This window comes from Flavobacterium sp. TN-1, from assembly GCF_052828645.1.
Genome location: NZ_CM128253.1, coordinates 2595219 through 3056591 on the forward strand (window position 1 = coordinate 2595219; position 461373 = coordinate 3056591).

At 30.1% G+C, this 461373-nt stretch carries 413 protein-coding genes, 19 tRNA genes, 6 rRNA genes, 4 pseudogenes and 1 riboswitch (2 of these 443 running past the window's edge); of the genes and pseudogenes, 200 read left to right on the top strand and 242 right to left on the bottom strand.

All coding sequences use genetic code 11. The features are described 5' to 3' along the window. Positions 1-126, top strand: partial view of a tetratricopeptide repeat protein gene (locus ACUXZJ_RS11590; RefSeq protein WP_063743827.1) — the final stretch only. The gene continues 1275 nt to the left of window position 1, outside the view; 126 of the gene's 1401 nt are visible here — the last part of the coding sequence; the start codon falls outside the window, past its left edge; its stop codon occupies positions 124-126. Positions 127-138: 12 nt separating this feature from the next. Here the strand turns inward: ACUXZJ_RS11590 and ACUXZJ_RS11595 are convergent, their stop codons facing one another. Beyond that, positions 139-531 (bottom strand): hypothetical protein, encoded by a 393-nt coding sequence (locus tag ACUXZJ_RS11595; protein ID WP_060382168.1) that lies wholly within the window; start codon positions 529-531, stop codon positions 139-141. Between the two features lie 327 nt (positions 532-858). Between ACUXZJ_RS11595 and ACUXZJ_RS11600 the strand changes: the two genes are divergently transcribed. Beyond that, the gene (locus ACUXZJ_RS11600; protein WP_060382169.1) at positions 859-1248 is read left to right on the top strand and encodes an acyl-CoA thioesterase; all 390 of its coding nucleotides are present in this window, start codon (positions 859-861) and stop codon (positions 1246-1248) included. A gap of 85 nt (positions 1249-1333) precedes the next feature. Here ACUXZJ_RS11600 and ACUXZJ_RS11605 read toward each other — a convergent pair whose 3' ends face one another. Further along, the gene (locus tag ACUXZJ_RS11605) at positions 1334-2062 is read right to left on the bottom strand and encodes a biotin--[acetyl-CoA-carboxylase] ligase (RefSeq protein WP_060382170.1); all 729 of its coding nucleotides are present in this window, start codon (positions 2060-2062) and stop codon (positions 1334-1336) included. Positions 2063-2160: 98 nt separating this feature from the next. Between ACUXZJ_RS11605 and rsfS the strand changes: the two genes are divergently transcribed. From rsfS to ACUXZJ_RS11640, 7 genes are all read left to right on the top strand, one after another. Then, entirely contained in the window at positions 2161-2532 is a 372-nt protein-coding gene (rsfS, locus tag ACUXZJ_RS11610; protein WP_060382171.1) for a ribosome silencing factor, read from the top strand. Between the two features lie 14 nt (positions 2533-2546). Continuing rightward, on the top strand, positions 2547-4469 hold the full coding sequence (ftsH, locus tag ACUXZJ_RS11615; RefSeq protein ID WP_060382172.1) for an ATP-dependent zinc metalloprotease FtsH: 1923 nt from the start codon (positions 2547-2549) through the stop codon (positions 4467-4469). Positions 4470-4576: 107 nt separating this feature from the next. Further along, the gene (locus ACUXZJ_RS11620) at positions 4577-5182 is read left to right on the top strand and encodes an LUD domain-containing protein (RefSeq protein ID WP_060382173.1); all 606 of its coding nucleotides are present in this window, start codon (positions 4577-4579) and stop codon (positions 5180-5182) included. A gap of 1 nt (position 5183) precedes the next feature. Then, positions 5184-5987 (top strand): phosphatidate cytidylyltransferase, encoded by an 804-nt coding sequence (locus ACUXZJ_RS11625; protein WP_060382174.1) that lies wholly within the window; start codon positions 5184-5186, stop codon positions 5985-5987. After that, complete coding sequence (locus ACUXZJ_RS11630) at positions 5977-6630, top strand: phosphatidylserine decarboxylase family protein (RefSeq protein ID WP_060382175.1); 654 nt, start codon at positions 5977-5979, stop codon at positions 6628-6630. Before ACUXZJ_RS11625 ends, ACUXZJ_RS11630 begins: the two co-directional genes overlap by 11 nt. A 1-nt stretch (position 6631) precedes the next feature. Next, positions 6632-6904, top strand: coding sequence for an acyl-CoA-binding protein (locus ACUXZJ_RS11635; RefSeq protein WP_060382176.1), 273 nt, complete (start codon positions 6632-6634; stop codon positions 6902-6904). Next, a complete protein-coding gene (locus tag ACUXZJ_RS11640; protein ID WP_060382177.1) occupies positions 6897-7748 on the top strand; it encodes a superoxide dismutase in 852 nt (283 codons plus the stop codon). The genes ACUXZJ_RS11635 and ACUXZJ_RS11640 overlap by 8 nt, the downstream gene beginning before the upstream one ends. A gap of 32 nt (positions 7749-7780) precedes the next feature. Here ACUXZJ_RS11640 and ACUXZJ_RS11645 read toward each other — a convergent pair whose 3' ends face one another. Continuing rightward, entirely contained in the window at positions 7781-8473 is a 693-nt protein-coding gene (locus ACUXZJ_RS11645) for a hypothetical protein (protein WP_063743915.1), read from the bottom strand. Between the two features lie 299 nt (positions 8474-8772). Next, positions 8773-9321 (bottom strand): hypothetical protein, encoded by a 549-nt coding sequence (locus ACUXZJ_RS11650; protein WP_063743914.1) that lies wholly within the window; start codon positions 9319-9321, stop codon positions 8773-8775. A gap of 114 nt (positions 9322-9435) precedes the next feature. Between ACUXZJ_RS11650 and ACUXZJ_RS11655 the strand changes: the two genes are divergently transcribed. Further along, positions 9436-10170, top strand: coding sequence for a DUF4369 domain-containing protein (locus tag ACUXZJ_RS11655; protein ID WP_060382179.1), 735 nt, complete (start codon positions 9436-9438; stop codon positions 10168-10170). Then, on the top strand, positions 10170-10583 hold the full coding sequence (locus ACUXZJ_RS11660) for a TlpA family protein disulfide reductase (protein ID WP_081248770.1): 414 nt from the start codon (positions 10170-10172) through the stop codon (positions 10581-10583). The genes ACUXZJ_RS11655 and ACUXZJ_RS11660 overlap by 1 nt, the downstream gene beginning before the upstream one ends. 89 nt (positions 10584-10672) lie before the next feature. Here the strand turns inward: ACUXZJ_RS11660 and pepT are convergent, their stop codons facing one another. The 3 genes from pepT to ACUXZJ_RS11675 all read right to left on the bottom strand — a co-directional run bounded on the left by pepT (position 10673) and on the right by ACUXZJ_RS11675 (position 13588). Next, positions 10673-11914, bottom strand: a complete 1242-nt coding sequence (gene pepT / locus ACUXZJ_RS11665; RefSeq protein WP_060382180.1) for a peptidase T — start codon at positions 11912-11914, stop codon at positions 10673-10675. Positions 11915-11916: 2 nt separating this feature from the next. Beyond that, positions 11917-12975 (bottom strand): nucleoid-associated protein, encoded by a 1059-nt coding sequence (locus tag ACUXZJ_RS11670; protein WP_063743913.1) that lies wholly within the window; start codon positions 12973-12975, stop codon positions 11917-11919. Positions 12976-13051: 76 nt separating this feature from the next. Continuing rightward, positions 13052-13588 carry an IS1096 element passenger TnpR family protein gene (locus ACUXZJ_RS11675; RefSeq protein ID WP_060382182.1) on the bottom strand — a complete coding sequence of 179 codons (537 nt, stop codon included), beginning with the start codon at positions 13586-13588 and terminating at the stop codon, positions 13052-13054. Between the two features lie 403 nt (positions 13589-13991). On the opposite strand from ACUXZJ_RS11675, the gene ACUXZJ_RS11680 reads away from it, so the two are divergent. The 5 genes from ACUXZJ_RS11680 (at position 13992) to ACUXZJ_RS11700 (ending at position 19358) form a co-directional block, all read left to right on the top strand. After that, a complete protein-coding gene (locus ACUXZJ_RS11680) occupies positions 13992-14831 on the top strand; it encodes a 1,4-dihydroxy-2-naphthoyl-CoA synthase (RefSeq protein ID WP_060382183.1) in 840 nt (279 codons plus the stop codon). A gap of 431 nt (positions 14832-15262) precedes the next feature. Next, positions 15263-16177 (top strand): 1,4-dihydroxy-2-naphthoate octaprenyltransferase, encoded by a 915-nt coding sequence (menA, locus tag ACUXZJ_RS11685; RefSeq protein WP_060382184.1) that lies wholly within the window; start codon positions 15263-15265, stop codon positions 16175-16177. Further along, positions 16177-16959 carry a hypothetical protein gene (locus tag ACUXZJ_RS11690; protein ID WP_060382185.1) on the top strand — a complete coding sequence of 261 codons (783 nt, stop codon included), beginning with the start codon at positions 16177-16179 and terminating at the stop codon, positions 16957-16959. Before menA ends, ACUXZJ_RS11690 begins: the two co-directional genes overlap by 1 nt. Positions 16960-17094: 135 nt before the next feature. Next, on the top strand, positions 17095-18303 hold the full coding sequence (locus ACUXZJ_RS11695) for a tetratricopeptide repeat protein (RefSeq protein ID WP_060382186.1): 1209 nt from the start codon (positions 17095-17097) through the stop codon (positions 18301-18303). A 20-nt stretch (positions 18304-18323) separates the two neighbouring features. Continuing rightward, positions 18324-19358, top strand: a complete 1035-nt coding sequence (locus ACUXZJ_RS11700; protein ID WP_060382187.1) for an o-succinylbenzoate synthase — start codon at positions 18324-18326, stop codon at positions 19356-19358. Positions 19359-19741: 383 nt separating this feature from the next. Here the strand turns inward: ACUXZJ_RS11700 and cobN are convergent, their stop codons facing one another. Beyond that, complete coding sequence (cobN, locus tag ACUXZJ_RS11705) at positions 19742-23476, bottom strand: cobaltochelatase subunit CobN (RefSeq protein ID WP_063743912.1); 3735 nt, start codon at positions 23474-23476, stop codon at positions 19742-19744. A gap of 63 nt (positions 23477-23539) precedes the next feature. Beyond that, positions 23540-24577, bottom strand: a complete 1038-nt coding sequence (cobW, locus tag ACUXZJ_RS11710) for a cobalamin biosynthesis protein CobW (RefSeq protein WP_063743911.1) — start codon at positions 24575-24577, stop codon at positions 23540-23542. A 284-nt stretch (positions 24578-24861) separates the two neighbouring features. Here cobW and ACUXZJ_RS11715 point away from each other — a divergent pair, with 284 nt between their 5' ends. After that, positions 24862-25842: a LuxE/PaaK family acyltransferase gene (locus tag ACUXZJ_RS11715; RefSeq protein WP_060382190.1), complete on the top strand. Its 981-nt coding sequence runs from the start codon at positions 24862-24864 to the stop codon at positions 25840-25842. A gap of 106 nt (positions 25843-25948) precedes the next feature. Continuing rightward, a complete protein-coding gene (gene rpe, locus ACUXZJ_RS11720; protein ID WP_060382191.1) occupies positions 25949-26608 on the top strand; it encodes a ribulose-phosphate 3-epimerase in 660 nt (219 codons plus the stop codon). Positions 26609-27120: 512 nt separating this feature from the next. On the opposite strand, the gene ACUXZJ_RS11725 is transcribed toward rpe, so the two are convergent. Beyond that, entirely contained in the window at positions 27121-28464 is a 1344-nt protein-coding gene (locus ACUXZJ_RS11725; protein WP_063743910.1) for a cobyrinate a,c-diamide synthase, read from the bottom strand. A gap of 62 nt (positions 28465-28526) precedes the next feature. Here ACUXZJ_RS11725 and ACUXZJ_RS11730 point away from each other — a divergent pair, with 62 nt between their 5' ends. The 15 genes from ACUXZJ_RS11730 (at position 28527) to ACUXZJ_RS11800 (ending at position 45234) form a co-directional block, all read left to right on the top strand. Beyond that, a complete protein-coding gene (locus ACUXZJ_RS11730) occupies positions 28527-29372 on the top strand; it encodes a GHMP family kinase ATP-binding protein (RefSeq protein ID WP_063743909.1) in 846 nt (281 codons plus the stop codon). A 5-nt stretch (positions 29373-29377) separates the two neighbouring features. Then, positions 29378-30859, top strand: a complete 1482-nt coding sequence (locus tag ACUXZJ_RS11735; protein ID WP_060382194.1) for a cobyric acid synthase — start codon at positions 29378-29380, stop codon at positions 30857-30859. Further along, positions 30856-31878, top strand: a complete 1023-nt coding sequence (locus ACUXZJ_RS11740) for a pyridoxal phosphate-dependent aminotransferase (protein ID WP_060382195.1) — start codon at positions 30856-30858, stop codon at positions 31876-31878. The genes ACUXZJ_RS11735 and ACUXZJ_RS11740 overlap by 4 nt, the downstream gene beginning before the upstream one ends. Further along, complete coding sequence (gene cbiB, locus ACUXZJ_RS11745) at positions 31863-32831, top strand: adenosylcobinamide-phosphate synthase CbiB (RefSeq protein WP_063743908.1); 969 nt, start codon at positions 31863-31865, stop codon at positions 32829-32831. The genes ACUXZJ_RS11740 and cbiB overlap by 16 nt, the downstream gene beginning before the upstream one ends. Positions 32832-32862: 31 nt before the next feature. Next, positions 32863-33062, top strand: a riboswitch (cobalamin riboswitch). Positions 33063-33175: 113 nt separating this feature from the next. Continuing rightward, positions 33176-35797: a TonB-dependent receptor domain-containing protein gene (locus ACUXZJ_RS11750; protein WP_060382197.1), complete on the top strand. Its 2622-nt coding sequence runs from the start codon at positions 33176-33178 to the stop codon at positions 35795-35797. A gap of 13 nt (positions 35798-35810) precedes the next feature. Next, a complete protein-coding gene (locus ACUXZJ_RS11755; protein ID WP_060382198.1) occupies positions 35811-36608 on the top strand; it encodes a HoxN/HupN/NixA family nickel/cobalt transporter in 798 nt (265 codons plus the stop codon). A 9-nt stretch (positions 36609-36617) separates the two neighbouring features. Continuing rightward, positions 36618-37442, top strand: coding sequence for an SDR family oxidoreductase (locus tag ACUXZJ_RS11760; protein WP_060382199.1), 825 nt, complete (start codon positions 36618-36620; stop codon positions 37440-37442). A gap of 3 nt (positions 37443-37445) precedes the next feature. Then, positions 37446-38234: a uroporphyrinogen-III C-methyltransferase gene (cobA, locus tag ACUXZJ_RS11765; RefSeq protein WP_060382200.1), complete on the top strand. Its 789-nt coding sequence runs from the start codon at positions 37446-37448 to the stop codon at positions 38232-38234. Continuing rightward, positions 38224-39162 (top strand): sirohydrochlorin chelatase, encoded by a 939-nt coding sequence (locus tag ACUXZJ_RS11770; protein ID WP_060382201.1) that lies wholly within the window; start codon positions 38224-38226, stop codon positions 39160-39162. The genes cobA and ACUXZJ_RS11770 overlap by 11 nt, the downstream gene beginning before the upstream one ends. 35 nt (positions 39163-39197) lie before the next feature. Then, on the top strand, positions 39198-39905 hold the full coding sequence (cobI, locus tag ACUXZJ_RS11775; protein WP_060382202.1) for a precorrin-2 C(20)-methyltransferase: 708 nt from the start codon (positions 39198-39200) through the stop codon (positions 39903-39905). Beyond that, positions 39902-41266, top strand: a complete 1365-nt coding sequence (gene cobJ, locus ACUXZJ_RS11780) for a precorrin-3B C(17)-methyltransferase (protein ID WP_060382203.1) — start codon at positions 39902-39904, stop codon at positions 41264-41266. Before cobI ends, cobJ begins: the two co-directional genes overlap by 4 nt. 1 nt (position 41267) lies before the next feature. Next, the gene (bluB, locus tag ACUXZJ_RS11785) at positions 41268-41918 is read left to right on the top strand and encodes a 5,6-dimethylbenzimidazole synthase (protein WP_060382204.1); all 651 of its coding nucleotides are present in this window, start codon (positions 41268-41270) and stop codon (positions 41916-41918) included. 4 nt (positions 41919-41922) lie between these two features. Further along, on the top strand, positions 41923-43176 hold the full coding sequence (locus ACUXZJ_RS11790; protein WP_060383829.1) for a bifunctional cobalt-precorrin-7 (C(5))-methyltransferase/cobalt-precorrin-6B (C(15))-methyltransferase: 1254 nt from the start codon (positions 41923-41925) through the stop codon (positions 43174-43176). Continuing rightward, a complete protein-coding gene (gene cobM, locus ACUXZJ_RS11795; RefSeq protein WP_446195074.1) occupies positions 43169-45004 on the top strand; it encodes a precorrin-4 C(11)-methyltransferase in 1836 nt (611 codons plus the stop codon). The genes ACUXZJ_RS11790 and cobM overlap by 8 nt, the downstream gene beginning before the upstream one ends. 56 nt (positions 45005-45060) lie before the next feature. Next, positions 45061-45234, top strand: coding sequence for a hypothetical protein (locus tag ACUXZJ_RS11800; protein ID WP_318257262.1), 174 nt, complete (start codon positions 45061-45063; stop codon positions 45232-45234). Positions 45235-45274: 40 nt separating this feature from the next. On the opposite strand, the gene ACUXZJ_RS11805 is transcribed toward ACUXZJ_RS11800, so the two are convergent. From ACUXZJ_RS11805 to ACUXZJ_RS11920, 24 genes are all read right to left on the bottom strand, one after another. Then, on the bottom strand, positions 45275-46102 hold the full coding sequence (locus tag ACUXZJ_RS11805) for a DNA adenine methylase (protein ID WP_446195075.1): 828 nt from the start codon (positions 46100-46102) through the stop codon (positions 45275-45277). 193 nt (positions 46103-46295) lie between these two features. After that, positions 46296-46460 carry a hypothetical protein gene (locus tag ACUXZJ_RS11810; RefSeq protein WP_444647710.1) on the bottom strand — a complete coding sequence of 55 codons (165 nt, stop codon included), beginning with the start codon at positions 46458-46460 and terminating at the stop codon, positions 46296-46298. 12 nt (positions 46461-46472) lie between these two features. Next, positions 46473-47228, bottom strand: a complete 756-nt coding sequence (locus ACUXZJ_RS11815; RefSeq protein WP_444647711.1) for a hypothetical protein — start codon at positions 47226-47228, stop codon at positions 46473-46475. Beyond that, the gene (locus tag ACUXZJ_RS11820; RefSeq protein WP_444647712.1) at positions 47209-47601 is read right to left on the bottom strand and encodes a hypothetical protein; all 393 of its coding nucleotides are present in this window, start codon (positions 47599-47601) and stop codon (positions 47209-47211) included. The genes ACUXZJ_RS11815 and ACUXZJ_RS11820 overlap by 20 nt, the downstream gene beginning before the upstream one ends. Continuing rightward, a complete protein-coding gene (locus ACUXZJ_RS11825; protein WP_444647713.1) occupies positions 47598-48443 on the bottom strand; it encodes a hypothetical protein in 846 nt (281 codons plus the stop codon). The genes ACUXZJ_RS11820 and ACUXZJ_RS11825 overlap by 4 nt, the downstream gene beginning before the upstream one ends. Further along, a complete protein-coding gene (locus tag ACUXZJ_RS11830; protein ID WP_444647714.1) occupies positions 48440-48904 on the bottom strand; it encodes a hypothetical protein in 465 nt (154 codons plus the stop codon). Before ACUXZJ_RS11830 ends, ACUXZJ_RS11825 begins: the two co-directional genes overlap by 4 nt. After that, positions 48894-49733: a nucleotidyltransferase gene (locus tag ACUXZJ_RS11835; protein WP_444647715.1), complete on the bottom strand. Its 840-nt coding sequence runs from the start codon at positions 49731-49733 to the stop codon at positions 48894-48896. The genes ACUXZJ_RS11830 and ACUXZJ_RS11835 overlap by 11 nt, the downstream gene beginning before the upstream one ends. Further along, positions 49733-50017 (bottom strand): hypothetical protein, encoded by a 285-nt coding sequence (locus tag ACUXZJ_RS11840; RefSeq protein ID WP_089047039.1) that lies wholly within the window; start codon positions 50015-50017, stop codon positions 49733-49735. The genes ACUXZJ_RS11835 and ACUXZJ_RS11840 overlap by 1 nt, the downstream gene beginning before the upstream one ends. 36 nt (positions 50018-50053) lie before the next feature. Continuing rightward, entirely contained in the window at positions 50054-50293 is a 240-nt protein-coding gene (locus ACUXZJ_RS11845; protein ID WP_446195078.1) for a hypothetical protein, read from the bottom strand. An 18-nt stretch (positions 50294-50311) separates the two neighbouring features. Next, a complete protein-coding gene (locus ACUXZJ_RS11850; RefSeq protein ID WP_444647716.1) occupies positions 50312-50857 on the bottom strand; it encodes a hypothetical protein in 546 nt (181 codons plus the stop codon). Continuing rightward, the gene (locus tag ACUXZJ_RS11855; RefSeq protein WP_089047042.1) at positions 50854-51831 is read right to left on the bottom strand and encodes a hypothetical protein; all 978 of its coding nucleotides are present in this window, start codon (positions 51829-51831) and stop codon (positions 50854-50856) included. Before ACUXZJ_RS11855 ends, ACUXZJ_RS11850 begins: the two co-directional genes overlap by 4 nt. After that, positions 51815-52429 carry a DUF6046 domain-containing protein gene (locus ACUXZJ_RS11860; protein WP_089047043.1) on the bottom strand — a complete coding sequence of 205 codons (615 nt, stop codon included), beginning with the start codon at positions 52427-52429 and terminating at the stop codon, positions 51815-51817. Before ACUXZJ_RS11860 ends, ACUXZJ_RS11855 begins: the two co-directional genes overlap by 17 nt. Positions 52430-52435: 6 nt before the next feature. Next, positions 52436-54799 carry a phage tail tape measure protein gene (locus ACUXZJ_RS11865; protein ID WP_446195081.1) on the bottom strand — a complete coding sequence of 788 codons (2364 nt, stop codon included), beginning with the start codon at positions 54797-54799 and terminating at the stop codon, positions 52436-52438. 175 nt (positions 54800-54974) lie between these two features. Then, positions 54975-55127 carry a hypothetical protein gene (locus ACUXZJ_RS11870; RefSeq protein ID WP_165782030.1) on the bottom strand — a complete coding sequence of 51 codons (153 nt, stop codon included), beginning with the start codon at positions 55125-55127 and terminating at the stop codon, positions 54975-54977. A gap of 47 nt (positions 55128-55174) precedes the next feature. Further along, entirely contained in the window at positions 55175-55492 is a 318-nt protein-coding gene (locus tag ACUXZJ_RS11875) for a hypothetical protein (RefSeq protein WP_446195083.1), read from the bottom strand. Positions 55493-55516: 24 nt separating this feature from the next. Next, positions 55517-55951 (bottom strand): hypothetical protein, encoded by a 435-nt coding sequence (locus tag ACUXZJ_RS11880; RefSeq protein WP_089047000.1) that lies wholly within the window; start codon positions 55949-55951, stop codon positions 55517-55519. 3 nt (positions 55952-55954) lie between these two features. Further along, positions 55955-56362 carry a DUF2586 family protein gene (locus ACUXZJ_RS11885; protein ID WP_446195085.1) on the bottom strand — a complete coding sequence of 136 codons (408 nt, stop codon included), beginning with the start codon at positions 56360-56362 and terminating at the stop codon, positions 55955-55957. A gap of 3 nt (positions 56363-56365) precedes the next feature. Beyond that, a complete protein-coding gene (locus ACUXZJ_RS11890) occupies positions 56366-57541 on the bottom strand; it encodes a DUF2586 family protein (protein WP_446195087.1) in 1176 nt (391 codons plus the stop codon). Continuing rightward, positions 57541-57945 carry a hypothetical protein gene (locus ACUXZJ_RS11895; protein WP_089047002.1) on the bottom strand — a complete coding sequence of 135 codons (405 nt, stop codon included), beginning with the start codon at positions 57943-57945 and terminating at the stop codon, positions 57541-57543. The genes ACUXZJ_RS11890 and ACUXZJ_RS11895 overlap by 1 nt, the downstream gene beginning before the upstream one ends. A gap of 11 nt (positions 57946-57956) precedes the next feature. Beyond that, positions 57957-58127 (bottom strand): hypothetical protein, encoded by a 171-nt coding sequence (locus ACUXZJ_RS11900; protein WP_318257257.1) that lies wholly within the window; start codon positions 58125-58127, stop codon positions 57957-57959. Positions 58128-58151: 24 nt separating this feature from the next. Further along, complete coding sequence (locus ACUXZJ_RS11905; protein WP_089047003.1) at positions 58152-58607, bottom strand: CHAP domain-containing protein; 456 nt, start codon at positions 58605-58607, stop codon at positions 58152-58154. Continuing rightward, positions 58604-58972, bottom strand: a complete 369-nt coding sequence (locus ACUXZJ_RS11910; RefSeq protein WP_089047004.1) for a hypothetical protein — start codon at positions 58970-58972, stop codon at positions 58604-58606. The genes ACUXZJ_RS11905 and ACUXZJ_RS11910 overlap by 4 nt, the downstream gene beginning before the upstream one ends. A gap of 60 nt (positions 58973-59032) precedes the next feature. After that, the gene (locus ACUXZJ_RS11915; RefSeq protein WP_103714949.1) at positions 59033-59956 is read right to left on the bottom strand and encodes a hypothetical protein; all 924 of its coding nucleotides are present in this window, start codon (positions 59954-59956) and stop codon (positions 59033-59035) included. Between the two features lie 5 nt (positions 59957-59961). After that, positions 59962-60906 (bottom strand): HK97 family phage prohead protease, encoded by a 945-nt coding sequence (locus ACUXZJ_RS11920; RefSeq protein ID WP_444647718.1) that lies wholly within the window; start codon positions 60904-60906, stop codon positions 59962-59964. Positions 60907-61076: 170 nt separating this feature from the next. Between ACUXZJ_RS11920 and ACUXZJ_RS11925 the strand changes: the two genes are divergently transcribed. The 8 genes and pseudogenes from ACUXZJ_RS11925 to ACUXZJ_RS11960 all read left to right on the top strand — a co-directional run. Further along, positions 61077-61505, top strand: a complete 429-nt coding sequence (locus tag ACUXZJ_RS11925) for a terminase gpP N-terminus-related DNA-binding protein (RefSeq protein ID WP_089047007.1) — start codon at positions 61077-61079, stop codon at positions 61503-61505. Next, positions 61505-63085 (top strand): phage terminase large subunit, encoded by a 1581-nt coding sequence (gene terL / locus ACUXZJ_RS11930; protein WP_089047008.1) that lies wholly within the window; start codon positions 61505-61507, stop codon positions 63083-63085. Before ACUXZJ_RS11925 ends, terL begins: the two co-directional genes overlap by 1 nt. Before the next feature lie 3 nt (positions 63086-63088). After that, the gene (locus ACUXZJ_RS11935; protein ID WP_089047009.1) at positions 63089-63544 is read left to right on the top strand and encodes a phage protein Gp36 family protein; all 456 of its coding nucleotides are present in this window, start codon (positions 63089-63091) and stop codon (positions 63542-63544) included. Then, positions 63544-64755 carry a phage portal protein family protein gene (locus ACUXZJ_RS11940; RefSeq protein WP_089047010.1) on the top strand — a complete coding sequence of 404 codons (1212 nt, stop codon included), beginning with the start codon at positions 63544-63546 and terminating at the stop codon, positions 64753-64755. The genes ACUXZJ_RS11935 and ACUXZJ_RS11940 overlap by 1 nt, the downstream gene beginning before the upstream one ends. A gap of 86 nt (positions 64756-64841) precedes the next feature. Beyond that, positions 64842-65648, top strand: a complete 807-nt coding sequence (locus ACUXZJ_RS11945; RefSeq protein ID WP_446195092.1) for a phage head morphogenesis protein — start codon at positions 64842-64844, stop codon at positions 65646-65648. A 151-nt stretch (positions 65649-65799) separates the two neighbouring features. Beyond that, a complete protein-coding gene (locus ACUXZJ_RS11950) occupies positions 65800-66138 on the top strand; it encodes a CdiA C-terminal domain-containing protein (protein WP_089047012.1) in 339 nt (112 codons plus the stop codon). Between the two features lie 91 nt (positions 66139-66229). Beyond that, positions 66230-66505 (top strand): hypothetical protein, encoded by a 276-nt coding sequence (locus tag ACUXZJ_RS11955; RefSeq protein ID WP_089047013.1) that lies wholly within the window; start codon positions 66230-66232, stop codon positions 66503-66505. Between the two features lie 58 nt (positions 66506-66563). Beyond that, a pseudogene (locus tag ACUXZJ_RS11960) lies at positions 66564-66746 on the top strand (IS982 family transposase); the annotation flags it as partial. On the opposite strand, the gene ACUXZJ_RS11965 reads toward ACUXZJ_RS11960, so the two are convergent. Beyond that, on the bottom strand, positions 66726-66899 hold the full coding sequence (locus ACUXZJ_RS11965) for a hypothetical protein (protein WP_318257259.1): 174 nt from the start codon (positions 66897-66899) through the stop codon (positions 66726-66728). The pseudogene ACUXZJ_RS11960 and the gene ACUXZJ_RS11965 sit on opposite strands and share 21 nt — an antisense overlap. 34 nt (positions 66900-66933) lie before the next feature. Here ACUXZJ_RS11965 and ACUXZJ_RS11970 point away from each other — a divergent pair, with 34 nt between their 5' ends. Both ACUXZJ_RS11970 and ACUXZJ_RS11975 read left to right on the top strand, forming a co-directional pair. Then, entirely contained in the window at positions 66934-67485 is a 552-nt protein-coding gene (locus ACUXZJ_RS11970) for a hypothetical protein (protein WP_089047014.1), read from the top strand. Continuing rightward, complete coding sequence (locus tag ACUXZJ_RS11975; RefSeq protein ID WP_444671116.1) at positions 67482-67931, top strand: hypothetical protein; 450 nt, start codon at positions 67482-67484, stop codon at positions 67929-67931. Before ACUXZJ_RS11970 ends, ACUXZJ_RS11975 begins: the two co-directional genes overlap by 4 nt. Here the strand turns inward: ACUXZJ_RS11975 and ACUXZJ_RS11980 are convergent. The 17 genes from ACUXZJ_RS11980 to ACUXZJ_RS12060 all read right to left on the bottom strand — a co-directional run bounded on the left by ACUXZJ_RS11980 (position 67928) and on the right by ACUXZJ_RS12060 (position 76193). After that, a complete protein-coding gene (locus ACUXZJ_RS11980; protein ID WP_089047016.1) occupies positions 67928-68173 on the bottom strand; it encodes a hypothetical protein in 246 nt (81 codons plus the stop codon). The two genes, ACUXZJ_RS11975 and ACUXZJ_RS11980, sit on opposite strands and share 4 nt — an antisense overlap. 62 nt (positions 68174-68235) lie before the next feature. Next, complete coding sequence (locus ACUXZJ_RS11985) at positions 68236-68427, bottom strand: hypothetical protein (protein ID WP_089047017.1); 192 nt, start codon at positions 68425-68427, stop codon at positions 68236-68238. Between the two features lie 108 nt (positions 68428-68535). Continuing rightward, positions 68536-68859 carry a hypothetical protein gene (locus ACUXZJ_RS11990; protein WP_089047018.1) on the bottom strand — a complete coding sequence of 108 codons (324 nt, stop codon included), beginning with the start codon at positions 68857-68859 and terminating at the stop codon, positions 68536-68538. Between the two features lie 8 nt (positions 68860-68867). Continuing rightward, positions 68868-69155, bottom strand: a complete 288-nt coding sequence (locus ACUXZJ_RS11995; protein ID WP_089047019.1) for a hypothetical protein — start codon at positions 69153-69155, stop codon at positions 68868-68870. 1 nt (position 69156) lies between these two features. Beyond that, on the bottom strand, positions 69157-69441 hold the full coding sequence (locus ACUXZJ_RS12000; protein WP_123867681.1) for a hypothetical protein: 285 nt from the start codon (positions 69439-69441) through the stop codon (positions 69157-69159). A gap of 17 nt (positions 69442-69458) precedes the next feature. Beyond that, the gene (locus ACUXZJ_RS12005; RefSeq protein ID WP_089047021.1) at positions 69459-69896 is read right to left on the bottom strand and encodes a hypothetical protein; all 438 of its coding nucleotides are present in this window, start codon (positions 69894-69896) and stop codon (positions 69459-69461) included. Further along, entirely contained in the window at positions 69897-70229 is a 333-nt protein-coding gene (locus ACUXZJ_RS12010) for a hypothetical protein (RefSeq protein ID WP_089047022.1), read from the bottom strand. After that, entirely contained in the window at positions 70226-70411 is a 186-nt protein-coding gene (locus ACUXZJ_RS12015) for a hypothetical protein (protein WP_446195098.1), read from the bottom strand. Before ACUXZJ_RS12015 ends, ACUXZJ_RS12010 begins: the two co-directional genes overlap by 4 nt. 121 nt (positions 70412-70532) lie before the next feature. Beyond that, the gene (locus ACUXZJ_RS12020) at positions 70533-71003 is read right to left on the bottom strand and encodes a hypothetical protein (protein WP_089047024.1); all 471 of its coding nucleotides are present in this window, start codon (positions 71001-71003) and stop codon (positions 70533-70535) included. A gap of 153 nt (positions 71004-71156) precedes the next feature. Next, positions 71157-71213 (bottom strand) — tRNA-OTHER (locus ACUXZJ_RS12025). A gap of 20 nt (positions 71214-71233) precedes the next feature. Next, positions 71234-71434 carry a hypothetical protein gene (locus tag ACUXZJ_RS12030; RefSeq protein WP_089047025.1) on the bottom strand — a complete coding sequence of 67 codons (201 nt, stop codon included), beginning with the start codon at positions 71432-71434 and terminating at the stop codon, positions 71234-71236. Positions 71435-71436: 2 nt separating this feature from the next. After that, positions 71437-72099 carry a DUF3164 family protein gene (locus ACUXZJ_RS12035; protein WP_446195100.1) on the bottom strand — a complete coding sequence of 221 codons (663 nt, stop codon included), beginning with the start codon at positions 72097-72099 and terminating at the stop codon, positions 71437-71439. 2 nt (positions 72100-72101) lie between these two features. Then, positions 72102-72275, bottom strand: coding sequence for a hypothetical protein (locus ACUXZJ_RS12040; RefSeq protein WP_444647733.1), 174 nt, complete (start codon positions 72273-72275; stop codon positions 72102-72104). After that, a complete protein-coding gene (locus ACUXZJ_RS12045; RefSeq protein WP_446195102.1) occupies positions 72262-72609 on the bottom strand; it encodes a hypothetical protein in 348 nt (115 codons plus the stop codon). The genes ACUXZJ_RS12040 and ACUXZJ_RS12045 overlap by 14 nt, the downstream gene beginning before the upstream one ends. Further along, positions 72596-73216, bottom strand: a complete 621-nt coding sequence (locus tag ACUXZJ_RS12050) for a hypothetical protein (protein ID WP_446195104.1) — start codon at positions 73214-73216, stop codon at positions 72596-72598. Before ACUXZJ_RS12050 ends, ACUXZJ_RS12045 begins: the two co-directional genes overlap by 14 nt. 20 nt (positions 73217-73236) lie before the next feature. Further along, positions 73237-74139, bottom strand: a complete 903-nt coding sequence (locus ACUXZJ_RS12055) for an AAA family ATPase (RefSeq protein ID WP_446195106.1) — start codon at positions 74137-74139, stop codon at positions 73237-73239. Positions 74140-74150: 11 nt separating this feature from the next. Next, positions 74151-76193 carry a hypothetical protein gene (locus ACUXZJ_RS12060; protein ID WP_446195108.1) on the bottom strand — a complete coding sequence of 681 codons (2043 nt, stop codon included), beginning with the start codon at positions 76191-76193 and terminating at the stop codon, positions 74151-74153. A gap of 112 nt (positions 76194-76305) precedes the next feature. Between ACUXZJ_RS12060 and ACUXZJ_RS12065 the strand changes: the two genes are divergently transcribed. The 3 genes from ACUXZJ_RS12065 (at position 76306) to ACUXZJ_RS12075 (ending at position 77509) form a co-directional block, all read left to right on the top strand. After that, positions 76306-76590 carry a hypothetical protein gene (locus ACUXZJ_RS12065; RefSeq protein ID WP_446195110.1) on the top strand — a complete coding sequence of 95 codons (285 nt, stop codon included), beginning with the start codon at positions 76306-76308 and terminating at the stop codon, positions 76588-76590. A gap of 115 nt (positions 76591-76705) precedes the next feature. Continuing rightward, positions 76706-77047: a hypothetical protein gene (locus ACUXZJ_RS12070; protein WP_446195112.1), complete on the top strand. Its 342-nt coding sequence runs from the start codon at positions 76706-76708 to the stop codon at positions 77045-77047. A 117-nt stretch (positions 77048-77164) separates the two neighbouring features. Continuing rightward, positions 77165-77509: a hypothetical protein gene (locus ACUXZJ_RS12075; RefSeq protein ID WP_127821673.1), complete on the top strand. Its 345-nt coding sequence runs from the start codon at positions 77165-77167 to the stop codon at positions 77507-77509. Positions 77510-77544: 35 nt separating this feature from the next. On the opposite strand, the gene ACUXZJ_RS12080 is transcribed toward ACUXZJ_RS12075, so the two are convergent. Continuing rightward, on the bottom strand, positions 77545-78045 hold the full coding sequence (locus ACUXZJ_RS12080; RefSeq protein ID WP_446195114.1) for a hypothetical protein: 501 nt from the start codon (positions 78043-78045) through the stop codon (positions 77545-77547). Positions 78046-78049: 4 nt separating this feature from the next. After that, positions 78050-78229, bottom strand: coding sequence for a hypothetical protein (locus ACUXZJ_RS12085; protein WP_089047033.1), 180 nt, complete (start codon positions 78227-78229; stop codon positions 78050-78052). Between the two features lie 121 nt (positions 78230-78350). On the opposite strand from ACUXZJ_RS12085, the gene ACUXZJ_RS12090 reads away from it, so the two are divergent. The 10 genes from ACUXZJ_RS12090 (at position 78351) to ACUXZJ_RS12135 (ending at position 88817) form a co-directional block, all read left to right on the top strand. Beyond that, positions 78351-79022 (top strand): LexA family transcriptional regulator, encoded by a 672-nt coding sequence (locus tag ACUXZJ_RS12090; protein ID WP_446195116.1) that lies wholly within the window; start codon positions 78351-78353, stop codon positions 79020-79022. Between the two features lie 693 nt (positions 79023-79715). Beyond that, positions 79716-80474 (top strand): precorrin-6A reductase, encoded by a 759-nt coding sequence (gene cobK, locus ACUXZJ_RS12095; protein ID WP_060382206.1) that lies wholly within the window; start codon positions 79716-79718, stop codon positions 80472-80474. Between the two features lie 3 nt (positions 80475-80477). Then, positions 80478-81563 (top strand): cobalt-precorrin-5B (C(1))-methyltransferase, encoded by a 1086-nt coding sequence (locus ACUXZJ_RS12100; protein WP_446195118.1) that lies wholly within the window; start codon positions 80478-80480, stop codon positions 81561-81563. Positions 81564-81603: 40 nt separating this feature from the next. Beyond that, entirely contained in the window at positions 81604-82302 is a 699-nt protein-coding gene (locus tag ACUXZJ_RS12105) for a hypothetical protein (RefSeq protein ID WP_060382208.1), read from the top strand. 4 nt (positions 82303-82306) lie between these two features. Further along, positions 82307-83980 (top strand): VWA domain-containing protein, encoded by a 1674-nt coding sequence (locus tag ACUXZJ_RS12110; RefSeq protein ID WP_446195120.1) that lies wholly within the window; start codon positions 82307-82309, stop codon positions 83978-83980. A gap of 26 nt (positions 83981-84006) precedes the next feature. Further along, a complete protein-coding gene (locus ACUXZJ_RS12115; protein WP_060382210.1) occupies positions 84007-84591 on the top strand; it encodes a cob(I)yrinic acid a,c-diamide adenosyltransferase in 585 nt (194 codons plus the stop codon). 15 nt (positions 84592-84606) lie between these two features. Beyond that, positions 84607-84870 (top strand): hypothetical protein, encoded by a 264-nt coding sequence (locus ACUXZJ_RS12120; protein WP_123861982.1) that lies wholly within the window; start codon positions 84607-84609, stop codon positions 84868-84870. Positions 84871-84875: 5 nt separating this feature from the next. Further along, the gene (locus ACUXZJ_RS12125; protein ID WP_060382211.1) at positions 84876-85076 is read left to right on the top strand and encodes a hypothetical protein; all 201 of its coding nucleotides are present in this window, start codon (positions 84876-84878) and stop codon (positions 85074-85076) included. A gap of 74 nt (positions 85077-85150) precedes the next feature. Continuing rightward, entirely contained in the window at positions 85151-86536 is a 1386-nt protein-coding gene (locus ACUXZJ_RS12130) for a TlpA family protein disulfide reductase (RefSeq protein ID WP_235588348.1), read from the top strand. A 169-nt stretch (positions 86537-86705) separates the two neighbouring features. Continuing rightward, positions 86706-88817: a M1 family metallopeptidase gene (locus tag ACUXZJ_RS12135; RefSeq protein WP_060382213.1), complete on the top strand. Its 2112-nt coding sequence runs from the start codon at positions 86706-86708 to the stop codon at positions 88815-88817. An 11-nt stretch (positions 88818-88828) separates the two neighbouring features. Here ACUXZJ_RS12135 and ACUXZJ_RS12140 read toward each other — a convergent pair whose 3' ends face one another. The 3 genes from ACUXZJ_RS12140 to ACUXZJ_RS12150 form a co-directional block, all read right to left on the bottom strand. Then, on the bottom strand, positions 88829-89692 hold the full coding sequence (locus ACUXZJ_RS12140) for a bestrophin family protein (protein WP_060382214.1): 864 nt from the start codon (positions 89690-89692) through the stop codon (positions 88829-88831). Between the two features lie 2 nt (positions 89693-89694). Beyond that, positions 89695-91671, bottom strand: coding sequence for a KUP/HAK/KT family potassium transporter (locus ACUXZJ_RS12145; RefSeq protein ID WP_060382215.1), 1977 nt, complete (start codon positions 91669-91671; stop codon positions 89695-89697). Between the two features lie 297 nt (positions 91672-91968). Next, on the bottom strand, positions 91969-92277 hold the full coding sequence (locus ACUXZJ_RS12150; protein ID WP_060382216.1) for a DUF6787 family protein: 309 nt from the start codon (positions 92275-92277) through the stop codon (positions 91969-91971). Between the two features lie 727 nt (positions 92278-93004). Between ACUXZJ_RS12150 and ACUXZJ_RS12155 the strand changes: the two genes are divergently transcribed. Together ACUXZJ_RS12155 and ACUXZJ_RS12160 are read left to right on the top strand one after the other, a co-directional pair. Next, positions 93005-94915, top strand: a complete 1911-nt coding sequence (locus ACUXZJ_RS12155; RefSeq protein WP_063743902.1) for a DUF294 nucleotidyltransferase-like domain-containing protein — start codon at positions 93005-93007, stop codon at positions 94913-94915. Between the two features lies 1 nt (position 94916). Continuing rightward, on the top strand, positions 94917-95480 hold the full coding sequence (locus ACUXZJ_RS12160) for an exonuclease domain-containing protein (protein ID WP_063743901.1): 564 nt from the start codon (positions 94917-94919) through the stop codon (positions 95478-95480). Here the strand turns inward: ACUXZJ_RS12160 and ACUXZJ_RS12165 are convergent. The 3 genes from ACUXZJ_RS12165 to ACUXZJ_RS12175 form a co-directional block, all read right to left on the bottom strand. Further along, positions 95477-96256: a patatin-like phospholipase family protein gene (locus ACUXZJ_RS12165; RefSeq protein WP_060382219.1), complete on the bottom strand. Its 780-nt coding sequence runs from the start codon at positions 96254-96256 to the stop codon at positions 95477-95479. The genes ACUXZJ_RS12160 and ACUXZJ_RS12165 overlap by 4 nt on opposite strands. A gap of 84 nt (positions 96257-96340) precedes the next feature. Next, positions 96341-97039: an SIMPL domain-containing protein gene (locus ACUXZJ_RS12170; RefSeq protein ID WP_060382220.1), complete on the bottom strand. Its 699-nt coding sequence runs from the start codon at positions 97037-97039 to the stop codon at positions 96341-96343. Between the two features lie 56 nt (positions 97040-97095). Continuing rightward, a complete protein-coding gene (locus ACUXZJ_RS12175) occupies positions 97096-97737 on the bottom strand; it encodes a rhomboid family intramembrane serine protease (RefSeq protein ID WP_060382221.1) in 642 nt (213 codons plus the stop codon). A gap of 107 nt (positions 97738-97844) precedes the next feature. On the opposite strand from ACUXZJ_RS12175, the gene ACUXZJ_RS12180 reads away from it, so the two are divergent. Beyond that, positions 97845-98714 (top strand): lysophospholipid acyltransferase family protein, encoded by an 870-nt coding sequence (locus tag ACUXZJ_RS12180; RefSeq protein ID WP_060382222.1) that lies wholly within the window; start codon positions 97845-97847, stop codon positions 98712-98714. 192 nt (positions 98715-98906) lie between these two features. On the opposite strand, the gene ACUXZJ_RS12185 is transcribed toward ACUXZJ_RS12180, so the two are convergent. Together ACUXZJ_RS12185 and ACUXZJ_RS12190 are read right to left on the bottom strand one after the other, a co-directional pair. Further along, positions 98907-100367 (bottom strand): aminoacyl-histidine dipeptidase, encoded by a 1461-nt coding sequence (locus ACUXZJ_RS12185; RefSeq protein ID WP_446195127.1) that lies wholly within the window; start codon positions 100365-100367, stop codon positions 98907-98909. Between the two features lie 159 nt (positions 100368-100526). Further along, a complete protein-coding gene (locus ACUXZJ_RS12190) occupies positions 100527-102503 on the bottom strand; it encodes an alpha-ketoacid dehydrogenase subunit alpha/beta (protein ID WP_063743900.1) in 1977 nt (658 codons plus the stop codon). Positions 102504-102675: 172 nt separating this feature from the next. Between ACUXZJ_RS12190 and ACUXZJ_RS12195 the strand changes: the two genes are divergently transcribed. The 8 genes and pseudogenes from ACUXZJ_RS12195 (at position 102676) to ACUXZJ_RS12230 (ending at position 108486) form a co-directional block, all read left to right on the top strand. Further along, positions 102676-103629, top strand: coding sequence for an isopenicillin N synthase family dioxygenase (locus ACUXZJ_RS12195; protein WP_060382225.1), 954 nt, complete (start codon positions 102676-102678; stop codon positions 103627-103629). A gap of 78 nt (positions 103630-103707) precedes the next feature. Beyond that, a complete protein-coding gene (locus tag ACUXZJ_RS12200; protein WP_060382226.1) occupies positions 103708-104037 on the top strand; it encodes a translation initiation factor in 330 nt (109 codons plus the stop codon). Between the two features lie 39 nt (positions 104038-104076). Further along, positions 104077-104944: pseudogene (locus tag ACUXZJ_RS12205) on the top strand (nucleoside phosphorylase). Positions 104945-104966: 22 nt separating this feature from the next. Then, the gene (locus tag ACUXZJ_RS12210; RefSeq protein WP_060383830.1) at positions 104967-105491 is read left to right on the top strand and encodes a GNAT family N-acetyltransferase; all 525 of its coding nucleotides are present in this window, start codon (positions 104967-104969) and stop codon (positions 105489-105491) included. Between the two features lie 7 nt (positions 105492-105498). After that, a complete protein-coding gene (locus ACUXZJ_RS12215; RefSeq protein WP_081078396.1) occupies positions 105499-106101 on the top strand; it encodes a GNAT family N-acetyltransferase in 603 nt (200 codons plus the stop codon). Further along, positions 106094-106633, top strand: coding sequence for a hypothetical protein (locus ACUXZJ_RS12220; protein WP_060383831.1), 540 nt, complete (start codon positions 106094-106096; stop codon positions 106631-106633). Before ACUXZJ_RS12215 ends, ACUXZJ_RS12220 begins: the two co-directional genes overlap by 8 nt. A gap of 36 nt (positions 106634-106669) precedes the next feature. Further along, on the top strand, positions 106670-107515 hold the full coding sequence (locus tag ACUXZJ_RS12225; protein ID WP_063743899.1) for a substrate-binding domain-containing protein: 846 nt from the start codon (positions 106670-106672) through the stop codon (positions 107513-107515). Between the two features lie 35 nt (positions 107516-107550). Next, positions 107551-108486 carry a transglutaminase-like domain-containing protein gene (locus ACUXZJ_RS12230; protein ID WP_060383832.1) on the top strand — a complete coding sequence of 312 codons (936 nt, stop codon included), beginning with the start codon at positions 107551-107553 and terminating at the stop codon, positions 108484-108486. Between the two features lie 2 nt (positions 108487-108488). Here the strand turns inward: ACUXZJ_RS12230 and ACUXZJ_RS12235 are convergent, their stop codons facing one another. Beyond that, positions 108489-109154 carry a uracil-DNA glycosylase gene (locus tag ACUXZJ_RS12235; protein ID WP_060382230.1) on the bottom strand — a complete coding sequence of 222 codons (666 nt, stop codon included), beginning with the start codon at positions 109152-109154 and terminating at the stop codon, positions 108489-108491. Positions 109155-109244: 90 nt separating this feature from the next. Here ACUXZJ_RS12235 and ACUXZJ_RS12240 point away from each other — a divergent pair, with 90 nt between their 5' ends. Both ACUXZJ_RS12240 and ACUXZJ_RS12245 read left to right on the top strand, forming a co-directional pair. Continuing rightward, the gene (locus ACUXZJ_RS12240; RefSeq protein ID WP_060382231.1) at positions 109245-110615 is read left to right on the top strand and encodes a hypothetical protein; all 1371 of its coding nucleotides are present in this window, start codon (positions 109245-109247) and stop codon (positions 110613-110615) included. 9 nt (positions 110616-110624) lie between these two features. Continuing rightward, the gene (locus ACUXZJ_RS12245) at positions 110625-112106 is read left to right on the top strand and encodes an MBOAT family O-acyltransferase (protein ID WP_063743898.1); all 1482 of its coding nucleotides are present in this window, start codon (positions 110625-110627) and stop codon (positions 112104-112106) included. Positions 112107-112605: 499 nt separating this feature from the next. Here the strand turns inward: ACUXZJ_RS12245 and ACUXZJ_RS12250 are convergent, their stop codons facing one another. Both ACUXZJ_RS12250 and fabG read right to left on the bottom strand, forming a co-directional pair. Next, a complete protein-coding gene (locus ACUXZJ_RS12250) occupies positions 112606-114633 on the bottom strand; it encodes a hypothetical protein (protein WP_063743897.1) in 2028 nt (675 codons plus the stop codon). Between the two features lie 95 nt (positions 114634-114728). Continuing rightward, positions 114729-115475 carry a 3-oxoacyl-[acyl-carrier-protein] reductase gene (fabG, locus tag ACUXZJ_RS12255; protein ID WP_060382234.1) on the bottom strand — a complete coding sequence of 249 codons (747 nt, stop codon included), beginning with the start codon at positions 115473-115475 and terminating at the stop codon, positions 114729-114731. 162 nt (positions 115476-115637) lie between these two features. On the opposite strand from fabG, the gene ACUXZJ_RS12260 reads away from it, so the two are divergent. Next, the gene (locus ACUXZJ_RS12260) at positions 115638-116831 is read left to right on the top strand and encodes a cytochrome-c peroxidase (protein WP_063743896.1); all 1194 of its coding nucleotides are present in this window, start codon (positions 115638-115640) and stop codon (positions 116829-116831) included. A 45-nt stretch (positions 116832-116876) separates the two neighbouring features. On the opposite strand, the gene ACUXZJ_RS12265 is transcribed toward ACUXZJ_RS12260, so the two are convergent. From ACUXZJ_RS12265 to ACUXZJ_RS12275, 3 genes are all read right to left on the bottom strand, one after another. Continuing rightward, positions 116877-118403: an oligosaccharide flippase family protein gene (locus ACUXZJ_RS12265; protein ID WP_060382236.1), complete on the bottom strand. Its 1527-nt coding sequence runs from the start codon at positions 118401-118403 to the stop codon at positions 116877-116879. A 186-nt stretch (positions 118404-118589) separates the two neighbouring features. Beyond that, positions 118590-119702: a DegT/DnrJ/EryC1/StrS family aminotransferase gene (locus ACUXZJ_RS12270; protein WP_060382237.1), complete on the bottom strand. Its 1113-nt coding sequence runs from the start codon at positions 119700-119702 to the stop codon at positions 118590-118592. A 40-nt stretch (positions 119703-119742) separates the two neighbouring features. After that, positions 119743-120681 (bottom strand): hypothetical protein, encoded by a 939-nt coding sequence (locus tag ACUXZJ_RS12275; RefSeq protein ID WP_060382238.1) that lies wholly within the window; start codon positions 120679-120681, stop codon positions 119743-119745. A 107-nt stretch (positions 120682-120788) separates the two neighbouring features. Here ACUXZJ_RS12275 and ACUXZJ_RS12280 point away from each other — a divergent pair, with 107 nt between their 5' ends. From ACUXZJ_RS12280 to ACUXZJ_RS12290, 3 genes are all read left to right on the top strand, one after another. After that, complete coding sequence (locus ACUXZJ_RS12280; protein WP_060382239.1) at positions 120789-121574, top strand: TrmH family RNA methyltransferase; 786 nt, start codon at positions 120789-120791, stop codon at positions 121572-121574. Positions 121575-122017: 443 nt separating this feature from the next. Beyond that, the gene (gene ppk1, locus ACUXZJ_RS12285) at positions 122018-124132 is read left to right on the top strand and encodes a polyphosphate kinase 1 (protein WP_063743895.1); all 2115 of its coding nucleotides are present in this window, start codon (positions 122018-122020) and stop codon (positions 124130-124132) included. A 12-nt stretch (positions 124133-124144) separates the two neighbouring features. After that, on the top strand, positions 124145-125035 hold the full coding sequence (locus ACUXZJ_RS12290) for a Ppx/GppA phosphatase family protein (RefSeq protein ID WP_446195137.1): 891 nt from the start codon (positions 124145-124147) through the stop codon (positions 125033-125035). Positions 125036-125386: 351 nt separating this feature from the next. Here ACUXZJ_RS12290 and ACUXZJ_RS12295 read toward each other — a convergent pair. From ACUXZJ_RS12295 to ACUXZJ_RS12315, 5 genes are all read right to left on the bottom strand, one after another. Then, positions 125387-125462, bottom strand: a tRNA-His gene (locus ACUXZJ_RS12295). 32 nt (positions 125463-125494) lie between these two features. Then, a tRNA-His gene (locus tag ACUXZJ_RS12300) sits at positions 125495-125570 on the bottom strand. An 84-nt stretch (positions 125571-125654) separates the two neighbouring features. Then, positions 125655-126371, bottom strand: coding sequence for a bacillithiol biosynthesis deacetylase BshB1 (bshB1, locus tag ACUXZJ_RS12305; RefSeq protein ID WP_060382242.1), 717 nt, complete (start codon positions 126369-126371; stop codon positions 125655-125657). 29 nt (positions 126372-126400) lie between these two features. Beyond that, entirely contained in the window at positions 126401-127429 is a 1029-nt protein-coding gene (locus ACUXZJ_RS12310) for an isochorismate synthase (RefSeq protein ID WP_060383833.1), read from the bottom strand. A 50-nt stretch (positions 127430-127479) separates the two neighbouring features. Next, positions 127480-127908 (bottom strand): PaaI family thioesterase, encoded by a 429-nt coding sequence (locus ACUXZJ_RS12315; protein ID WP_060382243.1) that lies wholly within the window; start codon positions 127906-127908, stop codon positions 127480-127482. Positions 127909-128024: 116 nt separating this feature from the next. On the opposite strand from ACUXZJ_RS12315, the gene ACUXZJ_RS12320 reads away from it, so the two are divergent. Then, on the top strand, positions 128025-129563 hold the full coding sequence (locus tag ACUXZJ_RS12320; protein WP_060382244.1) for a hypothetical protein: 1539 nt from the start codon (positions 128025-128027) through the stop codon (positions 129561-129563). Between the two features lie 117 nt (positions 129564-129680). Here ACUXZJ_RS12320 and rluF read toward each other — a convergent pair whose 3' ends face one another. From rluF to ACUXZJ_RS12340, 4 genes are all read right to left on the bottom strand, one after another. Then, on the bottom strand, positions 129681-130439 hold the full coding sequence (gene rluF, locus ACUXZJ_RS12325) for a 23S rRNA pseudouridine(2604) synthase RluF (RefSeq protein WP_060382245.1): 759 nt from the start codon (positions 130437-130439) through the stop codon (positions 129681-129683). Between the two features lie 178 nt (positions 130440-130617). Beyond that, on the bottom strand, positions 130618-131460 hold the full coding sequence (locus tag ACUXZJ_RS12330) for an alpha/beta fold hydrolase (RefSeq protein ID WP_063743893.1): 843 nt from the start codon (positions 131458-131460) through the stop codon (positions 130618-130620). 144 nt (positions 131461-131604) lie between these two features. Continuing rightward, positions 131605-132381 (bottom strand): zinc ribbon domain-containing protein, encoded by a 777-nt coding sequence (locus tag ACUXZJ_RS12335; RefSeq protein ID WP_060382246.1) that lies wholly within the window; start codon positions 132379-132381, stop codon positions 131605-131607. A gap of 4 nt (positions 132382-132385) precedes the next feature. Beyond that, complete coding sequence (locus ACUXZJ_RS12340) at positions 132386-133501, bottom strand: Nif3-like dinuclear metal center hexameric protein (RefSeq protein WP_060382247.1); 1116 nt, start codon at positions 133499-133501, stop codon at positions 132386-132388. 312 nt (positions 133502-133813) lie between these two features. Between ACUXZJ_RS12340 and lpxK the strand changes: the two genes are divergently transcribed. Both lpxK and ACUXZJ_RS12350 read left to right on the top strand, forming a co-directional pair. Continuing rightward, entirely contained in the window at positions 133814-134842 is a 1029-nt protein-coding gene (gene lpxK / locus ACUXZJ_RS12345; protein ID WP_060382248.1) for a tetraacyldisaccharide 4'-kinase, read from the top strand. Further along, positions 134814-135626, top strand: coding sequence for a purine-nucleoside phosphorylase (locus ACUXZJ_RS12350; protein WP_060382249.1), 813 nt, complete (start codon positions 134814-134816; stop codon positions 135624-135626). The genes lpxK and ACUXZJ_RS12350 overlap by 29 nt, the downstream gene beginning before the upstream one ends. A gap of 8 nt (positions 135627-135634) precedes the next feature. Here the strand turns inward: ACUXZJ_RS12350 and ACUXZJ_RS12355 are convergent, their stop codons facing one another. The 3 genes from ACUXZJ_RS12355 to lipA all read right to left on the bottom strand — a co-directional run bounded on the left by ACUXZJ_RS12355 (position 135635) and on the right by lipA (position 139893). Continuing rightward, positions 135635-137812 (bottom strand): tetratricopeptide repeat-containing hybrid sensor histidine kinase/response regulator, encoded by a 2178-nt coding sequence (locus ACUXZJ_RS12355; RefSeq protein WP_060382250.1) that lies wholly within the window; start codon positions 137810-137812, stop codon positions 135635-135637. A gap of 30 nt (positions 137813-137842) precedes the next feature. Continuing rightward, positions 137843-138853, bottom strand: coding sequence for a type I glyceraldehyde-3-phosphate dehydrogenase (gap, locus tag ACUXZJ_RS12360; RefSeq protein ID WP_060383835.1), 1011 nt, complete (start codon positions 138851-138853; stop codon positions 137843-137845). Between the two features lie 167 nt (positions 138854-139020). Continuing rightward, positions 139021-139893 carry a lipoyl synthase gene (gene lipA, locus ACUXZJ_RS12365; RefSeq protein WP_060382251.1) on the bottom strand — a complete coding sequence of 291 codons (873 nt, stop codon included), beginning with the start codon at positions 139891-139893 and terminating at the stop codon, positions 139021-139023. A 1020-nt stretch (positions 139894-140913) separates the two neighbouring features. On the opposite strand from lipA, the gene ACUXZJ_RS12370 reads away from it, so the two are divergent. From ACUXZJ_RS12370 to trpA, 11 genes are all read left to right on the top strand, one after another. Further along, entirely contained in the window at positions 140914-141654 is a 741-nt protein-coding gene (locus ACUXZJ_RS12370; protein WP_063743892.1) for a DUF6261 family protein, read from the top strand. A 512-nt stretch (positions 141655-142166) separates the two neighbouring features. Beyond that, the gene (locus ACUXZJ_RS12375) at positions 142167-142925 is read left to right on the top strand and encodes a restriction endonuclease (protein ID WP_063743891.1); all 759 of its coding nucleotides are present in this window, start codon (positions 142167-142169) and stop codon (positions 142923-142925) included. Positions 142926-143088: 163 nt separating this feature from the next. After that, entirely contained in the window at positions 143089-143607 is a 519-nt protein-coding gene (locus tag ACUXZJ_RS12380) for a hypothetical protein (RefSeq protein WP_063743890.1), read from the top strand. Positions 143608-143700: 93 nt separating this feature from the next. Continuing rightward, positions 143701-144759 carry a DUF2971 domain-containing protein gene (locus tag ACUXZJ_RS12385; protein WP_063743889.1) on the top strand — a complete coding sequence of 353 codons (1059 nt, stop codon included), beginning with the start codon at positions 143701-143703 and terminating at the stop codon, positions 144757-144759. A gap of 473 nt (positions 144760-145232) precedes the next feature. Further along, positions 145233-146633 carry an anthranilate synthase component I family protein gene (locus ACUXZJ_RS12390; protein ID WP_063743888.1) on the top strand — a complete coding sequence of 467 codons (1401 nt, stop codon included), beginning with the start codon at positions 145233-145235 and terminating at the stop codon, positions 146631-146633. Positions 146634-146687: 54 nt separating this feature from the next. Further along, positions 146688-147302 carry an anthranilate synthase component II gene (locus ACUXZJ_RS12395; RefSeq protein WP_446195145.1) on the top strand — a complete coding sequence of 205 codons (615 nt, stop codon included), beginning with the start codon at positions 146688-146690 and terminating at the stop codon, positions 147300-147302. A gap of 126 nt (positions 147303-147428) precedes the next feature. Then, positions 147429-148421, top strand: coding sequence for an anthranilate phosphoribosyltransferase (gene trpD / locus ACUXZJ_RS12400; RefSeq protein ID WP_063743886.1), 993 nt, complete (start codon positions 147429-147431; stop codon positions 148419-148421). Positions 148422-148515: 94 nt separating this feature from the next. Continuing rightward, a complete protein-coding gene (trpC, locus tag ACUXZJ_RS12405; RefSeq protein ID WP_063743885.1) occupies positions 148516-149301 on the top strand; it encodes an indole-3-glycerol phosphate synthase TrpC in 786 nt (261 codons plus the stop codon). Positions 149302-149449: 148 nt separating this feature from the next. After that, on the top strand, positions 149450-150061 hold the full coding sequence (locus ACUXZJ_RS12410; protein WP_081248792.1) for a phosphoribosylanthranilate isomerase: 612 nt from the start codon (positions 149450-149452) through the stop codon (positions 150059-150061). 339 nt (positions 150062-150400) lie between these two features. Further along, entirely contained in the window at positions 150401-151600 is a 1200-nt protein-coding gene (gene trpB / locus ACUXZJ_RS12415) for a tryptophan synthase subunit beta (protein WP_063743884.1), read from the top strand. A gap of 147 nt (positions 151601-151747) precedes the next feature. Then, positions 151748-152557: a tryptophan synthase subunit alpha gene (gene trpA, locus ACUXZJ_RS12420; protein ID WP_235604482.1), complete on the top strand. Its 810-nt coding sequence runs from the start codon at positions 151748-151750 to the stop codon at positions 152555-152557. 359 nt (positions 152558-152916) lie between these two features. Here the strand turns inward: trpA and ACUXZJ_RS12425 are convergent, their stop codons facing one another. Both ACUXZJ_RS12425 and ACUXZJ_RS12430 read right to left on the bottom strand, forming a co-directional pair. Further along, positions 152917-153810 (bottom strand): HNH endonuclease, encoded by an 894-nt coding sequence (locus tag ACUXZJ_RS12425; RefSeq protein ID WP_063743883.1) that lies wholly within the window; start codon positions 153808-153810, stop codon positions 152917-152919. Then, entirely contained in the window at positions 153807-155861 is a 2055-nt protein-coding gene (locus ACUXZJ_RS12430; RefSeq protein WP_063743882.1) for an AAA family ATPase, read from the bottom strand. Before ACUXZJ_RS12430 ends, ACUXZJ_RS12425 begins: the two co-directional genes overlap by 4 nt. Positions 155862-156149: 288 nt before the next feature. Between ACUXZJ_RS12430 and ACUXZJ_RS12435 the strand changes: the two genes are divergently transcribed. Next, a complete protein-coding gene (locus ACUXZJ_RS12435) occupies positions 156150-157013 on the top strand; it encodes a hypothetical protein (protein ID WP_145915600.1) in 864 nt (287 codons plus the stop codon). 257 nt (positions 157014-157270) lie between these two features. Here the strand turns inward: ACUXZJ_RS12435 and ACUXZJ_RS12440 are convergent, their stop codons facing one another. Together ACUXZJ_RS12440 and ACUXZJ_RS12445 are read right to left on the bottom strand one after the other, a co-directional pair. Next, a complete protein-coding gene (locus ACUXZJ_RS12440; RefSeq protein ID WP_063743880.1) occupies positions 157271-158656 on the bottom strand; it encodes a radical SAM protein in 1386 nt (461 codons plus the stop codon). Then, positions 158646-159374, bottom strand: a complete 729-nt coding sequence (locus ACUXZJ_RS12445; protein ID WP_063743879.1) for a prolipoprotein diacylglyceryl transferase family protein — start codon at positions 159372-159374, stop codon at positions 158646-158648. The genes ACUXZJ_RS12440 and ACUXZJ_RS12445 overlap by 11 nt, the downstream gene beginning before the upstream one ends. A gap of 102 nt (positions 159375-159476) precedes the next feature. On the opposite strand from ACUXZJ_RS12445, the gene ACUXZJ_RS12450 reads away from it, so the two are divergent. From ACUXZJ_RS12450 to recG, 3 genes are all read left to right on the top strand, one after another. After that, positions 159477-161096 (top strand): ABC-F family ATP-binding cassette domain-containing protein, encoded by a 1620-nt coding sequence (locus ACUXZJ_RS12450; protein ID WP_060382323.1) that lies wholly within the window; start codon positions 159477-159479, stop codon positions 161094-161096. Positions 161097-161613: 517 nt separating this feature from the next. Then, on the top strand, positions 161614-162354 hold the full coding sequence (locus tag ACUXZJ_RS12455; protein ID WP_060383841.1) for a Dph6-related ATP pyrophosphatase: 741 nt from the start codon (positions 161614-161616) through the stop codon (positions 162352-162354). A 28-nt stretch (positions 162355-162382) separates the two neighbouring features. Continuing rightward, positions 162383-164485: an ATP-dependent DNA helicase RecG gene (recG, locus tag ACUXZJ_RS12460; RefSeq protein WP_063743878.1), complete on the top strand. Its 2103-nt coding sequence runs from the start codon at positions 162383-162385 to the stop codon at positions 164483-164485. Between the two features lie 7 nt (positions 164486-164492). On the opposite strand, the gene ACUXZJ_RS12465 is transcribed toward recG, so the two are convergent. Next, positions 164493-164834 (bottom strand): helix-turn-helix domain-containing protein, encoded by a 342-nt coding sequence (locus ACUXZJ_RS12465; protein WP_446195152.1) that lies wholly within the window; start codon positions 164832-164834, stop codon positions 164493-164495. A gap of 102 nt (positions 164835-164936) precedes the next feature. Here ACUXZJ_RS12465 and ACUXZJ_RS12470 point away from each other — a divergent pair, with 102 nt between their 5' ends. After that, on the top strand, positions 164937-165311 hold the full coding sequence (locus ACUXZJ_RS12470) for a hypothetical protein (protein WP_446195154.1): 375 nt from the start codon (positions 164937-164939) through the stop codon (positions 165309-165311). A 378-nt stretch (positions 165312-165689) separates the two neighbouring features. Continuing rightward, positions 165690-165770 (top strand) — tRNA-Tyr (locus ACUXZJ_RS12475). A 260-nt stretch (positions 165771-166030) separates the two neighbouring features. On the opposite strand, the gene ACUXZJ_RS12480 is transcribed toward ACUXZJ_RS12475, so the two are convergent. The 16 genes from ACUXZJ_RS12480 to ACUXZJ_RS12555 all read right to left on the bottom strand — a co-directional run bounded on the left by ACUXZJ_RS12480 (position 166031) and on the right by ACUXZJ_RS12555 (position 182361). Further along, positions 166031-167788, bottom strand: coding sequence for a leucine-rich repeat protein (locus ACUXZJ_RS12480; RefSeq protein WP_081078399.1), 1758 nt, complete (start codon positions 167786-167788; stop codon positions 166031-166033). A gap of 519 nt (positions 167789-168307) precedes the next feature. Next, complete coding sequence (locus ACUXZJ_RS12485) at positions 168308-168568, bottom strand: DUF6755 family protein (RefSeq protein ID WP_060382328.1); 261 nt, start codon at positions 168566-168568, stop codon at positions 168308-168310. 11 nt (positions 168569-168579) lie between these two features. Beyond that, a complete protein-coding gene (locus ACUXZJ_RS12490; protein ID WP_060382329.1) occupies positions 168580-169089 on the bottom strand; it encodes a Rieske (2Fe-2S) protein in 510 nt (169 codons plus the stop codon). A gap of 10 nt (positions 169090-169099) precedes the next feature. Continuing rightward, a complete protein-coding gene (locus ACUXZJ_RS12495; protein WP_060382330.1) occupies positions 169100-169672 on the bottom strand; it encodes a 4Fe-4S dicluster domain-containing protein in 573 nt (190 codons plus the stop codon). Positions 169673-169685: 13 nt separating this feature from the next. Beyond that, on the bottom strand, positions 169686-171902 hold the full coding sequence (locus ACUXZJ_RS12500) for a molybdopterin oxidoreductase family protein (protein ID WP_063743875.1): 2217 nt from the start codon (positions 171900-171902) through the stop codon (positions 169686-169688). A 12-nt stretch (positions 171903-171914) separates the two neighbouring features. Continuing rightward, positions 171915-172967, bottom strand: coding sequence for a hypothetical protein (locus ACUXZJ_RS12505; protein WP_063743874.1), 1053 nt, complete (start codon positions 172965-172967; stop codon positions 171915-171917). An 18-nt stretch (positions 172968-172985) separates the two neighbouring features. Further along, on the bottom strand, positions 172986-174578 hold the full coding sequence (locus ACUXZJ_RS12510; protein WP_063743873.1) for a magnesium transporter MgtE N-terminal domain-containing protein: 1593 nt from the start codon (positions 174576-174578) through the stop codon (positions 172986-172988). 14 nt (positions 174579-174592) lie between these two features. Then, entirely contained in the window at positions 174593-176065 is a 1473-nt protein-coding gene (locus ACUXZJ_RS12515) for an MFS transporter (protein ID WP_063743872.1), read from the bottom strand. Between the two features lie 85 nt (positions 176066-176150). After that, entirely contained in the window at positions 176151-177140 is a 990-nt protein-coding gene (gene moaA, locus ACUXZJ_RS12520) for a GTP 3',8-cyclase MoaA (RefSeq protein ID WP_060382335.1), read from the bottom strand. Between the two features lie 3 nt (positions 177141-177143). After that, the gene (gene moaCB, locus ACUXZJ_RS12525) at positions 177144-178055 is read right to left on the bottom strand and encodes a bifunctional molybdenum cofactor biosynthesis protein MoaC/MoaB (RefSeq protein WP_060382336.1); all 912 of its coding nucleotides are present in this window, start codon (positions 178053-178055) and stop codon (positions 177144-177146) included. 1 nt (position 178056) lies between these two features. Beyond that, positions 178057-178497 carry a molybdenum cofactor biosynthesis protein MoaE gene (locus tag ACUXZJ_RS12530; protein ID WP_063743869.1) on the bottom strand — a complete coding sequence of 147 codons (441 nt, stop codon included), beginning with the start codon at positions 178495-178497 and terminating at the stop codon, positions 178057-178059. Further along, positions 178478-179563 carry a ThiF family adenylyltransferase gene (locus tag ACUXZJ_RS12535; RefSeq protein ID WP_088466925.1) on the bottom strand — a complete coding sequence of 362 codons (1086 nt, stop codon included), beginning with the start codon at positions 179561-179563 and terminating at the stop codon, positions 178478-178480. Before ACUXZJ_RS12535 ends, ACUXZJ_RS12530 begins: the two co-directional genes overlap by 20 nt. A 10-nt stretch (positions 179564-179573) precedes the next feature. Further along, the gene (locus tag ACUXZJ_RS12540) at positions 179574-179816 is read right to left on the bottom strand and encodes a MoaD/ThiS family protein (RefSeq protein WP_060382339.1); all 243 of its coding nucleotides are present in this window, start codon (positions 179814-179816) and stop codon (positions 179574-179576) included. Beyond that, entirely contained in the window at positions 179806-180390 is a 585-nt protein-coding gene (locus ACUXZJ_RS12545) for a molybdenum cofactor guanylyltransferase (protein WP_088466926.1), read from the bottom strand. Before ACUXZJ_RS12545 ends, ACUXZJ_RS12540 begins: the two co-directional genes overlap by 11 nt. Further along, complete coding sequence (locus ACUXZJ_RS12550; RefSeq protein ID WP_060382341.1) at positions 180391-181128, bottom strand: sulfite exporter TauE/SafE family protein; 738 nt, start codon at positions 181126-181128, stop codon at positions 180391-180393. 69 nt (positions 181129-181197) lie between these two features. After that, a complete protein-coding gene (locus ACUXZJ_RS12555; protein WP_063743865.1) occupies positions 181198-182361 on the bottom strand; it encodes a molybdopterin molybdotransferase MoeA in 1164 nt (387 codons plus the stop codon). 238 nt (positions 182362-182599) lie between these two features. Between ACUXZJ_RS12555 and ACUXZJ_RS12560 the strand changes: the two genes are divergently transcribed. Both ACUXZJ_RS12560 and ACUXZJ_RS12565 read left to right on the top strand, forming a co-directional pair. Continuing rightward, positions 182600-185587, top strand: coding sequence for a M4 family metallopeptidase (locus ACUXZJ_RS12560; protein ID WP_060382343.1), 2988 nt, complete (start codon positions 182600-182602; stop codon positions 185585-185587). A gap of 345 nt (positions 185588-185932) precedes the next feature. Beyond that, entirely contained in the window at positions 185933-186310 is a 378-nt protein-coding gene (locus ACUXZJ_RS12565; RefSeq protein WP_063743864.1) for a transposase, read from the top strand. 195 nt (positions 186311-186505) lie between these two features. Here the strand turns inward: ACUXZJ_RS12565 and ACUXZJ_RS12570 are convergent. The 12 genes from ACUXZJ_RS12570 to ACUXZJ_RS12625 form a co-directional block, all read right to left on the bottom strand. Continuing rightward, positions 186506-186580 (bottom strand) — tRNA-Val (locus ACUXZJ_RS12570). 40 nt (positions 186581-186620) lie between these two features. Further along, positions 186621-186695: transfer RNA gene (locus ACUXZJ_RS12575), tRNA-Val, on the bottom strand. A 40-nt stretch (positions 186696-186735) separates the two neighbouring features. Then, positions 186736-186810 (bottom strand) — tRNA-Val (locus ACUXZJ_RS12580). Positions 186811-186850: 40 nt separating this feature from the next. Continuing rightward, positions 186851-186925: transfer RNA gene (locus ACUXZJ_RS12585), tRNA-Val, on the bottom strand. A 40-nt stretch (positions 186926-186965) separates the two neighbouring features. After that, positions 186966-187040: transfer RNA gene (locus ACUXZJ_RS12590), tRNA-Val, on the bottom strand. A 39-nt stretch (positions 187041-187079) separates the two neighbouring features. Beyond that, positions 187080-187154: transfer RNA gene (locus tag ACUXZJ_RS12595), tRNA-Val, on the bottom strand. Positions 187155-187193: 39 nt separating this feature from the next. Beyond that, positions 187194-187268: transfer RNA gene (locus ACUXZJ_RS12600), tRNA-Val, on the bottom strand. A gap of 86 nt (positions 187269-187354) precedes the next feature. Beyond that, on the bottom strand, positions 187355-188572 hold the full coding sequence (locus ACUXZJ_RS12605) for a bifunctional folylpolyglutamate synthase/dihydrofolate synthase (protein ID WP_060382345.1): 1218 nt from the start codon (positions 188570-188572) through the stop codon (positions 187355-187357). A 14-nt stretch (positions 188573-188586) separates the two neighbouring features. Beyond that, positions 188587-189354 (bottom strand): energy transducer TonB, encoded by a 768-nt coding sequence (locus ACUXZJ_RS12610; protein ID WP_060382346.1) that lies wholly within the window; start codon positions 189352-189354, stop codon positions 188587-188589. 1 nt (position 189355) lies between these two features. After that, positions 189356-189745 (bottom strand): ExbD/TolR family protein, encoded by a 390-nt coding sequence (locus tag ACUXZJ_RS12615; protein WP_060382347.1) that lies wholly within the window; start codon positions 189743-189745, stop codon positions 189356-189358. 2 nt (positions 189746-189747) lie between these two features. After that, positions 189748-190452 carry a MotA/TolQ/ExbB proton channel family protein gene (locus ACUXZJ_RS12620; protein ID WP_060383842.1) on the bottom strand — a complete coding sequence of 235 codons (705 nt, stop codon included), beginning with the start codon at positions 190450-190452 and terminating at the stop codon, positions 189748-189750. A gap of 149 nt (positions 190453-190601) precedes the next feature. Continuing rightward, positions 190602-191159, bottom strand: coding sequence for a DUF6642 family protein (locus ACUXZJ_RS12625; protein ID WP_060382348.1), 558 nt, complete (start codon positions 191157-191159; stop codon positions 190602-190604). 369 nt (positions 191160-191528) lie between these two features. Here ACUXZJ_RS12625 and ACUXZJ_RS12630 point away from each other — a divergent pair, with 369 nt between their 5' ends. The 4 genes from ACUXZJ_RS12630 to yidD all read left to right on the top strand — a co-directional run bounded on the left by ACUXZJ_RS12630 (position 191529) and on the right by yidD (position 195418). Continuing rightward, the gene (locus ACUXZJ_RS12630) at positions 191529-192722 is read left to right on the top strand and encodes a pyridoxal phosphate-dependent aminotransferase (protein WP_063743863.1); all 1194 of its coding nucleotides are present in this window, start codon (positions 191529-191531) and stop codon (positions 192720-192722) included. A 75-nt stretch (positions 192723-192797) separates the two neighbouring features. Continuing rightward, on the top strand, positions 192798-193469 hold the full coding sequence (gene folE, locus ACUXZJ_RS12635) for a GTP cyclohydrolase I FolE (protein WP_063743862.1): 672 nt from the start codon (positions 192798-192800) through the stop codon (positions 193467-193469). 75 nt (positions 193470-193544) lie between these two features. Beyond that, the gene (cysS, locus tag ACUXZJ_RS12640; protein ID WP_063743861.1) at positions 193545-195026 is read left to right on the top strand and encodes a cysteine--tRNA ligase; all 1482 of its coding nucleotides are present in this window, start codon (positions 193545-193547) and stop codon (positions 195024-195026) included. 164 nt (positions 195027-195190) lie between these two features. After that, positions 195191-195418 carry a membrane protein insertion efficiency factor YidD gene (gene yidD, locus ACUXZJ_RS12645; protein WP_060382352.1) on the top strand — a complete coding sequence of 76 codons (228 nt, stop codon included), beginning with the start codon at positions 195191-195193 and terminating at the stop codon, positions 195416-195418. A 104-nt stretch (positions 195419-195522) separates the two neighbouring features. On the opposite strand, the gene ACUXZJ_RS12650 is transcribed toward yidD, so the two are convergent. Together ACUXZJ_RS12650 and ACUXZJ_RS12655 are read right to left on the bottom strand one after the other, a co-directional pair. Further along, the gene (locus ACUXZJ_RS12650; protein ID WP_060382353.1) at positions 195523-196239 is read right to left on the bottom strand and encodes a lysoplasmalogenase family protein; all 717 of its coding nucleotides are present in this window, start codon (positions 196237-196239) and stop codon (positions 195523-195525) included. Between the two features lie 206 nt (positions 196240-196445). Beyond that, on the bottom strand, positions 196446-196796 hold the full coding sequence (locus ACUXZJ_RS12655; RefSeq protein WP_060383843.1) for a 4Fe-4S dicluster domain-containing protein: 351 nt from the start codon (positions 196794-196796) through the stop codon (positions 196446-196448). 144 nt (positions 196797-196940) lie between these two features. Between ACUXZJ_RS12655 and ACUXZJ_RS12660 the strand changes: the two genes are divergently transcribed. The 5 genes from ACUXZJ_RS12660 (at position 196941) to ACUXZJ_RS12680 (ending at position 203875) form a co-directional block, all read left to right on the top strand. Further along, the gene (locus ACUXZJ_RS12660; protein ID WP_060382354.1) at positions 196941-197999 is read left to right on the top strand and encodes an acyl-CoA reductase; all 1059 of its coding nucleotides are present in this window, start codon (positions 196941-196943) and stop codon (positions 197997-197999) included. A 133-nt stretch (positions 198000-198132) separates the two neighbouring features. Further along, positions 198133-199203 carry a 3-phosphoserine/phosphohydroxythreonine transaminase gene (gene serC / locus ACUXZJ_RS12665; protein WP_060383844.1) on the top strand — a complete coding sequence of 357 codons (1071 nt, stop codon included), beginning with the start codon at positions 198133-198135 and terminating at the stop codon, positions 199201-199203. Between the two features lie 15 nt (positions 199204-199218). Further along, positions 199219-200169: an NAD(P)-dependent oxidoreductase gene (locus ACUXZJ_RS12670; protein WP_063743860.1), complete on the top strand. Its 951-nt coding sequence runs from the start codon at positions 199219-199221 to the stop codon at positions 200167-200169. A gap of 53 nt (positions 200170-200222) precedes the next feature. Continuing rightward, positions 200223-200837, top strand: coding sequence for a DUF937 domain-containing protein (locus tag ACUXZJ_RS12675; RefSeq protein WP_063743859.1), 615 nt, complete (start codon positions 200223-200225; stop codon positions 200835-200837). 818 nt (positions 200838-201655) lie between these two features. Beyond that, positions 201656-203875, top strand: a complete 2220-nt coding sequence (locus ACUXZJ_RS12680; protein WP_060382357.1) for a RelA/SpoT family protein — start codon at positions 201656-201658, stop codon at positions 203873-203875. Positions 203876-204514: 639 nt separating this feature from the next. On the opposite strand, the gene ACUXZJ_RS12685 is transcribed toward ACUXZJ_RS12680, so the two are convergent. Beyond that, the gene (locus ACUXZJ_RS12685) at positions 204515-204709 is read right to left on the bottom strand and encodes a hypothetical protein (RefSeq protein WP_014164422.1); all 195 of its coding nucleotides are present in this window, start codon (positions 204707-204709) and stop codon (positions 204515-204517) included. A gap of 110 nt (positions 204710-204819) precedes the next feature. Here ACUXZJ_RS12685 and ACUXZJ_RS12690 point away from each other — a divergent pair, with 110 nt between their 5' ends. Together ACUXZJ_RS12690 and ACUXZJ_RS12695 are read left to right on the top strand one after the other, a co-directional pair. Then, the gene (locus ACUXZJ_RS12690) at positions 204820-205176 is read left to right on the top strand and encodes a hypothetical protein (protein WP_060382358.1); all 357 of its coding nucleotides are present in this window, start codon (positions 204820-204822) and stop codon (positions 205174-205176) included. Between the two features lie 477 nt (positions 205177-205653). Beyond that, complete coding sequence (locus ACUXZJ_RS12695; RefSeq protein WP_063743858.1) at positions 205654-206121, top strand: hypothetical protein; 468 nt, start codon at positions 205654-205656, stop codon at positions 206119-206121. Here the strand turns inward: ACUXZJ_RS12695 and ACUXZJ_RS12700 are convergent. From ACUXZJ_RS12700 to ACUXZJ_RS12770, 15 genes are all read right to left on the bottom strand, one after another. Continuing rightward, a complete protein-coding gene (locus tag ACUXZJ_RS12700) occupies positions 206116-206307 on the bottom strand; it encodes a hypothetical protein (RefSeq protein ID WP_060382360.1) in 192 nt (63 codons plus the stop codon). The genes ACUXZJ_RS12695 and ACUXZJ_RS12700 overlap by 6 nt on opposite strands. Positions 206308-206310: 3 nt before the next feature. Further along, a complete protein-coding gene (locus tag ACUXZJ_RS12705; protein ID WP_060382361.1) occupies positions 206311-206751 on the bottom strand; it encodes a hypothetical protein in 441 nt (146 codons plus the stop codon). 773 nt (positions 206752-207524) lie between these two features. After that, positions 207525-209741: a peptidase domain-containing ABC transporter gene (locus tag ACUXZJ_RS12710; RefSeq protein ID WP_446195170.1), complete on the bottom strand. Its 2217-nt coding sequence runs from the start codon at positions 209739-209741 to the stop codon at positions 207525-207527. Continuing rightward, positions 209728-211047, bottom strand: a complete 1320-nt coding sequence (locus ACUXZJ_RS12715) for a radical SAM/SPASM domain-containing protein (protein ID WP_063743856.1) — start codon at positions 211045-211047, stop codon at positions 209728-209730. The genes ACUXZJ_RS12710 and ACUXZJ_RS12715 overlap by 14 nt, the downstream gene beginning before the upstream one ends. 103 nt (positions 211048-211150) lie before the next feature. After that, a complete protein-coding gene (locus tag ACUXZJ_RS12720; RefSeq protein ID WP_060382365.1) occupies positions 211151-211390 on the bottom strand; it encodes a hypothetical protein in 240 nt (79 codons plus the stop codon). Positions 211391-211591: 201 nt separating this feature from the next. Next, entirely contained in the window at positions 211592-211816 is a 225-nt protein-coding gene (locus tag ACUXZJ_RS12725) for a hypothetical protein (RefSeq protein ID WP_063743855.1), read from the bottom strand. A 134-nt stretch (positions 211817-211950) separates the two neighbouring features. Further along, positions 211951-214362, bottom strand: a complete 2412-nt coding sequence (locus tag ACUXZJ_RS12730; RefSeq protein ID WP_063743854.1) for an outer membrane beta-barrel family protein — start codon at positions 214360-214362, stop codon at positions 211951-211953. Positions 214363-214931: 569 nt separating this feature from the next. Further along, the gene (locus ACUXZJ_RS12735; protein WP_060382368.1) at positions 214932-217121 is read right to left on the bottom strand and encodes a glutamine synthetase III family protein; all 2190 of its coding nucleotides are present in this window, start codon (positions 217119-217121) and stop codon (positions 214932-214934) included. A gap of 392 nt (positions 217122-217513) precedes the next feature. Beyond that, positions 217514-218233 carry a hypothetical protein gene (locus tag ACUXZJ_RS12740; RefSeq protein ID WP_063743853.1) on the bottom strand — a complete coding sequence of 240 codons (720 nt, stop codon included), beginning with the start codon at positions 218231-218233 and terminating at the stop codon, positions 217514-217516. Between the two features lie 7 nt (positions 218234-218240). Then, positions 218241-219560 (bottom strand): aldehyde dehydrogenase, encoded by a 1320-nt coding sequence (locus tag ACUXZJ_RS12745; RefSeq protein ID WP_446195174.1) that lies wholly within the window; start codon positions 219558-219560, stop codon positions 218241-218243. Between the two features lie 9 nt (positions 219561-219569). Then, positions 219570-220262 carry an RluA family pseudouridine synthase gene (locus tag ACUXZJ_RS12750; RefSeq protein WP_060382371.1) on the bottom strand — a complete coding sequence of 231 codons (693 nt, stop codon included), beginning with the start codon at positions 220260-220262 and terminating at the stop codon, positions 219570-219572. A gap of 95 nt (positions 220263-220357) precedes the next feature. Beyond that, on the bottom strand, positions 220358-221176 hold the full coding sequence (gene panB / locus ACUXZJ_RS12755; RefSeq protein ID WP_060382372.1) for a 3-methyl-2-oxobutanoate hydroxymethyltransferase: 819 nt from the start codon (positions 221174-221176) through the stop codon (positions 220358-220360). Positions 221177-221310: 134 nt separating this feature from the next. Then, a complete protein-coding gene (gene mscL / locus ACUXZJ_RS12760; protein ID WP_060382373.1) occupies positions 221311-221721 on the bottom strand; it encodes a large-conductance mechanosensitive channel protein MscL in 411 nt (136 codons plus the stop codon). Between the two features lie 65 nt (positions 221722-221786). Further along, positions 221787-224231 (bottom strand): bifunctional UDP-N-acetylmuramoyl-tripeptide:D-alanyl-D-alanine ligase/alanine racemase, encoded by a 2445-nt coding sequence (locus tag ACUXZJ_RS12765; RefSeq protein ID WP_063743852.1) that lies wholly within the window; start codon positions 224229-224231, stop codon positions 221787-221789. A 5-nt stretch (positions 224232-224236) separates the two neighbouring features. Beyond that, entirely contained in the window at positions 224237-224857 is a 621-nt protein-coding gene (locus tag ACUXZJ_RS12770) for a thymidine kinase (RefSeq protein ID WP_060382375.1), read from the bottom strand. A gap of 144 nt (positions 224858-225001) precedes the next feature. Between ACUXZJ_RS12770 and ACUXZJ_RS12775 the strand changes: the two genes are divergently transcribed. The 4 genes from ACUXZJ_RS12775 (at position 225002) to ACUXZJ_RS12790 (ending at position 228501) form a co-directional block, all read left to right on the top strand. Then, entirely contained in the window at positions 225002-225853 is an 852-nt protein-coding gene (locus tag ACUXZJ_RS12775; protein WP_063743851.1) for a hypothetical protein, read from the top strand. Positions 225854-226161: 308 nt separating this feature from the next. Then, entirely contained in the window at positions 226162-226992 is an 831-nt protein-coding gene (locus ACUXZJ_RS12780) for an IS982 family transposase (protein WP_063743850.1), read from the top strand. 46 nt (positions 226993-227038) lie between these two features. Continuing rightward, on the top strand, positions 227039-227713 hold the full coding sequence (gene rsmI / locus ACUXZJ_RS12785; RefSeq protein ID WP_060382377.1) for a 16S rRNA (cytidine(1402)-2'-O)-methyltransferase: 675 nt from the start codon (positions 227039-227041) through the stop codon (positions 227711-227713). Positions 227714-228048: 335 nt separating this feature from the next. Beyond that, on the top strand, positions 228049-228501 hold the full coding sequence (locus tag ACUXZJ_RS12790) for a DUF2750 domain-containing protein (protein ID WP_060382378.1): 453 nt from the start codon (positions 228049-228051) through the stop codon (positions 228499-228501). A 326-nt stretch (positions 228502-228827) separates the two neighbouring features. Here ACUXZJ_RS12790 and ACUXZJ_RS12795 read toward each other — a convergent pair whose 3' ends face one another. From ACUXZJ_RS12795 to rpsF, 6 genes are all read right to left on the bottom strand, one after another. After that, entirely contained in the window at positions 228828-229532 is a 705-nt protein-coding gene (locus ACUXZJ_RS12795; RefSeq protein ID WP_063743849.1) for a hypothetical protein, read from the bottom strand. Next, positions 229526-231523, bottom strand: a complete 1998-nt coding sequence (ligA, locus tag ACUXZJ_RS12800; RefSeq protein ID WP_060382381.1) for an NAD-dependent DNA ligase LigA — start codon at positions 231521-231523, stop codon at positions 229526-229528. Before ligA ends, ACUXZJ_RS12795 begins: the two co-directional genes overlap by 7 nt. 63 nt (positions 231524-231586) lie before the next feature. Further along, positions 231587-232057 carry a DUF6495 family protein gene (locus ACUXZJ_RS12805; RefSeq protein WP_060383845.1) on the bottom strand — a complete coding sequence of 157 codons (471 nt, stop codon included), beginning with the start codon at positions 232055-232057 and terminating at the stop codon, positions 231587-231589. Between the two features lie 80 nt (positions 232058-232137). Further along, the gene (gene rplI, locus ACUXZJ_RS12810) at positions 232138-232581 is read right to left on the bottom strand and encodes a 50S ribosomal protein L9 (protein WP_060382382.1); all 444 of its coding nucleotides are present in this window, start codon (positions 232579-232581) and stop codon (positions 232138-232140) included. Positions 232582-232648: 67 nt separating this feature from the next. Continuing rightward, complete coding sequence (gene rpsR, locus ACUXZJ_RS12815; protein WP_014164395.1) at positions 232649-232945, bottom strand: 30S ribosomal protein S18; 297 nt, start codon at positions 232943-232945, stop codon at positions 232649-232651. Positions 232946-232950: 5 nt separating this feature from the next. Beyond that, positions 232951-233292, bottom strand: coding sequence for a 30S ribosomal protein S6 (gene rpsF, locus ACUXZJ_RS12820; protein ID WP_060382383.1), 342 nt, complete (start codon positions 233290-233292; stop codon positions 232951-232953). Between the two features lie 172 nt (positions 233293-233464). Here rpsF and ACUXZJ_RS12825 point away from each other — a divergent pair, with 172 nt between their 5' ends. Further along, the gene (locus tag ACUXZJ_RS12825) at positions 233465-234160 is read left to right on the top strand and encodes a LytR/AlgR family response regulator transcription factor (RefSeq protein WP_060382384.1); all 696 of its coding nucleotides are present in this window, start codon (positions 233465-233467) and stop codon (positions 234158-234160) included. Here ACUXZJ_RS12825 and priA read toward each other — a convergent pair. From priA to nadC, 4 genes are all read right to left on the bottom strand, one after another. Then, positions 234157-236604, bottom strand: a complete 2448-nt coding sequence (gene priA, locus ACUXZJ_RS12830; RefSeq protein ID WP_063743846.1) for a replication restart helicase PriA — start codon at positions 236602-236604, stop codon at positions 234157-234159. The two genes, ACUXZJ_RS12825 and priA, sit on opposite strands and share 4 nt — an antisense overlap. A gap of 3 nt (positions 236605-236607) precedes the next feature. Continuing rightward, positions 236608-237027, bottom strand: coding sequence for a DUF2147 domain-containing protein (locus ACUXZJ_RS12835; protein ID WP_060383846.1), 420 nt, complete (start codon positions 237025-237027; stop codon positions 236608-236610). Position 237028: 1 nt separating this feature from the next. Continuing rightward, on the bottom strand, positions 237029-237955 hold the full coding sequence (locus ACUXZJ_RS12840; protein WP_060382386.1) for a YihY/virulence factor BrkB family protein: 927 nt from the start codon (positions 237953-237955) through the stop codon (positions 237029-237031). Positions 237956-238021: 66 nt separating this feature from the next. After that, positions 238022-238879 carry a carboxylating nicotinate-nucleotide diphosphorylase gene (gene nadC, locus ACUXZJ_RS12845; protein WP_060382387.1) on the bottom strand — a complete coding sequence of 286 codons (858 nt, stop codon included), beginning with the start codon at positions 238877-238879 and terminating at the stop codon, positions 238022-238024. Positions 238880-239192: 313 nt separating this feature from the next. Here nadC and ACUXZJ_RS12850 point away from each other — a divergent pair, with 313 nt between their 5' ends. From ACUXZJ_RS12850 to ACUXZJ_RS12865, 4 genes are all read left to right on the top strand, one after another. Next, positions 239193-241472, top strand: a complete 2280-nt coding sequence (locus tag ACUXZJ_RS12850) for a T9SS type B sorting domain-containing protein (RefSeq protein WP_060382388.1) — start codon at positions 239193-239195, stop codon at positions 241470-241472. 34 nt (positions 241473-241506) lie between these two features. Continuing rightward, complete coding sequence (locus ACUXZJ_RS12855; RefSeq protein WP_060382389.1) at positions 241507-245958, top strand: T9SS type B sorting domain-containing protein; 4452 nt, start codon at positions 241507-241509, stop codon at positions 245956-245958. 368 nt (positions 245959-246326) lie between these two features. Further along, the gene (locus ACUXZJ_RS12860; RefSeq protein ID WP_060382390.1) at positions 246327-246821 is read left to right on the top strand and encodes an RNA polymerase sigma factor; all 495 of its coding nucleotides are present in this window, start codon (positions 246327-246329) and stop codon (positions 246819-246821) included. 14 nt (positions 246822-246835) lie between these two features. Next, a complete protein-coding gene (locus tag ACUXZJ_RS12865) occupies positions 246836-247477 on the top strand; it encodes a hypothetical protein (RefSeq protein ID WP_060382391.1) in 642 nt (213 codons plus the stop codon). Between the two features lie 131 nt (positions 247478-247608). Here ACUXZJ_RS12865 and ACUXZJ_RS12870 read toward each other — a convergent pair whose 3' ends face one another. Beyond that, a complete protein-coding gene (locus ACUXZJ_RS12870) occupies positions 247609-248598 on the bottom strand; it encodes an aspartate-semialdehyde dehydrogenase (protein ID WP_060382392.1) in 990 nt (329 codons plus the stop codon). Positions 248599-248859: 261 nt separating this feature from the next. On the opposite strand from ACUXZJ_RS12870, the gene yaaA reads away from it, so the two are divergent. Continuing rightward, a complete protein-coding gene (gene yaaA / locus ACUXZJ_RS12875) occupies positions 248860-249618 on the top strand; it encodes a peroxide stress protein YaaA (RefSeq protein WP_060382393.1) in 759 nt (252 codons plus the stop codon). A 188-nt stretch (positions 249619-249806) separates the two neighbouring features. On the opposite strand, the gene ACUXZJ_RS12880 is transcribed toward yaaA, so the two are convergent. Continuing rightward, positions 249807-251897: an LTA synthase family protein gene (locus tag ACUXZJ_RS12880; RefSeq protein WP_060382394.1), complete on the bottom strand. Its 2091-nt coding sequence runs from the start codon at positions 251895-251897 to the stop codon at positions 249807-249809. 59 nt (positions 251898-251956) lie between these two features. Here ACUXZJ_RS12880 and ACUXZJ_RS12885 point away from each other — a divergent pair, with 59 nt between their 5' ends. The 19 genes from ACUXZJ_RS12885 (at position 251957) to ACUXZJ_RS12975 (ending at position 271680) form a co-directional block, all read left to right on the top strand. After that, on the top strand, positions 251957-252400 hold the full coding sequence (locus ACUXZJ_RS12885) for a hypothetical protein (protein WP_060382395.1): 444 nt from the start codon (positions 251957-251959) through the stop codon (positions 252398-252400). Positions 252401-252766: 366 nt separating this feature from the next. After that, the gene (locus ACUXZJ_RS12890) at positions 252767-253744 is read left to right on the top strand and encodes a catalase (protein WP_088466838.1); all 978 of its coding nucleotides are present in this window, start codon (positions 252767-252769) and stop codon (positions 253742-253744) included. A 14-nt stretch (positions 253745-253758) separates the two neighbouring features. Further along, positions 253759-254169 carry a DoxX family protein gene (locus ACUXZJ_RS12895; protein ID WP_063743843.1) on the top strand — a complete coding sequence of 137 codons (411 nt, stop codon included), beginning with the start codon at positions 253759-253761 and terminating at the stop codon, positions 254167-254169. An 11-nt stretch (positions 254170-254180) separates the two neighbouring features. Further along, positions 254181-254510, top strand: a complete 330-nt coding sequence (locus tag ACUXZJ_RS12900; RefSeq protein ID WP_060382397.1) for a DUF2834 domain-containing protein — start codon at positions 254181-254183, stop codon at positions 254508-254510. 176 nt (positions 254511-254686) lie between these two features. Next, complete coding sequence (locus ACUXZJ_RS12905) at positions 254687-255334, top strand: NAD-dependent epimerase/dehydratase family protein (protein ID WP_060382398.1); 648 nt, start codon at positions 254687-254689, stop codon at positions 255332-255334. A gap of 191 nt (positions 255335-255525) precedes the next feature. After that, positions 255526-256494: a glycosyltransferase family 2 protein gene (locus ACUXZJ_RS12910; RefSeq protein WP_088466837.1), complete on the top strand. Its 969-nt coding sequence runs from the start codon at positions 255526-255528 to the stop codon at positions 256492-256494. Between the two features lie 229 nt (positions 256495-256723). Beyond that, positions 256724-258685 carry a glycosyltransferase gene (locus ACUXZJ_RS12915; RefSeq protein WP_446195188.1) on the top strand — a complete coding sequence of 654 codons (1962 nt, stop codon included), beginning with the start codon at positions 256724-256726 and terminating at the stop codon, positions 258683-258685. Further along, positions 258682-259755 carry a DegT/DnrJ/EryC1/StrS family aminotransferase gene (locus ACUXZJ_RS12920; RefSeq protein ID WP_446195189.1) on the top strand — a complete coding sequence of 358 codons (1074 nt, stop codon included), beginning with the start codon at positions 258682-258684 and terminating at the stop codon, positions 259753-259755. Before ACUXZJ_RS12915 ends, ACUXZJ_RS12920 begins: the two co-directional genes overlap by 4 nt. Then, a complete protein-coding gene (locus ACUXZJ_RS12925) occupies positions 259749-260396 on the top strand; it encodes an acetyltransferase (protein ID WP_127821846.1) in 648 nt (215 codons plus the stop codon). The genes ACUXZJ_RS12920 and ACUXZJ_RS12925 overlap by 7 nt, the downstream gene beginning before the upstream one ends. Before the next feature lie 3 nt (positions 260397-260399). After that, entirely contained in the window at positions 260400-260966 is a 567-nt protein-coding gene (locus tag ACUXZJ_RS12930; RefSeq protein WP_127821845.1) for an L-threonylcarbamoyladenylate synthase, read from the top strand. A 68-nt stretch (positions 260967-261034) separates the two neighbouring features. After that, the gene (locus ACUXZJ_RS12935; protein ID WP_060382404.1) at positions 261035-262453 is read left to right on the top strand and encodes a CCA tRNA nucleotidyltransferase; all 1419 of its coding nucleotides are present in this window, start codon (positions 261035-261037) and stop codon (positions 262451-262453) included. A gap of 77 nt (positions 262454-262530) precedes the next feature. Continuing rightward, on the top strand, positions 262531-263550 hold the full coding sequence (locus ACUXZJ_RS12940) for a COX15/CtaA family protein (protein WP_163444837.1): 1020 nt from the start codon (positions 262531-262533) through the stop codon (positions 263548-263550). 328 nt (positions 263551-263878) lie between these two features. Then, complete coding sequence (locus tag ACUXZJ_RS12945) at positions 263879-264562, top strand: cell division ATP-binding protein FtsE (protein WP_060382406.1); 684 nt, start codon at positions 263879-263881, stop codon at positions 264560-264562. Between the two features lies 1 nt (position 264563). Further along, positions 264564-266390, top strand: coding sequence for an SPOR domain-containing protein (locus ACUXZJ_RS12950; protein WP_446195194.1), 1827 nt, complete (start codon positions 264564-264566; stop codon positions 266388-266390). A 68-nt stretch (positions 266391-266458) separates the two neighbouring features. Continuing rightward, positions 266459-267823 carry an oxygen-independent coproporphyrinogen III oxidase gene (gene hemN, locus ACUXZJ_RS12955; RefSeq protein WP_060382408.1) on the top strand — a complete coding sequence of 455 codons (1365 nt, stop codon included), beginning with the start codon at positions 266459-266461 and terminating at the stop codon, positions 267821-267823. A gap of 118 nt (positions 267824-267941) precedes the next feature. Next, a complete protein-coding gene (locus ACUXZJ_RS12960; protein ID WP_088466830.1) occupies positions 267942-268601 on the top strand; it encodes a hypothetical protein in 660 nt (219 codons plus the stop codon). Positions 268602-268941: 340 nt separating this feature from the next. Further along, positions 268942-269952, top strand: coding sequence for a DHH family phosphoesterase (locus ACUXZJ_RS12965; RefSeq protein ID WP_063743835.1), 1011 nt, complete (start codon positions 268942-268944; stop codon positions 269950-269952). Continuing rightward, positions 269949-270545: a gliding motility-associated peptidyl-prolyl isomerase GldI gene (gldI, locus tag ACUXZJ_RS12970; RefSeq protein WP_060382411.1), complete on the top strand. Its 597-nt coding sequence runs from the start codon at positions 269949-269951 to the stop codon at positions 270543-270545. Before ACUXZJ_RS12965 ends, gldI begins: the two co-directional genes overlap by 4 nt. Before the next feature lie 19 nt (positions 270546-270564). Then, on the top strand, positions 270565-271680 hold the full coding sequence (locus ACUXZJ_RS12975; protein WP_060382412.1) for a peptidylprolyl isomerase: 1116 nt from the start codon (positions 270565-270567) through the stop codon (positions 271678-271680). Between the two features lie 397 nt (positions 271681-272077). On the opposite strand, the gene ACUXZJ_RS12980 is transcribed toward ACUXZJ_RS12975, so the two are convergent. Then, positions 272078-274246 carry a S9 family peptidase gene (locus tag ACUXZJ_RS12980; protein ID WP_063743834.1) on the bottom strand — a complete coding sequence of 723 codons (2169 nt, stop codon included), beginning with the start codon at positions 274244-274246 and terminating at the stop codon, positions 272078-272080. Positions 274247-274375: 129 nt separating this feature from the next. Here ACUXZJ_RS12980 and ACUXZJ_RS12985 point away from each other — a divergent pair, with 129 nt between their 5' ends. The 4 genes from ACUXZJ_RS12985 to ACUXZJ_RS13000 all read left to right on the top strand — a co-directional run bounded on the left by ACUXZJ_RS12985 (position 274376) and on the right by ACUXZJ_RS13000 (position 277233). Beyond that, entirely contained in the window at positions 274376-274828 is a 453-nt protein-coding gene (locus ACUXZJ_RS12985; protein WP_060382414.1) for an Lrp/AsnC family transcriptional regulator, read from the top strand. Further along, positions 274818-275258: an META domain-containing protein gene (locus ACUXZJ_RS12990; RefSeq protein WP_060382415.1), complete on the top strand. Its 441-nt coding sequence runs from the start codon at positions 274818-274820 to the stop codon at positions 275256-275258. The genes ACUXZJ_RS12985 and ACUXZJ_RS12990 overlap by 11 nt, the downstream gene beginning before the upstream one ends. A gap of 86 nt (positions 275259-275344) precedes the next feature. Next, positions 275345-276748, top strand: coding sequence for a dihydrolipoyl dehydrogenase (gene lpdA / locus ACUXZJ_RS12995; protein WP_060382416.1), 1404 nt, complete (start codon positions 275345-275347; stop codon positions 276746-276748). 404 nt (positions 276749-277152) lie between these two features. Further along, positions 277153-277233 (top strand) — tRNA-Tyr (locus tag ACUXZJ_RS13000). Between the two features lie 391 nt (positions 277234-277624). On the opposite strand, the gene ACUXZJ_RS13005 is transcribed toward ACUXZJ_RS13000, so the two are convergent. The 4 genes from ACUXZJ_RS13005 to prfB form a co-directional block, all read right to left on the bottom strand. After that, complete coding sequence (locus ACUXZJ_RS13005) at positions 277625-278584, bottom strand: hypothetical protein (RefSeq protein ID WP_063743833.1); 960 nt, start codon at positions 278582-278584, stop codon at positions 277625-277627. 264 nt (positions 278585-278848) lie between these two features. Beyond that, entirely contained in the window at positions 278849-279649 is an 801-nt protein-coding gene (gene proC / locus ACUXZJ_RS13010; RefSeq protein ID WP_063743832.1) for a pyrroline-5-carboxylate reductase, read from the bottom strand. Positions 279650-279813: 164 nt separating this feature from the next. Next, entirely contained in the window at positions 279814-280434 is a 621-nt protein-coding gene (locus ACUXZJ_RS13015; RefSeq protein WP_063743831.1) for an L-threonylcarbamoyladenylate synthase, read from the bottom strand. A gap of 257 nt (positions 280435-280691) precedes the next feature. Beyond that, positions 280692-281787, bottom strand: a protein-coding gene (prfB, locus tag ACUXZJ_RS13020) for a peptide chain release factor 2 (protein WP_123862016.1) whose coding sequence is annotated in 2 segments (ribosomal slippage) — positions 280692-281723 and positions 281725-281787 — 1095 coding nt in all. Because the reading frame shifts where the segments join, the coding sequence is not laid out codon by codon here. A 123-nt stretch (positions 281788-281910) separates the two neighbouring features. On the opposite strand from prfB, the gene ACUXZJ_RS13025 reads away from it, so the two are divergent. Next, positions 281911-282936 (top strand): threonine aldolase family protein, encoded by a 1026-nt coding sequence (locus tag ACUXZJ_RS13025; protein WP_060382421.1) that lies wholly within the window; start codon positions 281911-281913, stop codon positions 282934-282936. Positions 282937-282959: 23 nt separating this feature from the next. Here the strand turns inward: ACUXZJ_RS13025 and ACUXZJ_RS13030 are convergent, their stop codons facing one another. The 10 genes from ACUXZJ_RS13030 to ACUXZJ_RS13075 form a co-directional block, all read right to left on the bottom strand. Further along, positions 282960-283574 (bottom strand): acyltransferase family protein, encoded by a 615-nt coding sequence (locus ACUXZJ_RS13030; protein ID WP_060382422.1) that lies wholly within the window; start codon positions 283572-283574, stop codon positions 282960-282962. Positions 283575-283578: 4 nt separating this feature from the next. Further along, entirely contained in the window at positions 283579-284409 is an 831-nt protein-coding gene (locus tag ACUXZJ_RS13035; RefSeq protein ID WP_060382423.1) for an IS982 family transposase, read from the bottom strand. 63 nt (positions 284410-284472) lie between these two features. Then, entirely contained in the window at positions 284473-284910 is a 438-nt protein-coding gene (locus ACUXZJ_RS13040; RefSeq protein ID WP_060382424.1) for an acyltransferase family protein, read from the bottom strand. 211 nt (positions 284911-285121) lie between these two features. After that, positions 285122-286594: an IMP dehydrogenase gene (gene guaB / locus ACUXZJ_RS13045; RefSeq protein WP_060382425.1), complete on the bottom strand. Its 1473-nt coding sequence runs from the start codon at positions 286592-286594 to the stop codon at positions 285122-285124. 393 nt (positions 286595-286987) lie between these two features. Next, positions 286988-287176: a hypothetical protein gene (locus tag ACUXZJ_RS13050; RefSeq protein WP_060382426.1), complete on the bottom strand. Its 189-nt coding sequence runs from the start codon at positions 287174-287176 to the stop codon at positions 286988-286990. A gap of 207 nt (positions 287177-287383) precedes the next feature. Then, positions 287384-287686, bottom strand: coding sequence for a thioredoxin (trxA, locus tag ACUXZJ_RS13055; RefSeq protein WP_060382427.1), 303 nt, complete (start codon positions 287684-287686; stop codon positions 287384-287386). Beyond that, positions 287679-287879 carry a hypothetical protein gene (locus ACUXZJ_RS13060; RefSeq protein WP_060382428.1) on the bottom strand — a complete coding sequence of 67 codons (201 nt, stop codon included), beginning with the start codon at positions 287877-287879 and terminating at the stop codon, positions 287679-287681. Before ACUXZJ_RS13060 ends, trxA begins: the two co-directional genes overlap by 8 nt. An 8-nt stretch (positions 287880-287887) precedes the next feature. Further along, positions 287888-289300, bottom strand: coding sequence for an MBL fold metallo-hydrolase (locus ACUXZJ_RS13065; protein WP_060382429.1), 1413 nt, complete (start codon positions 289298-289300; stop codon positions 287888-287890). Between the two features lie 86 nt (positions 289301-289386). Next, positions 289387-290808: an MBL fold metallo-hydrolase gene (locus ACUXZJ_RS13070; protein WP_060382430.1), complete on the bottom strand. Its 1422-nt coding sequence runs from the start codon at positions 290806-290808 to the stop codon at positions 289387-289389. Between the two features lie 66 nt (positions 290809-290874). Further along, complete coding sequence (locus tag ACUXZJ_RS13075) at positions 290875-291501, bottom strand: Crp/Fnr family transcriptional regulator (protein ID WP_060382431.1); 627 nt, start codon at positions 291499-291501, stop codon at positions 290875-290877. Between the two features lie 108 nt (positions 291502-291609). Here ACUXZJ_RS13075 and ACUXZJ_RS13080 point away from each other — a divergent pair, with 108 nt between their 5' ends. Continuing rightward, a complete protein-coding gene (locus ACUXZJ_RS13080) occupies positions 291610-293211 on the top strand; it encodes a class I SAM-dependent methyltransferase (RefSeq protein ID WP_060382432.1) in 1602 nt (533 codons plus the stop codon). 73 nt (positions 293212-293284) lie between these two features. Continuing rightward, on the top strand, positions 293285-293659 hold the full coding sequence (locus tag ACUXZJ_RS13085; RefSeq protein ID WP_063743830.1) for a YchJ family protein: 375 nt from the start codon (positions 293285-293287) through the stop codon (positions 293657-293659). A gap of 122 nt (positions 293660-293781) precedes the next feature. Here the strand turns inward: ACUXZJ_RS13085 and ACUXZJ_RS13090 are convergent, their stop codons facing one another. Both ACUXZJ_RS13090 and ACUXZJ_RS13095 read right to left on the bottom strand, forming a co-directional pair. Further along, on the bottom strand, positions 293782-295041 hold the full coding sequence (locus ACUXZJ_RS13090) for a mechanosensitive ion channel family protein (RefSeq protein ID WP_060382434.1): 1260 nt from the start codon (positions 295039-295041) through the stop codon (positions 293782-293784). A gap of 1 nt (position 295042) precedes the next feature. Beyond that, positions 295043-295321 (bottom strand): DUF3817 domain-containing protein, encoded by a 279-nt coding sequence (locus ACUXZJ_RS13095; protein WP_060382435.1) that lies wholly within the window; start codon positions 295319-295321, stop codon positions 295043-295045. Between the two features lie 194 nt (positions 295322-295515). On the opposite strand from ACUXZJ_RS13095, the gene ACUXZJ_RS13100 reads away from it, so the two are divergent. The 7 genes from ACUXZJ_RS13100 (at position 295516) to ACUXZJ_RS13130 (ending at position 303750) form a co-directional block, all read left to right on the top strand. Beyond that, positions 295516-297054, top strand: a complete 1539-nt coding sequence (locus tag ACUXZJ_RS13100) for a DEAD/DEAH box helicase (RefSeq protein ID WP_060382436.1) — start codon at positions 295516-295518, stop codon at positions 297052-297054. A gap of 681 nt (positions 297055-297735) precedes the next feature. Next, positions 297736-298188 (top strand): nuclear transport factor 2 family protein, encoded by a 453-nt coding sequence (locus ACUXZJ_RS13105; protein WP_060382437.1) that lies wholly within the window; start codon positions 297736-297738, stop codon positions 298186-298188. A gap of 182 nt (positions 298189-298370) precedes the next feature. Further along, positions 298371-299099 (top strand): DUF4184 family protein, encoded by a 729-nt coding sequence (locus ACUXZJ_RS13110; RefSeq protein WP_063743828.1) that lies wholly within the window; start codon positions 298371-298373, stop codon positions 299097-299099. Positions 299100-299415: 316 nt separating this feature from the next. Beyond that, positions 299416-300708 (top strand): TIGR00341 family protein, encoded by a 1293-nt coding sequence (locus ACUXZJ_RS13115; RefSeq protein ID WP_060382439.1) that lies wholly within the window; start codon positions 299416-299418, stop codon positions 300706-300708. A 215-nt stretch (positions 300709-300923) separates the two neighbouring features. Continuing rightward, positions 300924-302324: a tetratricopeptide repeat protein gene (locus tag ACUXZJ_RS13120; RefSeq protein ID WP_063743827.1), complete on the top strand. Its 1401-nt coding sequence runs from the start codon at positions 300924-300926 to the stop codon at positions 302322-302324. A gap of 12 nt (positions 302325-302336) precedes the next feature. Then, complete coding sequence (locus ACUXZJ_RS13125; RefSeq protein ID WP_060382441.1) at positions 302337-303074, top strand: shikimate dehydrogenase family protein; 738 nt, start codon at positions 302337-302339, stop codon at positions 303072-303074. Positions 303075-303186: 112 nt separating this feature from the next. Next, a complete protein-coding gene (locus tag ACUXZJ_RS13130) occupies positions 303187-303750 on the top strand; it encodes a DUF4494 domain-containing protein (RefSeq protein WP_063743826.1) in 564 nt (187 codons plus the stop codon). Positions 303751-303935: 185 nt separating this feature from the next. Here the strand turns inward: ACUXZJ_RS13130 and msrA are convergent, their stop codons facing one another. The 4 genes from msrA to ACUXZJ_RS13150 all read right to left on the bottom strand — a co-directional run bounded on the left by msrA (position 303936) and on the right by ACUXZJ_RS13150 (position 307527). Then, complete coding sequence (gene msrA, locus ACUXZJ_RS13135) at positions 303936-304544, bottom strand: peptide-methionine (S)-S-oxide reductase MsrA (protein WP_060382443.1); 609 nt, start codon at positions 304542-304544, stop codon at positions 303936-303938. Positions 304545-304548: 4 nt separating this feature from the next. Continuing rightward, a complete protein-coding gene (gene msrB, locus ACUXZJ_RS13140; RefSeq protein ID WP_060382444.1) occupies positions 304549-305064 on the bottom strand; it encodes a peptide-methionine (R)-S-oxide reductase MsrB in 516 nt (171 codons plus the stop codon). Positions 305065-305234: 170 nt separating this feature from the next. After that, complete coding sequence (locus tag ACUXZJ_RS13145) at positions 305235-306617, bottom strand: hypothetical protein (protein ID WP_060382445.1); 1383 nt, start codon at positions 306615-306617, stop codon at positions 305235-305237. Positions 306618-306621: 4 nt separating this feature from the next. After that, positions 306622-307527 carry a hypothetical protein gene (locus ACUXZJ_RS13150; RefSeq protein WP_060382446.1) on the bottom strand — a complete coding sequence of 302 codons (906 nt, stop codon included), beginning with the start codon at positions 307525-307527 and terminating at the stop codon, positions 306622-306624. 208 nt (positions 307528-307735) lie between these two features. Here ACUXZJ_RS13150 and ACUXZJ_RS13155 point away from each other — a divergent pair, with 208 nt between their 5' ends. Next, positions 307736-308938: an LETM1-related biofilm-associated protein gene (locus ACUXZJ_RS13155; RefSeq protein ID WP_060382447.1), complete on the top strand. Its 1203-nt coding sequence runs from the start codon at positions 307736-307738 to the stop codon at positions 308936-308938. Here ACUXZJ_RS13155 and ACUXZJ_RS13160 read toward each other — a convergent pair. Further along, positions 308935-309417, bottom strand: a complete 483-nt coding sequence (locus ACUXZJ_RS13160) for a Dps family protein (protein ID WP_060382448.1) — start codon at positions 309415-309417, stop codon at positions 308935-308937. The genes ACUXZJ_RS13155 and ACUXZJ_RS13160 overlap by 4 nt on opposite strands. Before the next feature lie 386 nt (positions 309418-309803). Here ACUXZJ_RS13160 and ACUXZJ_RS13165 point away from each other — a divergent pair, with 386 nt between their 5' ends. Beyond that, on the top strand, positions 309804-310745 hold the full coding sequence (locus ACUXZJ_RS13165; RefSeq protein WP_060382449.1) for a LysR substrate-binding domain-containing protein: 942 nt from the start codon (positions 309804-309806) through the stop codon (positions 310743-310745). Positions 310746-311364: 619 nt separating this feature from the next. On the opposite strand, the gene ACUXZJ_RS13170 is transcribed toward ACUXZJ_RS13165, so the two are convergent. Both ACUXZJ_RS13170 and ACUXZJ_RS13175 read right to left on the bottom strand, forming a co-directional pair. Further along, positions 311365-312402, bottom strand: coding sequence for a PLP-dependent cysteine synthase family protein (locus ACUXZJ_RS13170; RefSeq protein WP_063743825.1), 1038 nt, complete (start codon positions 312400-312402; stop codon positions 311365-311367). A 49-nt stretch (positions 312403-312451) separates the two neighbouring features. Then, positions 312452-314512, bottom strand: a complete 2061-nt coding sequence (locus tag ACUXZJ_RS13175) for a S9 family peptidase (RefSeq protein WP_063743824.1) — start codon at positions 314510-314512, stop codon at positions 312452-312454. An 81-nt stretch (positions 314513-314593) separates the two neighbouring features. Between ACUXZJ_RS13175 and ACUXZJ_RS13180 the strand changes: the two genes are divergently transcribed. From ACUXZJ_RS13180 to ACUXZJ_RS13190, 3 genes are all read left to right on the top strand, one after another. Beyond that, entirely contained in the window at positions 314594-314920 is a 327-nt protein-coding gene (locus ACUXZJ_RS13180; RefSeq protein WP_060382452.1) for a YbaB/EbfC family nucleoid-associated protein, read from the top strand. 391 nt (positions 314921-315311) lie between these two features. Further along, positions 315312-317000, top strand: a complete 1689-nt coding sequence (gene recJ / locus ACUXZJ_RS13185; protein ID WP_060382453.1) for a single-stranded-DNA-specific exonuclease RecJ — start codon at positions 315312-315314, stop codon at positions 316998-317000. Positions 317001-317374: 374 nt separating this feature from the next. Then, positions 317375-318616: an MFS transporter gene (locus ACUXZJ_RS13190; RefSeq protein ID WP_088466711.1), complete on the top strand. Its 1242-nt coding sequence runs from the start codon at positions 317375-317377 to the stop codon at positions 318614-318616. Positions 318617-319297: 681 nt separating this feature from the next. On the opposite strand, the gene ACUXZJ_RS13195 is transcribed toward ACUXZJ_RS13190, so the two are convergent. The 3 genes from ACUXZJ_RS13195 to ACUXZJ_RS13205 form a co-directional block, all read right to left on the bottom strand. After that, a complete protein-coding gene (locus tag ACUXZJ_RS13195; RefSeq protein ID WP_063743822.1) occupies positions 319298-320335 on the bottom strand; it encodes a S66 family peptidase in 1038 nt (345 codons plus the stop codon). A gap of 331 nt (positions 320336-320666) precedes the next feature. Beyond that, positions 320667-320999, bottom strand: a complete 333-nt coding sequence (locus ACUXZJ_RS13200) for a HopJ type III effector protein (RefSeq protein ID WP_063743821.1) — start codon at positions 320997-320999, stop codon at positions 320667-320669. Positions 321000-321184: 185 nt separating this feature from the next. Continuing rightward, a complete protein-coding gene (locus ACUXZJ_RS13205) occupies positions 321185-322609 on the bottom strand; it encodes an L-serine ammonia-lyase (protein ID WP_060382457.1) in 1425 nt (474 codons plus the stop codon). Positions 322610-322731: 122 nt separating this feature from the next. On the opposite strand from ACUXZJ_RS13205, the gene ACUXZJ_RS13210 reads away from it, so the two are divergent. Beyond that, complete coding sequence (locus ACUXZJ_RS13210) at positions 322732-324654, top strand: LTA synthase family protein (protein WP_446195214.1); 1923 nt, start codon at positions 322732-322734, stop codon at positions 324652-324654. Then, a complete protein-coding gene (locus ACUXZJ_RS13215; protein ID WP_063743819.1) occupies positions 324654-325223 on the top strand; it encodes a dual specificity protein phosphatase family protein in 570 nt (189 codons plus the stop codon). Before ACUXZJ_RS13210 ends, ACUXZJ_RS13215 begins: the two co-directional genes overlap by 1 nt. A gap of 259 nt (positions 325224-325482) precedes the next feature. Here the strand turns inward: ACUXZJ_RS13215 and sucC are convergent, their stop codons facing one another. After that, positions 325483-326676 (bottom strand): ADP-forming succinate--CoA ligase subunit beta, encoded by a 1194-nt coding sequence (gene sucC, locus ACUXZJ_RS13220; protein ID WP_014164319.1) that lies wholly within the window; start codon positions 326674-326676, stop codon positions 325483-325485. A 293-nt stretch (positions 326677-326969) separates the two neighbouring features. On the opposite strand from sucC, the pseudogene lysA reads away from it, so the two are divergent. Then, positions 326970-328136 (top strand): annotated as a pseudogene (gene lysA, locus ACUXZJ_RS13225) (diaminopimelate decarboxylase); the annotation flags it as partial. A gap of 597 nt (positions 328137-328733) precedes the next feature. Then, on the top strand, positions 328734-328880 hold the full coding sequence (locus tag ACUXZJ_RS13230; protein ID WP_060382461.1) for a hypothetical protein: 147 nt from the start codon (positions 328734-328736) through the stop codon (positions 328878-328880). Here ACUXZJ_RS13230 and ACUXZJ_RS13235 read toward each other — a convergent pair. Next, on the bottom strand, positions 328870-329382 hold the full coding sequence (locus tag ACUXZJ_RS13235; RefSeq protein WP_060382462.1) for an adenine phosphoribosyltransferase: 513 nt from the start codon (positions 329380-329382) through the stop codon (positions 328870-328872). The two genes, ACUXZJ_RS13230 and ACUXZJ_RS13235, sit on opposite strands and share 11 nt — an antisense overlap. Positions 329383-329472: 90 nt before the next feature. On the opposite strand from ACUXZJ_RS13235, the gene ACUXZJ_RS13240 reads away from it, so the two are divergent. The 5 genes from ACUXZJ_RS13240 (at position 329473) to ACUXZJ_RS13260 (ending at position 333514) form a co-directional block, all read left to right on the top strand. Continuing rightward, positions 329473-329546, top strand: a tRNA-Arg gene (locus tag ACUXZJ_RS13240). A gap of 23 nt (positions 329547-329569) precedes the next feature. Then, positions 329570-329643 (top strand) — tRNA-Arg (locus ACUXZJ_RS13245). A gap of 22 nt (positions 329644-329665) precedes the next feature. Next, positions 329666-329739 (top strand) — tRNA-Arg (locus ACUXZJ_RS13250). A 150-nt stretch (positions 329740-329889) separates the two neighbouring features. Then, on the top strand, positions 329890-332721 hold the full coding sequence (gene uvrA, locus ACUXZJ_RS13255) for an excinuclease ABC subunit UvrA (protein WP_060382463.1): 2832 nt from the start codon (positions 329890-329892) through the stop codon (positions 332719-332721). 70 nt (positions 332722-332791) lie between these two features. After that, positions 332792-333514: an LOG family protein gene (locus ACUXZJ_RS13260; RefSeq protein ID WP_014164314.1), complete on the top strand. Its 723-nt coding sequence runs from the start codon at positions 332792-332794 to the stop codon at positions 333512-333514. Between the two features lie 597 nt (positions 333515-334111). On the opposite strand, the gene ACUXZJ_RS13265 is transcribed toward ACUXZJ_RS13260, so the two are convergent. From ACUXZJ_RS13265 to ACUXZJ_RS13290, 6 genes are all read right to left on the bottom strand, one after another. Then, positions 334112-336535: a TonB-dependent receptor domain-containing protein gene (locus ACUXZJ_RS13265; protein WP_063743818.1), complete on the bottom strand. Its 2424-nt coding sequence runs from the start codon at positions 336533-336535 to the stop codon at positions 334112-334114. Beyond that, positions 336516-337871, bottom strand: a complete 1356-nt coding sequence (locus ACUXZJ_RS13270; protein ID WP_060382465.1) for an HTTM domain-containing protein — start codon at positions 337869-337871, stop codon at positions 336516-336518. Before ACUXZJ_RS13270 ends, ACUXZJ_RS13265 begins: the two co-directional genes overlap by 20 nt. Continuing rightward, positions 337861-338973: an imelysin family protein gene (locus tag ACUXZJ_RS13275; protein ID WP_060382466.1), complete on the bottom strand. Its 1113-nt coding sequence runs from the start codon at positions 338971-338973 to the stop codon at positions 337861-337863. Before ACUXZJ_RS13275 ends, ACUXZJ_RS13270 begins: the two co-directional genes overlap by 11 nt. A 233-nt stretch (positions 338974-339206) precedes the next feature. Continuing rightward, on the bottom strand, positions 339207-340403 hold the full coding sequence (locus tag ACUXZJ_RS13280) for a DUF4856 domain-containing protein (RefSeq protein WP_060382467.1): 1197 nt from the start codon (positions 340401-340403) through the stop codon (positions 339207-339209). Positions 340404-340507: 104 nt separating this feature from the next. Beyond that, positions 340508-341377, bottom strand: coding sequence for a hydroxymethylglutaryl-CoA lyase (locus ACUXZJ_RS13285; RefSeq protein WP_060382468.1), 870 nt, complete (start codon positions 341375-341377; stop codon positions 340508-340510). A gap of 18 nt (positions 341378-341395) precedes the next feature. Continuing rightward, complete coding sequence (locus tag ACUXZJ_RS13290; protein WP_060382469.1) at positions 341396-342439, bottom strand: quinone-dependent dihydroorotate dehydrogenase; 1044 nt, start codon at positions 342437-342439, stop codon at positions 341396-341398. Positions 342440-342533: 94 nt separating this feature from the next. Between ACUXZJ_RS13290 and rlmH the strand changes: the two genes are divergently transcribed. The 3 genes from rlmH to ACUXZJ_RS13305 are packed head-to-tail and all read left to right on the top strand — an operon-like array spanning position 342534 to position 344826. Next, positions 342534-343007, top strand: coding sequence for a 23S rRNA (pseudouridine(1915)-N(3))-methyltransferase RlmH (rlmH, locus tag ACUXZJ_RS13295; RefSeq protein ID WP_060382470.1), 474 nt, complete (start codon positions 342534-342536; stop codon positions 343005-343007). Beyond that, entirely contained in the window at positions 343007-343906 is a 900-nt protein-coding gene (locus tag ACUXZJ_RS13300) for a glycosyltransferase family 2 protein (RefSeq protein WP_060382471.1), read from the top strand. The genes rlmH and ACUXZJ_RS13300 overlap by 1 nt, the downstream gene beginning before the upstream one ends. Next, a complete protein-coding gene (locus tag ACUXZJ_RS13305) occupies positions 343876-344826 on the top strand; it encodes a glycosyltransferase family 2 protein (RefSeq protein WP_060382472.1) in 951 nt (316 codons plus the stop codon). Before ACUXZJ_RS13300 ends, ACUXZJ_RS13305 begins: the two co-directional genes overlap by 31 nt. On the opposite strand, the gene ACUXZJ_RS13310 is transcribed toward ACUXZJ_RS13305, so the two are convergent. Continuing rightward, a complete protein-coding gene (locus tag ACUXZJ_RS13310) occupies positions 344813-345214 on the bottom strand; it encodes a sugar 3,4-ketoisomerase (RefSeq protein WP_060382473.1) in 402 nt (133 codons plus the stop codon). The genes ACUXZJ_RS13305 and ACUXZJ_RS13310 overlap by 14 nt on opposite strands. 104 nt (positions 345215-345318) lie before the next feature. Here ACUXZJ_RS13310 and ACUXZJ_RS13315 point away from each other — a divergent pair, with 104 nt between their 5' ends. Next, positions 345319-346149, top strand: a complete 831-nt coding sequence (locus ACUXZJ_RS13315; protein WP_060382474.1) for a glycosyltransferase family 2 protein — start codon at positions 345319-345321, stop codon at positions 346147-346149. 4 nt (positions 346150-346153) lie between these two features. Further along, positions 346154-347071, top strand: a complete 918-nt coding sequence (locus ACUXZJ_RS13320) for a glycosyltransferase family 2 protein (protein WP_060382475.1) — start codon at positions 346154-346156, stop codon at positions 347069-347071. Between the two features lie 195 nt (positions 347072-347266). Here the strand turns inward: ACUXZJ_RS13320 and ACUXZJ_RS13325 are convergent, their stop codons facing one another. From ACUXZJ_RS13325 to ACUXZJ_RS13365, 9 genes are all read right to left on the bottom strand, one after another. Beyond that, positions 347267-347497, bottom strand: a complete 231-nt coding sequence (locus ACUXZJ_RS13325; RefSeq protein ID WP_060382476.1) for a YdcH family protein — start codon at positions 347495-347497, stop codon at positions 347267-347269. A gap of 51 nt (positions 347498-347548) precedes the next feature. Beyond that, positions 347549-348250: a sulfite exporter TauE/SafE family protein gene (locus ACUXZJ_RS13330; protein ID WP_060382477.1), complete on the bottom strand. Its 702-nt coding sequence runs from the start codon at positions 348248-348250 to the stop codon at positions 347549-347551. Positions 348251-348286: 36 nt separating this feature from the next. After that, on the bottom strand, positions 348287-348733 hold the full coding sequence (locus ACUXZJ_RS13335) for a FixH family protein (protein ID WP_063743817.1): 447 nt from the start codon (positions 348731-348733) through the stop codon (positions 348287-348289). 102 nt (positions 348734-348835) lie between these two features. Next, positions 348836-350257 (bottom strand): cytochrome c oxidase accessory protein CcoG, encoded by a 1422-nt coding sequence (gene ccoG / locus ACUXZJ_RS13340; protein WP_060382479.1) that lies wholly within the window; start codon positions 350255-350257, stop codon positions 348836-348838. A gap of 95 nt (positions 350258-350352) precedes the next feature. Continuing rightward, entirely contained in the window at positions 350353-351288 is a 936-nt protein-coding gene (locus ACUXZJ_RS13345; RefSeq protein ID WP_063743816.1) for a cbb3-type cytochrome c oxidase N-terminal domain-containing protein, read from the bottom strand. Between the two features lie 158 nt (positions 351289-351446). Further along, positions 351447-351641 carry a cytochrome C oxidase subunit IV gene (locus tag ACUXZJ_RS13350; protein ID WP_060382481.1) on the bottom strand — a complete coding sequence of 65 codons (195 nt, stop codon included), beginning with the start codon at positions 351639-351641 and terminating at the stop codon, positions 351447-351449. A gap of 6 nt (positions 351642-351647) precedes the next feature. Further along, positions 351648-353834 carry a cytochrome-c oxidase, cbb3-type subunit I gene (gene ccoN / locus ACUXZJ_RS13355; protein WP_060382482.1) on the bottom strand — a complete coding sequence of 729 codons (2187 nt, stop codon included), beginning with the start codon at positions 353832-353834 and terminating at the stop codon, positions 351648-351650. A gap of 2 nt (positions 353835-353836) precedes the next feature. Next, complete coding sequence (gene ccoS / locus ACUXZJ_RS13360; RefSeq protein ID WP_060382483.1) at positions 353837-354025, bottom strand: cbb3-type cytochrome oxidase assembly protein CcoS; 189 nt, start codon at positions 354023-354025, stop codon at positions 353837-353839. Positions 354026-354148: 123 nt separating this feature from the next. Further along, positions 354149-356530, bottom strand: coding sequence for a heavy metal translocating P-type ATPase (locus ACUXZJ_RS13365; RefSeq protein ID WP_060382484.1), 2382 nt, complete (start codon positions 356528-356530; stop codon positions 354149-354151). A 106-nt stretch (positions 356531-356636) separates the two neighbouring features. On the opposite strand from ACUXZJ_RS13365, the gene ACUXZJ_RS13370 reads away from it, so the two are divergent. Together ACUXZJ_RS13370 and ACUXZJ_RS13375 are read left to right on the top strand one after the other, a co-directional pair. Beyond that, complete coding sequence (locus ACUXZJ_RS13370) at positions 356637-357317, top strand: Crp/Fnr family transcriptional regulator (protein WP_060382485.1); 681 nt, start codon at positions 356637-356639, stop codon at positions 357315-357317. 396 nt (positions 357318-357713) lie between these two features. Then, a complete protein-coding gene (locus ACUXZJ_RS13375; RefSeq protein WP_446195228.1) occupies positions 357714-358544 on the top strand; it encodes an IS982 family transposase in 831 nt (276 codons plus the stop codon). Between the two features lie 360 nt (positions 358545-358904). Here ACUXZJ_RS13375 and ACUXZJ_RS13380 read toward each other — a convergent pair whose 3' ends face one another. After that, entirely contained in the window at positions 358905-361448 is a 2544-nt protein-coding gene (locus ACUXZJ_RS13380) for a T9SS type A sorting domain-containing protein (protein WP_063743814.1), read from the bottom strand. A gap of 164 nt (positions 361449-361612) precedes the next feature. Here ACUXZJ_RS13380 and purL point away from each other — a divergent pair, with 164 nt between their 5' ends. From purL to ACUXZJ_RS13420, 8 genes are all read left to right on the top strand, one after another. Beyond that, the gene (purL, locus tag ACUXZJ_RS13385; protein ID WP_446195230.1) at positions 361613-365326 is read left to right on the top strand and encodes a phosphoribosylformylglycinamidine synthase; all 3714 of its coding nucleotides are present in this window, start codon (positions 361613-361615) and stop codon (positions 365324-365326) included. A gap of 154 nt (positions 365327-365480) precedes the next feature. Beyond that, the gene (locus ACUXZJ_RS13390; RefSeq protein ID WP_145915597.1) at positions 365481-366533 is read left to right on the top strand and encodes a hypothetical protein; all 1053 of its coding nucleotides are present in this window, start codon (positions 365481-365483) and stop codon (positions 366531-366533) included. After that, positions 366520-366996, top strand: coding sequence for a three component ABC system middle component (locus ACUXZJ_RS13395; RefSeq protein ID WP_063743811.1), 477 nt, complete (start codon positions 366520-366522; stop codon positions 366994-366996). Before ACUXZJ_RS13390 ends, ACUXZJ_RS13395 begins: the two co-directional genes overlap by 14 nt. Then, positions 366993-368930 carry a DUF3732 domain-containing protein gene (locus tag ACUXZJ_RS13400; RefSeq protein WP_063743810.1) on the top strand — a complete coding sequence of 646 codons (1938 nt, stop codon included), beginning with the start codon at positions 366993-366995 and terminating at the stop codon, positions 368928-368930. Before ACUXZJ_RS13395 ends, ACUXZJ_RS13400 begins: the two co-directional genes overlap by 4 nt. Positions 368931-369042: 112 nt before the next feature. Then, complete coding sequence (locus tag ACUXZJ_RS13405) at positions 369043-369483, top strand: hypothetical protein (RefSeq protein ID WP_063743809.1); 441 nt, start codon at positions 369043-369045, stop codon at positions 369481-369483. 276 nt (positions 369484-369759) lie between these two features. Further along, positions 369760-373431 carry a hypothetical protein gene (locus ACUXZJ_RS13410; protein ID WP_446195234.1) on the top strand — a complete coding sequence of 1224 codons (3672 nt, stop codon included), beginning with the start codon at positions 369760-369762 and terminating at the stop codon, positions 373429-373431. A gap of 218 nt (positions 373432-373649) precedes the next feature. Continuing rightward, entirely contained in the window at positions 373650-374237 is a 588-nt protein-coding gene (locus ACUXZJ_RS13415) for a zeta toxin family protein (protein WP_063743807.1), read from the top strand. Continuing rightward, complete coding sequence (locus tag ACUXZJ_RS13420) at positions 374221-374367, top strand: hypothetical protein (RefSeq protein ID WP_163444449.1); 147 nt, start codon at positions 374221-374223, stop codon at positions 374365-374367. The genes ACUXZJ_RS13415 and ACUXZJ_RS13420 overlap by 17 nt, the downstream gene beginning before the upstream one ends. Before the next feature lie 255 nt (positions 374368-374622). Here ACUXZJ_RS13420 and ACUXZJ_RS13425 read toward each other — a convergent pair whose 3' ends face one another. The 5 genes from ACUXZJ_RS13425 to ACUXZJ_RS13445 all read right to left on the bottom strand — a co-directional run bounded on the left by ACUXZJ_RS13425 (position 374623) and on the right by ACUXZJ_RS13445 (position 383641). Continuing rightward, positions 374623-375717: a hypothetical protein gene (locus ACUXZJ_RS13425; protein ID WP_123861994.1), complete on the bottom strand. Its 1095-nt coding sequence runs from the start codon at positions 375715-375717 to the stop codon at positions 374623-374625. A 763-nt stretch (positions 375718-376480) separates the two neighbouring features. Then, positions 376481-378109 carry an amidohydrolase gene (locus tag ACUXZJ_RS13430; RefSeq protein ID WP_063743805.1) on the bottom strand — a complete coding sequence of 543 codons (1629 nt, stop codon included), beginning with the start codon at positions 378107-378109 and terminating at the stop codon, positions 376481-376483. 29 nt (positions 378110-378138) lie between these two features. Continuing rightward, positions 378139-378588: a hypothetical protein gene (locus ACUXZJ_RS13435; protein ID WP_060382495.1), complete on the bottom strand. Its 450-nt coding sequence runs from the start codon at positions 378586-378588 to the stop codon at positions 378139-378141. 84 nt (positions 378589-378672) lie between these two features. Further along, the gene (locus ACUXZJ_RS13440) at positions 378673-380445 is read right to left on the bottom strand and encodes a hypothetical protein (protein WP_060382496.1); all 1773 of its coding nucleotides are present in this window, start codon (positions 380443-380445) and stop codon (positions 378673-378675) included. 184 nt (positions 380446-380629) lie between these two features. Then, entirely contained in the window at positions 380630-383641 is a 3012-nt protein-coding gene (locus tag ACUXZJ_RS13445; RefSeq protein ID WP_060382497.1) for a tetratricopeptide repeat protein, read from the bottom strand. Between the two features lie 352 nt (positions 383642-383993). Between ACUXZJ_RS13445 and ACUXZJ_RS13450 the strand changes: the two genes are divergently transcribed. The 4 genes from ACUXZJ_RS13450 to ACUXZJ_RS13465 all read left to right on the top strand — a co-directional run bounded on the left by ACUXZJ_RS13450 (position 383994) and on the right by ACUXZJ_RS13465 (position 387870). Then, positions 383994-384947 (top strand): zinc metalloprotease, encoded by a 954-nt coding sequence (locus ACUXZJ_RS13450; protein WP_060382498.1) that lies wholly within the window; start codon positions 383994-383996, stop codon positions 384945-384947. Between the two features lie 80 nt (positions 384948-385027). After that, on the top strand, positions 385028-386116 hold the full coding sequence (locus ACUXZJ_RS13455) for an AI-2E family transporter (RefSeq protein ID WP_060382499.1): 1089 nt from the start codon (positions 385028-385030) through the stop codon (positions 386114-386116). Continuing rightward, positions 386116-387294 (top strand): class I SAM-dependent methyltransferase, encoded by a 1179-nt coding sequence (locus tag ACUXZJ_RS13460; protein WP_060382500.1) that lies wholly within the window; start codon positions 386116-386118, stop codon positions 387292-387294. The genes ACUXZJ_RS13455 and ACUXZJ_RS13460 overlap by 1 nt, the downstream gene beginning before the upstream one ends. A gap of 3 nt (positions 387295-387297) precedes the next feature. After that, positions 387298-387870 carry a hypothetical protein gene (locus tag ACUXZJ_RS13465; RefSeq protein WP_060382501.1) on the top strand — a complete coding sequence of 191 codons (573 nt, stop codon included), beginning with the start codon at positions 387298-387300 and terminating at the stop codon, positions 387868-387870. On the opposite strand, the gene ACUXZJ_RS13470 is transcribed toward ACUXZJ_RS13465, so the two are convergent. From ACUXZJ_RS13470 to ACUXZJ_RS13485, 4 genes are all read right to left on the bottom strand, one after another. Next, positions 387851-388483, bottom strand: a complete 633-nt coding sequence (locus ACUXZJ_RS13470; RefSeq protein WP_063743804.1) for a M15 family metallopeptidase — start codon at positions 388481-388483, stop codon at positions 387851-387853. The genes ACUXZJ_RS13465 and ACUXZJ_RS13470 overlap by 20 nt on opposite strands. A 20-nt stretch (positions 388484-388503) precedes the next feature. Then, a complete protein-coding gene (locus ACUXZJ_RS13475; RefSeq protein ID WP_376777356.1) occupies positions 388504-388812 on the bottom strand; it encodes a hypothetical protein in 309 nt (102 codons plus the stop codon). 152 nt (positions 388813-388964) lie between these two features. Beyond that, complete coding sequence (locus ACUXZJ_RS13480; RefSeq protein ID WP_060382503.1) at positions 388965-389798, bottom strand: hypothetical protein; 834 nt, start codon at positions 389796-389798, stop codon at positions 388965-388967. Between the two features lie 517 nt (positions 389799-390315). Then, complete coding sequence (locus ACUXZJ_RS13485) at positions 390316-391818, bottom strand: oleate hydratase (protein ID WP_088467076.1); 1503 nt, start codon at positions 391816-391818, stop codon at positions 390316-390318. A gap of 316 nt (positions 391819-392134) precedes the next feature. Between ACUXZJ_RS13485 and ACUXZJ_RS13490 the strand changes: the two genes are divergently transcribed. Together ACUXZJ_RS13490 and ACUXZJ_RS13495 are read left to right on the top strand one after the other, a co-directional pair. Further along, a complete protein-coding gene (locus ACUXZJ_RS13490; protein WP_060382505.1) occupies positions 392135-392842 on the top strand; it encodes an ABC transporter ATP-binding protein in 708 nt (235 codons plus the stop codon). A 1-nt stretch (position 392843) separates the two neighbouring features. Then, positions 392844-393608 (top strand): TIGR02757 family protein, encoded by a 765-nt coding sequence (locus ACUXZJ_RS13495; protein ID WP_060382506.1) that lies wholly within the window; start codon positions 392844-392846, stop codon positions 393606-393608. Between the two features lie 506 nt (positions 393609-394114). Here the strand turns inward: ACUXZJ_RS13495 and ACUXZJ_RS13500 are convergent. The 23 genes and pseudogenes from ACUXZJ_RS13500 to ACUXZJ_RS13610 all read right to left on the bottom strand — a co-directional run bounded on the left by ACUXZJ_RS13500 (position 394115) and on the right by ACUXZJ_RS13610 (position 415643). Further along, the gene (locus ACUXZJ_RS13500; protein WP_063743802.1) at positions 394115-394420 is read right to left on the bottom strand and encodes a hypothetical protein; all 306 of its coding nucleotides are present in this window, start codon (positions 394418-394420) and stop codon (positions 394115-394117) included. 37 nt (positions 394421-394457) lie between these two features. Then, entirely contained in the window at positions 394458-394856 is a 399-nt protein-coding gene (locus ACUXZJ_RS13505; RefSeq protein WP_063743801.1) for a hypothetical protein, read from the bottom strand. Between the two features lie 145 nt (positions 394857-395001). Further along, entirely contained in the window at positions 395002-395145 is a 144-nt protein-coding gene (locus tag ACUXZJ_RS13510) for a hypothetical protein (RefSeq protein ID WP_158447568.1), read from the bottom strand. Positions 395146-395512: 367 nt separating this feature from the next. Further along, positions 395513-396511: a zinc dependent phospholipase C family protein gene (locus tag ACUXZJ_RS13515; RefSeq protein WP_063743800.1), complete on the bottom strand. Its 999-nt coding sequence runs from the start codon at positions 396509-396511 to the stop codon at positions 395513-395515. Further along, positions 396511-397029, bottom strand: coding sequence for a hypothetical protein (locus ACUXZJ_RS13520; RefSeq protein WP_063743799.1), 519 nt, complete (start codon positions 397027-397029; stop codon positions 396511-396513). The genes ACUXZJ_RS13515 and ACUXZJ_RS13520 overlap by 1 nt, the downstream gene beginning before the upstream one ends. Positions 397030-397032: 3 nt before the next feature. Continuing rightward, positions 397033-397680 (bottom strand): phage baseplate assembly protein V, encoded by a 648-nt coding sequence (locus ACUXZJ_RS13525; RefSeq protein ID WP_235875808.1) that lies wholly within the window; start codon positions 397678-397680, stop codon positions 397033-397035. Positions 397681-397716: 36 nt separating this feature from the next. Next, positions 397717-398340: a hypothetical protein gene (locus ACUXZJ_RS13530; protein ID WP_446195245.1), complete on the bottom strand. Its 624-nt coding sequence runs from the start codon at positions 398338-398340 to the stop codon at positions 397717-397719. A 6-nt stretch (positions 398341-398346) separates the two neighbouring features. Continuing rightward, complete coding sequence (locus ACUXZJ_RS13535; protein WP_235820817.1) at positions 398347-398979, bottom strand: hypothetical protein; 633 nt, start codon at positions 398977-398979, stop codon at positions 398347-398349. Positions 398980-398993: 14 nt separating this feature from the next. Next, entirely contained in the window at positions 398994-400628 is a 1635-nt protein-coding gene (locus ACUXZJ_RS13540; protein ID WP_413230511.1) for a hypothetical protein, read from the bottom strand. 2 nt (positions 400629-400630) lie between these two features. Next, on the bottom strand, positions 400631-402553 hold the full coding sequence (locus tag ACUXZJ_RS13545) for a type VI secretion system Vgr family protein (RefSeq protein ID WP_446195247.1): 1923 nt from the start codon (positions 402551-402553) through the stop codon (positions 400631-400633). 33 nt (positions 402554-402586) lie between these two features. Beyond that, positions 402587-402976 carry a type VI secretion system tube protein TssD gene (gene tssD / locus ACUXZJ_RS13550; RefSeq protein ID WP_060381384.1) on the bottom strand — a complete coding sequence of 130 codons (390 nt, stop codon included), beginning with the start codon at positions 402974-402976 and terminating at the stop codon, positions 402587-402589. A gap of 223 nt (positions 402977-403199) precedes the next feature. Beyond that, entirely contained in the window at positions 403200-403586 is a 387-nt protein-coding gene (gene tssD / locus ACUXZJ_RS13555) for a type VI secretion system tube protein TssD (protein ID WP_060381383.1), read from the bottom strand. 487 nt (positions 403587-404073) lie between these two features. Further along, positions 404074-404684 (bottom strand): annotated as a pseudogene (locus tag ACUXZJ_RS13560) (transposase); the annotation flags it as partial. Positions 404685-404755: 71 nt separating this feature from the next. Further along, positions 404756-404864 (bottom strand): 5S ribosomal RNA (rrf, locus tag ACUXZJ_RS13565). Between the two features lie 181 nt (positions 404865-405045). Further along, positions 405046-407922: ribosomal RNA gene (locus ACUXZJ_RS13570) — 23S ribosomal RNA — on the bottom strand. 219 nt (positions 407923-408141) lie between these two features. Next, positions 408142-408218 (bottom strand) — tRNA-Ala (locus tag ACUXZJ_RS13575). Positions 408219-408370: 152 nt separating this feature from the next. Continuing rightward, positions 408371-408444: transfer RNA gene (locus tag ACUXZJ_RS13580), tRNA-Ile, on the bottom strand. Between the two features lie 72 nt (positions 408445-408516). Next, positions 408517-410032: ribosomal RNA gene (locus tag ACUXZJ_RS13585) — 16S ribosomal RNA — on the bottom strand. A gap of 334 nt (positions 410033-410366) precedes the next feature. After that, positions 410367-410475, bottom strand: a 5S ribosomal RNA gene (rrf, locus tag ACUXZJ_RS13590). A 181-nt stretch (positions 410476-410656) separates the two neighbouring features. Next, a 23S ribosomal RNA gene (locus ACUXZJ_RS13595) occupies positions 410657-413533 on the bottom strand. Between the two features lie 219 nt (positions 413534-413752). After that, positions 413753-413829: transfer RNA gene (locus tag ACUXZJ_RS13600), tRNA-Ala, on the bottom strand. Positions 413830-413981: 152 nt separating this feature from the next. Next, a tRNA-Ile gene (locus ACUXZJ_RS13605) sits at positions 413982-414055 on the bottom strand. A 72-nt stretch (positions 414056-414127) separates the two neighbouring features. After that, positions 414128-415643 (bottom strand): 16S ribosomal RNA (locus ACUXZJ_RS13610). Together the 16S, 23S and 5S rRNA genes with 4 tRNA genes alongside form the textbook arrangement of a ribosomal RNA operon. Before the next feature lie 810 nt (positions 415644-416453). On the opposite strand from ACUXZJ_RS13610, the gene thrS reads away from it, so the two are divergent. The 5 genes from thrS (at position 416454) to rlmF (ending at position 420767) form a co-directional block, all read left to right on the top strand. Further along, positions 416454-418400 carry a threonine--tRNA ligase gene (gene thrS / locus ACUXZJ_RS13615; RefSeq protein WP_063742995.1) on the top strand — a complete coding sequence of 649 codons (1947 nt, stop codon included), beginning with the start codon at positions 416454-416456 and terminating at the stop codon, positions 418398-418400. Positions 418401-418417: 17 nt separating this feature from the next. Continuing rightward, positions 418418-418975: a translation initiation factor IF-3 gene (gene infC, locus ACUXZJ_RS13620; RefSeq protein WP_201025145.1), complete on the top strand. Its 558-nt coding sequence runs from the start codon at positions 418418-418420 to the stop codon at positions 418973-418975. A 79-nt stretch (positions 418976-419054) separates the two neighbouring features. After that, on the top strand, positions 419055-419252 hold the full coding sequence (gene rpmI, locus ACUXZJ_RS13625) for a 50S ribosomal protein L35 (protein WP_014164268.1): 198 nt from the start codon (positions 419055-419057) through the stop codon (positions 419250-419252). A gap of 172 nt (positions 419253-419424) precedes the next feature. After that, a complete protein-coding gene (gene rplT, locus ACUXZJ_RS13630; RefSeq protein WP_060382510.1) occupies positions 419425-419769 on the top strand; it encodes a 50S ribosomal protein L20 in 345 nt (114 codons plus the stop codon). Between the two features lie 98 nt (positions 419770-419867). Next, positions 419868-420767 carry a 23S rRNA (adenine(1618)-N(6))-methyltransferase RlmF gene (gene rlmF / locus ACUXZJ_RS13635; RefSeq protein WP_063742996.1) on the top strand — a complete coding sequence of 300 codons (900 nt, stop codon included), beginning with the start codon at positions 419868-419870 and terminating at the stop codon, positions 420765-420767. A gap of 35 nt (positions 420768-420802) precedes the next feature. Here the strand turns inward: rlmF and ACUXZJ_RS13640 are convergent, their stop codons facing one another. The 6 genes from ACUXZJ_RS13640 to tgt all read right to left on the bottom strand — a co-directional run bounded on the left by ACUXZJ_RS13640 (position 420803) and on the right by tgt (position 427995). Then, positions 420803-422065: a hypothetical protein gene (locus ACUXZJ_RS13640; protein ID WP_060382512.1), complete on the bottom strand. Its 1263-nt coding sequence runs from the start codon at positions 422063-422065 to the stop codon at positions 420803-420805. A 49-nt stretch (positions 422066-422114) separates the two neighbouring features. Then, on the bottom strand, positions 422115-423665 hold the full coding sequence (gene dnaB / locus ACUXZJ_RS13645) for a replicative DNA helicase (RefSeq protein ID WP_060382513.1): 1551 nt from the start codon (positions 423663-423665) through the stop codon (positions 422115-422117). Positions 423666-423818: 153 nt separating this feature from the next. Then, positions 423819-424772, bottom strand: a complete 954-nt coding sequence (locus ACUXZJ_RS13650; RefSeq protein WP_063742997.1) for an acetyl-CoA carboxylase carboxyltransferase subunit alpha — start codon at positions 424770-424772, stop codon at positions 423819-423821. 112 nt (positions 424773-424884) lie between these two features. Continuing rightward, positions 424885-425772 carry a DMT family transporter gene (locus ACUXZJ_RS13655; RefSeq protein WP_060382515.1) on the bottom strand — a complete coding sequence of 296 codons (888 nt, stop codon included), beginning with the start codon at positions 425770-425772 and terminating at the stop codon, positions 424885-424887. Next, positions 425759-426865: an LptF/LptG family permease gene (locus ACUXZJ_RS13660; RefSeq protein WP_060382516.1), complete on the bottom strand. Its 1107-nt coding sequence runs from the start codon at positions 426863-426865 to the stop codon at positions 425759-425761. Before ACUXZJ_RS13660 ends, ACUXZJ_RS13655 begins: the two co-directional genes overlap by 14 nt. After that, entirely contained in the window at positions 426865-427995 is a 1131-nt protein-coding gene (gene tgt / locus ACUXZJ_RS13665; RefSeq protein ID WP_014164260.1) for a tRNA guanosine(34) transglycosylase Tgt, read from the bottom strand. The genes ACUXZJ_RS13660 and tgt overlap by 1 nt, the downstream gene beginning before the upstream one ends. 173 nt (positions 427996-428168) lie before the next feature. On the opposite strand from tgt, the gene ACUXZJ_RS13670 reads away from it, so the two are divergent. Together ACUXZJ_RS13670 and ACUXZJ_RS13675 are read left to right on the top strand one after the other, a co-directional pair. Next, positions 428169-429014 carry a transketolase gene (locus ACUXZJ_RS13670; RefSeq protein WP_446195253.1) on the top strand — a complete coding sequence of 282 codons (846 nt, stop codon included), beginning with the start codon at positions 428169-428171 and terminating at the stop codon, positions 429012-429014. Between the two features lie 71 nt (positions 429015-429085). Beyond that, positions 429086-430039 (top strand): transketolase family protein, encoded by a 954-nt coding sequence (locus tag ACUXZJ_RS13675; RefSeq protein ID WP_063742999.1) that lies wholly within the window; start codon positions 429086-429088, stop codon positions 430037-430039. A 376-nt stretch (positions 430040-430415) separates the two neighbouring features. On the opposite strand, the gene ACUXZJ_RS13680 is transcribed toward ACUXZJ_RS13675, so the two are convergent. The 5 genes from ACUXZJ_RS13680 to ACUXZJ_RS13700 all read right to left on the bottom strand — a co-directional run bounded on the left by ACUXZJ_RS13680 (position 430416) and on the right by ACUXZJ_RS13700 (position 436150). Beyond that, positions 430416-431675 carry an aminotransferase class I/II-fold pyridoxal phosphate-dependent enzyme gene (locus ACUXZJ_RS13680; RefSeq protein ID WP_060382520.1) on the bottom strand — a complete coding sequence of 420 codons (1260 nt, stop codon included), beginning with the start codon at positions 431673-431675 and terminating at the stop codon, positions 430416-430418. Positions 431676-433146: 1471 nt separating this feature from the next. Then, on the bottom strand, positions 433147-433410 hold the full coding sequence (gene yajC, locus ACUXZJ_RS13685) for a preprotein translocase subunit YajC (RefSeq protein ID WP_060382521.1): 264 nt from the start codon (positions 433408-433410) through the stop codon (positions 433147-433149). A 44-nt stretch (positions 433411-433454) separates the two neighbouring features. Next, positions 433455-433955 (bottom strand): DUF1573 domain-containing protein, encoded by a 501-nt coding sequence (locus tag ACUXZJ_RS13690; RefSeq protein ID WP_060382522.1) that lies wholly within the window; start codon positions 433953-433955, stop codon positions 433455-433457. Between the two features lie 7 nt (positions 433956-433962). Beyond that, on the bottom strand, positions 433963-434871 hold the full coding sequence (gene nusB, locus ACUXZJ_RS13695; protein WP_446195256.1) for a transcription antitermination factor NusB: 909 nt from the start codon (positions 434869-434871) through the stop codon (positions 433963-433965). Between the two features lie 175 nt (positions 434872-435046). Continuing rightward, a complete protein-coding gene (locus ACUXZJ_RS13700) occupies positions 435047-436150 on the bottom strand; it encodes a Glu/Leu/Phe/Val family dehydrogenase (RefSeq protein ID WP_060382524.1) in 1104 nt (367 codons plus the stop codon). A gap of 199 nt (positions 436151-436349) precedes the next feature. On the opposite strand from ACUXZJ_RS13700, the gene ACUXZJ_RS13705 reads away from it, so the two are divergent. Continuing rightward, complete coding sequence (locus ACUXZJ_RS13705) at positions 436350-438113, top strand: ABC transporter ATP-binding protein (RefSeq protein WP_063744134.1); 1764 nt, start codon at positions 436350-436352, stop codon at positions 438111-438113. A 72-nt stretch (positions 438114-438185) separates the two neighbouring features. Beyond that, positions 438186-438551: a PUR family DNA/RNA-binding protein gene (locus tag ACUXZJ_RS13710; protein WP_060382525.1), complete on the top strand. Its 366-nt coding sequence runs from the start codon at positions 438186-438188 to the stop codon at positions 438549-438551. Positions 438552-439050: 499 nt separating this feature from the next. Here ACUXZJ_RS13710 and ACUXZJ_RS13715 read toward each other — a convergent pair whose 3' ends face one another. Both ACUXZJ_RS13715 and gyrA read right to left on the bottom strand, forming a co-directional pair. Next, a complete protein-coding gene (locus ACUXZJ_RS13715; protein ID WP_063743001.1) occupies positions 439051-440328 on the bottom strand; it encodes a tetratricopeptide repeat protein in 1278 nt (425 codons plus the stop codon). 16 nt (positions 440329-440344) lie between these two features. Further along, entirely contained in the window at positions 440345-442903 is a 2559-nt protein-coding gene (gyrA, locus tag ACUXZJ_RS13720; protein WP_060382527.1) for a DNA gyrase subunit A, read from the bottom strand. A gap of 261 nt (positions 442904-443164) precedes the next feature. On the opposite strand from gyrA, the gene ACUXZJ_RS13725 reads away from it, so the two are divergent. The 4 genes from ACUXZJ_RS13725 to ACUXZJ_RS13740 are packed head-to-tail and all read left to right on the top strand — an operon-like array spanning position 443165 to position 449263. After that, entirely contained in the window at positions 443165-445711 is a 2547-nt protein-coding gene (locus ACUXZJ_RS13725) for an ATP-dependent Clp protease ATP-binding subunit (RefSeq protein ID WP_063743003.1), read from the top strand. Positions 445712-445766: 55 nt separating this feature from the next. After that, positions 445767-447137: a 30S ribosomal protein S6--L-glutamate ligase gene (gene rimK, locus ACUXZJ_RS13730; RefSeq protein ID WP_060382529.1), complete on the top strand. Its 1371-nt coding sequence runs from the start codon at positions 445767-445769 to the stop codon at positions 447135-447137. After that, a complete protein-coding gene (locus tag ACUXZJ_RS13735; RefSeq protein WP_060382530.1) occupies positions 447137-447643 on the top strand; it encodes a DUF421 domain-containing protein in 507 nt (168 codons plus the stop codon). Before rimK ends, ACUXZJ_RS13735 begins: the two co-directional genes overlap by 1 nt. 48 nt (positions 447644-447691) lie before the next feature. Continuing rightward, the gene (locus tag ACUXZJ_RS13740) at positions 447692-449263 is read left to right on the top strand and encodes a protein adenylyltransferase SelO (RefSeq protein WP_063743004.1); all 1572 of its coding nucleotides are present in this window, start codon (positions 447692-447694) and stop codon (positions 449261-449263) included. Between the two features lie 873 nt (positions 449264-450136). On the opposite strand, the gene ACUXZJ_RS13745 is transcribed toward ACUXZJ_RS13740, so the two are convergent. From ACUXZJ_RS13745 to mnmD, 6 genes are all read right to left on the bottom strand, one after another. After that, positions 450137-450580, bottom strand: coding sequence for a hypothetical protein (locus tag ACUXZJ_RS13745; RefSeq protein WP_081078405.1), 444 nt, complete (start codon positions 450578-450580; stop codon positions 450137-450139). Next, positions 450580-450936: a hypothetical protein gene (locus ACUXZJ_RS13750; protein ID WP_063743006.1), complete on the bottom strand. Its 357-nt coding sequence runs from the start codon at positions 450934-450936 to the stop codon at positions 450580-450582. Before ACUXZJ_RS13750 ends, ACUXZJ_RS13745 begins: the two co-directional genes overlap by 1 nt. Before the next feature lie 82 nt (positions 450937-451018). Further along, positions 451019-452197 (bottom strand): AIR synthase related protein, encoded by a 1179-nt coding sequence (locus tag ACUXZJ_RS13755; protein WP_063743007.1) that lies wholly within the window; start codon positions 452195-452197, stop codon positions 451019-451021. Positions 452198-452275: 78 nt separating this feature from the next. Further along, the gene (locus tag ACUXZJ_RS13760; protein ID WP_235604494.1) at positions 452276-453157 is read right to left on the bottom strand and encodes an OmpA family protein; all 882 of its coding nucleotides are present in this window, start codon (positions 453155-453157) and stop codon (positions 452276-452278) included. A 487-nt stretch (positions 453158-453644) separates the two neighbouring features. Continuing rightward, complete coding sequence (locus ACUXZJ_RS13765) at positions 453645-453842, bottom strand: hypothetical protein (protein WP_014164231.1); 198 nt, start codon at positions 453840-453842, stop codon at positions 453645-453647. Positions 453843-453921: 79 nt separating this feature from the next. After that, positions 453922-454587: a tRNA (5-methylaminomethyl-2-thiouridine)(34)-methyltransferase MnmD gene (mnmD, locus tag ACUXZJ_RS13770; protein ID WP_063743009.1), complete on the bottom strand. Its 666-nt coding sequence runs from the start codon at positions 454585-454587 to the stop codon at positions 453922-453924. 452 nt (positions 454588-455039) lie between these two features. Between mnmD and ACUXZJ_RS13775 the strand changes: the two genes are divergently transcribed. Beyond that, positions 455040-456107 carry a branched-chain amino acid aminotransferase gene (locus tag ACUXZJ_RS13775; protein WP_060383852.1) on the top strand — a complete coding sequence of 356 codons (1068 nt, stop codon included), beginning with the start codon at positions 455040-455042 and terminating at the stop codon, positions 456105-456107. Between the two features lie 197 nt (positions 456108-456304). Here ACUXZJ_RS13775 and ACUXZJ_RS13780 read toward each other — a convergent pair whose 3' ends face one another. Both ACUXZJ_RS13780 and ACUXZJ_RS13785 read right to left on the bottom strand, forming a co-directional pair. After that, entirely contained in the window at positions 456305-457423 is a 1119-nt protein-coding gene (locus ACUXZJ_RS13780) for a hypothetical protein (protein WP_060382537.1), read from the bottom strand. Between the two features lie 12 nt (positions 457424-457435). Beyond that, the gene (locus tag ACUXZJ_RS13785) at positions 457436-458503 is read right to left on the bottom strand and encodes a transporter (RefSeq protein ID WP_063743010.1); all 1068 of its coding nucleotides are present in this window, start codon (positions 458501-458503) and stop codon (positions 457436-457438) included. A 163-nt stretch (positions 458504-458666) separates the two neighbouring features. Here ACUXZJ_RS13785 and ACUXZJ_RS13790 point away from each other — a divergent pair, with 163 nt between their 5' ends. Both ACUXZJ_RS13790 and ACUXZJ_RS13795 read left to right on the top strand, forming a co-directional pair. Then, a complete protein-coding gene (locus tag ACUXZJ_RS13790) occupies positions 458667-458939 on the top strand; it encodes a DUF4834 family protein (protein WP_060382539.1) in 273 nt (90 codons plus the stop codon). Positions 458940-459213: 274 nt separating this feature from the next. Further along, positions 459214-461373: the 5' portion of a YfhO family protein gene (locus ACUXZJ_RS13795; protein WP_063743011.1), read on the top strand. The gene runs 264 nt beyond the window's last position; 2160 of the gene's 2424 nt are visible here — the first part of the coding sequence; its start codon is at positions 459214-459216; its stop codon lies beyond the right edge, outside the window.

The window sequence follows — 461373 nt, forward strand, 5'->3', positions numbered from 1 at the left end:
TATCACTTAACAAATGCTTTACATCATAATCTTAAAATGAAGAGTATTTTACAAGAATTATTTCCTGTGGTATTTGATTTAGATATAGTTCAAAAAACAATAGCCAAATATGACGAGTTACAGTAAAAAATAGATCTATTAAAAAACTAATAATTGAACATGATTTTTTAATCGTTCAATTAACAAACTCATCATTCTTTTATTTAAGTTTGAAGAGTTTTTTATATATTCCATATATTCATCAACAGTAAATAAACCAATTACCATTCCTTTTAGGGAATTTCTAAATTTAATATCCTTTTGTATAACATTTTCAATATAATTCAATTTTTTTTCTACAGAAAGACTAAAAAAAACATTCTTTTGTTTAATAGCGTAATTAATAAAAACCTGAATAAATAAATCATTCTGTAGTTTTAATATAGGACGAATTGTCATATTTTGAAATAATTCTTCATCAGAAGAATTAATATTTATATTTCCTAAAGCTTCTCCTCTTAAAATTAAAAGGTTTTTATCACGAGTTTCCATCTTTTATTTTTTATTAAATTTAATAAAAAATCCTTTAACATTTTAGAGTTTACTTTTAAAAATATTCGTACAAAGATTACTAAAAACTTAGCTTTTTCACTTCACATTGTGCATTAAAATTTGTAATGAAAATAAGAGAAGAAAGACAAAATACACAAAAAAATCTCATAGATTTAAATTTTCTAAAAAAGAACTCTTTTTAGATTCAAAGTCATTTTCATCTGTAAATAATTTCTATTATCTATAACTGTATTAAAATAAATAGTCATAATAATCTAATCTTTAATTGTCGAGAAATATGTAAATTTGTTTCTAATAAAATTAGGGATGAGATACAAGACACACAAATGGGTTAGACCAGAAGATCTAAATGCAAATGGTACTCTTTTTGGAGGAAAATTATTATCTTGGATAGACGATGAAGCAGCACTTTATTCAATAGTTATTCTAAAAAATAATAAAATTGTAACAAAGTTTATGTCTGAAATAAACTTTATGAGTTCTGCTCGACAGGGTGATATTATAGAAATAGGATTAGATGTTATTAAATTTGGAAGTACTTCTATTACAATGAAATGTGAGGTTAAAAATGTCATGACAAAAGCCACTATTATTACAGTAGATTCAATTACAATGGTAAATTTAGACAGTTTTGGTCAGCCAGCTAATCATGGCAAAACACAGTCTGATTTAGCCTTAGATGAAAAAAGTTTTTAAACTTTATAATTATATATAATAACACAAAATGCTGTATTCAATTTTTTTGATGAGCATTTTTGTTTTTTATACTATTCCTGAAAAACTAATAGAGCATTGTAATTTCCTTAATATCAAAAGTTTGGATTATGTCATCTTCCATCATGATTTCAATTAAACCGTTTTGGGTTACTCCTCTAATAATGCCCATAAATTTTTTACTTTTTTTATTTTCAAATACAGCAGGTTTGTTAATTTTAAATAAATAATTATGATAATAATTCCATAATTGTTCTTTATCCGTTTTTAATTTCTCTAAATTTTTATTTAGCTGATTTAATAGCATAAATAATATTTCCTCAATATCATACTCTTTGCCTGTTATACATTTTAATGAAGAAGCTTTAGGTAAATTACTGAAATTTTCTTGATTTACATTTAATCCAATTCCTATAATAGATTCTACCTGTTGATTTTCTTTGAAATAATTTTCTATTAATATACCTGAAATTTTTTTATTTCCTGACATAATGTCGTTTGGCCATTTTATAGATAAGTCAGGAATTTGATATTTTTCAAGAGTTTCCTTAATACTTATAGCAACAGCTATATTAAGATCAAATATGGTAACGGTATGATCTATTATTTTATTTACCAATATACTGGTTATTAGGTTTTTATCTTTTTCTGTACACCAGCTACTACCCATTTGTCCCTTGCCTTTCCATTGACTTTGAGCTGTAACTACTGTAAAATTTTCAAGGCTTTGATTTTGTGAAAGTTTCTTTAAAAAATCATTTGTAGAATCTATGGCATTGAGTTTGATTAACTTCATATATTGCAATTTGAAATAATAAAAATTAAGATCTATTTTTATCTTTCAAAATAAAGACAAAAAACAATAACTTTGCGAAAAATAATTATTTAAAATAAATGGCGAACAAAGAAGTAGGAAACGATATTTTATTAGCAAATATCATTAAGGGTATTGAAGACGTAAAAGGAAATGATATAGATATTTTAGATCTTAGAGAATTAGAAAATACAGTTTGTGATTATTTTGTTATTTGTAATGGTAACTCAAATACACAAGTTAATGCAATAGTAAATTCTGTTCAAAAAGCTGTTTCAAAAGAACTCAAAGAAAAACCTTGGCATGTTGAAGGAACTGATAATGGTGAATGGGTATTGATGGACTATGTACATATAGTAGTTCATGTTTTCCAAAAACACATCAGAGAATATTACAACATAGAAAGTCTTTGGGGAGATGCTAAAATTACATCAATCGAAAATAAATATTAATTGTTAGAGTATCTATGTCAAAAGAAAATAAACAAAATAATTTTAAATTTAATCCTTGGTGGATATATGGCTTAATAGGGGCTGTATTTATTGGGATGTATTTATCTGGTCAATCTCGTTGGGTTGAACCTACTAAAACAAATGTTTCTAAATTTTATGAGTTCTTAGAAGCAGGAGATATAGACAAAGTAGAAGTAGATAATGATCGTTTTGTTACGGTTTACTTAAAAGAAAATGCTTTATCAAAAAAAGCTCATTTAAAATTACCTAAAGAAGATTTATTAGGAAGTAAAAATTTAGGTCCCCATTATTCTTTTGAAATTAGCGGTGAAGACGGAAGTTTTTCAAAAGATTTAAAAGAAGCTAAGCTGACTAATAAAATTTCTCAATACGAATACAAAACATCAGGAGGTTGGACAGACTTCATGATTCAGTTACTTCCTATTTTTATTTTAATTGGTTTTTGGGTTTTTATGATGCGTCGCATGTCTGGAGGCGGTTCTGGAGGAGGCGGTCAGATCTTTAATATTGGTCGTTCAAAAGCGAAACTTTTTGATGAGAAAACAGATGTAAAAGTTACTTTTAAAGATGTAGCCGGATTAGAAGGAGCAAAAGAAGAAATTCAAGAAATTGTAGAATTTTTAAAGAATCCTAAAAAATACACCGACTTAGGAGGTAAAATACCTAAAGGAGCTTTATTAGTTGGCCCTCCAGGTACTGGTAAAACATTATTAGCAAAAGCGGTTGCAGGAGAGGCTAAAGTACCATTTTTTTCTCTTTCAGGATCTGATTTTGTAGAAATGTTTGTAGGAGTTGGAGCTTCAAGAGTACGTGATTTATTCAAACAAGCCAAAGAAAAATCACCAGCCATTATTTTTATAGACGAAATAGATGCCGTAGGTAGAGCCAGAGGAAAAAGTAATTTTTCAGGGTCTAATGACGAGCGTGAAAATACATTAAATCAACTTTTGACAGAAATGGATGGTTTTGGAACTGATACAAGTGTAATTGTATTAGCCGCAACCAACCGTGCAGATGTGTTAGATAAAGCTTTAATGCGTGCAGGACGTTTTGATAGGCAAATTTATGTTGATTTACCAGATATTAGAGAACGTAAAGAAATTTTTGAAGTTCATCTAAAACCCTTGAAAAAAGTAGAAGATTTAGATACTGACTTTTTGTCAAAACAAACTCCTGGGTTTTCTGGAGCAGATATAGCCAATGTATGTAATGAAGCAGCTCTAATTGCAGCCAGAAATAATAAATCAGCAGTAGATAAACAAGACTTTTTAGATGCTGTAGATAGAATTATTGGAGGATTAGAAAAGAAAAACAAAATAATAACAGCAGAAGAAAAAAGAGCAATAGCCATACACGAAGCAGGACACGCTACCGTGAGTTGGATGTTAGAACATGCAGCACCACTTGTAAAAGTAACTATTGTACCTAGAGGACAAAGTTTAGGAGCAGCTTGGTACTTGCCAGAAGAAAGACAAATTGTTAGACCACACCAGATGCTAGACGAGATGTGTGCCACAATGGGAGGACGTGCCGCAGAGAAAGTAGTATTTGATATGATTTCTACAGGAGCTTTAAGTGATTTGGAAAAAGTAACAAAACAAGCTCGTGCTATGGTTACTATATATGGACTAAATGAAAGATTAGGTAATGTAACATATTATGATTCATCAGGACAATCCGATTATAATTTTTCTAAACCTTACTCAGAAGAAACAGCTCTGACAATAGATAAAGAAATATCAGCCATTATAGAAAAACAATATCAAAGAGCAATTCATATTCTACAAGAAAATAAAGAAAAACTAGAACGCTTGGCAGATATTTTGATAGAAAAAGAAGTAATTTTTAAAGACGATTTAGAAGAAATTTTTGGAAAACGTCCCTATGACAAATCTTTACAAGAAGAAATTGTTTAAAACTTAGTTAATAAAATAAATAAAAAACTCAATCTTATGTTAAAATTAGATTGAGTTTTTTTTAACTTTGGCAATTAAACCAAACTACTTCTATTTGTAAGTAATATATGAGTATTTTTAGGAAAATTTTTGGGTCAAGTAATGATGCTTCTCAAGAAGCTAATGAAAGTGAATACAACCCTTTTCATGAAGTAAATGTTAATTTACCAGTAGATGAGTTGTTTACTTTGAATTTTAAAAAAAATGGAGGTAAATTCTTATACTGCGAAAATTTAGCAGAATTAAATGAACAGTTTGAAAATATTTTAGAAGAAAATGACTGGTTCGAATCAGAAGCCATTTGTTTAGAATCAAAATTGTTTGGAATGCTTGATTCTAACAATATAAGCTATTCAAATGTTATAAGTCCAAAATTTTTGTTAGCAACTTGCGAAGGTCTTATTGCTGAGGATGGCTCTATTATGTTTTCTTCTGCTCAAATAAAACATAATAAAATAAATGAATTACCAGATAATATTGTAGTTATAGCAGCTACTAGTCAGATGGTTCCTGGTAAAAGTGACGGTTTACGCGAAATTAAAAGACGTTATACAACTAATTATCCAACTAATATCACAACCATTAAGTATTTTGAAAAAGTGAAAGAAGAAGATTTTCTTCATTATGGAAGCTCTCCAAAAAATTTATATTTACTTTTATTAGAAGATTTATAGCATGAACGAAACATTAGTCCGTGCATTATCAGGCATTATATATGTTGCTTTGTTAGTGTCTGCTACTCTATACTCAGAAGAATCCTTTTTAATTCTTTTTGGACTTTTTTTATTCCAAGCAGTAAATGAATTCACAAATTTAGTTAGAATAAATAAAGGATTAGCTTTTCTGCTAGCCATTATCTCTTATTTAAATTATACCTATTTTAACAACTACCACTTTAATAATTGGATGTTAGTCATTATAAGTTTAATTGTATTAGCATTTCTTTGTAAATGGCTATTCGATTCTAAAATTAAAGATATTAACTATTTAAATTGGATAATCTTAATAGGATATATTATTATACCATTTATATTGATTACCAAATTAGGTAAAATAAAAGAAAATCATTATCCTCATATTATTATAGGAATTTTTATTTTAATATGGACAAATGATACATTTGCTTATATAGTGGGAAAGAAAATTGGAAAAAATAAATTATTCGAAAAAATATCTCCCAAAAAAACAATTGAAGGTTTTTTAGGAGGTACTCTTTTTACTGTTCTAGCTAGTTTTGTAATAAGTCAATATTATGTAAATTTGCTGCCAGTTACATATTGGATTCTGATTGCTTTACTAATAAGTTGTTTTGGTACAATAGGAGATTTAGTCGAGTCTAAATTTAAACGCTTAGCAGGAGTTAAAGATAGTGGTAATATTATGCCTGGTCATGGAGGAATATTAGATAGACTAGATAGTATTATTTTTACAACCCCATTTATTTATTTACTATTAAAAATTGTAGGATATGTTTCATAAAGAAGGAATTAAAATTATTTCAGTAGCTTCATTAATGATGATTATTAGCTTGTTTTTAGCTGATAAATTTTTGATTGATATTACATGGTTACGCTTAAGTATACAAATATTAGTATTATTTTTATATATAATAATTTTGCAATTTTTTAGAAACCCTAATAGAAAAATACAACCTAATGAACATACAATATTAGCACCTGTTGATGGTAAGGTAGTCGTAATAGAAGAAGTATACGAAGAAGAATATTTTAAAGATAAACGATTAATGGTTTCTATTTTCATGTCTCCAATAAACGTTCATGTTACTCGTTATGCTGTTTCAGGAGTTGTTAAATACAGTAAGTACCATCCAGGTAAGTATTTAGTAGCTTGGCATCCAAAAGCTAGTACAGAAAATGAACGTACCTCAGTTGTAGTTGAAAATAAAGCGTTTGGAGAAATTATGTATCGTCAAATTGCAGGAGCTTTAGCAAAAAGAATTGTAAATTATGCGAAAGAAGGCGATGTTGCAATTCAAGGAACGGATGCAGGCTTTATAAAATTTGGTTCTCGAGTAGATTTATATCTACCTTTAGGAACTAAAGTTAATGTGCAACTAGAAGAAAAAGCAATTGGAAATTACACTATTATTGCACAAGCTTAAAATGTCTCCTCAAGAATTAGATATTAAATTTAAAGAAGCTTTTATGAAGGTTTCTAAAATGCAACAGGACTCACTTCCTCAAGATGTTATGTTACGGTTATATGCTTATTATAAACAAGCTAGTAATGGCTCAATGTCTAATATGAATTATAGTAATCTAGATGTACGTGATGCTTTCAAATTAAACGCTTGGATGCAAGTAAGCCATTTATCTGTTGAGGAAGCTAAAAAAAGTTATATTGATTTAGTAAATGAAATAGTTACAAATGAATAAAAAAATTTTTTTTATCATAAATTGTGTTGGATTGTCTTTTTTAAGCTGTAAAAAAGATACTTTAGTAGAAGTCGTAGATGTTCCTGCTACTCCTATAGTGGCTATCGAAAAAAAAGATACTAAACCTTCAGATTTAAAAGCTAATGAAGGGGCTTTTCAATTATACAAATTACCTTTTGAATATCAATCTTTAGAACCTTATTTAGATTCTAATACTTTAGAATTACATTATTCAAAACATTTATTACCGTATGTAAACGCTCTTAATAAGACAATAATAGGGACTAAATATGAAGTGTTAGATTTTTTGGATATATTTAAAAATTTAAATTATTCTGATACTGAAATTCGTAATTACGCGGGAGCAGTATATAATCATAATTTTTATTTTGAATCAATAGCCCCAAAAGCAGGAGGACAGCCCACAGGAGAGTTATTAGAAGCTATTAATAGAGATTTTGGTTCTTTTGATCAGTTCATTCAAAATTTTTCGGAAGCTTCTATAAAAATTAACGGTTCAGGTTGGACTTGGTTGCTTTCGGATAAATATGGTAAATTAAAAATTTTGACCACAGCTAATAATGATGCTCCTCAAATGAAAGGATTAGGGATTAAAGACATACCCTTATTGTGTTTAGATATGTGGGAACACGCATATTATTTAAAGTTTCAAAATAGAAAAAAAGAATATGCTAATACCTTTTTTAGTATGGTTAGTTGGCCTAAAATAGAAGAGAGGTATAATGCTTTTCCAAAATCTAGTTACCCAACGACTAGTGCTGTTTCAACAACAACTGTAGAGGAAGAATCTAATTTAGTTCCTTTAGAAGATAAAAAAGAATGATATTATAAAATAAATATTGAAGGATTAAAAAATTATTTATTATTCTGATATTTTTCACTTAAAATAATAAACCTATAAAAAATATAAAGAGATGATGTATTCAATATAATATTGATAGGTTCAAAAATTTTTTCTAAGGTAAAGTATTTTTGAAGAATAAATATGAAATTTTGCATTACAAATAAAATAATGCTTATTAATAAGAAAGAATTTTTATTGTTGATTTCATTTTTTTCTAGATAATAATTAGATAATGAAATTCCTCCCAACAAAGACATTAATATTCCGTTGAATAAAAGTATTAAAAAATTAGATGAATAAAAATCATAAATTAAAAATATAACATATAAGTAAAAAAATAAAAAAGGAATTGTACAAATTAAAATAGGCATTATTTTTTTTGGGGTTATATTTTGATAAACTAGTATTAGACTAAGTAGTCTGTTAATTAAATAAGCAATCATTCCATAAAATAAAAATGATTTTGTCTTGTATTGGAAAAAGAAATTGCTAATAATCACAAAAATAAGAACTCCTATAAAAAGATAATTTCTTTTTGATGAACTATATATGTAAAGTATTTGTAATAAGATTAGACGTAATAATCCAAGATAGGATAATGAAGGATTTATATTAAATATTTCGTTTATTAAAAATAATAAGGCAATAGCAAAATAAGTAATACTAATTAGTCTTATTGTCTTTTTTTGGGTCAAATCTTCCATAATTTTTTTGATATTTTATTATGTCATTTTTATAAAAGACAATATGATTTAAGAATTATAAGTAAGAATTAACTAATTTTTATTCTCAAATTTAATAAAAAAAAATATAATTATGTAAGAAAAAAGCTTAAAAAAATAAATTTTAGATAAAATGTACTATATCTAATTTTCTTTCTCAGAAAAAGAATTACTTATTTTCTTTAGTTTATTTTTCCGTTCTATTTTTTTTGCCTCATTTTTAATTTTAGCTCTTCTAAGCTTATTATTGAATTTTTTAATATTCTCCTCGTTTTTACGGCTCATAAATATTGTTTTTTAATTTGATCTAAAGATAATTCTGTATAAATTAAGTCGTTTATTATTTTTTCTCTTAGAATATGAATATCTTCATCAAAATGTTTTGCCCAATTCGTAAGATTTAAAATATTTCGTGCATTTTTTAGTCTTTTTTTAGTTTCTGTGCTGGTTCTTAAAATTGCAGAATTATTATAATTCTTAGTTTGTTTGTGTAGATAATGAATTTCATTACGAATACGATCCCAATCAAGATAATATAATTTTTCTATTTCATTATCAGGAAAAAAACTATCCCAAGTAGCATAGCCTACTTTGAATTTAGAAGTTTCTAAATCGTGATTTATTAACCTCCATTTTGAATTTGCAAATCGTCCCCAATGATTTGATAATCTATAAATCCCTTTTTGTGAATAAAAATAGTTGCTTCCCGATTTACTTACAAAATCAGGTGTTAGATTAGAAATACAACTATATGAAACCTCTTCAAAAACACAGAAAGTTTTTTTGAGTGAATTAACTTTAGGATAATATTTAGAAATTATTTTCTCCAAAATTTTAAATAAAACTTAAAAATGACTTATATAACTACAAAAAGGCTATTTTTGTGGTTCAAAATTAGTAAAACTATTTTTATAGTTCTTTATATTATTAACAAATACATACAGATGAAAAAAATTTTAGGAATCAGTTTAGTAACCTTATCTATTGCATGTAATGGCATAATTGGTAATGGATTTAAATTTGAAGGGGAAATCAACGGATTAAAAGACGGAACAAAAGTCTTTTTACAAAAGCAAGACGAAAATACAGGAATGCCTGTTTCTATAGATACTGCAAAAGTAGAAAAAGGCAAATTCGTTTTTGAAGGTGAAGCAAAAGAACCACAAGTACACATGGTTTCTGTTGAAAATCAACAAGGAGGTTTTGTATTTATTTTAGAAAAAGGAAATATAACGGCAAAAATTAACAAAGACAGTATTCCTTTAACTAAAGTTGAAGGTACTTATAATAATGATGAATTGGTTAAGTACAACACTCAAATGATGGGCATATCTAAACGTATGATGTCATTTCAAAAAGAGAACATGGCAAAAATGCAAGAGGCTCAGAAAGTTAATGATTCTGTAACAATGAATAAAATTAATACAGAATTTTCTAAATTTCAAGAAGAATTTATTACTTCAGGAGCTAAATACATTGACGAAAATCCAAAATCGTTTATTTCTTTATTATTAATTCCAACTCTTTTTAATACGCCAAATGCTGATGTAGTTAAAATAAAAAAATCTTTTGATGCTCTAGAAAAAGATGTTAAAGAGACAACAGCAGGAAAGAAAATTAAAAAACAATTAGAGGATTTTGAAAAAGCAATGGCAGGAGCAAAAAAAAAAATGAACTAATTAAGAAAGCTCCCGATTTTAGTGCTAAAACACCTGATGGAAAAATATTAAGTTTAAAACAAGTTTTAGGAAAAGTAACCTTAATTGATTTTTGGGCTTCTTGGTGTGGACCTTGTCGAAAAGAAAATCCTAATGTAGTAGCTCTTTATAAAAAATGGCATTCAAAAGGGTTAAATATTATAAGTGTATCTTTAGATAAAGATTTAACGAAATGGAAAGAAGCCATTCAAAAAGATCAATTAACTTGGAATCATGTTTCTAACTTGATGCAATGGGAAGATCCCATTGCAAAAATGTATCAAATAGAAAGCATTCCTTCAACAGTATTAGTTGATGAAAAAGGATACATTATAGATACTAATCTTTTTGATAAAGAATTAGAAAATGAAATAAAAAAGGTATTAACTAAATAAAAAATAGTTATAAACTTAGTTGAAATTTGAAAGGGGATGATTAAAATAATCATCCCCTTTTTATATAATGTTTTTGAAAACTCAACTATTTATTTTTGTTTTGCTATTAATTGAGTAATTTCAACGATAACATCAATGGCTTTTTGCATACTTTCTACTGGGACATACTCATATTTTCCATGAAAATTATGTCCGCCTGCAAAAATATTAGGACAAGGTAGCCCCATATAAGATAATCTAGATCCATCTGTACCTCCTCTTATTGGTTTAATAATAGGAGTAATACCTAAATTTTTCATTGCTTTTTCAGCTATTTTTACTATGTGCATCATAGGTTCAACTTTTTCGCGCATATTGTAGTATTGATCTTTTATTTCTATTTCTACAATATTTTCACCAAATTGCTTTTTATATTTAGAATTGATCTTGTCGGCAATTTTTTGTGCAAACTTTTTACGCTTTTCAAATTTCTTACGATTATGATCGCGAATAATTAATTGAACTGTTGTTTCTTCTATACTTCCTTTTATATCAACAACGTGAAAAAATCCTTGGTAATCTTTTGTTTTTTCTGGGACTTCTTTTTTAGGTAATTTGCTTATATATTTATTAGCTAAAAGCATTGAATTAATCATTTTGCCTTTTGCATAACCAGGGTGTACGCTTTTTCCTTTAAATATAATTTTAACACCAGCAGCATTAAAATTTTCATATTCTAATTCACCTATTTGACTACCATCCATAGTATAAGCCCAGTCGCATCCAAATTTTTCTACATCAAAAAAATCTGCACCACGTCCAATTTCTTCATCGGGAGTAAAACCAACTTTTATTGTACCATGTTTAATTTGTGGATTTTGAATTAAATATTCCATTGCTGTGATAATTTCTGTTATACCAGCTTTATCATCAGCACCTAATAAAGTTGTGCCATCTGTAGTAATCAGAGTTTGTCCTTTATATAATAATAAATCTTCAAAATAACTAGGCGAAAGAATAATATTTTTTTCTTGATTTAGTACAATATCACCACCATCATAGTTTGGTACTATTTGTGGTTTTATATTAGCTCCCGTAAAATCAGGAGTAGTATCAAAGTGCGAAATAAAACCGATAGTGGGGACTTTTTCCTCTATATTAGAAGGTAGAGTTGCTTGAATGTAAGCTTTGTCATCTATACTTACATCTTGCATTCCTATGTTTTTTAATTCTTCTACTAGTTTATTGGCAAGATCCCACTGTTTAGCAGAACTTGGAGTGGTATTAGAATTAGGGTCAGCTTCTGTATCTATTGTTACATAGCTTATAAAGCGATCTATAATATGTTGCATAATTACGATTTTTGTTCTTTATTAAAATATACTAGATAATAATACATTTGTTTTTCTTCGTCCCAACCTTTTTCAACAAATTTCTCCGCACTTTCTGGGTTTACAAAATCCAATTTTATTTGAATATTTGTATCCAATTCTATTACATTTTTCATTTTTCTGCGAACATCAGTTACAGCCTGATTTGCAATTGGAAAGTTAGTTAAATCTTCTACACTGTATTTTTCGCCTTTATCAACTTTATAATTTTTGAATTCTGAAATTAAATCGGGATTATCTAATACATCATTTAAAAAAGTTGATTCTTCAAAATTATCATTTTTTGCAAAATGATTTACAGCTCGATTCATAAAAAGAACTTCTTCTTTTTTATCTTCAGCAGGTAAAACTACTTCTTTTGCAAAATCTTGACAAAATTTTAGATATTTTTTAGTCATAAAATTTTCATCTTGAAAAGCATCTACACTCAGAAAGTATTCTAACCAATAACGAGCATCATAACGATTACTATCTACTGTTAGTATTTTGTAACCTTCTTCTTTTTTATAATTAAAAATTAAACATCCTTTGTCTAGTTTTTGTAAATTAATGCCTTGTTGCAAAATCATTTCTAAATTACTTCCTTTTTCTTCAAATTGAAGAAAATCTGATTTTATTTCGCTTTTGAATACACCTATTGCATCTACCGGTTTATTATCTATTGATACATTTGTTAGATAAGTAATGTAAACTTCTCCGTTTTTTATATGAGGATGGTTAGATTGTTCAAAAAGATGTTTGGTTATCTTTTTTGAAAAGTCATGAATGTTAGCTGGATTTGAAAAAATTTCACTTGCTAGATTATACATTTCATTGTATTCTAAATCTACATCATGTGCAAATTGATAATAATTTTCTTCTTTTTCTCTAAAAGGTTTAAAGAAAAATTCTTTTAACAAAGGCATGATTTCATCATTTAAGCCATAAGGCTGATCTGATAAAAATATAGCTTCATTTCTACTTTTATTTCCTACGCGATGTATTGATAGGTTTTCTATTTGGGTATTAAAAAGATTAATCATATTTTCTAATAAAAGAATAAAGATTTTAGGAATCTAATTATTCTTAAGGTTTTTATTTTATGTTTTTTTTGATATATTAATTCCAGTTTTCTTCAAAACCAAAATCACTAAAAGAATCATCACCGTCAAACATATCAAAATCTTCATCATCGTAATCATCTTGAAAATCTTCATAGAAATCATCTTTTTCTGCATCAAATTCTTTATCTGGTGCCATAAGAGGTAATACTCCATGAGAAAATAATAAATCAGGATAAGACATACCTTGTTCTGGTTCTTCTATGGATGCTAATTCTACAAAGAAAGTCCACATATTTAAAAAATCATAGACATAAATGATTTTTGTATTATTTTTATCAAAAGTAGATGATAAAATATGATCGGCCATTGTTAATCCTTCTCCAGGATTATCACTTGTGTCAAATAAAGGAATTTCTTGATCTTGATTCCATTGATCATCACAGGTGTAAAAAGCGGCCATTTCCATACCATCAAAACCAAAAGCATTTACAATGGCATTATGTAAATCTTCTAAACTATTATTTTCTTCAATAGCTATATCTCTAAATACATCCTCTTCAGCATCAAGGATAACTCTGTATTTGTAAATCATAAAACGAATTATTTGATAGGGTCAAAGGTAATTATAATTTTAGAAAACGAAATTTAGAATTAGCTTTTGTTAATAATATTTTTAGAGATTTTACTTGTCTATAGAATTTATACTATTTATATAAAGAGGATTGAATACTTTGTAATTATCTTGTTTAGCTTTGTTTAGTATTATAAAGGTAAGAAATGGTACGAATAAGAAAAAAATGTTTGATGAAGTTTTAGTAGGATTTTATCATTCTTAGATTTTATTTTTATAGTGAAAGAAGTATTTTCTATTCTTTATATGAGTAGAATGCCATAAAAATGAAGTATTTTTGCATATATATGCTAAAAAATAAACAATATGTTTTATTTTAATTTACTGATTATTAATTTTTTATAATAAAATAACTACTATTTATATGAGTAAAATACAATGGGAAACAGCCTTAGAATTTGAGGATATTACCTATAAGAAATGTAATGGTGTTGCTCGAATTGCTTTTAACCGTCCAGATGTTCGTAATGCGTTTCGACCTAAAACAACTTCAGAATTATTAGTTGCTTTTAAAGATGCACATGAAGATACAAATATTGGGGTTGTACTATTATCTGCAGAAGGACCTTCTTCTAAAGATGGAATTTGGTCTTTTTGTAGTGGAGGAGATCAGCGTGCGAGAGGACATCAAGGTTATGTTGGAGAAGATGGATATCATCGCTTAAATATTTTAGAAGTACAACGTTTGATCCGTTTTATGCCAAAAGCCGTAATTGCGGTAGTTCCAGGATGGGCTGTTGGAGGAGGACATTCTTTACATGTAGTTTGCGATTTAACGTTAGCCAGTAAAGAACATGCCATTTTTAAACAAACAGATGCTGATGTAACTAGTTTTGATGGAGGATATGGATCAGCTTATTTAGCTAAGATGGTAGGACAAAAGAAAGCTCGTGAGATTTTCTTTTTAGGTAGAAATTATTCTGCTCAAGAGGCGTATGAAATGGGAATGGTAAATGCCGTTATCCCACATGCTGAACTAGAAGATACCGCTTATCAATGGGCTCAAGAAATATTAGAAAAATCACCTATTTCCATTAAAATGCTAAAGTTTGCCATGAATTTAACTGATGATGGAATGGTAGGACAACAAGTTTTTGCAGGTGAAGCTACACGATTAGCATATATGAGTGATGAAGCTATTGAAGGTAGAAACGCATTTTTAGAAAAACGTAAACCTAATTTTGAAAAGAAATATATTCCATAAAATGGTTTAGTTATAAAATACTTCTAACTTATTTTTATTAAAAAAATATATTGATAATAAGGTAGTAATTTCCCTGTTTGTAAATAAATTTTAGAGAAATATAAGGCTAGAAGTATTTTCAAATTAACTTTTAAATTTTATTAATGACGGGTCTAGTTTAAAAAAGTTAATAAAATTTTACTATATTTGGCATTGCCACTATTCTTCATGTAAGTAGATTCTGAGCTTTTTAAATAAAATTATTAAAAGCTTACTAAATTTTTAATTTTTTACTATTAATTCTTTAAAAAAGAAAAAAGAGTTTTATCACTTTGTTGAATTTATAACTCTCATTTTGTTTTTTAAAGAAATTATTAATTTTGTGGTTAAACATAATTTAAGAAATTATTATGAAATAATAATTGTTGACTATATATATTTATTCAAAAAATATGAAACATTGGATACAAGCTGCGCGTCTACGAACCTTACCTTTATCACTTTCTGGCATTTTGGTTGGTAGTATGTATGCGTATAAAACAAGTAAATTAACTTCTATTGAATTATTTGATTGGAAAATTTTTATATTAGCTATTTTAACAACTGTAGCATTTCAAGTACTTTCTAATTTTGCGAATGATTATGGAGATGGTGTAAAAGGAACAGATGCTAATAGAATAGGAGAGAAGAGATTGGTTGCAACTGGAGAAATAACTCCAAAAAAAATGAAAATAGCTGTATATTTAACAGCTATTATTAGTTTTTTGTTTGCGTGTTTATTAATTTACTTTTCTTTTAAGAATAGGTATTTAAATTATTCTTTGTTTTTTCTAGGATTAGGAATAGTTTCTATCATAGCTGCTATAAAATATACTGTTGGAAATTTTGCATATGGTTATAAAGGATTAGGAGATCTTTTTGTTTTTATCTTTTTTGGTTGGGTAAGTACACTAGGCTCCAATTTTTTATTTACAAAAGATTTTGATATTTTACTAATGTTACCTGCTTCAGCTATTGGTATGCTTAGCGCAGGAGTATTGAATTTGAATAATATGCGTGATGAAGTATTAGATAGAAGATCAGGAAAAAATACATTAGTTGTAAAAATGGGGGGTAATAATGCAAAAAAATACCATTACTTTTTAATTATTACGGCCATGATTTTAATTATCTTATTTGGTTTATTATCTAATTTTAAGTGGGATCAATATTTTTTCTTGACAGCCTATTTTCCTTTAATAAGTCATCTTATTACAGTTTATAACTGTCCTGATAACAGAGCTTTAGATCCTCAATTAAAAAAATTAGCAATAAGTACTTTTTTAATATCTTTAATATTATCATTAACATTAATTTTTAATCAATAATGAATTGTAGTTATCATCCAATTGCAGAAAAAGAAATAAATGAATGGTATTGTAATTTGAAATTTCAAAGTATATTGGATCATGTATATTATGAAATTGTAAAAAACGGTAGACGATTTAATCTTGGTGAAGAGAGTTTAAAATCTTATGTTGAAATAATGAAAATGGCAGCTAAAAATGCACAATCAAAAAATAATTTTGATGAAGCACATGCTTATAACATAGCTCTTGTTCAAGGTCTTTTTAGAAAATATTTCTATTTAAAAGATTTTTCTTTTTCTAAACTAATAGATAAAAAAACCTATTTCGAGCGATATACAAAAAAATGGCAGGAAATAGTAAAACAAGATAAAGAAATACTTCTGAATGTTAATAATAAAATTTCAGGAGAAAAAAGTGGAGGAGTATACATACCTTTTAATAAGGTAGCAGAACTATTACAAGATTACGCCAAAAAAGGAAGCGTACAAGATGATTTGAATTCTTTTTTTGGTGAACATATTACTATTTTTTTAAATAGTTTAGAATATGCTAAATCAAATAATTTAGGATTATTGGAAGCGTCCGGTATTATTAATAAAGACTTTTTAGTTTCATCAAATGATGTGAGTGATATTGTTATAGAAAATTGTGATACTCAAAGTTTACAATTTGGCTCACCTATAAAATCTTCTAAACAGGAAAAAGTAAGAGAAATAGTATTAGATCTTCCAATTGCAAAAATACCCGAAGTAGAATCTAAAATTGAAAAAAAGAGTCTATGGAAAAAAATATTTGGGTAATATCTTAATAGAAAATTAAACTCTGTTTTAAAGCTATATAAAAGTTAAATATGTAATTTATAGTAAAAAATATAAAATTATAAATGATTTTGACTTCTATATAGCTTCTTTTTTTAATTTGTTATAATATTTTAAATGAAATTCTGTTTTTATAATATACTTTTTATTTTAAACCTTTTTGTCGGATACACCCAAACACCCTCTGGTTATTGGGATAATCAAAGAGGAACAACCAAAGAAGTAAACCTTTCTGCTGGTGAAAAAGGAGTCGTAAAAATCCAAGATTTACCAGTTGGAACAACTGAAATAGCGTATCGTATTACGTTACTTGACGAAAATCAGAAAATGGTGAATGACCTTTCATCTGTTTTAAAAGCTATTCCAGATCCTTATTTTATAGGAAAAGGTACAGGTAGTGCCATTTCTTTAGTATCATCTATTTCAGGTGTTGATAAATGTACTTATGCTGTGTTTTTAGATGAGTCTTCTAGCAATGATTTTGTTAAAACAGAATCAGTTCAAAAGGCATGTTTGTATCAAAAAAATCCTATTAGTAAAGATGCAAGACTTATATCTTTAAAATCCACTTGTTTAAATGAAAACACTAAAAATCTTTGGTTTACTTTTAAAAACCAAAATTGGTTAATGAGTGAAAAAATAATATTAGAAGTAATTCCTTGGGTTGATAATATAGCCAGTAGAGGATGGACAAAAAAAAATAAAGAAAATGTTATAGAAAATATTAAACATATTTCTTTATCTAAAAATTTAAAATCGGATGTATCTAATAGCATTGCCTTTTGTTTGTTAAATAAAATAATGGAAAAATATCGTTTTCAAGATTTTTTAAATTTAAGCAAAGAAGAACAAATTCTTTTTGTAGAACAAAACGATCCTATATGTTTTAAACAAGCTAATAATATGTCTTTTTATAATAACTTAATTTGCCAACAAGCTGAAAATTTATTTAAGAATAAAAGAGAAGAAGAAGCGATCAACTGGATTCAAAATAAATTAATTACAACTGAATATGCGAATGCTTTAGATTATAATTTTTTAGCTGAAATGTATATGAATACAAATCAATTTGAAAAATCATTACAGACATTACTTTTAGCAGAAGATAAAGATAAAAGTGAATTAAAAATAAAATTAAATTTAGCTCATATTTATATGTTTTTAGATGATATATCTAAATCCAAAGAAATTCATAAAAAATATAAATCACAAAATATTTCAACCAAGCAAACATGGACAAATAAAACAATAAATGACTTGGAAAAATTTAAAAAAACTTCTTTACCACAAGAGAATATAGATAGAATTTGGAAATTATATAATTAAATTTATATTTAACTTTTTATATGAAAGCAATTTATATAAAACATCTATTAGATTTTAAACGTCCTGCTGGAACTTCAAGAGGAATTTTAAACCAAAAAGAAACATGGTTTTTAATTTTAGAAAAAGACAATAAAAAAGGAATAGGAGAATGTGGTATATTACGAGGATTATCAGCTGATGATCGTCCTGATTATGAGGAAAAATTAAATTGGGTTTGTCAAAATATTCATTTAGGAAAAGATCAACTTTGGAATGAATTAATAGAGTTTCCTTCAATACAATTTGGAGTTGAAATGGCTTTTAAATCATTAGAGTCTTCTACTCCTTTTGAATTATTCCCTTCTAAATTTACGAAAGGAGAAGATGTTATTCCTATTAATGGTTTGATATGGATGGGAAGTGAAACCTTTATGCAGGAACAGATAAAAGAAAAAATCAAACAAGGTTTTCGTTGTATAAAAATGAAAATTGGAGCTATTGATTTTGAACAAGAATATAAATTATTACAATTTATTCGCTCAAATTTTTCAAAAGAAGAAATAGAGTTACGAGTGGACGCAAATGGTGCTTTTGATTATATAACAGTATTTGATAAGTTAGAAAAATTAGCCAATTTATCTATTCATAGCATAGAACAACCTATAGCTAAAGGTCAAAAGAATAAGATGAAAGATATTTGTAGCAAGTCAAAATTACCCATTGCCTTAGATGAAGAGTTAATAGGTGTTTTTTCATTAAAAGACAAAGAAAAACTTTTGTTAGAAATAAAACCTCAATATATTATACTAAAGCCTAGTTTTATAGGTGGATTTAGAGGTACTGATGAATGGATTGAATTAGCCGAAAAAAATAATATTCGTTGGTGGATTACTTCTGCACTAGAATCCAATATTGGTTTAAATGCCATTGCTCAATATACCTTTATGAAGCAAAATCCTATACCTCAAGGTTTAGGTACTGGTTCTTTATATCTTAATAATATTGATGGTCCTTTGGAGGTTAGGAATGGGTTTTTATCTTATAACCCAGAATTAAAATGGAATATAAACCTATAAATTTATATTTAACATAGAAGAGAATTTTAGATCTCCTGAAAATTAATAAGAATATAAAAAAGTATTTTATTATTATTATTTAGATCTTTTCAAAGAATATAATATTTTGATAGTTTACAAAAAAAGGTTTAATTAAGATTACAGACTAAATATTTCGGATTCTTGCCATCTCGATACTAGGAGGGATAGCATAAAGTACGTAACATAACCCTCTTAAATTCTGATGATGATATTCCTCTATCATTAAGTGTTTTGATTATGTGACTCCTCCTTACGTAGTGACAAATAAGAAACCAAAAATAAATAGAACTCAAAAGAGTCTTCGTTGAACCAAAAAGGATGGCTTTTTAAGCCTTTCTAAAATTAAACTTTCGGCAAAAAAATTATTCTATATCTATAAAAAGTTGTTGTAATTTTTCAAATGTTTCTGACTTAGGGTTTTTCCACATACCACGCTGAATAGCTTCCAACATTCGTTCAGTCATATCTTTTAGAGCCCATGGATTTACTTTTTCTATAAATTCTTTATTTTCTGGATTGAATAAATATTCTTCTGTAATTCCTTCGTACATAAAATCGTCAATCATATCAGTAGTAGCATCATAGGCAAATAAATAATCCATTGTTGCAGCCATTTCAAAAGCACCTTTATAACCATGTCGTTTCACACCTTCAATCCATTTAGGATTGACCACACGTGAACGATATACTTTTAATAATTCTTCTTTTAGTGTTTTGACTTTTGGATTATCAGGACGCGAATGATCTCCAAAATATACTTTTGGTTGTTTGCCACTAATTGTTTGTACGGCATTAGTTAAACCACCTTGAAACTGATAATAATCATCAGAATCTAAAAGATCATGTTCTCTATTATCTTGATTGTGCATTACAATTTGAATATCAGATAGGCGTTGTTCAAAAACTTCATGAGCTGATTCTCCTATTCTGTCATTGCCATAAGCATAGCCGCTCCATTGCATATATATTTTTGCTAAATCTTCTTTAGTTTGCCAGTTTTTTTCATCAATAACAGCTTGTAAACCTGCTCCGTATGCACCAGGTTTAGAACCAAACACACGAAATAAGGCTCTTTTATGAGCTTTATCATGCGTAATTCCTTTTGTCATCCATTCCGCCTTTTCTTTTAAAAAGCGTTTTCTGATAGGATTTATCTCAGGATCTTCATCTAGGTGTGCTAGTCGTTCAATGACCTTATTAAATAACGAAATTACATCAGGAAAGGCATCTCTAAAAAAACCAGAAATACGAAGTATTACATCTACTCTTGGTCGTTTGAGTATTAAAGGTGAAATAATTTCGAAATCAACAACTCTTCTGTTAGCTCCTTCCCAAATAGGTTTTACTCCCATTAAAGAAAAGGCTTGTGCAATATCATCTCCTCCTGTTCGCATAGTAGAAGTTCCCCAAACTGAGAGACCTATTGTTTCTGGATATTCTCCGTTTTCTTGAAGATAGCGTTCTATAATTAAATGGGCACTTTTTACACCTAATGTATACGCTGTTGGAGAAGGAATGGTACGTACATCTATTGAGTAAAAATTTCTACCGGTGGGCAATACGTCTAGACGACCTCTTGTAGGAGCACCTGAGCTTCCAGAAGGGACATATTTCCCATTTAATCCTGTTATTAAATTAGTAATTTCATTAGTTGTTTGTTGAATTTTAGGATAGGTAGTATTCATTATAGATTGAAGGACTTCATCAAAATGTAAATATCCTGTTTTTTTTCTATCTAATAAAAATTGTGATAGATAAGTACGTGAAATTAATTCTAGTTGTTCTACCACATCTCCAATAGTTCTGCAATGTACTTGATGAATTTCTTTTTTAAAAGAATCTGCATAATTACATTCTAAAGGATTAAAATCTAATTCTAAATCAATAGCTAAAGCTTGGGTTATACCTTTTGTTGTTTCCGAAGGCAAACGATGTAGGGCAATAAGTAAATCTAACAATTGATTATTTTTAGGAACTTCTCCAAAAATATGTAATCCATCTCTAATTTGTGCTTCTTTTAAATCACATAAATAACCATCTAATTTTACTAATAATTCATCTATGTCATCTACAGAAGTTTTTAGATCTGTATCTAAATGTGCTTCTTGAACTAAAGTTTTAATTTGCTTTTTTAGTAGTCCAGCACGTTTATTATCTAGTGTAAAAGCCTCATAATATTCATCTATAAGATGTTCTAATCTTGTCAAAATGCCATAATTTTCAGCACGTGTCATAGGAGGAATGAGATGATCTAAAATTACAGCTTGGTTTCTTCTTTTAGCTTGTGTTCCTTCTCCAGGATCATTTACAATGAAGGGATAAAAATGCGGAATGGCATTTAATAATACTCTAGGATAACAACTTTCTTTACTTAATGCTATACTTTTACCTGGTAGCCATTCTAAGTTTCCATGCTTTCCAACATGTACAATGGCATCCGCTTTAAAAATACTATTTACCCAAAAATAATAAGCTAAATAATTATACGTTGGAGGTAAATCAGGTGAATGATAAATAGCTTTTTCATCTTGATTATAACCTCTTGCAGGCTGAATACTTATAAAAATATTTCCTAATAAAAAACCTGGAATAGCAAATTGTTTATTATTGCAAAATGGAGAATCTTCTGGTTTTCCCCATTGTTTTTCAAGTTGTGTTTTTAAATAAGGAGAAAAAGATTCATATTCTTCATAGAAATCTTCTAATTTTAATGAAACCTGAAATGGACGAGCTTGTGTACTATCTACATCATTTGTTATATAGTGTGTAATTAATTTAATTAATTCGTTACTCGAACTAGGAATAAAGTTACCTAAATCATACCCATTTTCTTTAAGAGCTTTTATAATTCTTACCATGCTTTCTGGTGTATCAAGTCCAACCCCGTTAGCCAAACGACTATCTTTATTAGGGTAATTAGGCATGATTAGAGCTAATTTTTTTTCTGAGTTTATTTTATTTTGTAATTCATGCCAACGAATTGCAAAATCCACTACAAAATCCACCCCTTCAGGATGCGCTTCATATTTTAAAATATCTGAATCAGTAATAGCATCTTTACCTAAAGTTGTCTTAAAAGAAATAGCTGTAGTAATGATCCGTCCATCTAATTCAGGTAATGCAGCATTTATGGCCACATCAGTAGGAGGTAAGCCAAATAAATTATTTTCCCAAACAGTTTTAGTACAAGAAGCAAAAATAGCTTGAATAATAGGGATATTTAATTTTTGAAAAATAAAGGTATTGTCATTTTCAGTTATGTTTTTTATTGAAAAACTAGTTGTATTAATAATAGAACTTAAAGGAGAATGTTTAGGTTGAGTTAATAACTCATATAATTCATCTGTTGTATTTTTGTCTCTGAGATTATTAACAAAAGCAATGATGGGAAATATGTTTTTTTCTTGTAATTGTTTATAAATAGCGTAGACAGGCTCTAAATTATCAGCCAAATAATGTGATTTATAAACTAATATTACGGTATTAAATAGAGTATTAGAAGTTTGCTCTTTAGATAATATACCTTTTTTTAAATCATATAAAAATAAATCGGGTATTGATTGAGGTTCTTTATAAACTAATTCTTTCGCTTCAAAAAAATGATATGAAAGAAAATATAATAACTCTATTAAATTATTTTTTCCTCCAGCACAAAAATACTTCCAAACTAAATCTGAAATGGATACATCAACATTAGAAAGGTTTATTAGTTCAAGATCAGGAACATCATATCCTGATAAAAAAAGTACTGGAATATTTTTTTTTTGACATTCTATTTGAATTGATTCTACTAAATAAGGATAATAACTGATACCTCCTAATAGTCTGCATATAACAAGTTTTGCTTTTCCTACTACTTCTTCAACATATTTGTCTATTGTTAATTCTTGCTTTAAATAAGTAAGATTAGTCATTCGTAAAGAAGGGAGATCTTGCGTATTAAGATTTTCTATAAACTCTTTATAAGCATTATTTAAGGAATGTATTTCCGTATCCGCAGCAGATAAAAAAAGAATATCGCCTTTGGATTGTTCAATGTAAAAAACGCCGTCCTCATTAGGATTCCAGCCTCCAGGAATGGTAGGTATTAAGTGCATTTGTAATATTCAAAATTAAAAATGGATAATTAATACAAGTCAATTATCCATTCAAATATACTTTTAATTTAATCTTTCATTTATAATTTGTTGTAAATTTTTATTTTTTAATTCATCTCCAATGATAACTAGACTTGTTATTCGGGTTTCGTTTTCTTTCCATTTGCGATCAAAATAACTTTCAAAACGAGTAGAGACACCTTGTAAAACCATGCGCATGGATTTATCAGGAACATTTATAAAACCTTTAATTCTATAAATTTCATATTCTTCAATGATTTGTTTTAAAGTATTAATTAAAATTTCAGGTGTGTGATTTGCTGTAATTTCTACAACTACAGAATCAATATGATCATCGTGGTCGTGTTTATGACCATGAGCATGATCTTCTTCATGATGTGAGTGTCGGCTTTCTAAATCATTTTCTGCTTGTGCACCCACTCCTAGTAAAATATTAGATGAAATTACACCCTTATTAGCACTTACTATTTTTACATTAGGTCTAATTTTGTTTGTAATGATAGATTCTACTATTTCAAATTGTGCTTGATTTAGTAAATCTTTTTTAGTCATTACAATTAAATCAGCACATGATAACTGATCTTCAAATAATTCCTCAATTGGAGTTTCATGATCTAATGAATCATCTGCTAGACGTTGGGCATTAACTTTAGCACGATCGCAAATTTCTCCTGTAGCTTGTCCTACAGCATCAACAACAGTAACTACAGCATCCACTGTAATTTGTGGTTTTAATTCAGGCCAATTGAAAGCATGTAAAAGAGGTTTGGGTAAGGCAAGTCCTGATGTTTCAATTATTATATGATCTATAGAATCTTTTCGTTCCATTAGTTCTAACATAATAGGTAAAAACTCGTCTTGTACAGTACAACAAACACAACCATTATTTAGTTCTAAAATATCTTCTTCAAAACTACAACATGATTTTAGTAATTCGCCATCTATTCCCATTTCACCAAATTCGTTTACAATAACGGCTAATCGTTTTCCATTATTGTTTTCTAATAAGTTACGAATAATTGTTGTTTTTCCTGATCCAAGAAAACCTGTTATTATTGTTACAGGGATTTTATTTGTCATAATAGCTTTTTTTTATTGGCTAAAAATACTGTATATACAGAATAAAAAGAAAAATACTTTGATTTATTTATCTTTTTTCAAACAAAAGATAATAAGATATAAAATTGATTTAGGCTCAATTGAGATTACAAAAAATATTTTAAATATAGAGTATTTAATAAAAAATAAACTTTTAAATATTTTCATTTCTCATAAATATCTCTTTACCTATGAAAATTAAATTTGTGGATAGTTTTGCATATTAGATTTGGGTTAAACTCTTTATTTTACGTAATTTTGGAGGCATGTATACATCTAACGATATATTTGAAATTAGTTCTAAAAAAGAATTTGAAAAACGGACTCTTAAGATTTTTCGTTTTCAATATCATAACAATTTAGTTTATCAGCAGTTTTGTTCATTGTTAAAAAAAGATGTGAGCAATGTAAAAAAAATTGAAGATATTCCTTTTTTACCTATTCAATTTTTTAAAACAAATGATATTTTAAGTTCTAAAGAAGAAAAACAAATAACTTTTACAAGTAGTGGTACTACAGGAATAGCTACAAGTAAACATCATGTTACGGATTTATCTTTTTATAGAGAAAGTTATAGACAAGCCTTTAAGCAATTTTACGGAAATATAGAAGATTATGTTATTTTGGCATTATTACCATCTTATTTAGAACGAGAAGGCTCATCTTTAATTTATATGGTAGATGATTTAATACAATTATCTAATAATCTCGAAAGTGGATTTTATTTAAATAATTATGATGAACTTATAGAAAAATTAATTAAACTGGATGCTGAAGGGCATAATGTTTTATTAATTGGGGTTACTTATGCTTTATTAGATTTAGTTGAAAAACAAAAATTTAATTTAAAAAATACCATTATAATGGAAACAGGTGGTATGAAAGGACGCAGAAAAGAAATAATTAGAGAAGAATTACATAAAATTCTGAGTAATGGTTTTGGTGTACCCGTAATACATTCGGAATATGGTATGACGGAATTATTATCTCAAGCTTATTCTTTAGGAAACGGAATCTTTGAATGTCCTATGTGGATGAAAATTATTATTCGTGATCCTGAAGATCCTTTAACCTTACTTTCTGAAGGTAAGACAGGAGGAATAAACATAATTGATTTAGCTAATATTAATTCATGCTCTTTTATAGCCACTCAGGATTTAGGTAAAATAATAGATTATAATTCTTTTGAAGTTCTAGGACGATTTGATAACTCTGATATAAGAGGATGTAACTTAATGGTGGTTTGATACTTACTTATTCCTGTTTTAAAAATTTTGATATATTAAGAAAAATTAACACTACTCTATATATTTAATAAAAAACTTCTAATACAACACAATAATACTTTATAAAATGAAAAAAATACTTATTGCTCCATCTATTCTTGCTGCTGATTTTGCTAATTTACAAAGAGATATTGAAATGATAAACAAAAGCGAAGCAGACTGGTTTCATATAGATATTATGGATGGCGTTTTTGTGCCTAATATATCCTTTGGAATGCCTGTATTAGAAGCAATTAAAAGACATGCAAAAAAAACAATTGATGTACATTTAATGATTGTAGATCCAGATCGTTATGTTTCAACTTTTAAAAAACTAGGAGCAGATGTTTTAACGGTCCATTTAGAAGCTTGTGTACATCTGCATAGAACCCTCCAAGCTATAAAAGCAGAAGGAATGAAAGCAGGTGTAGCATTAAACCCACATACTAATATTTCATTATTAGAAGATGTAATTCAAGATATAGATATAGTTTGTATTATGAGTGTAAATCCTGGTTTTGGAGGACAATCATTTATAGAAAATACATATCCAAAAATAGAAAAACTAAAAACATTAATTGAAAAAAAGAAAGCCTCTACTCTAATTCAAATAGATGGAGGAGTTTCTACTCAAAATGCCAAAAAATTAGTAGAAGCAGGTGCCGATGTTTTAGTCGCAGGTAGTTTTGTATTTAACTCAAATAATCCAGAAAAAACAATTATTGATCTTAAAGAAGCAGTTAAATAATAAGAAAGGTTCCTATTATTGGTAAACTATCTTTATAAGCATTAACTAACAAACGCAAAAAATAAGAATAAGATTTCCTTAACCCTTGCAATTGCAGGGGTTGTTTTTAGAATAGAATCTATTTCTCTAGATTTCAAATAAAACATTCTAAACTCCTTACCTAGAAAAACATAGGATGACAAGAATCCGAAGTAAAATACTTCTTGTTTGTCACTCTGACGCTAGGAGGAGTCATATAATCAAAATCACTTGATGGAGAAGGAATATCATCACCAGAATTTAAAACCATGTTATTCAAAGGTTTTTTAGAGTTGTTTTAAAATAAAAAAAAGAGCGAGAATTTTACTTTTTAATACAGTATATTTTAAGTTTGAATGGTATAAATTGGTTGGAAAGAATATAATCATACCTACAGCAATGATGTAAAAACGATTCATACCCGATCTGGAACTAAAATTATTCTAAACGATTTACAAGGTTCTGTTTTTATACAGGATCCTAGTGGTAATAATTTAGAAATCAAATAACAAATCCTCTTTATTTAAAAAATTAATAATTAAGAGAGAGTCTCCCCAATAAAAATGTATATAGGATGCTATAACATTTTTTAATCTATAAATGGGAGTTGCTATTTCTATTCCTTTAGCATTAAAAATTTGACCAATAGTTGGAATCTTTTCCTTTTCTATTATTTTAGAATAGTGAAATTCATGTCCTTTAATTATTTGATTATCTAATTTTATTTCTCTATATCCTAAAGAAAGCTTAGCTTTTTCCATTGAGGTTTCTATAGGTAAAAAACCTACCATTGGATAAGCAATTCCTTCTGAATTGATAATTTGATTACCTAAATACATCATTCCACCACATTCAGCTATTACTTTTCCACCATTAGAGCAAAAATCAAGAATAGATTTACGCATCGATATATTATTTGCTAAATCTTTTAAATATAATTCTGGATAACCTCCAGCTAAGTACAAAATATCAGCCTTAGGCATTCTATTATCTGTAATAGGACTAAAATAGATAATTTTACCTAAATTTTCTAATCCTTTTATATTTTCAAAATAAGTAAAATTAAAAGCATTATCATGTGCTACGGCTATTGTGTAGTCTTTAAAAAAAGAGTTGGTTTCAGTTTTTAACTCTATTATATTTTTAGGAATAAAAACGTGATTTTCAGTATTAGAAATTTCTAAAATACGATTAATGTCAATAGATTTAGCTAAGTGTTTTGCTGCATTTTCAATTATTAATTCATAGTCATGTTCAGGAGATATAAACAAGCCTAAATGACGTGAAGGAATAGTAATATCAGTATTAGAGGGGATGTAACCTAAAGCTTCAATACCTACATCATTACAAGCTTCTTTTAAAAAAGAATAATGGCTCTCTGTATTTACAAAGTTAAATATAACTCCTGCAATTTTTATCTTGGGATTAAAATTTTTAAGCCCAAATAACAATGGAGCAACGCTGTATGCCATAGATTTAGCATTGACAACCAAAATGATAGGAATGTTTAATAATAATGCTATTTCTGCACTGCTTCCTTCCATACGATTTGCCCCGTCAAAAAGTCCCATTACACCTTCTATGATAGATATATCAGCCTCTTGACTATATTTTTTATATAAAGTTTTAACATGACTTTCACTCATCATATAGGTATCTAAATTAATACTTGGCTCACCCGCAGCTTTTGTATGGTGTTTCGTATCAATATAATCAGGACCGCATTTGAAAGGTTGTACTTTATATCCGTTATTTTTTAATAATCGTAGTAAACCAAGTGTAATAGTTGTTTTTCCTGAGTTACTAGATGGTGCCGCTATAAGAAATTGTGGTTTCATAGTTTCAAAGATAAAAATCAATTCTCAATTTTTATCTTTGTAATTCTATAAAGAAAGAGAAAATGATAATAAAGATTACTACTTATGCTAAAGTGGGGGAACTTCTTCAGGGAGCTTTTGGTAAAAATCAACCATTTTTAGTAAGCAATAAATCTTCTAAATTATTTAAAACAGATACTATTGCAAGCATCAATCCTATTGATGAAGAAACAAGACTGGATATAAAATCAAATAAGGCAAAGGAGTTATTTCATTCATTAATAGAAGAAAAAGGAATTACTCCTATAAACAAAATTTATTTTAACCAAAAAAGAAACTTTAAAGTTGGCAAAGGGTTATCTTCTAGTTCTACTGATATATTAGGTATTTTGCTTACTTTAAATAAATTATATAAGACCCAATATTCAAATCATTTTCTTTATAAAATAGCTTCTCAAATAGATCCTACGGATCCTTGTCTGGATTTTAATTCTTTATTATTTAATCAAAAGTCAGGAAAAATTTTAGAAAATTTAAATCCTATTTCTTATTCCATATTATATTTTGATTCGGATCCAAATGTAGATATTGATACAATTAAAATATCAAAGGCTAGAGAATATTCTGAAAGTCAAATGATAGAATTTAAAAATCTATATTCTATTCTTAAAGTAAGTGTAAAAAATAATGATTATAGAACATTTTTTGAATGTGTTACCAAAAGTGCTGTTATAAACGAAACTATTTTGCCAAAAAAAAAATTTACTTTATTGTATGATTTTGCTATAGAGAATAATTGTGGTTTATTTGTGGCACATAGCGGTACATTTATGGGATTACTCATAGAACCCTATCGTTTAAAATCTATAGATTTTAAAGTTAGGTGTTTAGTCGAAAAACACTGGAAAACAACTCTTTACATTGAATAAATTCTATGCAAAAATTAAGACCTATAATGTTTGTTGGTACCGCCTCTGATGTAGGCAAAAGTATTATTAATACAGGATTTTGTCGTATTTTTAAGCAAGATGGTTATAATCCAGCACCTTTCAAATCACAAAATATGTCACTCAATAGTTTTGCTACCCCTGACGGACTTGAAATAGGTCGTGCTCAAGCAGTTCAGGCAGAAGCTTGTGGGATTGCGTGTAGCACGGATATGAATCCTGTTTTATTAAAACCTACTAATGATAAGAGTTCACAGGTTGTTTTAAATGGAAAACCATTGGGGAACCAATCAGCTTTTGATTATTTTATGGAAAATGATAAAAAGGAATTACTGAAAGAAGCACAGGCCGCTTATACCCGATTATCAGAAAAATATAATCCAATTGTACTTGAAGGAGCAGGAAGCATTTCAGAATTAAACCTAAAACATCGAGATATAACCAATATGCGGATGGCAAAATATGCTAATGCCTCTACTTTTTTAATTGCGGATATAGATAGAGGAGGGGTTTTTGCAAGTGTTTTTGGAAGTATTGCTTTATTAACTCCTGAAGAAAAAGCTTTAATAAAAGGAATTATAATTAATAAATTTCGTGGTGATTCACGTCTTTTTGAAGAAGGTAAAAAAATAATAGAAAATCTTTGCGGTATTCCTGTAGTAGGATTGGTACCCTATAAAAAAGATATTTATATAGAAGAAGAAGACTCTGTTAGTCTTCAAAACAAACCTTCCCAAGCAGTAGAAAATAAAATAAATATAGCAGTTATTTTGCTTAATAGAGTATCAAATTACACAGATTTTAATGTATTAGAACAACATAAAAACGTAAATTTATTTTATACAAAAAAAATTTCTGAAATAGAAAAAGCAGATATTGTAATTATTCCTGGAAGTAAAAACACTATTTCTGACTTGATTGATATTAAAAATAATGGAGTAGCTGAAGCGATTATAAAAGCACACAAAAATAATAAAATAGTTATAGGAATTTGTGGCGGTTATCAAATGATGGGACAAACTATAGAAGATCCAAACCATATTGAAGGAACTATAGAAACTATGGCCGGATTAGGAATACTTCCTGTTAAAACGATTCTTACAGAAAAAAAAATAACACGTCAAGTACAATTTTATTTTAAAAAATACCAAAAAATATGCAGAGGTTATGAAATACACATGGGCGTTTCTACAATAGAAAACAAAGAGTATATTCTAAATACTTTTGATGACAAAACAGGCGATGGTTATTATTTATCTGATAAATGTTGGGGAACTTATATTCATGGAATATTGGATAATGAAATTGTTATCAAAGATTTACTTTTACAAACTGATAAAAAAGTGATAACAGGGATATTTGATTATAAGACTTTTAAAGAAGAACAATATGATTTATTAGCCCAACACTTACGAGAGCATATAGACATTCAGTATATTTATAAAGTTCTTAAAGAAACAGAAGCATGATTTTAGGACATGGAGATGACGGTTATTTATATAACGGAAGCATTAAAGCAAATTTTAGTTCAAACGTTTTTTATGAAGGATTTCCTAAAGGTTTGAAAGAACATCTTTCTCAGTATTGGGATAAAATAGCTCATTATCCCGAAGCAAATGCTGAATCATTGCAAAAAGAATTAGCTAGTTGGCACCAACTAAAACCCAATCAAATATTAGTAACCAATGGTGCTACAGAAGCATTTTACTTAATAGCACACTTTTTACAAAAGAAGTCAGCCACAATTATTATACCCTCATTTTCAGAATATAATGACGCTTGTCAAGTACATGATATTTCATTAAATTTCCTTAAATGGTCAGATCTAAATAAAACAAGTCTTTTTTCTACAGAAGCTGTTTTTTTAGGAAATCCTAATAATCCAACAGGATTGGTTTTTCATAAAAAAGACCTTCATTTTCTCTTAAAAAATAATCCTAATACATTATTTATAATTGATGAAGCTTATGTAGATTTTACATTGGTTGATATTTCAATAGTTAACGAAATAAATAATTTTTCTAATTTATTCATTGTAAAATCATTAACCAAAACCTATTCTATTCCAGGTTTACGATTAGGCTATATCATTAGTCAAAAACAAAACATTCAAGCAATTGAAACCGTTAAAATGCCTTGGTCCGTAAATACTATGGCAATTGAAGCAGGAAAATATATCGTTAAAAATGCTGCTAACATTGTATTACCAATAGAAAAAATACTAGCAGATACAACTCAATTTATTAATGCTTTACAAGAAATTCAAAATATAGACGTTTACTCAACAAACACTAATTTTTTCTTGTGCAAAACAAATAAAAAGACAGCTCCAGAACTAAAAGAATACCTTTTAAAAAAACATCAGTTGCTCATTCGAGATGCTAGCAATTTCCGAGGACTTTCATCACAATATTTTCGAGTGGCAACACAAAAACCTTTAGAAAATAAACTTTTAATTGATGCTATTCAACAATGGACAATTCTTTAATTATTTTTTCAATACCATTACTTATAGGTTATTTTTTAGATTTATTATTGGGAGATCCAAGAAGCTTACCACATCCTATTCGTTTTTTTGGAAACACAATCTATTTTGGTGAAAACTTTTTAAATAAAGGAAATGGTAGATTTATAAAAGGGCTCTTTCTTACTCTAGCATTATGCAGTTCTGTTTTTTTATTTTTTTATTTTTTATCAAGTATTTTATTAAATATTAATTTTAACCTTTATATCCTTTTTACCAGTCTTTTTATATTTTACGGTTTAGCTAATAAAAGCCTATTACAAGAAGGAAGAGAAGTATTTGATACATTAGAAGAAAAAGGATTAGAAGCAGGAAGAAAACGTTTATCATGGATTGTAGGAAGAGATACGTCTACACTTTCTGAAAATCAAATACGAATAGCTGTTTTTGAAACATTATCTGAAAATTTGAGTGACGGTGTAATCGCTCCTCTTTTTTATTATGCTATTGGAGGATTACCATTTATGATGGTTTATAAAATGATAAATACTTTAGATTCTATGATTGGTTATAAGAATGATAAATATTATTATTTTGGAAAATTTGCTGCTCGATTAGATGATGTAGCTAATTATATCCCTGCTCGAATAACTGCTTTTTTAATGATTTTAATTAGTGGAAAACTTAGTTTATTTCCTTTTATATTAAAATTTGGAACTCAACATGCAAGTCCTAATTCAGGCTATCCAGAATCAGCTTTAGCAGGAATTATGAATTGTCGTTTCGGTGGACCTAATAAATACCACGGAAAGATCGTAGAAAAACCATTTATAGGAACCAATCCTCGTGTTATTAAGCATAATGAATTCAAAAAAGTATGTTTTATAAATCATTTAGTTACTCTAACGACAATTGCTCTAATATTGATAATAAAAATAGTATTTTGGGTTATTTTTGATAATTTCCACTATAACTAGTGTTTTTTTAACAAACTCTATTAGTTTTTTGTACTTTCGTGCCCGCAATGGTTTTGTTTCCATTTTGGAAATGAATTAAAAGGGAATCCAGTGTAAATCTGGAACAGTACCCGCTGCTGTAAGTTTTTAAAAAGATTATAACAAAATGCCACTGTTTTTATCTAAAAAGTAAAATGGGAAGGCGTTATAATTAAAACAAGTCAGAAGACCTGCCTTTGTATTGATTCGCGGCTTTCGGAGTAAAGGCTGACGGGTGAATGTAATGCTTCCCATCTTTCACACGTCCTTTTTCTAAAGTCGCTAATAATCAGTTAACGGGATTATTAACGAAAAAAAAATCAAACATGTCAAAGGATCTATCAAAGATTAAAAAAATCATTTATTTATGTAATGGTACTTGTTGTACTGATAATGGAGCAGAAGAAAATATTAAAACGCTTCGAAAAAACCTGACACAATACGAACTAAATGATGAAATTCATACCATTCGAACGAAATGTCAAGGATTTTGTAAAAAAGGCCCCATTGTAAATATCCAACCTGAAAATACTTGGTATAAAGAAGTCAATATTGAAACTTCAAATAATATTGTAACGACTCATATTCTAAAAGATACATTAATAAAAGAGCAGTTACTTTTTTCTTCAAATAGTACAAAAGATGATTTTAAACCTCAAAAAAATAAAAGCAATTTCATAACTAAATTGTTTAATTTAAGTTGTTTTTTACTTTTCCTATTTTTATTTCAAAAAACACAAGGACAAAGTAGTATTAACGGTTTTATTATAGACGTAACAAACCAAACTAAAATAGAAGGAGCCACAATAAGAATAAAAGAATCTGGCGAAAGTACTATATCACAAGAAAATGGAGTATATAAGTTGCAATCCGCTTCAGAAGGAATAAAAACAATTATCGTTTCTCACATAGGTTATAATGTATTTACTACAAAAATAAATTTCAAAAAAGACGAACAAAAATCACTAAATATTTCCTTGTTACACAATGTAATGAACTTGGAAGAATTGGTTATTTCTGCTTCATCAATCAAAAAACAAGAAAATAAAATAGATCAAATCAGTTTACAATTACAACCTATAAAATCAGCACAAGATTTACTTAGAGCCGTTCCAGGGCTATTTATTGCACAACATGCAGGTGGAGGAAAAGCGGAACAAATTTTTGTAAGAGGAATTGATAACGATCACGGAACAGACTTTTCTATTCAAATGGATGGTATACCCGCTAATATGCCTTCTCATGCACATGGACAAGGGTATGCGGATATGCACTTTATGATTCCAGAAACCATTGGTACTGTTAATTTTTTTAAAGGACCTTATGAGGCCTCTCTTGGAGATTTTTCAGTGGCAGGAGCTGCTCAATTTAATTCTAAATACCGTTTAGAAAATAATATAGTAAAACTAGAATCGGGCTTGTTTAATACACAAAGGGTTTTAACGATGCTTCAAATTTTAGATCAAAAACACTTAGTTTCTAAATGGAATGACAACGCTTATTTTGCCTCAGAGTATAATTATACCGATGGTTTTTTTGAAAGTAAATTAAAATTCAAACGTTTTAATTTTTTTGGAAGATACAACGCACAACTTACCCCAAAAACAACACTTATACTATCAGGATCTTATTTTTCAAGTACTTGGAATGCTTCTGGACAATTGCCATTACGAGCTATAGAAAAAGGTACTTTATCTAGATACGGTGCTATAGATGATTCAGAAGGAGGAATAGCATCAAGACTCAATACAAACGTTATTTTAGATACTAAACTAAAGGAAAATCAATCATGGAAAAATCAGTTTTATTATTCCAAAAATATTTTTGATTTGTTTTCAAACTTTACTTTTTTTATGAATGACCCTATCAACGGAGATGAAATATTACAATGGGAAAAAAGGGACTTATTTGGATTAAAAAGTACATATAATAGACTCGATAATATAAGTTCAACAAAATTATCATCAGAAGTTGGATTCGTCACCCGAACGGATATATTAGGATTAGGAAGAGATTATGTTCTACGAAGAGCATTTTTAAGCAAAGCCGCAAATGATGACGTAGCTATTACAAATTATAGTTTATATTTAGATGAAGATTGGCAATTTGCACCTAAATGGTCACTTAAATTGGGTTTTAGAAATGAACTTTTCAATTTTTATTTAAAAAATAAAATAGAGGATAACAATTCGGGCAAAAAGACTGTTTATCGTTTTAACCCTAAAGCACAAATTCATTTTACTCCAACTTCTAATTTTTCAGTATATGCAAAATGGGGTATAGGTTTTCATTCTAACTATGCGCATACAGCCGTTAGTAAAGATCCTACTGCCACGAATCCTGTTCCACAATCAGAAAGTGTTGATTTAGGTTTTATAATGAAATTGTATAAAAAGTCTATTTTTAATTTTACAGCTTGGTGGACAGATAGTGGCTCAGAATTTAAATTTATTTCAGATGATGGAAGTTTTGAAAATTTAGGATCAAGTAGAAAATATGGAATAGATGCCTCTTTAAAAATTCAATTTACAGATTTTTTATGGGCAGATACAAACCTAAATTATGCCTATAGCTTTTTAAGAGAAGCTCCAAAAGAAAAAAATCTAATTCCTTTATATACTAGATGGAACTCAACAGGAGGATTAACCTTAAAACTAGAAAATGGGATCAACGCTAGTTTACGTTACCGTTTTATGGGAGAACGTCCTGCTATTGAAGATGGCTCAGTATATTCTAAACCTTATACTATAGCAGATGTAGTTATTAGATATACCAGACCACGATACGAAATTAGTCTTTCTACCGAAAATATATTTAATACAAAATGGGATGAAGCCCAATTTTATGATCAATCACAATTAAAAAATGAAATAGAGCCAATCATAGATTTTCATAACACCCCTGGAACACCTTTTTTCCTAAAAGGAAGTATTTCTTATTTCTTTTAAATTTTAGCCCATTATGGAACTATTAAATAATAATTTATCTGCATTACTAATCCTATTTATTTTAGGTTTACGACATGGTTTAGATCCAGATCATATTACCGTAATAGACAATTACACCTATCGTTTACACGAAAATAAAAATACATGGTCTAGATGGGTCGGAACCCTATTTACTTTAGGTCATGGTATAATGGTAACATTAATAGCTTTAATTTTAAGTTATTTAAAAAATAATTTTCAAGTTCCTATTTGGGTTGATTGGGTTCTTAATTGGTTGCCCATGTTTTTATTATTAATAATAGGAATAGGAAATATAAATTCTTTAATATATTCTCGAAAAAACAATTCTTTGGGTCTTAAAAAATATTTAATACCTAAATTTTTAGATAAAAAAGTAAGTCCCATTACAGTATTTATAACAGGAATTATTTTTGGATTTATATTTGATACCTCTTCCCAAATAGCTGCTTTTGGCTTAGCTATTTCAGGTACCAATCACTGGTTATTTTCAGTCATAGGAGGAATTGTTTTTTCTATAGGACTTATTTTTACAGGAACAATTGATTCCTATTTATTAAGTAAATTATTAAAAACATTTGATCGTACCAAAATTCAAAAACATCGTTTTAAACTAAATATATTGATTACAATAATGTGCTTTATCATTCCTATTTATAAAATAGCAACTGTTTTTAAACCAAATATGGAATTAAGCGATTTAGAAAATAATTTAATAGGCTTAGGATTTTTAGGAATCATTCTTATTTTATATTTTGATTTGTATCTTCGTTCAAAAAAGCAAATAAAGTAAAAACAAAAAATGCAAAAAATAAGTCTATTAGGTTGCGGTTGGTTAGGATTACCTTTAGCAGAAAACCTTATAAAAAAAGGTTTTTTGGTAAAGGGATCTACTACCACTCTTGAAAAAATTCCTTTATTGAAAGAAAAAGGTATTTTACCTTATTTCGTTTCTATAACTGATACTCACATTGAAGCAAAAGACATAGCAGATTTTTTAGATTCAGATATTCTGATAATTAATTTTCCACCCAAAAGAAGAGCAGATATTATTACATATCATACAAAACAATTTGAAAAATTAATACCTGAAATTCTCAAAAGCAAAATACAAAAAATACTTTTCATTAGTTCTACTTCGGTTTATCCTAATACCAATAAGATAGTAACAGAAAAGGAGACAGGAACACCCGAAAAAGAAAGTGGAAAGGCTTTATTAGCAGTAGAAAAAATGCTTTTAGATCAAATTAAGTTTAAAACCACCATCATCCGTTTTTCAGGATTAATAGGTTATGATCGAATGCCAGGACGTTTTCTGGCTGGTAAAAAAGAGGTTGAAAATGGAGAAGCACCTATAAATGTAATTCATCAAGACGATTGTATTAATATTATTGAAACTATTATAAATAAAGAAATTTGGAACGATGTATTCAATGCTAGTGCAGATCTACATCCTAAACGAAAAGAATATTATGAATTAGCCGCAGAGAAAATAGGATTAGAAAAACCAACATTTGCAATTACCCAAAAAATAGCATATAAAATTATAAATTCAGACAAATTAAAAATTAAATTGGGGTATCAATTTAAATATCCCAATCCGTTGGATCTGTTAAATCAAGAATAGAATATGGATTCAGAATACAAAAAACAAACTACTATAACCATTGTAGGTGCTGGACCAGGAGATCCTGACCTTCTTACTGTCAAAGCAGTTAAAAGAATTCAAAATGCCGATGTTGTTTTATATGATAATTTAATATCACCAGAAATTCTAGATTTAGCTTCTCCCAGTGCACAAAAAATATATGTAGGCAGAAAGTATGGAGATATAGAAGATGCCATGAAACGTCAAGATACAATTCATGAATATTTTCTTCAATATGCAAAAGAAGATAAAAAAATTGTTCGTTTAAAATCAGGCGATTCCTTTATTTACGGAAGAGTAGCAGAAGAAATTCGATTTTTAACCCAAAAAAAAATTCCTTTTGAAATTATCCCCGGAGTTACAGCAGGAATTGCAGCAGCCAACTCTCAACATATTCCACTTACAGAACGAAACAAAACCAATTCCGTATTGTTTTGTACAGGACATACTGCTACATACGACTTTGAACAGTTAGAAGCGTTAGCCAATATGCTCAAAACAGGAACTACACTCATCATGTATATGGGATATAAAAATTTAAAAGAAGTAATTACTACTTTTAAAAGAATTACCCCAAACGAAATTTTATATATTTCCGCCATTTCTAAAGTATCCCAAAAAGAAGAAACCATTTTTACAGGAACTCTAGACGAAATGGAAAAAAAATTAGAAATAAAAACAGTTCCAATGCCTGTAGTTTTTATAGTAGGAAAATACGCTTTTCCTATAGATCATAATCCCATTAAAATAGTAGAAGAAAATGAATGCTAAAAAAGGAATCCTAATTTGTGGACACGGAAGTAGAGACCCAGAAGGAGTTAGTGGATTTAAAGAATTAGTACGTCTTTTGAAATTGCGTTATCCAAATTATGAAGTTGATTATGGTTTTTTAGAATTTGCGCATCCTATTTATGCCGCAGCAGTAGAACGTTTATACACTAACGGAGTCCGCGAAATAATAGCTATTCCTGCTATTCTTTTTGCAGGAAGTCATGCTAAAAATGATATTCCTTATGAAATGAATACACTTCAAAGTCAGTATCCCGATCTAAAAATTAGATTAGGAAAACATTTTGGAATAACCCCTTCAATACTTCAACTTTCTAAAAAATTAATAGAAACAGTTGAAGCTAAACTAACAACTATAGAACGAAAAGAAACCTGTCTATTAGTGGTAGGAAGGGGTACTGCTGATCCTGATGCTAATTCAGATATTGCCAAAATGACCCGAATGCTTTGGGAAGGTATGGGGTTTGGTTTTGCAACAACTACCTATATAGGAGTAACACAACCTTTATTAAAAGATACCTTACCTTTGGTAGATACTTTACCCTTTAAACGCGTTATAGTATTACCTGTTTTTTTATTTACAGGAGTTTTACTAAAAAAAATATATAATCAAATAGAAGAATTTGCAGAAAAATCAAATACTGAATTTTGCTATACAACCTCTTTTGAATGTGACGAATTACTTTTACAAACCATTGATGATCGTATTATAGAAACGGAACAAGGAAATCCTAATATGAACTGCCAGTTATGTAAATATCGTACACAAATCATAGGTTTTGAAAATGAAGTAGGAAAAGAACAAATAGGACATCACTTAGCAGTAAAAGGGATTCTATTTGAAGAAGAAGAAAAAATAGTCACCCAAAAAACAATTCTTACAACCCTAAAAAAAATATTAGGAATTTAATACACAAAATTAAAGATAAATAGAAAAAAGTATTAATGAAGAAAGGAAAAATATATGCTGTTTCATTAGGTCCTGGAGATCCAGAACTAATTACACTAAAAGGCTTAAAAGTACTTCAACATGCAGATAAAATTTATTATCCAGGATCTTTATTAGCTAACGGGAAAAAAACAAGTTTTTCTTTACCTATTTTGAAATACCATCAGTTAGATGAAAATAAATTAGTAGGTATGTTTCTACAAATGTCCGATGATAGAACCCAAGCAGAAATAACTTACGCAACTACTTTTCAGTCTATACTAAATGATTATAACGAGGGACTAACAATTGCCTTTGTAAGTGAAGGAGATAGTTTGTTTTACAGTACCTTTGCTTATCTGTTAGAGCATATTCAAAAACACCAACTGGATGTAGAAATTATTGCAGGTATCCCATCTTTTATATTAGGAGCTGCAGAATATCAAACTCCTTTAGCCATATTAAACGAAAAAGTTGCCATTATCCCTAGAATAAAAAATAATAATGAGCTAGAAAAAATACTAAAAGACTATGAAACAATAGTACTTATCAAAATACGAAGTGTAGTTCATAATTTAATATCTTTTCTAGAAAAAAGTAATCTAACCGTTTTATATGGCGAACGATTAGGAACTACTCAACAATATATTACTTCTAACATAAATGATATTAAAAACAGAGAGATACCTTATTTCTCATTGCTAATTATAAAAAAAAGAAAATGAAATTAAGCGTAGTAGGTATTGGACCTGGTGGTCAAGAGTACGTTTTGCCTTTTGCACAAAATGTTTTGGCTGATGCAGATGTAGTTATTGGTTATCATTATTATTTTCAATTTATAGAACATTTATTAAAAGAAAATTGTGAATGTATAGGAAAAGAATTAACAGAAGAAGAAGCGCGAGCTGAATTAGCTGTTAATGCTTGTCAAAGAGGAAAACATGTAGTTGTAATAAGTTCAGGAGATGCGGGCATTTATGCCATGGCATCCTTGGTTTATCAATATGCCAGTACGCAAACAGATAAAGAAATAGATTTACAAACAATTCCAGGAATTAGCGCATTTATAGCTTCAGCAGGAAAATTAGGAGCACCTCTAGGACATGATTTTTGTTGTATTTCATTGTCTGATTTAATGACCCCTTGGACTACAATAGAAAACAGGATTTATGCTGCCGCCAAGGGCGATTTTGTTACATCACTATACAATCCAAGAAGTAAAAAACGCTTTTGGCAGCTCAATCGTTTTAAAGAAATTTTTCTAGAATATCGTCATCCTTCAACTCCAGTTGCCATAATTCGTCAAGTTACACGCCCTGAAGAAAACATTATTATAACTACTTTAGATACATTTGATACCAACGTAGTTGACATGTTTTCCCTTGTAATGATAGGAAATTCACAAACCTACCAATTCAAAAATTTTTTAATAACACCTAGAGGGTATCTAGCCCGAAAACCTCATACAGGACAAGAAATCCAGGATGAAAGTTTCCGTCAAATCAGAGAACATTTACAAAAAACAAATCTTTCAGAAGAAGATAAATGGGCTGTAATACGTTGTATACACACCACGGCTGATTTTGAATATGAAGATCTTTATATATCTAATAATGACGCTATAAAAAAATGGAATAATTATCTCCAAAAAGGAGGAACTATTATTACCGATGTTACGATGGTACAATCAGGCATTACCAAAGAATATTCAAATAAATACAAAAACCAAGTACTTTGTTATTTAAACGAACCTGAAGCAATAGCACTAGCCCAAAAAGAAAATATAACGCGTAGTCAAGCAGGAATTAGACTAGCATTAAAAAAACATCCTAACGCTTTGTATGTTATTGGTAATGCACCTACAGCACTATTTGAATTGTGTGAACAAATATTAGATGAAAAATGCACTCCAGTAGGCGTAATTGGGGTTCCCGTAGGATTTGTTAATGTAATTGAATCAAAACTAAAATTACAAGCTTTAACAACTATTCCTTATGTTCTTATTAGAGGACGTAAAGGAGGTAGTAATGTAGCAGCAAGTATTGTAAATGCAGCTTTTACAGTTCATACAATAAATAATATTTAAAATGAAAAGCGGGAAACTATTTAGTAAAGAAGAAGCCAACCTATTAGAAGAAATTATTCTAAATAGAAGAGATGTAAGAGGGAACCACTTCCTGAATAAGACAATCGAAAAAGATTTACTAGATAAGTTATTATTCTCCGCATTAAACGCTCCATCTGTAGGTTTTTCTCAACCATGGGAGTTTATAATTATAAAAAATAAAACGGTTAAAGAAAAAATAAAACAAAGCTTTGACGAGGAAAATCATAAGGCCATTGATCATTTTCAAGACAAAAAACAAAAAGAATATATAAAATTAAAATTAGAAGGTATTATAGAAGCCCCTATAAATATAGCTGTATTCTACAAACCTTCTGATAAGCCTGTATTAGGCCAGACCAGTATGTCTAAAATGGGGTTGTATAGTGTAGTGTGTGCCGTTCAAAATATGTGGCTTACAGCTCGGTCATTAAATATAGGAATGGGGTGGGTAAGTATTTTAAATGAAAAAAAAGTAAAAACCATTTTAAACGTTCCTAAAGAAAATAAATTAGTAGCTTATTTATGCTTAGGATATGTAGATAAGTTTTATACTCAACCAGAACTAGAGCTAATCAAATGGGAAAAAAGAAAAGAAAAAGACAGTGTGGTCAGAATAATTGATAATGAATAATAAAATGACTAATAATTTATCCTTTACATTACCACTTAATACTCATAATTGTCAATTGTCAATTATAGATTATTATGTTATTGGAATTCCTAATAATCCTCATTTTATTCTAAGCGATGAAGTAAAAAAAATAATAAAAGAACATCACGTTTTTTCAGGAGGAAAAAGACACTATGAATTAATAAAAGAAAAACTTCCAATTAATCATCAATGGATTGAAATTACGAAAGAAATGCCTCTACTTTTTAATCAATACAAAAAAATAAATAAACCCATAATTGTTTTTGCCTCTGGAGATCCTTTATTTTATGGCTTTGCCAATACTATAAAAAAAAATCATCCAAATGCAACCATAAAAGTATACCCCAGCTTTAATAGTCTACAACTATTATGTCAAAAAAAAACCATTCCATATCAAAATATAGTTAATACCTCAATTCATGGACGTTCATGGAAAGAACTAGATATAGCACTTATTAATCAATCAAGTTTAATAGGCGTTTTAACAGATCATATTAAAACGCCAAGTATAATAGCTCAACGAATGCTTGACTACAATTTTAATAACTATGAAATGATTATAGGAGAAGCATTGGAAGCAGAAAATGAAAAAATAACCACTTTAAGTCTAATAGAAGCAACAAAAAAAACATTTGATGTACTAAATTGTTTGTTACTTATAAAAAAAGAAGAAAAACAAAAAAAATTTGGAATTAGAGATATTGAATTTATAGGTTTAGAAAATCGTCCCAACATGATTACCAAAATGCCTATACGATTAATTAGTCTTTCTCAATTAGATTTACACAATAAAAAAACATTTTGGGATATAGGATTTTGTACAGGATCCGTATCTATTGAAACAAAAAAACAATTTCCACATTTAAACAGTATTGCCTTTGAAAAACGAGAAGAATGCAGTACCATCTTTGATATCAATACAAAAAAACATTCCACACCAGGAATCACTAAAATAATAGGTGATTTTTTTGAAATAGATTTAAGTACACTTCCTGTTCCAGATAGCGTTTTCATTGGTGGTCATGGAAACAAATTAAAAGAACTTATTCTATTAATAGATCAATACCTTTTATTAAACGGAAGAATTGTAATAAATGCCGTAAAAAAAGAAAGTAAAGAATGCTTTATAAAGAGTGTTAAAAACTTAAATTACGATTTATTAGAACCAATAGAAATAACGATAGATACACATAATCCAATTACCATATTAACAGCAGAAAAAAAAAGAAATGAATAAAACAGCAATTATAGCAAGTACTGATAAAGGTATTGAACTTGGATTAACCATTCAAAAAGAGTTTCAAAAATCAATTTTAGTATCTACTAGAAAGAATAACGATATAACCCAAATAGACTCAATTCATACTTTTTTAGAAAATAATTTTTTAAAATTTGATTCCTTTATTTTTATTGGAGCATTAGGAATTTGTGTAAGAAGTATAGCACCCTATATTCAAGATAAAATAAAAGATCCTGCTATTATTAATATAGACGATACAGGAAAATTTGTACAATCAGTATTATCAGGACATTTAGGTGGTGCAAATACATTAACGCATAATCTTTCTAAAGTAATAGGAGCACAAGCCATAATTACAACATCAAGTGATGCGCAAAATATTTGGGCTCTAGATACTTTACCAAAAGAATACAATTGGAAAAGTAAAAGTACTATAGAAATGAATAAAATCATTTCTATATTTGTTAATAATAAACCTACCGCATTATTATTAGACATAAAAGATAAAGGCAGTGCTTTTTTAGAAAAAAACAAACCTCATTTTGTATCTATTTATTATCATTACGATGCCATTGACTTTTCTAAATACGAACTTCTAATAGCTGTAACTTATACAGTGTATGAAGCGCCAATTCCAGCATTATATTATTATGCTCCCGTTATTACTATGGGAATGGGATGTTCTAGAGGAATTGAATTTCATTTATTAGAAAAATCCGTTAAAAATCAATTACAAGAACAAAATATAGCTGTAGAATCTATAAAATCATTAGGCTCTTTAGATGTAAAACACGATGAAACAGCCTTTATAGATTTAGCAAATACCTTAGAAATTCCATTTATTACTTTTACTACAGATGAATTGAATTCAAAAATATCGCTAAATCCTTCAGAAATAGTTATGAGCAAATTGGGTGTTTATAGTGTTGCAGAGTCATCTGCAATGCTATTAGCACAGAACAATGAATTAATTTTAGAAAAGAAAAAAATACACCTAGTCTCAGGTAAAAAACACACCATTGCTCTAGCATTAGATAAAAGAGCACAACGAAAAGCAGAAATTATAATTGTAGGAGCAGGTCCAGGAGCAGCTGATTTAATTTCTGTAAAAGGAAAAGAACTATTAGAAGAAGCTGATTTAATTTTATACGCAGGAAGTCTTATTCCTATAGAACTAACACATTATGCAAAACCTAATGCTATTGTACGCAATTCAGCTAGTATGACTTTAGAAGAACAAATAGAAATTATGAGTACACACTATGTTAAAGGTCATTTAATTATTCGTTTACAATCAGGTGATCCTTCTATATATGGTGCTATTCAAGAGCAAATGACCATTTTTGATGAAAAAGGGTTTGATTACTCCATTGTTCCAGGTATTTCTTCTTTTCAAGCCGCCGCCGCCTATCTAAAATCAGAATTTACCATTCCTGAGGTAGTACAAAGTATTATTTTAACTAGAGGAGAAGGTAAAACCCCTCTACCTAAAAATGAAAAACTAAATGAAATGGCAAAACATCAAGCCACCATGTGTATTTTTTTAAGTGCTACCATTGCCAAATCCGTTCAAGAACAATTATTAGAACACTATCCAAAAGATACACCAGTAGCCGTATTGTATAGAGTTACGTGGCAAGATGAAAAAGTATTTATAGGAAAACTTACGGAATTAGCCCAAATAATTAGGGATAACAAATTAACCCTAACAACTTTAGTAATTGTTGGAGCAGCCATTGGAGCAAGAAAAAATCGTTCTTATTTATACAATCTCGAATGGAAACATATTTTTAGAACAGGAAAAGAAGTAAAAATCAAAGGTTAATCTATAATCGAAAAATTAAAATGTACCAAAATTGAAATTAAAACATACACGGAAATATGTTAGCGATTACAAAAATACAAAAGGCATTGCTTATCACGCAATGCCTTTTTAAATTGACTAGAGAAATAGGTTCAATAATTAATGTAAACGAAGAAGATGAAGTTTATACATTGCTATTTAACGACGGAGTCATTGGTTTTTATTCTTTCAACGCCGTAATTTTATTATAATATTAAAGCCCTCTTAAAGTAGTTTTAAAAGGGCTTTAATTTAACGAGCAAGCTTGTACAGCATTGTATCCGTATAACTCGCATTGTGATTGACGTTTGTATTCATAGTTTCCATTTTCGAACCGTGAAACGGATTCGCAAGATTAGACCTTGTTTCAATCCACTCACAAAGCTCAACGATTTGACTTTTATTCGAAGTGAAAAAAAAGTAATTTGAGCCTTCCAATACATTTAAAACGTCTAAATAATCCCTAAGTTTCCAATAACCCTTGTACGTACTGGCATCAGTTGAAAGATACGGAGGGTCGACCAAAAAAACAACGTTTTTGCAATCTTTATACTTTTGGAATAATTCTTTATAATCCATTTGAACTACTTCTATCCCGTCTAAATAACCGTCTGCGGTGTAGTTCGACTGCCTCACACAATTGTACAGCGTAGATTTTTCAATTTCATTGTAACAAGTGGCGTAATTCATTGAGAATAAAATTGAGCTTGAAAGCGTAATATAGTCAACATAGCCTTTGGTTTCCTCGGACTTGACACGTTCTAAAACTTGTTCACGTGCCTCTCCTTTAATAATTTTATCTTTTGGGTGATTTACCAAGATTAGCCTAATATCGTTAATCAAAGCGTTGGTTTTGTCGATGTTTGCCAGTCGTTCACTATACCCGTCAAAGTCGTTATAAACTACCGTATCGTTTGGATAGTACGCCTTTATGGTATGACTTAACAACCCCGAACCACCAAACATATCTACATAAATGGCATCGGCTGGAAATTCGTTTAAAGCGGGTTTAAATTGTTTTAAAAACTTTCGTTTTTGCCCCATAAATGGTAAAGGAGCAGATGAAAATACTTTCTTCATTTTTTTTTGATTGATGATTGATTTTTATTTTTTGATGATTACCTTTGCACCTCTCACGATAATTTAAAATAGTAAAGCCAGCATTAAGAAGACCTTTAGTCCTCCAACGCTGGCTTTGTTGCTAAATTAAATTACCGTGAGAAAGTTTTTAATTTGTTGGAGGACTTTTTCATTTCCTTCCTCCTAAGAAATTTTACTTTACTGCATCTTGCGAAAATATTAATCCAATTCCCGCTAATACTGCCGTTAAAGCTTCAATTAATTTTGTTTTGTCATTCACGAATAGCAAAACTCCTGACACAATGGAAACGACGCCAGCGGACGTGGTTTTCCAATTTTTAAAAATTGTTTTTATCATATAAATTATTTTTTAGGGACAATATCCTAATCGAACAATACCCATTTTAAATAGCCCTGAAGGGCTTGAACCCGTTTTATTGTACGGAAAAACGGTAAAACCACTTAGTTCTGAAACGTTTGTAGTTAGCTCGCTTTCAAAAAGAACTTCGCTTGTTTTTTTATCTGAAATTTTTACGCTATACCCCTGTGCGCTTCGTGTTATTTGTACGTTGTATATGACATCCTTAGCAAATAAAATACCTGTGTCGATTCTTGTAATATCAGTATTTCGTTTGCTAGCTATTTGAATTATTCCATTTAAACAAAAATCAAGCCCTGTAAAGTCTGTTTCTACGCCTGTTTGTCCAATAGCAACACGCCAGCATGTGGTATTGAAAAATTCAGGCAAATAATTAATTGAAGTATCATAAACAAGGTCAACGGATAAACTTTCTCCCTCAAACAAATTAACACCTGATTCAAAAGCATTGATATTTAAACCAGTACCATAGGGAGAGTCGCTCATTAACTGAAAGTAATTAGCTCCAAAATTGGCTGAATTAACAGGGTAAGAACCACCAGAGCTTACATTTGTAAAAAAAAGATTAGAAGGATATGAGGTTAACGGGATATGGTAAAACCATTGCTTAGGGCTCGAAACACTCAGATCCTGCTTGTTAATTTCTCTCACAACATTATCAGTTCCTAATACTAAAAGACTATCAGTAAGTCTTCCTTTTGCCACTTTATTAAGCTGAAGTGGCTTATTAATAATTTGTCTGCTCATAAGTTTTATGATTTAGTTTTTCAAAATTTTCAATAATCCCGTAACTCATTAAAAGTTGCGGGTCACCTTCTAAATAGTTAGCATTAATAAATTGTCCTTCAACAAATCCAACCACAAAATCCCCGCTTTCTAAAACGTTATTATTAGCATTTGGTGCTACTTTAAAAATCTGCAATTGCCCGACAGGTACAATTCGCGGGTTTTGCTGACTGAGTTGATTAATGGTTTGGTAAACTTGTTCAATACCATCTATTTGATTGATTGGGATTTTTTCAGACTTGTGCCAGTAGCTTTCCATCCACGCCCAAAACTGCTCCTGTGTGGGTTTTGAGCCTGTTTTAAACCAATTTTTTATAGTTTCTATTGCTGTCATACTACGCCTTTATATTGAATAAAATGGACTACTCGGTAAGGAGACATATTGTTATGAGGTTTATCGCCTCCACCTGAATTAATATACATGGTATGACTGCTACCTGGTGCCGGTGACCAAGTGTGTTCTGTACCGCCTGCTGGCGTGTCGTAAGCTGTGTCGTATTTCAACTTATAATTCGGGAGTTCGTCTTGAATTAGTTTATGTTCTCTAACTCCACCGCCATAACCAAGCGTTTGAAGGTTGTAATTTTTTAAATCACCATTAACATTGTTATCATATGAAGGGTCTAACCCAATTGGCATTCTACCACGCAACGGCTGATATTCTACCCAACCAACAGGAATTTCGTTGGCGGGTCTGTCCCAAATTGCAATCATCCCAATAGGCACGTTTGCCGTTGGTCGAGCTTCTAGTTGTTTCACTCGCTGGATTAGCTTTTCCAGCTCGGTTTGTTCAGCTTTCTCTTTTGTAAGCTGAATGGTCGATTTTGGGCGTTTGAAATCAGTCCAGTTGTAAGTGCTTGCCCCTATACCAAAAGTGGCGTAACGAATAAACAAAACGTCCTTTTCTTCGCCGTTTTCAAACTCTTTTTTTATGCGGTTTTCAACGATAATAACCGTAGATGAGACATTGCCACCTCTAAACTCCAAAACTTCTCCATTAATGAAAACCACCCCATTTGAAACAAAGCCGTTAGTTTCTTCGCATCCTGAAATTATAGCAAAGTTTCCCGCTATATTGCCTAAGCTATTGAAAATACTGAAGCTTTCTTGCATATCCGCTAAAACTTCCGTTTCTAAAGGAAAGCCTCCTGACTGATTGAAATTTTGCTTATTCATATTTTTTCAATGCGGTAACGTTTGCCCGCAAGTTTGTAATAATTGATTAAAAATTTTAGTTTGTGAATGCTTTTATCCACTATTGCAGTTGGTACATATACCACAAAATCGACCCCTGTATTTTCAAACTCTGATCTGCTGTTTATAAAATCTTTACCTAAGTAAATAGGTTTGCTTTCAGCTTTCGTATATATGTAGTTTCTTTTGAAACTTGTCCCGTCATCTATACGGATGCGCCTTTGCTGGTTGTCTAATTCGTCATTCAACACCTTCCTAAGCTTGCATCTTTGCCCGTTATGGTTTAGTTTATACCAATCCTGAAGCCTTTTTTGCTTCCAATTGTAATACACGTCGTCAATCGGTTTAATTAGGCAATGCAAAAAGGCAATCGTTTTGCGGTTTCGTAATGCTATAGGCAAAAGCAAAACCGTTAATTTTCTAAAATCGACCTCAAACCACATAACTAAACACGCTTTGATTATCTATTTCAAAATACCCCGCCATCGGGATAACCTTAACATTTATAGCTGAAAACGGCTTATAAACATTGGTGGTCAAATCCATATAACTACTTTGAATTGTGGTTATGTTTACATTTACAACCCCTTCAACCTTTCTAAGTGTTGCAATCAAATCATTAACAACCAATTCCCCATCAAAGGGTAAGTTTTTAAGGTAATTGCCCAACGCCTTTTGAACGGATTTTGCACCAGTACGAATGTTTGTTCCGTTGCCATCAATAAGAAGCGGGTCGATATATACATCCATTTTTAGCAGTAATTTATCAGCTGGATTGTTGATGATTAGCAATTTCACCCCGGCATAGCTCACCTCCTTCATGTATGCCGTGAAACTTGTAATTTCATCGTTAGTAAGCTTGCGTAAATTATCGCCTTGCTCACCAGCTACTTTCAAAATTACTTTGCTACTTTCTAAGCCTTCTTTCACAGAACAATACTTAACGATTTTAGAAGCTTCAATATCTTCTGGTGTTGCCCCTGAATTATCAAACTGATCGTCGTCTTTCAATAATTTAAAGCCGAATTGAAAGGCTAAAGCCATATTGCGGTACCAGCGAGCGGTGCCAGGTTTGTACTCGTAAATGGTGGTGTCGATTTGGGTTTTGTGTATGCGAAATAATTGGTCCATTGTCCAAATAGCAACCGCCACTATGTAGGCAAAAAGTCTATAAACAGCTACTTTACTTTTGCTATTTAACTCCTGCAAGTCGGGATGGTTGGCAATATTTGCTAGTATTGTGCCGTGTATTTCTTCAATTGTGCGTGCCATTATCTTACTGTAAAATCGTTTTCAATTATCATATAGCCGATGCCTTGGGGTTGTAATCCTTCGATTTGGGTTTGTGTGAGTGCGGTGGCGGGTAAATTTTCTAATCCTAAAAGTTTTATCTTATCAATTTTCAAATTTGCCACTTGAATTACTTTACCTGCAGGTACTTCATCGGTGAAAACACTATTATTAATCATTGCTAATGCCATTGCATTGTCGGCAGTTCCGTAAAGTTGTACGGATAAATCAAACCAACTTTGATTGCTATGTACTTGTATTTCCATATTGCCCTTTTAATTCAATTCCTGTAGTACCTATATTTAAAATCTCAATATCAAACCCATCTGCTTCCAATTGAACTTTAATGTTTCTTTTAAAAATCTATCAATCAAACCACTTTGTGATTTAATCAAATTCACGCCCAAATCAGGATTCTCTTTCCATTCGCCTTGCTGACTATTTAGGATTAGTTCCAAATGTTGTTGGTCGGAATTAGCTACAAAAAAATCTCCGTTTGCAAACATTAAATCGTTATCCTTGTCTAGTACAAAATCTTTCATTTTAAATTGGTTTTAAAATCATTTTAAAAAAGCATTAAATCGAGCTTCAATTTTTACAAAATCATCTAAATTGTTTAATAATGTTGTCGATCCCGTTTGTGCCGTGGGTCCTCCTGTTGTACTAACAGTATAGGTTTGAGCTTGTAATGCTTTGAGCAAATCGCTCATTAATGCTTTGAGCGTTTCATTCTCTTTTTTCAAACTAAAACCCTCGTTATTAATTTCTAAAATGGTTTGATTTTGCTTAAAACTCATTTTATCATTTAAAACCTCTAAAACGGTGTTTTTTATTTGAATACTTAGCAAATCAATCTCACCCGTATTAGCTAGTATAGCCGTTTCCTTATTGATGAAAACAACACACACCAAACTTTCTAGTTTTGGCATAATCAGCAATCCACCGTTGTCGCTATCTGCCTGCAGATAGACGTCTATTATTGTTGCCGAACCATCTAACGGTTGCACATCACACGTTTTTGTTTCTTGGTCTATAGCTATAACAGTACCCACTTTTGCATATACTTCATCGTCGGTTTTTGCTAATTTTTGAAAGATTTCTTTCATTTTAAGTTGATATTTAAAGGTTGCCCGAGTTCTATTTTTTGTCTAAAACCATTTACTCCAAAATCAATTTCATTTTTTTTTACCAAGTAAGTTCCGCTATTACCATCACTGGCAAAAATTTCCACTTCGTCGCATTTTCTTACCATAGGTTGTCCAAAAGTTTCAAAGCTTCCTTTGAAGCCACTTTGTTTATAGCGTTCTAAAGCTTGGTTCGCATATTTTTTTAATTCTGCTTCGGTCAATCCATCGATGCGTATTTTTATAACATCCCCATCGGTGTCGCCTACCTCGACATAGGTTTTTTTATGTTTTGCCCCAAAACTTGTTGCTTCTACTTTGGCTCTTATTTCGTTTACATCTCGATACTCAAAGCTTTCGGATATGATATTTTTACCGTGCTTGAAATAAATTCTTTGTTTCCCATCGGTAGGATATGCCAACCCGATATACAATACACTTTTTCCATCTATCACTCTAAAGTAACTTTGAAGCATGTGCTTTTCTTTCAACTCTTGTAAGGCTTCAGCAATGGTTGGTTTAGTAATTCTGTAACTGCCTAAAGCAATATTTTCAATCAGCTGATAACTGATTGTTGTACCATTAAGTAAATGAACGATAACATCATTAAGGTTTGCTTTTTTAAAAGCTTTTGGTTCTGCTTTTTTTTGCTTGAGTAAAAACATCCCATCTTCACATTTTATCCGAACGGGGCTTTTAGCATCTACTGATCGGATAAAGCCTGTAAATCGAATGTCTAATTCATTATCATAACCTAGTTTTACCGTAATTGCATCACCTCGTTTTATGGGTACAATTCCTTTTTCTTTCGATTCCCAAACAATCTTTTTTGGTAATTCTATTTCACAAGTGTCAGTAAGCGTGCCTATATCTTCAATAATTTTTACGGTGTGTACCGCATAAAAAACCCAAGTAGCATCGCCTTGAATGGTTATTTCACTACTTAGCCTTAACATCGTCTTGCTTTAGCTTAATTTGATACGGCGCATCAGATAATAATGAAATACTGATCCCTTGACGGTTACTGTGTGTCTCCTGGATTAGATTGTAATTTTTTACCACAACCGACTTGATATTAAATATGTCTAAAAAATCACTTTGGATTTGTAAGGCATCTTTAACCTCAAGCATTCTACACAAATCCTCGACTTTGCTTTTAGGATAATCGTAACTAGCCGATACATTTTCGCCATCTTCTTTATAATTATTGATACCTGCTTCAAGTGTTATTGAATAATCCCCATCGGATATATATTCTTTAATTGTTCCATCCCTTCCTTGCAATGGAGTGGTGACAATATTTCGCTCCTGGTTAATGGTCATAATACATTCCACTATTTCAATATCTTTCAACCCTTTGTAACGCAAGGCTACAGAAGTAAGAAAAGGAACGCCTTCTAGTTCTTTTATCGATTCAAATCGTGGAATGGCATTTTCACCATCAACCTGTAAAAACTTATCTCTTTTTCGTACTATTCTAAAAAGTAGGTTTTGCGCTGCTCCCTTTGCAAATTGTTCAGCATCGGGAAATTGAAATTGTATTGGGCTTTCCATTATTTTTTAACTTTCTAATCCTAAACTATAATCGGCTACACCTGTTAACAAAGCTTCTTTTATGGCATTTACAATAGCTTGTTTGTCCATTGCCATACCATTTTGATTGTAAATATTTATGCTTTCGACCAATTTGGTAATGTTTAAATTACCAACGGTTTTACCGCTTGACCCTTTAGCATCGTTTTTCTCTTTTACGGTTTTAGCTGAGTCAGAACCTATGGTTTTTGTTTTCGGGATTCCGCCTTTGGTCACGTCAAAAATGCCAGCTACATCCATCGATGGAGCATTCTTTTTTGCTTTTGCTTTTTTCTTGGCTTTTGGATGATCTTCGTCGTAGCTTTTAGCTCCTTTTTTTTCACCTTGTTTATAGGCTACTGTTACATCGGTCATACCTTCAGTTGAGAAAAGTGATTTCAATAACTTCTTAACAGGTGCAAAAACTTTAGAAAGTTTAGCCATAATTTTCTCAAATAAACTTACAATCCAATCCCAAACACATCCAAAAGCATTTTTTAAAGGTTGTAAAAGCCATTCATCAATCAATTGAATGAAAAAAGAAAATGCTTTTTTAAAACCTTGAAAAGCCTGTATCGCTGTATTTTTTATGTTGTCAAATACTGAAATTGTAGCTTGAAAAACCCACTTAACAGCTGATACAATACCGTTGAAAACCCATTTGATGAAATCCCATATTTTTCCAAAGACCATTTTAATTACTTCCCAATGCGCTAAGAATATTGGTTTGACAAACTGCCAAACTCGACCAATCACCACACCTATATTGTGAAAAACTGCTTTAGCCGCTTCCCAAATTCCAAATAAGATTTCTCTAAAACGCTTGGAATGATCCCACAATAATTTGACAATTACTATTACTACCATCACGGCGGCGATAATCCACCCAATTACTGGGATACTCATAATTGCAGCCGAAAAAGCTCGTACCCCCCCTGTAGCTCCAAGCATAGCATTACGAACCGAGTTAGTGGCACTACTATAAATACGTGAAGCAATTGCCCCAATGGTCATTTGTGCATTAATACTCATGATTTTTTCACGGTACCAGTGTGCAATGCGTCCACCAATACCCATGCTTACGGTATTAGTATTAGTGGCTACGGTATCGGCATTTGTTGCGAAAATTTTTCCCCATATATGCGTTTTAAATGCACCTGTAACGGAACTCAACGCATTTAGAGAAACTGCCATTTGTCCCATTACCGAAATTGCATTAAAAGCTTGTTGTGTATAAGGCATAATGGACTCGGTTAGATTGAAAAAACTAATTTTCAAATCTTCAATTTTAGCTTTCCAACGATTCATTTGTTCCTGGTAACTACCCATTACCACATTAGCCTGGTCAACTGCCGAATTTGTATTTGTAATTTGTTTCGCTAATACATCCGCTTGATCAGCTCCTTTAATCATTGCAATACCCGCCGCCATGTTTTCTTTACCGAAAACTTTAGTCATCAAGGCAGTATCATTCATAACAGGGCGAAGCATACGTAAACGGTCGGTTAACGGAATACTCGCATCGGCTAATGTTACTGTACTAATACCCAATTGTTTCAATCCTTCCGTTGCATCTTTGCTTGCGAATCTCCCTTCAGATAAAGTGGTCAAAACATTTCGTAAGGCTACACCTCCTTCAGCGCCTTTTTTTCCTGACTTATCTAAGAGCTGAATTTGGGCATTGGTTTCCACAAAACTTAATCCTGTTGTTTTAGCAACCATTCCGACTTGTTCTAACGCCGACTGTATTTGTGGCAGTTCTGCAGAACCTACCTGTGCACCAGCCGCCATGACGTTCATCATATCTGCCATAACTTTAGCAGCGGCTATTGGGTTTTCGGTACTCACCCCGAATTGGTTCATTGCCGTTGTTAGAACGTTTGTCGCCGCTACCGTATCACCGCCCATTGATTTGGACAACACGTTTACATTGTTACCCATCATTTTCATTGCTTCAGCATTTTTAGCAATGGCTGGATCAAGCTGTGAAAGAATTAGTTTATACGATTCAACGTTTGCCGAAGCGTCAGTTCCAAAAGTCTTCGCTGTGCTTCTTGCTGCGCTTTCTATACGGTCGAGTGCATCGCCAGTAACGTTAGTTATCGCACTTAATTCCGACATTTGGGAGTTAAGTGTAATGCCTGGCTTTAACAATTCATTTAAACCATCTTTTATCTGGTTTATTCCTTCAAAGGCCAGACTAAAGGAAAGTAAACTTTTGTAACAATCTCCTAAGCTTTTAGTTGTATTATTACTAGCATTCTGTACTTCATTTAAACTATTGTTTATTCCACCAATAACACTAGTTGCATTAGTTGAAAATTGAAGGTTAAAAGGAAGTACTGAACTCATTTTTTATTATATTTGAATAAAAATTTAGATATGCGTAACTATAAACTAACTAAACTTGGCTATTTCTTTTTTTTAAGTCTTATTGTTTCATTTTTTATTAATCCCTTAGTTTTCGGTATAGTAGTTGGACTTTGGCTTTGGATACCTTTTCTAATTGCACTTAATAAAAAATAAATTAGCCAAACATCTCCTTATACAATTCCGCTTGATTTTTCAAACGCCATTGTTCTAGCCATTGCGCTTGTGCATACAACTTAGCCCACTCACTTATTGGTATTATTTCAGGATTCACATTGAAATTAGCGCGAATTAAGGCATCGCCTTTCATTCGCTCTAATTCAGGATTTTCAACTTGTTGCTCTCCCGTGAGAGAGCTTACAAGTTTTTTACGCTAACCGAAAATGAATTCATGTGTTGCGCCAAGCTCTCTACTGCTTTCAACTTTAAGAAGTCTCTAACTGCAATGGCTTCATCAGCAACAACAACACAATTGTCATATAAAGCTATCGTTCCTTTGATGGCGTTTTTTTCACCAATTGAGCCCGTTGCTTCTAAAGTTTTGAAGTTGGGTTCCTTAAAAATAGCATTGTACTCTTGTTCTCCCTGTCTTACAGTCCCTACAATTAAAAAATCGTGTTTCTGTTTTAGTTCTAGGATTTCGTTATCCGTTAAACCGCAAATATTTTGATTCATTTTAAAATGATTTTAAAAAGGTTACTAAACTGATTTTTGTTCGATGTGAGACAGAATAAGTTCCAATTCAATTGGCTTACTCAAATCTCCTTCCTTCCAGTCGAAAGGTGTTTTTTTGAATTCGCAATTTTTTAGTAAATGCGTTACGAGTGCACCACCGTCTGGCTGATAGCAAACAGTAATGGTAAAAGGGGCGATTTTATGTAACTGATTATTTGGTGCTCCAGCTTTCAATCCCATAACCGTCCCTGAAAGTAATGTAACTGAAGCTGTAGTTTTCACACGACCATAGCCACGACTTACAGGATGTCTGCCCGCTCCATAAATGTTATCCTTTTCTTGTTCCTCTTCGTATTTTATTGCGGTAATTCCCATAACAGGTACCCCCGCAATAGTCACCGCTAAATCTGCCCAGCCGTATTCTCTCCCGTTAATTAATGGAGTGATGTCTAATCCCATTTTTTATTTTTTTAAGGTTAAACCTATTTTAACTTCTATATTTCTCAACACCCCAACAGGGATAAGTTTTACTAGTACTTCTAATTTTGAAGTACGCAAAACTTGTTGTGTCGGGTCAATAGTTACACTATAACCACTCAATTCAGCATCACGCATCATTTGGTCTAAAGGTTCAGCGGCCAATGCTTCTAAACCGCTAACGGTTTCCGCTCTTAAAAATCCAGAATCCGCATCAATGTAAGCAGGTCCCGAAAGTTGATGTCTGCCCGCTCCATAAATGTTATCCTTTTCTTGTTCCTCTTCGTATTTTATTGCGGTAATTCCCATAACAGGTACCCCCGCAATAGTCACCGCTAAATCTGCCCAGCCGTATTCTCTCCCGTTAATTAATGGAGTGATGTCTAATCCCATTTTTTATTTTTTTAAGGTTAAACCTATTTTAACTTCTATATTTCTCAACACCCCAACAGGGATAAGTTTTACTAGTACTTCTAATTTTGAAGTACGCAAAACTTGTTGTGTCGGGTCAATAGTTACACTATAACCACTCAATTCAGCATCACGCATCATTTGGTCTAAAGGTTCAGCGGCCAATGCTTCTAAACCGCTAACGGTTTCCGCTCTTAAAAATCCAGAATCCGCATCAATGTAAGCAGGTCCCGAAAGTTTAGGAAGTAACTTTTTATTAATTTGGCGAATAGCTTTGTCAATCGTGCGGTTGTTTTCGATATACAAAAAGTCACTTTCAATATCTCCTGCCGTAGCACTTGAATTAAAATAAGTACCAGTAGTTCCTACGTGCTTAATCCCGAAGATGTAGCCTTTATCGTGCAAGCTCGCAATTTGCGATTGGGTGTAATCTCTTGCTAAACTACCATCGCAAAATCCAACTATATCCATTTCACGCGCTAATACGCTACCACCCGTTAATTGTTTGGGATATGCTGTAGTTACCATGTTGAATTTTTCAACCCATTCAATAGATTCGTGTACATTGGCTGATGCTAATGCTCCGAGAACTGTACCAATAAAAGAGTGTGAAGGTTGTAGCGTTTTCAAATAGCTACCACGACCGCCTGCATCTTGACCTAATACCACCGAAACACGATCGCATTTAAGCAAGTGTAAATTGGGTAATGTTAACATATCTGCAGTTGCAACTTTCATGGAAAGCAAAATACTTAACGGTGTATTATTGCTTGCAATAGCAACTGCTAAAGCATTCAAAGTTGTAATGGCATTTGTAAGTTGCGAAACTGACGATTTGTAGTCGCAAATCGCTAATTGCTTGATGCTCCCTTCAGCAAAGTTTTGAAGCACTTTTACTTCCGAATAATTTCCGTCCGAAACGGCTACACTTTGAATATATAGTTTCGCTCCTGGACTCATTCGGTAGAATTCACTCACATGATAATGTAATACTGGGTGACTGGTTTCGGTAACTCCTAGCGATGGGAGTTCGTCTATTGACAACAATACATTTTTTTTAAAAGCAACATCTCCATAAACAATAAGTCCCGAAACATGGTCATCGCCCGCAATTTTACGAGCTAAACCTCCATTTTGTCGAATAAACTTAATCCCGTTCATTACTTTTTATTTTTGTTGTCAGATTCCGTTTTAGCCTCTTCTTTTCCCTCAGTACCTTCTTTTTTCTCTGTACTTCCAGTAGTTTCAGCTCCTTCAAATAACTCAGGCGAAGTGGTTAGCTGTTTTTCGTCAGTTGCTTGAATGTCTTTTTGTTCATGTTTCACAGTTTCTTGCTTTGCCTTTTCTTGTTTTTCAGCTTTAGCAGGTTTGATTTCCTTTGCTGTATCATTTACTTTCTTTTGAAAAGAATTATTACGCAAATGCTTTTTCACTTTGTCATCTTCCAAAGATTTAGCGTGATTTTTTGCATCACCTATCAAATAGAAAGCGTTGCCGTCTGAGGTTGTGAAAATTTCATCCAACTTTGGATTTTCGTCAAAAATTTTGTTTACTATATCTTGCATGATTTTTCGTATTATGAATTAGATAATTTATGAGCAAATAACTTAATGACCGTATCAACACTTATAAATCGTGCGATAAATCGAAGTACACGACCAGCATTGGTAGTCGCAGGACTTTTTGAATATTCTTGTGCGGCGGTATCTAAAACCTCCTTAAGAACTGGTGGAATTTCGTCAGGCATTTTTAAAAGTGTTTTAAAAGGTTTTTAAATTTTCAAATAGCCTTTAATGTCGGCTATGTTTCTTGTTCGTCTGCAAACTGCGTAACCTTCACGGCTACCGTCTGCGTTTGTGTTCCCTTCAATAGTTTGTATTTTTCCATTAGGCAGTACTTTTTCCACAAATCCCGTGTGTCCTAAACCTTTGCCAAAATCCATGATAAACACATAACCTGCTTTAGGTTTAGTTTGTCTTAGTTCAGGTTTACTATTCCACTGGTCTAGTACTCCAGCCGTTTTCTTTAAAGGGTTTGGAATGCCTGCTTTTTTGGAAGCTTCCAAAACACACCAATAAACGAATGCCATGCACCAGGAATACCCTTTTGTAAGTCCTACACTTTTTAAATAGATTTCTACCTCGGGACCCGCATTACTGCCCTTGGGAATCTCTGTTACTCCGATTTGCCTTGTGGCCACTTCTAAAGAGGATTGCGCTAGTGTCATGACTTCCCGTTTAACTGTTTATATTTTCTTAGTTGTTCTGTGAGTTTTTCAATTTCGTCGATGAGTTGCTCTGTTTTTTCATCGCGTTCACGAATGATTTTGTCTCGTTTTTCGATTTCAGCGATTAATATTTCAATCTTTTCGTCACGTTCACGAATTCTTTTGTCCCTTTCTTCTATCGCTTTTATTGCATCATTTAATCGTTTAGCAGCATCATCAAGTAAATTTTGATAGAATGAAGCTGATTTTACTTCATTGTCAATATCCATGGACTTAACTTGAACATTCTCTTTTTTTCGTCCGAAAAGCCAACCTATAAAGCCTGTTGAAAAGGCTACAAAAATTGTGTAAATGACTTTTTCCATTTCTTTATAAAAATGCCGTACCGAAATGATGCACGGCATTTGATTTATTTGATTTATTTTTTAAATGATTGCTCCAATTAATTCTTTTTTAAATGGAGTTGCTAAGAAATAATGACGGTAAGCCAAGTCATTGGTTTGACCACTTGGATTATTCTCAGCCTTAACAAAATATTGCTTCGTTAAACCTGTTTTTTTAGCAATGCCGTATTTATAGAACGCTACCGATGCTATTTTGTCAGTTCCAGCAGGAATAGATGAATAAGGTTTTTTAGCTCCAGACACATCATATCTTGGCATTTTTGAATATTGGAATATTTCAAACCCTAAGATTACTGGTGCAGGTTCTCCTTTTACATAGTCCACTAACTGATTTCCAAAATTTTTACGATCCATTAGTAAATCATTCCAGTGATTGTTGCACAACACTAAGCGTCTGTCCTCTTCAGGGATTCCAGCTTTATCACATAAATCCTTAAATGCTACTAAATCTTCATAGACTAATCGTAAACGTCCAGTTGGGTCCGTTAACGGAGTTGCTCCACCACCACCAGTAGCCGAAAAAATAGGCGTTTTTGTAGTGTTTACTTGTGGTGCAATCGAGTGAATTGCCTTCGAATATTTAGAAGATGTAATTCCTTTAACTCCTTTTTTTGTTACGGTGTCGATTTTATCGTAACTGGCTCCCATAATTTGGTCGTCTGATACCGTTATAACCTTTGTTTGATATTTATCTAATGAAAAACTCAAAGTACCATCTTCATACTGTTGTACAGGAATCGGATAAGTCGTGTTGTTTATCAAAATATCAACATCAAAATCAGTTGTTGCGATATGAATTACATTTGATTCCGTTGCTGTGTTTTCGCCAAATTGCGAAACATCGGCGTCAAGTTCTGGCACACCTTCTAACCAAGGTGCCTGATCTGAATTGTCAAGGTTTTCTCTAACTCGATCTACCCATACTTCAGGGAAATTTGCTGGCATAAGTTTTACTTGTTTTTAGTGAATAATTTTTTGTACTCGTCTGGGTTTTCGTCCTTGAACTTTAATTGTTCAGTCTGACTAAGCTTTAAAAAAGCTTCTTTGGTAGTTACACTACCTGAATTTGCTGGAGGAGTAACCGAAGCAGATAAATTGGCTTTTGTTGGGATTGATTCCAAAGTAGATTTTGCCAAATTGAAGTCGGCTTTGGCTAAGTTGATGAAGTCTTCTTTTTTGGTTGCTGGAATTCGCCCTTCTTTGATAGACAACTCAACTAATTCTGTAATTTTTGTTTCTTGTTCAGCTTCAAATTTGGCTTCAAGGCTTAAATTTTTAGCTTTCAAATTGGTGTTTTCTGTTTGTAAAGCTAAAACGGCTTGTTCCACCGCATCGACATCTACCTCAGGGGTGTTTTTATCGAATTTTAATGCCGTCAATACGGCTAATGATAAAGTGATTTTTTTCATATCTATAATTTCAAATTCATTTGTTTTGAGGGATAAGCATAGCGATTGAATTTCATCATCAGTATACGCTTCATTATCGGATTTGTACAATTGAACCGATGCTTTGTTAGAAGGGACAGCCACAATGGAAACCTCGGTTAACTCACATTTTGTTAACACCACTTTCCCTCCTATATAGCTCAAGTCTTCTGGGTGAAATAAAATCCCCATCGAACAGCCTTTGATGTGTCCTCTTTGTACTTTGCCTACTATTTTTTGTACTTCCTCATCTTCGATGTCGAATACAGGGAACCCTAAAAGCATTCCGTTTTCTGTGTACATTCCTTCCCAATGCCCTAACACACTTTCATTAGCGTTAATATGATTGCTTAACATCACGGGATTATCATTAAATCTAGCTAATGAAATTCCGTTAGTAGCAATGAAAAAACCGTGGTGGTTTTCTGTATTCTCGTCATTGAAAATAAAAGGTTTTGGCTTTGGCATTTTTTTGTGTTTTGTTGATGCAAATTTGGGGTGGTTTTGTCCTGAAAAAAAAGAAAGTACAAACAGCTAAACACTTATAAATACTGGCTTTTTATGTGCTTTTAGTCGCTTTACAGCTTCGTAAATTTTTGCTTTTTTAGTTTGAATTTTGCCTATAAAACAGTATAAAAATGGCACGTTCAAAAGATGCAATCAGGCAAAAAGCAGAAGCGTATTACATAGAAAATTTTGAGGCTACTCAAAAGGAAGTCGCCGACCTTTTTGGCGTGCTTCAACCCACCGTGAGTGCGTGGGTAAATAAATATGATTGGGATGAAAAACGTTTTAACTTCCACGCCTCACCCACAAAAATTAAGCAACTCCTGCAACAAGAGTTGTTACTTGTGGCAAGTGGCGAACCTCCCAAGTTGCACGCCGATTCTATCTCTAAACTAATGTCTGCCGTTGACAAACTGGACAAAACCGCTGATCCAATAGTAGTGCATAAAATTTTGAAAGATTTAGACCTATTCATTTCACAAATAGATCCTCAGTTTGCCAGCAAATGCACAGGGTTTCACAAACAATTTTTATTGCATAGGATAAGCCTAGAAAGCTAATGAGTACAGAAAATAAAAAGTATAGCAAATTAGTACAGGACTACGATAAGCACTGCCTTAGAATAGATCAAGCTACTTCCATCAATATACATGAAACGGCAAAAGAGAAAGCTGATAGAATTAAGCATTTAGAAGGTGATTATGTTAGGTGGTTTGAATATTACTTCCCGAATTATGCTAAAAAGAAATCAGCTTGGTTTCACAAACAATTAGCGAAACTAATCATTCAAAACAAGCGTTTACGTTTGCTTGCTGAAATGTATCGTTCGGCGGGAAAGTCTGTGCATATCGACATGGGGATTCCGTTGTTTTTATACCTGGTAAAGGGTGAACTAAAGTTCATGCTACTTATTGGCGAAACGGAACCCAAGGCTAATAAATTACTATCAGGCATACAAGCGCAATTGCAATTTAATAACCGTATAAAAAACGACTACGGCGAAAAGTTTAGCCAGGGTAATTGGGCGGATGGTGATTTCACTACTGCGGACGGGGTTCGATTCATGTCCATTGGTTTTGGGCAAAATCCGCGTGGAGCTCGTGAACAAGCAGACCGCCCGGACTACATTGTAGTCGATGACGTGGACAGCAAAAAACACGTAAACAATGACCGTATGATGCGGGAATCAGTGGATTTTATTACTGAAGACATTTGGGGATGCTTCGACACCGATGAAGATGCCATCGAGCGATTTGTTTATGCAAACAACAACTTCAACAAAAACAGTATTACCAACCGTTTGAAAATTTATTTCAAAGAGGTTATCAATGCTCCTGTGGATGAAGATGAAGAAGACTATGATAACGATATAATCTTTGAAGTTTTAACTGTTTGTGCCGTCAAGAACTTGGAAGACTTCGAACCTGAATGGCCTGAAAAAACAACCGCTTTATATTGGAAGAAGAAGTTTAAAAAAATGCCTTACCGCTCCTTTATGCGGGAGTATATGCACGTGCATATTGAGGATGGGGCGATCTTCAAGTATGAAGACATTCAGCACAAAAAAGGCTTACCACTAAAAGAGTACGAGGCATTGTGTTTATATGGTGACTTATCCTATAAAGTAAATGCCGATTATAAAGCACTTGTTTTGGCAGGAATGAAGGGCAAAGAATATCACATCCTGTTAGCTTATTTGCAACAAAAAAGCCGGGCGCATGCTGCCAAATGGTTGTACGATATGTATGAACGATTTGGGTTTGATAATTTAAACATTCGCTATTTGATTGAAGGACTTTTTGCCATGGATGAATTCGTTTCAGACTTCGATGCTGAAGGCGAAAAACGGGGCTATTACATCCCTGTAGTAGCTGATAAAAGAAGTAAAGCGGACAAGTACGACCGTGTGGAAAGTTTGTCCGGGCATTTTGAACGGAAGAATGTTTTTTTCAATTCGGACGACATTCCAGATAGTGACATTCAAACGTTAATTGACCAGTTTTTAGCCTTTGAAAAAGGAAGTGAAGCCCATGACGATGGTCCCGATGCTACGCATGGTGCTTTTTCTTATTTAACCAAAAGAACTCGAAAAACCACAAGCACTTATGCATTTGGTTCTAGGGTTAGCAATAAATTTTAAAATATGTTTTTAAGCAAAGAAGAATTAGGGAGTGTCATGTATGGTTATCAGATTGACCAAATTACACAGCACAATGATTTCATTGTACAGCAAGCCATACAAACGGCAATTATTGAAGTAAAAAGCTACCTAACAGGTAACAATCGTAAGGAGTGGATGGATGGTCGTATCGTGTACGACGTGAACGCTATTTTTTCTGCCCAAGGCGATAGTAGAAATGCAATGATTTTAGAAACAACCAAAACTGTAGCCAAATGGTGGCTCGTACAACTTTGTAATGCCGATATAATTTACGAGCAAACTAAGGAACGTTACGATCGTTCTATTACTTGGCTTAATAAGCTAGCCAAAGGCAATATAACCCTTGATGATTTACCACAATTAACCCAACAAGATAGCACCATAGAAAAGCAACCTTTTAGCATGGGTTCAAAACCAAAATTTAACCATGAGTACTAATGGATAGACGAAAAAAACATACCGCACAATTTTCTAAAAAAGGGGATAAACCTACTGCAATTGCTACTAATTCACGAATTACTACAAGTATTGCGCCAAAATCGGTAGCACGCACCCGTCAAGACATTGTAAGCTGGAATCGTGCTTTAACAATGGCACGAAAAGCGGAAGCCCCAAAACGATGGCAATTGTACAATTTGTACGATGAAATAATGCTCGATGCGTTGTTGAAGTCGCAAATTGAAAATCGCATGCTCAAATGTTTAGCACAAGCCTTTACCCTGAGTGATGAAAAAGGGGTAATAGACGAAGAGGCAACCAATTTACTCCAGAATCAAATTTGGGTAAATGAAATTAATAAGCAAATTTTAAACACGCGCTACTATGGGCATTCGCTAGTTGAATTTAATTACAATGACAAAGGTGTTTTAGTCGCTTCACTCATTCCCCGCCAAAATGTGGATCCAGCAAACGGATTATTTTACAAAGATTATTCCGAAGACAAAGGGTACAATTACCGATTAATGTCTGAGTACGGCACTTGGCTTGTAGAGTTTGGCGATACTAATGATTTAGGATTGCTCAACCATGCCGTGCCACACGTATTGTTTAAGCGGTTTGCACAAGCCTGCTGGAGTGAATTGTGCGAAATATACGGCATTCCACCAAGATACATGAAAACCAATACAAACGACCCTAACATGGTACGTCGTGCAGAACGCATGATGCGCGATATGGGTGCGGCGGCTTGGTTTATCATTGATGAATCTGAAAAATTTGAGTTTGCACAAACCACAGCAACTAATGGGGATGTGTATAATAATCTAATCACGCTGTGCAATAATGAAAATTCGTTGTTAATCTCAGGGGCTATCATAGGTCAGGATACTAAAAATGGATCCAGGTCAAAGGATGAAAGTTCGCAAGATATGTTGCAAACACTTGTGGAAAGTGATTTGAGTTTGCTAGAACAATACTGGAACTCAACCATTATCCCTGCGCTTATAAACATAGGAGTTTTAAGCAAACCACTAGTATTTAGCTACCCAAAAGCGAAAAACTTAGACGTGTTGTGGCAACGTACCAAAGATGCGCTTCAAAAGTACGATGTAAACCCTGAGTGGATTAAAGACACCTTTGGGATTGATGTGGTGGGATTTTCAAGAGACAATCAAACCACACAAAAACTGAATTTAGATTTTTTCGACTAAGCCCCAAAGCCTATTTTGGGGCAATGCATCAATCTTTAATTCGTCAATATACGAAATGCAATTGCTCTAGTTGCAATTCGTACCAATTGGCATTGCAAGATGATGATGCTTTTAAAAAGGTTTTAAAAGTAGCTCAAAAGGCTTTTAAAACACTTTACGAAAAAGGTACGTACAAGCCAAATGATAGTCTTGAAGTAGAAGCTTATAAAGAGTTGACCACAATTACTGCAGGTGTTCTGCAAAAAGGTATTACCCATGAAGTGCCTGCGGAACTAAAGAACTATTTGGATAAAGATGTTTTTGTTTTTAGCGGTCTGAAAACGCACGCACAATTATCCGAAGCACGTAGTTATTTGAAGGATGAAAGAGGAGATGTAAGAAGTTATGAGGACTTTGAGCGTTTGGTTACTAAATTGAACGAAAATTATAATCGGAATTATTTGGAAGCCGAATACTTGTTTGCCACCAGTTCCGCTCAAAGTGCTTCAAACTGGCACCAGTTTAGCGATGATACTAAACGCTATTACTTGCAATATCGTACCGCTAGTGATGACCGTGTAAGGGATAGTCACAGGGTTTTGCACAATGTAACACTCCCTAAGGACGACCCTTTTTGGGATTATTATTACACCCCTAACGGCTGGCGTTGTAGATGCCAGGTAATAGAAGTATTGGCAAACAAAAACACCAAAAGTAATAGCGTGGAAGCTATGGCTAAAGGGGATAAAGCGACTACTATTATTGGTAAAAATGGTAAAGAAAACAAACTATTTCAGTTTAATCCTGGTAAAACAAAAACGGTATTCCCGCCTAATCATGCTTATTCGAAAGTAGTAGGCGCAAAAGAGGTTGAAAAGGTTTTAAAGAAAGGGTTAACTGATAGGGTTAACTGATAGGTATGCGAATTATAGTTTTGAAAAATCTAAAGAAGTAAAAGGGAAAGGTGTTTTAGAAATTTTTACTACGGGCAAGCAAAATCCGCACGAGTTTAAAAACAACAAAGAGGCATTACTAATATTAGCAAATAAGGGTGATCGTTATAGGATGCTTCCCGTTATTGAAGATGGTAGTAAAAATCCTGACGCCTTCAATTTAGACACCAAAGAACTTGTTGATGTGAAAGTACCAACAAAAACCAACGGCAAAAACATTGTTCAATCAGGATTTAAAGAGGCAAGTAGTCAAGGTGCATCAGAGATTATTTTACATCTAAAGAACAAACCTGATAGTTATAGGGATATGTTTATTGCGCTAAAAAACACTATCAAACAGAATCGAGGTAAGGGAATTAAAAGTGCAGTAGTTATATACCCCAACGGAAATATCAAAAAATATGATATTGAAAAATTTAGAAAGAAATTAAATAACAAGGGGGCAAATTGAATAAATCAACTTGCCCCCCGAGGGGTAGAATGCCGAAAACGACAAACTACCAAGTCACAAATATACAAATTATAATAAATATTGCAAGTGTATGAAAAAAGATAAGTTAAAATTAAAAATCACCATTCAAATAGAGAAAAATGGTCAGCTTTTAGAACCTATGCACGGTAATCAATTAATACAAGAATTTGAATTAGAAAAAAATCAAATTAATGATTCTATTTGGTTCAGTGTTTTTACACTCCTAAATACACTCCCTTTTGAGTTAAGAAAAATATTAATCAATAAAGGGGTGATTTCAAATCGAAAAGGTTGTCTGACTTTCAGGACAATGCTTTGTAACGTCCTTTGGAATAAAACGAAATAACTTCTTTAAGTTTACTATTTAATTCTTTATTATGTGATTTAAGTTTAATTGTTAAATGGATACTTTAGAACAAAAAAATGAAAAACTAAAAATGAGAAAAAGGGTAGAAACAACAATAAGCGATATTAAAAAAATGTTTCCAAGAACTATACATGCAATAACTTTAGAAGGTTTTCTAATAAAACTTACATTATTTGTCTTTGGCTTGCAATTAAATAAATTAACTAGCAACTTGAATTAAATAGTAATCAATATAGATTGTACAGTTTTTATATGTCATTTGAAGTCTATTTAATTTATTCCAAAATTCGGAATTTATTCCAAAATGTTTGATGCTATAATTTTCAGGAAGTAACTCTTCATCGAAATGAAATTTTTGAGAATAACCTTTCATAATTTTTTTACTAATTGTTTTAAGCAAATATAAAATGAAAATTGAAGATTTTTTACAAAACTTCCTAACGGATGTAAAAGTAGAGCTCCATCAAAACTTTGATAGAAATTTTGAGCGCAAGGCATTTTTTACCCAGCGCTGGGCTTCTAGTTCATTTCCTAACCGAAAAGGCTCACCGCTTATGCGTACAGGTACTTTAAGGCGTTCCATCAATGCCAAAGTACAAGGCATGAATATTGTTTTTTCGAGTAGTGTACCTTATGCCGATATTCAAAACGAAGGGGGTGAGATTGTGATTACTGAGAAAATGAAAAAATTCTTTTGGGCAATGTACTATAAAAATGCTGGAGCAGTAACCTACAATGTCCGGGCAAGAGCTATGGCTAATACAGAACGCAATAGACGGTTAACTGCTGAAGCTGAAAAATGGAAAGCCTTAGCCTTGCAACCCACAGGTAAGGTGATGAAAATTACCAAACGCCAATTTATAGGGGACCACCCGATGACTAGGGCAATTATTAAAAGAGAATTTTATAAAAACACAGAAGCTTTAAAGCAGATTATCCTTAACATGCATAACCAATGAAAACGATTTTACTGAATTTACAAAAGGAATTATCCCAAATAGAAGGTTTATTTATAGACGAAAACTGGGGACAACTAGACTACTACAGCCCTAATATGCCTGTGCAATGGCCGTGTTGTTTGATTGATGTACATAGTGCTGATTATTCTAATATGGGTATAAATACGAATCAAACCCCCATAAATAGACAAAATGCCCAAGTACTCGCACGCATAACCATTGCTAACATGAAGCTAACAAATACAAGTTTTAACGCTCCACAAGCACAAAAAGAATATGCGTGGAGCATTTGGGATTTGATAGAGGAAATTCACGGTAAATTGCAGGGATTTAATCCTTCCGATACGAGTGGTCGTATGATACGAAAAAGTTTGCAACGCACCCAGCGTGACGATGGGGTCCAGGAATACGAAGTTGCGTATGCTTTTGAAATTAGAAATATTTAATGAAACAACGACAACTGCTGTTGTTGTGCCATTTCTACTTTTTGCATTTCTTTTTTTACAGGAGTGTTTAATATCGTGTAAAGCGTAGCCATACTAATTCCGAATTTTGGATAGATATGTTTTCGCCAAATGACAGTCATGGGGATGTCTTCAGTATTATGTTGGCTCAGTTCGTCCAACACTAATTGATAACGGTACAAGGTATTGCGTTTTGCGCCTAATTTTCTATTAACTACTGACATATAGGCAAAAATAAGAAAAAGGGAGCGAAACCAGAAAAGTTTGAATACAAAAAAAACGCCGATTATGGCGTTTTTTTTCCTAACAAAAATCCAAGTTGAAAATTAGTCTTAGCGTTGTGTTTTTTCCTAATTTTTTTCAACTCTTTTTCTATATAACTTAAGCTATTAGGCGTTATGCCATCATTAGCAAGCATTTCGGCAATTTCTTTTTGTGTAAAGCCTTCTTTCAAGTAATTTAAAATCTTTTCTTCCATTTTACCAAATTATTAAAATTGTTGCTATAATTATAAAACTTAATACCGTTCCCGCCATCATCCCATTAACGAAGGATTGACGTTTTTCGATTTTTAAAAGTTCTTTAGTCATATTACATTTTTTTCTAGCGTCACCTTATCCTCTGTGACTACAATTATTTCATTAGATTCTTCTTTTTTGACAATAAAAATCATTGGTTTGTGCCATTTAAGATGGCGAAAAACTAAGTCTATTGCGTTTTCTAAACTTCGTAGGTGGCTTTCTTCAACTGTTAGTTGTTTAGCTAGATTTTCAACTTCTTCTTTTTGAGCTTCTATTTTATTAAAAGCTTCGATTATAAAGCTTTTTGCTCTTTGTTCGTCTCTATCTATTTCATTGACTATCCCACTATAAGATAAATCATTGAAATTGAAATTATTTTCTTGTGCCATTAGTTATTTTACTCGTTTAGTATTTTTAAAGCTGCATTAATATAACCTTGAGCTGTTTCAGAATTTATAAGATCAAAAGCTTTATTTTGTTTTTCTTCTGTTTCAAAAAGGAGTTTATTAACGATTTTGAAATCATGAATATAAAACACAATTTGTATAGCTTCCGTTTCATCATCATCATCTAAGCATTTTTCGAGTAATACTTGATATTTTTCTAATTCTATTGTTTTGAAATTAATTTGTTTTTGCATTGCTTTTATTTTTAAATTACTTATAGTATTAAATTTTAGTTTCATCTTAAATCACATTTAAAACAGGATAAATATCTAGGTAAATGACATCTTCAATATAGAAAGATATTGCCCCATTATCTACTTTGTCAAATTCCTTTAGTTTTGGATGCTTAGATCTTCCCGTATAGCTATTTACTGCTTGTTCAAAATGTTTTTTTATCACTTTCTTTGCCGTTGCTAAATCTGACACTAGGGAGCAGTTTAATTCCTTCAACTCGTTCAGGCAAATCTCTTGAATTTTGTTTTTTGTAGTATAGGTTCTCGAAACCTTTATGAAATATTGTGCCATATTTTTTTATTTTTAAATTACTTATCCCACCATCTTTGATTTATAAAAACCTCTGCATAAGGAAAAGCTGTTCCTTCTTTTGCTTTTAGTTTTTTGTATTCGGGTAGATTCATTAATAGCTTAATCTTTTCGCTTTCTTTGAGTTTTTCCCATTTGTCACGGGCTATTTTCTTTTTACTTAGAGCATTGTAAGGATAAAGCTTCCAAAACACCTCGAACTCAATATTCGGCTCTCCAACTTCTATTTGAACGTGTTTATATTCGGTTTTCCAATTTTTTATATGACTTTCTTTCCAAGGAAATTTGCCCTTTAAGTATAAAAACTCTTCTTGCTTTTCGCTTAATTCTCCATCGAGTGCTTTAAAAGCAATTAAAACACCTTTTAAATTGTATTTAAACTGCCATATTTCACCCGACGGCATTTTGACACTGTATATAGTTGTGAGTTGTTCCATTTAAGCTAATTTTTGATTTAATTCATCAATTGTCTTTTGAATTTGTTGCTTTATATAAACATCAGTTACCCCTTTAATTTCTTGAAGCAAAAGAAGCTCTAATAAATGCGCTTCGTGGTATTTGAAAGTGAGTGTCACTTTTTTATTACTATCAAACAAATTCATTTTTGATTTTACAGACACGCATTTGGATTCTAGCTTATTGACTATGTCAATAGCTATTGATAGGGTAGCCTTTTCTTTTCTGTCTTTAGGTTTGCTATTATAAATAGGTAATAATGTGGCTGTAATTATTCCTAATGCATCTGGACGTAACTTTATAGATGTTTTCATCTGTTTGTTTTAAAATAACTGATTAATTTTTCTAATCGCTCTATTTCACTTTTGTAAAATTTAATGTCTTTTTTTAATTGAGCATTTTCCTGCGTTTCCTTTTGATAATCCTTACTAATTCTTTCATAAATAACTATTAGCTCTTCTTTTGAAAGTTCGTTTGTCTTGAACAAGTCGCTCATCTGCAATCTGTTTTAGGTTCGGTTAATAAAGCACCACAATCAAGGCATTTTACGGCGGTGGTTTCGCAGGTGCAAAATGCTTTAAGCACTTTAATTACGGTGCGCTTGTGCTTGCAGTTTTTTAAATGCTCATTTTCCATGCTGCTACTCCTTCAAGGGCAACTATAATTTTAGTCACTTCTTCCTTGGTCATTTTGTTGAGTGGTTTTTGAACAGGTGATCGTTTGGAATGCAGAAAACGGCAAAACCACCCTTTCATATCTGCTACTTCGCCCCAGCGATGGTGGTTTATCGTAATATTTGCGGTACGTAATACGGATAGTATTTTTACGTGCTGTGGATTTTTAGGGTCAAAATTACCCCAGTTCGCCTCGTGTGAGGATTCTTGTTTTTGTCCATCAAATTCCCTCATTATTTTGGTAGCTTGCGCTTGGGTTAGTTTGTTAATTGAGCTGGTAGCTCCATTGGTCGCTTGAAGGATTAATTTGTCCTTAAACGCCATATCGTAATTACAAAGTTTAAGAATGCTCTTTTTTTGATGGTCAGTTATTTGACCATTCGGATCATACACAGGTTTTACTTTTGTTGTCATCGCTTTAAAATATATTTTATGGGTTTATCTTCTTTTCTGTTTTTGGAAAGTTCCAAGGCTTTTTGTCTTGCGAGTTTCATTTCTTCAAAAATGGTGGTGCCGTCGTTGGGTTTGTTTTTTTGTTTACCTAGTCGCATTATTTTTAAAATTTAGTTCCCAAGGCAGGATTCGAACCTGCATCATGTGTTTTTCCATTTAAACTACTTGGGGTCACCAATCAACCAAAAAACTCAAATCTTATAGGTTGCCCTAGTGTGCTTTTTAAAAGCTTTATTTTCTATTACCGTACGTTTGTACAACTCGAAGGCTTTGCGTTCTTGTGAGGTTAGTTCTAAGTGCGAAAACCAATGGTTATAACTGTTTTTGTACACTTCTTTACCATTCACTAAATAGCTTTCGTGGTCGGTTTTGGGTTCAATTACAATGCTCATGACTATACGGTGAAACGGAATTTTATTTTTTTAGTTAAACCATCCATTTGTATAAACTTCCATCCGCTCACATACATGCTATTCTGTCTGCGTTGCTGTGCGTTGAAAATGATTTCTAAACCTTCGTTGAATTCATCGGACTTAAAGTCTTCACGGAGCTTGCTCAATTCGATTATTTTCACGGGGTTCAACATTTTCGTTTTGGCATTAGGTTTCAAAAATGTATTCACCATCTTTGTTAACTTTTTTACGTTTTCATCATCCGAAGCTAGGGAGTTGATGAATTCTCTAATTTTTTCAACGCCTTCGTTTTCCGTACCGTCAAAACCTATCGTTACATTGTACCCTATGGTAATGCTTGCAGAACCATCGGCAAGAGTACTGGTGTGACTGTCTTGTGAATTTACCTTGTTTCCGTAGGTTTCTGCTTTCAGCTCACGGATAAGTTGGTACTCATTAAACAATTGACTGATGACTTTTTCAACGCTTTGATGCTTTTCAACCAAAGGGTCAATGTGTTTTAAAACAAAGTCCTCAGAGAGTTCTTTCAAAGCCTTTACATTCTCGGCTTTGGTTTCTTTTTCCTGCCTGTCTAATTCTTTTGCATCGTTTAATAGCGCTTTGCGCTCTTCGGGGGTCAATTGTGATAAATCTATTTTACTCATGGTTACACTTTTATTTTTTCTAACTCTAATTCTTCTAACTCTATAATTTTGCGGACATAGTAGTCTCTGTTTTGTTTTTTTTCGGCATACTGAACGTGGTTGAGTCTTTCGTGTTGCTGGAGCCAAGTGTTTAGCTCTTGTATTTTGAGCTCCAGCCATTCTTTAGTTACATTCATAGTTATTTATTATGGTGGTTATTTTAGCGTTTCTTACTAATGCTTTTTGATGGCGGTTAAAAATTTTTACCGTACAATCTGCATAAAGCTCTCGGTAATCTTCGGGTGTTATATTGGGGTCTTTTTGATATTCTTTTGCCATTTCTAAAAATTCAGCTTCTAATTTTCGATATTCCATCAAAAAGTATTTGTTAATGGGTGCGTTAGCCAGTAAACTTTGTAGTTCTTGTTCATAATTTTTAGTGCAAAAATCAGTACACCAGTGCATATAGGTTTCAAAAAGCATTGAGCTATATTGCTCAGGGTGTATATTAAGTAGATTAATTATTTTCATCGTTTAAAATTTCTGTGCCGTGATATAAAACTGCTTTTTCTTCATTTATAGGGATTGTTCCTCCAGGACATCTACCTCCCACAATTCCCGCATTGCCTACAACACGAATGTAGATGTCTGATAGTTTTTTGATAAATCGTCCTATTGCTCCATCAGGTTCTTTTCTATCTTCATGAGAAAGAAAGATGATTAGTTTGTTATGGTGTTTTTGTCGAAAAGCTAAGAACTTCGCTTTGTTTAATTCGTCAGCATAGGCGGAAACGTTATCGATAAAAACTATTTTAGGGCATTTCTTTTTGCTCAGGCGTTCATCTAAAGCTTCAAAATCAAGATACCTTATAGGCTTTAATTTTTTGTTGCTATGCTGAATTCCTGCACGTTTGCATGCTTGGACAAATGATTTACGCACACCTTCCTCAGCGCTTACGTATAAAACTTCTTTAAATTGACTTAGGTAATCGGCTAGTTGAAGAGACAAAGTGGTTTTTCCTTGTTTTTCGTTACCGTAAACAATCCACAAACCTGTTACTTCGGGCGCACCGAGTGTTTCCTTCCAAATACCTGAGAATTCAAAATCCTCAAAGGTTTGGTCGTAAACATTTTTCATATTTAGGGCTCTACTTGACATTATTGATTTTGAAATAGTATTAGTAAACTTTCTGCACGCCTTAAACCTCCAATTCGTTCGGTTTCGTCAGTGGTTAAACATTTTTTGGCAATAGTTGGTATCAACTTTTTGTCTTCGCAATTGACTGACAACACATCCATAATTAACTTATTGTAGAATTGCTTTTTCTCTTGCGGGTCGGTAGGTACTATGTTAGAATACTTATCAGAGAAACGTGAAAATATTTCTGAATACCCTACTTTTTTACTATTGATTCCTCTTCTTACTTTAGTTCTTAAGCCATCTGCTCCCATCAGATACCATGCGCAAGTATTTTCCGTGGCATTCCATAATTCTTTTAGTTCAAGGAACGCATCATATACAAGGTCACCCGCTTCATCAATAATAACAATAGGCTTAGGCAATGTTTTTAAGTAATACTTTACATTAGCAATCACATCGGCATACTTTCCTGTATTGTCTAACCCAATGGTTTTAGCAATTAACCGAATAAACAATTGCTTAGTTTTGGCTTGTGAGGCATCTACATAAAAACAGTTTTTAAGAATTCGTGACAAATGTTTTGCGGTAGTGGTTTTTCCTATGCTACAATCGTCGACAAAAATTCGGCTTTTTGAATTGTTTTGACAAAAAACAATGTCTTCTTCAATGGCGTTATACACTTCCGTTTTAGCAATGTTCCAAACTCTTTCGTATAAGTCGATGTTTAATTCACGACCCATTGTTAGCCACTGGTTGTCTTTGAGTAATCCATCACGTTTGCCATTTTTCAATTGCGACCAAACTGCATTGTTGATATTCCATTGTTTAGCAAACTGAGCATCGGATAAATCGTAGTTCTGACGAATGCGAATAAGCTCTGTAACTACCTTTTCTTTGAATTCTGCTGTAATTTGTATCATTTTGTGTTGTTTTAAAATCTGTCTATTAATGTTTTTGATTTGTAATTAGGTAATGTGGCTAGTTCTACGCCTGTATCCATATTGCCTAAATTTTCGACGGCTTCATTATCGCTTTTTCTTGCTTTTCGTTGCGCTCCCATTCCAGGTAGTTGAAACGATGTGCTTACCGTAACTGGGCGATTATCTATTACCGTCACCTTTTCAATTGTTCTAACTTGTTCCCTTTGGTAAGCTTCAATAGTGGCTACATAGGCACTCATAATTTTTTGAGCGTTCAAATCGTCCTCTGTTTGTTCATTCTTAGCACGATTATAGCGTGGTTTGGGTCTCGCTTCGCAGATATACTTTCCGTTTCTGTATATTAAGGCTTTGAAAATTTCACCGTAATTATCGTCTAACCAAAACACCTCAATTTTTTTACCCTCCACCTCATTCATTAATCTAATGAGTTTATCACCTGTGTAAATCATACCATTATCGCCTAGTAAAAACTCCGAGTATTGAAATTTTACAATCCCCGCCTTGCATGATGTTTCAGACTTGTACCCTAAATGCTGTAAAAAAGCTTTGTAATTTGTTGGGCGTGCATTCGGGTCTTGATTGTTTACGAAATAATCCCAACGGCTCACCGTTTTATCTTTAGTACTTGGCATATTATTCCAAATTACTATATCATTCAAACACTCGTTTACAATGCGCTCATACGGGAGAATTATCTTTTTTGTACTTCCCAGCTGATTGGCTTCACTTAGCGCATGGGGTCTGGCTAACCAGCCCTCTCTTTTCTTTTCTAAATCGTAGCGTAAAGGGCGGTAATACGCTTCAATGCGTTTCCCTCGTGCGTTATTAGCTTCAATTCGCACATCTTGAAACATTGTTCCCTCTCGTAAAAAGGTTTCGGTAAAACTGCTATTCAAAGAACTTTCACACTCTAACCCAAAAGGGAGTTGAAACCCCCACTCGTGGTAATTGCGGACTAATTGGCGGTAAAAATCAAGGATTAAACCCTCTTTTGTTTTACCATACACCCAACAGGTAAATGCGCCACTGGCTAAATCGATACCGTTGTAAAACCAAAGCCTTTTTGATTTGTCATATTCAAAAGGCGGTTGACGGTCATCGATGGAAATTAAAGAACCTGCAAACTCAGGGTTAATAAGCGAGTGATAAGGTTTGAATTTCTGCATCAATTTTTGACGGTCGCCACTCCTTTTAGCGTGAGTACCTATTTGGTTTTTCCATTGTGCCAAATATTTAGTTATTGTACCCTTGCTTATTTTTTTGAACTGCTTAGGTTCGTAAACCTCACCTGTTTTGTTGTTTATTACTTCCACATAACCCGCTAAAAAACCGTCGTACTGTTCTGCCACTTCGGTTTGTGTAGGCTTATGGCTTTGAGTTGCAAAAAGATTGTTCAGAAACTCCACCATTTCATCGGTTACGATGCGGGCATTTTGTTTGCCCGTTCCTTTTATATCTTTTACCAGTGCTACATACTCAAAGTCAATGAACTGTTTTAATTTTTCGGCAAACTTCCTTGGATTGGCAGGGAGGTTGTGCGTTAAATTGTACTTTCGCAATAAAACAGGGTTGAAATTTTGAACATCATAGCAAAGTGTCTTGATGATGTCTGATTTTTTACCACCCATTTTGATACGTTCGGTTTCTCGTAACTCTTTTAAGATTAAAACCGCTTTGAGCACACTTGCATTGATGTAATATTTTTGCTGTACTGTATCGTGTAACATACTACCATCATAGCGTTGAAAAGTGGAGTAATAATCTACTGCCTGTGCATCTATTTTGAAAAGAGGCTCTAATGGATGGCAGGCTTTTCGAGGGTCACCTAAATCCTTTTGAATATTAGGAGCAAGCGAATCAAAATACACTAGCAATCGCCTACCATTGCCACCTGATTGTGCTTTTTTTATTCCATATCCTTTCTTTTTATACCTTTCAATTTCACTTCTAAGCGTGTTAAGAGTATTGTAATGAATTGGCACGAGCTCTTCCCAGTCGACCACTATCGTATTATCTGACCATATTTGTGGCATACGCATTCATTTTGTTTGGTTATTTTGTTCCCGCCGTGGTGTCGAAACCACGCTAATGCCGTGGCGGGATAAATCACTATATTTGAAGTTCCTAATTTTAAATACTAGTGATATGGAAAAAAATGAGTTTGAAAGCATTAAGAACACTTTAGACCATTTATTAATTGAAACAGCTTTAAATACAGCCCTTTTAAAAACCCTAACGATTGGTTTTTTTGAGCTGGCTGACCACTGCCTTGATAAGGATGCGTTAGCCAACCTGAAGTCGAATCACTACAATACCTTATACGAGAAAAGCGCTCACGCATTAAATCAGCCTGACTATTTACACAACCCTTCGAGTGGTGTAAAAGCTCTTTTTGAACTACATTGTTTTGTTCAGGAGCATTTGAAATAATTGTTGTCATTGTATTTTGTTTTACTTAATTAGTTCCCGCCGTGGTATCGAAACCACGCTAAGCCGTGGCGGGATTTTACTATATTTGGGTTGTCAAACTTTAAAATATAGTGATATGTTGCCAGCTTATATTTTAACAGTCGATATTACGACTGTGGGCCAATCAATTTCTTATGAAGAATTTCGAGAGCAAGTTGCTCCTTATTTAACTTGCCTTGATGCGTTGAGGGGAGTTTTTCACCGCTCTCCTTGCAGTATAACTTATTATCCTCCCGAAGCTCCACAGTCCAAACACGAACTCGAAGAGTATTCGGTTCGGGCAGTTGTAGTCGTTTCGATAGGCAAACAAAGGGCTGAATATTTAAACACACTTTATGATGCAGTTGTGCGTTTGATAATGATTGAATTGTCTCATTTTGAAGTAAAAGCGGATTTGAATAAGTTTCAGTTTTCATAAATAGCTTTTGTTTTTTTAATTAATTTAAAATGTTTAGTTCCCGCCGTGGTGTCGAAACCACACTGAGCCGTGGCGGGATTTTACTATATTTAGGGTGTCTAATCAAAAAATATAGTTATGAAATGTTTGATGTTGCTTGACTTTGTTCTGTCTGAATCTAAAACCTACTCATCAGACCAGCAACGCCTCGACAATTTGTCGAAGCAGTTCGAAAATGCCCTGCTTCCATTACTGCAATTTTTTCATGTAACATATCAAAAATCAATTTTTCCTGATCGAGATGCGATTGCTGAGTTAACAGATGGCAAAAACGTAGGTAAGTTGCGCTACACAATATCGACTGAGGGATTAGCTCCTGTAGAGGTTTTGTATTTTTCTCAGATTTTGCAAGCCTATGCAAATCTCTTTGACCGTTTGGATTTTGTTTCCGTTTCATTTTTGTATGATTCTTGTTCATTTTAAATTACTTTTAAAAAGAGTTTAAATTGATGGTTTATTTACTGTTGGTATAATTTGTCTGTTATAATCATGCGCAGACTTTTATCCTCTATCAAACACACATACTTCATAATGTCGTTAACTCTCTCCACAGTAAGGCGGTTATGTTTGCGCTTGGGTGTTTGGGGTAATTCTTGGATTACTTGTTTCGTATTTCTGTTTTCAAGCTGTTCTATCACTAAATCCTCAGCCCAATCTCTAAAAAGCTTGGCTCTTTCGGATTTGATAAAGAAACCAAGGCGAACAATTCCACGTTTAGTCCAGAAAGTTTGGTGCGGTTGCGCCCCTTTACCAAGGGTGTTCAAAATTGTAACACCCTTTACAAAATGCTTACCTTCTATGAGGTCATTGGTGTTTTCTTGTATGTGTCTTCTTATAGTTACGTCCGAAATACCGTAAGCTGTAGCTACTTCTTTGCTAGTCATTAAAAACTCGTGGTCCGCAAAGGGTATAATTACTACCTCTAAATTATCAGCTACTTGTGTGGTGATTTTTTTCATTGTTTTATGCTTCTTGATTGTTATTGATTTCTTCTTGAAGTAGTTCTAAGGCACGTTTTCTAATTTTTAGCCCTAAATCGCTGTTGTTGAAGTAGCATAAAGAAGCATATACTGTTTGTCGGGTGGTTTTGCATTCTTGAGCAATTCGTTTGCTCATATCAGGGTGTATTTTTATTCTTTTCATATCTTTACCGTGTTAATTAATATTTTGTATTATTACCTGTTCTTGTATGATGCAAATATATTCACGTTTTTTGAATATTACCAAATTTCAATTCACTTTTTTTGAATTTATTTTTATTTATATGGATAAGTTACTCATTTTAAACAGTATAAAAAACCATCTAAACATACGTTTTGATAAAGAATTTGCAGAATTTTTAGGAATTAAGTCCACAACTTTAGCAATGTGGTACAAGCGAAACACTTATGATACAGAGTTATTATTCAATAAATGTGATTTTTTAAATGCAGAATGGTTGCTTACAGGCAATGGGGAAATGCTAAAAAGAGAATTTACGACAAATAGCCTAGAAATTGTAGATAAAGAATTTGAAGAAAAGGATGACCAAATAGATTTTATTCCTCTCATACCTATAGATGCTATGGCAGGTTATGGCACAGGGGAGGTTCAAATATCAAGAAAGAAACTTTTAAAGGGGTACAAAATACCTGAGTTCAAGCAACGTGGTGTTGAGTATATTATTCGTGTTAGTGGTTCGAGTATGTATCCGAAATACAGTAGCGGTGACCTACTTGGATGCAAAACAGTTAGAGACACTTCCTTTTTTCAATGGGGTAAGATATATGTTTTAGATACAGACCAAGGACCTATGGTGAAACGCTTATTTCCAGTTCCAGATAACGACGAATATCTTGAATGCAGGTCTGACAACAAAGATTATCCTCCTTTTAAAATCCACAAGGAATCTATTTACAATGTTGCCATTGTTATTGGTGTGCTTCGTATGGAGTAAACGTAAAAGAACAAACATTTTGTGAATGCTTATGCCGAAAAAACAACACAAAATCGGATGTGCGTGCGTTTTTTAATAATTCATTGAAAAATAAAATATTTAAAGTACTGTATATCAACACTAAAGGTGTTTTTTGTTTTCAAAAGCGGCATTCCCTAAAGGGGTACGTATCTGCAAAAAACGGCACTTTTTTAGGTTTTTTTGAACGCTAAAGGGGTGTATATCTGTATTCATTTACCCCGCTTTTGCGTCTCCAAATGCATCCCCAACTGCATCTGCAAAAACAAAAAACCTTAATAAATCAATTTTTTAAGAGGCGTGTGGATATTGCTTTAAAAGTGTTTTAGGGGTTATTTTAAAGGGGGTTAAGTTATGGGTGTAGTAAAGGGTTTTGCTTGCTTAAATCAAGGAAATTAAGGGGTTTGGGGTTGTTTTAAAGCAAAAGAAGGGGGTTTTGTATTAGCTTTATATGGTAAGTGTTTTTATCTGCTCCCTATTCCGGGTTTTTTATATGGCATTTATATGTTATTATATGTTTTGTGTATGTTTCAATTTGGGTATAAAAAAAGGCTTAAATCTTTGTTAAGCCTTGTGTTTATTGGGGTTTTCGAGGTTTTTTGTATTAGGTGTGTTGTGTATGTTTTAATTGTTTGCCCTTAAATCTGATATTTGTAATTCTGAATTAAATAAAAAATGATATTAGTTTTTGGAGGTACTACAGAAGGGAAAAAAGTAGCAAAGTTTCTTGAAAAAGAAGCTTTATCTTACTTTTACTCTACTAAAACGGAAATAAAATGGGATGAAGAGTACTCATTTGGAAACTACCGTTTTGGAGCATTAACACCTAATGAACTTATTCAATTTTGTACAAAAAACAAAATTCAAATAATAATTCATGCTTCTCATCCTTTTGCAGAATTATTACATGAGTGTATAGCCCAAGCAAGTCAAATTTTATCAATTCCAGTAATTCGTTTTGAAAGAAAATATCCTAAAAAAATAATTTCTAAAGAGATTATTTATGTTAAAAATTACAAAGAAGCTATTGATTATTTGATGGGCGGCACTTTTTCTAATTTGCTTGCACTTACAGGAGTACAAACTATAGAAAAACTAAAACCTTATTGGGAAAAACATTCTACTTATTTTAGAATTTTGCCTCGAAAAAGTTCAATAATAATAGCAGAAAAAGCAGGTTTTCCAACAAAAAAAATAATTATGGAATATCCAAGTAATGATTTAAATTATGAAATTAACATCATAAAAAAATACAACTGCGATGCTATTATTACCAAAGAAAGTGGTGAATCTGGCTTTTTATCAACAAAGATAGAAGCAGCAAAAAGAAACAATATTCCAATTATTATTATTCAAAGAAAACCTTTGCCTAATAGTTTTATACTCGTTTCAAATGAAATAGATTTGTTTAATGCTATAAGTTTAATAAAATAAAAAATGTCTTTAATTCCAATACCTAAAGGACCTTTACGCCACGGTTATACAACAGGTGCTTGTGCCACTGCCTGTGCTAAAGCAGCCTTTATAAGCCTTTTGGAACAAAAAGAAATTACAGAAATAGAAATTACCTTGCCCTTAGGAGAAAAGGTAGTATTTAAAATGAAATCTTCTATTTTTAATTCAGACTATGGAACTTGTACTACCATTAAAGATGCAGGAGATGATCCTGACGTTACACACGGTGCCACTATTGGTTGTACCATTTCATTAAATGAAACAAAAGAAATTCATTTTTTACAAGGTAAAGGGGTAGGAGTAGTTACCTTACCAGGATTAGCTATTGCAGTTGGAGAACCAGCTATTAATCCTATTCCAAGAAAGATGATTACAGATACCCTTAATTTTTTAAAACATAAATTTCAATGCAATAAAGGTGTAAATGTTGAAGTTTTTGTAGAAAAAGGAGAAGAAATTGCTCTAAAAACACTTAATTCAAGAATTGGTATTTTAAACGGAATTTCAATTTTAGGAACAACCGGAATTGTGAAAGCCTTTAGTTCTTCTGCTTATATTGCCAGTATTACTCAAGGAATAGATGTAGCTATAGCCAACGGTTGTACTGAAATTGTCATTAATTCAGGAGGACGATCAGAAAAATTATTAAAAAATCAGTTTTTAAATTTACCCGATTTTGCCTTTATACAATATGGTAATTGGATTGGAGATACCTTAACAAAAATAAATTCAGTTTCATTAAAAAAAGTAACCATTGGAATTATGATAGGTAAAGCAGCTAAATTAGCCCAAGGAGAATTAAATACTCATAGTGGAAAATCTACATGGGATAAGGAGTTTATTTATCAAATGGCTAAGAACTGTGGTTATACAGATAAACAATGTACTCCTATTTTAGAATTAAATATGGCAAGACGGCTTACTGAAATTTTTAATTTTACACTTGAAGAGCCTTTTTTTTACTCTTTAAGACAACATTGTTATAATGTTTGTAAACAATATATTCCCAATGTAGAATTAAATATACTTTTAATTGATGCAAATGATCAAATGATAGGTATTAACTAATTCATTATTAAATAAATAATAATTTAAAAAATAAAACAAAATGATAGGCTATTTATTTACAGATTCACTTTTATTAGGTATACAACACTCTTTTGAACCTGATCACATGGTAGCAGTTTCTGTATTAGCATCAGAACGAAAAAATAATAAAATAGGTCTAGGAAAACTCCTATGGCGTTCCTCCCAATGGGCTATGGGACATTCCGTATCTTTATTAATATTTAGTGCCTTTGCTCTATTGTTAAAATCTACTTTACCACTTAACCTTTCTACTTATGCTGAAATACTAGTAGGACCTGTAATGATTTGGCTAGGCATATCAGCTATTAGGCGTAATCATGAACTTAAAAAAATAATGGCTGATCATAGAGCTATTCCTGATCATGAACATACTACTAATGTTTTACACATACATGGTAAACAAGGCGAAGAAATTTCTATGAATTTATTAAGTCGTACTTTTTGGGTAGGAATGTTACACGGATTAGCTGGTACAGGAGGTGCCTGTTCTATTGCCTTAGTTATGGCATCTAAAGATTCATATACAGCAATAGGAATTATTATTTTACAAAGTATAGGAATTATTATTGCAATGACTACCTACAGCTGTGTTCTAACCTTTTCTGTGTCTCGTTTTATTGAAAGAAATCAAATAGCTTTCAAAATAATGAATGCTATTGTAGGTATTTTTTCTATTTTTATAGGATTTCTTTGGATTTATAACGCTATAAATGGTTAATAGTATGGAACAAAAAAGCTTCCCTTTTACAGCTATCTGCGCACAAGATGATTTTAAATTAGCTTTACTCTTATGTATGATTGATCCATCATTAGGAGGCGTTTTAGCACAAGGAGATAAAGGAACAGGTAAAACAACCACTGTTCGTGCTTTACAAAGTTTAATGAAAAATATTGAACCCCATTTTCCTTTTGTCAATCTGCCAATAGGTGCTACAGAAGATCGTGTTTTAGGTTCTCTTCAATTAGAAACTCTCATTAACGATAAAAAATTAGAAGTACAAAAAGGATTATTATCTAAAGCGCATAAAGGTATTTTATACATTGATGAAGTAAATTTATTAAATGATTATTTAATGGATGTTTTATTAGATGCTTCTTCAAGCGGAGGTTATTTTTTAGAACGTGATTCTATTTCTCATTGGCTTGAGAGTAGGTTTTGTTTAGTAGGCACTATGAATCCTGAAGAAGGTGATTTACGTCCGCAATTACTAGACCGTTTTGGGTTAGCTGTTACCATAAAAACACCTACAGATAAAAAAATTCGAATGGAAATTGTAAATCGTCGTTTGAAATTTGATTTAGATTCAAACGAATTGTGTCGTGAATTTGAAGATCAAGAAAAACAATTAGCTAACCAAATTATAAGTGCTAGAAAAGAACTTTCAAATATTTATCTTTCAGAAGAAATTAGAGACACTATTGCGGAAAAATGTATAGCTTATGAAGTAGAAGGATTACGTGCTGATATTTTACTTATAAAAGCCAGTCGTGCTTATGCCGCTTTTAAAAATTGTATAGAAGTAACATCTGTACATTTAGAAAAAATAGCCCCTTTAGTTCTAAATCATAGAGGAAAAAATTTTCCAAAAAACGATCAAACACAAACAAAGACAGAAGAAAACAATCATAAAAAAGAGGATAATTTTAATAAAAATGAAAGTAAAGGTTTAAATGATTATTTGTTACAAGCTACAAGTACAGATCAGTTTTTAAAAATTCAAATTCCCCAAAAGGAATCTCAAAGAGGCATTATATTTAATTCTCAAACTAACCAAAAAGGGAGCTATAATGTTTTTAAAAAAAACACAACAAGCATTAATATAGTAAATACAGTTAAAAAATATTTAACTACTCAAAAGTTTAAAATTTATTACAAAAAAGCAATCTCTGAATCTAAAATACATTTAGTATTTCTGATTGATTCCAGTAGTTCAATGATTAAAGATCAACAAATTTCTTTTATAAAAGGATTAATTTCAGAAACAGTCCATAAATTTCAAAATAAAAAAATACTCCTTTCGGCCGTGGCATTACAAAATGGTACGGCTACAATTGTTTTAAAACTTACACAAAATATAGAAACCTTTATTACAGAAATACAAGATCTACGATCTGGAGGAAAAACAAATTTAAAAGCAGGTTTACAGTTAGTACAACAACTTATAAGATCTAAAAAGACAAAAGAAGAAACTCTTTTATATATAATAACAGATGGTAAAATAAATCAAGGAAAAACACAAAACCCTTTTACAGAAGCAGTTTTATATTTTAAAACCTATCTAAAAATAAATAAAAATACAACAATTATAGATACCGAAAAAGGTTTTGTAAAATTAGCATTAGCCAAAAAATTAGCTAATGAAATGAGCGTAAATTACCAAACCATTGCATATTAAAATTATAAAATACTAAAAATAAAAAGATGAAAATATATACCAAAAAAGGAGATACAGGTAAAACAGGATTATTTGGAGGAAGTCGTGTTTACAAAGATGATGTTCGTGTAGATTGTTATGGAACACTAGACGAAGTAAATTCTACTATAGGATTATTACGTGCCAAATTAGGAGTTACACACGAATGGCAAATTAATTTACATAAAATACAAAAAGATATGATGGATATGATGTCTCATTTAGCACGTCCATCTGATTGCAAAAAAATAAATCCTAATCCAAAACCAGAAGATGGTCCCTCTTTTTGTGAAGAATGGATTGATGAATTAGAAGCAGCAATGACTACTAAATCAGATTATTTTTTACTTCCTGGAGGAAATGAAATTTCAGCTTTATGCCATGTAGTCCGTACACAAATACGTCGTGGCGAACGATTATTAGTAAGTTTAATGAAAGAAGATGAAGTAGATGACTATATTCCTGCTTATATTAATAGACTTTCTGATTTATTTTTTATTTTAGGGCGTGCAGAAATGGATAAAGCAGGAGTAGCAGAAGAAAAATGGCAATTATTTTTATATAAAAGGAAAAAACAACCTGAAGTAAAATAATAAAACTTAATTGTCATGAGGAGTTACATAAATATAGTATCTTTACTAATTATTATAGTACTACTTTTTATAGAACCTATTAGAGTTGTCATAATATTAATATTCTTAACTTTGGCAGGATTGATTCTTTTAGTATCTCCTTTTTTTCTAATTATAGGAATATTACGTTTCTTTTTTATAGATGAAGATAAAAAATTTACATTACAACTTGTTACGTATTCTATTATTGCACTCTTAATAGGATCTGGTACTTGTGGTATATTAACTCTAATAAACTAAAAATTATGATACTAAATTTTTTTTTATTTTTAATTGCTTTAGTAGAATCCATTAGTATAATAACCTTCCTTGTTAGTATTATATTAATTATTTTTTATAGAGAAGAACCCTATAAAACAATGGCTAAAAAAATGTTACTTTATTCGATCATTTCATTTATAATAGGATTTGGATCTTGTGTAGGAGGTATTGTATTACTTAATTAAAGAAATAAACTTTAACGCTATATTAACATTTTTTTGTAAAATATAAAAATAAATTTGCATAAGGTAAATACTAAATGATGATCGCTTATTATAAAAAAATACTTTTTTATACGTTAATATTTGTTCCTTTCCTTCTGATTTCTTGTAAAAACAAAGAAAGCGAGAAGGTTTATTTCGGCGGTGAAATAATAAATCCTAATTCAAAATTCCTATATCTCTGTAAAGAAGATAAAGTTATTGATACCATAACATTAGATCAAAACAATCGTTTTTTAGTAAAATATGATACCTTATCTTCAGGTATGTATACCTTTAGACATGAACCCGAGTACCAATATATGTATGTAGAAAAAGGGGACAGTTTAATGATTAGGTTAAACGCTCAAGAATTTGATAATTCATTAACTTTTTGTGGTCGCGGTGATGAAAAAAATAATTTTTTAATAGAATTATTTTTAAAAAATGAAGAAGATAAAAATTCAAGTTTTGATATTTATGATGAACCTCTAAAAAAATTTGAATATAGACTTAACAAAGAATATCAAGAAAGAAAGGTTTTTTATAATGAAAAAAAAGAAGAGATAGATTGGAATAGCGATTTTGATCTATACGCCAGTTCTATGTTAGAAATGCCATATCTAACTAAAAAAGAACTTTATCCTTTGATTCATCAATTTAGAACAAATAAAAAAGTTTGTGGTTTACTTCCAAAAGATTATTATGATTATAGAAAAGAAATTGATTTTAATAATCAAAAGTTGACTGATTTTGCTCCTTTTGTAGCATACCTAACCGCTATGCTAAACAATATTACATGTGATAGTAAAAAAGAAACTATAATTGTAAAGAATAATATAGATAGATTAAAAGTTGCTGATTCTATATTTACCAATAAGTCAATTAAGAACTCCGTACTACATAACATTGCTTTCATGTATCTTTTAGAAGATCAAAATACTTCTAACAATAAAGCTTTTTTATCAGAGTATTATAAGCTTTCTACTGATTCATGTAGTAAAAATATAATAAAAGAAATAGCTAACTCTATTCAATCCTTAGCTAAAAATAAATATTTACCTAAAATTGAGCTTATAGATCCAAAAGGAAAAGAATTTAATTCCGTTTCAACCAATGCCCAAAAAACAGTTCTCTTTTTTTGGAGCTCAGAAGCTAAATCACATTTAAAACTAGCTTATAAAAAAGCTATGGAAATTAAAAAAAGAAATCCTTTTATAAATTTCGTAGCCATTAATATAGATAAAGATCCTAATCAATGGAAAAAGGTTTTAGCACATCATCATTTTGAAATTCCCCAACTTCATGCAAAAGATTTTGAAGATATACAAAGTAAATGGGTTATAACCAAAATACATAGAGCAATCTTATTAAATGAAGATAAAACAATTAAAAATGCTTTTATAAATATTTTTGATGCCGAGTTTGATAATTATCTAAAATAATTTTAATTCATTTAATAAGTTTTTATTAAGAGGAAAGTTTCTCATTTCCAAAATAAGAAAGTTACATTATCAAATATTATGCGATTTATTCCTTAAAATTTAACTTTGGTAAAAATAACAAAATTAAGATTTTTTCAGATAGCCTGTCTTTTATAATAATCTAACGTTTATGCGTATTCTATTTTTCCTCTTTTCTTTTACATTATGGGCTCAATCAATTCCTAAAGTTGATTTTATTTCCTTGAAAGCTGAATTAACTCCTTCTTTTCAAACAAAGTCAATTTCAGGAACTTGTCATTATGTTTTTGAATTAAAAGAAAAAGTAGATTCTATTAAAATTGATGCCATAAAAATGACATTTAAAGAGGTTAAAATAAATGGAAAATACGTAAAATATAAAAGCACAAATAAATCGCTTATTTTTTTTGAAGGTTATACATTAGGTAAAAATATAATTACTTTCCATTACCAAGCCACCCCTAAACAAACTATGTATTTTATAGATATGGGGAATGATTTTAGTTTTTTATCATCTAGTAATCAAAAAATAAATTATAGAAATTATCAAATTTGGACACAAGGTCAAGGAAAATATACATCCCATTGGCTTCCTAGTTTTGATGATGTAAATGAAAAATTAATTTTTAATTTAAGTATTTCCGCAGAACCTTTTTATAAAGTAATTTCAAATGGTGTTTTAAAAAAAATTATACAACCTGGTATAAAAGCAAATAAAAAATGGGTATATGAAATGAAAAAACCAATGTCTTCTTATTTAGCAATGCTTGCAATAGGAATCTTTGGTTCAAAAGAAATAGTATCAAAAGGGAAGAAAAAACTTGAATTATATTATAAATATGAAGATGAAGATAAATTTGATTATACTTATAAATATTCAAAAGAAATTTTTAATTTTTTAGAAAAAGAAATTGATTTAGCCTATCCTTGGGAAATTTATAAACAAGTTCCTGTAGAAGATTTTTTATATGCAGGTATGGAAAATACTACAGCTACAGTGTTTTCTCAAGATTATGTAGTAGATAAAATAGGTTTTAATGATAAAAATTATATAAATGTAAATGCTCATGAACTAGCACATCATTGGTTTGGTGATCTAGTTACTGCAAAAGAAGGAAAACATCATTGGTTACAAGAAGGTTTTGCTACTTATTACGCATTATTAGCAGAAAAACATTTGTTTGGAGATACTCATTTTCAGTTTGAATTACTAAAATATGCAGATGAAATAAATGCTAATTCTACAAAAGATACAATACCCATTTTAAATAAAAAAGCAAGTGTATTGAGTTTTTATAAAAAAGGAGCATGGGCATTACATTATTTAAGAGAGTCAATAGGGGATTATAATTTTAAAAAAGCAATAAAAACATATCTAAAAAAATATCAATATAAAAATGTTGATACAAATGATTTTTTAAATGAAATAAAAAAAGTGGCACCTTATTTTGATATTTATCAATTTAAAAAAGAATGGTTAGAATCATCTCATTTCAATTTTGAAAAAGCTACTCAAATTTTGAGCAAAAATAAAGAAGTCAAAAAATATTTTGAATTAAAAGAATTAGAAACAGTTTCTTTTGATCAGAAAAAAGATTTTTTTAAAAATATTTTACTATCAAATGAATACGTTGCTTTATCTCAAGAAATTATCTATCAACTAAAAAATGTTTCTTATGAAGAAAAAGCAGAATTGCTAAAATTAGTAATAAATACTAAAAATATAACTATTCGACAAGCAATAGTTGAAACAGTTACAACAATACCTTTAGAATTTAAATTAGATTATGAACAATTTTTAAATGATGAATCTTATATAACTAAAGAAATTACGTTAGTACAATTATGTAAACAATTTCCAGAAGATGCTATTAGTTATTTAGAAAAAACAAAAGAAATAATAGGTTTAAATGACAAAAGTTTTAAAATTACTTGGTTAGGATTAGCCCTCCAATCAAAAGGGTATAAACAAGAACTTCAGGATTTATTTCTATCAGAACTTTTAAATTATACAACACTTCGATTTAATTCAACAATAAGACAAAATGCGTTAGAAGTTATCCTTAAAATTAATCCAACTCATCCGATTGTTTTAAAATCATTGATAAATGCTACACAACATCATAAATGGCAATTTGTTCGTTTTTCAAGAAATACAATTAGAGCAATGCTTAAAAGAGAATATTTTAAGAAAGCTTTTGAAGCTATTCTTCCTGATTTATCTGATAAAGAAGAATTATTTTTACGTAATGAACTAAAATAGTGGAGGAGATTTTATAAAATCTCCTCCATATTTTTTTTGATATTTTCAGCTATTTTATTAGTGGGTAAGTCATTTTCATCATTACCAAAAGGATCTTCAATTTCTTCTGCAATAAGTTCTAAACTGGCTAATACATAAAAAATGAATATGACTACAGGAATTGTTAAATAACCTAAACTAAAAACATATCCAAAAGGCAACGTCATAACATAAAAAAAGATAAATTTTTTTAGAAAAACGCTATAAGAAAAGGGTATAGGAGTATTTTTAATACGTTCACAAGCACCACAAATATCCAAAAAAGATATTAGTTCATTATTTATAAATAATAAATTTTCATCTGAAAGCTTATTTTGATTTTTAAGCTCAATGATTTTTTTAGTCATTAGTTTTACAATTTGATTAGGCTTATGTTTTTTATGACAAACATCTACATTTAGTTCCTCAAATAATTCTTGACTAACTTCTTCATTTTTTAGATGTAAATTAAGTACTTCTGCAAAATAAGGAATTAATTTTTTAAATAAAATTTGATCTTCTTTATCTATCAGAATAGCAGATAATTTTATGGCTAAGTTTCTACTGTTATTAACTAAAGCTCCCCATTGTTTTCTTCCTTCCCACCATCTATCATAAGCAGTATTTGTTCTAAAAACTAAAAGTAATGATATAACAAAACCCAACATGCTGTGCATGATGGGTATGTTCTTTAGATTATGATTTTCTGATAGTTTAAAATATTCTAGTTCTAAATAAGCAATGATGCCTGCATATATTCCAATACTTATTATTAATGGAAGTAATTGTCTAAAGGTATCTGCTTTATGAAATCTAAAAATAAAGGTAAACCAATCTTTTGTATTATAAGAAATCATTATTACTCTTTGTCTTTATGAATTCTTTCTAATTTAATTTTTTCTGGAGCATGAAGAACCATTGGGAATTTTTCAATTTTAACAGAACTTATATCTAATCCAAAAGCGCTTTCTTCTGATAAAGAGAATTTTTTTAGAAAGAAATAAGTATTCATAATTATTTTTTCAGTAAAATTCAAGAAACTATCATTAGAAAGATATTTTTCAGAAAGTACAAATTTAAAGTCTCCTATAATCTTATTTTTGTTTAAAGATTCATAACGACTTGTAATATCTACTTCTCCTTTTTCTACCATATCTTTAATTACCTCTTTAAACATTAAATTAATTTTAGTTGGTTCTCTAAATCCTAAATTAAAATCAATGCGGTATAAATCATCTTTGATAATTTCAGTTACACGATATTCTTTTTTATAAGGTTCGTTTGTAACATTAACGTGTATAAACCAGTAAATATCAGCTCTTTTTGGTCGTTTTTGTAAAATAGAATACATTACTTTTTCTTCAATTTCATCTACACGACCTGCATTAGTCATATATACTAAGTGAGTTGCATATTTAGGAATTGACAAATCAAGACTCAATTCAGCTAAAACTTTTTTATAATGATCAACTTTTACAAATTTTGTATAATTTTTACCAATTTGTTTTGCTCTATACCAAACTCCCATAATAAATATTAATAATGAGGCAATGATAAGAGTTACATATCCTCCGTGTGCAAATTTATCTAGACATGCAATTAAAAAACTAAATTCTATAGCTAAATAAAATAAAATTATAGGGATTATGATATAAATGGCTATACGTTTCATAATCATATAGTACATTAATAAAATTGTAGTCATAATCATACATAATACAATGGCAAGACCATAAGCGGCTTCCATTTTTCCTGACTCTTTAAAATATAGTACAATCCCAATACAACCTGCTAATAATAACCAATTGATTGAAGGAATATACAATTGTCCTTTTAATACAGTTGGATATTTAATTTTAACTTTTGGCCAAAAATTTAATCGCACTGCTTCATTAATAAGTGTAAAAGAACCTGATATTAAAGCTTGTGAAGCAATAACAGCAGCCAAAGTAGCTATTAAAATTCCAAAAGGTTGAAACCAATCTGGCATTACTAAATAAAATGGATTTATATTATTAGGATTTATACTTTTTAAAGTTTCACCTTGGTGTTTAATTAAATATGCTCCCTGGCCAAAATAATTTAATAAAAGTGCAATTTTTACAAAAATCCAGCTAATTCTTATATTTTGTCTTCCACAATGTCCCATATCTGAGTACAAAGCTTCAGCACCTGTAGTACATAAAAAAACAAAACCTAAAACATAAAATCCTTCTGGATGAATTTGTAATAAATGAATTGCATAATATGGATTAATAGCTCTTAATACATCAAAATTTTGTGAAATTTGAATGATTCCTAAGATTGCTAACATTCCAAACCAAATAGTCATCATAGGAGCAAAAAATTTACCTACTAAACTTGTTCCAAATTGTTGAATTAAAAATAATAATACTAAAATTGCTATTACTATCGGAACTGTATTAATTTCAGGAAAATATAGTTTTAAACCTTCTACAGCAGAGGAAACAGATATAGGAGGTGTAATAATTCCATCAGCTAATAATGCAGATCCTCCTACAATAGCAGGTATGATTAACCATCTAACTTTCGTTCGTTTTACTAATGCGTACAATGCAAAAATTCCACCTTCGCCATTATTATCAGCAGATAGTGTCATAATTACATATTTTAAAGTCGTCTGGAGGGTAAGAGTCCATAAAATGGCCGAAATTCCTCCTAAAATTACATCGGGGCTAATAGCATGATTGCCAATAATAGCTTTCATTACATACAAAGGAGATGTACCGATGTCACCATAAATAATTCCTAAAGTAACAAGAATTCCACCTAAAGTAAATTTATTATGGAGATCTTGATGATGCGTTGCGCTCATATTTGAAGTTAATAAAATAAACGACAAAATTAAATATTTAGAATTAAATGTTTGTGCTTTTAAGCTTTTTTTTTAGAAATTAAGAAATAAAAGTTTTAATAAATAAAAAGAAGTCTTTAATCTATTGTGTTTTTTTAAATTGCATCTACTTATTAAGAATAAATAAAAATAACCTTTTGAATTTTATAATAGCTCTTAGAATACACTTTATGAATTACCTTAAAGCAGTAAAATTTGATAATTACTATAGAAAAAGAAATTTTGATATACAATCAAAGTTTTTAAGCTAGAATAAAATTAGTTTTCTTTAAAAATAAATCCGAGTCCAATAGATTTTAACATTTTTTTACTAAATGGAAAAAAGAATATAGATTGACCAAAAAGCCAACCAAAAAACATTAGCATAAAAGGGTAGAGGGGCAATACCAAAATAAATAATAAAAAATAATAAATACTCCAATGTAAATTTTCTTTGGTTAATCCTAAAAATTGCATGAAATAAGCAGAAATTTTGGCTGATAAGGAACCATTTATAGCAAATACAATAAAAATAATTACTAATTGATAATTAGATTTAATTCCCCAACGTTCTTTAAGTTTGTTCATCTATTTTTATTTTCACAAATATAATTAACGTATAGCAACTCTACCAAATAATTGTTGATTATTACTGTTTTGAAAATAAACAAGATAATTAATTAAATAATTTATTTCATAAGCATACGAATATTAGAATCATAATTTAACTGGATTAAATTTAAAAGGCACTAGAATTTGATGATTGCATGCTTTAAGTCTATAAACTATTTTTATTGTAAAGAAATGTTAAACCATAATATTATCAGAAATGTCATTAATCAATTATTAAAACCAAAATTCATAATTTGATTAATTACTCTTGAGCTATTTTAAAAATTTCTTATAAATCATTTTTATTAAATCCAGAAAATATTTAAATCAAAGAATAAAATTAACCCAGATTACGCATTAGAAAAAATAATTTTTATAACTCATTGAAATAAAATGTTTTAATTTTTATCAATTTTAGTTTTTAAAAAATTAAAGGATTAGGGAATCAATAAAGTTATTTTAAAAATTCTCTAATGCGTAATTTGGGTTTAATTATGAATATTTTTTAAACACCTAATATTTTGAACTATAATTTATATTATGTAAAATAGAAAAATTAAACATTTCCTTTTGCTTCTATAAAAAATATTCTATTTTTACTCTTGATAATACTATTAAAATATATTTGATTTTTGGCAAAGTCTTTGATGTTCTAATAGTGTGTTTTTATGATTAATAAAGTTTTAAAAATTAGATAAATTAAATGAAAAATTCTATAGCTACTAATATTGCTAATTTTTTAAAAGATTTTAAACCATTTAATTTTTTATCTTTTGAAGATTTAGAACAAATTGCATACTACGTAAAAGTTATTCATTTAGAGAAAAAACAAAAACTTTTTCAAATAAATGATCCTTTGCATGATTCTTTTTATGTTATAAATTCAGGTGTTATTCATTTGACTGTAGTATCAGATGCTGAAGAAACATTATTAAATAAATGTTATGCTGGAGATATTTTTGGATTAAGACCTTTTTTTGCTAAAAATAATTATCAAATGACAGCAAAATCAAATGAAGAAGCCATTTTATTTGCAATACCTATTGATCGAATTAGACCATTCGTTATACAAAACTCACAAGTTTTAAATTTTTTATTAGAAAGTTTTGCTCTAAACTCAAATAATCCAACTGATCAAGACAAAAAAAAATTAATAGCTGATAATGTACAACTTTCAGAATTTCAAAATGATTTTTCCTTTATACAAACATTAGCATACAACCATTCCCCTTTATTAGTTAAAAGAGATCAAACTATTAGAGAAGTAGCCTTATTAATGACTAATGAAATGTTAGATAATGCCTTCATAATAGAAGATGATAAACTTATAGGAATTGTTACAGACTCTGATTTTAAATATAAAGTAGCTACAGGTAAAAATGCTATTCAATCACATATTGATAAAATTATGACTTATCCTGTAATAACAGTTACTGAAAATGTTTCATTATCAGAAGCCCAATTAGTAATGTTATCACACAAAGTACATCATTTATGTGTAACTGTAGACGGAACCCCACATACTCAGGTAAAAGGAGTCATAACTCAACAAGATTTAGTACAAGCACAAGCTAATTCACCTGGTGTATTAATAAAAGAAGCTAAAAGAGCCAATTCTTCATCTGAATTAAGAGCAGTTTATAAATCTATGGCATCTATGATGCAACAAGCTCTTACTAAAAATATTCCTTTACAACACCTTTATAACGTTGCAGGAGAAATTGTACTAGCTATCATTAATAGATCTATACAATTAGCTATTTTAGATTTAGGCTCCCCTCCTGTTCCTTTTGCTTTTTTAAGTATAGGAAGTCAAGGAAGAAAAGAACAATTATTATTAACAGATCATGATAATATGCTAATCTATGCCAATGTAGATATTCAGCAAGCTAGAAATGTTCGATTTTATTTTAGTCAATTAGCTAAAAAAGTAGCCGAAACACTTGAAAAATTAGGCTATAAACATTGTGAATTTGGTAATTCTGTAACAAATGAAAAGTGGTGTAAGCCATTAAATGAATGGATTATTCAATATGAAAACTGGATTAAATCACCAGGCGAATTTACAAATGAACATTGTGCTATTTTCTTTGATTATGAATTTGTATATGGAGATCAAAGTTTTGAAACATTAATAACTGATACTATTTCAAAAATAAAAAATAAAACTTTATTTCTAGATTATTTAGGAAATGATGCACTTAAAAAACCAGCTCCATTAAATTTCTTTAAAAAATTTAATGAAGAAGATTCAGGACCCTATCATGGTAAATTTAATGTAAAAGAAAAAAGCCTTAATCAAATAATAGATATTGCGCGTTTATTATCTATACAGTTTGAATTAAAAGGAATTAATAACACATATTCTAGATACAAAGAACTAGTAATAAGAGATATTGACAATGCAGAAGTTTATCGTCAAGCATCAGAAACCTTTTTATTATTATCTAAATATAGAATTTTAGAAGGTTATAAAAACGATAATACAGGAGAATATATAGATATAGAACATTTACCTAAAATAGAAAAAGAACGTTTAAAAGAATCTCTTTTTGTATTAAAAGATTTAGAAGAAATAGTAAAAGACACCTTTCAATTAACACAATTTTCATAATATGCTCGATTGGTTAAAACATTTAGGAAAAGAATATCCAGATTTTTGGAAAAATTATTTACTTCAATTAGAAAGCCCTTCTATAAAAAAAGTAGCTTTATATATTGAAACAACGGGATTAAATCCTTCAAAAGATAAAATTATTTCAATAGGAGCTGTTGTTATTGAAAATAATCAAATTATAGTTGAGCAAAGTTTAGAAATTCAATTAGAAAAAGATAAAATTCTAAACTCTAAAGAATTAACTTATGAAGAAGCACAAGCTATTGAAGCTTTTATACATTTTATAGGTAATGCTACACTTGTTGGACACCGTATACATTATGATGTAGAAATTTTGAATGAATATTTATCAAAATTACATAGCGGTCGTATAAAAAATAATTTATTAGATGTAGAGGTTATGGAAACAAGAATTTTAGATTTAAATTCTAAAATATTTTCTCTTGAAGAATTGTTTTCTACTTATAAAATAAAAAATCCTGAAATATTAACTTCAGGAAATTTAGCTTTCAATATAGCTTTATTATTTTTAAAAATGAGAGGAAAACTAAAAATTAATTAAAAGTCAAATTCATTTTTTAAAAATGTTTTTTGAGCTTCTTTATATCCTATAGAAAAAATTTCTTTCATTTTTGATTTATTTGTTTCAAAAGTACCAAATTTAGATAATTCTTCTGGCTGAATAAGCCAATTACAATTAGCAAATTTGTGAGTGCTAGAATTACCAAAAAGCAAATCAAAAGCACGAGCTGTCACAGATCTAATAGAAGTAAGATCTTTAGATTCAATTTTTTGTATAGGACTTACATAAACTCCTATACAATAATCACATTTTCCTTTTAATAAATCTGTTGGGAAATGATTTAAAATCCCTCCATCACTGTATAAATTCCCTTCAAATTCATAAGGTGAAAAAACACCAGGAAATGAGGATGATGCTAAAATAGCATCTACGACACGAGTTTTTTCATTAAAAACTTTTAATTCTCCTTTTATTAAATCTGTTGCAGTTATCTGTATTTCAATAGGTAAATCTCCTATTTTTAAATCTTTAAAAATTTTATAAAAATAAGATTCAAAAGCATTTCCATCTATTAAACCTGCTTTAGAAAATGTAAAATGTTTCCAATGAAAGAAATAAATTGATCTAAAAAACTCTAAAATTTCAAGAGGTGATTTTCCTATAGCATATAGAGCTGCAATTATGGCTCCTACACTAGTTCCTGAAATACTATTAGGTTTTATTTTATTTTCTTCTAAAAAATGTAAGACTCCTGCATGAGCCAAACCTTTACTCCCACCTCCAGAAAGTACTATACCTATATTTTCTAACTTCATTTTTATAAAAAAAACTGTCGGAAAAGATATTTACAAAAATTTATTTTTTTATATTACTTTTCAGACAGCTTATTTATTTTTAATTTATTCTATAACAAATCCAACTTGTACGTTTACAATTACAGTCATTTCTCCTACTGCCAAAATTTCTTTATTAGGAGTATCTTTTAAAGTTTCTAACATGCCTGCTGATTTATACATCATAGGTTCTTGTTGGTAATAATTTGATGTATTATCTGTTACTAAAAGAAGTTTTCCTACTTTTTGTCCTAAAGCAGATACAAAATCTTCTGCTTTTTGCTTTGCATTAAACATTGCTTTTTTACGAGCTTGTTTCTCTAATTCTTCTAATTTAGAAGTTTTAAACTCAACACCTCTTATATTCGTGATTCCTGTATCAGTAATTCCTAACATGAAATCATTATATTTTTTTATGTCTTTTAACAAAATAGTTATCGTTTGACTAGCATGAAAATTATATTTCTTTTTTTCGTAGTCATAATTTTTATTAAGACTTACTTCCGCTGTTTGATAATCAGAAGAAAGAATATTATATCCTTTTATATATTGAATGAGTTTATCTATTATGTCATCATTCGTTTTTTTTGCAGTTGCTGCGTCTTTAGCTGTATTTTCAACTCCTAAAGTAATTAAACATTGATCTGGGACTACTTTTATTTTACCTTCTCCAGAAACATTTATTTGTGGAGTTTGTTGTTTAAATTCTTGTGCTTGTATCATAAAAGTTATTAAAAATAATAAAGAAGTGATTAATTTTTTCATTTGTATATGATTTTAATTAGATAATTATTTTTTTAAAGATTACAAAATCTATGCCATTATATTTTTTTCATTTTTGTTAGGAAAAAAAGTATAATTATAGGAATAATTAATATAAAAATCATTTTAAAACTTGTAATTAAAATAGTAGGTTCTATTAATATTGTAGTTATTAACCCTCCTAATGCGCCTCCAAAATGTGCTTCATGTCCTATATTGTCATTTTGAACTTTCATACCATAAATGGAATATAATAAATAACCAATACCAAAAATATAAGCTGAAATTGGGAATGGAATAAAAAAAAGATATAAATTCATTTCAGGGTTTAATAAAATAGCAGCATATACTATACCTACTACGGCTCCAGAAGCTCCTCTAGCCCTATAATTAAAATTATTCTTATGATAAACGATAGATAACAAACTACCTGACAATAAACTAATAAAATAAATTATTAAAAATATATAAGAACCTAGATAATTAATTACAATATTTCCAAACATATAAAGTGTAAACATATTAAAAAATAAATGTCCCCAATCACCATGTAAAAAACCAGATGTAAACATTCTTATTTGTTCTCCTGAACGAATTTTCCCAATATTAAATTCGTATTGACTAGAAAAATAATAATCTGTAAAGCCTTTATAGCTTATGAAAACGGTAATACCTATTAGAGATAATAATATAAAATTCATAGAACTCCTTTTTATGAGCAATATACTACATTTTATAAATAATAGTTAAAGAATGAAATACTTTATTAAATAAATTTAATAAGTTATATTTGCCTTAAAATATTCAAATGCAATTAGTCGTTTATTTACTTTTATATCCTATAATTTGGTTTATATCTATACTCCCTTTTAAGTTGTTATATCTATTGTCTGATGGTATTTATTTTATTATTTATTATCTCATAGGCTATAGAAAAAAAACGGTACGTCGTAATTTAACAATTGCTTTTCCTAATTTATCTTTTAAAGAACGATTATCTATAGAAAAAAAATCATATAGACATTTGTGTGATATGTTTTTAGAAATGATAAAAACACTAAGTATTTCAGAAGAAGAAATGGATAAAAGGTATCAGTTTACCAATTTAGAGATTTATAATAAATTGGAAATACAACAAAAAAGTGTAATTATTATGTTAGCTCATTATGCAAGTTATGAATGGATAATAGCCATGAATAAATATATTAAGTTTGAAGGTTTTGGTGTATATAAAAAAATTAAAAATCCTTATTTTGACAAGTTAGTAAAAAAAATTCGTTCTAAATTTAATGCAACATTAATTAGTACTAAAGAAACTTCAAAAGTTATAGAAAATAATAACAAAAAAAATATACTATCCGCTTATGCTTTTATAAGTGATCAGACTCCTAAAGCATCCAGTAATATGCACTGGTACAAATTTATGGGTAAAGAAGCTCCTATACATATTGGAGCAGAAATGTTAGCTAAACGATTTGATATGAATATTATCTTTTTAAGGGTAAAAAAAATAAAAAGAGGTTTTTATCAAGCGACTTTTGAAATTTTAACAGAACAGGTCAATTCTGTCCCAAATTTTCAAATTTCTGAAAATTTTATTAAGAGAGTAGAAGAGCAAATTTATGAAGCTCCTGAATATTATATGTGGACTCATAAAAGGTGGAAACATAGTAGATAAACAAAAAATTATAACCAACTTTAGAAAATTTTCTAAAAAGACATGTATAAAAAGAACTAGATTTAGTTGGTCAGTTCGATGACAGGAGAAGTCACATTAAGTACTATGTAATTTGTGCTTCGCCTGTTTGTTTCATTCGAACTTTCTTGAGTTTAAATGACAAATTGCCATTTAAAAAACTTTCTTTATTTTTTACTTTTGAGGAATATTTTGTAAAATTTCTAAAACAAATTTCCAATATTTTTGAGCAGAAGAAATACTAGCTCTTTCATCAGGACTATGAGCTCCTTTGATCGTAGGACCAAAAGAAATCATATCCATTTCTGGATAATTAGTTCCTAAGATACCACATTCTAATCCTGCATGGCAAGCCACTACGTTAGGTTTTGAACCGTTTTGTTTTTCATATATAGAAGTCAATACATCCAATATTTCAGAATTGATATTAGGTGTCCAACCTGGATATGAACCTGAAAAAGTAACTTCACAACCAAATAATTCAAATGCTGAACGTAAAGAGTTAGCTAAATCAAATTTAGAACTTTCTACAGAGGAACGTGTTAAATTTTGAATTGATATTTGTCCTTCTTTTACAACTACTCTTGCGATATTATTTGACGTTTCTACTAAATCAACCATATCAGGACTCATACGATATACTCCGTTGTGAGCTGTGTAGATGGCGCGTAATAAACCTTCTTGAACCCCTAAATCCATTACATTTGCTGGTAAATCTGATTTTTCAATCAAGATTTGAAGATGGGGTTCCATCGTCTTATATTCAGATTTTATATCATTAATTATTTCTTGCATATCAAAAACAAAAGCTTCATCATACATTCCTGCAATAATTACTTTTGCTACGCTTTCACGCGGAATTGCATTTCGTAAACTTCCACCATTGATTTCAGAAATTTGGAGACCAAAATTTTCAAAGCCATCAAATAATAAACGATTCATAATTTTGTTAGCATTTCCTAATCCTCTATGAATATCCATCCCTGAGTGCCCCCCCTGTAATCCTTTTACAGTAATTGTGTAACCTACAGAACCTTCGGGAGTTTCTTCTTCATTATACTCACGTTCAGCCGTTACATCTACTCCACCAGCACATCCAATATCAATTTCGTCATCTTCTTCTGTATCTAAATTCAAAAGAATTTCACCTGATAACAAACCTCCCTTTAAACCTAAAGCACCTGTCATACCTGTTTCTTCATCAATAGTAAATAAGGCTTCTATAGCTGGATGTGTTATATCAGTGCTTTCTAATATTGCCATGATGGTAGCTACACCTAGACCATTATCTGCTCCGAGCGTGGTTCCTTTAGCTCTTACCCAATCACCATCAACATACATTTCAATTCCTTGTGTATCGAAATCAAAAATAGTATCATTATTTTTTTGACAAACCATATCTAAATGCGATTGCATTACTATGGTTTTTTTGTTTTCCATTCCTACTGTCGCAGGCTTTTTAATAATTACATTACCTACTTCATCTTTTATAGTTTCTAGACCTAATTTTTGTCCAAAATCCATCATAAAAGCAATCACTCTTTCTTCTTTTTTAGAAGGACGAGGTACCGAATTCAGATCGGCAAATTTGTTCCAAAGAGCTTTTGGTTCAAGGTTTCTTATTTCTTTGCTCATTTTATTATTATAAATTTATAAAAGTGTCAAATTTACGAAGAATGATTTTTTATTATATAATAAAAATACAATTTATGATATAAAATAATATTATACATAGGTCTAGGTTTTATATTTTTTATTTAATGTTTCTATCTATATTAATGATTTAGAAAAAGGTTAATAATTTAAAAGTTTTTTTAATTCTTTTTCAAAACGTATTTGGGGTAAATATTGATCTTCTAATGATTTCATAAAAGGAATTGGGGTTTCTAAACTCCCTACTCTATAAACTGGAGCATCTAAATATTTAAAGCAATTTTCCATAATTAATGCCGAAATATCACTTGCTATACCACCAAAAAGAGTGTCTTCTTGTAATATAATAGCTCTATTTGTTTTCTTTACTGATTTGTAAATCGTTTCTAAATCTAGAGGCTGAAGTGTTTTTAAATCAATTAAATCAGCTGATATATCTGGATTGTTATTTAATGTATCTAAGGCCCAGTGTACACCTGCACCAAAACTAATAATAGTTACATTATTGCCCTCTTTTATAAGTGAAGCTTTACCAAATGGTAATGTATAATAATCATTTGGCACATCTTGATAAATAGAACGATAAAGCATTTTATGTTCAAAAAAAAGGACAGGATTTGGATCATTAATAGCCGTATTTAATAATCCTTTAGCATCATAGGGAAATGCAGGATAAACAACTTTTAAACCTGGTGTTTTTGTAAACCATGCTTCATTTGTTTGTGAATGAAAAGGACCTGCTTGTGTACCACCTCCACAAGGCATACGAACTACCACATCTGCTTTTTCCCCCCAACGATAATGTTGTTTTGCAAACAAATTAACGATCGGATTAAAGCCTGTTGAAACAAAATCTGCAAATTGCATCTCTACAACTGCTTTATATCCGTTAATAGATAATCCGTTTGCAGTAGAAAGAATAATACTTTCACAAATAGGCGTATTTCGTACCCTATCTTTTCCAAATTGACTAACAAATCCTTCTGTAATCTTAAAGGCACCTCCATATTCAGCTATATCTTGACCCATAAGAATTAAATTAGAATGTTTTTTCATGGATTCTTTTAAAGCTTGCGAAATAGCATCTATCATACGAATATTTTCTATTTCTACATTAGAATCTATTTTTTCAAAATGATAAGGAGCATAAACATCATTTAGTTCATTTTCTAAACTAGCAATAAGAGCTGGTTCTTCTTGTACTTTAGACCATTCTAAATCAATTTCTTCTTTTATTTCTTTATGAATTATATCATCTTCTTCATCTGAAAGAACCATTGTTATTTTTAAATACCTTCTATACTTTTCAATTGGATCTTTTTCTGCCCAATGTTGTATTAATTCTTCTGGTACATATTTAACACCACTAGCTTCCTCATGTCCACGCATTCTAAAAGTTTTACACTCTATTAAAACAGGTCTAGGATTTTCAATCATTGATTTTTTTAGTTCAGATATTAGATTGTATACTTCTAGAACATTATTACCGTCTATTATATAACTTTCCATTCCATAAGCTATTCCTCTGTCTGCTAAATTTTTACATTTATATTGTTCATTTGTAGGAGTAGAAAGACCATAGCCATTATTTTCTATGATAAAAAGAATAGGTAACTCCCAAACAGATGCTACATTTAATGCTTCATGAAAATCACCTTCTGAAGTAGCACCTTCTCCAGTAAAAACAACTGTAACTTTATTATTATTAGCTAATTTATTAGCTAATGCAATGCCATCGGCCACTCCCATTTGTGGTCCTAAATGAGAAATCATGCCTATTATTTTAAATTCTTGGGTTCCAAAATGAAAAGAGCGATCTCTTCCTTTTGTAAAACCATTTAATTTGCCTTGCCATTGAGAAAATAATCTTTTTAAAGGAATCTTTCTAGTTGTAAAAACGCCCAAATTACGGTGCATAGGCAGTATATATTCATCTTGATCAAGAGCTGCTGTAACCCCTACCGCTATTGCCTCTTGTCCTATACCTGAAAACCACTTTGAGACCTTTCCTTGACGAATTAAAATCAACATTTTTTCTTCAATCAATCGAGGTTTTAGTAATTGTTTATAAAGGTTTAATAAAACTTCATTTGTTAAATCTTTTCTTTCAAAATTCATAATTAATTTAGTTAGCTATCTCAAAAATAAAGATTAAAATTTCAGTAAAACTGACAAAAGTTAGTTTTTTTATAATTGTTAATAACTTTTATTTAAAAATCAAACATTTTATATTTACTTTTGTTCTATCAAGGTATTATACCAATTGAAGTTATTAACAAAAACTAAGACAATGCAAAAAATTCCTAGTGTTGACTTACGTGATTTCCTATCGGATGACCCGGTACGTAAACAAAAATTTGTAAATGAAATCGGAAAAGCCTACGAAGAAATTGGTTTCGTAGCATTAAAAGGTCACTTTTTAGATGACAAATTAGTAGAAAATTTGTACAGCGAAGTACGTAATTTCTTCGATTTACCATTAGAAGTAAAATCAAAGTATGAAATTCCTGGTATTGGTGGACAAAGAGGTTATGTATCTTTTGGTAAAGAACATGCTAAAGGACGTTCAGCTGGTGACTTAAAAGAATTCTGGCATTTTGGTCAGTATGTTTCAGAAGGTTCTAAATGGGCTGGAGAATACCCTGACAATGTTGTTGTAGAAGAATTACCTAATTTTAATGAAGTAGGTAAAGAAGCTTTCCAAATGTTAGAAAAAACAGGAGTTTATGTGTTAAGAGCATTGGCTTTATATGTAGGTTTAGATGAATTATACTTTGATAATTTTATTAAAGATGGTAATTCAATTTTAAGACCTATACATTATCCACCTATTACAGATGAACCTAAAGATGGTGCTGTACGTGCGGCAGCTCATGGAGATATTAACTTGATTACTCTATTAATGGGAGCTCAGGGTAAAGGCTTACAAGTTCAAAATCACGCAGGAGAATGGATTGATGCTATTGCACAAGATGATGAATTAATGATTAATGTAGGCGATATGTTATCTCGTCATACAAATAATAAATTAAAATCAACTATCCACCAAGTTGTAAATCCTCCTAGAGAATTATGGGGAACTTCACGTTTTTCAATTCCTTTCTTTATGCACCCTGTAAGTGATATGTCTTTGAACTGTTTACCAGAATGTATAGATGAAAAGAATCCTAAATTATTTGAAGATATTACAGCTGGCGAATACTTAAATGAGCGTTTAGTTGAATTAGGATTGTTAAAAAAATAATTTAATTACTAAGTATTTAAAATTGAGAGTTGAAGATTTTAATTAATTTTTAATTCTCAATTTTTGATTTTCACAAAAATGGATTTAGAAGATCAACTAAAAAAACTATTTCCAGATCATATTCCTTCTGATGAACCTATTGAAGAAGAAAAGTTACACACACTTTTTGTTCAAAAAGAACCCATGATTTGTAAATACGAAAAAAGAAAAGGAAAGCCCATTACAATTATAGCAGGCTATGAAGGTGAAGATGAAGATTTTAAACTTTTAGCTAAAGACATAAAGAATAAATTAGCTGTTGGAGGAAGTTTTAAAGATGGAGAAATCATTATTCAAGGAGATTATCGTGATAAAATCATGCTTATATTAAAAGAAAAAGGTTTCAAAGTAAAACGAGTTGGAGGTTAAATAAAACCTCGAAATTTACAATTATTAATTTTAAAATTTATGATTAAAAATTCAGAACTTATACTAAACCCTGATGGTAGCGTTTACCATCTTAATTTAAAACCATCAGATATTGCAGAAGACATTATTATAGTTGGTGATCAATATCGTGTTGAAAAAATTACAAAACATTTTGAATCAATCGAATTTTCAACACAAAAAAGAGAATTTAAAACACAAACAGGGATCTATAAAGGAAAACGAATTACAGTATTATCTACAGGTATTGGACCTGATAATATAGATATTGTAATGAACGAGTTAGATGCTCTAGTTAATATTAATCTAGAAACAAGAGAAATTAAAGAAAATTTAACTTCTTTAAATATTATTCGTATTGGAACTTCAGGTTCATTACAAGCTGACATACCTGTTGATAGTTTCGTTTTATCTAAATATGGTTTAGGTTTAGATAATATGCTTCGCTCCTATTTGATAGATCATATTACTGAAAATGAAATAGAAGATGCCTTTATCTCACAAACCAATTGGGATATGCGCAAAGGAAAACCTTATGTCATAGCTGGAAGCGAAATCTTACGAAAAACGTTTAGAAAGTGATAAAGTATTTAAAGGTTTTACAGGAACAGCAGGAGGTTTTTATGGACCACAAGGGCGTGTTCTTCGTTTAAATATTCAAGATCCTCAATTAAATAGTAAAATGGATTCTTTTCATTTTAATGGTACACGTATGACTAATCTTGAAATGGAAACCTCTGCTATTTACGGATTAGGAAAACTTTTGGGACATAACTGCTTATCTTTAAATGCTGTCATTGCAAACCGAGCAAACGGAACTTTTAGTGAAGATCCTTATAAAGCTGTAGATGCTTTAATACTTTATACACTTGATAAATTAGTTGAATAATAGCAAATCTATTATCCTAAAAATGGTACAAAAATTAGAAAGCAAAAGGTTACTCTTTAAACCATTTGAAATGAGTGATGCAGAATCATTGTTTAAAATGGATAAGAATCCTAATGTACATAAATATTTGTGGCAACAACCTGTTCAAAATATTCAAGAAGTTGAAAATACTATTAAAAAAGTTTTAGAGCAATATAACCGAAATAAAACAGGAAGATATATTACCATTCTAAAAGAAACTGGCGAATTTATTGGATGGACAGGTATTAAATTTGTAGATGATCATATAGAAAATGGTAATACCAATTTTTATGACTATGGCTACAGACTAGACGAACCTTTTTGGGGTAAAGGATATGCCTCCGAAGCTACAAAGTTTTGGCTCCAACATAGTTTTAATAATATGAAAATAAAAGAATTACATGCCTATACACATTTTGAAAATGCAGCTTCTAATCATATATTAAAGAAAAGTGAATTTAAATTTATAGAAACATATCTTACAAAAGATAACACATCATGGAACTGGTGGAAAATTATTAAATAGTTACTTAATGGATTTTATTTTAGAAACACCAAGGCTAATCATGCGACCTTTGGAAATCGAAGATTTAGAGATATTGCATAAAATAGATTCTAATCCTAATGTTCATGAATATTTATGGAATGCTCCAGCAACTGATATTAACCAAACAAAATTTGTAATTAATTCTATTTTAAGCCAATATATCAAACATAATATAGGAAGGTATGGCATTATTTTAAAAGAAACTAATGAATTTATTGGCTGGGGAGGTCTTAAATTTAATGAAAACACAGTTAATAATAATCAAAATTTTTATGATATTGGGATTTGCATTACACAAGAACATTGGAATAAAAAATTAGGTTTTGAAGTTTTTCAAGCATGGATTAAATACGCATTTAGAAATCTAAATTTACCTAAACTATACGCCTATACACAAACAAAAAATGACAGTAGTAATAGAATGGCAGAAAAGATCCAAATGCGTAAAACAAATGAATTTCTTTATGATGACCAAAATTGGAATTGGTACGAATTAGGAATACTAAAATATGATATGATTATTAATAAAGGAATAATAAAGGATATAGAAATAAATATTTTACCTATTCTAAAAAATGATTATGAATAGTCTATCAAATTGGTTTAATGAAAAAAGTATCTCTACTTGGGAAGAACTAACTACATACGTAAGAAAAATTCCATACGGAAGAAATAGTATACGTGACGATTTTTCTCTTGTATTAACAGAAAACAGAGGAACTTGTAGTTCAAAACACGCATTACTCAAATCTCTAGCTTCAAAATTTAATCAGGAAAACGTAGATCTTGTTTTAAGTATTTTTAAAATGAATGCTAAAAATACTCCCCTTCTAAATGAAATTTTAAAAAAACATTCTATAGACTACATCCCTGAAGCGCATTGTTATTTAAAAGTAAACGGTGTATATCAGGACTATACAAGTGAAGATACTTTTTATTCTAAAATAAAAGAAGACATTATTAATAAAATTATAATTGAACCCAAACAAGTTATTCAATATAAAATAGAATATCATCAAACATTTTTAAAAAACTGGATTCTTGAAACTAAACAAGATAAAACTTTTGAAGAAATTTGGAATATTCGTGAAAAATGTATAACTAAATTATCTCAAAACTAAATAATATTTTAAAAAATTATTTTCCCTAATTTAAATATGAAAACAGTAAGAATTGTTGGAGTTCCAGAACATTTTAATCTACCATGGCAATTATGTATAGAAAACGGAGAATACGATCAGGTAGGAATAGACTTACAATGGACTGATATTCCAGAAGGAACAGGAAAAATGTGTCAAATGTTACGCAACAATGAAACAGATATTGCAGTTATTCTTACTGAGGGAATAATAAAAGATATTGCATCAGGCAATGATAGTTCAATAATACAACTATACGTTCAATCTCCTTTAATTTGGGGAGTACATGTTAACGCTAGTTCTAAATACCATTATTTATCTGATTTAGAGAACACTAAAAGCGCAATCTCAAGAATAGGTTCAGGTTCTCATTTAATGAGTTTTGTAAATGCCAAACAACAAAATTGGAATTTAAATAAATTAAATTTTGAAATTGTTAATACAATTGAAGGAGCTGTAGAATCCTTACAAAGTGGAAATGCAGATTATTTTTTATGGGAACGTTTCATGACACAACCACTTGTAGATCAAGGTATTTTTAGAAGAATAAGCGAATGCCCTACTCCATGGCCTTCTTTTGTAATTGCCGTTCGAAATGAATTTTTAAAAAATAATCCAACTACATTAGAATTAATATTAGAAATTATTAATAATACAACCATTGAATTTAAAGAAATTCCAAGTATAGACAGAACACTAGCTGCACGTTACAATCAAAAAGTAGATGATATACAACAATGGCTTAAGAAAACAAGATGGTCACAAAAAAAAATGGATCAAAAAACATTTGACAAAATTCAAAACCAATTATTAGAATTTAATTTAATAGAAAATACACTATCTTTTGAAATGATCGTAAAATAATAATCTTTTTACGTGATATAAAAATGACTACAAATATGCTTAAAAACCTTTATTATAAATATAAAGATAAGCTTTCTTTACCTAAGCCTTGGGATTATGTAGTCATTTTTATTTTATGCTTATTATTAACTCTCCCTACTTTCATAATTGCTCATCATAATTTAAAAGAAATTGATTGCGAGATTCCTTTTGATCGTATAATCCTATTTATTCTTATTTCATTAAGTTATTATTTTCTATTAAAAAAAATAAAAAAGATAATTTTAATTTTTATTCTTATCTATACTTTGATTTTATTATACGGTACTTTTTTTGGAAATTATGGGTTTTATAAATTATATGATGATTATAGATCCATGATGTATACAATGGATGAAAATCCTTATCCACAAGATATTATTATTAATAAATTACTTCCTTTTCCTAATAAATATAAGGTTTTAAAAGCAATTGATTTTAATAATCCTAAAGTACGGAATTTTGCTGTTTGGTCTACTACTCAAAACTTTAAAAACGTATCACATTTAAAAAAATTTTTCGAATATAGAACTACCATACAATGTTTTGCTGTTTTTAAAGAAATTAAAAAAAGATGGAATTATGTAAATGATCCACAAGGTAATAATTACATAGCCAGTGCTTCTGAATCAATAGAGCATTTTTCAGGTGATTGTGATGATCACGCTATATTAATGGCTGCAGGTATTAAAGCCGTTGGTGGTATTCCCCGTTTGATACACACCGATGCTCACATTTACCCAGAAATGTTTATTGGTACCAAAAGAGATCTTGAAAAGATAAACTATTTAATACACGAAGTCTTATTTCCTCAAGAAAGTAAAAACAAAGCCTTACATTATCATATAGATGAACGAGGGTATATTTGGCTTAATCTTGATTATACAGCTAATTATCCTGGTGGAAAATTTATGAGCGAAGCTATTTTAGGCCAATTAACACTAAATGACTAAAGTCACCATTTTATTTCCTCTTTTTTAATAGATTTCAAATAGTCATTTGTTTTACTAAAATGCTTGTTATTAAACCATAATCCACGATTAGCACTTAATGGCGAAGGATGTCCTGCTTCTAAAACATAATGTTTGTTTCGGTCTATTTTTGCTCCCTTTTTTTTGGCAAATCCTCCCCAAAGTAAAAAAACAACATTTTCCTTTTTATCAGAAATTTGCTCAATAACGGCATCTGTAAATGTTTCCCATCCTTTATTTTGATGGCTACCAGCAGTATTTTCTCTAACTGTTAAAGTTGCATTTAAAAGCAATACTCCTTGTTCAGCCCAACGTTCTAAATTTCCAGAAATAGGAATTGGAATATTCAAATCTGTTTGAATTTCCTTAAAAATATTAATTAATGAAGGTGGAAATGAAATACCTTCATTAACAGAAAAACATAATCCATTAGCTTGTCCTAAACCATGGTAAGGATCCTGCCCTATTATAACTACTTTTACATTATCAAAGGGACAATGATCAAATGCAGAAAAAATAAGACTTCCTTTGGGAAAACAACGCCCTATTTGATATTCATTTTTTACAAAATCAATTAGATTTTTGAAATATTCTTTATCAAATTCTTCTGTTAAGATTTGACTCCAAGAATTATGAATTTTTACTTCCATTTTTTTTCTTACAAAAATATTAAAACTTATAAACTTATGATAACTTTTCCATACTTTTGCCCGGTTTTATAGCATATCAAATAACACTAAATGAACAGCAATAATAAAGTATTTGTATTTGTTTTATCGGTCACATCCGTATATTTTGGACTTTCATTTTTTGAAAAAAATATAATTAAATATTATCCTAGTTTCAAAAATGTAAGTTTATTTACTGACATAGAAAGCGATAAGGTAATAAAAATAAATAAAAAAAAGATAAAAAACGACCTTTTAATTAGTAAAACTAAAAAAGAAGATAGTACGTTTATAAATTTTGAGAATTACAACACAACTAACATTACTGATTTTGATAATGATACTAATAATTTTGTATTCCAAAATTTATCTAAGAAACTAGTTGAATTATATCAAAATAAAAAAACAAAAATTAGAATTGCTTGGTTTGGTGATAGTCAAATAGAAGGAGATTTAATGACTCAGGATCTTAGAGAAATGCTTCAAAGTTATTTTAATAAGAAAAAAGGTGTTGGTTTTGTACCTATAAATTCTATTTCTGCTGATTTTAGACAAACTGCTTCTTCAAAAACAGCGGGCATTTTTGAAACATTCAATTTCAAACAAAATCCTAAAAAAAATGTTTTTTTATCTGGATATTCCTTCCTTAGTTCCGATCTAGATATTACTTTACAAAATAATATAAAAAAGGATAGTGCACAAATTCTTGAAAAATGGTTATTATTTGGCAAAGGAAATGATATTTCTATAACTCAAAATGGAATTCAAACAAATTATAAAGCAGATAAAAATTTTAATAAAATCTTATTAGATAAATCTGTATCTAATAATATACACTTCAATGCTAAATTTTCTAATACTCCCATTTATGGTGTAAGTTTTGAACCTGAGAGCGGAATTGTATTAGATAATTTTTCTTTTAGAGGAATTACAGGAGTTGAGTTAGATAAAATTAGCATAGAATTACTACAAAATCTAAATCAAGAAAATTATTATGATTTAATTGTTTTTCAATATGGAGTAAATTTAATGTTTAGAGCTAATGATTTAAATTATGATTACTACTATCAAAAAATGACACCTATAATTAAAAAGTTTAAAAAAGAAATGCCTAAGACTGATTTTTTAATTTTTAGTTGTTCCGATAGAGCTTTTAAATATAATAATGAATGGAAAACAGCAATAGGAATTGATAGCTTAATAAAAATACAAGCTAGATTGTCTTATGATAATAAAATTCCTTTTTATAATCTTTTTAATTCAATGGGAGGAAAAGGAACTATGAAAAAATGGGTAGACACTATTCCTACTATGGCAAGTAAAGATTATATTCATTTTAATAATAGAGGATCAAAAGTCGTTGCCAAAACCATCTTTAAATCAATTCAAAAAGAATTTGAAAAAATAAAAACTAAATCTAAAAAACAAAATAATAAAAACTAATTTTAAAAAATGCTAACCCTTGATATTAATAAAATAATAGATCAACTATTTTATGATCCTAAAAACCCATTGCTTTTTAATAGTGGCTTCTTTGTTTACTTTTTTTTAATTTTTATTATTTGTTACTATATTTTAAGAAAAAATTATCTTGGGAGAGCTTATATTTTAAGTATTTTTTCACTTTATTTTTTCTATAAAGCAAGTGGTAATTTTGTTTTTTTAGTAATAGGATCAGCTGTTGTTGATTATTTACTATCTATAGCCATATACAAAGCGAGAAGTAATGCAGGACTCAAGAAATTTTTGTTAATTTTTTGTATTATTTTTAATTTAGGACTTCTTTTTTACTTTAAATATACGAATTTCTTTATAGAAATAATAAATAATTTAAATATAACGAAATTAGACCCCGTACACATTTTATTACCTATTGGAATTTCTTTTTATACCTTCGAAAATATTAGTTATGCAGTAGATGTTTACAAAGGTGAGATAAAACCAGAAGAGAATATTGCTAATTATATTTTATTCTTATCTTTTTTTCCAAAATTGGTTATGGGACCTATTGTAAGAGCTAAAGACTTTATTCCTCAACTAAAAAAGGATTATTATGTAAGTTCTGAAGATTTTTCTAAAGGGTTTTATTTAATAATAAGTGGATTAATTAAAAAGTTAATTATCTCTGATTATATAACTCTAAATTTAGTAAACTATATTTTTGATGGTCCTCATTTACACAATGGTTTTGAATGTCTTATAGCTCTTTATGGATATGCTATTGTAATTTATTGTGATTTTAGCGGATATAGCGATGTAGCAATTGGAATTTCTAAATGGTTAGGAATCACTATTCCTCCTAATTTTGAATCGCCATATCAAAGTACTTCTCTTACTGAATTTTGGAGAAAATGGCACATTTCATTATCATCTTGGCTACGTGATTATTTGTATATTGCTATGGGAGGAAATAAAAAAGGTAAATTAAGAACTAATATTAATTTATTTTTAACTATGCTTATAGGTGGATTTTGGCATGGAGCAAGTTGGAATTTTATCATTTGGGGTTCTTTACATGGTTTCGGGTTAATTTTTAATAAATATTGGACTAATATTACTTCTAAAATTAATATTCTTCCTAAATTTATTTCAAAAATTCTTTTTGGTCTTATAACATTTCATTTTGTATGTTTTTGTTGGATATTTTTCAAAGCAGAAAATTTAGAGACTTCCTTAACTTTTATAAACCAAATAATAAATCAGTTTAGTCTTGAAGGAGCTGAAGAATTTATAAGAAACTATGAACAACCCTTAATCATGATTATTGTAGGTTATTTAATACATTTAATACCTAATAATTGGAGTGAAAAATATATAAAAGTACAAACTAAACTCCCTTTGGTTTTTAATGTTATTGTTATGATTTTATTTATCTTTTTATATTCCTATTTTAAAAGTTCAGAATCTGTAATGCCTATTTATTTACAGTTTTAATAAATTTTTATTGTTTTTTGAACTAAACCTGTTTTTAATTTTTAGAAAATGGGTTTAGTTTAATAATATAGTTATTATTCAGAATATATTCGATAGTACTCAAAAATAGAGAATAGAGGAAAATGTTTTAAAATCTAACAAAAAAAGTTTATTACTCTTTTTCTAAACTGACTTTTAAATGCTTTTTTGCATTTAAAAAATATTTTATAATAACTTAGGCACATAAAATACCCCCCAATTCTTTCTTTGATTATCAATCTATTTATAGCCAATAATTTTATTTCTTATTAGAAAAAAATTGAAGAATTAATAAAAATTAGTATTGGTTCTCGATATGCTTCGCGGTCGAACTAAAGATGATTTAAATTATATACTCAACCGTTTGTTAGAGTTGTTTTAAAATGAAAAAAAAATATCGAGAATTTTACTTTTTAATCCAGTATATTTTTAAGTTTAAATGGTATTATTTGAAAAGATAATATTATTCTTTCAAAAGTATTTATAACAAACCATTGTATTTTCTTATAACCCATTCAGTACTTAATAATATTATTAATAAGATCAATCCATAAATCCAATCTATCAGAGGAGATTTTTTTATGACTTCTTTTTGAGTAGGTTTATATTTTTCTAAACTTTCCAGATGAAGCATCAGTTCTTCTATTTGTTTTGGAAAATATACCTTTCCTTGAGTATTTTCTGCTAATTGTTTTAATCGTGCTAGATCTGCATTTATAAATTGTTTTTCCGCATCAAAATACAAAATATGAAACTTGCCAGAATATTGTGTTCCTGACTGTTTTTCTTTTACTTGAAAAATATAATTACCTGCCTCTAAATTATCAAAAGCTACAGAAAAATCATTATTCCCTTTTACAAAATCATAGAGCTTTAGTTGTTTTGTATTATTATTTTTTAGTTGAATCGTAAGTTGTGCATTTTGGTCAAATTCATAATTTTTATTAAAATATTGAGCTGATATTATGACTGTTTCTCCTGAATTATAAAAATTTTCATGATTAACTACTAGATTTTTCTTTTGGGTATTTGAAGCTACATATTGTGTCATTTTATCGAAGAAAAGATCAAATTTTTCAAAAGTCTTTTCTCTTAAATAGCTTTCTAATCGCCATTTCCAAATATTTTCTCCAAATAAAAATGCGTTTCTGGTTATACCATTTTCTGTAAAGGCTAATAAAGGATTTTCTGTAATTACTGTACGGATACGGGCTGTAAGTAAATTATTTGCATTAGATTTTGGAATGATTGTTCCAAATGGGTTTTCTAAAGGAGGAAATTGCTCAAAACCAAAATCATCAATAGAAAAAGAATTAAAATTGGGATTAAACTTAGCAGAGTAATCTTCTTTTTGAAGTGATGTTTTAAATTCAAATTGATTGTAATATTGTGATAATAAATTAAAGTCTGTATGAAGTCCTGTAATTACAAAAGTATTGATCTTACGATTTTTATTTTGTTCTAAAATAGATTTAAATTCTGAATTTGGTTGATATAAAAATAAAATATTAAAATCATTCAAATTTTTAATTTCTTTTGGCTTAATCAAAGTTACTTTACGTTGCGCATTTGATTCTATGGCTCTTTTTATAGCTCCCATATCAGGATGAACAATAGATGACACTAATGCAACTTCTGTACGTTGATCTATTACTTCTACAGCAAAGTTTTTAATATTATTAAACTTATTTTTTTCTTTTTCTTTAGAGGTAATAATTGCTTTATAAGTATGAACTCCTACTTTATCGGCATTTAATAGAATAGATAAATTTTTTGATTTTTTGTTAGCTGAAAAAGAAACATTTTGCGTATAGACTGTTTTATTGGCTTTTTGTATACTTAAATTAGCTGTAACAGACTTATTTCCTGTATAATTTAAAAATATTTCTACTGGAAATTTATTTTTATAAAAAGCATATTTATTTGCATTTAATTGATTTACTCTTAAGTCTAGATGCTGAATTGTATCGCCTAAAACAACAGGAAAAACATGAGTATTTTGTTGGATATTAAAAACATAATCATTTCCTTGTGTTTGGTTTCCATCGGTGAGTAAAACTATAGGATGTTCTTCTGTTCTATATAATTGTTTTAAGCTTTCAAATACTTTATAAATATTTGATTTTTTTTCTTTAAAAGTAAGTGGTTTATCTGTATTTAATTCTTCATCAAAGGAAAATAATTGAATTTGATATTTTTCTTTGAGTTTTGGATTTTCAGCAATTTTTTGAGATATTTCCTTTGCTATTTCATTTTGTTTTAGAAATGTTATTGATTCTGAATTGTCAATAACTACAGGTAGTATCGTTTTTATAGTTTCATAATTACTTTTAGTAATAATTGGATTTATTAATAATAATAAAACTAAAAATAACGAGGAAAAACGTAAAGCTGTCAAAAATAAGTATAAAGGTGATTTATTTTTGGCTTTATATAAATATTGATAAAAAGCAATTCCAGCAGAAACTATTATTGCTAAAAGTAAAAGTAAAATTGTATTTATCGACATTTTTCAAATAATTAATTAAAGAGCAAAGAGTAAATTCATGAAAACCTAATCATTACTATTACTCTTTACTGGTATGTTAATTTTGTGATTATAAATTAGGTAAGCATTCCTCCATCTACGTTTAACACTTGTCCTGTAACATAGGCACTCAAATCAGATGCTAAAAAGACACAAGCATTAGCAATGTCTTCTGGTTTACCACCACGTTTTAAAGGAATTGTATCTCTCCAGCCTTGTACAACATCTTCGTTTAATTTAGCCGTCATTTCTGTTTCAATAAAACCAGGAGCTATTGCATTACAACGAATATTTCGAGATCCTAATTCTAATGCTATAGATTTAGTAAATCCAATCATTCCTGCTTTAGATGCAGCATAATTTGCCTGACCTGCATTTCCTTTTACTCCTACTACACTACTCATGTTAATGATAGATCCCGCACGGTTTTTTAACATCGTTTTTTGAACCGCTTTGGTCATATTAAATACAGACTTTAAATTAATATCTATTACCGCATCAAAATCTTCCTCTGACATTCTCATTAATAGGTTATCTTTAGTTACTCCTGCATTATTAATAAGAATATCTATTGTTCCAAATTCAGCTAAAACATCATCAATTAGTTTTTGTGCTTCAGTAAAATTGGCTGCATTTGATTTATATCCTTTTGCTTTAACTCCTAAAGTTATTAACTCATTTTCTAACGCTAAAGCACTTTCAGCTGATGAGCTATAAGTAAAAGCTACATTCGCTCCATTTTTTGCAAATACTTCTGCTATTCCTTTACCAATACCACGACTGGCACCTGTAATAATAGCTACTTTTCCTTCTAATAATTTCATTTTATTTCTTTAATATATATGATAATTTATTTGGTCGAACAAATATAAAAATACTTTAATATTATTCTATAACATTTTAGATTTAAAATTAAACCTTTTTCTTTTTATCTAGTCTTATAGAAAAGACTCTTTTAAAAGCTATTTATTTAATAATCAGAACTTATGAAAAAACAAAACTGTTTATATGTATTATTAATTTTAAGTGTAGCTTGTCAATCTAATGATGATTCCTATACTCAAGTTCCTGAAACTAACGAAAATTATCCTAACATTACAAGTACTTTTGCTAATACAATAGATTTAAAAAATCTCTATAATTATGCTAATCAAATAGTTCCTAGTTATATAACTAAATTTAATACTGGTACAAATCTTATAACAAATAAAGGGGCTACTCTTGGAAGGGTTTTATTTTATGATAAAAATCTTTCTTCTAATAATACCATTTCGTGTGCTAATTGTCATCAGCAAGCTAACGCATTTAGTGATACTGAATTAGCTAGTAAGGGAGTAAATGGAACAACCGATAGACATTCTATGCGATTAATAAACAATAGGTTTACTAATGAAACTCGTTTTTTTTGGGACAAACGTGCTTCTAGTCTGGAATTTCAAGTTACTCAACCTATTAAAAATCATACGGAAATGGGATTTAGTGGTACAAATGGAGATTCAAATTTTAATGATTTAATAATGAAATTAAGCACAATTCCTTATTACCCAGAACTTTTTAAGTTTGTGTATGGTTCAGAAGAAATTACAGAAGAAAAAATTCAACTTACTTTAGCTCAATTTGTAAAAAGTATTCAATCTTTTGATTCTAAATACGATATAGGAAGAGCACTTGTGTCAAATGATAATCAATCTTTTCCTAATTTTAATATTGAAGAAAATACAGGAAAAAATTTATTTCTTACTTCTCCTATATTTGATGCTTTAGGGAACAGAATAAGTGGAGGATTAGGTTGTGCAACCTGTCACACTGCTCCAGAATTTGATCTAAATCCTAATAGCAAAAATAATGGTATAGGAGGTTCTATTAAAGGTGGGGCTGATTTTAGTGTTACAAGAGCTCCAAGTTTGAGAGATTTAGTTAAAACAAACGGAATTACAAATGGTCCTATGATGCATACTGGAGTTATTAAAACATTACAAGCTGCTATTGGTCACTATGGAAATCTAACAAATGCAGCTACTAACAATCCTAATCTTGATAATCGCTTAAAACCAAATGGTTTTGGACAACAACTCCACCTCAATGCTAATGAGGTGAGTGCTGTTATTGCTTTTCTAAAAACATTATCTGGTACTAACGTATATACGGATCCTAAATGGTCTACTCCTTTTAAATCGTAAAAAATATTTATAATAAAATATCTTTGAATGTTCTTACTTTTTAAGTTAGCTATCTTTCTTATTAAAATATAGAGTAATTTTATTTTGAATTTCACTTAATACTGGTATCGTTCCTAATGTATTCTTTTTTAACTGATCAAAAGAATATTTTAAACTAAATAAAAAGATTAAAAATGATATAGTATAACTCAAAACATTTACTTCTCTGTAAATAAATATAAAAAAAACAACACTTAATAAAAAGAACATAACCATACTATTTTTAAAAATTTGTTTTTCAAACTGGAATGAATAACGTCTTTTTGTTATAAAATAAATTAAAATATTATATTGAAAGAAATGAATTAAATAAGCTATTCCTAATCCATTGATACCGTAATAAATATAAAAATATACATATAAAATCAGTTTAATTAAATTTCCGTATACGCCTTCAAAAAAAAGATAGAAAAATTTATCACTTTTTGCAAAAGAAATATAGCCCATACAATAAGAAACTAATTGAAAAAAAGTAGCCAAAGAAATCAATCTAATTAACAAAACAGAACTTAAAAATTCTTTAGACAAAAATAATTGAACTAAAAAAGGTGCCGTAATAATTAATATGATTAATAATGGCGAAACCAATAAAACAACCAGATCTGTTTGTTCATTAACTAATTGTTTTACTTTAAGGTTATCGTTAGAAACCCTAGACAACCTAGGAAAAAAATCAGTTGCTAATGCCATTAATAAAAAACCTATATATTGAGTTGTTAATGAAATGGCTGCTGAATACAATCCTAAATCATTTAATCCGCCTTTTCCTTCTATAAAAGTATTAACTAATTGATTGGTAATTAATCCTAAAAGAGAGGTTAAAATTAAGACCAAACCCAGTTGCATTATTCTTTTAAGATATAAAATTAAAGTAAAATTTAGCTGAAAACATACTTTAATTTTACTCTTTACAAAATAAAATGATGAAACCATGAAACTAATAAAAGCCGAGCTTAAAATTGAAAAAACGATAGCTTCTTCTTTATATTTATAAAAAAATAAAGTGGATAATACAAAACTAATAATTGCTGTGTATATACTTGAAGTAACTATACTTTGTATCATTTGTAAGGATTTAAAGATAGTTTGTATACCTTTTCCTAAAATTGTAAAAAATAAAAATAAAGATAAAAAGATAAAATCTTGATAGTGGTTATATGATTTAAATGTAAATAAACTCAATTGTTTAGCAAAAATAACCGTTAAAAACGTGCCAAAAAGAGCTGAAAATAAAAACAATAAGACTGCAACATTAATATTTTTTTCTAATTCTTTTTTGTCATTACGTTCTAAAGTATTTGATAATTCTCTTACTACACTTAATTCTAAACCAAATAAACTAAAAGTAGATATAATATTTAGAGTAGAATTAAAAAGATTATTTAAAGCAATACCTGAAGGACCTAAAAAAACAGCCATTATCTTCCCTCTAAATATTGCTATTATAACGTTTATAACCTGAATTAATCCAAAACTTAATGTATTACTTAAGGTTTTTTTATAACTGTTTGTATTTGGAGTTTCATTTTGCATGTTCTTTCTAATAAAGCTATTTCTTTGTGTTCTAAAAAACTATTCTTATTCCAGATTATGCCTTTGTCTTTCTTATAAAATGTAAAGATTTTTTATATAGATATTATTTTACTACATTAAAAAGAAAAAAATTTAAAATCTAATATATTTCTATTACATAATCCAAATTCAATATAAATGACAATTTTAAAAAAGATTTATTTTATTTATTATATAATCTACCTCTTCTTTAGTCATTACAGGACTTATTGGCAAACTTAGTATCTCATTATGAATTTGTTCTGTAATTGGAAAACTCAAATGATTCCATTCTTTCATTGCTTCTTGTTTATGAGGTGGAATAGGATAATGAATAAGTGTTTGAATACCATTAACTTCTAAATATTTTTGCAATTCATCTCTTTGTTTACATCTAACAACAAAAACATGAAATACGTGTTCTTCTAAAATTTTAATTTTAGGTAAAATAATTCGAGGATTTTGAATCTTTTTCAAATAATTATCTGCTATCTTTCTTCTTTTTTTATTATCTTCATTTAATGCTGGAAGTTTAATATTTAGAAAAGCCGCTTGTAGTTCATCTAACCTTGAATTAAAACCTTTTAACTCATTATAGTATTTAATTAAAGATCCATAATTCCGTAATTTTTTAACAAGATCCACAAATATTTTGTCATTTGTTACAACAGCCCCTCCGTCTCCCAAAGCACCTAAATTTTTACCTGGATAAAAACTAAATGTACGAGTGTGATTTCCTATAAAAACAAGTCCATGAGCTTGAGCACAATCTTCTATAATTAACAAATTATGTCTATATCCTATTTCAATTATAGCGTTCATATCCGCTAACTGACCATATAAATGTACCACCAAAATACCTTTTGTTCTAACATTTATATTTTCCTCTATTTTAGAAGGGTCTATAATATATGTATCTAAATCAGGTTCTACTAACACAGGTATAAGTCCTGCTTGTATAATACCTAAAATAGAAGCTATATAAGTATTTGCTGGCACTATTATTTCATCTCCCTTTTTTAAATCTCCTTTTTCTAAATACGCTAAAAAACTAAGTGTTATAGCATCTAATCCGTTACCTACTCCAACACAATAATTAGATCCACAATAATCTGCAAATTGTTTTTCAAATAGAGCTACTTCTTTTCCTAAAATATACCATCCTGATTTTAATATTTCTTGTAATTTATTTTGAAAAAATATTTCATAAGGTTCATTTATATTTTTTAAATTTAAGAAAGAGATATTCATAAAATCAGTATTTCCTTTTTTATCAGTCATAGAGCTTTAAATTCTATTTTTACTTATAATTTATATAATTTTATATTTCAATTTTGTACGTATCAAAATTGTAAATAGAACAACCTAACTCTAATTTTTGTTTTAATAAACCTATATTATACCCCAATGAACTATCATTAGTTACAGTACCCATATCAAAAAAATTAAATGAATCTTGGTACTTTTTTATTAGTTGAATAAATAAAAAATCAAGTGCTCTATATTTTTCTCCTAATATGGTTGTAGCACCATATTGTGATTTAATTCCTTTTTCTGAGATAAAGAGCGTAACTCCAGCTATAATTTCATTTTGAAAATAAACGGAATATTGTATGATATTAGAGGGAAATAAATCACGTAATTTTTGAATTTCTAATAATGAATGCACAGGCTTAGTTTTATAACGTTCTAGTAATCGAGGCTCTAAAACTTGTGTCCAAAAAGCTTTCAAACAAGTTTCTTCTCGTACTTCTAAACCTAATTTAATAATTTTGTTAAAATGCTTAATTTTACTTTTTGAAATAGTAACGAATCCTCTATAATCTATAATTAAGTTCATTTCACGTTTAAGTATAAAGCAATTATAACGATTAAACAACACAGCATCAACCCCTTGATTACCTGAAATATAAATACCCGGAATAGACTTCAATAAAACATCCTTGATTTTATTTTCTTTTAAAAAAATAAAAACATCTTCAATAATCATTTCTATTTTATCTATCGTAAGTTTTGATAAAAAGTAAAAACCAGCATAAGTCAGCCCTTGATGTGAATATAACGTTGCTCCTACTCTATTAGCAGGAAAAATAGCAACCAATAAATTATTATCAAAAACCATTAATGAAAAATCTTCAAAACGCTCCTTATGATATTCCATATAATCACGATGAAATAGAAAAGTAGCACTTTTAGACTCTTTAACAAACTGATTCCAAATAGTATAGTAATTTGAGTTATATTGTATTATTGTAAACAAACTTCAATGGTAAATATTAAAGTCGAAAAATACACATTTTAATATGGCAATACAAATTTTAACATCTCAGTTTTTTTAGATAATTTTGACCACTTATTCAAAATACAATGAAACAAATTAGCTCCATTCAAAATCCTTATATTAAATCATTAAATTTATTGCAAGAAAAGGCTAAAGAAAGAAAAAAAACAGGCACTTTTTTAATTGAAGGAATTAGAGAAATAGAATTAGCTAAAAAAGGTGGTTATCAAATAGATAGTATTTTAATTTGTACTGAAATACTTCCTGTATTTAACCCTGCTGAATTTGAATGTAGTCAAGTCATTGAAATTTCAAAAGAAGTATATCACAAATTAGCTTATCGTGATACTACCGAAGGTATTTTAGCTGTTGCAAAAATGAAATCTTTTGAATTAACCAGCTTAAAACTACCTCAAAACCCCTTAATACTAGTTGCAGAAGCTCCTGAAAAACCAGGTAATATAGGAGCCTTACTTCGCACAGCAGACGCTGCCAATTTAGATGCTGTAATTATTGCAAATCCAAAGAATGATCTTTACAACCCAAATATTGTTAGATCAAGTGTAGGATGTTTATTTACTAATCAAATTGCTACAGGCACAACAGATGAAATTATAGATTTCTTAAAAACTAACAACATTCCTTTTTACGCAGCTACGCTCCAAAATTCAACAAATTATCACACACAAGATTACACAAAACCCACGGCACTTGTAGTTGGAACAGAAGCTACAGGATTAAGCGAAGCATGGCGAACTGAAGCAACTCAAAATATCATAATTCCTATGCAAGGTGCTATAGACAGTATGAATGTTTCTGTTGCTGCTGCTATCTTAATTTTTGAAGCAAAAAGACAACGGAATTTTAAATAATTATTAAAATTCTAAATCCCTTTCCAAAAAAACTAACAAAATACATTTATCTATAAGAAAAAATTAGGTTTAAATTGTTTTTATTATTAAAACATATCTCTTGTTTTCATTTCTTTTAAAAATCAAGATATTATACGTTTAAATTATCTTTAAAAAATACTCCATTAACAAACAGATAGTTACAGAAAAAAACGTATTCATCTCTAAAAAATAAAACCTTATATTTTTATTACGAATACAAGTCTAATGTAAAAATACTGTTAAAGAATTAATTCTTTTAAGATATCATGATGTCATTACAAATTTTGTCAATAAATTTGATGGTATTATATAATACTATTCTAATTCCTGATTTCTATTTTTATTATTATGCCTAAATGATCCTAAACAAATAGAATTAAGAATTAAGATCTTAATATTTTCAAAAGAAATAGACTATATATATGCCAAATAATCAAAATAGATATATAGACCGAGAAAAAAGCTGGTTAGCTTTTAATTTTAGAGTATTACAAGAAGCTGCTGATGAAAAAGTTCCTCTATTGGATCGTTTGCGATTTCTAGGTATTTTTTCAAACAACCTTGATGAATTTTTTAGAGTTCGATACGCTGCTATTAGACGACTAGCTTTAGAAGGAAAAACCGATAATCAAATACTAGGAGGAATATCTTTACAACAACTAATAAAAGACATCATAGAGATTGTTATAGACCAACAATCAGAAAGTCTTCGAATATTAAGTATCATTGAAAAAGAACTAGAAAAAGAAAGTATTTTTATCATTAATGAAAATGAAATAAATAAGGAACAACAAAATTTTATTAGAAATTTCTTCATACAAAAAGTAAGCCCTGAATTAGTAACCATCATACTTAACGATTTAGACGAATTTCCTTTACTAAAAGACACTTCAGGATATTTAGCTATTAAAATGGTAATGAAACCTAATGAAGAGGGATCTATTCTTGAAAAAATAAAATTTAAAAAAGAGATTCGATATGCCGTAATTGAAATCCCTAAAACTATTAATCGTTTTGTCGTTTTACCTTCCAATAACGACAAACAATATATCATTATGTTAGATGACGTAATACGTTACAATATTCATCAAATATTTACCATTTTTGATTATGACAGCATAACCGCTCACATGATAAAAATTACTCGTGATGCAGAATTAGAACTTGATACAGATTTAAATAAAAGTTTTTTAGAAAAAATTTCATTAGGAGTTAAAGACAGAAGAATAGGTGAACCTGTACGATTTGTTTACGATCAAACAATTGATAAAGACACATTGAAATTTTTCTTACAAAAAATGGGTATTAACTCAAAAGAAAGCTTAATCCCAGGAGGTCGATACCATAATCGTAGAGATTATATGGATTTTCCTAATCTAGGTAGATTTGATCTATTATATAAATCAAACACACCATTAACGATAAAAGGTTTAAGTTTAGAAGGAAGTATACTAAAACAAATTGAACGTAAAGATTATCTATTAAATGCTCCTTATCAATCTTTTTCCTATATTATCCGATTTCTTAGAGAAGCAGCATTAGATCCATACGTAACAACCATAAAAATCACCCTATATCGTTTAGCTAAAAATTCACAAATCGTAAGTTCTTTAATCAATGCAGCTAAAAACGGAAAAAAAGTAATCGTTCAAATAGAACTACAAGCCCGATTTGATGAAGCTAGTAATATTTCTTATGCAGAAATAATGCAAACCGAAGGTATCCAATTAATTTTTGGTGTAAAAGGATTAAAAGTTCACAGCAAAATATGTTATATAGAACGAATTGATGAAAAAGGAAGATTAAAACGTTATGGAATCATATCAACAGGTAATTTCAATGAATCTAGTGCCAAAATATACACAGATGTAACTTTATTTACTGCACATCAAAAAATATTGAAAGATATGGTCAAAGTTTTTGAATTCTTTCAAATCAATTACAAAGTACACCGCTATAAACATTTGATACTATCTCCTCATTATACTCGATCTAAATTTTGCAAATTAATCGATCGTGAAATACTCAACGCCTCATTAGGTAAACCCGCTTATATAAAGCTTAAAATGAATAGTCTATCAGATTACAAAATGATAGATAAACTATATGATGCAAGTAGAGCTGGTGTAAAAATTCAATTGATTATTAGAGGAATTTGCTCCTTAATACCAGGAATTAAAGGAATGAGTGAAAATATAGAAGCCATTTCTATCGTAGATGCCTATTTAGAACATTCCAGAGTATATATTTTTTGCAATGAAAACAACCCAGATGTTTTTATATCATCAGCTGATTTTATGACCAGAAATTTAGATGCACGAGTAGAAGTTTCATGCCCTATATATGATGAAGATATCAAAAAAGAATTAATAGACACCTTTGATATTGGTTGGAAAGGAAACGTAAAAGCTCGTTTTCACTCCGAAAAATTAGATAACAAATACCGTTTAAGAGAAAACAATCCTGTTTTTAGAGCACAATTAGAAACCTATCAATATTATCGAAATAAAATAGAAATTATAGAAGAAATAATTTAAAATCAATCTCAAATGATTAAAATTAAAAAATATGCAGCAATTGATATAGGATCTAATGCCGTAAGATTACTAATCATGAATATAGTAGAGAAAGATGGTAAAGAAACCCAATTTAATAAAAGTGCTTTATTCAGAGTCCCTATCCGATTAGGACAAGATGCTTTTACAGTAGGAGAAATTACGCCAGAAAACATTAATAGAATGGTAAATGCTATGAAAGCTTATAAATTATTAATGGGTGTTTATAAAGTAGAAAAATATAAAGCTTGTGCTACTTCCGCCATGAGAGAGGCCTATAACGCAAAAGAGGTTGTAGAATTAATAAAAAAGAAAGCTGAAGTTAAAATAGATATTATTGATGGAAAAAAAGAAGCTGCAATTATAGCTGCTTCCGATTTACACTCATTCATAAAAACAGAACAAACCTATTTATATGTAGATGTAGGAGGAGGAAGTACGGAATTTTCCTTATTCAGTGAAGGAAAAATGATTGCTTCTAAATCATTTAAAAACGGAACAGTACGCTTACTCAACGAAATGGTAAACAATGTAGTTTGGGAAGAAATTGAAAAATGGATCAAAAGTGTTACAGAACCTTATGAAGATATTACTCTAATTGGTTCTGGAGGAAATATTAATAAAATTTTCAAATTATCTGGAAAACAGCAAGACAAACCTTTATCTTATATTTATTTAAACACACAATACCAATACCTCTCCTCATTATCTTATGAGGAAAGAATTGCTGAATTAGGATTAAATACAGACCGAGCAGACGTAATTATACATGCACTAAGAATTTATCTAAACGCTATGAAATGGAGTAAAGCTAATAAAATTTACGTCCCTAAAATAGGACTCTCAGACGGTATTGTTAAAGCCATGTATTACGAAAAGATATAAAAAAACACTTCCTAATTTTAGCCTACACATACATTTTGCAAAATGCCCCTACTTAAGGCAAAAAACACTGACTTATATAATCTAAAATAAAAAACAGTTACAAAATAAAAACGCTTATAAAGTATCTTTAAAATCCTTTATAAGCGTTTTTTATATCTCTAGAAAACCAAATTGATCAAAATAAACGAGGTTTTTCAGTGACCTCCTCCTAATTTTATCTCCTTTTTTAGTTTTAGCTAAAAAAGGGGGTATTTTTTAAATGGTATAAATCAAACATATTTTTGAGTTAACCCTAATTTTTGTAGGAGTAATTAATAAAAAAAGTCCTACTAATTTAGTAGGACTTTTTTAGGGTGAATGATGGGTCTCGAACCCACGACCTTCGGAACCACAATCCGACGCTCTAACCAACTGAGCTACAATCACCATGATGTTATTTAAAACTTTTATCTTATTTTAGGGTGAATGATGGGTCTCGAACCCACGACCTTCGGAACCACAATCCGACGCTCTAACCAACTGAGCTACAATCACCATTTTCAGCAATACCAACTACTTCCGTATTGCGAGTGCAAATATACAACAAAAGATTAGTCTTGCAAACTATTTTATAAAAAAATTACAATAAATTTTCTAAAGTACTGACTGCCAAACATCTTTCTACTGTGAATCCTTCTGCAAAATCTGTCCCTATTAATCGTCCTAAATCTTGTGCACGATATTGAACGCTATCTAAAAAATTCTTTGAGGTAATAGGTGTTTCTGGCTCTGATGAATTAGGGTCATAAAATTGAGATGAATAAGCTAAAATAGATTGCATCTTTAATTCCATAAAACCTGAAATATCAACAGCAAAATCTGGTTTTATATTCATCCATTGTATATAATGATAGATTTTTTTGGGACGCCAAGCCTCTTGAAACTGTCCATCTAGTTCTGTCTCTATTTTTTGCAATCCTGATAAAAAACAAGCATCTGAAACTAAGTTACTTCCCTTAGGATGATCTATATGTCTATCCTGAATAGCGTTACATAACACTATTTCAGGTCTATATTTACGAATCATTTTTATAATTTCAATTTGATGATATTCATCATTCTTAAAGAAACCATCTCGAAATTTTAAATTCTCTCTTATCTCAACTTTTAAAATTTTAGCCGCTTTTAATGCTTCTAAATCTCTAATTTCAGCAGTACCTCTAGTTCCTAATTCACCTCTTGTTAAATCAATAATACCTATTTTTTTACCTAAACTTGCTTCTTTTGCAAGAGTCCCTGCACAACCCAACTCAACATCATCAGGATGAGCTCCAAATGCTAATATCTCTAATTTCATGATTTTAATTTTAATATTTTATATTCTTTTTATTTAGAGTTATTAATAATTATCCTCATAGTTTTACTTTTATTAAGAGTTTCATACCATTCTGATTCTGGATTACTATCCCTTGTAATTCCACAGCCTATAAATAAATTAATCTTATTTTCTAAAACTTTCATACATCTTAAATTGACATAGAGATCCGTTGATTTTTCATTTGTATTACAATCTATATTTAATTCTCCAAGAAATCCTGTATAAAATTCTCTATGATACCCTTCTTCTTTTTCTATAAAGTTTTTTGTTATCATTTTTGGAACACCACATACAGCTGGAGTCGGGTGTAATACATTTATTATTTCTTCTAAAATAGTAGCATCTTTTACAATCCCTTTTATATCCGTTCTTAGATGAAATAATTTACCCGCTTTACTAGTATAAGCATCTGAAATTTGAAGATCATAAATTATTCCTTTTAATTGATCTTTTATAAAATCTGTAACAAATTGCTGTTCTTTCTTTTCTTTTTTAGTCCATAAAACACGTTCTTCATTTTGGGCTATTTGTGTACCTGCCAAAGCCATAGTTTCAAAATTATTTTCTTTTATAGAAAATAATTTTTCTGGGGTTGCTCCCATCCACAAACCAATTTTAGGATGATACCAAGTATAGCAAAAAGCAGAAGGATACTTAAACAACATTTGTTCAAAACTTCTAAACATATCAAAACCTTTAATTAGAACCTCTTCTGTCCTTGAAAGCACTACTTTATCAAAATCTCCCGTTTCTATTATACTTATACCCTTTTTAACTAATTCAATAAAATTTTGTTTATCCAATAGATTTTCTAAAATATCTATCTCCAAATCTTTTATTTCATGATCAAAATAAACTGAATTATATTTTAGTTCAGATTTTTCTAATGGAAAAATAATAGGTACCCCAGTAAATGGTGCAAAAATAAAAGCTTCTTCTTTAAAATTTTCTGTAAAATAGATATGATCATTTTCTTGAAAAATACCTACTAAGGTTTTCGTATTGGGTTTACGATAAAGAACAAATGGCAAGTTCATTTTTTGTTGAATTTTTGCCCTTTCAAATATGCTTTTCATTCATTAAAAAATTATAATTCTCTTTTAGGAAGTACTATATTTGTCAACTTACACAAAGAAATAAGTGATTTATTTTCATCCTCAATTCTTATTTCCCATAAATGCAAAGATCTTCCTTTATGAACTAACTTAGCTATTGCTGTTACCTCTCCTGTTCTTTTACTTTTTAAATGATTAGCTGATATTTCAATCCCTCTAATCTCTTGTTTTTCTAAATTTATAAACATAAGCGAAGCAGCACTGCCTACACTCTCTGCTAAAGCTACAGTTGCTCCTCCATGCAATAATCCCATTGGTTGATGTACACTACTCTCAACAGGCATCTTAGCTATTAGATAATCATTTCCTGCTTCTATAAATTTTATTTTTAATGTTTCCATCAATGTATTTTGACACAAAACATTACATTTTTCAACAAATTTTTCCTTATCAAATATCATATCTATAAAAATATCCTATCAAAAGTACAAAAATTAGGACTAAAATATCTGAAGTGTTTTAAAAAACACTTTTTACATTTTTATTTTCTTTATTTTTATACCAAATTATAATCATAATGCGCCAATATTTCCTTTTTTTGATTAGTATCGTTTCGATATTTATTTCTTGTCGGAAAGATTTTGAAACGAAACCGAGTAACGGGCAATTATCTTTCTCTAAAAACACGGTTTACTTAGACACTGTTTTTTCTGGAATTTCTTCTAGCACTTATTCCTTAAAAGTATATAATAAAAGCAATGAAGACCTACACATTCCTACAATTTCTTTAGAAAAAGGATCTCTATCTAAATATAGGTTAATGATTGATGGTACAACAGGAACAAATAATCAAGGAAAAACATTTCATAATATAGAAATATTAGCCAATGATAGTTTGTATATTTTCATTGAAGAAACAGCCAATATTAAAGATGTCAATTCTACAGATTATCTCTATACAGACAAAATTTTATTTGACACAGGAATCAATCAACAAAAAGTTGATTTAGTTACATTAATTCAAGATGCTATTTTTTTATATCCTGAGAAAAAGGAAAAATTAACTCTAAATGACTTAGTTCCAAACAATACAGTCTATGGATTTGAATTAAATGAAAATGATCCAATTAATGGTAACGAACTTCATTTCACTAACACAAAACCCTATGTCATTTATGGATATGCAGGAGTTCCTGCTAATAAAACATTAATAATTGATCCTGGAACTAGAATATATTGTCATAATCAATCTGGAATTTTTGTAAAAAAATCAGGTTCTATTAAAATAGAAGGAACCATATCTACTGACCAAAAAAAATTAGAAAAAGAAGTCATAATTGAAGGGGATCGTTTAGAATCTAAATATGCCGAAATACCAGGTCAATGGGGAGGAATTTATTTAGCAGAAGGAAGCATGAATAATAATTTTAATCATCTGACTATAAAAAACAGTTCATTTGGAATTTTTATAGATCGAAATGAAGAATCTATTACCAATATTTTTAATACTCAAATATATAACTCTAGTGATTTCGGATTAGCAGCTAGAAAAAGTAAAATAAATGGAGAAAACATTGTTATTAACAAATGCGGACAAGCTAGTTTAGCTTGTACATTAGGAGGCGAATATCGTTTTAAATCTTGTACTTTTGCTAATTATTGGAATAATAGTAACCGTCAAATTCCTTGTGTTTATATAGATAATACCTATAAACAAAAAGAGGTATTATTTACTTCTGATCTTATTTTAGCTAGCTTTATTAATTGTATTATATATGGAAATAATAACATTGAGTTAGGTTTGAAAAAAAACGATTCAGCAGCATTTAATATTGATTTTAATCACTGTTTAATCAAATTTAACGATCCAAACAATTTATATAATAATTCTTTATACAACTTAATAAAAAATCCTAGTAATAATAATATTATAGACACACGACAAAATAATTTTGATCCAAAATTCAAAGATCCCATTAAAAACAATCTCCGAATTCTTAAAAATTCACCAGTTATAGCCAAAGGAAATAATTCTTTTTTAATTCCAAAAGATATAGATGACAAAAATAGAACATCTCCTCCTGATTTAGGAGCCTATCAACATTTAATAGAATAATAAAGATCTTTACGAAAATACCTATCTTATTTTCATTAAATAAAAACCCCAAAAAATAATGTTTTACTATTTTTTGGGGTATATTATGTGTTTTAAAAAGGTTTTTATTAAAAAGAACTAATTAATCTTTTTATTTGATTTTAAAAGACTAGCTTCTTCTGTTTTACTAGAAGGAGCTATTAATTTATTTAATTGATTAATTTCTTTTTCTGTTAACTCTCTATATCTACCTAAAGGAACATCTAATGATATATTAATTATACGAACTCTTTTTAACCTTACAACTTCATAACCCAAATACTCACACATACGACGAATTTGTCTATTCAATCCTTGTGTTAATATTATTTTAAAAGATGTAGTATCTATTTGTTCTGTTTTGCATTTACGGGTTATAGTACCTAAAATAGGAACACCATTACTCATTTTTTTTACAAAACGTTCGTTTATAGGCTTATTAACTGTTACAATATATTCTTTTTCATGATTATTACGAGCTCTTAATATCTTGTTTACAATATCTCCATCATCTGTCATAAATATAAGACCTTCACTAGCTTTATCTAATCGACCAATAGGGAAAATTCGTTTAGGATAGTTAATATAATCAATTATATTATTTTTAACTTTTAAATTCGTTGTACACTCAATTCCTATAGGTTTATGAAAAGCTAAATAAATGGGTTTACTTGTTTTTTCTCGAATAAGTTTACCATCTACTCTTATTTCATCATCTAAAGAAACTTTTGTTCCTAACTCTGGAATTTTTCCATTAATAGTAATACGTCCTTGTTCTAACAGCTTATCTGCTTCACGACGGGAACAAAAACCTGTTTCTGATAAAAATTTATTAATTCTTGTCTTATTCTCTTCCATTTTACAAAGATAGTAATAGAAATTAAAAATTATGATTTTAGAAATTAGATAATAGATACAAGAAAAAAAATAGACTTTTACATTAAAGCTATATTATCCCTTAAAAATTTAATCTGAGTATTCTATTTTTAACTACCTCCTTATTTTAAGCATTTTATATTTTTAATGAAGAATAGATTTAATGAAATAAAAACCAATTGATTTCTTTAAAAATTTTTATATCCTGTAATGAATGTCCTAATCCTTTAGTTTCAATAAGACGTGCATCTTTCCAAGCTTCTGCTATTTTTCTTCCTTCATCAACAAATACTGTTTGATCTTCTACATCATGAATAATTAATCCTTTTATTTTGGTATTTTGTACAAATCGTTGGGCTGAAAATTTATCTAACTCTTCTTGATATTCCGTTACACACCTATCGTTTAATTTTTTTCTCAATTTTGAATTTAAGTTTAATAAACAAACGTATTTTTTTAGAATAAAAACAAAATCACAAGGAGTTCCTAGTGTAATTATTTTTTTAATACAATCTGAAGAAAAGGCATATTGGTAGTACAAACAAGCATTTCCTCCTATTGAATGACCTATTAAATATTGTGGCTTATATTTTTGAACAGTTTCATTAATAAATTGACCATATTGAGGTATTGTAAATCGTTTTCCGTCTGAAAGGCCATGAGCAGGCGCATCTATTGCTATTATTGTACTTCCTGTAGCTTTTAAATAAGGAAATATATGTTCCCAACGAGAAGAATTACTTTCCCAGCCATGTATTAAAAGTATTTTAGTATCATTTCCGTGCCAGATATAAATTTGAAAAGTTAGGTCTTCTTTTTTCAATTTTTCAATTTTAGATTCTTGCAAAAATTGAGGAAGTTTTTTCGGGTTTAATTTTCCTTTTTTAGGAGTAGTAAAAAGCAGAAATACTAACTCTGACGTTTTTTCAGGAAATACACAACTAAAAAGATTAAGAAATAATCCTATGCTTTTAGTGAATAAAAAATATAAAAAATAATTCATAAAAAGAGACTGTCCAAAAAGTTTGAAATCTTCTCATTTCGACCAAAGGGAGAAATGATACAATGTTGATTATAAGACTACTCCTTACGTTGGAGTGACAAACTACATGTTGATTTATTACTTTTTGGACAGCCCCAAATATTATTATATTTTAGCAAATAATTGTTCCATTTTTTCTCTTTCTTCATCCGCTAAAACAGCATCTACTAAAATCCTTCCGCTATGTTCATCCGTAATTACTTTTTTACGAGCAGCAATTTCCATTTGTGTTTGAGGAGGAATTGTAAAAAAAGAGCCTGCTGAAGCACCACGTTCAATAGACACTACTGCCAAACCATTACGTACATTTCCACGAATACGTTTGTATGCTTTTAACAAGCGGTCTTCTATCTGTGCTTCAAATTCTTGTGACTTACTTACTAAAAAAACTTCTTCTTTCTCAGTTTCAGACATAATTTCTTCTAACTCTGACTTTTTGTGTTTTAAGTGAGTTGATTTTGCTTCTAATTTTTCTTTTGTCTGAGCTATTGAAACTTTTTTATGTTCAATTGAAGCCTTCATCTCACGAATATGCTTTTCTGCTAACTGAATTTCAAGTTCTTGAAATTCAACTTCTTTTGTCAATGAGTTAAATTCACGATTATTACGAACTTCTTTTTGTTGTGAAGTATACTTTTTAATTGCTTCTTTATGTTCTTCTATAGAACCCTTTTTAGCTTTTATTTGTTCTTCTATTGACTCTAAATCAGTTTTTAATTTTTCAACTCTTTTAGTCAAACCAGCAACTTCATCTTCTAAATCTTCCACTTCAAGAGGCAATTCACCTCTTACGTTTCTAATTTCGTCGATTCTTGAATCGATTAATTGTAAGTCGTATAACGCTCTTAATTTTTCTTCTACATTCAATTCTTTTGTTGCCATATTTCTACAAGTAATTAACTGGATTTGTATTTATTTCAGATAATATAATTTTGTCTTTCGACAAATAGTTTGCAAAACTACAAATTTTTTTCTTAAGAAAATCAACAATATACTTTTTTGTAAATCTTTCGCTTTCAAAATGTCCTATATCAGCTAACAAAATTTTATTTTCTGCTTCATAAAAATTATGATATTTTAAATCAGCTGTTAAGTAGGCATCTACTCCATTTTGAATTGCTTTTTGAATTGCAAAAGCACCAGAACCTCCTAAAACAGCTACCTTTTTTATCTTTTTTTCTGTAAAATCAGTATGTCTTATAACTCCACATTGCATTTTTTCTTTCACAAATTCAAGAAATTCTTTTTCATTCATTGGTGTTTCTAATTCACCTATCATTCCCAATCCAATATTTTGGTGTGAATTTTCTAAATTATATATTTCATAAGCAACTTCTTCATATATATGATTATTAAATAAAGCTTTTAAAATTTTTCCTTGTTTGTATTTTTCAAAAGTAACTTCTATTTTAACTTCCTCTGCTTCTATAAATTCAAGTCGTTCTCCTATTTCAGGATTACTACTTTCATTTCCCATATAAGTCCCCTTTCCTTTTGAATTAAAACTACAATCCTCATAGTTACCAATTTTCCCAGCTCCTGCCTCAAATAAAGCATTCCTAACTTTCTCTACATTTTCTGGAATTGTATAAGTAACTAATTTTTGAATAAAATTTACTTTAGGAATTAAAACTTTAGTACTTTGTAATCCTAAAGCATTACAAATTGTTTTATTAACTCCTTCTTGATGATTATCTAAAGCAGTATGTACAGCATAAATGGCAATATCATGTTTAATTGCTTTTAAAATAGCTCGTTCTACATAATTTTTACCCGTAATTTTTTTGATTCCCGAGAATAAAATAGGATGAAAACAAACTACTAAATTACACTTTTTCAAAATAGCTTCATCTATTATCTTTTCTAGAGCATCATGACAAACCAGTACCCCAGTAACTTCTAAATCTTTGTTCCCTACTAACAACCCTACATTATCAAAATCTTCAGCATAGGCCAAAGGAGCCATTTCTTCTAAAACAGAAATTATATCATTTATTGTCATATCCTTCAAAATTTATTTCTAAACATCATTTTATTACTTCTTTTTATCCCATATTAAATTACAATAGCCTATACTATTACATTAATTAAAGCTTTTATTTTTACAAATCTATATATTTTATTCTTAATCAATATATACAATTTCAAAGCCTTTTTTCTTTTCTAAAATTAAAATCTCTTCTATTCTTAAAACTAAAGTAAGACTACTACACAAGCCAACTACTCTTTTATACCCTACTTTAACCTTTAAAATTTTATTTCCCTCTTTTTTTCTACTTAATGTATTATTATCTTTGTATAATTTGACATTAAAATGAAAACCCTTCGAAAATTACTTTTCCCTTTTTCTATAATATATGGTTTCCTAACCAATATTCGGAATTTTTTATACAATATTGGATTCTTAAAATCTTATGCTTTTAATACACCTATTATTGCTGTTGGTAATTTAAGTGTAGGTGGAACAGGAAAAACCCCTTTAATAGAATATTTAATTCACTTATTACACGATAAATACAAAATAGCCACATTAAGTCGTGGTTATAAACGAAAATCAAAAGGTTTTATATTAGCTAATGAAAAAATTACAAGTGAAATATTAGGAGATGAACCGTATCAATTTTTTCAAAAATTCTCTACAATTAAAGTAGCCGTAGATGCTAATAGAAAAGAAGGAATAGAAAAATTATTAGCATTACCTAATAAACCTGACATCATTTTATTAGATGACGCTTTTCAACATAGAAAAGTAAAAGCAGGCTATTATATAATGCTATCTTCTTATGACGACCTTTTTTACAACGATCTTATCTTACCAGCAGGTAATTTACGTGAAAATAAAAAAGGAGCCCAACGAGCTAACATGATAATTATCACAAAATGTCCTAAAGAAATTGATGAAATTGCAAAGTCTAAAATACGTGAAAAGATAAGACTATTTTCAAAAGCAGAAACACCTATTTATTTTTCTTACATAGAATATGATAAAAAAATATTTAATGATGATAATTTTATCATTACTTCGTCTTTGGAAAGGGATTACCTTGTAGTATCAGGAATAGCAAAACCAGAGCCCTTTTTTAATTTTTTACAAGTAAAAAAAGAAAATCGAATGATTTTTACCGATCATCACAATTTTACAGAAACTGATTTAAAAAACATTTTAAAGCGTGCTGCTGGCAGAAAAATTATAACAACAGAAAAAGATTATATGCGTTTAAAAGGGAAATTACCAAAAGAACAGCTATATTATTTACCTATAAAAACCGTATTAAAAAAAGAAAATATATTATTTGAATCTGAAATTTTAAACTATGTGGGAAAAAGTGCAAGAAACCGTTGATTACATTACAAATAAAATCAATTTTAAACCTGAATATGGTATCATATTAGGTTCTGGATTAGGTGGTTTTACTGACGATATTGAGGTGGAGTTTATGTTATCTTATAATGAAATTCCTAATTTTCCTGTATCTACCGTACAAGGACATAAAGGAGCATTAGTATTTGGAACCATTGGTTCAAAGAAAGTAGTTGCTATGCAAGGACGTTTTCATTATTATGAAGGTTATAACATGCAGGAAGTAACTTTTCCTGTTCGAGTTATGAAGTATATTGGAGTAAATAAATTAATAGTTTCAAATGCTTCTGGAGGAGTAAACCCTAATTACAATGTAGGGTCTATTGTTTTGCTCAAAGATCATGTTAATATGATGCCAGAACATCCTCTAAGAGGTAAAAATGATGAGCGTTTTGGACCTCGATTTGTTAATATGAGCGAGCCTTATAGTAGACAAATGCTAGCCAAAGCAAAAGAAATTGCAAGTGATCTAGGAATTCAAGTACAAGAAGGAATATATTTAGCTTTACAAGGTCCAACTTATGAAACTTTAGCCGAATATAAAATGGTAAAAGCCCTTGGTTGTGATTGTGTAGGAATGAGCACTGTTCCTGAAGTAATTGTTGCTAGACACATGGAATTAGAAACTTTTGGAATTTCTGTAATAACAGATATAGGCGATGCCGAAAATATAGACAGTGTAACACACGAAGAAGTATTAGAGGCTGTAAAAACTACAGAACCTCATATACGTAAGTTAATAAAAGAAATCATTATACAATATTAAACTTCAAATTAAACAAGGTTGGTCTCGATGATTTTATAAAAATCATCGGGATTAAACGGTTTCGTTATCACATCTGTCATACCATAAGATAATAACATTTCTCTATTTTCATTTAAAGAAATAGCCGTTAGTGCTATAATAGGTGTTTCTTTATCAAATTTTCTAATTTTTTCAGTTGCAACTGTACCATTTATACCTGGTAAATGAACATCCATTAAGGTAATATTATATTGATTTTTACGCATCATCTCAATAGATTCCTCTCCTGTTTCACATAAAGTGACAAGCATTTTTTTCTTTTCTAAAATTTTCTTCGTGATCATTTGATTTATTTTGTTGTCTTCAACAAGCAAAACTTTTTTACCAATAAACACTTCATTATTTAAAATTTGATCTGTCTTTTCTACTTTAGAAGTTCCTTTTTCTAATGTTAAATTAAAATAAAATCGTGATCCTTTATCTACTTCACTCATAACTTTTATTTCCCCTTTCATAAGAGCCACCAATCTTTTTACAATTGTCAGCCCCAATCCTGTACCCCCATATTTTCTATTTATTTCAACAGAACCTTGAGAAAAACTTTCAAAAATTTCTTCTTGCTTATTTTCTGGTATACCAATACCTGTATCCTTAATTTCAAAATGAATATCACATACATCATTATTCTCTGAAATTAATTTAGCAATAAAAAGTACTTCTCCATTTTTTGTAAACTTTAAAGCATTATTAATTAAATTAATAAAAATTTGTGATATTTTAGTCGTATCTCCTATTAGATTTTTAGGAATATTTTCATCTATCTCTAATCGAAACAAATTATTATTTTGCTCTGCTAATTCTTTTAAAGATTTATGTATGTTACTAACTAGCTCTCTAAAATTAAAATTAATTAATTCTAGTTCTATATTATTAGATTCAATTCTATTGATTTCTAAAATTTCATTTATATAAGTTAAAAGATAATTACCTGAAAATTTCAATGATTTCAAATATTCTATTTGGCTTTTTTTAGGACTTTCCTCTAATAATAAATGAGATATACCATTAATGGCATTCAAAGGTGTCCTTAGCTCATGACTTACAGTAGATAAAAACTCAGTTCTAGCTTTAGATGCCTTTTCTATTCTTTCTTTAGCCTCTTTCAGTTCATTATTTTTTTCTCTTAGTAACTCATTAGATCTATTGCGAATAATATTATTTTTATAGAGAGAAAGACTCAATAAAGAAAGAATTGTAATCAAAGCAATTGCTAGAATATTTATTAATTTAGAAAATTGAGTTGCTTTTTCTTGACTTTTTTTATCCTTATCCATTTTCTCCATTGATTTCATCAAATCATCTACTTTTACTTGTTCGTTAATCAGATGTTGATTTTTAAGCTCTCCTACTCGTTCTAAAGAATCTTTTATGCGGAGATGCTTTTTTAGAAATAACAAAGAGTTATTAGTTAAAGTACTTGCTTCATAAACCCTACTTAATTCTTCTGTAGACCTTAATTGTAAACAAGCATTATTTTCTTTTTTACTTAATAAGTATGATTTTTTAAAATATTGTAAAGCATCTACATATTTTTTTTCTTTCTTTTTTATAATTCCTAATTGAAAAAATATCTCCGATTTATTTCTTTTAATCTCTTTAGAATGAGGACTATTCAATAGTTTTATAAGATTTGCTTCAGCTAACTTTAGATTGTTTTGTTTTATATAAATTTTAGCTTTTTCTAATAGTAGAACAACTTTAGCTTCTGGCAAATCAATATTATCATATACTGAATTAGCTTTACTAAAGTAAGCCTCTGCTTTTATATTATTTGCCTTATTCAAATGGCAAATTCCTATTTTAAAATAAGATAAAGCTAATTTACTAGACGGTTCTAAAGTATTATAAACAGAAATTGCTCTAATAAATTTTTCTATTGCATCATCATATCTTTCAGAATCTAGATAAATAATACCTAAAGTATAATATCCATTTGCCAAAGATGCCTTATTAGTTGTTTTTTTAGCAAATACAATAGATTTATTAGCATTTTCTAAAGCTCTTTCAAAAATTTTAAAATTTTTAAAACGTATTGCTTTCTCAGAATAATAATAAGAGCTATCTACAGAAGAATTATCTGTAGTGTTATAAAATCCTGAAATTTGTAAATTAACAAAAAGAAGGATATACAAATATATTTTGTTCATAGGGAGTTGAAAAAAACTCCCTAAATATAATTATTTTTTAAAAATATATTCAATTAAATTAATAATTCTTGAAGAATATCCTATTTCATTATCATACCAACCTACAACTTTTACCATTTTATCTATAACAGATGTTAATTGTGCATCAAACAAACATGAATGGGAATTTCCTAAAATATCAACCGAAACAATAGGATCCTCTGTATAAGCCAAAATATTTTTTAATTCATTTTTTGAAGCATGAAGAAAAGCAGTATTAATTTCCTCTATACTAACTTCTCTTTTAACATTAAAAGTAATATCCGTAAGAGATCCATCTGGAACTGGAACTCTAATACCACACCCTCCTATTTTTCCTTCTAAATCTGGAAATATTTTAGTTAAAGCCTTTGCTGCTCCAGTAGTAGTAGGAACTATAGATTGAGAAGCTCCTCTCGCTCTGCGCAAATCTTTATGGGGTTGATCGTGCAAACTTTGATCCGTAGTAAACGAATGTACAGTAGTAATATAGGCTTGTTCAATACCGCACAATTCCTGTATTACTTTTATCATAGGAGCGGCGTTATTAGTCGTACAACTTGCATTGGATATAATAACTTCACTTCCATCTAAAATATCCTCATTTACCCCTAAAACAACCGTCTTAATTGTATCTACTTCAGCTGGCGCAGATAATATTACTTTTTGAGCTCCTGCCTTAATATGTGCATATATAGACTCGTATGTTTTAAATTTTCCTGTACTTTCAACAACAAAATCTATATTTAAATCTTTCCAAACTAAATTTTTTATTTCTTTTTCATGAAAAAAGATATACTCTCTTCCTTCTACAATGATAGATTTTTCATTATAAGACACATCAAAAGGCAGAACACCATGTATACTATCATATTTTAACAAATGGGCCATAGTTCTATTATCTGCAATATCATTAATAGCCACAACATCTATCTGAGGATGATTAAGCAATAATCTGAATAGATTTCTACCAATACGACCAAAACCATTAATCGCAATCCTTATTTTTGTTTCAAGTTTCAAATTCAAAAATTAAAGTTAATAAGTTTACCTAAAAAACACAATTTCATTATAAACCCTATCCTTTTAAGATAAAAACAAGTTAAATAGAACTTTTATCCTATTTTAAAATGATAAAATTATTTTTCTCAAGACAACCTTCTATTAATTAAATTTATATTCTAAAATCTTTATAAGATATGTTTTTCTGCGTGATAACTAGAACGTACCAATGCCCCACTTTCTACATGACGAAACCCTAATTCTTTTGCATACTTTTCATAATTAGCAAATTCTTCTGGTGTAATATAACGTTTTACAGGCAAATGCTTTTTACTAGGTTGTAAATATTGTCCAATCGTAATAATATCTACATTCTGATTACGAATATCTCGAATCGTTTCATAAACTTCTTCCTCTGTTTCTCCTAGACCTAACATTATTCCAGATTTAGTTCTACGAATACCTTGCTCTTTTAAATATTTTAAAACAGCTAAACTTCTATCATATTTAGCCTGTATACGCACTTCTCTTGTTAAACGACGAACCGTTTCCATATTATGCGAAACCACCTCGGGGTTAGCCTCTACAATCCTATCTATATTACGTTCAACACCTTGAAAATCGGGTATTAAAGTTTCTAGAGTCGTCTGTGGATTCATTCTGCGAATTGCTTTTATTGTTTCCGCCCAAATAATAGACCCCATATCTTTAATATCATCCCGATCAACACTTGTAATAACCGCATGTTTGATCTTCATAATTTTAATAGAACGCGCCACTTTTTCCGGCTCATCCCATTCAATATCTTCCGGACGTCCCGTTTTAACCCCACAAAAACCACAAGACCGTGTACAAACATTTCCTAAAATCATAAAAGTGGCTGTACCCTCACCCCAACACTCTCCCATATTAGGGCAACTTCCCGAAGTACAAATAGTATTTAATTTATACTTATCTACCAATCCTCTCAATTCCGTATATTTTTGACCAATAGGAAGTTTTACCTTAAGCCATTTGGGTTTTCCTGTAGGAAGTATATTTGAAGTATTTATTGTATCCATTCTTAATTTATTTCGCCACAAAGATAATCATTGTTTATAAATAATAAGATTCCGTTTTTATGTTAAAATAACGTAAAAAACTATACATTATTCTCCCATTTTAGAATTAGTCATTCATCAATTATATCCTCCTAACCTTCTCAATTCCTTTTTAAGTTACCAAGAAAAGATTTTAAGAAAAAGAATGGAAAAACGAATTAATTAACCTTAAACAAAATCATTATATATTAATTAAAGAAGACCACTTTAGCAATCAAATCCCATACTTAATTTAACAAATTCAAAAAAACATAAAATTTGATAACTCTTTCTACGAAATTAATCCTTAACACAACAAAACTAATCCAAACGAAAAAAATACACTCTCAATAAAAAATTCAACTCTTTTAGAAAAAAATTAGCCTTTTACCCTCTTTCTCTTGATCCTGAATTTAAACTGATTGATCAAATACTACAATCTAAAACATCACGTATTAGAACCGATCAAATACCACTTACAAACCACGATTTAAATGGCTTTAAAACCCTTTTAGAGAGACTGTACTAAACAAACAATGATATAGTTTAACACCCAACCTCTGAGAGACACAATAGCTAAAAACAAAGTAGTTATACATTTAAACTTTAAAATTTCCTCATAATACTTTTTTTAACCTTGAGACAGTCTCAAAAGTTCACAATCTTTTTCATTTCAACCAAAGGGAAAAATCACATAACGCTGATTATAAAACGCCTCCTTACATAGGAGTGACAAACTGCATGTCTATTAGACACTATCCAGAACTCAAGCAAAATTTACAAAAACAAACAACTAATAAACTAGCCACCCACTTGTTAACATTTTTAAACAAAATTTCCCGAAAGTTCAAACACCCCTGCAACAAGCTTTCGGGGCTTCCCGAAAACTTCCTGCACCCTCGCAACCACTTTTCGGGAACACCCGAAACCCCCAAACACCCTCGCAACCTCTTTTCGGAAAAAATAATTATATTGCAGTTAAAATTTTAAACAAACAAACTTATGATTAATGCTATCGACTTGGTTAAACTACGCAATGCCGAGTACCTTCAGTTCATGAAAGATTTTGTTACCATCGTAGAACGTAACGATCCTAACGCCCTAAATGTAACCGCTAAATTAGCGGATTTACAAACTAAAGTTGGCGAAATGGATACGCTGTTCAAAAAAATGCTGGCGAACGAAAACACCACTACCCTATTAAACATTGACAAAAGAAGAGACGATTGTATAAATGGTTTATTCTATGTGGTTCAAGGCTATGAATACCATTTTGAGGAAACCCTTCGAGTAGCCGCACAAAAATTAGCCACTAACCTTCGATTTTACGGTTCGGGGATCTCTCGATTAAACTACCAAGCCGAAACAGCTACCCTGACTAACATCATCAACGATTGGGAAACAAAACCAGAACTTATAGCTGCTCTTACTACCCTTAATTTGACAGCATGGAAAGACGAAATGAAAAAACAAAACAATGCGTTTAACACCGTGTATCTTGATAGAACTCAAGAATATGGCAATGCTACACCAGAAAATTTAATCAGCAAACGCAACGAAGCCAACACCGTGTACTATGCCTTAAGAGATCGTATTACAGCATTTCACACGCTAATTGAGGCACCTGCCATTTCACCTTACGCAACCTCTATTAATCAGCTCAATGCCTTGATTGATCAATATAACAATTTGATTGTGGGTAGAGCTAAATCAGTTGATCTAACGACAAGTACTCAAAATTAAACTCAATAGTAATACTACAAATTAGTCTATACACGAAATGCAACTTTAAGATAAGGTTGCATTTCGTATTTATTAACGGTCAATTGCTGGGATATTCAGCTTACCCCATTGAAAATTTAAAAATTGAAAAGACTTTAATTTTCAAAAATACCCACTCAAAAAAGCATTACCATTCAACTATGCTCCTACATATAGATACCTTTTTTATTCTCCCTTATTGCTAAACGATTATCGTCTTGGTAAATCGTATGTGCGGTGGCACTTCGCATTCGGTTGATGGTACAGATGAAGAGGAGTTTTGAGAATTTTTTTGAGTGATTAAAAAACTAATATGTTTTTAGTTTGGCTAAAATAGGCTTTATTGCTTCAACAACATAAAGACTGAATCAAATTTTAGTTTTTGTGACAATTGTTTATTAAAAAATGAGCTAGAGGTTTAGAATTATGAAACTTTTTTTAGGCAAACTATTATATATGTATATTTGGTATTTTAGAACAAATACTAAAAAACTATGGCAATAAGACAAATTTCAGAAGAAGAATTCCAACATTATAATCTTGAAAGTTTTCCAACCTTTATAGCTAAAGAAAAATTATGGTACTCAGATGACGATGCAAATATTATTGCAACAATTTTACTAGATAATTTTGATAAGGATTATAGTTATGTCATTCTAGGAAAAGATGAAGATGAAGTATATAGAGCTATTGATGTTGAGATTTCAATTGAAGAAGCTAATGATGCAATTAAAAATCTTTACTCTAAAATGGATAGCATCGCGATGACAGGTAAAATAGAAAAAATGATTTATGAATCAAACCTATTCATCCCTAAATCCCCAATAATAATTACTGAAATTGATGATACTGTGAAAAAATATTTCAAAAAATTTCCTGAAAAATTATACGAAATTAACCCACGGAAATTTGAAGAATTAATAGCTAGTATTTTTAATGATTATGGTTTCGATGTAGAATTAACAAAAGTCACTAGGGATGGTGGAAGGGATATTATTGCAAGTATAAAAAATCCAGTTTATAATCTACTTGCTTACATTGAGTGCAAAAGATTTGCTCCAGATAATAAAATTGATGTTGGAATAATTAGAAATGTTGCAGGTGTACATTATTTAAGAAAACCATCCAAAAGTATCATTGTCACAACCAGCTTCTTCACAAAGGATGCTCAAGAAGAGGCTAAATTAATTGAGAATCAACTTGAATTAAAAGATTACAATGATATTAAAATTTGGCTTCAAGATAAATATTAACTATACCAACTCTAACTATATTTTTGTCAATATGCGCTATAAGTCTAAATTAAATTTGATTTTAACAAGTACCAACTATCTATTTCTAAAAGAATTAAAAGATTCGCTAACTCAAATATTTTGCTAAGCAGGCGAGATATCTTTCAAAATTTTCAACAAAAAAATGGAAATAAAACAAACATTAGAAGAAAGAATCTATAATTGGCTAAAAATTGGTTTCCAACAACCAAGCGAAAGAATATCTGAATTATTTTATTTTGATAAGCGTGATAATCAGTTTTTTTCAATTCTAATTACTGATTATTTTCACTTTGATGAGGATTATAATATTCCCAAAAATGCAACTTCTAGCTACCCAGAAAATATTTTAAAATTACTTGCTGATAGAATGATGAGAATTGAAAATGATGACAAATCAATTATTTCATTGCCTAGAACAAATAAAGAAGAAATTACAAGCGACGAGTATCTAAAGAAAAAAATAGAAACCTTTTTAAATATAAATTCAATAGATATTAAGACTGCAACAATTTGGGATATTGACACTGTTGGAAGTGTAACCATTAATCTCAAAGACGATACTGAAAGTGCATCTAAAATCGATGAAAAAAATGGTGGAAATTTTGGAAATAAAATTATCAATCCCCGCTCTATTTTCGTTGAATTTAAGAGCCTAATATAATTTATAATCCTGAACAGCACAGACTTCATTGGACAAAATCCATTCACTAAATTCCTTCAACAGACTAATAACACTTTAAAAAAAACAAATCAAATGGAAAATAAAAAACTACCTTCGCCTTTAAATTTAGTCAAAGCAAAATTTACATTCGAAGAAAAAACAACTAATGTTACAATAGATATTTGTAAAAATGTAGCCTTCCCAGAAAAACTTTATAAATATTATTCTCTATCTGATTACACTTTAAAAGGTCTCAAAAACAGCACTATATATTTCTCGCACGCACATTTACTTAATGATGTTATGGATGGAAATTTTTCATTATGGAATATGGAAAATTTTATCATCCATCATCAAAAGATAACAGGTGAAGATAGAGAGAATACAATAGAAAGTGTTAAAAATTTAGTTAAGAAATTAACTAATAAGGTTCTTGAATGCAGAGGTGTTTTATCCCTTTCAGATACATACAAAAACGAACTTTTATGGATTCATTATACAAATGAAAGTGGGTATTGTTTAGAATTTGAAACTGATAATTTAAAAAAGAGTATAAATCAAAATAGAGAAGAAAATGATTGTTTATTCTTTCCCATAAGTTATGACAATTTAAAACAAAAAGATTTCTATGAATATATTGGTTACGAAAAAAAAGAAAACAAAATAAATTTCGAAGCAATTTTAGCTATCTTATATTGTTTTGCTCAAAAAGACAAATTTTGGGGATATGAAAACGAATGGCGTTTTTTACTCCGTGATAGAAAATTTAATTCAATTTCTTTCCCTACTGAAATAATCAATGATGATGAAAAATTAATTGAAGATGATAGAAAATCTGGAGGCAATATACAAATAAACAAAGATGCTATCTCAAAAGTAATTCTTGCTCCTTTATTCTTTAATAATTCGAGATTCAATAAATTAGAGATTATTGATACAAATATCTATATATATAATTTCAAGGATAACAATAATGGTAAATCAAGTAAAGAATTTTTAGAAATATTAAAAAATAGTTTCAATAATAAAATATATCAGGTTGACAAATTAGTTAAAAACGAACTTATAATTAGAGAACTTATTTACAAAATTGAAATTATCGATATTGGTAATAACTATATTAAACTTATCAAAACTCAAATACTCTCATAACCAAAAATCAATTTTAAAATTTAGTTAAACCTAACAGGTTTCAAAAACCTGTTAGGTCTTCTAAATAAATTTAACTACTCCTCAAACCCCTTCCTAATCTTCCTCCTCCATTTCTCACCTGTTACGACATATACTTCTCTTAAAAATCCGTAGCCACAGGTTTATTTAAAAACAGATTCCTTTGTCATATAAAATCATATATCGAAGGTGTCCTACAAGGAAACAAAAAAATTCAACACGCTTTTTTAAAATTTGTTTTGGATTTTAAAAAAATAATTCTATACATTTGCATTATACAAATAATTAGAATAAAAATGCAAAATAGTTTAAACAATACTTGGTGGTGGAACAACTTACGTCAGTCGTCGTGAGCAGTACCAGCTATGTAGTAGTTTAAAACCATAATATACTCCAAAAGGCTTGTCAATCACGACAAGCCTTTTTTTATTGTCAAAAATTAGAAAAAACAAAATATGAACAAAATACAATTACATACCACGTATAAGCAAATCCTTGCCGACACCATCACTCCGGTAAGCATTTACTTAAAACTAAGGGACAAATTCCCACACAGCATTTTGCTAGAAAGTAACGATTATCATACTAATGACAAGAGTTTTTCGTACATCTGTTGCAATCCCATTGCTTCGATTACGATTCAGAACGAGACTATAACCACTTCCTTTCCTGATGGTTCTTCTACTACCAAAAGTATCAGCCATAAAAAAGAAGTCTTGGATGCCATAGAAAGCTTCACTACAAGTTTTGAAGTAGAAAAATCCAATTTCAAATTTATAACCAACGGACTTTTTGGATTCACTACGTTTGATGCCGTGCGCTATTTCGAAAAAGTGGATATCCAAAAAAAACAAGGGGATTTAGCCATTCCCGATATGCATTATAGCGTTTATCAAAATATCATTGCTATCAATCACTTTAAAAACGAAGCCTATTTGTTTTGCCATACTACAAACGGACAGGATAATTTAGCCGAAATCGAGCAATACATACAATCGAAAACCTTTGCTTCTTATACTTTTGAGCGTGAAGGGCAAAGTACTTCTAACCTGACCGATGAAGCTTTTAAACAAAATGTCAGCTTAGGTAAGAAACATTGTGCCCGTGGCGATGTGTTCCAGTTGGTGTTGTCGCGTCGTTTTTCACAAAAATTCAAAGGAGACGAATTTAATGTGTATCGTGCTTTACGAAGCATCAACCCTTCTCCTTACCTATTTTATTTTGATTATGGTAATTTCAAAATTATGGGTTCGTCTCCTGAAGCTCAAATCATTATTCAAAACCGCAAAGCTGAAATCCATCCTATCGCAGGAACTTTCAAACGTACGGGTAATGATGAAAAGGATGCGCTTTTGGCAAAACAATTATCAGAAGACCCTAAAGAAAATAGCGAACACGTGATGTTGGTCGATTTAGCGCGCAACGATTTGAGTCGGAATGGTCATAATGTTCAAGTAGAAAAATACAGAGAAGTCCAATTCTTTTCGCACGTCATTCATTTGGTTTCTAAAGTAACTAGCGAATTACACGAGTCGGCAACGACGATGCAGGTAGTTGCTGATACCTTTCCAGCGGGAACGCTTTCAGGAGCGCCTAAACACAAAGCCTTACATTTAATCGAAGAAATTGAAAACACCAACCGTTCGTTTTACGGGGGTGCCATTGGGGTAATGGATTTTGAAGGAAATTTTAACCACGCCATAATGATTCGTACTTTTATTAGCAAAAATCACGAATTGCATTATCAAGCTGGTGCGGGTATTGTAAACGATTCGGTGGAAGAAAATGAAAACAACGAAGTGTTTAACAAATTAGGAGCGTTGAATAAAGCCTTAGAGTTAGCAGAAACAATTTAAAGCCTCCCAAACCCTCCAAAGGAGGGCTTAAGAGCAACTAAAAAAAATATAAAGATGAATACAACACATACAGCAGTTCCCCCTTCGGGGGCTAGGGGGCTAATAGCAGTCATAGACAATTACGATAGTTTTACCTACAACCTAGTACATTACCTAGAAGATTTAGATTGTGCGGTTACGGTGTATCGCAACGATGAATTTGAATTAGCCGAGCTAGAAAAGTTTGATAAAATCCTGCTTTCACCTGGTCCTGGGATTCCTGATGAGGCGGGCTTATTAAAACAAGTAATCGAAAAATATGCGCCTACCAAAAGTATTTTGGGAGTTTGCCTTGGGCAACAAGCCATAGGAGAAGTTTTTGGCGGACAGTTAACCAACCTAGAAAAGGTGTATCACGGGGTAGCCACAAAGGTCAAATTAACGAATCCGGATGAAAGGCTTTTTAGAAATTTACCATCGGAGTTTGAAGTGGGACGTTACCATTCGTGGGTGGTGGCTAATGAAAACTTCCCAGCGGTTTTGGAAGTAACTTCGGTGGATGCAAACGGACAAATTATGTCCTTAAAACATAAGTCTTACGATGTTCGTGGGGTGCAATACCATCCTGAAAGTGTACTAACTCCTTTGGGTAAAAAGATTTTAGAGAATTGGGTGAGTTGGCGTGGGTAGTTTATCTGAGCGATTTTGTCATTTCGACCAGAGGGAGAAATCACATAAAGTTAATAGATTATGAGACTCCTCCTACGTCGGAGTGACAAACTTGATGAAAAATTCATAAACAAAAATTCACACCTAATGAAATCAACACTTAATAAATTATTCCAACACGAAACGCTTTCGCAAGACGAGGCGTACCAAATATTAGTCAACATCTCACACGGACAATACAATCCGAGTCAGATTGCATCGTTCTTAACGGTTTTTATGATGCGCCCTATTACCATTGCTGAATTAGCAGGTTTCCGTCAAGCGTTATTAGATTTATGCATCGCAACCGATTTTTCGGCTTATGACACCATCGACCTTTGTGGAACGGGCGGCGATGGAAAAGATACATTTAATATTTCGACTTTAGCGTCTTTTATCACGGCAGGTACAGGTACCAAAGTGACTAAACACGGTAATTACGGACTTTCTTCTATTTCTGGATCGAGTAATGTAATGGAAAACCTTGGGGTTACATTCAGTAATGACAAAGGCTTTTTAGAAAAATGCTTGGAAGAAGCAAATATTTGTATTCTTCACGCACCGCTTTTCCACCCTGCTATGAAAGAAGTAGCACCTATCCGAAAGGAATTGGGTGTAAAAACCTTCTTTAATATGTTAGGTCCAATGGTAAATCCAAGTTTTCCTAAACATCAAATGGTGGGTGTTTTCAATTTAGAATTGGCTCGTATGTATGCTTATTTGTACCAAAATACCGAAACTAATTTTACCATTTTACACGATTTAGATGGTTATGATGAAGTATCGTTAACCAATGCGACCAAAGTTATTTCTCGTAATACCGAAAGAATCTTAAAACCTGAAGATTTTAGCGTAACCAAATTAAACGCTATCGATATTGCTGGCGGAACTACTGTACAAGAATCGGCTAATATTTTTATGAACATTCTTCAAGGTAACGGTACTACGGCTCAAAACAATGTGGTCTGTGCTAATGCTGGATTGGCTATTGCTACCGCTCAAAATTGCTCGGTACTCGACGGATTTGAACTAGCAAAAGAGAGCTTAATGAGTGGAAGGGCTTTGGAGAAGTTGGAGAAATTACAAAAATTAAGTAATTAGTGAAAAGTAAAAAGTGATTAGTCAGAGAGTTACTAAAAATGAACTAATCACAAAATACTATTCACTTATCACTTATCACTTATCACTAAAAACAATGAATATTCTAGATAAAATAATAGCAGATAAAAAAATAGAAGTTGGTCTTAAAAAATCGATTATTCCGGTGAGCCAATTGGAGCAATCGGTGTTATTTGGAGGTAAAACGACTTCGATGAGTAAAAATTTACGAAATAACTTTGTGGGTATTATCGCCGAACACAAACGTAGGTCGCCATCTAAAGCGGTTATCAATCAAAATCATAGTGTGAACACCGTGGTTACGGGGTATCAAAATGGTGGTGCTTCGGGGATTTCTGTGCTGACTGATGGAAAATACTTTGGAGGCTCTTTAGATGATTTACTATTAGCTAAAGCATCGACTTCGGTGCCTTTATTACGAAAAGAATTTATCGTGGATGAATACCAAATTCTTGAAGCGAAAGCTTATGGTGCCGATACCATTTTATTGATTGCTGCGGTTTTAACCCGAGAAGAAATCAAACAATTATCGGAATTTGCGCAATCATTGGCTTTAGAAGTTTTATTGGAGGTCCACAACCAAGAAGAATTGGAAAAATCGATTATGCCTAGTTTGGATATGATTGGCGTAAACAATCGTAATCTAAAAACCTTTGAAGTAAGTCTGAATTACAGTAAAGAACTCGCTCCTAAAATCCCAAATGAATTTGTCAAAGTTTCCGAAAGTGGAATTAGCGAACCTAGTTCTGTGATTGAACTCCAACAATATGGTTATCAAGGTTTTTTAATAGGTGAAAATTTCATAAAAACTGATAATCCAGAAGTGGCGTTAAAAGAATTTATAAATCAATGTAAACACTAATGTTTCAGTTACACAATGTCACACGAAGTTAAGCACAAAGTCACACAAGTTTTATAAACTTCGTGAAACTTAGTGTAAAACTTTGAGAAACTTTGAGAAACTTTGTGCCACAAAAAAATATATGTCAATAAAAATCAAAATATGCGGTATGAAATACCCTGTAAACATACAGGCGATTTCGAAACTAAAACCCGATTATTTAGGTTTTATTTTTTATGAAATGTCTCCAAGGCATTGCACAGGAAATATCCCTGAGATTCCCAATACCATCAAAAAAGTGGGCGTGTTTGTCAATGCTGATTTGGAAACCATCACAAAAAAGGTTGCAGATTACCAACTAGATGCTATCCAATTACACGGAAGCGAATCGGTAAAAATGTGTGCGGCTGTCCAAAAATTAGGCGTAGAAGTTTTTAAAGTATTTTCGGTGGATGATACTTTCGATTTTCAGCAAATTCTACCATATGAAGGTGTTTGTGATTATTTTTTATTTGATACCAAAGGGAAACACCACGGTGGTAACGGCTATACCTTCAACTGGAAAGTATTGGAAAACTATCCATCGGAAAAGCCTTTTATTTTAAGTGGAGGTATTGGATTAGAGGAAATAGATTCGGTTCAAGCATTTTTAAAAACCAATATCGGTCAAAAATGTTACGCCATAGACGTTAATAGTAAATTTGAAATTGACGCAGGGCTGAAAAATGTGGAGAAATGTAGGTTACTGATTGATGATTTAAGATTAACGAATTTTGAGTAAAGAGTAAAGAGTGAAGAGTGAAGAGTGAAGAGTAAAGAAGTGAAGAGTAAAGAAGTGAAGAGTAAAGAAGTAAAGAGTAAAGAAGTGAAGAGTAAAGAAGTGAAGAGTGAAGAGTAAAGAGTGAAGAGTAAAGAGTAAAGAGTAAAGAGTAAAGAGTAAAGAGTGAAGAGTGAAGAGTGAAGAGTAAAGAGTGAAGAGTAAAGAGTGAAGAGTAAAGAGTGAAGAGTAAAGAGTGAAGAGTAAAGAGTAAAGAGTAATAATTAATAAGCATCAAACTTTGTGAAACTTTGTGCCTAACTCTGTGTAACCAAAAAACTTGAAACAACTAAAAATAAAAAAATGAAATATACAGTAAACGAAAAAGGATTTTATGGTGATTTTGGAGGGGCTTTTATCCCAGAAATGCTGTATCCTAATGTGGAGCAGTTACGCCAACAGTACCTTGATATTATTGAAACGGAGAGTTTCCAGCAAGAATATCTACAATTATTAAAAGACTATGTGGGTCGCCCTACCCCTCTGTATTTTGCTAAAAATTTATCGGAGCAATATGGTACCAATATCTATTTAAAGCGAGAAGACTTATGCCATACAGGAGCACATAAAGTCAATAATACCATTGGCCAAATTTTATTAGCTAAACGATTAGGCAAACACCGCATCATCGCCGAAACGGGTGCTGGTCAACACGGAGTAGCAACTGCAACGGTTTGTGCCTTAATGGGTTTACAATGTATTGTGTATATGGGCGAAATAGACATCAAACGTCAGGCACCCAATGTTGCTCGTATGAAAATGCTTGGAGCGGAAGTCCGTCCTGCCACCTCAGGTTCAAAGACCTTAAAAGATGCGACTAATGAGGCTATTCGTGATTGGATTAACAATCCGCTTGATACCTTTTACATCATCGGATCTGTAGTAGGACCTCATCCCTACCCTGATATGGTAGCCCGTTTTCAGAGTATTATTTCGGAAGAAATTAGAAAACAATTACTCGAAAAAGAAGGTCGAGAAACCCCTGATTATGTCATTGCTTGTGTAGGTGGAGGAAGTAATGCCGCTGGCGCTTTTTATCATTTCCTAGACGATGAAAATGTCAATTTAATTGCTGTTGAAGCCGCAGGAAAAGGAATTTATTCAGGGGAAAGTGCCGCTACCTCCATATTAGGAAAAGAAGGCATTATCCACGGAAGCAAAACCCTATTAATGCAAACCGAAGACGGCCAAATTACAGAGCCCTATTCCATCTCGGCGGGATTAGATTACCCAGGTGTAGGTCCGTTACACGCCCACTTATTCAAAAGCGGACGCGCCACTTTTATGTCGGCTACCGATGACGAAGCGATGCAAGCAGGCCTTAACCTTTGTAAAAAAGAAGGCATCATTCCCGCAATTGAAAGTTCGCACGCTTTAGCCATTTTTGACTTAAAAAAATTCAAGAAAGAGGATATCGTAGTCATTAACCTTTCAGGAAGAGGTGATAAAGATTTGGAAACCTATATAAAGAGCCTCCCCAACCCCTCCAAAGGAGGGGCTTAACTGGACGCAATAGAAGTCCAAGAAGCCCCCTAACCCCCGAAGGGGAATGTAGGAACACATAAAAAGTATTAATAAAAACACTTTAAAGTTTAAGGTTTCAAGTTCCACGTTACCTAACCTTAAACTTGAAACTTGAAACAGAAAATTATGAATAGAATAAATAAACTTTTCACGTCAAAATTCAACGCAACAGCTAGCCCCTCCTTTGGAGGGGTTGGGGAGGCTTCTAGGGGACTTTTATCCCTGTACTTCACCGCTGGGTATCCTGCTTTAAACGACACCGTACACATTATCCAAGAACTAGAAAAAAACGGAGTCGATATGATTGAAATTGGATTACCATTTAGTGATCCCTTAGCCGATGGACCTACTATACAAGAAAGTTCGACGATTGCATTAGAAAACGGAATGACTTCTGTCCTACTTTTCGAGCAATTAAAAGACATCCGTCAAACGGTGCAAATTCCGTTATTGATTATGGGGTATTTGAATCCGATACTACAATTTGGAGTAGAAAAATTTTGTCAGCAATGCGCCCAAGTAGGCATCGACGGTTTAATTATCCCCGATTTACCTTTGGAGATATACCAACAAGAATATCAGGTTATTTTTGAGAAATACGACTTAAAAAATATCTTTTTAATCACTCCGCAAACCAGTGACGAACGTATTCGCCAGATCGATGCTGTTTCCAATAGTTTTATCTATATGGTCAGTACCGCAAGCGTTACAGGAAGTCAAACTGGCTTTGGCGACGAACAAATGGCGTATTTTGAACGAATCGCCCAAATGCAACTCAAGAACCCGCAGGTAATTGGCTTTGGAATTTCTGATGCTAAAACGTTCCAACATGCCACTACGCACCAACAGGGAGCTATTATAGGTAGTGCATTTATCAAACATTTAACCGCTAATGGTGTGGATGGTATTGGGGATTTTATTAAGAAAATACGATAATATAAAGCCTGAGATTTTCAGGCTTTTTTTTTATTTGCTATTACACGGAAATACTCAAAGAAGACACAGATATACTCAAAATTGCTCCATCCAGTTTGTCACTCCGAGGCAACGAGGAGTCTCATAATACTTTGACTAGCTGTTTAACCGCAAAGTTCGCAATTCCTATATGGGGGATATGAAAAGTATAAAAATTTGCCACTGATACACAGATAAAAAATCTGAGTAGACCGTCGTACCGCTACGACGATCTAATATGAACTCAAAGAAGCCGTTATGCTATTTTTTTTTTAAATATAATTCACACAAGGAACTCCACACAGTTTGTCACTCCGAGGCAACGAGGAGTCTAAAAAGAATCAAGACTCGAACTTACTTTTATTGTCATTTAAAAGTTCATCAATTATATCAGTTTTAAATTTTGAAAAAGGTCTTTTATGAAAATTTTCCGCTTTTTCTTCTACTCCAAAAATTATCCGATATGCTTCTTCTTTTGACATTATTCCTCCAAAATTATTACTAACCATATTCAAAAAAGTGTCTGAATATTTAGAGCGTAAATGCACCAAATCTCTTAACTCTAAATTAGAATGTGCAGAATAAATCTCTTCTATCCGATTAAACTTTAAAGTATTATCAGTTTTAGAATCTTTCTCAACTTCAATTTTCAAATTAAAATCATCTAAACTCTTATAATCATAACTAAACCTGAATTTGTTAGATTCTTGATAAGGATGATTTAAATTATTTAGAGCATTTTCCCAACCTTCATCAGGAGCATTATTTGATTTTATATGATTACAAGATGGACAACTTGGTATTAAATTAAAAAATGACAACGCCAAAATAGGAAACTTATCCTTAGGAAACCAATGATCAAGCTGGGCACTTGCCCTGTTATCAACAATTTGAATAGTATAATTTCTATTACAATATACGCAAGTATTTTTATCCATTTGTTTTAAAAATTCTTGTGAATTTTCACTTTGAAACTCTTTATAAATGGTTGAAAAAAATTTTTTTAATTTTTTATCATCCTGTCCATTCACAGTTAGTTTAAATTTATTATCAACTTTTATCAACAAATATGGCCTACCACTAATTAAAATGTTTTTATACCTTTTTAAAAACAACCTTGTTTCATCAATTAATTTATTTTTACCCTTTTTTTTTGTTATAATTTTTTCAAAGAGTGCTGAAACTTTTTTATAATGAAATTTAATTATATCTTCTTTTGGTTCTAACTTAATCATAATAAACCTAATTCAATAGCACGATTCTTTATATACTCCTTTTCTTTATCAAGAAGATATTCTTTATCAAAAACTTCGTAATACATTTCAGTTAATTTAGTTCTTATTAATGGTTCATCTATTAAATCAATGATACGTTTATGTTTTGCCTTTTCAATTACATTAATTTTAGACTCGTCGATTTCATTTTTCATATCATTCAACCATTTAATAGTTTTATTAATTTCACTTTTAGCAAAATCGCCCATCAACAATTTATGTTCACTGTCATTATTAAAAAAGAAGCTATCTTGCAACAAATCAGCAATGTTAGCTCCAAATGTATTTTTCTTTTCAAATTCTTGAGGTTTACCATCTGATAAAAACAACACATTCTGTTTTGGAATATCAGATAAAATAAAAGGGGAATGGGTGATGAACAAAATATTTATCGCTTTCAAACCTGATAAATAAGTAGAATTAATTTTATATAATAAATCATTTAAAAAATCCTTTTGCATTTCTGGATGAAAATATAATTCAATTTCGTCGAAAATAATGTTTATGAATTCATACTTAATATCAACACTTTTACCTTCTGAATTAGTATATAAATTACTATTGTGTTTTGAATTTAGATTGATTAAATGGTACAAAATCGTATTTATTGAGAAGATTTTTTGAGTTTCTCCTGAGCTAAGCGATGAAAATTCACCACCTGTATCAAATTCAAAATCAATTTCATAAATAGATGGTGGAACAAATGCTATATTACTAACTAACCAAAAAGGATATGTAAAAAGATCAACATTTTTATTTCCCATTTCTGTGTTATAATCGAGTAACATTTTTCTTCTAACATCATCTATTCTGGTTGCTAACTCTTTAATTTCAATTCCTTCAAAAGTCAATTTTTCCTTTTTTTCATAAATATCATATTTCAAATAGTTTATAACTTTTCTAAGCTTAAAAGTTATATCTGAACCATGTTCTCTCAATTCTAAATTCTTCAAAAAAGAATCCACTGAAGAATTGTCTTCATAATTTATTTCTTTAAAAATAGTTTCTGATTTAGAATATATAGTAGATATTTTTCTTAATTTAAAAAGTATATAATCTGTACAATAAGTGACTATTTTCTCTTTTGAAAAGATGATTTCATTTATTTTTTCATCCGAAATATTTTCCTCAACATGACTATTCTTTAAAGAATCAAAAATTAACTTCAAGTACTGTTTTAAATATTTTGTTTTATTCTTCCTCTCCTCTTCGGTTAATTCAATTTCTTTTTGTTTTGGTTTTAAAATAATACGCTTAACTCGTTTATTTTTTAATATTTCTGTAGCATTTTTATTAACCGACTGACTTTCTAATACATTAGAAATCAATCTATCCTTAGCCAATTCATATTCTCTATTTATATCAATTATACCTTCTGTTCTCATTGGATTTAACACAAGAGGAGTTTGATAACCATCATTTTTATGAAATAATTGGTCTATCCAAGAATCAAGTATTTTTGAATTTAATCCATATAAAGAATAATTAGAAACAATGTTATAAAACAAATATTCGTTAACGTTATTCATTTTCTGTGAAAAAAAATGAACTTCAATCTTATCTTTATTTATTTTTAAAGCATAATAATAATCTTTTTTAATAATTTTCTCATCTTCTTCAAAAGAATGATGTTCACAAAAAAAGATTTCGCAAGCTACATCTAGATATTTGTCAACCTTAGAAAATTCAGGAATATTCTTTTTCGAATAATTATAAATACTTGCAAATAACAACTCCGTTAAAGCACTTTTCCCACTCCCATTTTTTCCAACAATAGCAGAAACGTTAATTTTTAGTTGTCCTTGATTATATAAATCTGCTGGGACAGTTTCTTTATATTCAATTTTTTTAACCTCTTTATAATTGTCTTTTCCAAACTCTTTTATAACTCCGTTTTCATCATAAAATGTATAATCATTATAAAACTGGTAAATCCTATTTTCTTCTAAATTCTTTAAAAATTTTTCATTACATCCGTCAAGGGGTCGTATGGCAAGTAATTTGAAACTCATTGGTTTGTTGTTTAATGGTTTGTTATAAAGTTAAACTTCTATATTTTCATAAACTTACGGTTTCTCGTAAAAACAATATCCAAAGGCTAAAAAAGGAACACTAAACAATAGCGCAGGGTTTAGTAGAGGAAAATGTTTTGTTTATTTGCTATTCAAAAATAGCATTTTATACAAAAGAGCGTTCAAAAAAGTTATTCTGTTGGGTACTTTTTTTTTATCCTACAAAATTTTCCATAAATACCTGCGTTTTAGTATCTTTAAGAACTACTAACCCAAAATCGGCTACGCATGTTACTACGTCCACTTCTTTTTGCATTGTTAGCTATACAAGGCATTGGTGCACAAATCAAAAAACAGGAACACAAAGATTTTAGAACCCCTCAGGAAATTGAGTTGGAGCAAGTGGTATTGAAAATGCGTGCGCAGTTCAAACAGCATTACCGCTCAAATACCACCGATTTTTACACGGTGAAAGCTGTAGCGCAAATCAACCAAACGCCTTTTTACAGTTTTAAAGGCACGTGCCTCTTGAAGTCCGTTTCGCCTATTGGTTGCGAAAGTACTTATCAATTGGACAAAGCTAAATTTGATACGTATCAGCAAGCCGAAAATGCTATTTTTAAAAAAGAACGCAATCCGAGGGAGCAAATTCCATTTTATTTGACTTCGGTTTTTGGGCAGTTGGAGCACTTCTATGAAAGCTATGCTTTTTTGAATCGCAAAGATTTGCAATTCAAATTGGAAGAAACCAGTGATAAAGCTAACTATATCCTGCATTTTCGCTCGCAAAACCCTAAATTACCACTACTGGGCTCCTTGACGCTTACCAAAAAAGAATGTCGCCCGATAACCTTGGAATATCATCTCCTTTCGGACTATACTTTTGAGATGAGTACTGATAATTTCAACTATAAACAAAGTACGGGATATACCGTAAGGGTGTTGAAAGAAGTAGTAAAAATAACCTTTCAGGAAACAAACGGTGTTTTCGTTGTGAGTCAATACGAATCGGATTATAGGTTTAAAAACGAAACCAAAGACACTTCGGTTACCATCCAAGGAGATGTGGGACATTCTGTAATTAAAATGAGCAAAACGACTAACGAAGTTAAAATCTGCAAAAAAGATTTTGATATAGATATTTTTGAGTAAATTTTATAGTTAGACTAAGGTTGAAGTTACAAACGAGAGGTATTTTATACCATTTAAACTTAAAATATACTGGATTAAAAAGTAAAATTCTCGCTCTTTTTTTTCATTTTAAAACAACTCGAACGGACGGTTGAGTTATAATTGAAATCATGGTTCGTTCGAGCGCGAAGCGTATCAAGAATGAATGCTAATTTTTGTTGCTTTTGTAGATGTACTATTTTTAAAAAGAAAATTTAAAGTTTAAATGGTATTATATTTTAATTAAGTTGTTTTCTAATTTCTTTTATAGATTCATCTCTATAAAACAGATTCATGGTTTCAAAAGGAATTAATTTTCCTTTTTTGTCAACGATATGTACACATGATTTTTTTACGGCTCTTACATCAAAATCATGAGCATCCATAAAATTCATAATGATAATTCTAAATAAATTGTCATATTGTAAATGGTCTGATTTGACTCTAGGTAAACAACACATTAACTCTCCTAGTTCTTCTTCTGCGCAATCTACTGAAATACCTGTACTGAATAAGGTAAGTAAATGATTTTTGAGTTTTTCATCACTTTCAAAAACAATTGTATTTTTAGAGTTATTTAAAAGGTCTTCGGGATTAATAAGATTGGTCATAGGAAAAACTTCTCCATTCATTTTTAGGGCATAAGCCATACATAAAGCATCTGGATTACATGGTACAGGTATTAAGTCTTGTGGAGTAAAAACAGGATATTGCTCATAAATTTTTCTGCGAACTTCTGTTAATGTTATTCTTCCTTGGTTGTCATCATAATTTTCGTTTCTTCCTGCAACTTGGGTGGGTTGAAAAGTGACTCCTCTAACAGATTTTTGCTGTAAAGCATATTCTAAAATTTTACCAATTTCGTCATCATTTTCTCCTTTTTGTAAGGTAACGACTAAAGTAGTAGATAAATTGAATTGGTTTAAGTTTTCAATGGCTTTTTTTCTAATTTCGCTTAAATCTTCTCCTCTCATTTTTTCTAAAACTTCAGGTTTAAAGCTATCAAATTGAAGATAAATTTCAAAATCAGGCATATAAGATGCTAGTTTTTCCACAAATGAAATATCTTTGGCTATCCTTATTCCATTAGTATTAACCATTAAATGTTTAATGGGTTTTGACTTGGCTAAATCTAAGATTTCAAAAAATTGAGGATGTACAGTAGGTTCTCCTCCTGAAATTTGGACTACATCGGGTTCTCCTTCATTGGCAACAATGGCATCTAACATTTTTTCAATTTCGTCTAACTGTCTATGATTGCCATAATTAGGAGCTGAACTGGCATAGCAAGTAGGACAAGCTAGGTTACACCTGTCTGTAACCTCTACTATAGATAAACAAGAATGTTGTTCATGATCAGGACATAATCCGCAATCATAAGGACAACCATAATGTAGCTTTGTATTAAATTTTAATGGGACTTCGGATTGTTTGTTATAATTTCTTATCTGACGATAGTACTCTATATCATCCGCAATCATAACTCTTGAATCACCATGGGTTTTACAATGTTTTAACATCCATACTTTTTCATCTTTAAATACAATTTTGGCATTACAAAGATGTAAACATTCTGGGCAAATACTTTGCGTGGCATCGTAATATATATAATCTCTATTGGGCATTTAATATTTTTTTTATAATTCTAATAATAAAGTGATAATAATAAATAAATATAAAAATAGATATCCAATGGATAATACTTAATTTTAAGATCAAAGATTCATAAGGTTTTAAAAACTCAATAAAGAAACGGTATAAAAAATAAAGCAGGAAAAAAAGCTTAAAACGATCTCCATTTATTAAATCAACATTTTTAAGTTTATTGAATAAAAAAATGAGGCATACTAAAAAAGTAATTTCGTATAAAACTACTGGATGTCTTTGTTTTTCATCACCCAAGTTGATTCCTGTAAAAAAGGAAGTTTCTATTCCATAAGTAGGTTCTTTAATTCCCATACCAAAACATCCTATCCTACCTATAATGAGTGCTACTATAATAGGGTAAACATATAGATCGCCAGAAGCTTTTTTTTCGCCAATAATTTTTTTTATTATTTCTACACCAAATAAACCTCCAAAAAAACCACCTGCTACTGTTTTACTTTGAAAAACAGTTAAAAAGGACATTTTATGAATTAAACTGGGGGTTTCTAAAACTGCAATAAATCTTGAACCAATAAAAGCTCCTATCATAGCTCCTAATAATATCCAAAGTCTATTTTCATCTGATATAATACGATTCTTTTTTTTTAGATAGAAATAAAAGCGCATACCTATAAAAAATGCAAGTATTTCTAACACGTAATGATAAAAAGGCGCATTTTCAAAAGGTATTTTCATGCTTAATTTTTAGAATTTCACGCAATTTATAAAAAACTAACAACTAATCACTAATTAGTGATTAGTTATTAGTACTTTTGCAACGTTTTAAAAAAATAAAAAATGCTAACAGTTTCAAATTTATCAGTACAATTTGGTAAACGAATTTTGTTTGACGAAGTAAACGTAACTTTTACCCAAGGTAACTGTTATGGTATTATAGGCGCAAACGGTGCGGGAAAATCTACATTTTTAAAAATTTTATCAGGTGATATAGATCCTACTTCTGGACATGTAATATTAGAGCCTGGTAAGCGTATGTCTGTTTTAAACCAGAATCACAACATGTTTGATGATCATACTGTTTTAGAAACGGTATTAATGGGAAATAAAATTTTATATGCTGTTAAAAAAGAAATGGATGAGTTATATTTAGATTATAACGATGCTAATGCTGACAGAATAGGAGAATTACAGATTCAATTTGAAGAAATGAATGGTTGGAATGCGGATTCTGATGCAGCTACTTTATTATCTAATTTAGGTATCGGTCCTGATTATCATTATACATTAATGAGTGAAATGGAAGGAAAATTAAAAGTACGTGTATTATTAGCACAAGCTTTATTTGGTAATCCAGATGTGCTTATTATGGACGAGCCTACGAATGACTTAGACTTTGAAACAATTGGTTGGTTAGAAAACTTCTTAGCTAACTATGAAAATACGGTATTAGTAGTTTCTCACGACCGTCACTTTTTAGATGCTGTTTGTACCCACGTATCTGATATTGATTTTGGTAAAATAACTCATTATTCAGGAAACTATACTTTCTGGTATGAATCATCTCAGTTAGCAGCTAAACAACGTGCTCAACAAAATAAAAAAGCAGAAGAGAAAAAAGCAGAATTAGAGGAATTTATTCGTCGTTTTTCTGCAAATGTTGCTAAATCTAAACAAGCAACATCTCGTAAAAAGATGATTGAAAAATTAAACATTTCTGATATTAAACCTTCTAGCCGTCGTTATCCTGCTATTATTTTTGATCAAGAACGTGAAGCAGGTGATCAAATTTTAAATATTCAAAATCTATCAGCTTCTGTAGATGGGGAAGTTTTGTTTAAAAATGTAGATTTAAACATGGCTAAAGGAGATAAAATTGTTGTATTCTCTAAAGATTCTCGTGCTACTAGTGCTTTTTATGAAATTATAAACAGTAATATGACAGCTGATTCTGGTACATTTGATTGGGGAGTTACTACTAATCAATCCTATCTACCTGCTGATAACCATAGCTTTTTTCAAAACGATTATACATTAGTAGATTGGTTACGTCAGTGGGCTAAAACCGAAGAAGAGCGTGATGAAGTTTATGTACGTGGTTTTTTAGGAAAAATGATCTTCTCTGGTGAAGAAGCATTAAAAACAGGGCGTGTATTATCAGGTGGAGAAAAAGTACGTTGTATGATTTCTAGAATGATGATGTTACGCGCTAATGTACTAATGTTAGATGAACCTACTAATCACTTAGATCTAGAATCTATTACTGCATTTAATAATTCATTAAAAAACTTCAAAGGTTCAGTATTATTTACAACACATGATCATGAATTTGCTCAAACAGTTGGTAATCGTATTTTAGAATTAACACCAAATGGTGTTATTGATCGTTATATGACTTTTGATGAATACCTTGAAGATGATAAAATTCAAGAAATGAGAAAAAAAATGTATACTACATAATATTAGAAATAAGTATACCCTTTATAACTTACATTAATAGCTCAATTATCTTGGGCTATTTTTTTATTATAAATGTATCTATTTTTTAGTATTTATACCATTTAAACTTAAAATATACTGGATTAAAAAGTAAAATTCTCGATCTGTTTTTTTTCATTTTAAAAACAACTCAAACAAACGGTTGAGTATATAATTGAAATCATCCTTAGCTCGAGCGCGAAGCGCATCGAGAACCGACACTCATTTTTATTGTTTTTGTAGGAAAGTGTCTAAATCAACATTATGGAATTTCTCCCTTTGGTGGAAATGAAAAGATTCTGAACTTTTTGGACGGTCTCAAGGTTAAAAAATAGTATTATGAGGAGATTTCAAAGTTTAAATGGTATTATTTACATTTTTAACTTTTCATTTATTTATTTTTTATAAAAAACTAAGAGCTATCCTTTATAAATCAGAATTCATAATTTACTTTTTAAAAATACAATGTTTTTGTAAGTTTACCATAAAATCTCAAAAATTGAAATCAAAAGCTATTTTTAATTGGAGCAGTGGAAAAGATTCAGCATTAGCTCTTTATAAAATTTTAAAAACCAATGATTATGATGTAATTACTCTTTTAACAAGTGTTAACAAACATTATGATCGTATTTCTATGCACGGTGTTCGTACTGAACTTTTAGAAGAACAAGCTAAAAGTTTAAAAATACCATTATACAAAATGGAAATTCCAGAGGCACCAACTATGGAAATTTATGAAACCATTATGCGAAGTACTTTATCTAATTTTAAAGATAAAGGAATCTCTATTTCTATTTTTGGGGATATTTTTTTAGAAGATTTACGTAATTATCGCGAAGATAAATTAAAAGAACTAGGATTTAAAGGTGTTTTTCCTTTATGGAAAATAGATACCAAAGAATTAATTTATGATTTTTTAAATTTAGGATTTAAAACGATTGTTACTTGTGTAAATGAACGATATTTAGATAAAAGTTTTGTAGGTCGTATTATAGATCATCAATTTATAAATGATTTGCCCAAAAATGTAGATCCTTGTGGTGAAAATGGAGAATTTCATACTTTTACTTTTGATGGCCCTATTTTTTCAAAACCTATTAATTTTGAAATTGGAGAAATTGTTCATCGAAAATATGAACGACCAAAATCAGACAACTCAAATAAAACTTGTAATACCAGTTCAGATGATGTAAACCTTAATTACGGTTTTTGGTATATAGACTTATTGAAAAAAAATTAAGTTATTAAATTAATTCCTGATTGTTGCAATGTCATTATTAGAAACCCCTATAGAATATTTAAAAGGTGTTGGACCACAGCGTGGAGAGTTATTACGCAAAGAACTCAATATACATAAATATGCTGACTTAGTAAATCTTTATCCCAATAGATATATAGATAGAACTCGTTATTACAAAATTAACGAGTTAATACCTAGTAATAGTGAAGTGCAAATTGTGGGTAAAATTATTCATTTAAAAACCGTTGAATTTGGCAAAGGAAAAAAACGTTTAGTAGCAACATTTATAGATGGTACAGGCGAAATAGAATTAGTTTGGTTTCAAGGTATTAAATGGATTCGTGAAAATATAAAAATTAATACCCCTTACGTCATATTTGGAAAAACGAACGCCTTTAATGGTCTATTTTCTATGCCACATCCTGAAATGGAATTAATAGAAGAACATAAGGCTAATTTGCGTACATCAATGCAGGCCGTTTATCCTTCTACTGAAAAACTACAAAACAAAGGGATCTCTAATAAAGTAATCAATAAGATGATGCAACAACTTTTTATTGAAACTCACACTTTATTTATGGAGAACTTACCTTCTTATCTTTTAGAAGAATTACAACTTATACCTAAAAATAGTGCTTTGTTTAATATTCATTTCCCTAAGAGTCAAGAACTTTTACAAAAAGCACAATTTAGATTAAAATTCGAAGAACTTTTTTTTATTCAATTACAGTTAATTTCTAAAAATTTAGTAAGAAAGCATAAAATAAAAGGGCATCCTTTTGAAAAAGTAGGTTATTACTTTAATGAAATGTATACAAAACACCTTCCTTTTGATTTAACAAATGCTCAAAAAAAAGTATTAAAAGAAATTCGAAACGATTTAGGCAATCCAGCTCAAATGAACCGATTGCTACAAGGAGATGTGGGTTCTGGTAAAACAATTGTTGCCTTAATGAGTATGCTTTTAGCTTTAGATAACGGATTTCAAGCCTGCATTATGGCACCTACGGAAATTTTAGCTACCCAACATTTTAATGGTATTACTGAATTAGCTAAAGCATTGAATATAAACATAAAATTACTTACAGGTTCAACAAAAACTTCAGATCGGAAAATCATTCATGAAGAACTCCAAAAAGGTAGTTTACATATACTGATTGGCACCCATGCTTTATTGGAAGATAAAGTACAATTTAAAAATTTAGGATTAGCCATTATAGACGAACAACATCGTTTTGGAGTTGAACAACGCAGTAAATTATGGAAAAAAGCAGCCCTTCCACCCCATGTATTAGTAATGACTGCTACTCCTATTCCTAGGACCTTAGCCATGAGTCTATATGGTGATTTAGATGTTTCAATCATTGATGAACTACCACCAGGAAGAAAACCTATACAAACAGTACATCGTTATGACAGTAATAGATTAAAAGTTTGGAAATTTATGCGCGATGAAATTGAAAAAGGAAGACAAGTCTATGTTGTATATCCCTTAATTCAAGAATCAGAATCTATGGATTATAAAGATTTAATGGATGGTTATGAAAGTATTTCAAGAGATTTTCCTTTGCCTAGATATGCCATTTCTATAGTACATGGTAAAATGAAAGCAGCAGAAAAAGAAGAAGAAATGAATCGTTTTGCAGCAGGAAAAACAAATATAATGGTTGCAACAACCGTAATTGAAGTAGGTGTAAATGTTCCTAACGCATCAGTCATGATTATTGAAAGTGCAGAACGTTTCGGATTGTCTCAATTACATCAATTAAGAGGACGTGTAGGAAGAGGAGCAGAACAAAGTTACTGCATCCTTATGACAGGCGTTAAACTTAGTAATGAAAGTAAAATACGCATGGAAACCATGTGTAAAACTAATGATGGTTTTGAAATATCAGAAGTTGACCTAAAACTTCGTGGTCCGGGAGATATTATGGGAACTCAACAAAGCGGCGTATTAAACTTACAAATTGCTGATCTTGTAAAAGATCGTGATATTTTGCAATTAGCCAGACATCATGCTATCCGATTACTCAAAGAAGATCCTAGCATGGAAAAACTTACACATCAAAAACTTAAGCAAGCACTCATAGAACTAAATAAGAAAAAAAATATATGGAATTATATTAGTTAAAAATATTTCATTCAGTACTTTTCGCTTTTAACATTTTTTTTAATTCCGCATTTTCTTTCTTAAGATCTATAATACGTTCTTTTTGTAATTCAATAATATAATCTAATCTATTAATATCAATCTCTGGATGTTCCATAGATTCTCCACGAAATAACCAATTAGCATCTAAATCTGTAAAAATATTCAATATTTTGAACATTTTATCAGCTCCAAAAACCTTTCCATTTTTAACATTACTAATCTGACTACCTGATAATTCCAAAATCCTAGCTATTTGATTAACACCAAGTCCCTTCGATATTAAGTATCTATTAAATCGTACTCCTAAATCTTCAAATTCATTCATCATATTGTATAAATATTCAAAATTTTGTTTATATTTGCATAGTAAAAATAATCAATGCTTAAATCCCCAAAAATAAATTAAATTTTAACTTAATAATTAATCATAATGTCAGATTTTTTAAAACAATTTGGTGAAGACCTGAAAAATAATGTACCAGGTTTTATTGCTGTTGCCATTTCTGAAATAAAAAGCGGAATTTCTTATTTTACTTTATCTACTAATCCCAGTTTTGATCCAGAACTAGCATCAGCATTTAATCTTGAAGTCGTAAAGGCTAAATTAAATGCTATTAATGCTTTAGGATTAAAAGAAACTATTGAAGACATTTTAATTAATTTAAAATCTCAAATACATATTATAGATGTTTCTGAAAACAACGAATATTTTATCTATTTAGCTGTAGATTCTACAAAGGCAAATTTAGGCATGACAAAAGCATTATTAAATAAATATAAAAAAGAAATTAAGGGAAAAATTTAACTTTTTAGAATATTCAAATTATTCCAATAAAAATTTGAGAGGCTGTCCAAAAAGTAATAGATCAACATGTAGTTTGTCACTCCAGCGTAAGAAGGAGTCTCATAATAAACATTATGTTATTTCTCCCTTTGGTTGAAATGAAAGATTGCGGACTTTTTGAACAGTCTCTTTCAAATTACTTATAACCCATTTATAAAAAACAGGTCTAAATATACTTTAATAGAGATAAAAAAGGGCAATTTTTAAAACAAATAAAATCACAAAATACTTAATAATAAGCATTTATAAAAAAAATAAAAAAAAGACTTTAAAAAAGCTTGTTTATCCAAAAAACAGTTGTATTTTTGCACCGCAATCAAGCAATCACGGTCAAGTGATGGGGAGATACTCAAGCGGCCAACGAGGACGGACTGTAAATCCGTTGGGAAACCTTCGCAGGTTCGAATCCTGCTCTCCCCACTAAATGATAAAAAAACCGATAATATTATTATCGGTTTTTTTATTTTTAAAAATTTCAACTCAAAAACGGATCAAGTCCGGGATCAAGGGTCAAGTCCAAAATATGTAGATTTGATAAAAATAGAATCTAAAATAGTATGGGATACTGAATTTAATTTAATCTCATATTTAACAAAAGGCTCAGATTATAACAATCCAAGCCTTTACTTTTTAACTTACACACTTTCTGGATAGTGTCAGTTTCTATAAATTATTTACAACTACTCTTTTACTATTTTTTTAAAAACTTTATAACCTGTTTTGTTTTCCCCAGAAAGTAGATAGATTCCTTTCGGTAGATCAGAGAGGTTCATAGTATTCATATTTTGTTCATTTTTAAGAACTAATTTGCCTTCTCCATTGTAAATTGTAATATTTTCTAAATCTTCTGAAAAATACAATACCTCTTTTACTGGATTAGGGTATAATGCAAAATTATTTTTTATATTTTCTGATATAGAAAGAGTTTGTTCTACAATATTAAAATCTTCCCAAACTGCAGCTGCTTGGTATCCAGCTACTCCCCCTTCAGGAATTTTTAGTTCTATATTATTCAAAGTAAGATTATTAAAAACATCGTTAGATATTACGAGTGGATTTGCCCAATTTACGGTAACAGTGGTTAAACCTAGGCAATTTTCAAAAGCTTTATTTCTAATGGAAGTAACAGAATTAGGAATGGTAACGTTTTTTAATCCTCTACAATCCTGAAATGCACTATTTCCAATAGAAGTAACGGAATTAGGAATAGTAAGAGTTGTCAAAGATCTACAATCCTGAAATGCACCATTTCTAATGGAAATAACGGAATCAGGAATGGTAATAGTTTTTAAACCTCTGCAGTTTTTAAAAGAATACCTTCCTATAAAAGAAAGTGAATTAGGGATAATAAGGGTGGTTAAAGCTGCACAATTTTCAAAAGCACTTTCACCTATAGAAGTAATAGAATTAGAAAGGGTAAGAGTGGTTAATCCTTCACAATTTAAAAACGCTTTATCATCAATAGAAGTAACAGAATCGGGAATTGTAAGAGATTTTAAATTAGTGCAATAATAAAAAGCTTTATTTCCTATAGAAGTAACCGAATTGGGAATAGTAACGGTAGTTAAACCAGCACAACCCGAAAAAACAGATTCCCCAATAGAAGTAATAGAACTAGGAATTGTAATAGTTGTTAAACTACGACAATTATCAAAAGCATTATTTCCGATGGAAGTAACGGAATTAGATAGGGTAACACTAGCTAAATTACGGCAACGCTCAAAAGCATTACTCCCGATAGAAGTAACGGAATTAGGAATAGTAACAGAAGTTAAACCTGTTTTATAAAAAACATTGTTTCCTATGGAAGTAACCGAATCAGGAATAGTAATAGAGGTTAAGTTAGAACAAAAATAAAAAGCTCTATCTTCAATAGAAGTAACAGAATTAGGAATGATAACAGTAGCTAAATTGGAGCAACCCGAAAAGAGACTACTTTTAATAGAGGTAACAGTATTAGGAATGGTAATAGTGGTTAAACCTAGACATCTAGCAAAAGCTAAATCTCCAATAGAGGCAACGGAATTAGGAAGATTAATAGCGGTTAATAGTTCACAACTAGAAAAAGCAGAGAATCCAATAGAAGTAACCGAATTAGGAATAGTGATAGCGGTTAAACCTTTACAATTTTTAAAAGCTTGGTCTCCGATAGAGGTAACGGTATTAGGAATGGTAACAGTAGTTAAATCTTTACAGTCTTGAAAAGCACCGTATCGAATAGAGGTGACTGTGTAGATGGCACCTGCATTATTTACAGTAGGAGAAATTGTAATGGCTCCTCTAATAGATGTATTAGATGCTCTTACACTTACATTCATATCTGATGTTACAGCATATATTAAATCTCCTACTGTAAATTCTTGCGGAAAAATACTCACTGTAAATAATAGGGCTACTATTATACTCAGTCTTTTAATTCTTTTTTTTATTTTCATCATAATATTTTTTGGCAAATTTAAAAATAACTTTTCTCTTTTCACCAATACTGTTTTATTTTATAGTATTATATAACTGATTTTTAATATCTTACCCTTTATCAAATATTTAATTTTAGGGTGTTTTTTTAAGTTTTTTTTATTTGTTATAATTATCTTTTTAAAAGAGATTTTGTATTATAAATTTATTACATATTAAATGGTATGGAATCTAAAAAGGGTTCCTTTTTTTATTTTAATATGAAAAAATTTATATTTATGCCAAACATTTATACATTTTTATGTATCTTTTATTTTTTTCATTTTATCATATACATAATTTATAATTTAGGTTAAATTAAAGTTTGTATATAATCTTTATATATTTATGTAAAAATTGTTAGAGAATGACAATAGTATTTTCTCTTTTTTTTAATAAAATTTTTAGAATTAAAGTATTAATTTATTTAAATATCTGTTCTAAAATTTTTTTTGTATATTTTCATCTTCTTTGTTCTTTTCTTATTCATCATAAAGTCTGACTCATAATTTGGGTTTAACTGTTTTTTTATTTCCTGATGGTAAAAAATATAATATGCTTAATCCTATACCAAATAAGATAGTCGAGGCAATAAAGGCAGGGATCAAAATTTCTTTATGATTATCTAGAGCGTTATTTAGTGCTGCGTATAGTAACCATATTTGAATTGTTATATTCAAAATCAAGATTAATATGATGGTAGAAAGTATGGCGTTTAACTTTCGGGTGTTGGCTATGTTTTGTCCTGTTCTAAAGGTACTCATAAACAAAAATATTAAGTTGTTTCAGATATTATGGCTTTTACATATAAACCTTCTTCTTTTTCTATTACTGTTAGTTGTGGTAAAGGTCTAGGTGGTGGCCCTGCTAGCACTTCTCCTGTTCTAGCATCAAAATATCCTTCATGACAAGGACAAATAATTTGTCCTGAACCTGGTTTATAATAAACGGCACAAGATAAATGGGTGCATTTTTGTTCATAAGCTCTAAAGGTTCCGTCTTCAAGGTGTATCAGGATATAAGGTATGTTACTTCCTTTTACTTGAAAAGCTTTTGTTCCGCCCATGGGAATATCTGTTTTTTTACATACAAATTGTTCTCCTTCTATTTCTTTTTTGGGAAATAAATAGGCTTTTGCTGTTACCAATCCGCTACCTATCATGAGTCCTCCTGAAACAAGGGTTAGAAATTTGGCAAAATCACGTCGACTAACTTGTGTAGCTTCTTGCTTATGAATAGGAAAATCTTTTTTCCAATTTTTACTAATATTCTTTTCTTTTGACATTGTTTAAGGTTTAATAGATAATTAATTCCGTACTTTCTTTTGGCATCATGATATTTACTTTCGTTAGTACTACTTCGTTTCCAAAGATAAATTTGTTTACGGGTGAGCTGTTAGGTCTTATTTTTTTAATTTCTTCTTTGGTTCCATAAAATAAGGCACCGCTAGGACATACGGTAGCACACATGGGTTTTTCTCCTATACTAGTTCGGTCATAGCACATAGTACATTTCATCATTAGATCATAAGATTCTATTTTTTTTGGAACACCAAAGGGACAGGCAATAACACAATTAGAACAGCCTATACATCGTTCTGTATTAGCAGTGTGTACGATACCAAATTCGTCTTTGGAAATTGCATCGGCTGGACATACATTTGCACAAACAGGGTCTTCGCAGTGCATACAAACTTGTACGGTGGTTTGTATGGTGGTTGCTCTTTCTACATAATTTACATGTATCATAGAGTCGTGACCATTTGTTTCACATTCAGCACACGCCATTTCACAAGCTTTACAACCTATGCAGCGTTGCATATCTAAAAAGAATTCTTCATTTTTATTAAACGAGGTGTAGTTACTCATAATTTTTTATCTTTTATTTACTCGCATAAGCTTTTGTAACGGAAGGACTTGGTGTCATTTTTTTTAAAGGTTCTAGTTTGCACGCTGAAACTTTAAATTCAGGTATTTTTGATATAGGATCTAAAGCTCCTATTGTCAATAAATTAGCTGATTTTTCTCCTGGCCAATGATACGGTATAAATACGGTGTCTTTTCGTATTGTTTCTACAATATTAGCAGGAAATGTACCTTGACCACGACGGGTAGAAACTTTTACTAATTCTCCTTGTTGGATGTTATATTTTTGTGCTAATTCTGGGTGAATTTCCACTAGTGGTTCTGGGTATTGATCTACTAATTTACCAATTCTTCTGGTTTGTGTACCACTTAAATATTGTGATACTACCCTACCTGTTGTTAAGGTAACTGGGTATTCGTCATTTGTTACTTCACTTGGTAATTTGTATGGTGCTGGATTAAAATGTGCTTTACCATCGGGGGTTTTAAATTTTTTATCTTCCCAAAGTCTTGGTGTACCAGGGTGATCATTTGAAGGACAGGGCCAAAATATGCCCATATTGTCTTCAATTTTTTTATAACTAATACCATAATAATCAGCTGTTCCCCCTTTTGAGGCTATTCTTAGCTCATTAAATATAGCTTCGCTGTTTTGAAAAGAAAATTTTTCTTCAACACCTAGTCTTTTAGCTAATTCTAATAGTATTTCAGAATCTTTACGTGCATTACCTGGAGGTGTTACGGCTTGTCTAATTCTGATGACTCTTCCTTCTGCTGAAGTGGTTGTTCCGTCTTCTTCTTCTTGTAATGAACCTGCTAAAATAACATCCGCATGACGAGCTGTTTCGTTTAAAAAAAAATCTATACAGACATAAAATTCTAGTTTTTCTAGAGCTTGACGAACATAATTACTATTGGGTAAAGAAACTAATGGATTAAAACAAATAGAAAGTAATCCTTTTATTTCGCCACGATGAATAGCTTCAATAATTTCATAGGCTGATAATCCTTTACTTGGTAAATCGGCTTCATTTATTCCCCAAACTTCAGAAATATATTTTCTATGTTCAGGGTTTTCAATATCTCTATTTCCTGGTAGTTGATCGCATTTATGACCATGCTCACGTCCTCCTTGTCCATTTCCTTGTCCTGTAATGGTAGCATATCCACAATAAGGTTTACCTATTCTACCTGTAGCTAGAACGAGGTTTATACAGCCTAAAACGTTATCTACTCCTTTAGAATGGTGTTCAATCCCTCTAGCATGTAGTAAGAAAGAAGTTTTAGCTTTTCCCCAAAGTTTAGCGGCTTCTTTTATTTTTTCTTTACTAATACCTGTTACCTCCTCCGCCCATTCTAACGTATAACTTTCTACTGCATCTATTGTATCTTGAAAACCAGAAGTATGATTATTAATAAAATCGTGATCGAGCATATCATGATCAACTAAATATTTTAGCATAGCACCATATAAAGCTGAATCAGTTCCTGGTAATATGTCTAGATGAATGTCGGCGGTACGAGCTAAAGGGATGATTCTAGGGTCAATTACTATTAATTTAGCTCCATTGTCTCGTGCTTTCCATATCCAATGGGTTAAGGTTGGAAAGGTTTCACTAACATTGGCTCCTGCTATGATTATGACTTCAGCCTGTTCTAAATCGGAATAATTATTAGAGGCTCTATCTAAACCAAAAGCTTTTTTGTTTCCTGCTCCTGCACTTACCATACATAAGCGACCATTATAGTCTAAGTTTTTTGTTTTAAGGGCTACACGGGCAAATTTACCGACTAAATAACTTTTTTCGTTTGTTAACGAAACACCTGATAACATAGCAAAAGCATCATTACCGTGTTTTTTTTGAATTCTTTGTATTTCAGATACGGTTTTGTTCATTGCTTCTTCCCAAGTAGTATTTGTAAAACCTTTTCCTTCTGCCCTAAGCATTGGATTGAGTAAGCGATCTGGATGGTTATTTTGTAGGTATCGTTGTACCCCTTTAGGGCAAAGTCTTCCTTCATTAAAAGGGAATTCCTTCCAAGGATCAAAGCCTACTACTTTATTATTTTTTACTAGAAGTTTTATCCCGCATTGCATACCGCAAAAGCAGCAATGTGTTTCTACTACGTCATCTGGTTCGTCTCTTCCTACATATCCTTCTTTAGGAGCATAGTTTAGATGGGGACCAAAATCTTCTATAATTTTTTCTATTGGTACGGGTAATTTTGCCATGTTTTTTGTTTTTTATCCAAATAAATTGCCTCCTTGTTGTCTTGCTTTAAGATGTGCTTGTGCTATTTTAGAGCGTTTTCCTTCAGGACTTAAATCTAAATGCGAGGTTCCATCTGGTTTAGAGAAGTCAAAACCTAACTTACGTGTTACTATTTTTAAATCGTTTATATGCAATTGGGTTGTAAATTCTTTTCCTGTGTGTGGACAAACGGCCATTCCTTGTTGTTTTTTTCCTTCAATTTTATAGATATGAGCTCCAATTTGAGCAGGTCTTTGAATGATATGGAAAAATTTTCCAAAGGGAATCCATATTAAAAATAAGATAACGGTTACTGCATGTAAAACAGCTAAAAAGTCAAAAGCAAAGCCTTTCATAAACTGGTATGAATAGGTTAATCCTAATCCTGTAGCCGAAATAGCTATTAAAAGAATAAGAGGTAATAAATCGCCTTCAAATGTTTGGGTAGCAATTAATCCAGGGTTTATTAAACGTCTTCTTAAATAGTATAGAGAACCTAATATAACGAACCAAGAGGACCAATTTAGTGCATGAAAGGTTAAAAAGGCAATAACAGAACCTAATTTGAAAGAAAATATTTTAAACCCGAAAAAATGAGCTTGGTATAAATCTATTGTGTCTGGTGCTAATGTAAAATGTATCCAACCAAAAGTTAACGGAATGGTAATCATAAATGCTGAAATACATCCTATAGCAATCATAAAATGAGCTAACCAACGATATTGTCCTCTGGGGTAAATAAATTTTTGTAGTATAATATTATTTGTAAATTCTTTAACAATAAATAATAAATGTTTGAATAGTTTTCCTGTGAATAGAAAGTACATTCCTCTTTTAAAATACATCCAAGTAGGAGGTCTTTGTAACCAAACTGAGGTGCGATACACAATTCCAAAAAAAGCAAATAGGGTTCCGAATAAATAAGTTATTAAGGCTGCATCAAAATTTTGTAAATTCCGCGAACCTAAATAAACTAATACAACCATGATTATACAAGATAATATGGCTATAAGGAGTGCATTAAAATTTATTTTTTTTAATCTCATCTCTTTTATTTTATAGAATTAACTTGGTCTTTCGCAACCTTTTTTGTTATAGTAGTACCAGTTGATGAAGGTTGCTAATGAGGTAAATAGAATTACGCCTATGAAAAATTCATTAGCTGTTCCGTTGCTTGTAATATTATTTCCTATCAATTTTGAGAAGATAAAAGGACCAAATGCTGCAATAGCGGCTGTCCAACCGATAACACCTGCGGCTTGACGTTGATTATCTGAAAAAATAATGGGATACTGTCTAAAAGTCCCTGCATTTCCCATACCAGTAAAAAAGAACATCATTAGGATAACTCCAACAAACGTAGGAAATTGTTCTACGCTAGTGGGTGCTAAAAGACCTTGGGTTACTAACATGATACATCCTAATAAAATTCCTAGACCTGTTAGTGTTGTAAGGATTGCTCCTCCTACTTTATCTGCTACAAAACCAAATAACACACGTGTTGCTGAACCAATTAAGGGACCATAAAAGGCATAAACTAACGGATCTGGAGCATTAGGAAAATCACCATATAAAAATTTAATCATTAGCGGAAATGCAGCTGATAACCCTGCAAAGGTTCCAAAAGTCATTACATAGGTAATAGTACAAAACCAAGTATGTTTATTATTAAAAATATCCATTTGCTCCTTGATAGAGGCTTTCATAGGGATACTTTTTAAATAGAACCAACTTATAATTGATAGTAAAATCAATAATGGAATATACCAAAAGGCTGCTGACTGAATGTAAATTTCTGTATGTGTAACGGCCTTATTATTGGGTTGTAATTGATTAAGTATTTTTTCTGCCAATTTAGGATTTGCATTTGCAATAGCTTTTGCTCTTGCTTTTAATGGTAATGATTTAAATATTGTAACATTATCAGTTGATTTGACTGCTTTTTTAAGGGAATCTAATACTTTAGGTTTTACATTACTTAATAAGATTTCTTGTTTTTTAGATTCCATTTTTGCAAATATGGTTGTCTGTTGTTCAAGGGGTGTGTTTTTTACTATTTCTTTAGCTTCCTTAGTATTTATATTTGTAAATAAAGAGGGAGTACCATACAATCCTACGCTCAAAACTAAGGGGGTTACGAATTGGGCTAAGGATACACCAAAATTTCCTATACCTGCTTGAATTCCTAATGCTGTTCCTTTTAACCGTTTTGGAAAAAACATATTGGTACTTGGCATATAAGAAGAAAAATCACCTCCTCCAAAACCTGTTGTAAAAGCTAATACCATGAATACCCAAAAAGGGGTATTTGTATTCATAACGGCTAAACCAATACCTAATACAGGAATTAATTTGATAAATGTAGCGAAGGCCACTACATGTCTTGTTCCAAAAATAGGGAGTATAAAAGTATGTATAATACGTAAAATTCCTGCGGCTATACCTGGTATGGCTGCAAGCCAAAACAATTGATCTTTGTTAAAAGAAAATCCTAACCCTGGTAGCTTGACTACTATAACGCTCATCATAAACCATGAGGCAAAAGATAATATTAGTGATATTGTTGTTATGGTTAGCGTTTTCCAAGCTATTTTATTTCCTGTTTGTTCCCAAAATTTTATATCTTCGGGTTCCCATTGATTTAACCAAGTACTCATATTTTTTTATTTTATTAATGATCGTGTTCTATATCTCTTGAAAATTCGGGGGTTTTTATTCTTAATATTCTAATAATGGTATTGTGCATCCATATCAAGCAAATACTTGAAATGATAAAAATGAATATCCAAGAACTGGTCCATAATCCTGTGGTATTGAGTAGGTATCCAAAGATAATAGGTCCTAAGAATCCTCCTAATCCTCCTATGAGTCCTACCATACCTCCTACTAAGCCTACTTGATTAGGGAAGTATTCTGGAATATGTTTGTATACTGCGGCTTTTCCTATTCCCCAAGCAATACCTATTAGAATTACTAACACAAGATACATCCACATATTAGCACTGAACTTAATTTGTGTAATTCCTTTTGCTAATAATTCTTTTTTCTTTACTTGTTGGTTTTGTTGTACTATAATTTCTTGCCAAGAAGATTTTACAGGTAATAATATACTTTCTTTTAAATGGCTTTCATTTTTTAGATTTACTTTATGTTCTTTGTTGTTAACTTGTATAATATTATTATTAATTTTAACGATACCATTTGTAGTGGCTAAAACTCCTGGTCCATCGGTTAGAATTTCCATTTTAGGAAAGATGAGTAAAAAACTAATGACTACTGATGATCCTAAAACCCAATACATGATTTTCCTAGCACCAAATTTATCTGATAAATACCCTCCAAAAGCTCTGATTATGCCAGATGGTAAACTAAACATTGTAGCAAATAATCCTCCTGTTACTAGACTGGTATGATATACATTCATAAAATTGGGTAATAACCATTGTGAGTAGGCCACAAAACAACCAAAAACTAAAAAATAATAGATACCGAACCGCCAAACTCTTATATTTTTTAATGGTTGTAATTGTTCTAATAAAGTTTTAGAGTTTGTTTCAATTTTTTTGTTTTTAGCAAATATCAAAAAAGCAAAGCCTATAATTATTAATGTAATAGCATATAGAATAGGTAGCATTTTCCATCCGTTTTCTGTATCAATTTCAGAAAATTTGTTCAACAATGTTGGGGCTATAAAAGTAGTTATAGCGGCACCTGCATTACCCATTCCAAAAATGCCTAGTGCTCTTCCTTGCCATTCTTTTGGATACCAAACTGAGGTGTATCCTATTCCTACTGAAAAACTGGTACCTACTAAACCAAATAAAAAGCTTAGTAGTGCAAATGCCCAAAATGTAGTAGCAGTAGTTAAGGCAAATAATGGAAAGGCGCATACAAATAAAAGGGTTGAAAAAACAATTTTTCCTCCATATTTGTCTGTTAAAATACCAATAGGTAGTCTAAAAATTGATCCTGATAAAATAGGAATACCTAATAACCAACCTACTTGAACTATACTCCAATCAAAAATATTTTTGTCAACAAGGTAAGTAACTAATACACCATTTAGTGTCCAACAAGCAAAGCATATCATGAAGGCTAGTGTATTTAAAAACAAAATTTTGTGCGATTCTCTTAAATGGCTCATAATATCTCTAATTTAATATAAAGATAAAAATGTCCTATTTGAGTTTGTATGACTTTTATCAGTTCTATTAAAATTTGATTTTTGGTTATCCTCCAATAGTAATCATACTACGATTTAAATTAAAATTTAATGAATCTGTAAAAGATTCGTTTGTATCAAAGCCAGCTCTTGTTTTTTCTTTTAATAATATATTGTTTTTTAATAAGGGGATTATAGAGTGTCCTGCTCTTAAGGTATCTAACAAGGAGGTTTCTAATTTTGAAAATAAACAGTTTTTTAATTTCCCATCAGCTGTTAATCGTATTCTATTACAATGATCACAAAAAGGATTAGTAACTGTACTTATTATTGCAAAACTTCCTTTAAAATTGGCTATTTTGTAATTTTTGGCGGTGTCATTGGGTTTGTCCTCTTTCTTTATAACATTAGTTGGTGTATAATAGGTATTAATTTCTTCTAAAATTTCATTATAACTTACTAATTTATCTTTATTCCATTTATTTCCGTCAAAAGGCATAAATTCAATAAAGCGAATTTCTATTTTAGTATTTTTTGTGAGATGAATAAAATCTAAAATTTCATTATCATTGAATCCTTTTATCAGGACAACATTTAGTTTAACATGAAAATCATTTTCTATTAACAAATGAATGTTTTTGAGAACTTTTTCAAACTGATCTCTACGTGTTATAAATGAAAATTTATCTTGTTTAAGACTGTCTAAACTTATATTAACAGATTGTATGCTTGCTTTTTTAAAAGTTTCAATATATTGATCTACTAAAATACCATTAGTTGTAATTGCTAATTCAATATTTAATTTTGAAAGTTGTTCTATAATTTTTTTAGCATCTTTTCTTAGTAGAGGTTCTCCTCCTGTTAATCTTATTTTTTTTATTCCTAAATCAACAAAAGTCTGAGCTATTTGAACAATTTCATCTGCTGTCATTATATGATTTTTAGGTGTGAGTTTAATTCCTTCAGCTGGCATACAATAAGTGCATCGTAGGTTACAATGTTCAGTAATTGAGATACGTAAATAATTATGAAATCGACCAAAATTGTCCGTAAGCATGTTTTATTGATTATGATTAAAACCTTTAATAATTTTAAAAAGATGTAATACTGAAGGAAACACAGCTTCTATAGACTCTGCTGCTCCGTTAGTAGATCCGGGTAGTGCCATAATAAGCATATTGCCTTTAAAACCTACGACACTTCTTGATAACATTGCATAAGGCGTACGCTGTTGTCCATAATTTCTAATGGTTTCTTCAATACCTGGAATTCGTTTGTCTAGTAATGGTATTAGGGCTTCTGGGGTAATATCACGAGGTGATAATCCTGTACCTCCTGTTATAATAACTAAATCAAATTGATTGGTAAATAAGTTCATTACTTCTGATTGAATATCTAAAATTTCGTCTGGAATTATTTTATAAAAAGAAGATTCTAAACCTAATTTTTCAATTTTTTTAATGATCGTTTTTCCTGCCGAGTCTATTTTTTTTCCAGCTGAAATACTATCAGAACAAACAATAATTCCAATTTTTAGTTGATTTTCAATGGTTTTAACATCTGATTTACCTCCTTTTTTCTCTATTAGTTTTATACTATGTATTTCTACTGATTTATCAATGGGTTTTAGCATGTCGTACATGGTTAGTGCAACGATGGAAGCTCCGTGCATGGCTTCTACTTCTACTCCTGTTTTATAAATTGTTTTGACTGTAACTGTTATTTCTATATTTAAATCTTGAATATGATGTGATACTGAGGTAAATTCTATAGGTAATGGATGACAATCAGGTATAGCATTTGATGTGTTTTTTACGGCAAATAAGCCTGCTATTTTAGAAGCTTCAAAAACATCACCTTTAGGAACATTTTTTTTTATAATAGCTTCTAGGGTATTGGGGTTGCCTACTTTTACAATAGCTTGTGCTACTGCTGTACGCAATGAATTACTTTTTTGTGTGATGTCTACCATATTATTTATTTTTTTTCCATATATAGGTGTGATCTTCTAAAATTTCTTTTCCAAAAATGGGTACTTCGTGTTTTATTGCTTCAACTATGTATTCTAAGGCTTCATAAGTTGCTTTTCTTCTAGGTGCTGAAACAAATACAAACAAACATATTTCACCTGCTTTTACTCTTCCTAGACTATGATAGATGTGCATACATGTAATATTAAATTGCTGAAAAGTGCTTTCTCTAATTTCATTTATTTTTTGAATTGCCATTTCTTCATAAGCAGAATAATCTATTGCTATTACATGTTTATCATGTATTATATCTGCTCGTACTTGTCCTAAAAATATTTGATGAGCTCCTATATTGGTTTTAGCTTGATGTTTTGTTATGGAAGTGGTTATAAAATCGGACTGAATAGCTCCTTGAATAAAAAGTTTATTTTTTGTTATATCCATTTTCTAATAAATTAAGAATTGAATTGATCCCGTTTTTTAATTGCCCTATATTTTTAAACCCTTTTTCTTTGAGTTTATCTTTTGCCAGAGAACTTCTTATTCCACTTTGACAAATAAATATTATTTTTTCATTTTTATCCCATTTATGACATTTTTCGTATAACTGATTGAGAGAAATTGATTCTATATTTTGAAAAGGTAGTTTTGGTTGTTCTAGTAGGTCTCTTAAATCAATAATTTTGTATTGGTTTGTTTGACATTTTTCAAGAAACTCAACACCATTAATATCTGAGAATAATTCTTTATTAGCTTCTTTTAATTTTAATCCTTTTTCATAACCCAATCTTATTTGATTTTCATTTCTTGAAAATTGAATTTCAGTAGTACTTTGTAATAATAAATCATATAAAAGTATTTTTCCTGAAAGTATTTTTCCTATTTGAAGGATTATTTTAACTACTTCTGCTGCTTGTAAAGTACCTAAAATATTAGGCAAAACGCCCAAAACGCCAGCTGATGTGCAGTTCGGTATAAAATTATTTTCTTGTTCGGGAAATAAACATCTATAACTAGGACCATCATCATAATTAAATACAGTTAATTGTCCTTGAAATTTATAAATAGATGCGTATACGAAAGGCTTTTTTGTAATCAAACTTATATCATTAATTAAATAACGAGCTTTTATTTCATCTGTACAATCAACAATTACATCATATTGTTGAATTAGTTCATACGCATTTGTTTCATTTAAAAACACGGGATAGGTATGAATCTTTGTTAAAGGATTGTGCTTTTTTAGTGTTTTTTTAGCAACCTCTGATTTACTTTGTCCACAATCTTTTGAAGTATATAAAATTTGTCTATGTAAATTAGTTTCTTCAACGATATCACCATCTATGATCCCTAATGTTCCTATTCCCATTGCCGCCAAATTTTGTAATACGGAACATCCTAATCCGCCTGCTCCTACAACAAGAACTTTTGCTGATTGTAACTTTTCTTGACCTGTTATGCCTACTTGGTCTAAGATTATTTGACGATTGTAACGTTTTAAAATATTCATTTTTTAAATTTTATCCTCCTGCAAAAGGAGGAAGTAATGCAATTTCATCTTCCTTATTTATTTTATAATTTGAATCCTGAATTTTCTTATTAATTGCTATTTTAAAGGGAGTTTTTTCTAATTTTTCATATTTGAATGACAAAAGTTCAATGATTTCAGCACAAATAATTTCATTTTTATCTATTTCAATAATCTCTTCTTCTAGACCTATAAGGTCTATCAATTGACCAAAATATTTAATTTTAATTTGCATTCTTATTAAATTGGTTTACAATCATTTCGTATTCTTCTTTTGTATTAATATTTTGTACTTGATATTTAAATTTTTTAGAAATAGGAATTTTGTATGTTTTAACTTCTTTTAACACTTCCCTTAATTTTAATTTATTATTAATCGTAGCCTCTCTAAATAGTTCTTTCAAACTAGTATTATAAACACCTATAAGAGGAATTTCAGTTTGTTCATTTATAAAAACAGTAATATCTGTATTTTGAATAATATGATTTCTAATAAGTATTTTTATTAAATCTGTAGTAATTAGAGGAGCATCTACACTTATAATAATTGTATAAGGTGTTTGAGAATAATGTAAGGCAGTATAAATTCCTCCTACTGGTCCTTTTTCTTTTATAATATCTTTAACTATATTACAACCTATTTTTTTATATTTTAAATTATTTGTGATAACCTTAATATTTTTGCAAATAGGATTTAAAGCTTTTTTTATACATATTACAAAAGGAAGATTATTTAATAATAAAAATCCTTTATCAGTACCCATTCGACTACTTCTACCACCTGCTAATATATATCCATCTATTTCCATTTAGACTATCATTAATTTAGCGGAAGCTATAACTAATACAAAAGACAAAATGTATTTTAATGTCATACTATTAAATTTAGCACTCCCATAAAAAGCCCCTAATGTACCTCCTATAAATACAACTAAAATTACAGACGTTAGATGTGAAGGGAACGAACCTTTATTAGCTAAAAAACCTAAAAAACCTGATATAGAATTAACAAATATAAACAAAGCTGAAACCGCTGCTGTTTCTTTTATATTTCCCCAACCTAATAATAAAATCAAAGGGGTTAAAATAATACCTCCTCCTATTCCTAAAATACCAGATATAAAACCTATTACTGCACCTATAAAAAGAGCCTTTTTAAATGGAACTACTTTTATATTTTCATCCTTATTTTTCTCAAATTTTACCAATATTCTTATCGCAACAAACAGTAAAATAATACCTAAGATTACTTTATATAAATGGGTCTCTATCTTAAAAAAACCTCCCATAAAAGAAAACGGAATTGAGGTAATAGCAAAAGGGTAAAATAAATTCCAGCGAAATTGATTTAATTTATAAAAAAATAAAAAAGCAATTGAAGATACTAATATGTTTAGCACTAACGCTGAGGGTTTCATTATTTCGGGCGAAAACGAAAACAAACTCATCAATGCTAAATAACCACTTGCTCCTCCGTGTCCTACACTTGCATATAAAAATCCAATAAGTCCTATAAGGAATAAAAATAAATTTGATTCAATATCCATCTTAACTAAATTACGAGCATAGAGTATTACTCGTTACCCTAATTAAGACAAATTTATCTTTTTCATATTTTAATTTATATGATAAATATCAACTATAGAGTTTGATTTAATCTTATATTCTCCAGCTTCTATTTTTACAAGTATATTAGCTAATGCAAAAGTATTAAGCATATTAGAATTTTGATGACTAAGTATGGTTACCTTTTCACCATCATAATAAGCCTTTAAAAACTGAGTTCTTGAATTTTTAACTACATAATCATGCGCAAGAGTTGCTTTCATAAATGTATTAGGGACTTGTCCTTGCATTTTTTTTATAATAGGCAATACATATATATAATAACAACTAAGCGAAGCCGCTGGATTTCCAGGTAAAGCATATACGATCTTGGAATCCTTTAAACCTACATATAACGGTTTTCCTGGTTTTTGATTTACTTTATAAAAAAGGGTTTCTACGTTTAATTCTTGTAACGCATCGTACACAAAATCATAATCTCCTACAGATATTCCTCCTGATATAAGTATAATATCATGGTACAACATAGCTTTTTGGATACTATTTGTAGTAAGTTCTTGATCATCTTGTACTTTGTAAACATTAATTTCCTCTGTATAATTAGTTAGGGCTGATTGTAACATAATACCATTACTCTCATAGATTTTTCCGAAAGTTAACTCTATACCTGGATCAATTAATTCGTTTCCTGTTATAACAATTCCTATCGAAGGTTTTTTATATACGGATACATGGGTAATTCCTAAACAAGATAAAAAACCAATAGCTGGCGGAGTAATTTGAATTCCTCTTTTTAGAGCTAAATTTCCCGATTGTATTTGTTCACCAATAGGTCTTATATTTTCATTATATTTAGGTAATTCTAATAAAATTAATTTTTGATTTTTAATCTTACATTTTTCAATAGGAATGACAGCTACTGTACCTCTTGGGATAGCTGCTCCTGTAAAAATTTTTATTGCTTGAAATTCTCTAATTTCAGACTGAATACTATCTCCTGCTTTAATTTTTCCAATTATTTGAAACTCTAAAGAATCAAGATTTGCTATAGCAAAACCATCCATTGCAGATTGTTCAAAAGGAGGCATATTTATAGGAGAAATAACATCTGAAGCAAGTACATAACCATTAGAATCCTTTAATAAAATTTCTTTTGTAAAAAGTTCTACTTCTATTTCTTGTATTTTTTTTAAAGCTTCTTCAACAGATAGCATATTTTTCAGTTTATATAAAGATTTGTATTTAAATGACTAAAGAATAAGATTTAATCATATATGTAAAAATAATAAATGTCTTTATTTAAATGAAATTGATTAAGAGTTATTTTAATAAGTATTTCTTATCCTAAAAAAATATTAACCAAAAAAACAATATGTTAAAAATCAAAAAAATAAACTATATTTATTTAAGAAAATAACTTAATATTGTAGCTTCATCATAAAACAAATAGATATGAAAAAAAATTATGTTTTATTGTTTTCTATATTATCTATGACTTCAAATATGAAAGCACAAGAAAATGCAAAATTTGAATCAAAAAAAGAATATCAGAAAACGTTACGTATGGACAAAGGTTCCTCTCATGAAAAAGCATTAAATGCCATAGAGAAATCATACGGACTGGATAAAAATAACCAATATAAAGTTAGCTCAGTAACTTCTGATATTAAAGGTTTTACACATCAAAAACATCAACAATATTATAAAGGATTAAAAGTAGAATTCGGTACTGTCATTACCCATGAAAAAAATGGTTTGGTTGAATTAGTAAATGCAGAACTATATAATGCAAAATCAGTAGATTTAACTCCTAAACTTTCAGCTCAAAGATGTTTTCAATATGCTTTAGATTACGCAAATGCAGAAAAATATTTATGGGAAAATTTAGAACAATCCAAAATTTTTGAATATGAAAAACCTAAAGGAGAATTAGTCCTTTTTCCTGATACCAATTCTGGAAAAGTATATCTAGCATACAAATATGACATATATTCTATAAAACCTATTTCTAGAAAAGAATATTATATTAATGCTAACACAGGAGCTCTTTTATATACAAATCCTTTGATAAAACACTTCCATAAAAATTTAGTTTCAAAAGATCAAATAAAAAAAACAGGTAAACAAATAGAAAATATTATTTTTCCTACTGCATTAGCTTCTGGAAATGCAGCTACCCGTTATAGTGGTAATAGAACTATAGAAACCACTTTTGATACGAATCTAAACAAATATATTTTATCCGATGCAACAAGAGGAAAAGGTATTGTTACCTATAATTGCGCTAATGGTAATTATACTAATTCTCATTTTATGGATAATGACAATAACTGGACAGCTGCTGAATTTCACAATGCAGCTAAAGATGATGCAGGATTAGATGCACATTGGGGAGCTCTAAAAACGTATGATTTTTGGAAAAATATTTTTAATAGAGATAGTTTTGATAATAGAGGAAGTCTCATAAAAAGTTATGTTAATCTTGATCTAACCCTGGTTGATCCTACAAATAGCTCTAGTGATAATGCCTTTTGGGATGGTCAATTTATGAGCTATGGCAAAGGAACTACTCTTGATGCTTTAACAGCTGTTGATATTTGCGGTCATGAAATAGGGCATGCTATATGTACTTATACAGCCGATTTAGCATATAAAAATCAATCAGGGGCAATGAATGAAGGATTTTCAGATATTTGGGGAGCATGTATTGAACAATATGCTAAAAATGGTAATCTGAATGCAGCCGCTGATACTGCCAGTCCTGGTACATTAAATGTTTGGAAAATAGGAGAAGATATAGGAAACTCTTTACGATCTATGAGTTACCCTAATACAAAAAGAGATCCTGATACTTTTTTAGGATTATATTATGTAGATACGCAAGATGATACTGGAGTTACTCCTGAATGTACTGCTCCAAATGATACAAATGATCAATGTGGTGTACACACTAATAGCGGTGTCTTAAATCATTGGTTTTACATACTAACGGCTGGTAAATCAGGCACTAACAATGCTAGTTTAGCAAACGGAGGACAAGACGTATATAATGTTCAAGGAATAGGTATGGCAAAAGCAGCACAAATAGCCTATTATGCTGAAAGAGATTATTTAACCCCTAACTCAACTTTTATGGATTGTAGAAATGCAACCATAGCAGTAGCAAATTCTTTATATTGCTCATCCAGTCCTGAAGTACAATCCGTTACTAATGCTTGGTATGCTGTAAATGTTGGAAACGCATATAATGCTGTTGCTAATGATATTGTCTTAAAATCTCTACAAGGAGGTAATTTAAATGTAAATTGTGGTGCACCCTATAGCCCTACAATTACTTTTGAAAATGGTGGATCTAATGTTATTAATGCTGCTACTATTACCTACAATATAGACGGTGGAGCCAATTCTACTCTAAATTGGAATGGAAACTTAGCTCAATGCGAACAAGTAACTCAAGCCTTAAATGTAAATAATTTAAGCAGAGGTTATCATATACTAAATGCTACCGTTAGTATAGTAAATGATGACTTAATGACTAATAATAACAAATCCATGGTAATATTAGTAAATGATTCTAGTAACATAGGCACATTAAATACATTCAATACACCTAATGATGTTCTAGTTTCAGTAGACCAGGGAAATAAAAATAATACTGTTTGGGAAAGAGGTTTTGTAAATAAAACAAATTTATCAGCTGCAGCTACTGGTAATTCACCAGGGTATGCTACAAAATTAGTAGGAAACTATCCTGACAAAACAACCTCTTATTTAGTTTCTCAATGTTATAATTTATCTAATTTAACTAATGCCAGAGTAAGTTTTGATATGGCATTTGATCTTGAAAGCAACTGGGATATCATTTATTTTGAATATTCAACTAATAATGGTGCAACTTGGACTCCTCTTGGTAATGTAACCAACACTTGGTATAATAGCTCTAGAATACCTAATGGTATTGATTGCTTCAATTGTATTGGAAAACAATGGACTGGTAATTATAATATTGCTCCTTCAGGAGGTAATGGTAATAATGGTAATAAGAGAAATTATACCCATAGTTTAGCAGAAGTAGGACCTGCATCAAATGCTATTTTCAGATTTACTTTTATATCAGACGATTCTTCTAATCAAGAAGGAGTATTCATTGATAATTTTGTTATACAAGGAACTTTAGGAAATGAAATAAATAATTTTGAAAAATTTGAAATTTTCCCTAATCCTTCTAACGGAAAATTTAATATTACCTTATCTACAGATCAAGAAGTAACTATTCAACTTTTTGATTTAGGAGGTAGAAATATGTTTGAAAGAAAATATGAAGCAAAAGGATCAGAATTTAATAGTGAAATAGATCTATCTAATATCTCTTCTGGTGTTTACATTTTAAATATAGAAAGTAAAAATAAAAAAGAATCAAGAAGAATTATTATAAATTAATTTTAAAAAATCTATAAAGAAGGTATCCAAAAAATAGACAATCTTATCATTTAGCTTTGTTTGATCAATTCTTTCTAATTTACCAAGAAAGTTAAAAATAAACAGATAAAATAAATCAAATAATACAATATATTATTAGGTTTCCCTATTATCTAAACAAAAACTAAGTGCTGGTTATCTACTTATGGAAACCTTCTTTTTTTATTCTATCTCAAGTATAAAATATTTTCTTACAACAATATAAAACCTTAATGAGGCTGTCCAAAAAGTAATAAACCCATAGATGACGGTATTGAGATTTGTGAGCAAAATTATAAGGCTAAGTTCTGGGAAAAATAAAGAAGAATGGTAGTTGTACGTCAAAAATTAAAAGAAAGACCCAATGCGCCAGGTAAAATATTAAGTCTTTTTCCTGAGGATCAGATTCACAAAAACTACAGATACACAGCCTATTTTACAAATCTAGAATTTGCTCCATCAGAAATCTGGAAATTCTATCATCGTAAAGACGATGCTGAAAATAGAATAAAAGAATTGAAATATGACTTTAGCTTTGACAGATTTAATTTGAAAGATTTTTTCCTAACCGAAGCAGCTCCTATTTTTACTATGATAGCTTATAATTTAATGTTTCTTTTCAGAACATTTGTTTTTCAAGAAAAAACTCAGAAAACACTAACAACATTGCGATATAAAACCTTTGCCATAGCGACATATTTTTAAAAACAAAATGATAAATTTGTTTTTAAAATTGCACTTAACAAAAAAAGAAGAGCTTGGTTCAGTGGTCTTTGGAATTATAACATCACCTATCCTTTTGAAATCTCTAATGCGTAATTTGGGTTTATATATTTAATTTGATCACATTGATTTGATCCAAAAAGGCAAAAAAAAAGCCCCCTATAAAGGATGCTAATGTGGGCGATAAGGGATTCGAACCCCTGACCCCCTCGGTGTAAACGAGGTGCTCTGAACCAGCTGAGCTAATCGCCCGATAAATCTTTTAAACGTATGAAACTTTAAGTTTCTTTTGTGGGCGATAAGGGATTCGAACCCCTGACCCCCTCGGTGTAAACGAGGTGCTCTGAACCAGCTGAGCTAATCGCCCGATAAATCTTTTAAACGTATGAAACTTTAAGTTTCTTTTGTGGGCGATAAGGGATTCGAACCCCTGACCCCCTCGGTGTAAACGAGGTGCTCTGAACCAGCTGAGCTAATCGCCCGATAAATCTTTTAAACGTATGAAACTTTAAGTTTCTTTTGTGGGCGATAAGGGATTCGAACCCCTGACCCCCTCGGTGTAAACGAGGTGCTCTGAACCAGCTGAGCTAATCGCCCGATAAATCTTTTAAACGTATGAAACTTTAAGTTTCTTTTGTGGGCGATAAGGGATTCGAACCCCTGACCCCCTCGGTGTAAACGAGGTGCTCTGAACCAGCTGAGCTAATCGCCCGATAAATTTTTGAACGTATGAAACTTTAAGTTTCTTCTGTGGGCGATAAGGGATTCGAACCCCTGACCCCCTCGGTGTAAACGAGGTGCTCTGAACCAGCTGAGCTAATCGCCCGATAAATTTTTGAACGTATGAAACTTTAAGTTTCTTCTGTGGGCGATAAGGGATTCGAACCCCTGACCCCCTCGGTGTAAACGAGGTGCTCTGAACCAGCTGAGCTAATCGCCCGATAACATCTAGAAGAATATTCTTCCGTTATTGTGGGTGCAAATATAAGATAGTTTTTTTGTAAAACAATAAAAAAATAAAGAAAATTATACAATTTCTGCTACCACAAATGTACTTCCTCCTATATAAATAAAATCTTGAGCACTAGCCAAGTCCTTTACTCTTTTATAAGAATCTGAAACAGAAGAAACTATCTCATTAAAAATCAAACCATGTGATTCAGCAATAATTTTTAATTTTTCCGGAGCTAAACCACGAGGCACATTAGGTTTTGTAAAAATATAATAAGCATCTTTAGGGAAAAGCGGTAAAATATCATCTAAATCTTTATCATTAACAACTCCTAAAATAAAAAATAAACGATTATAGGTTTCTTTTTTAATTTGATTTAACACAATTTTTAATCCGTGACTATTATGAGCAGTATCACAAATAACTTTGGGCATAGCATCTAATTGTTGCCAACGTCCTAGCAAACCTGTATTCCTGACCACACTTAGTAAACCTTTTTTTAATTGTTCTTCTGTAATAACAAAATAATCTTGAAGAACTTCTATTGTCTGCAAAACTGTCTTTTTATTCTGTTTTTGATAATCTCCTAATAATTCACATTCGTATTCTTCAAATATTCGATCGGAAGCAAAATAAATAGTTGAATTCATTTTTTTTGCTTTCTCTAAAAATACGCTCTGTGTTTCGGGTAGATATTCTCCTATTACCACAGGAACATTGGATTTTATAATACCTGCCTTTTCAGAAGCTATAGCACACAGCGTGGTTCCTAAAAATTGTACATGATCCCAACCTATATTAGTTATAACGGATATTAAAGGTGTAATTATATTGGTGGAATCTAATCGTCCTCCTAAACCAACTTCTATGATTCCTATATCTACATTTTTATCTGCAAAATATTGAAAAGCCAATCCGACTGTCATCTCAAAAAAGCTTAAATGATTTTCTTCAAAGAAAGTTTTATTTTTTCGAATAAATTCTACTACATAATCTTCTGTTATAACCACCCCATTTATTCGAATACGTTCTCTATAATCTTTTAAATGAGGAGAGGTATATAGCCCTACTTTATATCCTGCTTCTTGTAAAATAGATGCTAACATAGAAGAGGTTGATCCTTTACCATTAGTCCCAGCTATATGAATTGTTTTAATTCTTTTTTCAGGATTTCCTAAATGATTAGCCAATAAAACAGTATTTGTTAAATCTTTTTTATAAGCGGTAGCTCCTTGTTGCTGATACATAGGCAGCTGTGCAAACATCCATTGAATTGTTTCTTGATATGTCATAAAAAAACAGGCAACTATTGCCCTACTTCAAAATTAAAAACGATAAAACCTATTTGCTTTTCAGGGGCATGCTCATCGGAATGCCATCTAAATGCTCTTGCAGCATCTATTGCAGGATTTACTAAACAAGGATTTGTATTTGTTGTTCCTTTTACATAGTTAGCCATTATTACCTGACCATTTCTATTTACTATAACTTGTACAACTACTCTTCCTGTTTCATTACAATCTTGTACTTTACGAGATCTAGATGCTAAACTTCTTCCTTTTAATCCCCATCCAGACCCTCCTACTCCTGAACCTGATCCGTAAAATGAATTAGCATACCGACTTCCTTTTAGTTCTCCTTTATCTCCTGATACTTCATCATTACCATGTCCTTCATTAGCTCCTGCTATTTTAGGTCCATTAATAAAACTAGATAAAGCATCATCCGTTGACTTACTAGGCTTTTGCTCCTCTTTTTTATCTTTTATCTGTTCTTTTAGTACAGTCTTTTTAATAACGGGAGCATCAGTAGATTCATTATTTAGTATATTTTCTTCTTCATTTAGATGATCGGGCTGGGCGATCTTAGGTTTTGGCGAAGAAATAACCATTTCTTCTGGCTGTACCTTACCCTGCCCTAAATCAGTTGTTCCAAAATTGATCATTATTCCATTTTCTGGCGGAGGATCAACATACGTTAATCCAAAAAACAGAAACAGGAAGAATAGGATTACAAAAATTACCGAAGTAATAACAAATGCTTTTTTTTCCTCTGGTGTTTCTAAAAATAACATATCATTTAGGTCTTACTGCTAAAACAATTTTTATTTGATTACGATTGGCTATATCCATAACGTAAACGGCTTTTTCTATCGGCACTCCCTCGGCTACACGAAGTATAACGGATTTATTTCCGTTACCAAGTACTGATAATAATTTAGCTTCTATTTCATTTTCGGTAATCGCTTGCTTATCTATATAATATTTTTTATCTTTATCTATACTTATTGATATACTTTTATTATTATCTGTTTTTCCCTTTGCTTTTGGCAAAACTAAGTCCAAAGCATTAGTTGTAACCATAGTTGATGTTAACATAAAAAATATTAACAATAAAAAAACTATATCTGTCATTGACGACATATTAAATTCAGCCGAAACTTTATTTCTTCCTCTTAGATTCATATCTATCGTTCATTTAATAAATCCAAAAACTCAACTGCATTTAACTCCATTTGATGCACTACTTTATCTGTTTTTACAACTAAATGATTATAGCCTACATAAGCTATTAAACCAACTATTAAACCAACTACTGTGGTCATCATAGCAGTATAAATACCTTCTGCTAACATACCTACTTCTATTTGCCCTCCTCCACTTGCCATTTTATGAAAAGCCATAACCATTCCTACAACTGTGCCCAAAAAACCAGTCATAGGACCAGCCCCTGAAAGTGTAGCTAACATGCTTACATTTTTTTCTAGTTTATAAACTTCTAATTTTCCTGCATTTTCTATAGCTGTATTAATATCTTCTAAACGATTTCCTATTCTTGAAATACCTTTTTCAATTAATTTAGCAACTGGTGAATCAGTTGCTACACATAATAGTTTGGCTGAATCCAACCTACCATTAGCAATATGATCTTTTATTAATAACATGAATTTATCATCTATTTTAGATGCTTTATTAATTGCCATAAGTCGTTCAAAATACAAATACAATGCAAAAAACAGCATAACAAATAAAGATAACATAATTATCTGACCTACTAATCCTCCTGAAGTCAATAATTCCCATACAGATAAGGTCTTTTCTACTGGTACATCTTTTAGATTAGCCTGATTAATAGTTGTAGTAAGTGAATCTACTTGAAGAAATAAGCTCATATTTTTTCTTATTTTAAACGATTTTATTTTGAAATAATTGTTTGGTAAATATAACGGTTTTTGATTTAAAGTTAAAAATAACACCAAATACTGTACCATTTATAACAGCATTAGAAGAATAACATATTAACTAGTTGATAACAAAAATTTTAATAATATATTCTAAACCCTAATGATTGACAAAGGCTATATTGTTTTTCAAATAAAGTCTCTGTTAAATCTATTATGTCATCAATTTCTTCCATTAATGAAAAATACAAATTATCTAAAATCGTACTCAAAATAGGGACATTATTAACGTATCCTGAAAGTGCTTTAGCTCCTGTAACATCTAAAAAGTACTGAAAAGTTTCTTCATTTAAATCCAAAGGAAGAGTATTTGCAAAATGGATTATTTTTCCTTTTAACTTTCCTTCAAAAAACTCTGCTATTTCTTCAAAAGTATAATAATAATTATCTATTTTAAGCTCATTAGCTCTTCCTTGCATTACTAAATAAATAACTGCATAATCCTTAAAATAACGATCTTGAAACAACAAAGCACTAATACTTTCTTCAAAACCTTCTATACTATCAAAAGTTTTGTATATATTGGTTATTTTATATTGATATGCTAAATTTTCTAATGAGGCTAAAACAACGCTTCTTTTTTCTTCTGTTACATCCGCAACAGATTCTAAACAATAAATATGGTGGTTTTGTGACATTATTCCTTAATTTGCTTACATTCAAATCATCTTATAAATCAAATATATTTTTCTTTTTGAGTCTTTCATTAACAAAACAACACAAAGTTATCTAATTCATAAAATAGTTTGGTAATATACCTTTTTTTATTTTACGAAATTATCATCAAATTATATTTTGGGTTTTACAAAATTAAACCCATGCAATATCTTTAATAAACAGTTAATTCTTTTTAACAAAAGAATATTTTATTCCATAATTCATATTATTTCTTTTTTAGCAGTAAGATAATAAGATTATATTATTCAAGTATCAATTAAATCAATATCTAAAAAAAATGTTTATTTAAATATTTTATTGCAAATTTGCATTACCAAATTAATTAAATCATGCCAAAAGTTTCAAATAAAGGGCTTCAAATGCCAGAATCTCCTATCAGAAAGTTAGTACCTTATGCAGAAACTGCAAAAAGAAAAGGGCACAAAGTATATCATTTAAATATTGGTCAACCAGACATTCAGACCCCAGAAGTAGCTTTAAAAGCAATTCAAAATACCGACATTAAGGTTTTAGAATACAGCCACTCTGCTGGTTTTGAAAGCTATAGAACAAAATTATCTGAGAGTTATAATAAAATAGGATTACCTATTAAAAAAGAAGATATAATTATAACAACAGGAGGATCAGAAGCACTATTATTTGCTTTGGGTAGTACAATGGATTCAGGTGATGAAATTATTATCCCAGAACCTTTTTATGCAAACTATAATGGTTTTGCTACCGCATCTGGAGTAAAAGTAGTTTCTGTAATGTCAGGAATAGAAACAGGTTTTGCTCTACCTCCTATTGCTGATTTTGAAAAATTAATTACACCTAATACCAAAGCAATCTTAATCTGTAATCCTGGAAACCCTACTGGTTATTTATACTCACAAGATGAAATAAACCAATTGGCAGAATTAGTAAAAAAATATGATTTATTCTTGATTGCTGACGAAGTCTATCGTGAATTTGTTTATGATGAAGAAGCAAAACATTATTCTGTCATGAATATTTCTGGAATAGAAGATCATGCTATTATGATTGATTCCGTTTCTAAAAGATATAGTATGTGTGGAGCGCGCATTGGATGTATTGTTTCAAAAAACAAATTAGTCATGGAAACGGCTATGAAATTTGCTCAAGCTAGACTTTCTCCTCCAACTTATGAACAAATAGCTAGTGAAGCAGCTTTAGATACACCACAAAGTTATTTTGATGAAGTAATTAAAGAATATAAAGACAGAAGAGATACTTTAATTACTGAAATGAATAAAATCCCTGGAGTAAAAATTGCCACTCCTAAAGGTGCTTTTTATTGTATTGCACAATTACCAGTACAAAATGCTGATGATTTTGCACAATGGTTATTAGAATCCTTTGATTTTAATGGAGAAACTGTAATGGTAGCACCCGCAGCTGGATTTTACTCAACACCGGGTATAGGACTCAACGAAGTACGTATTGCTTACGTATTAAAAAAAGAAGATATTATCAAATCTGCTCAAATTTTAGCCGAAGCACTAAAAACGTATAACAAATAATACAATTATTTTAGTTTTTAGTAATTCACTATATTTGCAATTCAAAAAATTTTGAAATAAACTATATTTATATTAATGGCTCATAACGAAGAATTTCACGACGAATTAGGACACAGTCATATAGCAACTAGTGCCACTACCCCTTTGCGTAGTGACGCTTTTGATTTATCAGACGAAGAAAAAATTGCTTCAATCCGCAAAGATGTTGAAAGTATTTTAAATACTTTAGGAATGGATTTAACAGATGATAGCTTAAGCGGCACGCCTAATCGTGTGGCAAAAATGTTTGTTAAAGATATTTTTGGAGGCTTAAACCCAGATAAAAAACCAGGATCTTCTACTTTCCAAAATCATTATAAATACAATGAAATGTTAGTAGAAAAAAACATTGTAGTTTATTCTACTTGTGAGCACCATCTTTTACCTATTATTGGTCGTGCACATGTTGCTTATATTTCTAATGGTACTGTAATAGGTCTTTCTAAAATGAATCGCATAGTAGATTACTACGCAAAACGCCCACAAGTACAAGAACGTTTAACCATGCAAATCGTACAAGAATTACAAAATGTACTAGGTACTGATGATGTAGCTTGTGTAATAGATGCTAAACACTTGTGTGTAAATTCGCGAGGCATTAAAGATATAGAAAGTAGCACTGTTACTGCTGAATTTGGTGGTAAATTCAAAAACGAAGCAACTCGTAAAGAATTTTTAGACTATATAAAATTAGAAACTAAGTTTTAAGTATTCAATTATAAGTGATTGAAAAAACAACCATTAAACACATAAATTCAATCACTTATTTTCAAATTTCAACAAATGCGTTTATATACATCCAACCCTATAAAAGTTTATAACACCTTAAGTGGCGAAAAAGAATCTTTCATCCCTTTACACGATGGTAATGTCGGTATGTACGTATGTGGTCCTACCGTATATAACTATGTACATTTAGGTAATGTTCGAACTTTCATGAGTTTTGATGTAATTTATCGTTATTTATTACATTTAGGTTACAATGTACGCTATGTACGCAATATAACTGACGCAGGACATCTAACCGATGATGGAAATGTAGAAAATGATCGTTTTGTTAAACAATCACGTTTAGAAAAATTAGAACCTATGGAAGTAGTACAAAAATATACCGTATACTTTCATAAAGTTTTAGATCTATTTAACTTTTTGCCTCCCAGTATAGAACCCACAGCAACAGGGCATATTCTTGAACAAATAGAATTAATTCAAAAATTAATTAATAAAGGGTTAGCCTATGAAAGTCAAGGTTCAGTTTATTTTGATGTAGAAGAATACAACAAACAAGGTCTTAATTATGGGGAGCTAAGTAATCGAAATATTGATGAATTATTTGCTAATACACGTGATTTAGATGGGCAAAACGAAAAAAAGAACCCTCAAGATTTTGCACTATGGAAATTTGCTTCTCCTGCACATATCATGAGATGGAATTCTCCTTGGGGAGAAGGATTTCCCGGCTGGCATCTAGAATGTACCGCCATGAGTACCAAATATTTAGGAAACAAATTTGATATTCACGGTGGTGGTATGGATTTAAAATTTCCTCATCATGAATGTGAAATTGCACAAGGAAAAGGATGCAATGGTTCTTCACCTGTAAAATACTGGATGCACGCTAACATGTTAACAATGAATGGATTACGCATGAGTAAAAGCACAGGTAACTTTATACTACCTATGGAATTAATTTCAGGTAATAACACTTTTTTCGAAAAAGCATTCAATCCTAGTATCATTCGTTTTTGTTTTTTACAAGCTCACTATCGAAGCGAGTTAGACATTTCTAATGATGCTATGATAGCAAGCGAAAAAGGGTATAATCGTTTAATGGAAGCTATTAAAAATATTGACTTGATTACGCCTAAAAATCAATCCTCTGTTGATATTCCTCAATGGGTAGAAAACTGCTATCAAGCCATGAACGATGATTTTAACACTCCTATTCTAATTGCTAATTTATTTGAGGGTGCTCGTATTATTAATATCGTAAAAGATGGCAAAGAAACAATCTCAAAAGAGGATTTAGATTTAATACGAAAAACAATGAATAATTTTGTATTTGACATTTTAGGTATTGAAAATCAATCATCAATTAATGATAATTCTAGCAAATTAAATGGTGTAATAGAAATGCTTATTACAATGCGTAAAGATGCACGTATTAATAAAAATTGGGCATTATCTGATCAAATTCGAGATCAATTACTAGAACTAGGCATCCAATTAAAAGATGGTAAAGAAGGAACTACTTATACGTATTAAAGCACATAAATATAAAAATCATAATCTCTTTTAAATTAGTATCGTTATTTTATTCTGATCAACGAACCGAAGAGTTTATAAAAACTTATACTATCTCGAAATAGCTGATTAAATATTAAATAATGCTCTTTTGAGATAGTTTTTCTTTATCTAATAAAAATAACATGAATCTAAAAAAAATACTAATTCTTTCTCTTGTCTTCCTAGTACGAATATATCAATATATTATTTCTCCTTTAATGCCTGCTGCTTGCAGGTATCAACCTACTTGCTCTCAGTATATGGTAGACGCTTTAAAAAAACATGGTCCTCTAAAAGGATTATGGTTAGGTAGTAAACGTATATTACGATGCCATCCTTGGGGAGGTAGTGGTTACGATCCTGTACCTTAAATATAAATAAATTTCTTATTGTAAATATAAAATTTGACAACAAAAAGCTGCCCTATCTCTTACTTATAATTCTTTTTCAGAAAAAAAGATAGGGTTCCAAATATCTATTCTATTTCATCTATTAAAAAGGAACAGTCTTCTGAATTAATAATTTCTTTTTCTCGTTCTAGCATATATTTATATAATGCAAACTGAGCAAAAAGATATAGAAACATACATACAGAAGGAAAAATAGCTATTGATAGATAAAAAAGCTTTAACACTAAAAGAAATTGAATAATTGCAAAAAAAACAGCGTTAATTAAGAGCCAAAAATTCTTTTTACATTCTTTAATCATATAATTTGAAAGGGCAACTCCTCCTAAAAAAGAAAGAAATAATACTTGAACTAGGTAAATATAAATCCCTTGTCCTAATTCATTTTTAGTTAAGAAAGTTAAATAGCCAAATGCTGTAAAAAAAGGAAGAGTACCTATAATTACAGGTAGTTTTTTTTTGATAGGTTGATCTTTTACTACCAAGTATATTACAATTCCTCTATATATAAAAAAGAAAATAGATGCTACTACGGCACTATTAAAAGTTCGTGATACAAACAAAATATTAGCTATTAAAACAAAAAATAGAGCTAATAAAAAATATATATTACGTTCTTTAGAAACCACCCAATACATCAGCATCATAATAGGCATCAATAAAGGCTTTAAAATATACATTATTAAAAAATTATTAAAATATTCAGCTACAACTTCAAGTAATCCTATTGTAAAAAACAAAATTAAAAATCCTTTTTCTTGAGATTTTTTTTCGCTATAAAGCATATATTTGACAGTAAATTAAACTCCTTATTTCTGACTCTAAAATTACAATTATTTTTTTTTCGAAGTATCATCTTTAATTAATTTCTACAGTTTTATACGAAAAGAGAAATCAACAAATTATAAGATAAAATTTTCAGATATTTTCACAAAAACATAAAAAAAGCTGCTTATAAATAGGCAGCTGATTATTTTTATGAAAGAAAAAATTATTCGTTATGCAAAAATGATTGTCTATTTAATAATATTTCTTCTGTTTCTACGTGATTATCATCAGGTACACAACAATCCACTGGACATACTGCGGCACATTGTGGTTCTTCATGAAATCCTTTACATTCAGTACATTTACCAGGAACAATATAATAAACATCATCCGAAATAGGCGTTTGTGCAGTTTCTGAATCTACTTCTGTACCATCTGGAAGTATTATTTTTCCTGTTAATTTTGTACCATCTTTCCATCTCCAATCATCAGCTCCTTCATAAATTGCCGTATTAGGACACTCTGGCTCGCATGCCCCACAGTTTATACACTCATCTGTAATTATAATTGCCATATTTTCATGCTTTATGCCGCAAGCCCTAAGCTGTAAGCGTTCAACAATTTTAAAAGCTTTAGGAAGTAACATACAGTCTACTAAAGCTAAATATCTTATTTTTGTGCAAAAATACAATCTAAACCATATATAAGCAAGTAACCTATGTCACAAAAAGAAATTATTATTGCATTTTCTAAATTAGGAAATTTCTTAAAACAGTTTACACCGCAGGGCAATCTAGCAAATAATCAAACGGCATATAATGACCTTTTTTTTGACCCATTTATCGATCTTATCCAGATCTCGAAAGCACATAATGGCTGGTTTACACCTGAACAAGTTTATTTTTCAATTCAATCTTGGGCAGATGCTTTAACAGAAGAAAACTTAATTCAATGGTTAGCACCTTACAGCTATAACGAAAAAAATCCCAAAACAATTGCACTTATTTTAGCTGGTAATATTCCCTTGGTGGGATTTCATGACTTTATATCTGTTTTACTTAGTGGAAATAAAGTGCTAGCCAAATTATCGTCTAATGATCAAAAATTACTTCCTTTTTTGGCTAATTATCTAAAAGCGGTAGAACCTAAACTTAAAAATAGAATTCTTTTTACAGAAGAAAAATTAGAAAATTTTGATGCTGTAATTGCTACTGGTAGCAATAATACAGCGCGTTATTTTGAGTATTATTTTAGGAATAAGCCTTCTATTATCCGTAAAAACAGAAATTCTGTTGCTATATTAGACGGTAACGAAAATAAAGAAAATTTATTTTTATTAGGAGAAGATATCTTTAGATATTTTGGTTTAGGCTGTCGTAATGTTTCTAAGATTTTTATACCTAAAGATTATGATTTCAAATTATTTTTTGAAGCCATTTATCCTTATGGTGAAATTATTCATTATGAAAAATATGCTAACAATTATGATTACAATAAAGCTGTTTTTTTAATGAGTCTTTTTAAAATATTAGATAATGAATTTTTAACATTAAAAGAAGATACAAGTTATGCTTCACCCATTTCTTCCTTATTCTATGAATATTACGAGGATCTAGAAGAAATTAAAAACCGTCTCATAAATGACCAAGATCTTATTCAATGTATTGTTTCAAATCAATTAGTAGAAAATAGCATTCCTTTTGGTCAAACACAAAAACCAAAACTCTGGGATTATGCAGACAATATTGATACTATTGCTTTTTTAAATTCACTATAAAATGGGGATTAAATTTTCAGACATAATAAAAAAAGAAAAAGAAAAAAAAACTCACATACACAAACCTCATTTTAACCTTGAGGCACGTATTAATTCCAATCGTTTACATACAACATACAATAAAAAGCAAACCATGAAAAAACACAATTATAGTGCAGGTCCTTGCATTTTGCCACAAGAAGTATTTGATCTATCTGCAAAAGCTATTTTAGATTTTAATGACATGGGATTATCGCTTTTAGAAATCTCACATCGCAGCGATGAATTTGTTGCTGTCATAGAAGAAGCTCGTGCTTTAGTTCTTGAACTTTTAGGATTAGAAAATAAAGGATATCAAGCACTTTTCTTACATGGTGGAGCTAGTTTAGAATTTTTAATGGTTCCTTATAATCTAATGAAAGTAAACGGAAAGGCAGGTTATCTTGAAACAGGTACATGGGCAAGTGGAGCTATTAAAGAAGCTACTCTTTTTGGTGAAACCATTATCTTAGCTTCTTCAAAAAATGAAAATTTTAACACTATACCTAAAAATTATATAGTACCTGATAATTTAGATTATTTTCATTGTACCAGTAATAATACTATTTACGGTACTCAAATGAAATCATTCCCACAATCTAATACGGTTATGGTTTGCGATATGAGTTCAGATATTTTCTCAAGAAATTTAGATTTTAGCAAATTTGATTTAATTTATGCTGGAGCTCAAAAAAACATGGGTCCTGCAGGTACAACTTTAGTAATTGTAAAAGAAGAAATATTAGGAAAAACAGGACGCATTATTCCATCTATGTTAGATTATCAACTACATATTGCCAAAGAAAGCATGTATAATACCCCACCCGTGTTTTCTATCTATGCCTCTTTATTAACATTGCAATGGCTAAAAAAAATGGGAGGAGTTCATGCCATTGAAAAAATAAATAATGAAAAAGCCAAACTTTTATATACCGAAATAGATCGAAATCCTTTATTTGAAGGTACAGCCGTCACAGAAGACAGAAGTCTAATGAATGCCACGTTTGTTTTAAAAAATACAAAACACGAATCCATCTTTGATCAACTTTGGGAAAAGGCAGGTATTTCAGGACTAAAAGGACATCGTTCTGTTGGCGGTTATAGAGCCTCTCTTTATAACGCCTTACCATTAAATAGTGTTCAAGTTTTGGTAGATGTAATGAGAGAATTTGAAAATTTAGTTTAACACAACACTTTATAAATGAAAATATTAGCCAATGATGGTTTATCTGATCAGGCCATTTTATTATTAGAAAACAATGGGTTTAAAGTATTAACTACTAAAGTAGCACAGGAACAGCTAAGTAACTATTTAAATAAAAACCAAATAGACATTCTTCTTATACGCAATGCTACCAAAATCAATCAATCTATAATAAATGCTTGCCCTAATTTAAAAGTAATAGGCAAACTAGGGATTGACACAGATAATATTATAACAGACCCTAATCATTCAAACACTATAAAAATCTTAAACACCCCAAACGCTTCAGTAAATGCTGTTGCTGAATTAGCTATAGGACATCTTATTTCAGGAGCTCGTTATTTACATGATTCTAATAGGAATATGCCTTTAGAAGGCGATACTCATTTTAATCAACTAAAAAAAGTATACAGTACTGGTTTAGAATTAAAAGGAAAGACCTTAGGAATTATAGGATTTGGAAAAATTGGTAAAGCCGTTGCTCAGAAAGCATTAGGGCTAGGAATGAAAGTTATTGGAACAGCAAAAGAAACAAAACAAGTTCCTGTTGACATTGAATTTTACTCCAATCAAAAAATTACAATTCATATTGATCTAATGCCTTTAGAAGACCTACTCCCCTTAGTTGATTTTATTTCTTTACATATACCCACACAAAAAAATTATCTCTTAACCGCTAGTGAATTTAAAAAAATGAGACAAGGTGTAGGAATAATCAATTGTTCAAAAGGTGAACTCATCAATGAAGTAGATTTGATTGAGTATCTAGAAAATAAAAAAATTAGTTTTGCTGGTTTAGATGTTTTTCAAGGAGAACCTAATCCTGCTGTTCAGTTATTAATGCACCCAGACATTTCATTAAGTCCTCATATAGGAGGAACTAGTGCTGAAACTTTAGAAAATATGAGTATCGAAATAGCTCACAAAATTATTGATTTATATACATAAGAAATATCATTTTTAATCATTATTTTTATAAACATAACCAAAACATAATCAAAATGTCAGAAATTTTAGATTTAATCAATAGTGATTTAGGAAAACAAATGGTTACTAATATCAGTAATAAAGTAGGTACTTCAGAAGGAGAAACTTCAAATGTTTTAAGCTCTGCTCTCCCTCAATTAATCCAAACCATGCAAAGTAATTCAGCTACCGAAGCTGGAGCTGGAGGATTACTAAAAGCATTATCAAACGGTAAACATAATACTAATTTATTAGATACTATTACTCATTTATTTAATAATGGAATAGACTCTCAAGATGGAGTTAAAATATTAAGCCATATATTAGGTAGTAATCAACCTAATCTAGAAAATAAATTAAGTTTATCAACAGGCCTTTCAAATGATAAAATTGGTTCTATTTTACAAATGGCTGCCCCTTTATTAATGTCCTTTTTAGCTGGTAAAGCAAAATTAGCCAATGTACAAAATGGAACTGATTTAGGAGGTTTATTAGGAAGCCTATTAGATGGAAAAAGTATAGGTAATTCAAGTATTACATCATTGTTAGATCAAGATGGCGATGGTCAATTAGGTATTGGAGATGCTATTGCTCTTGCTAATAAAAAAGGAGGATTAAATGGATTATTAGGAAACCTTTTTAATAAATAACGAGAGGATCTAAAAAGTCAAAACTCAGCACCTAACCTATCAACTCTGCAACAGAAGAAATCAGATTATCAGTGTCATCTCATTTACTTCGCTTGTTAGTTCGTTCAAATCTTATCTTGTTCGAAATGATACGATTACGACCTTTTAGATAGCCTTAACATTTTATCAAACCTTTTAGTTTATACAATTATCTTTTCAAAAAGACCACTAATTTACCTTTTATAGTGGTCTTTTATTCTAAATCCTACATACATATATGTTTCTACATTTAAAATAATAATATTAAAAACACTTTTATATCATTTAAAATTTCCTCATAATACTATTTTTTTAACCTTGAGATTATCCAAAAAGTTTGCAATTTTGTTCATTTCGACCAAAGGGAGAAATCACATAATGCTGATTATGAAACTTCTCCTTCCTTTGTCGGAGTGACAAACTGCATGTTGATTTAGACACTATCCTATAAAAGCAATAAAAATTAGTATTGGTTCTCGATGCGCTTCGCGCTCTAACTAACGATAATTTCAATTATATACTCAACCGTTTGTTCGAGTTGTTTTAAAATAAAAAAACATATCGAGAATTTTACTTTTTAATCCAGTATATTTTAAGTTTAAATAGCATTAACCACTTTTTACATATTTTTAAAATAAAGAACATAACTATCTATAAAATAACATTATAATAAAAATACAAACTATTTATTACATACATCAAACTTTATGTTTAAAAAAAATAAATAACAATCATTCTTACATATTTGTTTTTTATTAAAATTTTATTAAATTTAGGCGACACATATACCCCAAAAAACAATGGTTGAAATCGATATTGAAAAGGAAAATAAAGCAATAGCTCAGGAGTATAAAGAATTACTTCGCATAAGTTATCAGACATTGAGCGATGATGATAAAAAACTGATTCGCAAAGCTTTTGATTTTGCAGTAGATGCTCATCAAGATCAAAGAAGAAAATCAGGAGAAGCTTATATATTTCATCCTATAGCAGTTGCAAAAATTGTGGCTGGAGAAATAGGATTAGGTGCTACAGGTATAGCTGCCGCACTTTTACATGATGTAGTTGAAGATACAGACATAACAGTAGAAGAAATAGAAAAAGCATTTAATCCTAAAGTAGCTCAATTAGTAGCTGGTTTAACTAAAATCTCACAAGTCAAAAAAGACATGAATGTCTCTATGCAGGCTGAAAATTTTAGAAAAATGTTATTAACACTAAATGATGATGTTAGGGTTATTATCATTAAGTTGGCCGATCGCTTGCATAATATGCAAACTATGGAATCAATGGCAGAGCACAAACAATTAAAAATTGCCTCTGAAACACTCTATATATATGCTCCCTTAGCTCATCGTCTTGGACTCTATAACATAAAAACAAAACTAGAAGATTTGGGGCTAAAATATACAGAACCCATCATATACAATGACATTGTTAGTAAAATTAAAGAATCAAAAGAAGAACAAGATGCATATATAAAAAACATCTCAGACATTTTACAAAAATCATTAGATGAAGAAGGAATAGATTATATTATAAAAGGTAGACCAAAATCTATTTACTCTATTCGAAGAAAAATGGCAGCACAGAAAGTAAGTTTTGATGAAGTATATGACAAATTTGCTTTGCGTATTGTATACAAATCCAATCCACATGACGAAAAATTTCTTGCTTGGAAAATTTATTCCATTGTTACTGATCATTATCGTCCATCACCTAGTCGTTTAAGAGATTGGATATCCTCCCCTAAATCTACTGGTTATGAAGCACTACATATAACTGTTATGGGCCCACTAGGTCGTTGGGTAGAAATACAAGTTAGAAGTGAAAGAATGGACGAAATCGCAGAAAAAGGTTACGCTGCACATTATAAGTATAAACAAGGAGCTACAGAAGAAAGCAGCCTTGATACTTGGCTAAACCTTTTACGAGAAGCACTCGAAAATGCAGACAGTAACGCCGTCGATTTTGTTGAAGATTTTAAAATGAACCTTTACGCAAAAGAAATTTATGTATTTACTCCAAAAGGAGAAATTAAATCATTACCAAAAGGAGCTACCGCATTAGATTTTGCTTTTTCAGTTCATTCAGAAATAGGAATAAAAACACGTGGTACAAGAGTTAATGGAAAATTAGTACCGTTAAACCAAGAATTGAAAAGCGGCGATCAAGTAGAAATCATAACTTCTCCACATCAAAAACCCACAGTTACTTGGCTAGATTACGTTACCACTTCCAGAGCTAAAAATAAAATCAGAAATGTTTTAAATGAAAATACTAAAAAAATAGCTGAAGATGGAAAAGAAATATTAGAAAGAAAACTTCGCCATTTAAAAATTAATTTTAGTGAAAATACAATTAATGAACTCGTTGCTTTTTTAAGATTAAAAACCAGTTTGGATTTATTTTATAGAGTTGGAATAGGGTCTATTGACAATCAACAACTAAAAGATTATGCTTCCCAAAAAAGCAATACTTTAATTAATTTCTTTAGAGGGAAAATAAAAAAAGGACAAATAGCCAATCCTGAAATAATTCAAAAGGAAGAAATTACCCAAAAATATGATCTACTTGTGTTTGGAATTGAGCAAGATCGATTAGATTATAAATTATCAAGTTGTTGTAACCCCATACCTGGAGATCCTGTTTTTGGTTTTATAACAATCAACGAAGGGATTAAGGTACATAAAAAAGACTGCCCTAACGCTATTAGTTTACAATCTAATTATGCCTATCGAATCATTCCTGCAAAATGGATTGATTCTACTCAACAGGATTTTAAAGCTACATTAAAAATCACAGGAATGGACACTCTTGGACTTACCAATGAATTAACAAGAGTAATTTCCAATAATTTAAATGTCAATATTCAAAGTATATCTTTAAGTGGAGAAGCAGGGCTTTTTACAGGACAAATAACAGTTGTTGTTCCTAATATTTCTATCCTAAAAAAAATGATAGAAGGAATTAGAAAAATTGATGGAGTTGAAAAAGTAACAAGAGAGTACACTAATTAATTTCAATAAAATTACGCTCTTATTTTATTAATAAAAATTATTATCTTTTAAAAACCCATTATCTTTTTTAAGAAATGGGTTTAAAATAAATATCATTAAATCTAAATTATATGATAATAAATTCAAACAAAAAACGAATAAAACAAATCTTTTATTTTCATTCTAATTTGGATACCTATAAAATAAAATTTTGTGAATTTTTTATTTTGTAACATATATTAATTAAACAAAAACCAAACATTCTATGTATCCCTAAATTAAAAAAAAGAAATATTATAAAAACATTTGGGCTGGCATTAACTATTGTAAAACCAGCCCTTTTCACCTTAAGCTCTTGCTTGAGATTAAAATACCCACAGTTAAACACTCATACCTATTCTCGATATGTACTTCTATTGATTTAACATCTTAATAACCAACAAATAACAAAAAGTCCCCATCTTCCTTGTATTTTTGTTAAGATTAAAAACCCAGAATAAAATGATTTAGATCTGTGCGATAAAACTAAATAATTTCTCTATAGCATAAAGAAATAAAATAAATAGTAAACTTTTTAGTTGAACATATTTGAAGGTATATATAAACAAATAATTTATGACTTTACTCTTTTATTCAATATTTAAAACTAATTCAAGTATACTATTTATTATTAAAATCCTTATATTCTTTTATTTCTTCTTCTAATAATTCAATTGCTCGGTTACGTATTTTTTGTGCTGTTTCCGAATTATTGAAATATCTAAGAGCGCTATAAATTGTTTGTCTTGAAACCTCTTGAAACTCTTTTCTAAGAACTTGATGATGTTTAGTACCTAAATTAATTGACGACCCCATAAACTTACTTTATTATATTTACATTTGTAAATGTACTCACAAAGAGCACAAGCAAATATATATACTTTTTTTCAAACAAATTATGATTTATTAACTTTTTTTCAAACACCATGTCCATCCAAGAAAGAATCCTACAATATATTAATTACAAAACAATTACACCTTATAAATTTTGTAAAGAATTAGGCTTTGCAATGGGTTACCTTGATAAAAGGGGAGCTATAAGAACAGATAATTATTTGAAAATTATAGAACACTATAAAGATTTAAATCCAGAATGGTTATTAAAAGGGGAAGGTAATATGCTAAAAGATTGTGCTATTCAAAAAAACATTCTTGATAATGAAAAAATAAATTATAAAGAATTAGCAGAAGCAAGAGAAGAAATAATAAAACTGTTAAAAGAAAAAATAAATATACTTACAGAAGAAAATTTTATTTTAAAAACTCGCCTAACAAAACAATGAAAATAAGAGTATTAAGACACTAAAATGTGACACTAATTATTTTTTAAATAAACCCCAAAACATAATTTATTTAATTTTAAACAATTTTCTATTACCATTTAACTAACTTGTTATGTATATTCTACATTTTATTATATTATTTTTTTATTATCCTATCTCCCATTTTACCCAAACCAATTTAAAGGTATTTTAAAATTGATTTATTTTAAAGATATAAGATAGTAATTTTATTTAAAAAAACAAATATGAAACGTCAATTCAAAAAGATTACAATCTTTTCTTTCTATCCTTTTTTAGAAAATTTAAAACTTTTTAATTCTTTTACATTTAATATCGTTTTTTTACTCTCAGCTCAAACAAATAGTTTTTTTTGTTAGATTTGTAAAGACAAACATACATAATAGTTATGTAAATACAAAACTAAATATATTTTTTTTAACATAACTATTATGCTTTTAAAAACTAAAATGAATAAAAATGGATGCTAATTCTATAATTCTAGAAATTAAAAAAAGAGGGTTAACTGGTTATAAAATAGCTGAAGAAACAAAACTCACAGAAGTTGGTATTAATAAAATATTAAATGGCACTTCAAAAAAACCAAGAGAATCTACTCTTAAAATTTTACATAATTATTTAGCTAACAAAAATTATTTAGATGAAAATTCTAAAGTAAGTTATGAACACAAGGAATCAATTGAGATAAATTTTTTAAAAACGGAATTAAAAACCGCAAATGACACAATTGTTTTTCTTAAAGAACAAAATGATTTTTTAAGAGAACAAGTTTCTTTTTATAAAGATAAACACGCTAGTAAAGAATATGACAACTTAGTTAAAACAATTGATAATAAAGTAGATTATTTGTATGAAACTTTTAAAGAAAAGGAATTAATAAGTCAACTAAGTAAAATGAAAAAGAAAACAAAAAAGTCTCTATTATAGAGGCTTTTTAAAAAACATACCAATACAATCTTTTTTTATTTTTGAATTTTCTTCTGCTTGTATTCTTCTATATTCTTTCAAACATTGAGAAAATATCTTTTTAACGGTTTCTTCGTCAATTTCATTATTATCATACGACTCATTGGCTAACTTTGAAAGACGTATTAACTCATCATATTTACTCATAGGCTAATATTTATTTATTACTATATAAGACAAGTCTAACATTTTTTCAAGAAATATAATTTTTTTCTTAATTTTTTCTTTTTCTACTCTCTCTTTTTCCTTTATTTTAGAAATTCCTATCATAAAAACAATAAATAAAAGAGTTATAAAAATGGCATAAATTTTAGACCATCCATAGTCTGTTTTATCTTCTTTAAACACCCAAAATAAATACGTTGCATAGGTATAAACAGGAAAAATATAACTTATTTTATACGGTTTCATGTTAGCTCCTACAATTAGTAAAAGTGGAGCTATTATAATGGATGTTGCCCAAACCAAATCGGCTGAGTTATTATAACCACAATTATCATTAAAATTAATATTATAAACCATCACATATTTATCTAAATAAGATATTAATGCGGATACTATAATAAATATTGACCCTAAAGTTCTATACATTTTTAATTAATTCTCGGAGGTTTAATTGTTCCTCTTTTATCTATTTTCATTTTAGAAAAAAATGGATCATTGAAACATATTTTTTCTTTTTTTAACTTCATAAATTCGTTATTATCAGAAAAACGAAATATAAAACCTCTACATAGGTAAGGAGATATTAATATTAAAATAATTTTTTTTTTCATATAAGTATATGAATATCTTAAGTCATAAAACATTTTCATAAGAAAGATCATCAAAAACAGATATTTTTTACTCTATTTTATATAGATTATTTATATTCTTAAAGATCTAATTATTAAAATTTTATAGATAAAATTTACACTAGACTATGTTTATTTTCAAATATTCTAATTTTTCAGTTTTAAAAACTCTAAAAGATACAAAGATTAAAAATAAGCTCTTTTTTATCACTTTTTAAACACCAAAGGCATTATGCTTATTCTATCTTTATATTCTTTTTAGAGTTTTCATTCAAGGATGTCCAATCCCTTTTATAATTCTTACTGTAAATTGCTGTTTTTTTGTTTATAAAGTTTAACAAAGGAACAACTCTTCTCTATTAGCATGATAATTTTCCCTTTAATAACCGATAATCAAGAAGTTTTACGGGGCGCAATTTAGTTTGTTTAAAATTAATTTAATTATGGTTTTTCCGTATATTATGTTAAAACTATTTTAAGTTTTATTTATTTTTTACATCAATATAGAGCTTCTTTTTAAATATTATTTAAACTATCATTTTTTTTAGTATATTATTTTCCTTTAGTTTATCAATTTCCTAACTCCAATTGATTTTTAATTAAATTAAAATAATCGCCTTTTTTATCAACAAGTTCTTGATGATTTCCTTTTTCTACTATTTTTCCTTGTTTTAATACTATAATTTGATTTGCATTTTTAACAGTTGACAAACGATGCGCAATAATAACAACTGTTCTTCCTCTAAAAAATTCTTGTAAATTATTATGAATTATTTTTTCATTTTCTGCATCTAATGCTGAAGTTGCTTCGTCAAAAAAAATAAATTCGGGATTTTTATAAATAGCTCGAGCAATTAAAATTCGTTGCTTTTGCCCTCCACTTAATTCGATTCCAGAATTTCCTACTTTTGTATTAAATCCCATAGGTAATACTTTTATCAACTCTAATATATTGGCTATTTCAGCTGCTTCTATTAATTTTTCTTCATCTATTTTTTCATCTGCTATTGCAATATTTTCTGCTATTGTTCCACTAAATATTTTTCCATCTTGTAAAACAATACCGCATTTTTTTCTCCATAAATTAGAAGAAACTTCCTGTAAATTAAATGAGTCTAACTGAATTTTACCTTTTGTTGAAGAGTAATAAGAAAGTAATAATTTTAAAAGAGATGTTTTTCCACTACCACTTGCTCCTACGATTGCAGTAATACTATTTTTAGGAATTGAAAAAGATATATTTTCTAAAACAAATGGATTAAAATTTCCTGGATATTTAAAAGAAACTTCTTTTATATCTATAACATTAAAAGTATTTTTTTCTATATCTATTTTTGTATGATTATCTTCTTCTTCAGTATCATAAATTTCATTTATTCGTTTATTAGCTATTGTGGCATCTTGGGTATCTCTAATAAATGTGACTAAATTTTGAATAGGGTTTGTTAACTGACCTATGACGTATGAAATGCTCAATAATGTTCCTAATGTCATTTCTCCTTTTATAATAAAATAAGCACAAATGGCTATGGCTGTAATTTCTTTAAACTTACTTAAGAACTCGACTCCTATATTTTGATACATATTTAAAAATAAATTGCGGAGTTCTAGTTTATTTATTTTTTTCTGAATATTTAATATTTTATTTACTGTTTTATATTGAGCATTGTTTATTTTTATTTCTGGCATATTCATTATAAATTCATAAACTCCATTACTGTTTTCAGATTGACTTAAAAACATAGCATACTCTAACATTGCTCTTTTTCGTAAAAAAAAGGATACCCAAATTATTGAAAATATTGATAAGGTTATATAAATACTGAAAACAACAAGATTAAAATAACATAGTAAAGCACTAAAAATAAGTATATTAAATACACTCAAACTAAAATCAATTCCTTTCCAAGTAATAAAATTTTGTATTTTTTTTTGATCTTGAATTCGTTGTAAAGTTTCTGTATTAAGTCGAGTATCAAAAAAACGAATGGGTAGACGCATTAATTTGAGTAGTAAATTTTCTTTTAACAAGATACTCAAATGGTAATTAATTTTTGTTAGTAACAGAGTGCTTAAAAAATCAGATATAAAACTAGATATAAAAAGTACTATTTGTGCTGCTAAAAAATAATAAACTATATGAATATTTTTTAATATTATCCCTGAATCAATAATCTTTTGAAAAGTAAATGGAATATAAAAAGAAGTTATCAAACTAATGATTAGTAATATAATTGAACTCAGGTATTTCCATTTATTAATTTTTAAAAATGAAAAAGCGGTGATAAATGAGGGCGATTTTAGTATTGCTTTTTTACTTTCTTCTTGCCATTTAAAGTTTTTAAACTCTTCTGTTTCTTGAAATACAATCCCTACTCCCTTTTCATTATTTCCTTGCCATTCTTTTATAAAGATGTCCTTTTCTAAAATAATTTTACCATAAGCTGGATCAAGTATATGGTATTTATTTTTTTTGTTTTTATATGTAATTTTTTCGAGTACTACAAAATGGTCTTGTTTCCAAAATAAAATTGAAGGTAAAGGAATTTCTTCTAGTTGCTCTTGTGTTAATTTTAAAGGAGTGGTTTGCAATCCTATTTTTGATGCTACTTTTGTAATATCTTGAATAGAAACTCCTATTCGAGTAAAATCAAATTGTTTCTTTACCTGTGATAATGCAATTTTTTTACCATAATAACTGATAATCATAGCTAAACATGCCGCACCACAATCTGTACTTTCAAGTTGATTGTAAAAAGTTACTTTTGATTTATTATAATGCAACATTTTCTTTTAATATTTCCTCTATTTTGGTTAAAACAACTTTATCTTTTTCAGATTCATCTCCATGAAAAACACAATATTCTTTTCCTTCATTTTCTATAGCGTGCTGTGTACATCCTCCATTGCATAAAGGCATAATTTTACAATTAAGACAGGGTTTGTTTTTAAATTTGGATGTCATTCTTCTATCTAAATAGCCATTTTCCCATACAAGTTCTCCTTCTTGTGAGATATATCCTGCTCTATTTTCAGAAAGAAAATCTCTTGCGGTACATTTGAATAAATCTCCATTATAATTTATAGTTGCACTATTTCTTTTATCTGCATAACAAGATGCTTTTACATTATCTGGAGAATAGATAACATTTGTTCTAAAACCTTTAGACTCCATAATAGAGACGTTGTTCATTAAAACTTTATTACTATCATCAAGCTGATCATTTTGCCATACACGATGAAAATCTATCAATAATTTTTTATTTCTGATTTCTTTTGGAATTTCTTCAAAATCATCAATAATTTTAAAACAATTGTGAATATTTTTATCAGTGTAATTGATTCGAAGAGTAATATTAAATCGTTCGTTTAGAAGTAATTTTTTCACATTTGCTATAATTTCATCATAGCTTCCTTTCTTTTTGTTTACAAATCTAACTTCATCATGTTCTTCTTTATAACCATCTAGAGTAATTTGTAAACTCGCGTACATATCGTATTTTTTAAAATAGTCAATAAAATAATCATTGACTAAATATCCATTCGTGGTAAAACTAACGGAATATTTTTTATTGTAATGGTTACTTTCTTCCCTTACATGATCTATCAGCGGAATCACATTCATTTTGAAATACAACAAGGGTTCTCCTCCAAAAAATGATAAGGAAAAGTATTTCATTTCGTTTTTTGAAATAGTTTTTGTTACAAATTTTTTCACTGAATCTAAAACTGAATATTCTAATTTAGAATCTTTAATATGGGTTTCATAACAATACCAACATTTGAAATTACAGTTCATTGTAGGATTAACTGTAAGCAAAAAAGTAGAATTATTTTCGTCTATTTTTTCACTAATTTTTTTTAATTTATCCGTTTCGTCTACATTGTCATCTATAACAAAATTATTTTCGGACAAATAATCAAAAAAAGTAGGATGTATTTCTTTTAAGTTATTAATACCTTCTATAATAGAGGCTTCTAAAATTTCTTTTAACTCTCTTTCTATAAAAAGAAATTTTTGTTCTAATGAATTGTACAACGCATATTTTCCTTTGTAAGGTAATATCGTATTAAAGCGACTATATTTTTTCATATTTTATGTTAGCCTATTATTTAGTTTATAAAAATTAAAAACAATACACACTTTGTCTTTATATCATGAAGGATATAAAAAGATGATTATAGATAAATTTTATCTATTTCTTTGTACTACAACCTGGTACACAGTTACCTACGCAATTCCCGTTTTTACCTTTTTCTTTCGTTATTTTTTGTTTTTTACAAGTAGCTGCTGCACAGTTTCCTCCATGACAATTATTAGTAAGGTTTGAATCTTGGTAATCAAAATTATCAACTGTACTAAAGATCGAAGAAAATCCTCCTATAAGTTTTTGTTTATCAACCTCATCTAGTTTTTCAAAATTTAAAAGTTTCATAGATTATTCCGTTTCTTATAAGGAAGTTATCCGAAAAGTATAAATCAATATGTAATTTATTATTCAATAGAATGAAAATTTCATTTTTCTATTTTTATCTTTATTTATAAACAAGATTATAGAGTCTAGTATATTTAATTACATTGGATGTTATAACTTTCCGGATACTTCTTTTTTAATTATTCTAACTCAATTTTATTACTAAACTTCTGCTGTACTAATATCTGATCCGCAGCCTGCAACACAATTACCACTTTGACAATTGTTTGTTTGACCGCATTTATAGTAGTTATCACCTTCTTTTAGTAAACCGCCTACTACATTAATTGTTAAAGCAGTAGAAAAACCTCCTTTTAATGTTTCTCCATTAATTTCAAGAGCCTCAAATTTTGATAGATCAAATTTTTCTGTTTTGTTTGTTTTCATTTTTACTAGAATAAAAATTATTGTATTGTTTCTGCTTATTATTTCACCGAGCAGTCAGTTAATTTGCGCAAATGGTTATTTATAAATTCTATTTTCTGTATTGTACACTACAAATTATAGAAATTTAAAATATTTTAATTTGTTCTGTTTTTTTCTTCTTCGTTGCTTACTTTTCGATTTTTATTACTTATTTTATTATTACCCCATTTGTATATTAATTGTAAGTTTATATAACGAGAATCATAATATCCTTTATATTTAGTATCGATCATATTGCGAGTACTTAACGTGTTAAAATCGTTTGTTTTTAAAAGATTTTCAATTGTTATAATTGCTTGCATTTTTTTTTCAAAAAACGAAGCTCTTCCATAAAGACTTATCAATGTTCTTTCATAGTTATAAACTAGATCACCTGATCTATTAGGGAAGATATAGCTAACATCAAAACCTGCTGAAAGGGTTTTATCTTTTTTTAAAATAAAATTATTACTTGTATTTATTTGCGCGCCCAAACCTTCATTGGTTTTAGGTGTCAGAGGATAAATTCTAGAATCGGAGTGTTGAAAATAAATATATAAGGTATTTTGATTTTCCCACCATTTTTTCTTCGTATAATTTAGCATTTGATTTAATCCGATGCTATAATTGTCAAAATAGTTAAGTTGTGTTATTCTTTGATAGTATTCATTATCATTAAGCATTACTACTTGTCCGAAATTATTTGTTTTTTTTAAAAAAAACAAACTAGAACCTATATTGTCTTTATAATTAAAATTAAACTCGAGATTATTTGATATGCAGGGTTTTAAATTTGGATTTCCTTCTGAATATGAAAAGTTTGAGGTGTACCATCTAAATGGATTTAGATTAGAAAAACTAGGTCTATAAATTCTTTTGGAATAGCTTAATGAAATTGTTTTATTATCATTTATTTTGTACATACAATATATCGTAGGGAAAAACTGAGTATAATTTTTAGTTGTTATTTGATTTAAAGTGAGTGAATTTCCTTCTGTTTGTGTACTTTCAAGACGCATTCCTAATTGAGTTTGCCATTTTTCATTACCAAAAGTTTTATTTCCACTTATGTAAATGGCTTGTGTATTTTCTTTAAACTGAAATTTATTACTTTGATTAGAATCTTTTAAAGGTTGGCCTGTAGTGTTATCAAATAAATCTATATCATTATTGGTTTTTGAATATGATAATCGTATGCCGTAATTCAAATGAATCCATTTTAATGGATGTTGTATATCTACCTGAGTTGAAATATTTTTAATATTTTGACTTGTTTGATTTAGAGTATTTTGAAATTTTGAGGACAAACCTGATTGTGGTAGCGCAAAAGTTGTAGTGTTAAAATTACGATTAACAGCAGATGTATAACTCAAATAATCTAGATCAATACTTATTTTTTTACCTATTGTATCTAAATCTATATTTGAATGAAGATTAATTGTATTTAGTTCTTTTTTTCGCTTACTTTCTCCAATTGAATTAATATTAGCGGTTTGTTGTTGTCTTATATTATCTACAAGAGTTACTTCATTTGAATCATTTATATTGGGTTTACTGATATTGCCTACATATTGTATTCCTAAATTCCATTTTTTATTTACCTGATAGTCATATCCTAGACGATTACTCCAGATATTGGTATAATACTTTCCTATTCCTCTGTTTTCCCATTGTTGATTAGGATAATAAATAATCGAATTTTCAGTTCCTTTATAACTACCATTTGTATAAAGTGTGCTTATAACATAACTATTTTTGTCTTTTTTATAAGTAAATGTTCCTCCTAGTCCTCCTGTAAAATAGGTATTTTGTTTTAAATTGGTTCTAATACTTGTATTCCATGTATCATTTTTGGCTTTTTTAAGAATAATATTAAGTAAACCGCTATTTCCTTCAGCACTATATTTTGCTGGTGGTGTTGTAATAACTTCTATTGATTTTATATTATCGGCTGCTATTGTTTTAAGATAATTTGTTAAATCGTCACCAGATAATGACATCAATCTACCATCTATCATGAGTCCCATTCCGCTTTTTCCTATCATGGTTATTAGATCATTTTGAATTCTTATTCCTGGTGTTACTTTTAAAGCATCTAAGGCATCTCCACTTGAAGCTCTAGTAGAATTTTGTACGTTAAAAATTACTCTATCTACTTTACGTTCTATTATTTTCTTTTGAGATATTATGGTTATTTCTTCTATTTTATTTATCTTTTCGGGATGTAAAATTCCTAGATTTGTATTTTCTTTTATTTCAACATTTTTTTCTATAAGAATTGTTCCTAATTGCTTTATTTGTATAATATAATTTGCTCTTTTTGGAACCTTTATTTCAAAATATCCTTGCTCGTTTGTTAATTGAGTAGAAATGGCTTCATTTTCTAATGTTGACATAATTACTTCTGCCATTACTATGGGTACATTACTCTGTTTCATTAGTTTTCCTGTAATTGTAAATTGTGCTTTAATAGTAATTGGAATTCCTAAAATGAATAAATAGAAAATAATTTGTCTTAATTCTTGCATTTTACGTAGTTTGTTTAGTCTTTATTGATCTATCATTACTTTTAGGAAATTTCTTAAAAATCATATTCTTGTTATCTAACCCATCTAGTCTCTATTCTGTATCTTAAAGAAATTTGAACGAGTTAGCGGCGTTGATAATGTAATTTCTTCTATAGGTAAACAGAAATTAAATATCATTTCTTATAATTTTTATTTCCGTATTCATTAGTTTAAAAAACTCTAAAAGAAATAAAAGTTAAAAAAGATAATCTTCTATATTCTGTTTAGAGTTTTCATTTTAAGGATGTCCAATCCTACTACAATTTCAACTCAAATTTTGTTATTGTCATTAAAAAACAAATATTCTTGATTTTACCACAAGTAATCTCTCACACATAAATCACTGTGATTCAATAACTTTAAATAGAATAGTGAAATTTAATTAGTTTAAAAATATTCATAACGAGGTTTTTCCGTATATTTTGTTAAAATTTAACGATATTCATAAAAATATTTAAAAACAAAAAAAGAGAACTTAAAAAAGTCCTCTTTTTTTTAAAAAATATTTATTTTATTTTAAAAAACTACATTTATCTTGTAAATAATAATTCTCTATATTTAGTTAGCGTCCATAATTCGTCATCGACTAGCAATTCTAATTTATCACAATGTTCACGAATAACATCAAAATAAGGTTTAACGTGGTCACAATATGCGTTTGCCATATCTTCAGATGATTCTAAATTATTAGCTTTTTTACGCTCTTCTATCATTTGATCTACATTTTTATTAATTCCTTCAATGTGTGCTGAAATTTCTTTAATTAGACCTATTTGTTCTTTAGCAACATTTTCAAAATCGGAACCAAAAATTTCTTTTAATCCTTTTACATTTTCAATTAAAATATTTTGATAACGAATAGCTGTGGGAATTACGTGGTTACGAGCAATATCGCCAAGAACTCTTCCTTCTATTTGAATTTTTTTAGTGTATTCTTCTAATTCAATTTCATAACGAGCTTCTACTTCTACATGGTTCATTACCCCCATTTCTTCAAACAGGCTAACTGCTTTTTCTGAGACTTTGGCTTTTAGAGCTTTCGGAGTCGTTTTATGATTACTTAGACCTCTTTTTTCGGCTTCCTCTTCCCATGCGTCACTATAACCATCTCCTTCAAATAAGATATTTTTAGTTTGTTTGATATATTCTCTTAATATATTAAAGATGGCTTCATCTTTTTTCAATCCTTTTTCTTCAATTAAAGCATCTACTTCTATTTTGAATACTTTCAATTGTTTGGCTACGATTGTATTTAAGGTGGCCATAGAAGTAGCACAATTGGCTGATGAACCTACTGCACGGAACTCAAACTTGTTACCTGTAAAAGCAAAAGGAGAAGTTCTGTTTCTATCTGTATTATCTAGGAATACATCTGGTAATTTACCTACTACATTTAGTTTTAGATCTGTCTTTTCTTCTGGTGATAATTTTCCGTTTGATACACCTTCTAATTCTTCTAATACTTTTGTTAATTGTTGACCAATAAATACAGAAATAATGGCTGGTGGGGCTTCATTTGCTCCTAGTCTATGATCATTACTTGCCGATGCTATAGAAGCTCTTAATAATTCTTCATAATCATGTACTGCTTTAATTGTATTTATAAAGAAAGTTAAAAACTGTAGATTACTCATAGGTGTTTTCCCTGGTGATAATAAATTAACACCTGTATCTGTTGCTAACGACCAGTTATTATGTTTACCTGAACCATTTACTCCTTTAAAAGGTTTTTCGTGCATTAGCACTTTAAAGCTATGACGTTCTGCTACTTTTTGCATTACATCCATTAATAAAGAGTTATGATCTACAGCTAAATTAGTTTCTTCAAAAATAGGTGCTAACTCGTATTGGTTAGGTGCTACCTCATTATGACGTGTTTTAACAGGAATTCCTAATAGCATACACTCATTTTCTAAATCGCGCATATAGTTTAGCACACGTGTTGGAATAGATCCAAAATAATGATCTTCTAATTGCTGTCCTTTGGCTGAGGTATGACCTAATAGTGTTCTTCCTGTAGCTAAAATATCAGGTCTAGAAGAAGCTAAAGCTGAATCTACCAAGAAATATTCTTGTTCCCAACCTAAGGTAGGTGTAACTTTCTTAACGTTTTTGTCAAAATATTTAGCTACTTCTGTCGCTGCTGTATCAACAGCTTGTAAAGCACGTAACAAAGGTGTTTTATTATCTAATGCTTCTCCTGTGTATGAAATAAAAACGGTAGGAATACATAATGTTGTACCAAAAATAAAAGCAGGTGATGTTGGATCCCAAGCTGTATATCCACGGGCTTCAAATGTATTACGAATTCCTCCATTTGGAAAAGAAGAAGCGTCTGGTTCTTGTTGTACAAGTTGACTTCCTCCAAATTTTTCTACTGGATCTGATCCGTCAAAAGACGTTTCAAAAAAAGCATCATGTTTTTCTGCTGTTGTACCTGTTAAAGGCTGAAACCAATGTGTATAATGAGTTACTCCTTTTGACAAAGCCCATTCTTTCATCCCCATTGCTATATAATCAGCAATTTTTCGATCAATTTTAATTCCGTGTTGAATAGCATTCTGAACAGCCTTATAAGCCTCAGATGTCAAAAATTGACGCATTGCTTTATCATTAAATACATTGGTCCCAAAGATAGATGATTTTCTATCTAGTTCTTCTACTACTACAGTTGGACGACTAGTAGCCTTTTGGAGTGATTGAAAACGAAATGTTGCCATAAAATTATTGTTAAGTAGTTTATACCTTATTAGATTAGTTCAAAAGTATAAAAAAAAATATAAAAAACACCTAGACCCCCTTATTTTTTATAGAAAAAACAAAAAAAATAAATATCTAAAAGCAATTAACCCCCTATTTTTTATAAAAAAGTTATCATTACTTAGTATATTCTACAAAAACACCCCTTTATCATCTAATCTTATAATAAAAAATCATAATTATATTTTATACCATTTAAACTTTTAAATTTCCTCATTGATCTTTTTTATATATTTTTTTAGCTTCAAATTAATATTAGATTTTTTTCATAAATAAAAATCTTAATTAAACTAAAAAACCTCCTTTGCTTTTATAAACAATAGGAGGTTTCTTTTTCTTTATTCTTTTTATATTATTTCAATGTATCGTATACTTTATATTGTATAGCAAAATAAAAAGGGAAAGTAAAAAAGATTCCTATACAAAACGCAAAAAATCCCAAATATCCCAAAATAACGGATATGATAATCAATAAAAATACTTTTCCAAAATTTAAAAAGCAATCTTTAATACTTTTCTTTATTCCTTCTATAGGTTTTAAATTACTAAAAATAACATTGGGCAATGCTGTAAAAGTAAGAATAGAAGTTGATATTGAAATAAAAAAGGAAATGAAGTTTTTTATAGTATGATCTTTAATTAACACTTCTAAAGTTGTATTAAAAAATAGGCCAAATCCACTGACTAATAGGGTAACTAAGAGTATAGAGAAATAATATGGACTGTTTATATAATAATAAAAGGTATTAATACCTACTTTATTATTTTCTTGTGTATCTTTCATCATTTTTAGGATTCCTGCATTAAAAGGAGCGACTAAAGCTATGATCATAGTTAATACTGATAAATATAATAGTTTATCTTTTATGGAAAATTTTTCAGGATTAAAGTGTTTTAAATATTCTAATAAATCATCTCCTTTATATAACGTCTTAAATCCAATATTAAGTAGACTAACTAAGACAATAGTTAGGATAAAAAAAACAAGCCCTACTAGAAGTATATTTTTTTTGTAAAGTTCTATGCTTTGTTTAATAATTTGATATAAATCAATTTTTTTTAAAGTTTTCATTTTTAAATTATAGCCATTTTAAGATTTTTTTCACCATCTGAAATTTTCCTTTGTAAGGAGCGTAACGAAATGGAAGATCAATCCAATTTGATTTTTTTACAATTGATTTTTGATGTGAAAATGTTTCAAAACCTAATTTACCGTGATATGCTCCAATGCCGCTATGACCGACTCCTCCAAAAGGTAAATTTTTATTGGAGAAATGGGATAAAGTATCATTTATACAACCTCCTCCAAAAGATATTTCAGAAAGTAAATCTTTTTCAAAAGATTTATCTTTTGTAAATAAATACAAGGCTAGAGGTTTTTCAAAACGATTAACTATTTTATATAGTTCTTCTTTAGTTGTATATGAAATAATAGGTAGAATAGGACCAAATATTTCTTCTTTCATAACAGAACTCTCTAAATTAGGTTCATCTAATAGAGTTGGTGATACGTATAAATCTGTTTCATTTGTTTGACCTCCAAATAATATAGTTTGGTTTTCTAAGAAACTCTGTTGGCGTTTCCAATTCTTTAGATTAATAATGCGTGCAAAATCTTCTGATTCTTGCATAGAGCTACCTAATGCGTTCTGTATTTCTTGTATTAAATGAGGAATCATTTTTTCTTTTATACTTTTATGAACGATTAAATAATCAGGAGCTATACAAGTTTGTCCTGCATTAAATATTTTTCCCCAAATAATTCTTTTGGCAGCTAATTTTAGATCAGCTGTTTGATCTACAATGCTTGGGCTCTTCCCTCCTAATTCTAAAGTAACTGGTGTAAGATTTTCTGCGGCGGCTTTTGCTACAATTTTTCCTACTGGCACACTTCCTGTAAAGAATATATAATCCCAACGTTTACTTAATAAATCTTGTGCAATCGTATAATCTCCCGTTATTACTACTACTTGATCTATTTCAAACGTTTCTCTTATAATTTTAGATATAATGGAAGAACTATTGGGGGTAAGTTCTGAAGGTTTTAGGGTTACTTTATTTCCAGCCGCTACAGCCGCTATTAGAGGTGAAAATGCTAATTGAATAGGGTAATTCCAAGGACTTATAATAAGAATTTTACCATAAGGTTCGGAATATAAATAATCCGCTGAGGGAAAATTTAACAACGAAGGGAAAACTCTTTTAGGCTTAGCCCATGAATCTAGTTTTTTTATGGTATATCTTAGTTCATTAATAATATATTCCGTTTCTGAAATCATACTTTCAAAACGGGGTTTTTTAAAATCTTTATACAAGGCATCTTGCATATCTGTTTCGTATTTTACTAGGTTATCTAGTAATTTACTCAAAACTTTTTTTCGTTGAGATACAGTATACATAATATTTTTTTATTCTATTGATTTCCAAATAATATCATCGGGTACGGGTGCTGTAACACTAATAATTTCCTTTGAAACAGGGTGTATTAATTGTAATTTACGCGCATGTAAATGAATTCCTCCGTCTTTATTACTTCTATCAAACCCATATTTCAAATCTCCTTTTATAGGACAACCAATAGCACTTAATTGCGAGCGTATTTGATGATGTCTTCCTGTGTGTAAACTTACTTCTAAAACAAAATAATTATTTAACTCTTTTATAATTTTGTAATCTAAAATAGCTTTTTTACTATCTGCCACCTCTTTTAAATGAGCTTTAGATGTATTTTTTTGCGGATTTCTTTTTAAATAATGTATAAGGGTAGCTTCCTTCTGAGAAGGTTTATTTTTGACTATTGCCCAATAGGTTTTTTGAGTTTCTCTGTTTTTAAAAAGATCATTAAGCCTACTTAAAGCTTTTGAAGTTTTAGCGAAAAGTACAATCCCTGTTGTTGGTCTATCTAAACGGTGTACTACTCCTAAAAAAACTTCTCCAGGTTTATTGTATTTCTCTTTTAAATATTCCTTTACTACATCAGATAAGGGTTTATCCCCTGTTTTATCTCCTTGTACTATATCTCCTACTCGTTTATTAACTATGATAATATGATTATCTTCATACAAAACCGCTAGATTATTCTTATTTGAAATTATTTTCATCTTTCAATGAGCAAAAAATTACAGCAAAAACTTTTACTTATTTAAAACCTAAAATAATAGTTTTTGTACAATTTATTATATGTTTTATATTTTTTTTAATATTGTTCATTAGCATTTGGAAAATCTTCCGCTTTAACATCTGCCACATATTGTCCAATAGCTTGCGTCATTTCTTCGTATAAATTCATATATCTACGTAAAAAACGAGGACTAAATTCATGAGTCATTCCGATCATATCATGAAGAACAAGTACCTGTCCATCTACCCCACCACCAGCACCAATTCCTATAACAGGTATTGAAATACTTTCTGCTACTTTTTTAGCTAAATGGGCTGGTATTTTTTCAAGTACTAAAGCAAAACATCCTACTTTTTCTAATAATTTTGCATCTTCGATAAGTTTCTCTGCCTCTGTATCCTCTTTTGCTCTTACTGTATAAGTTCCAAACTTATAAATAGATTGAGGTGTAAGTCCTAAATGCCCCATAACAGGTATTCCTGCTTGCAGTATTTTTCTTATAGAGTCTTTAATTTCTTTTCCTCCTTCTAACTTAACGGCATGTCCTCCACTTTCTTTCATTACACGAATAGCAGATCGCAAGGCTTCCTTAGAATCCGATTGATAAGATCCAAAAGGTAGGTCTACCACTACTAATGCTCTTTGAGCTGCTCGTACAACCGAAGACGCATGATAAATCATTTGATCAAGTGTAATGGGAAGAGTAGTTTCATGACCTGCCATTACATTACTAGCTGAATCTCCTACCAGAATTACATCTACACCCGATGAATCCACAATTTTAGCCATAGTGTAATCGTATGCTGTTAGCATTGAAATTTTTTCACCTTTGGCTTTCATATCAAATAATGACTTTGTAGTTACTCTTTTGTAATCACTTTTAGCTGTTGACATAATTCAATAATATTTTAGAAGGTAAAAGTAATAAAAAGTATAGATGTAACAAATTTGTTATAACACAGAATAATACACATAAAAAAACCTCAACTATAAGATTGAGGTTTTTTTATATATGAAAGATTTTTAAATTATTTTTTTAATAAATCTCTTATTTGTACTAATAATTCTTCTTGTGTAGGGCCTGATGGTGCTGCAGGTGCTGGCGCTGGCTTCTTCATTTTGTTCATTGCTTTTATGATTAAAAACATAACAAAAGCTACAATTAAAAAATCAATAACAGCCGTCAAAAATAATCCCCATTCTATTGCTACAGCAGGAGCTGTTTCTTTTCCTGTTGAATCCAATACTGCTTCTTTTAGCACTATTTTTTTATCAGCTAAGTCTATACCTCCCATTAAAAGTCCAACGATTGGAGCAAACATTTTTTCAACAAAAGCCGAAGTAACTTTACCAAAAGCTCCCCCCATAACAAAAGCAATGGCCATATCTACAAGGTTTCCTTTTAGTGCAAATTCTTTAAATTCTGAAATAAATCCCATAATTGTAATTGTTTTTTTAGTTAATCAAAGTTACAAAGCTAAAATATAAATAATTAACTCAAAATCTATTCCCTGTAGAAAATTCTCGACACACGACGCGAAATACCTGTTAATATTTCATACGGAATAGTATCTATAGCCTTTGCAATAACAGTTACAGGCAAATCTTTTCCAAAAATAATTACTTCATTACCTTCTGCACAGGATATATTAGTAACGTCTATCATAAGCATATCCATACATATACTTCCTAAAATGGGTGCTTTTTCTCCATTAACTAAAAGATAACCTAGACCTCTACCCCATTTTCTAGATATCCCATCTGCATAACCAATAGGAATTACAGCCATACGTGTTGGTTTTTCTACAACAAAACGTCTATTATATCCAACTGTATCTCCTATTTTTAGAGTTCGTATCTGTGAAATAACAGATTTTAAGGTTCCGACTGTTTCTAAATATTTCATTTCATTTAAATCATTAGAAACACCATACATCCCTACTCCTAAACGAACCATATCAAACTCGCCTTCAGGATAATTACTAATTCCTGATGAATTACAAATATGACGGATAGGATTATATTCTAATGTGTCTATAATTTGTCTGGAGAGGCGATCAAATAAGTTTATTTGATTCAAACTAAATGTTCTATCTATATCATTATCACTTTCGGCAAAATGAGATAAAATAGTATTAACCTGAATCTTTTTATTTTGTTTTAATATAGATATTAATTCAGGTATCACTTCTTCATCAAACCCCAAACGATTCATCCCTGTATTTATCTTAATATGAATTGGATAATGATTTTGTTTTTTTTCTTCTAAAATTTTCAGAAAAGCTTTTAAACCTCGTAAACTGTAAATTTCAGGTTCTAATCCGTATTGAATAATGGATCTAAAACTAGTCATTTCAGGATTCATAACCATAATGGGTACTTCAATTCCTGCCTTTTTTAACTCAATTCCTTCATCTGCAAAAGCTACCCCTAAATAATCTACTTTATGATGAGCTAGTAATTTTGCTATTTCAAAACTTCCGCTTCCATAGCCAAAAGCTTTTACCATACCCATTATTTTAGTAGTAGGTTTAATTTTAGTTTTGTAATAATTAAAGTTATGACTTAATGAATTTAGATTAATTTCTAAAACGGTTTCGTGTTTTTTCTCTTCTAATAAGGAAACAATTTTTTCAAATTCAAAAACACGAGCTCCTTTAATCAAAATGGTTTCATCTGAAAAATCAAGGCTATCAAAAGCATTTAGAAAAGAAGCTGTTGATTCAAAAGAGATAGCATTCTGAAATTTACTTTTGTATTTTGTAATTGTGCTTCCAATACAAATAATTTTTGTTATTTTATTAGATATAATTAATTGTGCTATTCTAGAGTAAAGTTCTTCGTTCGTTAATCCTGACTGAAAAATATCGGAAATAATCAAAGTTCTTTTCTGGTTTTGTTTTTGATTTTGTAAAAAATCTAGTGCTATTTTTAACGACTGAAAATCAGAACTATAACTATCATCTATTAAAGTACAATTACAAATACCATTTTTAACCTTCAATCGCATTTCTACAGGATATAATTGGGCTATTCTTTCCTTAATAACTCGTTCATTATATCCTAGATACAACATAATCAAAATACAGTGCATACTATTTTCTAAAGAAGCTTCATCTATAAAAGGAACACTTATCTTAAAATGATGTTTTTTATAAATAACTTTTAAATCGGTATTCTGTTCTATTCCTTTTTTTTCAAAAAAAACATCTGCTTCTTTATTTTCTGTGCTCCATGTAAAAGTTTTGATGGATGGATCTAAAAAAGCTTCAATTGTTTTATTTTTATTCAAAATTAAAACTTCTACTTCTTTAAAAAGCTTTAATTTTTCTTTTATTTTTTCATAAATATCAACAAAACCTTGATCGTGAGCTGATCCTATATTTGTTAAAATTCCAATAGTGGGTTGAATTATTTTTTGCAAATTTTGCATTTCATTTACAGTAGAAATTCCTGCTTCAAAAATACCTAAATTGTGCATTTTATTAATTCCTATTATTGAAAGTGGGACACCAACTTGGGAGTTATAACTTTTTGGACTTCTTATAATTGTATAATCTGGACTTAACAAAAAGTTCAACCATTCTTTTACGATTGTTTTACCGTTACTACCTGTAATTCCTATTATAGGAAATGAAAATAAATTTCTATAATAGGTAGCTAATAATTGCAAAGCTTCTAAAGTATTGGTTACTTTTAAAAAATTGGCTTTACCCAACCATTTTTCATTAATAGTCTGTACTACAAATGATTTTACACCTTGTTCTATTAGAGTTTCTACATACTGATGTGCATCATGATGAGGACCAATAAGAGCGAAAAAAAGTGTTGAATTTGCATTTTGATGTGATCGACTATCTACTGAAACTGTATCAATTACAATAGAACTATCAACTTCTATAAATTCACAAGATAATGCTGTTGCAATTTGTTTAAGTATCAGTGCCATTATTTTTATTCTTCTTTCTTTATAATTTGTTCGTCTATTACATCTATATCATTACGCATAGCGTTAAAGTAGGCGGCTCTGCTTAAAGGCTCATATTCTTCTGTTTCTCCTAAAAGGACCAAACTATCATTAGCCGTTTTTCTATGACTATAATGTGCCAAATTTCCTGTTTTAGTACACACTGCATGTACTTTAGTAACGTATTCCGCAGTCGCCATTAGAGCAGGCATAGGACCAAAAGGCTTTCCTTTAAAATCCATATCTAATCCTGCTACAATCACTCTAACTCCTGCATTTGCCAAGTCATTGCAAACAGAAACTATTTCTTCATCAAAAAATTGGGCTTCGTCAATTCCTACTACATCACAACCTTGTGCTAAAATACGAATATTAGCTGCAGCTGGAACAGGTGTAGAACGAATTTCATTTTTATTATGAGAAACAACCATCTCTTCATGATAACGTGTATCAATACTAGGCTTAAATATCTCTACTTTTTGCTTAGCAAACTGAGCCCTTCTTAATCTACGGATTAATTCTTCCGTTTTTCCTGAAAACATTGAACCACAGATTACTTCAATCCATCCAAATTGTTCTTTTGGGTTTACTGTATTTTCTAAAAACATTTTTTAATTTTATAATGATAAAAATGAATAGTTTTTATTACTTTGTAACTCGCAAAATTATTAAAAAAGACTGGTTGTTTTACAGCTCAACTGATAAAGTTATCAATAAATTTTAATTCTTTCATCACCAAAAATTTAAACGCAATGAAAAAGAAATTGGAAGCCGAATTGATTAGTATTGCCCATAAAGTTTTACAATTAAAACACAAAGAAGATGTACGAGAATTACATCGTGAGGCACAACGATTGTATGAAAAACTTTCTGTTTTATTATTTGTTGAAGAAAATTTTAGTGACGTACAACCCACTATTGGAAAAAAACAAATAGAAGAAAAATTAGAACACGCTTTTGATTATAATGAGAAGATAATAATAGCTCAATTAGAAGAAGAATTGGATGAATCCATTCTGCCTATTGAAAACACAGAAGCTGAAAATAAGGAAATTACACCAATTGTAGAAACTATCTTAGCTGTAGAAAATTTTGAAGAAGAGATAACCGAAAAAGAAAACACCTCTCAAATTATAGAAAACAAAGAAGATAATAGCAAATCCGAGAACATTTCAATGGATGCTTTTTTCAATCAAATACATTCTAAAACCGTTTCTGAAAAAATAAATACAGAAACAGAAGAAAAAATTACTCCCAACGAAATCCATACATCAGCTGTAAAAGAGATTTTCCATGAATTCATGTCTAATTTTAATGAAATTACTTTTGAGCGCGTAATAGAGAAACCCGTAAGTAATTTAAATGATAAAATTTCTAGATCCGTTGGATTATCTTTAAACGATCGCATGGCATTTGAAAAAAATTTATTTGATGGAAGTACCGAAGATTTAAATCGTGTCTTATCACAATTAGAAACTTTTAAAAGCTACCAAGAAGCCAAAGATTTTATAGAAGAAATGGTAAAACCTGATTATAACAACTGGTTAGGTCGCGAAGATTATGAAGAACGTTTTATGGAATATATTATAAGTAAATTTGCATAATTTCTATCTTATTTTCTAGTTTAAGGATACACGAGGCTGTCCAAAAAATAATAAATCAACATGCAGTTTATCACTCCTACGCAAGGAGAAGTCTCATAATCAAGATTATACGACTCCTCCCTTTTGTTGAAATGACAAGATTGCGAACTTTTAGGACAGCCACCTTGTTTCTTTTCACAAACTCGTTTAATCATTTATTTTTAAACTTTTTGTTTTTTAAATAATTAATTCAAGTTGCTAGTTGATATTTATAAAAAACAAAGCAAAGGTTAAGTAATTTTGTTTTGTGAACCAAAAAAACAACACCAATGCTTTGCAAAGACAAAATTATATCAATTTTTTGTTTAATTGATGATATTTTAAAAGGAATCGAACATCCAGAAGATATAAGAAGACAGGTTAGCGATAGTGAAATTATTTTAACTGCGATTGTGTCATCAACAAGCTTTTATGGAAATCATAGTTCAGCTATAAAGTTTATGAAACAATATGGATTTATACCAAAGATGCTTGACAAGAGTAGATTTAATAGAAGATTACATAAGATTGGAAGTTTGCTTTATGAGTTATTTGAAATAATAAGTTCATATTTTAAAGATTTATGCTGTGAGATGCAGTATATCATAGATTCATTTCCAGTTGCTGTTTGCAATAATATGAGGATTTCGAACTGCAAAATCCTCAAAGAAGAAAAATGGCGAGGTTACACAGCAAGTATGCGAAATTATTTTTATGGAGTTAAAGTACAATTACTTACCACAAAAAATGGAATCCCAATAGCTTTTCATTTTACACCAGGAAAAACAGCAGATGCAAAAGCACTAGGAAAAATGATTGACAAATTACCAGTAGAGGCTTCAATATATGGAGATAGTGCTTATACTGATTATAGTTTAGAGGATGTTGTATATGAGAGAAGATGTATTTCATTAAAAATTCAGCGTAAATCAAATGCTAAAAGAATGGATACTTTAGAACAAAAAAATGAAAAACTAAAAATGAGAAAAAGGGTAGAAACAACAATAAGCGATATTAAAAAAATGTTTCCAAGAACTATACATGCAATAACATTAGAAGGTTTTCTAATAAAACTTACATTATTTGTCTTTGGCTTGCAATTAAATAAATCAATTAACTAGCAACTTGAATTAATTAAATTATTACTCCCCTTTTACAATCAAACAAATGAGTAAATTATACATAGTCCCGACCCCTATTGGCAATTTAGAAGATATGACTTTTAGAGCCATTAAAATTCTAAAAGAAGTAGATTGTATTTTGGCGGAAGACACCCGTACTAGTGGCAAATTACTTAAACACTTTGAAATTGCTACTCACATGCAAAGCCATCACATGCACAACGAACACAAAACCGTTGATCAAATAATACAGCGTTTGCAAACAGGACAAAATATAGCCTTAATTAGCGATGCAGGTACCCCTGCTATTTCCGACCCTGGTTTTTTGTTAACAAGAGCTTGTCTAGAAAACGGTATAGAAGTTGAATGCTTACCAGGTGCAACTGCTTTTGTTCCAGCATTAGTAAACAGTGGTTTGCCTAATGATAAATTTGTTTTTGAAGGCTTCTTACCCGATAAAAAAGGAAGACAAACCCGCTTCTTACAGTTAGCTGAAGAAAACAGAACGATGATTTTATATGTTTCGCCCCATAAACTAATCAAAACATTAACTGAATTTGTTCAATACTTTGGTTCCGATCGCTTAGTAAGCGTATCCCGTGAACTCTCTAAACTCCATGAAGAAACAGTACGAGGTACAGCAGAAGAAGTACTAAAACATTTTGAAACAAAACCTCCAAAGGGAGAAATTGTGGTTTGTGTAGCTGGAAAATCTAAATAAAATATTTTTTTAGTTTTTAACAAAACTCACTTAAACAACTAGTATTTTAATACAAATTACATATTGTAATCCAAAAACAAATACTAAAGTTATTATTACACCTATTTTATAAGATAACAACAAACACTCAAACCATTTCTTCAATCATGATTTACTATTGGAAAATAACATTATCATTTTTAACAATAAAGGATTAAATTAAAAAACAAAAATCAATAAAATACATGATTTTCATTTTTTTTATTATTTAATTCAAATTTTTCATTTCTTTTTAGCTATTTTCAAATAAAGTTCATTAATTCTTGCAAAACAATATAAAAAAACATTTCCATTTTATGAAAGACGACATTCAGATTATACAACGCCACCAAGAGTTTATTAAAACGATTTGTCAAACCGAAAAAATATACACCTTAGAAAAAGAAGAACTTTATTCTTTATCTTATACAAATAATTATCAAGATGAAGAAGGAAATCCTATTCAATTACTTTGTGTTTGGAGTCAAAAAAAATATGCTCAAACTTGTCAAAATGACGAATGGACAAATTACCAAATAGAAGAAATAGATTTAGTTGATTTCATAGAAAATTGGTGTATTGGACTTGATTCTAATGCAATGGTGGCTGGTATAGAATTTGATCAAAACTTATATGGATACGAAGCCGATCCTCTAGAATTAATATTAGAAATTATTGACTATTTAAAGATTATAAAAAAAGATTTAAAGTTATCTCATTATAAAAATTTAAATGATTTATCTCAAAAAATTAAAGAGGTACTTGATTAAATTATTTTAAAAAATAAGTATAACAAATTAATTTATATAAAAATATCTAAATTAACACTAATGATTCTCTAAGAAATAAATATTAAATTGACAAATAACAACTAGTAGCCCCCTCTAGGCTTCCTTATAGAATATTTAAAAAAAATAAATCTCATTAAAGTAGGACTCTCACTCTAAAAAACGAGGTAAAACAAACAATAAAAGACTCATTTTTTATTTTATTGTAAAAGTTAGCAACTAATGTTTAGTTACTAACTTTTACAGAATCTCTGTAATACAAGGTAAAATTCAACAAAAATAAAGGCTATTTTATTAACTTTTAAATCTTATCTAATAATCTTATTACTTTCTATTTCTCTAAAAAAATAAGGTCTTACATTTATAAAATATTCAATAATAAAGAAATAGGAAATAACTCTAAATATGAATTTTAAACATTCAAAAACTATAGTACAATTCATTTTTATCATAACTACATATACTATATCAGCCATAGCTGAAAAAACAATGGCTATCAAGATATTATTAAAACAAAGATTGTTTATTACCAAATAATTATAAGTACAAATTGAAATTAAAGAGGTTAATACAGTACCATAGACAACAATAGCCGCAGAATATTTCATATCTTCAAAAGCTAAACCATTTAGTAATAAATAAGTTAAAAGCATTAAAAAAATAGTACCTAATAATGAAAAACTAAATGCTTTCTGATAAAACCCTATTCTTTTTGTTTCCTTAATTACTAAAAATAATAATAGTAAATAGGGACATAAATCCAATCCCATATTTAAAAACTTTATGAACTCAAAATTAAATAGGGTGAGTGCATCAGTACAAAAATAAATTACAAATATAAGTGATACATATATTATATTTTGTTTTTCTTCTATGGCTAAATAACGGGCTATTAAAGCGGGAATGATAATAGGTTTACATATAATTAGTAAAAATTCATTACCTAATAGCATGGCTACAACTGACAAAAAACAAGCTAATAGGTATACGTATAAAGGAGCGTTTTTTAACATAACATTGCATTAAATTCTTCTTCTGATAATATCGTAATTCCAAGTTGTGTTGCTTTTTCTAACTTCGCAGGTCCCATATTTTTTCCTGCCACTACATAATGGGTTTTAGAAGATATACTACTTCCTATTTTTCCTCCATTATTTTCTATTAATTGTTTTAATTCATCTCTTGAAATATTTTCAAAAACTCCTGATACTACAAAATTTTTACCTTTCAATAAATCTGAACTTACTACAGAAGTTGTTTCTTGTAATTCTAACAATATTCCATAATTTCTAAGTCGATTCAAAATATCTAAATTATTTTGATTTTCAAAAAATTCTATTAGACTTTGAGCTATTTTCACACCTATTTCATCAACAGTAACCAACTCTTCTAATGTTGAATTTTGAAGATTTTCAATTGATTTATAATGTTTTGCCAATTTTTTGGCTACGGTTTCTCCTACATATCGAATACCTAATGCGTATAATACACGTTCAAAAGTAATTTCTTTCGATTTTTCTATTCCTATTAATAAATTATCTGCTGATTTGTCTGCCATCCTATCCAAAACAACAATTTGTTCTTTTTTAAGTTCATACAAATCAGCATAATTAGAAACTAATTTATTTTTAAATAGTAAAGCAACGGTTTCTCCCCCTAACCCTTCTATATCCATTGCTTTTCGAGATATATAATGTTGAATTCTACCTATTATTTGAGGTGGGCATCCATAATAATTAGGGCAATAATGCTGTGCTTCTCCTTCTTTTCTAATTAATTCCGTTTGGCACTCTGGACAATGAGTAATATAGTTTGTTTTGATTGAATGAATAGAACGTTTGGATTCATCTACTCCTATAATTTTAGGAATAATTTCGCCTCCTTTTTCTACAAAAACTTCGTCATCAATTCTTATATCTAATTTTTCTATCTGATCGGCATTATGTAAAGAGGCTCTTTTTACTATTGTTCCTGCTAACTGGACAGGCTCTAAATTGGCTACTGGTGTTATAGCACCTGTTCTACCTACTTGATAGGAAATAGAATTTAGCTTAGTTACCACCTGTTCTGCCTTAAATTTATAAGCTATTGCCCAACGTGGTGATTTAGCTGTATAACCTAATTCTTCTTGCTGATCTAAGTTATTTACTTTTACAACTACTCCATCCGTTTCATAAGGCATTTCATGACGATGGGCATCCCAATATTCAATAAAATCAAAAACTTCTTGCATAGAATAAGCTAATTTTGATTGTATAGGTACTTTAAAACCCCAATTTCTCGCTTTTTCTAAGCCTTCAAATTGAGTTGTGATAGGTAAATTAGTTCCTATTAATGAATATAACAAACAATCCAAAGGTCTTTTAGCAACTTCTGAACTATCTTGTAATTTTAAACTCCCTGAAGCAGTATTTCTTGGGTTTGAATAAGGTGACTCTCCTATTTCTATTAATTCTTGATTCATTTTTTCAAATCCAGCAAAGGGCAAAATAATTTCACCTCTAATTTCAAATTTCTCAGGAAAATCCCCCTTAAGTGTTAGAGGAACTGCTTTAATTGTTTTTACATTCTGTGTTACATCATCTCCCTGAAAACCATCACCACGAGTTGCTGCACGTAATAATTTTCCATTTTCATAGGTAATACTTATAGAAGCACCATCGTACTTAAGTTCACAGGTGTATTCAACTGGTCTATTTCCTAGTATTTTTTGAATTCGAATCTCCCAATCTAACAAATCTTCTTTTGAATAAGAATTATCTAAGGAGTACATTCTATATTCATGTTGTATTGTTTGGAAATTTTTAGTTACAGCCCCTCCTACACGCTGCGTGGGAGAACTAAGATCATTATATTCTGGATGTTTTTCCTCTAGCTCTTGAAGTTCTTTTAATTTTATATCAAACTCATAATCTGATATAGTAGGAGTATCTAAAACATAGTAATTATAATTATGTTGATTTAGTTCGTTTCTAAGGGCTTGAATTTTCAAAAAAATATCCATAAAAAGGGCTATTAAAGTAATAAAATACTAAAATAGCCATTTAATTATAGTTAAGCAAAAAAATTACTCAATGACCCCATTTATCTGCATATAAAGCTGTCCATCACTTAAGATTGCTCCTTCTTTTATAAGTTCAAATAGTTCATCATTGCGTTCTTTTTTATATTCTTTTTTTCCTCGTAGGAGTTCCACATTTTCTGTAAACAAATGGTCTCCTAACCATTTTAAACCATCATTAGTCAAAAAATCTACTTCAGCATTTAGTGCTTTGATAACAATAGTTTGCATAAAATATTCTTGACAATGAAACAAAAAAATATGTCTTTTTGAAAAATGCTCTATAAATTTTGCATTTCTTAATACACCTTCCCATATTAGATCTGAAAAGATATCTAATTCTTGTTCGGCTACTTCGGGATTATGTATTTTTAACTGATCCCACTCGGCTTTATCTATTTGCTGAGTAGCCAAAAAATTGGCAAATTCCTGATGTAAGGAATCCAATTGTTCTTTGGTAAGTCTCTTATATCTCAAGTCAATAAATTTTAATTGTTTATGGTAAAAATAAAAAAAAAGTCCCAAAAAGGGACTTTAAAAAAATATCGTTTTTAAAATTAAGCTTGTTCTGCTACAATTTCAAATGGTAAATCAACGATAACTTCACGGTGTAAACGAACAGTAGCACTGTATTTACCAATTCTTTTAATTACACCTGAAGTGATAAATTTTTTCTCAATAGCGTGACCATTTTTTTCTAAAACTTGAGCTAAATCAGCATTTGTTACAGATCCAAATAGTTTTTCACCACCTGCTTTAGCTATAATCTTGATCTCTAAAGTTTTTATTGCTTCTGCTTTAGCTTTAGCATCTGCTACAATTTTAGCTTCTTTATGTGCTTTTTGTTTTAAATTTTCAGCTAAAACTTTTTTTGCTGATGAAGTAGCTAATAAAGCAAATCCTTGAGGAATTAAAAAGTTACGACCATAACCAGGTTTAACTGTTACGATATCATCTTTAAAACCTAAATTTTGAACGTCTTTTTTTAAGATAAGTTCCATGTTGTTGTCCTTTTTATTTTAGAAGTTAGGTTCCTACTCAGGAAACCAACAACCTATTTGTTAATTATTATTTTAATAAATCCGCTACGTATGGCATTAAAGCTAAGTGGCGTGCTCTTTTTACTGCTACTGAAACTTTTCTTTGGTATTTTAAAGAAGTTCCTGTTAAACGGCGAGGAAGGATTTTTCCTTGCTCATTTACGAATTTTAATAAGAAATCAGCATCTTTATAATCTACATACTTGATTCCTGATTTTTTGAAACGACAATATTTTTTTTGTTTGTTCGTGTCAATATTTAAAGGCGTTAAATATCTGATATCTCCGTCTTTTTTTCCTTTTGCAGATTGTTCAATTGTAGACATATCAATTAAGCTTTTTTAGTTTTTAACTTCTCTCTTCTTCTCTCAGCCCAAGCTACAGCGTGTTTATCTAAACTTACTGTTAAGAAACGCATAACACGCTCATCACGTCTGTACTCAATTTCTAAACCAGCTAAAACTTCGCTAGAAGCTTCAAATTGGATTAATTGGTAAAATCCAGATTTTTTGTTTTGGATTTCGTACGCTAATTTTTTCAATCCCCAATCCTCTTTAGCAACAATCTTAGCTCCTTTTGAAGTTAAAAAATCTTCAAATTTGCTTACTGTTTCCTTTACCTGAGTTTCAGATAAAACGGGATTCAAGATGAAAACAGTTTCATAATGATTCATAGTAATAAAATTTATTTGTTATAAAATTGGGTGCAAAAGTAATAATATTATTTAAAATAGCAAACATTTAATTACTCTTTTCGACGAAACAACTGATTTTCATGAAAATAATTGGACAGTTTAAAAAAATGAACTATTTTTAACCTGTCCAATCTATTTTAAACTGTTTCCCATGAAGTTAAATTGTATTGTGGTAGATGATAGTTCTATCCAAAGAATTTTAGTAACTAAACTTGTAGAAGCGCATCAAAACTTAAATTTAATAGGTGAATTCTCAAATGCTGTTGAAACAAAAAGTTGTTTAGCCATAAATGAGGTAGATTTATTATTTTTAGATATAGAAATGCCTATCATTAATGGGTTTAATCTTTTAGACGGCTTAAAAGAAAAACCCCAGATAATTTTTATTACAGCCAAAGCTGAATATGCTTTAAAAGCCTTTGACTATGAAGCTACTGATTATTTACAGAAACCACTTACCAAAGAGCGTTTTAATATTGCTGTTAAAAGAGCAATAGATCTGCACATGCTCAGAAAAGATCACAATACTGAAGAAGAAGGCGAACATATTTATATCAAAAGTAATTTAAAAAAATTAAAAGTATACACTTCTAAAATAAAGTGGATTGAAGCTTTCGGAGATTATGTAAAAATAGTTACTGAAGAAGATAGCCATCTTGTTTTATCTACCATGAAATCCTTTGAAAAAGATCTTTCAAAAGAAAAATTTGTTCGTGTACATAAGTCTTTTATCATTAACATTGATAAAATAGAGAAATTTAATAGCAAATTTGCTGAAATTGGTGTGGCAAAAATACCTTTAAGTCGCAATAAAAAAGAGGAGCTAATGCGTGTATTAGAAGCTTAATTTACATCTACATTAACTCCTACTCTTATAGATTTATAAATAGGTACTGCTTCAAAACTATTCAGTATTTTCTGGATAGTTTTTTTTGTATTACCTAAATGCTTGTCCTTTGGTATTTTTATTAAAATAGTTCGAATATATTCATTCCTAATTTTACTAATTGGTGGTTCTTCTGGGCCTAATACAGGCATTTCTAAATTTTGTTTTAGCACTTGATAGAACCACATAGAACCTTCTTTTAACTTTTCAAATTCTTTATGTTTTAAAGTAAACTTTATTAATTTATAAAAAGGAGGATATTTATATATATGTCTTTCATACAACTGTTCTTTGTACATACCTAAATAGTTATGATCTGTAACTTGCTGTATTATATTGTGCATAGGATTATAACTTTGTATAACTACTTTCCCTTTTTTATCACTTCTTCCTGCTCTACCCGCTACTTGTGTCATCATTTGATAGCTTCTTTCAAAGGCTCTAAAATCAGGAAAATAGAGCATATTATCAGCATTTAAGATCCCAACCAGTGAAACATTATCGAAATCTAATCCTTTTGCTAACATTTGAGTTCCTACTAGAATATCTATCTCTTTATTTTTAAAATCATCGATCAAACGTTCAAATGAGTATTTCCCTCTAGTTGTATCCTGATCCATTCGTTTTATATTTTTAGTAGGGAATAAACTTACTAACTCCATTTCTATTTGTTCTGTTCCAAAACCTTTAGAGGTAAGATCAATACTTGAGCAAGCATGACAATTTGTAGGTTTTGCTATATTATAACCACAATAATGACAACGTAATTGATTTTTAAATTTATGATACGTTAAGCTTACATCACAATTTGAACATTGCGGAATATGTCCACAGGTCATACACTCTAAAATAGGAGAATATCCTCTTCTGTTCTGAAAAAGAATAATTTGTTCTCCATTATATAGTGCTTCTTGTATTTTGTCAATCAATATTTGACTAAAATGCCCCGTCATTCTTTTTCGAAAATAATTATCTTTTAAATCAACTAAAATAATTTCAGGTAAAACTGCATTTCCAAATCGTTCGAAAAGTTCTACTATACCATACTTATTTTTTTGAACATTATAATAACTTTCTAAACTAGGCGTAGCGGATCCTAGAAGAACTTTTGCTTTTAATTGATGAGCTAAAACTATAGAAGCATCTCTGGCATGGTAACGCGGTGCTGGATCTACTTGTTTAAAAGTTTGTTCGTGTTCCTCATCTACAATGATTAATCCTAATTTTTGAAAAGGCAAAAAAAGTGCTGACCTAGCACCTATTACTACCTTTGCTTTTTCTGAACCTATCAAGACCTCATTCCATACTTCTACTCTTTCATTATTTGAGTATTTAGAGTGGTAAACAGCTATTTTATTTCCAAAATGTTTACTTAACCTACTTACTAATTGGGTTGTTAATGCTATTTCGGGTAACAAGTATAAAACTTGTTTTTCTTGTTTTAAATACTGTTCTATGATTTTAATATAAACTTCTGTTTTTCCTGATGCTGTTACACCATGTAATAAACAAACTTCTTTCCTTTCTAAAGTTTCTAAAATTTGTTTGTACGCTTTTTGTTGTGCATCGCTCAAAACTATTTGATTTTGTTGTACATCTTCAAAAAATATACGATCCTGTTGTAACAAATATTCTTCAAAAATTTGTTTGTCTACTAAAACTTTTAGAGTATTTGCTTTTATTCCTGAAAATGTGAGCAAATTTTTAACTGATATTGTTTTTTTTTGAGTAGCGATGAGTTGAAAATAATTTAAAACTAATTCTTTTTGTTTTTGCGCATTTTTGAGGAGTAACAACAATTCTTCTAACTGATCTGGTTTATTAAATTTTTCTGCTAAACGAATATACTTGACTAATTTAGGTTTATATTCCTCAATCATTTCTTCTTGAAGAATTAAAATATCTTTATCTAATAAAGATTGAATAACTGGAAAAACTTTCTTTTTATTGAGGATGGCTGTTACTTCTGATATTTTTAAAGAAGTTTGACTAGAAAGTGCTTCTACAATCAGAAATTCGTCATCTGATAAATCAGTTGTATCTAAAACTTGTTTTTTTGCAGAAATTATGGTTTCACTTTCTAATATTAATGCAGATGGTAATGCTGTTTTATATACTTCTCCTAAAGAACACATATAGTAGTTGGCTATCCATTTCCAGAACTCAATTTGAATAGTTGTTAAAATAGGGATCTGATCTATAATCTGATGTATTTCTTTAGCTTCATATAAAGTAGGAGCTGTATGATGCTTACTAATGGTAAGTCCTGTATAGAATTTCGTTTTACCAAAAGGAACTGCAACACGCATTCCTATTTCTATAAAATAAAATTCCGCTTCCGAAACTTCATAAGTAAAAGTTTGTGGAAGCGAAATAGGGATGACAACTTCTATAAAATAGCGCATGAATTAACTTCTTATCCAAGTTTGTGAACGTCCGATAAGAGAAATTCCCATATAACCTCTTACGGTTAAACGATCTTTCCCATTTAATTTTATAAAACATTTGTATATATTTCCCGTTTCAGGATCCGTAATGTTTCCTCCATTATATTCATCGCCATCTTTTTCGAGACCTTTTATAATTAATAAGCCTAAAATAGGTTTATTTTTATCAGAACCTTCGCATTTTTCACATTTTCTATCACGTTTTGCTGGATCTAAAATCTCAACTATTTTACCAACTACTTTACCATTTGATTCAAAAATTTCAACCACTGATTTGGCTTTTCCAGTTTTATCGTCAATAGTTTTCCATTTTCCAAAAACAGATTGGGCATTCATTTGTAAACAACCTAAAAATAAGGTTAAAAGTGCAATTTTTTTCATTTTATTTAATTTTTTTAAGTTTTCGTATGGAAGCATCTAATTCAAAACCTAGTAATAATACCATACAATTGATCCAAAGATAAAAAAGGAATACTAAAAGTGTACCTATTGAACCATAAAGTTCATTATATTTTGAAAATTTAACAACCCAAATACCAAAAAAGTAAGAAGATACTACAATTAATCCTGTGGTAAAAACGGTACCAATTGTAATGAGTCGCTTTTTTTTAGATTGTTTAATGCCGTATTTAAATAAAATAGCGGTTGCTAAAAGAATCATAATAACTACAAAAGTATATCTTCCTAGTTCTATTAATGATATTTTATCAGAAACTCTGGAACTCAATACATCTTGTATTATGGTTTTTTGAATGATTATTTCTAAAAAAATAATAGCTGATATTGTGATTATTAAAATGGTAGTGAGCATTAGCGAAATAAGTAGAGCTACAAAGTATTGTCTAAAATAAGGTCTCTTTACACTAATATGTAAGGAGGTTTCAAAACCACTCATAACAGCATTTACTCCATTAGTCATTAAAAAAACTGATAAAAATACCCCCCATGACAATAGTCCTGTTTGACTATTATTAAGAATATCTTTTATAATATTTTCAATAGCATCAAACGTTGTAGGAGGTACATTATCTCTTACAAATAGTAAAAAATCATTCTGAAAACCTTTGATAGGAATGTACGGGATTAAATTTAAAATAAATAGAGCAAAAGGAAATAATGCCATAAAAAAACTAAAGGCAATGGCAGCTGCTCTATAACTAATTCCTCCTTGAAGAACGCCTACTAAATAAAATTCTATTAATTCATAAAACGATAATCCATTTAGCCATGGTAATTTTACATTATCTAAAACAATTATTAATTGTTTTATTAATGGTATTTTCAGAAGTATTTCTTTTGTATTTTCCATTTTTTATTTTTCAGAGAAGTTACTCATTTACCAGAAATTAGCTTATTTTCAAATTATCAAACAAAATCAGACTGCTTTTAGAGACAAGTCCATATTATAAACAGAGTGTGTCAAGGCACCCGAAGAAATATAATCTACACCACAATTAGCATATTCTCGTATGGTTTTTTCATTAATATTACCTGAAGATTCTGTTAAACATTTATTTCCGATCATCTGAACAGCAGTACGAGTGTCTTCAAAATTAAAATTATCAATTAAGATGCGGTACACTCCTTCTGTTTGTAAAATTTCTTCGATTTCGGTCAGATTGCGAGCCTCTACAATAATCTTTAAATCTAAATTATGATCTGATAAGTATTTTTTAGTTTTAGTTATTGCTGAAGTAATACCTCCCGCAAAATCAATATGGTTATCTTTTAGCATAATCATATCATAAAGAGCAAAACGATGATTTTCACCTCCTCCTATTTTTACGGCCCATTTTTCACAAGCTCTAAAACCTGGAGTAGTTTTTCTGGTGTCTAAAACTTTTGTTTGAGTTCCTTCTAATAACTGTACATAATAATTTGTTTTTGTAGCTATTGCACTCATACGCTGCATAGAGTTAAGGACTAATCGTTCTGCTTTTAAGATAGATTGCGAACTCCCTGAAACATATAAAACAACATCCCCAAATTGAACTGGAGTTCCGTCTTGAATTAAAACTTCTACCTCTAAATCTTGATCTACGTAATTAAAAATCATTTTGGCAAACTCTACTCCTGCAATAATGCCTTTATCTTTTACCAACAACTTTGCTTTACCAACTTCGGAAACAGGAATACACGCCAAAGAACTATAATCACCCGGTCCTATATCTTCCTTTACTCCTTTAGCTATTATATCTATAAGTTCCTCTTGAAACTGTTTTTCTGAAATCATATTAATCTGCATTAAAGAGGCTAAAAATAATCTAATTTTAGCAAAAAATAAATTAAAAATTCATCTTTCCTTTCTAAATCAAAACAACGCATCTATCCAAATCATTTATTTTCAAACAGTTAATTTAAGTTTTATTTTTTTACTTTTTCTCAAAACATTTTATTTAAAGTTCTTATTTGGTATTCAACAAAAGTTTTCAAATTGGTATTATTTTTCAAAATCATTAATTAAGCTATTGATCGCTATGAATTTCTTTTTATTTATAAAAATTTCTATTTATAGATTTTTACAAAGTTTAAAGTATATTAGCTTCATGAAAAAATATCTTTTAAAAATTCTTCTATTTTTTGTAATATTAAATTCTCATTCACAATACATAAATGTAAATGATCAGTATACTGCTAATGATTTAGTGACTATTTTTTTAGGGGGCGTAACTTGTGGTAATGTATCTAATGTTTCCATACATGGTGGCGAAAATTATGGAAATCCAAGTATTGGTTATTTTGATAATAATAACAGTTCTTTTCCTTTACAAAATGGTATTATTTTGAGTACAGGAAAAGTTGTAAATACTGTAGGTCCTAATGTAGGTAACTTATCTGATGGGGCTATACTTTGGCAAGGAGACAATGATTTAATGCAAGCACTGGGTATAAGTAACACATACAATGCTTCTGTATTAGAGTTTGATTATATTCCTTTTACCAACAAAATTTCTTTTGATTATATTTTTGCTTCAGAACAATATCTTGCAAACCCATCTCCTAATCAATGTGGTTATACGGATGGATTTGCCTTTTTAATAAAACCTAATAACAGTAATCAAAGTTATCAAAATATTGCTTTAGTACCTGGGACAAATACCCCTGTAACAGTGCAAAATATTAGAGGTTCTGGAACAATTTGCCCTAAAAGTAATGAAGAATATTTCGACAGGTTTAATGGATTTGATTCCCCTATTGCGTTTAATGGTCAAACTAAAGTTTTAAAAGCTCAATCTAATGTTATAGCGGGCAACTCTTATCATATTAAACTAGTAATTGCTGATCAAGGCAATGAAAAATATGATTCGGCTATTTTTTTGGGAGGAGGTACTTTTCAAAGCGAAACTTTTTTAGGAAATAATCATACTATAACTTCTCAAAATCCTTATTGCGCAGGAGAAATGGTAGAATTAGACGCATTGCAATATGGAACTAACAATACTTATACTTGGTATAAAAATAATATAAATACTGGAATCCATACTCCCAAATACCTAATTACAGATAATGCGAATACTAATGAAGTTGAATATCGAGTTGAAGTACTTATTAATGGAACTTGTGTTTCTAAAGGAAATGTTACTGTGCAATTTATAAATATTCCTTCTTTAACACCTCAAAATTTAATAGAATGTGATTTTGATAAAGATGGTAAAGGATATTATGATTTAACAAAATTGCATCAAGTATTAACTCTTAACAATCCTAATTATAAAGTTGTTTTTTCTGAAAATTCAAATGGAACACCTATCAATGATCCAACACGTTATCTGTCTTCTCCCAAAACTATTTTTGCTAAAGTAAGTAATGGCTATTGTTCAAATGAAACAACTGTAAATCTTCAGCTTTCCACCATTAGCCCTATTAATAAAAGTTATACTAAATGTGATCATGACGAAAAAATAGATGGTTTTACTAATTTTATTCTAGATCAAGAGCTAATTGATAACATTATTTTACCTCTTACGAACTATACAAAAATAAGTTTTTACAAAAGCGCAAGTGATGCTGAAAAAAAACTTTTACCTCTGACGAATACTTTTAATAATACAATAAAAAATGAACAAAAAATTTATGCTCGAATAGATCAAAATAATTCATGTCACAACATTATTGAAATAACTTTAAAAGTAAATTATATCAATCCAGATATTGTAAAAGATAGTCATCTTATAATTTGTAAAGGAGAAGCATTAACAATTGAAGCCCCTAAAAATTTCACACATTACCTTTGGAATACACTAGAAAACACCAATAGCATTATAATACATCAAAAAGGGATCTACACAGTTGAAATAATAGATTCTCAAGGGTGCAAAGCTTTAAAAAAATACTTTGTTCAAGAGTCAGCACCTGCTACTAATATAAATACAGTAATCACTGAATTTTCTAACACCAATTCATTAGAAATTTTTTATACTTCTAATGGTGGTGATTATGAATTTTCTATAGACGGAGTTAAATATCAAAACTCTAATTTATTTACTAATCTTGAACAAGGAGAATATCATATTTCAATTAGGGATAAAAATGGATGTGAACCAACACCTTATCAAACAGTTTATTTGTTAGATTATCCTAAATCTTTTACTCCTAATTATGATGGATACAACGATACATGGTATATAAAAGATTCTAATTTTAGAAATACTATTGAAAAAATAGAAATTTTTGATCGTTATGGTAAACTATTAAAACAATTAAATTCTAACCAATCATGGGATGGGACTTATTTAGGAAATAATTTACCAGCAGACGATTATTGGTTTAGTATTAAGTTTTATAACAATAAAACTATTAAAAATCATTTTAGCCTTAAACGATAAATAATTAGCTTTGTGGGTTTTTTATTCAATCTCAATGAAGGCAAAATTTTTAATATTATTTCAATTACTTACATTTACGGTAGTCGCTCAATTTAGCAAAACGCATTATTTACCCCCTGTTTCTTCTGGCGAGATAACTGCTGGTGAACAATATATGTATATTTCAACACCGAGTACATCACCTGTTAGTTTTAACATTACAGCATTAGGAGGTAACGTTATAACTGGAACTGTTACAAGAAATTCACCTTATATCCATAGAATAGGTTATGGTAATAATACCCAAGCTCATGTAAGTTCTTCTTTTGCGCATACCATTCTTAAAAATAAAGGTTATATAATTGAAGCACAAGACTTAGTGGCTGTTTCTATAAGAATACGATCAGAAAACAGTTATCATGCTAGTTCTATCGTTTCAAAAGGGATTGCTGCATTGGGTAAGGAATTTAGATTAGGTGCATTTTTAAACGATCATGTACCTACTTATGATAACTCTCATTATACATTTGCTTCGATTCTTGCTACTGAAAATAATACTCGAATTAAATTTAGCAACATAAAACCTAATACAAGATTAATTAATAATAACGAAGGAAACACTCCCAGTGACATAATTTTAAATAATGGTGAAAGTTTTGTTATTGCCCTAAAAGGATCTAGTTTTCAACCTCGCAATGCTCTTATAGGTGCATTAATATCAGCCGATAAACCCATTACAGTCAATAGTGGCTCATTTGCGGGTTCTAACGGAGATTCTCAAAACTTAGATATGGGCTTTGACCAAATTGTATCAGCTGAAACAATTAATAAAATTGCACCTGAAATTATTAATGGAACAACACCTAATCCTACAGAATATATATTTATAAAAAGTGACGGATGGGATCTTGCCGAAAGGATATTATTAATTGCACATAAAGATGATACTCAAATTTATTTAAATGGTAGCAATACTGCTGATTATATTTTAAATTCAGGAGAATATGTAACAATAGATGGTTCTCAATTTTCATTAAATAATAATCTATATGTAAAATCCACCAAAAACCTTTTCGCTTATCAATCTGTAGGCTCTCTAAAAGAATATAATGATAATAGTAGTAAAGATTTTGCTAATCAAGAAATGTTCTTTGTTCCCCCATTAAGTTGTCAAACCCCAGATAATATAAATAATATTCCATTTATTGATAACCTTGGCAATTATCAGTTTAATGGTCGGATTACAATAGTAACCAAAGCAGGTGCAATTTTAACCTTTAATATAAATGGTATTGATTATGACCTAAAAAATCTCCCTAGTAAGGAAATATCAGGTCCTAATCCTGTTAATGGTAATACAAATTATGTTACCTACACAATAAAAAACTTAACAGGCAATCTAGCTGTTTTTTCAACAGACGAGTTATATATAGCTGCTTATGGTAATAATGGAGCCGCTACATTTGGAGGATATTATTCTGGTTTTACCTTCAAACCCGAAATTGCTTTAGAAAAAGTATCTTTATCCGCTGATAATTGTATTCCAAATATTAAACTAGCAATAAGCACTGCCTCTTCGTTTGATACTTTCCAATGGTATGATCAAGACGGGCCTATTTTAGGCGCTAACACAAATACTTATATACCAACTAAACCTGGATATTATAAAGTAAAAGCAAGTATCTCTACTTGTGGTATTTTTTCTCCATTAGAATCTGATAATATTCCTGTTAGTAATTGTCCTGATAACAATAATGGTTTAATTAACGACAACATTGATATTGATTTAGATAATGATGGTATTTTAAATTGTACAGAATCTTACGGAAATCAAGCTATCAACACAAACCTTAACACTGGTGTTATTCCTTTTAGTTCAACAAATTACATTACTCAAACAATTATTGATGGCAATAGAACCACAACACCATTAATAGGTAATGCAAATGGCACTATCATAACTGAAGTTCAAAAAGGAAAACAAAATAGTGTAACGTATCAAATACAATTTGATCAACCTACGAGTATTGAATTAAAATACCCCAACAATATTCAAGTGAACGAATCTCTAAATGGAGATACAGAATATATAATCAACAGTGATATTAACAGAACTTTAACTGTTTTAAATCCAGATAATCAAATTTTAATTGATACCAACTTTGATGGAATTTTTGAAAATGGCGTAAAACAATTTTCTTCTTTTGAAATTCGTTTTAGACGCAATAGTACTACACCTTTACAATCAGGCTCAGGAACTTTTAAAATAGCAGGAAAAAATATTAATATATTAAAAATCAAACATAAAAATTTATCTGATTCAGTTTCAGCCAAATCCAGTTTAAATTTAGAGGCCTCTTGTGTTTCCAAAGATTCTGATGGTGACACAATTCCTGATAAAGAAGATATAGATAGTGATAATGATGGTATAAATGATCGTATAGAAGCGCAAAATAATACCCCAATAGCTATATCTAATACGGATACTAACCATAATGGATTAGACAATGCTTTTGAACCTGGATTAATACCAGTTGATAACGATAAAGATGGTGTTCCTGATTATCTTGATTTAGATTCGGATAACGATGGAATCTTAGATTCCGAAGAAAAAGAAATAGATTTTGATAACGATGGAATGAGTAACTATCGTGACTTAGACGCTGATAATGATTTATGTTTTGATGTAAAAGAGGCTGGATTTATTGATGCTAATACAGATGGCATATTAGGTAATATCACTCCTCCACAAGTAGATAACAAAGGAAAAGTTATAGGCTTTATAGGATATACAAAACCCAATACGATTTACTTACAATCTGCTCCTATAAGTATAACAGATCAGCCAAAACCAGGTAAAGGATGTCTTTTAGAAAAAACTAAGATTTCTTTAACATCAAACGCTGATACTTTTCAATGGCAAATCTCTACCGATAATGGTGTTAATTGGAATAATTTATCAAATACAAGTAATTATTCTGGGGTTAATACTCCTGAACTAGAAATAAAAAATTTATCTAACGCAATGACAAATCATTTATTTAGAGTTAAATTAAATCGTTTAGGCAATGCGTGTGATTCTTTTTCTAATAATATAGGATTAATCATATATCCTCTTCCAATATTAAAAAGCAATCAAAGATTGATTCAATGTACTAACTCAACAAATGGTCTTGCTCTATTTAATTTAGATAAAGTTCAAAGTTTAATTTCTGATAATTATGCTAATGAAACTTTTAGTTACTTCCATACACAAGCAGGCGCAATTACAAACAACGCAAATGACCAAATAAAAAATCACGAAACTTACACAAATCAAGCACAATCATTAGAAATTATTTGGGCTAGAGTACTCAATTCCAACAATTGTTTTAGTGTAATTCCTTTTGAAATTTATGTATCAACAGCACAAGCCTCTTTTCTTATACCTGAAGATATCATCATAACTTGTGATGATTATGTAGATGCAAATCATGATGATTATGACGGAATAACAACATTTGATTTATCTAAAAATTATAATGGTATAATATCACAATTTAATAATCCTGATATAGAAGTATATTTTTACAGAAATGAAAATGACTATTATCAACAATTTTCAAATGGTAAATCATTAGCTATTGATAAAAATAATTTTACTAACTTTAGAAATACAAATAAAGGAGGCGATAAAATATGGGTTCGAGTAGAAAATAAAATAACAAAAGCTTGTTTAGGAATACCTCTACAATTCGAATTAAAAGTAGAAGCTAAACCAAATATTGACACTAACATTTCAGGCTTATCAAACACCTATATATGTACTGACGACCCTGATTTTAATATTACTTTACAATCTGGACTTCCAATAGGAAGTGATCATCAAAATTTTTCTTACGAATGGTCAAAAGATGGCGTTACAATTCCTTTTAATACAGAATCTATTTCTGTAAATCAAATAGGTACTTATAAAGTAAAAGTCATTAATAAAACACCATCTGCTTGTTTTAGAGAAAGAACTATCAATGTAACAGAATCTAATACAGCTATACTTAACAATAATCTTATTATTCAAGATTTAGTTGATAATAACTCTGTTAGTATAAATGTGTCTGGTAATGGCAAATATGTTTTTGCATTAGATCATATAAATGCTCCTACTCAAAAAATAGGTTATTTTGACAATTTAATACCTGGCGTACACAAAATATATGTTATTGATTTAAATGGTTGCAAAACATTAGAAGTTTCATTTTCTATTTTAGGTTTTCCTGCCTTTTTTACTCCAAATGGTGATGGATACAATGATTACTGGAATGTAATAGGAGCTGATTCTATATTTAATTCTGATGCCAAAATTTTAATCTTTGACCGTTTTGGAAAATTATTAAAAGAAATTTCTCCTTCACAGTCTGGATGGGATGGTACTTATTTAGGCAAACCTCTTCCAGCAGATGACTATTGGTTTACAACTCAATTAAAAGACGGTAGAATTAGTAAAGGTCATTTTTCTATTAAAAGATAAATAAACATTGAAAATAACAATCTTTCTAACCCTCATAAGTAAAAAATTTGTGAGGGTTTTATTTTATATCACAATATTTATGTACACTTATATAAATCGTATATCCTAAAATTCTACAATAAAAAATTTCCGTCTATTATCATTTTTCTCCTTTTTCTTCCTCACCACAAAATCCAATGTATAATCTGAGTTAAAACAAACTCAATATTAATTCCAATTTTATATATTAATAAAAAAATGACTTTACAATGGTAATCATTAAACCCCAAAACACATAAATTAATCAAATACAATCAGTTACAAAATAATCAAAAAAAACATACTCTAAAACTGTAACAATTCATAAAAACTACCAACTAATGGGGAGTATGAATACTGAATTAGAAAAATCATTTGTGAATCAACTAAAAAATAACCAAAATTTGGTTCACAAAATTTGTAGACTTTATACCCAAAATGAAGAAGAACACAACGATTTATTTCAAGAAATTACAATCCAATTATGGAAAGCTTATCCTCAGTTTAGAGGCGATTCTAAATTTTCAACTTGGGCTTATCGAGTAGCTCTTAATACCGCTATTACTTTATATAGAAAATCTTCTAAATCAATTCATACAATTGAATTTGAAACAAGTAGGCATTTTGTATTACAAGAAGAATATAATTACCAAGAAGAAGAAAATCTAAAATTACTCTACAAGGCTGTATATCAACTTAGTGATATAGAAAAAGCACTTGTATTCATGTATTTAGAGGACAAAGACTATAATGAAATTTCTGAAACGCTAGGTATAAGCGAAGTAAATGCAAGAGTAAAAATGAATCGTATCAAAACAAAGTTAAAACAAATAATTAATCCGTAACGATAGAAGGAAAAATGGAAGAATTGGATTTATTAAAGAAAAATTGGAATAATACTAATAATTTTCCAAAAATGACCGAAGAAAATATTTATGCTATGTTACATAAAAATTCATCATCAGCAGTCAAATGGATTTTTATTATCAGTGTTATTGAGTTTTTATTAGGTATTATATTAAGTTTTTCATTTTCTTTAAATAAAAACAGTAAAGAAGATCTTTTTTTAGAAAAAATACATCTACCTGAAATTTATTTAAATATTATCACTGGTATTTCTTATGTGATTATACTGTATTTCATCTATAATTTTTATATATCATATAAAAAAATAGAAGTACTCAACTCTACAAAACAATTAATGAAAAATATTTTTATTGTTAGACAAATTGTTAAAAGATATATTGTTTTTAACCTCAGTCTTTTTGCTATAATACATTCTTATCTATTTGGGTATGGTGTATATATAGGTATATCAGATGAATTCAAATATTCGGAAAATCAAGTAAGTGAATATACTATTTTAATAATTTCTATTTTGATATCTATTTTATTAACGGGCTTAATGATTGCGATCTTTTTATTAATCTATAATTTCTTATACGGCAGATTATTGCGTAAACTAAAGAGAAATTACCTTGAATTAGAAAAGATAAGCTAACAAAGTTTTATGGAATTAATTTCCAAAAAGATAGTTTAAATTTAGTTTATGACTTCCTTATTTTAAATATCTAGGAAGCTTAATTTTTAGAGACCTCCTAGATATATTTATTTAAAAATAGCAACAAAATATTATACTAATTTATTAGTTACTAAATATTCTGCTATTTGCACTGCATTAGTAGCTGCACCTTTTCTTAAATTATCAGCTACAATCCATAAATTAAGGGTATTGGGCTGACTTTCATCACGACGAATTCTTCCTACAAAAACATCATTTTTACCTTCTGCATACAAAGGCATTGGAAACGTAAAAGTATCTATATTATCTTGTACAGTTACCCCTGACATTTCGTGTAGAATAGCGCGAACCTCTGAAACTTCAAAATCTTTTTTAAATTCAACGTTTACAGCTTCACTATGTCCTCCTACTACAGGAACCCTTACAGCAGTAGCTGTAACAGCAATTGTTTTGTCTTCTAGTATCTTTTGAGTTTCACGAACTAATTTCATTTCTTCTTTCGTATAACCATTTTCCTCGAAAACATCACATTGTGGGATTAGATTACGATGAATTGGATATTTGTAAGCCATTTCTTCTTTTATTCCAGCATATTCATTTTCTAATTGTCTTACCGCTTTAACCCCCGTCCCTGTAATAGACTGATAAGTAGAAACAATAACACGTTTTATATCATATTTTTTATGTAAAGGAGACAGTACCATTACCATTTGAATAGTCGAACAATTAGGATTAGCAATAATCTTATCTTCCTTGGTAAGAATAGCTGCATTAATTTCAGGAACTATTAACTTTTTTGTAGGATCCATACGCCAAGCAGATGAATTATCAATAACTGTTGTTCCAACCGCTGCAAACTGAGGTGCCCATTCTTTAGAAGTTTCTCCACCTGCAGAAAAAATAGCAATTTCGGGTTTCATTTCAACCGCTGTTTGCATACCTACTACTTTATACAATTTTCCCTTAAATTCTATATCTTTTCCAATTGATTTTTCAGAAGCCACAGGAATTAATTCTGTGATTGGAAAATTACGTTCTGCTAAAACTTGTAGCATTACCTCTCCTACCATACCGGTAGCACCTACAACAGCTATTTTCATTGTCTTGTGTATGTTTAATTTTTGCAGAACAAATGTACATAATATTTATTTTCAAACTATTTAGAACTCTTATTTTATAAGAAATTCTTAACATTAAAAAAGATAAATAGCATATTCTTGCATTTACATTTTTTTCACATTTTAAAAATAAAAATACCTGATTAAATCTACTATAAAAAAATAGAAAAAAACAATTGTAAGAATTGCTTATTGAATATATTTCGAAGTATTTTTGTAATCAAGGCATTAAATAAAAACATAATGAAAATTATTATATCTCCTGCAAAATCTTTAGATTTTGAAAAAAAATTACCTATTGATCAATTTACACAACCCTCTTTTTTAAATAAGTCAGAAGAAATAATTAAAGTATTAAAACAATTAACACCAAATGATTTATCTAATCTAATGAAAATATCACCTGCACTAGGAGAATTAAATTGGCAAAGAAATCAAGAATTTAAAATTCCCTTTACGCCTAAAAATGCTCGTCCCGCAGTGTATGCTTTTAACGGAGATGTCTACCAAGGATTAGATGCCTATAGTATATCAGAACAAAAAATAGATCAATTACAAAGTAAACTCCGTATACTTTCGGGACAATACGGCTTATTAAAACCATTAGATCTCATTCAACCTTATCGTTTAGAAATGGGAACAAAGTTAGCTATAGGTAATAAAAAAAATCTTTATGAATATTGGAAAGAAACCTTAACAGATAGTTTAAATCAGGAATTAGAAAATAACGATATTTTGATTAATCTTGCTAGTCACGAGTATTCTTCTGTCATTAATTTTAAAAAAATAAAAGTTCCTGTTATTGCACCTGAATTCAAAGATTATAAAAATGGTCAATTAAAAATAATCTCTTTTTTTGCCAAAAAAGCTAGAGGACTTATGGTTCGTTATATTATTGAAAACAATATTGAAACATTAGAAGATTTAAAAAGTTTTAATTACGAAAGATATTCATTTGACGCATCTCTCTCTACACATACTAAATTAGTATTTACAAGATAAACTAATAAAATGAATCTTTATATATAAAAAGAGGCTGTCCAAAAAATAATAAATCAACATGCAGTTTGTCACTCTGACATAAGGAGGATCTCATAATCAACATTATGTAATTTCTCCTTTTGGTCGAAATGAAAGATTGCAATTTTTTTGGACAGTTTCTTTTCTTTTATATTTTTTAACTATTGAATTTAATTCTTTTCATATTGCTTTGATTTTAGTATTTGAGAAACGGTTTGATAATTACTAATCGTTTCTTTTACCAATTGATTATCTATATCATTTTTAGTTATTTCATCATACATGATTTGAAATTCTTTTGATAAAACAGAAGGTTGTAAAACCAAATCAAATTGCTTCACTTTTTGCTTTGGTGAAATAATTGTAAGTATATTGTTTTTAATATACCCCAGATCTTGATATGTTGCTATAAATGCCCTTGGTTTGTAATCTATTGAATAAACATCTTGTCCATAAAATTTACTCGTATAACGAAAACCTAGCCTTCCAAATAAAGTAGGCATAATATCTATTTGAGACATTAATATTGGATTTATAGCTCCTTTTTTCATGGGTTCAAAAATCATAGCAGGTATACGATATTTATCCATAGGCAATTCTGTTTTTCCTGCACTTGATGCACAATGATCCGCAATGATTACGAAAATAGTATTCTTATACCAAGTTTGTTTTTTTGCCATATTAAAAAATTGACGCAAGGCATAATCAGTATATTTTACACCTCCTTCACGTGATTTTGCGTCATTAGGAATGTCTATTTTATTAGCAGGATAAGTAAAAGGTCTATGATTACTTACAGTCATCCAATGATTAAAAAAAGGTTTCCCTGTTTTAGCTTCTGCATTCATTACTTGAATAGCTTTTTTAGCCATATCTTCATCACAAACTCCCCAAACATTGGAAAAAGTTATTTCATTAGGTTTAAACGTTTTTTTATCTACTATTTCATATCCATTTCCTCCAAAAAAATCTTCCATATTATCAAAATAAGCATCTCCCCCATAAAGATATTTTACCGTATATCCTTTTTGTTTAAAGATACTTCCTGTAGAAAACTTATTCTTGTTGTCTTTTCTCTTTACTATACTTTCACCTGGTGATGGAGGAAGACATAATGTAACTGCCTCTAAGCCTCTTATTGTTCTATTTCCAACCGCATATAAATTGGTAAACTGTGTACTTTGAGTAGCCAAACTATCTAAAAAAGGAGTTACGTTAAGCTGATTTCCATAACATTTCATAAAATCAGCACTCAAACTTTCAATAGTTATTAAAACCACATTCTTCTTAGTTTCTGGTAATCTAGAAACAATTAATCTTTCAGATGTTTTATTTTCTAAATTACCTAATTGTTCTTTCAATAAAGTAAATGCTTCTTCTTCTGGAATAGTTTTATAAAATTTTTGATAATCTAATTCACTATTCATAAATGCTAAGTAAAAACGATAAAGACCACTTGCCTGCAACTCGTTAGCAAAAACATTTGAAGAAGTTTCTTGTTTAGCTAGAATAGGAATTAAAAAAAAACTTACTATTATTAAACCAATATAAGCAATAGTTGATTTTACTTTATCCTGAAAAGAAGGCAGATTTTTTAAAAACACCTCTGAGGTTTTTACTATTTTATAAGTAAAAAATGCCGTAATTAATCCAACTCCTGTAAATAAAGGAATTATAGGATACGATTCCATTATATTCTTGATTACTTCGTTTGTATAAACTAAGTAATCAACTGCAATAAAATTATAACGTACACCAAATTCATTCCAAAAGAAAAATTCGCTCACCGTATTTTGTACTATAATTAGCACCACTAAAAATACCGTTATTGAAAATAAAATAGTTCGAATTTGTTTTCTATAAGTAGGCATAAAAAGCATTAATCCAAAAAACAAAGTCTTAAGAGCTACAAAACTTATACCTATTTCGGGTAAAACACCCCCATATTCATTTAAAATCGTATTACCAAAACTTACATATAATAAAAGAGTGCAAAAGGAAACAAAAATAATATAGCCCCAAGGCTTTTCATATTTAGTATTCGATAAAAATAATAAATAGAGCCATAATAAACCAGAAGCCATAATAAAAACAAAAAAATCAGAAATAAATCCTGTTAGAAAAATCTTACCTAATTCTTTCCAACTAAAACTAGTAGTGGTAATAGGATGAAATAAGAGCACAATTCTTAAAATAAAGTTACTAAGTAAAAATAGACTCAACAACTGTTTGTAGGGCGATTTTTTTTCAAAAAAATTCATTGCATTTTAAATTTTAGCAAAATTAACTATTAAATTTGGCATACTATAAAATTTATACGATGAATTCTGTACATTTACATTTATTAGTTAACCATTTCCCAATCATTGGAGTATTCTTTGGTATCGCTATTTTAGTTTATGGAATTTTTAGAAAAAACGCTTTAGTTTTAAATATAGCTTATACTATTTTTATTTTTTCTATGATAATGGGCAAAATCTCAATGATAACAGGAGATAAAGCAGAACATTTTTTAGAGAAAACAAATAATTTCCCCCACGTTTTAATAGAATTTCATGAAGAAAAAGCAGAAATTTTTATGAAAACAGTATACCTTTTAGGTTCTATTTCTATAATAGGAATAATTACTAATAAAAAAAAACACCCTAAAGCTCAATTCTTAGCTTTTTTAATATTACTCATAGCAGGTACAAGTATATTTTTTTCACAACCAGTAGGTACTTCTGGAGGCAGGATTCATCATAATGAAATTCGTAAAAATTAAAATATAGTTTTAAAAATAATACAACTTCCTCTCCCCTATTTTCTTATCATTTATTTTTTTACATCATCTTATTTGATATAAAACCACTTTCCTTTTTTTACACCTTATCAAATCCTAAAGAGCTGATTTTTTATTTATTATGGTTTTCATTAATTCTAAAATATTTAAAATAAGAATTGAATAAAATCTGATCAAAATCATAAACTAAAGAATAAATCATATTCAAAATTCCAAACACTATTATCTAATAAATTTTAAAATAATCTTTATTTTAAATAAAAAATAAATGAACGTTCATTTATTTTTTGTAATTTTGTCTTCTTGAATTTAAGCAAATATGATCATCAAAGTAAACTAAATCCAAATATGACAGAACAAGAATTAATATTAGATATTCAATCTATTCTTCAAGAAAAAATGAAAAAAGATTATGTCGAGGGAAAAACAAAAAGAGACGCACATCCTAGATGTTTAGCCTTATTAAAAGCTAATTTTAAAATAATGAAAAATTTACCTAATAATTTGCAAATAGGAATTTTTCAACCTGGAAAGATTTATAAATCTTTTATTAGAATATCAAATGCAAGTGGAAAAGTACAATCAGATAAAGTAAAAGATTTCAGAGGTTTTGCTATTAAACTCATTGAAGTAGAAGGAAAACGTTTTGACTCAACAGAAAGCCATACACAAGATTTTTTGATGATATCTCTTCCTACAATGCCCCTTGGTACCGTAAAACTTTTTAGAGATGCCGTATATTATGCAGTAAAATGGAATCCTTTTATTTTAGCAATGAAAATGATGTTCACTGGCAATGGAAAAGCCCTAAAAGAACTTAATAATGCCAAAAAAAATGAACCTAGCCCTTTGGATTTAACATACTGGAGTACAACACCTTATATGTATGGAAATCAACAAATAAAATTCAAAATTGTACCTACCTCTGCTACAAAAAGTGAATTACCTCAAGTTATTACTGATAACTATCTAACCGAAAATATGGTAAATCATTTACAAAAAGACATTGCTAAATTTGATTTTTACATTCAGCCTTTTACTGACGAAAAAAATACACCAATAGAAAACGCAGGAATTGAGTGGAATAGTTCTTTTATAAAAGTTGCAGAAATAGAAATTCCAATTCAAAATTTTAACACAGAAGAGCATTTTGATTTTGCTGAACAATTATCTTTTTCTCCTTCTAATTCATTAGAAGAACATAAACCAATTGGAGGAATAAACCGTGCGAGAATAGAAATTTATAATGCGTTATCTAAGTTTCGCCATCAACGTAATAATAAACCAATAATAGAACCTACTTTAAATGATTTTAACACCAAATAATAATCACTCAAACAATGAATAATTTTAAATCAATCAGTTTTATAGTATTGCGTTATTTACTAGCAATATTTATGACAAATGCTGGTATTCAGCATTTTACAAAACCTAATTTTTACGTTCCTTTTGTTCCTGATTTTTTACCTTTCAAAAATTTTATAATATCAGGATCAGGAATTTTAGAAATAGGTTTAGGAGTATTATTAGTATTCAAAAATAATCTAGCAAAATATGCTGGATTAGGAATATTCTTCTTAATGCTACTATTTTTACCTATACACATAAAAGATGTATTGGTAGAAAATCCTTCTATAGGATCTCATAAACTAGCTATCATCCGTTTACCTATCCAATTTATTTTTTTAGCTTGGTCATGGTTTATTTGGAAATATTTAGACAAACAAAAAGAAACTTTTAAAAACAATTAATAATATAGAACATGAAACGAAAACATATTTATCTTTTATTGAGTATTTTAGGAATTTGTTATACTTGGTTTTTCAATATTCAATATTTCCAAACAGCAATAGATCCTTCTCTTCTAAATTTTTTCAAAGATGCCAAATGTAGTCTTCCTGCTCAATCATTAGAGGCTGATTTAAAAGTTGTTGTCCTTACCTTTTTTATTTTCTATATTCCTGATGCTATACGATTGAAGATTAAATATTGGTGGACTTTAATCCCTCTTACATTTTTAATTGCCGTAGCTTTTACTTTTCCTTTTTATCTATTTCTAAGAGAATTAAAACTTGAAAAAGAAAAAATTTAATTATAAGAAAATCGTTTTTTATAAATAAATCTAAGTAAAAACACTTGTTGCACAACTATAAAATTATGTCATAATACAATTTTTCAAAGTTGTGCAACTATCATAACAACAATTCTATCATTACATTATCTATCAATCGTCATTGTTTAAAAAACAAGAAAATACAATATAACAAAATGAAAAAAACAGCCATTATACTTGGAGCAACAGGACTTACAGGAAGCTATTTGTTAGATTTGTTATTAATGAGTGAAGAATATGAAAAAGTTAAAATATTTACCCGAAAAACAACAGGTAAAAAACATCCAAAACTAGAAGAATTTATAGGTGATATACTTTCTTTGGAAAATTTTTCTAAAGATTTCAAAGCAGATGAGGTTTTCTGTTGCATTGGTACCACAAAAGCTCAAACACCTAATAAAGATCAATATTACGCTATTGATTATGGTATTCCTGTTAGCGCAGCTAAATTATGTGAACAAAATCAGATTTCTACTCTTAGTGTAATTTCTGCTATTGGCTCAAATCCAAAATCTTCTGTTTTTTATAGCCAGACTAAAGGCAAAATGGAAGAAAGTGTTTTAAAACATAATATTCCTAACATACTTGTTTACAGACCTTCTTTAATTTACGGAGAAAGAAAAGACAAACGTCTTGCTGAAAACATAGCCACTATATTAATCAACGGATTACAGTTTCTTCTTATAGGTAAAATGAAAAAATACCGTGCTATCACAGGTAAAGAGTTAGCTAACACTTTGTTTTTAGGCGTAAAAAAAACAGGACATCAAATTATTGAAAGAAACACTTTTCATATAATTTGAAAGTAAAAAATGGTATCTCTATATAATACTAAACAAACTTTTTAAAACATTTTAATTCTTATCAAGAAGTATTTTATTTCATAATTTTCAAGTTTACTGAATCATTTTTAGATATAAAATTATTATCAACAGCAACTCTCACTCAAAAATATCTTATTTTTACTACCTTTGATAATTAATTTAAATGTACGATGAAAGTTTCCGTAGCTCTATGTACTTATAATGGTGAAAAATTCCTAAATGAGCAAATTAACTCAATACTCAAACAAACAAAAGAAGTTAATGAAATAATCATTTGTGACGACTGCTCTACTGATCAGACCATGGACATTTTAAAAGAATACCAATTAAAATTTCCTAATATTTTTAAAATTTTTAAAAACGAAACAAATCTTCGTAGCGTAAAAAATTTTGAAAAAGCAATCCAACTTTGTTCAGGAGATCTAATTTTTCTATCAGATCAAGACGACATTTGGTCTCCCAATAAAGTTTATGACTATATCCTTTTTTTTCAAAAAAATCCTAAAATAAGTGTTATAGCATCTAATGGTTATTGTATTGATGAAAATTCAAAATCTCATAAAAAATATGCTGTATGGGACATACCTCGATTCCTTGAAAATAAAGGTATTGAATTTAATTTTCACAGATTAATAAGTCTCTCGGGCAACATTGCCACAGGGGCTTCAATGGCTTTTAAAAAGGAAATAATACCCGATATAATTCCTTTTCCTACTATTCAAAACTTTCATCATGACGAATGGATCGCTATTATTTCCAGTTCAAAAAATCAATTCGCTTTTTTACACGACAAATATTTTTATTATAGAATCCATTCAAATCAACAAGTTGGCGGTATTTTTTATAAAAAAAATAAGTCTCAAAAAACAATTCTTATTGATCTTTTTAATATAGACAATCCAGCAAGTAATTTTATAGGTTATAAAAAGAGGATAAAAAAAATAATTTCAAATATCGAGCGTGATAGTTTACTAGAACAATCAAATCCTAAATATTCCTTTTTATTTGAGAAAAACAAAAAGGAATCAATCAATCTTTATCATTACAATAAGACTTTAATGAGGAATAAATTTCCTTTAAGATTTTTTTTATTGAAAATATCTGATAAAATTCTAAATAAAAGAAAATTTGACTACTAACGAAAGTCATTCTCTAAAAACTATTCAATACTAACAACCAACTAATTTTAATATCAACATTTATTAGCTAAAAGGTATAATTTTAGAATTAATATTTATTTATTTTGTTATTCTTTATTACTTTTTCAGATTCTATTAAATAAAAGCCATTTTTTTTAGATAGTAGATAAGAAATATTTAACAAGATGAATTATAATTAAAAATATAATTTTATTAAAACATATAAAAAATGATAAAAGTAAGTGTTTGTATGATTACCTATAATCATGAAAAATACATAAAACAAGCCATTGAAAGTATTTTAATGCAAAAAACTAACTTTGATTTTGAATTGATTATTTCAAATGATAATTCTAATGATACTACTCATAAAATTATTTTAGATCTTTTAGAAGAACATATTGACTCAAAAAAAATAAAATATTTACACAATAAAAAGAATCTAGGAATGATGCCTAATTTCATTCAAGCTATTCAAAATTGTAAAGGTGAATATATAGCACTTTGTGAAGGTGATGATTATTGGACTGATCATGAAAAATTACAAAAACAAGTAGATTTTTTAGATACCAACAAAAATTTCGCAATATGTTTTCACCCTGTCAATATTGATTATCAAAATGAAATAATTGAAGATAATATTACAAAAAAAGTAAAAAATCACACTTCCATTTATGACTTAGCTTCTGGTAATTATATTCATACTTGCTCCGTATTATATAGAAATAATCTCTATAATAGTTTCCCTGAATATTTTTACTCTACACCTGTTGGCGATTATTTTTTACATCTTTTGAATGCTCAATACGGGGATATTTATCGTTTAGAAGAAACAATGGGAAATTATAGAATCCATGATACTTCTTATTGGTCATCTAAGAAACAAAATGAAAGAGAAGCAATTTGGATTGAATTTTTGAAGAACATTAAAACTTCGTTTCCAAAAAAAATTCAAAAAATAATAGATAAACAAATAAAAACACATCAACCTAAAAAAGTAAGTTGGTTTAAAAAAACAAGAAGAGCTTTTAAAGATATTTTTTTTCAAAAAATTCAACTATCAAATTTGAGAAAAAAATATAATTTAATAATAGTAGATGACATTCTTCCATCTACCCTTTCACCATGGAGAAATTTAGAATATAATGAGCTAATTAAAAATTTTGATAATTCTATTATATATACAGATACCAGTACTTATGTTTCGTACTCACAAGGTAAAACCTTTAATGAAAATCTAAATTCGTTAGAAAAGCTATACCCTTTTATTAAAAATAAAATAAAAAAGTTAAAGCGAACCTCAAATATGAATTGCAACCTTTTTTATACCATATTTTACAATAATATAAATAAGCATTTTGATTTTTTAGAAGCAAACAAAATCCCCTTTGCTTTTACCCTATATCCAGGAGGAGGCTTTGTAATAAATAATGAAGAAATTGATGAACGTCTAAAAAAAATATTTAGTTCTAAATTTTTCAAAGGTGTCATAGTAAATCAATACATAACAAAGGAATATCTCTTAAAAAAACGATTAATAGATCCTGAAAAAATAAAACTTATTTTTGGAGTTCCAATTTCAATTGAAAAAACCTCTACAAAAATTGAAAAACCAACAGAAAAGATAAATATTTTATTTTTTGCCAATAAGTATACAAAAAATGGAGAGGATAAAGGTTTCGATGATTTTCAATTAATAGCTAAAGAACTTATTTCTAAATCTACTAATTATAATTTCATCGTCATTGGCAACTTTAATTACAATGATTTAAAAATAAATGATCTACAAAATCATTTCGATTTTAAAGGTATTCTTGACAAAAAACTATTTAATGAAGAATTAAAAAAAACACATATAATAATTTCTCCTAATAAACCTTTTAAAATTGCAAAAGGAAGTTTTGATGGTTTTCCACTGGCAACATGTATAAGTGCATCTATTTATGAAAATGTATTAATACTTTCTGATTACTTCAATGAAGCTGAAAAAATAAATCTAATAGATGGGGTTGATTTTATAAAATTTGACTCTAATATAAATAAGGTAGTAAATGAAATAGAGGCATTAAAAACAGATCCTGAAAAAATGAATACTATAGCCCTTAATGGGAAAAATAAATTATTAAATTTGTACGATTTTAATAATCAAATCATACCTAGAATTAATTTTATAAAAAACATATTAAATTGATAAACGTCACTAAAACTTTTTTGCCTAATCAAGAAGAATATATCAACTATCTAAATCGTGCTTGGGAAAAAGTATGGTTAACTAATAGAGGAGAACTAACCATTGAATTAGAAAACAAGTTAAAGCATCATTTAGGAGTCAATAATATAATAATTACCAACAATGGAACCATCCCTCTTCAGATTGCTTTAAAAATTCTTGGAAATAATAGTGAAATTATTACTACCCCTTTTTCGTATGTAGCTACAACTTCTTCAATTATTTGGGAAAATTGCACTCCTGTTTTTGTTGATATACATCCAGAGTATTTGACAATTGATGAGAGCAAAATAGAAAACGCAATCACTCCGAAAACTACTGCTATTTTAGCTACTCATGTTTTTGGAAATCCATGTGAAGTAAAAAAAATAGATGAAATTACAAAGAAACATGATCTTCATGTAATCTACGATGCTGCTCATGCCTTTGGTGTACAATACGAAAATCAATCCATTTTTAATTTTGGAGACGTAAGTACCTGTAGTTTTCATGCAACAAAAATATTCCATACAGGAGAAGGAGGAGCTATGTTTTGTAATAATCATGAACTGAATCACAAACTATTCTATAGTCATAATTTCGGACATAATGGCTCCATGGATTTTCATGGACTGGGTATAAATGCTAAAATTTCAGAATTGCAATCAGCTATGGGATTAGCCGTTTTTGATCATATTGATGAAATTTTTGAAGAACGCAAAAAAATAGTCGAATATTATGATATAAATTTGAATTTAAATAAACTACAAAGACTAAAAATTCGTAAAAACACTATTTGGAACTATAGCTATTACCCTATCATTTTTGATACAGAAAATACACTCCTTAAAGTTCAAAAAGAACTAAATAAAAAAAATATAATCCCTCGAAGGTATTTTTATCCATCATTAAACAAAATAAATTATATTAATGGTATAGAAATGCCTATTTCAGAATCTATTGCCTCTAGAATTTTATGTCTTCCTTTATATGTAGGTCTAAAAGAAAATGAATTAAAATTAATTATATCAATAATCAATTCATTATGTTAATAGTAGGTGCCAAAGGTTTTGCAAAAGAAGTATTAGAAATCCTTCATCAAAACAATAGTCTTGAAAATGTTGTTTTTTTTGACAATGTAAATCCTGATATAGAAGGAAAGCTATACGGAATTTATCCAATTCTAAAATCTTTTGATGAAGCAAAAGATTTTTTTGAAACACAAACAAATAAATTTACAATTGGAATAGGAAATCCAATATTAAGAAAAAATCTCTATAAAAAATTTACTGAATTAGGTGGAGAATTTACTTCTACAATAAGCTCCTATTCACAAATTGGAAATTATGATGTTTCTATTGGAATAGGTAGCAACGTTTTAACCAATTCCATTTTTTCAAACTCTTCAAAAATAGGCAAAGGGTGTATTGTGTATTATGGAGTTACTATTACACATGATTGTGAAATAGGTAATTTTGTGGAACTTTCCCCTAACTCAACAATTTTAGGTAATGTTAAAATTGGAGACTATTCACAAATTGGGTCTAATGCTACTCTTTTACCCAAAATAACAATTGGGAAAAATGTTATAGTAGCTGCTGGATCAGTAGTTACTAAAGATATTCCTGATAATTGTATGGTTGCCGGCATACCAGCTGTTATAAAAAAAGAGATTCTCCCTTTAGATTTTTAAATTATGAACATCAACACCGAAATACACAACGCCTTTGAAGTTATTAAAGATGGAGGCATCATCCTATACCCTACCGATACCGTTTGGGGAATAGGCTGCGATGCTACCAATCCAGATGCTATTAAAAAAATTTATGCTCTAAAACAACGTGAAGAAAGTAAAAGCATGATTGTTTTAGTTAATGGCGAGCGTATGATTTATAATATTTTCAACAACTTACCCGAAGTGGCGTGGCAAATTTTAGATGTTTCTGAAAAACCTACTACTTTGGTATTAGACAATCCACGAAACGTAGCTCCTAATATTATTGCTGATGATAAAACTCTTGGAATGCGTGTGGTTACTGAACCTTTTTGTTTTAAGTTGATGGAACGCATGAAAAAACCGCTAGTTTCTACCTCTGCCAATATTTCAGGACAACCCACTCCTATTTCTTTTAAAGAAATTAGCCCCGAAATTATTAAAGGTGTAGACTATGTAGTAAATTTGCATCAAGAAAAGATTTGTAATAAACCTTCTACCATTATAAAAATAACAAATGATAGTCAGGTAAAAATTATTCGCAAGTAATTTTAACTCCAAATCTAAAGTCTAAAGAAATAAAAATTTCTTTAAACTACATCCTTAAATTAGTGTTAATGAATTACAAAGAACATTTAGATCATAAAATTTTTGAAATTGTATCACAAGCCGCTCAATTACTGAACTTAGAATGTTATGTAATTGGCGGTTTTGTACGTGATATAATTTTAAAACGTAATCATAAAAAAGATATTGATATAGTAACCGTTGGAAGTGGAATAGAACTTGCATTAAAAGTTTCAGAACTCATCCCTAATAACCCTAAAGTTCAAGTTTTTAAAAATTATGGTACCGCCATGCTTCGATATGAAGACATGGATATTGAATTTGTTGGTGCTAGAAAAGAAAGTTATAATTTTGACAGCCGAAAACCTGTTGTAGAAAATGGAAGCTTAAAAGATGACCAAGAGCGAAGAGACTTCACAATCAACGCATTAGCTTTTTCATTAAACACTCCTAACTTTGGAGATTTAGTAGATCCTTTTAATGGTGTTATAGACTTAGAAAAAAAAATCATCCGTACACCTCTCGATCCAGATATAACATATAGTGATGATCCTTTACGTATGATGCGAGCTATTCGTTTCGCTTCACAATTAAATTTTTATATTGAATCCGAGTCAATTGATTCAATAAAAAGAAACAAAGATCGAATCCATATCATCTCTGGAGAAAGAATTGTAGATGAATTAAACAAAATTCTACTCTCCGCAAAGCCATCAATCGGATTTTTATTATTATATCAAACAGGTTTATTAGATATTATTTTACCAGAATTAACGGCCTTAAATAATGTAGAAGAAATTGAAGGACATACCCATAAAAATAATTTTTATCATTCTTTAGAAGTAGTAGACAATATTTGTTCAAATACTGATGATTTATGGCTAAGGTGGTCTGCTCTACTACATGATATAGGAAAAGCACCCACTAAAAAATTCCATAAACGACAAGGTTGGACTTTTCATGGACACGAATTTTTAGGAGGAAAAATGGTAAAAAATATTTTTATCCGATTACACATGCCTCTGAATCATAAAATGAAATTTGTTCAAAAAATGGTTCAAATGAGTTCCCGTCCAATCATCTTAGCCCAAGATATAGTTACTGATAGTGCTGTTAGAAGACTCGTTTTTGACGCAGGTCAAGATGTAGAAAGTCTAATGACCTTATGCGAAGCCGATATTACAACTAAGAATGCAAAAAAATTTCAAAAATATCACAACAATTTCAAAATCGTCCGTGAAAAAATTATTGAAGTAGAAGAACGTGATCGCGTAAGAATTTTTCAACCTCCCATCACAGGAGAAGAAATCATGGAAATTTTTGATTTAAAACCTTCTAAAGAAATCGGTATTTTAAAAGAAGCTGTAAAAGAAGCCATTTTAGAAGGAGAAATTCCTAATGAATACGAATCTGCCTTAGCTTTTGTTTTACAAAAAGCCAAGACAATGGGATTAAAAAGAGTAAACTAAATTATGCAAAATCATACATGATTTAAATCATACGTTTTAATATTTTTTTTTAATGATTTTGTATTAAAAAAACAAAAATGAAATTTATAAAAATAGCAAAAACAGCACTTATTTTAGTCTATTTAGTTGTAATAGCTGGTGCATTAGTTAGAATGACAGGTTCTGGTATGGGATGTCCAGATTGGCCAAAATGTTTTGGTTATTATATCCCTCCAACTAATATACAAGAATTAACTTGGACAGAAAACAGATTGTTCAAAAAAGGACAAGTTATCATTAAAAACGAACAACTATTAGTAGCCAAAGAAGATTGTATAACTGGCAAAGAATTTGATGCTACACAATGGAATAAATATACTAAACACGATTATGCAGAGTTCAACCCAACCCATACTTGGGTTGAATACATCAACAGACTCTTTGGTGCCTTATCTGGTTTTGCTTGTTTAGCTATGTCATTCTACTCTCTTGGTTATTGGAAAAAAAATAAGTTAATACCTATTTTATCATGGCTTGTTGTTTTTATGATGGGGTTTCAAGCGTGGCTTGGAGCAACTGTGGTTTATTCTGTATTAAACCCTGTAAAAATAACCCTTCACATGATAATGGCTTTAGTTATTATAGCCTTTATTATTTATATCATCTTTTTAGCAGATCTAAAATCTAACTCAAAAATACCAGATAATACCTTCCGAAATTTACTATGGGCAACTATTACTATGACATTAATACAAGTTGTTTTAGGAACACAAGTTAGGCAATTCATAGATGAACAAGTAAAATCAGGAATAGAAAATCCAACATTATGGTTGTCCAATCCTCAAATATCGTTTTATATACACAGAAGCTTTTCTATTTTAGTGCTAGCAACTAACCTATTTTTATATTTTAGAAATAAAAAACTAAATCTTGGTTTTAAGGAAATGAATTGGGTCTTATTATTGTTAGTCCTTGAAATTCTTTCGGGGATTTTTATATACTATCTAAATTTTCCTTTTGGTTCACAAACTATACACCTTGTATTAGCATCTATTCTTTTTGGAATTCAATTTTATATACTACTCCAATTTAAACAAAAAAACAATATCTCTTTCTAAATTTATATGTAGAGGCTGTCCAAAAAGTAATAAATCAACATGCAATTTGTCACTCCGTAATGAGGAATCTCATAATCAACATTATGTAATTTCTCCCTTTGGTCGAAATGAAAGATTGCGAACTTTTTGAACAGTCTCTTTTTATTTTTCTTACCTCCTTTATAATAAAAATACAAAATCTAAACCTAATAAAAACTAGAGAAATACTCTTCCTATCCAAGATGTTTATACTCCCTCAAAAAATCACACATAAAAACAACATATTCTAAAAAATTATTTTGAATACGACACTTAACTTATTATTTTTACCAGACTAAACATATATACCATGTCACACACTATATTATCACTCCAAAATGTAACTATTTATCAAGAAGGAAATAAGATTTTATCAGACGTTAATTTAAATATTAGTCCAGGTGAGTTTATTTACATTATTGGTAAAACAGGTTCTGGAAAAAGTAGTTTAATGAAAACACTTTATGCTGATTTACCTCTTACACAAGGCGAAGGCACTATAGTAGACTATGATCTTCATGGTCTTGTAGATAATGATATTCCCTTTTTAAGAAGAAAAATAGGTATTGTTTTTCAAGATTTTAAATTACTACCCGACAGGAGTATAAATGCTAATTTACATTTTGTTTTAAAAGCTACAGGTTGGACAAATGAATTAGATATGCAAACTAAAATTGATGAAGTTTTAGAAAAAGTAGGTCTTTTAAATTTAGCCAACAAAATGCCTCATCAATTATCTGGAGGAGAACAACAACGCGTAGCCATTGCTCGTGCCCTATTAAATGACCCTGATTTAATCTTAGCAGATGAACCAACAGGCAATCTTGATCCACAAACTAGTATGGAAGTAATGGAAGTTCTTCGTAAAATTAATCAAAATGGAAAAACAATTTTAATGGCCACACACGATTATGCCCTCTTAATGAAATATCCTTCTAAAACATTAAAATGTGAAGAAGGTGCTATTTTTGAAGTGGTACAAAAAACGGCTTAAAATGATTAAAAAGCCTTTCCTGTTATTATATATTTTATTTTCTTGTATATCAAATGCACAAGAAGAAAAAAATTTCAATATTCGTTATCAAAATTATTTAAAAGGTGATATTCATTTTATTGCCAACAGTATTATTGGAAAAAAATCAGGAAAAAATGCAAATGAACCCTATAATAAAACCAATTCTAATGCCAAACTAAATGACCAAGTTGATATGGTTTATATAGATATAGACCAAGATCCTGAAACTTTTTCATCTAGTTCAGCAATATTAGAGCCTATTCATCCGAATGACAAAGTTATTTTTGCTGGATTATACTGGTGTGCTACATTTCCTGATAGAAACAATGCTATACAACCTATCAACAAAATATCTATCAAAACACCACAATCTGAAAACTATCTTACAATAGAAGGAAGTATTCTGTACGATTCAAAAGAACATAATAAACACACTACAAATACACCATACCTATGCTTTTCAGATATAACAAATCAAATTAAAAAAAATCCTTGGGGTACTTATACCGTAGCTAATATTCAAGCCAGTCAAGAAAAAATTGAAGGAGGCAGTGCCGCAGGTTGGGTACTTTATGTTATTTATGAATCTGACTCAAAACCTTACCACATAATCAGTCTATATGATGGCTTTTCTTATATCTATAATAAACCCGTTGAAATTAACTTTAAGGAATTCATTACACCAAAAACAGGTAAAATTATTCCAAAACTTACAGTAGCTGCTTTAGAAGGTGATTTAAACATTGAAGGAGACAATCTAAGAATCAATACTCCTAATACTAAAAAGTGGTTTTATATTAGTAATTCTTTAAGAGATGGTCAAAACATCTTCAATAGTAAAATTACCCATTATAACGCTGATTTTACCAAAAGAACACCTGCCTCATTAAATACCTTGGGTTATGACGTTTTTCTAGATAAAATTCAAACAAAAGAACTTTCTTTTAGTGATATTGACCAAGTTAATTTAAAAATAAGTTCTTTAGGTGATAAATTTTATGTAACTAATATTGGATTTAGCATAGAAATAGACGAAGACTTTGCGAGAAAAAAAATAGACTCAACTTCATCAAACACTCATCCAATTACACAAAACAATCTACAAATATCTAAACAAAAAAAGATTCTAAATCCAATAGATACAGATACTACACACAAAACTATAATAAAACTTCCCTCTACAAAAAATAATAGAAAACCCAAAGAAATAAAAACCTATTTATTTAATTCCACAGTAGCCCCTGAAGGCTATTATATAATTGCTAACGCCTATCAAAACATTCATTACGCTCATGATTTTGCAAATAAAATAAATAGCAAAACAATACAGCCTTTTATTTTTAAAAATCCTGACAATCAGTTATACTACTTAAGTCTAAAACATTACAAATCACAAACAGCAGCAGAAAAAGCCTATTACAACAACATCAATAATACATATTTTCAAGAATATTGGATTGCTAAAATCCAACACCCTAATACACCTTTACAAACTTCCTACAAAAATAAAACTAGATTTGAAAAAGAAATTTCAACCATAAAAATTAACAAATCTAATACCATATTAAAGCAAGGATATTATTTAGTTTCTAATGTATTTGAAATTCCTACAAATGCAACAAAGTATGTAACCTTTTTAAAAAAACAAGGACTTAAAGCATCCTTTTTTATTAATCCAATAAATAACTATTATTATACTTATCTAAAATATTATACTGATTTAGAGAAAATAAAAGCTGATTATTCATCTAATTATAACAACCTCTTTTTTGATGAATATTGGATTATGCAAGTTACATTAGAATAATAAAACTGACAAATATCATTTTACTTAGCTTTACTGTAGACTACCTTTGATAATGTAAATTATTAGGTATGTCAACATCATTAATACAAAAATATAATGTACCTGGTCCTCGATACACCAGTTATCCAACCGTTCCTTATTGGGAAAATCATGAATTTACTGCTACAGAATGGACAAAAACAGTATTGAAATCATTTCACGAAAGCAATAAGAAAGAAGGCATCAGCCTGTATATTCATCTTCCTTTTTGCGAAAGTCTTTGTACTTTTTGTGGTTGTCACAAACGTATTACTAAACGTCACGAAGTAGAAAAACCTTATATAGAAGCCCTATTAAAAGAATGGGATTTATACTGCTCTCTTTTTAGAGAAACCCCAATCGTAAAAGAAATTCACTTAGGTGGTGGCACGCCTACTTTTTTCTCTAATGAAAATCTCACTTTACTTATTAATGGAATTTTATCAAAAGCTCAAATAGCTCCTGATCATGAATTTAGTTTTGAAGGACACCCTAATAACACAACACGAGCTCACTTACAAACCCTCTATAATCTAGGATTTCGTAGAGTAAGCTTTGGCGTTCAGGATTATAGTGAAAAAGTTCAAAAAGCTATTAATAGGACTCAACCTTTTCAAAATGTAGCCAAAGTAACTTTATGGGCAAGAGAAATAGGATATACCTCTATATCACACGATTTAGTATTTGGGCTTCCCTTTCAAGGAATAGAAAATATAGTAGACACTATTGAAAAAACCAAATCACTTTTACCTGAACGATTAGCCTTTTATAGCTATGCTCATACTCCTTGGATAAAAGGCAGTGGACAAAGAGGCTTTAATGACGAAGATGTACCTAAAGACGAAGAAAAAAGAAAATTATATGAGGTAGGCAAACAACTCTTATATAAAAAAGGATACCACGAGATTGGAATGGATCATTTTTCACGAAAAAAAGATTCACTCTATATCGCTTCACAAGAAGGAAAATTACATCGTAATTTTATGGGATATACGGCATCTAAAACCCAATTAATGATAGGTCTAGGAGTTTCTTCTATTAGCGATAGTTGGTATAGTTTTGCTCAAAACGAAAAAACGATTGAAGACTACTATAACGCTTTAGCAAATAATACACTTCCTATCTCTAAAGGTCATATCCTATCAAAAGAAGATTTAGTAATCCGCAAACACATACTTAATCTAATGTGTCAATTTACTACCTCATGGGATACTAATCATTTATATCTAGATGATATGCCTCAAATTCTTATTCAATTAAAAGAAATGGAGTTAGATGGACTAGTTGTTCTTCAATCCAATGCTATAACCGTAACAGAAAAAGGAAAACCTTTTGTTCGTAATATCTGTATGGCATTTGATTTAAGATTAAAAAGAAAAGCACCTCAAACCCAATTATTTTCTATGACTATTTAATATCATTAAACAAACAAATTTTTCAGTATTAAATTTTTCTACATTTAATTATTCATTTTTAGAAATCATAAAATAATTAAAAAGGCTTAAATTTGTAATAACTATAGATAACAAAAATATGAAAAAACTAACATTGAGCTTAGGCCTTTTATTATGCCTTTTAAATTGTAAAAAAGAAATTACTCCTGAAACAAATAATACTAGTAAAAATGATACACTCTCAAAAGTAGATACTACAAACACTGAAAAAACAGCTACTAATAATGAAATTATCGAAAAAGCTAGTAATACTTATATTTACAAAGCTCTTGATGGCAAAAACTACTCCATCTATCATACTGAAAAAGAAGGCAAAAGAGTGGCTATTATATCATTAGACGAAAAAGAATTAGTTATTCTACCACAAAAAGAAGCATGGTCTAAAGGAGCCATTTACCAAGACAACAAATATAACTTAGAATGTAATGGAGATAATGCTATTCTAAAAATAGATAATAAAGATCAAAAACTTGTTTTAATAAGTCCTATAAACACAATAGCAATTAACGGAAAAGACAAAAATGATCAAATTGAATTAAGTTATATAAATACAGAAAAAATAAATTTATTACGTATTACAAAATCTGGAAAAACAACCATATATAATCAAATTGAAGCTTGGTCAAAAGGCGCAAACTATACAAATGGAATCGATACCATATTCTGTCAAGGAAATAAAACCCCAACCCTCATTAAAATAAAATCTAATGGAATAGAAACTGATTATTTTCAAAAATAATTCGAAATAAAAAATCTTTAACAATTAATTAAAATAGGGGATCTAAAAAACAGTAACTTAACGTCAGTCTCTCACCTAGACGAAAGGAAAAATCTCTTGATCAGTATCATATTTTTTTTCTATTCACTTCGTTCGAGTTTTCCTCAAATCAAGATGAAATTACGCTCTTTTATCCCCTTTTTTCACATAGAAAATATACTCCAATAAATGTAAAAAATACCAAAAATAAGATCAAAAAAAATGATTTTATGATTGCACTTCAAAATAAAATTATAAAAACTCTATAATCTTTATAAATCCATAGTACATATTTGAATAAAAAAATACTATTTTTGGCATTATCATGAATGCAAATGAAATTATAGCTTTAAAAGATTTATTAGCTAGCCCAAAAAATATTACAATTATACCTCATCGCAACCCAGATGGTGATGCTATGGGCTCAACTTTAGGATTATATCACTTCCTAAAACAGTTAGGACACAAAGCTACAGTAATAGCGCCTAATGATTTTCCAAGCTTTTTAGCTTGGCTTCCTAACTCTGAAAATGTTTTGATATACGAAAAAGAAACACAATTTTGTCAAGAACAACTTAATTCTTCTGATTTAGTTTTTACACTCGATTTTAATGCCTTACATAGAACAGGTGATCTAATGGAACGTTTTTTATCTACCCTTGATAAAACATTTGTCATGATTGATCATCATCAATTACCTGATTCTTATGCTTTTTATAAATATTCTGATACTTCTATGAGTTCTACCTGTGAAATGGTATATCATTTTATACATCACATGGAATATGAAAAATTAATAGATAGTACAATTGCCACCTGTATTTATACAGGATTAGTAACAGATACTGGTTCTTTTAGATTTTCATCTACTACAAGTACTACACATGAAGTAGCTTCTGATTTAATAAAAAGAGGAATTAAAAATGCTGAAATACACAACAATCTCTTCGATACTAGTTCCTATAACCGATTACAATTATTAGGAAAAGCTCTGCAGAATATGCAGATAATGCAAGATTATAAAACTTCTTACATCACTTTAACTCAAGAAGAATTAAACCTTTTTTCATATCAAAAAGGTGATACAGAAGGATTTGTAAATTACGGTCTCAGTATAAAAGGAATTGATTTTACTGCTATTTTTATCGAAAATAAAGAAGAAGGAATCATTAAAATCTCATTCCGCTCCCAAGGTGATTTTGACGTTAATCAGTTTGCTCGAAAATATTTCAATGGCGGAGGACATTTAAACGCAGCAGGTGGAAAATCAACTTTAAATTTAGAAGAAACCGTAAATCAATTTATTAGCATTGTTAAAGACACAAGAAAATGAAAACACTAAAAATCATTCCCCTTATAATCCTTAACATGAATTTAGTTACTTGTTGTACACAGAAACAAGAAGCTAGAAAACCTATATCACACAAAACAGGGGAATTCATGAAACAATCTATTGATCGTAATAAAAAGTTAAACAAAAATGAAGAAGAAACGATCCTTAATATGATCAAAAAAGATACTGCTCATCAGTATACCGCTTCTACAAAAGGCTATTGGTATTTTTATAATATCAAAAATACAACCGAAGCCCCCAAACCCATCAAAGGTGATCTTACATTTTTTGATTATGAAATTAAAGATATAAAAGGAAAAATAATTTATACCCAAGCCGAGCTAAAACCCCAAATATATAAAGTAGATCAACAAGATTTTATAAAAGGGCTTCAAGATGGAATAAAGTTAATGCAAAAAGGTGAAAAAGTAACCTTCTTATTGCCTTCTCACCTAGCATTTGGATACCACGGAGACAATAATAAAATAGGCATCAACCAACCTTTGATCTGTACAATTACACTAAACGATATTAAAAAGGAAAAAAACAATAAAACTATTGTTCCTTCGGATATAGAAAAAAATAATAACTAAAAATCAATTATTAACTAAAATGAGAAAAATGATAAGTTTAATTTTAAGTCTTTTTACTTTTTTATTTTCTTTTTCATCTTGTAATTCAAAAGGTGAAAATCAAACAGGCGAAGGATTATTTGCAGAAATAGAAACAAATAAAGGTAAAATAGTCGTACAACTAGAATTTGAAAAAACACCTATTACAGTAGCTAACTTTGTTTCTTTAGCAGAGGGTAAAAATCCTATGGTAGATACAAAATATAGTGGAAAACCTTTTTATGATGGACTAAAATTTCATCGTGTAATTGCCGACTTTATGATTCAAGGAGGAGATCCCGATGGTAACGGAAGCGGAGGTCCTGGATATAAATTTAAAGATGAAATCGTACAAGATCTAAAACACACAGGTCCTGGAATCCTTTCTATGGCTAACGCAGGACCAGGTACTAATGGAAGCCAATTTTTTATTACACATAAAGCAACTCCTTGGTTAGATGGTCGTCATACAGTTTTTGGTCATGTTATAACAGGACAAGAAATAGTAAATAAAATTGCTCAAGATGATAAAATCAATAAAATAACTATCATTAGAAAAGGTAGTAAAGCTAAAAAATTTGATGCAGCAAAAGTATTCAAAGAAAGTGTTGATAAAGAAATAAAAGCACAAAAAGAAATAGAAGCTAAATTACTAAAAGTAAAAGCTAATAAAACTGCTTATTTTGCTCAAACAAAAACAAACGCTACCAAATCAGATACAGGCTTATTATACCAAATAGTTTCTAAAGGAACAGGCAAAAAACCAGAAACAGGATCTACTGTATACGTTCATTATGCAGGTTATTTTGAAGATGGAACTCTATTTGATACTAGTTACGAACAAGTAGCAAAAGATTTTGGTAAACTAGACGAACGTAGAGCAGCAGCTAAAGCTTATCAACCCTTCCCTTTTCAAGCTGGTAAAAAAGAAGGGTTAATTCCAGGCTTTTTAGAAGGATTAGAAAAGATGAACCTCGGAGATAAAGCTATTTTATTTATTCCTTCTAACTTAGGTTATGGAGCACAAGGAGCAGGTGGTGTAATTCCTCCTAACACAAACTTAGTTTTCGAACTTGAATTATTAGAGAAAATGCCAGAAGCAACTCCTAGTAAATAGATAAATATAAATCATACACAAGCGGGTGTCTAAAAAGTAGGTAGTAACTTAGTCCTTAAAACGACAGGAGAAGCCTATTATAAAATAGTCATTTCTCCTTTTAGAAATAAGACTGCAAACTTTTAAGACACCCTTTCCATATTATAATCCTTATTTTTATTAGATAAATTTCTATCTATACTACTGATTCTCCAAAAGTGATTTTGAATTAAAAACCATTTCCTTTTCACCTTTTAGATCTTAAAATCTTATCATTTTATTTTAAAATTGAATAACATACTAGGGAATTTAGGAAATTCACTTCTCATAACATAATCTAAAATCATAAAAAAATCCGTTTAAAATAAAACGGATTTTAGAATTTTACTCAAAAAAATATTTGCATAAAACTTATATGTTATTTCTTTAAATGTGTATCAAAATAATCAGCAATTTTAGCATATAAATGAATTCTATCCTTTCCTCCTACATTATGCTCGTGATTAGGATATAAGAAATAATCTACCTGTTTACCTGCCTTAATACAAGCTTCAATAAAATTCATACTGTTTTGCTGTACCACTACAGGATCTTGAGCTCCGTGAATGATTAACAAACGTCCTTTTAAATTTTTAGCTTTATCTAACAAAGAGGTTTTACTATAACCTTCTGGATTTTCTTGTGGCGTGTCCATATAACGCTCTCCATACATGATCTCATAGTATTTCCAATCAATTACTGGACCACCAGCAACACCTACCTTAAAAGTATCAACTTGACTTGTCATTAAGCTAGTCGTCATAAACCCACCGAAACTCCATCCAAAAACACCAACTTTATCTTGATCTACAAATGATTTTGTCTTTAAGAATTTTATACCTTCCATTTGGTCTGCCATCTCATTCACTCCTAACTGGCGATGATTTACATCACAGAATTTTTTACCACGCGAATCACTACCCCGATTATCTATAGTAAATACCACATATCCTTTTTGAGCCATATATAAATCAAAATAACTAGCTCCTCCTAACCAACGATTATTAACCAATTGAGCATGAGAACCTCCGTAAACATATAACATTACAGGATATTTTTTAGTAGCATCAAAATTAACTGGATAAATAATTCTTCCGTTTAAAGGCGTTTTCCCATCAGCAGAAGTTATAGTTACCAATTCTATTTTAGGCATATCAATCTTTCCTACAAAAGGATTATCAGCTTTTAACAATTGCGTTGTTTTTTTTGATTTAATATCAACTACTGAAATTTCATTTGGCGTTGTAATATTATTATATTGATCTAATACCAGCGTTCCATCTGAAGAAACGGAAGCTGTATGAGTTCCTGAAATAATTGTTAATTGTGTTGTCTTTCCAGATTGTAAATCAACTTGGTATAACTGGCGATCTAAACCATTATTAGCTGTTCCTATATAATTCACTTTTAGTCCTTTTTCATCAAAGCCTAAAAATTCTTTCACTACTACATCATTATACCCTAAATTCTTTAATAATTTACCATCCGTATTATATAAATACATTTGATTAAATCCATTAAAATCTGTTTGGTAAATAAATTGAGAAAAATTGTTAGGTACAAAAGTCAATGCGTGCTGTGGTTCAACCCAAGTAGAGGCTTTTTCTTCAAACAGAGTTTTTACAAAAGCACCTGTTTTTGCATCATATTTATTAAATTTTAAATGATTTTGCTCTCTATTTAAAATACCTATAAAAATATGTTTTCCAGTTGGTTCCCAAGAAACCATTGTCAAATATTGATCATTTGATTCTCCTGTTTGCATTGTTACTTTTTTACTAGAAGCCAAATCAAAAATAACTAAAGAAACTTTTTCGTTATTCATTCCAACCATTGGATACTTAATATCTTTATTAACCGCCTCTGGCTCATTCCAGTTTGTTAACGGATAATTAGCCACCATGGTTTCGTCTTTACGATAATAAGCTAATTGTGTTCCTGCTTCATTCCACCACATTCCTCTATCAATACCAAACTCTTGACGGTGTACGTAATCAGAGCCATTTACAATGTTTTTATCTGCATCATTTGTTACCTCTATTACATTTCCAGAAAAAGATGTAACTTTTATATTATTATCTTTTAGCCAAGCTACATTTCCATTGGATGCAAATTTTACTTGATTCCCTTCATTACTATAAGTTATAACATTTATAATTTCCTTATTAACAACATCATACGTTACCTTATAATTATTTTTTTTACCGGATATTTCTGTTTCAAATGTATCAATAGATTTCCATTCTATAGACATTGGAAAACTTCTTAACAAAAAATCATCTGAATTTATTTTAGTCTTTAAAGCTGTTTCAAAATCATGCTTTGTAGTCAAAATTGTCTCTTTCCAACCATTAGAAGCACTTTTTTCTAATAAATTTGAAAAATCTGAACTTAAATAAGTAATTGCTTTTGAATTTTTACGCCATTGTTGCGCTAATTGTGTACTGGGAGCAAACTTTCTTCCTCCTGTAACTGTCTCCTCAATAGTCAACTTTTGTGCAAATGTCATACCCCCAATCAAAAGCAAACTAAAAGTGTATTTTTTCATTAATTATTTTTTTGTAAATTATTTCCAAAAATAAGAATACTTGATAAGTTAAAATATTAATCAAAAGTTTTAGTTTTTTTTTCTAAATATAAATATAAAAGAATACTTTTAAAGAAAATTTTTAAACAAATGGACATCATAGATAAAAAATTATTGAAATTACTTCAAGAAGATAGTAAACAAACCACAAAAGAACTTTCTGGAAAACTCAATTTATCCGTTACCGCAGTTTACGAACGCATAAAAAAATTAGAAAAAGACGGTACCATAAAAAAATATGTAGCATTAGTAGACCGAAAAAAAATAAACAAAAGTTATGTCGTTTTTTGTCATATTAAACTAATACAACATAATCATGAGTTTATTGCTGATTTTGAAAATGCTATTCTAAAACTAAATGAAGTTTTAGAATGTTTTCACGTCAGCGGTGATTATGATTATATCTTAAAAATTTGTGTGGCAGATATGGAAGAATATAGAGAGTTTATGGTTACCAAACTAACATCTATTAAACACATTGGAAGTACTCATTCTTCATTTATGATTGGAGAAGTAAAAAGCACAACTGTTTATGATATTTAAAGAACTAATAAAAAAAAGTATCATTTTAACTTTTATCGTTTTCTTTTTTTCTTGCTACTCCAAAGTAATTAATGAAAAAGAAAGACATCTTAATAGAAAATGGATGCTTGTAGAAATGGATTCAATCCCTTCTGAAATACTTATAAAAAATAATGCGTATATTGATATGACTATAAAAAAAGGAGAAGCATCAGCCTACTTAGGTTGTAATAAATTTAGTTTTAGTTATCGTCTTAAAAACTCTAATACATTTTCTACCACTAATATTATTTCAACCAAAATGTTTTGTAAAGAAACTATAGAAATAGAAGAAATTTTTATAAAATTAATATCAAAGGTTAATAGTTTTAACACTACAAAAGCACATCAATTAGAACTTTTTATAAATGGGGAAAAAAAAATGCGTTTTGTTGCCGCTGATTGGGATTAAATATCACAAATTATCCTAATTTTTTATATTATAAATTACTAATTTTGCAATTAATTTTTTTTAAAACAACATAAAAATAAATATTTATGAGCTCATTTGACGTAGTTGTAATAGGTTCAGGTCCTGGTGGATACGTAGCAGCAATTCGTTGCGCACAACTAGGAATGAAAACGGCTATTATTGAAAAATATACCACTCTTGGAGGTACTTGTTTAAATGTAGGATGTATACCTTCAAAAGCATTATTAGCTTCTTCTCATCATTATGAAGAATTACAACACTTTGCAGATCACGGAATTGAAGTTTCAGGTGATGTAAAAATCAACCTTCAAAAAATGATTGAACGCAAACAATCTGTAGTAGATCAAACTTGTGGTGGCGTTAAATTTTTAATGGACAAAAACAATATTACCGTATTTCAAGGTGTTGGATCATTCGAAAACGCAACTACTTTAAACATAACAAAAGAAGATGGTTCTATCGAAAAAATTGAAGCAAAAAATACGATTATTGCTACAGGTTCAAAACCATCTAGTTTACCTTTCATCAAAATTGATAAAGAAAGAATTATTACTTCTACTGAAGCTCTAAAACTACCCGAAGTTCCTAAACACTTAATCATCATTGGTGGAGGAGTAATTGGTTTAGAATTAGGTCAAGTATACTTACGCTTAGGAGCTCAAGTATCAGTAGTTGAATTCATGGACAGAATCATTCCAGGCATGGACGGTGCTTTATCTAAAGAATTAACTAAAGTATTAAAAAAACAAGGCATGAAATTCTATACTTCGCACAAAGTAAAAGAAGTGTCTCGTAATGGAAATGAAGTAATTGTAAAAGCTGATAATACAAAAGGACAAGAAATTATTTTGGAAGGCGATTATGCCTTAGTAGCCGTAGGTCGTCGTCCTTATACAGATGGTTTAAATGCTGATAAAGCTGGTGTAAAACTCACAGAAAGAGGACAAATAGAGGTAAATAATCATTTACAAACATCCACTGCTAATATTTATGCCATTGGTGATGTAATTAGAGGAGCCATGTTAGCACACAAAGCAGAAGAAGAAGGTGTTATGGTAGCTGAATATTTAGCTGGACAAAAACCTCATATTGATTACAACCTAATCCCAGGAGTAGTATATACTTGGCCAGAAGTTTCAGCTGTAGGAAAAACAGAAGAACAACTAAAAACCGAAGGTAAAAACTATAAAGTTGGCAACTTTCCTTTCAAAGCACTAGGACGTGCTCGCGCAAGTGCCGACACTGATGGTTTTATAAAAATATTAGCGGATTCTACTACTGATGAAGTATTAGGAATACACATCATTGGTGCTCGTGCTGCTGATTTAATTGCAGAAGCTGTTACGGCTATGGAATTCCGTGCTAGTGCAGAAGACATCTCAAGAATGTCACATGCTCACCCTACTTTTGCAGAAGCAATCAAAGAAGCTGCTTTAGACGCTACTGGAAAAAGAGCATTACACATCTAATCTTATCATTATTACATAAAAATATCAAGATGGGTGTCTAAAAAGTACAACTTAAATACTTCGACAATATGTGATTTATCCCTTAGAATCGAAATAATAAAATTCTGTACTTTTAAGACACCTCATTCTTATCATCAAAAGCCTAAATAACTTATACGAAGATCGTTTTACTGTATACAGTTCTAAATAAAATCAATTCAATTTTTATCAGTAAATTTTGAATAAACACTTATAAAATTCTGTTTATTTACAAAAAATACAAAACAGATTAAAAGCTCCCTAAACAATACCTCTTAAAAATCAATAACTTACAAAAAAAACAAAAAAAAAGCCACAAAAAAGCTTGTTTATCTAAAAAACAGTCGTATTTTTGCACTGCAATTAAGCAATCACGGTCAAGTGATGGGGAGATACTCAAGCGGCCAACGAGGACGGACTGTAAATCCGTTGGGAAACCTTCGCAGGTTCGAATCCTGCTCTCCCCACTAAATATAAAAAAAGCTGTCATAAAGACAGCTTTTTTTATGCAGCAAAGAATCAAGAACAAAAGTTTTAAAGAATCAAGTGGATCAAGTCCAAAACCTGTGGATTTGACAAATTAGGCATATAAATTTGCAAGTCTAAAAAAAGATTGGACAATCTGAATAAGAAGAATTTCTGAAGGCTTTTATTTTTGCATTAAAAAGATTTCTCATTATATATTTATAGTTTATAAGGAGTTCTTGAATTTTATTTCTGCCGAAGCATTAAATACTCCTATTATCTCGAAATAATTGAAGACTGATTGACAATTAGAATCTATAATAAAAAAGGATAGATAAAAACCCATCCTTCTATTTTTTTACAGCTAAAAACATTATTAATCATGCGTTTATTTTATTTGATCAACTTAGATTCTAAAAATTCTATCCGTTTTTGTTGTTCTATCATATAAAGTGTTAATTCTTCTATTTTTTGTAATAACAAATTGGTCATTTCCCCTATTTGAAGGCCTTTTTCTTGAATTTCTTTAGCAGATGGGATATTAGGTAAATGGTTGTTTTCTTTAGTATATTTTTCAATTTCTGCCAGAGTAGGCATTTTATAATCAGCTTTTAAAATAGATTTTCCGTTATAATATTTTTCAAAAACATAATCTGCAGGTATTTTTTGATCAATACGTACCTCTTGTGCATGAATACTCCCTTTTACCGCAAGCATTTCATCTGGATTATTGGTACCAATTCCTATCTTTTTAAAAATTGCTGTCCCATTAACATCTAATTTTGCTGCAGGAATATTTGTTCCAATACCAATATTTCCATCAGAAGTTACTCGCATTCTTTCCTGATTAAATAAAGTATGAAATATTAAGTTCCCATCATTTCCATGAGTATACATTTCTACATCATTAGAAGTTCTTTTTAAACCATGAGAACTATTTCCTAAAAATAAACTTCCTCCTGTTCCATTTTCATTTCCAGACATAATTCCTCCTATAACCTGTAATCTTTCAGTAGGAGAATTGGTACCAATTCCTATTTTTTTATTAGGTAAAAAGGTCATATACGTATTATCCCAATCTTTACCTATAAAAGTATACGACAAGTCTAAATTTCCATTTAAAGCATTTCCATACGAACCAAATGCCATTGATATAGGTTTTCCATATTCACCAATCCAAAATGCCCTAGCCCATCCTCCTGTATAATTTTTAGCATACGTATCTACATCTAAGACAACTCCATATACAGGGTCTTCTAGTCCTATCTTAACATTATTAATAGTTTGTTGTCCTCTTATATTTTCAAATCCTGACAACAAAATGCCCACTATTAAAATCTTAAATCCTTTCATTTTATTTTTTACAATTTAATTATGCAACCGTTATTGTTTATAATTATTAAAATCTTTATACTCTTTATTTATATTGATTAAGCCATAAAAATCATATTGAATAAATTCACTTAGTTTTAAACCATTCAAGTACAGTGCTTGTTAGAATTATTAAACCATATTCTCTAACATTCTTTTATCATCATTTTTTATTTTATCATCATTTTTTATTTTATCATCTACATTATTTCTTATAGAATTTTACAACTACAAAAACCATAAAAGTTAATCTCCTAATTCTATTGATTTTAAATTAGCTTTTTCAATAGCTTTACTGATAATGCTACTCAAACTATTTTTATTAAAAATTAGAATAGCTTGTTCTGTAGTTCCTCCTTTTGAAGCTACTTTTTTAATTAATTCATCATTAGACAATCCAAGAGATGCTTTTAGACTTACTGCTCCTAAAAAAGTTTGATGCACTAACAATTCTGCCTCTGCATCAGAAAAACCTAATTCTTTTGCCGCTTGTATCATAGCATTCATAAAATAAAAAACATAAGCGGGTCCGCTACCTGACACGGCTGTTGCTGGATTTAACATTCCTTCATTTTCTACATAAATAGATTTTCCTGTAGTATTGATTAAATTTTGAATGATAAATAACTCTTTTCTATCTATTGTATCTGATGCTGAAAATACAGTCATCCCCTGCCCTATCTGAGTTCCTAAATTAGGCATAGAACGAACAATCTTGTTTACTTGTAATAAATTAGCTATTTTTTGAATTGAAACACCTGCCATTACAGATAGGACAATTATTTCTTTATTTAACTTATCACGTAAAACCTTTGCTACTTTCTCAAATTCTTGTGGTTTTACAGCTAATATAAGAATATCTATTTCTTCAGTAAAAGGAAAATGATCTGTAGAAAAATTATTTAAAGGAATTAAAAAACAATCTTCTCTTTTTGGCAATGTACGTGTATAAACAAAAATGTCTTCTTTTCTTATAAAATGAGATTTAACAAAACTTCCTGCAAAATTTTTCCCTAAATTCCCATAGCCTACTATTGCTATTTTCATTTTTATTATTTTTAAAATGGATATCTAAAAAGCAGTTACTTAACATTTAATTTATCTCTTCGACGACAGAAAAATCACGTTATGCAACTTGCTTCATTCATTTAATTCATTCGAGCTTCTCTTTTATTTAAATAAAAAATTTGTTAACTTTTAGGATATTTTATTTAAAAAATATCCAAACTTCCTTTTCCTTCTCGAATGATTTCGGGTTCTGAACCTGATAAATCTATTACAGTAGAAGCATAATTATCTCCATAACCACCATCAATAACTAAATCAACAATATTTTGCCATTTTTCAAAAATTAATTCAGGATCTGTCGTATATTCAATAATTTCATCTTCGTCATGAATTGATGTAGAAACAATGGGATTTCCTAATTGTTTTACAATTTCAATAGCTATTGTATTATCAGGTACCCGAATACCAACTGTAGTTCTTTTTTTAAATTCTTTTGGCAAATTATTGTTTCCAGGTAAAATAAAAGTATAAGGACCTGGTAAAGCTCTTTTTAAAATTTTAAAGGTAGTGGTATCTATTTGTTTGATATAATCAGATATATGACTTAAATCACTACAAACGAATGAAAAATTTGCTTTTTCAAGTTTAACTCCTTTTATTTTAGCTATTCGTTCTAGAGCTTTGGTATTAGTTATATCACATCCTAAACCATAAACAGTATCTGTAGGATAAATAATAAGTCCTCCTTCTCGTAGTACCTTAATAACTTTTGCTATTTCTTTTTCATTTGGATTTTGAGGATAAATTTTTAGAAATTGAGCCATATCGTTTTTATTAGCATTGTCAATTTAGTAAACTTATAAAATATAAGTTAGTCTAAATTTACTTTTTTTAGTTTCTATAAAAAAATAGAATATTAATTTGTTTAAATTTTTATTTTAAAAAAAGGCTTTCCTAAAGCTTCTTTTATCTAAGAATCGTTTATAGAAAATGATTTCCCATGGGTATTATAAATATTTCAGCAGTAAAAAGGTTGTCTTAAAATGTTCAGGACAACCTCTTTATTAATTATGAATTTATACTATTCTTCTTTTTGCCCCATCATCATCAAATAAGCTTTTAAAAACGAATCTAAATTACCGTTCATAACACCTTCTACATCACTGGTTTCATATTGTGTTCGAACGTCTTTAATTAATTTATAAGGGTGCATAACATAATTTCTGATTTGTGACCCCCATTCAATTTTCATTTTACTGGCTTCAATATCTGCTCTTTGTTCAAGACGTTTTTTTAATTCAATTTCATATAATTGTGATCGTAACATTTGCATAGCTCTTTCACGGTTATCATGTTGTGAACGAGTTTCAGAGCATTGAATTTGAATACCCGTAGGTTTATGCAATAATTGAACTTTTGTTTCTACTTTATTTACATTTTGTCCTCCTGCACCACTTGAACGTGCGGTAGTAATTTCAATATCTGAAGGACTTATTTCAATTTCAATAGTGTCATCTACGAGAGGATATACATAAACTGACGCAAAAGAGGTATGCCGTTTCGCATTACTATCAAATGGAGAGATACGAACCAAACGATGAACACCATTTTCACCTTTGAGGTATCCAAATGCAAACTCTCCTTCAAATTCTAAAGTAACCGTCTTAATTCCTGCTACATCACCTTCCTGAAAATTCAATTCTTTTACTTTGTATCCGTTTTTTTCTCCCCACATTAAGTACATACGCATAAGCATACTAGCCCAATCACAACTTTCTGTTCCTCCAGCTCCAGCTGTAATTTGTAATACAGCACTCATTATATCTCCTTCGTCAGAAAGCATATTACGAAATTCTATATGCTCTATGTGTTCTATAGTTTGAAAGTAAAGATCATCTAATTCTTCTTCTGTAAATTCACCTTCTTTATAAAAGTCAAATGCTATTTGAAGTTCATCTGTAAAATCAACAGCTTTATTATAATCTTCAACCCATTTCTTTTTAGAACGCAAATTTCTTACAATGGCTTCTGCTTCTTTGGCATTGTTCCAAAAATCTGGTGCAAATGTTTTTTCTTCTTCATTTGTAATCTCAATCATTTTAGCATCTATGTCAAAGATACCTCCTCAACGCACCTAGGCGTTCTATAATACCTTTAATTTGATCGGCATTTGTCATAATAAATTTCTATTTTTGGAGTTTTAAAAAAAAATTAAAATACTATTTTTGTATTTACTTGGAACATTATCTGTAAACATACAGAGTCATTTCCTCAACAAAAGTACCAATCCTTTTATAATTATGGAAATAAATTTGGTAAGTGATACCGTTACAAAACCTACACAAGAAATGTTACATGCTATGTATAATGCGAAAGTAGGTGATGATGTATACAAACAAGATCCAACAGTTAATGCTCTTGAAAGTAAGGTTGCTAATTTATTTGGAATGGAAACGGCTTTATTTTTCCCTTCTGGAACCATGGCTAATCAAACCGCAATTAAATTAAACACACAACCAGGAGACGAAATTATTTGTGATCGTTGGTCTCATATTTATTTATATGAAGGAGGAGGAACTGCTTTTAACAGTGGTTGTTCTCTAAACTTGGTTGAAGGATGTAGAGGAATGATAAATGCAGATCAAGTACGAAAAGCCATTAATGATCCTGAGTTTTATCATGCTCCAAAAACCAGTCTTGTAAGTATAGAAAATACAACTAATAAAGGAGGTGGTGCTTGTTATGACATTCAAACGTTAAAAGAAATAAAACAAGTTTGTATTCAAAATAATCTTAAATATCATTTAGATGGCGCTCGTATTTGGAATGCTTTAGTCGCTAAAGAACAATCACCTAGGCAATTTGGAGAATTGTTTGATACAATATCCGTATGTCTTTCAAAAGGTCTAGGAGCTCCTATAGGATCTTTATTAATTTCAGACGAAAAAACAATTCAAAGAGCATTTCGCATTCGTAAAATACTGGGTGGTGGTATGCGTCAATCAGGTTATCTAGCCGCTGCTGGTATTTATGCCTTAGATAATCATCTTGAACGATTAAAAATAGATCATAAAAGAGCACAAGAGCTGGCCTTAATGTTAAAACAATTACCTTGGGTAGCTTCTGTGGAACCTGTAGAAACAAATATTGTTATTTTCTCTATACAATCTTACTTAGACGAAAGAATGATCCTTGAAAAACTAAAAAGCAGAGCCATACATATAAGCTCAATGGGACAAGGAAAATTAAGAATGGTAACTCATTTGGATTATCGTCAAGTCATGCATGAGTATGTTTTAGATATACTTCCAAAAGTTGCTATGTAATTTTCTTAAAAAGATTTATAAACTTAGGTACTTAAGATTCGTTTTATTAGATTATTAAACAAATTTTCAATTTTACTATAGAATAATATTGATATAAAATTTATAAGTATAAAAACCGTCCAATAATTAAAGTATTTATGAAAAAAATCATAAAAGAGGCCTAAATGAATCAAATAAAAGGCATAGGAACTCTTTCCTAAAATTTGTACTATTTGAGTTGAAAGAAAGTTTCTAATAATAGTTTTTTCTTTTATTAAACCTATAAAAAGTGGTGTAAAGGCAAATAATGGGAAAAAAATAGTATTTATAATTTTACCAAGTAAAAGATCATTACCATACAATCCCTCTCCCGGTTTTAAATATACTAATCCCAAAAGGCCAATAGAAGTAAATAGAATTCCAATATAAGTTATATTAATCGTAAAAGAAACTTTATCATTCTTTTTTAAAAATAAGGCTAGATATATTCCCGAAAAAAATTCGAAAGATCGACCAAAAAAAGTAAAATCCAACATAAAGTTTATATCATTTCTATAAAATATTAGTCCTAAGATCATAAAAATAATAGGTAAAAAATAAATAGAAAATCCTTTTTTCTTAATAAAGATAAAAAAGAAAGGTGCTAATAAATAATTCAAGTTGCTAGTTAATTGATTTATTTAATTGCAAGCCAAAGACAAATAATGTAAGTTTTATTAGAAAACCTTCTAAAGTTATTGCATGTATAGTTCTTGGAAACATTTTTTTAATATCGCTTATTGTTGTTTCTACCCTTTTTCTCATTTTTAGTTTTTCATTTTTTTGTTCTAAAGTATCCATTCTTTTAGCATTTGATTTACGCTGAATTTTTAATGAAATACATCTTCTCTTATATACAGCATCCTCTAAACTATAATCAGTATAAGCACTATCTCCATATATTGAAGCCTCTACTGGTAATTTATCAATCATTTTTCCTAGTGCTTTTGCATCTGCTGTTTTTCCTGGTGTAAAATGAAAAGCTATTGGGATTCCATTTTTTGTGGTAGGTAATTGTACTTTAACTCCATAAAAATAATTTCGCATACTTGCTGTGTAACCTCGCCATTTTTCTTCTTTGAGGATTTTGCAGTTCGAAATCCTCATATTATTGCAAACAGCAACTGGAAATGAATCTATGATATACTGCATCTCACAGCATAAATCTTTAAAATATGAACTTATTATTTCAAATAACTCATAAAGCAAACTTCCAATCTTATGTAATCTTCTATTAAATCTACTCTTGTCAAGCATCTTTGGTATAAATCCATATTGTTTCATAAACTTTATAGCTGAACTATGATTTCCATAAAAGCTTGTTGATGACACAATCGCAGTTAAAATAATTTCACTATCGCTAACCTGTCTTCTTATATCTTCTGGATGTTCGATTCCTTTTAAAATATCATCAATTAAACAAAAAATTGATATAATTTTGTCTTTGCAAAGCATTGGTGTTGTTTTTTTGGTTCACAAAACAAAATTACTTAACCTTTGCTTTGTTTTTTATAAATATCAACTAGCAACTTGAATTAAATAAAAAAATTCCTCTACTGTTAACGACCAAGTCTGAGCAATTCCTGTAAATTTTAAATTATTAAAAAAACCCTTTATAAAGGTTATATTCAGCAAATATAATTTTATATTAAATGTATTCGTTTTATAGTAGATGTATAAAAAAGTAAACGTAGTTAAAATAAAAAAACTTGGATAAATTCTTGCGAATCTATTAATAAAATAAATTTTCCAATTTATTTTTTGATCATAATATCTATCTGCAATTAAAAATCCACTTAGAAAAAAAAATAATGTAACACCAATGTGCATTTCAGTAAAACAATCGTATAAAAAAGGGAATGATGTTCTTGTTGAAACAGGATTAAAATGATGAAAAAAAACCATACTGGCAGCTATAAAGCGTATTCCAGTTAAACTAGGATAATACTCTTTCATTTAGTTAGTCTTATTTGTTTTTATTTTAGTCAAAAAGAGTATCCCAAAAAAATCAACCCATTCATTTACAAAAGAGTATAAATTAGACAACAAAATAGTTGAAACAAATTACACAATACTAAAATATTCTACCATTATCGAAATAATAAACTAGACGTTGAATTGGTACTTTTTGGGACACTCTTCCCTTTTTATTTTAAATAACTCTTTATTAGCGTGAGTAATTAGGAGCTTCTTTTGTAATGGTTACATTATGGGGATGACTTTCACTTATACCACTTGAAGTAATTCGGACAAATCTTCCTTTTTCTTGTAATTCTTCTATAGTAGCTGCACCACAATATCCCATTCCTGCACGTAATCCTCCTATAAATTGAAGCATACTTTCATTTAGTTCTCCTTTATAAGGTACTCTCCCTACAATTCCTTCTGGAACTAATTTTTTTACGTCGTCTTCAACATCTTGAAAATAACGATCTTTAGAGCCTTCTTTCATAGCTTCTACTGATCCCATACCTCTATAAGATTTGAATTTTCTACCTTCAAAAATAATAGTTTCTCCAGGAGATTCTTTGGTACCTGCCAATAAAGATCCCAACATAACTGTAGAAGCTCCTGCTGCTATTGCTTTAGGAATATCTCCTGTATAACGAACTCCTCCATCCGCTATAACAGGAATCCCAGTTCCTTTTAGTGCAGCTGCCACTTCTAGAACAGCAGAAAATTGAGGAAAACCGACACCTGCTACTACTCTAGTGGTACAAATAGAACCTGGTCCAATACCTACTTTAACGGCATCAGCTCCATTCTCAACTAAATACAATGCTGCTTCTGGTGTTGCAATATTTCCAACTACTACATCAAGTTCTGGAAATTTATTTTTTACTTGTTTTAAGACTTCTACAACTCCTTTTGTATGACCATGTGCTGTATCTATAATAACGGCATCAACACCCGCATTTACTAAGGCTTCTGCTCTTTCTACAGCATCTACTGTAACACCTAAAGCTGCAGCTACTCGTAAACGTCCGTACTTGTCTTTATTAGCATTTGGTTTTTGAGTAAGTTTTGTAATATCTCTGAAAGTGATTAGACCTACTAATTTATTTTCAGCATTTACAACTGGTAATTTTTCTATTTTATTACCTTGTAAGATTTCTTCTGCTTTTTCTAAGGTTGTTCCTTCTGGAGCTGTAACCAAATTAGTTGAAGTCATCACTTCTACGATACTTCTTTGGTTATTCTTTTCAAAACGTAAATCTCTATTTGTAACAATTCCTTCTAGCTTTCCATTTTGATCTACTATTGGAATCCCTCCTATGCCATATTCTCTCATAGCATTTTTAGCATCTCCTACATTTGCTGTAAGGTTTAATATTACAGGATCAAGAATCATTCCGCTTTCTGCTCTTTTTACTTTACGAACTTCTGCTGCTTGTTGCTGAATTGACATGTTTTTATGCAAAACTCCTATTCCTCCTTCTCGCGCCATAGCTATAGCCATTGCACTTTCCGTAACGGTATCCATTGCAGCGGAAACAACTGGTAGGTTTAGGCTAATGTTTCTAGTAAATTTTGTTTGAATACTTACTTCTCTAGGAAGTACTTGTGAGTAGTTAGGAATAAGCAATACATCATCGTAAGTTAGTCCTTCACCGATAATTTTAGTTGTGTGTGCGTTCATTGCAATTTACGATTAAATTGCGAACAAATATAAGAATTTAAGTGTAACTTTTATCAATTATTTTTTTTCCTCTAAACAGTAAGAAAATATTTCTAAAATTATTACAAAAAAAGAAGTATGGATATGTAAAATAACCGCCTAGCATTCAACTTATTCTTTTATCATCTTCAAGACCAGAAGATTGTAAAATTTCAAGATGAACTTCCATTAAAATATTTTCAAAGTAAAAAAAGAGGATGTCTAAAAAAAATAATCTATAATTCGTTTATTCATTCGATTTTAATAAGAGTATACTTTTTTTTCGAATAAAATAAAGTTAAATAACAAGATTCTTAATTTTTAGAGAACATCCTCTTTAGGTTAATCAACTTAATAATTTAAGAACTTAAATTATTAAGCTTTTTTTTCTGCTTTTTTCGTGCAACATGCTTTTTTATCAGTACATGCTTTTTTATCTCCTTTAGAACAAGTTTTTTCCATTTTTTCTTTCTTGTCTTTTTTCTCTTCTTTTACTTCTTGTGCAAATACGCTAGAAGAAAATACAAATGCTACTAATGCTACTGATGAAATTAGTTTTTTCATAATAAAAATTTTAAAAGTTATTTTTTTTGTTTTAAATAAATTTACCTGCTAAAACTCTTAATTAAAATATTACATAAATTTAGTTTTAAAGCCTAGAGGTAATATAACAAGTTTCCGATGTCCTACTTATAATAGTAGTAATAGTAACTTGCTACAAGATCAAATATACTATCTAAAATAGTAGAAAAATGCTTCTTTAACATAACTTTATAAGATTTTATCTTTTATCATTTTTATAATTTCATTTTTTTGAAGTAATCCTGATTGACGGCATATAGGTTGTCCTCTTTGAAAGAGTATTAGAGTTGGAACTCCTCTTATTTGATATTTTCTTGCTAATTCTTGGTTTTTATCTACGTCTATTTTTATTATATCAATTTCATTTCCTAATATTTCTTTTACTTCTTTTAAAATGGGAGCTAACATTTGGCAAGGGCCACACCAAGTAGCAAAAAAGTCAATTAATACAGGTTTATCTTTATTAATAATATTTAAAAATGAATCATTCATCTTTTTTATCTTCTAATTGAATTTGACAAGTGTTTGAGGTACATCCCAAATTAAAAACTGCTTGAAATAAAAAGAATATTGCAAATCCTAAAAAAATCCACTGATGAGTTTCGAATGCTTGGAATATTAAAAAAACTCCTAATGCTAAACGAAAAAAACGGATTATATTCCAATTTAAAAAAAATCGTTTCATATCTAAATTTAGTAGGTTTTACTCTTACAGACAAAATCAGTTCTTGGAAGATCAGTTTTGGAAATAGCTGTGAAACCTCCTTCTATTTCTGTAAAATTTCGATAGCCTCGGGCTTGTAGTATTGATGCTGCAATCATACTACGATAGCCTCCTGCACAATGTATATAAAAATGTTCATTAGGATTAATACTACTTATCCAATCATTAATATAAGCAAGTGGTTTGTTGTAAGAGTCTTCTAGATGTTCTGCTTGGTATTCGTTTTCTTTACGAACATCAATGATTTTATCTGTTTTAAGATTTACTTTTTGAGCAAATTCTTCTGCTTTTATTCTATTAATCTGGTCTGTTTCTTTTTCTGATTCTTTCCACGCATTAATTCCTCCTTTTAAATACCCTAAAAGATTATCAAAACCTACTCTACTAAGTCTTATTATTGTTTCTTCTTCTTTTCCTTCTTCACAAACTATAAGAATAGGTTGATTTACATCTGCAATAAGTGTGCCTACCCAAGGAGCAAAATCTCCTGTTATACTTATATTAATGGACTGAGGTATATGACCTAAACAAAATATGGAAGGAGGTCTTGTATCTAGAACAATTGCTGCTTTTCTATCTGCTAAATCGTTAAATTCTTGGGCAGACAAAGATCTCAAACCATTATTTAGTACTTTTTCAAATGCTGTATATCCTTTCTTATTCATTGCTACATTCATTCCAAAATATGCAGGAGGAGGAGTTAATCCATCTAAAACCTCAGCAACAAATTCAGACTCTTTCATATCAAAACGAAGAGCGTAATTATTATGTTTTTGTTGTCCTATTGTAGAAATAGTTTCTTTACTCATATTTTTACCACAGGCACTACCAGCTCCATGGGCTGGATATACTATTACATCATCAGCAAGTGGCATAATTTTACTTCTTAATGAATGAAATAATGTTGCTGCTAATTTTTCTTGTGTCATATTAGCTGCTTTTTGTGCTAAATCAGGTCGTCCCACATCTCCAATAAAGAGAGTATCTCCTGAAAAAATAGCATGATCTTTTCCATTTTCATCTATTAATAAATAAGTTGTACTCTCCATAGTATGACCTGGGGTATGTAAAACCTTAATAGTAATATTACCTACTAAAAATGTTTGTTCATCTTGCGCGATGATTGCGTCAAACTCTGGTTTCGCAGTGGGACCATATATTATAGGCGCTCCTGTAGCTTTACTCAAATCTAAATGTCCTGAAACGAAATCAGCATGAAAATGAGTTTCAAAAATATATTTTAAAACAACATTATCTCTTTTAAGACGATCTAAATAGGGTTGTACTTCTCTCAAAGGATCCACAATTAAGGCTTCACCATTTGAAGTAATATAATAGGCACCTTGGGCTAGGCAACCTGTATAAATTTGTTCTATCTGCATTATTATCAATTTGGTTTACAAAAGTACTATTTATTTTTATAACAAATAGTGATAATAGTTACAAACCTTTCCCTTATATATATTAGTTAAAGCATACATGTTTGAGTATAATAATCAGATAATGTAATTTTTGTATTTTTTATTCCGTTAAAACCATCTTCAATTTCTATAAAATTTGTAATTCCTATTTTATATAGTATAGAGGCTGCGATCATGCTACGGTATCCTCCTACACAATGTATAAAAAACGTATTATTTCGTGGAATTTTATCTAATTTTATTTCTAATTGATGTAGTGGAATATTTATACTATTTATTATGTGTTGAGAATTATATTCATTTATCTTACGGACATCTATTATATATGAATTTTTATTTAGGATTGTACTTAACTCAATTGCTTTTATCCTTTGAATCGTATGAAATGGTTTATTACAACTCACCCATCTTTTAAATCCATCTTTTAAATAACCAATCGTTTGATCAAAACCTATTCTAGATAAGCGAATGATTGCTTCTAAAGATTGTTCTTTATTCTCTGTTATTAGTAGTATTTTTTGTTCTATATTAGGTATTAGCTCTCCTACCCATTGTGCAAAATTTCCATTTAATCCAATATTAATACTGTTAGGAATGAATCCTTTCGCGAATTGATCAGAATTTCGAACATCTAATAGTAGAATTGTAGGATCTTCTTCTATATATTTTTCGAATTGTATTATATCTATTTCTTTATGACTTCTGTCTATTACTGAGTATAAACTTTCGTATCCTTTTATATTTAGTAATACATTTTTAGGAAAATAAGGCGGTGGTGGCATTAACCCATCTAAAACGGTTTGTACAAACGTTTCTTCTGTTAAATTAGGATTTAAGGCGTAATTTACTTTTTTTTGATTACCTAATGTATCTGTGGTTTCTTTACTCATATTTTTTCCACAAGCACTACCTGCCCCGTGATTAGGATATACAATTAAATGATCAGGAAGAGGAAGAATTTTATTTCGTAATGAATAATATAATAGACGAGCCAGTTTATCTTGTGTTAACTCTGTCATAACATGTTGAGCTAAATCAGGTCTTCCTACATCTCCAATAAAAAGAGTATCTCCTGTTAAAATTCCTTTTTCTAACTGATTTTCATCTATTAACAACAAACAAGAACTTTCTAAAGTATGTCCTGGTGTGTGAATTAGTTTAATTGATGATTTACCAAATAAAAACATCTCATTATCAAATGCTATGTGGCATGGGTATCCTGTTTTTGTGGTGGTAGGACCAATTACTATAGTTGCACCTGTAGCACGAGCTAATTCTAAATGTCCAGAAACGAAATCAGCATGAAAATGAGTTTCAAAAATATATTTCAAAACAACTTTATCTTTTTCTAAACGATCTAAATAGGGTTGTATATCTCTTAAGGGGTCTATGATAACGGCTTCACCTTCTGAAACTATATAATAGCAAGCTTCAGCTAAACATTTGGTGTAGATTTGTTCTATTTTCATTGTGCTTCTATCAAAAAAGCAAAGGTAAAATACGATTTTAAAAAAAAGGCTGACAAAAGTCAGCTCTTAGAAATTGATTTCAATATGGCTTCGATATAGCTTAACTAAACCTCGTTGTTCCATTTTTTTTAACAAACGCGACACCACTTCTCTGGAAGTATTTAGTTCGGATGCTATTTCTTGGTGTGAGAGTTTTATGTCGTTACAATTACAAGCATCTCGATGTCTTTTTAAATAAAACTCTAAGCGTTCATCCATTGCTTTAAAAGCTATGTTATCTATCACCGTTAACACTTCTTCGAAGCGACTTCTGTAAGTTTCAATAACAAATTCATACCAAGAACGGTGTTTACTCATCCATTTTTCCATTAATGCAAGAGGAATCATAATAAGTTCTGCATCTTCAACCACTTTAGCCATTAAAGCACTCGTTTCTTCTTTAGTAGCACAAATCATAGAAATAGCACAGGCTTGTCCTGGCTGGAGATAGTACATAAAATATTCATTTCCTTCATCATCTTCACGGTATAATTTTATCTTCCCTTTTACAACTAAAACGGTATGTCGAATAAACTGACCTGAACGCATTATTGTTTCACCTGCTTTCATATTCTGTATATACGCGTTTTCTTCTATTTCTTCTATTAACTGAGGATTAAAATTGGGAAAATTTAGCTTGATTATATCTTTCATAAAAAATTAAAAAAACACAATACAAATATAGGTTACTTATCTCATCTTTTAAATTTAAAAATTCATTAAAATTTACTACTTTGTGCAAGTAACCTTAATAAACTAATAATGAACACAACAGAATTAAGAGAATCTATTTTTAGGCATTTAGATGGTATTGTAATTTTACCTATAGCGGCTCTATTAAAAGAAAAAAATATAACAAATTATATCATTGAAAAAAAAGACATTACATTAAATCAATTAAAGGAAGATTTTAATTTAAATGAAGGCTATTTAAATGTTGGGTTAAGAGCTTTAGCTTCACAAGGTTTTATAGATTATTTTGTGGATAACGTTCAAAATGAAGTATATATTAAAACAAATAATGCAACAGAGTTAGCTTTTTCTTTCTTTTATTTATACGAAGATATAGCTCATACATTATTTTTAACTGATGTTTTCACTTCCAATAGTATTAACGAGCATACTATTTCTATATTAGCCCCTTTATTTGAAAAGTTTCAAAAAATAGACATTCATTCTCTTGATCTAAATTCTGAAGCAGGTAAAATACAATATCAGATTATAAAACATTTAGAAGGATTTTTAGTAGGTCCTTTAATTGTAAATCTAGGCATGACAGGTATGTTTCACAAATATTTTATGGAAACTTCATTTAGTGCTGATGAATTTCACAAAGAACCCGAAGCGTTCAATATTATGCTTGATTTCTTCACTTCATTAGGATGGTTCATAGAACGAAAAGGAAAATATCAATTTACTGAATCAGGTCTTTTTTATGCTAAAAGAGCCTCTGCCTATGGAGTAACTGTTTCTTATCTACCTATGTTAAAGAATATTGAAATGTTATTATTTGGGAATCCTAACAAATTACGAGATATTGCTATTAACGATGCTGAAATACATGTAAATAGAGAAATGAATGTTTGGGGTAGCGGAGGTGCACATAGCACGTATTTTAAAGTAATTGATGAAATTATAATAGAACTTTTTAATCGTCCTATTTCTGAACAACCTAAAGGCATTTTAGATATGGGATGCGGTAACGGTGCTTTTTTACAGCACATTTTTAATGTTATAGAAAGACAAACAATGCGTGGTAAAATATTAGAAGAATATCCTCTTTTCTTAGTAGGAGCTGATTATAATCAAATTGCTTTAAAGGTTACTAGGGCAAATCTAATTAAGGCTGATATTTGGGCTAAAGTAATTTGGGGAGATATTGGCAATCCTGACCTATTAGCAGAAGATTTAAAAGAAAATTACAATATTGAGTTAAATGAACTATTAAACGTTCGTACATTCTTAGATCATAATAGAATTTGGAATGATCCTAAAAAAGATTACGACATAATCAGCACTTCATCAGGAGCTTTTTCTTATAGAGGAAGACAATTATCAAATAACCTTGTAGAAGCAAATCTTTATGAACATCTTGATAAATGGGCTCAATACGTTCAAAAATTCGGATTATTACTAATTGAACTTCATACTGTAAACCCAAATATTGTTTCTAAAAATATAGGAAAAACACCAGCAACTGCTTATGATGTAACACATGGATTATCTGATCAATATATACTAGAAATTGAAGAATTTATTAAAATAGCTCAAAAAGTAGGATTGTATTCTGATAAACGTTTTACACAACGTTTTCCCGATACAGATTATGCTACAGTAAGTATTCATTTATTAAAGGGTAAATAATTATTTCAAACCTAGACATCATAACAAAACATAACGCGTAATCTAGGTTAAAAACATATAATTTTAAAACAAAATGAAAAATTGTTTTTGTGGATCAAAAAAAACATATTCTGAATGCTGTGAACTTTTTATATTAGGTACTAAAAAACCCAATACAGCTGAAGAATTAATGCGATCTCGCTATAGTGCTTACTGTACCCATCAAGTAGATTATTTGCTTAATACTACTCATCTTGGTACTCGAAAATTTTATAACCGAAAGAACATTATGACTTGGGCTACTGAAAATAACTGGTTAAAATTAGAAATTCTAAAAGTAAGTGAACAAAATGTTGAGTTCAAAGCGTACTATACAGATGATAAGCTTGAATCACATTGTCATCATGAAAAATCTACTTTTAAAAAGCAAGGAGGAATCTGGTATTATGTAGAAGGAAAAATAGGTTAGTTTTTAAATAAAGTAAATTAAGGCTATCTAAAGATGTTTATAAAAACACTATTCTTTAGATAGCCCTTTTTGATTCATAATAGTAAATTAGAAATTTAAGATTACAACAAAACTCTAGTTTGTTATGTTCCTAAATTATTTTTTCCTGCAGGTAATTCAAAAATTTGTAAATCAAAATAAATTACAGAAGCTAAAATATGATCAAATATATCACTCATGATATATTCATAGTTTTCAAAACGTTTATCATTAGAAAATGCGTAAATTTCTAAAGGAATACCTTGATGCGTAGGCTGTAATTGTCTACAAAGAAGAATCATCTCTTTATTTAATCCTGGATAATTTTCTAAATATTTAGTTAAATATTTCCTAAACAAACCAAAATTAGTCAAATTTCTTCCATTAATAGATAAAGTTTTATCTATTTCATGCAATGAATTATGTCGTTTAATATCCGTTTGCTTTCTTTCTATATAATCTTTAAGTAATTGTATTCTTTTAAATTCTTCCAATTCTTCTTCTCGTATAAATCGGATAGAATTAGCTTTTATTAAAATATGTCTTTTGATTCTTCTCCCTTCAGAATTAATCATACCACGCCAATTCCTAAAACTATCAGAAGTAAGACTATAAGTAGGAATAGTTGTAATAGTATGATCAAAGTTTCTAACTTTTAATGTGGTTAGATTTATTTCAACAACATCACCATCAGCACCAAATTTATCCATTGTAATCCAATCTCCTATCCGAATCAAATCATTAGCTGAAACTTGAACAGACGCTACAAAACCTAAAATAGTATCTCTAAATATTAATATTATCAAAGCTGATACAGCTCCTAGAGTTTTGACTAACGTATCAGTACTAACATTAAAAATTTTAGCTACTATTATGATGATTCCTAACCCCCAAAGCATAATCATAATAACTTGAACATAACTATCTATAGGTTTATCTACATATTCCGCTTTTGTTTTCAGATGATCTCTTATTGCTTTTAATGTAGAATTTGTAATCCATAGAGTTAATAAAACAATATAAACCCCTACTAATCGACCAAAAATAGTTTCCCATGAGGTAAAATCATTCAATATAATGGGAACTGTTTTATAAATGTAAATCAGAGGAATTAAATGCGACATATACTTTGCTGTTTCATTAGAAATCAGCAAATCATCAAATTTTGTCTTAGTTTTTTTAGCTACTACTGCCATCCCTGTAACTAAAACGAATCGACAAAATAGATATATTATATAAACAATAAAACTGAGTATTACAATATTAATGGCTAATCCTAAATAGGATGCCAGTGTATCATTAAAATCTAATTTTTTAAAAAATTTATAACACCAGCCAAATATTTTTTCAGTTTTTTCAAACATATTATTTCAGATATTTTTTTTCTATATAAAATGTCCCAAAAGGAATTAAAGAAGCTAATAAAATTATTATTGTTGTTTTAAAATTCCATTTTAATTGCCTTTGCAAAAAAAATGCCAAAAGTACATACAAAATAAAAAGAACTCCATGACTCATACCTACAGGAAATAAAAGAAATTTATATAAGGCTAAATTAAATGGTTTTATCATTAACATATTCAACATTATAACGATGTAAGATACCCCTTCTAGCAAGGCAATATTTCGAAAGAATTTAAACATTTAAATCTATTTTAATTAAAAAAATCATTTCTAGTAAACTAGTATTCTTTTGCAAAGAAAAGCAAAGTTTATCAGCTAAACTATATTCCATACTTTTTTTTGGAAAGTTAAAATTTATATAAAATTAATTTCTAAAAAAAAAATATCTATAAACAGTTTTTTAAATGTAATTTTGCAAAAATTTCAAAAAAGGTATGATGCAAAGCGATATAGAAACAGTATTTGAGAATAAAAAAACACTCTATGATTATCAATCACGCGATATCAATACTATTTTTGATAGAATGGATAATACTTCTCCCAATTATCGCCTTTTATATCAATTACCTACAGGCGGAGGGAAAACGGTTATATTTTCTGAAATTGTACGTCGTTACATAGAAACCCATCAAAAAAAGGTAGTAGTACTCACACATCGCATTGAGTTATGTAAACAAACCTCTAAAATGTTAAGTAACTTTGGAGTACAAAATAAAATCATCAATTCAAAAGTAAAAGACCTACCCGATCAAGATGATTTTTCTTGCTTTGTAGCCATGGTTGAAACTTTAAAAAATCGTTTAAATGATGATTTATTACAAATTGATAATGTAGGATTGGTTATTATAGATGAAGCACACTATAACTCTTTCCGAAAATTATTAAATCGTTTTAAAAATTCTTTCATTCTAGGTGTTACTGCTACTCCATTGAGTTCTAATATAGAACTCCCTATGTATGAAAATTATAAAGAGCTCATTGTGGGGGATCCTATTAAAAAATTAATTGAAAATGGATTCCTTGCAAAAGCCACTACCTATAGTTATGATGTAACATTATCAAGCTTAAAAGTAGGTATTAATGGTGATTATACCGTAAAGTCTTCTGATGAACTTTACTCTCAATTAGATATGCAATCTAAATTATTGAGTGCTTATGAAGAAAAATCAAAAGGTAAAAAAACCTTAATTTTTAATAATGGAATCAATACCTCTTTATATGTTTATGAAACATTTAAAAAAGCTGGTTACGATATACGCCATCTAGATAATACAACTAGTAACGAAGAACGAAAAGATATTTTAAAATGGTTTAAATATACTCCTAATGCTGTACTTACTTCTGTAGGTATCTTGACTACTGGTTTTGATGAACCAACTGTTGAATCAATCATCATTAACCGAGCTACTAAATCTCTGACCCTTTATTTTCAAATGATCGGTCGTGGTTCTAGACGTTTACCTAACAAATATGAATTTAGTATCATAGACTTAGGTAATAATGCTGCGCGATTTGGTTTATGGGATGATCCTATAGATTGGCAACATATTTTTAAAACCCCAGAATATTATATTGAAAATTTACGTAGTGACGCTGAAATTGAACGCTATTTTAAATACGAAATGCCTGCTGATGTACGCGAACGTTTTAAAAACACTTTAAATGTCGAATTTGATATAGAAGAAGAGTTCAATAAAGCAATTGCTAAAAATTTACGCCCAAAAGTAGTCATAGATGATTCTATTCTAAATCATGCAAGTATGTGCGTAGATAATGCCGAAGAACTAAATGAAGCCAAACAATTAGCCAAATATCTTATAGAAGATATTGAATATAGAGTAAAAATATTTTGTCGATGCTTAGCTAACTCTACTAAAAACTATCGAGAATGGTTAGTAGATGATTATAAAACACGATTACAAGTTGCCATTGGTAAGTTATATCGCGAACGCCTGTTTGCTATGGAAGATTAGTTTTACTTACTAGAATCTTAAAAAAATAATATTTTTATATTAGTTTGCCTTTTTTTTACGACAGAAGAAGTCACATTTTCAACCTTATGTAACTTCTTCTTGTCATTAAAGGTACTTTATGTAAATCCCCTACTCCTTTTAACTTAATTTTACCCCATCTTTAATTACGCTATTTTTATTCAAATTAGCCTCATTTGACATATACAATTCCTTATAAAACCATTTTTTATCCTTGAGACTGTCCTAAAAGTTCGCAATCCTGTCATCTTCTACCAAAGGAAGAAACCACATAATGTTGATTATGTCATTCCTCCTTACGTAGGAGTGACAAACTGTATGTTGCATAAAAACAATTTCTTTCCCTCATCTTAATTTTTTAAGCATTGCTTATTCAAATAACCGCCCTTATTTATTAGACCTTTTATTATTTCATCATTTTTATTTGCTTTAACAAAAGCAAGTATATTTTCTCAAAACGTATTTTATTATATCTTTAACACAAATTAAGTGTTAAAGTTTATTGCAGATAAAAAATGACTTTGAATTTAGAAAAGTCCTTATTTTTTTGCATCCAATGTAGTAAAATTACATCTGTGCTTTTCTCTTCATTCTATCTATCTTCATCATAAAACCTAACATATAATCTTGATTTAATTAAATACAACTTAATTCAATATTCTTATGAAACTTCTACACCCCTTTATTTACTATTCTTTTTTATTTATGTCAACTCTATGCTGTACACAAACCAAGCAAGACAGTTTAGATATAAAAAAAGTAGCTTTAGATTATATAGAAGCACAACACAATCCAAATCCTTTACAAATGGAAAATGCACTACATCCCAGAATGGTAAAAAGAACTTTTTGGAAAGACAAATCTACAGGAAAAGATTTTTTAAGAGAAACCACTACTGAGTCTATGATATTAATTGCAGAATCATATAACAAAAAAGGAGATCAATTTCCCGAAAAACCAAAAAAAGAAATTCTTTTCCTAGACGTTTCAAATCGTACTGCTTCTATAAAACTAATTGCAGACGAATGGATTGATTATATGCACATCGTAAAGTTAAATGGAAAATGGACGTTGGTAAATGTTTTATGGCAATATCATAATATTAATAAACATTAAGACCTATATTTAGAACTCAAGAAATAGTTTCATTTAAAATAGATAAAAGTTTAAAAATCAAAATATAACATTCTTTTATCTAAACTTTAACTTTTCTTTTATTTTTGTAATTCTTCTTGTTTTCTATTATAGAAAATGAACTAATATTTAACCAACAAAAAAATTGATATTAAAAAGAAAATATGCCTTTTACTTTTTCGCATCCCGCAATAATTTTACCTCTAAACTATTTACCAAAAAAATGGATTTCATTAACAGGCTTGATTATTGGTAGTTTGACACCCGATTTTGAATACTTCCTAAGAATGAGGATTAAAAGTAACTTTAGTCATACTCTTCTTGGCATATTTTGGTTTGATTTACCCTTAGGAATTTTACTCACTTTTATTTTTCATAATCAAGTAAAAAATCAGTTGTACAAAAATTTACCTAAAATATTAAGTGAAAGATTTTTAAATATAAAAGAGGTTAATTGGAATAAACACTTTTTACAAAATTGGAAAATCATAGTAATTTCAATTCTCGTAGGAGCTATTTCTCACATCTTTTGGGATGGTTTTACACATCACGATGGTTTTTTTGTAAAAACCATTCCTCAATTATCAAAAGCAATAGAAATTAATAAATCCTCCATTAAAACATTTAAAATATTACAACATCTGAGTACGTTAATTGGAGCAACAACCATTGTCATTAGCATTTGTAAACTGCCAAAAATCAAAAATTTTAAAAACAAAATAAATCCAAAGTATTGGATTATGGTTATATTAATTACTTTCTCAATTTTTACGCTAAACACAATCACTAGCGAAAACTCAAAATTAATTGGAAATATAATTGTAAGTCTGATTACATCAGGAATGATTGGAATAATAATCGCTCCGTTCTTTTTTAATAAAGAAAACGGCTAGGATATGTAAATTGTATTTTGTTATAGGCTTTAACTTCCCAATATCGAATATTAATTCTTTTTAAATACCTTGCTCATAACAAAACTCATATTTTCTAAAAAATACTTTTTTTTGAAGCCTACATTCTTTTACAAAATTTTAAATTTTAGCGTTTTATACGAACTTACTCAAAGTCTTTATTAAGTATTTTTAGTAAATTAAGGTTCTAAAGCTAAATTTAAAAGCATTTTTATATATTTGACTTTCATCCTAATGTAGTATTTAAAAACAAAACATTAACTTCATAAAACTAATAGGAAATTATAATAAATAGCAGATGATTGAGAAAAAAATTTACGACTTTATCAATTTAAATAAAGGTGAAGAAAAGCAAGAAAAAGTTTTAGAAACTGTAAAATCTAATATTTCTTTTAGAGGATCTAACCTATGGACATTGGCCTGTGCAATAGTAATTGCCTGTGTTGGCTTAAATGTAAATTCTACAGCTGTAATCATAGGTGCAATGCTTATTTCCCCCTTAATGGGACCTATTGTAGGAGCTGGCTTTTCATTAGCTATTTATGATTTCGAACTATTAAAAAAATCTTCCAAAAATTTATTAATTGCTACCATATTAAGTTTAACTGTTGCAACTATTTATTTTTACTTTAGTCCTTTTAAGGATACAAACTCCGAATTACTTGCTAGAACATCTCCAAATATTTACGATGTTCTCATTGCTTTTTTTGGAGGTTTAGTTGGCGTTATTGCAATAACTCGAGTAGAAAAAGGCAATCCAATACCAGGGGTAGCTATTGCTACTGCATTAATGCCTCCTCTTTGTACTGCAGGACACGGACTTGCTATTGGTAATTTTTCTTATTTTTTAGGAGCCATTTATTTATATTCTATCAACTGCTTTTTTATCTGTATCTCAACCTTTTTAGTACTTAAATACCTGAATTACAACCCCATAAAAACACTCAATCAGAAATTTGAAAAACAAATACGTTACGGTATTTCAATTCTTATTTTGATTATGATCATTCCTAGTTTTTATATGGCATATAGCTTACTTCAAGAAAATAAGTATAACCAAAAAATAGAAGAATTTTTAACGCAAGAATTAACAAATAAAGGCTATACAATTATTTATAAAAAAACAAAACATAATACCACTCCTAAAACAATAGAACTGGCTTTTTTAAGTAAAAAATTTAATGAAAATGAAACTAAATTACTAAATGAAAGACTTTCTAAATACGATATTAAGAATACTATAATAGAAATAAAACAAGATCCAAAAGATTTAAAAGATGAAATTTTGAATGAAATTGGAATTCAAAATAAAACATCTGGTCAAAAAGATCTTTTAATAAATAAATTACAAAAAGAATTAAATGAGTATAAAATTTCAAATAACGAAACTCTAGAAGAAATTGCTATCTTATTTCCTGAACTAAAAAATGTATCATTAGGAAAACATATAATGGATACAAATACGAATGAACAAAAAACATTTACTGTTTTACTGTATGAATGTGATGATAATACAATTGACACAAATAAAATAAAAAAATGGTTGAGTCAAAAATTACAAACACAAGATATTGAATTAGTAAAAAAATAACATCTCTTTTTATTTTTCACATTCAAAAACATAAAAAAATATGGCACTATTATTGAGGCTAATGAAATAGCCCCAATTAACAATCAAAATTAAAGGCATAGAATAAGCAAAAACCTATTTGTTTTGTTGACTAAATTGTTCAAAACAAATCGTTTTTTAACCCATTATAAACGCTAACTTTACTATTTTAGTAAGGATAATAAAAACTTAGGAGTATGGATTTGAGTCACGATGAAGAAGATTACAGTTTATCCTTATCAAAATTTGAATCAATGTTAAAAACCAATAAAATTTTATTTTTTGATTCAGAAGAATTTGAGGATATCATCCTCCATTATATGGATATTGGCAAACCTATTCTAGCCAAAAAAGCCCTAAAACTAGGACTAGAACAACATCCTAAATCCTTTGGATTAAAGTTAGTCCAAGTAGAAATGTTGTTATTTGAAGACAAACTAGAACAAGCCGAAAAGCTACTTAATGATTTATACGCTATAGAACCCACAAATGAAGAAATTTTTATACAAAAAGCAAACATTTGTTCTAAACGAGACGATCATAAACAAGCCGTTGAGTTTCTAAAAATAGCCTTACAATACACAGATGACTATGCTGATGTTCATAACCTTTTAGGCATGGAATATTTATTCATGGATGAACTAGAACTAGCCAAAACACACTTTATAGCTTGTTTAGAAGAAGAACCCGAAGAACAATCCGGACTCTACAACGTCATCTATTGTTTTGAATTTCTAGAACAATATCAAGAAGCCATTACCTTTTTACAAAACTATATAGACACAAATCCTTATAGCGAAATTGCATGGCACCAACTAGGTAGATTAAACTCAACTATAAAACACTACCAAGAAGCCTACATAGCATTTGATTATGCAACCGTTATTGACGATCAATTTATGGGAGCCTATATGGAAAAAGCCAAAGCACTTGAACGTTTAGAACGCTATGAAGAAGCCATCTGGAACTATCAAGAAACCATTCGATTAGAAGATCCAACCTCCTATGCCTTATTACGGATAGGTAAATGTTTTGAAAAAATGGGAAATGATTCAGAAGCCCTAAATTATTACAACAAAACAGTACATGAAGATCCTTTATTAGATAAAGGATGGATTGCCATAACAGATTTCTATATACGCCAAGAAAACTTTCAAAAAGCACTCTATTATGTAAACAAAGCCCTTGGTATAGATACAGAAAATCCTTTATACTGGAAACGATACGCCTCTATAAATAAAGAATTAGAACTATTTGAAGAAGCAGAAGAAGGATATAGAAAAACAGTAGAATTAGGAGATACCCAATTAGAAACCATTCTATTTTGGGCTGACACACAACTATTTATTGGTGATCTTCAAGCTTCTGTAGAAACCTTAATAAAAGCAAATATTTTATTTTTAGATCATTACGAAATAGAATACCGTTTAGCAGGCTTATATTATACTTTAAACAATCCTACTAAAGGATTATATCACTTAACAAATGCTTTACATCATAATCTTAAAATGAAGAGTATTTTACAAGAATTATTTCCTGTGGTATTTGATTTAGATATAGTTCAAAAAACAATAGCCAAATATGACGAGTTACAGTAAAAAAACTATTTTATGAAAAAATTAGGATTACTAGGTAAAAATATTTCTTATTCTTTTTCTAGAAATTATTTTACAAATAAATTTCAAAATGAATTTTTAACCTCCATATTTTCGTATGATAATTATGATATTCAAAAAATTGATGAATTTAAAGAGATAATTATCAATGAACCTAATTTAATAGGTTTAAATGTAACGATTCCTTATAAAGAAGAAATCATACCTTATTTAGATGAACTTTCAGAAATAGCAAAAAACATTGAAGCTGTAAATACTATTAAAATTACTTCTGATAAAAAATTGATTGGACATAATACTGATTTTTATGGTTTTCAAAAATCACTTACTCCTCTACTTCAAAATCATCATAAAAAAGCCTTAATATTAGGTACAGGAGGTGCTTCAAAAGCCATTGCTTATGTTTTAAAAAGCCTAGAAATTGATTTTTTATTTGTTTCAAGAAAACAATTTAATGATACAATCACTTATGATCAATTAAATAATTCTATACTGACAGAATACACTATAATAATTAATTGCACCCCGTTAGGAACATATCCTAATATTCAAGACTGCCCTACGATTCCCTATGAGTTCATAACTTCTAATCATCTAGTATACGACTTAATTTACAATCCTGAAAAAACTACTTTTCTTGCAAAAGCTGAAGAAAAGGGCGCTATCATTAAAAATGGTTATGAGATGTTAGTGTTACAAGCTGAAAAAGCTTGGAAAATTTGGAATACATAAAAAATTATAAATACTATAAAATTTTGTTTATAAACCAGTAGTATATATCATCTCAAACATCTTATTATTTAGAATTAAAAAAGTACATTTGCCCTCCTTAAAATATAAAATTATGAGCGCAACTTGGTACGAATGCAAAGTAAAATTTAGAAAAATAGACGAAAATGGCATCCAAAAAGTCACAACAGAACCTTATTTAATCGATGCTCTATCTTATACCGAAGCGGAATCTAGAATTACACAAGAAATGATGTCTTATCTTAATGAGGAATTTAAAATAACAAATATTAAAGTAGCCAATTACGCTGAAATTCATCCTTTTGAAAATACAGATAGATGGTTTCGTTCAAAAGTTTCTTTAATAGCCTATGATGAAGAAAGCGGAAAAGAAAGAAAGACTAATTTATACTTATTAGTACAAGCAAATGATGTACGTGAAGCGTATGATAATACACAAATAGCTATGAAAAATACGATGGGAGATTATACTATTCCTGCTATTTCAGAATCTCCTATTGTAGATGTATTCCCTTATTTTAGTGGTGATGAAAATGACCTAGAAGCAGTAGAACGATTTAATAAACTTAAAACTTCTAGATCTGAAGTTGAAACACATTCAGAAACAACGGATCACATGGAATTTGATAATGAAATTATATCAGCGTATCAGGAATAATATTTATTACAAGAAAAATACTGATTAATCTTCTTTAGTTTTTTTACTCTTTTTTCAGACATATTGGTATATATGGAGTACAAAGTGTTTGTCATTTAAATTCATTGAAATCGCTTCGCTTTAGTCGATCAAAGAACAAAAATAACCTTAAGGTCTTCATTCGAATAAGCGAAGCAAATGACATATTACTTTTTTTTCTTTAAACGCTCTTTAAAAACTTTTTCAAATTTTTCTAATTTGGGTTGAATAACGTATTGACAATAACTTTTTGATTTATTATTTTCATAATAATTTTGATGATAATTTTCAGCCTTAGTAAAACCTTTAAATGGTTCTAGAGTAGTTAGAATTTTAGACCTGTAAGCTTTTGATTTTTCTAGTGCTGTAATAAGATCTTTAGCTGTATTTTTTTGTTTTTCGTTGGTATAAAAAATAACTGAACGGTATTGAGATCCTACATCAGCTCCTTGACGGTTTAGCGTCGTTGGATCATGCACTGTAAAAAATATTTTAAAAATTTCGTCTAAATTAGTTTTAGTAGTATCATATTTTATTTGAACTACTTCTGCAAAACCTGTTTCTCCTGTAGATACTTCTTCATAAGTTGGGTTTAAAATATTTCCTCCTGAATAGCCTGATTCAGCCGAAATAACACCATCTAGGTTATCAAAAACGGCTTCTATACACCAAAAACAACCACCTCCTAGCGTAATGGTTTCAATCTGTGATTTTGTTTTTTGAGCTGAACCTATCGTACTAAAAAAACTTATAATTATAATTGCTATTTTTCTCATTTTCTTATTTTTTATTTTTAGAATCAGGTTCAAAATCTAGGGCTATTGAATTCATACAATAACGTTTTCCTGTGGGTTCAGGACCATCATCAAACAAATGACCTAAATGTCCTTCACAACGACCACACAGTGCTTCTATCCTATCCATTCCGTGTGATTTATCACTTCTAAAAACAATGCTCTTTTTATTAACTTGTTCAAAAAAGCTAGGCCATCCGCATGAACTTGCAAATTTAGCATCTGACCGAAATAATGTATTTCCACAAGCAGCACAATAATAAGTGCCTTTTCCAGTATAATTCCAATATTTACCCGTAAAGGACGCTTCTGTATCAGCTTTTCTAGAGACTAGGTACAAATTTTCTGGTAAAATATCTTTCCATTCTTTATCCGTTAGTTTTAATTTATTAGTAGCTGTATGGGAATAATATGGATTTTTAATTTTTCCGTTTTGAGCATTTGTATAATTTAATGCAATTAGAAATAAAAACAAAACTCCTTTTTTTAGAATCCTAACCATAATTATTTTTCTTTTATATTATAAACTAAAGGTAGTTGTATTTTAATGAATTAAATGTTAACTAAATTACATCTGATTAATTTTTAACAGAATATTTTTGCTTTTTATTTAAAGTAAGCTCTTTATTAAAAATGAAAAGGTGTCCAAAAGGACACCTAATCTAAACAAACTTAACTAAAAAATAACACTCTACTATAAGAAGCATTATCCGTTTCTATTAGCCAAAAGCCTTTTTTGGAAATATAGCTTTTGAAAAATAATGATTTTGTTTTATCTAGTGAATTAAAATATTTTTGTAACGAATCAGAAGTATTCAAAAAATAAAGGGTTTCTTTATCTATTCTAAATTGTTTAAACTGATCTATTATTAAATTAGATTTAATCCCGTATTCGTAAACAACACTTTCATCAGAAGTAAATTTTAATAATTGATCTGATTTTTTTTGTCCTGTATCATTTTGAATGACAATTACATCTGAATAATTTAATTCTTTGGAATTGACAGTACATAATACCTCATCTTTACGAACTCTTAAGGACAAATTAATTTTAGATATATCTTGTTTTTGATTAAATCCTGTTATATCTATAATTTCTTGTACTGATTCCCAAATTAGTTTTCCTTTGGCATCAAATTTAAATACATATACTCCTAATGGAATATTAATGCTTTCTCCTAATTCTTTAGGTTCATTTCCAAAAATACCAAACACATATACGTTTCCTGTATCTTTATCAACTAGATAATTATTAATTGCTAATTCAGAAAGTTTTTTGTTGGCTTTAGCATCTAATATGGTTCCTCCTCCGTTATCAGCAAATAACAAATAATATTTAGGTACATCTATTAAATACGAAAAATCACCTATTTTTGTTCCATTAAGGTTGTATAAACTCCTATAAATAGTGGCTGATTTATAATTTTTATTTATTGATTTGGTAATAAAACTAATATTATCTTCATTTATACGAACATCAAAATTTACTCCTTCTGAATAAACGGTTGTTGTTTTATTTTCAATTTTATTTAAATCAGGTTTTACTAACTTATTTTGAGTTGATTGTCCTGAAAACAGATCGACTACTTTTAAAAATAACTCATCATTTTTGAGATCTACTTTATCATTATTTTTTTGATTCACTATGGAAAGTCCGTAAATATCATTAAAATATCTAAAGTTTTCGTTAATCTTAAAAAAATTACTTGAAGAACCGTCTAAATTCAGTTTATATTCTTTTGGGAATTCATTTTTATCTGAAATTTTACCAATCAAAAAAGCTGTTTCTATTGGTGAAAAAACACAGTTAGTTAATTTCTCGTTTGAAATTAATTTTTGTGTAAATCCATCTTTATCAAAAGACCAAATGTCTTGTATCTCGTTTTTGTATATTTTATTTACGGGCTTCCCTTGAATTAAAACAACTTTATCTTGATTAGGTAGATAAACATACTCTAAAGGTTGTTTTTCTTCTTTATAGGAAATTTCAGAAATTACTTTTTGACCAAAACTGGCACTGGTTATACCACAGGCTAAAACAATTAAATTTCGCATTTTATTAAAATCCTTGTTTAAACGTTACACCAAAAGTAAGAGCTCTCGTTAATCCATCAGGGCGAACTTTACGTATTATAAAAGGTGCTGCTAAAGAAGTTTCTATACTGCTATTAGCTCCTAATTTATAATTTGCAATAATATTTCCATTAAGTGTTAAACCGTTTGAATTAGCTATTTCTATTTTTTGATTTAATTGATCTATATAAGAATCATTTCCTAAATGATAAATAAATAGTAAATTAGGTTTTAGTGTTAATTGTTCATTTGCCAATAAAATCTTATAAGTTGATCTAAACAACACATCAGGTTTTCTATGCAATAAATTAGAGGATACAAATTCTTGATTAGAAGATAAATTACTCAAATAAGAGTTTTTATTATCACTTAATGGAATTTGAGTTGCTAAATTAAAATCCCATTTTTTTAATCCTACTTCAAGACCTCCTATAATATCATAGGTACCTAAACTTGACTGATAAGGCATAGGTAGAGAAATAGTATTAATCTTATCATTTCCTTTTGTAAATGGAATTTTAAGACCTAATAATCCTGACCATTTTAATTTATCTGAATCATTTAATTTATAATTAGCTGTTATAAATAAATCTCCTACATTTGTTTTGGTTCCTAAATTACCATTAGCAGATAAACCTGTAACCTTAACATTCATGGCCAATCTATCTGTAAACAAACGTGTATAAGCTATGTGAGAGGATATAATACCTGTATTTTTCTCTCCTAAACCATAACCAGCATTAACCTCTATATAATTTTTTATATCTTTATTAACTGTTTTAAAAGGATTTCCTACAGAGCAAAATCCAGCATCACTACATCCTTGTGCTGCTAAAGGTTGACTTACAATACCTGATAGTAATAATAATGCAATTTTTAACTTAATATTCATTTTTTTGTGTTATTGGTTATTTTTTTAGTTACTAAAATTTATCTTTTTATATATTCTTTTTTATTTTAGGCAATTCAGTCTATTATTTACAGTATTCCTAAAATTTAATTTATGATTACAAAGATAATTTTGAAATTCCTAATTAAATGTTAACTAGATTACATTATTTAAATTTGTTTGAATTTCTTTTTTTCTATTAATTTGTTGTATGATAAATCCATCAGCACACGGTTGGGTCCAGAAATTTTTCTTTGAGCAATCCTCACAAGAACAATTTAATATATTTGATTTTGAAAGTTTTTATCTAGCTACAAGAAATACAGGCTTCTTAGTTGGCTATACCACTCATTTTGTAACCTCTACTCCTATTGAAATTCATTCACTTACTATAGAAGAGATTTCAAAAATTGCTTTATTAAATTCTTTATTTGGTGTTTATCAAATTGTAAAAAAAAACAATGACTGCATTCTTTTTACAAAAGAAATTGTTACTTTTTATCAAGAACTACATCCAAAAGATTCTGGTCTTTTTGATTTTTTTCTACCAAATGATAGCCTTGAAAGTAAATTAGAAAAAATTATTTCTAATCGCATTAAAACTAATGACAACATTATTAGTAAAAATTTCTCTCACATAGTAACTAATGCTTTGTTATTCATTGATGTATTAGCATTTAAAAAATATATTGAAAATGGTTTTTTTCCTAAAAAATATCTAAAAAAAATTGAAGAAATAATTGTCAATGTTATTTCATTAGCTTTAACTACTAAAACTACGAAATCAGTATACGATGACCTTCTACAAAAATTATTTGATTCATCTGTACGTTATTCTAAATTTAACAGAATAAATACTAAAACAACCTTAGAAAATATTGACTTTTCTTATTTAGTAGATGATTATGAAAAATTTTACCTCATGGATCTTACTAATATGGCATTATGGAATGATGGTAAGATGGATGAGTCAGAATATCAATTTTTAAAGCTTTTAAATCATCAATTAAATCTTTCAGAATCTTTTATTAGTAAAAGTATAAAGGATATGGATCTTTTCCTACGCCTTAATAAGCAAAATATTCCTTATTTTAATTATTCAAACCCTGTCAAACATTTTTACGATCAAACTAGTTTAAATATTCAAACTTTGATACAAAGAAATAAAAAACGACTTTTAATCGAACTTTCACAAAGCAAAGAACTTGTTGTTTTATTATCACAATCTACTGTGCGTGAATTAAATCCTGAAGAAAAGAAAAAAGTTAAAACGCAAATTTTAGACATTTGTAAAACAATCCCTTCTCTTACTATTTTCTTAGTTCCTGGAGGTAGTCTACTATTACCTATACTAATCAAGTTTATTCCTCAGCTTCTTCCTTCAGCTTTCAATGAAAACTTAGACAAAAACTAATCCATCGTTTCTTCTAACCAAGCACTCATCATCCAAATAGTCTTCTCTTGTTCTTTTATAAAATCGCTCATCATTGAACTGGTACCTTCATCATCTATAACATCTGAGTCTTTTAAGATTTTACGTTCAATTACTAACAAAGTAGTAATAGATTCTACAATAAGTCTAATTGCCTTTTCGTCATTTGAAATTTTTTTACCTACTGTAAGTTCACTATTTTTTAAATAGTCTTCAAAAGTATGATAAGGAACTCCATCTAAAGTTAAAATACGCTCTGCTATCATATCTATTTTAAGTTGTGCATCATTATAGAGTTCTTCAAATTTTAGATGCAAGTCAAAAAATCGCTTTCCACGTATATTCCAGTGTAAACCTCTCAAATTTTGATAATAAATTTGAAAGTTAGACAACAACTTATTTAGTTGCACAACTAATTCTTTTGTTTCTTCTACTGGTAATCCTAAATTATTTATTTTCATTTCAATGCTTTTTAATTAATATTATTTAAATCTTAAAAATGTTATGATTTAAATTTTTATAAATTATTTTTATGAATAAAATAGCTAACTCTTTTTCTAAATTTATAAAATATCCCAATTTTAGTTCTATTAAAAAAGTACTTTACTTTTAAATAAACTTATTATTTTAAAGCTATAAAATACTTATTAAAAAATAAAAATAATTTACTTCATTTTACTTTTATAAAATAACCCCATCGTTTTATTAACTTTTCTATGACTAGAAGGCTCTTCCTTATTAAACAAAGCAGATCGTTATTTCACTTTACAAAAGTATTTTTATTTAACTACTTTTTGTTATAAAACAAATTGATTATACTTATATTTGTATAAAAGAACTTTATAAAATGACTATTACACAATTACAATATGTATTAGCGGTTGCTGAACATAAAAATTTCACACAAGCAGCTGAAAAATGTTTTGTAACACAGCCTACACTGAGTATGCAAATTCAGAAAATTGAAGAAGAACTGGATATTATCATTTTTGATCGAACAAAAAAACCTATTCAACTTACCGAAGTTGGAAGAAAAATTGTGGAACAAGCTAAAAATATAGTGAATGAAGCGGATCGAATTCAGGATATTGTAGACCAAGAAAAAGGGTTTATAGGAGGTGAGTTTAGAATAGGGATAATCCCAACAGTAATGCCTACCTTACTACCTATGTTTTTAAATAATTTCATAAAAAAATATCCAAAAGTAAAGCTTATTATAGAAGAATTAAACACCTCTGAAATAATAACTAAGTTAAAAAATGGTCATTTAGATGCTGCTATTGCAGCCACACCTTTAGAAGAAGAAAAAATAAAAGAAATCGTATTGTATTATGAACCTTTTATGGTTTATGTTCCTGAAAGTCATAGTAAGTTTAACAAAAATGAGTTAGAAATTGAAGATCTAAATGTCGAAGAAATTTTATTGCTACAAGATGGACATTGTTTTAGAGATGGAATATTAAATCTTTGTAAAAACAGAAACCTATCTAAAGAAAACAAATTTCAATTAGAAAGTGGTAGTTTTGAAACACTAATACGATTAGCTAACGAAGGCTTAGGCGTTACGCTACTTCCTTATTTACATACTTTAGAATTATCTGATAAAGAAAAATTAAAACTACGTCATTTTAAAGATCCAAAACCATCTAGAGAAATCAGTTTATTAATTCCTAAAAATGAATTAAAAATCCATATCATAGATGCTTTGCGCAATGTAATTTCAGGAATTTTAAGAGGTGCCATTGCTTTTCAAAATGTTGAAATCATTAGTCCCCTTTCAAAAAAATAAGTCCAATAAATATTTATTTACATAAACAAATTTTAGAAAATCTTTTTTTAAATTAAGATAATGTAGTTAAAAAAGTGGGCATTTTTCATTTTAAATTGCTTATATTCCAACATCAAATTCAAGAGGAAGTTGGCTCTGCTGAGGAGCAACCAACCAGCAATAAGTTTGATGATTATACGATAATTGAAAGGATAGTTTTTTAGCTATCCTTTTTTATTAATAGATGATTTTTTATATCTATCATCGGGATATGATTCTCTTATTTTAATTTCTAGAATGCCATAAATTTGGTAAATTTTTTCAAAATGTTATCCTTTCATTTTACCCTTAAATCGTTGTTTGTTTTTCCTTATTGTTCATCTAATTATTTGAATATTTTATACGTTAGGTAACGTTTTTTGAGTTTTCATAAATAAAAAAGAGACTGTCCAAAAAGTCCGCAATCTTGTCATTTGAACCAGAGAGAGAAACCACATAATATGTTGATTATAAAATTTCTCCTTACGTCAGATTGACAAACTGCATATTGATTTATCACTTTTTTGACAGCCCCTTTCTGCAATATTCTATTTTATAATGCTTCACAGCATTTTAGACGATTATATTTAAATATTAATCTTTATTTTATAAATTCTACTTTTTGATCTTCTGCGTTTACACTATCAAAAAAGCCTTGAGATCGCATCCATTCATCATTATATACTTTACTCATATAACGAGATCCGTGATCGGGTAATATTGCCACTACTACACTCTTTTCATTAAATTCAGCTTCTTCATCATATAACCTAATAGCTTCTAAAACGGCTCCTGAAGTGTACCCTGCAAAAATTCCTTCTGTTTTAGCTAATTTTCGAGACATGTGAGCACTTTCTTCGTCTGTAACTTTAATAAAACGGTCTATAATATCAAAATCGGTAGCGGTAGGAATCAAGTTTTTCCCTAATCCTTCTATTTGATAAGGATAAATTTCATCTGAATCAAACTCTTTTGTTTCATGGTATTTTTTTAGCACTGAACCATAAGCATCTACTCCTAAAATTCTAATATTAGGATTTTGTTCTTTTAAAAATTTTGCTGTACCTGATAATGTTCCACCTGTACCTGAGCAAGCAATAATATGCGTTATCTGACCACCTGTTTGTTCCCAAATTTCAGGACCTGTTGTTTTATAATGTGCTTCAACATTTAATTCATTAAAATATTGATTTATATAAATAGATCCTTTTGTTTCTTCATGTAACCGTTTTGCTACATTATAATAAGAACGTTCATCATCTGCAGAAACGTGGGCTGGGCAAACATATACTTTTGCTCCCATACTTTTGAGCATATCTATTTTATCAGGTGAAGATTTTGAACTCACGGCCAAAACACAATTATACCCTTTAATGATACTCACCATAGCAAGACTAAAACCCGTATTACCAGAAGTTGTTTCTACTATTGTATCACCTGGTTTTAAAATCCCTCTGCGCTCAGCCTCTTCAATGATGTATAAAGCAATTCTATCTTTTGTAGAATGTCCTGGATTAAAAGCTTCTACCTTAGCATAAAAATTTCCTTTAAAGGAATCCGTTATCTTATTTAATTTAATTAAAGGCGTGTTTCCTATTAATTCTAAAATAGAGCTATAAGCCTTAATTTCTGTCTTCATACAGTTTATTAATTTTTTCTGGATAATGAACTACAAAGCTATTAATTTTTTATCGTTTGATTCCTTCTAGTTGAAACAAAAACGAAAATTCTTTTGCTATTTCTTTTAAAGCTTCAAATCTGCCTGAAGCTCCACCATGTCCTGTATCCATATTTGTGTCTAAAAATAATAATTTTTTGTCAGTTTTAGAAGCTCTTAACTTAGCAACCCATTTAGCAGGTTCCCAATATTGAACTTGTGAATCATGTAAACCTGTTGTTACTAACATATTGGGATATTCTTTTGCTTCTACATTATCATAAGGCGAATAGGATTTCATGTAATCATAATATTCTTTATGATTTGGATTACCCCATTCATCATATTCTCCTGTGGTTAATGGAATCGAATCATCTAACATAGTTGTTACGACATCTACAAATGGTACTGCAGAAATAATTCCGTTATACAACTCAGGATTCATGTTTATAATTGCTCCCATCAATAAACCGCCTGCTGATCCTCCTTCTGCATATAAATGTTGAGCTGAAGTATATTTATTTTCAATTAAAAACTTAGAACAATCTATAAAATCGGTAAAAGTATTTTTCTTTTTTAGTAATTTACCTTCTTCATACCAAGGACGACCTAAATCTTCTCCTCCTCGAATATGAGCAATTGCATAAATAAATCCACGGTCTAAAAGGCTCAAACGGGTGGTTGAAAAAGTACAATCCATAGAATAACCATACGAACCGTAGGCATATTGCAACAAAGGTCTTTGTGCATTAAGTTCAATTCCTTTTTTGTATACTAATGAAATAGGTACTTTTACACCATCTCGAGCTGTTGCCCATACTCGGTTTTCTTCGTAATTATCTTTAACAAACGCACCTCCTAAAACTTCTTGTTCTTTTTTGATTTCTTTTTCTTGTGTACGCATGTTGAAATCTATAATTGAAGAAGGTGTTTTTAGTGATTGATACCCATAACGAAGAATTTCTGTATCAAAATCAACATTCGTAGATGTATAAGCTGTATAAGTTTCACTTTCAAAAGGAAGATAATATGCTTCTGCTCCACTCCATGGTATGATTCGTAATTGGGTTAACCCATTAGAACGCTCTTCAACTACCAAATAATCTTTAAAAATTTCAATATCTTCTAATAAAACATCTTCACGGTGTGGTAAAACATCTACCCAATTTTCCTTTGAAGTAGTTGTTTCAGAAGTTTTCATTAGTTTAAAATTAGTGGCATTATCTTTATTTGTTAATATATAAAAGTTGTCACCAAAATGTGAAATTGTATATTCTAAACCTCGGGTTCGTTTTTGGAAAATCAAGAAAGATTCATCTGGTGTATCAGCATTCAAATACTGATATTCAGTGGTCATGGTACTTTGAGAACCAATTACTAAATATTTTTTTGATTTTTCTTTGTAGATGTACACACTAAAAGTTTCATCTTTTTCTTCGAAAACTAATATATCTTCTGAAACATCTGTTCCTATTTTATGTTTATACACTTTATTTGAACGAAGTGTTACTGGATCTTTAGTAGTGTAAAAGATGGTTTTATTATCATTGGCCCAAATTGACCCTCCTGTACAATTTTCTATTTTATCAGTGAGGATTTCACCCGTTTCTAAGTTTTTAATTTGAATCGTGTATATACGACGACTTACTGTATCTGTACCAAAAGTAGCAAACTTATTATTTGGGCTTACACTTACTCCTCCTAATTGAAAGTATGCTAAGTTTTTTGCCATTTCGTTACAGTTAAACAAAATTTCTTCTGGAGCTTCTAAACTTTCTTTTTTACGGGAATAAATAGGATAATCCCCCCCTTTTTCAAAACGCGTAATATACCAATATCCATTATATAGATAAGGTACAGATGATTCGTCTTCTTTTATACGCGCTTTCATTTCTTGAAATAATTCTTTTTGAAAATCCTTCGTATGCGCAGTCATTTGCTGATAGTATGTGTTCTCAGCATTCAAATAATCAATTACGTCTTGATTTTCTCGATCATTTAACCAATAATAATTATCTATACGTACATCATTATGTATTTCTAATTTTTGTGGTATAATCTTAGCCACAGGAGGTATAAAGGTATCTGACATTTTATTATTTTTTGAATTACAAATTTACACTTTCATAAATGAAATTAGTAAGTTTGCGGCTAAATTAAAACTAAAAAAATTATGTTTGGAGATATTATAGGCATGATGGGCAAATTAAAAGAAACCCAACAGAAAATTGAAGATACTAAAAAACGTTTAGATACTGTTTTAGTAGATGAAAAAAGTAGTGATGGATTATTGCATGTAACCTTAACTGCTAATCGCCAAATAAGGAGTATCACCATTGAGGATACTTTACTAGAGGATAAAGAGCAATTAGAAGATTACTTAGTAACCGTATTAAACAAAGCTATTGAAAAAGCAACAGCTGTAAACGAAGCTGAATTAGGTGCTGTTGCTAAAGATGGGATGCCTAATATTCCTGGAATGGATGGATTGTTTAAATAATTTTTTAAGAGCTAAAATATTTAAAAAAATATTATCCTAATAACTGCTCCAGAATGAGATTTTTTGAGAGCAGTTTTATATTAAAGAAGTAGTGATAAATAACATTCTATTTCATAAAAATTGTTTTGGTTCTGATTTTTACTAAAAGGCATATCATGTATATTTAAACTGAGAGCTTTAACTAATACTTTTTTCTTATAAAATGATATTAAATATGATTCTTTTTCAAAATGTAGTATACAAAATATTTTATATTTTTTAAAATTATCTATATTTGAATGAAAAGGAATATTAAAGATCTTAGTACTTTATGTAATAAAAATATTTATTATAATTCTTTTTAAACACAAAAGAAATGATATAATTTTAACAATATTATCATCTATAGTTTATGCGCTGGACATTAAAAGCTAAGCCAAATCAAGAAAAAATACAAGCCTTACAAGATGCTCTTCAAGTGGATCTTATAATCTCTACTCTATTAATACAAAGAGGAATAGAGACATTTGATGAAGCTAAAAAGTTTTTTAGACCATCTTTATCTGATTTGCATGATCCTTATCTCATGAAAGATATGGATAAAGCGGTAGATAGAATTGAAAAGGCTATTTCAAGTCGTGAAAATATCTTAGTTTTTGGTGATTATGACGTAGATGGTACAACTGCTGTATCCTTAGTTTCCTCTTATTTAAAAAGTTTTTATCCTAATGTGGCTACTTACATTCCTGATCGTTATACAGAAGGATACGGCGTTTCTTTCAAAGGAATTGATTTTGCTGAGGATCATGATTTTACTTTAATTATTGCTTTAGACTGCGGTATTAAATCTGTAGACCATGTAAAATATGCTTCTCAAAAAGGAATTGATTTTATTATTTGCGATCATCACAGACCTGGATCTGTTTTACCAGACGCTGTAGCTATATTAGATCCTAAAAGAGAAGATTGTTTTTATCCTTATAAGGAATTATGTGGTTGTGGAGTAGGCTTCAAATTAATACAAGCATTAGCCTCTAAAAGAAATCAAACAATTCAAGAATTAATTCCTTATTTAGATTTAGTAGCTACGGCTATAGGAGCTGATATAGTACCTATAACGGGAGAAAACAGAGTTTTAGCTAAATTTGGATTAGAAGTAATTAATACGTCACCTAGACCAGGAATACAAGCTTTAATATTAAATTTAAAGAAAAAACAGCTAACCATTTCAGATGTGGTATTTGTTATAGCACCACGAATAAATGCAGCAGGAAGGATAAAACATGGAAATTATGCAGTATCATTATTAACAGAATTTGATTTATTACAAGCCTCTCAATGTGCCGCTGATATTGAAATTTTTAATTCAGATAGAAAAGATCTAGACAAACAAATAACAGAAGAAGCTCTCGAACAAATCATAGAAAACCAAGAAATAAATCGTTTTTCTACCGTAGTTTATCAAGAAAACTGGCATAAAGGAGTCATAGGAATCGTAGCTTCTCGTTTAGTAGAAAATTACTATCGTCCAACTATTGTTTTTACAAAAAGTGGCGATAAATTAGCTGCATCTGCTCGTTCTGTAAAAGATTTTGATATTTATAATGCCCTTGAATCCTGTGCGGAACATTTAGAACAATTCGGAGGACACATGTATGCTGCAGGTATGACACTAAAAGAAGAAAATTATATTCCTTTCAAAAAAGCATTCGAACAAACAGTAAAAGAATCTATCCATCCTGATTTATTGACACCAGAAATCAGTATAGATGCAGAAATCCAGTTAGAAGATATTACACCTAAATTAATGCGTATTTTAAAACAATTTGAACCTTTTGGACCAGAAAATATGCCCCCTATTTTTATATCAAAATCAATACATGATACAGGTTATGGCAAAACAGTAGGTCAAAACGAAGAACACCTCCGTCTTTTTGTAAAGCAAAATATGAGTGCTAGCTATAGCGCGATAGGATTTGGTATTGGAAAAAAACAAATCCTTACGTCTAATTTACGAAGATTTGATGCAGTATATTCCATTGAAGAAAATGAATGGAATGGAAACATTTCACTACAACTTAGATTGAGAGATATAAGATGATAAAAATAGTATATTTTAAATTTCAATTTAAGTTATTCAACAGACAACTAAAAGAGTTTGGAATTTCACCTCAATTAACATATACTCTTTTAATAGTAGGGTTTGGACTCATATCTAATTATTTGTTTAAAATAACAACCTATTCTCCTTTAATCTATTTGCTTTTTAGTTTTAACATTTACTTGTCTGAAAAACAAAAAATATTATACCATTAAATCACTTGAAAACGGTATTCTTAATTTCGTTATATTATTCTTATTGTTCTTAAAAGAATACTATTTAGAATCTTTATTTGTACTATTGCGTATAAAAACATCTGGCTAGATGTAATTTGATAAAAAGTAAAACGATTAAATAACAATAAAGTGTCAAAAATAAAACATAAAGATCCTTATTCATCATTAAGAATTGAAGAATTTAGATGGTTTTTAGCTATGCGATTAGCAGTTGTACTGGCTTGGTCTATGCAATTCATAATTATAGAATGGGAAGTATATAGGATTACCCAAGATCCATGGTCATTAGGGTTAATAGGTTTGATGGAAGTAATTCCAGCTATTGCTTTAGCATTATTTGCTGGGCATATAGTAGATAAAAATGAAAAGCGAAAAATGTTGATAAGGTGTTATATTACTTTATTTGTACTTTCATTTGTTTTAACAAATCTAGTCAATCCATTTTATTCCTCTTTTTTTACAGGTAAAGAGGTCCTTTATAGTATATACGTATTGGTTTTTTTAGGAGGTATAGCCCGAGCTTTTATTTTTCCTTCGGTGTTTAGCTTATTGGGTTTAATAGTACCTCATTCAGAAAAATCAAATGCTGCCGCTTGGAGTAGTTCCACTTGGCAAATTTCAGCTACTATAGGTCCTGCATTAGCGGGTTTTCTAATAAGTTGGATGAGTGTTTTTGGGGCTATGTGTATGGTACTAGTGTTTGTGTTAGTAGGATTATTTGCTCTTTTCCAAATTACACCTAAACCCGTTTTAAACACACAAAAGACAGAATCAATATATGAAAGTCTAAAGGAAGGATTGGTTTTTGTTTTTAATAATAAGACTATCTTAAACGCTATATCATTAGATATGTTTGCTGTTCTTTTTGGTGGTGCAGTAGCATTGTTACCAGTTTTTGCAACAGATATTTTAAAAGTCGGTTCTGAAGGTTTTGGTATTTTAAGAGCAGCACCTGCTATAGGCGGATTAATAACAATGTTAGTGGCAACACATCTTGATCTTAATCATAAGGCGGGTAAAAAACTATTATGGGCTGTTTTTGGTTTTGGTATTTGTATTATTATGTTTGGTTTATCTACAAATTTTTGGATTTCAGTTCTGGCTTTATTTTTAAGTGGTGTTACTGATGGAATTTCGGTAGTAATTCGATCTACTATACTCCAACTTTATACACCTGATAATATGCGTGGAAGAGTTTCCTCTGTTAACTCTATATTTGTAGGTTCATCTAATGAATTAGGTGCTTTTGAGAGTGGGTTTACTTCAAAACTTATGGGTACTGTAAATGCTGTCCTTTTTGGAGGAATCATGACACTGATAGTAGTAGGCAGCATGACTATAGCTTCACCAAAATTCAGAAGCTTAAATATTGACAAATAAAAATATTTATTGTTTTCCCCTAACTATATATAATAAACTTAAAATAAAGTGAGATGTAAGCTAACTTCTCTTCGTTTAAATATACTTTCAAACTTCATTAATAAAAAGGTAAGTATTATTTTTCAGTGATTAATTTGATCTCTGAACGATATATGTATATCTTAATTAATATTAATACCATTTAAACTTAAAATATACTGGATTAAAAAGTAAAGTTCTCGATATGTTTTTTTTATTTTAAAACAACTCAAACAAACGGTTGAGTATATAATTGAAATCATCATTAGTTAGAGCGCGAAGCGCATCGAGAACCAACACTCATTTTTATTGCTTTTAATAGGATAGTGTCTAAATCAACATGCAATTTGTCTTTCCTGCGTAAGGAGGAATCTCATAATCAATATTATGTTATTTCTCCCTTTGGTAGAAATAACAAGATTGTGAACTTTTTGGACAGTCTCAAGGTTAAAAAAATAGTGTTATGAGAGAAATTTCAAAGTTTAAATGGTATACCCCTAAATCATGTGTTTTATTTTGTAATGAAAGAATATACACGGATTTTTTTTAGACTTAATATTTCTAATGTGTAATTTGGGTTAAATCCTATTTTTTATATATTGAAATTACCTGTTTTTTTCAGAATAAAATTTCTTTAAGAATGTTTTTATTATTCTTGTTTTTTTATTCAATTACTCCACTTTCTAATATTTTAAATTTTTTATTTACACAATCTATCTCTGCTTCTACACCAAAGGGAATAGTAAAGGTTGGACAAGTATGACCAAAGTCCATTTGAGTTATTACAGGTAGATCCGTTAGTTTTTCTTCAAGCAATATTTTTTTTATTTCATTATCATACTCGCTTACAAACTCATTATGATAAGGTCTCCCTACAATAATCCCTTTTAAAGCTTTAAGAATACCTAGTTCTGCATAGTTTCTTAATGAATATCTTATATATTCAGGTCTCGGCATAACTTCTGAAGTTTCTAGAAATAAAATAGCATTTTCAAATTTATCTAATTCCGGCCAATAAACAGTTCCTTTAAGTCTTTCTAGTACTTCTAGGCATCCACCAATTAATTTTCCTCTTACTATCCCTTTCCCTTGTAAAAAATTCCAGCCTAAATTTTGTTCTAATTTTCTTTTAGTGTGTAATAAAGATTGATCAAACCATTCAAGTCGTTCTGAAGTCCAACCTTCTTTATTTGGTAAAATTTCTCCTATTAGATTTTTACTAAATAATGTTTTTTTTAAATCATCTATTTGATATTGATGCATTCCTCCATTTTCTGCAAAACCCACTAAAGTTGAAGTTCCGTAAAATGATGATAAACCTGCTTTTAAACATAAAAAATGTATGATTGTAGAATCTGAAAAACCAATAAAGATTTTTGGATTGTTTTTTATTATTTCAATATCTATGTATCGCAAAATACGAATACTATCTTCTCCTCCTATATTGGAAATAATAGCTTTAATAGAGGTATCTTTAAAAGCTTCCATTAAATCATTTGCTCTTTCTTGTGGATTTTCATAAATCCATTTTGCTGGTTTTAGAGCATTTTTTGTTTCAACAACCTCTAAACCAAATACTTCTTGAATTTGTCTTTTACCTTGTTCATATCTATATGGAATCTCTCCTGCTCCTCCCCAAGAAAGTGAAATAGTAGCTACTTTATCTCCTTTTTTAAGTAATTTTGGTTTAATTAAGTTCATTTTATAAAGGTTTATGTAAAATATTTTCAAATAGACTTTGGAGATAAGTATTTTTTACTCATAAAACTAAAATAATACAAACTATTAGTGTTTAAAATTAGATTCCACATTAGAAATTTATTACAGATAAAAAGTACTTTACGTCTATAAAAACATTCCATTTTTGTTCTCAATATTATAAAATAAAGTTTTGGTAAAAAATTTCTGTTATTTTTATGTACTTTGTTCTTTCTTCTTCATCACAAAATCTAACACATAATTTAATTTTAAATTAATTTCCTTAAATAATAAAACAAATAAGAAAATGTTTAAAGTAGCTCTATACGTATTTTTATTTTGGTAAAATAGCTTCTTTTTCGAATTTAATTCCATCCCAACCAAATGCAATAAAATTCCGTATATTTTGATGATCTTCTGCCTCTGGGGTTGCTATTACATCCTGATAAAATTTACCAAAAAGTTTTAACGTTTGTTCTTTAGATAATTTATGTAAAAGAGAAAAAGAAAATATTTTACAAGAACCATTATTTTCTCCTGCTTGATTTATCTGATTTCCATTTTTAAAAAGCGTAGGTACAAACTCATAATTTGCATCAATATGCGCAATAACCTCTTCAAAGGTAATATTTTCTTCTTTTATTATTTTTTGAATTAAAAGATCCATTAATTTTTATTTTTTGATTGAGTCAAAGATAAAAAAGCTATCCGAAAAAGTTACAATCTTATCATCTTAACCAGAAGAAAAAATCACATGATGCTGATAATGTAACTTCTCCTACCGTCGAAGTAACAGACTAAACATTGAGTTTTAACTTTTCAGACACCTTCGGAATTTAATTAATACATATATTAACAATCAGCCATATTTACGGCAACTGCCAATCCTCCTTCTGAGGTTTCTTTATATTTATTATTCATATCTTTAGCTGTTTCCCACATGGTATTTACCACTTTATCCAATGGTACTTTTGCATTTTTAGGATCCGTTTCTAGTGCTAGTTCAACTGCGTTAATAGCCTTAATAGCTCCCATTGTATTACGCTCTATACAAGGAATTTGCACAAGACCACCAATAGGATCACAAGTAAGTCCTAAATGATGTTCCATGGCAATTTCTGCTGCCATTAAAACTTGTTCTGGTGTCCCTCCCATTACTTCACACAAAGCACCCGCCGCCATAGCTGATGAAACCCCTATCTCTGCTTGACATCCTCCCATAGCCGCTGAGATAGTGGCTCCTTTTTTGAAAATAGAACCAATTTCGCCTGCTACCATCAAAAATTGCTTGATTTGTTCTTCATTAGCTTGATGATTTTCTATGACCATATAGTACATTAACACGGCTGGTATTACCCCAGAACTCCCATTAGTAGGTGCTGTAACAACTCTACCTAATGAGGCATTAACCTCATTAACTGCTAGTGCAAAACAAGATACCCATTTAAGTATTTGTCTAAATTTCACTTCGGTTTTACGTATTGTTTCTAACCACTCTTGTGGCGAATTATAATGCGCTAGACCGATTAAATTTTGATGTATATCAAATGCTCTCCTTCTTACATTCAATCCACCTGGTAAGATTCCTTCTGTATGACAGCCTATATACATACATTCTAGCATGGTGTTCCATACTCTTAATAGTTCATTATGAATTTGATCTTCTGTACGAATTGATTTTTCATTATCATAAACTATTTCTGATATTTTTCTATTTTGTTGCTGGCAATAATTTAATAATTCAGTTGCGTAATTTATGGGATATGGAAATGCCTTTTTTACTTCTTCTTTTTCTTTTGCAGATACTCTTTCTTCTTTTACAACAAATCCTCCTCCTATTGAATAAAATGTTGATTCATACTTTTCATTCTCATAAAATGCAGTAAAAGTTAATCCGTTGGCATGAAAAGGCAAAAAGTTTTTATTAAATACAATATCTATTTTGGGATTAAATTTTACAACAAATTCATTAGCTAATTTTAATTCATTAGAATCGTTAATATGATGAATGATTCCGTCAATATCTTGCACTGGAATATACTCTGGATCTTGTCCACTAAGCCCCAACATTACGGCCAAATCCGTTGCATGACCTACTCCTGTCAATGAAAGAGATCCATATAAGTCTACCTGTACTTTATTTGTTTTATTTAGAATGTTTGCTTCTTTAATTTCATTTAAAAATCGTTCAGCTGCACGCCAAGGACCTAGAGTATGCGAACTTGAAGGCCCTACTCCTATTTTTAACATATCAAATACTGAAATACACTCTTCCATAATTTTTTATTTTAGCGTACAAAGATAAGGTTCCTATTGCTTACAAAAAAGCGTTAATTTTTTAAAAAATATAAATAGAGATATCATTTTATCAATTACTTTTGTCCTAAAAAAACAAAGCAATGATCAAACATATTAGAATTCAAGAATATAAAGCTTTAATTTACAGAATATTACTAGTATATGCTTTTTACTCCTTCGTTCGAATTCTTTTTACTCTTTTTAATCTAAAATTTTTAAAAATAGACTCTTTAGGTCAATTTTTAAAATTAGCGTTTCATGGATTAACTTTTGATACTACTGCTATATTATACGTAAATTCTCTTTTCATATTACTTTCTATATTTCCTTTATGGATTAATACACGCAAAGGTTATCAAACAGTACTGTTATATGTATACTTCATTACTAATCTAATAGCCTACGCAACTAATTTTATTGACTTTATTTACTATAAATATATTTATTCAAGAACCACTATTGCTATTTTAGATATAGCTAAACATGAATCTAATAAAGGAAATATGTTTTTTAGATTTATTGTAAGCTATTGGTATGTTTATCTACTCTTTTTTATAACGGCTTTTGTCTGGATTAAATTATACAAGTTAGTTAAAGTTCAAGAAGAAAAAATTCAACATAATTGGAAATATTTTTTAACTTCAAAAATTGGAGTTATTATTATTTTAGTTTTATCAATAGGTGGAATACGAGGTGATTTTAAAAAAAGTACTCGTCCTATTAACCTCATAGATGCCAATCAATATGTTACAAAACCACAACATGCAGATATAGTTTTAAATACCCCTTTTGCATTAATTCGAACATTTCGCACAACAACATTTCAAAAAGTTAATTATACAATCAACGATTCTGTTTTAAAAAATCAAATACAACCCATTAAACAATACCGTAACTACCCTCTCACAAAACCTAATATTGTTGTATTTATAACAGAAAGTTTTGGACGAGAATATTGGGGATGTATGAATAAAAATACGACCATCCCTGGTTTTAAGAGTTATACTCCTTTTTTAGATGAATTAGCTAAAGAAAGTTTAATCTTTACAAATGCCTATGCTAATGGAAGCAAATCTATTCACGGAATGTCATCAGTTATTGCTGGTATCCCATCCTTTAGAGATGCCTTTACCTCTTCTCCTTACCCTAATCAAAAAATTCAATCTTTGGTTTCTTGTTTAAAAGAACTGGGTTACGATACTTCTTTTTTTCATGGAGCTCCTAATGGATCTATGGGATTCATGGGATTTGGAAATATTTTAGGTTTTGATCATTATTATGGAAAAACAGAATTTAATGACGATACACAACACGATGGTGTATGGGGAATTTGGGACGAACCTTTTATGCAATTCATGAAAAAAACATTAGATCAAAAGAAAACGCCTTTTTTTAGCACAATATTTACAGTATCATCGCACGAACCGTATATAGTACCTAAAAAATACGAAGGTAAATTCCCAAAAGGAACAAGCCCAATGCACCAATGTGTAGGATATACAGATTATGCTTTCAAACGTTTTTTTGAAGAAGCTAAAAAACAACCTTGGTTTAAAAATACAATATTTATTATAACCGCTGATCATACGAACCTTACAGCATATCCTGAATACGACAAAATTGTAAATAGGCAAGCCGTACCCATTCTTATTTACAAACCCGACAGGAGCTTAAAAGGTGAAAACAGTGATCTTGCACAACAAATAGATATTTACCCTACTCTATTAGATATGATTGGCTACTCAAAACCCTTTAGAAGCTGGGGAAGAAGTTTAGTAAATAAAACAGACATAATGCCTTTTGCAATAAATTTTAACGGTAATAGTTATCAATTACAAAGAGGGAATTATTTTTGTACTTTTGATGGTAATCAAGACATTCATTTTTACGATAAAAATGATAAAGCATTAGAAAAAGAACTTAGTCTAAAGCCTAACCAGGAAATGCTGGAAACAGCAGAAATTTGTAAAGCATTAATTAAAGACTATTTTGATAGAATTATAGACAAAAAATTAGCTCAATAATGAAAAAGAAAATAATATTATTCATAGCAATATTAGGAAGTGTCATAGGTGGTAAATACGTATATGATATGCACCTAAATCATAACTTTGAAACCATTACAGAAGGAAAAGTATACAAAAGCGGGGTTATACCACCAGATGAAATAGAAGATTACGTGAAAAAGTACAAAATAAAATCAATTGTAGACTTGCGCTTCCCTGGAACTGCTGATTTAGAAAATAACCCAGAAGTCCCTTCTGAATTAACGGCTGAAAAGCAAGCTATTGCAAAAATACCAGGTCTTAATTATTTTAACAATGGTTCTGACCAAGTACCTACAGAACAAAATTTAGAAACATTTTATAAAATTATGGATAATCCTAATAATTATCCTGTCTTAATTCATTGTTATCATGGTGTAGGCAGAGCCGAATTATACTCAGCTCTTTACAGAATAGAATATGAAAATTGGAATAAAGACAAAGCGCGTACTTCTACTAGAATATTAACCAAATATTCTTCTTTTGATTTAGGAAAACCAAAAGGTGATTTCCTTCACAATTATAAAAAACGAAACGAAACAAAATAGTTTTCACTATAAATTTTATTTAAACTCGAGTTATAGAACTCGAGTTTTTTTATAGTTCCAAAATAGATCTTGACTAAACTTATGTTATATTTTTTACTTTATCTCTTTTATGCTTCTAATTTTCATCACAAAATTGACCATTTAGTTTAGAACTCTTTAGAAATATTATAAAAACTCAAACAAAACCTCTATATATGCAAAACCCAAAACAGTATTAGCTGCTTTGGGTTTTTATTATTATAGGTAAACTAAAAATTTATTAAGATAAAGCCACTTTTACTTGATCGGCTGCTTCTTGAAATTGAACTGCTGATAAAATTGGCATACCTGAATTATCAATTAATTCTTTTGCTATTTCAGCATTCGTTCCTTGTAAACGCACAATAATAGGAACATTAATAGCATCTCCCATGTTTTTATAAGCATCTACTACTCCCTGTGCTACACGATCACAACGAACAATACCACCAAAAATATTAATTAGGATTGCTTTTACATTTGGATCTTTTAATATAATACGGAAAGCTGTTTCTACACGTTTAGCATCTGCTGTACCTCCTACATCTAAGAAGTTTGCTGGTTCATAACCTGCATACTTAATTAAGTCCATAGTAGCCATAGCTAAACCTGCACCATTTACCATACAACCTACAGTACCATCTAAATCTACATAGTTTAAACCTGCTTCTTTAGCTTCTACTTCAATTGGGCGTTCTTCTGTAATATCGCGCATTTCAGCTAAATCTGCATGACGGTATAACGCATTGTCGTCTAAAGATACTTTTGCATCTACAGCCATAATTTTATTGTCTGAAGTCTTTAAAACAGGATTGATTTCAAACATAGAGGAATCAGATCCAACGTATGCTTTGTATAAAGCATCAACGAATTTCACCATTTCTTTGAATGCTTCACCTGATAATCCTAAGTTAAAAGCAATTTTTCTAGCTTGAAAACCTTGTAGACCAACAGCCGGATCTATTTCTTCTGTAAAGATTTTATCTGGTGTGTGCTCTGCTACTTCTTCAATATCCATACCTCCTTCAGTAGAATACATGATCATATTACGACCTGTTCCTCTGTTTAATAATACAGACATATAAAACTCTTTTGTTTCACTTTCGCCTGGGTAGTATACATCTTCTGCCACTAAAACTTTATGAACTCTTTTTCCTGTTGGAGGTGTCTGAGGAGTTATCAAATCCATTCCAATGATTTGACCTGCTAATTCTTTAACCTGATCTAAGTTTTTAGCCAACTTAACACCACCACCTTTACCACGACCACCAGCATGTATTTGTGCCTTAATCACATGCCATCCTGTACCTGTTTCATCTGTAAGTTGTTTTGCCTTAGCAACCGCTTCTTCAGCATTGTTTGCTACATAACCACGCTGAACACGTACTCCGTAGCTTGCTAATATCTGTTTCCCTTGATATTCGTGTAAATTCATAATATTTCTTTTGACTTTTATAAAGTGGCACAAAAATAATAATTTTCAAAAGAAAAATATAATTCAATCTAACTTTTATTTAAAGTAATGAAATAATATTATTACTTGTTTTCTATTTTTTAAACCCTTTCAGATTTAAAGCAATCCCCTAACCCGAAATGTTATATAAAAAACATTTTGTTGTAATTTTATTTTAAATCTTTATTTTTTTTTCAGTCAAAAAAGAACTTTTTATTTTTATCAAAATTTTAAAAATGGAAGAAACTAATTTATTACAAATCGAACAGTTATAGGGAGCTCCCGTATATATTTATCACGCAGAAAAAATTGAAAATCAATATAACCGATTAAACAATGCTTTCAGTAAGGTTCAAAAACTTCAAATAAATTATGCAGTTAAGGCGTTATCTAATCTTTCTATTTTAAAACTATTTAATAATCTAAACTCAGGGTTAGACACTGTTTCTTTACAAGAAGTACAACTTGGTTTATTAGCAGGCTTTACCCCTGACAAAATAATTTTCACACCCAATGGCGTTTCTTTACAAGAAATAGAAACTGCCTCTGAATTAGGGGTTCAGATCAATATTGATAATTTATCTATTTTAGAACAATTTGGCAATAAACACCCTAATACTCCTGTATGTATACGTATAAATCCTCATATCATGGCTGGAGGAAATGCCAATATTTCAGTTGGACATATTGACAGCAAATTTGGTATATCCATACATCAGCTTCCTCATATCTTACGAATTGTTAAAAATACGGGCATGCACATTAACGGATTACACATGCACACAGGTTCCGATATTTTGGATATTGAAGTTTTCTTAGAAGCAACCGAAATATTATTTAAAATAGCCAAAAACTTCACTCTATTAGATTTTATGGACTTTGGAAGCGGTTTTAAAGTATCTTACAAAAAAGGAGATATTGAAACTGACATTGAAGAGTTAGGTAAAAAATTAAGCAAACGATTTAATCATTTTGAAAAAGAATACGGAAGAAAATTAACCTTGATGTTTGAACCAGGCAAATTTTTAGTTAGCGAAGCTGGATTTTTTTTAACAAAAGTAAATGTAGTCAAACAAACTACTTCTACCGTTTTTGCGGGAGTTGACTCTGGTTTCAATCATCTAATACGCCCAATGTTATACGGATCTGAGCATCAAATTATAAATATTTCAAATTCTAAAGGAAAAGAACGTTTCTACACCGTAGTAGGATACATTTGCGAAACAGACACTTTTGCCACCAACAAAAAGATAGCAGAAATTAAGGAAGGTGATATTCTGGCTTTTAAAAATGCAGGTGCTTATGGATTTTCAATGGCATCTAACTACAATTCCCGTTTTAAACCTGCCGAGGTATTATGGAAAGATCAAAAAGCGCATCTTATACGCCAACATGAAACCCTAGAGGATTTAACAAGAAATCAAATTTTAGTTGACTTTTAAATTCAATAACAAACTAATACCATTTTAACTTTGAATTTTCTTTTTAAAAATGACATCTACAAAAGCAATAAAAATGAGTGTTGTTTTTCGATACGTTTCCCGCTCGAACTAACGATGATTTCAATTATATACTCAACCGTCTGTTCGAGTTGTTTTTTAAAATAAAAAAAACATATTGAGAACTTTATTTTTTAATCCAATATAGTTTAAATTCAAATGACATAATTTCTATTAATTTTCCACAACAACCAAGGAAGAGGTAAAAAGTAATAACTTAATATGTAGTTTATCACTTATCTTATCATCGAAGTAACACTATCAGTATTGTAATTTACTTCATCTGTTCATTTTTTCAACCCAAATTATGCCTTAGTCACATTTTTTTACTTCAACTATAGTTTTAGCACATTGAAGAGAAAAAATAAAGTATTTCCTTAGATTTAAAGTCTTTTATCTGCAATAAATTCCTAACGCATAATCTGGGTTCAAATCTCTTTTTTGTTGATTGTAGTAATTTTAAAAAACTCCAACTTCAATAGTTTTTAACAACCTCTAAGTAATACTTCTCATTTTTTGATTATTTTCGCACAAAAAAATATGTACAAAATTTTAGCAAAAGTAAACAAGATTATCTTACCTAGTTTCAGTAAACAACAGTTAGACCCTAGTAAAGCCAAAAAATGGCAATTAGCAATATTAGCTTACCGCTATTATATAACAACTAGAGCTCTTACTAATAAGTAACCGCGGAAAATATTGGTTTTCCTTCTAATTTCTTACGACCCTTCAAAAAAGTCAATTCAATAAGAAAATTACATTGAACCACTTCTCCTCCAAGCTTTTCTACCAATTCACACACCGCCTTAGCAGTTCCTCCTGTTGCTAAAACGTCGTCGTGAATTAATACTTTTTCTCCTTTTTGAATAGCATCTATGTGCATTTCCAAAACATCTTCTCCATATTCTAGTTCATAACTAGCCGAAATAGTCTTATAAGGGAGTTTATTTTTCTTTCTTACAGGAATAAAACCCACATTTAATTCCTGAGCTAACAACATTCCGAAGAAAAAACCTCTTGATTCTATTCCTACCACCTTGTCAATTTTAGTATTTTTTAACTCTGACAAAAGTTTTTCTATAACTTCATGCCTTGCGGGAGGATTTAACAACAACGGCGTTATATCTTTAAACAAAATACCTTCTTTAGGAAAGTCCTGAATATCACGAAAATACTGATCTAAACTCATTTTTTATTAATTTTATTTTGCAAGATAAAGAAATTTTTCTACATTTGCACCCGCAATCGAGTTGTTATGCAAACAAAATGATTGAAAAATGGCCTCGTGGCGCAACTGAATAGCGCATCTGATTACGGCTCAGAAGGTTACAGGTTTGAATCCTGTCGAGGTCACAAAAATACAATAAAATTATAATGGCCTCGTGGCGCAACTGAATAGCGCATCTGATTACGGCTCAGAAGGTTACAGGTTTGAATCCTGTCGAGGTCACAAAAATACAACAAATTATAACGGCCTCGTGGCGCAACTGAATAGCGCATCTGATTACGGCTCAGAAGGTTACAGGTTTGAATCCTGTCGAGGTCACAAAGCTCACAACAGTGGGCTTTTTTTATACCTTTTATTTTTAACTATAGTTTAAATCTAATTATTACAAAATTCTTTAACAAATTTTAAAAAATTATTACATCTCTTATTTAATCCAAAAAAACTACCTTTGTGTTTTGCTTAATATATATGCAACATACAGAGGAAACTATTGAAATTATAGGTGCTCGCGCGCACAACCTAAAAAATATTGATATCACCATACCTCGTGAAAAACTAGTTGTTATTACAGGTTTATCGGGTTCTGGAAAATCTTCATTAGCATTCGACACTATTTATGCTGAAGGACAACGACGTTATATCGAAACTTTTTCAGCCTACGCTCGTCAGTTTTTAGGCGGACTAGAGCGTCCTGATGTAGACAAAATTGATGGCCTTTCTCCTGTAATTGCTATTGAACAAAAAACAACAAGCAAAAGCCCACGTTCTACTGTTGGGACTATTACCGAAATTTACGATTTTCTTCGTTTGCTTTTTGCTCGTGCTGGAGACGCTTATAGTTATAATACTGGCGAAAAAATGGTTTCATATTCTGATGAACAAATCAAAGAGTTGATTCTCCAAAATTTCGACAAAAAGAGAATCAATATTTTAGCTCCCGTTATTCGTGCTCGTAAAGGACATTATGCTGAGTTATTTCAACAAATAGCCAAACAAGGCTTCTTAAAAGTACGTGTCAACGGACAGGTACAAGACATTGTAACAGGAATGAAATTAGATCGTTACAAAACCCATGATATTGAAATCGTTATTGATCGTTTAGCTGTAGACAAATCCTCAGATAGCGAAACGCGATTAATGGAAAGCATTAAAACAGCCATGTATCATGGAGAAAATGTGCTCATCATTTTAGACCAAGATTCAGGAGAAATCAGATATTTTAGTAGAAACTTAATGTGTCCTTCTACTGGAATTTCATATCAAAATCCAGAACCTAATTTATTTTCTTTCAACTCGCCTAAAGGAGCTTGTGATCATTGTAATGGATTAGGAACTATAAATGAAATTAATCTAAAAAAAATTATTCCAGATCCCAAAATATCCATCAAAAGTGGAGGAATTATAGCACTAGGCGAATATAAATCCACTTGGATTTTCAAACAACTAGAAACTATAGGTGAAAAATTTGGTTTTAAACTAACTGACCCAATTGAAACCATTTCTTCGGAAGCCATGAATATGATTTTAAATGGGGGCAATGAAAAATTTAGTATTACTTCAAAAACAGCAGGTGTAACAAAAGAATACAAAATTGAATTTGAAGGAATTGCTAATTTTATTAAAAATCAGCACGACGAAACAGAGTCTACCTCTATAAAACGCTGGGCTAAAGACTTTATGGACGAAGTAAGCTGCCCTGAATGCCATGGCTCTCGATTAAGAAAGGAAGCATTATACTTTAAAATTAATAATAAAAATATCCAAGATTTATCCAATACAGATATAATTGACCTAAGCAAATGGTTTAACCAATTAGAAGATTATCTAACTGAAAAACAAAAAATAATTGCTTCAGAAATAGTAAAAGAAATTAAAGTTCGTTTACAATTCTTAGTAGATGTAGGACTAAACTACCTCTCTTTGAGTAGAAGTTCTAAATCTCTTTCTGGTGGTGAAGCACAACGCATTCGTTTGGCTACACAAATTGGATCACAACTAGTAGGCGTATTATATATTTTAGATGAACCGAGTATAGGTTTGCACCAAAGAGATAATGAAAAACTAATTCACTCCTTAGAGCAATTACGTGACATTGGCAACTCCGTTTTAGTTGTAGAACACGATAAAGACATGATTGAAAGGGCTGATCACGTAATAGACATAGGTCCTAAAGCTGGACGTTATGGAGGGCAAATTATTAGCCAAGGAACCCCTCAAAATTTATTAAAAGAAAATACAATTACGGCTCAATTCATGAGTGGTAAAATGAAAATAGAAGTTCCTGAAAAACGTCGTGAAGGAAATGGTAAAAAAATCAAACTTACAGGTGCAACGGGCAATAATTTAAAAAACGTTTCTGTAGATTTTCCATTGGGTAAACTAATTTGTGTAACAGGTGTTTCTGGATCGGGCAAATCAACTCTAATTAATGAAACCCTCTACCCTATCCTTAACCACCATTTTTTTAATGCAGTAAAAAAACCACAACCTTATAAAAAGATTGAAGGTTTAGAACATATTGACAAAGTAATTGATATAGATCAAAGTCCAATAGGTCGTACTCCTAGATCAAACCCTGCTACTTATACTGATGTTTTTTCAGAAATTAGATCTTTATACACACAAACCCCAGAAGCACAAATAAGAGGATACAAGCCTGGACGTTTTAGTTTTAATGTGGCTGGTGGACGCTGTGAAACCTGTGAAGGAAGTGGAGTTCGTACTATTGAAATGAGTTTTTTACCTGATGTATATGTAGAATGCGAAACATGTCAAGGAAAACGTTTTAATAGAGAAACCCTAGAAATTCGTTATAAAGGTAAATCTATTTCAGACGTATTGGATATGACTGTAGATGAAGCTGTTGATTTCTTTGAAAACATACCAAAAATCTACCGAAAAATTAAAACAATTCAAGATGTAGGATTGGGATATATTACATTAGGACAACAAAGTACAACCCTATCAGGAGGCGAAGCTCAACGGATTAAATTAGCTACAGAACTTTCAAAAAAAGACACAGGAAATACTTTTTATATAATGGATGAACCTACTACAGGTTTACATTTTGAGGACATTCGTGTGTTAATGGAAGTTATTCATAAATTAGTTAATAAAGGCAATACTGTTTTAATTATAGAACACAATCTAGATGTAATAAAACTAGCTGATTATATAATAGATGTAGGATATGAAGGCGGAAAAGGTGGAGGTGAAATTATTGCAAAAGGAACCCCAGAAGAAATAATTAAAAATAAAAAAAGTTATACCGCACAATTTTTGAAAAAAGAATTATCTTAGTCGGCTGATTTTTAAAAAAATTATACTAATAATAACCGAGTCAAGCCTAAAGACTCTCAACAATAAGAAGATGAAAGAAATATTTTCAAATGAAGACGAAAGAATCCAAGACAAACTAAAACAAAAAACTTGGAACGAGATACGCTCAAACGATTCTTGGGCTATTTTTAAAATTATGTCTGAATTCGTAAATGGTTACGAAACAATGGCTCGTATAGGACCTTGTGTATCTATTTTTGGTTCAGCAAGAACAAAACCCGAGGATAAATATTATCAATTAGCGGAAAGAATTGCTTATAAAATCACCAAAGCAGGATATGGCGTTATTACGGGTGGTGGTCCTGGTATTATGGAAGCAGGTAATAAAGGAGCACATCGTGGTGAAGGAATATCAGTAGGTTTAAATATTGAACTTCCTTTTGAACAACATTACAATCCTTATATTGATAAAGATAAAAATTTAAATTTTGATTATTTCTTTGTTCGCAAGGTAATGTTTGTAAAATATTCTCAAGGGTTTGTTGTAATGCCTGGCGGATTTGGCACTTTAGATGAACTTTTTGAAGCTATTACATTAATTCAGACAAAAAAAATAGGTCGTTTCCCTATTATTCTTGTTGGAACAGAATTTTGGAGCGGGTTACTTGACTGGATTAAAAATGTTATGATAGACAAGCAAAAAAATGCGAATCCTGAAGATATGAACTTAATAAAAATTGTAGATACAGAAGATGAAGTTGTAGAAGCTTTAGATAATTTTTACAAGAAGTATAATTTATCACCTAACTTTTAATTAAAACCTTTTTAAAAGGTATCTTATAATACCAAAGAAGTTGTGCAAAAAACTACAATCTTCTCATTTCGAACATAGGAAGGAATTGCATAATGCTAAAAATGTGATTTCTCCTATCGTTGAAGTGACGAACTAGACATTGAGTTTTAACTTTTTCAGATACTCTTTTTTATAAATAATACCATTTCAACTTTAAAAATACTGTAAAAAGCTTTTATATAAAATTCATAGCCTGTTATTGATTTAATTCATTCTCATCTGTTTTAATCAATTCTTCCATTTTTTGCTTTAAGTCGGCTAGAGTATCATAAATTTTCATTGAAATTTTATCTTTCATCCATTGCTAGATTTTTTCAGTAGGGTTTAGTTCTGGACAATATGGAGGAATTTGTAATCAGAAATATGTTCTCAGGAATTATACCATTTAAACTTAAAATATACTGGATTAAAAAAATAAAGTTCTCGATACACTTTTTTTCATTTTAAAAACAACTCGAACAAACGGTTGAATATATAATTGAAATCATCGTTAGTTCTAGCGCGAAGCGCATCGAGAACCAATACTAAAAATAATTTTATTTTCTATATTTTACTTAATTACAGTTTAATTTCTAGTGTTACATAATAAACTCTAGGTTCTGAAGGGATAATACCTGGTCCTGGATATCCTGTTGCTCTTTTGGTAAAATATTTATTATTAGTTAAATTATTTACACTAGCTTCTAATTTAAAACGATTAATTTTATAAGAGACAGATAAGTCAAGTACGTTATAAGAAGGAATTCCTCCAAATATACCTGATAAGTCATTTTGGTCAGAAACTCTATTAGAAGCGTCTGTAAATTGTGATGATACGTAAGTATATTGTGTACTAACTAGTAGATTTTTGTATCCTAAACTTAATCCTGACTTTAGATTATAAAGAGGTACAAATTCAACATGATTATCTTTAATATTAGGAATATCTGATTTTATATATTTAGACTTTGTTATGGATATATTTGAAAATCCATCAAATTTAAAGTTTAAATTATTGGGTACTATTATTTTTAAAAAATTGATATTAACTAATGATTCAACTCCATAAGTAACACCTGTTCCAATATTATCTCTTAAGCGTACATCTGGTTTTAATCCTTTGGGATCACGGGCACTATATTCGCCAATTTTATTGTCATATAATAAACCAAATCCGTTAATATCAAAATTTATTATGTTTCCTATTTTTCCTCGGATACCAATATCTGAGCCATATCCTTTTTCATCAGTTATATCATCAGCTACAACAATACTAGGACTAGCTGTTCTTATATCATTAAAAGTTACTGAGCGGTAGTTTTGTGTTAAATTAGCGTATAATTCTAAACCATGTTTAGGTTTATAACTAAAACCAAGTCCAAGTAATGAAAATTTTCTTTCAAAAATTCTATCTTCAAACTCTGTTTTATCTATATTTATGTTTCCTGCTAGATCTCTATTAATTACTCTAAAGAAACCAACAGCTTGTGTTTTAATATATTCATATCTAAAACCTGGCGTAATTGAAAAATGATCGGTTATTTTAAATATATTTTCACCAAATAATGATATATTAAGGTTTGGATAGCTATATGATGATTGGTTTTGATAGTATGGAAATTCTTTATCCGCAATTTTAAAATCAGCATCTGAATTAGAGCTTCCAGGACCTTGTATACCTGAATTTTTAGATTGATAATATTTGGCTCCTATCAAAAAAGCATTATTTCTATTCCATAAATTATATTTATTTAGATACCGTACTTCTGCTCCCCAATTTATAAACTCTCCAATAATTAAATCTCTTTCTGTATTAGGCGTATCAGGGTTAGAAACTCTGTTAGAACGATATCCTAATGCTTTTCTATAAGCATCTAATCCAAATAATTGTAATGATAAATCCGCATCATTTTTAAATTTATGTTTTAAGCGTAAAGCAAATAAATTCCAATTTACAGAAAACCAATTGCGTGATCGATTACTTTGAAAAGGATCATTTGCAAACATTCCGTTAGTTAATCCTCCAGGTTGTTTTGCTAAATAATTAAAATGCGTATAATCAAAATGAAGTGAAGTTTTATCGGATAATTTATAATTTAAATTCCCAAAGTAATTCTTTGATTCAAAATTTGAATTAGGCCTGAATCCGTCGCCTTTTTTATAATTGTAAAATGTATAGTAACTCCATTTATTTTTTGTTCCTGTCAAACTAGTAAAATTAGCAATTGTATTAAAAGATCCTGCTGTAAAACGAGAAATAGCTTCTAGGGGTTTAGTGCTTGGTTTTTTTGTTTTAAAATTAATCATCCCTCCAAACTGTGTTCCATACTGAAGAGAAGCTGCTCCTCTAATTACCTGAATTTCTTCTATAGCTTCTGTTGGAGTAGCATAATAACTTTCAGGATACCCTAATACATCTGCACTAATATCATAATCATTTTGGCGTGTATTAAAATTAGCTGTTCTATTAGGATCTAAACCACGTCCTCCTATTGATAGTTGTAGTCCTCCATCAATACTTTCATTCATTGTAATACCGACAACTTGCGAAAAAATTTGACGTGCGTTATTTATTGCTTTATTGGCTGTCAAATTATTTAAAACAACTACTTCTGTTTTTTTTCCAGCATATATAGCTGTTTCTTCAACGTCTTTTAAAGTTCTAATAGCACTTATTTTTTGACGTTGACTGACTATTTTTACTTCTGATAACTTTTTTATTTGTTCTATCTCTATTATTTGCAATTGGGTTAAGGGAGTCATCTTTTTTTCTATAATTTCATACCCTTCTTTATAAAAGACTAGAGTTGTTGGGTTTTTACTTTTTATCGTAAAATTTCCATTTGAATCAGTATAATAGTTTAGACCTTGTCCTTTATCTAAAATTTCAACTTGTGGAATTCCTACTCCATTAAACACAATCCTACCTATTATATTAGTTTGTGAAAACATTTTTGTAACTACTAATAGTAGTACTATAAATTTAAAATCCTTTAATTTCATCTTTAAATGGTAAAATCCATGTTTTATGTTTGAACGATTCTTTTTGTGATCCTAAATCTATATTTGGATCTATATAAGGTTGACTCAATCGCCCGTTAAGGGCCACAAAGCTTTCTACATATATTTTGGGGTTTACGAAGCCGTTATCTGTATAATATTTTTTAAGTATATGGGCATATTCTAGTATAAAATCAGGCTGAAATGACATTTGTTTCTCCTGAAAAGGAGTTAAAAAATCACGATTATCAACTAATATTACTTTACCTGTTTGATCTACAACTTTAAATTGTGTATATCCTGCTTTTTCCATTAGCATTACACGCCAAGAAAAACGAAAACCTTCTTCTGTCCAAAATAATTCTTCAGGGTACAATAAATATCTAAAGGGAAAAATTAATTGAAATAACATAAAAAAACTTAAAAAAATCACTTTCCATTCTGATGTGATAGCTTTAGAAAAATGGTTTGTTTGAAATCGAGAATTAGAAATATGTAATATTTTAATTACTTTTTCTAATGCTTTTTTATGAAAATTAGGAGAGAAATAGATTAATGTACTTATAATCATTACATAAGGAAAAACACCAATAGGGAATAATATTTTTGTAAAAATATGGAATATAACTACAAATATAAATCCAACTATTCTAGTTCTTCTATTTAATAGTAAAAAAGGAATGGATAAATCATAAATAGCACCCGCCCAGCTCATAGCATAATGAACTCCATTTTTAAGCAACAATGTACCTATAATTGGCAAGCCTGAATTCATAGGAAGCCATGTTTTTAAAGGTTGTGCTTCTAGTAACCAATCTGAATTTAGCTTTATTAGTCCTGCATAAAAATAAACGATTCCTAACATTAATTTTAGAATATCAATAGTCCATTGTGAAACATGTGAGTGCAACTTGGACTTATCGAAATATACGTCTAAAGAATAATTACAATTTGCAGGAAGAAAAATTAGAATAAAACTAATTATAGAGATAAAGTAATAGTGATTTAAATAGGTTGTTTTATCCATTAGTTCTACGTAAGTAAAACTGAGGAAAAAGCATATAATAGCGAGTTTATAGCGATAACCTAAAGCAATAAATAAGGCCGATAAGCCACAGATAAAAAAAATAAAATAAGTATAAACTCCTATTGGTTTAACCCATTCGAATCCGAAGTAAGTGAAATGATACTTAGGGGTTATATACAGACTTTTTATCCATCCATAACTCCAAAAACGAACAATACTAAAAAACATCATCAGACCAAATGCTATTCTATAAAAAGCTAACGTTTCGGAAAATGATGTTTTTTTTAAATATGTATGAATATTAATCCCCATCTGAGTCAACATAGCCTACTGCAATATTAAGTGCTGTTAACATATCTACTTTAAAATAAGATACATTAATTTGCATAGCATCATAGGCCTCTAACATTTTATTATTATTGGTATTTATCTGACTAACAAAATCATCATCAAGTGCATTATTTTTAATTTTAATTAATGAAAATTGATCACTAATAATGGTACTTAATAATTTATTATTTCTTTGTACGTTTAAGTGGTCTAGATAACTTTTTAATGAAGGTCCTGTTTGATTATTAGAATAATACTTTCCATTAAAAAAGTCAGCACTTGCACTTATTGCTTCATTTAGCAAAATTTTTGATACATTTTTTCTAAAGTAAGCTTCTATTTTGTTAGGTTGAATGCCATTAGAAAATTTTCCTGCTGGATAACCTACTTTCCCTAATCGGATATGCTTTTCAAAATATTCTATATACGCATTTACAATTAAATTTACAGAACCTGAGCTCGTATTATTTGTATTTGATATAAAAGTATTTTTATTAGCTTCCCAATCTTTTAATAACAAATCTGCGTTATTTTTTAAATCAGTTACTAAATCAGTCAAATAGTTTCTATATTTTAAAGCATCTGCGCCTGTATAGAACACTAAAATGGCATTATCTGTATCTGCTAAGCCATAAAGCATATAATCAAGAGCAGGATACCCTTGTTTATCAAATTGTGTTAAAGAAGTAAGGTTATAGTTTTGAGTATTTATATTTTTGTTTAGTTCAATAATATTTACAGGATATGTATTAGAATGTCCAATAAAATATAAATCTTCTGCTTTTCCTATTTTAAAGATAGCTACATGCTGATAAGCTTTGTATGAATTAAGCCAAGAAACTCTTAACTTGTTCAAATTATCTATAGTGGGGTTTTGTTTAAAAGTATTTACCTCTTCAAGAAGTTTATTTACCTCTATTTGGTAATTTTTATAAGCTGGGATAATAATATTTTCTGCCCAATTAACAAGCATGGCTTTTTTATCATAGTTATCTCCTATGGTAATTTGAGGTTCATCAATTTTTTTATCATCTGAACAACTTGTCAATAAAGACAAAAAAAGTACAAAAAATATTTTTCTCATAATCTCTTTATTAATACAAATATGAAACTGTCTAAAAAGGTTGTAATCTTATCATTTCAACCAAAGGAAGAAACAAACGAAACAAATCACTGATAATATGAGTTCTACTATTTTCTAAGTGATAGAATAAATGTTTAGTTTAAACTTTTCAGACACCTTCTTTATTTATGCAAATATAACCAAGTACTAATACGTATTAGTACTTGGTTAGTTTATCACTTTATTATAATTTATTAGTTAACTGTTTCTGCTTGCGCTACTGTAAAACCAAACTTATCTGCAATTTGTTTTGCTAAAGTTTCTAAATTATTCTTAGAATAATCAACATCCCAAAAACCGTTTTTACCTCCTACTAAAGTTTTTAAAATAGTATCTATTTCATTTTTAGATAAATACGGATTATTCGTTCCTGATTTATTTGTATATCTTAAACATTTTATAAAACCATATCCTTCAGATAATGCGTGGAAAGTTTTTCCTGCTCCATTAGCTAAACTTTTCTTTCCTTCCATTAAATAATATACCGCACGTACAGCCGCTACCTTTGCTAATTTTTCTTTAATTATAGCAATCTGAGCATCACGAGTAACATAATCATTATTTACAATGGCTGCTCTACCTAGTCTAAACGCTAAATTAATATCTGCTTTTAGAGTATTAAAATCTTTATCTGCATTTACTTGATCAATATAGCTATCCCAAAATTTAGCATTTTTACCTTCTGCATCACGACCAGCTCCATAAACATAGCCATAAGCTTCATCCCAAGCATGCTCCATCTCTGTGTAATTTACACCTGCTTTTAATTTTTTATTTGTATTATCTTCTCTATTTGTACCTGCATCTAGTTTTTTTGTACTTAAATAATTATTGCAAATCTGGTCTATAAAACAAGCTCCCATTAATCCTTTTAAAACTACTTGAATAGGTTCTAAACCATTAGCTGAATAATATCTTTTTTCAAAAATACCTGCAACTCCTTCAGTAGCAGCACCTGTACCAGCACTTCCTACTGCTCTCAATTGATTTTCAAAAAATGTTCTTTCTTCTCCCTGCTCTACACTATTAGATGAAAAATAATCTAATGATGCAGCCGTTTTATCTTTTAATTGCTTAGTAACTGATGTATTTAACTCTCCGCTTGTAAATGGAGAATTTGTATTAGTATACATATCTAACAACTTAGCCTCGTTAACAGCAAGACCACCAGCTCCTTGAGTTTTAACATAATCTGCTATTTCTTGAAGCATTAAAATTCTAGATTTTTGACCGCTGAAATCAACTGTTGTAACACCATTACGATTAAAAGTATAGGTAGTAGGTGTAATATAAGACTTGTCAACCTGTATTACCTGTTCATCTTTAGAACATGAAGCTAAAACTAAAGAAAATAAAGGTAAAGAGGCTAGTAAAATTTTATTAAAGTTCATTATTTAAATATTTTATTTAGATCATTTAAAAATAAGTTGATACAAATATAAAGACTCATTCTAAATAAAAAAAATTATTTAGATTATTTTTAAATACTCTTTTATTAATGATAATGATTAAAAATCTTCAATGCCTCATTATAAGCACTTTCAAAACTCATAGCACTTAAATTATGATTTACTTTTTTAGATGTAAAATAAGATAGCATTTTTTCTGTAGGCATATTTCCTGTTAGTTTATCTGTAGCCATAGGACAGCCTCCATGTCCTTTTATAGCACCGTCAAAACGTTTGCAACCTGCTTTGTAAGCACTATCTATTTTTTCAAACCATTTATCGGGGGTGGTATGTAAATGAGCTCCAAATTCAACATTTGGATATTTAGGGATCAGATTTGAAAATAAATATTCAATAACATCAGGTGTAGAAGAACCTATCGTATCTGATAGAGATAAAATTTTAATTCCCATAGAAGCTAATTTTTCAGTCCATTCTCCTACTATTTCTATATTCCAAGGATCACCATAAGGATTTCCAAACCCCATTGATATATAAGTAACTAGTTCTTTATTAGACTGTTCTGCAATATTCATTATTTCTTGCAATGTTACTAACGCCTCTGCTATAGTCTTATGAGTATTACGCATTTGAAAATTTTCTGAAATAGAAAAAGGGAATCCTAAATAGTTTATTTCCTTATATTGTGCTGCATTTTTTGCACCTTGTGTATTAGCCACTATAGAAAGTAATTTGCTCTGAGTGTTAGACAAATCCAACCTAGCTAAAACTTCAGCGGTATCTTGCATTTGTGGAATGGCTTTTGCTGAAACGAAACTTCCAAAATCAATCGTATCAAAACCAACACGTAACAATGATTGTATATATTGTACTTTTTTATCTGTTGGTATAAAATCTTTTATGCCTTGCATGGCATCACGGGGGCATTCGATTAACTTAATATTTTCAGCATTCATAAGAATCTTTATCTAAAGTTAGGCTTGTTCTAAAATTTTTTTATTGATAGCTTTAATTAAAGCGGGACCTTCATATATAAAACCTGTATATAATTGTACTAAACTGGCTCCTGCATTTAATTTATCTATAGCGTCTTGTGCTGAATGAATACCTCCTACCCCAATAATAGGAAATGCTTTATTACTGTTTTTTGATAAAAAGCGAATTACTTCTGTGGATCGGTCTTTTAAAGGTTTACCTGAAAGTCCTCCTATTTCATTTTTATTGGGAGATTGTAATCCTTCTCTAGAAATAGTGGTATTTGTAGCTATAACTCCTGCAATCTTTGAATTTTTAACTATATCTATAATATCTAACAACTGTTCATTTGTTAAATCAGGGGCTATTTTTAATAAAATAGGTTTTATTTCTCCTTGCATGGCTTCAACTCCTACATATCTTTTAAAATTAAGCTCTTGAAGTGATCGTAAGAGATTGGTTAAGGGTTCTTTATCTTGTAATTCTCGTAAACCAGGCGTATTAGGAGAACTTACATTAACTACAAAATAATCAACATAATCATATAATGCTTCAAAACATACTTTGTAGTCATCTACTGCGTTTTCATTAGAAGTTGCTTTATTTTTACCTATATTACCTCCTATAAGTACCCCTTTATTTTTTTTTAAACGATGAACGGCATCTTGCACTCCTCCATTATTAAATCCCATACGATTGATAATGGCAGAATCTTCCAACAACCGAAATAAACGTTTTTTTGGATTTCCTTCTTGTGCTTTAGGTGTTAATGTCCCTATTTCGATAAAACCAAAACCAAAGTCAGATAATTCATTAAACAATTTAGCATCTTTATCAAAACCTGCTGCAAGTCCTACTGGATTCTTAAATTTTAATCCAAAAACTTCTCTTTCTAGACGTTTATCTTCTATTTGAAATTTACCTTTAATAAAAAAAGAAACACCTGGCATTTTGTTTAATAAACGAATTGTATTAAAAGTAAGATGGTGTACTTCTTCTGGATCAAATCTAAAAAGTAACGGACGGATAAATTGTTTATACATATTAATTTGTTGTGTTGTTGTGCAAAAATAACAATTCAACAGCAAAATTTAAAATTGCTTTGTATTTTTGCTTGTAATAATTTCTTAAATTTATATGAACATCCGATTAATAGCTATTGGCAAAACAGACAATAAAAATTTACAAACACTCATTGATGATTATATCAAGCGTTTGTCTTTTTATGTGAAATTTGATCTAGAAATTATAATAGATATAAAAAATGCTAAAAATCTATCGGAGGTACAGCAAAAAGAAAAAGAAGGTGAATTAATTTTAGCCAAGCTTAACCCCACGGATCATTTAGTTCTTTTAGATGAAAATGGCAAATCATTTTCAAGTATAGGTTTTTCAGAAGAACTTCAAAAAAAAATGAATTCTGGAATTAAAACCTTGGTTTTTGTAATTGGTGGGCCTTATGGTTTTAGTGATTCTGTATATAAAAAAGCAAATGGAAAAATTTCTCTTTCCGCTATGACATTTTCACATCAGATGGTACGTTTATTTTTTATAGAACAAATTTACAGAGGATTTACTATTTTACGAAATGAACCTTATCATCATCAATAATGCTTTCTATACTAATTCCTACTTACAATTATAACATTTATCCTTTAACACTAGAAATTCATAAACAATGTGTTAAAGAAAATATTGTATTTGAAATACTCTGTCAAGACGATTTTTCTAATTCAGAATTAAATTTAGAAAATCAAAGAATAAATCAACTTCCAAATGCTTATTTTTATATTTCAAAAGAAAAATTAGGCAGAGGAAAAAACTTAAACGTTCTTGCTTCTTTGGCGCAATACAAATATTTTTTAATTCTTGAAGCTGATTCCTTTCCAGACTCTAATTTATATATTAGGACAATTTTAAAAAATCTAAACGATACTGTTTCTGTACTTTTTGGAGGTGTTAAATATCCTTTAACTCCATCGGGAAATGATAAAATTTTACGATGGAAATATGGCAATAAAAGAGAAATTAAAAACATATCACATAGAATAAAAAATCCTTATGATTTTACTTTTAGTTGGAATTTAGTTATAAAAAAAGAGATTTTTAACACCATTTATTTTCATAATCAAATAACAGAATATGGCTATGAAGATTTGATTTTTATAAATATGTTAAAAAAAAAGCAAGTTTTTATTCATCACATAAACAATCCTTTAATTCATCTAAACGAAGAAAGTTCTTTAGTTTTTTTAGCAAAATGTAAAAAAGCAAGTATCAACGCGTATTACCTTACTCAAAATTTGTTTATTGACAAAAAAGATATTCGCTTAACAAAAATATTTTATATTGTAAAGAAATTTAAACTAGAATATCTTTTTGCCTTCTTTTTTGATTTTACAGAATCTATGATAAAACAAAATTTAGTATCAAAAAGACCTTCTTTATTTTTATTAGATCTCTATAAATTAGGCTATTTATGCAAAAAAATACGTTTCTGTTTTCTGTAATTATACCACTTTATAATAAAGAAAATTATATATATAATACATTAATTAGTGTAATTAATCAAACCTATACTTATTTTGAAATAATTATTGTCAATGACGGAAGCACAGATAAGAGTTTAGAAATTGTAAAAAACATTAACGATTCTAGAATAAAAATTTTTGAACAAAACAATAAGGGGGTTTCTAGTGCAAGAAATTTAGGTATAAAAAATGCTACAGGCTCTTTAATAGCTTTTTTAGATGCTGATGACCTCTGGAAAAAAAATCATTTGGAAGAAATACAACAACTTTACTCATTATATCCTAAATGTGGTATGTATTGTAGTAGATATTTTATGAAAATTTCAAAAAAAAAGAGTATTCCAATTTCTTATTCTTATGAAATTCCAAATGATTACAAAGGTATTTTAGTTGACTATTTTAAAACGAGCCTCGTATATAGAGTTGGGCTACCTTCTGCAGTAGTAATACCTAAAACCTTATTTAAGTCAGGTTTTTCTTTTAATAATAACGTAAGCAGTGGTCAAGATCTTGAACTTTTTACACAAATAGCTATTTCTTACCCTGTAGCCATTACCAATTGTTATACAATAGAATACAATTTTGTTGTTGATAATCAATTATCAAAAACACCTATAACTCAAAAAAAACTATGCAATTTAAACCAATTTAATAAAGCTGAAGAAAACGATAGTTCTTTAAAACAATTTTTAGATGTTTATAGAAAGGAATATTCTTTGCATTTTAAAATGGCAAAGGATTTTAAACAAGCTAAGGATTATTACAATAAAATTTCTTCCAATAACATTAGTTGGAAATTCAGAATATTATTTCACTTACCCAGAATTATATTATTAAGTTTATTAATTTCTAAACGTTATCTAAGAAGTAAAGGTTTTGATTTTACTATTTATAATTAGAAATATAATTTACAAAGTCCGTATAATCTCTAATGTAATCATCTTCATCAAATTCATCAGAAGAAATTACTAAACATACTGCTCCTGATGAAAAGTTATCTAATTCTCTCCATATTTTTGTGGGAATAAGTAATCCTTTATCTGGTTTATTTAAAGTTATTCTTTCTTTAGTAATTCCATCGTCAAGTAATACATCAAAACTACCTGAAATAGAAACCAAAAATTCTAATTGTTCCTTATGAGCATGACCTCCTCTTGAAGCACTACTAGGCACATCAAATAAATAGTAAACCCGCTTGATCGGAAAAGGTAAGGTATTTCCTTCAATTATACCAAGATTTCCACGGGTGTCCTCTATCTTGGGGATAGAAATAATTCTAATATTCATTATTTTTTGTTTACAAAACAAAAATACATTTAATTTATAAATATAACTTTAATTCATATTGGATTTAAATAATAATAATTTATAAGTTTGTTTAAAAGTTTCAAATGAAAGTAGAAGAAAAAGATATTGAAATATTAGTTTCCACAATGAATAGAAATTCTTTAAATTTTCTATATCAAATGTTCCCTGATTTTAATAGTTTTTACTTTCGTATCTTAGTCGTAAATCAAACAACTCCAGAAAACATTCTCCATAGTAGTCATAAAAACATACGAGTAATAAATACGTATACCATTGGTTCATCTAGAAGTAGAAATATTGCATTAAAAAATGCTTTCGGAACTATTCTTGTTATATCTGACGACGACGTTATTTTTGAAAAATATTTTTATAAAACTATTCTCAAAAATTATACTGATTTACCCAATACAAATTTAATTTGTTTTCAGGCTAAAAGAGATAAAAATACTTTATTAAAAAAATATCCATCTCAAAAGAAAAAAAATATTAACGCTATGGATATACTAAATGTAGCCAATATAGAAATAACTATCAATCGACAAAATATTAATTTTTCAGATCTAACATATAATTCTTTTTTTGGATTAAATGCTTTATTCGGACTCGGAGAAGAAGCTGCTTTTTTATGGAATTTAAAGAAAAAAGGATATAAAATTGATTTTATTCCTGAAACCATCGTAACTCACCCTAATCTTACAACTACAGATAAAATTAATTTTAACGAAAAATATTTTGCTTATGGAGCTTTATATAGTCAAATGTTTGATAATAAATTTATTTTCTGGCTTTTTTTAAAACTATTTTTTGACTTAAAACACGGTCATCTAAAGTATCCTAATTTAAAAAAGGCTTTTTTAATGGGCTTAAAAGGTAAAACAAAATATTTAGAAGTATCAAAACAAAATTCCCTTTGAATAAATGGAAAACGCCCCTCTTGTTACAGTTATCTGCTTATGTTATAATCATGCTACTTTTGTTACAAAAGCTTTAGATTCTGTCATAAATCAATCCTATAAAAACATTGAGCTCTTGATTGCTGATGATGCTAGTCAAGATGAATCAGTAGCCATAATTAAAAAATGGATAGAAAACTATCCTCATGTCTTTTTTATGGTCAATAAAAACAATTTAGGAAATACAAAAACATTTAACAAACTCCTCAAACAAGCAAAAGGAAAATATATTATTGATTTAGCAGCAGATGATGTTTTAACTTCAGGTTGTATAAAAAAACAAGTCGATACCTTCTTAAATACAACCTATAAAAATTTAGCTTTAGTATATGGAAATTTAGAAATCATTGATGAAAAAGATAATCATTTAGAATATTACTATTCAGTCAGTTCTAATAAAAAAGTAATCAAACTCCCTCCTTCTGGATACATATACATATCACTTTTAGCTGGAAAAGAAAAAATGTGCTCCGTTTCATCCATGATAAAATCAGAAGTACTAAAGTCATTAGGAGGTTATGATGAATTATTAGCCTATGAAGATTTTGATATATGGATAAGAGCTTCTAAAAATTTTGAATTTGAATTCATTGATGAAATTCTAGTTCAAAAAAGAGAATTGAAAAGTTCTATGTATCAATATTTTTTCAAAAAACGGAATCATTTTACAAAACGTTTAAACAACTCTACTTATAAAATCTTAGTTAAAGCTTTTAAACAAAATACTAAAAAAGAAGAGTATTTAGCTATGCTTAAAAGAGTTCATTATGAAATAGTTTTAAATTTTAGAAATGGTCATTATAACCTTTGCATTCTACTAATTTTCTTAAAATTAAAAATTCATTTAAAATCATTTTTCAAAACATCTTCTCTGAAAGAATAAGATAAAATCTTTAAATAGCAATATTTGTAAAAGAATGCAAAACAAAGTAATACTCTTTATTGAAAATAAAAAGAGACTATCCAAAAAGCAATATTTTATCTTTGTTAATTTAAGTGAGAAGAAAAATAACATAATATTGGGTATGTTATTTATAATTCTGTTTAAACCTCTTTTTGAACAGTCTCCCTTTTCAAATTAATTTTTTAACATTGAAAAAATTTCATCTTTCAAGAATAGCAGTTTTGCTTTTAACTCGTGCATGTGTGCATCTGTAGTTACCTCTGCTCCAGAATTATATCTATGAATTTCATGTTCTATTTCATGATATTCATCAAATATTTTTCTGAAATGATTATCTGTTGTTTTTAAATCGTGAATTTTTTCAGTGAATTCAGGGAATTCATTCAGTAGGTTGTGTCTTTCCATTTTTGCTTATATTTAAATTATTATGAAATTCTATTTTTTTATTTTCTATCATTATTTACAATGTGGTGTATTTTGAATAAATAAACTCATAGTACTAGGGGAGAAAAAAGGTATATCTAAACCTAATCCTCTTAGTATAAATAATATTCCTACTCCAACGACTGTTATTGGTATTATTTTTTGAATTTTATTTCGTACGGATACTGTTAACAAATTAGAAGTATAAACTACTATGGTCATCATAGGAATAGTTCCCACTCCATATAAAGCCATATAAACCATACTTAACGGAATTTTTTGCATAGCAATAGCTCCAAAAAGTGCTACATATACTAATCCGCAAGGCAAAAAGCCATTAAGTAACCCTATCATAAAAATAGATTTATTGGTTTTATTTCTAAACTGTTGACCTAATAATGACTTTACTTTACTTAATATTGTGTATATAGGTTTAGAAAAGTTGTATTGGGCGAAGGCTTTTTCTGGAACTAAAACTATTACTATCATTAAAATGCCAATAATAATTGACATTTTTTGCTGAAAACCAGCAAGAAAAAGCCCTCTACCCAACAAACCAAAAAACAATCCTAATAGGATATAGGATATGATTCTTCCTATGTTATAGATGATAATTTGTATTATTTTTTTTGTTTGATTTGTTCTATTAACTGGCAACATCATAGCAATAGGTCCGCACATACCCACACAGTGCAAACTGCTAATTAAACCTAATATGAATGCTGAATATATCATTTTTAAATTTAAAGTAAAGGGATAAAAAACCTTTCTTTACAAATTTACTTTCTCTTTATTCAAATAGTTTATTCCTTTGTATTTCCAGTCAATAGTAATGTCCCAACGACCGCCAATCAGCTTGGTTTTAGGTATGAGCAAATTGGAAGAAGATAACGATATGGGCACATCGAAATCTAATTGCTGATTAGACGGTCTATAAAAGGACACCTTACCTATTATATTTTTATAATCAAATGATTTTGGAAATTTTATTATAAGTCCCTCACTTTTAATTTCTAAAAGGACTTTTTCTTTTAAATTAATTGCATTTTGTTCTTTATTTAATTGATCTTGGTATCCTACTTCTTTTTTATAATAATCCTCTGTAACCATTTCGTGATCATATTCTTTTGTTCCTTGTACTTTAAATACAAAATATAGTATAAATGTGATAAATAACCCAAATGCTATCACAATTCCTGTACCCCAATTTGCTCTCATAATTTTATTATTACATTACATACCTTTTAAATATTATCTTCCATAAGAAATGATTTTATATTTTAAAATCTTCTTATTTTGTTAAAAATTACTTGTTAGTTCCTAATTAAATCTTCTTGGCCCTAAGAAATTACTAGTAGTGGTTTCTATCAAGTTATTATTATTATAAACTTCTATCTTTATTTTTGTTTTATCACCTTCTAAAAATGCTGGATGAATTTCTACGAATAAAGTACCTTGTGCTAAATTATCTTTTTTAACCTGAATGCTTTGTTTGCCTACAATTTCTATTTTACCTTTTGGACTAACTAGTTTAAAAGTTACATTTTTAAAATCATCCATGGTTTTATTAACTATTTTATAAGTAAAAACGTTTGTAATATTTTCTCCTTTATGTTGAAATAACTGTCCTGGTAAACGTAATACTGTAGCTTCTATATCATTTCTTAAAAACAACATACCAATAAAAATTCCCACAAGAATACTTAAAACAGCTACATATCCTTTCATTCGAGTTGTAAAAACAAACTTTTCTTTTTTAACAATCTCATTTTCACTTGCATAACGTATTAGATTAACGGGTAGATTTACACTTCTCATAATTGCATTACACTCATCTATACAAGCTGTACAGTTAACACATTCTAACTGAACTCCGTTTCTAATATCAATTCCTGTAGGACAAACATTTACACATTGATGACAATCAATACAGTCTCCCTTGCCTAATAAAGATCTATCTTCTCCTTTTTTGAATTTCGCTCTTCCTTTTTCGCCCTCTCCTCTTACATGATCATAAGCTACATTAATAGTTTTATTATCTAATAATACCCCTTGCATACGACCATAAGGACAGGCTATAATACAAACTTGTTCTCTAAACCAAGCAAATACAAAATAAAAAACTGCTGTAAAAATTAAAAGAGCAATTAAAGTACCTGTATTGTGTAGTGGTCCTTGACGTACCATATCTAACACATGATCTCCTCCTATTAGATAAGCTAAAAAAACATTAGCTATAAAGAAAGAAACAACAAAAAAGAGAATCCATTTTGTTACTCTTTTTTTAATTTTTTCGGTATTCCATTCTTGCTTAGTTAACTTTATTTGAGCTCCTCTATCGCCTTCTATCCAATATTCTATTCGTCTAAAAACCATTTCCATAAAAATAGTTTGTGGACAAATCCAACCGCAAAAAATACGTCCAAAAGCAACTGTAAATAATGCTAACCCAACGACGCCAATGATCATAGAAATTACAACTAAATGAAAATCTTGAGGCCAAAACGGAAATCCAAAAATGGAAAATTTTCTTTCTATTACATTAAACAATAAGAATTGACTTCCATTTACTTTTATAAAAGGCGCTGAAAAAAGAAAAATCAATAATAAATAACTGACTACTTTTCTTTTATTATAAAATTTACCACTAGGTTTTTTAGGAAAAATCCAAGCGCGCTTTCCTTCTTTATCAATAGTTGCAATAGTATCTCTAAAACTATCAGATGGTGAATGGCCTGCCATAATTTCTTTTTTTATATCTTTTTAATAAATTAAAGTGAAATGAGAAATCTCAAAACAACACCTCATCATGAGATTTCTCATATCTAACACTTTAATCATTTAGCTTTGGTTGAGTCAACGTTTACTGAGGTTGTTTCAGCAGCTTTTGTTACTCCTCCTTCTTCCCATAGATCACCTTCAGGAGCTTTGGCTCCAGCAGGGTTAGTACCTTGTAAACTCAATACATAGCTAGCAATTTTTTGAATTTCAGAAGGTTTTATTTGATCTTTCCAAGCAATCATCCCTTTTCCTGCGCGTCCACCTTCCATAATGGTATTGAATACGTTTTTGATTCCTCCTCCTAAAACCCAATATTGGTCTGTCAAGTTTGGCCCAATTGCTCCTCCAGCATCTGCTTTATGGCAAGCAATACAGTTCGTTTGAAAGATTGCTTTACCTGCATTGATACTTTCTGAATCTGTCAATAAAGTAACTGTTTCTTTATCCATTAAATCTGGTGCTGTTTTTTTGTATTCTTCTACTTGAACTTTTGCTATAGCCATTTCTTTTTCAAATTCAGCAGTTTGATCATCATGCCCTAACATGTGGAAACGCACTAAATAAATGAACGCAAATGCTATGGTTCCGTAGAACAGGTATACCCACCAAGGAGGTAAAACATTATCTAATTCTTGAATTCCATCATAATTATGATTCATAATTAACTCATTTTCTTCTTCAACTTTACGAGAACGAGTTAATTTTTGTAAAATTCCTTTAAAGAACTGAGTTTCAGTAAAAGGTAAACTTTCTTCTAATTCTTTTGCTTTACGTTGTTCATCTGTCAGTAAAGTATCTAAAACCTTATCGGTTGCATTAAGAACTAATTCTACTGCTATTAATATTAACAAAAATATTAGCAGAATAACGTTTAATATAGGATACTTAATAAAAGCTGGGCGGTCACCCGAGTCTATAAAGAACTCCATGGTAATAAAAAAGATTCCAAAAAAAACTGGAATTCTTACATATATGGGAAATATTTTTTTCATGTGTTTAAAATTTATTTTTCAGCGCAAAATATGATACCATTCGTTAAGTCACACAATTATTTATACAAGCTTATTATTAATAGTGATCTCATAATGCCTAAATTTTATTTTTTAGTACATATACATTATCTTTTAATGAAAAGACAATTTCTTATGTTTTATAAGTTTAAAAATTCATCTGTAGTACCTTCTGCAAAAGGCAGATTACTTAACTGATTAATCTTATCTTTTTTATAGGTAAAAACCCAAAAATACAATCCTATAAAAAAGAAGAAAAAGATCAACAATGAAATGATAGGATATATCTCAATACCAACGATATTTTCCATAGTGTGTTTGACAAACTTTAACATAGTTTCTTAGTTTTGAGTATTTTTAACCTTAATATCCGTTCCTAAGCGCTGTAAATAAGCTATTAAAGCTACAATTTCACGATTTTTCATAGGAATAAATTCCTCTCTACGCATCTTCGCGTTTTTCTCACTTTCTGTATAACTTTTTACAAAATCAGGATCATTTTTTAGATTGGATTCTATTTTAGAAGATTGTTCTTCAATAGATAGTCTAGCATTCTTAATATCTTCTTCAGTATAAGGAACACCTAACGTTTTCATTACCTCCATTTTTTTCTCTATTTGAGAATAATCAGCTGGTTTATTATCAAACAACCATTTATAGGCTGGCATTATGGAACCAGCTGATGTACTTTGAGGATCCCACATGTGATTAAAGTGCCAGTTGTCATTATATTTTCCTCCTACTCTAAATAAATCGGGACCTGTACGTTTAGATCCCCATAAGAATGGATGATCATATACATATTCACCTGATTTAGAATATTCTCCATAACGTGCAACTTCTGATCGGAAAGGACGAATCATCTGAGAGTGACATCCCACACAACCTTCACGGATATACAAGTCACGTCCTTCTAACTCTAATGGTGTATAAGGTTTTACACTTGAAATAGTTGGAATATTGGATTTTACAACAATAGTTGGAATAATTTGTATAATACCTCCTATTAGAATTGCAATTGTAGCTAGAACAGTTAATTGAACGGGTTTTCTTTCTAACCAAGCATGAAATTTTTCATTTTTTAAACGGTATGGTGCAATAGTGGCTAATGCTGGAGCTTCTGCTAATTCATCTTCAACTGATTGTCCGTTAGCAACTGTTTTATACGCATTATAAACCATCACAAACATCCCTATTAAGTACATACTTCCTCCTATAGCACGAATAGCATACATAGGCATAATTTGAGTAACTGTTTCTAAGAAATTACCATACACTAACGATCCATCAGGGTTAAATTGTTTCCACATAGAGGCTTGTGTAAAACCAGCCACATACATTGGCAAAGTATACATAATGATTCCTAAGGTTCCTATCCAAAAATGAAAATTAGCTAATTTTTGAGAATATAATTGCGTTTTAGTTAATCTAGGTAATAACCAATAAATAATACCAAACGTCATGAAACCATTCCAAGCTAAAGCGCCAACGTGTACGTGCGCTACAATCCAATCTGTAAAATGCGCGATAGCATTTACATTTTTTAGCGATAACATAGGTCCTTCAAAAGTTGCCATACCATAACCTGTAAGTGCCACTACAAAGAATTTTAACACTACATCAGTACGTACTTTATCCCAAACTCCTCTTAAGGTTAAAAGACCATTAATCATACCTCCCCAAGAGGGCGCAATTAGCATTACAGAAAACACTACCCCTAAGTTTTGCGCCCAATCAGGCAAAGCTGTATATAATAAATGATGAGGTCCAGCCCAAATATATAAGAAAATTAAAGACCAAAAGTGAATAATTGATAATCTATAAGAATACACAGGTCTGTTAGCCGCTTTGGGCATAAAATAATACATAAGTCCTAAAAATGGTGTAGTCAAGAAAAATGCCACTGCATTGTGTCCATACCACCATTGTACTAAAGCATCTTGAACCCCTGCGTAAACAGAATATGATTTTAGACCATTAACAGGCAATTCTAAACTATTAAAAATATGCAACACTGCTACTGTTACGAAAGTAGCTATATAAAACCAAATGGCAACATAAAGATGTCTTTCTCTACGGCGCAAAATAGTCATGATCATATTTACACCAAATACCACCCAAATTAGAGCTATAGCAATGTCTATTGGCCATTCTAATTCTGCGTATTCTTTAGAGGTTGTATAGCCTAAAGGTAAAGAAATGGCTGCAGCAACAATAATTAACTGCCATCCCCAGAAGTTTAAGTTCGTTAAAAAATCACTATACATTCTGGTTTTTAATAATCGCTGAATAGAATAGTAATAACCTGCAAACATTGCATTACCTACAAAAGCAAAAATTATTGCATTTGTATGTAAAGGGCGTAAACGTCCGTAGCTCAACCACGAGATACCATCTGTAATATTAGGGAATAAATACATTGTTGCTAACAATAGCCCTACTAACATACCTACTACCCCAAAAACTATGGTTGCGTATATGAACTTGTTTACAATTTTGTTGTCATAATAAAATTGTTGCATTTCCATAATTAAATTTGTTTTTCTGAATTTATATTTGTTTTGGGTTTACTTTTTTTGAGCTCATCTTCGAATAACATACGAACCGAAGGAGTATAATCATCATCAAACTGACCACTTTTCACCGCTCTAATGAATATATAGAGAAAAGTAACAGCTAATACGATACTGATACAGATTAGTAAATAAATAATACTCATACCTTTATTTTTATACCTCAAAGTTACCTTGACTATATGGGATAAAATATGATTTTTATCATACTCTTTATTTTGTTTAAAATTTACACTCTATCTTATCATAAAACCCTTAAAATCTGAATTTTACAATCCTTTTTTAGACGCATAAAAATTACTCATTAATGTTACAAAACTTACAATAGTAATAGTACTCAACGGCATTATGATAGCTGCTACGATAGGTAACAAATTACCTGTTACAGCATAACTTAACCCCACAACATTATATAGGAGTGATAATACAAAACTCATATAAATAGTTTTCATCGCATTTTTCGAATATTTCATAAAAAAATCAATCTTTGAAAATTGAGTAGCATCTAAAATCCCATCACAAGCAGGAGAAAACACATTTACATTTTCTGAAATAGCAATTCCTATATTACTTTGAGCCAATGCTCCAGCATCGTTTAATCCATCCCCTACCATCATCACATTATCCCCTCTTTTTTGAAGTTTTTCTATATATTGCAATTTTTCTTCTGGTTTTTGATTGAATACTAAACATGTAGAAGAAGGTAGCATTTTTTCTAAAATTTTCCTTTCGCCATCATTATCACCTGATAAAACGACTAATTTGTATCTCTTTGATAAATTTTCAAATAATTGTTCTAATCCTTCCCTATACTGATTGTTAAACACATAATTTCCTTTATATACTCCGTCAATTGCAACGTGGACTTTGGTTTTCTTATGAGTATTTTCACTCATGTGTTCTAAAAATTGTGAAGAGCCTAACTTAACCGAGCGTCCATTCAACTCAGCAAAAATTCCTTTACCTATTATTTCTTCAAAATAAGTAATTTCTATTTTTTCTTGAGTTGGAATAAAATCATATAACCTTCTGCTTAGAGGATGATTAGAAGTACGGAGTACGTTTTTTAAAAGTTTTAATTCATCATCATTAAATTCACTACCTTCATAAGTTATAGATGTCTTTTTATTCGTTGTAATGGTTCCTGTTTTATCAAAAACAATTGTATCTACTTTTGCTAATTGTTCTATAACCGTAGCATTTTTCAAATAAAATTTTCTGTATCCCATTATACGAAGGACATTTCCTAATGTAAAAGGAGCGGTTAATGCTAATGCACAAGGACAAGCCACTATTAAAATTGCCGTAAAAACATTAAATGCTGTAGAAAGTTCTTGGAATATCCAAAAGGCAAAAGACACAAAGGCCAACAATAATAAAGCAGGTGTAAAATACTTACTAATAGTATCTGTAATTGTTTTGTATTTTTGTTCTACTCGTTTTTGAAAAACATCATTACTCCACAATTGTGTTAAATAACTTTGTGAAACTGAATGCAAAACTTCTATTTCTATAATTTTTCCTATTTGTTTTCCTCCTGCATATACCTTATCTCCTGATTTTTTCTTCATTGGTATTGCTTCTCCCGTAACAAAACTATAATCAATAGAAGCTTCTGACGAAATCAGAATACCATCCACAGGTATTAATTCTTGATTACGAATCAGTAATCGGTCTCCTTTAGTTATATCGTATACTTGAATAGGTTCTTCATTTCCATTCGTATTAATTTTAGTAATTGCAATTGGAAAATACGATTTGTAATCGCGCTCGAAAGACAAAAAGTTATATGTTTTTTGTTGAAATAACCTTCCTAATAACATAAAGAAAATCAACCCACACATACTATCAAAAAAACCTTGCCCATAATCAAAAACTATGTCAATTGTACTCCGTACAAACATTACTATAATTCCTAAAGCAATAGGAATATCTATATTTAACATTTTTGATCGAATGCTTTTCCAAGCAGACATATAATAACTCGAAGCTGAATAAAAAAAAGGAGGTAATGATAAAGCAAAAATCAACCATCTAAAAAATCCTTTATATTGCTCAATCCAAAACTCTCCTACCTCAAAATATTCTGGAAAAGAGAGTAACATGATATTGCCAAAGGAAAAAAAGGCAATACCAATTTTATAAATTAAAGTCCTATCTACTTCTTGTTTTTTATTTTCGTAATTTTCTAAACTAATATAAGGTTCGTAACCAATCTTACTGAGTATTTCAACAATTTCTTTTAAATTAATGATTTCTGGACTATAAGTAATTCTAACTTTCTTTTGATGAAAATTAACTTGCGAACTAACAATCCCTCTCATTAATTTTTGAAGATTTTCTAAAATCCAAATACAAGAACTACAATGTATATGAGGTATATACAAAGAAATAATATGAGTCCTTTCTTCTTCAAAATCTAATAATTTGGAAACTATTTTATCATCATTCAAAAAATTGTATTTCCCTTTTACATCTTGTGGGGTAGCTCCAGGAGATTTTTCGAAATCATAATAACAAATCAAATCATTTTGACTAAAAATCTCATATACTGTTTTACAGCCCACACAGCAAAAAGATCTATCTTCAAAATCAATTTTTTCTCTTTCTACAATATCATTTCCGCAATGGAAACAACTCATTTTATCCATAAATTTATTTGCTCTTTAAAACCTTTAACAAAATTCTTTCCTTATTCATAATTTTACTATGATATTTATCATACTTTAAATATCTTTGAACGCTGAATTTTGTGATATGAGCAAATGTGAACAATGTATCGTTAGACAATTCAGTTCTTTGAAGGCTCTAACAAAGGACGAATTATTACGAATGGCCGAATGTAAAACTTCGTATACCATTAAAAAAGGCGAACCTATATTTGAAGAAGGCGAGATGACTAATGGAATCTTTTGTATAAAAGATGGAGTTTGTAAAATGACCAAACTAAGTACAAATGGCAAAGACCAAATTGTAAAACTAGTAAAAGCTGGTGAACTTTTAGGACAGCGATCTATGATTAGTGAAGAACCGGCTAATTTAAGTGCTGTTGCCTTAGAAGATATGGAAGTTTGTTTTGTTCCCAAAAGTGAAATATTAAAATTTTTTAATCAAAACAATCAGTTTTCTATGAATGTCATGAAAACAATATGTAGCGATTTAAAAGAGGCTGATGATCACATGGTCTCAATGGCTCAAAAAAGCGTAAAAGAACGTTTAGCCGAAACACTCCTCTATTTAGAAGAAACCTTTGGTAGCAATGAAGATGGTTCACTTCGTATCCAGCTCTCTCGCGAAGAATTAGCTGGTATGATAGGTACTGCCACCGAAAGCTGTATCAGATTACTTTCCGAATTAAACAAACAAGAATTAATCAGTATATCAGGAAAAAAAATAGCCATTAAAAATAAAAATCAATTACGAAAAATGGCAGAGTAAACTTTAAAATTATTATTTATTTTACTTTTTTTATCTAAAATATAAGAACTATCCTTATATAGAATAAAATAAAATTCTTATACCATTTAAACTTCCTCATAATATTTTTTTTAACCTTGAGAGTGTCCAAAAAGTTCGCAATCTTGTTAATTTCGACCAAAGGGAGAAATCACATAGTTCTGATTATAAGACTATTCCTTACATAGAAGAGACAAACTGCATGTTGATTTAGGCACTATCCTACAAAAGCAATAAAAATGAATGTTGGTTCTCGATGCGCTTCACACTCGAACTAATGATGATTTCAATTATATAATTCAAATTGCTAGTTGATATTTATAAAAAACAAAGCAAAGGTTAAGTAATTTTGTTTTGTGAACCAAAAAAACAACACCAATGCTTTGCAAAGACAAAATTATATCAATTTTTTGTTTAATTGATGATATTTTAAAAGGAATTGAACATCCAGAAGATATAAGAAGACAGGTTAGCGATAGTGAAATTATTTTAACTGCGATTGTGTCATCGACAAGCTTTTATGGAAATCATAGTTCAGCTATAAAGTTTATGAAACAATATGGATTTATACCAAAGATGCTTGACAAGAGTAGATTTAATAGAAGATTACATAAAATTGGAAGTTTGCTTTATGAGTTATTTGAAATAATAAGTTCATATTTTAAAGATTTATGCTGTGAGATACAGTATATCATAGATTCATTTCCAGTTGCTGTTTGCAATAATATGAGGATTTCGAACTGCAAAATCCTCAAAGAAGAAAAATGGCGAGGTTACACAGCAAGTATGCGAAATTATTTTTATGGACTTAAAGTACAATTACTTACCACAAAAAATGGAATCCCAATAGCTTTTCATTTTACACCAGGAAAAACAGCAGATGCAAAAGCACTAGGAAAAATGATTGACAAATTACCAGTAGAGGCTTCAATATATGGAGATAGTGCTTATACTGATTATAGTTTAGAGGATGCTGTATATGAGAGAAGATGTATTTCATTAAAAATTCAGCGTAAATCAAATGCTAAAAGAATGGATACTTTAGAACAAAAAAATGAAAAACTAAAAATGAGAAAAAGGGTAGAAACAACAATAAGCGATATTAAAAAAATGTTTCCAAGAACTATACATGCAATAACTTTAGAAGGTTTTCTAATAAAACTTACATTATTTGTCTTTGGCTTGCAATTAAATAAATCAATTAACTAGCAACTTGAATTATATACTCAACCCTTTGTTCGAGTTGTTTTAAAATAAAAAAAACAGATCGAGAATTTTACCTTTTAATCCAGTATATTTTAAGTTTTAATGGTATTATTTAGATTCAAAATCATTTTTACATTCAATAAACTTATAACATCTTTAATCTTACAATAAAAAACAAACCCCGTTTTGGGCTATTTTCACTCAAAACAGGGTTTAAATTCAAAAAAAACTTAATATTTAGGAAACTTTTTTCGTTTTACCTTTCTTATAAATAAGTATTTATATACAAAAAACAATCTTACATTAGAGATTAGTCTTTACCTCTATTTAACTTATTCTTAAAAAACGCTTTTAAAAATTAATTTATTTTATTAAAATCTTTTTTCTAATAGTGTATTGATCTGATTTTATATCTAGCAAATAAACTCCTTTAGGATTATCTGAAATATTAATTTCATCATTAGATGTTAAAGATTTGAATGATTTTTCAAAGACTAATTTACCTGAAACATCATATATAGCCATTTTTAAAGGTTCATTAATATTAACATTTAATCTAAAAACACCATTAGAAGGATTAGGAAAAACACCTCCTTTATTCACATCTAATTCATGATTTTCTAAAGCGAGCGTTCCGCTTGGTAAAGCTACTCTCCATATTCCTCTTCCATAAGTAGAAGCTGTTAAATTATTTTCAGAAGTATTAATTTTTAACTCTGTTATCTTAACTCTAGGTAGACCATTACTAAAAAGACTCCAAGAATTAGATTCTTCGTCAAAATAATATACCCCTAAATTTGTTCCTACATAAACAGAATTTTTTTCATTTCCTTGTGCAGCTATACAATAACTAACCGAATAAGGCAAATTATACGTTATATTTACCCAAGTCTTTCCTGAATCAGCTGTTTTATAAACCTTTGAACCGTATATTATATAAAAGATATTAGGATTTACAGGATTAAAACAAATTGCTACTAAAGTTTTTGCATACATCCCAGGAGCAGGAGGAAGATTAATAACCCTTGGGACCAAATTACCTGAACTATCTTTGTTTTCATCTGTATAAATTAATTCATCAAAATTAGGATTAGCAGCACTTTTTCTATAATACAACAACCTATTAGGATATAATGGATTAACTTTCATATTTCTTATATTATACCCATTAGAATTATTAGTTCTTGGTTGCCAAGACCTATTTTCTAATTCCTCTATTTCTTTCCAACCACCATAAATATTTCCCGCACTTGATATTTCAAGAGGAGTAACCCACTCTCCCCGTGGATGACTCACAACAAAAGAACCTTCTGCTTTTAAATTAAAATCATATTTATATAAATTTCCTCCATATTGTGTAAAACCGTATGCTAAATTAGGCATTACAGGATTTATTGCAGCATCCATACCATCTCCTCCATAGAAATTAACCCAAGTATCATTATCCGATATAAATCCCCCATTATCTTGTAAGCCTCCCACTAATCTAGAATTCGTAGATGGGGAAGTATCTATTTTATAAAACTGACTTATTTGTAAACCAAACGTTCTATTCACAAAAGTATTACCATTATCTTTAGAAATATAAATTCCACCATCTGATGATACATACACATTAGACCCTACTGTTCTTATATCATGAATATCCGCGTGTGTATATCGTTGATCTAAAACACTCCCCCAATGATTCAAAGAAGTAAAAGTCTTTCCTCCATCATTTGAACCCCATAAATTCAAACATCCCGTATAAACTAAATCTTTATTAGTTTGCGATACCGCCAATCCTAAATCATAATAGCTCTGGTAACTTTCTAAAACATTAGTTGAATCATTTTTAAGCGTAAACGTTTCTCCTGAATCAACTGACAAATAAACCCCTTTAAATCCATTTAAAACACCAGATGTATTAGCACCTAACAAATACAAATAATTAGAGTCCGCTTGAGTAGTTGCCATAATCATTTTTTTTACTCCCACAAAACTTTTCTTTAATTCCCAAGTCAAACCATTGTCAATACTCTTATAAATAAAAGTATCATCCCCATTTGAAGTAGAAGCATATACCACATTGGAGTCATTAGGCTTAAATGCAATCTGAAAAACAATCTCTTCCTCTGAAGTTTGCTCAAAAGTAAGCCCTCCATCCTGCGAACGATACACCCCTGAATTTGTCCCTACAATTACAACATTGCTATTATTAGGATCTATCAATATTGTTCTCCCATAATTTATATCCGTCAAACCCATTTTTATCCAAGTTTCACCCCCATCATTTGATTTATAAAGACCATCAAATCCTACATTTGCACCATCTGCATCTCCTGTCATTGCATATATAACGTTCGTATTGTTAGGATCTATCGCTAATCCTGAAATACCTATTGAATCAATAAAATCAGTTTTAGGAGACCAACTTAATCCTCCATCTGTAGATTTCCAAACACCTCCTGTAGCTGCTCCTATATAAATTACATTTTCATTAGTAGGATCCGTAACAGAACAGTTTACCCTACCCTGCCCTGTACTCCAAGAACCTTTATTAGTATATGTAAAAGGACCAACAGGTGTCCACAAATTATTTAATGCCTCTCTATAAACTTGATCACTTAAAGAAGGGCTTTCTTTAAATTCAACTTTCATCTTATTAATAGCACTCGAATTAGGTAAATAACCATTCTCATCTACCTCAAAACTTGCCATATATTTCCATCTCTGATATACCTTCCATCCACTCCCCTTTGCATTAATATCACGATTATTAAAAGATTCTTCCACTCTTCTATCAATTTCATCAAATTTAATAGTCTTATTTTCAATTGACTTATATAATTTTTGATTAAAAATAAAAGACTGTGAATAAAAATTAAAATTTAAAAACAATAATGTTGTTACTAAATAGTTTCTCATAATCTTGTTTGTTATTTTTACACAAAATAAACCAAAATAATAACTAATACTTTAAAAAAAACGACGAAACGCACAAAAATCCTTTCAAGTGTTTTGAAATTCAAATTTCATTTTTCAAAAAGTAAATATTACATTTGCAATGACAAACACAACAACACACAACAATGATTCATTTTTTTGGTAACTCAACCAACACTGTATTTGCTGTACAAACGCAAAACGAATTATCGACAGAAGATATCAACAAATTAAATTGGCTTTTTGGCAACGCACATAAAATAGAAAAATCCGTATTGGCGGATTTTTTTGTTGGTCCTCGTGCCGCTATGGTGACTCCTTGGAGTACAAATGCCGTTGAAATCACTCAAAATATGGGTATCATTGGAATTATTCGAATTGAAGAGTTCCAAAAAGTTACTCCTGATTTTTCAGATTTCGACCCTATGCTGTCTCAAAAATACGCCGAGTTAAATCAAGATATTTATACCATCAATATTCAACCTGAACCCATTCTGGAAATTGAAGATATTGAAGCCTATAACCAACAAGAAGGTTTGGCATTAAGCCCAGAAGAGGTTGAATATTTACATAATCTTTCTACTAAAATAGGAAGAAAACTAACCGACTCTGAAATATTTGCTTTCTCACAAGCGAATTCAGAACACTGCCGTCACAAAATTTTCAATGGGACTTTTGTTATTGATGGCGAAGAACAGCCTACTTCCCTATTCAAATTAATCAAAAAAACTTCTGAAACACATCCTAACGATATTGTTTCGGCTTATAAAGATAATGTTGCTTTTGTTAAAGGACCAAAAGCGGTTCAGTTTGCACCAAAAAGTGCTGACAAACCTGATTTCTATCAAGAAAAAGAATTTGAATCGGTTTTATCCTTAAAAGCAGAAACCCATAACTTTCCTACTACTGTAGAACCTTTTAACGGAGCAGCAACGGGTTCAGGAGGTGAAATTCGTGACCGTTTAGCAGGTGGACAAGGTTCATTACCCTTAGCAGGTACGGCGGTGTATATGACATCGTACTCAAGATTAGAAGAAACTCGCCCTTGGGAAAAGGGAATGGAGGAAAGAAAATGGTTATACCAAACTCCAATGGATATTTTAATTAAAGCATCTAATGGTGCTTCCGATTTTGGAAATAAATTTGGGCAACCCCTTATTACGGGTTCGATTTTAACTTTTGAACATCAAGAAAATAATTCATCGACAAACTCCGACAGAGTTTTGAACTCTATTGGAGTTGAAAACAGAAAATTAGGATACGACAAAGTAATTATGCAAGCGGGTGGTATAGGTTACGGAAAATTAGATCAAGCTAAAAAACACGAACCTAAAGCGGGCGACAAAATAGTTATTTTAGGAGGAGAAAACTATAGAATTGGTATGGGAGGTGCTGCGGTATCTTCTGCCGATACAGGTGCTTTTGGTTCAGGTATCGAATTAAATGCTATTCAACGTTCTAACCCAGAAATGCAAAAACGTGCTGCTAATGCTATTCGTGGGTTAGTAGAAAGTGATAATAACCCTATCGTTTCAATCCACGACCACGGTGCTGGTGGACACTTAAACTGTTTATCAGAATTAGTAGAAGCTACTGGTGGACACATCGATTTAGACAAATTACCTGTTGGTGACCCTACCCTTTCGGCTAAGGAAATCATTGGTAATGAATCGCAAGAAAGAATGGGATTAGTCATTGGTGAAAAAGACATTGAAACACTAAACCGTATTGCTGAAAGAGAACGTTCACCTATGTACACTGTGGGTGATGTAACTAACGATCACCGTTTTACTTTTGAATCGAAAACAACGGGTGCAAAACCAATGGATTATGCTTTAGAGGATTTCTTTGGTAGTTCACCTAAAACGATTATGACCGATAAAAAGGTTAATCGTAACTATTCAAATCCTGATTATACTGTTGCTGATGTTCCAAACTACTTAAACAAGATGTTGCAACTAGAAGCCGTAGCTTGTAAAGACTGGTTAACCAACAAAGTTGACCGTTGTGTAGGTGGTCGAGTTGCGAAACAACAATGTGCAGGTCCGTTACAATTACCATTGAATAATGTTGGGGTAATGGCATTAGACTATAAAGGAAAAGAAGGTATTGCGACTTCTATTGGTCATGCGCCAGTAGCCGCAATTGTAGATCCAGTTGCAGGTTCTAAAAATGCGATTGGAGAAGCACTATCCAACTTAGTTTGGGCACCTTTAAAAGACGGATTACAATCAGTTTCCTTATCAGCGAACTGGATGTGGCCTTGTAAAAATGAAGGTGAAGATGCTCGTTTATATGAAGCAGTAAAAGGTTGTTCGGATTTTGCAATCGAATTAGGTATCAATATCCCAACAGGTAAAGACTCGCTTTCTATGAAACAAAAATACCCTAATGATGAAGTAATTGCACCGGGAACGGTAATTATTTCGGCTATGGGAAGTTGTTCCAACATTACTAAAGTAGTAGAACCTGTTTTAAAAAGAAACGGCGGAAACATATACTATATCAACTTATCACAAGATACTTTCAAACTAGGTGGTTCTTCTTTCTTCCAAATTTTAAATAAAATTGGTAATGAAGTTCCAACGATGAAAGATGCGGCTTATGTTAAAAAAGCTTTCAATACTTTACAAGACTTAATCAAAGATCGTAAGATTAATGCGGGTCACGATATAGGAAGCGGTGGTTTGATTACTACTTTATTAGAACTATCGTTTGCCGAAGTAGATTTAGGAGCAACATATGATTTAAGTGTATTGGGTGAAAACGATACTATAAAAGCTTTATTCAATGAGAATATTGGAGTAGTTTTCCAAGCAGATGCTACAGTTGAAGCTACTTTTAAAGCTAACGGAATTGAAATTTTCCACATAGGTACAGTAACTGAAGGTGATATCATTTCGATTAAAAACGGAAATGACCACTTTACTTTCTCTGTAACAGAAACAAGAGATACTTGGTACAAAACCTCGTACTTACTAGATACAAAACAATCACGCAACGGTATGGCAGAAGCGCGTTATGCCAACTATAAAAACCAACCATTAGAATTTGTATTCCCAGCGAACTTTGATGGTAAGATTGCTTCGTATCCTCGCAATGACAGACCTAAGGCTGCTATCATTCGCGAAAAAGGAAGTAACTCAGAGCGTGAAATGGCAAATGCAATGTACTTAGCTGGTTTTGATGTAAAAGATGTACATATGACCGACTTAATCTCTGGTCGTGAAACTCTTGATGATATCCAATTTATTGGAGCTGTGGGTGGTTTCTCTAATTCAGACGTATTAGGTTCGGCAAAAGGTTGGGCAGGTGCTTTCTTATACAACGAAAAAGCAAATACTGCTTTACAAAACTTCTTTAAGAGAGAAGATACTTTGTCGGTTGGAATTTGCAACGGTTGTCAGTTGTTAATGGAATTAGAATTAATTAATCCAGAACACGAAGTACATGGCAAAATGCACCATAACACTTCTAACAAACACGAGAGTGGTTTTACTTCAGTTAAAATTCAGAAGAATAACTCGGTGATGTTATCTTCGTTAGAAGGAATGACTTTAGGAGTTTGGATTTCGCACGGTGAAGGTAAATTCAAATTACCATACAGTGAGGATAAATACAACATTGTAGGTAAATATGCTTACGAAGGTTATCCTGCTAACCCAAATGGTTCCGACTATAACACTGCCATGATGTGCGACACCACAGGACGTCACTTGGTAATGATGCCACATATTGAGCGTTCGATCTTCCCTTGGAACTGGGCACACTACCCAGACCGCGAGCAAAAAGATGAAGTTTCGCCTTGGTTAGAGGCTTTTGTCAATGCTAGAAAATGGATTGAAAATCAAAATAAATAAAAGGAAAGCGGTTGTAAGACCGCTTTTTTTGTGGGGATTTTTTTATATTTGGATTTAGTAATCTTTTACTATTTAAAACAACTAATAAACTAGACTGACAATGGGCTCAAAATCTGATGCTTCAAAAAAAATACTTGGCTTTAAATATCAAGAAATGGTTGCTTTAAAAGAATGTTTTGAGGCTAAAGATGGATTAAAAATATTTTTAGAATGCTTCGGAGATATCTCTGATGGAGTTACCTCTACAGAAGTAAAGCATTCAATTGACGAAGATAAAAATCTAATAAATACTCATATTGATTTTTGGAAAACACTTTCAAATATAATTGATGATTATGATAACTTTAGGTTTTACAATAAATTTATACTTCACACGACTGCCAAAATTAAAAAAGGCTCAATATTTGAAAATTGGATTAATGACAGTGCAGATGATATAGTGGAAAAACTTTTAGGAGTTAAATCAAATGATACAATCAAAGACTACTTTGAAAATGTCAAAAATTCAAATAGTGAGGACTTAAAAAATATAATCAATAAATTTGAAATAAAAGATAATCAGAAATCAGCTAAAGAGTATTATGTAGAAATATTACTTGAACACTCAGCAATTATAAATATTGTAACTAAAGAAAATAGAGAATCTTTTATTTGTTCTCTATTAGGCTATATTTCAAAAGAACTTATAACCGCAGAAAATTATCAATGGAGAATTGATATTGATAATTTTAGAGACAGTTTTCAATTTTATGCAAATCATTACAGAATAAGTGATTTAAAATTCCCTATTTCTAAAATCGAAGCTGATTCTGATTTAAAAGATAACTTTCATTTTGTTAAAGAATTGGAAAGGATAAGATATGATTCTGCTATTGGCGTTTCAATGAAAAATTATCTACGTGCTAATGACAGTCAAATAAAAATGATTAATGCTAGAAAAAGTCTTGTAGAAAATCTTGAAAACTATGATGAAGAAATATTTGATATTGCTGATGAAACAAAATATTCACATATTGACCAACTTACAGATACTTGCGACAAAGAAGAAAAATCTAGAAGATATTTTGATGCAACCATAGATAAAGTATCTACTAAAACAAAAATTGAGGGTGTTACCCAAACAAGTTCATACTATCCAAAGGGAAGATTTTTGTATAATATTGAAAATGGGGCTTTAAATTTAAATTTGAGAAATGAAAGCGAGTGATATAGAACGTTTAACATTTACGCCTTTCCACACATCTAAAATTTTACATCATTTTTTAAGTGGCATAAATTCGGTAAATAAAAATGGTATAAAAACTGAGTTGATATATTTAGTTTTGCCATTCATACATTCAGAAAAAATTCAAAAAAAACTAGAAAATTTAAACAAAACATCAAAGTTCAACAACTTCATTGACAATCCAAAATTTGATATCTTTTTAAATGATATAAATGAAAATATTCAGAAGTTTAGAAAAACGACAAACAATGCAATTATTGTTTTATCAAATGATGTGAAATTAAATATAGATAAATATATAATTCCTGAAATAACAATCGATTATAAAACTGAAAAAGATAATTATCTAAAAGGAATTTATAAATCTGCTTTTAATCTTGGAGTTATATTAGGCAAAGAAGATTATATAAGTGCAATAAAAAAACTAAGATTAACTGAGTTATGAGCATAATTTTAAAACAGATTGTAGCATTCAACGAATCAGGAGAGAAGAGAAGTATTCCTTTTGAAGAAGGGTTAAATATAATATCAGGTGATTCAAAGACAGGTAAAAGCGCATTAATTGAAATTGTAGATTATTGTTTATTCTCTACAAGATCAAGTATTCCTGTAGGTGAGATAATAAATTTCACTAATTTATTTGTTGTTATTTATAAAGTCAAAGATTTCTTTATTGTTATTGGACGTCCAGCTCCAAAAACAGGGAATATGAGAAGTGCATATTTAAAAGTTGAAACCGATTATAATAATATTGAGAATTTAGACTACAATTATTTTAATGAATTAGCTTTAAAACCAATTAAAGATGATGTCCAAAATGATTTTGAAGAACTTTTAGGGCTATCATTAAAAAAATTTGAATCCGATTATGAAAGTTTCGGAAAGCTTTCGATCAGAGATACAGTATCATTTCTTTTTCAACATCAAAACCTCATTGCGAATAAACACGCATTGTTTTATAGATTTGATGATTTAATTAAACGAAAAAGAGTAATTCAAGCATTACCTGTTTTACTTGGTGTTGTAGATTCTAAATATTACCAACTAATTAAATCTATCAGGGAATTAGAACTAAAAATAAAAGCTGAAGAAAAACTTATTGAGCGATTAAAACAAAAAGATTCTGATCAAATAGACATCATAAGAAACCACATACAAAATTATTATACTCTACTAGACCTTAGACTAGATAATGAATATAAATCATTGACTGAATTAAAAAAAATTGGAAGTAATCTTCCTTTACCACCACAAATAATTGATAATGAAAGTAAGTTATATACAAAAATTGATGAGTTAGAAAAAGAAATAGAATTACTTAATATTGAAAAAGCAGAAATTGAAAAAGCAATATCAAGTTTACATTCTAATACTGATGAAACTTTTGACTATGTTCAAAATCTTAAAAAAATTAATTCTAAACAAAAATATAATATTGAAAATTCAAATATAATATGTCCTCTTTGTGAAAATTCCGCAACAGAAATCAATGAAAATATTTCTAAACTAAATGATTCTAAACAAAGATTGATTGAAGAATTAACCAAAGTTAGTTCATATACGAAGGATAGCACACAAATACTTGAAAGACTGCAATCTGATAAAAAGAGAATTAATACACAAATAAAAACAATATCTAAAAATTTAGAAATTCTAAACAAAGAGAATGTTGATAATCAATTAATAAAAAATAAAAGGGAAAAAATTATTCATCAGAAAGGAGTTATTGAAACAACAATAAAATTTTCACTTGAAACAAATGATTTATCAAAATACCAGTCAACTTTAAAAGAGTTAAAAAAAGAATTACAAGAAAATAAAAATGAAATTTCAAAATATATAGATATAAATGAATTTAAAAAAGAGACTGAATTGTTCTTAAAAAATGAAATGGATAGGATTGCGGACAAATTAGGTTTTGAAAAAGCCCTAGACCCTGTAGATTTCTATTTTGATATTGATAATTTTCAATTTTATCACAAATATAAAGGTGAAGAAATAAAATTATATGAAATGGGAAGCGGTGCAAATTGGCTTGCTTGTCATCTTTCTATATTTTTAGCATTCCTACATTTATCTTGTAAAAATTCTAAATCCGTAATTCCAAATTTATTGATGCTGGATCAACCGAGTCAAGTGTACTTTCCTCGAACAGCAAAAAAAACTGATTTCAAAGAAAAAAAAGAGCAAAAAGAATATGATGAAAATATTGTTCAAGTAAGAAAAATTTTCAAAGTTCTAAAAGAAGAAATAGATTTCATCCATAAAAAAACTAATGTAAAACCTCAGATTATAGTTTTAGAACACGCAAATGATGATGAATTTCGAGAATATATCATTAAAGAGTGGGATAAAAATAAAGAAGAAGGATTTATATAATAGATTATTAATTTTTTTTTATGCAAAACGAACGTGTATTTAGAATACCTTTTGCTAGTGTTTATCCGCATTACATTACTAAAGCTGTGAAAATATTATCAAATAAATCAAAATGAAAACCATCCCATTCCTACTAATTCTATTATCGATTCTATCTTGCAAAAACAATGAAGAAGAACACAAAATACTCTACAATAAACTAATAGAATATAGAGACGAACTAAAAATGAATTATGTTAGTAAAGAAAATTACTTATTATATTATTTTAGTGAGAATAACGAATACTTAAAAAAAAGAAATGATAGCTTGAATAAAATAGTAATAAATTTCAAAAATGAATTTGAAAGGATTAGATATAACGTTGATAGAGATACCATTTTAAAACTTAGGGACAACTTCAACAAAGAACATTATCTTTATGTAAACTTTAAAAAATCGGAGTATAGTAAAAAACTACCAGACAGCATATTTAATAGGGTAATTGAAGTTGATATCTATAAATTAATGAATCAGTTTCAAGATAGGCAAATGTTTAGACGTGGTTGCTTATAAAATTAACATTATTTCAAAAATATTATGTGACTCCTCCCTAGGTCGGAGTGACAAACTATACGGTTATTCATTTACTATAAAAATTATTTATAATCTTGTCATCCCGACGCAAGGAGGGATCACATAAAGTGAGTAACACAATACTTGAATTTGATTTTCTGACTCCTCCTTATAGTCAAAATGAACAACTAGACCTTGGTTCATTTCCCCATAACCTTTTTTAGAATCCTCTTATTTTAATATAAAATAAGTTTATATTTACAAAAAACATTCAAAATGGGATTCGCTCTTTTATTACTATTCATATTTGTGCTAGTTTTATACTTAAAGACTAGTGACTTAAAAAAAGATGTCAAGAACACTTCATCTGATATTAATAAATTAAAAAAGGAAAATAATTCGTTAAAAAAAGAATTAGAAAGTTTGAAACTCAAGCTTGAGAACGGTTTTATTACTCCAACACCTAGTATACCCGAAACTGAGAAACCTTTTGAAGTCATACAAGAACAAAAAATTGAAAGTGTTTCACGCATTGATATCGAATTTGTTCCTTCTGATACTATAGAAGAAAAAAAAGTCGTGCCTGAACCTATTAACATTAGAACCGAAGTAACTCCCGAGTTTGTTACCCCAATTATTCCTGCCACACCTGATGAAAAAATAGAAGTAACTTCTACAGAAACCGATCAAGAAGTATTGTCAACAAAACCACCTGTTATCAATAAAATAGTTGAAGAAGAAAAAGAAACTGTTCCTTTTACAAAAGAACCTATTAAAGAGGAAGTTTATCAAGAAAGTGCTTTTTCAATTTTCTTAAAAAAAGCCGAAAAACAATTTGCAGACAATTGGACTGGAATTCTTGGAACTGCCATTATGGTTCTAGGAATTGGTTACTTAAGTATTTATACCGCTTTGAAAGTGTCGCCTTTTTTTAGAATCCTAATTTTATGGTTATATGCTGGCTTATTGATAGGTTCTTACTATATCTTAAAAAAGAAAGAAAAATGGATAAGTACAGGTTTATGGCTTCGAAGCGCAGGTGCCAGTTTGTTTTTATTTAGTTGTTTTGGTGCATCCCAAGTTGATGCTTTAACTTTTATTTCCAACACAACGTTAGGTTATACGCTTATTGGTCTTGGAATAGGTTTAAATTTATATATAGGTTACATCGTTAAAAAACAAACTTTTTTATCGCTACACGTTGTCTTGAGTATCTTAATACTTTGTGTGATTCCAGATAAATTATTAATTACATTTTTATTAGCAGCTATTACAGTTACAATAGGTATCATTCTTTCTTATAAAGAAAAATGGGAATATCACTTGTTAATAGTCATTATTGGTTTTGTGATATTCGATATTTGGTTCAATGCACAAGGAACAAAATTAACCACTACAGAAAACATTCTAGCTATTTTAGGTATCATTATGGTTGCAGATAGTTGTGTATTTATGCAATACAGAGCCATTTATGAAAACTCTCATTTTGACAAACCTGCCTTTATTACCCATTTGACCAATTGGCTTTTGTTTGCAACGGGATTAGTATTACACGCGACGGGAAGTAAATTTAAAATAGTTGTATTATTCCTAGGCGCCCTAATTTGCTTTTTTATGGCACTCAAAGCGCGAAAGAAAAAAGTGTACTGGTTATATAATTTAGACGGTATGGTTTCTTTTATATTAGCCGGATTGAGCATTATTATGTTGAATGATTGGAATATAGGACTTGATATTATTGCTTTTATTCTTTATTGTCTTGTTCTCGTTTGTTTATTCATTGTACATAAAGAGAAGGAAGTTCTACTGCATAAAATATTACTAGGTGTTAATCATTTTATGGTTGTTGCTTTAATTATTTTCTTTTTATTATTAGAAACCAATAGTATTGCTCCAAACCAGAGTTTTAATATTTTATTTTCTTCTATCCTACTCTTTTGTATAGCGATAGCTGTACCTATAATTTCTCAGATAAAAAAAGAATTTCTAGAAGTTGATTCTCTTTTCCTAGAAAAAAGCATTAGCATCAATGGCCTATTAGCGATGATTGTTTCAACTATTATTGTTTTGAAATGCAATGCTTTATACGGAAAGGCTTTTTACTATGCTGTAATTGCATTTGCCGGAATATGGTTTGTTTTAAAATGGAAATTTAAGGCTAAAACTTTTGAAATAGGTAGCGTTATTTTTTACTTACTGACTATCGTAATTGGTCTCTTGCTAATTCAAGTACAAGATAAAACCTATCAAGATGGACTGTTTAGTTTTGGTTTATTAAGTATCATAGTCCTAAATTGGTACCAAAAAGAATTTTACAAGAACGATTTTTATATTCGCTTTTTCGGAATTATGGGGGTAAATATTTTACTACTAATCTTTAGTTTTAAATATCTAACTCATTTTGAAACACTTCAAATTTTGAGTTTGTTTGGTATTGCTTTATTAAATCACGAATTTCTTTGGATTTCTTATAAAAGAAAAAATCTTTGCAGTAAGAATCAATCGATTTTATATCTGTTCTACTTTTTATTTATAATCATAGGTACTATAACTTTTATTTTCAAAACAACTGCTTTTTCAAATGCAAACATAGGTTTTATCAGCATTGGAATTCTACTTATAGAATCCTATGTTTTATTTACAAAAAGATTTAGAAAAAACATAGGTGACAATTTACCTAATTGGGAAAAATTGAATGTTTTTAATACCGAGTTTATCATTATTACAACATTGATCTTTGGTATCTCTTGTTTAAAAATGACGTACTTACCTATATACGTTGCCTCTTTAGGAGTACTTTTCTTTATCGCTTTTCAAAAATTTTCAGAATGTAAACGCTTTTTAGTGTATTCATTTGCACTAACTGTAGTTGCTATTATTTTAATGGTATCTACAGCTTTAAATAATTCTACAAATGATTATTTTGTTTACCTATCTCAATTTATAACATTTGCAATTACTTTAGGATACTCGTATTTATATATCACAGATAAGAATTTACCTGAAGATAAAAATTACTCATTTGTTCTGCCTTATATTCAAAATATTGGTCTGTTATTTTTATTACTTATCCAATTACAGACCAATTGTATTTCTTTATTTTTAATGTTTTTAGCAATTAGCAATTATTTTATAATTACCCGATTCAAAGTAAAAACCCACCCTTTTACCATCTCTGCAATTGGTTTACTTTCTATTGCTACTTCTTTATATTATAGTGTGTATAAATGGAATCATTTTAGCCTGATTGATTGGTTTTTACAATTAGGAGCGATTGCCCTTGGGGTAGTATTAATTGGTTTATTAAATAAAACAGAAAAAGTTGAAGCGCAAAAATCGTATAATCAAATTATCGTAAACACTTGGTTATCTTTTATTATGTTTTCTCAATTAGAACATCAATGGTTGCCTATTTTTTGGTGTGTCGTAGCTATACTAAATCTGTACTTGTATTATAAGAAAATTAGCAAAGTTAAAAACATCCATTTTGTATATTATTTGTTAGCCAATTTGCATCTTGCTTTCTTTAGTTTTAACTTTTATGAAACTAGATTTTTAATCTTTTATCTGTTACTATTTATTTTACTAGCTGTTTATATATATCTGAGTTATAAATGGGCCGAAGAATTTAAACAAAAAAACAGCCTGTTGATTTACCCTGCTACATTAAGTATAGGTTGCTTTTTATATTTGACATTTGATAAAGGAATATTAACCTTCTTCTGGATATTAGAAGCTTTAGGATTGCTTATTTTAGGAATTGCTTTGAAAGAGAAATATTTCCGATATGTATCGCTTTCTTTGGTTGGTTTGTGTATTATCCGACTGATGTTCTTTGATTTATCAAATGCTGACTTCCTGATTAGAGCTTTAGTCTTACTGGGCGTAGGTGTGGTATTGCTAGTAATGAATACTTTATTTAAAAAATATAAGGATAGGTTTGACTAAAATTAGTTTTTATGTGAATGATTTTATTTAAAACTAATATATTACTTATTTTAAGAGAGAGGAATATATTTTTCTATTTTTAAAAAAAGATTAGAGAAGATTAAATTAATAGGAATAGATTTTTATATAATAGTCTTTTGATAATCTACAGGCAAGTCAATAAATTAAGATTTTGAGGTAATAATATTACTTCATAAAATTTTATTAGTTTTGTATAGATGACGGAAAAAAATTTATATATCATCTCGGGTTGTAATGGTGCTGGAAAAACCACTGCATCTTTTGCCATATTGCCTGAAATTTTAGATTGTAAAGAATTTGTAAATGCAGATGAAATAGCAAAAGGACTCTCTCCTTTTCAACCTGAAAAAGTAGCCTTTGAAGCGGGTAGAATTATGCTTCACAGAATAAATGAGTTATTTATACAGAATGAAAGTTTTGCTTTTGAAACTACCTTATCAACAAGAAGCTATAAAAATAAAATAATTGAGGCTAAGAATGAAAATTATAATGTAACTTTGTTGTTCTTTTGGTTAAGAACAATAGAGTTAGCAAAAGAGAGAGTAAAAACAAGGGTAAAAGAAGGAGGGCATAATATACCTGAATATATTATAGAAAGAAGGTACAAAAAGGGTATCTTTAATTTATTTGATATTTATTTACCTATTGTAGAACAAGTCCTTATATTTGATAATTCAGAAGGAAATCATCAATTAATAGCTGAAAAATCAAGTAATGATGAATTAAATATCATAGATCTTAAAAAGTTCAACGAAATTAAAAATATTTATGACCAAAGAAGCTAAAATTGAACGTCGTAACAATATTATAAAAGGATTGGCTATAGCCTACCAAAAAATGTTAGAATTTAAGAAAGAACGAAATAGTGAGCTCGTTATCATTAAGGATGATAAAATTGTAAAAATTAAATTATAAAAAATATTTTTATTTTATGATTTAACTCTGAAAATCTAAGATTTTATTTCATATCGTTTTAAACTCAGATTAAAATAGACTCAGGCTGAAATCTATAGACAAGGCAGGTTCGCTCTTCCTTTATTTTTGTTTTTAAATAATTATCAGATATGATATTCAGATTAATAATTATCTAATAAAAAAACCTAACAATAATAGTTGTTAGGTTTTTTTATTTTAAAAATTTGAAATCCCTTTTTTAAATTTTTAAAATATCTATAATATGTATACTTGTTTTGTAATAGTTGCTCTTCCCCAATTATAGTTAGGAGGAGATGAGGACCACATATTAAAAAGGAAATTAGAATTAAAAGATGAATAATATTCTATATAACCATTAAGAGAATAGGTAATATTTACTGGAGAAGCTCCAGTGGTCAACTTTTCTATGTATGTATTAGTAATAGTTGCCATGTTTGCAGTGGAGCCATTTAATGGTGCAGTTTCATAATTATTTACAATTGTTGATTTCCTAGAGCCAGCTTCTGCTTCAGTTCCATTCTTTAAAAATCGAACGCCATAGTATCCTACTACTTCTTGTTTAGGAAAATTTGAAATTCCTATAGGAACGGAATAGTTTATAATAATTATACAGTTTTTATTTGCAGGAAGGCTAATATTAGTTGACAAACCTAAATTCAAATTATTAACTATACCAGGAGCTGCTATTGAATAATTAACAGGATTTGAAGCTACAACTCCATCTACATCTGAGAGAAGATGTGTATTAAATGTTCCTATATTTCCATTACTATCACTCGTAAGTATTTGAGTTGAACTTGTGGTAACAGGAATATTGCGAATTCGTAAATTTCCATTTACATCTAATGTGGAAGTAGGAGAAGAAGTTCCTATTCCTAAATTACCCGCACTTGTCACTCTTAATCTTTCAACATTATTGGTTCTTGTTACAAAGTCATTTGCATTTGTTGTTCCTATAAAATTAGTGTTTGGATTCGTATTATTGTTACCTAAAATACTCCAATTGGTAGGTGTAGATGTATTTTGATTGGTTAATAATAACCATTTAGTACCATCCCAATAATAAAAACCTGGTATTACATCATTTGGGGTTACACCTGCTGTTACAGTATTATAAACTATAGTACCTGCTACAATTGAGCCTCCTTGTGGATTTAACACGGGAGCTTCAATATTTGATGCCATCAATTCTACTCTTGGAGGTATTAACCCGCTTGTATTAGAACTAATATCTAATATTCCTTGGGGGGTTACAGTCCCAATTCCCACTTGTCCATTAATTAATATAGAACTTAAAATAATAAAAATTAACAATAGTCTTTTTTTCATCCCTCTTACATTTAAAATCATTTACAAATTTAATCAATTAAGATTGTTTTAGGTAATTTATAACAAAAATATTAGAGTTATCACTCTAAATATCAGTATTTTACTACAAAAACACTCTTGTATATAAAATCAAAATCAATAATCGTACCAAAAAATATAATACAAAAAATATCATTTAAACTTAAAATATACTGGATTAAAAATAAAGTTCTCGATACGTTTTTCATTTTAAAACAACTCGAACAAACGGTTGAGTATATAATTGAAATCATCGTTAGTTCGAGCGCGAAGCGAATTGAGAACCAACACTAGTTTCTATTGCTTTTGTAGGATAATGCCTAAATCAACATGCAATTTATAACTCCTACGTAAGGAGGTGTCTCATAATCAAGATTATGTAATTTCTCCTTTAGTCGAAATGAACAAGATTGCGAACTTTTTGTACAGTCTCAAGGATAAAAAATAGTATTATGAGGAAATTTCAAAGTTTAAATCGTATAAGACTTTGCTTAAAAAAATATTTTATGAATTATTATATATTTTAATAAAATTAAAATAAGCTCAAATAGTTTTTAACTCTTCTGAAATAGTACAAAAAGATAATACAAACAATGTTACTTATAGAGAAGAATTTTTAATAAGACAAAATAACAAGTTCAGGTTTATTTTTTTACTTTTCAAGTTTTTTATTTGGTTCTAATTTTAGAATTAAAATAGTAGAAGGGATCTATAAAAGTTTAATTATGAGTTGTCAAAATTAATTTTATTTTACTTGTTCTCCTTTTATAAATGTATTAATAGGTTTTATATAAGGAATAGCATCTATATCCACTGTCATCAAATCATTATCATAAATAACAAAATCAGCCCACTTTCCTATTTCTAAACTTCCTTTTTCGTTTTCTTCAAAATTAGAATAAGCAGACCAAATGGTCATTCCTTTTATGGTTTCTTCTCTAGATAAGGCGTTTTCTGGTTGAAATCCTCCTTCTGGGTAATTTTTTAAATCTTTACGGGCAACCGAAGCATAAAAAGTAAGCATAGGATTTACTTCTTCTATTGGGAAATCAGTACCTAAAGCAATTATTCCTGCCTTGTTTAGCATTTTTTTATAAGCATAAGAATGTTTAATTCGTTCTTTACCTACTCGTTGTTCAGCCCAATACATATCTGATGTAGCATGTGTGGGTTGGACGGAAGGAATAATATTAGAAGAAAAAGCATCAAAATCTTGTTCTCGTATTATTTGTGCGTGTTCAATCTTCCATCTTCTATTGGGTTTGTCTTTTAAAACTTCTTTATAAATATTTAATAAAACGGTATTAGTAGAATCACCTATGGCATGGGAGTTCATTTGATATTCTGAATTTGCTATTTGTTTTGCTATTTTTTGTATATCGGTTACTGATGATAATAATGCTCCATGATGATTAGAACGATCGCTATAAGGCTGGTGTAAACAGGCTCCACGAGAACCTAATGCACCATCTCCCATAAATTTAAAAGATCTTACATTTAAATAATCCGTTTTATAAGGTCCTAATTGAGTATATAAATCTACATTATCTTGACTGGCACTTACCATGGCATAAATATTTATTTTTAATTCTTTTTTTTGCTGTAATGAATCTATCAAGTGAATGGTTTCTTTTTCTAATCCTGCTTCATTAATGGTTGTTAAACCATATTGAAACATTACTTGTTGGGCATCTTTAAGTGCTTGTACTTGATTTTTTTTACTTGGCTTTGGAATAATATTATAGATTAAATCCATTGGATTATCAATTAAAATACCTGTTAGTGCTCCATTTTTCATTTGGATTTCTCCACCTAACACCTTTGTATTTGTTGTAATTTTTGCTAATTCTAGGGCTTTACTATTAGCTAGAAGAGCATGGCCATCAATTCTAGTTAAAACTATAGGTATGGTAGGAAACAATCTATCTAATTCTTCTTTTGTAGGAAATTCTTTAATTTTCCAATCATTTTGATCCCAACCACGTCCTGTTATAAAATCAAGATTTTTTTCTTTTTGAAAAGTAACTATTCGATCTAAAACTTCTTGGTAACTGTTAGTTCCTCTCAAATCTACTTTTTGAAGATTTAAGCCAAAACTATATAAATGAGCATGTGCATCATAAAGTCCTGGGAAAATATATTTTCCTTGTGCGTTAATCTTTTTAATTGATTGGTATTTTTTTATTATATCTGCAGTTTTTCCTATGTCTATAATTTTACCATTCTTTACTGCAAATGCTTCTGTTTTTGAAAATTTTTTATCAACGGTATAAACTGTAGCATTCGTAAGAATCATATCTGCTTTTTGTTTTTGAGCTGAAGAGGTAAGACAAGTCAAAAGACTTAATTGTATTATAGATAAAATGGATTTCATTGTGGTCTTTTTCTTTGGTAGATATAATGTTAATGAACTTCTAAAACTTGGTATAAGACACCGTTTAGATCAAATTGATGAGATACTGATTGTCCTATTATTTTTTTTGCTAAAGGAGAATTGGGTGAGATCCCAAAAATAACCTGATCGTTTAATGTTAGTTTAGGCAAAGCACAACTGATAAAAACAATTAATTTATTTGTTTTTACAAGACTTCCTAGACCAATATTTTTATGTTTTTGTGATGTATCTATTTTTTCTAAAATAGCTTTATATTCAATTGCTTCTCTTAATTTAGCGGATAATTTTTCTTGTTCGAGGTGCATCATAGATAAAGCCGTTTCATGTTTATCTCCTGCTGATCCTTTAGCATCATTTGAAGCATCTTCAGTGAGTTCTTTAATCATGTCTTGAAAGATGTCTACTCTATCTTGAAGTATTTGAAGATATTGGTTATGAATTTGTTGTTTTAATGTCATTTTAAGTATAAAATATTTTTTTGTAAAATATAATCATTAGAATAATAAGTATTATTATTAAAGAGTTCGTCTCTTTTATTTTTTTTATAAATCAAATTTATAACTTGCTCCTCCCAATATTTGTATACCTTGCACAGGATAGTTTAACCATTTTTGATAATTTTGATTAGCTAAATTATTACCTTTTATAAAAAATGTTAAACGATCGTTGTGTTTATAACCTGTATATGCGTTAATATCAAAATAGGCTTCAATATTTTGTATTGAATCTGGATAAACAAAATCTGTTATATTCTTAAATTGATCTTTACGCTCGCCTATATAAAATAGTTGTGTTCCTGCATACCATTTTTTACCTATGGTAAAATCTCCTAAAAAACCAACTTTTATAATTGGCAAATTCCATGCTTCTAATTGAGTGTTTGTTTGATAAGAATTAAAAGTTGTATTAATTCCTAATGTTATATTTTTGTTTATATCTCCTTTTAACTCACCAAAAAAGATAAAATTTTTAATATCATCATATACTACATCAAATGAATTTCCATAACTATAATTTTCTGTAGGAGTAGACAAATAAGGATTGCTAATAAAAAGGGCTTTATTCTTTATTGATTCGTAAGTTGATTTTAAATAATATGAAACTGTATTGGCTAGTTTCCCGTTTAAACCTACAAATAATGCGTATTGATGATCACTTGGTTGGGAATCTAAAGTAGGTGAAAAGAATTTATTTTGATTTACAAAATTTTGATAAGTTTGTTGCTCTAAACCTCCTTCTGCTCCAGCGGTTGTTACCATTAGATCTCCTACTATTTTATAAGAGGCATAAATTTTTGGATAGAAATAAAAACTTGATTGGGTTCCTTGATCTATTCCTGAGTAACGATTTTTTAATCGAGCTAAATAAGTTAATTCAACTCCAAAATCTAAAGACAAATCGTCTTTTTTAAAAGTAATACTAGGATGTGCGCTAAAAATGAATGAAGATTTCTGTATAGATAGATCTTTGCCTTGGTTGTTTTTATTTATTTGAAAACTTTTATCAAAAGAGGTATTAGCATAATCTAGGTTTATATTGAGTTTAAAGTCTGTCTGATTTACATCAAAGTTAAAACGAGGATTTAATATAAAACGATTTTCAGCAGATCCATAATCATCTAAAAATCCGATATAACGAACATTCATTTTATTTAAAAAGCTTTTAACGAACATTAGTTCAGCATCTGCCTTGAATGTATTATAGATGTGTTGAGGTTTTATAAGGTTAATATTGGTAGTATTGAAATTAGGATTCTTTAAGGGTAAACCATACCAATTATATCCTTCTCTATTGTAAGAAGCATCTAATTTTAATATATTTTGTTCAAATGTATAACTATAGAATCCACCAAGTAATAAGTCTTCATACCCATTATTTAATGGTATACCTGAAATACCTCCTCCTGAACCTAAATATCGCACGGTACCTCCTAAATATTGGCTATCATCTATATCATGAGCAATAAAAAGTTCTGAATTAAGCGTATTATAATTAGCATAAGCTGCTGATATATAATTAGCCCATATTTTTTCTTGTTTGCTTTTTTCTATCTGATCTGCTTTCCCTTTAGAAGGGACAAAGGTAGATGCTACTGGAAAGGAAAAAATCTGATATTTAATACTTTCTTTGGGTAAGGACTCTGTTTCATTTACAGGAGGCACTTCTTTTTGTTTAAAAGCATCTGAAATGGTGGGTGTATATGGTTTTACTACATTTATTATTTCTGTACCTATTGTATCATCTTTTTTTTGAGTGAATCCTTTTTGAAAAAAAAATCCTAATAAGATTATTGCATATATATTAATTCTATTCATCTATTTTCTTTTTAAAAGTAGCTATTTTTTATCATAAAGATGTTTTTAAAGCTGGTATTCTTGTCCTTTTTTTATTTAATAATTTACAAGACTTTACTTGTGTCAGAGTAAAAAGCTAAATATTTGTTCTTTATTTTTTTATAGCTTCTATTTTTAAATTTAGGATTACAATATTTTTAAAACATTATCCTTTTATGGAGGAATTTGTTTTTGCTTCTTCTATTTTTATTTTATTTAATTCTTCTTGTGCTTCAATAAGCACGTCTTCAAAATTTTTAAAATTTTTAATCACACTTTCTAATATATAGCTTGCTTGATAACTATCTTTTAATCCGTAAAAATTTTTTGCCATAATTATTAAACTTTTAGCTCCATAATATTTATATCCTGAATATTCTTTTGCTATTTTTTGTACGACTGCATTGGAAAGTTCAAATTTACCTTCTTTATTTTTAAAAAATGAATCATAGTATAATGCTTCTGCCATTAGTTCACCTTGAGCCGTTTTTTGAACGTTTATATAAGCTTCTTTTGCCTTGCTTTCATCTCCCACTTCTCTTGCAGCTCGCGCTACGATAATTTGAGCATCTGTTTTAAGATTAATTTCTGTTTTGGGATTCATTAATGTTTTTTCAGCATAAATCACCGCATTACTATAATCTTTCTTTTCATAATAAATCTTCATTAAATTGGCTTGTGCGTAAATTTTATTTTGTACAAAATCAGATTCGTTTTCTAAACGAGTTAAGTATAAAAGTGATTTATCTATATTTTGTTTTTTTAAGAATAATTCTGACAAACGAGTAAGTCCTTGCTCTGTGTATTCATTTCTTGATTTTGAAACTAAATATTCATAGTTAGGAATAGAAAGATCTAGCTGTTTTCTTTGGTAATATAATTCTGCTAAGTAAAAATGCGCTTTTATTATTTGAGTTCCATTTGGAAAGGTATTTATATAACTTTTTAAATTTAGTCCGACTTGTTCTTTGTTTTCTTGTATATATTGTTTTTCTATTGATTCCCAAGCATCATGATCTAACTCTTTGTCATTTACTTCTACAAAATCTAGTGTTTTAACCCAATTTGCATATTCTTGTACTTTTCCTTTATCTATATAAATAAGTCTAGCTGTTCGAACGGATTCATTAGCTTCTTCTGTTTTAGGGTATTCTTGTGCTACTTCTTTAAATTTTAACAAGGCTAAATCATCTTTATCTTCATTATAGAATATAAGACCTTGACGCAAAATAGCTTTTGCTGTATAACTTCCTTTTTTATACTCTGCAATTAACTGATCATATATTTTTATAGCGGCTGTAGTTTGTCCTGTTATAGTGTATGTATTAGCTAATTCATAAAGGGCATCATCACGGTATTGTGATTCTGTAAATTTTTTAATAAAATTATTGAGTTCTACTATTTTTCTTTCATTTTTACCTACAAAACCATGAGATATTGCTTTTTGAAAACTAGCATAATCTGTATCTATTCCTTTTAAGTTTATAACTTTATCATAAGTTTCAATAGCTAGATTATATTTAGAAGTTACAAAATAACAATCTGCTAATCGTAAATACGCATCTATTAGTCGTACTTTATCTTCTTTTGGATTTTCTGTGTATTTTTGAAAAAATTTTGAAGCTTGTTCATATTCTTTTAATTTAAAATAAGTGTAGGCTATATTGTAATGTATATTCTTATTTTCAATGGTAGATTTTGATTCTGAAAAGCCCAGAAATTGTTTATAACTTAGTAAAGCATTTGAAAAATCGTTTTGAATAAACTCTGTTTCTGCTTTCCAAAAGGCTGCACGAGTTGTAAATAGAGGATCTTTTTGTTCTTCTATAGATTTTTTAAATAAACTCCATGCTTCATTATAATTATTTTCGCCATATAATTCAAGCCCTCTATAAAAAGCTACTTTTTGATAAATTGCTCGATTTCCTATATTTTTATTTTTTTCAAGTAACAGTAATGCTTCCTTATAGTTGTGAGAAGTTACAAAAGAGTTAACTAATAATCTTTCGATTTCAATTTTATGAACTGTGTTAGGATATTTTTTTAAGAAATTAACCAATACCTCTGGTGTTGTTTGATAGGAGTTTCCTATATCATAACTCAAACGGGCATAATTTAGATAAGCATCTTCTTGAATTTTTTTATCAAAAATCATTTCAGAAGCGTTTTTAAAAGCGTTTAATGCTTGTTGTTTTTTATTGGTTTTTAAATAACTTTCTCCTAAATGATAATACGCATTTTGTGCAACTAAATCATTTCCTTCAATAATTTTATTAAAATAACTTATAGCATTATCATAGTTCTTTTTTTGATAAAAGGCATACCCTAACTGATAAAAATCCGTATTAGTCCATTTTCCTTCTTTTCCTTCATATTCTTTTAAATACGAAATACTTCTATCATATTCTTTTAAATTAAAATAACTTTCTCCTATAATTTTATTAAGCTCTGATTTCTCTTCTATTGTTGAATGAGGTATTGCTTTTACCCCTAAATCAATTGCTTTTTGAAAAGCACCTGACTTAAATGCCATGTCTGCTTGAAAATAAGAAATTTTCTCATTGTATCTAGTATCTTTAGCTACTTGCTCGAAATATTTAGTTGCTTCGTCATACTGATCTCCTTCATAAGCTAAAAATCCTAGATAATATTTAGCTTTTGAACCATATTCACTAGACTGAGTAACCTTATTAAAATATTGTTTCGCTGATTTTTTATCGTGAGTTGTAAAGAATGTATAAGCACGATAAAAATAATATTTTTCAAGTTCATCATGCGTTAATGCGGATTCATCTACTTTTTCAAAATATTCTAAAGCATAGGCAAATCTTCCTTTTTCAAAAAAGTAAGTTGCTAATTCAGAATAAGCTAAATTCATTTTGGTACTTGTAGGGTATTCCTTTATAAACAAAAGCATTTTTTGGTCTGCACTTTCTTGCCTTAACCTTAAAGAAGTGAGTGCGCTGTAAAAAGAACAATCTGATGCGGTTTCAAATGGAGCTGTTTTTTGTATTTTATCAAAAACCAACTGAGCAGCTAAATAGTTTTTACTTTTAAGAAGATTAATCCCTGTTTGATAAGAGCTAAGAGTATTTGTATAAATTTCTGACTGTTGACAAAAAACAGATAGACTTCTCAAAAAAAGAATGATGTATATATACAAAGGTAATTGACGCATAAGATATTTTTTGTAATTCAAATGTAGTATTTTCTCCTATAAATATAGTTTAAAACGTTTATGTTATCAGTTTATTATTTTATACCGCTATTCTTCCATAGTAATAGCTTAAAAGATTTTTTTTCTTCAAGAACAGGACAAACACCATTAATATTATTAAAAATAAAACAATTAAACTAAAAAAAACATAATCCCCCCTTAAATCAAAGAAAAAAAAATATATTAAAATTAAAATTTTAACAAAAAAATTACACAAACAAAAATTAAATTTGTTTAAACAAAAAATAATATTAATTTAGCAAACGAATTAAAAAACTTATTTATTAATCAAACCAAACAAAAAAAACAAATTATGAAAAAATTATTATTATCAGCTTCTGCTGCATTAATGATGTTTTCTTGCCAAAAAGAAGACAGTGTTATTAACAATCAAGTTGACGCTTCTGCACACAGAGGATGTGCTTCTCACGAAGTCTTAGAAAGACAAATGCAAGAAGATCCAGGATTGGCATCTAGAATGAGTGATATTGAAAAACAAACTTCTGAAATTATCAAATCAGGAAGATTAGTAAATGGTGTTATTGAAATCCCAGTCGTATTTAACGTATTATACAGAACTACTGCTGAAAATATTTCATTAGCTCAATTACAATCTCAGATTGATGTTTTAAACAGAGATTTTTCTGCAACTAATACTGATTACAACACAGCTAACAATCCTTATGCAAGTGTAAGAAGTGGTAACCTAGGAATCCGTTTTGTATTAGATCAAGTAATCAGAAAAACGACTACTAAAACATCTTGGGGAACAGCTGATGCTATGAAAAAATCAACTCAAGGAGGTATTAATCCTACTGCTCCAACAACTAAATTAAATATTTGGGTTTGTACAATTGGAGGAGGAATACTAGGATATGCTCAATTCCCTGGAGGTTCTTCAGCTACTGATGGTGTAGTTTTAGATTCTAAGTATACAGGAAATACAGGAACTGCAACTTACCCATTCAACTTAGGACGTACAGCTACTCACGAAGTAGGTCACTGGATCAATTTACGTCATATCTGGGGTGATGCTACTTGTGGATCTGATTTAGTAGCTGACACTCCTGTTCATAACTCTGCAAATTCAGGTGTTCCTGCTGTAGGTCATAGATCAACTTGTACAGGTACTCCACTTGAAATGTACATGAACTACATGGATTATACAGACGATAGAGGAATGTATATGTTCTCTTTAGGTCAAAGATCAAGAGCTTTAGCAGTATTTGCTGCTGGTGGTGCAAGAAATTCTTTTGCTCAACCATAATATAAAATTTTTAATATGATTAAAATCCTGAGAGTATTTCTCAGGATTTTTTTTATATATTCGTTTCAAAAACGTAAAACATGGAAAGCAAAACCATTGCAAACGGAATTATAAGAGCAATCATTTCTTTAGTTCTCATTACAATTTTACTTTATTTTCTTTATAAAATTAAAACCGTAATTATTTACCTAATTATTTCATTATTACTTTCTATGATAGGCTCTCCTATTGTGGATTTTTTTAGAAAAAAACTAAAATTCAAAAATGTTTTAGCCGTATTAACAACCTTATTTCTTTTTGGACTTATCGTATTGGGATTCTTCTTAATGTTTATCCCATTAATAAATAGTCAAGCTACTCATATTTCCCTATTAGACAGTAAAGCATTATCTATACAAATAGAACATTTAATCATTCAACTAGAATCATTCTTAAATTCAAACGGCTTTAAAGCCGATCAAATACTTAATAAAAGCAACTTAACTAAATATTTTAATTTCCACTTTTTAAGTGAATTCCTAAATGCTTTTATCAATGCAATTAGTAATCTAGGAATGGGAATTGCTTCTTGTTTTTTCATTACTTTTTTCTTCTTAAAAGATAGAGCTATTTTTTTACGATTATTTAAAAATATCCTACCAGATGAACACGAAGAAAAAATAGTAGCTTCTATCCAAAAAATAGATTTTTTACTATTAAAATATTTTAGCGGTATATTGCTACAACTTCTAATTGTGTTTATACTTTATTTTCTGGTATTATTCTTTTTTGATGTAGAAAATTCTTTCATTATAGCCTTTATTTGTGCTGTTTTAAATATCATTCCTTACATTGGTCCAATCATAGCAAGTGTTTTAGCTGTTACTTTAGCTTTATTAAGCAGTTTTAATGGAAGTATTAATACCGAAATGCTATATCATGCGTTATATATTTTAGCTGGTTTTTTTGCAGTTCAATTTATAGATAATAATTTCAGCCAACCTATCATCTTTTCAAACAGTACAAATTCACATCCTTTAGAAATATTTTTGATAATCTTAATTTTTGGTTTTTTATTTGGAATTACGGGAATGATTATTGCCGTTCCATCTTACACTATACTCAAAGTAGTTGGAAAAGAATTTTTTCCTAACAATAAATTCATCTATTCTATCACAAAAAATTTATAATGATTTTTGATCTATTAGCACCTAAAGTACAAGAATTCATAGAAAATTCATTAACGTTAAATTTCACAAAAATAGCATTAATGAAAAACCCTTTTCCTGAAATACCCTGGAATGAAATTTTAAATCAAATTGCTTCTAAAGCAAAATCGAAAGAAAAACTACCTACTTGGTATCATCAAAAAAACATTATATTCCCAAGTAAACTATCAATAGAACAAACCTCATCTGAAATTACGGCTCTATACAAATCTTCTCTTATAAGCGGTAATAATTTAATTGATTTAACAGGTGGTTTTGGTATAGATGATTATTATTTTTCTAAGAATTTTAATCATCTCGTTCATTGTGAAATTAAAACTGATTTACATGAAATTGTAAAACATAATTTTAGTGAGCTAAAAACATATAATATTGAATGTTACCTAGGAGATAGTATTGAAACCTTAGTAAAATTAAATAATCATTTTGACTGGATTTATATTGATCCTTCAAGAAGGAATGACACTAAAGGAAAAGTCTTTTTATTAAAAGATTGTTTGCCTAACGTTCCTGATTTATTAGATTTTTATTTTCAATTTACAGAACATATATTAATCAAAACAGCTCCTATATTAGATATATCAGCAGGTCTAAATGAATTAAAAAATGTAAAAGAAATTCATATCGTAGCCTTTCAAAATGAAGTAAAGGAACTTCTTTGGATTATTGAAAAAGATTACAATAATACTATTTTAACAAAAGCCATTAATATTACTAAAGAAGAAAATGAGTCCATAGAATTTATATGGGGTAAAGAAAGTTTTAATTGTAATTATAGCAAACCTCAACTATTTTTATACGAGCCTAATAGTGCTATTATGAAATCAGGAGCATTTGATTATATCTGTTATTTGTTTCCTATACATAAACTTCATTCTTTCTCGCACTTATACACAAATAATGAACTTATTAATTTCCCTGGTAGAAAATTTAAAATAATTGAAAATATTTCATATAATAAAATAGAAATTAAAAAACACTTAGAAGGTAAAAAAGCAAATATTACAACTCGCAATTTTCCCGAAACGGTAGAAACTATTCGAAAAAAATGGAAAATAAAAGAAGGAGGAAATTTATATGCTTTTTTTACAACTGATATAGATAATAATAAAATTATTTTGCTTTGCGATAAAATTTAAAAAATGAAAATTATATTTAATTGGTTATTCCTTTTTACAAATTTTTATATTTGGTCACAAAAACCTTGCGAATTAGCCCTAAATATTAAGGACTCTATTAGTGTAATAAAGCAAACCAAAAGTTGCACAATCTATGAAAAAGTTTTTGGAGGAAAAACTACACTTATTTTCCTTTCTCTTATTTCTACAAACGGGATTCCTTCATTAAAATTAGAGCATCTTCAAAAAAGTCAGAAATTTGAAACACCAATTTGTTTTGATAAATCTTCTAAAATTATCTTTCAACTAAGTAATGGTAGAATTTATACTTTACTTTATGGTGATAATGATCGTTGTGATGATCTAATTTATAATGAAAAAGAACGTATAAATAATCGTTTTATAGAATCTAATTTCTTTTTTTTAAAAGATGATTTAGAAGAATTAAAGAAATACCCTATTAGTTTTATGCGTATTCACTTTGCTGGCACTTCTACAGATTATGTCATACGCAAAGAGTTAGATTGTGAGACACTGGTTGAAACTTATTTTCCTGCTCAATTTTTCATAGATCACTTTAATTGCATTTCCAATTAAAATTAGACAATTGAAAGTAACGAGCTCCTTCTAAACCATAATGCCACCATTCTGATTCTAATGCGTCAAAATGGTGTTTTTTCATCATGTCTTTTAACCATTTTCTATTTTTTAATATTTCTTTAGATAAATTACTATAAGTATGAGATGATTCTTTTCCAAAGTGATCAAATTCAGTTCCCATATTTAATTCATTTCCTAATTTATCTACTAAAGTTAAATCTACTGCTCCTCCTCTATTATGTATTGATCCTTTTTCAGGATTTGCTACATAATTAGGGTTGGAGATTATTTTCCACATTTTTTTTTGTATACTTAAAGGTCGATAACAGTCAAATAATTTTATTCTATATCCTTCCTTTAGAAATTCTTTATTAGCTTTTATCAATTGTTTAACTGTTTTATATCGCAAATAACAAGCATCGCAATCATATACCTTACTCTTTAAGAAGTTATCATTTGTGGCATATCTAATATCTAAAATAAAATTCTTAGAATAATCTTTTATATTTACAAATGTGGTATCATGTACAACAACAACGTTTTTATTTTGAGAAAAAAAACCCATTGAAAAAAAAATGGTTATTAAGATGATTATCTTTTTTATAAACATAAATCTTTTATATTTTTAAACTAATTCTCTTGTTTTGACTCTTTATAATATTCATAAAACCAAGTAATTGTAAAAGATGGTATAAAATCTAAACCTGGTGTTATTTCTTCAATAAAAGTCAAAAATCCTGCAATTTTACCAATTGTTCCTTTATAAAGAATACTCATTATAAATGCCGCAAAAGGAGCCCAAAAAAAGTCTATAAATTCGCCTGCTCCAGGAAATAAATAACTAAAATATCCCACAAGATCCATTACGATACTTATGGTTAATTTCCCAATTGTTGCTTGTTTCTTTTTTTTATTTAATTGATTATTGAATAAATACACAACAATAATATATAAATGATTAATATCTAGGATAAAATATTAGTTTTAAAATATCAAATATATCTATTTCTAAAATAATCTTACTATTTAAAGTGTTTTTTTGTGTTTTGGTATAAAAAACAGAAAACAGTTAAGTATTATATTTTATCTTACTATCTTTTAAAAAAATGCCATTGTACATTAAAGAATAAACAGATTAAGAAAAATACAGATAAAACACTTATTACTAATGATAAAGCTTTATAATATCTAGGTTTGTCTAAAATTGTTTTTATAAAATTTATGGACACAAAATCTTTATCTATCCAATTTTGTGATTTATATACGAATATGGAATTCAAAACAAAAAGATGACATGCTGTTGCTATTCTTGAATGAAAGAATTCATTAGCTTTAAAAGCTACTATAAATGAAGCTAGATGAACCATTAATACTGTCGCTTTGGGTAATAAAAATTTATTGTCGATTAATAATACTCCGATTAACCAAGAACCATAAATAAATTGTAATTCAAGGGGCGCATCATAGCCATAAATAAGGATTTTGTTATCAGGAGAAAGTATTGTTCCTGTTGATCTAAAATAATATATAAAAAGACCTATAGTTAATGCTATAGTGGGTATTAAATTATAATATGTTTTTTTAGTAAGTAAGGAAAGTAAAAAACCTCCTGATTGAAAAAAAAAGAATACAGCAAATACAATATCAAAAATAATCATTTCTATTTTTAAAGATGTATTTAGTTTTAAAGTGATACATATTAGATTAAAAAAAGTTTCTAATATTAGTAATCTTTTAATATCTGATGTTAAATTTTCTTTATTAAAAAAAGGAATAGCTAACAATGGAAAAAGTAAACTAATAATAATTTCATTATAAACACTTTTTTGAATTAGGTATTGAATAAAAAAACAGTAAAGTAGGCTTAAAAGGAAAAATAATGAGGTAGTATATAATTGATATTTTTTATTTGATAATAAACTCATTTTAAATGTATTAAATTATTTTTTTTAAATTGATATTTTTTATATTCTAAAGTTTTTAGATAAAGAATCAACATTTGGCTTATAACTCTAACAATAAGAAAACTTTAGATTTAATATCATACAAATTACATATAGATTAGAGCAAGACTAATCGTTATTTTTTTAATTTTTCAGGAATTTCATAAAATAGAGAGAGAAAAATAATTTATTAGGTGTAATTATTTTAATATCATTTTTTTATAGTATTTCATTTTAAATTTTCTATCCCAAATTAAATGTTAGACTTTGTGATGCGGATCAAAAGAGCAAAGAAGACAAAATATATTGAATTTTTTTCCGCAGATGTAGTTTTTCTACATGGAGGACAAAAATTTAATCTTTTCAGATTCAAAGCCATATATATCTGGAATAAATCTAATTTATAATATGGATTAAACTAAAATGATACTATTTTGTTTTCAAAATATTTAAAAACAAACGGAATGAATAACTACACCTAATAAATCATTAAAAAATTCTAAGCTTCTACTAAATAATCTTGTACTACTTTAGAACAAATAGCTGCATTTTCCATACATCTTTCAATTGTTGAAGGAACTGTCCATACTTGACTATCATCATTAATCCATTCTCCTGATATAAAAACGTTATCATAACTAGCTGAATTTATCCCTACTCTATTGTTATAATCTGGATTTATTAATTCATTTTCAAAAGCCCAAAAATATTTAGTGTTGTTTTCATTAATTATAGGGCCATGATGCCAATTTTTATATCTTTCTAAGTTAAAATCAGTATATTCAAGGTATTTTGCTCCAACACCAATATTTAAATTTCCATACATAATATCTTTATACATATTTTCCTTAATTCCTAATTGGAATAAGATTTCTTCTTCTACTTCTTTTAAAGTACATTCTATTAGAGGTTTGTTATGCAAAAGACCTTTTTCTTTTTCTGTTTTTGTAGCCGTAATAGAAACAGTTAATTTAACATTATTAGAAAACTCTTTATGTGCATATTTTTTACTATGATACAGTTTATAACTTAATCCCCAAGCTGAATCAGCTATAATTCCAATTGTTTTATTGATGAATAAATCTGGAATTTCTTTAAAATGAAATTGAAAACCATGACTTTTAATATAACTAACAGACAGTCTATCAGAAATTTTAGGCAACATACTTATAACTTGTTTAGGAGGTATGGCTAAAATAAAAGCATCTGCCTCAATAATGTTATCCTTTTCAGAAATTGCACTTAAAACTTTTCCATCGTTAATATTTAATTTTTTTACACCTTCGTTAAAATAAAAAGTTACTCCTTTTTGTTTTAAAAAATCATACCAAGGTTGTATTAAAGAATCAGATATAGGACCATTAAGAGTAATACTTGTTGTATTAGTTTCAGTATAGACTTTTTCTTTTGATAAGTTCTTATAATTAAAAAGTAATAAAAAATCTCCTGTCTTAGTATTTCCATTACCCCCTATCCAAGTAGATATTATTTTAAGAATGAAATTTGCCAATTTAGGTCTTTTTTCAAATTCTAAATATTCAGATAAAGGCATATTTAATGTGTTTTTATCTGCTTTATTTACTAACAATTTAGATCGAAACCAATAAATATCTTTTAAAGGTACTCCTGAAAAAAACAAAGAATTTGCTGATTTTAAATTATCTATCAATAGTTCAAAAAAATTAAAAAAGTTTCGTTTAAAATCCATGAACTTATTTTCATTTGCCCAATAAAATTGCACATTCTTTAAAGGTTCAATATTTTTTAACAAATTACTACCGTTATACTCTATTTCATTTAATGTATTAATAAAATTCATATTAGAGGCAAACATTTGTCTATGCGTAAGCTCCGTTGGTAAACCATCTTCAAAAGTCCCCATACATTTTCCTCCAGGTTGATCTTTTTTTTCATAAACAGTAACTATATTTCCTGTTTTAACTAATTCGTGAGCTAGTTTAAGTCCTGTAATACCAGAACCAAAAATTACAATTTTCTTCATTTGTTTAATTTATTATGCAAGCATACAAAATTAAAATTTTTTTTCACAATAAGCACTAAAAAACAAAACAATATCACAAATTAAATATAAAAAAAATAAAATAAAATAAAAACAACTTATTGTTTAAAAAAACCAAATAATAATAATATGCCTTAATGCTTTATTAAGTTCATAATAAAACCTCTTTAAAATAGATTCAATAATTTCAAAATTATTCTTCTTAAAATTCATTCAAAATAGGATACTGTATTAAGCTTAATAAAACTTTATTTGAAGTTCAATAAAATTCTTTGTTTATTTGTGAAAATACTTAGTAATGATTAAAGCCACTAATATTCATAAATACTTTGGACAACTAAAAGTTTTAAAAAGAGTAAATCTTGAAATCAAAAAAGGAGAAGTTGTCTCTATTGTAGGTGCTTCTGGAGCAGGAAAAACTACTTTATTACAAATTTTAGGCACTTTAGATCAACCTAGTTTAAAAAACAGAAAAGGTATAACCCTTAGTTCTTCTTTAAAAATTAATGGTCAAGATGTATTAAAAATGAATGATAAAGAATTATCTAAATTCAGGAATTTAAATCTTGGTTTTATTTTTCAATTCCATCAACTATTACCTGAATTTACTGCTTTAGAGAATGTCTGTATACCAGGTTATATTGCCAAAAGACATAAAAAAGAAGTCGAAGAAGAGGCTAAAAAATTACTAGCTTATTTAGGGTTAGAGCATCGAATGAATCATAAACCTATGGAATTGTCAGGAGGAGAACAACAGCGGGTTGCCGTTGCTAGAGCTATGATAAACAAGCCTAAAGTAATTTTTGCAGATGAACCTTCTGGTAATTTAGACACTACAACTGCAGAAAACCTACATCGATTATTTTTTAAACTACGTGATGAGTTAAATCAAACCTTTGTAATTGTTACCCATAATGAGGACTTAGCAGATATGGCGGATAGAAAGATAACCATTGTAGATGGTAACATAAAAGATATTCATAGTATAGAAGTAATCCTTGATTAAAATGGTTTTAACAGAATTAAAAAGTTTTTTAGATGAAAAAGTAGATTTATATAATCGTCTTAATTTTATAGACAGCGACCCTATACAAATTCCTCATTTATTCAGTATCAAAGAAGATATTGAAATTGCTGCTTTCTTAAGTGCAACTATAGCTTGGGGTAATAGAAAAATGATTATAAAAAATGCCCAAAGAATGATGAATTTGCTAGGTGATTCTCCTTATGATTTTGTTATGAATCATAATTCAAGTCAATTGGATAAACTGGGTTCGTTTGTACATAGAACTTTTAATGGACAAGATTTTATAGCGTTTATAAAAAACCTTCAACATATTTATTTACATCATGGAGGTTTAGAAACTGTTTTTACAAAACATACAGACCATAACTCCACTCAAAAAGCAATTAGTGAATTTAAAAAAGTTTTTTTTGAAATTTCAGATACTACTAGATCCCAAAAACATGTATCAGATCCTTTAAATAATTCCGCTGCTAAGCGAATTAATATGTTTTTACGATGGATGTGTAGACAAGATTCCTCAGGTGTTGACTTGGGGATATGGAATCAAATTTCTTCCTCTGCTTTATCTTGTCCGTTAGACGTTCATTCAGGCAATGTAGCTAGAAAATTAGGTCTCTTAAGTCGTAAACAAAACGATGCTAAAGCCCTAAATGAATTAGATAATAGCCTACGATTACTAGATCCAAAAGATCCTGTAAAATATGATTTTGCTTTATTTGGACTAGGAATTTTTGAAAATTTTTAAAACGATGAATTACAAATTTTATATTTTCAATCATTTAAATTAAGAATATAACATTTAAAAAAAATTAAAGTTTAAATAGGCACATTCAGAAGTAACCACACTTTTGTGAAAAAATAAAAAAATAACCCATTTTGATTTACAATCTTGGGGCATTTTGTTTTTTGATGGATTCAAGTCTTTAAAAATTGGTTTTTAGTTCGCAACAGGAGGCTAATTTTCATTTTTTATGCTACTAAAGTTTGCTGTTGCTGATAAATTCTTCGCCCTATTTCTAAAGTATTGGCTGTGTGAATGCCAAAGAAAATCCAAAGTATCTCACTTTTTTAAGATAAATAGGCAGGTAATACTATTTTTAAAATTTGATATATCCATAGAAATTTATATTAAAAACTTTAGTTCTAAAGCTTTTCTTTTTTATATAATTTTTTCCAACAGTAATAAGAGAGTTCGTAAGATTGCTTGCTTATTTGTGTCCATTTATGTGTAAAATTTGTAAAAGTAGAGGACTATCTATCATAATACTTATCAAAATTATAATTTTTATAGTAGTTTTTAGATATTGTAATTTCCCCTCTAATACACGAAGTATTAATATTATTAACTTTACAAGAAGTCAATTCACATTCGTTATGCTTTGGGTAATTAATGAATTGATTTTTAAAATCATATATATAATATAATTCATTATTTATAATAACTTGTATTGTATCAGTAGTTTGCAAACCATTATATTTGAAATTTAAACTGTTATTTTCATTATCAAATCGAAGTGATTTTCTAATTTTTCCATTGTTTACAATATTTCTGAACAATTCAAAAGCAAATTTTTTATAGTCATTTGGTTTTTCCTTAGCAAATAAAATAGAATATACAGGCCATTCCGCACAAAGAATTTCCTGCTTGATTAACTTTCCGAGGCATTCCTTTTGTGGTTCTCTCTTCCATTTCTTCTTCTAGCACCTCTCTATCAAACCATCTAAACCTATTATGTTTCCAAACTTTTATTTCTCCTTCGCTTTTAGGGTCGTCAATATAAGCTCTAACATAGATAAATCTGTCACACATATCCTCTTCATTCATAGTAATTTTAACAGTGTCCCCTGTAACTTTTAACGGTACATCTATCCATTTATTTTGTGAGTATTTTGGACTATGGTAGCGCATTTGCCATTTGGTTAGCCTACGAGTTAAAGGTGTTTCATTATCATATTGTGTGACTTGAAACGTATATTCTTTTCCAAAAATCATTCCTAGCTGAGTACCTCCTGATTTATCATTCTTTGAACCCAGATCTAAATTTGTAACTAGTTCTACTTTTTTTACTTTTCCTTGGTTTAATACTATTTTGGGAGGCTCTATTGGCGTTTTATATGATGTGCCTTTTTGGGCACAGTTAATAGAAATCTTTATATTTATCTTTATTAAAGTATTCCATTGTATCTTTTTTTGGATTGTTAGTGTTTTTAGCGTAGGTCATTTGTCCTTTACAATTCATCATTAATAGTGATAAAATTGCATTAATTATCAATTGTTTCATTGCACATTTTTTTTAACGATTTTCCATTGCCAGTGTAAGGTGCTTTTTCTATCTTTCCTGTAGCTCATTTAATTTAAAAAAACGGAAATCAATACTTATTTATTAACATAATAAAGAGTATGATTATCATTATTATTATTGTAATTATTGAAATGCTTACTGGAAATAGCCAAACAGAATTTCTTAGATTTGAAACATAAAAATATGCTAAAATCAATATAATTATATTAACCCCTGAAAAAATAATAAATTCAATAAAATCTGATGGAATTTTTGAACTTTGATATTTATGCACATACCAAAGTCTTACAATTGATAATAATTGAAATATAAATATTATAAACGGAATAACTTTATTCATGATTTTTTATTTTTTATAAGCCTCGAGAGATCCTCCCGCAATTTTGTTTTCTTGTCCTTTTTCTATAGGATAAATTTTTTCAAGCAACACATTTTCAAGGACTTTTATTGAAACTTTCAAGTCTTTCCATTCTTCTCGGTGTCGTTTAAAAACTAACAATACAATTTCAGAAGCCACAGTTGCCTTCATAGCCTCCTTTGATTTTCCTTGCTTGTCAGGCTCCCCATGTTTGTGAGAATCTTGTGCATCATAGCCCTGAAATTTAATTATTTCATCTTTACTATTTCTCTGCACATGCGATAATGAATATGAATCTTGTACCATATGCAATATTTTTCCTATTTCAAATAAACCATCATCACCTTTCCTCTTAATGGCTTCAGTAAACCAAATTTTAGCCTGGTTAAGAATTAAATTTCTAACTTGTTCATTGGTGTTTTTACCTTTTGGTGCCATTGAATGCCAAAATTGTTTACTTCCATTGTGACTTTCGTAGGCAAGTGTGCCCTTCTTATCTAAATCTCGCCAAGTTCGATAGTAACACGTTTCAATATTGTTACTATTACAAGGAACATCTGGCCATGCACATCCTTCATCTAAACGATAGTCATAAACAAATCCTACCTTCTTAGCCGCTGTTTTTGTAATCTCTTCATGGATAGCACCACCACCTCTAATTTTAAAAAACTCTACATTTATTTTTTCACCATTTTTAAGGGTTACCAAGCCATGGTCGTCTAAATCATCTTCAATGAAGATTAGATCTTTTGATTTTTCTTCTCTTGATGGATTATTACTATCCACTTTTCCTTCAAAATCACGAATTTCTCCTTTTGAATTTTTAATCTTAAAAGAAGCATAATTAAAATCCTTATTTAATAAATTATTATATTTTATAAAATCAGCCTCAAAAATTGTTCCTTCATCACCAGACGTTTCTCCACCAATATCATCATAATAATTTCTTAAAAGATCCTCAATGTAATGTCCTGTCTCTTCAAGCATTACTCTAAATAATAACCAATTTTTTTTGAATCTTTTTCCGCTTCAAATATTAAATTTTCATTTAAGTAAACTGTTTTTTGATGATAAAAACCTAACTCTGATTCTGAAAGTCCTTTTTTAGCTTTCCAATTTAACTTTGGGACAGATCCATTTTTTAAATTTTCCATCAATTTCTTAATTGAAGAATGTTTAATATCTTTCCCAAAGATCCCTTTCATTCCAGCAACAAATGGTTTTGAGGTTATATAATCAAAAACATCTTTACTGTTTAAATAAGGGGGCTTTAATATTCCTGTGTTTTTAAAATATAAATCAGATTCTATAAATACTATTTGTTCTTGTGACTCAATTTTAAATTCTGGAGGATCTTCAGGCTTCCCATAACTCACACCTTTTTCATCACCTTTAAAACTTATAGATTTAAGTGAATTTAATACTATATCTTCTTTGGCATACCAAATATCATTTCCTTTTGTTGTCTCTATAATTTTTCCGCCAACATTTCTTATCCTAGTCATTTTTTAAAAAGATTTAGATTGTTCAGCACTGTTTATTTTTGCTTCTTTTTTTGAATGTTTAGCTATTTCGCCTTCACTACTAGAGGTAATTCCTTTTTGGCTATTTGTAATCCTTTCCTTTTCAGTGTGCGATTCTAGATTTCCAATAATATTCTCTATTAAGTTACCTTTGACATCTATTAAACTATTGCCTGCTACGAATAAACTATTGATCATACCCACTGTTGCTGATTTATTAGCTCCAGCACTTTCAGTTATATTCATACCAGCGGAGGTTGTAATATTCATTCCTGCTGTCATGCTAATATTTCCACCAGCATTCATAGTAATATCATTAGGCGCATTCACATTAATATTCCCATGACCGTCCATCGTCCAAGTGTTGCCACTAGGATCCTCTATAAAAACAGAACCTTGGGCATCGTTTAGAATAATTTTAGTTCCAGATCGGGTATGAATGGCTTTTACATCATTGCCGCTAGTATGGTACCCACTGGTTTCGCTTCCGTTATAATGAGTGCCTAGTACAAAAGGTTTTTCTGCATTGCCGCTTTCAAAACCTACAAGAACTTCTTCGCCTATTTCGGGGATAAAATGAAATCCTTTGCCTGCTCCTGTAGATAATTGTTTTTTGAGTGTATCCCCTTTCAAAAAGCAATAATAGAAGCAAGAATCATTTCATAAAACTTAGTTATTTATATATTCACTATATTTTTTATCTATAACTTTACCAGTTTCAGCATCAAGGACAAAAGTTTCAATCAAATCAGATTGTTTGAACCAACTCACATACCAAACATTTTTTTTCAAAGCATTATCCATTCCTCTAGCTATTTCAGTATGAATGCCTCCAGTGATTGGACCTCTGGTTAAAGGGATTTTCTCTTTTTCGCAAAATTGTAATACTTGCTCGAAAGTAAATTTGTAAGGTGCGTCATAGTTGGTTTCTTTTATAAGTTTTCCATCTTCACCAAACTCATACCACGTGCCTATCTTACACTGTGAATTATTATTTAAAGCAGAACCTTTAATTTTAATATTACCATTCTTATAATATCCTTTTGTTAAAGTAAAATAAGAATTTGGAACTGTAAGTCTATAAGAACTATCTGTTAATTCTAAATAAGAATTATCTTTTAAATAAATAGTAAAGCTAACATCATTATATTTTATTTTCAGTTCATCATAATATTTTTTATCAAATTTTTCAAAATCTTTGGTAACTATTGGTTCCATAGTGTTATAGTCGTTAATCGTTTGTTGAGTATATCCCATTTGATAAAACAATAGTAGAAGCAAGAACCATTTCATAAATACTTAGTTATTGATATATTCACTATATTTTTTATCTATAACTTTACCAGTTTCAGCATCAAGGACAAAAGTTTCAATCAAATCAGATTGTTTGAACCAACTCACATACCAAACATTTTTTTTCAAAGCATTATCCATTCCTCTAGCTATTTCAGTATGAATACCTCCAGTGATCGGTCCTTTAGTTAATGGTATTTTCTCTTTCTCACAAAATTGTAATACTTGCTCGAAAGTAAATTTGTAAGGTGCGTCATAGTTGGTTTCTTTTATAAGTTTTCCATCTTCACTAAACTCATACCAAGTGCTTATCATACATTGAATATTGTTATTTAATGTTAATCCTTTTCTTATTATGTTACCGTTTTTATAATATCCTTTTACTAATGTAAAATAACTATTTTTTGGAGTTTCTCTATAGGTGTCCTCAAACATTTCTATGTATAATCCACTTTCTAATGTTTTTTCAACAAAATAATCCTTAGATGTAGGATTGACAGTTGTTTTATATTTATTAAAAAGTGTATAATCAAACTTTTCAAAATCTTTTGTTATTGTAGGTTCTTCCATAGTTGTATTATTTTTTTGTTGTGCAGAACACGTTTTAAAAAAAAGTAGTAATAATAGTAAATGTCTCATAATTATTTTGTTTTTTAGGTTATGCTACCATTTGCTATTATCCATTGCCATTGCCATAGAGTATAGCGTTCTTGTGGTGGATTCAACATATGGGAGTAATCCAATAAATTTTCTGTCTTAGCGTATTCAAAGGTAAATTTAGCATTTGCATCTGCTTCTTTGTTTGCAAAAGTGTGTGGTAGTTTAAAACTATGCAAAAATTCATGTGCTGCGGTTTGATCGTTTTTAGCTGCAAAAAGCATTACATTTTTACCACTAGAATAACCATTAAGACCTTTGTATGCATTACTGGTATCCATATAACCTCCATCTTCCCCAAAATAGAATGCAATAAAGTGATTGTCATATTTATGTTCATCTCTAGGGTTTATTGTTTTTAGTTTATCACTCAATTTTTTTCTTAAAAATTTTTCTAAATCTTCAAATCGAGCTGGTTGATGTGTGCTAATCATTAAAGTGTTAGTAGTGGTATTTTGCATAGGTTTATAATAGCATTTTAATACATTTTTATTATTTTTATTAGGATCTTGTGTTACATATTTTCCTCCTGCTTGTAATTCAGGTTCGGTACTCATATCAAGTATTTCGGTATCTACTTTTACATCTATTAGTGCCTGATGCAAATATTTTTCAAAAAGAGCTTGCTGGTTGGCATTATTGCCTGCTTTTTTATTTCCTACTATGTTTGCAACATTTGTTTCGACCTTTACTAACACGATTTTTGCTTTTTTACGTTGTTTGTTTTTCCACACCAGCAGTTTGCCTGCTAGTTTTTTCTCTTCAATAACTGTACCATTCGCATTGGTGGTTTTAGTAATAGCATTAAGTGTAATAGTTTGGTCTGAGGTAAATTCATCTATACATTCTATAGTTAGATGGTCTATAAGAGCGTGTTTTCCTCTACCTTTTCCCTTTACATCAATCTCCATTGGTGTGATTAAAAAGTTTTTGTTTTCTTCAAATCGCAATATTTCAGGCTCTTCTTCTATATCTACAATAAGGCTTAGAGTGGCTTTTGTATTGCTGTAGTTAGTGATTTTCTTTTCAATTAGTGGCTGTTTTCCTTGACCTTGAGGTGTTTTTTTTGTGATTTCTTTTGGGTATAAAGAAATCCACGTACAAAAATAATCTTCTTTTATAGGGTTATTTTGTGAATCTTTAATTTCGTTACCTGAGCTATCTTTTTTGTTTTTCCAAGTTATGGTGTGATATTTATAAGCTGCTTTGAGTTTATTAAATAAACCTGGGTCTGTTTTGTAAAAACCAGCATTAAAATTAGAATCAGTTACTAGATTTGTAAAAGCTGCTTCTTTATATTGTTTGACAATTATTTTTTCATAATTAGTATCACCAAAAATATTACTTCCTCCTGTAATTAGAGCAGTATCTTCAATTCGCATCCAATCACAGCCATATTCTTCACCTTTCCAATCTTTTTTAGGTCTAAAGTGAACAATACATTTAGCTTCAATTTTCCCAGATTCTACTGTAGGAGCAGTTCCTGGATTTCCGTGTGTAATTCCTTGTCTTGCCGTTATATTAACACTTCCTTCTAAAGAAGTTAAAGTAATAGGTCCTTCAGAATAAATGTTATATTCACCTCCAACAATTTCTGTAATTTTCCCTCCAACAATTCTAGTTCTACTCATAATTAATATTGCTTAGATTTATTAGCTGAATTTATTTGAACTTCTTCGCCTGAATGTTTATTTAAATTTTTTGTACTTGTTATATCCATTCCTTTATCTGAGCTGACGGAGGTCTTGCCTTTTTTAGTCTCACTATGCACATCTCCTTGAATAACTTCCGTCAACTTACCTGTTACTATCGTCATCATATCCATTGCAACTGTAGTATTTTTCATGGCTCCAATGGTTTCGTTTTTGTTGATTCCTGCACTTTCAGTTATATTCATACCAACGGTTGTGCTCATGTTTTTGCCTACATTAATAATCATATCTTCGCCTGCGGTAAAGATCATGTTTTTTGGCGCATTCACATTAATATTCCCATGACCGTCCATCGTCCAAGTGTTGCCGCTAGGATCCTCTATAAAAACAGAACCTTGGGCATCGTTTAGAATAATTTTAGTTCCAGATCGGGTATGAATGGCTTTTACATCATTGCCGCTAGTATGGTACCCACTGGTTTCGCTTCCGTTATAATGAGTGCCTAGTACAAAAGGTTTTTCTGCATTGCCGCTTTCAAAACCTACAAGGACTTCTTCGCCTATTTCGGGGATAAAATGAAATCCTTTGCCTGCTCCTGAGTGGGGTTGTATTAGGCGAATCCATGGGGTTTTTTGGTTTTTTCTTTCTTGCCATGGAAATTGTACGCGTATACGCCCCATGCTCATAGGATCGTTGTTGTCTACTACCCGTGCGGTTTGTTCTTCGCAATTAGGATAGGTGTTGTCGTCAAAATAAGGAGGGGTCCATAAATCGGGAATGGCTACGAACTCGTTGTAATAGCTATTGCCATCATGAAAATGTTGAATTTCTATGATGCGATAGGTTTCCATAGGGCGGTCGTTTATATCAACTAGTTTGGTTAGATCGCCTTGTTTGAGTTGGGGGTCTTTGCTTTTGCCTTTTACGATCATCAGGTTTTCTCTGAGTTCTTTTTGTTTTCGTACGGCATCTTGTAACTCTCTATCGGTTCGGTTGTTGATACCCGTGGGGTTGTGGAGTTTGTTGGGTTTTTTATGGAATACGTTTTTTGAGGCTTTTAGGGCTACTTGTTGATAGGGGTTGACTTTATTTTGTAATTGAGCCGAGGCGCTATCTCGTTGTAGGCTGGTGCCTGATTCTACATCGTAGGTGGTGTAGGTAAATTGTTGTGGTTTTACTGATATTTCAAAGGATACGTGTACTAGGTCTACACTTTCGTCTAGGTTTATGATTTTAGGGCCTACTTTGTTGCCTAACACTAGGCTCTGTCCGTTGTAATACAGGTATTCGCCATAGCGTATGGCAAGTTGTTGTAAAAATTGATAATCTGTTTGGTTGTATTGTACGGTGTAAGGCAACACATTTTGGGTGTTGTTGTTTCGGACAATGGTATGAAGGGTGTCTTTGGGGTATTGGGCGGTTATGTCTTGAAAGATTTCTTCTAGGGTTTTGTTTTCAAAACTTTGGGATTCAAGTCCTTGTTCTAACATAATGGTAGGAGCGTGTCCTGTAATATATAGTCTACCGTAACCGTCTTTTTTTAAAAGGTTTAAATGGGTTATAATGCCTGTAAAGGTTTGTTTTATTTCTCCAAATCGGTGCAGGTGGATGTGTATGGTTTTTCCTAGATAATTTTTAGAATTTTCCATGATGTAGGCTTCTTCATTGTCTAGGGAATCGGCACGGGTATCTAGGGTAAAGGTGTCGTGTTCGTTGGTTTTTTGATGGAACTGTAGGTTAAAATGGGATTTTTCTAGGAAGGATTTGCCTTCTATGGTAAGGGTGCAGTAGACTAATGGACTGGATTTGTCGGCTAAAAAGTCTTTAAAGGAACGTAATGAGGCGTATTGTGCTATATCATCAGGATGATTGAGTCTTCCGTAGTCACTGTTATAAGTATCCATAGCGTGTATGTGTTTTAGTTGTTTAGTTGTTGTTTAATCTTTCCATTTCTTTTCGTGTGTAGCTTCGTTTAGAACAAATCGTTTGGCCATTAGGCGTAGGGCTATTTGTAGCGGTTCGTTGTTTTTAGCATCAAAGTATTCGGAAAAGGAAACACAATAGGCTTTTTCAAATTTTAACTCTTGTAGTTTGCTCATGGCATCTCTTCTAAAGAATGTAATGGTACCGTTTTTGGTTTGACTGTGGTCGAGCATCCATTGTAATAGGTTGGATTTTCCGTTGCTTTCTATACGGATATTAATTTCGCCTCCTTGAGGCATTCCTTCGGGTTTTCCTGTAGCGTCTATTTGTTGTGTAAAATTATAGTCGCAACTGAGTATGTTATAGGTGTTTCCGTCTAGTTCTAATTTAGCTAAAAAGGACATGTTTGTTTGTTTTTAGGGTTGTTTATTTGAAAGAAAAAAGAAAAAAGGCGATCCCAAAAGATCGCAACTATCATTTAATGGAGTTCTTTTTAGACTAGGGTTGACCAGTGTAAAACCTAGGGGGTAATACAATGATTGATCTAGCCAATGTCATTTCCTTATGGAAAGTAACAAAGAACTGGGGGTTAAAAAGTTGCTTTTAGGGAACGCCTTTTTGAAGGGATTATACCCATTCGTTTTCGTAAGCTCCTGAACCTAGTTCAATTTTTTTAGCTGAAATGGTAAAGGTTTCTGTTAATGGATTTACGCCTGTTGAATCAAAGTTTTCTCTGAATTTTACTACGTAAGCTTCTGAAAATTTTAATTCTTTTAGAACTGCTTCGCTGTCTCTTTTAAAGAATTTTACACTTCCGTCTTTTCTTTCAAATGAGTTGGTCATCCACTCGAAGAATGAAGTGTCTGCAGTACCTTCAATTGTTAATTCAATTTTTCCTCCTCTAGTTACAGTAGAAGGTCTACCCGTTGCGTCTGTTTCTTGAAATAAACCGTAGTTTACATTTAATACTGTGTACTCTTTTCCTGCTACTGCTAATTTTGCTTTAAATGACATAATTATAAATATTTAAAAAATTAAGAAATACATAAGGATATACCTATAAAGGTATAGAGTAGGTTAAAAAATGATTTGGGGGTGGGTTTTGTTAGGTAATAACCAATTTGAGTAGGATCGTTTGGTTTTTGTGCTTTCATAACATATTTTTTTAATAATAATAACCATTTATGGAAATATGACTAATTCAAATATAGTAAACTTGTTTTATAAAAACAAGTTTTTGTTATAAAAAATTAAAAAGTAAGCAGTATTTTATTTTTTATTGTTTTAAAAAAGGATTTGCATTAATTGAGGTCACTGAAAAACCTTGTTTATTTTGATCAATTTGGTTTTCTAGAGATATAAAAAACGCTTATAAAAGGATTTTAAAGATACTTTATAAGCGCTTTTATTTTGTAACTGTTTTTTATTTTAGGTTATATGAGTCAGTGTTTTTTGCCTTAAGTAGGGTCATTTGGCAAAATGTATGTGTAGGTTATCTTTTTTACATTAATTTGAGTATTCTTTTTAAGTTGACTGTAAAAATTGCCATTGCACCTTGCATTTGCATATTGGTAATACCGTACGATATTGCTCTGTGGTAACCGTGTATGTTTTTCAACTCACTATTTTGGCTTCTATCTTGTATCTATGTTTTGCTTTTTCTTTGTAATATTCTGTATCTTGAAAAGCTATTTGGTCTCGATGCAGTTCTGATTTTATGGATACTGAATATGTTTTTGTTTTGGCTCCTTCTTTGTAACAACCTTTTTTTAAAGGACAAGACTTGCATTTTTCGATATCAAAATAATAAGTATCTACTTGATTTGTCCCAACATCTTTGGTTCCACCACGGGCTTTTCGTATTGCCAAATATCCTGCTGGACAAACAAATCTATCGGCATCTTTGTTGTAATCAAATTTATCTTCTTTTTTTCTAAATCCTTGTGTTATAGATGGATTTAAACGAGCTATTACTTTAATATTTTGTTCACTTGTAATCTTAAGGTTTTCTTTTCCAGAATAAGCCGCATCACCAATGATGGTATCAACATCAATTCGGTTTTCTTGACTTATTTCTAAAAGTTTAGGCAATTCTGGTCCATCTCCTTTTTCTGATTTCGGTGATAGCACAAACTCGTATAAAACAAAAAACCCTTCATCGTTTCGGATGAAGGGTTTCCAAAGAAAGGCGGCGATCTACTCTCCCACAGTATGCAGTACCATCGACGCAGGCGGGCTTAACTTCTCTGTTCGAAATGGGAAGAGGTGAGCCCCGCCGCAATAACCACCTTAAGGTTTTTAGTGATGAGTGATTAGTGAGAAGTGATTAGCTTAAATCTAGTCACTGGTTACTTATTACTTTTCACTGCAAGCTTTGCTTGCCAATATTTTAACATATTGAGATAAATATTCAATTTGGAAAGAATTTTACGCCCCACCCTTGCTCCTCCCCTTTGGGGAGGTTGGGTGGGGCACCAATAAGCTTACGGGTTATTAGTACTACTTGACTGTGACATTACTGCCTTTACATCTATAGCCTATCAACGTGGTGATCTTCCACGACCCTTAAAAGAAATCTCATCTTGTGGTGGGTTTCGCGCTTATATGCTTTCAGCGCTTATCCCTTCCCAACGTAGCTACTCTGCGGTGCTCCTGGCGGAACAACAGATACACCAGCGGTTGGTCCAACTCGGTCCTCTCGTACTAGAGTCAGATCCACTCAAATTTCTAACGCCCACAGTAGATAGAGACCGAACTGTCTCACGACGTTCTGAACCCAGCTCGCGTGCCACTTTAATGGGCGAACAGCCCAACCCTTGGGACCTTCTCCAGCCCCAGGATGTGACGAGCCGACATCGAGGTGCCAAACCCCCCCGTCGATATGAGCTCTTGGGGGAGATCAGCCTGTTATCCCCGGCGTACCTTTTATCCTTTGAGCGATGGCCCTTCCATGCGGAACCACCGGATCACTATGCTCTACTTTCGTACCTGATCGACCTGTATGTCTCTCAGTCAAGCTCCCTTTTGCCATTGCACTCTACGCACGGTTACCAAGCGTGCTGAGGGAACCTTTAGAAGCCTCCGTTACTCTTTTGGAGGCGACCACCCCAGTCAAACTACCCACCAAGCAATGTCCCCGCCAAGGGCGGGTTAGATCTCAGATAAGCAAAGGGTGGTATTTCAACAATGACTCCACAACGCCTGGCGACGCCATTTCATAGTCTCCCACCTATCCTACACATCACTTATCCAAGACCAATACTAAGCTATAGTAAAGGTGCACAGGGTCTTTTCGTCCCACTGCGGGTAATCGGCATCTTCACCGATACTACAATTTCACCGAGCTCATGGCTGAGACAGTGTCCAGATCGTTACACCATTCGTGCAGGTCGGAACTTACCCGACAAGGAATTTCGCTACCTTAGGACCGTTATAGTTACGGCCGCCGTTTACTGGGGCTTCAATTCAATGCTTCTGATTGCTCATAACATCTCCTCTTAACCTTCCAGCACCGGGCAGGTGTCAGGCCCTATACGTCATCTTACGATTTTGCAGAGCCCTGTGTTTTTGATAAACAGTCGCCTGGACCTTTTCACTGCGGCCAGCTTGCGCTGGCGACCTTTCTCCCGAAGTTACAGGTCTATTTTGCCTAATTCCTTAGCCATGAATCTCTCGAGCGCCTTAGGATACTCTCCTCAACTACCTGTGTCGGTTTACGGTACGGGTACTTATAATCTATGTTTAGAAGGTTTTCTTGGCAGCCTTTAGGTACTCTATCCCTTTGTCCGAAGACTCCGAGTACTATCGCATTTCACCAGTCCCAGCGGATTTGCCTACTGGGCCTATAGTTAGGTGCTTTAACGAACTATTCCGTCAGTTCGCGGTACTTTCACCACTGCGTCGCTCCATCACAATTATAAGTAGTACGGGAATATTAACCCGTTGGCCATCGACTGTTCCTTTCGGATTCGCCTTAGGACCCGACTAACCCGCAGCTGATTAGCATAGCTGCGGAAACCTTAGTTTTGCGGCGGGGGTGTTTCTCGCACCCCTTATCGTTACTTATGCCTACATTTTCTTTTCTAACTTCTCCAGCATCTCTCACAAGACACCTTCGGCGATGTTAGAATGCTCCCCTACCACTTGTACAGTGTACAAATCCATAGCTTCGGTAGTATGCTTATGCCCGATTATTATCCATGCTCGATCGCTCGACTAGTGAGCTGTTACGCACTCTTTAAATGAATGGCTGCTTCCAAGCCAACATCCTAGCTGTCGATGCAATCAAACCGCGTTTGTTCAACTTAGCATACATTTGGGGACCTTAGCTGATGGTCTGGGTTCTTTCCCTCTCGGACTTGGACCTTAGCACCCAAGCCCTCACTGCTGTGTATATTATATAGCATTCGGAGTTTGTCAGGAATTGGTAGGCGGTGAAGCCCCCGCATCCAATCAGTAGCTCTACCTCTATATAACTCAACCACAGCGCTGCACCTAAATGCATTTCGGGGAGTACGAGCTATTTCCGAGTTTGATTGGCCTTTCACCCCTACCCACAGGTCATCCGAAGACTTTTCAACGTCAACCGGTTCGGACCTCCACTGTGTGTTACCACAGCTTCATCCTGCCCATGGGTAGATCACACGGTTTCGCGTCTACCACTACTGACTATAGCGCCCTATTCAGACTCGCTTTCGCTACGGATCCGTGACTTAATCACTTAACCTTGCCAGTAACGGTAACTCGTAGGCTCATTATGCAAAAGGCACGCCGTCACAGCTTATGCTGCTCCGACCGCTTGTAGGCGTATGGTTTCAGGTTCTTTTTCACTCCGTTATTCACGGTTCTTTTCACCTTTCCCTCACGGTACTGGTTCACTATCGGTCTCTCAGGAGTATTTAGCCTTAGCGGATGGTCCCGCCAGATTCAGACAGGGTTTCTCGTGCCCCGCCCTACTCAGGATACCACTATTCTTTATATTCTTTGCTTATACGGGACTTTCACCTTCTTTGGTTAACCTTTCCAGGTTATTCTAATTCTGTTTATAAGAAATATTGTGGTCCTACAACCCCGTTATTGCCGTAACAACAACGGTTTGGGCTATTCCGCGTTCGCTCGCCACTACTTACGGAATCACTTTTGTTTTCTTCTCCTCCGCCTACTTAGATGTTTCAGTTCAGCGGGTTTGCCTCCTATTGGATAATGCATCTTCAATGCATTGGGTTGCCCCATTGGGATATCTACGGATCTATTCGTGTGTGCCAATCCCCGTAGCTTTTCGCAGCTTATCACGTCCTTCTTCGCCTCTGAGAGCCTAGGCATCCCCCATACGCCCTTATTTTGCTTATTGTTTTCTTTTTTTTAGTGATTAGTTCTTAGTAATTAGTGACTAGCCCTAAGACTAATTACTATTCACTCTGTACTAATTACTAAAGTGTTCTTTCTACTTGTTTGTATGTTTATCTCAATATGTCAATGAACTTTATTCAATTTGAAGATTTGATGATTCGTTAATTTGAAGATGTTATTCATTTTCAAATTTTCAAATCAATTCATTTTCAAATCAATTTGGTGGAGAATATCGGAGTCGAACCGATGACCTCCTGCGTGCAAGGCAGGCGCTCTAGCCAGCTGAGCTAATCCCCCATTCTTTTTCTATTTTGAATGTTGATTTATATATTTTGAATTATTTTTCAAATTCATGATTTAAAATTTATAATTCAAAATTCGCTTCTAGAATTTCCTTTTAAACTTAATTTTTTTAAATTTTCAAATTAATCAATTTTCAAATTTACTTGTAGTCCCGGGCAGACTCGAACTGCCGACCCCTACATTATCAGTGTAGTACTCTAACCAGCTGAGCTACGAGACTCTGTATTTTAAGTCTTTTTTTTTTTGAATTAACAGCGAGAGTAAGGGTCTATTTTCTTTTTTTTGTCTCTAGAAAGGAGGTGTTCCAGCCGCACCTTCCGGTACGGCTACCTTGTTACGACTTAGCCCTAGTTACCAGTTTTACCCTAGGCAGCTCCTTGCGGTCACCGACTTCAGGTACCCCCAGCTTCCATGGCTTGACGGGCGGTGTGTACAAGGCCCGGGAACGTATTCACCGCAGCATGGCTGATCTGCGATTACTAGCGAATCCAGCTTCACGGAGTCGAGTTGCAGACTCCGATCCGAACTGAGAACGGTTTTGTAGATTCGCGCCTACTTGCGTAGTGGCTGCTCTCTGTACCGTCCATTGTAGCACGTGTGTAGCCCAAGGCGTAAGGGCCGTGATGATTTGACGTCATCCCCACCTTCCTCACGGTTTGCACCGGCAGTCTTGCTAGAGTTCCCGACTTGACTCGCTGGCAACTAGCAACAGGGGTTGCGCTCGTTATAGGACTTAACCTGACACCTCACGGCACGAGCTGACGACAACCATGCAGCACCTTGAAAAACGTCCGAAGAAAGATCTGTTTCCAAATCTGTCGTTTCCCATTTAAGCCTTGGTAAGGTTCCTCGCGTATCATCGAATTAAACCACATGCTCCTCCGCTTGTGCGGGCCCCCGTCAATTCCTTTGAGTTTCACTCTTGCGAGCGTACTCCCCAGGTGGGATACTTATCACTTTCGCTTAGCCACTCAGATTGCTCCAAACAGCTAGTATCCATCGTTTACGGCGTGGACTACCAGGGTATCTAATCCTGTTCGCTCCCCACGCTTTCGTCCATCAGCGTCAATGTACTCGTAGTAACCTGCCTTCGCAATTGGTATTCCATGTAATCTCTAAGCATTTCACCGCTACACTACATATTCTAGTTACTTCCAAGTAATTCAAGTCTTACAGTATCAATGGCCGTTTGATCGTTGAGCGACCAGATTTCACCACTGACTTATAAAACCGCCTACGGACCCTTTAAACCCAATGATTCCGGATAACGCTTGGATCCTCCGTATTACCGCGGCTGCTGGCACGGAGTTAGCCGATCCTTATTCTTACAGTACCGTCAAGCTCCCTCGCAAGGGAGTGTTTCTTCCTGTACAAAAGCAGTTTACAATCCATAGGACCGTCATCCTGCACGCGGCATGGCTGGTTCAGACTTGCGTCCATTGACCAATATTCCTCACTGCTGCCTCCCGTAGGAGTCTGGTCCGTGTCTCAGTACCAGTGTGGGGGATCTCCCTCTCAGGACCCCTACCCATCGTCGCCTTGGTGTGCCGTTACCACACCAACTAGCTAATGGGACGCATGCTCATCTTGTACCGTTGGAACTTTAATAATTAAATGATGCCATTTAATAATACTATGGGGTATTAATCCAAATTTCTCTGGGCTATCCCCCTGTACAAGGTAGATTGCATACGCGTTACGCACCCGTGCGCCGGTCTCAAAGGAGCAAGCTCCTTCTACCCCTCGACTTGCATGTGTTAAGCCTGCCGCTAGCGTTCATCCTGAGCCAGGATCAAACTCTTCATCGTATGTTTTTTATAGCTTTTGAGCTAAATATTTTTGACAAAGAATGCTAGTTTTCTTACTCTCTTATTTTTTTGTTTTAATATTGCTATTAAAACGTGCTGTCAATCCAATATGTCTATGAACTTGTTTCTTTTGTTTTTCGCTTTTGACTTATTGTCTTAGCGGCTGCAAAGGTAGTGTTTCTTTTAGTATTTCCAAGTGTTTTTTTACTTTTTTTTGAAAGTTTTTTATTTTCTTGGTTTTCTTTAATAATAGGAACGTAGTTGCTTTGCTGGGATAAAAAATCCCCTGTTTTGCAGGGGATTTTTATGTTTAATTCTGTTTTTTCAGAATAAAGAAAGGCGGCGATCTACTCTCCCACAGTATGCAGTACCATCGACGCAGGCGGGCTTAACTTCTCTGTTCGAAATGGGAAGAGGTGAGCCCCGCCGCAATAACCACCTTAAGGTTTTTAGTGATGAGTGATTAGTGAGAAGTGATTAGCTTAAATCTAGTCACTGGTTACTTATTACTTTTCACTGCAAGCTTTGCTTGCCAATATTTTAACATATTGAGATAAATATTCAATTTGGAAAGAATTTTACGCCCCACCCTTGCTCCTCCCCTTTGGGGAGGTTGGGTGGGGCACCAATAAGCTTACGGGTTATTAGTACTACTTGACTGTGACATTACTGCCTTTACATCTATAGCCTATCAACGTGGTGATCTTCCACGACCCTTAAAAGAAATCTCATCTTGTGGTGGGTTTCGCGCTTATATGCTTTCAGCGCTTATCCCTTCCCAACGTAGCTACTCTGCGGTGCTCCTGGCGGAACAACAGATACACCAGCGGTTGGTCCAACTCGGTCCTCTCGTACTAGAGTCAGATCCACTCAAATTTCTAACGCCCACAGTAGATAGAGACCGAACTGTCTCACGACGTTCTGAACCCAGCTCGCGTGCCACTTTAATGGGCGAACAGCCCAACCCTTGGGACCTTCTCCAGCCCCAGGATGTGACGAGCCGACATCGAGGTGCCAAACCCCCCCGTCGATATGAGCTCTTGGGGGAGATCAGCCTGTTATCCCCGGCGTACCTTTTATCCTTTGAGCGATGGCCCTTCCATGCGGAACCACCGGATCACTATGCTCTACTTTCGTACCTGATCGACCTGTATGTCTCTCAGTCAAGCTCCCTTTTGCCATTGCACTCTACGCACGGTTACCAAGCGTGCTGAGGGAACCTTTAGAAGCCTCCGTTACTCTTTTGGAGGCGACCACCCCAGTCAAACTACCCACCAAGCAATGTCCCCGCCAAGGGCGGGTTAGATCTCAGATAAGCAAAGGGTGGTATTTCAACAATGACTCCACAACGCCTGGCGACGCCATTTCATAGTCTCCCACCTATCCTACACATCACTTATCCAAGACCAATACTAAGCTATAGTAAAGGTGCACAGGGTCTTTTCGTCCCACTGCGGGTAATCGGCATCTTCACCGATACTACAATTTCACCGAGCTCATGGCTGAGACAGTGTCCAGATCGTTACACCATTCGTGCAGGTCGGAACTTACCCGACAAGGAATTTCGCTACCTTAGGACCGTTATAGTTACGGCCGCCGTTTACTGGGGCTTCAATTCAATGCTTCTGATTGCTCATAACATCTCCTCTTAACCTTCCAGCACCGGGCAGGTGTCAGGCCCTATACGTCATCTTACGATTTTGCAGAGCCCTGTGTTTTTGATAAACAGTCGCCTGGACCTTTTCACTGCGGCCAGCTTGCGCTGGCGACCTTTCTCCCGAAGTTACAGGTCTATTTTGCCTAATTCCTTAGCCATGAATCTCTCGAGCGCCTTAGGATACTCTCCTCAACTACCTGTGTCGGTTTACGGTACGGGTACTTATAATCTATGTTTAGAAGGTTTTCTTGGCAGCCTTTAGGTACTCTATCCCTTTGTCCGAAGACTCCGAGTACTATCGCATTTCACCAGTCCCAGCGGATTTGCCTACTGGGCCTATAGTTAGGTGCTTTAACGAACTATTCCGTCAGTTCGCGGTACTTTCACCACTGCGTCGCTCCATCACAATTATAAGTAGTACGGGAATATTAACCCGTTGGCCATCGACTGTTCCTTTCGGATTCGCCTTAGGACCCGACTAACCCGCAGCTGATTAGCATAGCTGCGGAAACCTTAGTTTTGCGGCGGGGGTGTTTCTCGCACCCCTTATCGTTACTTATGCCTACATTTTCTTTTCTAACTTCTCCAGCATCTCTCACAAGACACCTTCGGCGATGTTAGAATGCTCCCCTACCACTTGTACAGTGTACAAATCCATAGCTTCGGTAGTATGCTTATGCCCGATTATTATCCATGCTCGATCGCTCGACTAGTGAGCTGTTACGCACTCTTTAAATGAATGGCTGCTTCCAAGCCAACATCCTAGCTGTCGATGCAATCAAACCGCGTTTGTTCAACTTAGCATACATTTGGGGACCTTAGCTGATGGTCTGGGTTCTTTCCCTCTCGGACTTGGACCTTAGCACCCAAGCCCTCACTGCTGTGTATATTATATAGCATTCGGAGTTTGTCAGGAATTGGTAGGCGGTGAAGCCCCCGCATCCAATCAGTAGCTCTACCTCTATATAACTCAACCACAGCGCTGCACCTAAATGCATTTCGGGGAGTACGAGCTATTTCCGAGTTTGATTGGCCTTTCACCCCTACCCACAGGTCATCCGAAGACTTTTCAACGTCAACCGGTTCGGACCTCCACTGTGTGTTACCACAGCTTCATCCTGCCCATGGGTAGATCACACGGTTTCGCGTCTACCACTACTGACTATAGCGCCCTATTCAGACTCGCTTTCGCTACGGATCCGTGACTTAATCACTTAACCTTGCCAGTAACGGTAACTCGTAGGCTCATTATGCAAAAGGCACGCCGTCACAGCTTATGCTGCTCCGACCGCTTGTAGGCGTATGGTTTCAGGTTCTTTTTCACTCCGTTATTCACGGTTCTTTTCACCTTTCCCTCACGGTACTGGTTCACTATCGGTCTCTCAGGAGTATTTAGCCTTAGCGGATGGTCCCGCCAGATTCAGACAGGGTTTCTCGTGCCCCGCCCTACTCAGGATACCACTATTCTTTATATTCTTTGCTTATACGGGACTTTCACCTTCTTTGGTTAACCTTTCCAGGTTATTCTAATTCTGTTTATAAGAAATATTGTGGTCCTACAACCCCGTTATTGCCGTAACAACAACGGTTTGGGCTATTCCGCGTTCGCTCGCCACTACTTACGGAATCACTTTTGTTTTCTTCTCCTCCGCCTACTTAGATGTTTCAGTTCAGCGGGTTTGCCTCCTATTGGATAATGCATCTTCAATGCATTGGGTTGCCCCATTGGGATATCTACGGATCTATTCGTGTGTGCCAATCCCCGTAGCTTTTCGCAGCTTATCACGTCCTTCTTCGCCTCTGAGAGCCTAGGCATCCCCCATACGCCCTTATTTTGCTTATTGTTTTCTTTTTTTTAGTGATTAGTTCTTAGTAATTAGTGACTAGCCCTAAGACTAATTACTATTCACTCTGTACTAATTACTAAAGTGTTCTTTCTACTTGTTTGTATGTTTATCTCAATATGTCAATGAACTTTATTCAATTTGAAGATTTGATGATTCGTTAATTTGAAGATGTTATTCATTTTCAAATTTTCAAATCAATTCATTTTCAAATCAATTTGGTGGAGAATATCGGAGTCGAACCGATGACCTCCTGCGTGCAAGGCAGGCGCTCTAGCCAGCTGAGCTAATCCCCCATTCTTTTTCTATTTTGAATGTTGATTTATATATTTTGAATTATTTTTCAAATTCATGATTTAAAATTTATAATTCAAAATTCGCTTCTAGAATTTCCTTTTAAACTTAATTTTTTTAAATTTTCAAATTAATCAATTTTCAAATTTACTTGTAGTCCCGGGCAGACTCGAACTGCCGACCCCTACATTATCAGTGTAGTACTCTAACCAGCTGAGCTACGAGACTCTGTATTTTAAGTCTTTTTTTTTTTGAATTAACAGCGAGAGTAAGGGTCTATTTTCTTTTTTTTGTCTCTAGAAAGGAGGTGTTCCAGCCGCACCTTCCGGTACGGCTACCTTGTTACGACTTAGCCCTAGTTACCAGTTTTACCCTAGGCAGCTCCTTGCGGTCACCGACTTCAGGTACCCCCAGCTTCCATGGCTTGACGGGCGGTGTGTACAAGGCCCGGGAACGTATTCACCGCAGCATGGCTGATCTGCGATTACTAGCGAATCCAGCTTCACGGAGTCGAGTTGCAGACTCCGATCCGAACTGAGAACGGTTTTGTAGATTCGCGCCTACTTGCGTAGTGGCTGCTCTCTGTACCGTCCATTGTAGCACGTGTGTAGCCCAAGGCGTAAGGGCCGTGATGATTTGACGTCATCCCCACCTTCCTCACGGTTTGCACCGGCAGTCTTGCTAGAGTTCCCGACTTGACTCGCTGGCAACTAGCAACAGGGGTTGCGCTCGTTATAGGACTTAACCTGACACCTCACGGCACGAGCTGACGACAACCATGCAGCACCTTGAAAAACGTCCGAAGAAAGATCTGTTTCCAAATCTGTCGTTTCCCATTTAAGCCTTGGTAAGGTTCCTCGCGTATCATCGAATTAAACCACATGCTCCTCCGCTTGTGCGGGCCCCCGTCAATTCCTTTGAGTTTCACTCTTGCGAGCGTACTCCCCAGGTGGGATACTTATCACTTTCGCTTAGCCACTCAGATTGCTCCAAACAGCTAGTATCCATCGTTTACGGCGTGGACTACCAGGGTATCTAATCCTGTTCGCTCCCCACGCTTTCGTCCATCAGCGTCAATGTACTCGTAGTAACCTGCCTTCGCAATTGGTATTCCATGTAATCTCTAAGCATTTCACCGCTACACTACATATTCTAGTTACTTCCAAGTAATTCAAGTCTTACAGTATCAATGGCCGTTTGATCGTTGAGCGACCAGATTTCACCACTGACTTATAAAACCGCCTACGGACCCTTTAAACCCAATGATTCCGGATAACGCTTGGATCCTCCGTATTACCGCGGCTGCTGGCACGGAGTTAGCCGATCCTTATTCTTACAGTACCGTCAAGCTCCCTCGCAAGGGAGTGTTTCTTCCTGTACAAAAGCAGTTTACAATCCATAGGACCGTCATCCTGCACGCGGCATGGCTGGTTCAGACTTGCGTCCATTGACCAATATTCCTCACTGCTGCCTCCCGTAGGAGTCTGGTCCGTGTCTCAGTACCAGTGTGGGGGATCTCCCTCTCAGGACCCCTACCCATCGTCGCCTTGGTGTGCCGTTACCACACCAACTAGCTAATGGGACGCATGCTCATCTTGTACCGTTGGAACTTTAATAATTAAATGATGCCATTTAATAATACTATGGGGTATTAATCCAAATTTCTCTGGGCTATCCCCCTGTACAAGGTAGATTGCATACGCGTTACGCACCCGTGCGCCGGTCTCAAAGGAGCAAGCTCCTTCTACCCCTCGACTTGCATGTGTTAAGCCTGCCGCTAGCGTTCATCCTGAGCCAGGATCAAACTCTTCATCGTATGTTTTTTATAGCTTTTGAGCTAAATATTTTTGACAAAGAATGCTAGTTTTCTTACTCTCTTATTTTTTTGTTTTAATATTGCTATTAAAACGTGCTGTCAATCCAATATGTCTATGAACTTGTTTCTTTTGTTTTTCGCTTTTGACTTATTGTCTTAGCGGCTGCAAAGGTAAAACTTCTTTTTAAATTCGCAAGATTTTTTTTTGAAAACTTTTTTTGAAGTAAGCTTCTAAAATTTATCTTAAGGTTTTGTTAAAGAACTTCGCTGTTGCGGCTGCAAAGGTACGTTCTTTTTTTTGTTTTTTCCTAGTCTTTTTTTGCTTTTTTTGTTTTTTGTTTTTTAGTTGCTGTTTTTCAAATATTTAACTTTGTTTTTTATTTGTTTTGGATTGTTTTGGGTTTTTTATTTGTTATTTTGGGTCGTGTTTGGTATTAGGTTTAATTGTAGTTATTTGGCTGTTTTGTTTTTTCTTGTTTGTTTCTAGGATATTTTTTGTTTCTTTTTTTTATTTGAGGCTAAGGATGCGTGAGGGATGGAAGTGTCATCCTTTTGCTGATTTGTATGGCTCTTTTTTATAGGTATGGTTCTTTCAGCAAAAGATAGAACGGACAGCCCGACCCGAAGGGGCACACTCATAAATATTTAATCAAATAAATCTTTAATCTAGTATTACGTATAAGTGATTTACTTATTATTATTATCTGATTTATTTGATAAATTCTATTTTCAAGTAATTTTTCAAATTCTACCTATATATATTGTATGTGTTTTTTTAAACTTATATATTTGCGTTCTTAAATTTTTAATATGATTAAGATTACTTTACCAGACGGTTCGATTAGAGAGTACGCAAGTGGCGTGACTCCTATGGACGTGGCTAAATCGATTAGTGAAGGTTTGGCGCGCAATGTTATTTCGGCAAGCTTTAACGGGACGACCGTTGAGACGGTTACCGAATTGACTACCGACGGTAACTTAACTTTATTTACTTGGGATAACGTGGAAGGGAAAAAAGCTTTTTGGCATTCGACTTCACACGTGATGGCTCAGGCTTTGGAGGAGCTTTACTCGGGTATCAAATTAACTATTGGTCCTGCCATAGAGAAGGGATTCTATTATGATGTTGATTTTGGTGAACATAAAATTACTGACGCTGATTTCAAGAAAATTGAGGATCGTGTGTTAGAAATCTCAAGAGAGAAGCACGAATTTAAAATGCGCAGTGTTACTAAAGCTGAAGCTTTAGCATTATATAAAGACAATGAGTTCAAAACTGAATTGATTGAAAATCTTGAAGATGGCACTATCACTTTTTGTGACCACTCTACTTTTACCGATTTATGTCGTGGTGGACATATTCCGAATACTGGGATTATTAAAGCTATGAAAATTCTTTCGGTAGCTGGTGCTTACTGGAGAGGCGATGAAAAAAATAAACAGTTAACTCGTGTTTATGGTATTTCGTTCCCTAAACAAAAAGACTTAACTGATTATTTAGCTTTATTAGAAGAAGCTAAGCGTCGTGACCACAGAAAACTAGGAAAAGAATTGGAATTATTCCATTTTTCACAACGTGTAGGTCAAGGTTTACCGTTATGGTTACCAAAAGGAGCTGCCTTACGTGACCGTTTAGAGCAATTTTTAAAGAAAGCTCAAAAGAAAGCTGGTTACGAACAAGTAGTTTCTCCACATATTGGGCAGAAAGAATTATATGTAACTTCTGGTCATTATGCAAAATACGGCGCAGATAGTTTTCAACCAATACATACTCCAGCTGAAGGTGAAGAGTTTTTATTAAAACCGATGAACTGTCCGCACCACTGTGAAATTTACAACGCAAAACCTTGGTCATACAAAGATTTACCAAAACGTTACGCTGAGTTTGGTACTGTATATCGTTACGAACAATCGGGAGAATTACATGGTTTAACTCGTGTGAGAGGATTTACTCAAGATGATGCGCACTTATTCTGTACTCCAGACCAATTAGACCAAGAGTTTAAAAACGTAATCGACCTAGTATTATATGTATTTGGTTCGTTAGGATTTGAGAACTTTACGGCTCAAATTTCATTAAGAGACCCTAAAAAACCAGAAAAATACATTGGTTCAGATGAAAACTGGGAGAAAGCTGAAAATGCGATTATCAATGCGGCAAAAGAAAAAGGTTTAAATACTGTAGTTGAATACGGTGAAGCTGCTTTCTACGGACCTAAACTTGATTTTATGGTTAAGGATGCGTTAGGAAGAAGTTGGCAATTAGGAACTATTCAGGTGGATTACAACTTACCGGAGCGTTTTGATTTGACCTACAAAGGTTCTGACAACGAATTACATAGACCTGTAATGATTCACAGAGCACCATTTGGCTCTATGGAGCGTTTTATTGCAATTTTATTAGAGCATACAGGAGGAAATTTCCCTCTTTGGCTAATGCCAGAACAGGCTATTATCCTAAGTTTGAGTGAGAAATATGAAAATTATGCGAAAAAAGTTTCAGAATTGCTAGAAAATCACGAAATTCGCGCCCTAATTGACAACCGAAACGAGACTATAGGTAAGAAAATTCGTGAAGCGGAAGTTAAGAAGTTCCCGTTTATGTTGATTGTAGGTGAAGAAGAAGAGAAAAACGGAACGGTATCTGTACGTAGACATGGACAGGAAGGAAAAGGAAATATAACCTTAAAAATAGAAGATTTTGCTACTTTAGTAAATGAAGAGGTAAGCAAATCTTTAAAAACATTTGAAGTTTAACTAAAAAATTAAAAGTTATCGCAATCAGGAACAACAGAGGTAATCAACCTCGCGTAGAAAAAAAAGATGAACACAGAATTAATCAGTATATTCGTGTTCCAGAGATTCGTTTAGTAGGAGATAATGTGGAGCCTGGGGTTGTAAAGACTTCAGAAGCTTTGCGTCTGGCAGATGAATTAGAACTTGATTTAGTTGAGATTTCTCCAAACGCTGAACCTCCTGTTTGTAAAATAATGGACTATAAAAAGTTCTTATACGAACAGAAGAGACGTGAAAAAGAATTAAAAGCGAAATCAACTCAGATCGTTATAAAAGAAATTCGTTTTGGTCCTCAAACAGATGAGCATGATTATGAATTTAAGAAGAAGAATGCTGAAAAATTCCTCAAAGACGGAGCAAAATTAAAAGCTTTTGTATTCTTTAAAGGACGCTCTATTATCTATAAAGAACAAGGACAAATCCTATTATTAAGGTTAGCTCAGGATCTTGAAGAAGTAGGAAAAGTGGAGGCTATGCCTGTTTTAGAAGGTAAACGTATGATTATGTTTATTACCCCTAAAAAAAAGGGTAAGTAGAAATTAGACATTAGCTTAATTGCTTTTGACTAGTTATTTAAAATAGTAAGTAAGTTAAATTAAATAAATTTGGGAAATTATGCCTAAAATGAAAACTAAATCTAGTGCTAAGAAACGTTTTAAAGTTACTGGCTCTGGAAAAATTAAAAGAAAACACGCTTTTAAAAGTCATATTTTGACTAAAAAGTCTAAAAAACGTAAATTAGCGTTAACTCACTCTGCTTTAGTTCATCAGTCAGACGTGAAAAGTGTAAAAGAACAATTAAGAATTATCTAATTAAGTGATTAGTAAAAAGTAAAAAGTGATTAGTTTTCTATAGCTATTTACCAATTACTACTAACTATTTACTCTGATAATTTCGGTTAAAACAATTAAAATAACCCTGGGGTGGGCTTTTAAGAGTCTGATAAATTTCAGAACGCCTTACTTCAAAAAAAATTAAAAAATTATGCCAAGATCAGTAAATTCAGTTGCTAAAAGAGCAAGAAGAAAAAAGATAATGAAGCAAGCCAAAGGTTTCTTTGGTAGAAGAAAAAACGTTTGGACAGTTGCTAAGAATGCGGTTGAAAAAGCAATGTTATATGCTTACAGAGATCGTAAAGCTAAAAAGAGAAATTTCCGTTCTTTATGGATTATGCGTATCAACGCTGGTGCAAGATTAGAAGGAATGTCTTACTCTCAGTTCATGGGCAAAGTAAAAGCTAACAACATCGAGTTAAACCGTAAGGTTTTAGCTGACTTAGCAATGAATCATCCTGAAGCTTTCAAAGCTATTCTTAACAAAGTAAAATAATAACGTTTAACAATATTTAACTTACTTTATTAAAATCCCGATTTTTTAGAATCGGGATTTTTTTTAATGCTGCACCCTTCATTATTTAGCTATATCCAATGGAAAACCAACAGAAAAAAAGTTTACACCCTCGCAACAAGCACAATCAGAACTATGATTTCGATGCTTTAATAGCTGTTGCTCCTGAGTTAGAAAAACATGTAGGAATCAATAAATTTGGCAATCAAAGTATTGACTTTGCTCATCCAGATGCCGTAAGAGCTTTAAACAAAGCTTTACTAAAACATTTTTACCAAATTGATTATTACGAATTACCTAAAATCAATTTATACCCTCCTATTCCAGGACGAGCTGATTATATCCATCACTTAGCAGACATTATTGCTAAAGGAATTAACGGTACTTTACCAACTGGAAGTGGTATTAGAATATTGGATATAGGAACTGGTGCAAACTGTATCTATCCTATTTTAGGTAACAAAATATATGGCTGGACTTTTGTAGGAACAGAAATAGATAAGCCTGCAAAACTAACTGCTGAAAAAATCATTCAAGAAAACAAGCTGACCAATGCCATCAACATTCGTTTACAAGAAAGTAGACGTAATATTTTCAGAAACATCATTCAACCGAATGAAAAATTCGATGCTGTACTGTGCAACCCGCCTTTTCATAATTCGAGAGAAGAAGCCACCAAGGGAACCACTCGTAAATTGAAAAATTTAGGCAAAACCATTGAAGGTAAACCAGTTTTGAACTTTGGCGGACAGAATAATGAATTATGGTGTGAAGGCGGCGAAAAAGCCTTTATCACCAATATGATTTACGAAAGTGTTCATTTTAAATCGCAAGTTAAATGGTTTACGTCATTAGTTTCTAAAAAAGAAAATTTAAAGAATTTTGAAACTATTTTAAAGAAATTAAAAGCTAAATTTGAAATTATCCCTATGAAACAAGGCAATAAAACTACAAGAATTTTAGCTTGGCATTTTTTGTAGTATTACGATTGTTTTATAACAATTTGAATATAGAATTATGTTTTCTGGTGCTTCTTTTTAGCCGCAGGAAATAAAATATTATTTAAGATCAGTCTAAACCCAGGTGAATTAGGATGCAAGTTCAAGTCTGTAGGCTCATCCCCCACTCTATGCTGATAATCCTCTGGGTCATGCCCACCATAAAAGGTAAAGAACCCTTTTCCTTTTTGTGCATGAATGTAACGTGCTTCACCGTTTATTTTACACTCGCCCATTACTAAAACGTTTGATTTAATTAATTCTTTATCGAATGCAGTAGTTTGCCCCATAAATCCTTTTACTAATGCGGTATGATTCTGACAAAGCATGCTGGGTATAACATCCCATTTTGCTGAATATTCTGACAGGGTGAAATAATCTTTATCGAAAGGTACAATTGATTGGTGTTTTTCAGTTGTATCTATATTTGAAAATTCATATTTTTCAGGTCTCCTTTCTAAAAGAAAATCTTTAAAAGCAAAAGTTTTTGAATAATCTATTTTATTTTGATAATTTGCTTCACTAGGATCTCCGTCGAACATTGTTTCACAAATATCTATTCCTTCGGCAGAAAGGGCTATATCAAAACTATCTGTTGCGGAGCACATAGCAAACATGAATCCTCCTCCAATAACAAAATCACGTATTTTTTTGGCTACGGCTAATTTTTCATTGGAGACTTTTTGGAAACCTAATTTGGTAGCTAAATTTTCAGAATCTTTTTTTTGTTCTATATACCAAGGCATATTTTTGTATGATCCATAAAATTTTCCATATTGTCCTGTAAAATCTTCATGATGTAAATGTAACCAATCATACAATAACAACTGATCATTTAGTACCTCTTGATCATACACTACTTTAAAAGGAATTTCTGCATAAGTTAAAACCATTGTTACTGCGTCATCCCAAGGTTGCTTTCCTGGTGGTGAGTACACTGCTATTTTAGGTGCTTTTTCTAATGTTACAGCTTCCATATTTTGAGATGGAGAGGCTATATCTGCCAGGATTTGTTGTGTTTCATTATCTGAAATAATTTCAAAACTGACACCTCTTATTTGACATTCTTTCTTAATTTCTTGAATATCTGGCAAAAGAAAAGAACCTCCTCTATAATTAAGCAACCAACTTCCTTTATATCCTTTGTCTAATACCCAATAAGTAATACCATAGGCTTTTAAATGATTTTTTTGAGCGGTTTCATCCATAGGAAGCAAAATAGAATTTGCTTTTATGGAAATATTAAAAAATGTAATTATAAAAATCAAAAAAGCTTTCATGGAACCTATCTGTATCTATTATCAAATATAATAATTTTTTATTATTTAATTAAAAAGGGACATCGCTATCGTCATCAAAATTATTCATAGTACTACCAAATGCTTCATTGGGAGAAGGTAAATTAGGCGTAATGAATGGATTAGAGTCTTCTAAATTCATTTTGGAAGGTAGATCATCAAAATCGCTTCCAAATTCGTCTAAATTATCAAATTTACCTAGATGTCCTAAGAATTTTAGTCGTATGTTTTCTAAACTACCGTTACGGTGTTTAGCGATAATAAACTCTCCTTGTCCTTGAGTTGGAGAACGTTCATCATCATCCCATTCTTCAATTTTATAATATTCGGGACGATAAATAAATGATACGATATCAGCATCTTGTTCGATTGCTCCTGATTCACGTAGATCGGATAATAGGGGGCGTTTACTGGACCCACGCGTTTCTACGGCACGTGATAACTGGGATAAAGCTATAACAGGTACATCTAATTCTTTTGCTAATGCTTTTAAATTTCGGGAAATGGTTGAAATTTCTTGTTCACGATTTCCTCCTCCTCCTTTTGCATTTCCTCCTGCTGTCATTAACTGAAGGTAATCAATAACTATAATTTTTATATCGTATTGTGACTTTAGTCTTCGTGCTTTAGCTCTTAAATCAAATATTGATAAGGAAGGTGTGTCGTCTATAAAAAGAGGTGCTTTTTCTAGATCTCTAACTTTAACTGATAATTGTTCCCATTCGTGTTTTTCTAACTTACCCGTGCGTAATTTTTCGGAAGACAGGCCTGTTTCGGAGGAAATCAAACGAGTAATTAACTGAACTGAGGACATCTCTAGGGAAAACACGGCTACTCCACTATTAAATTGGATTGCCATATTTCGTGCCATGGATAATACAAATGCTGTTTTTCCCATACCTGGACGAGCTGCAATGATAATTAAATCAGAAGGTTGCCAACCTGAAGTTACTTTATCTAATGCGTGAAAACCTGTTGGTATACCACTCAATCCTTCTTTACCTGCTATTTGTTCAATTCTTTTTTTAGCTTGAATTACTAAGCTTTGTGCTGTTTCTGAGCTTCGTTTGATATTACCTTGTGTTACTTCATAGAATTTGGCTTCTGAGCTATCTAATAACTCAAAAACATCGGTGGTTTCATCATAGGCTTCTTCTATGATTTCGGAAGAAATTTTAATCAAACTTCTCTGAATATATTTTTGAAGAATAATACGTGAGTGAAATTCTATATGTGCGGAAGATGAAATTTTTTGAGTCAGTTGAATCAAATAATAATCCCCTCCTGCTACTTCTAATTTGCCCATTTTTTTTAGTTGGGCTGAAACGGTCAATAAATCAATTGGCTGTGAATCGTTAAAAAGTGTAACGATGGCATCAAAAATATACTTATGTGCATCTTTATAGAAGGCATCGGGTTGCAAAATATCAATAACTTCATCAACTCCTTTTTTATCTATCATCATGGCTCCTAAAACAGCCTCTTCTAAATCAATGGCTTGCGGTGGCAATTTTCCTTTTTCAAGGTTTATTATAGCCGTTTTTTCTACTTTAGCTGGGTTGATATTTTTAAAATTTTCCATAGTACAAAGGTAGTTTGAAATCTCTAAAAAGAGAAGAAAAAACAATCCTTAAAGTGTTGACAACTAATGTTAATAATTATTTTGTTTTGTTAATATGAGAATAAAAAAATCCGAAACCATGGGCTTCGGATTTAAATATTTTAAATTCTTATATTATTCTTGATAATGCCCCATTTTACTATACTTATCCATTCGTTGAGCGATTAACTCTTCTGCTGACAAGTCTTTTAATTCGCCAAAAGCTTTTAATACATATTCTTTTACATTTTTAAAGGCTGTTGGTTTATCACGGTGTGCTCCACCAAGGGGTTCTGGAATAATCTCATCAATTAGTCCGTGTTCTTTCATATCTTTTGCTGTCAATTTAAGTGCTTCGGCTGCTTTTTCTTTATGTTCCCAGCTTCTCCATAAAATAGATGAGCATGATTCAGGTGATATTACGGAATACCAAGTATTTTCCATCATATATACTTTGTTCCCTACTCCTATTCCTAGTGCTCCACCAGAGGCTCCTTCTCCTATAATTACTGTAATTATAGGGACTTTTAGACGAATCATTTCGAAAATATTTCGTGCAATAGCTTCACCTTGTCCTCTTTCTTCTGCTTCTAAGCCAGGGTAGGCTCCAGGGGTGTCAACTAAGGTTAAAACTGGAATATCAAATTTTTCAGCCATACGCATTAAACGTAATGCTTTACGGTACCCTTCTGGATTTGCCATACCAAAATTACGTAATTGACGCATTTTTGTATTAATTCCTTTTTGTTGACCGATAATCATAAAAGACTGACCGTTTATCTTACCTAGTCCTCCAACCATGGCTTTATCATCTTTTACTCCACGGTCTCCAAATAATTCTAAGAATACACCTTGCGTTAAATTTTCAATGTGTTCTAAAGTGTAAGGACGATTTGGATGGCGAGACATTTGAACACGTTGCCATGCTGTTAAATTTTCATATAATTTTTTTTTTGTCTCTTCTAACTTTTCTGCTAATTGTTCACATGTAGCTGATACGTCTACTTGTGTATCTTCTCCTATAAGCTGACATTTTTCAATTTGCTCTTCAAGCTCTTTAATAGGTAATTCAAAATCTAAATATTCCATAAGATTTTATATTTCTAGTTGAGTGAGCAAAGATAAAATTTTAGATGGAGTTTTAAAGAAATATTTGATCTAAAGTACCTCTTAGCAACATAAACTACTAAAAAACAATTACTTACTCTTTTTTTTTGGTTTTATTTTTAAAAATTCCGTTCAAAATTACTGTTATTAGTATAATAAAAGCACCTAAATAAAACGGGGTATTCATCTTTTCTTTATCTCCAAAAACCCATAAGGCTAAAATTATACCGTATATAGGTTCTAAATTTATGGTTAGCATTACTGTGTAAGGGCTTAAATATTTCATGACTTGTACCGATGCTATAAATGCGTAAGCGGTACATACAGAGCTTAAAAGCCCCATCCATAGCAAGTCATTTGTTGATATTTGAAAAAAGGAATAATTAAAACTTCCGGTAAATAGTAAAAAAAGAGAAAAAAATAAAACACCTCCTAATAATTCATAGAAAGAAATAATAGTTGGTGAATCATCTTTAGCTAATTTTCCATTAATAATGGAAAAAGAAGCTGATAAAAATGCTGAAGTCAAGGCTAATATAATTCCTTGAATGTATTTTATTTCTACTTTAAAAATTAAGTACAGACCAGCAATTACCATTAAACCTAGTACTACTTCATACAGAATTATCTTACGTTTAAAAAAGATAGGTTCTAATATGGATGTAAAAAAAGCACCTGTAGATAAACAGGCTAAAGTTATGGATATATTAGATACCTTGATTGCTTGGAAAAACGTATACCAATGTAATGCTATAACTAATCCTGCTATAAGGTATCGTATCAATGATTGTAAAGTAATTTTTAAACTAATTTTTGCAAAAAAAACATAGATTAGAATAAAAACAGATGCTATACTCATTCTAAACCAAACTAAAGGCAGTGCTTCTAAAGTAATTAAAGCACCTAAAACGGCTGTAAATCCCCATACAAAAACAATTAAATGGAGATGTAAATAACTTGTAAAGGTTTTATCTTTTAGCATTTTTTAATAAGTAATAGGCTAAAATACCGAATATGACATTGGGTAACCAAACGGCAATAAAAGCTGGGAAAGAGGATTTTTCTGCCATTGTACCAAATATTTTATCTAAGAAAATATAGGAAAAGGCAACCGCTATTCCTATTGCTAGGTTTACTCCCATTCCTCCGCGTCGTTTCATTGATGAAACAGCAACCGCTATTATTGTTAGGACAAAGGCTGAAACAGGCACGCTGTATTTTTTATACTTAACAACTAAATAAGCATTAATATTGGAAGAACCTCTTTGTTTTTCTTTTTCTATAAATTCATCTAATTCAGTAGGCATTAAGGTTTCGGCTATATAGACTACTGGTGTCAAGTCTTCTATTTCAAAATTAAATTTATAATTTTTGCTTATATCAGATTCTATTTTGTCGTCTAATTCTCCTACTTTTCTTTTGGTGTAATTAGATAGTGTATAATCTTTTGTTTTAGGATTATAGGTAATTGAGGTGGCTGTTATTTTTTCGACTAATCTATTTTTATCGAATCGTTCGTATACAAATGTATAGGCTGTTTTTCCTTCTACATTTAAATTACTTGCATAGACATACTCGTTTTTACTAATTTGTCTAAAAACATCACTTGTTTGACGCATTTCTTCTCGTCCTCCTCCAATAAGATACATGTATCGAAAGCTTCTGAATCCTTCACTTGATTTTGGCACTAAAAAGAAGCCCATAATTAAGGCTAGTAAACAAACTATTGTAGCACCTATTAAATAAGGTCTTAAAAATCGCTGAAACGAAATACCCGAACTTAAAATGGCTACAATTTCTGTATTATTGGCTAATTTTGATGTAAACCAAATAATTGATAAAAATAAGAATATTGGAAAAAGTAGGTTTGCAAAGTAAATTACGAAATCTAGATAGTAAGATGCAACCTTAATAAAGGGAACTTTATTTTCTAATATTTTATTTATTTTTTCAGATATATCAATCGTAATTCCTATTGGGATGAACAATAAAAGCATAGCAGAAAAGGTAGCTAAATATCTTTTCAGTATGTAACGATCAATTAATGTTAATTTTGAAAATAGATTTGAGAACATTATAACCTTTGAGCCATTTGTTTAACCATTTTTTCTTTCCATTCGCGGAAATCTCCTGCTAAAATGTGTTTTCTTGCTTCACGAACTAACCACATATAAAAGCCTAAATTGTGGATAGTTGCTATTTGCTTGCCAAGATATTCGTCTGCTGCAAATAAATGTCTTAAATAAGCTTTTGTATAATCTGTATCAACAAATGTATGCCCCATTTCATCTATTGGCGAGAAATCGTCGGCCCATTTTCTATTTTTAATATTAATAACTCCATTTGCTGTAAACAACATACCGTTTCTAGCATTACGAGTTGGCATTACACAATCAAACATATCAATACCTAAAGCAATATTTTCTAAAATGTTTATAGGGGTTCCTACTCCCATTAAATATCTTGGTTTTTCTTTAGGTAAAATAGCGGTAACTACTTCTGTCATTGCATACATTTCCTCTGCTGGTTCTCCTACTGACAATCCTCCGATAGCATTCCCTTGTGCGCCAACATTGGCTATATATTCTGCAGACTGGGCTCTCAGATCTTTGTATGTACTTCCTTGAACAATCGGAAATAAAGTTTGTTCATAACCGTACATTTCGGGTACTTTTTTTAGGTGATCTACACAACGATCTAGCCAACGGTGTGTCATGTGCATACTGCGTTTAGCATAACGATAATCACAAGGGTAAGGTGTACATTCATCAAATGCCATAATAATATCAGCCCCAATAGAACGTTGAATTTCCATAACGCTTTCTGGTGAAAAAAAGTGATATGACCCATCTATATGCGATTTAAATTTAACTCCTTCTTCTTTTATTTTACGATTAGAAGAAAGTGAATATACTTGATAGCCTCCTGAATCTGTAAGAATATTACGATCCCAATTCATAAATTTATGTAATCCTCCTGCTTGTTCTAAAATTTTTGTTTGTGGACGTAAATATAAATGATAGGTATTCCCTAAAATAATATCAGGATTAATATCATTTTTTAATTCACGTTGATGTACTCCTTTCACGGAAGCAACAGTTCCTACTGGCATAAAAATAGGAGTTTCAATAACGCCATGATCCGTAATTACTTTCCCTGCTCGTGCTTGTGTTTGTGGATCTGTATGTAATAATTCGAACTTCATAATAACTTTTCTTCCAAAATTTTAAAGTGCAAAGATAACCTATTGGATTTAGATTTTAGATTTCCCGCTATCAGATTTTTAAAATCTTTAACTAAAAAAGTATTGAAGCAAGATTTGTCTTTCGAAAAAATATGAAGTAATTTTGACACCAATTCACAAAAACTTATTAAAAAATGTCTGACATTCAACAACTAAATGATTTTACAACACAAGTAAGAAGAGACATTCTTCGTATGGTACATGCTGTAAATTCAGGACATCCTGGTGGATCATTAGGATGCGCTGAGTTCTTAACTGTATTATACCAAAATCTAATGAACCGTAAACCAGGATTTAACATGGACGGTATTGGAGAAGATATTTTCTTTTTATCTAATGGTCATATTTCACCTGTTTTTTACAGTGTATTAGCTAGAAGCGGTTATTTTCCTATTTCTGAATTGGCTACTTTTAGAAAATTAAACTCTCGTTTACAAGGTCATCCTACCACTCACGAAGGCTTACCTGGAGTACGCATGGCATCTGGTTCATTAGGACAAGGATTGTCAGTAGGTATAGGTGCTGCCCAAGCTAAAAAATTAAATAATGACAACCATCTTGTCTATTTATTATGTGGTGATGGTGAATTACAAGAAGGACAAAACTGGGAAGCCATTATGTATGCTTCTGCTAAAAAAGTAGACAATTTAATTACCACTGTTGATTATAATGGTCAACAAATTGATGGATCTACAGATGATGTTCTTTCATTAGGTAATTTAAAAGCTAAATTTGAAGCTTTTGACTGGGATGTTATTGAAATAAAAGAAGGAAATAACATTGAAGCTATTTTAGCTGGAATGACTGAAGCTAAAAATCGTACTGGAAAAGGAAAGCCTATTTGTGTATTACTTCACACTGTCATGGGAAATGGTGTAGACTTTATGATGCACACTCATGCTTGGCATGGTAAAGCTCCTAATGATGAACAATTAGCTAATGGATTAGCTCAAAATGCAGAAACTTTAGGTGATTATTAAAATGCGTTAGACTTTTAGCAGTAGTGCTTTATAAAACTACTGTATTAGCTTACAACTTATAGCTTTAAAAAATGAAAAAATATACAAATCAAGGAAGTAAAGATACACGTTCTGGTTTTGGAGCGGGTATGACTGAATTAGGTCAAAAAAACAAAAATGTGGTGGCGCTTTGTGCGGATTTAATAGGATCTTTAAAATTTGATGACTTCAAAAAAAACCATCCTGAACGTTTCTTTCAAATTGGTATTGCAGAAGCCAACATGATCGGAATAGCAGCAGGTTTAACTATTGGCGGTAAAATTCCGTTTACGGGTACTTTTGCTAATTTTTCTACAGGTCGTGTATACGATCAAATCCGTCAATCTATTGCTTATTCAGATAAAAATGTTAAAATTTGTGCCTCTCACGCAGGTTTGACATTGGGGGAAGATGGGGCTACTCATCAAATCTTAGAAGACATTGGTTTGATGAAAATGTTACCCGGTATGACTGTAATTAATACTTGTGATTATAATCAAACTAAAGCGGCTACTATAGCTTTAGCGGATCATCATGGCCCTGCTTATTTGCGTTTTGGTCGTCCTGTAGTGCCTAATTTCACATCTACTGACGAGCCTTTTATAATAGGAAAAGCTTTACATCTTAATGAAGGAACAGATGTTACAATTTTAGCTACAGGTCATTTAGTATGGGAAGCACTACAAGCCGCAGAAACATTAGAAGCCAATGGTATTTCTGCCGAAGTAATTAACATACACACCATAAAACCATTAGATGAGGAAGCTATTTTAAAATCAGTAGCTAAAACAGGCTGTGTAGTAACAGCTGAAGAACACAATATATTAGGAGGATTAGGAGAAAGTGTTGCTAGAGTATTAGCTTTAAATACTCCTACTCCACAAGAGTTTGTAGCTGTTAAAGATTCATTTGGTGAATCTGGAACTCCTGAACAATTAATGGAAAAATACAAATTAAATGCTCCTGCTATTGTAGAAGCTGTTGAAAAAGTAATAAAAAGGAAATAAATCCTATATCTTTTAATATAAAAAAGACTGTCCTTAATTTTTTTTATTAGGACAGTCTTTTTGTTTTATAATTCAATCATCTTTTAAAAAAACTGAATCATTTTCTTTTCTATCTTATTCATCCTTTCATCTTCATCATAAAGCCTAAAACTTAATTTGGATGGAGTTCTATTTATTTCAAAAAAGGTATCTAAAAAGTAATTAATTAACATTTAACTTATCAATTATCAACTTCAATAACAGGAGAAGTTACATTATCAGCACTATATTATTTTTACTTTGGGTTGAAATGACAGGATTTCAAACTTTTGGGTAACTCTCTTTTATAAAATTAAAATTTGTATTTGTTTATATTCAATACGTTTTCAACTGTTTTTTAAGATACGTTTTCTACACTACTTTCAGCTAATACTTTGTAAGTACCATTACTTAATTTTTCACGAATAGCTTCAAATGCAGCTAGTGTTTCGTCTATATCAGTAATAGTATGAGATGCGGTAGGTATCATTCTTAGTAAGATAATTCCTTTAGGAATTACAGGATATACAACAATTGACAAAAAGATATTATAATTTTCTCTTAAATCATTAACCATAACCATGGCTTCAGGAATAGAACCTTCTAGATATACAGGAGTTACACAAGTATTTGTATCGCCTATATTAAAACCTTTAGATTTTAAGCCATTTTGCAAGTAATTTACATTCTCCCACAACTTATTTTTTAATTCGGGCATTGTACGCAACATTTCTAAGCGTTTTAAAGCACCTACTGTAAATATCATAGGCAAAGACTTTGCAAACATTTGAGAGCGCAAGTTGTATTTTAAATAATCAATAATATCTTTATCACCTGCCACAAAAGCTCCTATACTAGCCATTGATTTAGCAAAAGTTGAAAAATAAATATCTATACCATCTTGGCAGCCTTGTTCTTCTCCAGCTCCAGCTCCTGTCTTACCTAAAGTACCAAAGCCATGTGCATCATCTACTAATAAACGGAAATTGTATTTTTCTTTTAAGGCAACGATTTCTTTTAACTTACCTTGTTGACCACGCATTCCAAAAACGCCTTCAGTAATTACTAAAATACCACCACCTAATTCAGCAGCCATTTTGGTTGCACGTTGTAGATTTTTCTCAAGGCTTTCCACATCATTGTGCTTATAGGTAAAACGTTTGCCCATGTGTAAACGAACCCCATCAATTATACAACCATGTGAGTCTACATCGTATACAATTACATCATTTTTAGTTACTAGGGCATCAATAGTAGATACCATACCTTGATAACCAAAATTTAATAAATAGGCAGCTTCTTTACTCACAAATGATGCTAATTCATTTTGTAATTGTTCATGTAAACTTGTATGTCCACTCATCATACGAGCTCCCATAGGATAAGCCGCTCCATATTGTTCAGCTGCTTCTGTATCAATTTTTCTAATTTCAGGATGATTAGCCAAACCTAAATAATCATTGATAGACCAATTTAAAATTTCTTTACCATGAAACTTCATACGAGGACCTAAATCACCTTCAAGTTTAGGAAATACATAGTAACCTTCCGCTTGCGATGCCCATTTTCCTAATGGACCTTTATTGTTTTGAATTCTTTCGAATAAGTCTTTTACCATCTTATTATTAGATTAAAAAATCGAAGCAAAAATATAAATTAATACCGATTAAATTAAAAATTGAAGGAACAATAAATAAAAAAAGTCATACTGTTTAGAGTATGACTTTTCTTGATAATTTTAAACGATCAATGTAATTCCCCAAAAACAAATAACGAGATAAAGCGTATTGTTTTACTAAAAATAAGAAGTGTTAAGAAGAAAACTACTCAATTAAATAATACGAAATATCTTTTAGTAAACCTTTACTCGCGTAGATCATTTAAAAATAAAAAATGTTTATTTGACTAAGCAATGCGAGGCAAAGTTAAGTAACTGCAACCTAATCTTGTTACGGGTTTTCCGTATATTTTGTTAAATATTTCTTATACCTAAGAACCATTTATTTTAATAAAAAAATAGCCATACAATTTGCATGGCTGTTTTTTTAATTTTTAAACGATAATTTTATATCTCCCAAAAACAAAATAAAAGATAAAGTCACGGTGTTTCTATATGTTTTGTCTACAATTTTAATAAAATTACAGAGTAAAAACACCCATAATATGGATTATAAATATGCTTTATCAAATAATACGTTTAAAAATTTAGTTTGTTTACTTGATTAAGAACGTATGACAAATTTAAAATACTAATATTAAAACTTATTACGGTTTTACCATATATTTTGTTAAATTTTACTTATACTCCTTTTTTGAAATTACTTTTTAGCAATCTGTCTTTTATATCTACAAGATAAAATATAAATTCTTATACCACTTAAAATATACTGGATTAAAAAGTAAAATTCTCGATATTTTTTTTCATTTTAAAACAACTCGAACAAACGGTTTAGTATATAATTGAAATCATCGTTAGTTCGAACGCGAAGCGCATCGAGAACCAACATTAATTTTTATTGCTTTTGTAGTATAGTGTCTAAATCAAACATTATGTGATTTCTCCCTTTGGTCGAAATGAGGATTGCGAACTTTTAGGACAGTCTCAAAGTTGAAAAAATAGTATTATGAGGAAATTTCAAATTTTAAATGGTATTATTTTCTAGCTTATTACTTCTAATCAACACATATAGATGTGTTTACGTATTTTTAAATACTCAACTATTCTTTTAATTTATATTATTCAAAATAAAATAGATAACTAAATCATGATTTTTAAGGGATAATCATTAGTCTTTAATTGATAAAATATGATATAAAAGCATTCTATTTAAATTAGGTAATTTCTTTAAAGAGAATATAAAAAATATCTTATAAAAGCTACTTGGTTAGAAAAGGAGTATTAATAAATTAACACTATGATAAAAATATTTTTCTGTATATATAATTTTGACTATTTGAATAATAAAAGATCAAGTTCTTTTTTTATCTATAAAGATTTGTTATACCATATTTGGATTAAGCCATAAAATCTTAAAATTAAAATAGCCATCATTTTTTAGGTGATGGCTACTTATTACTTAATAAAAAAATTATTTTTTATTTAATGCTATTGTCATGTCTGATGAAATGGCTGAACGTTCCATTTTTATCTTACCAGCCATCGTTTCTACAATAACTACACCTTCGGCTAATTCAGCTATTTTTCCATGAATTCCGCTTTTGGTAATGACCTTATCACCAACTTTTAGTGAAGATTCAAATTCTTTTTCTTTTTTTATTTTTCGTTGTTGTGGTAGTATTAAAAACACAAACATTACAACAAACATTAACAAATAAGGTAAAAATTGCATCATTTCGTATTAACTTTCTTTTTTATATTATTATTAGGATATTAAAACTATTTAGTAGTAGGTACATTATTTTCTACTAATATATTTGCTTTAAATGTTAAAATTTCATTTCCTTGTTCTGTATTGGTTAAAAGAGCTACTGATTTAGTTTGTTGACCCGATTTTCCTTTGGAATCAAAAATAATTTTTATTTCACCTGATTGTCCTTTTTTTACGGGTGTCTTTGTCCATTCTGGGGCAGTACATCCACAAGAAGGACGAACTTCCATTACATATAAATCATTTTTACCTGTATTGGTAAACTTAAATATATGCTCTACTTTATCTCCTTGTTTAATTGTTCCAAAATCATGTTGAAGATTATCAAACTCTATTTTTGGGTATTCACCTGGTTTTAGTTTCTTTTTCATGCTCTCTTCTTTCATGGAAAGCACACCTTGTGGTAATACTAAATTATTATCGTCTAATTGTTGAACCTCAAATTCGTCTTTAGATTTGCAGGCTACTAACGAAAGGATTGTAAAAATTGCAAAACTGTACTTTTTCATTTTGTTATTACATTAAGCCACGACCCGTCTTTTTTAACTTGCCGTTAGTGTTAAATTCTTTTACTAAATTATCTAAAACTCCATTGATAAATATAGAACTTTTTGGCGTAGAATACTCTTTTGCTATTTCTAAATATTCGTTAATTGTTACTTTAACAGGAATTGATGGAAATTTTAATAATTCGCAAATAGCCATTTTTAAGATGATTGTATCAATTTCAGCAATACGTTCTATTTCCCAATTAGGTGTTTTTTCAGCAAATTCTTTAGCAAGAGCTTCTTCATTTAAGGTTGTTTTACGAAAAAGTTGAGATACAAATTCTCGATCTTCAATATCAGAAAATAATTTAGGAACAAAGAATAGGTCTTCTTCACTTTTAATTGCTCTTAATTGTTTAACAATATATGTATTAATTAGTGGAATATCATCTATCCAAGTTAACTTATGATCTTCTAGATATTCATAAAGTTTAATATTTGGAGCTAAAATTTCGGTAAACAAACTGATAATAAACTCTTTATCTTCTTGAAAATCGTTAGTACGATTATTCATATATTTTTTATATAAATCGCTTTGTTTAATCTCAGCAGTAAAAATCTTCACATATTCTTCGTGTATATGCCAATCATTAATTTTTCTATCTGCTAAAGCTATAGATAAAGAATTGCTTTCTTCTAAAAGTTGAAGAACTTTATTATTAACAAGTTTTAAATTTGGATTTTTTTCTTCTCGGGTGGCTAAATACTTTTTGCTAGATAAGTCTAAAAACTCTTCCTCTTTTTTTCTTATTTCTAATAATAAAGATATGGTTACAAGATATAAGTCTTGCATATTATCGATACTACTAAATAAGAATCTTTCTTCTTTTTCAATATTATCAGAATGGTTTTGATGCATTGCATATATGGTTTGCATCACTTTTAGTCGGATATGTCTTCTATTTAACACCTTTGTAAGAACTTTTAAAAAATTAACGAAGCGAAAGAGTTTCTTTCGCTTCGCAAAAATACATTTTTTTTTAGAGATTAAAATATTTTAACAAAAGAGTAATTAACAAATTTTGTTATATATTTTATTTTCAACGAGCTAATTACTTAGCTAATTCTTTCTTTTTTAGATCAATTCTATTTTGAGCAATTTTGAAAGCAGCTTCGTGAGTTGTAATATTATTAGTATCTGCGTAATCAAATATTTCTAATGTAGTATTGAATATATTTTCTGTTCTACGCATAGCTTCTTCTTTTCCATAATTAGCTATTTCACCGTATACATTAATGATCCCTCCTGCATTAATTAAAAAGTCTGGAGCATATAAAATTCCTTTTTCTTTAAGCATTTGTCCATGACGTACTTCATTTGCTAATTGATTATTAGCCGCCCCCGCAATTACTTTTGCTTGTAACTTATTGATTGTATCATCATTAACTGTTGCACCCAAAGCACAAGGAGCGTAAATATCAACATCTAAGCTGTATAGATCATCTCCTTGAAAAATTTTAGCTCCGTATTTATTTCCTATTTCAATCAAACGAGCTTCATTAATATCAGAAATAACAACTTTTGCTCCTTCTTTTGTTAAATAGTCTACTAAAGTTTCTCCTACGTGGCCAATACCTTGAACTAAAACTTTTTTCCCGTCTAAATTTTCAGATCCGAACTTATATTTAGAAGCCGCTTTCATCCCCATATATACCCCGTATGCTGTAACGGGAGATGGGTTTCCTGATCCACCTATTGCTTCTGAGATACCTGTTACGTATGATGTGTGTTGACGAATTAGATCCATATCAGGCGTGGTAGTTCCTACATCTTCAGCTGTAATATAACGCCCACTTAAAGAATGTACAAATTGACCAAATTTCGCAATCATTTCAGGAGTTTTGTCAACTTTTGAATCGCCAATAATTACGGCTTTACCACCACCTAGGTTTAAACCAGAAATAGCCGATTTAAAAGTCATTCCTCGAGACAAACGTAATACATCATTTAATGCTTCCCATTCGTTTGTATATTTCCACATTCTAGTACCTCCTAATGCAGGTCCTAAAACTGTGTTATGGATACCAATTATTGCTTTTAAACCAGTATCTTTGTCTTGGCAAAAAACAATTTGTTCGTGATTATCAAATGAAACTTGACCGAAAACAGGGTCAACTTTATGTAATTCACTTGCTTTTACAGATTCAGTAATCATAATGAATGTTTTTTTAATAGTATGGTTTGTTTTTTTAAAACCATTACAAAATTACGCTTTTCGATTAATTTTTTGCAATTATAAGCTAAAATATTTAGTCCTAGTTATAAAAAATAAAATTTTATTATCTTTAAATTATCGTTTAAATATTAAAGTTTTATTAATATATTTTTATTTAAAACGTTTTTATTTTGAAAAAATGAAAGAACTTAGGTATATCACCCCTTATTTTTTAAAGTATAAATACCATTTTTTTGGAGGAATTTTAATTACAATAATCGCCCAATTTTTTTCATTATATACTCCTGAATTGATTGGAGATTCTATTTCTGAGATAGAATATTATTTTAGATCTAACCAATCTGATTCAACTGAAATAAGGAATAATTTAAGAAATTACATCATTCTTATTTTAGGAGCTACTTTATTGGCTGGTTTTTTAACTTTTTTGATGCGCCAAACTTTAATTGTTATGTCACGTCATGTAGAATACGATCTAAAAAATGAAGTTTTTAAAAAATATGAAACATTAAGTCAAAATTTTTATGTTGAAAATAGAACAGGGGATTTAATGAATCGAATTACAGAAGATATAGCACGTGTAAGAATGTATGTTGGCCCTGCCGTAATGTATACAATTAATACCTTAATTAGATTTGCTATCGTTATTTTTTATATGATAAAAATTTCTAAAATATTAACTCTAATTGTATTATTGCCATTACCTCTATTAGCTTATTCTATTTTTAAGATCAGTTCCGAAATTAATAAAAAAAGTACTATTTTTCAAGAAAATTTATCTAAGCTAACTAGCTTTGCACAAGAATATTTTTCAGGAATTAGGGTTGTTAAATCTTTTCATATTCAATTATTTAAAGGATTAGAACTTGAGGATTTATCTAGGATTAATTATAAAAAAAGTATTGATTTAGCTAAGACACAAGCTTTTTTTGCGCCTTTAATGTTATTATTAATAGGATTAAGTAATTTGTTCGTAATTTCCGTAGGAAGTTATATGTATATTCAAGGAAGTTTATTAAATCTTGGTGTTATAGCTAAATTCATACTTTATATCAATATGTTAATTTGGCCTGTTACCTCTATAGGCTGGGTTTCATCCTTAGTTCAAGAAGCAGAAGCTTCACAAAAACGGATCAATGAATTTTTAAAAATCACGCCCGATATTAGAGTTGATTTAAAGGCTACATCACATACTACGATCGATACTATTGAATTTAAAAATGTTAGCTTTCATTATCCTAATACAGATGAATTAATTTTAAAAGATGTATCTTTTAAAATAAAGAAGGGGGAAAGAGTCGTTATTTTAGGATCTACAGGTGCTGGAAAGTCTACTCTATTATCACTTCTTCCTAGATTATATGACGCATCGGAAGGAACTATTTTTATTGATGGAATAAATATTAAAAAAATTCAATTGCAAGACATAAGAAATGCTATAAGTGTTGTCCCACAAGATTCGTTTTTATTTTCAGATACAATTTTTAATAATATCTGTTTCGGAAAAGAAGGTTCTAACTTAAAAAATGTAATAACCGTAGCAAAACAAGCTGTTATTCATGATACTATTTTAGGATTTAAGGATCAATACGAAACATTGTTAGGTGAAAGAGGAATTACCCTTTCAGGAGGTCAAAAACAACGTCTTTCTATAGCAAGAGCATTAATAAAAGAGGCTCCTATATTGTTATTAGATGATAGTTTGTCCGCAGTAGATACAGAAACAGAGGAAAAAATTTTAAATAATTTTACAAAATATATTAAAAATCAAACGATTATAATGGTAACCCATAGAGTATCTTCTGCTAAAGATGCAGATAAAATTATAGTTTTAGAAAAAGGAATAATTACTCAGCAAGGAACTCATAATCAACTAGTAAATCAAGAGGGTTATTATAAAAATTTATATTTAAAACAATTAACTGAAAAAGATTTTCAATAAATATTTGGCTGTAAGTATTTTTTTTTACAAATTTGAACATCACAACACAAAATAATTTTTGATAGAATGAGAATGAACGAAAACGAAATGTTAGAAAAAGAAGAAATTTTTTCTAAAGTATTACGTGCAGGGAGAAGAACTTACTTCTTTGATGTACGTTCTACAAAGGCAGATGATTATTACATCACAATTACAGAAAGTAAAAAATTTACAGAAGATGATGGATCTTTTCATTTTAAAAAGCACAAAATCTATTTATATAAAGAAGATTTTGCTGCATTTAGAGATATTTTAGATGAAATGACTTCTTACGTTTTAGATCAAAAAGGAGAAGAAGTGATTTCTGAACGTCACCAAAAAGATTTTAAAAAGGAATATCAAAGAGAAGGAGATGGTTTAAGGAATTCTTTTACAGATATTGATTTCGATGATATTTAAAATTTTTGAAACAAAAACTAAAAAGAAAGTGTCTCCTAAAATTTAAACTCACTTTCTAAAAATCGGATATATAAAATTCATCTTCGATAGGTATTTGGATCTTTAATAATAAAAAGAGGCTGCCAATTTTTTTGGAACAGCCTCTTTTTATGAATTACAGTTTTAGTTACAAAATATCTTACTCTCTTCAAAAAAATTATTTGATAATAAATTCAGAGTTAACAAATCACTTTTTCAAAAATTATGTAATAAAAACAACATAACATGAAAAATTTGCTAGTAAAAAATTAAAATTAGTTTAAACTTAAAAAGAATATAAAAGCTCAAGTAACATAAAACAGTAAAAAGAGGCTTCGATCTTGTCTACCAAAGAAAAATTCCAGTCGAAGTATCACGTAACGCTGATAATACGAGTTTTCTTATTGCTGAAGCAGACAGGCTGAACATTGATTTTCACTTTTCAAACATCCTCTTTTTACATCATTCATTTATTTTTAATTTAATTTTTAGCTTTTAATGCTTTGTATTTATCTGTCATATCAAGTGCATTATACATATTTAATAATGTATTTTTAATGTCTTTATCACTTTCAAATAACTCGTACGCTTTTTCTAGATGAGGAATTGCTGATTTGTATAAATTTTCTCTTTTTACTTTTAAAGCTTCATACTTTTTCATGTCAGCTGCGGAAGTTCCTAATTTATTCATTTGATCTACAATTTCTTTTTCTCCATCTAATTTCAAAACGCCTAAATTCAAATACGCATTTTTGTATTTTGGATCTATCTGAATTGCTTTTAGATAATATCCTTCTGCGTCTATTTTTGCTTGTTTATCATTTGCTTGTCCCGAAATAACACCTAAGTTATAAAACAAATCGGCATTATTAGGATCTTGTGCTAGAGCTTCTTGTGCATATTTTTTATACGTTGCATAATCATTTGCTTTTAATGCTACTTCCATACCAGCAGTATACAATCCCGTATCTCCAGGATTAGCTTGTATTGCTTCTTCTACGGCTCTTTTAGCAGCTGACAAATCTCCTTTTTGATTTAGAATTAGTGCAATATTTTTAATTATTTCACCTCTTTTTGATGAGATATTTTCTGTTCTTGGAGCTTCATGAGTTCCTACTTTTACAGAAAAATCTCTATCTTTCATCGAAGCAAAAGTTTCTTCTTGTCCGTTTGATTTGTTTTTAGCTAAATAATTAGTTGATTTACCTGAATATTTCAGGTCTTTTAAGATTTTATAATAAGAAAGGGCTGTATCATAATCTTCACCGTTTATAGCTGTGCCTGCTGCATAATATAACATTGTTGTGTCTTTTTTATCTAAACCGTACACTTCGTATAATTTTTGAGCACTTTCTTTATAACGTTTTGCATTTGAGTCTGCAATAGCATTATTGGTCAATAAACGTTTAACTTCAATTAAAGAGGTTTCTGCTTGTCCTGTATATTTATTTTTTCCAGAGCTAGCTTCAGTTGATTTTAGTTCATTATAGGCTTTAGCTGCTGCTGCTAGATTTTTTCCTTCTTCAATATTTTTCTTAGCTAATTCTAGATTTGTATTTCCTAATAAAAAATAATACTGTGCTTTTGTTGGATTGTCTAAATTTACAATCATATACTCTATTTTATCTAATGCTGTTTTAGCTTCAGTAGGATTTCCTGATCGTAATGCTTTTTCAGCTACTTTGATATCTTCTTTTTGAGCATTTGTAGTAACTGACAAAAACAAAGCCGTTACTAGTGCTAAATTCTTTATTTTCATTTTATTTTTATTTATATTATTCTTGATTTTCTAATTCTGTTCCTTCTTCAGAATCAGTTGTTAAATGATTATTCAATTCATTTTCTTCTGAATTAATTTCCTCTTCATCTTCTTCTCTCATTACTTTACAAACTGCCGCAATAGAATCTTTTCCTTTGATATTAATCAAACGAACTCCCTGTGTTGCGCGTCCCATAACACGTAAATCTGAAACTCTCATCCGAATAGTTAAACCTGATTTATTGATAATCATTAAATCATCATCATCTGTAACGTTATTAATAGCAATAAGTGAGCCTGTTTTTTCTGTAATATTTAAGGTTTTAACTCCTTTTCCTCCACGGTTTGTAATTCTGTACACATCTTCTCCATCATCATCTACTAATTTAGTTCGTTTTCCATAACCGTTTTCTGTAACTACCAATATTTGAGAATCATTTACATGATCTCGATCAATAGACACCATCCCTATTACTTCATCTTTTTCATCAGCAAGGGTTACTCCTCTTACTCCTGATGCTGTTCTTCCCATTGGTCTGGTTTTTTCTTCTTCAAAACGAACTAGTTTTCCGGACTTAACAGCAATTAAGACTTGACTGTTTCCTGTTGTCAATTTTGCTTCTAACAACTCATCACCTTCTTTTATAGTAATAGCCGCTACCCCATTAGTACGTGGACGTGAATATTGTTCTAAAGAAGTTTTTTTAACTTGTCCTTCTTTTGTTACCATGATTACATAGTGACCATTGATGTATTCTTGATCTTTTAAATCTTTTGTACAAATAAAGGCTTTTACTTTATCATCTTGCTCAATGTTTATCAAGTTTTGAATAGCACGTCCTTTAGCAACTTTGCTTCCTTCAGGGATTTCGTATACTCTCATCCAGAAACATTTTCCTTTTTGGGTAAAGAATAACATGTATTGGTGATTGGTTGCTACGTACATGTGTTCTAAGAAATCCTGATCGCGTGTCCCCGCTGATTTTTGTCCTACTCCTCCTCTATTTTGAGTTTTATATTCTGATAACGGAGTACGTTTTATGTAGCCTGCATGTGATATGGTAATAACAACTTGTTCATCAGCAATTAAGTCTTCAATACTCATATCTCCTCCTGAGTATTCAATTGTAGAACGACGCGTGTCACCGTATTTTTCTTTAACTTCTAGTAATTCTTCTTTTATTAAATTCATACGAAGTTCTTTACTAGCTAATAATGCTTTTAACTCCGCTATTAATTTCATAATTTCTTCGTATTCTGCACGTAGTTTGTCTTGTTCAAGACCTGTTAATTGTCTTAAACGCATTTCTACAATGGCACGAGCTTGAATTTCAGAAAGATTGAATCGTTCTATTAATTTTCCACGTGCTTCTTCTCCATCTTTAGAAGAACGAATAAGTGCAATAACCTCGTCAATATTATCCGATGCTATGATTAAACCTTCTAAAATATGTGCTCTTTCTTCTGCTTTTCGTAAGTCAAATTGTGCACGACGTGTAACCACGTCATGACGGTGCTCTACAAAGTAATGTATTAAGTCTTTCAGATTTAACAATTGAGGTCTTCCGTTTACTAATGCAATATTATTAACACTAAACGATGATTGCAATTGTGTATATTTATAGAGTGTATTTAATACTACATTGGGTACAGCATCTCTTTTTAATATATAAACGATGCGCATACCGTTTCTATCAGACTCATCACGTATGGTTGATATTCCTTCAATTTTTTTATCATTTACCAAGTCAGCAGTTTTTTTAATCATTTCTGCTTTATTCACCTGATAAGGAATTTCCGTTACTACAATTGCTTCACGTCCATCTACTTCTTCAAAACCCACTTTAGCACGAATTACCACACGACCACGTCCTGTCTTAAATGCTTCACGCACCCCATCCATACCATAAATAACGCCTCCTGTTGGAAAATCAGGTGCTTTTATATAGGTAGCTAATTCATCTACTTCAATATCATTGTTATTTATATAAGCTAAAGTTCCTTCTATTACTTCAGATAAATTATGAGGAGCCATATTAGTAGCCATACCAACAGCAATACCAGATGCTCCATTTACAAGCAAATTGGGTACTTTTGTAGGCATTACTTTAGGTTCTTCTAAAGTATCGTCAAAGTTTAATTGAAAATCAACTGTTTCTTTATCAATATCAGCTAACATTTCTTCAGAGAACTTTTTCATTCTTGCCTCTGTATAACGCATAGCCGCAGGACTATCTCCATCTATTGATCCAAAGTTTCCTTGACCATCTACCATTAAATAGCGTAAGCTCCAATCCTGTGCCATACGAACCATGGCATCATATACAGAAGAATCCCCATGTGGGTGATACTTACCTAACACTTCCCCTACAATTCTCGCTGACTTTTTGTGTGGTCTATTAGAAAAAACTCCTAATTCATGCATTCCAAATAACACACGACGGTGTACAGGCTTTAAACCATCTCTAACATCTGGTAACGCTCTTGATACAATAACTGACATCGAATAATCGATATAAGCTGATTTCATTTCGTCTTCAATGTTAATTGGAATTAACTTTTCTCCCTCAGACATAAGTATTTACGTTAATTTATCAAATTTTTTACAAACGCGCTAATATACGGATTTATCTGATTTTGAACACACTCTTACTCTTGTTATTTCATTTTTTTATTAACAAACAAACAACCTGTATTGGTTAATAAATACACACAATAACCTTTGTTTGTCTCATTTTTTTTTTGTCTTTTAGCCTGACAGTATAATTGAAATGGAATGTTTTTTGTAATTCCGTTTATAAATTATTAAATTTACAATTACTAATAACTGTAAGATATGGATGACAATTTTTCACCAAGAGTTAGAGAAGTAATTACTTTCAGTAAAGAGGAAGCACTGCGTTTAGGTCATGATTTTATTGGTACTGAACACTTTATGCTTGGAATTTTAAGAGATGGCAATGGTTCTGCCATTCATATCTTAAACAATCTTTCGATTGATTTAGAGCATTTGCGTAGAAAAGTTGAGATATTAAGTCCTGCAAATCCCAATCTTTCTTTAAGTAATGATAAAAAAAATTTACATCTAACAAGACAAGCTGAAAGAGCTTTAAAAACTACTTTCTTAGAAGCCAAAGTTTTTCAAAGTACAACAATCAGTACGGCTCATTTACTTTTATGTATACTACGTAATGAAAATGATCCTACCACAAAATTATTACATAAACTCAAAATTGATTACGATACAGCTAAAGAACAATATTTAACTATGATGCCAAACGAAGAAGATTTTCAAGACAATTTTCCTAAAAACGAGTCGTCTTATGGTGATGATTCAAGACAAGATGACAGTTTTAGTCAAGGCCCCCCTTCTAATCCTGCCAATAAATCAAACAAAAAATCTAAAACTCCTGTCTTAGATAATTTTGGACGCGATTTAACCGAAATGGCAGAAGAAGGTAAACTAGATCCTGTTGTAGGACGTGAAAAAGAAATAGAACGTGTTTCGCAAATTTTAAGCCGAAGAAAGAAAAACAACCCGCTATTAATAGGCGAACCTGGCGTTGGAAAGTCAGCTATTGCGGAAGGCTTAGCTCTAAGAATTGTACAAAAGAAAGTTTCTAGAATTTTATACAACAAAAGAGTTGTAACATTAGACCTTGCTTCATTAGTAGCTGGTACTAAATATCGTGGTCAGTTTGAAGAACGTATGAAAGCCGTTATGAATGAGTTAGAAAAAAATGATGACATCATTCTATTCATTGATGAAATTCATACCATTGTGGGAGCAGGTGGAGCTACAGGCTCTCTTGACGCTTCTAATATGTTCAAACCCGCTCTAGCAAGAGGTGAAATACAATGTATTGGGGCTACTACATTAGACGAATACCGTCAGTATATAGAAAAAGATGGCGCGCTAGAACGTCGTTTTCAAAAGGTTATTGTAGATCCAACTTCCATTGAAGAGACTATCACAATACTAAATAACATAAAAGGGAAATACGAAGATCATCATAATGTGAGTTTTACACCAGAAGCTATTGAAGCTTGTGTGAAACTAACGGAACGTTATATGAGCGATCGTTTTCTTCCTGATAAAGCTATTGACGCACTAGATGAAGCGGGTTCTCGCGTACACATAACAAATATTGATGTACCTAAACAAATCCTAGATTTAGAACGTCAATTAGACGAAGTACGTGAATTAAAAAATACCGTTGTAAAACGTCAAAAATATGAAGAAGCAGCTAAACTACGTGATGATGAAAAACGCATTGAAAAAGAATTAGCAATAGCTCAAGAACAATGGGAAGAGGATTCTAAAAACAACAGAATAAGCGTTACAGAAGACAATGTTGCCGATGTAGTATCTATGATGACAGGTATTCCTGTAAATCGTATTGCGCAAACTGAAAGTAACAAGTTAGCTCATTTACCTGAAATTCTAGACAAAAAAGTGATAGGTCAAAAAGATGCAGTTCAAAAAATTGCACGTGCTATTCAACGAAATCGAGCGGGATTAAAAGACCCTAATAAACCAATAGGCTCATTTATTTTCTTAGGCTCAACAGGTGTTGGTAAAACCCAATTAGCAAAAGTATTAGCTAAAGAATTATTTGATTCAGAAGAAGCTCTAGTTAGAGTTGACATGAGTGAATACATGGAAAAATTTGCTATATCACGTTTAGTTGGAGCTCCTCCAGGATATGTTGGTTATGAAGAAGGAGGGCAATTAACCGAAAAAGTAAGACGCAAACCTTATTGTGTAGTTCTTTTAGACGAAATTGAAAAAGCACATCCCGATGTTTTCAATATGATGTTACAAGTGCTTGACGACGGTTATTTAACAGATAGTTTGGGTCGAAAAATTGACTTTAGAAATACTATTATCATTATGACTTCTAATGTAGGGGCTCGACAGTTAAAAGACTTTGGTCAAGGTGTAGGTTTTGGTACTGCTGCTAAACAAGCACAAGCAGATGACCATGCAAAAGGAGTTATTGAAAGCGCATTGAAAAAAACTTTTGCTCCTGAGTTCTTAAACAGAATTGACGACGTAATTGTATTTAACGCCCTTGAAAAAGAAGATATTGATAAAATCATCAATATTGAATTACAAAAATTATATGCTCGTATTAAAGAATTAGGATACGAACTACAACTAACGGAAGAAGCCAAAGCTTTCATTGCAGAAAAAGGTTTTGATAAACAATTTGGTGCTCGTCCGTTAAAAAGAGCCATCCAAAAATATGTAGAAGATGTACTTGCAGAAGAAATTATCACTTCTAAAATTCATGAAGGAGATATAATTGAGATGGATTTAGATACTAGTTCACAAGAATTAAAAATTCAAGTAAAAAAATCTCAAAAGCCTACAGACTAGTAGGCTTTTTTATTCGAAAATAATTATTGTTATCTTATTTTGTTTGTTTAAAAATATGTCATCTAAAAAAGAGATTATAGGGAGTGAAGAATGGTGTTCCTTCCCTGAGTTAGAAATTCCTTATATAAAAGCAAGAGTGGATTCAGGTGCTAAAACATCTGCTATACATGCCACAAATATTACTCCGTTTTCCAAAAATGGAGAAAATTGGGTCAAATTTGATGTAAATCCTCTTCAAAGCAATGTTAAAATAACTAGACATTGTGAAGCTAAATTAATTGATAAAAGGATTGTAAAAAGTTCTAGTGGCTATAGGGAACAGCGTTATGTCATAAAAACGAATTTAAGTATTGGCAATGAAACATTTCCCATAGAAGTAACCTTAGCCAATAGAGACTCCATGGGATTCCGTATGCTTTTAGGTCGTGAAGCCATGGTGGGAAAAATGATGGTAGATCCTCAAGAAAAATATATTTTAGGTCAACCTTCCTTTGACGAAATTAAATCTAATTACCACGTTAATAAAGAATCCAGTGCTAAACTAAGAATTGCTGTATTAGCTAGTAATCCTAACCTATACAGTAATCGTCGGATAATGGAAGCTGGTGAAATGCGCGGTCATGAAATGGAGTTTCTTAACATCAAAGAATGTTATATTAAGTTAGATGCCACAACTCCTGAAATTCATTATCGAGGCGGACGCGTATTAGATAATTTTGATGCTGTTATTCCTCGTATCCGACCAAGTATTACATACTACGGTTGTACCCTGATTCGGCAGTTTGAAGCCATGAGGGTTTTTACCCTTAACTCTGCAGCCGCTATTACTCAATCTCGAGATAAGTTATTTTCACTTCAATTATTATTACAAAGTGGCATTGACATTCCTACTACAGGGTTTGCCAATTCTCCTCTTGACACAAATGATTTAATTAAAATGGTTGGAGGATCACCACTAATAATCAAATTATTAGAAGGAACTCAAGGAAAAGGAGTTGTATTAGCAGAAACAAAAAAAGCAGCTGAATCCGTAATCAATGCTTTTAAAAGTCTTAATGCAAATATTTTAGTACAAGAATTCATCAAAGAAGCTAACGGTAAAGATCTACGTCTTTTCGTTGTAGATGGCAAAGTGGTAGCCGCTATGCAAAGAGAAGCCGCTCCTGGTGAGTTCAGAGCAAATATACACATGGGAGGAAGTGCATCTGTTATAAAAGTAACTGCTGCCGAAAAAAGAATTGCAATCAAAGCTGCAAAAGCAATGGATTTAAAAGTAGCTGGAGTAGACATCATTCGCTCTAGTAAAGGACCTCTTCTATTAGAAGTAAATTCTTCTCCTGGATTAGAAGGTATAGAAGGAGCTACACATAAAGATATTGCTGGTGAAATGATAAAAGCTATTGAAAAAAGTTTTAAAATAAAATAATGAATCCTTTTCTAGACATTATTATTCGTAGTTCATGCGTTTATTTCTTTATGATAATTGCGCTTCAACTATTTGGCAAAAAAGAGCTATCACAACTTAATACTGCTGATGTTATTCTCATTTTACTCATTAGTAATTCTGTACAAAATGCAATGGTAGGAAGTGATACTTCTCTATTAGGAGGTTTAACAGCAGCTTTAGCTCTTTTTATAATCAACATGGTGTTTAAAAAAGCTATGATAAAATCAAATGTTATTAAAAATTTAATAACAAGTAAACCAGAAATATTAATACATGACGGAATTACTGATTATAAAACTTTAACTCGTCTAGGAATAACTTTAGAAGAACTAGAACAAGCCATACGAGAACATGGAATTGAACATTTTGATAGTGTTAAACTTGCTATGTTTGAAACCAATGGAACTATTAGTGTGATTTCTGGAGAAAATAATTTAGTACAAACCAAACATAGACGCAAACATATACACAAATCATTTTTTTGATTCAGATGCTAAATATCCAAAGTTCTATTTTTTTTATTTATTAAAACTATGTCTTTATCTTTTTCAATTAAAAATAAATTTACAAAGGAGTTACCCGCTGACTCAATTAATGAAAATACAGTTCGTAAAGTATTCGAATCAGCTTTTTCGTTTGTTACTCCTACCCCTCCTAAAAACCCTCATTTAATTCATGCAAATATTAATTTCGCAAACGAATTAGGACTTTCCGTAAATGATGTAAAATCAGAAGATTTTCTTTCTTTTTTCTCAGGAAAAAAAATTTATCCTGAAACAAATCCTTTTTCAATGTGTTATGGAGGCCATCAGTTTGGTGTTTGGGCAGGACAACTAGGAGACGGTCGTGCCATTAATTTATTTGAAATTGAAAATAAGAACAAAAAATACACCTTCCAATTAAAAGGTGCTGGAAAAACACCTTATTCAAGAAATGCTGATGGTTTAGCTGTACTTCGTTCTTCAATTAGAGAATATTTATGTGCTGAAGCCATGAACTCTTTGGGTATTCCTACTACCCGATCCTTAAGTATTATAACAACAGGAAATGATGTATTACGAGATATTTTATACAATGGAAACCCTGCTTATGAAAAAGGTGCTATAGTCTGCCGCGTTGCTCCTTCATTCATTCGATTTGGTAATTTTGAGTTATTTGCTGCTAGAAATGATTTAAAAAACTTACAATTATTAACTGATTTTACAATTAAACACTATTTCCCTGAAATTAAAACTACAGGAAAAGAAGCCTATATTGCTTTTTTTCAAATGGTTGCTCAACTAACGCGAAAATTAATAATAGACTGGCAACAAGTAGGTTTTGTTCATGGTGTTATGAATACAGACAATATGTCTATTCATGGCATTACTATTGATTATGGTCCTTATGGCTGGTTAGATAATTTTAATCCTAATTGGACTCCCAATACTACCGATGCTCATCAGCATAGATATGCTTTTGGCAATCAACCTCAAATATCTCTTTGGAATTTATACCAACTCGCCAATGCTCTATATCCTTTAATTAATCAAACCGAGGAATTAGAAAAAATACTACACGAATATGAAAATGAGTACGAAAATGACTATATAGATATGATGCAAAAAAAATTAGGTCTTACTCAAACTCATAGCACTGATCGTGAACTAATCTATCAACTTATAAATTCCTTAGAATTAAAAGAAACAGATTATACTATTTTCTTCCGATTGCTTGGAAATGTTTCTAAAGAAAAAACTATGAAAAGCGCATTTGAAACGATACAATCTTCTTTTTATGAGACATCAAATAACAATCCTGAATTTGAACATTCATGGTCAATATGGTTACAAAATTATTTAAATAGAATTAACCTAGAACCTCTTTCTGATGAAGAAAGAAAAGAAAAAATGAATTTAGTAAATCCAAAATATATTCTTAGGAATTATATGGCTCAACTTGCTATAGAAAAAGCTGAAATGGAAGATTATACATTATTGGAAGAACTCTATCAAGTAATTCAAAAGCCTTATGAAGAACAGCCTGAATATGAAAAATGGTTTGCTAAAAGACCTGATTGGGCAAAAGAAAAAATAGGATGTTCACAACTCTCTTGTAGTTCTTAAACCAATGAAACATTTAATTGTCAATAGTCTGGCTTCTCTTTCTGGAGTAAAAAAGAACCTATCAATTGATTACACTATTTTAAAAATGTAGTTATTGTATCATTTTTGAAGTATATCATTCCTTTTAAATTATAACAAATACTTTTGGAGGTATATGCAGATTCAAAGTCGATTTATATTATTTTAAACTTTGAAATTTCCTCATAATACTATTTTTTTAACCCTAAAAATGTCCAAAAAGTTCGCAATATTGTCATTTCGCCCAAAGGGAGAAATCACATAATATTGATTATGAGACTCCTCCTCCGTAGGAATGGCAAACTGCATGTCGATTTATATTATTTAAAACTTTGAAATTTCCTCATAATACTATTTTTTTAACCCTAAAAATGTCCAAAAAGTTCGCAATCTTGTCATTTCGACCAAAGGGAGAAATCACATAATGTTTGATTTAGACACTATCCTACAAAAACAACAAAAATTAATATTGGTTCTCGATGCGCTTCGCGCTCGAACTAACGATGATTTCAATTATATTCAACCGTCTGTTCGAGTTAAAACGTATCGAGAACTTTATTTTTTAATCCCGTATTTTTTAAGTTTAAATGGTATATTTTTTTTAAATATAAAAAACCTTATAATGTATTATTTGAATGAGAATAAGGGGGATCTAAAAAATTGTAATAAAAGGGGGCAAGAACGAATAAACAGGTAATACCGTAAACTTTATAGGTGATTTCTCTTATCGTTAAAGTAACAAACTAAACGCTAAGTTTTGACTTTTATACATCTATTTATTATTATTATAAAACCTAAAGATTAGATTATGGATAGTTTTTTTTCGAACAGCCTCATTAATAAAGTATTTTTTTATTATCCTCTAAATTTCCATTCAAATTCATCTGAATGATCGTTAAATACGGCTCCTAATTCAAAACGGATTACAGAACCATACTCTACTTGAAAAATCATCCAATTTGATTCATTAAAATAGTTATCTACTGAATCGAAGGATTCTATTTCTAAGGGTTTCAATTTTCTAGTATTCAGTAATTCCTGAATTTCGTTAATAGGTTGTGCTAAGATAGTTTTTTCAAATAGTATTAAATCTGGATTAGAGGAAATAATATATCCTAAACGAAATTCTTCATCTTCATAAAACGTCAAACGCCATTTTTGATCATTATACAAATAGATTAAGTTTTGTTCTTCATCTTCAAATTGTTTATTGGGTTGACCGTATAATTTTATAACATCATTGGGTTTCATCCCGAAAACCAATTGATCAATTCCTATTTTTGGGTTAATTTTCATCATTATTCAGCAAATTCATCATATCGTATCGGTATTTGTGGATCATATAAGGGACATTTAAATTCATCCATTATTTGGCATAGTTTATCCATATCGGTTCCTTTAGTTCCGTAACAATTAATTAATACACTTTGATTAGTTATTTGTATATGAAAAGCACCTACTCCCATTGTATTTTTAAAACTCATCTCGTCTATTTTTTCCCATTTAAAAAACACATTGGAAATACGACTCATAATAATTGTAACAGGGAGTTCTTCTAGCTCTTTAATCATTTCTTTTTCTAACAATCTTTCATATACTTCATGATTATTAAGGTAGAATTCATCTTTATATTTCCAAAATAGTAATTCGTACATTGGGTATTGAATTTTTAGATTCGCTTTTATTTTTTATACATTGTAATTACTTTTAATCTAGGCTTGATTTGTTTTACCTAAATTAGTATTCAAAACTACCAAATTCAGACTTAATGGTTAATTTTTTAGTTTCAGAAGCTTCCACTCGCCCTATAATTTTTGCATCAACATTAAATGATTGGGCTATTGTTATGACATTGTTTGCTATTTCGGCAGGAACGTACAATTCCATACGATGACCACAATTAAAAACTTGATACATTTCTTTCCAATCAGTCTTAGATTGTTCTTGAATTAGTTTAAATAAAGGAGGTACCTCAAATAAATTGTCTTTAATAACGTGAAGGTTGTCTACAAAGTGTAAAATTTTTGTTTGAGCTCCTCCACTACAATGTATCATTCCATGGATTTGATTTGAAGTATATTTTTCTAAAATTTGTTTGATTATAGGTGCATAAGTACGTGTGGGCGACAATACTAATTTTCCTGCATCTATAGGGGATCCTTCAACAGTATCTGTAAGTTGAATACGTCCTGAATAAACTAATTCCGGTGGAACTGAAGCGTCATAACTTTCAGGATATTTACTTGCTAATTCATTAATAAATACATCGTGTCTAGCGGAAGTTAAACCATTACTTCCCATTCCTCCGTTATACATTGTTTCATAACTGGCTTGTCCGTAAGAAGCTAAACCAACAATTAGATCTCCTTCTTTAATGCGGGCATTATCTATAACCTCTGAACGCTTCATTCGGGCCGTAACGGTAGAATCTACAATAATGGTACGAACTAAATCTCCTACATCAGCCGTTTCACCACCCGTGGTGTGAATCGTAACTCCAAAAGTTTTTAATTCTTCTATAAGTTCTTCTGTACCATTAATAATAGCAGAAATAACCTCTCCTGGAATTAAGTTTTTATTACGTCCAATAGTAGAAGATAACATTATATTATTTACTGCACCTACACATAACAGATCATCTATATTCATAATTAGTGCATCTTGTGCAATACCTTTCCATACAGATGAATCGCCTGTTTCTTTCCAATACATATAAGCTAGTGAGGATTTTGTACCTGCGCCATCAGCGTGCATAACCAAGCAGTACTCATCATCTGACGTTAGATAATCGGGAACAATTTTACAAAAAGCTTTAGGAAATAAACCTTTATCAATATTTTTTATAGCGTTATGTACATCTTCTTTAGATGCAGAAACACCACGCATTGCGTAACGCTTTGAAGTATCAGAAGTCATTATATTAAGTTATGTTGTTGTAGCGCAAAGATAAAAAGAAGTTAATTCTTAGCATGGAATCCTATCTTTTTTTTTAAACTAATTATCAACTACTTCTATTTCTACTCTTCTATTAGCGGCTCTTTCTTCTTCGTTTTTTTCAGGCAAATTATATAATGGTTGGCTGCTACCAAATCCTTTATAAGACATTCTTGTTTTTTCTATATTTTTAAATTCTAAAAATTTATATACTGCTTTTGCCCGTTGAGTTGATAAATCTTGTCTATCTTTTGTTACGCAACATATATGCCCTTGAATCTGAATTTTCAAATTTGGATTTTGTTGCATAACTAACCATAATTCATAAAGTTTCCCTCTGGATTCTTGTGTTATAGCATAGGTATTTAAAACAAAATTCAAATTTTCTATTTTTAATTTATCTCCTACTTTTGACTCGCTCAATTTTTTCATAAATTGTACGTCCAATTTTATTTCTGTTTCACTTCCATCTGGATTATTTAACAGTATACTACTAGGAAAAACAATTACCTTATCCGTATTATTAGCAGGTGTTTTTAGAGCTATGATTTCTTTTTCTTTTTCTAAATCTTTTTCTTTTAAAAAAAAGAGTATGACTTTTCTATTTTCTGCTTTTATTTTTGATTGTTGGTGTAATTCTCCAAAATTAATTTTTTTAAAATCTGTTCGAATTGCCACCTTTCCTTTTATTAAATTAAAAACAGTTTCTGTTCTTTTTTTGGCTAAACTATCATTATATTGATTAGTTCCATCTTCATCTGTGTAACCACTTATGCTTAAAATTTTACTTTTTTTATTTTCTTGAATCCATTTTTCTACTTCTAATTTTTCAGATGGAGTCAATTCGTGTTGTCCACTTTTGAAATGAACAGAAAATTGTTCTTGTGTAAAACTCTTTAAGCTTAAAAAAAGCATTATGGAAACAAATAATATTTTATTCATTTAAAAGATTTTTTTATATGATAAGTATTAAAGATAAAGTATGTAATATACAAAAAATCTCTTCATATAATGTTAGTTTATAAAAATAAAAAAAAGAGCCTGACAATATCGAGGGCACTGAAAAACCTCGTTTATTTTGATCAATTTGGTTTTCTAGAGATATAAAAAACGCTTATAAAAGGATTTTAAAGATATTTTATAAGCGTTTTTATTTTGTAACTGTTTTTTATTTTAGGTTATATGAGTCAGTGTTTTTTGCCTTAAGTAGGGTCATTTGGCAATTGGAATAATTAAATCGTATAAAGAAGAATGCTCACTGAATTGTATCGTTTGTTGCTGTACTAACATCTAAAAAAAACTTGCAATTACAGCTGAATATACAAAAAATGGAGTAGAAAAACTAAGTTTTCTACTCCTTTCCTTTAACAATTAATTCTAAAAAGATTTTTTCAGTGACCTCCGTAAAAGGGCAGCTTTTTTTAAGTATCTAATCTTCTAAATAGATTTTACATTTTCTTAATTCTGGTTTTTCATGTGTATACTGATAAAACCAAGATGATAACTCTTCCACTTCATAGGGCAAAAGAATTTTAAGTGCTTTTTGTAATTCTTTTGCAAATAATTTGGCATCAAAACTTACTCTCTCTAAGATTGATTTAACAAAATCAATATTTCTCTTTGGCATGCTATTCTAGTTTAATTTTAGTTTACCAAATTTAACTATTTTGAGGTTAAAGAAGTCTTAAAATAACTATAATTTTTTTTTAATTTTTTTTAAATCCTATCATCATTTCTCTTTTCCCAGGAGGCCCCTCAACTTTAACTACCTCAAAACCAACATATTCCATATTCCGTTTAATAACACCTCGTGCTGCATACGTTACTAACACTCCATTGTCTTTTAATGCGTTATACATTTTACAAAATATTTCTTCAGTCCATAAATCGGGCTGTACTTGATAACCAAAAGCATCAAAATAGATCAAATCGAAACGATTTAAATCTTGTATTTCTTGAAAAAACTGTTTTCTTTTTTTAAATAAAAAGTTTTCACTCAACAGAATATCTTGCTCCCATTCAGAAATGTGTATTTTTTCAAAAATATCCATTCTTGATTCTTTATTTAATGTAGTACAATAATTCATCCGTTGTACTTCTTCTATACTTATGGGATAAGCCTCTACTCCTTCATATTTTATGTATTGCTTTTTTTGTTCTGATTCTAAAAATGTTATAAAAGCATTCAATCCTGTTCCTAAGCCTATCTCCAAAATTGAAATAGATTGGTTTTCAAAAAAATTCAAACCATTTTTTATAAAAACATGATAAGCCTCTTGAATGGCTCCCATTTTTGAATGGTAACATTCATTCCAATCTACTAATTGAATCGTGGTAGATCCATCTAAAGTTGTTATAATTTTTCTCTCCAATTTTATTTTTATATAATTTTTATTTATTTTATGTCAAAGGTCTTTTCTAGATTTTAATACGTTTGATGATTTGTATTTTTTTACAAATCTATAAAGTTCGTTTCATTTTTTAAAGAAGTCTATCCTCTTGATTTTTTCTATTATATTTATATATCTTCTTTTGTTATTATTTTTTTTACGAATATTTTTACTGATTGATGAAACTATAAATTTTATATAATCCTATACTAATTAGATTGTCTGTTTAAAAATTTATTTTATGAATTTAAATTTATTCACAAAAAAGCTTTTGAGTGAATATATTTAATTCTATTCTTCTTAATTTATAAAAAAAACACCAACAAAAAGCATTATTTTTTAATAAAATAAAAAAATAAACTCTTTTGAATGAAAAAAAATACATATTTCACAACAAAACATATTATTTTTTTAACTTAGCAAAAAAAAAGGTGATGAGCTTACAAACTATAAGTGACATTGAAATAATTAGAAGTACTTCTTCCAAGATCAATCAAATTGATTTTGATAATTTAGCTTTTGGCAGCGTATTTACAGATCACATGCTTGTTTGTGATTATAGAAATGGTGCTTGGGAAAAACCCATTATCAAACCTTACGAGCCCTTTACGTTAGATCCTTCAGCGAAAGTTTTTCACTATGGTCAAGCGATTTTTGAAGGAATGAAGGCATATAAAGCCGAAGATAATTCAGTTTGGTTATTCCGTCCTCAAGAAAACCATATTCGTATGAATAAATCAGCTGTACGTATGTGTATGCCTGAGGTTCCTGAATCTATTTTTATAGATGCTTTAAAAGAATTACTAAAAATAGATGAGGCTTGGATTGAGAAAGGAATAGGTAATACTCTTTATATTCGTCCTTTTATGATAGCTATAGGCAGCGGGGTAATAGCACAACCTTCTTCACAGTATCGTTTTTGTGTTATTTTATCACCAGCTAAAGCTTATTATTCAGGCGATGTAAAAGTAATAATTGCTGATTATTATAGTAGAGCTGCTAATGGCGGAATAGGTGCTGCAAAAGCCGCAGGAAACTACTCTGGACAATTTTATCCTACTAAACTAGCAAACGAAGCTGGATTTCAGCAAATAATCTGGACTGACGATGCTACACATACACAACTAGAAGAATGTGGTACAATGAATGTTTTTTTTAGAATTAACGATACTTTACTTACAGCCCCTACTAGCGATCGTATTTTAGATGGAATAACTCGTAAAACCTTGATTACTTTAGCTGAAAGTAAAGGAATACAAGTACTCGTACGTCCAATACTTGTTTCTGAATTAATTCAAGCTTCAAAAGAGGGTAGTCTACTTGAAATATTTGGTGCAGGTACTGCTGCAGTTGTTAGCCCTATAAAAGGTTTTCAATATAAAGACGAATATTATGAACTCCCTAATATTGACAATTCTTATGCTAAACAATTAAAAGAATCTCTAACTTTTATTCAACATAAAGTAACTCATGATCCTTTTAACTGGACTGTTAGACTATAATAGCCTTACGCGAGTCTTATGATTAAATTTTAAATAAAATCCCCTGTTTTTTAAAAAAATCTATAATTTTAAAAAACAGGGGGCTTTTTTTAGGTATTCAATCTTTTTTAGTGTTTTATATTTATTTTCGTTTATACTAAATATCAGAACATTATCTGCTTTATTTTTAGATTCATTTTTATCTGTTTTTCAGTAATTTACAAAGATCTAATGAAGGTACATCTTCTTTTTGTAATTTTAGGGTTAAAATTTTTCCATAAATTTTGTATTGCCATATTTTCTTCTAATTCAGGCGTTCTTATACATTTGGTTATTCCTTTTTTTGTAAAAACTTTATGGTATTCTTCAAATATAACTGCTGTTACTCCCTTACTTTGATATTCAGGGGCTATTCCTATTAAATAAAAGACTGCTTCTTTATTATTTTTCTTTGCTTGAAGCATTTTTAAGAAACCAAAAGGGAAAAGTTTTCCTTTTATTGCTTGTTGAGCAGGGGCATAATTAGGCATAACAATAGCAAAAGCAATGATGTTACCGCTATTATCTTCAACAAATTTTATATATTCAGGATTAACAAAGGGGATATATTTCTTTTTAAAATAATCAATTTGATCTTTACTAATAGCTACAAATGATTGAAGTTTTACGTATGTTTTGTTAAATAAATCAAACATACGATCTACATAGGGTTCTATTTGTTTTGTATTTGTAAAATTTATAGATTTAAAACCATAACGTGCTTTTACAAGATCAGAAGCTTTTTTTATGGGTTCATAAGGAACACTATTAAAACTAAAATCACTTTCTATAAATTTTTTTTCCATCTTAAAACCTAATTGTTCAAAATGGGTTATATAATATGGAGGTGTATACCAACCTATAGCTGTGCTTGTTTGATCAAACCCTTCTGTAAGAAATCCTACTTTATCTAGATTAGAAAACCCCATAGGTCCTTCTATATGATCCATTTGTTTTATCAAACCTAATTCTGTTACTTTTTCTATTAAAATTTTTGTAACCTCTAAATTATCAATAGTTTCAAACCAACCAAATCGTATTTTTTTTCTACCTAATTGTTCTACTTCGTCCCAATTGATTATAGCCGCTACACGTCCTACTATTTGATTATTTAAATAAGCTAAATAAAAATAGGCTTCTGCATTTTTAAAAACAGGATTTTTCTTTTTATCAAAAGTTTCCATTTCATCGCTAATTAATGGCGGTACCCAATAGGAATTATTTTTATATAATTGAAAAGGAAATTTTATAAATTCTTTTATTTCTTTTTTAGTCTTAGCTTCTATAATTGTTATCATATATAAAACCGCTTAATTACCTGATTCTTCTAGATCGTCAACTCTCTTTTTCTTTTCTTCTACAGGTTTTACTTCTTCTATTTTATTTTTTTCGTTTTTTCGTTTTTGTTTTTCTGCTTTTTCAGCTGCTTTTTCTAATTCTTCTTCTGATAAAATACCCGTTTTTGATTTTTTCTTTTCTTCTTTTTTAACTTCCTTGATCTCTTTACCATTTTTAATTTTTGGATCTTGATGATTTTTATCAAATCGCCAAGATACACCTAATCCTCCGTATAATAAATCGGGAGAATTTTTTATATTTTTGCTGATGGAAGCATCTAATTGAAGATTTTTGTTTAACAAATAAGCTCCTCCTAAAGTAAAGATTCCATCTGAATAATAATTTCCTTTAATGGCTTTATTTTCAAGCATTGCTGACCATTTTTCATTAATTCCATAAGTTACTGTTATTACGTAGCCGTAGTTAAATGTTTTAGATATAATTTTATCAGCAAAAAAATTAGTTACTACTACCCATCGTCTATCTAAATGATGTTGTGTAATGAACATAGCTTTAGGCGAAAAAGCTAATTCTTCTGGTATAGCATAATCGTTATTCATTGTATAATTTACACCCACATATCCTGATATAGCAGGAATCAATCGTTTCCAATCAAACTTATGGTTGGCTCTCCAACTATATATGTTAGGTTTTTTTTCACCTTTTTTAAACGGATCATAAAAAAGATATTTAGCTCCTAAGGTTGTTTGACGTAAACCATTTCTGTTTTTATTAAAGATTCCAGCAGTATAGTGATCCATTTGATATTGTAAATCAAGAGACAGCTCTAATTCTTCTTTTAAAAGTCCATAACGAGCCGTTAAATCAACTCCAGAACCATTGGCATCATAATTTGATACAGAATGAGATTCATTTATGTAGTATATGCCTCCTTCTATCTGCAAAACCTTTTTTCCTACCGAAAAAGCGCCTGCTGAATTTCCAGGTCTATTGGTATTAATTTCATCTGTGTATTGTGCAGTAAGCTGATTAAAAGCGACTAAACAAAGTGCTACAGCTAAATATTTGATTTGCTTCATGACTGATATTCTATAGTTTCAAAAGTACTATTTTATTTTAAAGAAAAAAGATTTTTTAAAATAAGGCTTCTAATAATAATAGTATTTTTATTTCTGATAAAAAATAAGTTAAAACAGTTCAAACGTGTAGTGAATCTTTTTATTTTTGGAAAAAAAATAAAAAATGCAAGAAGCTTCTATACCTGGTTTATTTAAAACCATTATCTACATTTTAGGCTTTTATTATCTGGTAAAAATTCTAAGTCGTGTTTTTCTACCTATTATTATGCGAAAGGTAATAAACAAAGCGCAAGAAAATTTTAATCGTCAATATCAGCAGGGTAATTCTGAACAATCTTCACATGAAACTTCCTATAAAAATGAAAAATCTAATAAAGATTTTAGAAAACCAACAAAACAAGTGGGTGAATATGTAGATTATGAAGAAATAGAATAAAGTTTAATATTTCAATGTTTTTAATATTGGTTTGTCCTTATTTTTAATTAGTCCATTTTCTTTAAACGATTCTATAAATTCAACTGATAAAATTAGGAATTGTGTAAGATAAGAGCTTTATTGTTTCTTTATTAGATCAAAATTATATCAAACAAAATAAGGCTTGGAAATAAAATTAATGAATATTAACAATGCCTTTTGTTAAATGATTTTCTGACACCTAAAATCTAAAATTTTACTATCTTCACGCCTTATTTTGATTGACTCTTACTTTATGAATAATTTAAAACGTTTTTATCCGCACGCACTAGCCATTATAGGTTTTGTATTGGTTGCCATCATCTATTTTTATCCTGTTTTAAATGGTAAAAAAATTCTGCAATCTGATATTGTTCAATATACCGCAATGGCTAAAGAACAAAATGATTTTAGGTCACAATATAAAGAAGAGCCATATTGGACTAATAGTGCTTTTGGAGGAATGCCAACTTATCAATTAGGTGCTAATTATCCTCATAATTATATTAAGAAAATTGATTCTATTATACGTTTTTTACCAAGACCTGCTGATTATCTATTTCTTTATTTTCTTGGTTTTTATATTTTGTTAATGGCGTTAAGAATAAAACCTTTAAAGGCCTTTTTTGGTGCATTAGCTTTTGGTTTTTCTACTTATTTAATCATTATCTTAGGAGTTGGTCATAATGCAAAAGCGCACGCAATTGCTTATATGCCTATGGTAGTAGCTGGTGTATTAATGGTTTTTCAGAAAAGATGGATTATTGGTGGAATTCTAACAATGCTTGCTGCTGCATTAGAACTTAATGCCAATCACTTTCAAATGACTTATTATTTGTTCATTTTCTTATTAGTTTTAACTTCTTATTATGTTCACAAGGCTATTAAAGAGGATGATCTAAAAGAATTAATCTATAGTTTTGGAATATTTGTAGTTTCAGGCATTATTTCAATTGGAGTAAATGCAACGGGTATATTAGCTACTCAAGAATATGCTAAGGAAAGTACACGCGGTAAAAACGAGTTAACTTTTAGCCCTGATGGCAAAAAAAACAATACTGAAACCTCTATGACTTATGACTATATAACTGAGTATAGTTACGGATTAGCCGAAAGTTTAAATCTAATATCACCTAGAATTTTTGGGGGTTCTAATAGTGAAAATATAGGAACAAAATCAGCTATGTATAATTTTGTTTTATCGCAAGAAGTTCCTGAGGATCAAGCTAAGGAAATAGTAAAAGGATTACCTACTTATTGGGGAGATCAACCCATAGTTGCGGCTCCTGCGTATATAGGTGCTATTGTGTTCTTTTTGGCTGTTTTGGCTTTATTTATTGATAAGAGAAAAATTAAATATGCTTTTCTCATAGGAGCTATCGTTTCATTGGTACTCTCATGGGGCAAAAATTTCCCTTTATTAACGGATTTTTTCATTTATCATATTCCATTTTATGATAAATTTAGAGCAGTATCTTCTATACAAGTGGTTTTAGAACTATGTATGCCTGTATTGGCTGTACTAGGATTACAGTCTTATTTTATATCCGAAGAAAAAGAACAAAAAGAAGGTCTTATGAAAGCTAGTTTGTTCAGCATAGGAACGCTTTTGTTAATATTACTTTGCAAGTCATTATTTAGTTTTTCAGGTTCAGGAGATGGCTATTTTATTGATTCGTACGGCCCTGGATTTGTTGATGCTTTAAAGGAAGATAGAAAATCACTTTTTACATCTGACTTACTACGTTCAATGCTTTTAATCCTATTAACTGCTGGAACATTATTTTTAAGTTTTAAAAAGACTATTTCTCAGAAAGCAGCCACTTGGGTTGTAGGTTTATTAATGGTTACTGATTTATTTTTAATTGCTAAAAATTATGTAAATTCTTCAGATTTCGTTAATGCTTCTGAAGTAGACACCCCATTTATCATGGCTCCTTTTGATGAGGCTATCTTACAAGACAAATCACATTACAGAGTTTTTGAAGTTTCTCAAAACGTAATGAGTGATCCTCGTGCATCCTATTTTCATAAATCTATCGGAGGATATCATGCTGCTAAACCAAGAAGAATGCAAGAGCTTTTTGATTATCAAATTGCAAAAAATAATATAGAAGTGTTAAATATGCTCAATGTAAAATATTTAATACAAAAAAATGAAAAAGGAGAACAATTTCCTATTCGTAATCAACAAGCAAATGGTAATGCTTGGTTTGTAAAATCAATTAAATTCGTTAAATCAGCAGATGAAGAAATGAAAAGTCTAAGCAACTTTAATTCAAGATCAGTTGCTATTTTAAATACTGTTTCCGAAAAAAGTCAACAGCTTAAAGAGACTAAAACTATTTCAAACGAAAATGCTAAAATTACGTTACAATCATACAAATCAAATGATCTAAAATATGAGTCTATAAAT

Coding starts and splice junctions, on each gene's coding strand:
- ACUXZJ_RS12385 (WP_063743889.1), top strand. CDS start 143,701: ATGGAAAATAAAAAACTACCTTCGCCTTTAAATTTAGTCAAAGCAAAA.
- ACUXZJ_RS13350 (WP_060382481.1), bottom strand. CDS start 351,641: ATGTTAAAGTTTGTCAAACACACTATGGAAAATATCGTTGGTATTGAG.
- ACUXZJ_RS12895 (WP_063743843.1), top strand. CDS start 253,759: ATGAATAATTTTAAATCAATCAGTTTTATAGTATTGCGTTATTTACTA.
- ACUXZJ_RS13160 (WP_060382448.1), bottom strand. CDS start 309,417: ATGAAAATAAATAATTTAGGATTACCAGTAGAAGAAACAAAAGAATTA.
- ACUXZJ_RS11675 (WP_060382182.1), bottom strand. CDS start 13,588: ATGATTTACAAATACAGAGTTATCCTTGATGCTGAAGAGGATGTATTT.
- ACUXZJ_RS13670 (WP_446195253.1), top strand. CDS start 428,169: ATGTCTGACATTCAACAACTAAATGATTTTACAACACAAGTAAGAAGA.
- ccoG (WP_060382479.1), bottom strand. CDS start 350,257: ATGGCAGGCCATTCACCATCTGATAGTTTTAGAGATACTATTGCAACT.
- ACUXZJ_RS11820 (WP_444647712.1), bottom strand. CDS start 47,601: ATGACAGCAATAGAAACTATAAAAAATTGGTTTAAAACAGGCTCAAAA.
- lpxK (WP_060382248.1), top strand. CDS start 133,814: ATGAAAACCCTTCGAAAATTACTTTTCCCTTTTTCTATAATATATGGT.
- ACUXZJ_RS13785 (WP_063743010.1), bottom strand. CDS start 458,503: ATGAAGCAAATCAAATATTTAGCTGTAGCACTTTGTTTAGTCGCTTTT.
- ACUXZJ_RS12335 (WP_060382246.1), bottom strand. CDS start 132,381: ATGGCAACAAAAGAATTGAATGTAGAAGAAAAATTAAGAGCGTTATAC.
- trpC (WP_063743885.1), top strand. CDS start 148,516: ATGAATATTCTAGATAAAATAATAGCAGATAAAAAAATAGAAGTTGGT.
- ACUXZJ_RS12950 (WP_446195194.1), top strand. CDS start 264,564: ATGATTAAAAAGCCTTTCCTGTTATTATATATTTTATTTTCTTGTATA.
- folE (WP_063743862.1), top strand. CDS start 192,798: ATGGCTCATAACGAAGAATTTCACGACGAATTAGGACACAGTCATATA.
- ACUXZJ_RS12065 (WP_446195110.1), top strand. CDS start 76,306: ATGGAAAAAAATGAGTTTGAAAGCATTAAGAACACTTTAGACCATTTA.
- trpA (WP_235604482.1), top strand. CDS start 151,748: ATGAATAGAATAAATAAACTTTTCACGTCAAAATTCAACGCAACAGCT.
- ACUXZJ_RS13035 (WP_060382423.1), bottom strand. CDS start 284,409: ATGCTTTGCAAAGACAAAATTATATCAATTTTTTGTTTAATTGATGAT.
- ACUXZJ_RS12070 (WP_446195112.1), top strand. CDS start 76,706: ATGTTGCCAGCTTATATTTTAACAGTCGATATTACGACTGTGGGCCAA.
- ACUXZJ_RS12840 (WP_060382386.1), bottom strand. CDS start 237,955: ATGGAAAATACAAAAGAAATACTTCTGAAAATACCATTAATAAAACAA.
- ACUXZJ_RS11985 (WP_089047017.1), bottom strand. CDS start 68,427: ATGGAAGAAAAGATTTTAAATTACTTGAAAGAAGGCTTTACACAAAAA.
- trpB (WP_063743884.1), top strand. CDS start 150,401: ATGAAATATACAGTAAACGAAAAAGGATTTTATGGTGATTTTGGAGGG.
- ACUXZJ_RS13530 (WP_446195245.1), bottom strand. CDS start 398,340: ATGAAATGGTTCTTGCTTCTACTATTGTTTTATCAAATGGGATATACT.
- ACUXZJ_RS13235 (WP_060382462.1), bottom strand. CDS start 329,382: ATGAGTTTAGATCAGTATTTTCGTGATATTCAGGACTTTCCTAAAGAA.
- ACUXZJ_RS12045 (WP_446195102.1), bottom strand. CDS start 72,609: ATGAAAATAATTAATCTACTTAATATACACCCTGAGCAATATAGCTCA.
- ACUXZJ_RS11670 (WP_063743913.1), bottom strand. CDS start 12,975: ATGATTAATCTTTTTAATACCCAAATAGAAAACCTATCAATACATCGC.
- ACUXZJ_RS12315 (WP_060382243.1), bottom strand. CDS start 127,908: ATGATATTTGATAAGGAAAAATTTGTTGAAAAATGTAATGTTTTGTGT.
- ACUXZJ_RS13015 (WP_063743831.1), bottom strand. CDS start 280,434: ATGGCTCAATTTCTAAAAATTTATCCTCAAAATCCAAATGAAAAAGAA.
- ACUXZJ_RS13750 (WP_063743006.1), bottom strand. CDS start 450,936: ATGTACGAATTACTATTTTGGAAATATAAAGATGAATTCTACCTTAAT.
- ACUXZJ_RS12795 (WP_063743849.1), bottom strand. CDS start 229,532: ATGTTAAAAAACGCTCCTTTATACGTATACCTATTAGCTTGTTTTTTG.
- menA (WP_060382184.1), top strand. CDS start 15,263: ATGAAACATTGGATACAAGCTGCGCGTCTACGAACCTTACCTTTATCA.
- ACUXZJ_RS12935 (WP_060382404.1), top strand. CDS start 261,035: ATGAATTACAAAGAACATTTAGATCATAAAATTTTTGAAATTGTATCA.
- ACUXZJ_RS12465 (WP_446195152.1), bottom strand. CDS start 164,834: ATGATGAATGAATTTGAAGATTTAGGAGTACGATTTAATAGATACTTA.
- ACUXZJ_RS11770 (WP_060382201.1), top strand. CDS start 38,224: ATGAATGCTAAAAAAGGAATCCTAATTTGTGGACACGGAAGTAGAGAC.
- ACUXZJ_RS12670 (WP_063743860.1), top strand. CDS start 199,219: ATGAAAATATTAGCCAATGATGGTTTATCTGATCAGGCCATTTTATTA.
- ACUXZJ_RS13760 (WP_235604494.1), bottom strand. CDS start 453,157: ATGAATAAAATATTATTTGTTTCCATAATGCTTTTTTTAAGCTTAAAG.
- ACUXZJ_RS13110 (WP_063743828.1), top strand. CDS start 298,371: ATGCCTTTTACTTTTTCGCATCCCGCAATAATTTTACCTCTAAACTAT.
- ACUXZJ_RS13040 (WP_060382424.1), bottom strand. CDS start 284,910: ATGAAAGAGTATTATCCTAGTTTAACTGGAATACGCTTTATAGCTGCC.
- ACUXZJ_RS12715 (WP_063743856.1), bottom strand. CDS start 211,047: ATGAAAAAATATAGTCGCTTTAATACGATATTACCTTACAAAGGAAAA.
- ACUXZJ_RS13195 (WP_063743822.1), bottom strand. CDS start 320,335: ATGAACTTAATTAAACCAAAATTACTTAAAAAAGGAGATAAAGTAGCT.
- ACUXZJ_RS12545 (WP_088466926.1), bottom strand. CDS start 180,390: ATGGAAATAGATGGATATATATTAGCAGGTGGTAGAAGTAGTCGAATG.
- rplT (WP_060382510.1), top strand. CDS start 419,425: ATGCCAAGATCAGTAAATTCAGTTGCTAAAAGAGCAAGAAGAAAAAAG.
- ACUXZJ_RS11860 (WP_089047043.1), bottom strand. CDS start 52,429: ATGGAAAGCCCAATACAATTTCAATTTCCCGATGCTGAACAATTTGCA.
- proC (WP_063743832.1), bottom strand. CDS start 279,649: ATGAAAATAGCAATAGTAGGCTATGGGAATTTAGGGAAAAATTTTGCA.
- ACUXZJ_RS13535 (WP_235820817.1), bottom strand. CDS start 398,979: ATGAGACATTTACTATTATTACTACTTTTTTTTAAAACGTGTTCTGCA.
- cysS (WP_063743861.1), top strand. CDS start 193,545: ATGCGTTTATATACATCCAACCCTATAAAAGTTTATAACACCTTAAGT.
- ACUXZJ_RS13420 (WP_163444449.1), top strand. CDS start 374,221: ATGACCAAAGAAGCTAAAATTGAACGTCGTAACAATATTATAAAAGGA.
- ACUXZJ_RS13410 (WP_446195234.1), top strand. CDS start 369,760: ATGGGATTCGCTCTTTTATTACTATTCATATTTGTGCTAGTTTTATAC.
- ACUXZJ_RS11645 (WP_063743915.1), bottom strand. CDS start 8,473: ATGGAAGATTTGACCCAAAAAAAGACAATAAGACTAATTAGTATTACT.
- ACUXZJ_RS12745 (WP_446195174.1), bottom strand. CDS start 219,560: ATGTATACTGTATCTCAACGAAAAAAAGTTTTGAGTAAATTACTAGAT.
- ACUXZJ_RS11950 (WP_089047012.1), top strand. CDS start 65,800: ATGCTTCCCGTTATTGAAGATGGTAGTAAAAATCCTGACGCCTTCAAT.
- ACUXZJ_RS13740 (WP_063743004.1), top strand. CDS start 447,692: ATGTCTTTATCTTTTTCAATTAAAAATAAATTTACAAAGGAGTTACCC.
- rpsR (WP_014164395.1), bottom strand. CDS start 232,945: ATGTCTACAATTGAACAATCTGCAAAAGGAAAAAAAGACGGAGATATC.
- recJ (WP_060382453.1), top strand. CDS start 315,312: ATGCGCTGGACATTAAAAGCTAAGCCAAATCAAGAAAAAATACAAGCC.
- ACUXZJ_RS12390 (WP_063743888.1), top strand. CDS start 145,233: ATGAACAAAATACAATTACATACCACGTATAAGCAAATCCTTGCCGAC.
- ACUXZJ_RS12120 (WP_123861982.1), top strand. CDS start 84,607: ATGAGGAGTTACATAAATATAGTATCTTTACTAATTATTATAGTACTA.
- ACUXZJ_RS12740 (WP_063743853.1), bottom strand. CDS start 218,233: ATGAAAACTTTAAAAAAAATTGATTTATATCAAATTATTAAACAAAGC.
- ACUXZJ_RS12905 (WP_060382398.1), top strand. CDS start 254,687: ATGAAAAAAACAGCCATTATACTTGGAGCAACAGGACTTACAGGAAGC.
- ACUXZJ_RS12700 (WP_060382360.1), bottom strand. CDS start 206,307: ATGAGTAAATATGATGAGTTAATACGTCTTTCAAAGTTAGCCAATGAG.
- ACUXZJ_RS12410 (WP_081248792.1), top strand. CDS start 149,450: ATGAAATACCCTGTAAACATACAGGCGATTTCGAAACTAAAACCCGAT.
- recG (WP_063743878.1), top strand. CDS start 162,383: ATGTCATTATTAGAAACCCCTATAGAATATTTAAAAGGTGTTGGACCA.
- ACUXZJ_RS13165 (WP_060382449.1), top strand. CDS start 309,804: ATGACTATTACACAATTACAATATGTATTAGCGGTTGCTGAACATAAA.
- ACUXZJ_RS12720 (WP_060382365.1), bottom strand. CDS start 211,390: ATGAAACTTTTAAATTTTGAAAAACTAGATGAGGTTGATAAACAAAAA.
- uvrA (WP_060382463.1), top strand. CDS start 329,890: ATGCAACATACAGAGGAAACTATTGAAATTATAGGTGCTCGCGCGCAC.
- ACUXZJ_RS11800 (WP_318257262.1), top strand. CDS start 45,061: ATGTTAGCGATTACAAAAATACAAAAGGCATTGCTTATCACGCAATGC.
- ACUXZJ_RS12710 (WP_446195170.1), bottom strand. CDS start 209,741: ATGTTGCATTATAATAAATCAAAAGTAACTTTTTACAATCAACTTGAA.
- ACUXZJ_RS11735 (WP_060382194.1), top strand. CDS start 29,378: ATGCAAAAATTAAGACCTATAATGTTTGTTGGTACCGCCTCTGATGTA.
- cobM (WP_446195074.1), top strand. CDS start 43,169: ATGAATAAAACAGCAATTATAGCAAGTACTGATAAAGGTATTGAACTT.
- msrA (WP_060382443.1), bottom strand. CDS start 304,544: ATGAGAAAAATAGCAATTATAATTATAAGTTTTTTTAGTACGATAGGT.
- ACUXZJ_RS12540 (WP_060382339.1), bottom strand. CDS start 179,816: ATGCAAATTAAAATTAAATATTTTGGTCAATTGATAGACCTTATAGGT.
- ACUXZJ_RS13690 (WP_060382522.1), bottom strand. CDS start 433,955: ATGAAAAAGTACAGTTTTGCAATTTTTACAATCCTTTCGTTAGTAGCC.
- trpD (WP_063743886.1), top strand. CDS start 147,429: ATGAAATCAACACTTAATAAATTATTCCAACACGAAACGCTTTCGCAA.
- ACUXZJ_RS12530 (WP_063743869.1), bottom strand. CDS start 178,497: ATGGATATAACAAAAAATAAACTTTTTATTCAAGGAGCTATTCAGTCC.
- ACUXZJ_RS11620 (WP_060382173.1), top strand. CDS start 4,577: ATGAGTATTTTTAGGAAAATTTTTGGGTCAAGTAATGATGCTTCTCAA.
- rplI (WP_060382382.1), bottom strand. CDS start 232,581: ATGGAACTTATCTTAAAAAAAGACGTTCAAAATTTAGGTTTTAAAGAT.
- ACUXZJ_RS12930 (WP_127821845.1), top strand. CDS start 260,400: ATGAACATCAACACCGAAATACACAACGCCTTTGAAGTTATTAAAGAT.
- ACUXZJ_RS13405 (WP_063743809.1), top strand. CDS start 369,043: ATGAAAACCATCCCATTCCTACTAATTCTATTATCGATTCTATCTTGC.
- ACUXZJ_RS11915 (WP_103714949.1), bottom strand. CDS start 59,956: ATGCCAGCAAATTTCCCTGAAGTATGGGTAGATCGAGTTAGAGAAAAC.
- ACUXZJ_RS11640 (WP_060382177.1), top strand. CDS start 6,897: ATGAATAAAAAAATTTTTTTTATCATAAATTGTGTTGGATTGTCTTTT.
- ACUXZJ_RS13085 (WP_063743830.1), top strand. CDS start 293,285: ATGAAAAATTGTTTTTGTGGATCAAAAAAAACATATTCTGAATGCTGT.
- ACUXZJ_RS12310 (WP_060383833.1), bottom strand. CDS start 127,429: ATGAACTTGCCATTTGTTCTTTATCGTAAACCCAATACGAAAACCTTA.
- ACUXZJ_RS12245 (WP_063743898.1), top strand. CDS start 110,625: ATGCTAACCCTTGATATTAATAAAATAATAGATCAACTATTTTATGAT.
- ACUXZJ_RS12445 (WP_063743879.1), bottom strand. CDS start 159,374: ATGAAAATACCTTTTGAAAATGCGCCTTTTTATCATTACGTGTTAGAA.
- ACUXZJ_RS12185 (WP_446195127.1), bottom strand. CDS start 100,367: ATGAGCAAAGAAATAAGAAACCTTGAACCAAAAGCTCTTTGGAACAAA.
- moaCB (WP_060382336.1), bottom strand. CDS start 178,055: ATGGTAGACATCACACAAAAAAGTAATTCATTGCGTACAGCAGTAGCA.
- ACUXZJ_RS12370 (WP_063743892.1), top strand. CDS start 140,914: ATGATTAATGCTATCGACTTGGTTAAACTACGCAATGCCGAGTACCTT.
- cobA (WP_060382200.1), top strand. CDS start 37,446: ATGGATTCAGAATACAAAAAACAAACTACTATAACCATTGTAGGTGCT.
- ACUXZJ_RS11925 (WP_089047007.1), top strand. CDS start 61,077: ATGGCACGTTCAAAAGATGCAATCAGGCAAAAAGCAGAAGCGTATTAC.
- ACUXZJ_RS13330 (WP_060382477.1), bottom strand. CDS start 348,250: ATGATATATTCAGCATTCATATTAGGTTTAATTAGCAGTTTGCACTGT.
- ACUXZJ_RS11700 (WP_060382187.1), top strand. CDS start 18,324: ATGAAAGCAATTTATATAAAACATCTATTAGATTTTAAACGTCCTGCT.
- ACUXZJ_RS12020 (WP_089047024.1), bottom strand. CDS start 71,003: ATGACAACAAAAGTAAAACCTGTGTATGATCCGAATGGTCAAATAACT.
- ACUXZJ_RS12280 (WP_060382239.1), top strand. CDS start 120,789: ATGAAACAAATTAGCTCCATTCAAAATCCTTATATTAAATCATTAAAT.
- ACUXZJ_RS12865 (WP_060382391.1), top strand. CDS start 246,836: ATGGAAGAATTGGATTTATTAAAGAAAAATTGGAATAATACTAATAAT.
- ACUXZJ_RS13725 (WP_063743003.1), top strand. CDS start 443,165: ATGGATGACAATTTTTCACCAAGAGTTAGAGAAGTAATTACTTTCAGT.
- ACUXZJ_RS11845 (WP_446195078.1), bottom strand. CDS start 50,293: ATGAAAGATTTTGTACTAGACAAGGATAACGATTTAATGTTTGCAAAC.
- ACUXZJ_RS13345 (WP_063743816.1), bottom strand. CDS start 351,288: ATGAAAAAAATATTTCCCATATATGTAAGAATTCCAGTTTTTTTTGGA.
- moaA (WP_060382335.1), bottom strand. CDS start 177,140: ATGCTTACGGACAATTTTGGTCGATTTCATAATTATTTACGTATCTCA.
- ACUXZJ_RS12220 (WP_060383831.1), top strand. CDS start 106,094: ATGAATAGTCTATCAAATTGGTTTAATGAAAAAAGTATCTCTACTTGG.
- ACUXZJ_RS12825 (WP_060382384.1), top strand. CDS start 233,465: ATGAAGTTAAATTGTATTGTGGTAGATGATAGTTCTATCCAAAGAATT.
- ACUXZJ_RS13745 (WP_081078405.1), bottom strand. CDS start 450,580: ATGATGAAAATTAACCCAAAAATAGGAATTGATCAATTGGTTTTCGGG.
- ACUXZJ_RS13775 (WP_060383852.1), top strand. CDS start 455,040: ATGAGCTTACAAACTATAAGTGACATTGAAATAATTAGAAGTACTTCT.
- ACUXZJ_RS13315 (WP_060382474.1), top strand. CDS start 345,319: ATGAAAGTAGAAGAAAAAGATATTGAAATATTAGTTTCCACAATGAAT.
- ACUXZJ_RS13450 (WP_060382498.1), top strand. CDS start 383,994: ATGAAAAAATTATTATTATCAGCTTCTGCTGCATTAATGATGTTTTCT.
- ACUXZJ_RS13090 (WP_060382434.1), bottom strand. CDS start 295,041: ATGTTTGAAAAAACTGAAAAAATATTTGGCTGGTGTTATAAATTTTTT.
- ACUXZJ_RS13515 (WP_063743800.1), bottom strand. CDS start 396,511: ATGCTTGAAGAGACAGGACATTACATTGAGGATCTTTTAAGAAATTAT.
- ACUXZJ_RS12900 (WP_060382397.1), top strand. CDS start 254,181: ATGAAACGAAAACATATTTATCTTTTATTGAGTATTTTAGGAATTTGT.
- ACUXZJ_RS12435 (WP_145915600.1), top strand. CDS start 156,150: ATGTTACTACGTCCACTTCTTTTTGCATTGTTAGCTATACAAGGCATT.
- ACUXZJ_RS13275 (WP_060382466.1), bottom strand. CDS start 338,973: ATGAGAAAAATATTTTTTGTACTTTTTTTGTCTTTATTGACAAGTTGT.
- ACUXZJ_RS12770 (WP_060382375.1), bottom strand. CDS start 224,857: ATGTTTTTAGAAAATACAGTAAACCCAAAAGAACAATTTGGATGGATT.
- ACUXZJ_RS13170 (WP_063743825.1), bottom strand. CDS start 312,402: ATGAAGACAGAAATTAAGGCTTATAGCTCTATTTTAGAATTAATAGGA.
- ACUXZJ_RS12880 (WP_060382394.1), bottom strand. CDS start 251,897: ATGAATTTTTTTGAAAAAAAATCGCCCTACAAACAGTTGTTGAGTCTA.
- ACUXZJ_RS13075 (WP_060382431.1), bottom strand. CDS start 291,501: ATGAAAGATATAATCAAGCTAAATTTTCCCAATTTTAATCCTCAGTTA.
- ACUXZJ_RS12270 (WP_060382237.1), bottom strand. CDS start 119,702: ATGACTGATAAAAAAGGAAATACTGATTTTATGAATATCTCTTTCTTA.
- ACUXZJ_RS11995 (WP_089047019.1), bottom strand. CDS start 69,155: ATGAAACTAAAATTTAATACTATAAGTAATTTAAAAATAAAAGCAATG.
- ftsH (WP_060382172.1), top strand. CDS start 2,547: ATGTCAAAAGAAAATAAACAAAATAATTTTAAATTTAATCCTTGGTGG.
- ACUXZJ_RS13305 (WP_060382472.1), top strand. CDS start 343,876: ATGCAAAAAAATACGTTTCTGTTTTCTGTAATTATACCACTTTATAAT.
- ACUXZJ_RS12055 (WP_446195106.1), bottom strand. CDS start 74,139: ATGATACAAATTACAGCAGAATTCAAAGAAAAGGTAGTTACAGAGCTT.
- ACUXZJ_RS11695 (WP_060382186.1), top strand. CDS start 17,095: ATGAAATTCTGTTTTTATAATATACTTTTTATTTTAAACCTTTTTGTC.
- ACUXZJ_RS12940 (WP_163444837.1), top strand. CDS start 262,531: ATGAAATTTATAAAAATAGCAAAAACAGCACTTATTTTAGTCTATTTA.
- lpdA (WP_060382416.1), top strand. CDS start 275,345: ATGAGCTCATTTGACGTAGTTGTAATAGGTTCAGGTCCTGGTGGATAC.
- ACUXZJ_RS13460 (WP_060382500.1), top strand. CDS start 386,116: ATGATTTTTGATCTATTAGCACCTAAAGTACAAGAATTCATAGAAAAT.
- ACUXZJ_RS13425 (WP_123861994.1), bottom strand. CDS start 375,717: ATGAAAAAAAGACTATTGTTAATTTTTATTATTTTAAGTTCTATATTA.
- cobK (WP_060382206.1), top strand. CDS start 79,716: ATGATATTAGTTTTTGGAGGTACTACAGAAGGGAAAAAAGTAGCAAAG.
- ACUXZJ_RS13455 (WP_060382499.1), top strand. CDS start 385,028: ATGGAAAGCAAAACCATTGCAAACGGAATTATAAGAGCAATCATTTCT.
- ACUXZJ_RS13105 (WP_060382437.1), top strand. CDS start 297,736: ATGAAACTTCTACACCCCTTTATTTACTATTCTTTTTTATTTATGTCA.
- ACUXZJ_RS11730 (WP_063743909.1), top strand. CDS start 28,527: ATGATAATAAAGATTACTACTTATGCTAAAGTGGGGGAACTTCTTCAG.
- ACUXZJ_RS12490 (WP_060382329.1), bottom strand. CDS start 169,089: ATGTCAAAAGAAAAGAATATTAGTAAAAATTGGAAAAAAGATTTTCCT.
- ACUXZJ_RS11830 (WP_444647714.1), bottom strand. CDS start 48,904: ATGTGGTTTGAGGTCGATTTTAGAAAATTAACGGTTTTGCTTTTGCCT.
- ACUXZJ_RS12100 (WP_446195118.1), top strand. CDS start 80,478: ATGTCTTTAATTCCAATACCTAAAGGACCTTTACGCCACGGTTATACA.
- ACUXZJ_RS13260 (WP_014164314.1), top strand. CDS start 332,792: ATGAAAGAAATATTTTCAAATGAAGACGAAAGAATCCAAGACAAACTA.
- ACUXZJ_RS12105 (WP_060382208.1), top strand. CDS start 81,604: ATGATAGGCTATTTATTTACAGATTCACTTTTATTAGGTATACAACAC.
- mscL (WP_060382373.1), bottom strand. CDS start 221,721: ATGGGATTTATTTCAGAATTTAAAGAATTTGCACTAAAAGGAAACCTT.
- ACUXZJ_RS11980 (WP_089047016.1), bottom strand. CDS start 68,173: ATGTCAGTAGTTAATAGAAAATTAGGCGCAAAACGCAATACCTTGTAC.
- ACUXZJ_RS11850 (WP_444647716.1), bottom strand. CDS start 50,857: ATGAAAGAAATCTTTCAAAAATTAGCAAAAACCGACGATGAAGTATAT.
- ACUXZJ_RS12725 (WP_063743855.1), bottom strand. CDS start 211,816: ATGAAAACAAACAAAACAGAAAAATTTGATCTATCAAAATTTGAGGCT.
- sucC (WP_014164319.1), bottom strand. CDS start 326,676: ATGAATTTACACGAATATCAAGGGAAACAGATATTAGCAAGCTACGGA.
- ACUXZJ_RS12115 (WP_060382210.1), top strand. CDS start 84,007: ATGAAAATATATACCAAAAAAGGAGATACAGGTAAAACAGGATTATTT.
- ACUXZJ_RS13370 (WP_060382485.1), top strand. CDS start 356,637: ATGAGCAAATGTGAACAATGTATCGTTAGACAATTCAGTTCTTTGAAG.
- ACUXZJ_RS13155 (WP_060382447.1), top strand. CDS start 307,736: ATGATAAATCCATCAGCACACGGTTGGGTCCAGAAATTTTTCTTTGAG.
- tssD (WP_060381384.1), bottom strand. CDS start 402,976: ATGTCCTTTTTAGCTAAATTAGAACTAGACGGAAACACCTATAACATA.
- ACUXZJ_RS13210 (WP_446195214.1), top strand. CDS start 322,732: ATGATCAAACATATTAGAATTCAAGAATATAAAGCTTTAATTTACAGA.
- ppk1 (WP_063743895.1), top strand. CDS start 122,018: ATGCCAAATAATCAAAATAGATATATAGACCGAGAAAAAAGCTGGTTA.
- ACUXZJ_RS13755 (WP_063743007.1), bottom strand. CDS start 452,197: ATGACTTCTGATACTTCAAAGCGTTACGCAATGCGTGGTGTTTCTGCA.
- ACUXZJ_RS12160 (WP_063743901.1), top strand. CDS start 94,917: ATGCTCGATTGGTTAAAACATTTAGGAAAAGAATATCCAGATTTTTGG.
- serC (WP_060383844.1), top strand. CDS start 198,133: ATGAAAAAACACAATTATAGTGCAGGTCCTTGCATTTTGCCACAAGAA.
- ACUXZJ_RS12650 (WP_060382353.1), bottom strand. CDS start 196,239: ATGCTTTATAGCGAAAAAAAATCTCAAGAAAAAGGATTTTTAATTTTG.
- ACUXZJ_RS11625 (WP_060382174.1), top strand. CDS start 5,184: ATGAACGAAACATTAGTCCGTGCATTATCAGGCATTATATATGTTGCT.
- ACUXZJ_RS13490 (WP_060382505.1), top strand. CDS start 392,135: ATGATTAAAGCCACTAATATTCATAAATACTTTGGACAACTAAAAGTT.
- ACUXZJ_RS12535 (WP_088466925.1), bottom strand. CDS start 179,563: ATGAATATTTTAAAACGTTACAATCGTCAAATAATCTTAGACCAAGTA.
- ACUXZJ_RS13205 (WP_060382457.1), bottom strand. CDS start 322,609: ATGGAAGAGTGTATTTCAGTATTTGATATGTTAAAAATAGGAGTAGGG.
- ACUXZJ_RS13700 (WP_060382524.1), bottom strand. CDS start 436,150: ATGATTACTGAATCTGTAAAAGCAAGTGAATTACATAAAGTTGACCCT.
- ACUXZJ_RS12050 (WP_446195104.1), bottom strand. CDS start 73,216: ATGAAAAATGTTTACGACCAAACCTTTGAGGATTTTGAATTCTCAGGT.
- ACUXZJ_RS11885 (WP_446195085.1), bottom strand. CDS start 56,362: ATGGGATTAGACATCACTCCATTAATTAACGGGAGAGAATACGGCTGG.
- ACUXZJ_RS12630 (WP_063743863.1), top strand. CDS start 191,529: ATGCCAAAAGTTTCAAATAAAGGGCTTCAAATGCCAGAATCTCCTATC.
- ACUXZJ_RS12625 (WP_060382348.1), bottom strand. CDS start 191,159: ATGTCACAAAACCACCATATTTATTGTTTAGAATCTGTTGCGGATGTA.
- ACUXZJ_RS13485 (WP_088467076.1), bottom strand. CDS start 391,818: ATGAAGAAAATTGTAATTTTTGGTTCTGGTATTACAGGACTTAAACTA.
- rpsF (WP_060382383.1), bottom strand. CDS start 233,292: ATGAATCATTATGAAACTGTTTTCATCTTGAATCCCGTTTTATCTGAA.
- priA (WP_063743846.1), bottom strand. CDS start 236,604: ATGCGCTATTTTATAGAAGTTGTCATCCCTATTTCGCTTCCACAAACT.
- ACUXZJ_RS11760 (WP_060382199.1), top strand. CDS start 36,618: ATGCAAAAAATAAGTCTATTAGGTTGCGGTTGGTTAGGATTACCTTTA.
- ACUXZJ_RS13125 (WP_060382441.1), top strand. CDS start 302,337: ATGAAAAAATTAGGATTACTAGGTAAAAATATTTCTTATTCTTTTTCT.
- ACUXZJ_RS12180 (WP_060382222.1), top strand. CDS start 97,845: ATGCAATTAGTCGTTTATTTACTTTTATATCCTATAATTTGGTTTATA.
- ACUXZJ_RS12320 (WP_060382244.1), top strand. CDS start 128,025: ATGCGCCAATATTTCCTTTTTTTGATTAGTATCGTTTCGATATTTATT.
- rpmI (WP_014164268.1), top strand. CDS start 419,055: ATGCCTAAAATGAAAACTAAATCTAGTGCTAAGAAACGTTTTAAAGTT.
- ACUXZJ_RS13510 (WP_158447568.1), bottom strand. CDS start 395,145: ATGAAACAATTGATAATTAATGCAATTTTATCACTATTAATGATGAAT.
- ACUXZJ_RS11740 (WP_060382195.1), top strand. CDS start 30,856: ATGATTTTAGGACATGGAGATGACGGTTATTTATATAACGGAAGCATT.
- ACUXZJ_RS13280 (WP_060382467.1), bottom strand. CDS start 340,403: ATGAACTTTAATAAAATTTTACTAGCCTCTTTACCTTTATTTTCTTTA.
- ACUXZJ_RS13710 (WP_060382525.1), top strand. CDS start 438,186: ATGAACGAAAACGAAATGTTAGAAAAAGAAGAAATTTTTTCTAAAGTA.
- ACUXZJ_RS12355 (WP_060382250.1), bottom strand. CDS start 137,812: ATGAACAAAATATATTTGTATATCCTTCTTTTTGTTAATTTACAAATT.
- ACUXZJ_RS13715 (WP_063743001.1), bottom strand. CDS start 440,328: ATGAAAATAAAGAATTTAGCACTAGTAACGGCTTTGTTTTTGTCAGTT.
- ACUXZJ_RS12215 (WP_081078396.1), top strand. CDS start 105,499: ATGGATTTTATTTTAGAAACACCAAGGCTAATCATGCGACCTTTGGAA.
- ACUXZJ_RS12250 (WP_063743897.1), bottom strand. CDS start 114,633: ATGTCGATAAATACAATTTTACTTTTACTTTTAGCAATAATAGTTTCT.
- ACUXZJ_RS12835 (WP_060383846.1), bottom strand. CDS start 237,027: ATGAAAAAAATTGCACTTTTAACCTTATTTTTAGGTTGTTTACAAATG.
- ACUXZJ_RS12040 (WP_444647733.1), bottom strand. CDS start 72,275: ATGAATGTAACTAAAGAATGGCTGGAGCTCAAAATACAAGAGCTAAAC.
- ACUXZJ_RS13365 (WP_060382484.1), bottom strand. CDS start 356,530: ATGGATAAAATGAGTTGTTTCCATTGCGGAAATGATATTGTAGAAAGA.
- ACUXZJ_RS12885 (WP_060382395.1), top strand. CDS start 251,957: ATGAATTCTGTACATTTACATTTATTAGTTAACCATTTCCCAATCATT.
- ACUXZJ_RS12155 (WP_063743902.1), top strand. CDS start 93,005: ATGAAAAATTCTATAGCTACTAATATTGCTAATTTTTTAAAAGATTTT.
- ccoN (WP_060382482.1), bottom strand. CDS start 353,834: ATGGAAATGCAACAATTTTATTATGACAACAAAATTGTAAACAAGTTC.
- ACUXZJ_RS12510 (WP_063743873.1), bottom strand. CDS start 174,578: ATGAGTACTTGGTTAAATCAATGGGAACCCGAAGATATAAAATTTTGG.
- ACUXZJ_RS13025 (WP_060382421.1), top strand. CDS start 281,911: ATGGAAATAAATTTGGTAAGTGATACCGTTACAAAACCTACACAAGAA.
- ACUXZJ_RS13310 (WP_060382473.1), bottom strand. CDS start 345,214: ATGAATATTAGAATTATTTCTATCCCCAAGATAGAGGACACCCGTGGA.
- ACUXZJ_RS13100 (WP_060382436.1), top strand. CDS start 295,516: ATGATGCAAAGCGATATAGAAACAGTATTTGAGAATAAAAAAACACTC.
- ACUXZJ_RS12960 (WP_088466830.1), top strand. CDS start 267,942: ATGAAAAAACTAACATTGAGCTTAGGCCTTTTATTATGCCTTTTAAAT.
- ACUXZJ_RS11910 (WP_089047004.1), bottom strand. CDS start 58,972: ATGGAAAAAGTCATTTACACAATTTTTGTAGCCTTTTCAACAGGCTTT.
- ACUXZJ_RS13050 (WP_060382426.1), bottom strand. CDS start 287,176: ATGAAAAAACTAATTTCATCAGTAGCATTAGTAGCATTTGTATTTTCT.
- ACUXZJ_RS12200 (WP_060382226.1), top strand. CDS start 103,708: ATGGATTTAGAAGATCAACTAAAAAAACTATTTCCAGATCATATTCCT.
- ACUXZJ_RS11875 (WP_446195083.1), bottom strand. CDS start 55,492: ATGAATCAAAATATTTGCGGTTTAACGGATAACGAAATCCTAGAACTA.
- ACUXZJ_RS13655 (WP_060382515.1), bottom strand. CDS start 425,772: ATGCTAAAAGATAAAACCTTTACAAGTTATTTACATCTCCATTTAATT.
- gldI (WP_060382411.1), top strand. CDS start 269,949: ATGAAAACACTAAAAATCATTCCCCTTATAATCCTTAACATGAATTTA.
- hemN (WP_060382408.1), top strand. CDS start 266,459: ATGTCAACATCATTAATACAAAAATATAATGTACCTGGTCCTCGATAC.
- ACUXZJ_RS12430 (WP_063743882.1), bottom strand. CDS start 155,861: ATGAGTTTCAAATTACTTGCCATACGACCCCTTGACGGATGTAATGAA.
- ACUXZJ_RS11880 (WP_089047000.1), bottom strand. CDS start 55,951: ATGGGATTAGACATCACTCCATTAATTAACGGGAGAGAATACGGCTGG.
- ACUXZJ_RS13480 (WP_060382503.1), bottom strand. CDS start 389,798: ATGAGTTTATTATCAAATAAAAAATATCAATTATATACTACCTCATTA.
- ACUXZJ_RS12235 (WP_060382230.1), bottom strand. CDS start 109,154: ATGGAAGTAAAAATTCATAATTCTTGGAGTCAAATCTTAACAGAAGAA.
- ACUXZJ_RS13115 (WP_060382439.1), top strand. CDS start 299,416: ATGATTGAGAAAAAAATTTACGACTTTATCAATTTAAATAAAGGTGAA.
- bluB (WP_060382204.1), top strand. CDS start 41,268: ATGAAAAGCGGGAAACTATTTAGTAAAGAAGAAGCCAACCTATTAGAA.
- ACUXZJ_RS13465 (WP_060382501.1), top strand. CDS start 387,298: ATGAAAATTATATTTAATTGGTTATTCCTTTTTACAAATTTTTATATT.
- ACUXZJ_RS12685 (WP_014164422.1), bottom strand. CDS start 204,709: ATGGGGTCGTCAATTAATTTAGGTACTAAACATCATCAAGTTCTTAGA.
- ACUXZJ_RS12080 (WP_446195114.1), bottom strand. CDS start 78,045: ATGAAAAAAATCACCACACAAGTAGCTGATAATTTAGAGGTAGTAATT.
- ACUXZJ_RS13120 (WP_063743827.1), top strand. CDS start 300,924: ATGGATTTGAGTCACGATGAAGAAGATTACAGTTTATCCTTATCAAAA.
- rlmH (WP_060382470.1), top strand. CDS start 342,534: ATGAACATCCGATTAATAGCTATTGGCAAAACAGACAATAAAAATTTA.
- ACUXZJ_RS13215 (WP_063743819.1), top strand. CDS start 324,654: ATGAAAAAGAAAATAATATTATTCATAGCAATATTAGGAAGTGTCATA.
- ACUXZJ_RS12495 (WP_060382330.1), bottom strand. CDS start 169,672: ATGAGTAACTACACCTCGTTTAATAAAAATGAAGAATTCTTTTTAGAT.
- ACUXZJ_RS12090 (WP_446195116.1), top strand. CDS start 78,351: ATGGATAAGTTACTCATTTTAAACAGTATAAAAAACCATCTAAACATA.
- ACUXZJ_RS13380 (WP_063743814.1), bottom strand. CDS start 361,448: ATGAGAAACTATTTAGTAACAACATTATTGTTTTTAAATTTTAATTTT.
- ACUXZJ_RS11975 (WP_444671116.1), top strand. CDS start 67,482: ATGAAAACGATTTTACTGAATTTACAAAAGGAATTATCCCAAATAGAA.
- ACUXZJ_RS11680 (WP_060382183.1), top strand. CDS start 13,992: ATGAGTAAAATACAATGGGAAACAGCCTTAGAATTTGAGGATATTACC.
- ACUXZJ_RS12480 (WP_081078399.1), bottom strand. CDS start 167,788: ATGATGAAAATAAAAAAAAGAATTAAAAGACTGAGTATAATAGTAGCC.
- ACUXZJ_RS13095 (WP_060382435.1), bottom strand. CDS start 295,321: ATGTTTAAATTCTTTCGAAATATTGCCTTGCTAGAAGGGGTATCTTAC.
- ACUXZJ_RS13540 (WP_413230511.1), bottom strand. CDS start 400,628: ATGAGTAGAACTAGAATTGTTGGAGGGAAAATTACAGAAATTGTTGGA.
- ACUXZJ_RS13520 (WP_063743799.1), bottom strand. CDS start 397,029: ATGACTAGGATAAGAAATGTTGGCGGAAAAATTATAGAGACAACAAAA.
- ACUXZJ_RS12750 (WP_060382371.1), bottom strand. CDS start 220,262: ATGAAAATAATTTCAAATAAGAATAATCTAGCGGTTTTGTATGAAGAT.
- ACUXZJ_RS13130 (WP_063743826.1), top strand. CDS start 303,187: ATGAGCGCAACTTGGTACGAATGCAAAGTAAAATTTAGAAAAATAGAC.
- ACUXZJ_RS13545 (WP_446195247.1), bottom strand. CDS start 402,553: ATGGATACTTATAACAGTGACTACGGAAGACTCAATCATCCTGATGAT.
- rlmF (WP_063742996.1), top strand. CDS start 419,868: ATGGAAAACCAACAGAAAAAAAGTTTACACCCTCGCAACAAGCACAAT.
- ACUXZJ_RS11715 (WP_060382190.1), top strand. CDS start 24,862: ATGTATACATCTAACGATATATTTGAAATTAGTTCTAAAAAAGAATTT.
- ACUXZJ_RS12515 (WP_063743872.1), bottom strand. CDS start 176,065: ATGAGCCATTTAAGAGAATCGCACAAAATTTTGTTTTTAAATACACTA.
- ACUXZJ_RS11920 (WP_444647718.1), bottom strand. CDS start 60,906: ATGCCAAAGCCAAAACCTTTTATTTTCAATGACGAGAATACAGAAAAC.
- ACUXZJ_RS11940 (WP_089047010.1), top strand. CDS start 63,544: ATGGATAGACGAAAAAAACATACCGCACAATTTTCTAAAAAAGGGGAT.
- ACUXZJ_RS12615 (WP_060382347.1), bottom strand. CDS start 189,745: ATGAATCTAAGAGGAAGAAATAAAGTTTCGGCTGAATTTAATATGTCG.
- ACUXZJ_RS13780 (WP_060382537.1), bottom strand. CDS start 457,423: ATGATAACAATTATAGAAGCTAAGACTAAAAAAGAAATAAAAGAATTT.
- ACUXZJ_RS11970 (WP_089047014.1), top strand. CDS start 66,934: ATGAAAATTGAAGATTTTTTACAAAACTTCCTAACGGATGTAAAAGTA.
- ACUXZJ_RS12690 (WP_060382358.1), top strand. CDS start 204,820: ATGTCCATCCAAGAAAGAATCCTACAATATATTAATTACAAAACAATT.
- ACUXZJ_RS12450 (WP_060382323.1), top strand. CDS start 159,477: ATGCTAACAGTTTCAAATTTATCAGTACAATTTGGTAAACGAATTTTG.
- ACUXZJ_RS11815 (WP_444647711.1), bottom strand. CDS start 47,228: ATGAGCAGACAAATTATTAATAAGCCACTTCAGCTTAATAAAGTGGCA.
- tgt (WP_014164260.1), bottom strand. CDS start 427,995: ATGAAGTTCGAATTATTACATACAGATCCACAAACACAAGCACGAGCA.
- ACUXZJ_RS12985 (WP_060382414.1), top strand. CDS start 274,376: ATGGACATCATAGATAAAAAATTATTGAAATTACTTCAAGAAGATAGT.
- ACUXZJ_RS12130 (WP_235588348.1), top strand. CDS start 85,151: ATGATGATCGCTTATTATAAAAAAATACTTTTTTATACGTTAATATTT.
- yaaA (WP_060382393.1), top strand. CDS start 248,860: ATGAAAATTATTATATCTCCTGCAAAATCTTTAGATTTTGAAAAAAAA.
- ACUXZJ_RS12675 (WP_063743859.1), top strand. CDS start 200,223: ATGTCAGAAATTTTAGATTTAATCAATAGTGATTTAGGAAAACAAATG.
- ACUXZJ_RS12765 (WP_063743852.1), bottom strand. CDS start 224,231: ATGGCACTGATACTTAAACAAATTGCAACAGCATTATCTTGTGAATTT.
- ACUXZJ_RS12075 (WP_127821673.1), top strand. CDS start 77,165: ATGAAATGTTTGATGTTGCTTGACTTTGTTCTGTCTGAATCTAAAACC.
- rsmI (WP_060382377.1), top strand. CDS start 227,039: ATGAGTAAATTATACATAGTCCCGACCCCTATTGGCAATTTAGAAGAT.
- ACUXZJ_RS12560 (WP_060382343.1), top strand. CDS start 182,600: ATGAAAAAAAATTATGTTTTATTGTTTTCTATATTATCTATGACTTCA.
- ACUXZJ_RS12000 (WP_123867681.1), bottom strand. CDS start 69,441: ATGGCACAATATTTCATAAAGGTTTCGAGAACCTATACTACAAAAAAC.
- cobJ (WP_060382203.1), top strand. CDS start 39,902: ATGAAATTAAGCGTAGTAGGTATTGGACCTGGTGGTCAAGAGTACGTT.
- ACUXZJ_RS11870 (WP_165782030.1), bottom strand. CDS start 55,127: ATGAAAGGCGATGCCTTAATTCGCGCTAATTTCAATGTGAATCCTGAA.
- ACUXZJ_RS11990 (WP_089047018.1), bottom strand. CDS start 68,859: ATGGCACAAGAAAATAATTTCAATTTCAATGATTTATCTTATAGTGGG.
- ACUXZJ_RS13440 (WP_060382496.1), bottom strand. CDS start 380,445: ATGAATAGAATTAATATATATGCAATAATCTTATTAGGATTTTTTTTT.
- ACUXZJ_RS13650 (WP_063742997.1), bottom strand. CDS start 424,772: ATGGAATATTTAGATTTTGAATTACCTATTAAAGAGCTTGAAGAGCAA.
- terL (WP_089047008.1), top strand. CDS start 61,505: ATGAGTACAGAAAATAAAAAGTATAGCAAATTAGTACAGGACTACGAT.
- ACUXZJ_RS12470 (WP_446195154.1), top strand. CDS start 164,937: ATGTCAGATTTTTTAAAACAATTTGGTGAAGACCTGAAAAATAATGTA.
- ACUXZJ_RS13470 (WP_063743804.1), bottom strand. CDS start 388,483: ATGTTTATAAAAAAGATAATCATCTTAATAACCATTTTTTTTTCAATG.
- ACUXZJ_RS12260 (WP_063743896.1), top strand. CDS start 115,638: ATGAAAAAACAAAACTGTTTATATGTATTATTAATTTTAAGTGTAGCT.
- ACUXZJ_RS11595 (WP_060382168.1), bottom strand. CDS start 531: ATGGAAACTCGTGATAAAAACCTTTTAATTTTAAGAGGAGAAGCTTTA.
- ACUXZJ_RS11690 (WP_060382185.1), top strand. CDS start 16,177: ATGAATTGTAGTTATCATCCAATTGCAGAAAAAGAAATAAATGAATGG.
- cobN (WP_063743912.1), bottom strand. CDS start 23,476: ATGCACTTAATACCTACCATTCCTGGAGGCTGGAATCCTAATGAGGAC.
- bshB1 (WP_060382242.1), bottom strand. CDS start 126,371: ATGAAATTAGAGATATTAGCATTTGGAGCTCATCCTGATGATGTTGAG.
- ACUXZJ_RS13005 (WP_063743833.1), bottom strand. CDS start 278,584: ATGAAAGGATTTAAGATTTTAATAGTGGGCATTTTGTTGTCAGGATTT.
- ACUXZJ_RS12910 (WP_088466837.1), top strand. CDS start 255,526: ATGAAAGTTTCCGTAGCTCTATGTACTTATAATGGTGAAAAATTCCTA.
- ACUXZJ_RS11805 (WP_446195075.1), bottom strand. CDS start 46,102: ATGAAGAAAGTATTTTCATCTGCTCCTTTACCATTTATGGGGCAAAAA.
- ACUXZJ_RS12485 (WP_060382328.1), bottom strand. CDS start 168,568: ATGAGTACCTTTAGAACAGGACAAAACATAGCCAACACCCGAAAGTTA.
- ACUXZJ_RS13415 (WP_063743807.1), top strand. CDS start 373,650: ATGACGGAAAAAAATTTATATATCATCTCGGGTTGTAATGGTGCTGGA.
- ACUXZJ_RS13790 (WP_060382539.1), top strand. CDS start 458,667: ATGCAAGAAGCTTCTATACCTGGTTTATTTAAAACCATTATCTACATT.
- ACUXZJ_RS13080 (WP_060382432.1), top strand. CDS start 291,610: ATGAACACAACAGAATTAAGAGAATCTATTTTTAGGCATTTAGATGGT.
- ACUXZJ_RS12340 (WP_060382247.1), bottom strand. CDS start 133,501: ATGACAATAAATGATATAATTTCTGTTTTAGAAGAAATGGCTCCTTTG.
- ACUXZJ_RS13640 (WP_060382512.1), bottom strand. CDS start 422,065: ATGAAAGCTTTTTTGATTTTTATAATTACATTTTTTAATATTTCCATA.
- ACUXZJ_RS13705 (WP_063744134.1), top strand. CDS start 436,350: ATGAAAGAACTTAGGTATATCACCCCTTATTTTTTAAAGTATAAATAC.
- yidD (WP_060382352.1), top strand. CDS start 195,191: ATGAATCTAAAAAAAATACTAATTCTTTCTCTTGTCTTCCTAGTACGA.
- ACUXZJ_RS12925 (WP_127821846.1), top strand. CDS start 259,749: ATGTTAATAGTAGGTGCCAAAGGTTTTGCAAAAGAAGTATTAGAAATC.
- cobW (WP_063743911.1), bottom strand. CDS start 24,577: ATGACAAATAAAATCCCTGTAACAATAATAACAGGTTTTCTTGGATCA.
- ACUXZJ_RS13230 (WP_060382461.1), top strand. CDS start 328,734: ATGTACAAAATTTTAGCAAAAGTAAACAAGATTATCTTACCTAGTTTC.
- ACUXZJ_RS12395 (WP_446195145.1), top strand. CDS start 146,688: ATGAATACAACACATACAGCAGTTCCCCCTTCGGGGGCTAGGGGGCTA.
- ACUXZJ_RS12030 (WP_089047025.1), bottom strand. CDS start 71,434: ATGAGCATTGTAATTGAACCCAAAACCGACCACGAAAGCTATTTAGTG.
- ACUXZJ_RS11825 (WP_444647713.1), bottom strand. CDS start 48,443: ATGAATAAGCAAAATTTCAATCAGTCAGGAGGCTTTCCTTTAGAAACG.
- ACUXZJ_RS12660 (WP_060382354.1), top strand. CDS start 196,941: ATGTCACAAAAAGAAATTATTATTGCATTTTCTAAATTAGGAAATTTC.
- ACUXZJ_RS12440 (WP_063743880.1), bottom strand. CDS start 158,656: ATGCCCAATAGAGATTATATATATTACGATGCCACGCAAAGTATTTGC.
- ACUXZJ_RS12225 (WP_063743899.1), top strand. CDS start 106,670: ATGAAAACAGTAAGAATTGTTGGAGTTCCAGAACATTTTAATCTACCA.
- ACUXZJ_RS13400 (WP_063743810.1), top strand. CDS start 366,993: ATGAGCATAATTTTAAAACAGATTGTAGCATTCAACGAATCAGGAGAG.
- ACUXZJ_RS13335 (WP_063743817.1), bottom strand. CDS start 348,733: ATGAGAGCAAATTGGGGTACAGGAATTGTGATAGCATTTGGGTTATTT.
- cobI (WP_060382202.1), top strand. CDS start 39,198: ATGAAGAAAGGAAAAATATATGCTGTTTCATTAGGTCCTGGAGATCCA.
- ACUXZJ_RS12265 (WP_060382236.1), bottom strand. CDS start 118,403: ATGCAAAATGAAACTCCAAATACAAACAGTTATAAAAAAACCTTAAGT.
- rpe (WP_060382191.1), top strand. CDS start 25,949: ATGAAAAAAATACTTATTGCTCCATCTATTCTTGCTGCTGATTTTGCT.
- ACUXZJ_RS12010 (WP_089047022.1), bottom strand. CDS start 70,229: ATGAAAACATCTATAAAGTTACGTCCAGATGCATTAGGAATAATTACA.
- ACUXZJ_RS11810 (WP_444647710.1), bottom strand. CDS start 46,460: ATGATAAAAACAATTTTTAAAAATTGGAAAACCACGTCCGCTGGCGTC.
- trxA (WP_060382427.1), bottom strand. CDS start 287,686: ATGAATGATTCATTTTTAAATATTATTAATAAAGATAAACCTGTATTA.
- dnaB (WP_060382513.1), bottom strand. CDS start 423,665: ATGGAAAATTTTAAAAATATCAACCCAGCTAAAGTAGAAAAAACGGCT.
- ACUXZJ_RS12780 (WP_063743850.1), top strand. CDS start 226,162: ATGCTTTGCAAAGACAAAATTATATCAATTTTTTGTTTAATTGATGAT.
- ACUXZJ_RS12790 (WP_060382378.1), top strand. CDS start 228,049: ATGAAAGACGACATTCAGATTATACAACGCCACCAAGAGTTTATTAAA.
- ACUXZJ_RS12680 (WP_060382357.1), top strand. CDS start 201,656: ATGGTTGAAATCGATATTGAAAAGGAAAATAAAGCAATAGCTCAGGAG.
- ACUXZJ_RS13070 (WP_060382430.1), bottom strand. CDS start 290,808: ATGAAAATAGAACAAATCTACACCAAATGTTTAGCTGAAGCTTGCTAT.
- ACUXZJ_RS13150 (WP_060382446.1), bottom strand. CDS start 307,527: ATGAATATTAAGTTAAAAATTGCATTATTATTACTATCAGGTATTGTA.
- tssD (WP_060381383.1), bottom strand. CDS start 403,586: ATGTCATTTAAAGCAAAATTAGCAGTAGCAGGAAAAGAGTACACAGTA.
- purL (WP_446195230.1), top strand. CDS start 361,613: ATGATTCATTTTTTTGGTAACTCAACCAACACTGTATTTGCTGTACAA.
- ACUXZJ_RS12145 (WP_060382215.1), bottom strand. CDS start 91,671: ATGAGCGCAACGCATCATCAAGATCTCCATAATAAATTTACTTTAGGT.
- ACUXZJ_RS12945 (WP_060382406.1), top strand. CDS start 263,879: ATGTCACACACTATATTATCACTCCAAAATGTAACTATTTATCAAGAA.
- ACUXZJ_RS13680 (WP_060382520.1), bottom strand. CDS start 431,675: ATGGTAAAAGACTTATTCGAAAGAATTCAAAACAATAAAGGTCCATTA.
- nusB (WP_446195256.1), bottom strand. CDS start 434,871: ATGCAAACCATATATGCAATGCATCAAAACCATTCTGATAATATTGAA.
- lipA (WP_060382251.1), bottom strand. CDS start 139,893: ATGGATACAATAAATACTTCAAATATACTTCCTACAGGAAAACCCAAA.
- ACUXZJ_RS12005 (WP_089047021.1), bottom strand. CDS start 69,896: ATGGAACAACTCACAACTATATACAGTGTCAAAATGCCGTCGGGTGAA.
- ACUXZJ_RS12915 (WP_446195188.1), top strand. CDS start 256,724: ATGATAAAAGTAAGTGTTTGTATGATTACCTATAATCATGAAAAATAC.
- ACUXZJ_RS11600 (WP_060382169.1), top strand. CDS start 859: ATGAGATACAAGACACACAAATGGGTTAGACCAGAAGATCTAAATGCA.
- ACUXZJ_RS12980 (WP_063743834.1), bottom strand. CDS start 274,246: ATGAAAAAATACACTTTTAGTTTGCTTTTGATTGGGGGTATGACATTT.
- ACUXZJ_RS12500 (WP_063743875.1), bottom strand. CDS start 171,902: ATGGCAAAATTACCCGTACCAATAGAAAAAATTATAGAAGATTTTGGT.
- ACUXZJ_RS12110 (WP_446195120.1), top strand. CDS start 82,307: ATGGAACAAAAAAGCTTCCCTTTTACAGCTATCTGCGCACAAGATGAT.
- ACUXZJ_RS13060 (WP_060382428.1), bottom strand. CDS start 287,879: ATGAAACGATTTTTTTTAAATTGGAATATAATCCGTTTTTTTCGTTTA.
- ACUXZJ_RS11605 (WP_060382170.1), bottom strand. CDS start 2,062: ATGAAGTTAATCAAACTCAATGCCATAGATTCTACAAATGATTTTTTA.
- fabG (WP_060382234.1), bottom strand. CDS start 115,475: ATGAAATTATTAGAAGGAAAAGTAGCTATTATTACAGGTGCCAGTCGT.
- ACUXZJ_RS12240 (WP_060382231.1), top strand. CDS start 109,245: ATGAACAGCAATAATAAAGTATTTGTATTTGTTTTATCGGTCACATCC.
- yajC (WP_060382521.1), bottom strand. CDS start 433,410: ATGATGCAATTTTTACCTTATTTGTTAATGTTTGTTGTAATGTTTGTG.
- ACUXZJ_RS12330 (WP_063743893.1), bottom strand. CDS start 131,460: ATGAATTATTTTTTATATTTTTTATTCACTAAAAGCATAGGATTATTT.
- ACUXZJ_RS13180 (WP_060382452.1), top strand. CDS start 314,594: ATGTTTGGAGATATTATAGGCATGATGGGCAAATTAAAAGAAACCCAA.
- ACUXZJ_RS12375 (WP_063743891.1), top strand. CDS start 142,167: ATGGCAATAAGACAAATTTCAGAAGAAGAATTCCAACATTATAATCTT.
- ACUXZJ_RS12855 (WP_060382389.1), top strand. CDS start 241,507: ATGAAGGCAAAATTTTTAATATTATTTCAATTACTTACATTTACGGTA.
- ACUXZJ_RS13675 (WP_063742999.1), top strand. CDS start 429,086: ATGAAAAAATATACAAATCAAGGAAGTAAAGATACACGTTCTGGTTTT.
- ACUXZJ_RS13505 (WP_063743801.1), bottom strand. CDS start 394,856: ATGATTTTTGGAAAAGAATATACGTTTCAAGTCACACAATATGATAAT.
- ACUXZJ_RS13495 (WP_060382506.1), top strand. CDS start 392,844: ATGGTTTTAACAGAATTAAAAAGTTTTTTAGATGAAAAAGTAGATTTA.
- ACUXZJ_RS12870 (WP_060382392.1), bottom strand. CDS start 248,598: ATGAAAATAGCTGTTGTAGGTGCTACCGGTATGGTAGGAGAGGTAATG.
- ACUXZJ_RS13300 (WP_060382471.1), top strand. CDS start 343,007: ATGCTTTCTATACTAATTCCTACTTACAATTATAACATTTATCCTTTA.
- ACUXZJ_RS12505 (WP_063743874.1), bottom strand. CDS start 172,967: ATGAGATTAAAAAAAATAAATTTTAATGCACTCCTTATAGCCATATTA.
- ACUXZJ_RS13065 (WP_060382429.1), bottom strand. CDS start 289,300: ATGCAGATAGAACAAATTTATACAGGTTGCCTAGCCCAAGGTGCCTAT.
- ACUXZJ_RS11840 (WP_089047039.1), bottom strand. CDS start 50,017: ATGGAAATACAAGTACATAGCAATCAAAGTTGGTTTGATTTATCCGTA.
- ACUXZJ_RS13660 (WP_060382516.1), bottom strand. CDS start 426,865: ATGTTCTCAAATCTATTTTCAAAATTAACATTAATTGATCGTTACATA.
- ACUXZJ_RS11965 (WP_318257259.1), bottom strand. CDS start 66,899: ATGAAAGGTTATTCTCAAAAATTTCATTTCGATGAAGAGTTACTTCCT.
- ACUXZJ_RS11895 (WP_089047002.1), bottom strand. CDS start 57,945: ATGCAAGATATAGTAAACAAAATTTTTGACGAAAATCCAAAGTTGGAT.
- ACUXZJ_RS11750 (WP_060382197.1), top strand. CDS start 33,176: ATGTCAAAGGATCTATCAAAGATTAAAAAAATCATTTATTTATGTAAT.
- ACUXZJ_RS13290 (WP_060382469.1), bottom strand. CDS start 342,439: ATGTATAAACAATTTATCCGTCCGTTACTTTTTAGATTTGATCCAGAA.
- ACUXZJ_RS12775 (WP_063743851.1), top strand. CDS start 225,002: ATGAAAAAGAAATTGGAAGCCGAATTGATTAGTATTGCCCATAAAGTT.
- ACUXZJ_RS12425 (WP_063743883.1), bottom strand. CDS start 153,810: ATGATTAAGTTAGAACCAAAAGAAGATATAATTAAATTTCATTATAAA.
- rluF (WP_060382245.1), bottom strand. CDS start 130,439: ATGGAAGAGAATAAGACAAGAATTAATAAATTTTTATCAGAAACAGGT.
- ACUXZJ_RS12165 (WP_060382219.1), bottom strand. CDS start 96,256: ATGAAGTTAGAAAATATAGGTATAGTACTTTCTGGAGGTGGGAGTAAA.
- ACUXZJ_RS11890 (WP_446195087.1), bottom strand. CDS start 57,541: ATGAACGGGATTAAGTTTATTCGACAAAATGGAGGTTTAGCTCGTAAA.
- ACUXZJ_RS13270 (WP_060382465.1), bottom strand. CDS start 337,871: ATGGGGATTAATATTCATACATATTTAAAAAAAACATCATTTTCCGAA.
- ACUXZJ_RS12035 (WP_446195100.1), bottom strand. CDS start 72,099: ATGAGTAAAATAGATTTATCACAATTGACCCCCGAAGAGCGCAAAGCG.
- ACUXZJ_RS12230 (WP_060383832.1), top strand. CDS start 107,551: ATGCTTAAAAACCTTTATTATAAATATAAAGATAAGCTTTCTTTACCT.
- ACUXZJ_RS12135 (WP_060382213.1), top strand. CDS start 86,706: ATGCGTATTCTATTTTTCCTCTTTTCTTTTACATTATGGGCTCAATCA.
- ACUXZJ_RS11835 (WP_444647715.1), bottom strand. CDS start 49,733: ATGGCACGCACAATTGAAGAAATACACGGCACAATACTAGCAAATATT.
- ACUXZJ_RS12170 (WP_060382220.1), bottom strand. CDS start 97,039: ATGAAAAAATTAATCACTTCTTTATTATTTTTAATAACTTTTATGATA.
- ACUXZJ_RS12350 (WP_060382249.1), top strand. CDS start 134,814: ATGTGGGAAAAAGTGCAAGAAACCGTTGATTACATTACAAATAAAATC.
- ACUXZJ_RS12125 (WP_060382211.1), top strand. CDS start 84,876: ATGATACTAAATTTTTTTTTATTTTTAATTGCTTTAGTAGAATCCATT.
- ACUXZJ_RS12860 (WP_060382390.1), top strand. CDS start 246,327: ATGAATACTGAATTAGAAAAATCATTTGTGAATCAACTAAAAAATAAC.
- ACUXZJ_RS11905 (WP_089047003.1), bottom strand. CDS start 58,607: ATGACACTAGCGCAATCCTCTTTAGAAGTGGCCACAAGGCAAATCGGA.
- ACUXZJ_RS13320 (WP_060382475.1), top strand. CDS start 346,154: ATGGAAAACGCCCCTCTTGTTACAGTTATCTGCTTATGTTATAATCAT.
- ligA (WP_060382381.1), bottom strand. CDS start 231,523: ATGGATATTTTTTTGAAAATTCAAGCCCTTAGAAACGAACTAAATCAA.
- ACUXZJ_RS12210 (WP_060383830.1), top strand. CDS start 104,967: ATGGTACAAAAATTAGAAAGCAAAAGGTTACTCTTTAAACCATTTGAA.
- ACUXZJ_RS11755 (WP_060382198.1), top strand. CDS start 35,811: ATGGAACTATTAAATAATAATTTATCTGCATTACTAATCCTATTTATT.
- ACUXZJ_RS11865 (WP_446195081.1), bottom strand. CDS start 54,799: ATGAGTTCAGTACTTCCTTTTAACCTTCAATTTTCAACTAATGCAACT.
- ACUXZJ_RS11955 (WP_089047013.1), top strand. CDS start 66,230: ATGAAAAAAGATAAGTTAAAATTAAAAATCACCATTCAAATAGAGAAA.
- thrS (WP_063742995.1), top strand. CDS start 416,454: ATGATTAAGATTACTTTACCAGACGGTTCGATTAGAGAGTACGCAAGT.
- ACUXZJ_RS12705 (WP_060382361.1), bottom strand. CDS start 206,751: ATGTATAGAACTTTAGGGTCAATATTTATTATAGTATCCGCATTAATA.
- panB (WP_060382372.1), bottom strand. CDS start 221,176: ATGTCAACAGCTAAAAGTGATTACAAAAGAGTAACTACAAAGTCATTA.
- ACUXZJ_RS13765 (WP_014164231.1), bottom strand. CDS start 453,842: ATGCCAAAGAGAAATATTGATTTTGTTAAATCAATCTTAGAGAGAGTA.
- ACUXZJ_RS12605 (WP_060382345.1), bottom strand. CDS start 188,572: ATGACATATCAAGAAACAATTCAATGGATGTTTGCACAGCTGCCTATG.
- ACUXZJ_RS12655 (WP_060383843.1), bottom strand. CDS start 196,796: ATGGCAATTATAATTACAGATGAGTGTATAAACTGTGGGGCATGCGAG.
- cbiB (WP_063743908.1), top strand. CDS start 31,863: ATGGACAATTCTTTAATTATTTTTTCAATACCATTACTTATAGGTTAT.
- ACUXZJ_RS13430 (WP_063743805.1), bottom strand. CDS start 378,109: ATGAAATCCATTTTATCTATAATACAATTAAGTCTTTTGACTTGTCTT.
- ACUXZJ_RS12730 (WP_063743854.1), bottom strand. CDS start 214,362: ATGCAAGAATTAAGACAAATTATTTTCTATTTATTCATTTTAGGAATT.
- ACUXZJ_RS13285 (WP_060382468.1), bottom strand. CDS start 341,377: ATGAATGCTGAAAATATTAAGTTAATCGAATGCCCCCGTGATGCCATG.
- ACUXZJ_RS11855 (WP_089047042.1), bottom strand. CDS start 51,831: ATGTTAAGGCTAAGTAGTGAAATAACCATTCAAGGCGATGCTACTTGG.
- ACUXZJ_RS13145 (WP_060382445.1), bottom strand. CDS start 306,617: ATGCGAAATTTAATTGTTTTAGCCTGTGGTATAACCAGTGCCAGTTTT.
- nadC (WP_060382387.1), bottom strand. CDS start 238,879: ATGATTTCAGAAAAACAGTTTCAAGAGGAACTTATAGATATAATAGCT.
- ACUXZJ_RS12550 (WP_060382341.1), bottom strand. CDS start 181,128: ATGGATATTGAATCAAATTTATTTTTATTCCTTATAGGACTTATTGGA.
- ACUXZJ_RS13435 (WP_060382495.1), bottom strand. CDS start 378,588: ATGACATTAAAACAACAAATTCATAACCAATATCTTCAAATACTTCAA.
- rsfS (WP_060382171.1), top strand. CDS start 2,161: ATGGCGAACAAAGAAGTAGGAAACGATATTTTATTAGCAAATATCATT.
- ACUXZJ_RS12015 (WP_446195098.1), bottom strand. CDS start 70,411: ATGAGCGACTTGTTCAAGACAAACGAACTTTCAAAAGAAGAGCTAATA.
- gyrA (WP_060382527.1), bottom strand. CDS start 442,903: ATGTCTGAGGGAGAAAAGTTAATTCCAATTAACATTGAAGACGAAATG.
- ccoS (WP_060382483.1), bottom strand. CDS start 354,025: ATGAGTATTATTTATTTACTAATCTGTATCAGTATCGTATTAGCTGTT.
- ACUXZJ_RS13175 (WP_063743824.1), bottom strand. CDS start 314,512: ATGTCAGATACCTTTATACCTCCTGTGGCTAAGATTATACCACAAAAA.
- ACUXZJ_RS11725 (WP_063743910.1), bottom strand. CDS start 28,464: ATGAAACCACAATTTCTTATAGCGGCACCATCTAGTAACTCAGGAAAA.
- ACUXZJ_RS12975 (WP_060382412.1), top strand. CDS start 270,565: ATGAGAAAAATGATAAGTTTAATTTTAAGTCTTTTTACTTTTTTATTT.
- ACUXZJ_RS13265 (WP_063743818.1), bottom strand. CDS start 336,535: ATGAAATTAAAGGATTTTAAATTTATAGTACTACTATTAGTAGTTACA.
- ACUXZJ_RS13395 (WP_063743811.1), top strand. CDS start 366,520: ATGAAAGCGAGTGATATAGAACGTTTAACATTTACGCCTTTCCACACA.
- guaB (WP_060382425.1), bottom strand. CDS start 286,594: ATGAACGCACACACAACTAAAATTATCGGTGAAGGACTAACTTACGAT.
- ACUXZJ_RS11790 (WP_060383829.1), top strand. CDS start 41,923: ATGACTAATAATTTATCCTTTACATTACCACTTAATACTCATAATTGT.
- ACUXZJ_RS13375 (WP_446195228.1), top strand. CDS start 357,714: ATGCTTTGCAAAGACAAAATTATATCAATTTTTTGTTTAATTGATGAT.
- ACUXZJ_RS12140 (WP_060382214.1), bottom strand. CDS start 89,692: ATGATTTCTTATAATACAAAAGATTGGTTTACCTTTATTTTTAGATTT.
- ACUXZJ_RS12620 (WP_060383842.1), bottom strand. CDS start 190,452: ATGAGCTTATTTCTTCAAGTAGATTCACTTACTACAACTATTAATCAG.
- ACUXZJ_RS12695 (WP_063743858.1), top strand. CDS start 205,654: ATGGATGCTAATTCTATAATTCTAGAAATTAAAAAAAGAGGGTTAACT.
- ACUXZJ_RS12735 (WP_060382368.1), bottom strand. CDS start 217,121: ATGGCAACATTTCGTTTTCAATCACTCCAAAAGGCTACTAGTCGTCCA.
- ACUXZJ_RS12565 (WP_063743864.1), top strand. CDS start 185,933: ATGGTAGTTGTACGTCAAAAATTAAAAGAAAGACCCAATGCGCCAGGT.
- ACUXZJ_RS12890 (WP_088466838.1), top strand. CDS start 252,767: ATGACAGAACAAGAATTAATATTAGATATTCAATCTATTCTTCAAGAA.
- ACUXZJ_RS11635 (WP_060382176.1), top strand. CDS start 6,632: ATGTCTCCTCAAGAATTAGATATTAAATTTAAAGAAGCTTTTATGAAG.
- ACUXZJ_RS13445 (WP_060382497.1), bottom strand. CDS start 383,641: ATGCGTCAATTACCTTTGTATATATACATCATTCTTTTTTTGAGAAGT.
- ACUXZJ_RS12175 (WP_060382221.1), bottom strand. CDS start 97,737: ATGAATTTTATATTATTATCTCTAATAGGTATTACCGTTTTCATAAGC.
- ACUXZJ_RS12290 (WP_446195137.1), top strand. CDS start 124,145: ATGATTAAAATTAAAAAATATGCAGCAATTGATATAGGATCTAATGCC.
- ACUXZJ_RS13390 (WP_145915597.1), top strand. CDS start 365,481: ATGGTTGCTTTAAAAGAATGTTTTGAGGCTAAAGATGGATTAAAAATA.
- pepT (WP_060382180.1), bottom strand. CDS start 11,914: ATGCAACATATTATAGATCGCTTTATAAGCTATGTAACAATAGATACA.
- ACUXZJ_RS12085 (WP_089047033.1), bottom strand. CDS start 78,229: ATGAAAAGAATAAAAATACACCCTGATATGAGCAAACGAATTGCTCAA.
- ACUXZJ_RS12060 (WP_446195108.1), bottom strand. CDS start 76,193: ATGCCACAAATATGGTCAGATAATACGATAGTGGTCGACTGGGAAGAG.
- msrB (WP_060382444.1), bottom strand. CDS start 305,064: ATGGTTAGGATTCTAAAAAAAGGAGTTTTGTTTTTATTTCTAATTGCA.
- ACUXZJ_RS11900 (WP_318257257.1), bottom strand. CDS start 58,127: ATGCCTGACGAAATTCCACCAGTTCTTAAGGAGGTTTTAGATACCGCC.
- ACUXZJ_RS12380 (WP_063743890.1), top strand. CDS start 143,089: ATGGAAATAAAACAAACATTAGAAGAAAGAATCTATAATTGGCTAAAA.
- rimK (WP_060382529.1), top strand. CDS start 445,767: ATGTCATCTAAAAAAGAGATTATAGGGAGTGAAGAATGGTGTTCCTTC.
- ACUXZJ_RS12610 (WP_060382346.1), bottom strand. CDS start 189,354: ATGTTATTTTTAGAAACACCAGAGGAAAAAAAAGCATTTGTTATTACT.
- ACUXZJ_RS13735 (WP_060382530.1), top strand. CDS start 447,137: ATGAATCCTTTTCTAGACATTATTATTCGTAGTTCATGCGTTTATTTC.
- ACUXZJ_RS12555 (WP_063743865.1), bottom strand. CDS start 182,361: ATGCTATCTGTTGAAGAAGCTTTAAAAAAAATACAAGAAATAGAAGTA.
- ACUXZJ_RS12990 (WP_060382415.1), top strand. CDS start 274,818: ATGATATTTAAAGAACTAATAAAAAAAAGTATCATTTTAACTTTTATC.
- ACUXZJ_RS13200 (WP_063743821.1), bottom strand. CDS start 320,999: ATGGATCTTTTAATTCAAAAAATAATAAAAGAAGAAAATATTACCTTT.
- ACUXZJ_RS13325 (WP_060382476.1), bottom strand. CDS start 347,497: ATGGAAAGACACAACCTACTGAATGAATTCCCTGAATTCACTGAAAAA.
- ACUXZJ_RS11655 (WP_060382179.1), top strand. CDS start 9,436: ATGAAAAAAATTTTAGGAATCAGTTTAGTAACCTTATCTATTGCATGT.
- ACUXZJ_RS12195 (WP_060382225.1), top strand. CDS start 102,676: ATGCAAAAAATTCCTAGTGTTGACTTACGTGATTTCCTATCGGATGAC.
- ACUXZJ_RS12850 (WP_060382388.1), top strand. CDS start 239,193: ATGAAAAAATATCTTTTAAAAATTCTTCTATTTTTTGTAATATTAAAT.
- ACUXZJ_RS12190 (WP_063743900.1), bottom strand. CDS start 102,503: ATGAATTTTGAAAGAAAAGATTTAACAAATGAAGTTTTATTAAACCTT.
- ACUXZJ_RS12150 (WP_060382216.1), bottom strand. CDS start 92,277: ATGAACAAACTTAAAGAACGTTGGGGAATTAAATCTAATTATCAATTA.
- ACUXZJ_RS11630 (WP_060382175.1), top strand. CDS start 5,977: ATGTTTCATAAAGAAGGAATTAAAATTATTTCAGTAGCTTCATTAATG.
- ACUXZJ_RS11935 (WP_089047009.1), top strand. CDS start 63,089: ATGTTTTTAAGCAAAGAAGAATTAGGGAGTGTCATGTATGGTTATCAG.